Genomic DNA, 461373 nt, shown 5'->3' on the forward strand with positions numbered 1-461373 from the left:
AAGATGCCGGCGCCGCAGATCGAGAACAAAGGCAACATCGATCTCGTCGGCAAGTACTACGACAAGCTGGTCGCTGCGCTCGGTGACGACGAGAATTGAGAGAGTTGGTGGCGCGTTCAGTGCGCGCTGCAACTCTGCGCTGTCATGCTCCGCGTATCGAATAATCCTGGGTCGTCCTGGCGAAAGCCAGGACCCATTACCCCAGGGAGGAATCGCGGCGCGAACTGGTCACCACGAGTCTTCGCACAACTCCCTTTTGGGGTAATGGATCCTGGATCGGCGCTCGCAATGCTCGCTTGTCCAGGACGACGACGGAGAGGTTCGTCAGATTGACTCATAAACCAAAAGCCCCGGAGACATCTCCGGGGCTTTCGTCGTTTCGTCGCTTGCCGCGCGATGCAGCTACGTCCTTGTCCGCATCCGCATCATGAAGCTGTCGAAGCTGAGCTCCGCGACCTGCATCCAGGCCAGCGACTCGCTGCGATAAGCGGTGAGGCTCGCATACATCTTGGCAAAATGCGGGTTGCTCTTGGCGAGATCGGCGTAGACCCCATTGGCCGCGGCGTAGCAGGCTTCGAGCACCTCCTGCGGGAACGGCTTGAGGATCGCACCGGCAGCCAGCAGACGCTTCAGCGCCGGCGGGTTGACCGAATCGTACTTGCCCGTCACCCAGGTGAAGGTATCCAGCGATGCCGCGCTGATTGCGGCCTGATAGTGCTTCGGCAGCGCATTCCACTTTTCGAGGTTCATGAGGTTGTGGCCCTGGCCGGTGCCTTCCCACCAGCCCGGATAATAATAGTACTTCGCCACCTTCACGAAGCCGAGCTTCTCGTCGTCATACGGTCCCACCCATTCGGCCGCGTCGATCGTGCCCTTCTCCAGCGCTGGGTAGATGTCGCCGGCCGCGATCTGCTGCGGCACGCCACCGAGCTTCGAGATGATGGTGCCCGCGAAGCCGCCGACGCGGAATTTCAGCCCCTTGAGATCATCGACGGTCTTGATCTCCTTCCGGAACCAGCCGCCCATCTGGGCGCCGGTCGAACCTGTAGGCACGCCGATCGCGTTATGCTCCTTCAGGAGATCGTTGAGCATGTCCTGACCACCGCCCCAGATCAGCCAGGAGATATGCTGGCGCGTGTTGAGCCCGAACGGCAGCGATGTGCCGAAAGTGAAGGCGGGATTCTTGCCCCAGTAATAGTAGAGCGCGGTATTGCCGATCTCCACCGTGCCATTCGAGACCGCGTCGAGCACCTGCAATCCCGGGACGATTTCGCCGGCGGCGAAGGGCTGGATCTGGAATTTATTGTCGGTGATCTCGGCGACGCGCTTGCAGAAATATTCGCAGCCGCCATACAGCGTATCGAGAGATTTCGGCCAGCTCGCCGCCAGGCGCCATTTCACCTCGGGCATCGATTGCGCGATAGCCGGCGCAGCAACTGCGCTCGCGGCAAGGCCCAGCCCGCCTGCCGTCAGGAATTTACGACGTTCCATGCACTTCCCTCCTGTGATGTCGAGTCCTCGACGAGGGTATCGCGATCTTGGCGCCGCTTTGTCTTCGCCGCTGGCCGACGTTTCTTGGTGTCCGAAATTCAAATGTTCCGGATCGCGGTCAGGATGGCGAAAGGGCGGCGGCAAAGCAAGCGCACATTTGGTTGCGCTGCCGGCGACGCCCTCAATGCTGCGCTGCGAATGCGGCCTCCATGGCCTTGCGTGCTTTCACCGTCTCGTTGGCTGCATCGAATTCGACGTCGCTCCAGCGCACCACCGCGCCATGCGCGACGTCATGCCTCAGCTTCACGCCGTGCGCGAGGCCGATCGGCAGCGCGCCGGTCTTCAGGCTCGCGGCCGCCGGTACCAGCTTGCCCCACACGGTGTAGCCGCCTTCGCCATCCAGCATCTCGCCGGCGCGCAAATTGCGTTTTGCAACGGCTGCAACATCGCCGCGGAAGCCTGTGGCCTGTCCGGTCGGCTCACCCCGCAGCGCTGCTGACAACACCGAGATGTTCAGTTCGAGCCCGATCAGATGATAGGGCTTGTACATCGCCGCGAAGCGCCCGCTGGCATCCGTCTTCAGGCCGTATTGCTTGAAACAATCGGCGGCATAATCGTTCGGCGCCTCCAGCACGACATAGACGCCCCAGCGCAGGTCGCGAAACACCGGCCGGCCGTCGCGCTCGAGTGAAGAGACCACTTCCACCACGCCTGATCGCTCCAGCACGCCGCCGCGCGAGCGTGGCCGCATGATGTGCGGCAGATCGTCGACGCCGCAGGGTGGAAACAGCAAGCCGTCGGCGGGCACGTCGAGGGCACAGGCATTGGCGATCGCGGCCATCTCGATCGCCGATTTGGTGCCGTCCAGGAAGGAGTTGAACATCTGCGGATTCATGCCGGCCGACTGCGCTTCGCTCGCGGTGAGGCCGTAATGCTGCCAGACGCCATCAGGCGTCACGTCGTGATAGGCCGGCAGATATTTTGTGCCCTTGCCGGCAGCGACGACGTGGAATCCTGTCGCGCGCGCCCAATCCACCATCTCCGCCGTCAGCGCCGGCTGATCGCCATAGGCGAGCGAATAGACCACGCCCGCTTTTCGCGCTTCCTCCGCGAGCAGGGGGCCCGCCAGCACGTCGGCCTCGACATTGACCATCACGATATGCTTGCCGGCCGCAATCGCAGCGCGCGCATGCTTGATGCCGACGGCGGGATTGCCGGTCGCTTCCACCACCACGTCCATCGCGCCGCCGGCGATGGCGCGCACACCGTCATCGGTGAAGGTGGTCGCGGCGATGCGGTCTTGATCCCAGCCGACGGTGCGGCAGGCCTCGCGTGCCCGGTCGCGGTCGATGTCGACGATGACAGGCACCTCCAGCCCCGGCGTGTGCGGCACCTGCGACAAAAACATCGAGCCGAATTTCCCGGCGCCGATCAGCGCGACGCGAACGGGCTTGCCGGCGGAAGCGCGAGCTTGCAGGAGGCGGAAGAGGTTCATGGGGGATTCCGATAGTTCAGCATTGCTGATGCGGCTTGCGCTCGGTCCACCTCTCCCCGAAGGGGAGAGGTCGGTTTGCGCAGCAAACCGGGTGAGGGGCCGCAGCTCCGACGAGAGGGCCTAACCCCTCACCCGGCGCTCCGCGCCGACCTCTCCCAATGGGAGAGGTGAAGCACGTCCGTGGCGACGAACTTACTCCGCCGCTTGGCGCGGCGCACGGGCGAGCCGCAGCAGCGCGTCGTCGTCCACCGGCTTGATCGGCGCGAAATCACGATGCGCAATGTACTCGGGCCGCGTCGGCGTGCGGATGTAGTTCGAGACCGCGTTTAGTGTCAGATACACGATCTTGCGCGGATAGGGCGTGATGTTGCCGCTCGAACCGTGCACGAGATTGCCGTGGAACATCAGCATGCCGCCGGGCTTGCCCGTGGGCGCCACGATGCCGCCCTGCTTGACGAGGCGCGTCACGGTGTCCTCATCCAGCGTCCATAGCGGATAGGACGTGGTGGCGAGGTCATGCGAGGCTTCGAGATCGCCGGCGTTCTGGCTGCGCGGCACCAGCATCAGCGGGCCGTTGATCGGCATGACTTCGTCGAGGAAGATCGCGATGTTCATCGCGCGCGGCTCCGGCATGCCGTCGTCGCGCTTCCAGGTGCCGTAATCCTGGTGCCATTGCCAGACGTCGCCGGTGAAGGCCGATTTCGCGTTGATCTTGAACTGGTGCATGTAGACCGGCTCGCCGAACACCTGCTCGACCGGCTCGATCATGCGCGGATGTGCGCCCAGGATGCCGAACGCCTTGTTGTAGAGATGCGCGGCAAAGGCGGTGCGCGGCGCTCCGCTCTTCTCGCGCCAGACTTCGGGCCGGTTGGCGTCATAGATGCCGACCGCCTCGCGCGCGAGCAGATCGACCTCCTCCTGACTGAACAATTCGGGCAGGAACAGCCAGCCCTCGCGGTGGAAGAACTCCAATTGCTCCTGAGACAGTTTCATGGGCCGTCCTCCTTGATTTTGTTTATTTGTTTTCTCTCTCGTCGTGCCCGGGCTTGTCCCGGGCATCCACGTTCTTCGGCGTCGAGCAAAGGCATGGATGGCCGGGTCAAGCCCGGCCATGACGGCGCAGGTGCAAATGACTACGCCGCCGCCTCCTCAGTCGCCCTCAATCTTTCCTCGGTCATCCGTCCCGCCGTCTGCGCATGCGCCAGCGCCGCGCGTTCGGCGGCGTTCGCATCGCCCGCGAGAATGTGTTTGGCGATATCGGCATGCTCCGCCCAGGCACTGCCGCGATAGTCGAGCTCCGACAGCACCGTCGCCATCGAGCGGCGCATGTGCGGCCATTGCGGCGCCATCGTCTCCTCGATCACGGGATTGCCGGCGAGCTGATAGATCGCGCGGTGAAAATCGACGTCGAGCACGATGAGCTCGGCGAGCGTCGTGTTGCGGTCGATGCGGCGTCCGGCGGCAAGCGCTGCCTCCAGCCGCGCGCGTCCCGCCGCGTCAGTGCCTGCACGCTCGGCGGCAAGCCGGGCGGCCAGCGCATCGATGGCGCCGCGCACCTCGTAGAGCTGGCGGATGCGTGAGGGGTCGAGCTGGGTCACCTCAAAGCCGCGCTTGCCGCTCTCGGCGACAAGGCCCTGCCGGTGCAACAGATGCAGTGCGTGCGACACCGGCTGGCGCGAGACGCCGAGCTTGTCGGCGAGCTCGTTCTGCCGGATGCGCTGGCCGGGTTGAAGGGTGCGGTCGGAGATCGCCTCCAGGATCCGCGCATAGACCTGGTCGATCAGGTTCGGGAGCGGGTCGAGAGGAATCACGCCGGCAGCTCCGAAAGGCGCAAGATGGAATACGGAATTCCGTATTCGAAGCTACGCTGCGGGATCAACGGCGTCAAGCGGTACCGGAGGATGGCCCGGTCCCTCATTTCGGACCAGCTAAGCTATTGATATTGCTAGCGCCGTCTACTGTGCATGGGGTTGTTTTTCGAGAAAAATGATGGCCCAGCCGATGCCATCGGGGATGGTGAGGCAGAAGATGGCCGACTTCACCGAAGCTCGCCTGAAGGCGCTCGGCGCCACCACCGAGCGGCGCAAGACACCGTCGGCCTGTTACTACCTAGCGCTCGAGCACCTCCACATCGAGCGTCGCAATTCGCTCGGCATCGGCCGTAGCATCGATCCCAGCGATCCGGCCGTCCCTGAAGCTGACGCGCAGCGCGATGCGCAGCTGCCCGCCGAGAACGACGGCGACGCCCATTTCGCCATCGACCAGCGCGGCCCGCGCGGCCTGGGCGCGGCCCTTGAAGGTTTGCGCGACCGCGTCCGCGCCGCGGATCTCGGGCAGTGAGCCGAGCCGCACCGCGGCCTGGTCGGCGCGGAATACGACGTCGGGATCGAGCACCGCCAGCAGGCCCTCGAAATCGCCCTCGCGCGAAGCTTTGAGGAAGGCATCGACGATTCCGCGCTGGCGCGACAGATCCGTCTCCGGCACCGGCGCGCCTTGCACACGGCGTCGCGCGCGGCTCGCCAGCTGCCGCGAGGCGTCAACGGAGCGGCCGACGATTGGCGCGATCTCCTCGAAGGGAACGGCGAACATGTCGTGCAGCACGAAGGCAAGCCGTTCCGCCGGCTGCAATGTCTCCAGCACGACCAGCAGCGCCGCACCGACAGAATCGGCCATCTCCGCCTCGCGCTCCCGCGTCTCGTCGACCGGCTCGGGCACGTGCGGACCCATCGGCTCTTCCTTGCGCGACTTCCGTGCGCGCAGCATGTCGAGGCAGATCCGCGCCACCACGGTGGTCAGCCAGCCGCGCAGGTTCGCGACGTCGGACATATCGTAGCGGCTGACCCGCAGCCAGGCCTCCTGCACGGCATCCTCGACCTCAGCGCGGGAGCCCAGCATCCGGTAGGCGACCGCGCGCAGATGGTCCCGGCTGGCCTCGAACTGGCGGGTGAGAAGATTTTCTTCAGTCATCGGTCACATTCCCTCATCGCGATCCGTCATGCCCATGACGAAGCCAATCCGGTCGATGTGACCGGAACCTTCGAAATTCTCGAACGGAGACGCAAGATGATGCACGCTCGTATGAACCATCCGGTCATGGTCCTGCCGGAGGCCATGAATGTCCTTCAGTCCCTCGGCAATTTGACCAAACAGGGTCTGCCGGAAAAGCTCCTGGAACTGGTGCACCTGCGCGCCAGCCAGATCAATGGCTGCAGCGTCTGCGTCGACATGCATCCGAAGGTCGCTCGCAAGCTTGGCGAGACCGAGGAACGCCTGTTCGCCGTGTCCGCCTGGCGCGAGGCGCCCTATTTCACCGAAGCCGAACGCGCCGCGCTGGCGCTGACCGAGGCGGTCACGCGTCTTGCCGATCGCGAGGATCCCGTGCCGGATGCGATCTGGAACGCGGCCGCCAAGCATTTTGACGAGCGCGAGCTCGCCACGCTGATCCTCTCGATCGCAACGATCAATGTCTGGAACCGGCTGAACGCGACGATCAAGATGCCGGTCGGCGTTTGGAAGGTGTGAGCACGTGTGAGGGAGGCACTGACCGTGCACTCCCTCGCCCCGCGCGCGGGGAGAGGCAAAGAGAGCGCCTACTCCGCCAAGAACCTGTTCACTGCTTCAGCAAACTCCAGCGGCGCCTGTTCGAACATCCAGTGGCCGGCGTTCGGGATCACCGCCGTCTTGGCGCCTGCGATGTGCTCGGCCAGCACGCGCCACATCACCGACAGGCTTCCCGTGCTCGCGCCGCCACCAATCAGCAGCGTCGGCGTCTTGATCGCCCGCGCATCCGCCAGTGTGTAGGGTTTGCGCTGCTCGTTGATCTGGCCGAGGAAGGTCAGTGCGTTGTCGCGCAGTTGCTGCTTGGCCGCCGCCGGCACACGCCGCCACGAGCCGTCGCCTTCGATGCCTTCGTAAAAATTCTGCAGCGCGCCCTCGATGTCGCCGGCGCGGATCATCTCGACCGAGCGCGCGGTGCGCGCGGCCAGCGGCGGATGCGCGGGCGTGCCGGCGGGGACCGGCAGGCTGGCATCGAGATCGCCGCCCGGTTCGGCCAGCACCAGTTTTCGCAACAGATCCGGCCGGGCCTGCGCCACGCGGAAGGCGATGTGGCCGCCGCGCGAATGTCCCATCAGATCGACCGGTCCGGGCTGGACCTGCTCGATGCAGGCGATCGTATCAGCGACATGCTGGGCCATCTTGTAGTCGTCGCCGACGGCATCCCAATGCTCGGGAAAGAAGTGCCGCAGGCTGACCGAGATCACCCGATGCGCCTTCGACAGCGGGCCGAGCACCGAATACCAGGTGCGGAAATCGCCCAACGTGCCGTGCACACAGACCAGGGGCGGGCCGTCTCCGACTTCGAGATAGGCCATGTCGTAACCGTTGACGCGAAATGTCTGCATGGGTCAGCTCGCCAGAAAATCCAGCACCACTTCGGAGTATTTTTGCGGTGCCTGCTCGAACATCGGGTGCGTCGCGTTCGGGATGACCGCCGTCTTTGAATAAGGCACATGCGCCGCGAGCGCGTGCAGCACCTTCGGCAGCACGCCCTTGGTCCGCGCGCCCAGGATGAACAGCGTCGGCATTTTGATGGACTCCGCGTCCGCCTTCGAGAACGGCGGGCGATTGTCGCGGACCTGGCCGATCAGTGTCATGGCGTTGTCGCGCAGATTTTGCTTCACCATCGCCGGCAGTCGCGGCCAGGTGCCGGGGCCCTCCAGCGTGTCGACGAAGACGGCGAGGCCGCCGTCGACGTCGCCAGCTGCGATCTTCTCTGCGGAAGCCGTAAAGCGCGCCAGCAGCGGCGAGGGGCCGCCGACATAATCGGGATCGAGGCTTGCATCGAGCTCGCCGCCGGGCTCGGCGAGGATCAGCCGCCGGAGCAGGTCGGGGCGCGCTTGCGCCGCGCGGAAGCAGATGTGCCCGCCGCGGGAATGGCCCATCAGGTCGACCGGGCCGAGGTCGAGCTTCTCGATGAAGGCGATGACGTCGTCGACATGCTGGGCAATCGAATAGGTGTCACCGAGGCCGTCCCATTGCGCTGGGAAGAAATGCCTCAAGCTGACAGCGATCACCCGGTGCCGCTGCGTCAGCGGTCCGAGCACGCAACCCCAGATGCGGAAGTCCGAGAGCGAGCCGTGCACGCAGACCAGCGGCAGGCCGCCTTTGTCCTCGCCCACGTCGAGATAGGGCATGTCGTATCCGTTGACGTGGAGGCTTTGCATTCTGGGCTCGCGCGAAGGAACAGGAACTCCTGTGCAAGATTCCCGGAAACCGGGTGGATCGCAACTATTTCCAAGCCTAGATTTCGCAGGAGATCAAAGAGGGGGCCTGCGACGAGGAAGCAAGCCAGGAACCAAGCCATGACCGACCAGCATTTTGCCCTGTTCGACACCAGGATCGGCCTCTGCGCCATCGCCTGGGGCCCGCGTGGCATCAACGGCACGCAATTGCCGATGGGCGGCGAGCAGAAGATCCGCACCCGTATCCATCAGCGCCATGCGGAGGCGACCGAAGCCGAGCCCACCGCCGAGGTGCAACAGGCGATCGACCGTATCGTTAAACTGCTCGCGGGCGAGCTGGATGATCTCACCGACATCCCGCTCGACCTCGACGGTGTGCCCGAGTTCAACCGCGGCGTCTACGACATCGCCCGCACCATCCCGCCGGGCAAGACCATGACCTATGGCGACATCGCCAAGCGGCTCGGCGGCGTCGAGCTGTCGCGCGACGTCGGCCAGGCGCTCGGTCGCAACCCGTGCCCGATCGTCGTGCCCTGCCATCGCGTGCTGGCGGCCGGCAACAAGCCCGGCGGCTTCTCGGCGAATGGCGGCGTGGTGACGAAGCTGAAGATGCTCGAGATCGAAGGCGCGCTGGTGAACCACACGCCGAGCCTGTTTGATTGAGGACCCTCCCCTGGAGGGGAAGGGTCGATCGCGCGCAGCGGGAGCGGGGTGGGGTGATCTCTCAACTCGGGCAGTGTTCCATGCGGAGAGATCACCCCACCCCGTCGCTTCGCGCCGACCCTCCCCCTCCAGGGGAGGGTACGAGAGAGCGCCTTAAATCTTCGCCGCCGTCTTCGGCCAATACCGATCGCGTAAGTGCCGTTTCACCAGCTTGCCCGTGGGCGTGCGTGGCAGCTCGGCCTCGAAATCGATCGAGCGCGGACATTTGATGGCGGAGAGGCGGCCCTTGCAATAGGCGATCAACTCGGCCTCGAGCGCCTTGCCGGCACGGCTCATGTCGTGCGGTTGCACCACCGCCTTCACCTCTTCGCCCATCTCCTCATTCGGCACGCCGAACACGGCGACATCGGCGACCTCGGGGTGGGTGATCAGCACGTCCTCGGTCTCCTGCGGATAGATGTTCACCCCGCCTGAGATGATCATGTAGGACTTGCGGTCGGTGAGATAGAGGAAGCCGTCCTTGTCGAGATAACCGACATCGCCGAGCGTCGACCAGCCCTTTGCGTTGTAGGCCTTCTTCGTCTTTTCGGGATCGTTGTGATAGGTGAAGGCCGGCGCGTCAGCGAAATAGACGGTGCCGATCTCGCCCACCGGCTGCTCCTCGTCGTTCTCGTCCAAGATCTTGACCTTGCCGACCACGGCGCGGCCGACGCTGCCGCGGTGCGCCAGCCAATCTTTCGAGCTGCAGACGGTGACGCCGTTGCCTTCCGAGCCGGCATAATACTCGATCAGGATCGGTCCCCACCATTCGATCATCTTGGCTTTGACGTCGACGGGGCAGGGGGCGGCGGCGTGGATCGCGCCCTTCAGCGTGGAGACATTGTATTTGGCTCGCACCTCGTCCGGCAGCTTCAGCATCCGCACGAACATGGTCGGCACCAGCTGCGACTGCGTGATCTTGTATGTCTCGACGAGCTTCAAAAATTCCTCGGCATCAAAATGCTCCATGATGATGGAGGTGCCGCCGAGCACGACCGCCATCATGTTGAAGCGCAATGGGGCCGCGTGATAGAGCGGCGCCGGAGAAAGGTAGATTGTGTCGGCGTTCATGCCGCACATGTTGGCGCAGAGCACGCGCAGGAATGCGTTCGGCTCGTCGATCGGCTTGCCCTCGAACGCCTTCTTGACGCCTTTCGGACGGCCCGTGGTGCCGGACGAATACAGCATATCGTAGCCGGCGACCTCGTCCGCGATCGGCGTCGTCGGCTGCGCGCCTGCTTCCTTGTCGTAGGGGCGGAAGCTCGGTAGCGGCTCGTCCATCATGTAGAAGATCGGCTCGCCTGGCGTGCCCTTGATCAAGCCCTTGATCTGGTCGGCGCATTTCGGCGTGGTGATCACAACCTTGGCGCCGCAGTCCTTGACGATGTAGTCGATCTCGTCTTGCTTCAGATAGCGGCTGATCGCGGTGTAATAGAGCCCGCTGCGTTGTGCGGCCCAGCAGATCTCCATGAAGGCGAGCCGGTTCTCCATCAACAGCGCGATGTGGTCGCCGGCCTTGAGGCCAAGCGAGCGGAAGAGATGCGCGCCCTGGTTCGAGAGCTCGTCGAGCTCGCGATAGGTGATCGCCTTGCCGGTGCCGGCCATCTGATAGGCGATCTTGTCGGGCGTGGTCTTGGCGTAGACGGACGGATGGGTCATGGCGAAGGTCTCGCAACAAAGAAGGTGTCATCCCGGCGAAAGCCGGGATCCATAACCACAGGGCGTGGTTGTTGAAACGAGATGGAGCTCCGGCGTAGCATAACCACGGCGTCCTGTGGTTATGGGTCCCGGATCGGCGCGCGCTAGAGGCGCGCTTGTCCGGGACGACACCATCTATGTGGATGAGGCTTACAGCCGCTCCACGATCGTCACGTTGGCCATGCCGCCGCCCTCGCACATGGTCTGGAGGCCGTAGCGCTTGCCGCGCTGATGCAGAGCGTGGACCAGCGTGGTCATCAGCTTGGTGCCGGAGCCGCCGAGGGGGTGGCCGAGCGCGATCGCGCCGCCGTTGACGTTGAGACGCTCCGGATCGGCGCCGGTGGTCTTGAGCCAGGCGGTCGGCACCGAGGCAAAGGCCTCGTTGACCTCGAACAGATCGATGTCGCCGATCTTCATGCCGGCCTTCTCCAGCGCGCGCTTGGTCGCGTGCAGCGGAGCGTCGAGCATGATGACGGGATCGCCCCCGGTCATGGTCATATGATGGATGCGCGCGAGCGGCTTGACCCCGAGCTGCTTCAGGCCGCGCTCGTTGACCACCATGACGCCGGAGGCGCCGTCGCAGATCTGGCTGGCGCTCGCCGCGGTGAGCTTGCCGTTCTCGGCGATCAGCTTGACGCCCCTGATGCCTTCGATCGTTGCGTCGAAGCGAATGCCTTCGTCGATGTGGTGAGTGTCCTTGCTGCCGTCGGCACGGGTGATCTCGAGCGGCACGATCTCCTTCTTGAAGTGACCCGCTTGCGTCGCCGCGATCGCGCGCTGATGGCTGTTGTAGGAGTACTCGTCGAGCTCATCCTTGGAGAGGCCGTACTTCTCGGCCATCATCTCCGCGCCGGTGAACTGGCTGAACATGATGTTCGGATATTTCTTCTCGATGCCCGGGCTCTTGTAATTGCCAAAACCGTTCTTGGCCGGGAGCTGTGACGACAGGCCCATCGGCACCCGCGTCATCGATTCCACGCCGGCGGCGATCACCACGTCCATCGCGCCGGACATCACAGCTTGCGCGGCGAAGTGCAGCGCCTGCTGCGAGGAGCCGCACTGGCGGTCGATCGAGGTGCCCGGCACGCTCTCCGGCAGTTTTGACGCCATCACCGCGTTGCGTGCGATGTTGTTGGACTGCTCGCCGACCTGCATCACGCAGCCCATGATCACGTCCTCGACCTCTGCGGGATCGACCTTGGTACGGTCGACCAACTCGTCCAGCACCTTGGCGGCGAGATCGGCCGGATGCCAGCCGGCGAGGCGGCCCCCCTTGCGCCCGCCCGCGGTGCGCGCAGCGGCGACGATGTAAGCCTCGGCCATTCGGTTTCTCCCTGAATTCTTGATTGGGTTGGTTGTCGGGGACGGATTTAAGGGGCGCGAGATCATTTAGTCAATCGATCAATTAACTCTTGTGATAGGGCGCTGCTTGGGCTTATCTGCGCGCCTCACGAGGCATGTTCAGGGATCTCTGTGGCTACCAGCGTACCGACCAAGCTCCCCAGCGGGAAGAATTCCACGGCAGAGAAATTGCTCGTGGCCGCAAGCGAGCTGATGATCGAACGCTCCTCGATCGAGATCTCGCTCTCCGACATCGCCCAGAAGTCCGGCGCCAATGCCGCGCTGGTCAAATACCATTTCGGTAACAAGGACGGCCTGCTGTTGGCGCTGCTGGAGCGCAACGCCGCGACCGAACTGTCCAATCTCGAATATCTGCTGGCGCAGCCGATCACGCCGACCGCGAAGCTGAAGCTGCATATCGGCGGTATCATCCGGGCCTATTACCGGTTCCCGTACATGAACCGGCTGATCCACTATCTCCTGCACGAGACCAAGCCGGAATGCGCAGATGAGGTGTCGAAATTCTTCGTCGCGCCTCTGCTCGACTTTCATCGCCGTCTGCTCGCCGACGGCGTTAGCCGCGGCGAGTTCCGCGCCACCGATCCGGTGCTGTTCTACACCAGCCTGATCGGCGCCTGCGATCACCTGTTCTTCGGCCGGCACGCGATGTCTCGCGCGACCGGCGTCGGCCCGGTCACCGACGAAGTCTGCCGGCAATACATCAAGCACATGGAAACGCTGATTTGCGGCGGCATCCTCACGCAAGCCGAGGAAACTGCCGCGGCCGGATGATCCGGCTGAACCTTCAAGTCCAGAGAAGAAACGCCCAAGGAAAGGTACAAGCGATGCAGTTGAAAGACGTAGCCGTTCTCATCACCGGCGGCGGTTCGGGCCTGGGTGCCGCGACCGCCCGCGCCATGGCCGCCAAGGGCGCCAAGATCGGCGTGATCGACCAGAGCAAGGAAAACGCCGAGAAGGTCGCCGCCGAGGTGAAGGGCATCGCGCTGCATGCCGACGTCACCAGCGAGGAGCAGATCAAGTCGGCGATCGCCAAGGCGGAAGCCGCGCATGGCGTCGCGCGCGTGCTGATGAACTGCGCTGGCATCGGCGGCTCGCAGCGGATCGTCGGTCGCGACGGCGTCTACCCGCTGGAGAAGTTCGCGCGCATCATCAACGTCAATTTGATCGGCACGTTCAACTGCCTGCGGCTGTTCGCCGAGCGGCTCGTCACGATCGAGCCGGTCGGTGAGGAGCGCGGCGTCATCATCAACACCGCGTCGGTCGCCGCTTACGAAGGTCAGATCGGCCAGATCGCCTATTCGGCGTCGAAGGGCGGTGTCGTCGGCCTGACGCTGCCGGCCGCGCGCGATCTGGCTAGCCAAAAGATCCGCGTCAATACCATCGCGCCCGGTCTGTTCTTCACGCCGCTGCTGATGGGCTTGAACGAAGAGGCCCGCAAGAGCCTCGGCGCCCAGGTGCCGCATCCCTCGCGTCTCGGCGATGCCAACGAATACGGCATGCTCGCGGTGCACATCGTCGAGAACCCGATGCTCAACGGCGAGACCATCCGCCTCGACGGTGCCATCCGCATGGCGCCAAGGTAAGACGCTTTCTTCCTTCTCCCCTCTTGTCCGCCGAAGCCTTCAGGCGAAGGCGGATGTGGGAGAAGGTGCCGCGCTTTGGAGCGCAATTGCGCTCCGAGCGCGCCAGATGAGGGGTCTCTATCCGCGGAGACAGACCCCTCACCCAACCGAATTCCTGGCTAGCGACGTACATGCCCTCTCCCACAAGGGGAGAGGGCTCAGCAATCGGCACCGCCAAGGACGGTAAGCAGGAGCGCCCCATGTCTCAACCGCTGCTGATCGAGCATGACGACGGCGTCGACCGGGTCACGCTCAATCGCCCCGAGCACCTCAACGCGCTCGATCCCGCGCTGATCGATGCTCTCAACGTCTATTTCCAAAGCCTGCAGCGCAACCGCGACACGCGCGTCGTCGTGCTGAAAGGCGCAGGCCGGAATTTTTGCGCGGGCCTCGATCTCAAGGCCGCGATGGCGCGCCGCGCCGGTCAGCAGGAGCCGCCCGGTGTGACCGAGTCGCTCGACTCGCAGCGGCGCATCGCCGACATCGTGATGCTGATGCGGCGTTGCCCGCAGCCGATCCTGGCACTGGTGCAGGGCGCCGCGGCCGGTGGCGGCTTTGCGCTGGCGCTGGCGTCCGACATCCGCATCGCGACGAAATCGGCGCGGATGAATTGCGCCTTCATCAAGCTTGGTCTTGGCGGCTGCGACATCGGCACCAGCTATTTCCTGCCGCGCCTGGTCGGCGTGTCCGTGGCATCCGAGCTGATCCTCACCGGGCGCTTCATCGGCGCCGAGCGCGCGCTGGCGGTCGGGCTCGTCTCGGAGGTCGTTGATGAGGACAAGCTCGACGACGCGGCCGCGCCTTATGTCGACGCGATGATGACGGCCTCGCCCGTGGGGCTGCGGCTGTCCAAGGAATGTCTCAACATGAGCGTCGATGCCGGGTCGCTGGAAGCAGCGATTGCGATGGAGGACCGCAACCAGGTCCTGTGCAGTCGTTCCGAGGAATTTTCGGAAGGCATCAGGGCCTTCCTTGAGAAGCGAAAGCCTGTCTATATCAAGCGCTGAACGAGAATGATCCGCAAAGGACAATAATTCCGGGAGACGCAAAATGAGTGGAAGCGCGGCGGCAGTGATGACGAAGCCTGCCTTTCGCAAGGTCGAGTGGCTCGCGCGCGACATCGACGTCGAGCGCCGCGGCGACGGCACGCTGGTGCTGAAGTCGCGCATTCCGCTGCAAGCTTACGAGAAGCACATTCCGGCTTCGCTGGCGAAGTGGGCGAAAGAAGCGCCGGAGCGCATCTGGCTCGCGCAGCGCGGCGGGCCCAACCGCGAATGGCGCAAGGTGTCCTATGGCGAGGCCAAGCGCACCGTGGATGCGCTGACGCAAGCGCTGCTGAACCTCGATCTCGAGGGACGGCCCGTCACGATCCTCTCGGGCAATTCGATCGAGCATGCCCTTATGACACAGGCGGCGATGCAGGCGCGCGTCCCGGCGGCTCCCGTGTCGCCGGCCTACTCGCTGATGAGCCATGATCACGTCAAGCTGAAATATCTGTTCGACCTGATCAAGCCGGCCGTCGTGATGGTGCAGGACGGCCCGACCTTCGAGAAGGCGCTGAAGGCGATCGATCTCACCGGCGTCACTGTCGTTCACGTCGCACGCTCCTGCGAGGGCATCAAGAGCGTCAGCTTTGCCGAGCTTGCGGCGACGCCGGTCACGAGGGATGTCGAGGCGTCGATCGCGAAGATCACGCCGCAGACCATCGGCAAGCTGCTGTTCACCTCCGGCTCGACCGGCATGCCCAAAGCCGTCATCAACACCCAGGAGATGATGTGCGCCAATGCGGCGATGATGATGCAGGTGCGGCCACGTACGCCGGGCGGCCCGCTGCCGACCGTGCTCGACTGGATGCCCTGGAATCACACCATGGGCGGCAATGCGGCATTCCACCCCGTGCTGGTCGACGGCGGTACGCTCCATATCGATGACGGCCGGCCGATGCCGGGCCAGTTCGAGGAGACGTTGCGCAATTTGCATGAGATCTCGCCGACCTATTACGCCAACGTGCCGGCCGGCTATGCCGCGCTGGCGGCGGCGATGGAGAAGGACGACGCGCTGTGTCGCTCCTTCTTCAAGAATCTCTCGATCATGGCCTATGGCGGCGCGCGGCTGCCGGACGATCTCTACGATCGCATGCAGGCGCTAGCGGTGAAGACGACCGGTGAGCGCATCGTGTTCTACACCGGCTGGGGCTCGACCGAGACCGCGCCGACCTCGACCGGCACCTATTGGGACACCGAGCGAGTCGGCCTGATCGGCCTGCCGTTCCCCGGAGTCGAATTGAAGATGGTGCCGTGCGGCTCGAAATACGAGCTGCGCCTGCGCGGCGTCAATGTCACGCCTGGCTATTTCGGCCAGCCGGAGCTGACGAAGAAGATGTTCGACGAGGAAGGCTTCTACTGCATCGGCGATGCCGGCATTTTCGTCGACGATGCCGATCCGGTGCAGGGCATCATCTTTGCCGGGCGCGTGGTGGAAGACTTCAAGCTCACGACGGGCACGTTCGTGCATGTCGGCTCGCTCCGTACCGATGCGATCGCGGCGACGACGCCCGTCGTGCATGACGCGCTGGTCGCGGGACAGGATCGCGCCTTCATCGGCCTGCTTGCCTGGCCAAACCTGCATGCCTGCCGCCAGCTCGTCGGCAATCCTGACCTGAGCTTTGCGGATGCGGTGAAGCACCCTGAGGTCATCGCCTGCTTCAGGCGCGGGCTGGAGACGCACAACCGGGAGTGCGAAGGCGCCAGCAGCCGCATCATCGCGCGCGCCATGTTGATGGTCGAGCCGCCTTCGATCGACGGCAACGAGCTCACCGACAAGGGCTACATCAACCAGCGCGCCGGCTTGGAGCGCCGCGCAGCGCTGGTGGAGCGGCTTTATGCGGACAAGCCGGATCAGGATGTGATCGTGCTGCGATGAGTGCACAACTCTCCCACCTCGTCATTCCGGGGCGCGCAGCGCGAACTTTGATACGCAATTGCGCATCAAAGAATCCATCGGGCCGCTTTGACGCGGTGGAATGGATTCCGGGCTCGCAGCTTCGTTGCGCCCCGGAATGACGGCATCAATGAATGACAACGAATAAAAAGGTAGCCCGCCATGAACTTCGACTTTTCGGACGACCAGAAGCAGCTTCGCGATCAGGCGCGCAAATTCCTCAACGAGAAGTGCTCGCCCAAGGCGGTGCGCATCGTGCTCGACGGCAAGGCGCCCTATGACAAGGCGCTTTGGAAGGGTCTCGCCGAAATGGGATTTCTCGGCGTCGCGATCCCGGAAGAATTCGGCGGTGCGGGTGCCGGCCATCTCGAGCTCTGCGTGATCGCGGAGGAGATGGGGCGGGCCAATGCGCCGGTGCCGTTCTCTTCGACCGTGTATCTTGCCGCCGAAGCGCTGCTGATCGCCGGCAGCGACGCGCAAAAGAAGAAGTGGCTGCCCGCGATTGCTTCGGGCGAAGCGATCGGCACGCTGGCGCTGTTCGAGGGCAAGGGCAATCCGTCACCGAAGAATATCAAGCTGGCTGCTGCGAATGGCATGCTCAACGGCGTCAAGAAGCCGGTGGCCGATGGCGCCATCGCCGACTTCGCGGTGGTTGCCGCGCGCACGGGATCGAGTGGGCGTGAGAATGATATCTCGCTGTTCCTGGTCGATCTCAAAGGCGCGGGTGTTGAGGTGAAAAGTCTCACCAATCTCGATCCGACCCGCGGGCAGGCCGAGATCACCTTCAAAGACTGCAAGGCCGAGCCGCTGGGTGCTGCCGGCGACGGCTGGAGCATCCTCAGCCAGGTGCTCGACCGCGCCGCGGTGCTCTGCGCCTTCGAGCAGGTCGGCGGCGCCGACCGCGCCCTGGAGATGGGCCGCGACTATGCGCTCGACCGCATCGCCTTCGGCCGTCAGATCGGTTCGTTCCAGGCCATCAAGCACATGCTCGCCGACATGTATGTCTCGGCGACGCTGGCACGCTCCAACAGCTATTACGGTGCCTGGGCGCTCTCGACCAACGCAGCTGAATTGCCGGAGGCGGCGGCCGCCGCGCGCATCAGCGCGACGCAGGCGTTCCAGCACTGTGCCAAAAACAACATCCAGGTTCACGGCGGCATGGGTTTTACCTGGGAGTTCGACTGCCACATGTACTACCGCCGCGCCAATGCCATGGCGCTCGGGCTTGGCAGCCTCACCTATTGGGAAGACCAGTTGATCGACCGCATGCGGAAGAAGAACGCGGCGTAAGCGAGGGGCAACGTTATGAACTTCGACGACACCCCGCAGGAAGCCGAATTCCGCGCAACCGCCCGCGCCTGGATCGGTGCCAACGCACCCAAGCAATACGAGGACGAGCTGCGCAAATCCTCCCTCGGCCGCACGCAGCTCAAGAACGCGAACATTCTCGAGGTCGCAAAGGCCTGGCAGAAGAAGAAGGCCGATGCCGGCTGGGCCTGCCTGCACTGGCCCAAGGAATATGGCGGCCGCGGCGCCTCGCCGATCGAGCGGGTGATCTGGCAGCAGGAGGAGGGCCCGTTCGGAAAGCTCTCCCACATGTTCATCATCGGCCACGGCATGTGCGGGCCGACCATGATGGCGTTCGCGCGCGAGGAGCATAAGCGGAACTATCTGCCGCCGCTCGCCTCCGGCGAGAAGGTGTGGTGCCAGCTGTTTTCCGAGCCGGCCGGCGGCTCGGACGTCGCGGGCCTGCGCACGCGGGCCGAGAAGGACGGTGACGACTGGATCATCAACGGCCAGAAGATCTGGACCTCGGGCGCGCATTATTCGGACTACGGCATCCTCTTGACCCGCACAGATCCGACCGTGCCCAAGCACAAGGGCCTCACCATGTTCTTTTTGGACATGAAGAGCCCGGGCGTCGAGGTCAGGCCGATCAAGCAGGCCAGCGGCGCCTCCGATTTCAACGAGGTCTATTTCACCAATGTGCGCATCCCCGACCACCAGCGCCTCGGCGAGGTCGGTGACGGCTGGAACGTCTCGCTGACCACGCTGATGAACGAGCGCATGTCGATCGGCGCCGGCGTCTCGACCGGTTTTCCGGAGCTGTTCGAGTATTGCTCCAGCCTGATGCTCGACGATGGACCTGCGATCGAGGATCGCGCGGTGCGCGCGAAGCTCGCGAACTGGGCGGTGAAGGCGAGCGGCCTGCGCTATACCAGCATGCGCGCGATCTCGGCGCTGTCGAAGGGCGAGCGGCCTGGTCCGGAGAATTCCATCGGCAAGCTGGTGGCGGGCTCCATGATCCAGGACGTCGCGACCTATGCGCTGGATCTGCAAGGCGCGGCTGGCGTCGTCAGCGGCCCCGAAGACGCCGAAGTGGCTGGCCGCTTCCAGGCGATGCTGCTGCGCGCACCGGGTACGCGCGTCGAAGGCGGCACCGACGAGATCATGCGCAACATCATCGCCGAGCGGGTGCTGGGCCTGCCGGGCGATATCCGTGTCGACAAGGACGTGCCGTTCAACAAGATCCCGACGAAGGGAAGAGGTTAGAGGTCCGCCATGAATTTCGACGACACCCCGCAAGAAGCCGCATTCCGCGAGACCGCGCGCAAATGGATCGAGGCTAACGCGCCGAAGGAGCTGCATGCCGAGTTGTCAAAATCCTCGCTCGGCCGCATCCGGCTTGCCAAGCAGGACATCGTCGATGTCGGCAAGGCCTGGCAGAAGAAGAAGTTCGAAGCGGGCTGGGCCTGCCTGCACTGGCCGAAGGAATATGGCGGCCGCGGCGCGACGCCGATCGAGCGCGTGATCTGGCAGCAGGAGGAGGGCGTCTACGGCAAGCTGACGCAGCCTTTCCAGATCGGCGAGGGCATGTGCGGCCCGACCGTGATGGCTTTCGGCAGCGAGGATGCCAAGCGCCGGTATCTGCCGAAGCTCGCCTCGGGCGAGGAGATCTGGTGCCAGCTGTTCTCCGAACCGTCGGCCGGCTCCGACGTCGCGGGTCTGCGCACCCGCGCGGAGAAGAAAGGCGACAACTGGATCGTCAACGGCCAGAAGATCTGGACCTCGGGTGCGCATTACTCGGACTACGGCCTCTTGATTGCACGCACCGATCCTGATGTCCCCAAGCACAAGGGCCTCACCATGTTCTTCCTGGACATGAAGAGCCCGGGTGTCGAGGTGCGTCCGATCAAGCAGGCCAACGGCATGCAGGAGTTCAACGAGGTCTATTTCACCGACGTCGTGATCCCCGACAGCCAGCGCCTCGGCGCCGTCGGCGAGGGCTGGAGCGTGTCGCTGACCACGCTGATGAACGAGCGCATGTCGATCGGCGCGCGGCTCGCAACCGGCGTGCCAGAAATGTTGGAGTTCTGCTCCAATCTGATGCTGGAGGATGGGCTTGCGATCGATGATCCGGCGGTGCGCTCGAAGCTTGCGAGCTGGGCGGTGAAGTCGAGCGGGCTGAAATACACCAGCTACCGCGCGATCTCGGCGCTGTCGAAGGGCGAGCGGCCGGGCCCGGAGAATTCGATCGGCAAGCTGGTGTCGGGCATGATGCTCCAGGACATCGCCACTTATGCGATGGACCTGCAGGGCGCAGCCGGCGTTCTCACCGGCAGCGACGAGGAGACGGTGCAGGGCCAGTTCCAGCAGATGCTGCTGTCCTCGCCTTCGATGCGCATCGCCGGCGGCACTGACGAGATATTGCGCAACATCATCGCCGAGCGGGTGCTGGGTCTGCCGGGCGACATCCGCGTCGACAAGGACGTGCCGTACAACAAGATCCCGACCAAGGGACGTTGATCTCACCTCTCGCTGTATCTTGTAGGGTGGGCAAAGCGAAGCGTGCCCACCATATGCAGATGCTCCGGGGTAAGTCTGTCGGTGGGCACGGCGCTATGCGCCTTTGCCCACCCTACGAAGAGCGCGAGCCAAACATGGATGCAAAAGTGAGCCAGACCCAGGACCGCATCGGCGTGCTCGAAGAGCTCCTCAACGAGCGCTACTCCGTCCGCGCCTTTCTCCCGAAGGAAGTTGACCGCGCCACCATCGAGCATGTGCTGACCACCGCGCAGCGCACCGCGTCCTGGTGCAACAGCCAGCCCTGGCAGGTCATCATCGCCAGCGGCGCGGCCAAGGAGCGCTTTCGCCAGGCGATCTACAAGGAAGCCTCGGGTGGTCTCGGCGACGACTACGATTTCACCCCGCCGCGCGAATATGTCGGGGTCTATCTCGAACGCCGGCGCGAGAGCGGCTTTCAGCTCTACAACACGCTCGGCATCGCCCGCGGTGACAAGGCGGCCTATGCCGGGCAGGCGCTGGAGAACTACAATTTCTTCGGCGCGCCGCATGTCGCGATCATTCACACCAACGAGCCGCTCGGCATCTATGGTGCGATCGATTGCGGCGCCTATGTCTCCAATTTCATGCTGGCCGCACAGGCGCTCGGGCTCGGCACCATTCCGCAGGCGGCGCTCGCGCGCCATTCCGGCCTGATCCGCCGCCACTTCAACCTGTCCGACGATCGCCGCGTCGTCTGCGGCATCTCGTTCGGCTATGCCGACCACGCGCACAAGGTCAACAGCTACCGCACCTCGCGGGCCAATGTCGCGGACACCGTGACCTTCGTGGACGAGTGATCGGCGCTGCAAGCTTGGCGCCCTCAGGTTCTCGCACGCACGCAAAGGCGGCCGCGGAAGCAGCCGCCTTCATGCCGTCTCGATCCCGATGATGCCTGCCGTCAGCCGCCGCTGCCGCCGATCACGGCCCGTACGGTCTCGTCGGGCCCAAAGTCCTCGGCGCCCTCGACATAGAGCAGCGCGGCGAGTTTCGAGCGGGCGCGGTTGACGCGGCTCTTGATCGTGCCGACCGCGCAGCCGCAGATCGAGGCCGCGTCCTCGTAGGAGAAGCCGGAGGCGCCGACCAGGATCAGCGCTTCACGCTGGTCCTGTGGAAGCTTGTCGAGCGCCGTACGAAACTCCTCGAATTCGAGATGCGCGTTTTGCGACGGCTGGGTCTTCAGTGTCTTGGCGTAGTTGCCTTCGGCGTCCTCGACCTCCCGCCGCCGCTTGCGATAGTCGGAGCGGAACAGGTTGCGCAGGATCGTGAAGAGCCACGCCGGCAGGTTGGAGCCAGGCTGGAACGAGTCGATGTTGGCCAGCGCGCGGAGCAGCGTCTCCTGCACCAAATCGTCGGCGCGGTCCGCATTGCCGCTGAGCGAGATGGCGAACGCGCGTAAGCTCGGCACGGCCGCCAGGATGTCATTACGCAGGGAGTCCGTGAGAGGCATTAATCCCTCCCATTGTTGTTGTCGTTGGATCCACCCTCATTTTCCACTTGGTGGGCCGCTCCCGGTGCATCAAGCTTCTTGATCAGTTCAGCGAACCGATCCGGAACCCCTTGCCGCACCACGTCGTCGTACATGGCGCGCAGCTGATGGCCAATCCGGGATTGGATCTCCGGAGTGAGCCCTCCCTTGCCGGGGGTCGTGCTTTTGCTGGCTTGAGACTTGAGATCTTTCATGACCTGTTCCACGTTTCCCCGAGTTAAGTGACTGTAAAATCGAGAATTTTTCTCAACCGGGAGCCGTTCCCTGGATAGGCACAATGCGAGTTGCGAGAAAAAGTTCCGCCCAATACGGAACTTTTCTCAGGCTGAGGCGTAATCAGCGCAGCAGGGGAACCCGGGCCCCCCGCGTAACGCTGACCTCAGGGTAACCTCAAGTCTGGCCCGACGATGAATGGAGTGGGGATGTCCCGTTCACAGCTTGTTGCTGAACACTTGCCGTTGTTGCGCCGGTACGCACGCGCCCTGACGGGCAGCCAGGCCTCCGGTGACGCCTATGTCGCAGCCATGTTGGAAGCCATGCTTGGCGATCCGTCAGTGCTCGACGAGAGCCATGGGCCGCGCGCCGGCCTGTTCCGGCTCTTCACCCAGATCTGGAATTCCGTCTCCGTCAACGACGATGCCGAGGTGACGACCTTGCCGATGCCGCCGGAGAGGCGGTTGTCGAACATCACGCCTCTGCCGCGGCAGGCCTTCCTGCTGCTGTCGCTCGAGGGCTTTTCGGAAGAGGAAGTCGCCTTCATCCTCGGCACCGACGTGGGTGAGACGCGGCGGCTCGCGGACGCTGCCGGACGCGAGATGGCGGCCGAGATCGCCACCGACGTGCTGATCATCGAGGACGAGACCTTCATTGCCATGGACCTCGAGAGCCTGGTGAAGAATCTCGGCCACAACGTCGTCGGCGTCGCGCGCACCCATGCCGATGCGGTGGCGCTGGCCAAGAACAGGCGGCCCGGCCTGATCCTCGCCGACATCCAGCTCGCCGACGGCTCGTCGGGCCTGGACGCCGTCAACGAGCTGCTTCGCACCTTCGAGGTGCCGGTGGTGTTCATCACCGCGTATCCCGAGCGCTTCCTCACCGGCGAGCGCCCCGAGCCGGCATTCCTGATCTCAAAACCGTTCCAGCCCGCGATGGTGTCGGCGGTCGCGAGCCAGGCGCTGTTCTTCCAGCGCAACTCGCGCAACCGCACGCCCAAGGCGCCGGCGGCGTAAGGAAGGCGCTGGCGGCGTAGGAAGCTGACTTCGACAAGAAAACGGCAACGGCGCGCCGCAAGGCGCGTCGTTTTCGTATGTGGCGGAGAGTTGTTTTGCTCTGCCTCAGCAGCCGCGGCAGATGCTGCGAAGCATGGAATTTAGCTTGCTGTCGTCTGGCCCAGGGGATTTCGCATTCAGCTTGGCCTGGTCCTCGATCCAGGATTGGAGCAATTTTTCTCGTTCCGGCGACGGCGCTAGGCTTGGCTGCGTCCCATCAAAAGTCATGAGGACGGTTACTCTCTGCAGGTCGTCCTTCGCCTCAGTGGGCGGTTTCGGGAATGGAATGGATCGCTCGACCATGGCGAGCGCCGCGGCATCTAGCGGCGCAAAACCTGTGCTTTCCACCAAAGCGTTTGAGATCAATTTGCCCGAACGATCGACCACGAATGTGACGCCGGCATCGCCTTTCTGACCCATCGCCCCCGGCGGAAACGCCCTATGGCGCCAGACATGTTCTGTGACCGTCTTGCGCCACGCAGCCATGGGATCGGACTCCATGGCGGCCGGACCCGGCCTGCTCAGCACGACCCCGAACGGCGGTACCTGGAATTGACGACCCTCGAAGACGATCGGCACCGTGAACGAGAACGAGCTCTCTGTCAGCTCCGAAGGCGGCGCCGGAAACGGTTGAGCGCGGGCGATGATCGCCAGCGCAGCATCGTCGAGTGGCCGCGAGCCGGCGCTCTCAGCCAGCGTCCGTGAGATCAACCTGCCGGACCGATCGATGATGATTGCGACTTTGGCTTTTCCGGTTTGTCCCCATGCTTCAGCCGGAAAAAACCTGTTGCTGGCAATGTGCGCCGTCAGCCTCGTCTTCCAGGCATTGACGCTATCGCTCTGCGGTTCAGCCTGCGCATGCGCGGAGAAGGCCCCCAGCAATCCGAGGAGGGCGGCCAGCAAGGGGAATTTCATCTGCATCGATGCGGATACTAATCGCGGTCTGGTTGATTGCAAGGCTCGCTGCTCGTATCGCGTTCGCGCAGGTGTGGGTAATTCGACGGGCTGGGAAGCCCGGAGCTGCTTGACGGCGGCTAAATTGCCTCGTTGATATTTCGAGCCGATGACATTTATCGCCGCTCCAATCCGCCAGGAGATTTCGCATGTTGGACCCGCAGCTGCTCGATCGCCTCGCCATCCGCGACCTCGTCGAGAACTGGGCGGTGTGGCGCGACGCCGGGGACTGGGAGCGCTTTGCGACGGTCTGGCATGAAGAAGGCTGGATGTCCGCCACCTGGTTTCAGGGGCCGGCGCGGGATTTCATGCGCGTCAGCCAGGAGGGCTTCGCAAAGGGGGTGCGCATCCTGCATTTCCTTGGCGGCACCAGCATCGACATCGCGGGCGTGCGGGCCATCGCACAGACCAAGATGACGATCTCGCAGCGGGCTTTGGCGCACGACGTGCTCTGCGACGTCGTCTGTACCGGCCGCTTCTACGATTTCCTGGAGAAGCGGCAGGGCCGGTGGGGCATCGTTCGCCGCCAGCCGATCTACGAGAAGGACCGGATCGACCCGGTCGATCCCGCCGCGCCGCTTCAGCTCGACCAGAAAGCGCTCGCCGCGCTCCCCGAGGGCTATCGCCATCTCGCCTACATGCAGGAGCTGATCGGCTACGAGGTGAAGCGCGACATGCCGGGCCTCATCGGACCCGAGGTCGAGAAGCTCTATGGCGAGGGGCTGGACTGGCTGGCGGGGACGGCGAAGACGAAGACGAAGTGAGCCCCAGATAAAAGTAAGGCGCGACTGGCATCACCGCGTCCGTGATGGAATTCCGCGCTCGTTCCCGGTCGTCCGCTGGAGACTTCTAACCCGTTGTAAGTTCTGCTATAATCGCATCGCTGAAAATCCGCCGTCGTTCACGAACGTTCGCCGCAATCCGCTGCAATCCGTGTTCAATGGTGGGGCGGATAAGTGGGGCGGACATGGCCAAAAGACAGTTGCACAAGCTCTCGGCTCGGGCGGCGGAGACAATCAGCGAGCCTGGCCGTCACAGCGACGGGGGTGGGCTCTACCTCGCGATTGAGACGGGTGCGCACGCGCGACGCCAATGGATTTTCCTGTACCGCGTGCGCGGCACCAACAAGCGCAGGGAGATGGGGCTGGGTTCCGCCAAGGGCAAAGGCAAGGACGGCATCTCGCTCGCCGACGCCCGGCTCAAGGCTGCGGACGCACGCAAGAGACTGGCCGAAGGCAACGACCTGGTGGCGGAGCGGCGCGCCGAAATATTGGCAGCGACGAAGTTCGGAGAATTCGCGGACGACTTCCTGGTATCGATCAAGGCCGGCTTCAAAGGCAAGAATACGCTCGCCGACTGGACGCGCGACCTGAAGGTGCGGTGCAAGCCCATTCGAGGCATGGAGCTTGCCAACATCACGGTAAACGACGTGCTGGGCATTTTGTCGCCCATCTGGATGACGATCAACCGCACGGCCCGAGAAACGCGAAGCCGGATCGAGCGCGTGCTTGATGCCGCAGAGGCGAGGGGACTTCGGTCCGGGAAGAACCCGGCGATGTGGAAGACCTTAAAGCCGCTCTTGCCGAAGTCGAAGCGATCAAAGCGCCATCACAAAGCCGCGCCCTACAAGGACGTCCCCGGCATCGTGCAGACGTTGCGAGCCAACCACGAAGCGGCGGACACAGCGGTCAACCTCGCCGCTGAATATATCATCTTGACGGCGGTGCGGACCGGCGAGGCTCGCCTGATGCGCATGCGCGAGGTGAACTTCGCGGAGCGGCTTTGGACCATCCCGGCGGAGCGGATGAAGACGGAAGATCATCCAGAAGGCAAAGATTTCGAAGTGCCGCTCTGCGACCGCGCTGTTGCAATCTTGAAAGCGGTCATTCCAAAGGACGCCGCGCGCGACGCCTACGTGTTCGCGGGCCAATGGTCAAAGGATCATACGAAGCCGCTCGGCATGAATGCCGTGCTCCACGCGCTGAAGGCCGTCTATCCGGCTATGACGACGCACGGCTGCCGGTCCAGCTTCCGGGATTGGGCGGGTGACGAAACGCGTTTCGAACGCGAAATTGCGGAGATGGCCTTGGCCCATAAGGTCGGCGATGAAACGGAGCAAGCCTATCGGCGTGGCAATGCCTTGAAGAAGCGGCGACAGTTAATGGACGCTTGGGGGCGATATGTCGCAAGCGGTTCTAACATGATCCCACTTCCTCGTCGGGAATCGGTCTAGCTAGCTCCCTACTGCATGCCGAGCACCCGGCTTCGCCAGTTGGGCTCGGCCGCGCGGACGACGACTACTACTTACTCTGATATGATTTTGGGGCCAGCTTTCGACGTCCGATTGCTGCGCTGACAATCATCAAAGCCAACCGGGGTTCATATGGATCAACAGCAAGAAGCTGCGTTCGTAACTGAATCTATTGCAACTTTTCTTCTTGCTGCGAGAGAGCAGGAGCTAGAAGCGCTTAGGGCTCGCGATCAGCTGGTCGTTATTTTGGACCGGCTGAATAAAGCGTTTGATGGTATTCCGGAGATTCCTATAGCGGGTCCGGCTCTTCCTCCCTTGCTTCTTTCGCAGGCACATAGCGCGTTCTTGGCGGCAGTGAGGATGAGCTTGGGAGGCCAGGTGCACGTGTCGTACGCGGTGCTTCGGTCTTGCATAGAAAGCGCGCTCTACGGACTGATAATGCGACACCGGCCGTTCACGCAACGCATTTGGGTCAATAGGCAGACTGATCGGGCTGCCTGTATCAGTGCCTTTACCCCAAAGGCTGCACTGACCATTTTGAAGGAGCTTGACGCTCCTCTTATGCAAGTATTGAAAGAGGCCTACAACGTCACGATCGATAAGGGCGCGCATCCAAATATGTTGTCGCTCGGGCAACATTTGGATTTCAGTGACTGGGACGACAAAAACGGGATCAAGAATACAATACTACTTCCGAATGACGATCTAGCGGTCGAGAGCGTACTCCATCTTTGCGTGGTTGTCGGGGCCGCCGTGGCATCCCTTTGCAGATACGTGATGCCTCAGCACGCCCCGGCTATGGAGGCCTATAGCGAAGCAATGGAAGTCATGCAGTCGGCCGTGAAGAACCTGCCAAGCCATTGGGCGGGAGTCGATTTTGGGAACGGAGCGAGGTTTGAGATTGCCAGCTTTTTGGGTTTGAAGGCCGGAAAGCCTGCAATTTCATTCTTTGCGATTTCCTCGAATCGCGGGTCGTGATTCTGTGGGTCGCATCGGAGGGGACGATGCGACCGAAGGAACGACGGGACAGCGGACAGGCCGATCTCCTGCGCTCACGGCTGGACGCGATCATCGACATGAACCATGCGCTGGTGAAGCTTTCGCGGACGATCGACTGGTCGTTCCTCGCGGAACGGTTCGGCGCGGTCTACGAGGACAAGCCGGGCCGGCCGCCGCTGCCGACGCGGCTGATGGCGGGATTGGCCATCCTCAAGCACACCTACGACCTGTCCGACGAAGTGCTGTGCGAGCGCTGGGTGGAGAACCCCTATTACCAGTTCTTCTGCGGCGAGGAGTTCTTCCAGCACCGCCTGGTGTTCGACCGCTCCTCGCTGACGCGCTGGCGCCAGCGCATGGGCGAGGAGAAGCTGCAGGCGCTGCTGCAGGAGAGCCTCTCGGTTGCCACCAAGACCAAGGCGATCAAGCCAAGTGACCTCAATCGCGTCATCGTCGACACCACGGTGCAGCCCAAGAACGTGATGTTCCCGACCGACGCGCGGCTTCTGAACCGCGCCCGCGAGATCCTGGTGCGGCTCGCAAAGGGAGCCGGCATCAAGCTGCGTCAATCCTATGGGCGGATCGGCAAGTTCGCGCTGATCAAGCACCAGCGCTATGCCCACGCCAAGCAGTTCAAGCGCGCCAATCGAGCCTTGAGGACGCTTAGAACCTATCTCGGACGCGTCATCCGCGACATTGGTCGCAAGCTCGAAGGCAATGTCGACTTGCTCCATCAGATCGCTCTCGACCGTATGCTGATACTGGCGCGACGGGTGCTTGACCAGAAGCAGCACCAACGTGGCCCAAAGGTCTATTCGCTGCACGCGCCGGAGGTGGAGTGCATCGGCAAGGGCAAGGCGCACCGGCCGTACGAGTTCGGGGTCAAGGTCTCCGTTGCCACCACGCTGGCGCACGCCAAAGGCGGCCAGTTCGTCGCCCATGTGAAGGCGCTGCCCGGCAACCCCTATGATGGCCATACGCTCAAGACCGTGATCCCGGACATGGAGGCACTCGTCGGCAACACCATCGAGCGCATCCTCGCTGACAAGGGCTACCGCGGCCACAATGCCGCGCCCGAATACAAGTTCAGGGTGTTCACGTCAGGCCAAAAGCGGCGGGTAATCCCGCAGATCAAACGCGAGCTGCGCCGCCGCTCCGCCGTCGAGCCGGTCATCGGCCATCTCAAATCCGAACATCGGATGGGCCGGAACTATCTTTGGCACCGCGAAGGAGATGCCACCAATGCCGTCCTCTCCGCCGCCGGCTACAACTTCCGGCGCCTCCTCCGCTGGCTGCAGCTCTTGTTGCGCCAAATCCTCGTCCAGCTCATCCTCCGACTTCAGCTCGTTCCGAACTGAAGTTCAGGTTCTTCACGGACGACCATGCAGCTGTACCTGAGCCGCGCGGATCATCAATGACTTCGCGCACCGTGCGGGCATCGATCCCAGCTCTTTGGCCAAGCCTATATCCTAAATTAATAGCCTCGGGACCGGTGACCTATTGCATAGGGTACACGCCTTGTCGGATGTACCGTCAGTGGCCAAACGATTCTACGTATAGTTGTTCAATCTTCGAAATCTCGTCCTGCGTCAGCGCAGCGAATTCATTCTCTCTCGCGCGCTTCGACAGCTTGCCCTGGTTTTGCCTGAGGAAGCCGAACAGATTGTTCAGCGTCCGCTCCGGCATGTCGATTATGTTCTCAATCCCGGCGCGGAACATGTCGAAGCTGAGAAGGAAGCTGGTTTCGTTCGGAAGATCGCGCTCGATCGTCTGACGCACGCAAGCGTACAGAAACTCGGCGTGCGGAGTTGCATCGAAAAACCGGTAGAAGTCGGCCGTATCGTCGAGAACCTTGACGTTGCCGCTTGGCGTCCCCTCCCACCGGATGCAGGGAAGTAGCCTGCCCGAATAGCTCTCAAGCACGCTCTTGTACTCGGCGATCCGATCGAGGATGGCCGAGGACACAGGAAAATGCACGCCGGCGGGGTTGAAGCCGCGCCGCGCGAGAACATGATGCATCAGATAGCGATGAATGCGCCCGTTGCCGTCCTCGAACGGGTGGATATACACGAAACCGAATGCGAGCACGGCCGCTGCGATAACGGGATCGAGATCGTTCTCCGCGCTATGGTCGAACGCGATCAGCCCCGCCATGAGCGAAGCGATGTCTTCATGGCGCGCGCTGATATGGTCCGGAATGGGGCGCTGCGTATCGCGGTCGTGCTCGCCGACGAAGCCGCCATCCTTGCGGAAGCCGAGCTTCACGAAACGCTCGTCCCCGATCACGATGCTCTGTAGGCGAAGAAACTCCTGCTCGTCTAGGGGGGCGCGGCCCGCTTCGCCAATGGCGCGGCCCCATCGCTGCACACGATCCTGTGGCGGCCTTTCGCCTTCGATCACATAGCTGGACTTTGAATCCTTCAGCAGAAGGAAGGCGGCAGTGCGGGCGAGCAGATCCTTCGGTACTTGGCTGACGACGGCGCGCGCGCGCTCCTTCCAGTCCTGCGCGATGAAGTCGTTCAGGGCAGGGGTCTTAAAGACGAGCGGACAAAATTCCGGCGTGCCGGGAAGATTGTTGCGGACGCGATGCCGGGCCGAGTTCTGTCCCGCGCCTCCGAACTGGATGTCGGTGTCGACAGCATCCACATACGAGACCTTGTCCGCGGCAGGCAGCTCCAGCTCGCGGCCGATCAGCCACTCGTACAAGAACCAGATGCGGCGCGTGTAGAGGCCGGTCGGCTTGTGCCGTACGAGCCGTGCGACGTCTCCTTCCGTGACGGCGAGGAAGAGCCGCTTCAGAACCGCGAGATCCAGGCCCTCGTACTTGAGGGCAAAGGTCAGGTGTCCCTCAAGAGAGGCCTCAGGCGCATGGCGTGGCGTATAGATGCGCCAGCAGTCCTGTTCGATGAGCCGGTGCTTGGTGCCGATCGCCGAAAGCGTCCTGGGAACCGGGACAGGCAGCGTGTAGGCGTGGATCAGGGCGGCGTAGCCTACCGGAACTGCCGTCTCGGGGAGCCGCCGGTCGTGAAAAACGCTCACCGACCCTGAAAATTCTGCGTTCAAGACGGGTTTCCTGAAAAATGATCTTGGTCCCCTGAATTTTCTTAGCAGAGACCCCTGCACATAGAATCTCAATCCTATATCCTGAAAAATGATCACTCAATATAATTTTTGCGAAAAATGTTCACCGTTGCTCCGATTGCCAATTTGGCATGGATCCCCAGCTATGGACCCGGCCACAGCTAATAGGGAATTGGGCGGCCGACTGGAACGCTATGTGGCGTTTGTGGGTCGACAAATCCCTAGAAATTGCGACGCAGAGATATAAGCAAAACGGAGAGGCATCGCCTATGCATCCTCTTCCTCAATGTCGGCTTCGAGCTCATCTTGGACGATGGCGGGGCGGCCCGATTCTGCCATGTCGGAAGATACCCTGCGCATTGGCTTACGCTGGGTGTTCGAACTCCGTCCGTCTGTTCAAATAGATGATCGTGCAATCGTTAGCCGAGCGGGTCGATGATAACTTCGATTCCCTCTCTCCGAGCCAGCTTTGCGGCCGGAACAAAATCGCTGCCTCCGACGATGAGCACTATTTGATCGACCAGCCGTTGGTACGAAAGGGCAGCCGCGCCGAAGCGGTGGCGATATCTCGCCGCCTAGACGTAATTCGCTAAAATCCTGTTGCTGGGGTGACACTCTTAATTGCGCAAATCTCCGCCGTCGGCCATTCGAGGCACGGACCTTGCCAACATCACCGTGAACGACGTGTTGGGGATTCTGTCGCCCATCTGGATGACGATCAACCGCACGGCCCGGGAATCGCGAGCCGGATTGAGCGCGTGCTTGATACCGCAGAGGCGAGGGGGGCTTCGGTCCGGCAGGAACCCCGCGATGTGGAAGACCTTGAAGCCGCTATTGCCGAAGTCGAAATGGTCGAAGCGCCATTATAAGGCCGCGCCCTACAAGGATGAAGAAGCGGCGGCAGTTGATGGACGCTTGGGGCCGATACGTGGCGAGCGGCTCCAACGTGATCCCACTAGCTCGTCGGGCGTCGGTTTAGCTCCAGAGGATGGCTTGCCGAGCAGTCGGCTTGCCCACTCGGCTCCGGTGCGGCAACCTTTACTCGCTTTCAGGTTCGTGGTCGTTCCTGTGCAAAACTCTCTGCGGTTAGACACGCATCGGCAATGTCGATCTCTAGATTCGCGATGCCGCAGATTACGCAGCGGCGCCCTTACATTGCGCATTGACAAATCGCTCACGATACCGGGGCAGGCAGGTGCAATCGCGTGAACGCTCCATACCTATGAGAGCGATGATGCTGTCTGCGCTCTCCGATGGAATTCGCATGTGACCATCGCGAAGAGCGAGATACAGCGCTTCGATGGCAGATTGATCGCCAAGCACAGCGGTGATTGTCGGATGACGGAAAAGATCTAACGACCAACCCGGCACTCGCTCTCTCATGAGCATGCCGGCACGGGTGCGCCCCCGTCGTTCATCAATAATCGGCAGTAGATGTCTAGCCGTAGCAACAGCAATGGTCGCGGCTTCGCCGTCATCTAGCGAAGGTGAGGTGGACGTGAGTTCGTGGAAAATCTTGTATTCGACCTCGGTCAGACTGGCGAGTGTCACGATTCCACCCACCACGAGAGCGCGGACAAAGCCGTACTCGCCATTCCTGCGACCCGTCTCGTGCTCCAGTTCTCCAGCCACGATCTCCGGAACGAGGATGTCGTTTGGGATGGCCGCTAGGATCCTCTCGCCATGCTTGCTAGCGTGTAGGTTGATCAGAACACTTGTGTCCAGAACTAGTGGATCCGCGATGTCAATCAGGAAGCTTGAGCAACTCATCCGTCTCTTTTTCCTCAAGCTCGATTTGGTCGATAATGCCGCGAAGCTCCACTCGGCCAACCTTCAGTAGCTCCGCCAGTTGCCCTTCCGACAAAAGGTCGCGCTTCCAGGCAGCATGTGCCATCAGGCTCAGACGGTTGGAGATGGGGCGGTCGGCGTCGCTCTTCGCTGGATCGCGGCGATCCGCCAATTCGCCGAGAACTTCCCGGACATGCTCATCGGTGATGCCGCCGTTGTTTTCGAACCAGGCCCAGGTGCCCTTCTTGGCAAGACCCAGCTCCTCAAGGCGGAGCCCGCACGCTTGCCGCGATATGTTATATTGCTGAGCGAGCAGAATAATCAGGCGCCGGGTCGTTTTTCCGGTGATCTCCTTCAGTCGCCGGAAGCTTTCTGAAAAGCTCTCGGCTGGCGTTAGAAATGCGCGGCCAAAGGCGTTGGCGTAGCGTTCATCGCGTGACAAGAATTTCTCATCCTCTTCGAGCACTTCCGGAGTTTGGCGCGTGCCATAGAAGTGTCCGAGCTCATGCGCCGCTGACTGGATGCGCCGCGGCAATGGATGGTTAGCGTTGAGAAAAATACAGGCGCCGACGTTTTCATCATAGGTGAAGAGACCCGCAACCTTCGAACCGGACGAGAGACGGCGCTGATATAGTCGGATGCCCAGACCTAGTTCGATGACCGAGAAGATGTCGGCAATCGGTCCCGGGCCAAGACCCAGCCAATCACGCAATTCCTTGGCATGTTTCTCGGCCAAGGCAAGAACGTCGCCCTCGTTGATGCCACGGTCAGGGGGGTACTTTCGTTGCCGGTGAATGCCGAGAATATTTTCCATTTCAGCGTCGGCCTTGATAAGATCGTTAAGTAGCTGAATAGCTTCGGTGGTGTGCGTGTCTTCGGTGTCCCGCAACTTACGGAAGCGAGGCATCAGATCGGTATGCACTGCTTCTCGGCGAAGAAGCCCGTTGACCGAGAGGCCGTAGTGTCGGGCGAGCATCTGGAGTTCTTGGACGCGCACGCGGCGCACGCCCTTCTCGATAGATACCAGCGTTGGGCGAGACACGCCGATGACTTGGGCCGCGTCATCCTGGCGTATTTCCGCGGTCTCCCGTGCTATCCGCAGGCGGCGCCCGATTTCCTGTGCGCTCAGCTCATTCAGATCGGTCATAGCGCCCTCCATCCATCCAGCTCTTCAAAAAGCTTTGTTCTCCTTGCGCTGACACAAAAGCGCGCCATTCCGCAGCGTGCGTTACCAGCATCATCCTCAGTCTATTCAGAGTCTCCTCGTAGCTTTTGCCTAAGGCGGCCGCGATTTGCGAGGCATGAACGCGAAGGTCGTCATCGGGCAAGCCGCTCATATCCGCGAGATGCTGAAGGTGGCGCGCACCGACGCTTCCGTACTCGACCATAATGTTTCGATCAGCCTTGCTGCGTATAACCGATAGAGCCTCGCGCGCGTCAGAGGCGGTAAGGTCAGACACGACATACGCACCGGGCGATTCGCTGATGTCAGCGGCGTGCAGGCTAAGACGTCTCAGAAGGCAGGCAGCGCACAGACCACACTGCTTCCTGCCGCCTACATTAACGACACGGCGGGTTTGCCAACAGGAATGGGTACTCGTCAGATTTTGTCTGGACTTTCCGTCAATATTCAGAAAAGCGCGCAACGTCTGGCCTTTCGTCGACCACAGGCGTGGCTGCTCAAACCGGATGCTGTGGCCCAGCACAGCCTTGATGAATCGCTCCATATTTCGGAAGAGCGTCGGATGATTGCGATAGTCGGCATAGATGTTGTGCAGCGGCAACAGCACCGGCCCAAGCGCTCCCTGGCCGCTCTCCGGAACCACGATTCGAGACACGCCTGAGAGCTGAGCGGCAATCGCCGTTACAGCCGCAAACTGAAATCCGCGCGAGCGGAAGCTGCTCTCGTTGGCCCGATATCCCTTCACCTTGAACGGAACTTGGGTGAAGTAACTGTCTCCATTCTTCCGGCGCTGGTGATTGCCGGCGACCCGAATGCACAACGCCTCGCTTTCGTCGCCACTGAGAGCCGAGACGGCCCGGGAGTCCAAACCATCGCTGTAAGCGATCGCGAAGGTTTTGGTCTTGCCGAAGTCCAAAGATATCTGCCGAGATCCGATGGGCGAGTGATTATTCGCCCGAACGAAGGTAAATCGCCACATATCGCCGGTCAGGTGATTCAAAACGTCGTGCAGGCTCTTCTTAACCTCCGGCTTCTGCCAGCTCTCGAAATCAATGACGGGAACAGTCACGTCCAACGTGCGCCGCCAACCCAAGGGACGTTTCCAGCGCCGATCCGCGAACTCGACTGCGGCGCAGAGAACCAGCATGTCGTAGTGCAGTGGCCCGCATCCCTTCACGTCGAAGCTATCCAGCGCTGCCGCATCAAAACGAATATGTCGACCGACCTCCGCAATCTCAGTGCCCTTCGCGAGTGGACGGCCTGGCTTCTGCTCCTTCTCGACGATCAATAGGCGTTTGTCGGACGTCCGTGCTTTTTTCCGATTGGTGTTCACTCTTCGGGTCCCTCATCTACGCCGGCTTTCTTGCGAAGCGATTCGCTAAAGGCGCGCTTGTTGCCGGTAGCCAGAGCCTCGCACAGCTCGCCGGGCTTGATCGCGGCAAAGGCATTGCGGTTCCGCTCGATGCCTTTGCGGTAATCTTCGCTACTCATGTCGCCAAGGTCGCGGGCGCGGATGCACTCTTCGTCGAGCCTGTTCTTGGTGATGCCGATCCATTCTCGTGCGGTGCTATTCAGCGCCTGATCGAGTGCCTGCTCGGGAAGTATTCGATCACGCATGTTAGCAATCAAATGCCTCTGTAAGGAATCCGTCAGAGGCGACCTTGGATGGCTCTCGAAGATCGTCTCGGTCAACGTCACGGGGTCCAAGTCCATTTGACGATGCTCGGCATGCGCCTTGAGTTCAGCGAAAAGGGGAATGAATGCCTTCATGTCCACGTCGCCAATCATGCTGTGGCAAGCCATCATCGTGCGCTCGTCCGCGCTCGCCGCGTCGCTGACCAATTCCTGTCCGTACCGCTTCCAGCGGTTGCTCAGCGCCGCATTTCTGAACGGTCCATCCGTCATCACAGCCTCCATTCGTCGGATATTTTGCATTTGATTCTGACAAAGTCAATTTTTATATGAAAAAAGCTGACAATGGCGCAATCTGCGACCAAAAGATACGTTTACGAATCATTTTGAAGCAGAAGATCTGGCTACGTTTCTTATTGACGTGGAATATTGATATGTCTACGGATCATTTAAGCCGACAATGATCCGAGAACGTAACATGCCCACGAACCCGCTGCTCAAAGAGCTCGGCTCGCATTTTCGAAAGGCGCGTATGGCAGCTGGTTTGTCCCAGGAGCAGATCGCTCTTCGGGCGAACATCACCAGACCCCGGTATCGCGACATTGAAACGGGCGCCGCTGCTGCGCGCGCAACGACACTCGTCAATGTCGCTCGGGCCCTTGGAATGGAGATGATGTTGATTCCACAGGCGATGGTCCCGGCTATTCAGTCGATGCTGCAGGCCGCCGCTGAAGATGATGATCGCCCCGCCTTCACGTCAGACGTCGAAGAGGAGGAAGGATCATGAATCGGGCTGTCCTCGCGGCTGAACGGATCCAATCCCTCGATATTTCATTGAACGATCTTGCCGTCGGCACGCTCGTCCGAACGCCGGGTGACTACAACGCGTTCAATCTTTTACCCGCTTATCGGAGCATGAGTGACCCGCCAATCTTCAGCCTGTCGCTTCGCTCAGCGGATGGCGGCCTCCGCCGGGATCCCAAACCTATACGCGGCGCGCTGCCGCCGTTCTTTGCGAACCTGCTGCCCGAAGAGAAACTCCGCGAAGCGATGGAAAAACACCACGCGGCGTCAGTAAGACCCGGAAATGACTTCGATCTGTTGGCTGCGCTGGGTACCAACCTGCCAGGGGCGGTACGCGCCCTACCAAGTGACGCTATTCCCGTTCCAGCCGATCCGGAGAACGAGGGTAAGAAGAAGGCGCGCTTCTCGCTTGCCGGTGTCCAAATGAAGCTTTCCGTTATGAAAAATTCCGGAAAGGAAGGGAGGATCACGCTTGCCGTTGACGACGAGCAAGAGCAATACATTGCGAAATTTCCTTCCCTCACGCACATCGGGCTCTCAGAAAACGAATTCGCAATCCTGGCCTTGGCGGAAGCCCTCGGGATGGAAGTGCCGGACCGCGAACTCGTCGACAAGTTGGAGTTCGCTGGCATTCCGGAAGAATTCAACACCACGTCCACGGGCAAGGTGCTGCTCGTCCGCCGCTTCGACCGCGGCGCTGACGGTGCGCGTGTGCATATGGAGGACTTTGCGCAAGTCTTCGGCCGCTATCCGTCCGAGAAATACACTGGCGCAGCGTATCACAATATCGCCGCAGCGTTGACCAGCGGCGTCTCCTTCGATTCAGCAATTGAATTTGTTCGGCGCCTCGCGCTCACCGCGATCACCGGAAACGGGGATATGCATCTCAAGAATTGGTCGCTGCTCTATCCCGGTGATGGCCGAACGCCAACGCTATCGCCCGTCTACGACGTGCTTTCAACAATTCCCTACATCCCGAAAGACGGACTAGCCCTTAGCCTCGCCGGCGAAAAGTCGTTCAAGGCGCTGACTCCAGAGCGCTGGCGCAATTTCGCAAACCGCAGCCGTCTTCCCGAAGGGGCCGTTATAACAGCCGTGGCCGAGACTGCGGCGGCCGTGCGAGACAAGTGGTTGGTTCTTCCAGAACGCGACGTCGTGCCTGAGCAGGTCCTCACCCGGATCGACGCCCACATCGACGAGATGGCAAACGTTCTCAACCCGTAAATCCCAAGCCGCAGAATCAGAAATATGAACTTATGAATCCAGAGTGATTGGCGGACTTACGCTTTGATCCGCATGTTCGGACTCGAATCCAGACCTCGCGTGAGGTCCGAAAAAGGGCGAGAAGCGCCCTTAGGCGGACCACCCGACGATCACGGCATCGGTGGCTTCGACGGAGCATGAGATGACGAGCGACAGTCGGCCGCTAATCGTTACTGGCTTCACCTACGTGATCCGACTTCACTCGTCGGGAGACGGTATAGATATCGCCGAAGTTTGCGTGCCGAGCCACTGGCTTCGCCCTGTGGATGCCGCGTCGCGCCCTTAATTAAACTTGCGAACGAACCGCTATCGCAGACCTCGGATGATTGATCGAGAAGTCGGGTAAGCTCAGGGAATTGGCGCGCAATGGCCGGCATTCAGAACCAGGGTTAGGTTGCCTAAAAAACGCAGCAGCTCAAGTATCTCAGTCCCATAGTCGTTTGCGTCTTCTTCGCCGCAAGGCGGCGAGCGGCCGGTGATAGTGCCGGAAAAATGCGGTTAGTTATTAGTAACAGCAGGAATAGTGCGCTCGATTCAAATAGTAATCTATGCGTTGGCCGGCAAGCGGCGACGGCAGCGAGTGCTGCTCTCACTCTGTGATGTAATCGAGAGCGTTGCATGCCCAATCACGACCTTATCTCGGGAAGTCTCCTGACACTGACTGCGGCTGGCATTGCGCTGCTTTGCTCTAGCCTGCTCGCCTTTGCCTTAATCTAAAGCCAACATACTGACTGCCTTTCACGCTGCAGAAAATGATTGGCGCTCGGCTATGCAGCAGAGCCTCATGGAAGCAGGCAGATCATCTGGAACTGCAAGAGTTGTTCGATTGTCCCTCGTGAGCCGGTTGCAATGAAGAGATACTATTTTGATGTCCGCGACGGCAGCCAATTCATCCGTGATGACGAAGGTGTAGAGCTGCCGGACATCGAGTTTGCGCGGCAGGAGGCGACCGCCGCGCTTTCGGAGATAGCCCGCGAATGGGGCAGAGGCAGGCCGCAGCATCGAATGGCAGTTGAAGTTCGCGATGATTGTGGCCCAATCTTGGTGACAAGCTTTAGCTTCGTGATCGAACAGCGCGACGCGATAGTCCTCGGTTAGAATCGAAATGCAATTTCGGACGCCAATTGACAGTTGAATTCGCGGATCTATAAGCGCGCCCATGCAACCAGCGCCCATCCCAGAGGTCAGCTGATTGGGCGGCTGAAAGTTGGCCCGAATCCCGGACAGTTCCTTTCGATTGGTCAGTTCGAGAGCCAGGGCGGACATTAAAATTGCCACACTCGATGCTGACATCATGCAGTTCGCCCGGAACGAGCGGGAGCTCGAGTTATTTCATTTTATCTATTCGTCCAGCCAGCTGATGGTTACACCTGTGCTGCCTGAGAAGGGCCGCGATATTCGATCACCCGGCTGATCTAGGAATTCTGCTTCTGAAAGACACTCCGTGGAAACCATTCTGTCGGAGAAGGGCGATTTACAGGCGGCACGGACCGCTGGCACTCATCGGCTCGCGCGCCAAGCTGATGCTGCATTGGACTGACCGGATCGATGGCTTTGTCGATCCCAACAAAACCTGTCGTTCTCAAAGTCCGCACAGTTTCCAACAGAAGATACGGGTGATGGGTGAGCGGGATAGTAAGGCGCTGGTCGGCCTGCCGCTCGAGCTCTTCCACGTGGGCAGAGAATAGGCCGAAATCCTCCCGCGCTGGCGGCGCGCTCGGCCCCGCCATCGCGGACCATTGCGGATGATGTGGATTACACGTCCGGTCGTCCACGCGCGGGACGCCACACGAATTTGGGGTAATATGGCTCAATGCGCTTGTGCTGAGCCTTTGTGAGCCAGAATTTATCAGACATCGGCAGGTTCTCCTTCCGCACCTGATCACGATGCGACATAAGATGGAATCCTGCCCTGCCAAAGCGGCTGTGTGGATAAAAAGCAGCCATCACGGCAATGCCGCGAGCTTGACTCCGCCTGAGGATTCGTCGAGATATTGGCCATGGTTGAGAAGGACATTCATATTGTCGCCCGGTTGGCCGGCATCCCCAAGGCGGGGTGCCGGGATGTCGACCACGCAAACTGAACACGCGGATCGCCAACCCTGGCCTCGCCCCTCGCGGACGAGGTCTTTCGGCCTGCAAACGTGCCTCGTCCTCCCTTCATGGAGGAGATGAACATGGCACAAAACATCTACGACAATCCTGATTTCTTCGCTGGCTACAGTCAATTGCCCCGACAGGTGCACGGGCTGGACGGCGCACCGGAATGGCCGGCGGTCCGGGCCATGCTGCCCGAACTGCCCGGCAAACGCGTTGCCGATCTGGGCTGTGGCTTCGGCTGGGCTTCGCGCTGGATGAGAATCCAAGGGGCGGCCTCGGTGCTCGGACTCGATCTCTCGCAGAACATGATCGCGCGCGCCAAGGCCGATACCTCTGACCCGGCCATCGAATACAAGATCGCAGACCTCGAGACGCTGGAACTGCCCGAGGCAGCTTTCGACCTCGTCTACAGCTCCCTGACATTTCATTACATTCGAGATTTCGGGCGCTTTGCGCGCATGATCAACAATGCGCTGGTTCTCGGAGGAGATCTGGTCTTCACGATCGAGCATCCGATCTTCATGGCGGCAGCGCATCCGCATTGGGTTGCCGATGAAGATGGTCGCATGACCTGGCCGGTCAATGGCTATTCGGTCGAGGGCGAACGCCGGACGGATTGGTTCGCCAAGGGCGTGGTGAAGTACCACCGGACTCTCGGCACGACGCTCAACACGTTGATCGGTGTGGGCTTCGAGTTGCGCCGGGTCGAGGAATTCGCCCCGGTGCGCGAACAGATTGAGCAGTTGCCCGAACTGGCCGAAGAGCTGGAGCGGCCAATGATGCTCCTGGTCTCGGCGCGAAAGGCAGAGGCGTGTTAATAGTCGCGCCTCGCGTGCCACATAATTCGGGCGGCTCGCGATTGACTACTACCTCAAGGTCGATGGCCACTATGGACGAGCAGCAGTCATCCGACGCTTTCACTCAGTTTATGGGTCCTGACCCCGGCTTCGCAGAATGATTAGGCCGACCGACCTTGCTCCATCGGTTGCTTCCGGCGGCGATGCCTGCGACTCTTCTCAGTCGTTTTGTCGAGCGCTCGCCCCTGAGTGGCCGGTAAGGCCGCCTGCTCCAGCGAAGCTAGACTAGAAAGGCCCGGCCCCCGCCGTTATGATCCACTGCCCGGATTCTCGCGCTGCCAGCTTCTGTCCGAAAATATCGAGATCTGGCGCCCGCTCTGCCAATCGCTTCATACGAGCCGTCCACTCCGGACCGCTGGTGTAGAACACCGCCAGGTAATCCTTCAGGACGGCGAGACTAGCTCGGCCTTCCGGTTGGCCGGCGAGAATCTTTAGTATCGAGAGCTGAAAACTCACATCCGCCAACAAAGACACCAACACGAACGCCGCGCATGCTAGCGGCACCTGCTTGACCCCGCGCTCTGGCTTCAAAAAACCTGAAAAGTAATGCTAATGCACGGTTCGTCCCGCAATTTGGACGCAAGGTTAGACTGTCCCTTTCGGATCTGGGGAGGGGCCTTTTGATGCCTATTCCAGGGCCGTTCCGGCAGCGCTTGCGGGCTGTCAAGCACCGAACTTGACTGATCCTGGACGGCCCATAGCTTTGCAAAACAGATCTTTCACGGCTCAAAGCGAGCCACGCCAAAACTTGCGCGAGTGAGTTTTCAAAGGTCGCAATCAAGAAGAGTGAAAACTACCATACGCGCGTGAATGTATCGGCGCCCTTCAACTTGCCAGGCTTGCCGTTCTTATCAACGTAGAACAGCGTCCACGACGTCGGCATTTGAGACCCGTTGGTTTTTCCAACCCAACGAGTGAAGGAATTGCACCGGGCAAAAGTAACAACAAAATACAAGCCGGTTGGACTGACGGCGCCCGATGCAGGATAAGGAATGCCCTGGCACGCAAATCCTTGAGCATGGTTCGTGAAAGTACCTTGTATTGCCCCGCCATTTGCGGACCAAACAAACAGTTCCGAACCCCGTTCATTCTTCCAATATGACGGAGCGGGAAGCCCCTGCGCCATGGCCTCGCCGGAAAGGAAGAAGAATTGGGCGAGCAGCAAAAGTGACAGAAATCTCTTCATATGGAAGCCCCAACAGAGTTCGCTTAAAATCAGTAACTTAGATCATGTACTTTGGTACATCTCCAGGTTACTTTCGCTGCTCTTTTCCCCGTTTCGGCAACGAAATGAAGCGCATATGCGTGAGATCGCGCCGGATCGCGGCAGCGCCGGAGAGCGTCGAGCCCCGGCCAGCGCCTGTCTCCCCGCATCGGCTCGCTTGGGTGGCCGAGCGGCGAGCGGATGTTCGCTTATTCTGATGCGAGGCGCGCTGACCATGACCACCATTGTCGGCGGGGTGCGGAGAGCACGAACAATTGCCCACAGCTATCTCGACTCGGGGAATCCGCGCCAGGGACGTCCGTTCCAGTACTTGCCAGCATGCCCCACAGCAGCACCTTCGTTCTGCCGTCGATTGAGGCCGCTTTCACTCCGCTTCGCCGAAGATGGCTGAGAAACGCCGAGTGGCACCTCCCGAGGCCCACGACTTCCTGCCTAAATTAGGAATCACACCGGTCGTGACGACAACCAGTCGATATGTCGCCGACTCAATCGCGATCCGGACTATTTGATCCGTTCAAGGAAGCTGTGGTTTCCAAGTCGACGTCCGACGGGACACCGGTCAATCAGGAGCGCCCGGATCCAGGGACGCTCGACGTCGTGCCGCGCGAAACCTAGGGCTCCATGAAAATCGTCGGGCCGTGAATCATCGACGAAATGAATGCCGCTACGCTGCTTGATGGATTTTGATCAGCACGAAAAAGGATTTCAAACAGCGGCTTCGGTATCACCTAAGCTTGGCGGTTTCGATCTTCGAATAATCGCAAATTGATTGAAGACGTAAATGGGAGGGGATGACGTGGATGCCCACGGAAAGCTGATCACCCCGCACGTGGAGACCGCGATCGACTGCGGCTTTGCCGCCAAGCCCGAGCGGATTCGATCTCAGATTGAGGGGGCGGCGGTCATGGGACTCGGCAATTTCATCGGTGAGATATCGTTCGCCAAGGGCCGCGCCGAGCAGAGTAACTTTGATAGTTATCCTGTGGCCCGCATCGACAATTCACCGATAAACGTGCGTGTTCACATCGTTCCGAATGGTTCTGATGTGCCTGCAGGCGGTGTCGGAGAGCCAGGAGTGCCGCCTTTTTTGCCGGCGCTCTGCAACGCGATCTTCGCCGCCACGGGCAAACGCATTGGATCGCTTCCAGCAGGCGATCAGATCCGCGTCTAGACGATTGAAGTCAATGTCGATCGCCGAGTGCGGCGATCGAGCGCGAGAAAAATCACTATAACAATTGGTCACTTGAGGAGTGAAGGGATGTCCAAGGTAAGCAGGACAAGAGTGGGAGTGTGGGAGACCCTCAGCACGGTCGTAGGGATTGGCCTAATGGCGGGCCTCCTCGGGAGTGCGGCGGCTGCTTCCGATGATACGACGGATAAGCGGCTTCTCAATGCAACTCAGGAAACGAGCAACTGGCTGCATCACCACCGCGACTACACCGCGCAACGCTACTCGCCGCTGAACCAGATCAATCGCACCACGGTCAAGAGGCTGCACGTTGCCTGGACGATGGCTTTGGGCGGTATTGAGGGAGGCGGTATTTGGAGCCATGGCGGTCTCGAAGGGACTCCGATTGTCGAGAACGGATTCATGTATGTCACCGACGGATGGGGATCTGTCTACAAAATCGATCTCCACGGCGGGAACGGGACTCTGGTCTGGAAAATGGATCCGAAGACCGACCACGACTGGGGCGGCGCGATCGCCTGCTGCGGCGTTAACAATCGAGGCGCGGCACTTTGGGGCAATTTTGTAATCTCTCATACCCTCGATGGCCGATTGGTGGCGACCAATAAGGACGACGGCAAAGTGGCTTGGGAGCGCAAGGTAGCCGATCCCGACAAGGGCGAAGTGATCACCGGCGCGCCGTTGATCGTCAAGAATATGGCTATTACCGGTACGGCCGGTGCCGAGTACGGGATCCGAGGTTGGATTGCTGCCACCGACTTGACGTCTCAAAAAGAAGTGTGGCGAACCTATACGATTCCAGCCAAGGGCGAACCAGGCAACGACACCTGGAAGGACGATCACGATGCCTGGAAGACCGGTGGGGGATCTACCTGGGTGACCGGATCATACGATCCCGAGGCTCACCTGATCTACTGGGGCGTCGGCAATCCAGGGCCGGATTTTGATACCGAATACCGCCGGGGCGACAATCTGTACACGGACAGTACCCTTGCGCTCGATCCCGACACAGGCAAGGTCAAATGGCACTTTCAGCACACACCGAATGATCCGTTCGACTATGATAGTGTTGCGGAAAGAGTGCTGGTTGAGCTCCCTGTCAAGGGAAGTTCGCGCAAGGTGGTTCTCGAGGCTGATCGCAATGGGTTCGGTTACGCCCTCGACCGCACCGATGGCTCTTTCCTCTGGGCAACGCCTTTCGTGAAGAAGGTGACGTGGACCAAGGGCATCAACCCCGAAAGCGGCAAGCCGATCGAGTATGACCCCAGCAAGCCGGTGCAGACCTATGAACCGCAGGTAACGCTCAACCGGAAGAACGCGCATGTCACCGTTTGTCCCGGACATAACGGGGGCAAGAACTGGCCACCGACCGCGTACAATCCCGATCTGAAGACCTGGTACATCCCCGTCATCGAGAGCTGTGACGAGTTGGACAACAAGGAGACGAAGCCTGGCGATTGGAAGGCTCGTGAATTCTTCACAGGCGGCGGCCCGGTCGTGAAGATGCCGATAACAGGAAGCGTAACCGCCATCGACGCTACGACCGGTAAGGTCACTGGCAAGTATGAGACTAAGTATCCAATGCTGGGTGGGCTGCTCGCCACGCCGGAGCTGGTGTTCGCTGGGCATCCGTCTGGAGAGCTCTACGCGCTTGATGCCAAGACGCTAAACAAAGTGTGGGAGTTCAATACGGGCGGCGGCGTGAACGCTCCCCCCATGACGTTCTCCGTCGACGGAAAGCAATATATCGCGATCCTCGTGGGCCTGGGCGGCGCCTGGGACAAGTGGAACCTCGATTCCACAAAAGGCCTGGAGAAAGTCCCCCCAGGCTCCATGCTTTACGTTTTTGCGTTGTGATCCGCTGTTTGGCGAGGTGGAGCGCATGCGCGCCCCGCCTCGTCGATTTTCAAGAGGCAAGAATGGAGTTGAAGGTTGTGCGCCTGAAACTAGGGGCTACGTGCGCGCTACGGGTTGGCGTATTCGGCTTGATCGCAAGTGGCGGCTTGGCTCTTCCCGCGACACAAGACCCGGCGCGCGGCGAAGGCGGAACACCCGTGCAGGGGCAGGCCATCAACGGCGCGCACCGTACGCTTGATGAAGGGCAGCGCGTCTACGAAAAGGCAAATTGCGTCGGCTGCCACAAATGGCATGGCGACGGTGGTGGCGGCTATGGTGGTGCAGCGCTGTCGTTGCGAGCGACGCAGCTCACGCGCGATCAAATCGTCGAAGTCGTTCATTGCGGTCGGCCTGGAACGGGAATGCCGCATTTTGATCGCGACGCCTATAAGGACTACCGCTGCTATTCGGGCGTCACGGCTCAGGATCTGGGCAAAGACCTGCCTCCGGATGCGGCTACATTTCTCCGGCCGAACGAGATCGAGAAGGTGGTCGATTATGTTCTGAACCACATCAAAGGCAAGCGGTCGACAAGCTACCAAGACTGCATTGACTTCTTCGGAGAGGGCTCGAGGGCCTGTGAAGTTTACAAGAACACCTCGATTAATTCGCAGGGCCCTGGGATGGGAGAGAAGCGATGACTCGTCGAACATCGCCTTGGGCGCTGCCGCTTTTGCTTCTCTTGGCCACTTGCGGTGTTGCCAACGCACGCCAACCGACTGACTTGCGCGACCTGAGTCTTGGGATGTCAGTCGCTAACATTCCGCACGCAGAGTATATCGACCTTGCTTGTGCCGACAAGGAGGGAGCCAGGCTGGCAGGCTGGCACGACTTTCGGACATGCCTTGCTGATGAAACGGGATTGCGCGGTATCTCGTTTCGTTTCAACGACGACGTCAATCCGTTGGCGGCCGTGAATGACAAGTATGAGGGTACGAGGCTCGGTGGCCATCCCGTACTGCTGAGAGGACTCGTCGACAGCAGCGGCGTGTTGAAAGGTATTCGGATCGACACAGATCCGAACGCGCGTCCCTTCTGGCGGAAGAAGGCCTATCTTTTGGCCCTCTTAGTGAGAGCCCGGTATGGGGAGGCGGGGTGGACGTGCCGAGCGGCGGAGCCCCATGAGGGCGACACGCCGGTGGGTGGCGTGCTCATCAAGGAACACTGCGAGAAGCGCTCAGAGCGGCGTCACTTGGTTTTGGATCGGGAAGTCTATCGCCGCGCCGGTCAGCCTCTTTCGGACTTTGTCAATGCGACGCACGTCATTCTCGAACAGACGGTGGACCGCTGAGCGAGCATTGCCACGCACGGTCAAAGGATGCTGGAGCGTACCGCGTCCTTTCACCAACGGATCCGCTGGCAGGCCGGCCTCGTCTGCTTCCTCCCTCGACTCAAGGCCGCTGTTGGACAGGTCCAGCAGCGGCCTCTTTTTTTTACCTCAAGCTCCCTGGCGGAGGATAAGCGAGTCTCGGCTGATGATAGTCCGGCTCGTGGCTGATGACCTTGCTCTGTCGTTTCCACTTCTTTCATTGCGAAGCGGATTTTGGGCTCAGATACTGGTCGAGAGATTCTGCGCGGTGATGGTAAGAAACTGGACGGGAGCGTTGCTCACCTCGACATCGATGAGATCAAGACGGCGAAGGACTGTATAAAGCGAGCGGCGCGCCTGGATTTCCGGCACCCCATCGATGCAGATGTCCATCAAGCCGGATCGCAGACATTTTGCAGTACTGTGAGTGAGCGCGTGTCCGATCCAGAATACCTTCGCAGGATGAGCCTTCAAGGCGGACGCGATTCCCTCTCTTCCCGCGCCCACGCTGTAGAGCCCGATGACGGAATCATCGTCACGTAACGCTTCCGTCAGCCTTTCTGCTGAAAACACGTTGTCATCATGGCCGAAAATGATGCGATAGAAATCATGGTCTCCATTCGTGTGCTGCGCTAGATAGTCGGAGAAGCCGCGTATGCGCTCTCTGTGGGCCCGGTAGGCTCCGCTATGGCACATCGCGATCAAAGTCCCGCGACATCCCCGTAGCATAAGCGACATGAAGTAGGCGGCGGTCCTTCCCGCCGCGTAGTTGTCGATGCCGATATAGGGCACATCCTCTCCGGCGCTGCCCGTCAGCATCTGTACGACTTCGACGCCCGACATACGGGCTTCTCGGATGCTTTCCGTAATCTCAGGATGGTCCGGCGCCAGAACGATGAGGCCGGAGCGTCGCACCGGAGGCCTGGCGATGTGTCGAGCGAGGGCAGCAATATCGTCCTCGCAAAAGAACGTCCGGTGCACCAAGATAGCAGGGTCCAAGGAAGCCGAGATCCGCTGGAAGGTAGCGTTGAGGTCCGCATAGAAAACCTCGGCCTCAGGCTGAACGAGAAGGACCTCGATGCGAATGATGCCACGGTGAGGCCTCAAACGCCGATCACCATATTTCAGCTTCTTTGCGGCCTTGATGACGCGTTCGGCAAGCTCTGTTCTCACGCCGCCGCGGTCGTTCAGAACCCGCTCGACCGTTGCAGTGCCAACATTCGCCTCGCGCGCGATGTCTCTGATCGTCGGACCACTCAATGCCTGCCTCCGGCGTGGCTTTATCAACAAGGAATGAAGGTGTAACTAGCGGTTTCGGTATCTCTCTCCATCAAGCATTTGCAGTCGCAAAGCATAGAGGACTGCTCAGTTATCTCAGAAGCGCCATCGATCGGATGTTAGCTTCGGGGCCCCCGAAGTCTCTTTTGCGAGCAGCCTGTGTCTGACCTTCAGATCTGTCGGGCTCGCCCCACGTGAGCCCGATGGCTGGAAGGGGGGCGTGAGGCCCGTTCTCAGCCTCGGCATTCTTCAATGCGGATTTCTCGCAGGCGCAGTTGACTCTCGAACGATCAGCCGCGTTTCGAGCTCGACTCTGGCGTGGATGTCCAGTGAACTTTGATCCGCCAAAAAATAGTTGGCTGCTTGTTCGCCCATCAATCGAGCCGGGACATCAATCGTCGTAAGCGCAGGAGTGAGATAGTCGGCAATATCGAGATTATCGAAGCCAATCATCGATATATCTTGAGGGACGCGTAATCCTGCATCCCTGCAGCCGCGCAACGCTCCGACGGCAAGCACGTCGCTCCCGCAAAAGATCGCCGTTACATTTCTATTTTGGTTGAAGATGAGTTTAGCTGCGGCTCGACCACGGCTGAAGTCGTAGGGCGATTCCACTACAACGACGCCGGATCGGTCGATCCCACGACGTTCTGCCGCGGCCAAAAAGCCCTCAAGGCGGCCAGATGCACGTTCGTTCTCCCGCGTTATCCCGGCAATGACTGCAAGGTTCTTGTGGCCGAGGTCCGCAAGGTAGTTTGCTGCCAAAGCCCCGCCACTGCGATTGTCAAACCCCATGCTGGGAATCGATAGATCATCCGAAAGGGTGTAGGTAACGGCGAATCTGACCTTGCGTTCGCGCAGCAGCTTGAGAGTTTCCTTGCGATGGGTCGTGCCGACGAGAACAATGCCGTCGACGCCTTTTTCAATAAGATTGCGCACTTCGCGAATCTCTCGGTCTAGATCGTATCCTGTCGCAGAGTAGATCAGCGAGGCGCCCGCGGGCGCCAGTCGGCTCTCCAGCCCTTCCAGCATTCGGGTGAAGATCGCGCTGTCGAGTGTCGGAACGATCAAGCCAATCAATCGGGAGCGCGACGATCTCAGCGCGCGTGCCGATCCGTTGGGAACGTAGCCGAGTTCATCGACGATCCTGAGAATGCGCTCTCTCAAATCGATCGCGACGCTTTCCGGGCGATTCAACACACGCGAAACTGTCGCGATAGAGCATCCCGCCTGCTGAGCTATCTCGACGACCGTCGGTGATTGTCTGCCTTGCTCGGCGCGAACCGTTTTCATTATCGACATGAGCTCATTTCTTCTATTCGCCCGCGCCGCGCGCGGTATCACGACGCTGAAATCGTTACCACGATACACGGTTCGCTTGCGCATGGCAATGCTAGGAAAGCAACGTAATATCAAGTAGTTATGCTGACGGGCCATTTATTCGAAAAGTTTTCACTTGCAACGGCGCCAGATTTATGGAAACGTTTTCAGATCGCGAGGGCATTCGATGCTGGTGCGGGGCGGTCAAAGGTGAAGAAGTCTGCCATCGGGCAGTGGAGAAAGCATGCAAGCGAAGAACAAACGAACCGGCGTAGTACCGGTTATTACGGCAAGGCAGGCGGTATCGCTGATCTCCGATGGTGATTGCGTCTATTTCGGTGGTTCGGCCGGAGTTGCGATTCCCGAGCTCATCATTGACGCGCTTCGGGACGTTTATTCCGAGGAGCAATCCCCTAAGAATTTGATGCTGGTTGGTACTGTTGCCATTGGCGATTGGGCGACGACTGGATTCAATAAGTTGGCAGCTCCGGGGCTCGTGCGCCGAGTTGTCGCGAGCGGGCTAAACAACTGCCCCGCGCTTGGGCGGCGAGCGCTGGCCAATGAGATTGAAGCATACACCCTTCCGCAGGGAGTACTAGCTCAGCTCGCCCGCGAAAATGCGGCAGGGAGGCCCGGCGTGGTCACGAAGGTCGGGCTGCGGACGTTCGCCGATCCTCGCATTGGCGGCTGCAGGCAAAGCGAGTGCAGCAAGGAGGACATGGTTGCTGTCGTTGACATCCAAGGAGAGGAGCATCTGCTCTATAAGACATTCCCAATCCAAGTCGCGATCCTGAGAGGCAGCATCGCGGACGAGAAGGGAAACATTTCGCTCGAGGACGAGGCGTATGTCGGCGAAAGCATGTCGATCGCGGCTGCCACGCGCCGCTCGGGTGGAATAGTGATTGTCCAGGTGAAGCGAGTAGCTGCATCCAATACGCTGAACCAACGAGAAGTGAGAATACCTGGAGTTTTGGTCGATTACCTTGTTGTTGATCCCCATCAGCGACAGACCTATGCCACTGAGTACAGCCCAGCCTATGCGGGAAAAATGCGCGTGCCCGATGGTAGAATCGCGCCGTTGCCGTTTGATGTCAGAAAAGTCATCGCGCGTCGCGCGGCCCTCGAGTTGACGCCCGGAGCGACTGTCAACATTGGCTATGGTATTTCGAACGGAATTGCGGTCGTCGCCGCCGAAGAGGGAATATATCGCTCAGTTACATTGACGGCTGAACAGGGGGTGATCGGCGGCATTCCTGCGCCCGGACAGGATGCCGGCGCCGGTACGAACTACGACATGATAGCGCCGCAGCCGGATCAGTTCGATTTTTACGATGGCGGCGGCTTGGATATCGCATTCCTGTCTTCCGCTGAAGTCGATCGACACGGCAACGTCAATGTGAGCCGCTTCGGCGACAAAATCATAGGGCCCGGCGGCTTTATAAACATCAGTCAAGGTGCACGAAAAGTCGTTTTCTCCGGCACTCTCACGGCGGTCGGGCTGAAGGCAGTCCCGGAGGGCGGTTCTCTTGGTATTGCGAGCGAGGGAACAGTCAAAAAGTGGGTAAAGGACGTCTGCCAAATCACCTTCAGTGGCGCTTTTGCAAGGCAGCGCCGGCAAGAAGTCGTATTCATTACTGAGCGAGCCGTATTCAAGCTTACCCCGAACGGGCTGATGCTGACCGAAGTAGCGCCTGGCATATCGGTCGAAAAGCACGTGCTGCCCAATATTGAATTCGACGTCATCGTCTCGCCCGACCTGAAGCTGATGGATGCAAGGATATTCAGCGATGAGCCGATGAACTTGGCAGCGAACTTCCACGCCGACGTCGGACACGCTTAGGGGAGGCGACGTGAGGTTCGTTTCGAGAGAGTACGAAGAGAAGGTTGAGATCCTGGCGATGAATAGGCCGGAGCGACGCAACGCTCTTGGCGAAGACATTCTGAAAGATCTCGTCGAATCGGTGCGCCGGGCGGCCGACGATAAAGACGTCAACGTCATCTTGCTCGCCGGAAATGGCCCTGGTTTCTCAGCCGGGGCAGACCTCAAGGATTTTTCAGCGGGCGACATTGACAACACCTCTGACCTCAATCGCCGACTGAGCGCATTTGTCCGCTCTCTCGCTTTGATCAGAAAGCCCGTGGTCTGTGCTGTCGATGGGTTTGCCTTGGGCGGCGGCTTCATGCTCGCAGCCTCATGCGACGTCGTCGTAACGGCCCCCGTGACGCGCTGGCATTTGCCGGAGGTCTCGCTTGGTTGGTTGCCGGGCTTTGGGCTCGACACTTTAGCTGCACGCGTTGGACCATTTGCGGCTCGCTCCTTGAGCTGGAGCCCGACAGCGATCGACGGCGTGGAAGCCCATAGATTGGGGCTGGCTGACATTCTGTCGCCTCCCACTGAAACTGCTCGTGGAGCGGCGCTCCGCTATGCGAAAGGCCTAGCGGCGATGCCGCCTCACGCCGTGCTGACCACCAAACAATTTTTCTCCACTTCAATAACCGCGAGGGCCGAGGTCATGGATGAGTTGGCAAACCGGTACTTTGCTCAGGATATCCTTCACGAGACGGCACGAGCCAATATGCAGCGCTTTCTTCCGAAGAAGACCGCCGGCGCTTCGCTTCGGAGTACATAAAAGTCCCTTCTCGCGTTGCTTTCAAGGAAGAATATGAACAACGGCACGGAATCCCTCATCGTTGTCGAGCGTCATGAGCCAGCCATACTCCTGCTGCGGCTCAATCGCCCAGCACGACGAAATGCACTGAGTGCGGCCTTGCTAGGTCAGCTTGCCGATGCGCTTCGCGCGGCTCGTTCCGATGAGGCTGTCCGATGCGTAGTTCTAAGTGGGGATGAGCGGGCCTTCTCCGCTGGTGCTGATATCAAAGAAATGCAGCAGCACGGCTTCCAGGCACTGAGCGATCCAATACGCCAGGATGCATGGGATGTCATCGCCGGTTTCCCCAAGCCGCTCATTGCCGCTGTTCGAGGCCTGTGCCTGGGCGGCGGCCTCGAGCTCGCTATGCTTGCTGACATCTTGCTCGTGGCAGACGACAGCGTACTCGCGCAACCGGAAATCACGATCGGCATCATGCCCGGCGATGGCGCTACGCAGCGTTTGACACGCGCTGTTGGCAAATCGCTCGCCATGCAAATGATATTGACCGGTGAGCCAATCAGCGCGCGACAGGCCGTGGTTGCGGGGCTCGCATCCGAAATGCTGCCGGCGTCCGAGTTGCTCGGACGCGCGCTCGCGATAGCGCGTGTCATCTCCGATCGCGCGCCGATCGCCGCCCGGTTAGCCAAGGAATCGATACAGGCAGCCTACGAAACACCGCTGTCGGCCGGCTTGGCGATTGAGCGGCGCGCGATCCGATATGCGTTCACCACCCATGATCAAAAGGAGGGCATGGCTGCCTTCGCCGAAAAACGGCCGCCAGTATTCGCCGGACGTTGACGGGGTGGTGCAGAGCTCAGATCGCCCCATGACTTAGCGGTCGTCCGCGAGACACTCGCGGGGCTGCTCGCGCAGAAATGTAAACGTTTACATCATAAACAAACCGGAGGGAATGAATGACCACTATTGTTGAACCCATCGCTCGAGCCACGCCGCAAACCATGGCGCCGGCGACGCCGCATGAGAAACAAGTTGCCACTAAGAGCATGACCATAGCTTTGGGCGGTGGTGTGGCGCTGGAGTGGTACGACTGGACCGTCTACGGAATGATGGCTTCTTTTCTGTCGCCGCTGTTCTTTCCCTCCAGTGATCCGACGACGTCGCTGCTCGCCGCACTTGCCGTGTACGGCGCGGGCTTCTTCGCGCGACCGGTAGGAGCAGCGATACTCGGTCCCATTGTCGATCGCATCAGCCACAAGCGGGTGATGATGATCTCCGTCACCGCGATGGCATTGTGCTCGCTGCTGATTTCGGTGTTGCCGGGTTACAGGGAGCTTGGCCTCGCTGCGGCGGTGATATTGCTGCTTATCAGGCTCATCCAAGGGCTCGCCACCGGCGCCGAAGCGGGTGTCGCCAACGCCATTGCGATCGAACTTGCGCCGCCGCGCGAGGAGGGGCGATACCTTGGTCTGATCAGCGGCACATTTATCCAGCTCGGTGTCTTCGCATCCAGTATGGTCGCCTTTTTCGTGAGTGCCTCGGTGGCTCCCGAGACCATGCACGAATGGGCTTGGCGGCTACCCTTTGCAGTCGGCGGAGCACTCGGCCTGCTGATCGTCTATTTGCGTAGCAAACTGCCAGAGACCTTGATCAAGCACGCCATGCATCGCGACGGACTGTCGCGAACCCAGAAGACCACAGGCGACGTGTGGAAGACGCTCTGGAGCGTACGGCTTTCGCTGCTCGCCGTCATCCTGGTCGTCGGAGCGGTACAGATTGCGAACTACGCCTGGAATGCTGGTTTGCCTAACCTGGCCAACGGTGTGTTCAAGGAGAACTCCACCTGGGTGTACGGGATTACGACACTCATGGGCGTGATCTGGATCGTCACAGCGCCGTTCGTGGGCGCCTTCGCAGACAAGATCCGGCCCTCGCGCGCATTCACGCTGCTGCGCCTGCTGCTCGTCGCGTGCTTCTTTCTCACGTTGGTCTATTCCGAGAAGAGCATTTCCACGTTCTTCTTCGTGATGGTGTTCGGAGGCGCGATCGTCGGCTTCAACATGGCTCTCTACAACTTTATCGCAACCACCCTGATGCCGCGCGCAGTGCGTACGACGGGTATCGCTGTCGGGTATGCGCTCGGGGTATCACTGTTTGGCGGGACGTCGCCCTATCTGCTGGTGTGGTTGCAGCATGCGCAGATGGCCTGGATGTTTCCCGTGTATGGATCCGTGATCGCGGTGCTGAGCGTGGTCGTTTATCACCTCGCGAAGAAGCGCGGCCACGTCTGCATCGGCGACTGACGTTAAGACCCTGTCGCTACACAATCGGGCGTCGCTTGGCCCGAGAGACCTTCTTGGGAGAAAACATGTCCAGAAGCGACTTCTTATCCGCGCGTGAGCGCATGCTGGCGCGCATTGCACAAACGAGGGATGCTTCCACAGCTGGCCTACCGCATTGGGCCCGTACTGAGGATGGAAAATGGACGTTCACCTCCGATGGCGATTGGACCGGCGGGGCATTCGTTGGCGAACTCTGGCTCGCCCATCTGGCGGACCCGCAGCGCTTCCCGATATCTGACGCGCATGCCGCGCTGGCCCGGATGCTGCCTCGTGCCGAGCGCCGGACGGCATTCAAGGGCTTTGGCTTCTACCACGGTGCGGCGCTTGGAAGTATCCTCTTCGGGGATGAAACGGCACGTGATGCTGCGCTCACGGCAGCTAGGTCTCTGGAGCAGATGTTCGACCCAAGACTGGGCTTGATCCCGTTAGGCCAGGAGGCTGAGGAGGCCAGCGCCGTGGGGATAGCTGAAAGCAGCATCGACTCCCTGCAGGCCACGGGTCTGCTTTACTGGGCGGCGGACCAGCTGGGTGACTCGCACATGGAGGACGTCGCCAACGCCCACATGCGAAGGGTCTTGGAGATCCATGTGCGACCCGATCGTTCGGTGATCCAATCGTCTACGCTCGACCCGCAGACGGGAAAAGTGCTGAGAACGCATACGCATAAGGGATACAACGATGTTAGTACCTGGGGACGCGCGCAGGGGTGGGCGGTGCTCTATACCGCTCATGCGGCCATGGTTCGTCCGCAGGAGTCTTTGTGGCGCGAATATGCCATGCGCGTGCTGGACTGGTGGATCGCCCACGTTCCAGCGGACCTCGTTGCGTACTGGGACTTCGATGACCCGGCAATTCCGAGTACCAGCAGGGATACCGCGGCCACTGCGATCGCCGCGGCAGCATCCTTGCGACTTGCGTCCGCACTCGGCCCCACTGGTGGCGCCAAGTACCAGGACTTCGCGGAACGTACCGTGACCCAGCTCGTCTCGGGATACCTGACGCCCATCGGCACTGGCGACCAGCGCCCGCCTGGAATGCTCACCGGGGGATGCTTCACCCGAAAAGCCGAGGCGCGCGATATCGACACAGCGCCGGACGCCGAACTGATATTCGGTAGTTACTTCTTGTTTGAGTCGCTTGCGATCCTCACCGGCCTCGTGGCTGCAGGTCGGATCTAGACAAAAGCCGCGGGGGTGTCCCGGGTGCGGAGGCTCCAACGCGCCGACAGCGAGCTTATCGAGACCTCCCGTAGTCGTGATTTGGAAACGGGAGTGATCGAGAAAAGAGCAGTCATCGAGGTGTGACGAACCATGCCGCGATTTAGAAGGGAGTCGACCAACAATACGGAATGGTCGAAGGCGACAGCCTTCTTGTGGCGCGGAACATCAGCTATTCTGGAAAATCTGGCCAAAAATCACGATCAGAGGCCAAAACGCACGATGATGATGCTGAGCGTCTAGGTTGGGCTGCATGAGTCCGGAAGCTTTGTCCGGCTGACGGAAGGCCGCGCGAACCTGACCGATGACGTTCTCAAGATCATGTGCGAGGCGAACGAAGGAAAGACCGCCCGTGCAGGAAGTCCCTCTGACATGAACGTCCAACAGGAACATTGCTATCGGGTGGAACGTTGAACTTCGACTTGCGGAGAACGCCTCCTTGGTAGTCCAGAGGGTAACGGCCGCCCCAGGGTGGCAGCGACAGTGGCCAACATTTTAGTTAGTCGAGACCAATTCAATATCACGCCTGAAGGCATTACACACAAGCCAACGGGCGCCGCGTTTATTCCTGACATCGGCAATCCTCTCTCCGGGAGCTTTCACCTAGGCCAACTCGAAAGCGAACCTCGAGCCGGCGACCGACACGATCCGGAGACCGTGAAGAGGATAATGCAAGAGCTGTGGGCTGAATATGTCGAGGCGAATCCGACCTCGTTCGGTAGGTCATCCTAAGCACATGGGCCGAATCCAGGTTCTCCAGCCGCTCCGGTTATCGCCTCGAATTGGCCGCCAACACGCCCGAATCGCAGACTTCTCTTGGTCGTGTAAAAATGAGGTGGCTCCGTAGCTCCGATGTCGCGCGATCTCTCAAGCCCAAGCCATTGGCTGCAACGCGCAGCCCAGACGCGTGCCAAAGCAGAACGCACCAGAGACGCGGCTAGCCGAGCCCGGCTGACCAAGATGGCTGAGGAATACGATTACCTTGCCGAGCAGGCCGAGCGGCATCTGGAAGATCAATCGGAACCGAGACCAATCAGGACCTGACTTGACTGGGCGCCAACCGCACGATCCGCTGAGCAATACGCTTTCCTTGTGTACATGCTGTCGCCACTACCCCGGCACAGCGACTGGAGGTATTGCCTCGCTCACGTCGCCCCAGTCGTGTCAGCCTTCCCTGATATGGCCGTCAGGTCGGCCTGTGCATCGTCCTTTTCGAGGCTTGCTCAGCGTTCACTCGCGTTACGGCCTGCACACTCGCGCTGTCACCGTATATCGTGACAGCTATCCGAAGGCTTCAGCCACTTCGTCACCTCCATAGCTGCTCCGGTTACTTCCGGCTGGAGCGTTTGGCGGGTGGGACTTGCACCCACTGGAAAGCGCCGCGCACACCAATAGCTGACATCCCGCCTGTGCGGAATGACGAAAGAGGCCACCGATTAAGATGGCCTCTTTTTTATGCTTCGGCGCTTCGTTTTTACTTTTTTCGCGGATCGTCGCCTGGATCGATGAACTCGATGCCACCCGGCCCGGTGAACACAATTTGGACCATCGTTTCTTCGTTTGTCGTCCAAACATAATGGGGGTGCTTTGCCGGGAGCGCGAAGACGGAGCCCGGCTTCAATATCTCGCCTTTCGCGGGATCAAACTTTTCCCCCATGGCGTTCCCAAAGCTGCCACTCATCGCGGTGACGACCTCGGCATAAGGATGGGTGTGTGGCGGCACTTTAAAGTTCGGCGGGAACTTCACCCGCTGAACGATCGTCTCGGCCTTTGTTGGGTTACCGATCAGGATGGCGGTTTGCGCGCCCCTGAAGACCGGATGTTCTACCCACGTTAGCCCATCGGGCTTGACCACCTGCATCGCATCTTGAGCTACCGCAGAACTTGCCAACGCGATCAAAGTGGCGGCGACAAAGGATTTGTTCATCCTAACCTCCTCCCTAATGTTGTCGCGGAGCTTGAAGGCCCCATAGCATACAGCGAAAAAGTTAGACTGAGGGCGGTTAAACTCATTTTCGGATCGGCTTGAGTTGTTATTGCGAACCAAGTTCGAATTGGGTCGCGTGGGGGCGTCGCGGATAACACCCGGCAAGATGACGTCAGGGCGGTGAGAGAGAAGCAGCAAGCGACCAACAACCGACATTCCGAAATTATGCTTCAAGCTTTAGTGTAGTCACTGGACAGGAGGCGCACCGTCAAATCCTGTAATCTTCCGCATAGTCTGTCGACGTTCTTCAGCGGACATCCTGGCGAGTCGATCGGCGAACGCCTCGCTGTTCTCCGTCACGAACCAATGAACTTTTCTGCCCGAGAGCGCCTCTTTTACGGTCGCTGCAACTTGATCCGCCTCAACGCTCACGCCGAGGATACTCATGGACTTAGCCTTGTGGGCGGCTTGCAAGATCATAGGCGTGCGAACGTAGCTCACCATCACGTCGCAAACCCAGATGCCTTCCGTCTCCAACTCAATATTGAGTGCTTCTGTGAGGCCCCGCACAGCGAACTTGCTAGCCGAGTAGACCGCCTGCTCGGCAATACCGTACATCGCGGCCATCGAACTCATCGTCACAACCTTCGACTCATTGCTCTTTTTTAGAAACGGAAGCGCTGCTGCGGTACCATTCAGAACTCCCTTGATGTTGACGTCGCAGATCGCATACATTCTATCGATCGGCGTTTGCTCAAACATGCGCATGTCGAGAATACCCGCGCAGTTAAAGAGCGCGTCGAGTTTGCCGCCACTGCTTTCGGCAAAGTCTTCAATGGCGGCCTTGATTTCCGGAAACTGCGTGACACTAGCTTTGTAAATGTTGGCCTTCGAGCCGAATGTTTCGGTCATCCGGTCTGGGTTAAGATCGCAGACGCCGACTTTCCAGCCCTCAACAATGAGGAGACTTGCCGTGGCCAGCCCAATCCCCGAGCTGGCGCCAGTAATGAAGATCGATCGATCTGACATCGTCTTTCTCCTGATGCATTGGCGTGACCTTAGTCCACCTGGCTCGTCATGTCTCCTTGGGGTCAGAAGCGGCGGTTGACGCCAGTGCGGCTGAGCGTCTCCTAGACCTCGCATAGCCGACATCTCAACGGCTTAAGTGCTGTTTGGCTTCGGGCCACTTCCGGACGCCCGCATTGCAACAGGAAAGCCTATGCGGTCCTCACCGGTGCGGTGGGCGCCAGCGCCGTCACGGCATCCGCTATTCCCGGCGTATCAGCATAGGTAACCATGTGACCGGCATCCTCGACCAGATGTAGCAGGGAGCCGGGCAACGCCTCGTGCAGGCGGCGCGACTGGTCGGCCTCGATCACCCGGTCACCCTGTCCATGCAGGATCCTAACGGGACACCGGATGCCCCGATACTGAAGCTGCAACTGTGCGGCAGCTGGAATAAGGAACGCGCTCTCCTCGGCGGCCGCCCTCAACTGCTTGGGCCGGAGAGCCAACGAGATCGGAAATTCGTTCTTGAATTTCGGCGGAATGGCACGCGGCGCGAACAGCGTACGCATCAGCTTCGGTGTAATGGCCCATGATATGATCGGTGAGATAGTGTAGCGCATCAAATCCCCGAGCAGCGGCAGTGCCGGACCTGACATGAGCCAAAAGTCGATCCGAGAGGTTGGAAAATAGTAGCCGGACACAAGCACGAGCCCACTCACGGTATAACCGCTTCGCAGTGCCAGCGCGATTGCCACCAGCGTTCCCCAAGAGTGGGCGAGCACCACTGGGTTGCGCACTCCAAGCTGATCAAGAGCCTTCGCGAACAAGGAAGCTTGCGTTGTGGCCGTCCAGATGCGCGCGCGCGGACGGTCGCTGTAGCCAAATCCTGGCCGGTCGAAGCAAACGACGCGATAGTTGTGGGCCAGGCGGTCGACCAAACCGCTTAGGACGAGATCCTGAATCATGGTGCCGTTCCCGTGGAATAGGACCACGCAAGGCGCGGCGGCATCGCCCCGTTCGATATAGTGAAGGCGCACGCCGTCGCACTCGATAAAGACGCCGATCGGCGGATTCTTTCGCTCCGCTGCGACCTGAAACGCAATGTTGCCGAGGATCAGAACAGCAAGTCCGGCCAAAACGATCAACAGCACGGCTTCAGTTGTGGACATGTTGTCAACCTCGCGATAGCGGGTATCTCGCATCGGCTCTGAGCCCGCTAAGGGCCGATGGCCGATGCTGATTCCCCTCCCTCGTTGTGAGCCGCGCTCCCCAGCCGAAAGGAACAACCGTGATCGGCGCGTGCGTGCTCCGCGTTTGCGTCCATCCTTTTGCCGCAGCGGGTACGGCTTACAGTTATCGTCCCGGGAGAGTCGGGAGCTCTCGGCGCGGCTTGATGCGCCAGAACGGATATGCCGCCAATTCTTTCGAATGCTGCCCGAACATATCGACCCGTCTACTTGTAAACTCCGTAATGACGCCGAAAAATTCAGCTGGTGACCTGATCGTCGCAAGTCCCAGGCCGAATTCAAAAGCAAATTGCACGTTGGCCCAGGCTATTTCGAGAAGCTTCGCTTGATACGCCTGCATGTTTGCCGTCGCTGAAGCAAAGCCTTTCGTTGGATCGCTATCCGTCATTCTCTGACTGAGGTCATCTGGTAAGGCATCCACCCGAGCCTCAATAATAGGAACCTCGTGTTAGGATCATCATGAAGCTTAAGAGGCGGTTCAATCGAGACTGCCGCAACAGAGCGAAGAAAATCCTCTTTCGGGCTCTTAACAATGGCCGGCTTGTTCCGTTGGGCCCGCGCGGCCGTTTTCGGATTGCGGGCGCGCTTTGGCGCCGTTGCCGGTTTTCGTTTGCTCATCTGACGCTCCAAGCAAATGCGGGTGCGACCACAACTCATTTCTGAAAGGACAACAGGCTTTGTGATGTGGCGTTCCAAATCCGCGCATTGTCGGAGTCCCGCATGAATAGAGATCAATCGCACGTTCTGGGAGTGAACGTTGATTTTAGGTAGCAACTCCAACAAACAAACACCTAGCTGGCGATCTTTCAGACCTATGCTCCATGGCGTCAGTCTGAGAACAATCAGCCCTCCACTCGTTGTGCTCTCCCGCTTTAAGTTGCGGCGACTACGCAAGCGTTCATGCCTTGATTTTCGCGAGACTTCCTTGAAGCGAACCTTCGGAAGACGGCATCTGAAGAGGCGTTGGCGTGATGCGGGCGGCGGGTCGCCGACCGTTCTCATCACGGACGTCGAGCTGCCCCATCGACGGATCGCAGATCGCCGAACGTTGCCGAGAGGATCATCGCAAACTCCCGGTGATTGATGCGACTGGTTACTCGCCGTCGCGCTCCGCCCGGTGCCCGGAAAGCCTGATGTTGCAGAAGCCCCCTTGTCCGGAGGACATCGTCAGTGCCGTTAGGCGGGTGGCTTCGGATCGGGCCTAGGCGGTCGCCTTGATCAATCGAGCTTCGTGGATGGGCGCTCAAAGGTATTAGATCTCTCCAAGAATCTGCGGCTCCTTTCGAGTTGAAAGCCTGAAAGGTGACTTCATCCCGCACGCAGCGCGCGCCGCGCTGGCGGATAGAGGGCGGCTTCGGCGACGCCAAGCTGATCCCGAAGCTCGGCGACGGGCCTCGGGGACAACCTGAGCGCCCTGTGAAGCCGGACTAGCCACCGAGCGAATGCTCGAGGAAGAAGCGCAGCATTTCCCTCGTCGCATCCGGCCCTTGCGGATCAGTGTAGGACCCGGCGGGGCTGCCGCCTGACCAGGCGTGTCCGGCGCCATCGATGTTCCAGTGTTCGAAGACCGCCCGACCGGCCCCGTCGATCAGGATGGTGCGAGTATAGGCATGGCCGTGGGGTACGCGTCCGCGAAGTATCTTCGTCGTCGGCCTCGTTGCCCTGGCGGACTGCTCGATAATCTGATCGCCATTCTTTGGATGCACCGTAGTGTCGCGATCGCCATGGAAAACGATGGTCGGCACAGAAGTTTTGCCATCCGCAATTGCCTTGGAGCCGCCTCCCTGCCGCATGGCGACGAACGCGGAGGGAAGATCGCTCGCGGCCCCGCACGCGAGGCCTGAATGAATACCAACGGCCGCGTACAGGTCGCTATATGTTGCGCCCATGATGGCGGCCGCGGCCCCGCCGGCCGACAGACCCGCGACGTATACGCGCTTCGGATCGATCGCATGGCCGCGCATGATCTCGCGGGTAATGCCGGCGATCATGGAGGGCTCGCCCCCGCCGCGGCGCTGGTCGCCGGTGCGAAACCAGTTCCAGCACTTCGAATGGTTGGCCCCGCTCGGCTGCTCAGGATAGACCACGAAGCAATTCTGCTCTTCCGCCAGGAAGTTCATCCGGGTGCCGGCCGCGAAATCGTCCGGCGACTGGGTGCAGCCATGAAGCATGACGATCAGGGGAAGCCGTTGTCCCTGACAGCGGCTTGGGATGAACAGTTTGTAGGTCCGGGTTCCCGCGGCGTTACTGAAGGTACCGGCGATAAACCGTGTGCCCTCGGGCACGATGTCCGATGGGGACAGCGGAGCGCGCGTGATCGGACTTCGCAGGCGGAGCCCCGAAAAATCCCGCATGCCGTCGAGCAGTAAGGAGCGTCTGCGTCCCTGAGCAGAGCGGGCCGGCGAGATCTGCGAAGCTTCCCGCTCCTCGACGACGTCGGCCGTGGCGTCGATGGTAAGCGGATCGAGGCGCGGGAGCCGAGCCTGAGCGGCGCTGCGAGACTCCGGTCCTGGAGCGCTACCGCCCTGGAGCATGCGCTGCAGGAGCGCGGTGGCCTCGACCAGTTGGCCGGCACGCGTGAGACGGGTTGCCTCACGGACTATGTCTTGATTCAGCATCGTTCACCTCGTTCTGTCGGCGAGAGCGGTCTTGACCGCGGGAGTGGCGTGAAGGGCGCCCAGCACCGAGATCGACGCGATTGTGGCGCGAGCCAACTCGGGAGTGACGTCCTGGGCGATGGTGGCTAAGCCCAAAACATTGATCTGCAGCATCTCGCCGGCGCGCCGCGCCGCTTCGAGATCTTCGCGAGTGTAGTTGCGCAGCCCGAGGTCCAGGTTCTTCCGGGCCGTGGATTGTCTGACGACCTCTGCGTGGCGCTCGAGCTGGTTCCGGATGGCTGTCCGGATGAAATCGGTCCGGTTCGAATAGAACCCTTCCTGCACCATGAGATCGACATGACCGAGGTCGACGTAGCCAAGGTTGATTGTGATCTTCTCGGTGTCGGGGGCCTTGGGTCGTAGCTCGTGCACATTAAGGGCCATAGCTAACATCCACTTTTACCATCCTCCTGGATGGTTCCTGGATGTTATTTAGATGCTCCCCGGCACCTTTCAAGGGATGGAGCGGATAGACCCGCGCCCACGGAGCTCCGACATCGCGCATGCGGGGAAGGGTCAACGACCTCTGCCGCGACCGAAACACGCTCGGGAAAGGAACGCCCGCCGATGAATTTGGCTGTAGCCCAACCTGCCTACGGGCGGAGAATGGGAGTCTCGCCCGTTCCGACGAAGGGCTATGGCTTCATCCAGCCGGACGACGGCGGCCCCAACATCAGTGCGGTCAAGAAGGCTGGCTTTACCGCGCTCGCTGACGGCGTGCTGCATCAGCCCACGAATTGAGAGCGGGGCGCCTAGGTAAAATGTCCGCGGAAAATCTGCGCGTCAGCTGACAATCGGCGGGTGGATATCCCTTGATAATATCGAGGTTCGGCATGTCCCGCGGGAATGTGGGCGCCCAATGGGCCAAACCCCAAACAAAAGCAAGCCGCTAGGGCGGAACAACACTGTGGCCTCGAAATTAAGCTTCCATGGGAGCTGTAAAGGACATCCGCAAGCAGGCTGAGGTGGCCGAAAAGGCAGCCGCACGCACTGCTGACGCCTTTGTGGCAAATCAGATGAAGATCTTGGCCGAGGCATTCCGGGCCCAGGCCGATACCATGAAAAAGAACAAAAAGAAGAAGAAATGAGTTTCACCGTCAGAGGCATGTGCAAGCACGGCGAGCTGGCGCACCGGAGGAAGACCGCCGAAGCGGCCCTTGCGAAGGCCAGGGAGCTTGCCAAGATCGGCTGCTACGACGTCCACATCATTACCCCGGAAGGCCGGGACTACGCCTCGTCCGAGTTCGGAGACCTTCCACGATCGCGCGTCGCATGGCGGCTTATTCAGAAAACCAACACCCACCCGTGAGCTGGGACAATTTCGGGACGATCTGGCCGTCACCAGCCCTCGCCCTTAAATCGGCAATTGCTACCGTTCCGATCGTATTCGTGGTTGGGCTGGACTGAAGATAGCAAGACGCGTGCTGTTGGTGTTCTGCTGTGCCGCCGCAGCGAGCGGCCATGCCACCGCACCACACATGACACTCAGAAAAGCTCGCCGCCTCATGTCCGCACCGGCGTAAAGAAAGATGATCCTCTGACGCACGTTTAGCACCCCGGAGAGCGGCCCGGATGCTTAATTGCGGGACCAAATGCCAGCTATGGGTCTTGGCCGTGTAAAAACGGCTTCAAAGGGCATCGGTCCGGAAGCTAGGAACCGCGCCTGTCTCAGGCCGCGATCGCAGTGATCAGTGGCTTGGCCCCGACGATGTTCATGACCCGTGTAAGATTATAGGCCAAGACCGAGAGTGCCATCTCGGCCGCTACTTTTGGGAGCGTTTTGGTGAGGAAGTGTGTCGCTCCCATGCGGGCCTTCATCGTGCCGAACGGATGCTCGACCGTCTCCCGACGCTGACGCATGGCTTCTGGGTTTGCGTCAAGGCGCTGCTGCACAGCCTCAAGCAGATGCTCGTGCTCCCAGCGTGTAATTCGCCGCTCTGGTCCTGTCGTGCACTGCGATTTGAGCGAACAACTTTGACACGCAGTGGTCCAGTAGCGCCGCAGCATCTTGCCGTCTTCTTCGTTTGTGTAGCGATACGGCAATCGCTCCCCGGCCGGACAGCGATAGGCGTCCTCCTCTGGCAAATAGGCAAAGTCCTGCTTACCGAAGCGCCCCTCCGATTTGGCACCCGACGTCAGCGGCTTGGGCAGAGTTACGGTGATGCCGGCCTCGTGGCACGCGAGGATCTCCGGGCTGTTGAAGTAGCCGCGATCGGCTACAGCTTCGAGCGTCTCGGTCTCGAGAACAGCCTTCGCCTGCTTGGCCATATTGGCGAGTTGTGCCCGATCTGAGCCGCTGTTCGTCACTTCGTGCGCTACGATCAGATGGTGCTCGGTGTCGACGGCGACCTGCACGTTGTAGCCAACGGTGCCGGAGCCCCGGCCGCTTGTCGCCATCGAACGGCTGTCGGGATCGGTCAACGAGATTTGCTGATCGGGTGACGCAAGCATCTGCTTCTCGTAGACGGCAAGCTTGCCCATTTCCTCCCTCAGCTTCGTCAGCTTCTCGGTTAGCCTCGTCACCTTGGCGGCCAACGCCTCGCTCGGCTCCTGCCGGTCGGCCGTGTCCAGTTGGCTCAGATAGCGCGCGACGCTCTCCTCCAGCTGCGCGCGCCGCCGCTCCACCTTCGCGCGTGTGAAGTTCTTGTCCCGGTTGTTCACAGCTTTGAACTTGCTGCCATCGATGGCGACGCTCGACGTCGCGAGGAGACCCATTTCACGGCAGAGTTCGACGAAGCGTGCGCATACCTTGCGGAGCGCCAGGCCATTGTCTTTGCGGAAGTCCGCGATCGTCTTGTGATCAGGTGCGAGCCGGCCCAGCAGCCACATGGTCTCGACATTGCGTCCGGCCTCTCGTTCGAGCCGCCGGCTCGACTGCACCCGGTTCAGATAGCCGTAGATGTAAAGCTTCAGGAGAACCGAGGGATGGTATGACGGCCGACCGGTCGCCGCCGGCTTCACCCCCTCGAAGCTTAGCTCGGTCAAATCGAGCGCATCGACAAACACGTCGATCACGCGAACAGGGTTGCTCTCGTCAATGAAATCATCGAGGCACTCGGGCAATAGCGTCGATTGCCCACGATCCGCCTCCGCAACGAAGCGCTTCATTCCAGCCCCCCGCAAATCGTGCGGGAATCATATCGCGCGAATCACATCAAGCGCAGCGTTTTCACACAGGTGCGCCGGGAGACCGGCAAGGAGTAGGTGGTGCAAGTCCACTACGATGAAGGAATAGCGAACCGCATCGACCCCGAGCCGTGCGCAGGTATCCGCGAGGATGTCGGCGAAGCGTCGGTAGGGGGACGTGCAGGCCAACCATTGAGCCGCGATAGAAAAGTGATCCCGGGTGCCGACGCTGTCTGTGTAGCGGAAGGCAACATGCTCAAGAGCGTCATCGCAAGCGCTTGGGTAACCCGGCGTGGTCGAAGAACTTGGCATGCACGCACGCTCCCTGCACGGGAACCGGGAGGTCTCCGGGTTGGCCGAAAGCCCCTCTGGGTAGACGGTCCGCGACGGGAAGGCGAGGAGCCGTAGCCGTCGATGCACGATCCGGAGAAGTCTGACTCTGCCGTAGTAGCTGGGAAGTCGCCGAACAAAGCCGGGCCACCGGCGGCGGAGGCGGCGGAGCAAAGGGCAGGGACCAAGGGGAATGCGGATCAGCAAAGCACGCACCGGACGCAGACCCGGGCGCGCGTGACCCAGGCGCTGAGCCGCGTACGGCAAGCCGCAAGGCAAAGGAAGAAGGAGCGGTTCACCGCGCTTCTCCATCAGGTCAACGTCGACACGCTCCAGGTGGCATTCTACGCGCTCAAACGCAAAGCTGCCGCTGGAGTCGATGGGGTGACCTGGCAGGACTACGAAGTGAACCTTGAGCGCAATCTCGAGGATCTCCACGGAAGAGTCCACCGAGGAGCGTATCGGCCTCATCCATCGCGTCGGACATACATACCGAAGGCGGATGGCCGACAACGGCCGCTGGCGATCGCGGCCCTGGAGGACAAGATCGTCCAGGGCGCTTGCGCCATGGTGCTCAACGCCATCTACGAGGAGGATTTCCTCGGGTTCTCGTACGGGTTCCGACCTGGACGAGGGCCGCACGATGCGCTGGACGCCTTGGCGGTGGCGGTCACCAGCCGGAAGGTGAACCACATACTTGACGCCGACATCCGGGACTTCTTTGGCAGCGTCAACCATGACTGGTTGATCCGCTTCCTGGAGCACCGCATCGGCGACAAGCGCATCATCCGTCTGATCCGTAAATGGCTCAAGGCGGGCATCCTCGAAGACGGGATCGTATCCGTAGCTGACAGTGGGACTGGCCAAGGTTCGGTGATCTCACCACTCCTCGCCAACATCTACCTGCACTACGTGTTCGACCTGTGGGCCGATCGCTGGCGACGGCAAGAGGCCCGCGGCGGCATGATCGTCGTGCGCTATGCAGATGATCTGGTCGCAGGCTTCGAGCATGAGGACGACTCCCGTCGATTCCTTGATGCACTGCGTGAGCGGTTCGAGGCATTCTCGCTGTCGCTCCATCCGGGCAAGACCCGCTTGATTGAGTTCGGACGCCATGCGGCAGTCGAGCGCAAGAAGCGTGGCATCAGTAGACCGGAGACCTTCGCGTTCTTGGGCTTCACCTTCATCTGCGGGAAATCTCGACGGGGTGCCTTCCAACTACAGCGGAAGACCCGGCGCGACCGCATGCGGGCGAAGCTGCAGGAAATCAAGGCGGAGCTGCGGCAAAGAATGCATCAGCCTATCCCGTCTCAGGGACACTGGCTGAGGCAAGTCGTTACAGGCCACTTCGCCTATTATGCCGTGCCCACAAATAGTCGGGCGCTTTCAGCGTTCCGGCATTACGTGGCCGACCTCTGGCGCCGCACGCTTCGGCGGCGCAGCCAGAAAGACGGCTTCACGTGGGAGCGAATGACGAAGTTGGTCGCCGACTGGCTTCCCGCGCCGCGCATCCTTCATCCTTGGCCCGACCGGCGCTTCGCCGTTAAACACCCGAGGTAAGAGCCGGATGCTCGAATCGGGCTTGTCCGGATTCTGTGCGGGGGGTGTCCAGCAATGGGCATCCCTACCGCGATCCAGGGTCATTCGCGTCGATTTGGCCGCGTCACCACCACGTCCGGTCTGGCCTCGGCTGCTGACGTGCCGGGCGCCATCGCGATCTTCGCCTTCGGGCCCACAAGCCGAACTCTTGTTGAGGACCGGTTCTGGCGCGAAAACGGACCCCGGTCGGGTACGGCAACGCCTTCGACGATCGCAAATCACGACAAGGTCGTAAGATCGGCCAAGTGAACAGCTGGATGTAGCGTTCCGAGCACCGCAACAATGACAAGGATAGCCAGCCCGAATATTGTCTCGATCACACTATTTCGGATCAGTTGATCAAGCGTGGTACACGATTGCTGGCTTCCAGTGGACGCGAGCCGCGGCGTCAAGCGGTAGCGGTTGATGGCAGCGAAGGCGAGCATCAGCACGAACATCACCATTTTCAGCATCAGCACGCGCCCATATTCGGTCGCGATGAGTCCGTGAAGTGAGCCGACCAGAATGGCGGCGTTGACTATGCCGCTGAGCAGGAGGATTGCCACACTAACAATGCCCAGTGTCGAAAAGCGTTCGACGGCATTGCGGGCGAGCGATATGTCATTGTGTACCTCGGCCGTCGCCAAGAAGGTAATCAGCGACACTAGGCCGCCGATCCAAGCCGCCGCGGCCACTACATGCAAGGCATCTGCAACTACGTGCAGATAGCCGGTTGCGCCAACGGTCGAACCGGCATGGCCGGTCCAGGCGAGGCTGCCGGCAAACCCAGTCGCCGCTGCGAGCCCTAGCCATTTTGTGATCGCCGCGCGGTCGTAGACGAGGCAGGCTGCCAGGCAGATCGCAAGACCTGCGCGAACGGTCGTTATCTCACCGAACTGCGTCTCGTTGACGACCGTCGATAGCACGTCGGCGGTCAGGGCCTCGTTGAGCGGCATTCCGCTCATCGACGCTGCTTGCAGCAACAGCCAAATCGCGCCGGAGATCACCGCGATGACGAGGCTGGCCCAAACACCTCGCCGCGTCCGGTTCCGGAACGAAATGGCCGCCGTGGTGTGGTGCTGCAAGACAGGCGTGGCGATGAAGGTGCCGAAAACAATGCTTCCGACCATCATCGCGGTGGCTGCGAAGTGCACGGCGCGCGTCGCAATCAACGGCGCTCCTGCTGCGGACCAGTCCATCGCGACTGTGCTCTATGGCCCGACCTCGAAGGTGAAGCTCCCATCGCTCGTGTGGGTGTCCACGGATAGCACGCGCCAATTGACGTGGTACGTCCCGACACCGCCTCCCTTTAACGAGACGGATATCTGGCTGTCGCTCACGCGCGCCTTCCCGGAATCGACGCGCTGACCGGAGGGACCGGTGACCCTTACCGTGCTGAACGCCGCTTCCAGTTTCTGGGTGAAGTAGAGCGTCACCGTGGGCGGCGGACTAGCCACCTTGTTGCCGACGCGCGGCTCGGCATGATCAAGAAAGGCGTGAGCGCTGGCTTCGCCCGCCATCAGCGAAGCGAGCAGCAGGGGCAGCAAGATCTGATTGACATAGCGTCGCATTGCTCAATTCCTTGCGAAAGGACTGGCAGGCTGGACCGGTCCGCCGAAAATGGGTTTGCCGATCCCGCGCGGATCGATGTCGTCGAGATAGAAGTGCAACTGACCGATTACGCCCACATTCGTTCCGCTTTGCCGGTTGATCGGAATCAGCGCCTCAACACCCACCTGAAACTTGTTGCCGATCCAGAGGACGCCGGGATTGATCGTGCCTGTCGTCGTCGTGCCCGAGGTCAGGGTGTTTGCCACCGGCGTTTGCAGGTTGAATTCGACGAGCGGGATCAGATGATTGATGAATTCCGGAAGGCCGAGATCGATGACCGCAGATTTCAGGTACGGCATGCTGTATTGGATCGTTCCGCCCCAGTTCAGAACGCGCGCGTGGAATTCAGTATCAGCCGTGAGATCGCCTGTGTCGGGGTCAATCCCGAATGTCGTCGTAAAATTCCTGGCCGGAATCGCGTAGCCGACCTGGCCGGTGATAGCCAACGGGCGCAGCCAAGAGAACGTGTCCGGCAGGTCCCCAAAGCCTTTGCCGAACCATAGCATCGGCGTGTAGGTGTCGAACGGATCGGCGCCGACGTTCTGCGCGCCGGTGCCGCCCCATTCGATGCTGAGGCCGACAGACATCACAAACTCATGCGTGGGATCTCTCAACACTCGATACTTGAACGTCGTTTCAAGGTTCTGAAAGCCGTTGGCTCCGGGGAGGGTTGGATCGGTAGGACTGAGGAAAGTGTAGGTCGACCCCAGCGCGATCGCGAAATCTTCGGTAATTCGCTTGGAAATCTCACCCGATACATCCCGCTGCCGAACGGGAGGAACGTCGCCTGTTTTGAAGCTGTCCACGGTCGGTAACGACAGCTCATCGTTCACGCCGGGATCATCGATGCCGAGCGTCGCTGGAAAGAAGCGGTTGCCCACGATTTCGTGAGCCAGGCTTCCGGAAAGAGGAACAAGCGCGATTGCGGCACCCCAAAGGCCCGCACGCGCACGAGAGATGGACATGAAAGGTCTCCGCAAATCGACGTGAAATGCAGCGGCGTAGGCCGCCGTGCTCACATCGACCGTGGAGGCCCACGTGCTTGGGTGTTCGAGCCGATCCGGGCCGACCGGAGTGCCGTCGGTACTTCCGGCCAGAGAACAATCAGAACCTGACCTGGGTGAGCGGCGATGGCATTCGTTCTTGGCGCATCGACCGCTGCTCCCGCGTGCGACACGCAAACCGCGCAAAGCCCATCATGCGCGAAGTTTTCGCGATCCTGGTTGCCCGAACCATCGCCTGCGCTCGCATGGCAAATGCTCGCGGATTGCAGCGGATCGACTATCGCGAGCGTCGTAGCCCAGCACGCAGCTATCAGCGCCAGGATCTGCATCACCAGCGCGAGCAGGAGGATGGGAAAAGATCGTTCTAGCCGTCGACGCATGGGTTTACCACGCGCCAAAGGCTATCGTAATGAGGGGCCATGGTCGAGGCAGGCGGCTACGACGAGGCGCAGAAGGAGCGTGCATCCAACGATTTAACGGATTGTGTTGTGCTGCGGCCACAAAGCGCGCCCGCTCTCCGGCGGGCGATCTCCGCGCACCCAGAATGGCCGTTCCTGACGGTAGGCTGATATGTGACCGATGGGGCGCTTCTGCTGAGGGTCAACAGCGCCGATTTGACTGGCGCTGGGTCACTTCCGGTCTGCCCCAATCAGCAGACCATTTAGGAGGCGAACCGTACTTCGCCGTCGGGCAAGGCAACATCACCTAGCCTGAGTTCGCCGTGGCGGTCTACGCAAAAAGCCCCGCCAGTGCGGGGCCTTTATCTTGTCGGTATTGACTAGACCTATCGCCGCGCACCTGCGCCGTACAGCTCGCGCTCTCGGCCGATGTCCTCCGGAGACAACGGCGGACTTGCGGCATCGAAGTCGCTCCAGCCGGCCTTCCGCCAAGCGGAGCTGCGCTCCTGAAGGTTGACCGACTTCTCATCGAGAAGCCCATCGAGGCGCGCTTGATCGTTGTCAGGCACCCTCGCGGAGACGAGCGTGCCACCGCGGCGAACTCCTTCCGCATAGCGCGATGCGTCTTCCTCGGAGACGCCGGCCTGAGTGAGCGCGCCGACGATGCCGCCTGTAGCAGCGCCCGCGACTGCGCCCGCGGCTGTGGAGGCGAGCCATCCCGCAGCCACGACGGGCCCAAGGCCGGGAATGGCCAATAGGCCGAGGCCGGCGAGAAGGCCTGCCGCAGCGCCGATGCCAGCGCCAATGCCAGCGCCCGCGCCGGCTCCCTCCGCGCGATCATCGACCCCGTCGCGGTCGCGGTCGACTTTGCCACTCGTTGAACCGTACCAATTGTCAGAATTGTTGGCGACGATGCTGATGTCGGAGTGCGGTACCCCGGCGCTCTCAAGCCGAGTGACGGCCCGCTCGGCGTCGGAATAATTGTCGTAGAGGCGAGAGATGGTGGTCGTCATGCTACCTGCTCCTTATTTTGCCGGATTGACGTTGCCCTGGAAGTCGACACTGACGTCGGTCTTGGTGCCCGCCTTGTCGGCCTTGCCGCGCCAGACACCTTCATTGTCCTTCTGCAGGCCGGAAACGTTGGAATACCCCGCGTCCTCGATCCGCGATTTCGCCTGACCCTCAGTGAAGCTGTTGCGGCCCGAAACCGGCGCGTTGGAATTGTTCTTATCGGAGCTGTTGACGGCGTTGTTGCCCGGGCCGCTTTGTGCCGGCTGTGACTGAGCGCCCGCGGGGGCAGACGCGAGCAGCAACAAGGTCGCGGCCAGCAAACTTAGACGTGACATATTTTTGTCTCCTGCAACTGATTGTGCGAGCGACAACAAGTGAGATTCGAATTGGTTGCTTCTGGGGAAGATGCGGAGTGCCGCAGCACGCTCGTGCTGACCGAGCTTGACTAGATGAGGCATTTGGAACGATTGCCAGAATGTCCCGTTTACTTGCCTTGCGCCGCCCGAGGCAGAGGCGGGGCTAATCTTCCGGACAGCAAGGGACACGATTATGGACCGCGAACATGTGAAGGGCGCTGCTGACAAGGTAAAAGGCGCCATCAAACAAGGTGCCGGCAAGCTTGCTGGCGACAAGGACATGGAAACCGAAGGCAAGATCGATAAGGCCAAGGGATCGGCCCACAACGCTGCGGGAAATGTGAAGGATGCAGCGCGCGACGCCGCCGACGCTCTCAAGAAATAGGTAGAAGAAGCGAAAATCAAAAACTAGCCGCCCTTTCGGGCGGATTTTTTTTGCCACTGGGACTGCCTAGGTCGGAACCGGGAGATCTCCGGGTCGGCCACCTCCTCCTCGGAGGACATGGTCCGCAGCGGGAACCGTCTTAAAGCGGTGCCGCCAACCGTGGCTTGGATCAACGTTCTTATCCTTCACCGCCTCGCGGACGAATTCGTTGACCTTGTTACGCGCCGTCTTCACCGCATTGCGCACGCCTAACTCGCCGGCCTTTGGATCAATGAAAAGATAGCCGCCTTTCGACTTCTCAAAAGAACGCCACGAAGCCTTCCTGGATGACTTGTCGATGGAGCACGACATCACGGGCTTCATCCGTCTTCACCGGCCCCGCCTCGGGTGTCACGTGAAGCACCCAGAGCTTGCCTTCGCGCCGGAGGTCCTCTTTGCGAATCTGGATCATCTCGCCAACGTGGCCACCCGTGAAAGCGCACAGCCAAGGCACCCACCGTTTAGCCGCTGCGAGCTTCGGAGCTTCCCGTCCGGGCACGAACTCGCGGGCGTGCTTCAGGATATTGCGCGTGGTTTGGCGCGGTTCTTGCCGCCGAATGACAGCGCGAATGTCAGGCTTGAGACGAATGTCCCAAACTTGACGCGCGTACCCAATACGAGGCGCTCGAGATCCTCGATTTCAAGCGGCACGCTGCTTGCTTCAATCGTATCACCGTCACCGACGCCGGTTTCACGGCGCTCGGCTGAAAGGAGAGGGTGCAGCGGAGTGTTTGATGAGATCTAGAGTTCGTTCTTGCAGAACCACAAGGATTGCGCCTTTCGCTAGCTGCGCAGCCAATCGGCGGGCTTTCGGCCGGCATGGGCCCGCGGCAAACAAGGTCTTTGTGGCCAATTGCGTCTGCACGAAGTTGGTCCCGTAATCACCGCCAACGCTGGGTCCTGAAACGCAGTCGAGGCGACAGCGTTTGCCCGTTCCTCATTGTGCGAGCGCCACAATGATATAGCGCGAGGTTGGGACCAGGCAGGACTGCTTCTTGAAGCAATACGGCAGCTCGGCGCGTAAGCGGAAGTCGCCGCAAGGTGAGCGACCAACGATCTAAACGACGAGCTGTCTTCGGCCTCAGCCCTTTCTCGATATCCGGAAGCCGCACACCAGCCGGCTGCGCTGAACGATCCGTCGCCTGTTCAACCGTGCTCGAGGTGCGCACACGAGATGGCTCTTGCAGAGGAAGAGGTTGATGGAAAGTCGTTACATGCCACGTATCGGAATGGTTGCGTTGGCCAGTCAGCAGTACCTGGCGATCGCGTTCATCTATTCGACCATTCCGGTGATCCTCCGGGGCAACGGCGCCAGCCTGGAACTCGTCGGCTTGTATAGCACGGCATTCGTTGCCTTCACCGTCAACTTTCTTTGGGCCCCCGTCGTGGATCGATGGAGCCTCAACAGTCTCGGGCTGAGACGTTCATGGATACTGGTGACTCAAGTCGCCAGTACCACTGTGTTGGTAGCGATGGCATTTCTGAACCCGGAGACCGACTTCGTGCCGGTTTTTCTTGTCTCTCTCGCGCTTGCGACCATTGCCGCCACACAACGGATCGCAACCTTGGGCTACATGGCGGACGCCCTCGATTCCAGCGAGCGGCCGCTCGGGGCCGCGCTGCTGGGTTGGGGCCGAGTCATCGGACACGTGATCGGCGGCGCTGTCTGCCTCCAATTGATTGAGATTGTCGGTTGGCGTCCGGCTTTGCTGGGGTTGGCGCTGATGCTCGCCGTTTTCGTTGGATGGGTGTTTGCCATTCCTGAACCGCTCCTTTGCAAGGACCGGTTGCGCACGCCGCGGCACCTGTCTGTCTTCGCGATCCTACGCAATAAGCGCCTGTGGGCGACCTCAGCATTGATCGCGCCCGGCGTTATCGGAATCGCTGTGGCCTTCGCAACGGTGCAGTTGCGGCTCGTGGATATCGGCTTTGCCGCGGCAGATATCGGCTGGATCGGTGCGCTCTCGAACGTATTCACGTATACGATCATTGCCCCGCTGACTAGCGCGATCCTCACGCGAATGGCGCCGCACCGAGGCTTGTTATGGGGCTGCGCTGTCCTGGCCATCGGTTTTGGAGGGCTATCGATTATCGATCGCTATTTGGGCGTAAGCATGAGCGCTGTCGCGAGCGTTGGGATGGTGTTCGCGGCGCTCGCCGTCCAGCATGTTGCATTCACGAGCTGGTTTCTCGGACTCGCCAGGCCGGGCAAAGCGGGAACAGATGTAACGTTCCTGACTTCGGCAATGGCGGCATTCGCGTTGGTGGGCTTCGCAGCGAGCGGGTTTGTCGCGGCGAGATTTGGCTACGGGGTTGCGCTTATAATGCCCGGCGTCGGCTATGCTCTATCCGCCTTGCTCGCTGCGGCATTGCTTCGCCAATCTGACTCCGCAGCGCCTGGCGAGGACGGATGATAGGGCACGCAGGGCCGCGCATCCCAAGCTCAGCGACTGCGCTATCGACTGCGGCGCTATTCGCAAGTCCCGTTAGCGATTATTGCGTTGGTGATCCGCTGTGCCTCCAAAAGAGCGCGAACGAGCGGCGCCGGAGTGAACTTCGGCGGGGCGACGAGCAATTTGATGCCGTTGATGTAGTCGTCGCGGAACATCGGGGGCACGACGATACCGCATCGTCCGGCACCGCCAAGTTCCAAGCAACCGTCGGCGTTCCGGAAGTCCTTGTTTGCCAGAAGCGCGTAACGATGTCGGGTAGACACAGATGAGCGTACCGGAGCGCCGTGAGGCTGTGATGTGATTCGGCTTGCAATATCGAGCAAGCCTGGGATCGGCGTCCAAAATTGCCCCTAACGTTGGGCTGTTGCGCTGCCTGCTTTGGAATGAAGCAGATGGTCAGGGATGCTGGTTGCGGAGACGATTGCGCGGATACGGCGCGAGCACATCAAGGGCAAGACGATAAAGAAGATCGCCTGTGACCTGAACGTGTCGCGGAACACGGTTCGGAAGGTGCTGAGGTCGGGAGAGACCGCCTTCGAGTACGAGCGGCAGGTCCAGCCGCGGCTGGAAGAGCCGATCATCTTTAAGGACAATGTCGGCGACTGCATCGCGGGCACGCATACCGCACGGTTCGGCGAGATCGAGCAGCGCGATGCAGCGCTCACTGCTAAGGGACGCCGGCTGTACGACGAACTGCTTGCATCCGTGCGTCGCGAAGTTCAGTTTGGCGCGAGCGACGCGCACACAGGCGAGTATGGAGTGGAGCTGTTGAAGCAGTTTCCCGATGAAAGCACCGAGCTGCGTGCCCAGGGGCTGGCGTTCTTCCGCTATTCCGCAACGGACGCGGGCATTGGGCGGCGCAGGAATCCGGCATCGACGCTGTCGGTGGATGAACTGGTCGCGAAGGGTCATCTTCGCTTCGATCCGATCGTGTATGCGGACTTCTTCCAGTCCAAATTCGGCGGCAACGCGCAGAAGAACTATGCCGAGGATTCGAACCGAACTGCGTTCGGCGCTGGGAGCGACCGATCACGACGAGCCGGAACTCTATGCGCAGGCCGAGCGACCCTCGCTCGATCGGGCGCTGAACGAGCTCGGCGGGGCCGAATTGCGACTCCGGTCGACGGCGTGAGGAGGAACAAGGATTGACGAAACCACCACTTCAGTTCGATCAAAGGAGCGTCGCTCGCGCATGAAGAGCGCAGCTGCGACAATTCAATCAACGCCGAGCTTGGGAAAACCGCCATGTCCGCCACATCCGCCGCGCACCCACAGTCCCGCAACGCAGATCTTGCCAAGGAAGCCGACACGCTTCTTTCGACACTCGGCGTCGACAGGAGCAGCTACACGGAAGGCTCGCTCGTGGTCCGCTCGCCGGTCACCGGCAAGATCATCGCAGGGGTCAAGGAAACCAGCGTCGTCGCCGCAAATGCGGATATCGAACGCGCCGACTCGGCGTTTCGCGCCTGGCGGCTGGTGCCGGCGCCGAAGCGCGGCGAGCTGGTGCGGCTGCTCGGCGAGGAGTTGCGTGCCAACAAGACGGCACTCGGCCGTCTGGTGTCGATCGAGGTCGGTAAGATCACATCCGAAGGCCTCGGCGAGGTCCAGGAGATGATCGACATCTGCGATTTCGCCGTCGGGCTGTCGCGCCAACTCTACGGCTTGACGATCGCGACCGAGCGCGGCGACCACCGCATGATGGAAAGCTGGCATCCGCTCGGCGTCACCGGCATCATCTCCGCGTTCAATTTCCCGGTGGCCGTATGGGCATGGAATGCGGCGCTGGCGCTGGTCTGCGGCAACAGCATTGTCTGGAAGCCGTCGGAGAAGACGCCGCTGACCGCGCTTGCGACCCATGCGCTGTTCGAGCGCGCGCTGACGCGCTTCGGGCAGGACGGCGGCAGCGCGCCGGAAGGACTCTCTGCGGTGCTGTTCGGCGGCCGGGATATCGGCGAAGCGTTGGTCGATTATGCGAAGGTCCCGCTGGTGTCGGCCACCGGCTCGACGGCGATGGGTCGTGCGGTCGGTCCGCGGCTGGCAAAAAGGTTCGCGCGCGCAATTCTCGAGCTTGGCGGCAACAATGCGGCGATCGTCGCGCCGACCGCCGATCTCGACCTGACGCTGCGCGGTGTCGCCTTTGCGGCGATGGGAACGGCCGGCCAACGCTGCACGACACTGCGCCGCCTGTTCGTCCATGAAAGCGTCTATGACAGCTTCGTGCCGCGACTGAAGCGCGCCTATGCCTCCGTGACGGTCGGTAATCCCCTCGACGGCGGCACACTGGTCGGCCCGCTGATCGATAGCGCGGCCTATCGCGCAATGCAGGGCGCGCTGGAGGCCGCGAAGGGCGCGGGCGGGCAGGTTCACGGCGGCGAGCGGGTTGCGATCGCGGGCGCCGACGAGGCCCACTATGTCCGTCCGGCGCTGGTCGAGATGCCGGCGCAGACCGGGCCGGTCGAGCACGAGACCTTCGCGCCGATCCTCTATGTGATCAAGTACAGCGATTTCGATGCGGTGCTCGATTTGCACAACGCGGTTCCGCAGGGGCTGTCGTCCTCGATCTTCACCAACGACCTGCGCGAAGCCGAAGCCTTCCTGTCGGCACGCGGCTCCGATTGCGGCATCGCCAACGTCAATATCGGCCCGTCCGGCGCGGAAATTGGCGGCGCATTCGGCGGCGAAAAGGAAACCGGCGGCGGGCGTGAATCCGGCTCCGATGCGTGGAAGGCGTATATGCGCCGCGCCACCAACACCATCAATTACGGCCGGACCTTGCCGCTGGCGCAGGGCGTCAAGTTCGACGTGGTGTGAGAAAGGCGCAAGACGTGAACGCTCCGTTGCAATGTCGCCGCTGTTCCGGCCGTCGAGCCGTCTGGCGCCCATCGGTGTGTCGGAGATTCTGAAGATCACCGGGCTTGCGACGGAGCTGAAGCGCGAGGGGCGGGACGTCATCGTGCTCGGCACCGGCGAGCCCGACTTCGACACGCCAGATCCACATCAAGGACGCCGCAGCACGCGCGATGCAGGCGGGCGCGACGAAGTATACGGCGCTCGACGGCATGCCGGAACTGAAGGCGTCGATCCGGGCCAAGTTCAAGCGCGACAATGGCCCCGACTTCGCATCCGAGGAGATAGCGGTTGCGGCTGGGGCGAAGCAGGCTTTGTTCCACGCCATGATGACTACGCTTGAGCCCGGCGACGAGGTCATCATCCCGACGCCCTACCGGGTGACCGACGCCGATATTGTGCTGATTGCGGGCGGCAAGCCGGTGCTGGTCCCGTGCCAGGAGGCCAACGGCTTTCGCCTCGTCGTGGACGATCTGGTGCGCGCGATCACGTTGCGGACCCGGTGGGTGATGCTCAAAACCTGGCCGTCGAATCCGACCGGCGCGGCTTATGCCGACGCCGATGACCGGCCGATCCTGAACGTGCTGGTCGCGCACCCACAGGTCTGGCTGATGGTCGACAATATCTACGAGCACATCGTCTACGACGACTTCCGTTTCGCGACACCGGCCGCGATCGAGCCGGGCTTGCGCGATCGCATCTTCACCGTCAACGCGGTCTCCAAGGTCTATGCGATGACGGGCTGGCGCATCGGCTATGCGGGCGGGCCGCCCGCGCTGATCCGCGCCATGACCGTGGTCCAGAGCCAGTCGACGTCATGTCCGTCCTCGATCAGCCAGGCCGCCGCACTCGCGGCGCTCGACGGCTCGATGGCTATCGTCAGAGAGCGCTGCCGCTCGTTGCAGGCACGGCGGGACCTCGTCGTGGCCGCCTTGAACGGCATCGACAGCCGCGTTCCCGGGGGCGCGTTCTACACCTTTGCGGGTTGCGAAGGCTTGATCGGCCGCGCCACGCGGACGGCCGGCGTATCGCGAGCGATGCCGATTTCGCCGAATATCTTCTGCGCCGCGTCGGCGTCGCCGTGGTGCCGGGCTCGGCATTCGGGCTTGCGCCGTACTTCCGGCTTTCCTACGCCACCTCGACCGCCGAACTTTCGGAGGCCTGTCGGGGCATCGCCAAGGCGGTTTGCCTGATGGGACCGATGGAGCTTGCTTGATGCAGGGCGATCCGACATCGCACGGACTGTGGGAGCTGACGGCGCCGCCTGCGCCGCAGACCGCGCCGCTCGCAGGCGAGGTCGACGTCGATGTCGTCGTCATCGGCGGCGGATATACCGGATTGTCGTCGGCGCTGCATCTCGCCGAGGCCGGCGTGCGCGTGGCCGTGCTGGAAGCTTCCGAAATCGGCTTCGGAGGTTCGGGACGCAATGTCGGGTTGGTCAATGCCGGCATGTGGGTCATGCCTGATACCCTCACTGCGACGCTCGGTCAGACCTTTGGCGAACGGCTGATCGATCTGCTCGGCCGCGGGCCGCAGCAGGTGTTCGACCTGATCGAGAAGTACGGCATTGCCTGCGAGCCGGAGCGCACGGGCACGCTGCATTGCGCGGTCGGACGCAACGGCCTGGACGAGATCAGGGCGCGGGCCGAGCAGTGGCAGCGGCGCGGTGCGCCCGTCGAGGTGCTCGACGCCGAAGAGACGCGGCACAAGATCGGCGGCGGCGACTACACCGGCGCTTTGCTGGACAAGCGCGCCGGCACGATTCAGCCGCTCGCCTATGTTCGCGGCCTGGCGCGCGTCGCGCTCGCGGCAGGCGTGAAGATATTCACCGAGAGCGCGGTGCTCTCCGCCAGCGACAGCGGCTCGCGCTGGAAGGTTGACACGGCATCGGGATCGGTGCGCGCGGATTGGGTGATCATTGCTACCGACGCCTATGCGCGGGGACAGTGGTCGCAGCTTCGGCAGGAGCAGATTCATCTGCCGTATTTCAACTTCGCGACCCGGCCGCTGTCCGACAATCCGCGCGCGTCGATCCTGCCCGAGCGGCAGGGCGCCTGGGACACCAAGCAGGTGCTTAGTTCATTTCGCTTCGACCGCGCAGGCCGGCTGGTGTACGGCAGCGTCGGTGCGCTCGCGGGAAGCGGTGCGGCGATCCACCGGGCCTGGGCGATCCGCTCGCTGCGCAAGCTGTTTCCACAGCTCGCCGACATCGCGTTCGAGGCCGGCTGATTCGGCATGATCGGCATGACCTCGGACAATCTGCCGCGCTTTCACAAGCTCGACCGCAATGTCATTGCCTTCAGCGGATATAACGGCCGCGGCATTGCGCCAGGCACGGTGTTCGGCGGTGTGCTCGCATCCTACGTGCTCGGTCAGGTCGCGGGAAAAGATCTTCCGCTTCCGGTCGCCCCGCTCGAGGAGCCGCGCTTTCGGGCCGCGCGGGAATCGCTCTATCGCACCGGATCGCAGCTCGTTCATTTGACCGAAGCGCGGCGCTGATCCGCAGAAGGAAGAGCTGGAGGGGGTTGCGCTCGAATCCAGACGCACGATCGAGACGACGAGTTCGTGGACAAGGTCTAATCGACCCCGGATATCTGATTCAGCCCTACTGCCTGCGTCCGGACGGCAAGGTCGGGCACGACGCCTTCGCGGTGATCCGCGAGGGCATCCGCGAGATGAACAAGGTCGCGATCGGGCGGGTGGTGCTCACCAACCGCGACCACATCGTCGCGCTGGAGCCAATGGACAGGGGCTGGTCGGCACACTGCAGCGGTACCCTTATGAGGTGGGCAACGGCAGGAATATTTCGGCGAGATCAATACGTGAAGGTGACCAAGAACATGCTGGATCTTGCCAGGCATATCATGAACCAGAAGGCAGGCACCTTCGAGCCAGAGAAATTTGAGGATCACTAGGAAAGCGCGCAGGTCAAACTCATTAATCAGAAGCGTGCCGGCAAGGTCATCCCCAAGGGGACCGAAAGGCGGGAACGTGGTCGATCTGATGGAGGCGCTCCGGCGGAGTGGGTCAGGAAGCCGCGCCGGCGAAGACTAACTAAGCCGGCCAAGAAGCCGAAGAAGCGGGCGACCGGCCAGAAGGAGATGCTCATGCCGATCGCGCAAGCTACCCACGGTCATGCGAACGACGGACGCCGCAAGACCGCGCTATTGCTGGCCGAACGCTCTGCGTGAGTGTGACGGCAACGGGACACAATATATCGTCGCAGGGCATTCAATGTATCGGTACCATTCGGTACTATTTACTTCGTTCGAATTGTCCGTTAAACCCTTGTGCAGCACGGATGTTTTTTGCTCCATGAGTCCCGTCCGCGCCAACGTCATCCAGGAGAGGGAATAGAGAAGGTGCCAAGGGCCAAGGCCCCCGAGAGAGCAGTCCGCGCCGGCCGTCCCCCGAAGGAACTGGTTGCCGAAGTCGACGAGCGGATCCTTCATGCCGCGCGCGAGCTGTTCCTGGCGCGCGGGCTCGCCGGCGTCAGTGTAGCGGAGATCGCGAGCCTTGCTCATGCAAGCAAGGGAACTATCTATGCGCGCTTTCCCACCAAGGAGGCCCTGTTCGCTGCGATCGCGATCCGCAACTCGGAGAAGGTGCGGCAGGGATACGAGAACGCGTCATCGCTGGGCGATACAATCGAGGAGCGCCTCACGGCTCTGGCAAGTGAGATACTCAAGCACGTGCTCGCCCCCGACAGCATCGATTTCATGCGACTGGCTGCTGCCGAAGCGCGTCGTTTCCCCGACCTTGCCAAGGTCGGACGGATGATGCGCGAGCGCGGCACTCATCACGCCGCCACCATCTTGGAGGATGTGACCCAGTCGACGCAGGACAGGCTGTATGCCGCCTTTGCGCCGGAACGTCTGACCAGAACCGCCCAATTCTTCCTCGACCTCGTGGTTGCGCCACTGCTGCTGCGGGCGGTGATGGGCGAAGATCCCAAGTCGCTGAGGCCGCAGATCCGCGCGCACGTGGCGGAGAGCGTTTCGTTCTTCCTGACGGCCTGTCGCAGCGGCGAAGCCCTTCGATAGCGAGCGGCACTGCTCGTCGTCATCGAGCGCCGTAGTTCTCCACACCCTGAAGCCGCGGAATGATCCTCCGCCCCGACACGGCGTCGCCGTCGTCTGGGGAGGCGGTCTGTCGTCTCGTGGTTCAATCCGGAAATAGAACTTCACGGTACGGTTATTTGACAGAGGTGGATTGTCGACATTATCGATACCGAACCGTACAGTTCTATTATTGGGGCGAAAAGAGTATCGTTTTGAGAAGCCAGGGGAATTTCGCGAGGCCACGGGCCGAACGCCGTATTCGTGCGTCGATGGTCAGCGCTGGTCTTTCGGCCAGCGTCGCCATGCCGGCCCTTCTACTCGCCTCTTGCGCGGTCGGGCCGAATTTCGTCACGCCTGACGCTCCGGCCGCGACTCGCTACACACGCGAGCCGCAACTCGTCTCGACAGAGAGCACCAGGACGCCAGGGGGCAATTCGCAATCCTTCTCGCCTGGAAGCGATGTCTCGGGCGTCTGGTGGACATTCTTCCGCTCGCGGAAGCTGACAGGATTGGTCGACGAAGCGGTTCGCAATCATCCCGATATCCAATCTGCCGAATTCGCCCTGCGAGCCGCCCGCGAGACCGCGTTCGCCGAGCAGGGTGCGTTGTTTCCGCAAGTGAGCGGAGGCGGGTCGGCGGCACGCAAGCAGGGCCCGCTCTACAAACTCTTCAATACGTCGGTCAGCGTGTCCTATGCGCTCGATCTCTGGGGCGGCACGCGTCGGCAGGTCGAAGCGCTCGAGGCACAGGCGGACTACCAGGCGTTCAAGCTGGAGGCGACATACCTGGCGTTGACCGCCAACGTCATCACGGCCGCGATCACTGACGCCTCGCTGCGTGACCAGATCTCCGCGACCGAGGAGATCGTCAAGGCCGAGACCGATCAGCTCGCGCGCATCCAGCACCAGTTCGAGATCGGAGCCGTTTCCAAGTCCGACGTGCTGGCCCAGGAGTCGACCCTCGCGCAGGCCAAGGCGACGCTGCCTCCGCTGCAGAAGCAACTGGCGCAGCAGCGCAATCAACTGATGGCTTATCTCGGGCGGCTGCCGAGCGACGATCGCGGCGAGCACGTGGCCCTTGCCGACCTGCGCCTACCGGGGCGGCTGCCGGTGTCGTTACCGTCGGAACTCGTCCGGCAGCGCCCGGACATCCGCCAGGCCGAGGCGACGCTGCACCAGGCGACCGCGAACGTCGGCGTCGGCGTCGCAAACCTCCTGCCGCAGATCACGCTGTCGGGCAGCTACGGTGCGAGCGGGACGGGCAAGCTGTTCTCACCCGGCACCATCGCCTGGGACGCGACGTCCACGCTCACGCAGAAGCTGATCGATGGCGGTACGCTCTATCACACCAAGGAAGCCGACGTTGCGCTCTTCGAGCAGGACATGGCGGCCTACAAGAGCACGGTGATATCAGCTTTCCAGAACGTCGCGGATTCGCTGCGTGCGATTCAGTACGATGCGGCGACGCTGAAGGCGCAGGCGGAAGCCGAGAAGGCTGCATCGGACAGCCTGTCCATGTCGACCGAGCAGTTCAAGTCCGGTGCGGTGCCTTACGCCAATGTCATCACCGCCCAGCAATCCTACCTCAACGCGCGCATCGCTCGCATCAAGGCGCAGGCCGCTCGCTTTGCCGATACCACGGCGCTATTCCAGGCGCTCGGCGGCGGCTGGTGGAACAGGCCCGATCTGACGGCCAATGCTTCGCCCCGCGTCAATCCCGGCTATTTCGCTGGCCCCAACCGCTCAACCCAGGAAGCTGCGCGATGATCAGGCGCATGACGATCATGCTGGCCGCGATGACCGTTCTTTTCGGCGGCCTCTACGGCTTCCAGACCTTCAAGGACATGATGATCCGGAAGGCGATTGGCGCCATGGCGAATCCGCCGCAGACCGTCTCCACCGTGGTCGCGGCGACCGCGCCGTGGCGATCGACGCTTTCGTCTGTCGGTTCGTTGCGCGCCGTGAACGGTGCCGATCTCGCGCTGCAGGCCTCCGGGATCGTGCAGAGCATACGGTTCAGCTCCGGAGACGAGGTGGCAGAGGGCCAGCCGTTGCTCCAGCTCGTGGCGACCGACGATGCCGCCAAATTGCAGTCGCTGCAGGCGACCGCGGAGAACTACGCAATCGTGGTCAAGCGCGACGAAGAGCAGATCAAGTTCAACGCGGTCAGCCAGGCCACGCTCGACAGCGACAGGGCCAATCTGAAGAACGCCCGGGCCCTGGTCGAGCAGCAGAAGGCAATCGTCGAGCAAAAGACGCTCAAGGCGCCGTTCGCCGGCCGGCTCGGGATCCGCGCCGTCGATATCGGCCAGTTCCTGAGCGCAGGCACCACCATCGTTACCCTGCAGAGCCTCGATCCGATCTACCTCGACTTCTACCTGCCGCAGCAGGCGCTTGCCTCAATCAACATCGGGCAGGATGTGACCGCGACGGTCGATGCCTTTCCCGGCGAACGCTTCACGGGCCGAATCTCGGCGATCGACGCCAAGGTCGATAGCGGCAGCCGCAACATCCAGGTTCGCGCGACGATTGGAAACAATCCCGCACGATTGCTGCCCGGCATGTTCGCCAAGGTCGAGATCGATGTCGGCAAGCCCGAGGACATCGTCACCGTCCCGGTCACCGCGATCGTCAACAATGCCTATGGCGACCTCGTCTACGTCGTCGACAATCTGCACGACGGGCAGGGCGCCGCACGGCAGATGTTCGTCAAGACCCGGCCAGCGAAAGGGGACCGGATCGCCGTCACCGACGGGATCAAGCCCGGCGAGAGCGTGGTGATCGCAGGCCAGATCAAGCTTCGTAACGGAAGCCCGGTCAGGATCGACAATTCCCACGTGCCGCTCGCCGAAGCGGCGCCAACCGTCGTCGACCAGTAAGCGACGCACCAGCCAAGAGCCGATACGATGCGTTTCACGGACATCTTCATCCGCCGCCCGGTGCTCGCCATCGTCGTCAGCGCACTGATCCTCGTCCTCGGGTTGCGGTCGATGACCTCGCTGTCGATCCTGCAATATCCGCGTACCCAGAACGCCATCGTCACGGTGACGACGGCCTATGCCGGCGCGGATTCCGATATCATCGCGGGCTTCATCACGACGCCGCTGGAGAACGCCATCGCCCAGGCCAACGGCATCGACTACATGAATTCCAGCAGCATCACTGGCACCAGCACCATCACGGTGAACCTGCGGCTGAACTACGACTCTGGCAAGGCCATGACGGAGATCAATGCCAAGATTAACTCCGTCCTCAACCAGCTTCCGACCGGCTCCCAGCAGCCGACGCTGGCGCTCAAGGTCGGCCAGACCATCGATGCGATGTATATCGGCTTTGCGAGCGACGTGCTGGCGCCCAACCAGATCACCGACTATCTCACGCGCGTGGTGCAACCGCGTCTACAGGCCGTGTCGGGCGTGCAGACCGCGGAGCTGCTCGGCGGCAAGAAGTTCGCGTTGCGTGCCTGGCTCGACGCCGACAAGCTCGCCGGCCATGGGCTGACGGCCAGCGATGTCTCGACCGCGCTGTCAGGCAACGACTACATCGCTGGCCTCGGATCGACGCGTGGGCGTCTGGTCCAGGTCGACCTTTCGGCCACGACCAACCTCCATTCGCTGGAGCAGTACCGCAACCTCGTCGTCAAGCAGGCGAACGGTGCCATCATCCGCCTGAAGGACGTCGCGAACGTGACGCTCGGCAACGACGACTACGACAGCTCGGCGAAGTTCAACGGCAAGACCGCTGTCTATCTCGGCATACAGGTCGCACCGAGTGCCAACCTACTCGACGTCATCAAGGGGGTGAAAGCGGCCCTCCCGGATATCAATGCGAACCTGCCAAACGGCATCGTCAGCGAAATTCTCTACGACTCGACGGAATTCGTGAACAGCTCGATCGACGAGGTCGTCCACTCGCTGATTGAGGCGGTCGTCATCGTGACGATTGTCGTCTTCCTCTTCCTTGGCTCTTGGCGGTCGGTCCTGATCCCGGTGATCGCAATCCCGCTGTCGCTGATCGGTACCTTCGCCCTGATGCTGCTGATGGGCTTTTCGATCAACCTGCTGACGCTGTTGGCGCTCGTGCTCGCGATCGGGCTCGTAGTGGACGACGCCATCATCGTGGTCGAGAGCGTGCATCGCCTGATCGACCAGGGAGAGTCTCCGATCGATGCCGCGATCCAATCGGCGCGCGCGCTCGCCAGCCCCATCCTTGCGATGACCGTGGTCCTAATCGCGGTGTACGTCCCGGTCGGCTTCCAGAGCGGGCTCACCGGCGCCTTGTTCACCGAGTTCGCCTTTACGCTCGCGGGCGCGGTCACCGTGTCGGCGGTCATTGCGCTGACGCTGTCTCCCATGAACTGCGCCTGGCTGCTGCGACGGACGGAGCGGGATGCCACGAATTGGGAAGCGCGCCTGGTGCGCAGGATCGACCATACGCTGGAGCGGCTGACCGCCGCCTATCGCCGCCGTCTCGAATCCGCCTTCGCCACCAAATCCGTGGTAGTGGTGTTCGCGCTGCTGCTGCTCGCCGGCATTCCCTGGCTGTATGTGAATTCCCAGAGCGAGCTCGCGCCCGACGAAGATCAGGGCGTGGTGCTGACGCTGACCAATTCGGCGCCCTCGGCGACGGCCGATCAGCGCCGGTTCTATGGCCAGCAGCTCTATGATCTCATAGCCAAGCGGCCCGAGACCGCCGTAATCTTCCAGATCGACACACCCTCGCAGGCGATCGGCGGCTGGGTGCTGAAGCCTTGGGACAAGCGGACCGCCACAACCAAGACGTTGCAGCCTGAGTTGCAGAACTTGCTCAACGGCATCGCGGGCACGCGTTCGGTGGCTTTCCAGCCACCGCCGCTGCCGGGGAGTAACGGCTTGCCGATCCAATTCGTCATCGGCACGACCGGCTCGTTCAACGAGCTCGACGAGGTCGCCCGGAACTTCATGGCTGAGGCGGTCAAGACCGGACAGTTCATCTTCCTGGACAACGACCTCAAGGTCGACAAGCCGAAGAGCACCGTGGTGTTCGATCGCGACAAGGCCGGCGATCTCGGATTGAAGATGAGCGATCTCGGTGGCGCGCTGGCAACGATGCTGGGCGGCAACTATGTCGAATATTTCAGCCTCGACGGCCGCTCCTACAAAGTGATTCCGCAGGTGCGGCAGAACGACCGCCTCACGACTGAGCAACTTCTGAGCTATCAGATCCGCACCAGCAACAACACGATGGTGCCGCTGGCGACGGTCGCTCATCTCGACAACAAGACCGTTCCGCAGGCGCTCAACCATTTCCAGCAGATCAACGCCGCGACCATTTCCGGCGTGGCCATGCCGGGGGTAGCGATGGGCGATGCGCTGGCAACCCTGAAAGGCCTCGCTAAATCGCTTCCGGCCGGATACTCGGTCGATTTCGCCGGTGCTTCCCGGCAACTCGAGAACGATTCGGGCGGCTTTATCACCACCTTCCTGCTCGCGCTGATCATCATCTATCTCGCGCTCGCCGCGCTGTTCAACAGCTTCGTGGACCCCGTCATCATCCTGATCTCAGTGCCGATGTCGCTCGCCGGCGCGCTGATCTTCATCAGCGTCGGCCTCGGCGGGGCCAGCATCAACATCTACACTCAGGTCGGTCTCGTCACCTTGATGGGGCTCGTCAGCAAGCACGGAATCCTGATGGTCGAGGTGGCGAACGAGCTCCGCGCCGAGGGGAAGAGCCGCTCCGAGGCCATCATCGAGGCTGCGACGATCAGGCTTCGGCCGATTCTGATGACGACGGCAGCCATGGTGCTCGGCGTCCTGCCGCTGGTCGCGGCGAGCGGTGCGGGTGCGGTTTCCCGCTACAATATGGGCCTTGTTATCGCCACCGGCCTTTCGATCGGAACGCTGTTTACGCTGTTCGTGGTGCCGGTCGCGTACGCGCTCATCGCACATCGTGTCGAGGCCCGGGCCGCAGAACGTATGAACTGAGTTTGTAGCGCAGGCTTCGAGCGATGGCCGCCCCGGTCCGATGTCGGGGAGATCAGTGACCGTTTCAAGGATGAGACGAGCGGCGAGCCGATGACGACCCAGACCATCCTCATCGTAGCAGACGACCAAGAGACAGGGGATTTGATCGCCCGCTATCTGCGAGGACAATTCTTCTCTGTCGGTCTGGCGCGGGACGGTCGCGAGATGGATCGCTATATGGCGCAGAACCGCGTCGACCTGATCGTGCTCGATATCATGCTGCCAGGCGAGGACGGTCTTAGTCTGTGCCGACGTTTGCGGGTCGCTCATTCGACCCCGATTATCTTCCTGACCGCGAAGACCGATGAAATCGACCGGATCGTTGGCCTCGAAATGGGAGTTGATTTGCTCAGGCTTGTTATCGTAAGCGGCTCATCCCTCGCCAGGTACGAACATTGGGCTTTCGCGAACATCGTTACCAGTAAGACCATAAGTCGACGCCTATCATCCATGGAGCAACCCACTCGCGGAAATCGCCGATGCGAAGGCGCAAAAGGCCAAGCTCAACGAATTCGTGGCCGAGCGGCTGCAAAAGAACATGGTCGGCAAGGATGCCGAGCTGGGCGATACGCTCAAGCGATACACGCTTGGTTCGATGCAGCAATACCGCGCGCGCTATCCGCTGGCCAAACTGGCGCAGTATGTCGAAATGGCCTTCAGGGGTACGAGGGAGCCCGGCGGCCTTGGCGAATTCACCGCACTTGAGATCGAGCACATTCTGCCGGACACGCCCGAAGCAGATCTCCGCCAATCTTTCACCGCAGCCAATCCCGGCAAGCGCTACGATGACTACAAAGTGAGGCTCGGGAACGTGAGGCTCCTGGAAAAGCCGATCAACATCGTGGCGAGTAACGGATTCTTCGAGAAGAAGAAGCCCGACTACGCGAAAGTCGGGTAGTTATCTCACGCGCAGCATCGTGGCCTTGAGCCCGGTCGGGAAGAATTCGTCGATCACGCGTATCAACGAAAAGCTGCGAGCCTTTGAGAACTGGTCGGCGAACGATATCGAACAACGGCAGGACATGCTGATCGCGCTTAGCAAAGACGTATGGCGCACGTCGCCGATCGATGTCAGCTAAGAAGCGTCAGGGGCGGCGGCGAACCGCCTACACGCCAAGCGCTTTCTTCAGCGCGGCAACCAACGCCGCTGCGATAATCAGGCGCCTTGAGATCGACATTGACGAGTTCATGCACGACGCCGCCATGCAGAAGGCGCAGCGCTTCGCTCACGGCGAGCGTGGCGGCGGTGGCGCCGACGAACGGCGCGCCGACGGCCCTACCGGCGAGCAGGGTGACGCCGCAGCGATCGAGCGCGCCAGTCGTGAGCATGCCCTTGTATGCAGGGCGATCCTCGGCTGGATCGTTGGCCTGCGCGCCGCTCCAGATTTGGGACGCCGGGCGCGAGGCCGGAAGGGTGTGCAGCCGGATCGCGCGGAAGTCGCGATGCCCTCGGCCCAGCCCGGCTTCCACAACGAAATCGAATCCAACCTGATCGAGCGCCTGACGGCCAGCGCCATTGTCGAGCCCGCACAAGGCGACGGCGGGCTCGTCATCCTGGCGCCGGAACGACGCGTCGAAGAGCCGTTCATAGATCGCCGTCGTAAATCCCCGCCGCTCGGCCCAGCCGGCCATGGCGCGGGTTTTCTTGACGTTGATCAGCGTGGCGTCGCTCAGGATCGACGTGCTCTCGGTCGAGGGCGTGATGATATCGATGTCCTGCAGGACCAAGCTCAAGTCTTGCGGTCGGGCGAAGGGCAGCAGCCCGAGCGCCCAAAGATAGGCTTGGCCCAGATGTCCAAGGCCGATAAGCCACAACCGTGCGGTCCTGGCTGCAAGCACTGTTTTCGGCTTGTTGAAAATTCCGTATCCATTTGAAAATAAACGTGTTTACCGCTCGTTGGCCTGAGACCGGCGGCTCGCCGAAAACCCGCCGGGCCCTATTAGGCCCTATTTCAGCGTGCGCTGGCCCGGATCGTTCGGTGTGCGTCTGGTTCGTCGCGGTGTCCGGTAGGGACGAGCCCCTGGAAACGCACGGGCGCGCTCGCCGCCGATCCCAATGGACTGGCTTAATATTGGCACCGGCAGCGAGACCCACGTGGCCTCCACCTTCATGCTGCCTGCGCCAGCCTAGTCTTTGATTTAAATCAAAGGTGGTGTAAGTCTGCTCAACCCTAACAGATATGGGGCGGGGAAGATCGTCTTTTTATTGCGCTGATTGTGTTGGCAATGCTGGGAGCGGCGGCGCTAAGCGCCGCCGTGTTGTTCTCCGACTGATGCGCGTTCGGCTCTGGGGTCGCGGCAACTGGGCGCATTTGACCTAGCGCAATGGCACGCACGCAAACTAGAATATCCTTTCCTACGTGGGAGCAGTCAGGCCAGGCTGCCAATGAACAGACCGATCTTCGAAACGCAGGTCGAACGTGAGTTTCTGATCGGGCAGCTCTCGCCCCAAGGTCGCCGTCTTGTTCAGGAGATGATGCAAGAGAAAGCCGTAACTGCAGCACAGGCCATTCAGATGCTGGGCGTCGTGCAGCCTGTTTCAGGCTCCGTTATCTCAACCACCGACGACCCAGACGAGCGCGAGTTCTTGCTTAATCAGCTATCTCCGCACGACCGCGCGGCGGTGAAGAAAACCCTTACTCGTCACCCTGAATGGACCGTTGGCCAATGCATCGCCCGCAATGCGCGCGGCAACAAACTGCCGCTAAGTCCGCGCGAGAAGCAGCTCCTGAGGCGCTTGGCCGCTGGGAAGACTGATCATGAGATCGCCGTGCGACTTGGCGGGACCGCAAAGCAGGTTGCGGGTCAGCGAGAACGCTTGCTCGCCAAGCTGGGCATCCAAGCGCCCGCCGAGATCGAGGAGGCAGCCGGACGACTGGCAGGCTGGGCCACCTACAAAGGCGTAACGTAGGCACAGGGTTCGCTCCGCAGGCGACTGTCCGCGATTTCTCGGCACGCGGCGGCCTTCGGCCTTCGGGCCAATGTTCAATCTTCCGCGAAGTGGAAATGACCGATCATTAATTTGGACGATGACCTGCCTTGAGGCACGTGGCGCGTATGACCCACCGTACAATGCCTCCCGCTGAATACCGTTCGATTGCATCCGCTTACAGGGCGCAAGCGAGGCAGGCCGGGATTTCAGAAAAAAGAGCATCCCTTCTAGCGAACATAAGCCGGACCTTCAGTGGCCTGGCGAGCCAGCTTGAAATGCTTGATGCCGACGTGGCGGCGGAGCGAAGGACGCTGCGATAGGCGGTCCGCGCGGCGCCTACGCGGTGGGACCTCCGACGTTAAGCAATTGCGAAACGGCGGTCACAAGCTGCGCCGGAGCAAAAGGTTTCTTGAGCAGAATGCTGTTGGGTACGCCTTCCGACGCCCAATCGTCGGCGGCAGCGCCCGTCATGTAGATGATGGGAAATGCAGCGTCGATTTGACGAACCAAACGAGCGACTTCCCAGCCCTGCATCGGACCTTTTAGATTGATGTCGGTCACGAGCGCGGAGTACTTGACAACGCCGCTCTCGATCATCGCCACGGCCTCCCGACCTGACGCAACCGTTGTCAAGTCGAAGCCCGCCTCCTTCAGGGCGTCATGAATGATTTCCTGCAATAGCTCCTCGTCTTCGATGACGAGAACTATGGGGACTTCTGTCAATTTCCCCTCCGCACGGCCAACTCCGCTGTAGCCTGGGCAGGCAACGCAGCAAGGCGGGAAATGTTCAAACGTGAACAAATGGGTCGGAACAATCGGCAACGCGCCGCTTTTAGGCTTCGGAGTTGTGACCAACCCGTTGTAGCGGAGTGCCGTGATGAGCGGGAGCAACAAGCTGACTGGTTGCCGTGTTCTTATCGTCGAGGACGAGTATTTTCTGGCGAATGATCTGGAAGAAGCGCTCAAATCCCGCGGCGCGACTATCATAGGGCCCTTTGGTGACTTTGACGCGGCGTACCGACGAGCGGCGCGCGATCATTTCGACGTAGCCATTATCGACGTCAATCTCCACGACAAGACAGCTTACCCCATCGCTGACGAACTGGTTCGGCAGCGCATACCCTTTGTCTTCTATACTGGGTATGGGAGCGACATCATCCCGGAGCGCTTCGCCGACGTGAAACGGTTTCAGAAGCCCTTCGACCCGTTAGAACTCGTAGAGGATATCGGGCGGCTGTGTCCGCGAGGAAGTGACTAGGACGAAATACGGCTGGCGCCGTCCTTTAGCCCGACACCCACGGACTGGTGTAAGTCCCTCTGGCTCCGGGTCCTTTGGGGCGCGCAGGAAAAGCGGGGTACGCGCGACCGAGCCCTTTGAGCATGCAATCGCGCAAATCGGATTTTATTTACCCGCGGTAAGGGCGCTCGATACCCGGTCGGGGGGCGCTGCTACTCCGACCGCGCAGTTACAAGTTTCCAGATGGAACACCGTTCGGTACGACCATCGGCTGGATTTGCCATTGTGAATATCTTTGTGCCGTCGGCATGCACTGCAGCGATCTGTTCTCCCGAGACGAGGCCCTTGCGCCGAAGGTTCGTCAGGGCGCGCTTGGTAGCGACGTGCTGCGCGTCATCGATCCAGCGGTTGCCGTTCTTGTCCGGCCTAACCTGATAGACTTCTGCCGCAATGGTGAAGGTTGTCGCCTTCTTGCCCGTGCTCTCGCAGTCCTCGATCACGCGCAAGCACTCACGCTGCACCCAGCCCAAGCCGCGCGACATCGGACGCCTCTCAAATTCTTAAGTGTTACCGAACAGTGCTTACGCGCGTTTGGGTAACACTTATTTTTGGCGCAAGCGTGTCAGGCGGTGCTCACTTGCTCCGCGCCTTGAGGTCCCACAACCGATAGGCTTCCTCCATGTATGGGTCCAGTTCTATCGGCGGCGGCACGAGCTTGGCGCCCTCCTTGCGGAAGGGATCGATGCCGCGCCCGGCCTTGCGACCCGCGATGGTGTGCTTGTCGTTAGCCCAATCCGGTATCTCCGGCGCGTAGCCTTCCAGCAGAGAGCGAAGCCCGATAGAGGAAGCGAAGTGATCGCCAATGCGGCTCTTCGGCGCGCGGCACATCAGCCGGATCGCGTTGCCGACGGCAAGCCGTGAGCCGCCTAGCTTATCCGGATCGTACCATAGCATTGCCTGCTCGCACGCTGCCTTGACGAAGGGGACGATGTGCGGGCTGGCCGCCGTGTCGATGTCCTCATGAGAGATGATCTGGAGCCGCTTGCAGACCATGCTGTGAAACGCTTTGGACGTGTGCATCAGCTCGACGGCGAACTCCATCGCCTCGCGTTCCATGGCTTGATCATCCAGATGTACTGAAGGCCTTCAACATTGTTGTAACAGACTTGCTTGACGAATCCGATAGAGGCGCAACGTTGATCGCCGCCGATATCATATCCAACCATCTGGATGAAACGTTCGAGCGGCTTGCGCCGCCATTTCTGAAGAAAAAAGTGAAACAGATGATCTCCTATCCCGGAGTGGCCAGTACGCTCTCGGGTAAAGCCGACATTGCCGCGCTAAATGGCTGGCTAGACGAGAATCCCTACAAAGCAATCGGACATCTTCGACGGATAAGAAATGATGCGGCCCATTCCAACAAAAACTTTTCGCTAAAAGATCAGTCGGATCGTCTCACCGAGATGCTGAGATTGGGCGACAACGTACCTGACGGTGTAAACAGTATCGCGAACGAAATTCTTGTTCTTAAGGCGAGACCTCGGTCGCTGGGTTGAGGCAGGTAGGCCAGAGGGCGCTGCGCGAGGCGCCGGTCATTCACTGACCGGAGCTTTCTTCGCAGGCGACCATCGGCTGTGGCGCTATCCGCAACGGCAAAAGGACGCCGTCCGAGTGGGATATCCGGAGTGCCCACCGCCCGGGATCTGGCTCGTCACGCAGTCGTTCTCCTTGCGGAGAGGGCTGGCGGGATCGGATCCGACGCACCAATTCCACCGAAGGATACAGGCTCAAACATCGGGGAGGCGCGATGTCGACCGTCGCGAAGCAGAAAGAGCGGCTCTTGGAGCGGCTCGAGAGCGCCCCTGGGCCGAACGAACGCGAGGAAATCGAACGGCTGCTCGCGAAGATCGAGACCGCGCTGAGCCTGCTCGAACCGGGAAGCGCCGCCGGTCCCACTGAGGAGTGAGCCGCCACGCCGCGGTCACAGCGCGGCGCTGTGACCGCACGGGAATAGGCCGGCCAATCGCAATTCCTAGCGCAAAAAATCGTGCCGACCTCTTGAAACTTTTTCGCGGCTTCCAAATTTTTTTGTCGCCGCAGACGCGGTCAGGGTGCCTTAGGGGCCCTGCAAGGCGGGCGCCGGGTTAGGTGTCCGGTGCCGGCTCGTACCCATCTTGCTCCAAGGAGGATTTGGCTATGAGGTATGATTGGACTCCCCTGTGGAGGTCGACCATCGGTTTCGACCGCCTTTTCGACGTTCTCGACGAGGTCCAGCGGACCGCCGAAGAGACCTAGCCGGCGAACGTCATCTCGTTGAGGATCGCGGCCAGAACCGTGGGCAGGGGCGCGTCTTCCATTCCGGAGCCAAAGATGGCTTGGTCGGCGGCCTCATCCAGATCGAGGATCTTAGGACGACGAGCATCGAGAGCCACTGGCGCCAGTCAACGAGTTCTATCGCGAGCAGATCGTCACATCCCTTGAGCACACCGGAGACGTCGAGGTGGTTGCGCCTGGAGTCGTGCCGCACCAGATCGACCCGGCCGGCGTATTCCGTCGGAAGTGGCTTCAGGCTGACGATCTCGTCCCAGGCCTCGATGTGCCCCTGCCGGTTCGCGACCTGCCGAGGGCTTTCCGCCTGTGGCGGAGATGCCGGCGAGGCGGTGAAGGCGCTGCTGGTGGCGAACGATTTCCTCGAAGCGCAGCTCGACGAGCTCCGATCGAAGGTCTCGGCCGGCTACGCGGGCGGCCGGGTTCGCAGCGCGCGCGATCGCAAGGAGTGACCGCTAGCTATCGGTCGCGAAGAGGTGGCGCCCGCGGTCCGCCAGTACGTCCAGAAGCTCGCCGCCGTCGGCACGCTGATGATGGCAAGCCCCGTTGGCGGCCCATCCTACCAAAGCGTGCGATCGGGCAGCCACGCGGCTGCGATGTCGCTGTCCTTGTTGGGCGCGATACGCGCTTCGGCCAAGGGTGGGCCGCGCCGTGTTCATCTCTTCATCGCGGGACCGAACGCATTCGCATTCTTTCCGGGCCAGAGCCAGGCTGCCATCGGACCCGTTTCGATCTACGAGTGGGATTTCGATGGCCTGTGCGACGGCGACTACAGCGTGGGCCTCGAACTGCCATAGGTCACTTCACGACCGTCGCCTCGTTGTTCTCAGATCGGAAAGCCGAGCTGGGCTGCAAGACCCGGGCGACCGGAGAACCACGAACCGTTATTTTGCGGATCTGAGATCGTTTAAGAGGGAAGCAGCGACAAACTCCTCAGCGATCGAGAGGCCGTGCAGTTGCATCGCCGTCGTCAAGTCTTGATCCCAAGATGCACATAAGGCCTTGCCGGTGAGCTTCTGTGCGAGTTCTGATGCTCCTTCAACGGCTGACACGTAGTCGATGGCATCGAACCGCCAGGAACTGGCTCCATGCTCGCGCATCATATGATTGCCGATGCGCACACCCGCCCAATCGAAATCGCCATGGTAGTGAAGCCTCGCTCCCGCTTCGGTCAGTTGCGATAACAGGCACCTCTGTGCCGCGGCGGGCATTCCGTCGGTGCAGACCAGCGGCTCGCAGCCGGCGCCCCAGCGATCGGCGGCGATGGCCACAAGGTTGGGGTTCTCGCAGACGTAGACCTTTCGACCCGCAACCCTCCATGCTGGAGGCGTGCGCAAGAGCGACCGCAACGAGGCGTAGACGGGCTCTCCCGCAAATTGACCGTACCTCTCTGCGCCCTCGACGGGCAGATTCAGGAACAAAGCGGGCCGCGCCAATTCGTTGACCAGGACCCCGGCCTTGGCCCAGACGTCGCGGTCGCGCTCTGCCCGTTCGGCGGACTCGATTTCGGTCTCCTTTTCCGGCTCGTCGAAGCCTTCTTCGCCACCGGTCCGCGCAATCGGCCGCCGCCAGATCGTCAGAATCAGAGTCGCGGCCGGTCTGCCGCCATCGAGAGCGTGTGCGTCTCCCAGGGCTTCGGCGGCCAATTGCGAGCGCGTGATGGCATTGGCGGGCAGTTGCCGCAGCGTCGCTTCGACCCTGCGGCACAGCTCGATCGCCACGTCCGGCTGCGAACCCGAGAGCCGCTTGAGCAGACCTAGCCCCTTGGGAGTCCGCAGCAGTTCGACGAGCGCTTGGTGGGTGCATACGTCGAGAACATCCGACCACATCTCTCTCGATACGCGCCGCGTTTCCGCCAAGTTCGTGATTGGCCCGTCGATGATTTCGAGCGCATCGCGCAGAGAAATGGCGATGCCGGAATCGCGGAACGTCGCATCCACCCGGCCGACATCGACCTGCAGCGAGGAGGAATGGCGGACATGGCGGCCCATCAGCGACGCCAACAGGGCGTGCTCGTCGGAAGTCAGCTTGCCGATCCGGAAGCTTTCGACCTCCTCGCCTTCCGGTGCCCGGGCGAACCGGTCGCGAAGCCGTTTGCGGAGGTTCGCGTATTCGGTTCCTCCAAGCAGGCGCTGCAGCCGTGGCTCGATCGGCGGCCTCATGAAGCCGCAAACCTGCGGTCGGGATCGCTTTCGCGTCTCTTGGCTCTTCCATCCCAGCTCCAACGGGAGACGAAAACCGCGTCTATTCCTTCGCGCCGCTGTAGCTGGCAGATCGCGACGCCGGGAAGCTCGGCGTAGCAGGCCCATTCGCGTTCGCTTGTGATGACGAAATCGAGATCGAACTCGCGAATCAATCCCATGCAATGCGCCCTCGCGGCGTCGTCGATTCCAGCGAACGCCTCGTCGAGCAGCATCAGACGCGGCGCCAGCGGAAAACTTCCCTGGCTGTAGAAGCTCGCTATCGCGGCGAACAACGGCACGGTCAATCCGAGCGCCCGCTCGCCGCTCGAGGCGGGGCCCGAAAGCTTGCGCCAGTGTCCGTCCTGCCAACGCTCGACCCTGAAGCGATGCCAGCGCCTATAGTCCAGGGCACGCGAGAGTTGGTCTATCAATGGTCCGGCCGAATCCCTGCTTGCTCCCGAGTCCGCGCGTTCTCGCTCGGCGGTGATGCGCTGTTGCAGCATGGCTCCGACAACCTTTGCAGCACACACATCGCCGTGGCGCGGGCTCTCACCAAGTCGCGCATGGCCTCATGCGCCGCGTCCGGAACCCACACCGCTGTCAGCTCGCCGCTCCGGTGCAGCTTGGCCAGCATCGCCGCATCGCGCCGGTCAGTTTTTACCTGATCCCCGGCCTTCATTGGGATTAGCGAGGGGGCCACCACGATGCAATTGTGCCCCAGTCCCGTCAGTTGGCGATGCAGGCCATATCCGCAGGGGCCGGCTTCGTAGCAAAAACTTACCTGCCGGTCACTCTTGCCAAGCTTCTTCGCCAGCTTGGCGATTTGATCGGCGCGATTAGGGATGATCCCCAAGTTACGAACTTCCCCGCCGCGCATCGCTTCGGCCACTGCAACCGAAATCGTCGCCTTGTGCACATCCAGCCCCACGAAGATGCTATCGTTCATCAGGCCCGCTCCCCATGCTTGAGGCTCGGCGCCGGACCATCCGGCGCAACCCTCGATAGGAGCTTGCCGCGGGGCGGGCCGCCCGTCACCTCAGAGGGCAAACATAGGGTCTAGGTCGTGATTGATCGACCTGAGCCTTAACCGACACGCCCCGCCAAGAATCGCCGCAGCTTACCGTCTGCCCGTCGAGAGATGGGGACGGCGCTGAAGATATTGTGGTGGGTCGCGCCGATATGGGCGGCACTGAGCTTGCTGTTCGCCTCGCGTCGGCAGGAGCGTCGGTCCAAGCGCAAAGGGCTGGAGCCGGAATATTTCAGGCCCCTTGTTCCAGCAAGCGGAGTGGCATGATAAGGTCTAACCATAGGTGGAGAGCGCGTCAGCCGGGAGGCAAAGATGAGGTGCTCACTAGTCCTTACAGTTTTGGTTTCAATTGCAGCTGCCTTACCGACCAATGCTACTGCTCAAGGTTTCCTTGGTGATCTGAACCGGTCAGTCCAAACCGTTCTTCAACGCACAAGTCCTGTCACCAGTCCCTTACCTCCCGCGCAAACGCCAGCGCGGAAGGCGATATCTGAAGTCAATTTCGCTTCAGTATTGGTGGGGCAAGCGCCAAGCCCGGTTGGATACAAATTCGTCCTACTTGCAACGGTACCGGCGGCAATGGACACTACGGAGGAGGCCAAGGTCAGACAATCTATTGGCCCTCTCATGAGCAAGATTACGAGCAGCCTTCAAAACACAATCGACCAACTACCGGAATTTACTGCGAAACCCGGTGCAGGCACATTAGAAAAGCAGCTCTCCAGCTACTCCAACGACATCCAGAAGCGGATGAAGGAAGCATTCAGTAAGGCCGCCGCGGAGTTCAAGCTCAAGTTCGGGTCTTTGTCTTCGAAATACGTCAATGACAGCTCTTTAGCGGTGGCACTTAAGCCCTGTGTAGGTGACGCGTGTGCGCTTACGCGGCTTACTCCGTCCGGTGCGCAGTATAGGTTCGGCAGGTTCTATGACTGGACCAATTCCAAGGGGTTGAAAGGGGCAAACCAAGCTTACGTTCTGAAAGAAGACGGGTCTTTTGCGGCAGTTGTTGCCGCTCTAGACAAGGGGCGTGAATGGCACGATGACTTTTCGAAACCTGTTTTGCAGGCCGCTCTCTTGAATGCCGTGAAAAGTGCCCGCAAAGCGAAAAAGCCTCTGTCTTATTCAGCAGCAGAACTTGCGGCGCTCTCAAAGGATAATGTTGCTCACTTAGCAGATGTCTTCGACCTGCCCTATGCAGCCGCCTCCCGTTTAGGCTCCAATGCTGGTGTTCCTCTGCAAGGTCTATCCGATGAACTCGGGCGTGCGCGCCTTCGCGAGTGCGTTAGACTCCGTGGGACCTTTGAGCCGGAGCAAGCAGGAAAATGTGCTGGCTACAGCATTGGACAAAAGGATCTGGCCAGTTGCCTCGCCGGGGGGAGTTGCATGCCTGCATTCGGCGGGCAAGTGAATGTCGAGACGCTTTTAGTGCGGCCAGGAATAACCCTCGGTGCAGTGGCGCGCTCGTCAGTGTTGCCGAGAATATCGCTTGGGCCAGCCTCGGTTGTAGTGGACCTAGCCAACAAATGCCAAGGTAAGTCCACGGAAGAGTCAGCCGATTGCTTGCTCAAGGAAACTATGGCCAAAAATCCGAAGAATGCCCCGATGATGAATTGCATACAAGCAGCAGCGGGCAAGAAGGGTGCTGTGTTAGCAAGCTGTGCAACCGCTGGGCTTCCTGATGACCAGCGCCGTCGCATCGAATGTTTCACGAGCAGCTCGAAGGACGCCAAGAGCGTGGCGTTATGTGCAACGCGCGACGCTCTTCCGCCGAATGCACAGAAAATGATCGCCTGTGCCGACAAGCTAAAGGGCGCTTCGAGTGTGCCGGATGCCATGACTTGCATGGGGATCGCAAGCGGTAGCCCTGAAGCGAACTGCTTGATCAATCACAAGGACAGCTGGGCTGATGCGGCTCTTTGCATCGGCGGAAACAAAATACCGCCCCCGGTTCAAGATGCAGTGGGTTGCGCTCAAAAGTCAAACGACTTGACCGGCTTTGGTGTTTGCATGGTTGCTAAGCAAGGCAGCGGCGAAGCACAGCGCATCGCCGCGTGCTATGCAGAGGGACAAGGAGTTCCCGCTGCGGTCGCGGTCTGTCTTGCCTCCGACAAGCTGACCCAGGATCAACGCATAGTGCTGGAGTGTGCTGCCGAAACGAGCGGTGCGCCCCATGCGACGGCAGTTTGCGCGGGCGGCAAGATGGCAGCGAAGGAAATGATGAATTGCAAGGGTAAGAAGTTCGGTGAAGCTAACTGCTTTAACGAAAACAACGAAATTCGGAAGTTCTTTGCAAATGCTGGGGTAGAGATCGGGCCGAACAGCGTTGCCGCTCAGGTAATCAATGTTCAATTGCAAATAGCCCAGTTTATGACTGGTCCGATCCTCGACGCTGCAAACAAAGCTCTTCCAGATTTAATAAACTTTGCTCAACGCGCGGGCATCGTACCCGATACAAGCCATCCGGGAAAAATGATCGCGACGCAAGTTCTCGGCCCGATAGGGGGAGCTATCGCGGACGATTTCTGTAGTCATAATCCTTGTGATCCTCGGAAGTGGTTCTGACGCTCACGGAGCGAATGCCATGTCCTACCGCCTAGATTTCAGCTATCTCACCGACAGCTCGTAGGATCCAAATGAATGAAGCTAGCCGGATGGTCATGGGCGCGGAGCGCAACTGCAATTCGTCATTTTGTTGCGAGCGAACGAGGAGCCTTCATCTGTGTCGCCAGCATATGGGCTTTAGCGTTCATCTCAGGAACTCAACTTCCCATCATTGTCGCTCTAATCTGTGTCGTCCGATACTTCCAGCATTTTGTTGATCTAGCAAAGCGGATGCTGGCGAATGAGTGGCCTTATAGCGTCTTCGGCATTCTCGGAGTCTTGCTTGTTTATCTATTCTCGCCGCTCTCGTCCATCGGAGCGAACTATATCATTGCGGCCATAACAGGCTTTCATCCCAGCCTCTTTCCAAATTCGTTTCTTGCTCTCTCGCTGATCTTCCATGCGTTCCTTCTGATCATCGCGCTCGCAATTATCAGTGGTCTGATTGCGCTTGCGACAGGTTTTTCAAATAATCCGTCGCGCAGAGTCTTCCCGGTCGCGTTTGCCTTGGCTTGCCCAGTCCTCATCGTAGTGCTCTCTACGTTTCGTAGCGGTGGCGACGACATTCAAAAAATTGAGAGCTTAGTCGTTGCTCTGGATTTCAATATGAACGCTAGGTTCGAACATGGTGAATATCTTGGAGCGGACAAAGCTGGTTACGCCTTCGGAACGAAAGTCTGCCGCGCCCTGCCGTTTGAACAGCTTATCGCTCCCGACCCTCAAGGCGGTTATATCTTGGCGACGCCACGGGAAAGCCCGCCCAAACTTCAGAAGCCGATTACAGCGGCGTTAGATGATATCATTCTTGCAACGAGGTATGTGTATTCTCACCAACGGCAGGACGAATGCCCCATCATAAACGAATACGTTGAGAGTCCAAAGTGATGCGCAGCTCGCTCCCAGAGAGGAGCGTCCCAATGCCGACAGAGTCTAGCGTAGAACCGCTTCGCGCCGAACTGTTTGAACTTGGATCTGTGGAAGGCCGCGCCGTGATCGCGGGATTTGACGCTTGAGCGATCACGTCGGAGCGACCGGATCATACGGATCCGTTGGGAAGGGCCGCCTTGCGGCGTCAGGAGTACCTTCTTTGTGGACAGTGATAAGCGCAGTACCCAGGTCGGGTGGCTTCACCTCGTGGAGAGGGGAGCCACATGCGTGATCAATCTCGAACATTGCTGTGAGAGACTAGTGGAGCAAGACTATGATTTGGCCTCTCGATAAGACGCAAACAATAGCGCTGATCTCCGCATTCAGTCCCATCGTGGCTCTGTTTGGGGCCGTTGCAACGGTTCTATTTGCAGTTCGCAATTGGAAGCGCGAGCTGGTAAATCAACGATTGAACATGGTCGCAACTGAGTTGAAGTATTTCGAAGACTTTCGAAAATGGGCAGATCAACTCGGTGATGCGCTAACGGAAGCGATACATCTCTGCGACCTTGATCCCACGAAAGAGTACAAGGGTGAACCATTTTTCGACCGGCGTCATCGATTGCGAATTACGGTATCTTCTATGATTGACCGAGGAAGGTGGTTCTTCCCCAATATCGAGGTTGACGATCATGGCGCACATAAGGAACTCGGATATCGCGGCTACCGCCATGAGTTGCTGGACGGTGTCGTGAGCGCGTACATATGTCTGGGGCGGGTCGATTACCGGAACATGCAAAATAACGGCTTGCTTCGCGATCAGTTGACGATATGCAAAAGACATTTCGTAGGGCAGGTCCAAAAAATTCTGGACCCCACTGACCGCTCCAAGTTCTTTGATCGGATTCGGTCAGAGGTGAACAAGAGTAACAACGGCTGAGAATTTACCCACCGGTCAAACCTGGCCGGGTCCTTTCGCCTTGAGGCCGCCCCCCAAGCCTGAAGCCATATGGTGAAAAGTTATCAGGTGAGCCTGTCGAGATTCCTAGATAGTCATTGGCAGCGTTTGATGTGGCAACGAAGCTCTCTTGGTGCGCCAATCGCAAATAACCTTGTTTAAGCGCCGCCATTGAGTCGCTTCGAACCGCGACGAGATTGCTGGTGTGGCGATAATGACGAGAGCCTCACATGAATGCTGATCGTCACTATGTCGTCGCTATCCGTCGTTCAGAACGGAATGTCATCGTCTATCTCCGGCCTACCCTTCTCGACCAGCGCTTCCAGGGTCTCCAACTCTTCCGGCTTAAGAATTTTCGCGTACTTGTCCAATAACTTCGCGTAAAACGCGTGAACATCCGGGTCGTCGATGATCCAACCGACCTGATTGTTCTGCCCCGGAATTTCGATAAGCCGCTCTACTTGCTCGGGAGCGAATTGATCGAACGCGTCAAGTTTCCCGATGATGACGTGCGTAGACGCGAAGCTTCCGTTATTGCTCAGAGCCGTGATGGCGAGGTCACTCTCTACCTGACTGGCAATCTTGATGCCGGGAAAGCATTCCTTGAAGAAGTCTGAGATTTTGGAGTAATACCGAAGTTCCGACTTCTTCTTAGTCTCCCATTCGTTCCGCAGAAATTCGTTGAATACACCTTCGGATAGCTGGGAACGATAATCCTTGTCCTCCGATACCAAGTGGAGGTCTGTCCCTTCAGCAACGGTTATCAGCAACGTTTCCCAATTCATCGCATCGCCGACGCTCTCGTCCTTGCCGGGCGGATTGCCAAGCCGGGTACGCATCAGCGCGCTTAGATACTGCTCCTGCGCGAATGCTGGTTTGGTCGCTTTTTTGAACAAGCCCGTGACGATCTCATCCGCTTTTAGGGACATATTCTTTGCGTCAGCCGTGATCTTGCCCACCAGCTCCGCATGCAGCTTGTCGGCTTTCTTCAGCAGGTCTCGAATCTCGGCATATTCATCATAGTCTTTTGAAAAGGCCGGGAAGGATGCATTGAATTTCGCTTCCCGCAGCTTCTTCATCGCGTCCACGATTTTCGCACCCCGATTGCGCCAAAACTCGTTCTCCACCTGCTTTGGGACGATGAGGTCAATTTCATTTTTCTCTACAAGCGCGACAAGTTTTTTAAGTTCCTCAATGTCCTCGCTCGTGAGGTGATAGAAGGACAGTAATACGTTGGTATCAATGAACAGAGTTAGCATTTCGAGTCTCTGGTCGGCTGATTGGCATCACTAGCGAGCTTTGCGAGTGTCTCCGCAACCAACCCATCCGCCGTAGACTATTCATTGTAGAGGCTCTCGTACTTCCACGAGCAGTCGTAAAGCGCCTTAATGAGTTCTTGCGAATGGAGGAATGTGAGAACAATCGAGGCATCGTCATCTCGCATTGTCAAAATAATCCGGTCGGATTTTGAAACAGCCGCAAAGAAATCGCGGGCGAGGTCGGCGATGACGACGGTGTTTTTATCTTCAGCAGAAAAAGGCGCGTCGATCTCGCGCACACCGGTTCGTCCGTTGTACAAATTCATATGCGCAATGCGCTTTCCCGCCTTGGGAAGGATACTCCACTGCATATTGCGAACTACAAGCTTTGCCCCTTGAGGGCGAGGCTCGCGTTTATCGCCAAACCACGATGGATGCACCGTGAGTTGGGCGAGCGAACCATCAGGCAGTGTGGTATTGGCAAAACAGGCGGGCGGCTTGCCCGAATCGACCGGGTACGAGGTGCCGTGAACTGTCCACGTATTGTCGATCTGCTTCTTAAAGAACGATTCCGCCTTCTCTGCTGCAACTGAGGGACCTGCGAACAGAAGGAGCGCAACCCCACTAATGAATCGCATTGTCACCCCGAGTACGTACTGAACCTGCCGTGCTTCACGCCTCGAATGTACCCGCGCGAAACCCGCTCTTCCATCTCGCGCTCTAGGAATTCGTTCGCAATCAACAGCGCCTTCACAGCTTCGCGCGCATCACCGCCGCAAGCTGCAATTGCCTGATCGGCGGCTGCCTCCAATGCCTGCGCATCCGAATGCAATTTAAGGGCGGCAACTTCAGGCATGAAGATTCCAGACAGCGGGGGCTAGGCAATGTTCGCATTTCGTTCTAAGCAAGTCAAGGTTGCCGGAACGTCATGAGGCGTGGAGTGCAGGCGAAGCGTTACAAGCAAGCGTCCAAGCGTGGCGCGAAGCCAGAGACAAGATGCGACCCGGTTCAAAGGAGTGGAAAGAAGCCGATGCCGAGCTAAAGAAAGCTGAGCAGAGTGGTACAAGCACCGGAATTGAAGGCCGAGCTTGATTGAATTGAGGGGTGAGGGTGGATACTTCAAAATGGACCATGGCGATTTTGGCCGTGGCGGTCTTCGTTACGCTGGCAAACGCCGCGATGTTGGTTCGGCAGATTGTAGCTCCCGCCCACCCCGTCTATGTAGCAAAGGAGCTGCAAAAGGACCGTGAGTTCAAGAAGGCGGTAGAAAGTATCGCTGAAAGCGTAGCTCAGAGTCAGGACTACGTAGATGAAAGCGACGTAACCTCTATAGTTGAGAGGTGCAGGACAATTGTTGGAGGTCGCCTTAAATGCGATTGAGCAGCAACGCTCTGCTGCGCAGCCAAATGACGCGATGGCCCAAATCCCTGCGCGATAACCTGCCGAGGCAGGCGGCCTAGCCGCGAGCACTGTTTCCAGAGGACAGATTGTCGGTTGCTGCCCGCCTATTTATTGTCCAAAGCACTATCAAGGACGAAACTCAGTATCAAAGATACGCGCAAGCTGTCGTACCGTTCATAGCTAGCTTCGGCGGAAAGCTGGTCGCTAGACGTGCAAAAGTGGAGGTGCTGGAAGGCGAACATGATCAGCGACCGGTCGTCATGTTCGAGTTTCCCGACATGGAGGCGATCCACGCATTCTGGAACTCGCCGGATTACGTTCCAATCAAGAAGCTGCGTGAGGGTATAGCCACCCTTTGGGCTCTAGCATTCACCGGTTCGCTCTCTTGCTGATGCAAGATATACAACCGATCTCCTCTCGTCGATGGATTTGGCGGGTGGACTGCAGCGCTCCGCGGCCAACTTCCCATTATCATTTTTTTTGACCGACTTTCCGGACCTTGCGCCTTTCCATCTTTAGTGGCGTGCTTTTATTCTCTACACGCTTGGCGCAACGTTGACCGTGTTCAGGGCGCGCCGAAATAATGCCGAGGAGCGACTTATCGCAATGGCGCAAGGCCAAGCGCCAAAGGTCGTTGAGAAGTTATCCGCCGATTCCGATGCGGTTGACCCGGAAGATGATGGTGCGATTGATCTCGAACAATTCGCGGCCGACCAAATTACGAAATTCATCGGAAGAAACTTCCTAGGCCATGAACTCGCGCGTTTGGTCGGGGCGATCCTGGTCGCCGAAGGCTATCAAGTCCAAGTAGCCAAGCCTGGTGCGGATGGCGGCGTTGATATCATCGCCGGAAGTGGTCCGATGGGATTCGGTCAACCGCGCCTCGCGGTGCAAGTAAAATCCGGTGCGACCCCGGCTGACGTGCTCTCCCCTGGTCCTAGATCCTCCATTACGAGGATGTCCGTTTACAGGCTGCCTACGAATCGGAGATCGCCAATCGGTCAACACTTGTTCAATTGAGAGGTCACTAGCTGAAACTCTGGGGATCTGAAGCTTAAGGATCAGTGATTTCTCTTCATTAAATCATGAAATTATGATACTGGCTTGGCACTTTGTCGTTCGAGTCGGGCGAGCTATGAAACGATCAGTTGGGACCATGCGGAAAGCACGAACCACCGGCGCGGGACCGTCTCCAGAAGAGGTCCCACTTCAAGTCATGGTGCCGAAGTCTGTTCGTCGTCAGGTAGCTTTAATGTGCGCTGATCGCGGCGAGAACATCCGAACCATGGTGCTTCGCGGCTTGCGATCCGTTGGTATTCAGGTTTCTGAATCCGAGCTAACAGACCGTCGTGGCCGTCGCCGGAAGGACTGAAGATGGCTCGAAGCGACCTGCTTATAAATCTTGTTAAGGCTGGGGTGAATGGCGATACGGGTACGTTTCGCCGAACCGTGGATGCCATTGTCGCGGAAGAAAGAGGCAAGCAGCACAATGTGCTGGCCGATCAAATCGAGCGCGTTGTCAAGACGCCAAATGGCAGTGCGCTCTCGATCACTCCCCGGCACGTGCCTGAAGGCAGCCACCGTGCGAAAGATTTTATTTCCGAGATCATGCCGCGGCGGAAGCTGGATGAGCTGGTCCTGCCGGACGCAACTGAACTTGCAGTGCGGCAGTTGATCGAAGAGCAGCAGCGCTCAAGTATACTTCGGTCGCATTCCCTCGAACCAAGACACCGCATTTTGCTTGTTGGTCCACCCGGGAACGGCAAGACAACTTTGGCAGAAACCATCGCGGAAAGCCTCGCGACTCCGTTATTCGTTGTTCGATACGAAGGGATGATTGGCAGCTTTCTCGGAGAAACTGCGGCTCGTCTCAAGCGCGTCTTTGAATATGCACGCACGACGCCTTGCGTCTTGTTCTTTGATGAATTTGACGCTGTAGGTAAAGAGCGCGGCGATAAACACGAGACGGGGGAAATAAAGCGCGTCGTAACCTCACTCTTGATGCAGATAGATGAGCTACCAAGCTATGTCGTTGTGATCGCTGCGACCAACCATTCGGAACTGCTCGACCGGGCGGTTTGGCGGCGCTTCCAATTGCGCCTGCCGCTACCGGCACCGACGCAAAAACAGCTGACACAATTCCTGCAATTGCTTGCCGAAAAAGGCGAAGTAAAGCTCGGTATGTCCGCTGCACAAATAACAAAGAGCCTGGGCGGCGTAAGCTACGCCGAGGCCGAAGAATTCCTGCTCAATGTAATGAGACGGGAAGTACTGACTTCGGGGGAACGCTCTTCCGGCGAAATCGTGCGAGAGCAACTTAAATTGTGGAAGGCTCGCGCGCGAAGCGTCAAGGAGGGTACGGGGGAAGACGAGAGTGCCGGAACGTCCACTTCTTAATCTTCCAGCGCCGATACAACTTGACCCGCCGCCAAAACATGGTGGAGGCGCAGCAGTTTCTCGCCCTTCGCGCGACAGGCAACGGGAACGCATTGATCCGCGGTTTGAGCGGCTTTCCGCCGTAGCCGACACACCAGCGCAACTCATGGTCTTGCGTGACGATCCTGCTTCGATTGCGCCAGAAAGAGCAATCGTGTTCGAGGTCGAGGGATCGCTTAAGGACTTTTACGAGCAAGCCCGCAATATTGGCCTCGAATATCTGGGCGACTTCGAAGAGGAATTTGATCAGAGCGACGACTTTTTTATTGAAGATAAACCTGACCAAAGACTTGCCGGACGCATCTACTTAGCTATGCCTGATGTGCAAGCGTTGCGCGAACTGCTTAGTCTCTGGGAGCGCTATAAGCAAAACCAGCGGATGCCGAAAGGTCGCGGAGAATGGCGGGAATTATTTTCGCGACTCATTGACGTGAGGCCATGGGGGCCGCAAGACCGCATTTCATCGGCGACTATCGCGGCGTGGGAGAGTGATCTCGCGAGTGATCCCGACGCTCTCGTTCGGTTCGAAGTTGAACTCTGGTATCATGAGAATGCCGAGAAGCGGGCGCAAGCTTTCCACGGACTAGAAGCCGAGATTGTCGCTGCCGGTGGGCAGGTAGTGCATCATGCGGTGATCCCGGAAATTCATTATGACGCTGCCCTGGTCGATCTGCCCGGCGCTGCTATCCGAACGCTGATTGAGAATCCGGCAGTCAGCATCGCCCGCTCAGATGAAGTCATGTTCCTGCGGCCTCAATCGGTTGCGCGGTATCCCGCGGCAACGGAATTTACGGGCGAGGATAGCGCGGCTGCCGCTGCCGACGCGGATCAGGACGAGCCTATTGCCGCGCTGCTCGACGGCCTGCCAATTCAAAATCATGTCCGACTGGCGGGGCGTCTCGCCGTTGACGATCCTGAGGGCCTCGATGCCATTTATCCCATTGCGCGGCGCGAACACGGGACAGCGATGGCTTCGCTCATTATTCACGGTGATCTGAACGCCAACGAACTGCCATTGCCGCGACGACTTTATGTACGCCCAGTCATGAGGCCGAACGAAAACGGCGATGAAAGGACGCCACCTAATCGTTTGCTTGTTGATGTGATCCACCAAGCTGTGCGCAGGATTAAGGAAGGTGACGGTACGGAGCCAGCCGCTGCGCCGGGTGTCGTGGTTATAAATCTTTCTCTCGGGGACGAGACACGGCCCTTTGCCCGGACAATGAGTCCGCTTGGCCGACTCCTTGACTATCTTTCGAACAGGTATCGGGTTCTGTTTCTTGTTAGTGCGGGGAATATTCTAGAGCGTCTGGCTGTTCCCGCCTTCAACACTTCCGTGGAATTCGAAGCTGCAACTCCCGAAGCGCGCGAGCAAGCAATTCTCGATGCGCTCAATAGCAACAAGAGCCAGCGCACCTTGCTGTCGCCAGCAGAATCCTTGAACACACTGACCATCGGAGCTGCGCATTCCGGCTCCGGTTTCACAGGCAATCTGCCGAACGGGCGAACCGATCCCTTCACGGATGAAGAGCTCCCGAATATCGTCTCCGCGATGGGATTGGGCTTCAAGAAGATAGTGAAACCCGAGCTGCTGTTCGCAGGCGGACGAGCGCCAGTACGGGTTGTCGCCTCAGGCGGAGGCGGCGGACTTGTCATCGCGCCCGTAACCGTCGGTGCAAATATGTTCGGACTGAAAGCAGCGCGGCCTGCACAGCTTGGAGGTACGCGTTACGAGGACTTCACCTTCGGGACGAGTGTTGCAACCGCGCTTGCAACGCGAAGCGCCCACCGTATCCATGATGTTCTAAGTAACGGTGGCTCGAACCACACCGATATCGATGCCGCTTTCATGCCTTTGGTTTTGAAGGCTCTTCTTGTCCACGGCGCACAGTGGGGCAGCAAGGGCCTGATGTTGGACGGCACTTTCCCCCCGCAGGGAACAGGTTCGCACTTTAGCCGACGCGATGATATCGCGCGGCTGCTTGGCTATGGCGTTCCAGACATTGACCGGGTCCTCGATTGCACTGAGAATCGCGCAACTCTGCTTGGCGTTGGCTCCATCGCCCGAAAGTAGTCTGCTCTATCGCGTCCCGCTGCCTGACGGACTTGACGGCGTTCGCGCATTGCGCGCCATAACAATCACGCTGGCGTGGTTCTCACCTGTCAATCCACGCCATCAAGGATACAGGATGGCTGCGCTCGACGTGGCTTCTGGCAGCGATCAAAAGTATTGGATTGCGCCGCAGCGCTCTCTTCAACCTACGGACAAGGCGACCGCTCGCGGTACGGTGTTCCACGAACGACGCACTGGCGAGGCCGCTTCGGTGTTTGTGGACGATGGCTTCTTGCTACTCCGCCTGACGTGCCGGGCCGCGGCGGGCAACTTTGCCGATAATATTCCCTACGCGCTGGCGGTCAGCATGGAAGTCGGAGCCGAAACCGGGATTCCCGTTTACGACCAAGTGCGCGTGAGGCTGGCGCAGCCCGTGCCTGCGGCTGTCACACCCTAACAATCAAGAAGGCAGCCCCGGGGCATGAACATTGCGGAAATTGAAGTGCAGCTCAGTGATCTGGTCGAACAGCCGTTCGATGCTAGTGAATTCCCGTTTCAATTGCTTGAAATTTACAAAGCCCCGAAAGCTACACTAACGAAGCTGCGCAAAGGCACTCAGAACAAAGGCGAGCAACCAGGTGACGTTCTTTGGGCGCGCAAGCTCAATTTCCGTCCCGCGAGTGCAGGACAGGTCGGGCAAACTCTTGATGCCCTCAAGGACGCGAAGGCGACAAAGTCCCAGAAGCCTCGTTTTCTGTTTGCGACCGATGGAAAGGAACTTTCTGCACTCGATCTCAAGGCCGACGAGACACTGCATTGCGATTTAGCCGAGCTGAACGATCACTTCGACTTTTTCCTACCTCTCGCGGGCATCGATAAGTACGAAGCAGTCAAAGAAAATCCAGCGGACATCAAGGCAACTGGTCATCTTGCGAAATTCCACGATGAAATCGTGCGCCACAATCCGGAATGGAACACGGACGAGAAGCGCCATGCCCTGAACCAATTCATGACGCGCATTCTCTTCTGTATGTTCGCGGAGGACACCGGGAGCTTCCCGAAGGACCTCTTCGTCAAAACGATCACGGAGTTCGGAGGTGACGACGGCGAACATCTGCAATCTCTGTTGAGGCAGATATTTGATGCAATGAACATCCCGGGCAAAGAACGCCGCGACGTTCCCGCCCACATAAATGCATTTCCATATGTCAACGGTGGACTCTTTTTCGAAGCATCAGACGTTCCTGCATTCAACAAACGCGCGAAGCGTATCTTGATTGAGGCTGCGCAACTTGATTGGCGCGAAATCAATCCGGATATTTTCGGCTCCATGATCCAAGCAATCGTGCACCCCGATATGCGCGGCGACCTTGGAATGCACTACACTTCCGTTCCAAACATTGTGAAGGTGTTACAGCCCCTGTTCCTGATGTCGCTTGAGGAGGAGTTTGCCGACGCGCATGGCCACCGGGAGGAGCGTTCTCGGCTGAGCAAGTTGCTCACACGCATTTCGAAAATCCGGGTTTTCGATCCAGCTTGCGGATCGGGCAATTTCCTTATCATCGCCTATCGCGAGCTGCGCACTCTCGAAATGCGCATCCTCAAAAGGATGGAAGACCTCGACGCCGGTCAACGCTCGGGGCATTGGACAGGCGTGAAGCTCTCACATTTCCATGGCATTGAACTCGCAGATTTCGCCGCCGAGACGGCCAAACTCTCTCTCTGGATTGCTGAGTATCAGATGAATCAGCGCTTCTCGGCGCAGATGAATTGAAGGGTCACAGCGCACTCAAATCACCCGGCACGTCGCCGAACTTCCTGATCACCTTGGCATCGCCAAAATCGCCGGTAGCAGGGTCACCAGTGCGGCTAAAGGCGACTGCACCGACGTGGCCTTCTTTGCGAGATAACGCCTCAGCGCGCACTACAGCGGCAAGCATGGCTCGCCAGCGGCAACGCCATCATCGGCAGCGACGAACGGCAGCGCGACAAAATAGGTGACTTCAGCCATGGCCTCACTCCAACTGCTTGACCTGACCGGCGAATAATGTTCTCTATATGTTCTTTTGTCAATTGCGCCGTTAAATACCTCCTCCCAAGTGGGTCGTCATGGCTGATCAGATCGTTATCACCGAGAAAACCAGCCAGGCCAAAGACGTCCGCGCCGCAATTGGTTCTCGCTACGGTGATGTTCTTCCAGCAGAGGGCCATTTGTTCGATCTCCTCGAACCGGAGGACGTTGTTCCCGCCTGGAAGCGGTGGTCGCCGATACTTCTACGGCCTGAAGGCCTTTACGGAACGCGCCCGGCAAGGGGTGGCAACAAGGCCGCTAAGCTCAAGGCTATTTGCGAGGCGTTGCGCACTGCCAAACGAGTTTGGCTTGCAACCGATTGTGACCGCGAGGGTCAGCTAATCGGTCAGGAAATTCTTGAGCATTACGAGTATCGCGGTCAGGTGATGCGGGTGCTGTTCACCGCGCAGGATTCGCAGACCATCCGTGACGCATTTGGCAGAGCAAAGCCAAATACCGAATACTCCCGCCTATACGCCGCCGCAGTTGCGCGCCGACAGGCCGACCAGATTTACAACCTTTCGCTCACCCGCACCGCAACCGTCATTCTGGGACAGGGAACGCGGAGAGTGATTGGAGTCGGTCGCGTAAAGACACCGACATTAGCCATTGTATGCAAGCGCGAGTTGGAAATTCGGAACTTCGTGCCGCTCGCTTATTTTGAGATTGTCGCCACCGCGAAAGTTGAGGGTGGGCAATTCCAGATGCGGCATACGCCGCAGGACCGAATTGTTAAGCGCGAGATTGCTGACGCCGTCATCAAAGCGACTGAAGGTTTCGAGGGTGCGCTCACCGTGCGCGTCGAGGACAAGCGTCAAGGGCCACCCAAGCTCCATGATCTGCCTTCGTTGCAGAAGCTATGCGGCTCGCGCTTCGGCTGGTCAGCCAGCAAAACGCTCGAAGTGGCGCAGGAGCTTTATGACGGCCAGGGCAAGAAGATTGTCACCTATCCTCGTGCCGAAGTGCGTTACCTGCCGCAAAACTTGATATCGGACGTGCCGCGAATCATTGCCGGACTGCGGGTGGGCCAATCGTTCAGCACGATCCCTGTACCCGAGCCGCCGGTGATCCGTAGAGGTGTGAGCGGTACCTTCTTCGACAAGGGGCTGGAGGGTGCGAGCCACCATGCCGTCATTCCCAATGTCAACGCCATCGACAAACTGCCGGAGGTCTGGCCCCGTCTGTCGTCTGACGAGAAAAAGCTCTTTGATGTCATCGCGCGGGCATATATGGCCGCGCTGATGCCCGATTTTCGTTACCGGCAGACAACCGCAACGCTCGATGTGCGCGGCTTCGAATTTCGCGCAGCCGGTCGCCAGCCCATTGATCTCGGGTGGCGAGCAGCATTCCCAGAGTGGCAACCCGCCGACGAAAAGGGCGATGAGGCGCAATTGCTGCCGCCGCTGCGCAACGGCGAGACCGCGCAACTGCAAGATCCAAAAATTGAGAACAAGGAGACCCGGCCGCCGCCGCGTTATAACGAAGGCACTCTGATTGAGGCTATGCAAAATGCCTGGCGTTTTGTTGATGACGAGGTTCTGCGGGATCGCTTGAAGGAAGCCAAGGGTATCGGTACGCCTGCGACCCGAGCCGAGATCATCGGCGGGCTGAAGAAGCAAGGTTTCCTGATTGCCCAGGGAAAGAATATTGTGCCGACCGAGACCGGCCTGTCGTTGTTCGGCGTTCTCAAACAAGCCGATCCGGCGCTAGTCGATCCGGGCGTGACCGCGCAACTTGAATGCCTGCTCGACGATGTCGTTGTAGGCAAACAGGAGATGGTCGGCGCGATTGACGCTGTATGCGATGTCGCCGAGCGCATTATCAGCAAGCTGAAGGAGGGGGCTACCGCGGGGGGACCTTCTTTGATTGGCAGCGCAGGAGGCAATGGCACAGCTACGTCTCCACCGACGCCTGCGATGAAACGCTTTGCTGACAGCCTCGTCCGGCAAAAAGACATCAAGCCACCACCCGGTTACAAAACTTCGATATCGATCTGCCGCAAATTCCTTAGCGAGCACGCGCCTAAAAAGTCCGACGGCGAAACAGCCGGTAAGCTCGACTCCAAACCGGTAAGTCCTGCACAATTGTTGTACGCCAAGAAGCTGGCGCAGGGGAAAGGTCTCATCATCCCCGATGATGCGAGGTCCAACTCGGTCGCGATGTCCGCATGGATTGAAATGAATCGAAGCAAAAAACGCCGCAAGGTTAATGGCAAAACCTCCGACAGGCCGGTCGGGTCGGCTGCGCCTCAAGCAGCACCGCCAAAGAGGTCTCGAAAACGAAAGGTTAACGCCGATGCCGCTTCGACGACTCCCGTGTCAGCAAACTCAAGCAGGACGCCGCTGCGAATTCCTTATGGCAACAAGGAAGTCGCTCTGAAGCTCGGTGCACGTTATGGCTCCGAGGGGTGGTATGCTCCCCCTGGAGTTGATCTTTCAGCATTCGGCGAACGGGGGTGGCTGCTTTAGGTAGCAAGACGAAGACGGCACTACTTGCAATCCGAGCGCGACCGCGCCCGGTCTGAAGGGAGGTAGTGATCCTTCAGGCCGCTGGACGATCACCGCTGTCGATTGTTGGTTCGGATAGTCTACTTCTCTGGCGCTTGCGCTTGAAAGGACGGCTATTAATGAGAATGAGCCATTCCCAGTTTTGCCTTGACCGTAGATGCAAAGTTGGCGGTGTGGGTCGAACGTTCAATCGAGAACCTGGGCTAGCGGCACTAACTCCCGAGCGTGTTCTTAGCGCAATTAGAAAATACCCCCTTGTCACTGTGACTGCGGAGGAGGACCCGGCGGGAAGCTCAAAGGACGAAGGTTGGGGCGCTGAGGCGAAGAAATACGATGATGGCGACCCGCCCTACGACATAAAGAGAATGGTTCGGAATCGGTCTAAACTCCGAAAAACGGTTCGCATGGCGAGGCGCTTGAAGGAAGCCGTCGAACAGCACGGGGAAGGTAGTTACCTCGACGGAATATTTGGTTCTGGCTTTCTAAGAGAGGTGCTGGTGCCGACTCCCTATTTGGTAAGAAAGTGGCATCAAAATCGTTGCCGGTTCATTGGCGGGAACAACCCCATAACGGCTTTTCATTTGATGATGGACCTAGGATTGCAGTGCGTGAAGCCCGATATTGTCCTAACGGATATGTTTTATCGGCTCGGCTGGCTTAACGAGGCAGGCTTACCCGTAGGTATGACACGCTCGCAAATCCGAGAGCATTACTTATCGCCCGAAGTTTATTGGCCGGTGCAGCGGGCTGCTCTTGAGGTTGCACGCGAGATCAAACCGCTCTTCGGAGATAATCCAATTCGAGAGCTGGATTGGATAATGGTGAAGTACGGCCAATAGCCCGAGCCTCGTTTCGGTATAGTTCGCAATCTGGACAAGGAGAACCCAGAGAGGCTCGCGCTCCTACGCTGATGACATAGCTCAGGGATGGAGACGCCCACTCGGCCGCCTGGGGGATGGTAGATCGCTATCAACGTCGCTGTGAAAAAATTTAGGATCAAAATCAACCGGTCCGCGAAACGGTCCGCAAAGAAATCTCAACTTTCGAGTACCGCCGATTGATTTCATTGGTGGGCCCGGCAGGACTCGAACCTGCAACCAGACCGTTATGAGCGGCCACTCTCCCAGGTTGAAAAAATATAATAAAATCAATAACTTACATTTTTGCATTTTCCGACAAAAATGCAAATCCTTGCTGTTTTTCGCCGTTCATTTGCATTTGTGCATTTTCATTTCAAATCGTCATTGTCCTTCACACCTACGACTACTCTTACTCAGCAAGTCCTCTAAAAACGTTTTCTGGAAATCTCTACATGCTTCGGGGTAGGTGAAACAAAGCCGATCACCGGCGGAGAATGTTGCGAGAGCGCTGTCGCGTAGTTTGGAAATGGTCGTTCGGCGACCCCGATTTGGATTGAATCAATAAAGGTCGGTCTCTTCGAATTCATCCTCCTCATCGTCGAACTCATCAACCGTTAAGTCAAAATCTTCAATGAAGTCGGCTCTTAGCCGCCTCATTCGGTCATTGTCGCCTCTCAAGCTACGTAGAGTTGTCGAAATGGAGGTAAACCCCGTATCGACATTCAAGAAGCGGACCCTCTTGTTGAGAAGCAGTGAGAAAAAAGTGTCGCGTTCTATGAAATCGGCAGTTGTACGTGAATTGATCCCTCCAACGATGCCTTCATAAGCGTAGAGCCACATCGGCCCTCTCAATCCATTGCTATCCAAAGAGCGATCCCAGTTCTGGAAATCTATCGTGCCTTGGACAAGTCGCTGCGAGTTGGCATATGCGACGAGCAATGCCACCATGGAATTGTCCATCTCGAACAGCCGGGCAAGACGAGATGTCGGTAAAGTGAGGTTGAGCCTGATCGCAAGAAAAAGAAGCCAGATGATCTCTCCGGTTCGGTTGGCCTGCGCAAGCACCGGAATTCGATGTTCGATGAAGTCCTGGACGTTTCTAAGGTCAACATCTCTGCGCTCGACTTGCCTAAGAATCAGCATTTCGACGAGGAAGGATATGAGGCTGGAGTTTCTTCGATAGGCACTTATTAGATTGCTCTGGATGCCTTTCCAGCCCTCTGCGCGAACAAGCGCCGATCGAGCGTTCTGCAGCGCGAACTTCTCGACGTTGATATCTGGATGGGCGATACAGACTCGGCCGATCTCGTAGAAAAAATGCTGAATGGCGGGATAGCTCGGAGTGCCTCGTGGAATGTGAGCACGGACCGCCTGCTTCCAGCCCGTGTCTTGTCGGAATGAAGTTGGATAGATAGCCGACTTCTCGCTATTCAGCTCAAGCTCGAATTGAGCTGCAGACTGCCGAAGCGCTGCAATCAAGCTTTCCCCGGACTGATCGTCGACGCTGCTTATGGTATAGTCGTCGATGTATCTAGAAGCGTCTCTACCCGAGATTCTAAGCTTTTCCCGAAGCTGCACGTCAATAGCAGACGCCACCACTTCGGCGATTAACCTGGAGGTGTCTGGCCCCACGGGCAAACCGATCGTCTGACCATCTTGACTATTTCGGCAAAGAAGATCGATCAGGTTTCCGTAATGTGCGGGATCGCGATTGGCCTTCGCCCAGGGCTTCCCGTAAATCGCCCATGGAACCGCGTGAGTGTATATCGAATGGAAGAAGGCTCGAATGTCGGCCGAGACGAATTCTTCACGTCGAGATGATAGGTCGACACGGAAGTCATCTCGCAGGTCAACGCTTGAGCGCATAAGCGCGCGGGGGCCGGTCCAATCGAAAACAGGCGGGCTTGCCGATATTCCTGATCTCTTTGCCTTCTTTCTAAGGTCCACATAATTGTCGGCAACGACCTTGGCTAACAAAAGGTAGGAGATCGGATTGGGGACACCGTGCCTACGGTCGTCTTTGCCGAATCTAGGAAAATAGAACCAACTCGGCTCTGTTATGAATCGGTGATAAGCGGGCTTCCCCCGCACCGGAGGCAGCGCCTCAACACCACGCACTATTGATTTTCGATTTCGCGCCAGATCGTCCGAGACAAAACAGGGCGGCAGTTCCGGCGCGAAGTATCCATGCGAAAGCAGCCTACGAAAGCGCTCTGATTTTGTCTTCGCGGTCATCGTGATGGGCTCAACAGGCGGGATTTGGTTTAATGATTGTTCACAAAGTTGAGCTTTTCGAAAAAGACGCGGTTCCGGTTCTTAGCGTCGCGCAGCATCTTCGTGTAGTCGATCACCTCGTAATACGCATTGAAGCCGCGATGGAAGCCGTAGTACCCTTGATTATCGGGCGTCACGAACGCATCGCGGTCCTTCAGCGCACGGCGGAACGTCGGCGTGAGATCGCAGACACAGTAGATGCTCGCGGGGATGTCTTTGTTGGAAACTGGGACTGGGCGCCCCCTGATCTGAAATTCGCCGTTGCGGATTTCTTCAATGAGCTTGAATGCTTGTGAGAGCGGGTTGTCCGACTCGTCGTAGTCGTCGCGGCCGGGGCGCTTGAACTCGATCGTGGTAATGGAATTGATCGGATGCTCGGTAGGATTAGTGTCGGAAAACAATATTTTTTCGTCGAACGCGACGATGTCGCCGCGCTGTGCTGATTTCGTTCTCAGCATTTCGAGCGCCCGGAGCTGTTTATCTGATGCGATGAACGAGTGATAGGTCAGCCGCTCGTCGATCATCCAGAGATTCTGCTCGTTGTAGGGAATGTCGTTGTTCGTGGTCTGCATCGGGAAAACGAGCTTGTGCACCACCTCTTCGAGCGGATACCGCGCGCCTTCGTCAGGAGGCAGCGAGATTGCGCGCTCGAGGAAGTCGATGATGATCTTGCGGTGGCCAACGTATTGCGCGAGCGCTGAGACACCAAGCTCGTTGTATTCGTCAAGGAACTGAGTGAAGCGGCGATGATATTCCTCGTAGTCGTCGATCTTGTCCGCTTCTTTGATGATGCGGCTACCTTCGCGCTTGAGTTCGGTCTCCCGGTGGTGCAGTTCGCGGTGGAGCGCCGTTTCGATCTCATTGCGTGACGGCGAAGGCGAGAGCTTGTTGATGAATTTGTCGGGATTCTTGAGCAAGATTCGGTACTGTGGCGCGTCCGAAGCGATGTAGCGCCGAATTTTATCCATCTTCTCCGTATTGATCGAAGCGATGATGTTCTCGAGGTCCTTTTCGATGAATTCAAGCGCGTGCTCCCGAATATGAGCGCGCGGAATTACATCGGCGGTATCGAAGAGCGACGGCTCCGCGTCCGCATCGTCGGCCGCGCTGAAATCGAAGTCCGTGCGGCCGATATTCACGTGTGCGCTCAGATACGGACTCTGTACGATGGCGAGGTAGAAAAACGCTTCGCCGTTCTCGTCCTCAAGGCGTGAGCTGAGGTTCGGTACGTAGTCCTCTAGTTTGTCGCTGACCACGCCGCGCTGATCGGCTGCGTAGACCAGCTTATGCTTCGTCGTTCGTGTGGTCGGAAGGCGGAACCCGTGGAGTGTAAAGACGGTCTCGCCGATCGTGAATTCGTGCTTGGAGGAACTAGCCTTGTAGTCCTTCTCGAAGATGTCGTTGATGTCGTACCGCTGCCCTTGGTCGATGAGGTAGACGCGCGGACAGTCTGGCTCAATGAACACGAGAATGAAGTGCTCGATGAGTTTCTGAACGATTATGTCGATCGAGCGAGGGATCTTGTCTTTGTAGCTGCGCTTGAGGCCGGTAAGCGTGATGGTCGTGCCGGGCCATCCCGAATTGACCGGGACTGGCAACCCGGGGGTGTCGAGGGTGTACTTCTCGTCGAACATGTACGACCGAGAGAGCAGCGCGCCTTCAGCACGGAACGTGCTCTCGATTTGTGCGCCGTCGAATGCTTTCAGCCACGTGAAGCGGCCCAGTCCCTTGCCGCCGTGCAGTACTTTGCGGCGCGAAAAGGCTGTGTTGAACGAGTCGAAGTTGTCGTCGTCGAGCCCGACGCCGTTGTCGGTAACCTCGAACCCGACAATCGGCGGGTTCTCCTCCTTCAAGAGGGTGCCTGTTTCACGAAAAACGCCGATCGTCACCATGCCGGTGCCCCTCGGGAGCTTTGCGTCCTTGATGGCCTGGAACGAGTTCATGACCGCCTCGAACAGCGGCAATAGTGGTTTCCACTGCGGGAGGACGGTCTGTCGGACCTGATTTGCGAGGTCGATCTTGATGGACATCTGGCTGGCCGGTGATGCGTAGAAGCAGCAGCATAGTGGAACACAGGGCGATCGCAAATACTGGTTGCAAAAAAGCCGCAGCTCTCGCCGCGACTGGGCGCATCGAGATCACTGGCGCCGCGGCTTGCGCTAACTAACCACTCCAACGTCGGATTCGAGCTGCTTCACAATCTTGCTGGGGGTGGTGCCCAGCGCTTTTGCCAACCGAAAAAGCATGATGATGGTTGGTGATTTCATTCCTCGTTCGATCTGGCTCACGTAAGTCCGGTGAATAGCTGCGCGCTCCGCCAGCTCCTCCTGTGAGAGCCGCGCGGTTCGCCTCAAGCCGGCGATGATTTTTCCGAAGGCTGCATTCGGGCTTTTCACACCACCATAGTCTTGGCTCGAACACTAAAGTGCTACAGACTATAGTATTCAAGCTTTCCATAGGATGCCTGCGCAGCATTGAAGGTTGCCTCATGAGCAAGTATCCCCCCGACACACCGCTCCGGCTTGATGTCGCTGTGAAAGAGGCGTTTCCGGCAGGAGGAATGACCGTGTCCGGTCTGAGAAAGGAAATCGCGAGAGGTCGCCTTGAAGTCGAACTCATCGCGGGAAAACAGTTCGTGACGTTGCTCGCAATTGCGAGGATGAGAGAGTTGTGTCGCGTGCCCAAGAAGAATGACGCTCCAAGCCAGCCCGAGATCACCGGCGCGTCCGTGAAGGCAAGGCAGGCACGCTTGCTGGCTCGCCTTGAAGAAGATCAAGCGAAATTCAGTTCAGGACGAAGGAGCAGATCACCGACGCGGGCAAAAAAAGGCCTCGCGAAATAAAATTACCGAAGCGGGACCCGCACCGGGACCCGTGAAAATAGCCGATTCAAGAAGTGCCTATTTCTATTGGTGGGCCTGGCAAGACTCGAACTTGCAACCAGACCGTTATGAGCGGTCGGCTCTAACCATTGAGCTACAGGCCCACTCGGGAGTGGCTCCCAACTTGGTGGAGCCCCACCTTGCCTTCACGGGCTGTTCTATCAAATATCCGGCAACGTCCACTGCTCATCTATCGTTGAGGGGCACGAAGGAATCCTTCAAGGAAAGGGCTCAAACGCCTGTTTCGAGCGCCATGACCCCAAGTCATCGTGATATTCGATACCCGATATAGTTTATGTATCGCGTCAGCCGCCAGGTATCAAGCAAGCGCTCCCCCGGCGAAAGTGACTTGGACGAGGAGAGTCATTTTCAAGGCCTGAGGCTATCGGCGAACTCTATCACAAAAGACAATCATCCGACCCACTGCGCACTCTCAACGACGCCAGAGTCTCGCGGTGCGAAATCTTTTCTGCTGCTCGAAATTAAAGAGGGCATGGCTCTTCAGGATTTATGACGATGCTCGATGAAGATTTGGCTCGCATTCGTGCTCACCGCAACAACATACACCGGTATCGACGACTAATAGCGACCAAAATGTCAGACGTAGAACGCCAACTCATCGAGAAACGCCTTGTAGAGGAACAGGCCGCGCTCAGCTCTCTTTCTGCCGAGACCTTCCCGCTCACATTTTCACTTCCGAAAGACCCGGCCGACTTCCGGAAAGTGCAAGGTGACAAAACCTTGGATCGCGCGCGTAAATGCTGAACCAACTTTGGCGGTTTTCGAGCAAGGTCAATTGTTCTTTGAAAGACCGAGCGGGTCGGTAGATATTTGGAACGGCCGGCTCCGCGTTGTTTGCCACGCTGCTTGCTTCTTTGTGCAAGAATCACTGTCGAGGATTGGTGAAAGGGGCCGAGTCGTATTCTGTTGAACGACGTCGGATCCACGTCGCTCAAGTTTGCGCATCATTAATTGGGCAATCACGAGGGATGAAGCGACACCCCAACGACGTTCCTCGCGACAAGCATTCGTCCAAATCGCGAATTGCAGGATATCTTTCCGCCAACTGACTCGACTAGGGTACGAGCTTTTCGGCCTCGTAATCAAGTTGCATCAGCTCGAGATAAAGTTGCCGATAGCGCCATCGGGATTAAAGAAGCTTGCCGGCTCTGGCTCGATAAGCACAAAGCCAAAGAGAAGTCAGGTTCTCACCTTCTGCCCATCATCGGAAGCAGGCCTTGTATATACGGCAGCTCGGGCCGGATCGTCGATAAAACTCGCGCCTAACGCGTTGCAGCAGATACATTCTCCTAGTCGAACGTCGGATGCGCTCTTTTCGATGGGGATCATCGAGTGGCATGCAATTCGGGTTTTCTGCCCCCATCAGAATTCTGCGGGCGCCCATCTTCCGCGGCAATTTGGCGATTGATTGCTTCATCGTCCGGGTAGGCAGTCTTCTCCGGTCGGTTGCGCGGATGGCAATGTATGGAACATGTATCGACTGTGGCATCATCGCATTTCGCGGTATCAAACCAGCCCCAGTTGCGGGTTGCCCGCGAACGAGCAAGAAATAGCGCGCGATGCCAGGTCTGTGAAATCGCTCGTCCAGTTTGTCGTCACCTTCTAAGTCCGCTCCGTCAGTGAATGCCTCCTTGAGAATCGATCTTGCGCGGCGATACTGAGTTGCTGACTCGACTAACACAGGGATATCGAACCCTCCGTCGAGATTGTCGGCTGACGCATTTCGTCTGTCGCACGTGTAGTTTGTCGGGTCGTCTGATGCTTTTCGAGTAGACATGAGAGTCAAATTCAAAGATCGAGTTCGAAATAGGCTGCGCTCCCTTAGTCGTGCTCCTCTCGCGCATGGATAGAGTTGTTTTGTTGTAGGCAGTAGCCACAAAACCCTAAGTTCGCTTACGGGGAAGCCCTAAACATGACTTTTCAAGGTACCACCCACCAGTAGACATTATTGGGCGGGCGGCCCCTCCGCGATGAGCCCAAAGCTTCGGGGCCGCCCTACATCACCGGGTGATTGGGAGGGACGGTGATGATTGCCATGACAAAGCAAGCATCATGCCGAATAAAAATCGAGCGACTGCATACGGCCAGCACAAGTTATCTTCGAGAAGGTGAGCGATGCCGTGTCAGTTTGTCATCTAGTTGACAAGCGATGTGGATACTATCTCCCAACATCAGCGAACAATTGTGAACTCGTTGATCGCTGCGCGGTGCGTGATACCAATATAGTTTCGCCTGAGGAGCATCCACGGAAGTGGCAATGACGTTTATCGTTGATCAAAACAACAAGAGTGTCCAGGAAGTGTAAGATCGCAGCTGATTCCCATCAGGAAGTAGGATGTGGTGTCGTGATCCAATTCGAATTGCCTCTTAGGGCGCTTCGGTCTTAACTGGAAGCGGCGCCGCCCCGTTCCCGTCGACACGGTAGCAAACTGATGCCACACTCGACGTCATAATCGTATCCATTCGCCCGCTTCCGCTGAAGTACTGGTTCTCGTGTAACAGTGGGCTTCCTGCATCGTAGACATGGTCACAGGACGGCATGCGCAAATACGACGCATCAGCCCGAATATAGAGTTCATTGTGCGACACACCGGCATGGATCGTGAGCGGGCGGACCCGGCGCGATGAGTGCCATTGCTTCCATGGGTCCGCCCTACATCGCCGCGAGAGGAGCGTGATGCTGGTCAGCACCGAGCAAGTGGCATGCCGAACGAAAGGTTGCGCTTCTAGAGGCGACTGCCCTCGACGAGTTTGAGAGGCCGAACCTTACCCGGGCAACCCGACATCAGCCGCTGGATAGGAGCGGCTCCCGCCGTGTTTTCGCCGAGCTGCTTAAGGCAATCGAAACGGCTCGAGCCAAAAGGCCGCCGAACAGCTTGGCATTGAGATCTTCTCGTTGCGCCAATGTCTCTCGAGGTTTCCAACGCTCATGGTATTTGCCTAAATTGAGCAAACGGCAGTGCCGCTGCCTCTTAACTTTGAGAACTCCGCACCCGTTGTTGCTGCTGGTGTCACATCGTTGCGCGTCAGCTCCAGGCTTGGGCTGAGTAGATCAGTCTGCTGGAGCGAGCCGCGGCACACGCCATCGCACGCTATCTCTTGGGGTGACTCCTTTGACATGTCGCCGGTGCAGACCAGTCCCGCCGTCGCCGGGAAATTGAGAGGTCATCGGGTGAAGAGATCCTTCGCCACGTATGTGCGTGCCTCCGATGCGTGAGCATCAGCGTGGCGCTCACTTGGATCAATCGCGCAAGGCATCGGAACTCTCACACAGGTCTCCCACAAGACCGGAATGGTCCTAAACGGGGCCCTCCGCATTTCAAGGAACCGATGTGCCAATCACGGCAGACCGAACTCCTCTGAAGAGAAACAATGCCCATCTCACAGCGCTGGTTGATCGCTGGGCCTCCTTGTCACGCTTCGGACATCGACGTCTCGAATCCGACAACGGCCAACGAGTGGTAGCCGAGCGGCGGCGAAAGAGAAGTTGACCAAGACATCCTGCATCGGAGTGCTCTCTCGCCCTCATTTGAGAGGTGTGCCAGCGAGCAAGCGCATCGTATCCTCAGCTTCGCGGAAGATCTGTTTTTCGGTGGGGCAAAGCGGTAGTCATGATTCAGGGACAAGACAATCGAAACCGACGTCATTGTGGCGTGACCAACTGACGAAGTATAGAGCTGACGGTCGGCTCAATGCAGAACCGCGTGCGCGCCGCGATGGATGTGGCGGACGAGCTTTTTTTTCGTATCTGGACCGTGAAGGAGGCGATCCTAAAGACAACGCGACAAGGGCTGGGAATCTCACCCGATTGTTTTCAGTGTTCCATCCGCTGCGTCGCGGCCTCCGCCCGCACTGCGGGTCGGCGAGCCGCCGGTAACGACGAACTGGTTCATCCTCCAGGCAGATGTCCGTGGTGGATACTGCGGCGCACTGGGAACGCGCGGCTCCGACTGGCGGGTACGATGGCTCTCGGCTCAGAAGTTAATCGCCGACAAAAGCGCTCCGCGCTCGAAGGTAGAGCAACACGAACGAACAACGCAGATCCCGATGCCGAGCCGTGCAATGCGGCGATCGGGTCGATCGAGATGCCTGGTATGGAAGCGCGGCGAAAGGACGCGATTGCGGCTATGGCGATGAGTGATATCGGCTGTTCACGCCGGGCGTCATCGGCCGACAGCTCTTCATGACTACTGGATCGAGATAGGCTGAGACCTGGGCTGCAACCGCGTCTGCTCACAATCCGAGATCATGGATCCTCGCAAAAAATCGGCGATGCGATCAATAGCCGGCCGTTAGCGAACATCGCCAAAACCTGCCCGTCGTTCCAAGTAAATAGGTGTAACTTGATATCCCCCGCAATCTCGCGTGCCGTGAGAGTGCCTGCACAACCGAATACCGAAACGACGTCTGCGTAGTGTGAGCCGAACTGTATAGCACCGAGCTCCAGCTCCGTGACGCGGCAATGCCCGGCTGGGAATGACCGAGCGTTAACTGACCTGTAATTCGCATCCAGGTCATCAGCCCGGACCGGATCGCCGAGAATCCCAGCCGACGGAGCGCTGGCATGTGCTGGTCGAGGCCAGCTCGAGACCAGGCCGGCCTGCATGAACAGCCATCCCAATGCGGTGATCACCATGATCCGGGGGATCGTTTGCCGCTTGATGAGACAACCGGTCATTGCGAACGGTTGAGATAGCTTCATCGAATACACTCACTCGTAGGGTTCAGGGTACGTGTGCGCCGGAGGCGCTCGCCATTCGTGACGAACCCTTATGCAGGAGTCACAACCACTGAGAGATAGGGCATGATGACAAGCCTAGCGCAACCGCAGTGGTCTCAAAATTCGCGTCAATCAGGCGGAAATGGTTGGGGCGGACTCCATGCCGTTTAGACAGACAGCGGGGTCCGCCCCTACATCACGGCGACGGCTCCGCGATGGTATTGTGCATGAAGCAAGCTCTATGCCGAACGGAGAACGACAGAACTTGCTGGTACATCGAACTTGAATTATTCAAAAAATAGTCAGTCATAGGCAGCGTCAATTCAAGATTGGCCTTGCGCGCATGGCCTATGTACGGAGACTCTCCACAAATTGCGACGCCTCGGTTAGCCATTTTCGCTTCAGTGCCGTCCTGGGCTGCCTTGCCATAATATGCCCGGTGAGCGAATTGCTTCCCAACGGCATGTGAGCGCGAAGTCGTTTACGATCATCTCACCCCAGCTCGCACACCCCTGCCTGCCTGCGAGCGTTCTAAGCTTTGCCGCACTGATTACGGCGGCGGCCGGGCGATACAGCCTGCTCCCATTCTGTCTGGACGATTCGCTGGCTGTCTGTGTGGAGGCTGCGAAACTCTAACTTACGCCGAAAGGACGGCTGTCAAGCAAGCTGCCAACCTCTGTCAAACCAAGACGGCCTCCGCACGGATTCTCTAAACCACGTAACTGTGTCCGTCTTTCAATGGAGCGATTTCTGGTCCTCGTTTATTTAAAGCACCTATTCGAAAGGGGTTGAATCGAGCGTGGCGTCAGGTTGTAAACAAGATGCGAGAACGCTGGCCACGAGATCTTAAAAATGACAAATCAGTTTCTCGCTCTGCATCTTGCGGAATCCTCTGCTGGCAACATTGTAGGATTCACGACAGGAGTTGCCCGAGCCAAGTCGGCGCTCTGGGCGGTTGCGTTCGTTTTCGCGTCGACAGTTGTCGCCGAGTCACACGCCGCGCAAGCTGGGCCTGCCAGCGAGAGTCTGAATTGGTCGTCCAGCACGAAATCAAACGGCGCCTCCGCAGTCGCCGTCAAAAAGTCGATCTCTCCATTTTGGGACACTTGGATCGGAGCCGACATGACTGTGGCGCACGAGCCTACCACATCGTTGGATTTGCTTGCGGAGAAGGCTGCTAATGGCGGTAACGTGCCCCAATCTTCTGGCGTCGCCTGGGCTGCAGGCACCGGTCCCGGGCCCGGCTCCATTTGGGACAAAACCGTGGTGGACGCGCGCTTTGATCCGGGCGAGCAGAGTAGCAAGATCGGAGCCTCGCTCATCAAGTTGATGCCGCTGCCGAGCGATGATTCGCTGGCGTTGCAGATCGAATGCGATCTGATCCATAAGGGCCAGATGCCGTTCCTCGGTATGCTCGGGCAGGTGACACGGAACTATGAGACCCATCACTCGGCCAAAGTGACAATCACCGGCATCGGCACGAGCCTTGTCGTTGGCCAGAGCATATCGAGCACCGACGACAAATGGCTGCGCAGCTTCGGCGCCGAGCAGACGCTGTTCAACGGCGTCACGATTTCCAGCGCCATCGGGCAGACCGCACAAGGCATAGCGAACATGAGTCTGACCGCAAAATTTAGGAAGAGCTGGTGAGGTGCTGACGAGAGCTTTGCAGTCGCCGCTTGGGAAGCGCCACGCCTTCATGTCCTCGACGAGGTCGTTCGTGGAGGGGCTAGCCTCTCGGCAGGAAGCAGACGCCAGCGTAGCATTCGGCCGTTGAAATGGCTAGGTTTCGGGGACGAGAAGGCATCGAGATTGCGGGTTTCATTCGCAAGCCGTTCTGTTCCAATTCGGACGAGGCGTCTACGCATAAGGGGTGCTTGTCCGTTTCGGGCATTGAGCGGGCGGCAAGGGAATTGCGATGGATCACAAGCAATTCGTGTTTCTCGGAATTGGTGTCATTGGTAGCATCCTCATGTGCGTAGCGCTCGCGCTGTGGCTGGTCGGCTGGTGAAGCAGCGACGCCGCCCGCTTGAAATGGTCGCGGACGGCGTTACTTGCGGACTCGGGAGGATGATGCAAAATCCCGGTCAAGAGCGGGTTTGCACGTGCCGTGCCAAGATTCATGTCTCGAGCCGAGACGCTGCGTAGTTGAATCAAGTCGGGAGCCAACCCATAGCGGAAAGCTCGATCACGCTTCATCCACTCACTCTCCTGCGGAAATGCTGATCATCGTATACGCATATGTTTCGCGTCGTATGCTTCCGACCGGCTCGGGAGCGAACGAGACGAAGCCGTCCGGTTTCATACAAATTAACCAGCTTTGCAGCAGCTCATTCGGGAAGCGCGCGCCTGATGTCGGCAGCTAATGCGCAGGCGCGTTCCCCTGCAACGCGCTGTGTGGTTCGGCTTCGTGACGCAAACGAGCATCTGTGCTCGTTTTAGCTAAACCTGAGACCTCGGGCGAGCGAGGCACGGTCGTTTTCGTTATAGAAGAACAGGATCTTGTTGAGCAGCCAACTGCACGCGGGACCGTTGAACTCTCGAAGCCGTTCTGCATCGACGTGTCGGGCCCGACGAAGCGCTAGTCCATGGAGCTCTTCCTCGGTGCGACAGTCGGGCTCGATGATTTCTGGCCTGCGACGCTATACGACGTGTCGTGAGTTCTTGGCCCGCCCCAACATCGAGGTCTCTGGATGATTCCGGACATTCCTTGGTGAGGTTGTCGACAATCTGAGACGCGGAAGTACCGGCCGCTGCCGAACTCGCGTGGACGAAAGTGCAGCGACCTGCGCTTGTTGGCCCGCCCCCACCGGGATCAAAGCTCGGAGTCGCACAGCTTGCGCCGCCCCTTGCGAATGGTGAGGTCCTTCCTCACGATTGTCGGTGGACCCGGTTGATCTGGCGGACGGCGCGCCCGCGAGCGAGCCTGCTTGCGCCGAGAGTGATGAGGGTGCTTCGAGGACCGTGCCGCTGTACCGAAGTTCTTGTCGTCTGCTTCCGCTCTATGATAAGCGAGAATTGGACCAGTGTTGAAAGGATTGCGTTATGAGTTTGACGCAGAGATTTGAGTTTCGGCAGTCGCTGGTAATAACGCCGCAGTTGATGCAGGCGATCAAGCTGCTGCAATTGTCTAATCTCGATCTCACGACCTTCGTCGAGGAAGAGCTCGAGCGCAATCCGCTGCTCGAGCCCGCTGGCCACAATGAGCTCGCAACCAGTGATGTTTCTGACGAAACCAGCCTGTTCAGGGACCGCGAGGAACGCGGAAGCCAAGACCATGAGTCCTTAGGCGCGGCCGCCGAAACGCTTGAGCTCGGCCAAGAATGGCCCAACCCTGATCTCGGCAGCCGTATTGAGGTCGAACACGACGTTGTTTCCGAAGAGCCTGCCGCGGAGGGCGCTCGCAACACCCAGGATGCAGCGGCGAGCGTCTACACCGAATGGGGCGGCGGCGCCTCCGGGGATGAAGACTACAATCTCGAGGCCTTCGTCGCCGCCGAGATGACGCTCGCCAACCATCTCGCCGAGCAGCTCTCAGTCGCCTTCACCGCGCCGGCGCAGCGCATGATCGGCCAGTACCTGATCGACCTCGTCGACGAGGCCGGCTACCTGCCGCCGGATCTCGGCCAGGCCGCCGAGCGTCTCGGCGCATCGCAACAGGATGTCGAGGGCGTCCTTGCCGTGCTGCAAAAATTCGATCCGCCCGGCATCTGCGCCCGCAATTTGAGCGAATGCCTGGCGATCCAACTCCGTGAGCTCGATCGCTACGACCCGGCAATGCAGGCGCTGGTCGAGAATCTCGATCTTCTCGCCAAGCGCGACATCGTGGCCTTGCGTAACGTTTGCGGGGTTGATGACGAAGACATCGCCGACATGATCGGCGAGATCCGCCGCCTCAATCCCAAGCCCGGCATGAGATTCGGCCCCTCGCGCGTCCAGACCATGATGCCGGAGGTCTATGTCCGTCCGGGTCCCGACGGCGGCTGGCATGTGGAGCTCAACAGCGACACCTTGCCGCGCGTCCTCGTGAACCAGACCTATTACTCCGAGCTGTCGAAGAAGATCGGCAAAGACGTCGATAAATCCTACTTCACCGATGCGCTTCAGAACGCGACCTGGCTGGTGCGCGCGCTCGACCAGCGCGCCCGCACCATCCTGAAGGTCGCTACCGAAATCGTGCGCCAGCAGGACGGCTTCTTCACCCATGGTGTCGCGCACTTGCGGCCGCTCAGTCTCAAGGCCGTCGCCGACGGCATCCAGATGCATGAATCCACGGTGTCGCGCGTCACCGCCAACAAATACATGGCGACCAATCGCGGCATGTTCGAGCTGAAATATTTCTTCACGACTTCGATCGCCTCGGCCGACGGCGGCGAGGCGCATTCCGCCGAAGCCGTCCGTCACCACATCAGACAGCTGATCGATTCGGAGGAGCTGTCCGCAATCCTGTCGGACGACGCGATCGTGGAACGCTTGCGCGCCTCCGGCATTGATATTGCCCGCCGCACGGTCGCGAAGTACCGCGAAGCCATGCGCATACCCTCCTCGGTGCAACGCCGCCGCGACAAGCAGAGCGCTCTTGGTAACGTCCTCTCCACCGCCTTGTCCGATCGTTCCCGCAACAACCAGCCGGCCTGATTGCGCGCGTCTCAAAGCTAGACATCAACCAAGCGAGCCGTTGAGTTAGCTGGGAGACCGGTTATTGCGATAACACGCTCGTCTCACCGGCCAGCCAGCATTCGGAGACAATAGAGACAACTCGCCGGACAGCTCCATGATAATGTCTCGATCGGCGAGGTGCCCATGGACAACCTCATCGGGCGTGTCAGCCGCATCCTCTGGTCAATGACCCACAGGGAGCGAGCTGAAAAGCAAAACCCCGGCATCGCTGCCGAGGTTTCGCATTTCGTTGAGAGCGTCGGACTTTAGAAATCCATGCCGCCCATGCCGCCGCCCGGGGGCATTGCGGGGCCGGCAGGGGCCTTCTTCGGCAGCTCGGCGACCATGGCCTCGGTGGTGATCAAGAGCGCCGCCACGGAGGAGGCGTTCTGGATCGCGGTGCGCACGACCTTGGTCGGGTCGATGATGCCCTTGGTGACGAGGTTGCCGTACTCGCCGGCCTGCGAGTCGAAGCCGTAGGCGTACTGATCCTTCTCGAGAATCTTGCCGACGATCACCGAGCCGTCTTCACCGGCGTTGATCACGATCTGGCGGGCCGGCCAGGACAGCGCCTTGCGCACGATTTCGACGCCGGTCTTCTGGTCGTCGTTCTTGGTGCGCAGGCCCTTGAGCTGCTCAGAGGCACGGAGCAGGGCGACGCCGCCGCCCGGCAGGATGCCTTCCTCGACAGCCGCGCGGGTCGCATGCATCGCGTCATCAACGCGATCCTTGCGCTCCTTCACCTCGACCTCGGTCGCGCCGCCGACACGGATCACCGCGACGCCGCCGGCGAGCTTGGCCAGACGCTCCTGGAGTTTCTCACGGTCGTAGTCCGAGGTGGTCTCCTCGATCTGCGCCTTGATCTGGGCCACGCGCGCCTCGATGTCGGCCTTCTTGCCGGCGCCGTTGACGATCGTGGTGTTCTCCTTGTCGATCATCACCTTCTTGGCGCGACCGAGCATGTTGAGCGTGACGTTCTCGAGCTTGATGCCGAGATCTTCCGAGATCGCCTGGCCGCCGGTCAGGATCGCGATGTCCTGCAGCATGGCCTTGCGGCGATCGCCGAAGCCCGGAGCCTTGACGGCCGCGACCTTCAGACCACCGCGCAGGCGGTTCACGACCAGGGTCGCGAGGGCTTCGCCTTCGACGTCCTCGGCGACGATGACCAGCGGCTTGCCGGTCTGCACCACGGCCTCGAGCAGCGGCAGCAGCTCGTTCAGCGAGGAGAGCTTCTTCTCGTTGATGAGGATGTAGGCGTCGTCCATCTCAACGCGCATCTTGTCGGCGTTGGTGACGAAGTAGGGCGAGATGTAGCCGCGGTCGAACTGCATGCCCTCGACGACGTCGAGCTCGGTCTCGAGCGACTTGGCTTCCTCGACGGTGATGACACCCTCGTTGCCGACCTTCTTCATGGCGTCGGCGAGGAACTTGCCGATCTCGGCGTCGCCATTGGCCGAAATCGTGGCGACCTGGGCGATCTCGTCGTTCGAGGTGACCTTCTTAGAGTTATTCTGGAGGTCCGCAACGACGGCGTCGACGGCGAGGTCGATACCGCGCTTGAGATCCATCGGGTTCATGCCGGCAGCAACGGCCTTGGCGCCTTCACGGACGATCGCAGCCGCGAGCACGGTCGCGGTGGTGGTACCGTCGCCGGCCGCGTCAGCGGACTTGGAGGCGACTTCGCGTACCATCTGGGCGCCCATGTTCTCGAACTTGTCGTCGAGCTCGATCTCCTTGGCGACGGTGACGCCGTCCTTGGTGATGCGGGGAGCGCCGAACGACTTGTCGAGCACGACATTACGACCCTTCGGGCCGAGCGTGACGTTCACGGCATTGGCGAGGATGTCGACGCCGCGCAGCATGCGATCGCGGGCCTCAACGCCGAATTTCACTTCTTTGGCTGACATATTGATTTCCCTGAGTTGTCTTATCTCACCCTTGGCGAGGCGCCCGGCAGGCGCTCCTCAGGGGTGAGCAGTGCGAGCGGTTGGATTAAGCGACCTTCTTCTTGGCCGACACGTCGGTGAGAACGCCCATGACGTCGCTTTCCTTCATGATCAACAGCTCCTGGCCGTCGATCTTGACCTCGGTGCCCGACCACTTGCCGAACAGCACACGATCACCGACCTGGAGATCGATCGGGATCAGCTTGCCGCTCTCGTCGCGGCCACCTGGGCCAACGGCGATGACTTCGCCCTGGGAGGGCTTTTCCTTGGCCGTATCGGGAATGATGATGCCGCCAGCGGTCTTCTCTTCTGCGTCGATGCGCTTGACCACGACGCGGTCATGAAGCGGACGGAAGTGCATGCAGTCCTCCTAACATTTGCACGAGTTGAGATTTCAACCTTGTTAGCAATTGATGCCTGCGAGTACTAACGCAGGCGCAGCTGAAATAGGACGGGCTTCTACGGGAGCAAGAGCTGCCAGCAAAAAATCGCACTCAGAAGTCGTCTCTGCCAGAATCATTTATCGAAGCTAACTGATCCGTCCGCAGTGTGAGGTTGCCGTGCTCGGCCGAGGTCTGCACGCCGTCGCGGCGGATGCTCTTGGCCTGGAACAGAGCTGGCTCCGCAAATTCGGACAGTAGCTTGAGTGGATTTTCTGCCTGACAGCGGCGAGGATTCTCGCCGCGAATCAGGAGCGAAGATGACGAAGAGGAGTCGCCGGACGCATTCTCCGGCATTCAAGGCGAAGGTGGCTTTGGCGGCCGTGAAGGGGGAGAAGACGTTGGCCGAGCTGGCGCAACTGTTTGATGTCCATCCGAACCAGATCACGACCTGGAAGAACCAGCTCCTGGAAGGCGCCGCCGGCGTGTTTGGGCAGGACAAGGGACCGGCCGAGGCGCCGGTCGATTTGAAGGCGTTACATGCCAAGATCGGCGAGTTGGCCTTGGAGAATGATTTTTTAGAGAGCGCGCTCACCAAGGCGGGCCTGCTGAGCGCAAAGCGATGATCGACCGCGACCATGATCTGCCTGTCGTGCGCCAGGCGAAAGTCCTGAGCCTTGCTCGCAGCACGGTCTACTATGAACCTCGGCCGGTTTCGGCCGAGGACCTTGCCTTGATGCGCCGGCTCGATGAGCTGCACCTCGATTATCCCTTCGCAGGGGCGCGCATGCTGCGATCGCTGTTGCGGCGTGAGCGCGTGCAGGTTGGCCGCCGCCACGTCGCGACGCTGATGAAGCGCATGGGGATCGAGGCGATCTATCGCCGCCCGAACACGAGCAAGCCCGCACCGGGCCACAAGATCTACCCGTACCTGCTGCGCGGATTGAAGATCGAGCGGCCGAACCAGGTCTGGGCAATGGACATCAGCTACATTCCGATGCGACGTGGCTTCGTCTACCTCGCGGCGGTCGTCGATGTGTTCAGCCGGCGGGTCCTGGCCCATCGCGTATCGATCACGATGGAGACGATGTTCTGCGTTGAAGCGCTCCAGGAGGCGTTGGCGAAGCACGGCAGGCCCGAGATCTTCAACACGGATCAGGGCAGCCAGTTCACGAGCGTCGACTTCACCAGCGTGCTGCTGGACGCCAAGATCGCTATCAGCATGGATGGCAAGGGCGCCTGGCGTGACAACGTGTTCGTCGAGCGGCTCTGGCGCACGATCAAATACGAGGAAGTCTATCTGCGCGCCTACGACAGCGTGTCCGAGGCGCGAGCGTCGATTTCCAAATATCTGGCGTTCTACAATCGGGGACGCCCGCACTCGAGCCTTGACGAACGCACGCCCGACGAGGCTTACTTCGGCGTGCAAGCGATGGTGATGGCCGCATGATCGTCGCCCGCGATTTTGTCGTCGCTCTGGTCGGGCTACGCCCTCCCGACGCAACGACAAAATCGCAAAGCCCCGCAGTCAGTGTAACCCGGCAGGAATCCACTTAAATTCCGCGGGGCGCTGTCCAAACAACCGGAGCCAGCTCTAACGCCCAGAGATTGGTACGCTCGAGAGCCTTAGTGCTGCTAAAGCCACTCAGCTTGGTCTCATTGACTGCGCGGATACCGGCTCCGGCCGAAGCGAACCCTAGCGCTGATTAACGCGCTGCGTAACACGAGTTCGCCGGGCTTGCTTGTGTGGATCGTATTCTCATCGAGTTACCGCGACTTGTCCGCAACAGCGAGGGAGCGTGAACAGGTTCGGTGATAACCCTCTCATTCTAAGCAAGCCGATCGTGAAAAATAAGAGCTTCGTTTCATCTCGCTCAACCGCTAACCTTGGCAGTTGACTGGAGCTGGATGAAAAGCGGTCACGGGCCGGCGCCGACCTCTTCAACGAGTGAATCAAACGCGCGAGTGAACCAAACGCGCGGTTCGAACGCATTTAGTGGCAGGAGACTAACCGACGATCGGATCGTCGCTCAACGGAGCAATGCTTTCAGCATAGGTTTTGGCCGCCTCTGCTGATGAAGGTAAATCGTGGGACCACGAGCAAATCCTCAGTGCACAGCCTTGCGCTATGGCTTGTCAGTTCGCAAAACGGCAACGGCGCTCGGTTGAGTGATTCTGGACGCGTTATTCCGGACTCGGAAGGTGGTGCAAAATCCCGGTAAGAGCTGATCGGCACGTCCCGTGCCAAGGTTCGTGCCTCGGCCGAGCGCCCGCGCGGGAGAACTGAATTAAGAGGACATCAGCACTCACGCAAAAATCTATCGCGCTTCATCCACTGTTCTTCTGCGGTGACGCCAATAATCGTATACGCATGCGTTTCGTGTCCCACATTGCGATTAGATCGGCCTTCGGGAGGCAACGAGATGCGACCGCCCCCGGTTTCACCGCACCTTCTTAAGACCGGTCAAAAAGAGTGGAGTGAGGGGCGGCACCGACGACTGGATCGGATCAAACGCCGAGTCCGCCCCCGCATCACCCTGGGAGGTCGGTGATGCGACTTTGAAGGTAGCAAACAATCCAATAATGCAGCTACTGCAACTATCTCACACCAGCATGGCCCGCATGAGGGTTGAACCGGCCGTAGCGTTAGGTTGTAGGCTGTCGGGTCCTCGGGTGTTCCGGCTGTGCGCAGAGAAGAAATGCCGACTGTCACGACAACGAGCGCAAGTGACGGGTAAAGAGAATTGCAGGCAAGGTGAAAGATGTGGTTCGGAGGCCATCGATCAGGAACAATGATTCGATTTTCGCCGTTAGTCCGCCCCGCTCAATGCGGTCGTCAATCTCGATAGTGCGTCAGCTGACCTCCTTTTGCACTCCTAGGTGTTCTCTGCTCGTTTGGATTTTATCCATGTTGGCCGATCGAAAGGACTGCGGCAGACTGGTCAGGCGATCGAGACTTCAAACCTTCCGAAACGCGGTTGCGTTTCGCGCCGGAGCCCTCGTCGCTGGCCTGAGCTCGTGACCGAGCTCTTAGCTTGAGTTCGGGGCGGAGCAAAGTTCAGGCGGGAGCGAATCTAGTTCTGGTTCTTGTCTGTGCGGGCAAGATCCGACTGCGTCAGCCGCTCGATCTTTGTTCGACGTCTGACAGGGCGCACAACTGTGTAAGATTCAAAACACTCGCGTGCTATCGCACCTTCTCGAACCCTTGCGAAGCGCGATCAGGCGCTGAGCGCTCGGGACGGACGCTGGCATGGCCCTTGCTCCTTCTCACAGTAGGCCAATCGAGGCCAGAAGGAGCTGAACATGAGCAGCACGACAGGATCTTGGGCTTACGGAGCGAAAGCGCCGATGCCAGGCCAAGAACAGACCAAGACGAAAGAAGTTCGAGGCTCTTCGAGCCGCGGCGGTCTTGGGGCTATGCCCCAGGATGCAAAAGCTGCGGCAAAAACAGCTAAGGGCCGCTGACGAAATCGGGCGCACGACTGCCCGGCTATGCAGGGCCGAAAGTGCAGTACCGCTGACCTCGCCCTGCCCCTTGACGGCAGGGCGAGGAAGCGCCGCAACGCCTTGCATTTATGGGAACTGGCAACCGCGGTTGCTCTAGAATAAATGAGTTGGTGGCAATTGACCGTCCTCTACGACAAAATGGAGTTCCCCAAAATACAGGATCAGGTAGACTTTGCTGCCTTTATGTTGGGAGTAAGCCACACCGATCTTTACAGGTACGAAACAGGCGGTCGCCAGGTCTTCGTTTTCAACTCTCCTGAATTGGTTCAGCGCTTTTTTGAAGACACAGATTGTTACGAAATAAGCGAGCACCACTACAGAAACATTGTGAATGCATATGCTCCATCGGCGTTCCCACTGTTGAAACTGAAAGCAATTTCCGCTGGTCCTGTGAAACCCTACGATGCAATTCGAGCTGAGCTAACTCAGAGCGCAGCTGGCTTTCAAGAGCGTATTGCGCCATTCGTCGCAGATCAAAGCACAGTTGAGATCTCACATGAGATCAAACGCTGGATGCTGATCCTGATGGCCAAATTGCTTTACAATTTCGATATCTCCCGCCATGCCGACGAGTTCATCGCGAGAGGAAATTTTATAGAGGAGTGGCTAGCGAATGTAGAACATGCCCATTCTTGGCCTGAGAGAAAGAGAATTGACAGCGCGATGCAAGAGAGCGAGAAATTTTTTCAGAACGTTGCGCTTGAAATCGCGAATATCAAGCTCTCTCATTGCGCCGAGAAGCCCAAAATGCCGGAAGATCTGGTCGCGTACACGATCATCGGTACGCTGATAAATGCCTTCCACGCATCCGCAACCTCAATAGCCTGGACCTTGATGCTTATTGCGGGAAGCAGTGTCGAGGAGGCCCTGTTTGAAGAAGCGGCGGCAGCCGGCCCCGAGTGTGATTTTCGGAGTGTGAAATCAGCTCCCAAGCTCCGGGCAGCCTTGATGGAAAGCTTGCGACTCTATCCTCCCGCGTGGATGCAAGGCAGACACGTACGGAAGAATCACATCGTGGGCGAGATGAACATTCCTCAGGGTAGCGCAGTCATGGTTTGCGCATACTCGCTGCATCGCAATGCAAAATATTGGAATCGTCCTGGCGAGTTTCTGCCGGAAAGGTTCGATGAACGCTCGGCCTACGACACCCGATGCTATGTGCCGTTCGGTGGAGGACCCCACATCTGTCCCGCATCTGGACTGTCAATTCCAATCTTACAAATGATGATTGCTTACATGATCCGGAGGTTTCGCTTCTCGGTGCATGGGACCGCGTGTAAGCCTCGCGGGTTAATTGGGCTGAGATTGCATCCAGGTCTTTGGCTCAAGCTGAGGCCCCGACAATGGCAATCAGCATGAGCGGTATGTGGAGCTTTGGTGAGCGTCAGGGATTTTCATGAGCACGCCGCCGTCAATGCGATCAGGCTACTTGTCACTTCAAAGTAACCGCGAAATGACTGCGCAACCTGCGAGAATCTCGCAATGCATCCTTTGGGACTGAATGCCATGGGGAGCGGGCCAAGGCCCTTACGCGTGTGTGCCGCCTGATCCCGACAGCGCAATGGTCAAATACTTGATCAACGCAGCCGTGGCAAAGGGTTTGGCAAGAAAGCAGATCCCGCCAGCCTTGATCGCTCGAGCGCGCACCCCATCGTCTGGGAAGGCCGTGACGAAGATGAACGGCATCCGATGACCGAGGCTTCGCATATGCATCAGCAGGTCAATTCCGCTCATCATCGACATTTGGACGTCGGTAATCACGCAGGACGTCTCGACCAATGCAGCAGCGCGCAGGAACTCCTCGGCGGAGGCAAACGCATGGACCAAGTATCCGTACGATGCCAGAAGGTTGCTCGTTGCGGCGCGAACGGATGGATCATCGTCGATGACCGAAATGGCGGAAGGCTTTGACAAACTGATTGCTCGTAACCCGGGAAACTGCTCGCAGCGGTTGCGGCCGACATTGGAAAGTGGGGGCGCGAAGCAGGATTGAAAGGTATACTTAGGTTTGTATGTTCCCCTTTGGTCGAGAAATTCCGAGAGCTTCACTCATTCTTATGAGATCAGCCAGGGACTTTGCGCCCATTTTGCGCATGACCTGCCCGCGATAGATCTTGACGGTAATCTCTGCCAGGCCGAGCTCGCCTGCCACCTGCTTGTTCAACAGGCCGGAGGCGACCAGGGCCAGAACATTGCGCTCACGTGGGGTCAGACTTTCGAGCCGGGATCGCAGTTCAGAGACTGTTTTTTCGAGCTCGCGCCGCTTGCGGTCTCGTTCGATCGCGGCCCGCACCGCGTCGAGCAGATCCTGCTCGCGTACCGGCTTGGTCAGGAAGTCGACCGCACCGCTCTTCATAGCCTGGACCGTCATGGGAATATCGCCGTAACCTGTGATAAAGATGATCGGCGTGTGGATGTTGGCCTCAGCAAGATCGGACTGCAGATCGAGGCCGCTCGATCCTGGTAGGCGGATGTCGAGCACGAGGCAGCTCGGTACCTCGGGCGGGTTCGCCTGCAAAACCTCCGCCGCAGAGCCAAAAACCTTGACCCTAAGCCCCACTGATCCAAATAGATTTGTAAGAGCTTTGCGCATCGAAATGTCGTCGTCGACAACCAAGACGATCGGTTCATCGGTATCTGTGCGCGACTGCGGCGCTTGCGAAGGCTCGCTCATGATGCACCCTCCTGTTGCACGCACAGGTTCATATGAAATGTCACGCCGCATCCCCTTTTAAAAGCCCACGAAGCCGTGAGAGGCCGCCAAGAACGTTTATATGCGGCCGAATTCTCCAAATTTCATTATCTATGTCAGTATTGATCGCAAAACTGCCCATTTTGCGACTATATGGGCGATTCGTTTGCAGCAAAAGGACGACGCAGGCCGGGGAATCGACCCGTTTTGTGGGCGATCGAAGCCCTCGCTGCTCTGCCCCAAGCCCCAGGACCTCATTGCGCCCGCGGTTTGGAGGCGCCAATCCGTAATTCCAGCCGGGATTCTAAGAGGGCGGGAAAGCGTCGCGGATGTTGACTCTTTGGAAGAGATGCTGGTCGCCCACGCGACTAGCTGGTCAAAGCGGCGAGAGCTTAACGGCCGTCATCGATCCAGCCAGCATGTTGGAGGAATGAAACGGTTGCGGGCACTTAAAAACTCCGCTCCGGTTTTACTCTCGAAGTAGATGCCCGATTCAGAGCCGAATTTGCGGCCAAAGAGGGTACTCTTACCGGAGCACAGGAGCCAAAGCAGCCTTTCTCATGTTTCAGGTCAAAATTTATGATGCTCTACAAAGGCCAGATGAGGTCCGCCTTCGCGCGCGTCCGACGAGGGCCATTTCTCGCCTTAAAGATGCAGTCGGCCCTGGGTGCGCGGCGGGGAATGCAATGCGGCGCTCCCGTGTGGGTTGCCGAGCGCCGCGTCTCTTCTCGGGCATCATTCTCTTGGCTACATGCAGCTCCACGCGTCAACCGAGCGAGGCGGCAGATTAAATTCCGCTCTTTGCTGGATGCCCGCACGGAGCCGCAGAAGGTAGGGACCCGCAATCCTGCATGATCTCCTTCGTGGCTTGAGGGCGGAATGAGACTGAGTGGTGGATTTCCGCAAGGGCCTGAAGGCCGGGCGTAAGTCCCGGCCGCTTATCGCGGAGAATCGAACGACCGAAGCTGTCGATCTTCTATTCTCAACGGACCGATATTGCCTTGCAAGGTGCTAGATAGAGCGTCCAGGCCCGTAGTATCGCGTTAGCACAGAGTGTGACACGGGTCTTCCTCGCGAAAAGCGCGGCGCGATTGCAGGGGAGATCACCCGAAGCAAATGAGCGATGAGGATCCATCCCAATCTCATCAGTCTTCGTGTACTGAGCTAGAAGATCCGACGCATGAAGGCCGGCGCTTCAAGCTTAGAGCATCGAGCAGCGATCTTTGAAAACCTAAGAATCCGAGCGATCGATGCCGCGAGCATTCGAGGTGCGCATGAACGATTGCCCTAAACGATTTTCTAGGTCGAGAACAAGCATTGCGGATGCTGACTGTCACATTCGCGACCTGCTGTCAGGCCCAGAACACGTCCGGTGCAGCAGATCGCCTTGCAATTCAAGGCTGTTGATTGGCATGAGCTTTGAATAGCAGGACTTATTCAGGACAGCCGCTCGAGGATTCCGAGTTGTGACGACGATATCAGATAGCTGTATGCGTGGACCGCAACTTCGGGATCCTCAGCGTCATCACCACCTGGCCCGGCGCTCCTGCGGGATTTTGCCAGCGAGTTTGAGCACGCCGCAATCGAGTTCGCTCCATGAGGAGCCAGTGATCCCGGTCTCTGTGTGCGGGCCATCAACCGCATACTTATACAAAGAGAGGTGGAGCGCTGCAGTTGACTTAGTTGCTCTCGTCAGTCGGGAGCTGCGGACAAGCACCGAGCGCATCAGTCGCGCTCACGCGAGCCGTTCATAAACTGGACTGAGCAAGATCTGACGTTGCATGGTTCGGCAGCCGCCCGGGATCGAGGCAAGCGCATACTCCTCTCCATAAAGTAGAGATGATGGGGCCGGCGAAGTAAAACCGGACAGCGGTGTTGTATGGACAAACGAGTAGAAAAAGCAGTGCTGGCCTTCCAGCACAAGCGGCCGACACCGGACGATTATCATCAGCTCGTTATCGAACTTGCTGAACTTGCAAAGCTCGCATGGCCAATGGTGCTGACGCAGCTTGGGCAAGTCGTGATGATGACGACGGATCTTGCCTTGATAGGAGGGCTCGGTCTTGAAGCGCTTGCTGCGGCAGCACTGGGTGTCGTGATCTACATCATTGGCTTCATCCTCGGCGTTGGTTTGCTGGCCTCGATCGCGCCGCTGGCAGCGCAGGCGTTCGGAGCGAAAAACCTTGCCGCGGTTAGACGCACGGTGCGCATGGGGCTCTGGGCGGCGCTGTTGATATCGCTCCCGATCATTGCCTTTGCGCTCCAGGGAGAACGAACACTGCTCGCTTTCGGCCAAGCGCCCGAGGTGGCGCGCCTCGCGCAGCAATACCTGTTCGGACTAGCCTTTGGCGTAGCGCCGGCATTAGGTTTTCACGTTTTTCGCAACTTCATGGCTGCGGTCCACCGGCCGCAGCCAGTCCTGTGGATTACGATTGGATCGATCCCTCTCAATGCGCTCATGGCTTATTTGCTTATTAATGGGAAGCTCGGCCTGCTGCCGCTTGGGCTTTTCGGGGCCGGCCTTGCGAGCAGCCTCGTGAACCTTACGATGTTCTTGGCCGTGTTGTGGTTCGCCACAATGCGCCCCCCCTTCCGTGACTATCACGTGCTTGCACATCTGTGGCAATTCGATTGGCCGTTCATGAGACGATTGATCGCGATGGGAATTCCGATCTCACTCATTGTTTTGCTGGAATACGGACTTTCTTCGGCCGCGGGACTCCTGGCGGGCCTCGTCAGCATCAGTGCGCTTACTGCCCATCAGATCGCCCTTCAGGTTGCCCTGATCCTATTCGTGGTTCCAATAGGCATCAGCACGGCGGCGGCGGTGCGCGTCGGTCACGCGGTAGGCCGCCGGGATGGTCCGGGCGTCAAAAGAGCAGGGATGATTGCTATACTCCTTGGGACTATGGCTGCTGCGTTACTGACCATCGCGGTTGTCGCCGCGCGCTTTGAAATCGCCGGCCTGTTTGTAGACGATACGACCGAGGGGGCCGGCGCGACGACAGACTTGGCGGCCAACCTCCTTTTGGTCGGCACGAGTTTCTTTATCAGTGATGCCGCTCAGCACATTGCGGCGGGCGGCTTGCGTGGACTGAAAGACACCCGCATCCCGCTTCTTTTCGCGTGCGTAGCCAATTGGCTCGGTTTTATCCTTAGCTACGTGCTTGGTTTAAAGACCGGACTTGGTGCAATTGGTATTTGGATAGGCTTGTCAATTGGGACGACCATCTACGCGTGTTTTCTCGTGACGCGTTTCCTGCTGCTGGCGAGCAGGTTTGCTGTGCGAAGGTCTCCGGCAACCTCGTAAGTTAGGAAATATTGGTCAGGCAGAGTTCCCAGGACCACCAACGCCTTTGGCTTAAGCCCTTACTCAAACGCGCCCTCCGGTCAGAAAATATTATTTTGCTTTCTGACAATCTCGTCCATTGGGCTGGTGTCGTTCACACGGAACGGCCTTTATCAAACCAACTTCGATATATTAATCGGGCGGTGGCACATCGAAGCACCGAGGCAACCCTCCGCCCAGTTTGGCCGGTCGGTCGGCAGGTCTTGACAACCGAGCACGCGCGTCGTCGCCACTCGATTGGCGACTTTGATCCCTCGCGGTCAATGATGCGAACTGCTTTGTTCCGGATCCCGTCACTCCTGCGGGCGCTCTTTCATTTCTCTTCGGACGTCCGGCGTCGCCAAGGCGGCGGAGCTGTGCTGCCTCCTGCAATTAGCTTTGGTGCGCCGCGCATCGAGCGCCTTCGTTTGTAGGACGCCGAAGTCATTCTTGAGCTGCCTTGCAGATAGACCAATCACGTGCGCGGCTGTGGAGCTGACGTCGCAGCCGATCAGATCTGCGACTTGCTCAGCAGGGGTTCCGAGAGTGAAAGGGCAGTCCCTCCGAGGTGACGGGTTCATAGCCGCGAGAGAGTCTCGCCGGCGCCCGTCCTCGGAGAATCGCGATGTCCAAACGCCATCCTCGCATCGGCACCGGCCAGAACCGGGCAGGCCTTTATGACGAAATTACCGATAAGATCATTGCCGAGCTCGAGGCCGGCCGGGTGCCATGGGTGCAACCTTGGGGAACGGCGGCGGCGAAGGCGCCGCTTGCCATGCCGAACAACGCCGCGACCAAACGGCATTACAGCGGCATCAACGTCCTGATCCTCTGGGGTGCGGTTATCGAGCGTGGCTTCGCTGGTCAGAGCTGGCTGACCTTCCGCCAGGCGCTATCGTTCGGCGGTCATGTGCGCAGGGGCGAGCGTGGTACGACAGTGCTCTATGCTGACCGCTTCGTACCGAACGATGAAAAGCGCCGAGCTGCAGAAACCGGCGAGGAAGCGCTGGCGATTCCCTTCCTGAAGCGTTTTACAGTCTTCAATGCGGATCAGTGCGACGGCTTGCCTGCGGAAATCGCGGCTGCTGTGCCTCCTCGGCAGCAGGGACTGATCGAGCCAGCTGTCGAAGCCCTGATCAAGGCGACTGGCATTGACTTCCGCATTAGAGGTGATCGCGCCTTCTATGTACCGACAGAAGACTATGTGCAAGTGCCGCCGCCGCAAGCCTACTTCGAGCCGATCAATTGGCATCGCACCGCGCTCCACGAGCTTGGCCACGCAAGCGGTCATTCTTCACGGCTCAACCGCGATCTCAGTGGCTCTTTTGGTACCAGGAAGTACGCCTTTGAGGAGTTGATAGCGGAGCTGTCCGCCGCATTCTCCTGTGCCTCGCTCGGCATCATTCCGACAGTGCGACATGCAGACTACATCGCCTCATGGTTAGAAGTTATGCGGGAGGACAATCGAGCGATCGTTCGCGCCGCAAGCCAGGCCAGCAAGGCAGCGGACTACATCCTAGGCTATTTGCCCGATGCGGTGATCACCGCAACGACGAAGGGGACTGAGGCCGCGTGAACTATTCGCTCGGGCTCGCAAACCGAGAAGGATTGGCGGATATCTTCGAAGGTTGGAAGCAGCCGTCCGTTGTGAAGAATCGAACATCTCAATAAATCACTCAATCGTGTCGTGCGGCATTCCCTTCAAACTGGTGCGGATTCCGACGAAGTCGCCCGGGTGTACCGATATGAAGTTGCCCGGGGATTCCGAGACGATGTCGCCCACCTTTCCGATTTGATCTCGCCCCGGGGGCGAGCGTTCTGGCCGGTAGGTTCTCTGGCATTGGGCGAGCCGGGTGGTCAACCTGGAATCACGGCTTGAACCTCTTCTGTTTCTGTTGCGGTTGCTTTGGGCATGTGGGCAACGCCTTGGCGTTGTCCCAGCGCAGCGGAATGTCCACAGCGTCATGGGCTCCGGCCTTTCGGGCGGATTGCCCGGTTCGGCGGAGGCTCTCGCCGGTGAGATCGAGCCGATGGGCATTGTGCACGAGACGATCGAGCACGGCATCGGCATAGGTGAGATCGCCGAACACGTCCGAGTACCCTATTATTGAGCGGGTCGTGTCTCACGTCACGATCACCGATCCGCATCATTTTCTGTTTGGGCACCGGCTTGAGGTGCTCAAGGAGCGGTCGGGGCGCGGTCCTGCCTACGTCGTTGTCGCGCTGCCGGAGGGCCGGCCGCGAGCGGTTCGGATCGCGTCAACGGGTCTTGTCGAGACGCCGATCAGGGTCCGCCCGAACGTCCCCGATCTGCCGCGCATCAGTGCACGTACGCATCCCATTGATGCAGCCGGCGCCAATGAAGCACTCATAGGCGGCGAGCGGCGCGAGCTGCACCACGACGTTCGGCACGTGGGCGGGATCAGGGGCGAAGTGGGCGCGCAGCCGTCCGAGATCGGGCAGTCGCCATCAATGATGCGGGCGTCGTCGGGATAAGGCTCATGCCAACGGCGGTCTGGCGGCGGTCCCACCCACAGGCGCGGACGTGCGACGAGCGCCAGAGGTGATGGTCAAGATCACCGGCCGCACCAAGGGCATGGCGCATCTCAAGTCGCACCTTGCCGGATGCAGTGTAAAGAGCGTAGGGGAGGGATCACCCTACTTTCCGTTCGACCTCAACTGCGTTCTCCAACAACAGAGTATCTAGGCTCGGAATATCCGGCATGGCCTTACCGGCAATTGCCTGCAGGTCCGCCGACCGTGCCCCGCTCGAATCGATGACGGCCAGGATTTGGGTTTGTGCGTCACGGTGGATAGTTTTTTAGAATGTCGCGCTCCATGCGCAGCCGTTCGTTCCACCTGCATGAGGTTGTCCGGGGTAGTGCCACACAGCAATGAAACATATCTCTGCTGGTGTCTTGGGAAGTCTCATTCGATGCCAAGCGTCCCAAGCACCCGGTGCATAACCTGGCGTTTGATCTCGCCAGCGATTTCGTTTCGGACTTGGGCTCCGAGCACCCGCTCGGCATCCGGGTCGCCCAGCAGACCACGCTCGGCCAGTCGCTGATCTAAGCGGCTTTGAAACTCTTCGCCCATGGCTTCGACCAGCCGGTCTTGCATCGCTGCATGTTCGTCCGGAGCGATGCGGCTCAGCACGGTCTCCAAGGGCTGCCAGCGGGTTGCCATGTAGTCGGTGAACTGGTTCACTTCCCGCTCCCGGACCAGATTCAGCGCCTGCGCCGCATCATCCTCGCTTACGTGAGAGACCGCCAGGAAGCGCATGTCAGGGGCGACGTGACTGAGCTCGAGCGGCTCGCGCAGCCGATGTTGGTAGGCCAGGTAAACTTCGATGTCGTCCACATTCGGCTCGTCCCTGATGAGCAAGTTGACCCTGTCGCGCGCAATCTCGTCCAGCGCCTCCAAGCGGAACGCAACACGACCGCGCTGGATCAGTTCGCCAAGCCGATCGTCATATACCCCGTCCTCGACGTCAGCATTGATGCGCGCGGTCTGCATACCGTTCCAGTGCAAGGTAACACGATCCTCGCAGGTCGCGTTGGCCTCGGAGGCTTGTGCAAAAAACTGCTCACGCAATCTCGGATTGGCCGCCGCCTGCCGCAGATCATGAGCCACTGCCTGCCGAAACTCGTCATTGCCGTAGTTCACGGTGCCTCGTAGCCTCTCCAGGAATTGAGCGTAGTCCTGGGCGCCTGGCTCATCCGCAAAGTGCTGCCATTCGGCCAGCGCCGCGGCGTCCTCTGCGAGCCAGTGCGCGGCAGCCTCATATAGAGATTGCTGCGCAAGCTGCGGTGGCGCTTCAGCCGCCACCAGATTAGCGAGGACGTCGTCCGGCAGCGGGTTATCTCCCAACTCGAGGTTCTCCAAATGCGGGAAGCTAAGACTAAGATTCGGTAGAGGACCCTCAAGAAGACCCTCAGGCAGGCTGGTCAGGCGGTTACCGCTCAGATTGAGCGATTGGAGCGTGCTCGGAAGACGGTCGGGGAGGTTGGCCAATTGATTGCTGCTGATATCGAGTTCAATGAGCCCTGATGGGAGGGACTCGGGGAGGTCGGTCAGCTGATTGCCACTAACCGCGAGCGAGGTGAGCCTGCTCGGGAGAGCGTCGGGCAGACTACTTAGTCGGTTGTCGTTTGCGTTCAGGATCTCGAGCCCAGCTGGAAGGTTGGCCGGCAGACTGGTCAAGCTGTTATCGGCCACCTCGAGCCGAGAGAGGGTCGCCGGAAAAGCGTCCGGCAAACTGGTCAATCGGTTGTGGCTAATGAGAAGTTGCTGGAGACCGGGGGGGAGCCCAGCGGGCAGGCTGCTCAGCTCGTTGTGCCTGGCGTGCAGTTCCGGCAACCTTGGCGGCAGGGCGGCGGGCAAAGCGGTCAGCGAGAGGGAGGACATATCTAGCGAATGCGAGCCTGTGTTGTCCGAAATCCTAATTCGTGTGCGCCCCTGTCGCCGATTCTCGGCTTCGCCCTGCCCCTCTTCGCCAACCCAGTTGTCCAGGATCTGGGCGCGCGCGGAGGCTGATGTCCGATATCCTGTCAAGACTTCGACCCAATCCGCCACGACTCGGCTGAAGCCACGGATGTAACTTTCCTGCTCCCCCTCTTCAGAAGGGGGCGAGGAAGAACCTGCACTCCCTGTGCCTGTCCTGTGTTCATCATTTCTCCATCGTCGGAACAAGAATACCCCCGCTTCTCCAGGTCGCGAAGCAGGTGGTTGCGCAGCGCAATGATCATTCGCCTGTGCACGTGCGCTGCGACTCCCGCCCGACTCGAGTCGGTACAAGTTCACACGAGCCCAACCGTCAAATGGATCGCTCTCCCGCCTACACCAAGTCAGCGCGGCTTAGCATAGAGTCCCAGCGCGGCTGGTGGTACTTATCTCAACGGCGGCCAGTGGAGCCTTTCGGCCGAGTAGTGGAAACGAAGAGCGGCAGGCGCTTCCGAACGCCCAAGTTCGTGGAGGCCCTCTCACATGCCAAGGCAACCGGTGCCAAGCTGGTCTTTGCTAAGCTCGACCGGTTCACCCGCAAGCTGCGCTTGCTTCTGTCACCGGTGGCAAACCGAGAGGCCCGGGGTTCTGCAGCGACACTCGTCAGCTGATCGACAGGTAGGCCTGCTAATGGCAGAACGCTGCCACGTTGACGGTCGTCCGGACGTATCTGGTCAACGAAATGGTAGAAAGCTCGCAGCGGTATCGGAACTTGCCCTCAGCCATGATCGAGCCACTGTTAAAACCGTTGTAACGACAGTTATGCTTGGTTGCCTGCCTCTGAGGAGAACGACATCGATCACAAAAACGGCAGCATTAGAAGAAGCCGGGCGTCTCGCCACCGCCAAAGCTCAAGGCACCGGGAATACGATTCCGCGGTGATGCCGAAGCGCCGCTTGCGATTCATGTCTGAATTGTAGCTCATTTGGACGCCGAGATTGCTTGTCTGAAACCTTTACAAAGTTCGGACAATTCGGCTCGCCCTGTCGAGTGTTTCTAGAGAATCCCCCAGGCCCGATACCGCCCTCGCCCGGTGGCCTCGCGCAAGCCGAGCTCAGCGACCAGGTCCTGGGCGGCGCGCGCTGATTACGCAATCCTTCGGCGATCCCGCCGGTCGAGACAACCGGGCGGGACAACACGTAGTCGATGAGCACCGGCAGTTTTGAAGTCGAGCGGCGGCCGTACAGCTTCCGAAGCAATAGCATGCGTCGCCGGCTGCGTGCGCCTGGCGCATCGTCACCGACAGGCGGCCCTCCCAGGCGCGGTAAAGCTCGCAGAAGCCTGAGTATCGGTATCCGCCGGGCTCGGCGGCGATGTACTCCTCCCACAGGATCGACAGCGTCACGTGCTTGCGCTTGAGCTGGCGGTGCATCGCCGCCCAGTCGGGCTCGGCGACCCGGCGGTGACCCTGCCGGTTGCCGTTGCCGGTCTTGGCGAACAGGCGCGCTTCCAGGGCCACGTCCGTGAGTTCGTCGGGCAACGGCCAAGTCAGACCCGCGGCCTCGAACCGCCGGATCGCCAGCCGCACCGTCGAGGGTGCCGCGCCCACCCGTCGCGCAATCAAAGAGGCCTCGTCACCCGGGCGACATCATCCCGGAATGGTGGGCGAGATCATCTCGGAACGCTGGGCGACATCGGGCGGAATCCGCAAACTGGTGCTGAGCCGGTCAGACCTGAATGAAAGGTGGGGGTACAATCGAGCAACTCGCAGCGCATCGCTTAACGTGCCATGCTAAAAGCTCCCAAACGTTCGATCGGGCAGGCTCTCGCGGCGCCATCTTCCTCGATTGCGGCCGACCATAAGATCAGAACATTGATCGCCTAATGGAAAACTATTTCGATAGAGGACGCGTCATGAGCACAAGCCACCGCAGTACCCTCGCATTTTGATCAAGTACTAGTGACCTGCCCCTCCCAACGAACCGAGATTGTTGCTCAGCTTTTTGGACGCATCCGCACTCATGGCCCGCCGACGAGCCAGAGGCGCGCGATGCATCCTTGAGTACTCAACATCTCAGGATGCCTCGCCCATATCCGGAACTGATGTGTGTGATGCTCTTCGATATGTCACTCGTAGCATCGATGTACTTTTAACCGCGCTGCTGCTCTTCACGGAATCAGCCCAGACCCGTTCGGACCGGCTTGCCGGAGCTCGTAGGAAAAGAATTCGTGCGCTATGCGCGTATGCACCAGAATGCAAATGCTGCCGACTTACGGATGTTCGAAAGAAAGGCCGCCAAAAGGCGGCCCATGAAAGTCAGACTTCGCGCTAGGTCAAAAGATCACGTCAAAAACCGGCCCCGGATAAAACAGATAGCGATGCAAACCATATCTTCGGTGCGAAAAGCTACGACACTTCGCCGACGGACAGCAATATCATTTGTTCTGCTCCTACCGAGATAGGCTGGCGCGGAGCCTCCCGGTCAGAATTGAAGGTATAGGCGACGGTGTTCAAAGCTGCTTGCCACCCGCCAGGACGCCTAATCCCGATCCTGGCCCTCTCTTATGCTGGCAGACTTGAAGCGGCTGCTCGATCAGGACACGGTCGGCAGATCAGAAACCCTTATGGGAGCAGCAACGGTCATGCTCGCTGTGTGAGGGGCAGCATCGCACGCGAGCTGGATCACGAACGTTTCCGCGGGACCATAGGAGCACGGGACCGACAGCCAGAGCTTAGCTTTTCGTACTGACACGTCGCGCTTAAGACAACGTGTCAGGATTGAACCATGCAAAATCATCGTTGAGATCAAAACGGCCAGATTTTCTTTAATCTCGTCGCTCTGGCGGGGCGACCGGAGTCATCTCATGACTGGTATAGCGCTTGCTTAACGAAAGACGGAGCCACGTCTTCACGGGGTTAAATACATTCGCCTGTGATGGACCCAAGAACATCGGTTCCTCAAGAGGGGCTGAAAACATGTCCGGTATTGCTGCTGCGTTTCTATGCTCTTCAAGCAATTCACAGGCCACGGTTTATCATCAGCTAAAGCACATGGTTCCGAAACTTGCCCTTCGTGGGCAGGCAGGAATCGGTGTCGTAACGTTTATGCACAAAGACGGTGTTCGATACGCGAACGCCCTTCAGTCATCGGGCGATTCGGTGCTCATTGAGGAAGCTGAAAACGATCTGAATTTTAGACCACATGTTGCCATCGCTCATATTCATAGCCGAGGTCGCGCAATCAGCGGCGACCTTCAGCCAATTCACAAAAACGCGGGCACCAGTCGCCATTTGTCAATCTCTATGGATGGAGCCTTGGCCAACGGCCATGAACTCAGGGCAGAATTGTTCGCCCAGGGCCACAAGTCAAGTTAGGTCGTGTCCCAAGGAGTGGTGTAGCTGATTAGCAAAGCCGCTCGCGACGCGCGCCCCACATAGCGCCGTAGCGAGCGAGCGGCTTTGGGGGTGGCCACCGATGATTCGTCGGTAAGGTTTGGGTTGCGACACCAACCTGATTCGAGGAACCACCGATGACCGACGACATGATGAACCTGCGTGCGCTCGTGGAGAAGACCCCAGATGCCGATCTGTTGCGCGAGATGATCGGCTTTGCCGCCCACCGGCTGATGGAGCTGGAGGTCGAGGGCCTGACTGGGGCCGCTTACGGCGAGAAGAGCTCGGAGCGTCAGATCCAGCGCAATGGCTACCGCGATCGGAGCTGGGAGACCCGTGCCGGCACGGTCGAGCTGCGCATCCCCAAGCTGCGCAAAGGTTCCTACTTCCCGGGCTTCCTCGAGCCGCGGCGGATGGCCGAGAAGGCGCTCACGGCCGTGGTGCAGGAAGCCTACGTGCAGGGCGTCTCGACCCGCTCGGTCGACGATCTGGTGCAGGCGATGGGCATGAGCGGCATCTCCAAGAGCCAGGTGTCGCGGCTGTGCGGCGAGATCGACGACAAGGTGAAGGCCTTCCTCAATCGCCCGATCGAGGGCGACTGGCCCTATCTGTGGATCGACGCCACCTACGTGAAGGTCCGCCAGAATGGGCGCATCGTCTCGGTCGCGGTGATCATCGCGGTCGGGGTCAACGGCGACGGCCGACGCGAGGTGCTCGGCATGGATGTCGGCCCGTCCGAGGCGGAGACGTTCTGGACCGCGTTCCTGCGCAAGCTGGCCCGCCGTGGCCTGCGCGGTGTCAAGCTCGTCGTCTCCGATGCCCATGAGGGGATCAAAGCCACGGTCGGCAAGATTCTCAACGCCACCTGGCAACGCTGCCGCGTCCACTTCATGCGCAACGCGCTGGCGCATGCCGGCAAGAGCGGGCGGCGGGTGGTCTCCGCCTTCATTGCCACCGCCTTTGCCCAGGACGACGCTGAAGCGGCACGGGCGCAGTGGCGGCGCATCGCTGATCAGCTACGCCCCAAACTGCCGAAGCTCGCGGCGTTCCTCGATGAGGCCGAGACCGACGTGCTCGCCTACATGAGCTTCCCGGCCGCGCACCGCGCCAAGCTGCACTCGACCAATCCGCTCGAACGGGTCAACGGCGAGATCAAGCGGCGAACCGAAGTGGTCGGTATCTTCCCCAATGAGGATGCCATCACCCGTCTGGTCGGTGCCATCCTGCTTGAACAGAACGACGAGTGGGCGGTCCAGCGCGGCCGCTACATGACACTGGAAACGATCGCGCCGTTGGGCGATGATCCCGCCGTCAGCTTCCCGGCAATCGCCAGCTGACCGATCCGGCCCAGGCCGGCGAATGCGGTGACCCACCGCCAGTTACACCACGCCCAGGGACACGATCCATCTTTGCTGGTTCGAACGCGTGGTGAGGTGCCGGTTACGGGCGAAGCGCGGTTGGTGCACTACATCGACGAGTTTCTGACCTGTTTTCAACATCGATCGGACGCTATCAGCGTTCACCACGCCTTGCGCCTTCGCTGGTAAAGTTCGGTCTCTCTCTTGAGCCGAACAAAATTAAGTTAGTTGAGTTCGGTCGGTTCGCGCGGCGACACGCGGGTAAACGCGGCAGAAAGCGCCCGGAAACGATCTACTTTCTGAAGCTGACGCTGCAAAACCTGAAAAGGTGACTTCAAGGTTGGGATCGCACCGAGAAATCTCGCTCGCGGCGCAGCCTTACGTCCCTGCAGGAACTCATACGGCGAGGTCGTGCGATCAGTGACCAGGTCGGCGAAATCAACGCCCTCGCACGCGGGAACTATGCTTTTTATGTTCGGCGGGGAAGCTTCGATGCTCGTGAAGGTGTATCGTGCCGGGAGCGTTACTGGCATCGGATGTTGCGCAGCCGCAGCTGGGCCGGACGACGCTTGACTGGAGAAGACCACCAGATCAAAGCAAGGACGCCGTTACTGAACCAAAACCGCGCCTCAGATGCGGAGTTGCAGCCCCTGCAAAGTGCTGTGAAGCAAATGCCGAAGAGCGTAGTGCGGTAAATCCGCATGTACGTTCTTGTGGGGAGGGAGACGGGCGACCGTCTCCCGCGACTAGGGCTGAGGCTGAAACTCCCTTGGCCTACTCGACAGTACTTCCGCGGCGAGGAGTTCTCCCAGCATGGCCTGGTGTTCGATCGCTCATCACTGACAACCGCATGGGCGAGGAACAGCTGCAGGCGCTATCCAGGAGAGCCTGTCGGTCGCAACCAAGAGCACGGCGATCAAACCTTCCGATCTGTGGCGGGTGATCCCCATCTGATCTGGTAGCTGCCCAACCAACGCACCCAGTGGCTTTATTCGTTTGCACCAAAGAGCCACCCAGCTGCCCGTAAGACTTGTCTAAACCTCCAGTTTGGCCCGATGCCATCAAGCCGCCTGTCGCGCCGACTCATCCAGGAGGCTGGGTGTTCTGTTTGGCAAATGGAGAATAAAGATGCAACAGCGAGGCACGCTTGACTCGACAGCGCGGAGCATTTGCGGTTGATGGACACGGCGGCCGAATTCACCGGGCCTGTCAATCTCGGTAGCCCGAGCGAATTCGCAATGCTGGGGCTCGCGGAAAAGATAATCAAGAGCATCGGCGCCAAGGCGTCGCTTAACTTCAAGGCTCTGCCGCAGGACGATCCGAAGCAGAGTCAACCGGACATCTCGCTCGCGAAGCAAGTTCTCGACTGGAAGCCTCGCGTCTCTTTGCATGATGGTCTCAAAAGACCGCAGCCTTATTTCCGCAAGTTGTTGCGTGTGTGATGTCGCAGCTTACGATCGTTACATCGGTTTATGAAGACCGCGACGCCTCCAGTCGCCTGTTTCGTGAACTGTGCGCCGCGCATGGCGAGGAAGTGTTTATTATCGCTGTTGACGACGGTTCGGTCCGGGAGCCGATCGAGGCCTTCTCGCGGGTAAGACTGGATGGTGTCGTTCTGCGGCTTAAGCGCAATGTCAGCCATCAGCATGCCATAGGGGCGGCCTCGGCTATGTTGCCGAAAATCTGCGAGAAGCGACATGCGTGCTGATGGATTCGGACGGAGAGGATCTGCCGGTCACAATTCGCGATCTCCTGGCTTGCCTCAACGACGAAAAGCCATGTTTCGGGGGGGCGTCGCCGCCTTCCAAGCACTTTCGCTACTTTCTTGGGCGGATCTCATGAGATTGAACCCCACGTCGGGTTTCCTTGTCAGCGTCGTCATGCAGGCTGTCATCTCCGACTTTGGCAATAAGCAACTGGTATTTAAAAAGAGCGAGGCTTCCCATGCTGAGTAAAACTAGTCGGGATAGCAAGATCATGGCATCGGTTGCGATGACGTTGATTTTTGCCGGGCTGTATGCTGGCGTGTATTTCGCGCATATCTATTGGTTCTCGGTCAATGTGATTTTCTATTCGGCGATTGGCGATGCGCTAGTCGCAGCGATCTTGGCCGGTTTCCTGGCCCTTCTGTTACGGCGCCGGCTACCGCTTACCGGGTTTGAATGCGGGTTGATTTTCGTCATCTGGTGTACGACCGGGTATGCGGCTGCCATTTCCGGTCCAGCCGTACTTGATCGCTCATTTTCCTTTTACATTCTTGAAAAGCTTCAGCAGCGCGGCGGAGGAATTCGCAAGGACGCTATCCCGCTGGTTTCTGTTGAGGAATACATGCCGGAATTCCGGGTCGTCGACGTGCGGCTGACCGAGCAGTTACAATCGGGCACGATTGAAATTGTGAACGGCTGCGTGCGATTGACAGAGAAAGGGCAGCGGATAGCGAGCTTCAGTCGCTTCGTGCGAAAGAACCTGCTCGCCAAACACCGGCTTCTGGCGGGCGTCTACACGGACGCTCTGGTAGATCCGTTTAAGAACAGCAAGCACGGACCGCAAGGATACGAGTGTCGTTGACGATCTTGAAGCAACGAAATGGAACCACCGACATCGCCGTTGATGTAGCTGAGAAAGAGGCGCCTATCATCTTTCTACCTCCCCCGGGGAGGCATGCGATCCGTGCGGTGATCCGCGCCCCTACCTACTTGCGCTCTCGGTTGCTCTTTTCGGGACTTTTCGAGTTGCAAGCGCAGCTGCGTCCGAACACAATGAACCGTCAAGAATGAAACCAGCAGCCGAGGAGATACAGTGCAGACTAAAGAGCTCAAAAGCTTTCAATCGCCATCTTGCATTTGGCAGGATTCGATGAAAACGATTTCGATCGTGATAGCCGACGATTTGAACAAGACTGTCCGTTGCGTCAACGTAGGCGCTCTCCAGCGCTCCAGAATGTCCCTTGTTGCTGCTGCGGCGTGAGTTCTGCTGGCCCTTTCAAGAACGACCTCACATCTCAAGTAAGACGGATCATCGGCCGCGTTGGCGCTTCTCCGAGAGCAAAATGAGCTCGCAGCCCTCTTCGGCGACTGGATAGCCCCTGGGACGGACAAGTAGATCGGGCTGAGATACTGCGTACAGTGTACAGACCGCCCCAAGACCGATGTCAGCGACTCAGCGTGGTTGCGCGAGCTTCATTCTTATGGCCTGTTACTGGCAGCGTCCGACCTGATGCCGAGATCGAAAACCCTGCGCGCTGTCTACGCCAGCGCGAGCGATTGGTGGAATACGGCGCGCCCATTTCCAGCACATGCAGAAGCCCATGATGGAGATGAATCTGCAACTTCATCATGTGGTCTCCGATGTCACGGGAGCGACCGGCATGCGAATTATCAGAGCCATTGTTGCAGGCGACGAAATCCTGACGGCTTAGCAACGTACCAGGACGTGCGATGCCATTCATCTATCGAGACGATCCGAGCGGCGCTGGTGGCTAATGACCGGCATGAACATGTCTTCGCGCTGATCCATCGTTGGAACTCTACGACGTCTACCGGACGAAGATGCTGGACTGCAACCGCAAGCTCGAAGTCCTGACCGCGACAATGAACAATAAAAGGAAGCAAAGCCGGTCGGAAAACATCCAGCCCACGCATCAAGCAGGTCGCCGACGTTCGATGTCGGGTCCGCCTTGTATGGTTTGCTCGGCGTCGATCTAACTGAGATCCACGGGTTAGGCCCATCACTGGCACTGAAGCTCGTCGGTGAGTGTGGCAGCGATCTGAGAGCGTGGCCGAGCGCCAAACACTTCACCTCTGGCTGTGTCTCGCACCGGGAAACAAGATCTCAGGCGGCAAGGTGCTCTCAGCGCGTGCGCGGGGATCCTCCAGCCGGGCAGCTGCACTGTTGCGGTTGGCCGCAACAACCGTTGGACGGAGCGATACGGCGCTCGGAGCTTTCTGTCGCTGGCTGTCATCACGTGCGGGTAAGTCAAAGGCGGTCACAGCAACTGCCCGCAAGATCGCAGTTTTGTTCTATAACACCCTGCGCCACGGCATGAGCTACAGAGATCCAGGTCGCCGACCACTATGAGCAGGAATACCGCGCCCCGCGTCATAGCAAAGCTATCAGATATATCGCGCCCATCGAGATGGAGCTCAAAGCCGCTTGAAGCCGTCCGCTTTTTCGGGGAAGGTCACTTTCTCACCCGGCACATGGGCTTCAAGGCACCTAGCTTGCGCTTAGCTACAACATCTCGGCTCTCGGGTGGCGGACTACGCGATGGCCCAGCCGCCCGCAACGGCCAGTCTGTTCGAAATCGCCCGCGTAGAAGCTAACATGAAGTCGATCTTGGGCGACGTGACCAACTACGATCATTTGGTCCGCACGCTTCATTGGCGAGCGGCGTTGGCTCTTGAAGATCTCGATCGGGACCTCGTTTTCACCTTTCTTGAATAGCTCGAGTAGCAGCGGAACAACTTCGTGGCAACGCGCAACACCCGAGTAGCCAGGATCCGATCCTTTCACGTCGCCGGCGCCGATCCCGCCTCCTTCGGCGACGAAAGTACAACTGTAGGGACAGCGCCAGACGGAGCCGTTCGCTCATGCGGCGCCTTCGTCGAGAGAGGCGCTTCACCCGCGATGACGAACCGGTGAGGCAGCAGACCGTGTCGCTGGCTACATGGGGATTAGGCTTTGGCGCAGGATATGCGCGCCTCCGACGCGACCGAGCTCGTTCCGGCCATGCCACAACCGCTCCCGCACGACCTCGAAACGTTCGACACGTACCGGCACGGCCCACAAGCGGCGTGAAGGACAGGAACAGAAACGGACTATCAACATTCGGTCGAGCTTGCAGGATGTAGGCGAGCGCGGCGCCAGCCTGCTCAACGAGTGGGGCCTACTTGGTCACGCTTGCCCTTGGTGCGCCGGGATAAAAAGCTCGGCGCCAGTCGGTATCCTGGAGCTGAAGAGCGTATCGAGGCCAGTGTGCATATTTCGCTGATGGTGAGCAGCGATTTCGCGCGATCATGAGCGCCGAATTCAGACGATCGTGAGCAGCCCGCTCCGGCCGAGGCGGTGATAGAGTCAGCGTTCTGGCTGCGCGTCAAGGGTGATGGTTTTGGCGTTGCGTTTTCGCATGCTTTCGCCGGCAAGCTGGAGGCGGTGAGCGTTATGGACGAGGCGATCTAGGACGGCGTCGGCGTAGGTTGGATCTCCGACAACTTCGTGCCATGTGTCCACTGGGAGTTGGCTAGTTACGATGGTGGAGGCGCGGCCATGGTGGTCCTCGAGGACTTGCAGTAGCCGCTCGGCGGCGGTGAGCACCGACAATCCCAAATCGTCCAAAATCAGAAGCTGGGCGCGGCCAAGGGTTTTGAGCAAGCGGGGCATAACGTCCATCGCCCCGCGCGAGCGCCAACGCTTCGAACAATCTTGGGACGCGATGATCGAGAACCGAGCGATTGTCGCGGCAGGCCTTGTGGCCGAGAGCGCAGGCTAACCTACTTTTGCCCAATCCGGTCGCCCCGGTTATGAGCAAATTCTCGTGGCGATCGATCCAGTCGCCGCTGACGAGCTTGGCGAAGACGGCCCGGTCGATACCCCGCGGCGTACGCAAATCGACGTCCTCCACGCAAGCATTCTAGCGCAGCGCGGCCAGCTTGAGGCGCGTGGTGAGCCGCCTGGTGTCGCGTTCCGCGGCTTCCCGGTCGACCAGCAGGCCGATGCGATCTTCGAACGGCAAGGCTTCGAGATCAGGTGATCGTCGCTGCTCCTCGAAGGCTTTGGCCATGCCGCTCAAGCCGAGCTCGATCAGGCGTTCGTGGGTGGGATGGTTGAGCATACAGGTCTCCTTGGCTTCAGTGGAAATAATCCCGGCCGCGGATGTTGCCGTGGCGCAGGGGTTGGGGTTCGGAGGGCTCGTCGAGAAAGGTGCGATCCAGGCCGTTCTGGAGGATGGAGCGGATCGAGACGACGGATCGCGCCTTGATCAGAATGCCGCGCCGGCAGGTCGCGTCGACGCGCTCGGCGCTGTAGCTTTTGGCCAGCGACAGAATGCCGAGGCAGGTGCGAAAGCCTTGCTCGGAATGCGGCCGGGCCGCGATCACGGCCTGGAAGAAGGCGGCGGTCGACGGACCGATCCGCTCACCGGCGGCGATCACTCTGGCGGGCGTCCATTGGCCGTAGCGCCGATGGGCGCTGACATGTGGTCGGTGATGGTGGTGTGGCCCCGCCGGTTGGGCGCGCGAGGGTGGCTGGCGATCCTGCGGCCGTTGTGGAAGATCTCGACCGTCCTGTCGTCAATGCGCGCATCGACGAGCTCACGGATGAGCCGATATGGCGTGGAATACCAGTGTCCGTCGATCTCGATATGATAGTCGGGGCCGACCCGGCAGCGCTTCCAGCGCGCGAAAGCGTAAGCCTGGTCCGGCAGCTTTGTGAGCTTGGCTTGTCGAGTTCGGCGAACAGTTCGGCGCGGCTGGCGCCAAAGTCGCGCATCTGCCGGGCATTGAGTTCGACGACGAGTATTTTGATGGCTGCGTTCAGCTCCAGCAACGAAAAGAAGCGTTGGTTGCGCAGCCGCGCCAAAATCCATCGCTGGGCGACTTGCACCGCAACTTCGACCTTTGCCTTGGCAAAAGTTGTCGACTGCAGGTCATGCGGGTACGACCCCGCAAAAGGTGCGGATCACGCACCCCCTTCCATCCGCTCTGCGGTCGCAAGTTCGAGCTGATCTGTCGGCGCCGTCATTGGGGCGAAGACCGGGTGGTCTATGAGGGGGAGAACGGTCGACTTTGTACGATCGCGAGCGCATGGACCGATATCGATCCACCCGATGAGTTCCGGCTGATTGCTGCGGGTAGAGCAGCCTTTTGCGCGGTTGATCTGTTGGCGCTTTGTGACTCGCTAGACCGGCTCGCGGAGAGCATGGGCGCCCGTAATGCGTAAATCTAAATACGCCGCATGTGTAAGGATAATAACGCCATGCCGTCGACGCGGTGCGGCGTATTACTACGCTGCTAGCCGCGATAAATCTTCATATGGCGTCGACATCTCCATTGACACTCAACATATAGAGGCGTATTTATATTTACGTAAGATTGAGGCCGAGCATGGCCAGGGCGAAGAAGCGGGATCCGAAGAGCGAGGCGCTGGCGCAAGACGGCGTCCTCAATCCAAATCCGGAAGCCGTCCGCGACCCCTCGTTCGTCAGCAACCCATTCTTCGATGCGAAGGACCTGGTGCAGGTGCGCTACGAGATGGTGCGACGTCACCAGGTCGACGGCGTTGCGATCAGCGAGGCCGCCGAGACATTCGGCGTGACGCGCCCGACCTTCTACAAGGCGCAGAGCGCCCTGCAGACCACCGGGCTTGCCGGCCTGTTGCCGAACCGGCGAGGCCCCAAAGGCGGCCACAAGGTCTCCGCCGAGGTCGTTGCGTTCGTCGCCGCTCTCAAAGCTGCAAGACCCGAACTAACGACGTCGCACTGCCTAGATGCGATCTCGGCGCGGTTCGGCGTCAAGGTGCACCGACGCAGCCTGGAGCGGGCGCTGGCGCGCAAAAAAAAACGACTCAACCCAGCTTGATCGTCGCGCCTGCGGACGCAGCGGACAGCTACGAGAAGCTACGCGCCGCCGCATTACGTGCCGAGTTCACGGCCTGCCCTGGTCTCACCATTCTTCGTCGACGGGGATTGGCAGCGTGGATCCGAGCACGCGGACAGGAGGTCGATACCAAGGCGGCCTGCTACGACCATCGGCTCACGCACTCGGCCCCAGACAATCCGTCGCCCGCAACAAGCGACGTCACGCGCCTCATCGCCGGCATCCTCGTCGCCATCGCAATGGAGCCCTTCCATGCCTGAGCTTAAAATCACTGCCGACCATCTCAAGCGCGACGCTTACCTCTATGTCCGCCAATCGACTCTTCGCCAGGTCGCCGAGCACGGCGAGAGCACCGAGCGCCAATATGGGTTGCGGGATCGAGCAGTTGTGGCCGGCTGGCCGGTCGAGCGCGTTCACGTCACGCGATCTCGGCAAGTCCGGCTCAAGTACGACAGCGCGCGACGGCTTCCAGCAATTGGTGAGCGAGGTGGCGCTCGGCAAGGCCGGTATTGTCATGGGGCTGGAGGTCTCGCGCCTTGCGCGCAACTCGGCCGACTGGCACAGGCTCATCGAGCTTTGCGCATTGACGGCGACGCTCATCCTTGACGAAGACGGTATCTACGATCCAGCCAGCTTCAACGATCGCCTCTTGCTCGGCCTCAAAGGTACGATGAGCGAGGCCGAGCTGCACATCCTCAAAGCACGCATGCGTGGTGGTCAGCTCAACAAGGCCCGTCGCGGCGAGCTCGAGATGTGCCCTCCGGTCGGGCTGGTTTACCGGAACGATCGGACGATCGGCCTCGATCCCGACCTCCAGGTGCAGAACGCAATCCGTCTCCTGTTCGATACCTTCGAGCAGACCGGAAGTGCGATGCAGACAGTCCGCTTCTTCCGGGAGCAGGGTTTGCTGTTCCCGCGCCGACTCCGGACAGGATCGAACAAAGGTGATCTCCTGTGGGCGGCGCCGCACCATGCGCGCGTTCTGCAGGTGCTCCACAATCCGCGCTACGCCGGCGCTTTTGCGTATGGCCGAACGCGCATACGGCACCGGCCCGATGGTGGCACCAGTGTCGTCAAGGTGGCCAGGGCCGATTGGCAGTTCGTTATGCCGGGAATGCACCAGGGCTACATCGACTGGGAGCGCTTCGAGGCCAACCAGCGGCGGCTCGCCGACAACGCTCGTGCCTTCGGTGGCGAGCGGCGGTCGGGACCGGCGCGCGAGGGACCGGCGCTCCTCCAAGGTCGCGTGGTCTGTGGCCTGTGTGGCGAACGCATGGGTGTGCGCTACAGCCAGGAGCACGGCAGCACCGTCCCAACCTATCTGTGCCAGGCGAACGCGATACGCCGCGCGGTATGGACCTGCCAAACGGTTCCCGGGAGGATCGTCGATGCGGGGATCGCCGACCTGATGATCGAGCTGATGACGCCGATGACGCTGGCCGTCACCCTTGAGGTGCAGCGCGAACTTGAGGCGCGCGCCGCAGAGACCGATGCAGCGCGTCGCCAGCATGTCGAGCGGATGCGCTATGAAGCCGAGCTTGCGCGTCGACGCTACATGAAGGTTGATCCCGACAACCGACTCGTCGCCGATTCACTCGAGGCCGAATGGAACGACAAGCTGCGCCGTCATGCCGATGCCGCCGAAGACTACAAGCGCCGGAGCAAACAGCAGGCTGCGGCACTCAGCGCAGAAGCCCAGCGTCGCATCCTTAACCTCGCCGAGCAGCTTCCGCGGATCTGGCAAGATCCGCGAGTTGACTCCCGCGAGCGCAAGCGCATCGTGCGTCTGCTCATCGACGACGTAACCTTAATCAAGTCGCAAACCATCACGGCCCATGTGCGCCTGTCTGGCGGCGCCACGCGCACCTTGGTGCTCGACCGGCCGCTACCCATCGCCCAGATCCGCAAGTTCAAACCTGAACTCGTCGCCGAGGTTGATCGTCTTCTTGACCATCATTGCGATCGCGAAGTCGCCGAGATTCTCAATAATCACGGATGGCGTACATGGGAAGCAAAGGCGTTTAATCTGAAGAAGGTTGCCTTCATTCGCTGCGCCTACAAACTTGCGAGCCGATATGAGCGGCTGCGTCGACGTGGTATGCTCACGACGCGCGAGATCGCCGCCAAGTTCTGCGTCTCCGAGACAGCCGTACACACGTGGGGTCGCCAGGGGCTCATCACAAAATGCTATACCGATAGCCTGAACCGTGGCCTGTGGGAGATCCCGCCTGGCATGACGATCCGCAAAGGCTGCGGTGGGCGCGGCGCCCGCCCGGCGCAGCTCACCGCCATCACCGCGCCATCAAAGGAATGAGGTGCAGTATGAAGCGTTCGCCTTGTCGCGCGGCTTGCGTGGTCGCGCCGGCAAGACGGCCGTGCCGAAATGCGCCGCCATCTCCGCATAGGTGCGGTTGAGGCCAGGATCGTGGCGGTCGGGATTGGTGACGGCGGCCTTGAGATTGTCGCGGACCACGAATGTCGGCGCGCCGCCAAGGAAGGCGAAAAGGTTGATGTGGACCGGATCCAGTCGGCGAGCCCCTCGCTTGGGCAGGCCTCGGCGTAGGTATAATTGGACGCGCCCATCGCCGCGACGAACAGCTTCATCGACTGCACTTCCCCACTTGAGGGTCGATGACGTCGATGGTGTCGCCGGGGGGCTCTGCGACGCAGGCCTCGGCGCAGGGAAAAGCAGCAGCTCCAGGTCTTCGTCAGTCATTCCGGCCGGCAACGGCCAGATCAGCCCGGAAGCCCTGCTCGGCGCAGATAGCTGTGCACGGCGCCGTTGCTGATGCCCAAGGTGCGTGCGATGGCTCGCTCCGGCAAGCTTGAACATGTTTTAAGCGGAGAACCTCTTTGATCCGGCGCATCGACAATAAATCTGGGTGGGCATCGGCCTTCCTCGTTCACTGACGAGGCAGTTCCTAAGCCGGTTGAGTTGTCGGCCGAAGCGGGCTGAGCCGCTGAAAAGTTGCTCACGATCCAGCGAAATCCGTGCTCACGATCGTCTGAAATCTCTGCTCACGATCCCGCGAAACATGCAGGCCAGTGCCACGGTCGAGCGTATCGGCGCGAATGAGGGGCGCTCCAAAGTCGTGCTGGCGGACGGCCGCACGTACCTCGCCGATCTGGTCCTCGTTGCGGTCGGCGCGGTGCCGAAGGTCGAACGCGCAGGCGGCTGGATTGACGCTCCGAAGAACGTGGTCTCAATCGGCCGTTACGCATTGGAAAGATGAGAAGCCTTAAATCGCCTGCCCGTTCTTCAGGCAGGAGTCGACCGAAAGGCGCATGCCATCTCGCAAGGCGATCTTGGGTGCATAACCGAGCATTTTTCTAGCCTTGGTAATATCGCAGGCGATTGTCTTGTTCATTTCAGAAAGGACATGGATTTTCTGGTGATAGATGCCGGCATACTGAAGAGTTACATCGACCATCGTTGCGACTTCGGCCACAATGCTCGGCAGACGGATCTTGTTGGGCTTGACTGTCATGCCGAAATCTTCATGCAGGACTTTGCCGACGGTCTCGACAATTTCGTTCATGGTGTACGGCGTCTCGTCCGCAAGCCAGAAAATCTCACCCGCTGCATTTTTGTGAGCTGCGGCCCGCAGAATGCCCTGCACCAGATTGTCGGTATAGCCCATCGAGCGGCGGTTCCGTCCAGATCCAACAATGGGAAACTTACCGTTTTTGATCATCTTAAAAAAGAGAGTTTGCCTTGACGGCTGGTTGGGTCCGTAAAACCAGGGCGCGCGGATGACGACGATTTCTATCTGGCTGCCGGCGGCAATTTCCGCAAGCAGCGCCTTTTCCATCAGCATCTTGGAGCGGCCATATCCCATATATGGGTTATACGGGCTTTCCTCTGTGAATCTGTGATCCGCCCGCGGGTTGCAGCCGATCGGCGAATTCGACGACATGACAAGCGCCCGCCGCACACGCGCTTTTTGCGCTGCCGTAACCAGATTGATAGTGCCTTGCGTGTTGATCGCTTCAAACTGAGCAACGGTGTTGGGATGAATGACTCCCGCCATGTGGATCAATACAGCACCCTCGGCACCAGCCACGAATGTACGGACAGTTTCCATGTCCCGGATATCACCTATCACGATTTCGACGCTCTGTTCGCACAGCTGCGACACGTCTTCTCCCGGAAGCACAAGCGCCCTTACCCGGAAGCCTCCGGTTGCGAGAAGTCGTGCTTCCGGCAAACCTCTCGTCAGCGCCGCCGCGATGCGCCCGCCCAGCCAGCCGGCGGCTCCTGTCAGAAGCACGAGGGGGCAATTCAGCGATACCTGGATTGTCTCTTGCACATTAACAACCCTCTCAATTTATGTCTGTTGCCGCTGACCGGGCGCGTTCTTGTGCTGAATGACAGAGTGCTGCTTCCGCAACCCGGAACGCTAGGGCCATGATGGTCATTTGGGGATTGACGCCTGGCGCTCCCGGAATGAGGCTACCGTCGGCTACAAAGAGGTTTTCGATGCCACGCACCCGTCCGTAACTGTCGACGGCGCAAGCATCCTGATGCTCGCCCGGCGGGCAACTCGAAAACAGGTGTACGGTCATCAGATTCGTTGCCCCTTTGGGCAGAGGCTTGTTCAAGAATTCATGTACCTGATCAGGGCTCGTCCACCCTTCGTGGCCGGATATGCTCGGGAACACCTTGCGGGCGCCGGCCGCAAACATGGCTTGGCCGAGACGGGTGAGAACCTGGCTCAGAGCAATCCAGTCCTCAGGGGCGAGCTTGAAACTGACGAGCGGCTCGTTAAAGCCGGGAAGCGGTCTCACTGAGCCCACTCCGCGGGGCCGTATCATGCCGTAATACGAGCCGCAAAAACGCCAGTCTCGCATCAGATCGCCGCGATTGCTCCAGTCTTCCGCAAGCGAGAGGCCAAAAAGTGCCGGCGTGAATATCGATCCACCAATGCGTTGTTCCGGCATAAATTCGGTAATTGCCGTCAGAGGAAGCCGCGACTGATGTGCATCGACAGGCTCGTTAAACAGCGCCGTTGCCTTGATTGTAGGGTGAAGGCGCAGTGTATCTCCAATGCGTTTACGCGGGCCGGAGCGGCGCAAAAGCGCTGGGGTGTGTATGGCACCTGCACAAACAAACACCATGCCGGCTTTTACGCGCACTGGCACGGCTTGTCTGTCGGCATTGCTTGAGTGGGCAATCACCTCTGTGACACGGCGTTTTTCAATTCGTATCTTATCCACCCGTGTTTGCGCCAGCAACCGCATGCCGCCGTCCACCGCCTTTGGCAGAAGGCTCACCGCCATGGACTGCTTGGCGCCGTTCGGGCATACATAAGAACACCGGTTGGCGCCCTTGCAGCCACGTTGTCCCCGTTTCAGCTCCGACACTTTCCAACCCAGCGCTTCGCCTCCTTGCCGCAGGATGTCAGTCGGACGCCCGAGGGGACCAGGGGTCAGGCTTGCATTTACGGCTGTCTCCGCGCGCTCGTAATATGGCCCCAGTTCATCTGGCGTGAAATTCTCGATCTTGTTGAGCTTGCGCCATTGATCAATGACATCGCTATCGGCTCTCTGGGTAATAGCACTGTTGATTTCTGTTCCTCCCCCGACGCAGCGGCCTTCTGCATACGTAACGGGGGGGCGGCCAATCGCGGCAGTTATTCCCCCGCCGCGCCAGGCTGCCGAAAACGCCTCTCTCGCGCTTGGAGAAGCCGATGATGAGGGAATATGCTTGCCTTCTTCAAGCATGATTATAGATAAACCCGCAGCTGTCAGCACGTCTGCCACGCTCGCACCGCCTGCACCGGAGCCGATAATCACCGCATCCGCCTCCAGTTGAAGTTTATTCCTCGGATGAAAACTGCCTTTCATGTTGAAGCCTTTTGTTTGCCCGTAGTCCGTACGGATAACAGCTTTGCCGCCACGGGCGTCTGCTCATAGAATGCAAGCAGCGTCATCGATCGATAAAGGCGCACAATGGACGTGATGGGACCAGGCGATCTCTGCAGAAGAGTATAAAACCTATCTGCGCGGAGCGAGCTTGCCAATGGGCCGCCCGCGCCGGCCGAAATCAACAAGATGCAAGGGCTCAGGAAGATCGAAACGCTTCGAACCGCGAAACGAATATGAAACGGGGCGTCTGCAATCGCTCGGCTGACGCTTGCTACGATTTCACTAACTGCAGTCGGTTTTTCTTCCCCGTCGAGCAATGGCCACGTAGGGATCAGTGTTGCCACGAGCACTCTGTCGAATACCACTTTAGTCTCCTCGAGCCAGAAAAACTGTGCCTGCCAAGACAAGACCGAGCCCGATCCATTTGTGCAGGTGGACGGGTTATCCAAGAATGTAAGATGGCGTAACCGCCAGCATTGCAAACCCGGCCCCCGCGACAACCGCACAAGCAGCCGAAACCCACATGGAGTCGAGAGCCTTTGAGATTGCGCACTCATCCCGGGATCATCCGCAACAATTGAGGAAGCAGTGCTAAAACCTGCTGTTTGACAGGCGACTTATGGTGTGACGCTCCTTGTTTGGCTATAGAAGCCTTATTGGCCCGATACCAATCATAGGCGTCGATGATCATCTGAGAATTAGAGTACTTGGGACTATACCCAAGTTCTTTTTGCGCTTTCGAAATATCGAAATACATTGATCGACCGTACGCCAGTGCATGGTAGGGGCCCAAGGGGGAGAGACCGAGCGCACTTGCCAGATTCGCTGCGATGATGCTCGGCCACATCGGAATAGATTTGATTCGGCTTTTCGCGCCGGCATGGTCGATTACCGCCTGAAGAAGTTCACGGATTGTGCCAAATTCCGCGGCACCGATATTGTATTCTGCAAAGCCTCGCACTTCCGAGGCTGCAATGCATGCCCAGGCCAGATCATCTGAGTGAACGAACTGATATCTGTTATTCCCGCCAGCCAGAACTGGAATGTCGAAGCCCCGTTCTATCCAGTCAAACAGGATTTGGAAGATGCCAAGACGGCCATGTCCGAGAATAGTCCGCGGGCGCACAATCGTCACATCCAGATTATGGTGTTGCATTGCTTTTTTACAAATGATTTCTCCCGCGAGCTTTGCGCGTCCGTAATCTTCGGCAGGATTGGGCTCTGTACTCTCTGTGACGGGATTCGTTTTCCGGGCGCCATAAACAGCGGTGGAGGAGGTATATATGAGCTTCCCGACTCCTGCCGCAGCCGATTCGTCAGCAATGATCTGCGTGCCGTCCCTGTTGACGGACCAAAACAACTCTACGTCCTTGGCTAAAGGGTTCTGCGCAGCGGTGTGGAATACCTTGTCCACGCCGGAGACTGCCTGTTTGACTGCGTTGCGATCCAGAATCGTGCCTTTGAAAAATTCCAGATTAGGATGACTGAAGCCAGGGAAGTCTAGGTCGAACACGCGAACGTAGGTTCCTTGCTCGAGCAACTGTTTGCTGAGCACTTGCCCAAAATATCCCGAGCCGCCGGTAACTAAGACTGTATTCACCATCTCTGACTACACAAATGTCAAGAAGATCACTGGGAACACGTGTGTCGCCCGCTGAGTCCTCGATTGGACCGCTAAAGGTTGAACTAATTCGGTCCTAATTCCGGCGACGTTCTTGATATCGCCACTCGGGTTATGCGGCGCAGTCGGGACATTGTACACGCGATGACATCCTTAATTATGAAATTCCTTTCTTGGTCGCCGCATGATGCCGCGTTTATGACAAAGCAGCCAAAAGAGTAGACGTCGACGAGCCCGCGGACGCGATCGCGGCGGAGATGTGTGTTCTTGAGGAGGAAGATCGTGATTGAGCTGACCGGAGCCCTACCATTTTTGCGGGCGACAAGTGAACGGATCGATCAGGTTTGTTAATGAGAACTGATGATGATTGATTTTGCATGTCCGAATTCCCTGCTGCTGATGCTTGGCCAAACGCAGTCATCATCAATACCTGCCACACGTGTTTCATTTAGATCAATGACTGATCCTGGTAGTTGACGGCGGCGTAAACCGAGGCGAAGGGCCTGAAGGCCTTGTAAGAGGAGAACGCGAAACTGTTCTGGCCGAGCAGATGCTCGATGCGGCAGCGCTTCGCGGTAAGACCCGCCCGCTCGTGGTGTAGCTGAGTGCGGATCACCACGTTCGCCGGCATAAGCCGGATCAGTCAACTGGCGATTGCCGGAAAAGCTGACCGCGGGATAATCGCCCAACGGCGGGGCGCCACTTGCCGATGTGCGGCTCCTTGCCAACGTCGGCAAAATCAGTTTTCATACAGAGGAACGGTCTCGCCTCCTCGTGAATCCATGGATCGGCCAGATCGCAGCCGTACGCATCGAACTGCCTTTGCCCAAGACGTTAACGTAATGGCCCCGAGCAGCCCCGACTTCGAGTAGTGTATCGCCGAGGGCATAAAGCCATGGACATAGCTCTTCACAACAGCACTTCGGCCGCCATGCTAGATCGTGTCGTTCATAACCGGGAGGAAAGAGTCAATCGAACTCCGAAAGGTCGCTGCTGAGTTGGCAATGATCGGACATGCTCGCTTCAATCATTGGGGACGCACGAATAGCTCACAGTTTGAGCAAGAAGGCATAGATCCGGGTTAGGAAATCGTAGAGGCGGGCGCTCCCTACCACACTTGAGGGTGAAATTTTAAACCGATAAGTTAAACACGGGCGCGCGGTCCCCTATGGAACCGTCTCGGATAGACCTAGAGCTATCAATCGTCGTGACGTGTTACACGGACGTCTTTGGGCTCCCGTGAGCTAGCTGGGCATGCGCGGATTTCTGATCTTTACAGCCTGAGTGGCGTTATCAATCGGGCTGTTTTAGTTCGCACTGGGCGGGATTCGCTTCGCGGCGATCCACTCGCGGCTGATCAATATCGCGCTTAGTATTGCAGTCACCATCTTCCAGATCTTTTCTCAACGCGCCGCGTTGGCGCGAGATTTCCGGTCCCCTAAGCCGCGCCTCAAGGTCCGCTACAACTTGATCGGCAGCTTCTTCAACCAGACGCTCGCATCATCCATAGGTGGCGAAGCGGTTTGTCTGTGGCTCGTCGATCGCAGCGACGCAGGCTGGGGCGGTCTACTCGATCCTGACCGATCGCGCCTGACGGCGCTGGCGGTTCGGCATGATTGGTGACGCCAACGGTCGGCTCTCGCTGGTCGGATATCACGCTCGTCGACCACAAACATGGTATCGCTTCGGCGAGGACCGCCTTGCGCGGTATGATGAAGGATGAAGACATAGGCGTATGACTGACCATATGCCTATGCCGAAGGTTTCCCGACTTGAAGTGGTCTCGACGGGCGCACGGCGCCGTTGGACATTGGAAGAGAAGCAGCGGATCGTCGCCGAGAGTTATAGCGGGCCACGATTGGTGTCGGTGACGGCGCGGCGCAACGGGCTGTCGACAAGCCAATTGTTCACGTGGCGCCGTTTGGCGCGCGATGGCCGGCTGAGCGCGGATGTCGTGCCGGCTCTTGTTCCCGTCGAGATCACACCTGCGCCGGCACCGGCATCGATCAGCAAGCCGCAACCGGCGCCTTCAACCCCTGCGCTGCGCGCAAGGACTGGAATCATCGAGATCGAGCTTGGCGGCGGCTGTCGCGTGCGCGTTGACCGGGACGTCGACGGTGAGGCGCTGCAGCGGGTTCTTGAACTTTTGAGACGACGATGATCCCGATCCCGAACGGCGTCAGGGTTTGGATCGCAACAGGCCACACCGATATGCGTCGCGGCATGCAAAGCCTGGCTCTCACGGTTCAGGAGAGCTTGAAGCGCGATCCGCATGCCGGCGATCTCTACATCTTCCGGGGCCGCCGCGGCGACCTGGTCAAGATTCTCTGGCACGGTGTGCTGCAGAGCATAAAGGAGGTGAATAACCGAATTTGATGCGTACAGCTTTATGAGAGATGGAGGTTGGCCCTCCTGCATCGGCGTTCCAGCCGCAGATGCAAAACCACGACACTGTGGCTTCGCTTAAAAGGCGCGGTCATCAGCAAGTGTTGCAAAAGTCCCGGGTTTACGGGGCAGGTGAGTATCCAGAAGGCGAGCGAAAGCGAATCTTCCGATGACGCGTCGAAAATTATTTAGACGTCGCCAAAATCAGGGGCGCGTGCCATCCCTGAGATCAATCCGTGAGGCGCCTGGATTACTGCGCGGATGGCGACCGGCGTTTAGGGGACGCGATCTGGATACAGGCTCTTGTAGAGAACTGCAGGAACCAGTCGTTGTGATGCCAAGGGAGAAGTTCAAGCGGCGCACACCGCGAGACGAGAGTACCGAAGCACGACACTGGGGCGGATTGGCTCGTAGTAGTGATGAAGGTGCTGTAATGGGACTGGAGCGAAGGGGCCGAGGCAAGTGGTTCCGCCCGCATGCAACTGTGATGAGCAGGAGGACATGATGGGTGTAACCGAACGTAAGCAGTACAATATCGACAAGCAAACAGTGATGAAGGCCTACCGATTGGTCAAAGCCAATGCGGGCTCAGCCGGCGTGGATAAGAAGAACTTGAAGGGCAACCTTTACAAGGTCTGGAATCGAATGTCTTCTGGCAGCTACTTTCCACCTGCCGTTCGGGCTGTCCCCATTCCCAAGAAGAACGGCGGACAACGCATTCTAGGCGTGCCGACAGTAGCAGATCGCGTGGCGCAGACGGTCGTCAAGCTGCAGATTGAACAAGCACTCGAGGAAATCTTCCTTCCCGATTCCTACGGCTACCGGCCCGGAAAATCCGCGCTGGACGCCGTCGGTGTCACCCGGCAACGGTGTTGGAAGATGGACTGGGTGCTGGAGTTCGACATCAAAGGCCTGTTCGACAATATCAGCCACGAGTTGCTTATGAAGGCCATCAGGAAGCATGTGCAAGACGAATGGGCTCTGCTCTACATCGAACGCTGGCTAATAGCGCCGATGCAAGGCAAAGACGGAGCGATCACCGCTCGCGACCGGGGCACACCCCAACGGGGCGTGCTGGCTCCCTGAACGCAAAAGATAACTTTGCGGTGGAGGAGCGGTCACGGAACTATCGGCGGCGCCGGGCTCCTTTCCACCCGGAGGGGTGGGTGGGAGGGGGATGGAGTGGCGGATGACGATCTTGTCGTCGCCAACGAGGACTTCCTTCACGAGAAGGCGCAGCACGCGTCGGCGTTCGATTATATCGAGCTCGCCGACGGACGAGCGCAGGCGGTCGAGGAAGCTCGTCACGGATTCGGCGAGACGCAGACAAACTTCCCGCTCCTTCGATTGGTCTTCGATCGCTTGCAACTCCAATAGGCAAGCCTGTTCGCGGCTGCGCAAATCAGGCATGCGGCTGCGCAGCTCTTCAAGTGAGAGAAGGCTCTCCTGATAGGCCGTGAGGAGACGCTCGATGCGTTTCCGGGAGCGCGCAAGATCGCGGCGAAGCGTTTCCTCCCGGCGCTGTGTGGGATCGGCGTTGCGCGCCGCCTTGAGCCGGCGCTCAAGTTCGTCTTCAATGAGGTTTCGGTCTTCAAGTAAACGCACGATCTCTTTCCATACCACCTCGTCCAGCAAATCCTGGCGCACCGGGCGATTGTCGCAGACCGGCCCGCCGAGCCGGCGCCAGCCATCCGAGCCCAAGCAGCGGTAGTAATGGATAGTTCGAGCGCTCGACCTTGTGGAGGTGCGATAGAGCCCATAGCCGCATTTGGCGCAGCTCAACAATCCTTGCAGGGCGCTCGGCGTGATCGTGCGTCGCGGGGCATGCTTCTTGTTGGCTTCCAAAAGCTCATTCGCCAGTGCGATGGTCTCTTCGCTGATGATGGTCGGCACAGGGATTTCGATCCACTCTGTGCGAGGAAGCTCATGATTGGCGCTGTTGCGAGGCGCGACACCGCCGCGCAGTCGCAACGGCCGCGTCACACGCATGCGCGGCGCGATCAGAGTCTTGCCAAAGCAGGCCGTTCCTTTATACGCGGGATTGCGCAGCATCGCCCAAACCGTCGAGCGCTCCCAGCGGCCTGTTTCTTTGGCTGTCGGAATCTGGCGCTCATTGAGCAGGCGCGTGATGGCGCCGATGCTGTGGTTTCTTGCGGTGTAAAGCTCGTAGACCCAGCGCACGATACCGGCCTGTCGCTCGTCGATCTCATAATAGGCGGCAGAGTGATCGGTCTTGCGCTTGTAGCGATAGCCAAACGGAGCGCCGGAAAGCACGCTCACTTGGCCTTGAAGGGCGCGATGGCGCTTCCCTCGCCGCGACCGCTCCAGGATTTGCGCGCGTTCATATTCGGCGATCATGCCCTGAAACTGCAGCAGTAGCTCGTCTTCCGGCGTCGCCGCCCGTCTCGAGCGAATGAACAACACCTCGACGCCGGCGCGCGCGAACTCTTCGATAAGAAGGATTTGATGCGCATAGCGCCGGCTCAGCCGATCGGGAGCGTAGACGAGCACGGCTTGGATCCGCCCTTCTGCGGCGAGATCGCGCAGTCGTTCAAGCCCAGGGCGCAACAAGCTCGCGCCGCTATAGCCGTCGTCTTCGATCACCCATTCCGCCGGCACGTCGCAGTTCTGCTCGCGCGCGAAAGCGATCAGCGCGCTCGTCTGACTGGCAATCGTGTTCTCCTCCTTCTGTTTGTCCGACGACACTCTGGCGTAAATCGCGGCGGTTTTCATCTTCGCCTCCCGTCACATCGGCGCCGGCGCGCGCGAAGCGCACCTGATCTGGAACGAGAATTTCGTAAACCTGTTCAAGTTTGGCGGCGACGAGCCGATCGAACGCAAATTCGAGTTGAACGTCGCGCTTTTTTCGCCGCTCAGCCATCTTCGCGGACAGACGCGAGATAGGCGGCCACCGCCCGGCGCATCACCTCGCTTGCCGAAAGCCTGGAAGCCGCCGCACGCGCCTGGAGTTTTTGGGCGAGATCGGCCGGCATCTTCAGGGAGAGCGTCACAGACGGCTGCGGCGCGGAAAGGAGCGGCTCCTTCCTTTTGGCCACTTCGAGATAGCGATAGGCTTGCCGCAGCGACAAGCCGCTTTCGCGCGACAGCGCCAAGGCCGCCTCCGCCATGCCGATTTTCTTCGCGAGCAAGCGTCGCGCCGCCCTCAGCCGTTCGGCCTTCTGCGCCTGCGTCGATCGAATCATATGACATAATGATATTACCTTTTGCGTCTCAAATCAACAATAGCTCCATCGCGCCAGCCGGTGATGACGCGTTCAAAGCGTAAATTATCTTTTGCGTTCAGGGAGCCATCAGTCCCGTCCTTGCCAATTTGTTCTTGCATTGTGCGTTCGATACATGGATGGCGCGGAACTTCCCGCGGTCACCATGGTGTCGATACGCAGACGACGGGCTCGTTCATTGCCGAACCAAAGCTGAAGCGGAGGCCATCAAGGCGGCGCTGCAAGCAAGGTTTGAGGAATGCGAACTCGAAATGCATCCCGACAAGACCAAGATCGTCTACTGCAAAGACAGCAACCGCCCGGGTAGCCATACCAGTCAGTCGTTTGACTTTCTGGGATTTACCTTTCGACCGCGCAGGGCAAGAAATCATCAGAAGAAAGAAAACTTCTGTACGTTCTCGCCAGCGGCCAGCAGGGCGGCGATGAAGTCTATGCGTATGACGATCCGGCAGCTCCGGCTCAGGCTTCGCTCGCAGACGGAAGTCGACGCAATCGCCTTGGAACTGAATCCCATCCTTCGTGGATGGATGCAGTACTACGGCAGATATGGGCGGTCAGAAATGCACAACCTGTATCGATACGTCGACGAATCTCTTAACCGCTGGGCGCGACGCAAATACAAAGGGCTGAAGAATGGAAAAGTCAGAGCCTCCACCTGGCTCAGATTGATCCGCCGCCGCAGGCCAAAGCTGTTTGCTCATTGGGCGAGGTTGAGTTCTGCTTCGGTACTTGTTGAGAGCCGTATGACGTGAGAGCGTCACGTACGGTTCGGAGAGCGGCTCCGGGTGCAACTCCCGGGGCCGACTCACCATGGGCTGGGCATGTCGCTCTACGCCAAGCGCCTGGACCGCGGCAAGTTCATCTGGCCCGCGGCGTCGGCCGGCGCGGTATCGATCTCAGCGGCGCAGATGGCCTATAAGCTCGAGGGCCTTTGTTGATGCCCCTACTTTTCATGGTGATCCTCCCTCAGATCGATCTTCGCGACACGGTGATGTCTCAAGCTGCGAATGGCTTGCAAGGAGGTTGCGTTGTCGGGAAAGAGAAAGCGGCCTGAAGGCTCCCGGAGGGTCAGGATGCTCCCTCGCTTGAGCTGAACATAGATCCACTTGGTGGGAATCCCGAGGCGGGTTGCCAATTGGGTTCCTGTCAAATGGTCTGCGACCGCCGGCCATCGTGTTTGCCGATGTTGCACCTTGAGGCGGCGTTTAAGACGAATGCGCTGGACCGTGATCGGCAGGACTTTATCCGCCTCCCATGGCGAGTGATGCCCTTCCTGCGTCAGAATGCGCGCGATCTCATCGTCATGCATGCCCTCACGAGTCAGCGTGCATATGCGCTCCACCATCTCTCGGTGCCGCGGCAAGGCGGCCACGGCATTAACCGGTAGTGTGACCAGAAGCTCAGTAGTTGCGCCACCGCGCCACACGATGCGCACCTCGGCCTTGTCGCGGGCGCAACGACGCATCACGACCTTTTCGATCAGACAGCGCAAGAGCGCCTTACGATGATCCCTGCGGGTCGCCGGATTCTCGCACAGCGCCGGAAGACGATTTCCGAGGGCGATCACCTTGGCACGCACATCGTGAGGAACGCCCAAGGGTTCATTGGCCTTGGGCATCTTTCGCTGGGTCAACGCTTCCTCAGCTCGGCGCAGCTCCGACAGAGCGCCTTCCCACCGCCGCTCGAGCTCGCCGGTCACCAGCCGGTTGTCGGGATCGGCGCGATTGAACTGGCGCTCGGCGAGGGCTGCTTGATAGCGAAGCCTCTCGACCTGCTGCTCCTCAGCGTAACGCAGGGCTCTTTCGGATTGCAGATGGGTTTTGCGCGCTTTGGACAACGCATCGATTTCCGCCGGCGCCACCGCTTCCAAGAATGCCGCCGCAACCTGTGCGTCGATCGGTGCAGCACGCAGTTTCTGACACTCCGGCGCTCCGCGCTGGATTTTCAAATAATTGCAGACATATTGACTGCCGCCCTTGTAACGCACGGCCATCTTGTGTCCGCATTCGCCACAATAGGTGATACCGTGAAGCAGGGCTGCCCCATCCCGCGGGATGCCACGGCTCTTGATGTGCTGGTACTCCGCTCGATTGTCGCGCAGCATCGCCTGGATCTTCTCGAAGGTCTCCCAATCGATGTAGGTCGGGTACTTTTCCCTCACCACGATCCTCCAGTCCGTTCCACGACGCGGAGCTTTTTGGGGACGCTCTCCCGGTATTTGGGATGGCTTCTGCCAAGTCCTTCCATAGACAAAGGCGCCTGCATAGGCCGGATTCTTGAGGATCGCTGTCACGGCTGACACCGTCGCAGGCTGCCAGCGCAGATCGCCATGGCGGTCGCGGCGAGGCAGTGCCAAGCCGCGGCCAACAAAGGCCCGCATCACTTGCGCGACGGTCCGTACTTTCAGGAAGGTCTCGAAGAGCAGCAACAGGCGCCCCTGCACCTCGAGATTCGGGTCCTTGGTGACCACCCCAGAAGGATCGCGAACCAGGCCCGCCGGCAGTTGCAGGGCCAAGTCACCGCGTTCGGCTCTTGCCAAAAGCCCAGCCGTCATCCGGCTTTTGATCGTGTGCAATTCCAGCTCTGAGATCGTACCCTTCAGGCCGAGCAGCAGGCGGCCATTGGGGGTTCCGGGATCGTAGATGCCGTCACGGTCGGCGATCAAACAACGGCGGTGCCCGCAGACATCAAGCAGCGGGTACCAATCCGAACAATTGCGCGCCAGGCGCGTCACGTCCATCGATAGAATAAGACCGACCTCGCCAAGAGTGACGCGTGCGACCAGATCCTTAAATCCTTTCCGGTGGGCTGCCGCAGCGCCGCTCTGCCCAAGATCGCTATCAATCACATCGATGTCGACCTCGCGCCATCCGAGCTCGCGAGCGCGCTGTGAGAGGGCATACTGAAGCTTGAGGCTTTCTTGATTGTTGATCACTTGGTGTGGCGTCGATTGCCGCACATACACCACTGCTTTGCGGTCCAGGTGATCCGGCTTGACGAGTTCCGAGCCCATCGCTCATCTCCCGCAGGACTTGGCCGAGATCTTCTGCGATCGCTTGCCGGAGCGTTTCCGGCAAACCGCGCCAGACCTCTCGAGGTTCGATGGGCATGCGCCCCCGCTCTCTTCGGCCAACGCGATTAAGTCCTGCAGCGCGTCGAGGCTCAGCTTGGTCGGCGCGGCGCACGGCAAGCCGTTCCGCTCAAGATTCGTCACCCCGAGCGGCAGAAGAAGCGTGAGACCGAATCGGTAATGTACACGCGCAAAGAGCTCCTTGCACGCTCCACGCGTGGTCGTCTCCTTACCGATCGAGATCAAGCGATAGCGCCGGCCATAAAGCGGATGACGCGGATCGACGACTTCCACCTCTTCGAAGGTGGCTACGTCATCGTCACTCTTATGGGCATCTCCCGATGCCCTCGCTCGAGGGCATCGACTGGCGGAATCCGCAATTGAGCTGGCGACCGCAGAGCGCAGGCTGATCCAGGAAAATCTCCCGGCTGCCGGCATTTTGGGGAGTCCCAACGCATTCGATCTGTGATTCACTGCGTCGCATGGATGCGGACCGCGACGCTGATCCGGATGACGTTGCCGCCCTGAAAGAGGCGCTCGCTGTCGAGCGCGCGAAGGGTTTGAGATCGCCGCCAAGCTCGCGGTCGCCCGCGCGAAAGCCTCGGAAGACGGAGCGCTGATCGCTCAGCAGAAGCCTGCAGATCGCCAAGTTAAAGCATCAGATCTATGGGCAACGGTCGGAGCGTTCGGCGCGGCTGATCGAGCAGTTGGCATTGGCACTCGAAGAGCTGGAAGCCGACGCCACCGAGGACGAGCTGGCGGCGGAACAGGCCGCGGCCAAGACGACGACCGTGCGGGGATTTACCCGCAAGCGCGCCGAGCGCCAGACCTTCCCCGAGCATCTTCCCCGGGAGCGAGTGGTGATCGATGGGCCGACGGCGTGTGAATGCTGCGGCAGCAATCGCCTTCGCAAGCTCAGCGAGGACGTGACGCGGACGCTGGAAGTGGTGCCGCGCCAGTGGAAGGTGATCGAGACGGTCCGGGAGAAGTTCTCCTGCCGCGACTACGAGAAGATCAGCCAGGCGCCGGCGCCGTTCCATGCCATCGCTCGGGGATGGGCTGGCCCGAGCCTCCTGGCCATAATCATGTTCGAAAAGTTCGGTCAGCATCAGCCGCTCAACCGCCAGGCCGAGCGCTATGCTCTGGAAGGCGTGCCGATCGCACTGTCGACCATGGCGGATGCCGTGGGGGCGGTCTATGCCTCGCTGGATCCCCTGCTGCGCCTGGTGGAAGTTCATGTCATGGCGGCCGAGCGGCCTTCATGCCGATGATACGACCGTGCCGGTGCTGGCCAAGGGCAAGACCGATACGGGCCGCTGCTGGATCTACGTCCGGGACGACCGGCCATTTGGGGGCACGGACCCGCCGGCGGCGATGTTCTATTACTCACGCGACCGCAAGGGCGAGCATCCCCAGGGGCATCTGGCTCGATATGCCGGCATCCTGCCTTCTGCCCTGGAATTGGACGCCAGCGCTCTCCGCTCAAGCCGCATGACCACCCACGTCAACAAGGTCCATCACGTCACCACCATTACCAAGGTCGCAAACGACCTCGGCGAAGATGAGGATTGGTTGTGGGACATTGCCAACGAGATGGAGATCGAGGACGGCGTCATCTGGGTCTACGGCATCGGGGAAGACGGCGTCCAGGCGTTCACCGACTTCGGAATCGAGAACCTCATCGAGCTCATCAAGTTCTGTAAAGAGAACTCTGGACTACTCAGGCGGTAACCCTGCGGCCTACGCCGAATGGGTACCAAACATGCGTCCTTGCTCCACTATTTCGACGCGCGATCCATATCATCGCTCTCAACTGACCTTGCCGACGGAGGAAGGGTAATGGTGAGGTTCATTCGACGACCAACGATCCTAAAGCGCAACTCGTGTCTAATTTCTCACAGCCGCACAAAGCGCGTCGCGTTCAAAACAATGACGCCTTGCGGCACCCTCGAGTTTCTCAGATTTGCCAGACGCTTACCGCGTCCTGTGCCATTGGCACGACCGTTGCTGGTGCGGAGTAGCACCAGTGGGCGAAGGCCACGTGCGGGCGTACGCAAAGACGGCGTGCCCCTGAGAAAAGCTAGCTCGCACATAGAGTCGTGCAGCGTTTGGCATCAGCTTTGGAGAGCAACATGGTGCTGCGTGTCGAGTCCCTCGCTCCTCCCATCAAAGTGGAAAGCTGGCTGCGCGGCCAGCCCCTCATAAGCTTCCAACCCGGGAAAGTGTACATCGTTCAATTTTGGGCAACTTGGTGCCTGCCATGTAGGGCCGCGATGCTCCATCTGGTACAGCTGCAAGAGAAATATAAAGACAGCGGCCTTGAGGTTATCGGAGTTGCAGCTCATGAACGCGCTCGAACGCTGAACGAGGCCCAAACCGAATTGGATGCATGGTTGACCAAAAACGTTCCCAATCCGAATTATCGGATCGCGTTCGAGTACACGGGCAAAATGAAAAAGCTTTGGATGGAACCTGAATCGTCTTGCGGGATTCCCACCTCGTTCGTCGTCAATCGTGATGGCTACATTGTCTTTATCGGTCGTCCGGCGCAACTCGACGATGTTATACCGAAAGTCATAGGCAGCAACTGGTACGCAAGCGATGCTGCTGAAGCTATCAATACGAAGTTTAGCCGCGATAAACCGTTGGTAGTAGATCTAGACGGATCGTTGCTGCTGACGGATGTGCTATACGAGTCCTTCTTAGACGTCTTGCCTCTTGGGTTCAACGCTAATTTCTCGGCGATCCGGGCTCTGGCCAATGGCAAAGCAGCTGTAAAGCATCATCTTGCCCAGGCTTCTGAACTAGACTATTCGACTCTCCCCTACAACCCTTGCGTTATTGGTCTAATTCAGGAAGCTAAGGCGCGGGGCAGGAAAGTTTACTTGGCTACTGCAGCCAACGCGAAGCACGCGAAGGCTATCGCAGATTACTTGGGCATCTTCGATGGTTGGTTTGCTTCAGACGCAAAGACGAATTTATCGGGATCTTTGAAGGCGGAGATACTCAGAGTTACCTTCGGTAAGAACGGATTTGATTACGTTGGCAATGGTCCCGCAGATTTTCCGGTGTGGGAGATTGCTGATAGAGCCTACGGTGTCGGGCTTTCCAACGCTGTAAAGAGGCGGCTCTTCGCGCTAAAGGGTAACTACGTTACATTACATGACGCGAATGCTGGAAGGCGAGCGTGGTTCAAAGCCCTTCGAGTCCATCAATATGTCAAGAACCTCCTCGTTTTCGTGCCGTTGGCGACCTCGCATCAATTTACGTTGACTAGCATCACCACAGATGTGATCGCGTTTGTGGCGTTTTGCGCTTGCGCGTCAGCCGTCTACATCCTCAACGACCTGCTGGACCTTAAATCTGATCGCGCGCACGCTACCAAGCGTGCTCGCCCCTTCGCGAGTGGCCTTCTCCACCCTCGAAACGGCTTACTTATTGTTCCGGCATTCCTCCTATCTTCTCTGATGCTGGCAACCGCAGTATCACTTGAGTTTATCTGCGTATTGATTGGCTATTTTGTGTTAACGAGTGCGTATTCTGTCTATTTGAAGCGCAAGATGCTTGTGGACGTTGTTGTGCTGGCAATGCTGTACACGACACGCATTGTTGCGGGTGGCGTGGCAGCTGAAATTCAAATTTCGCAGTGGCTTTTCATCTTTTCCATGTTCATCTTCACATCGCTCGCGCTAATCAAACGGTATGTTGAGCTGGCGCGGAGGCTCGACCGTGGCCTTCCGGATCGTTCAGGTCGTGACTACAGGATCGGCGACCTTGATGTCGTTGCCGCTCTAGTTGCCGCGGCTGGTATGAACGCTGTCACGATCGTTGCACTCTATGTTACATCGGCCGATGTGCAGAAACTCTATCGACATCCGAAGGTACTATGGCTCATTTGTCCAATTCTTATCTATTGGATAGGCCGAGCGCTCATGACAGCGCACCGGCGTCAAATGGACGATGACCCCATTGTCTTTGCACTGAGAGACCGTACCAGCACAATTGCCACGGCCTTAATGATTGCCGTGGTTGTCATAGCCATTTGACGTTAGATTTCCCAGAAGCGCGCATTGATGCCTTCTGCTCCATAACCTTGCGACAGCGCGCGAGGATAGGGATAGTCGAGAGTGAACTGGGCAGCGGTCGGATGCCCGATAGCGCAAGCTGGCGAGCAAGCGGCCGCCGGCCAACTTTCCTTGTCGGACTGTTCGGCAAATTGCGGCCACGTCGCCTTGACGACGGGCGGTTCCAGCTCGTTTGAGATGACTGGCGTCAACCGTGTAGCCATAGTTTCTCAGCCTTACGCCCAGGAAAAACGTATCCCTCCGGCGTCGGCCGCCTTGTGTAGTTTGAGAGGCGGCCCGAGGATTTGACCGTAAGCGGTCATTTTCCCCCACCCTGTTGTAGGCGAACTGGCCTGCAATATGCTTTCCGTCATGAAGAGAGCGGATCGCAGCATGATTGCGGATGTTGTTGACGCATTGCGGGCTCGGGTTCGGCGCCGTCGTTGGTGCGACGATGTCAAGGCAGAGATCGTGGCGGAATCCTACGCGCCAGGCGCAGTGATGTTGGAGGTCGCTCGTCGGCACGAGATCTCGCCGCAGCAACTTTCGGCTTGGCGCAGGGCGGCCCGCGACGGTTTGTTGAAGCTGCCGGAGGGCACCGAGCCGGTGGCGACGAGGCCCTCAGGTTCGACTGCGATCCAGGATCGGAGTTCGTCAAGCGGCGAGGCTTCTGCCGCGCTCGGCGGCCCAGGCCCAAGAGAGCTGGCTCCGCAAATTCGGACAGTAGCTTGAGTGGATTTTCTGCCTGACAGCGGCGAGGATTCTCGCCGCGAATCAGGAGCGAAGATGACGAAGAGGAGTCGCCGGACGCATTCTCCGGCATTCAAGGCGAAGGTGGCTTTGGCGGCCGTGAAGGGGGAGAAGACGTTGGCCGAGCTGGCGCAACTGTTTGATGTCCATCCGAACCAGATCACGACCTGGAAGAACCAGCTCCTGGAAGGCGCCGCCGGCGTGTTTGGGCAGGACAAGGGACCGGCCGAGGCGCCGGTCGATTTGAAGGCGTTACATGCCAAGATCGGCGAGTTGGCCTTGGAGAATGATTTTTTAGAGAGCGCGCTCACCAAGGCGGGCCTGCTGAGCGCAAAGCGATGATCGACCGCGACCATGATCTGCCTGTCGTGCGCCAGGCGAAAGTCCTGAGCCTTGCTCGCAGCACGGTCTACTATGAACCTCGGCCGGTTTCGGCCGAGGACCTTGCCTTGATGCGCCGGCTCGATGAGCTGCACCTCGATTATCCCTTCGCAGGGGCGCGCATGCTGCGATCGCTGTTGCGGCGTGAGCGCGTGCAGGTTGGCCGCCGCCACGTCGCGACGCTGATGAAGCGCATGGGGATCGAGGCGATCTATCGCCGCCCGAACACGAGCAAGCCCGCACCGGGCCACAAGATCTACCCGTACCTGCTGCGCGGATTGAAGATCGAGCGGCCGAACCAGGTCTGGGCAATGGACATCAGCTACATTCCGATGCGACGTGGCTTCGTCTACCTCGCGGCGGTCGTCGATGTGTTCAGCCGGCGGGTCCTGGCCCATCGCGTATCGATCACGATGGAGACGATGTTCTGCGTTGAAGCGCTCCAGGAGGCGTTGGCGAAGCACGGCAGGCCCGAGATCTTCAACACGGATCAGGGCAGCCAGTTCACGAGCGTCGACTTCACCAGCGTGCTGCTGGACGCCAAGATCGCTATCAGCATGGATGGCAAGGGCGCCTGGCGTGACAACGTGTTCGTCGAGCGGCTCTGGCGCACGATCAAATACGAGGAAGTCTATCTGCGCGCCTACGACAGCGTGTCCGAGGCGCGAGCGTCGATTTCCAAATATCTGGCGTTCTACAATCGGGGACGCCCGCACTCGAGCCTTGACGAACGCACGCCCGACGAGGCTTACTTCGGCGTGCAAGCGATGGTGATGGCCGCATGATCGTCGCCCGCGATTTTGTCGTCGCTCTGGTCGGGCTACGCCCTCCCGACGCAACGACAAAATCGCAAAGCCCCGCAGTCAGTGTAACCCGGCAGGAATCCACTTAAATTCCGCGGGGCGCTGTCCAAACAACCGGAGCCAGCTCTAAGGCATGAGTTCGTCCAGACGGGAGACCGGCCAGAGATTGACCAGCTTAGTGAGGGCGTCGGCCAGATAGGCCTGCGGCTCGACGCCGCAGAGCTTGCAGGTTTATGCCGCCCGCCGAACTATGCCGAACGGGTTTGGTATGGCGCGCCGTTGTCACGCTGGCACGCGTTGATCGTGTGCACGGCAGCCCCATTCCATTCGGCATAGTCTGGCGTTCAGAGCGCCTCCAGAAAGGCGAGCAGGCAGTCGTTCGGCTGGAAGCGGGTTCGCTTGCCGCGCTCGTACGGCTTGAGCTTCGCCAGTGCTGCTTCCTTGAGGGCGAGGTGGGCGTGCAGGTACGTCTGCCTCGTCTCGACCGATCATGACCGAGCCACAGCGCGATCACGGAGCAGTCGACGGCGGCCTGCAGCAGTTCCATCGCAGCGCTGTGCCTTAGCACGTGCGGTGATACGCTCTTGGCCTTCAAACACGGGCAACTCTTGTGAGCGACACGAACATGCTTTCCCAGGAGCGACTGGACGCTGTCGGCACTGAGCCGGCCCCCGTGCACGTTGGGGAACAGCGCTGTTGCTCCTTTGCGCAACGGTTCCTTGAGCCATGCCTGGAGCGCACACCGAGCGAGTGTGGTCAGCGGAGTGGTCCGCTCCTTCCGCCCTTTACCGACTCATCGTACGTGTGCGCCAGACCCAAGGTGGACGGCATCCCGGTCAAGGCCAGTCAGCTCTAAGAGGCGTAAGCCCGTCTGGGCCGCGACCAGCAGCAAGGTGTGATCGCGGCGGCCAAGCCACGTCGTTCGATCGGGCGCGGCGAGAACCGCCTCGATCTCGGGGCGCGTCAGAGCACGCGCTGGATCAGCGCACTGTGTGCCGGTTCCTCGAGGGACACGAACCTGAAGAAGGATCGGATGGCGGTCAGACGCAGGTTACGCGTCTTCGCGCTGGCGCCGCGCTTTACCTCGAGATCAGTGAGGAACGCGCCGATGAACGTTGCGTCCAAATCGGTGAGCGTCGGGGCCGATGGGGGCTTCCGCAGCTGCACCTGTGCGAACATGAACAGTAGCCGGAACGTGTCCCTGTAGGAGGCGATCGTGTTGCCGCTAACATTGCGCTGGCGCATGAGGCGCTCGGTGAAGAAGCGCTCGATCAACGTGGCGACATTGCAGGCGGGCTTCATGGCGTCACCTCCCACCGCCGATCGAGACGCCGCGCCGCTTCTTCCATCAACTCGGGGCAGGCCGAGAGATACCAGCAGGTATCACGCACGCAGGCGTGGCCGAGGTAAGTGGAGAGTACTGGGAGTTGCTGCTCGATGTCCTTGCCTTCGCGATACCAGTCGAGCAGCGTCCGGATGGCGAAGCGATGACGGAAGTCGTGCACACGTGGCCCGGTACGATCACCTGGGCGCCGCAGCCCGATCTCTCGGCACAATCGCCAGAAGACGCGATGAACGTACTGGTGCAGCAAGCGGCCTCCCTGTTCGGCAACGAAGAAGGTCGAGCCGCAGCGTGATCCGAGCATCGCGTCGTGCCGGTGGGCGTAGTCGCGCAACGCGGTTCTCGTCGTCGGATGCAATGGCACGAGCCGCGACTTGCCGAACTTGGTCAGCCGGACTGTCAGCACGCCGGCGTCGAGGTCGACGTCATCACGCTGCAGGCCCATCGCCTCGGATATACGCATGCCCGTCACCGCGATCAGCCCGAACAGGGTGTGGTAGGTCCATCGACGCAGCCCGCCCGCTGGCGGCAGAGCCAGCGCTGCCGTCAGCAACGCATCGATCTCCGCGTCGTTGTAGACATAGGGCTTGGCGCGCTTCCATCCGGGCAGCATGCCGACGGGCGGTACCTCCGTTCTCGGATCGAAGTTGGCGACATGGCGCGCGAACCCGCGCACGTCGCTCAATCGCAGCGCCCAGGATGCATGACGATCGGGCGGCAGCGTTTCCCATTCCATTGCCAGCTTCGTCGTGATGATGCTGGCTTTGCGCTTCTCCATGAAGGCGACGAAGTCGGCGAGCCGACGGGTCTGGTGCTCGTACTTGTATCCAAACCCCTTGCGCATGCTCAGGTACTTATCGAGTGCGGCGCGCAGATCGGTCATTGCACGCCTCCCGGCCACGGCAGGCTCAATGCTCTCAGCGCATCGATATCGACCTTCGCGTAAATCCGGGTAGTGTCGTGGTTCTCGTGCCGCAGCAACTATCCGATCTCCGACAAGGTGGCGCCAGATCGGAGAAGCTCGGTAGCGAGACTGTGTCGGAAGATATGGGCGCCGCGGTGTGCGCAACCGTCGATTCCAACGCGATCGAGGGCGGCCTTGGCGATCATGGTGATCGCACATCCGGAAGCAAACCCGATGTGCGGCGCGAGTGTGCGGACGAACAACCGTCGGCACGACGACTTTGGGCGGCCACTGCGCAGATATGCAACGATGGCCGCGCCAACGTCTGGCGGTATCGGCATCCGTGCACGCTGTCGGCCCTTGGCGCGAACGAGTATCTCGCTGGCGCGCCAGTCGATATCATCGAGCGTGAGCGTCGCAACCTCGTTGGCCCGCAGGCTGAGCTTGGCCAGCAATAACAGAATGGCGTAGTCGCGCCGTCCCATCACCGTCTCTCGGTCGCAACCGTCGAGAGCCTTCCGAACCTGAGCGGCAGCAAATAGGTCGGCAGAGTTGCGAGCTTCCATCGCCGCATCGATGGAACGCAATCCGCCAACGGGCGCGCGTTCAGCCCCCGATGGTGGAGGTAACGGAGAAAGGCACGCAACGACCAGCGCATCGCCTTGCCTGTTCCCGGGCTCCAATCCTGGGCGTGGCGCTCAATGTAGCGGATCACGTCCTCTTGGTTGATCTTGCACAGGGCTGCGGCGCCGCCGGAGCACACCTCGTGCAGGAACCTGCGGATGAATGGGAGATGGCGGACGATGGACCTCGGGGCCAAGCCGCGCTCTGATCGTAGGTAGGCATCGAACTCCTTGAAGATCCGTTCGTGGGGGTGAGAGGCGATAGCGCAACGGCGCGATCGCGCCTTCCTCGCGCAGCACCGGCAGCCATCGCTTGAGCGCTGCCCGGTCACCGGGTTGGATAGACTGCCTCCCGCCTCGATGCCGGAGGTACCGCTCAACGACCTGCTCATCGAGATCGACCAGCTTATAGCGACGGCCCGCGATCCAACTCAGGAGCCCGCCAACCACGTTGAGGCAACGCCACGTGCCGTGCCGAACGAGCCTCTCTTCGACGAGACGAGCGGCGTAGCGCTCGACGAACTGTCCGTGCGGCCCGCTTCTGAGACGCACGTACAGCCGGCTTCTGCCCAAGTACTCTTCAACTTCCATCTTCCTGTTCTCCGCTGTTGAAAGCGGAGGCACAGAACGAACTATGCCGAACCGACCAAACGCCGGTCAGCGAGAAATCTGGGGAAAACGACCCGACTCGGCATAGTTCGGCGGGCGGCATAAACCTGCAAGATGAACGACGTTGATCCGCAAGCTTGGCTCGCGGATGTGTTGGCCAGGCTTCCAGATCACCCCGTCAACAAAGTCGCCAACCTGCTCCCGTGGAATTTGGAAGGCGACCCAACAGTCCAATGCGGCTGCCTGAGCGCCGTGGCAGACCGGCGCGCCCGCCCGGGTTGCTGGCCGGATGCGTACTGATGAGGCCTCGATCCGCGATCTCCATCAGGCCAGCGAATTTGGTGTCGGTCGCACGAAAAGGCCATATACATGAACGCACCCGACGTTATCCAAAGTGCTGCTAGTGTCCTGAACCAGAAGTTCGCAACATCGCGTCGTTTTGTGCGGAGGCATTGTATCGGCGGAAGCGCTCGATGGAAGCAAGGATGTCATTGGCGGACTTGGTCCATCGGAACGGCTTCGGATCGGCGTTGTGCCGGTCGATGAACGAAGTGATGTCGGCCCTGAGGGCGGTGACACTGCGATAGACGCCGCGCCTGATCTTCTTATCGGTAAGAAGGGCGAAGAAGCGCTCGACCTGATTGAGCCATGACGAACTGGTCGGGATAAGGTGCACATGCCAACGTGGCCTTTTGGCCAGCCATTTCCGTATCAGCGGGGTCTTGCGCGTGGCATAGTTATCCATGACGAGATGGACGTCGAGCTCGCGCGGCACGGCGGCCTCGATCTCGTCGAGGAACTTGCGAAACTCGGCGGCGCGGTGGCGTCCGTAGCACTTGCCGATGACCCGTCCGGTCGCAATGTCGAGGGCTGCGAACAGCGATGTGGTGCCGTGCCTCGCCTCTTGTAGTCATGGCTCCTTCGGGCCGGCTGGCCGGGACGCATCGGCAGCGTCGGCTGGCTGCGGTCCAGCGCCTGGATTTGAGACTTTTCGTCCACACACAGAACGATGGCGTGCTCTGGCGGCGAGACAAAAAGGCCCACGACGTCGCCCACCTTGGCCATTCGGATCAGTCGAGAGTTTGAACGTCTCCAGCCGGTGCGGCTGCAGCCCGAAGGCCCGCCAGATACGTTGCACCGTCGACACCGACGGGCCGCTGGCTCTTGCCATACCGCGGGAGCTCCAATGAGTGGCGTTCTCGGGGCAGCTTTCCAGCGTTCTCACGATCACGGTCTCGATGCGACCATCGTCAATGGTGCGCGGTGCCCCCGAGCGCGGCTCATCGTGCAGCCCGGCCACACGCTGCTCCACAAAACGCCGCCGCCACTTGCCTAACGTCTGCGGTCCAGCCCCAGCTTGGCCGCCACTTCCTTGTTCTGACCGCCTTCCGCACAGGTCAGCAGGATCCGCGCTCTTAGAGCCTGCGCCTGCGCCGTTTTTCGCCGCATCGTCAGCGACTGCAGTTCGGCACGCTCATCTTCGCTCAATATCAGGGCGCAAGTTGCTGGGCCCCATCAGATCCTCCGTCGCTGTTGCAGCCGCCATCTCTGGCTCAGCGACGCGAATCCATTGCGAATCTACGATTGCGAATTTGTGACTCGGGACACTAGGGCGCCGTAAGCTCTCGATGAAGGCATTCTGCATGGACTTACCCGGCCGGATGTAGTGCCGTGCGACGCGGCTCCCATGGCCCATGTCAGGATGATGCTGGTGAGTTCGTTGCCGTGTCATCTTCGGCTTGCCGCTCTCAATCAGCAGCCGGTCCAGTTCCCGCGCCACCCGAGTGCCAGCTGTCGGCCACCAACGCCAAACACTCGCGGGTACAGTCGTCGACTACGGTCAGGATACGAAAGCGACGGCCGTCCGCGAGCTGACCCGACACGAAGTATCGAGCGACCAGCGCTCGGTGGGCGCCATCGGCACCGTCATCGGTGCTCTGGTCCCAGTTGCCCGCTTGCGCCCGCCACGGCGGCGTAGGCAAGCTTCTTTCCGGTATCTCTTGGTTGATCAGATAGCCCTCCCGCTAAAGCAGAACATCCAGGCGCAGATAGCCACCGCGGCGGCGATCCTGGGTGATCGTCCCCATTCCTTGGCGAAGGCCGGCATCCTCCATCCGGGTCGTCTGCTCATGGTCATGCGGCATCAGCCGATGGCTTTACACGCCCGCCGTTCGCTCATCCCGAAGGCGCCTCGGAGATGGACGACAGCTTTCCGCTTGGCCGCAGGCGTCACCATTTCTTTCCCACGAGGTTCTTCAAGGCCGCGTTGTCCAGCATGGCGTCGGCCAAGAGGCGCTTCAGCCGTGTGTTCTCGTCCTCCAGAGTCTTCAGCCGCTTGGCCTCCGACACTTCCATTCCACCGAACTTCGCCTTCCATTTGTAGATGCTGGCGTCGCTGATGCCATGCTTGCCGCACAGATCGGTGACCGACACGCCGGCCTCATGCTCCTTCAAAATTCCGATGATCTGCTCTTCCGAAAAGCGGCTGCGCTTCATGCTCTGGTCCAACTTCAAACTGGATTAAGCCCGTGGGCAAGGTCAGATCGAAGAGGAGGGCGGCTGCAGGGGGATACGATTCATCGCAGGAAATCTGTCACAGCGCTTTCTTTCTAGCGCTGAGATAGTACTGGGCTCCGAAAGGCAGATTACCCAGTAGCGAATCCATTCTGGTCAGGAATCTGCCAGCGGGTGGGACTGAGAAAATAGTTCGCGTGAAGACATCAGTGAAGCCGGCGGCAGTGAACATACGACGCAACTTCGCGGGCCGCAACAGGACGGCATCCTTGTCAACGTCGCATGTTTTGACGAAGTACTGCATCAGCGGATTGTAGGGATTGTTCTCAAAGACGAGCATTAACCCGCCCGCCGCGGTAACGCGATACGCCTCGGCAACGAAGCTCTCCCATTGAAGCGGAGGGACGTGGTGCATCACGCCGGTCGTGAAAACCATCGAAAACTGTCCATCGCCGTAGGGCAGTCGGCTACCGTCGTACGTGGAATAACGCACAAAAGAGTGCCGCGTCGCTGCCAATTTGACACTTCGGGCAGACACGTCCACGCCGTGGAGTTCACGAAACTTGCCCTCAAGCCCGGCATGGAACGCACCGACTCCGCAGCCCAGATCCAGCACATTCAGGCTTTCGAGATCGGCGAAATGTCGCTGAGCCAGACGCAGGATATGTTCGCGCTTCACGTCAATGTAAAACGCGTGATCTCGCCCTGCGAAAGCGACGGCTTGATTGACCATTTCCTCATATGAGTCGGCCCAGCCATCGAAATCTTCCGCAACTTGCCCCTGCGCCACATGGTCGGGCTTCGCAATCTCTCTGTCCATGGTCTACCAAGTGCTAGGGGTCTTGGCCCAGTTCCACATCGTTGCAGCCCCTGCTGATCGGCGCAGAGTGCTCGTCGGCTTTCAGAAGTCCCGATGCCCATACGCGAATGGGGTCGCGATGGAGTTGAGGTATTAAACTTTCTGCTCGCTGAGATTGAGACCACAACTGCTGCAGTATAGCAGCGAGGCGAAAGGAATTGCTGTCGTCCCGGCGGACAGAGCCAGCATCCAATCCAACAAGACTGACAATGTCCTTCCGTTGGCTAAGTGGCTATCGCTTGGCATAGGCTCCTTCCTGCCAGCCTCGTAGAGGAGGTCCACACCCAATGGATATCAGCCTCAAGGACCTTCTAGCTGACCTGAGCTTCGCAATCTCCTCCAAGAATTGGTAGAGTCCATCACCTCAGTAGTCTGAGGCCGGCAAACTGGTAATCTTGGTTGGAGGTTTTGCGCTCCGAATCCTCTCGGCTAGGAGGAGCTGGAGAGATGAAGGCTTCACAATTCTCGGCGCCTAAGCATCGCAATCACCGGAACGGATGCGGACATCTGTGGAAGGCCGAGAATCAGTCCGTCGACTATTTCAATTGAAAAACGAACTACCAAGGATTGCTGCCGATGGAGATGCAGCGATTGAACGAACTCGAGGAGGAGAACAGCTGTCGAGCGACACGTGCCTAGCCAAATCTCACAGAGTGCCAACCGGTCGACTTGCACGAGCGAGCAGCCGGCTGATGGCGCTAGTCTGTGATGGAGGGCCGACCCATTCAGTAGCGGGCAACACCTATTCCGCTCGAAATGGGCCAACACGCGACATTCTGCATATAGTGTTCGAACGGCGAAAGTTGCATATCCGTGGCATCACCTTTTTTTAACAAGGGACCCTTGCGACGTGTTAAGGATTTGAAAGTGCATCTACACGGAGGAACGGCGGCTTTAGTCGCGAGGTGCCCAATTTGATGTTCGGCGAAAGCTGGCGAAAGCTAATGTGCCAGCGTGGCACTCGAACCGCCGCAGGTCAGTATCGATGGGCTCAACGAGCTTGCTGTCGTTCTGAAGCTTGTCGGCACGATCAGTCCTCGGGCGACGATCCGTCCTTCGACGAAGAGCGAGAAGGGCCGTTCGCAGAAAAAAGCAAATCGCGAGCCGATGCAACTGGGTCTGGATCTGAGTCGTCGGATTCCCCAGTACCTGCTCGGCGCCAATCCGAAAGGTCTGAGCACGGAAGCAAACAGAGGTTTAGATAGATAAGGAGTCTCGATCCATCTCCGATGGGGTAGCCCCATGGAACCTCTGGGGCCCTGCAAAAAAGCGGTTCTCATATACCCGACAACGGAATAGCGCTACGCTGCCGATCATCAAAATGTGGCCGATGGCCTTGCCGAGCTGCCGCCCGATGTGCAGAATTTCGCGCGGTGTCGCGACTGGGACCGCCGCTGCCGGGCGATCTCGGCCGTGCCATCGTTGCGGCTCAGACCAGTCTGGACCTCTTGCTGTAGAAACCGAACAAACAACGCATGAGCGAGAAAAGCGAGGCCGCGCGCATCAGCAAGGTTTTTTGCATGCTCGGCCACCGGCGGCAGCGACTCCAGTCGAGACGACCACAAGGGCAGCGTTATCATCAAACGGGGCGTTTTCCCCAAAATGCACAGGATCGTAAGCTTGCCTTCGTCAACTGTCTCTGTCGATCGCCGCACCACGAGCTATCTTACGTGTGTCGGAGTCGAGCTTGGATCTGGCTCTGGCAATGGTAGCGGCGCTATTTTCCAAGCGCTTCAGCAGTGGGGAGGGGAGTCCCTGAAGCTCCACCGCTAGGCGCGCTTTCGCGCTCGCCGTCGGCGATACTGCTCCTGGCCATAATTGCGGGGGCTTCGATTCGCGGTATTATCTGCGGATGGACAGAAAGCCTCTGAGTAGATTAGAAGTGCGCTTTGGATCCCGATGGGCCCACGAACGGTTGAGGTGCGAGGCGGATCACCGAACCCACTTGTTTGGCCAAGGGCGAATTTTATTGCATTTAGAGAACTGGTTTTCGGCGCCGGCGATTATCCGAACAGTACTCAAATGTATCGGGCTGTACGAGCACGCGTGCCGGAACGCCGGGCGTTTCATGATCAGGCGGAATGATCTCACGTTCGAAAATTTACCATTCTCGTTTGAGAACTTCACGATCCTTCACGTCAGCGACTTGCACGTGGACACAAGCGAACTGGCAATGAAACATTTGGTGAAGGTCATAGATACGCTACCGTGCGATGTCTGCGTGCTGACAGGCGACTATCGGGGGAATACTTATGGATCGATCGAAGTTGCGATGGATGGCATCGCTGACCTAAGGGCGAACATAACATCTCCGATCTACGCGGTTTTAGGGAACCACGACACCATCGAGATGGTCCCGCGTCTGGAAGACATGAACATTCGAGTACTGATGAATGAATGTGAGACGCTGAAACGCGGTGACGACCGGATTTATCTCGCAGGCGTAGATGATGCTCACTTTTACCGAGCAGACGACATAGCGGCAGCTGCATCAACTTTCGGAAGAGAGGAATTTTCGATTTTGTTGTCCCACACACCTGAAGTGTATCGCCGGGCAGATCAAGCCGGCTTTGATCTAATGCTTAGCGGCCACACACATGGGGGACAACTCTGTTTGCCAGGATCAATCCCGATCAAACTAGCGGCAAGGTTACCTAGACGCATGGGCGCGGGAGCTTGGAAATATAGAGAGTTGAGCGGATACACTTCCGTAGGCACCGGGACGAGTCATCTCCCGGTTGGAGTCAATTGTCCCCCGGAAGTGACCTTGCACGTTCTCCATCGTAAGCAGCTATAGGCAGGTCAACCATAACGGTGTTGCGGAGAGGCACCGGATCTAAGCTCTTAATCAGCGGTTCCAGTTTGCGGCGACCAAACATTTGGGATCTCCTCGCGGCATCTGCGATAGGTTGCGCATACTCCTCGCGCAGATTGGAGGCGCTATGGGACAAAGCAGGCTGCTCGTCTGCCAGGATTGGGCGAATATCAAGGCAGCCCCCCGCTTCTTCTCTAATGACCGGTTCAGCAAAGCGAGATACTGGCAGGCCATTTCCAATCAACGCGTGATCGTACCGCTGCTGAAAGTCTCGTCCTTGTGCTGCGCGATACGACCGGGTTCAGCTATCAACGCGAGAAGTCAGAAACGATCAGCATCACAAAGAGCATAAAACAGTGAACGGGACCAGGCGCGCCGCCTCAGATTGCACCCGGTTAGCGGCTTCCTGATGCATTCGAGCTTTCCGTGTGCCGCTGGGAAGGGCGCCCAGAGCCGTAAGAAATTCCAGGGGATCGCAGCGCTTAAAAAAAGATCAATTCGACCCGGATTCCAATCGGGGAGAAAGGAAAGCATCTGATCGTTGGGAAGTCTCAAGCAGTCCACGCAACTCCTGGATCATCCGAGACGATGCGTCCGTATTAATGATCGCGAGAGTAATATTTACGAGCTGTTCTGGGCAGCACAGGAGATCGGAACTCATTTCCAGATCAGGACCCTGCGTCGAGCGCTACACGATCGCCGAAGAAATGGACGCGGTCGCCGTCAAGGGGCTCCATCGCATCGAAGTCAGGGACAGCAACGGCGATCCCTGGTTGACGATGCTCAACCGTTCCGCCTCAGACTGCCGCCAACCCTCTCGTTGACTCCCACTGAAATCAGCTTGCTCGATGCTTCGTAAGCGACAAACCAAAAAGCAAGACAGAAAATGCTCTCGCACTATCATCAAGATCGCCCGGCTCGGGGTTATCTCGCCCGCCCCGGCGATCCGCCGCCTGGGAATACCGTCATGAGGCGCCGGCTGTCACGACGCACCGACACTGCTCTGGGCGCTACGGTTGGCGGAGAATTTGTGGCTAATTGAAGCTTCGACGGAGCGATACTGAGAATCCGGCGACCCGCAGGAATCATCTAAGATCGCTCTTGCGCTGTCTGATTGAAAAGGTCGTCATGCGCCATTGCGCGCGCGATAAGGCAGAAGCAGTTGTATGGCGCAGTGGCGCAAGCCCATCCCTCCGAGTCCGACGTTTTGAGGGTGATCAATCCTTCGCGGCGTGAACCGCTTCGATGTGGCCCGACTGCCTCTCTGCGCTGAAGATCCAGATCAGCCCGCCGAGCGCGCCCGCGATGAAGTAGATGGCTCCGAACAGGATCGAGACGATGGCGCCATCGGTCTGCGCAAGCTCGGCGTAACCGAAGGCTACCATCATTGTCGCCTCGCGAACGCCCCAGCCAGCGATCGAGATGGGCATCGTGGTGATCAGTATGATCGGGGGGGTCAGCATGAACAACTGCGCGAAATCGCCTGGCGCTCCGATTGAGCGGGCGCAGCACCAGACGATCACGATCGTCAGCACGTGAATGGTGAGCGACAGCACCACAATCTTTAATCCGCTGCTCCTGCCGAAGATCACTTGGTTGGCAATCATCGAGCAGGCGTGGACATGTTTGATCAGCCGCCAGCTTTTCAGCCACGCCCAGTGCAGATGACCCAGCAGCAGAAAGCCCACCCCCCCGGCGAGCGCTGCGCAATTAAGAAAGACCAGTGCGAGCCGGCCACCGGCGTCGCTGATCATGGCGTAACTCCAGGGTAGGCTTGCAACGATAATGAACCCCAGCGCGATGAGCCCAACGGAACGATCAATCAGGATCGAATAGGTCGCGGCGCGCCAGCCGACGCCCGTGCGGTTGACGAGCCAAAGCCGAACCGCGTCGCCGCCGATCGATGACGGCAGGGCTTGGTTGAAGAAGTTGCCGATCATGTTGTAGCGGAACGCCTCGAGGGCGCCTAGCGGCGCATCGCACCGATGGGAAATCTCGCGCCAGCGCGGGGCGCCGATGAAGATCTGGAAGATGGTCACCGCAATGGCAACCGCGATCCAGAGCGGGTTGATCTGACTCCACTGGGACTGAACCACTGCGAAATCAATCCCGCGCAGCGAGAGGTAAAAAAGCGCGACCGAAACCGCCATCCGGGCTGCAAAGATCAGAAATCCGCGCATGGCCCGGTTCACTCACGTCTAGTTTGAATTGAAGCGACACCACGGCCCGACAAGTAGATCCTCCCAACTGGAGCCAGCTGGCTATAAGCGCAATTGTCATTCGGAGCTACAAACGCTTGGGAGCACCTGCGTGTAACTCACGTGTAACTCATCGGGGTTCGAACTTCACCCCCCTGTTATGGTGGGGAGTGCCACATTGGCGATTTCGCAATCCGATCGAGCCGCTGTCGCACGATTGCTCGTCGGCCAGAGCGAACTTGATATGCTAAGACGGTGGGAAGGCTGTCCGACGCAAGTACGCGAAGGCGGACGTTACAACTGCGAGCATACTCGAAGGCGACGACGCCTTCGAAAATGCCGAGGCTTAGTAAATGAACGATCATCGTTGCAAGGGACCAAAGCCATGTACTATTCTTGGGCGTCGTCCGGTTTTTTGCGTGAGCTGCCCGCCGGAGGCTGCGCGCCGTCCGACACCCACGAGGGCATCAAGGCCGCTATCAGCAAGGTGCTCAATGCCACTTAGCAGCGCGTGCACTTCATGCGCAATGCGCTGGCCTATGCGGCGGCCGACGCGCCGTCTCCGCGTTCATGGCCACCGCGTTTGCCCAGGATGGTGCCGAGGCCGCAAGAGCACAGGGGCGGAAGGTTGCCGACCAGCTGCGTCCCAAGCTGCCCAAAGCCGGCTTCCTGGACGAGGCCGAGACCGATGTGCTGGCCTACATGACGTTCCCACCGATGCACCGGACCAAGCTGCACTCGACCAACCCAATCGAGCGCCTCAACGGCGAGATCAAGCGGCGGACCGAGGTCGTCGTCATCTTCCCCAATGAGGACGCCATCGTCCGCCTCATCGGCGCGATCCTGCTCGAGCAGAACAATGAATGGGCCGTCCAACGCGCCCGCTACATGACTCTGGAAACCATCGCCATTGAGCGATGATCCAACCGTCAGCCTTCCGGTAATCGCCAGCTGATCTGCCCGGCTCCTGCCAGTGAACGCGATGACCCGCCGCCAGCTTCGCCACGCAACGGGACACGATCTTCAGATTCGCGAAAGTCGTTCTTGTGACGCTTGAGATTGCATATTTTGCCGGCAAGAGCCGTACTTGATAGCTTCTCTTATCGAGCATGCGACCGAGGTGATGAGCTCCTGCGCATGACTCCCCGATCAGGCGCAGGGCTGTCCGGGGAATGATTCACTGTGTCGCGGAGCATGCCCGGGTTTTCCCGGCTTGAAGCAGGTACTTTCTGGTTATCGAGACTCAGAAAGGGGCCGGGCATGCGGTTTAGCGATAGCATTTTTGGAAGGCTGCTTGAACCGATCAATCGGCGGCAGTTTCAGACGACTGTGGATCGTTTGGATGGCGACGCCTACGACAAGACGTTCGACAGCTGGGATCATCTTGTCGCATTGATATTCTCCCAGCTCAGTGGCGTCGACAGCTTGCGTGCCCTTGAGGCGATCTGGAACGCCAATTCGCATCATCACTACCATCTTGGTGTCGGCAAATTGGCGCGCTCGACGCTTGCGGATGCCAATGCCCGACGGCCGGTCAGTATCTTCGCAGAAGTCTTTGAGCGATTGTCTGGGCATGCCGACCGAGCGCTGAAGCGGGAGGGTGCCGAGATGCTGCGGCTGATCGATGCGACGCCGGTTCCGCTGGATCAACTCAGCACCTGGGCCGGTTGGAACGGACGTACCCGTGGTCTCAAGCTTCACGTGGTTTACGATCCCGGCTCGGATCATCCGCGCCGTCTGGCGATCACGCCGTCGACGGTCAATGACGTCACACCAGCCCAGCAATTCCCGATCGAGGCCGGCGCCACCTATGTGTTCGACAAGGCCTATTGCAGTTATGCCTGGTGGACACGGCTTCACGACGCGGGCGCCTGCTTCGTCACCCGCCAGAAGAAGAATCTGCGCTTCAGAGCTACACGCTGGCGGAAGCTGCGGAAACAAAAGGGGAAGGGCTTTAAAATCATCGACGATGCTGAGGTAAAGCTCCTCAGCAGCTCCAAACTTGCTGTTCCGATGCGCCGCATACGCCTCAAACGCGATGACGGTACAAAACTGACCCTCATCACCAACGATCTGAAGCGTTCGGCCATCGAAATCGCTGCGCTTTACAAAACACGCTGGCAGATCGAGCTGTTGTTCCGCTGGATCAAGCAGCACCTCAAGCTTCGCAAATTTCTCGGCCGCTCCGAGAACGCGGTCCGTCTGCAAATCCTCGCCGCCATGATCGCCTATCTGCTGCTGCGGATCGCCGCACGCGAAAGTCGTCTAATCATGCCGGCTATCCGCTTCGCAGGTCTTGTCGCCGCGTCGCTGTTCGCACGAAAACCAATTGCCGACATCGACCGACCTCCCAAGGTGAACCCATCCGCTGCCCGCGACAGAAGCTCCCCCGACCAGATCAGCTTCTGTTATGCATAGAATTCCCCGGACAGCCCTGCGATCAGGCGGGGCGGAATATTAGCTAGTGTCGGCTCAAGTTGATCTCTCGTTCGTAGGTCGATTGCCCCGTCGCATCAAGCCCCACCACATCGAATGTGTTCTTGCCAGATCGATACCGATTGCAAAACCGTCGTATTGAACATGATTTGCCCTCCTGCTGTCGAGCACCCGGTCGCGCCAGCGCCGTCATGCGGCCGAGGACAATCTCACCGAGCAGGTCGGTGTGGCCTTCAATGTTGCGGGAGATGTCGCGGAGGGGAAATAGGTTCCGAGCTTGTTCAGGACCCGTTGGCGCGATTGAACCGCTTTTGATCAGGGGGAACCTGCCCACCCACGCATAGGATTGCGCGCAACGCGAGGCCCTGCTGCTTGGCCAGCCCGACCAGGGTTTCGAGCGCCCGGTTTCAGAGGCACCGCATCATCGGTCGCGAACAACACGTTCTTGGGCTGCGCCGCGCTGATGACGCGTTGAGATCGGACCTCTTGATCGCCCCGGTGTTGGACGGCGATCGAAAGGCTTTCCTGCACCATTCTCCTCGGCAATGCGCGCCGGCGGGTTAGCCAGGTTGAACACCAGGCGGTGCTGGAAGAACTCCTCGCCACAGAAGTGCTGGCAATAGCGCTTTCCAATCCAGCGCTCGCACGACCCTCATCGGAAAGATCGTGAGCTTTAGGAGGCCAGACCTGGCATCAGCCGGCTCGGCAGCGGGGCCGGCCTGGCTTGTCCTTGTAGACCGTGACGAACCGTTCATTGAGGAATGACCAGTCGATCGGCCGCGCCAGCTTCAGCAGCGCATGGTTCATGTCGATAATTGCGTCTAGCCACGAGCGCAGAAGATCGGCCTGTCCGCTGTCCCGTCGTTCCTTCGGTCGCATCGTCCATCCGTCGTGACGGAAACAAGACGCACCTCGAGAAATCCCAAAAATGAAATAGCTAGCTTTCAGAACGTCAGACCCAAAAAGTTTGCAATCTCAAACCTCGCACCGCCCCAAAAAACTTGACTCCCGCTCAATCGCAGTTCGTCATGGACGACTACCTAAACCTCATGCTCCGTTGCTCGGCAACGCTTACATCACATGGTGACGTTCCTCAAGACATCGAACGACGCCAATGCTTGGGAGCGACTCCGACCCTTGTCACGGAACTATCGCGAGTAGATGCTCAAGCAATATGGTCTCGGAAGACTGTCTCCGCCTTCTATCGCGCGATATACGGTAGCATGAATAACTTGCCCTCAGCGCTTCTCGTTCTCAACTTCGCGGGATGGAAGCAGCACATCGAAGCAGTGGAGCAACGCGCCTCTAAACAGCGGGCGTAAGCGCTCCACCCAGAACACCCATCACACTTGGTAGGTCCGTTTTCGTCAGTTCTGACGTAAGTAAGTCGAACAAATTTGGGAGATGTGCTCCTTGAAATGCAACCGGGCATTTGCCTGCTCTGAGAGCCATTCTCTCCGATTCAGAAAAGGCAGACTGCTTGCAGCGCTTACTCAGCTCTTTGTGAGCTCAATCCTGGGCTATGCGCTAACCGCTGCGGGGCGTTCTTCGAGCCACTTTCGTCGAGATGCATGATGGCAACAATGTACATGCGTAGGTTGGGGATCCCTTATACGGCAGCCGGACACAGCACGCGAGAATAATCCAACTGAACGGAGACAAGGCATATGCGAGCCAACGATGAAATGAAGCTCGGACTGTATCTCGCCAAGGTGGGATATCATGAAGGCGCTTGGCGCGATCCCAGCGCACCAGCTAATGGTGGAGTTGATATTGACCATTATACAGAGCTTACGAGACTTGCGGAAAGTGCGGCCTTTCACTTCGTATTTCTCGCCGATCACCAAGGCGTGATAGATGATCATGCAACCATAGCACGTGTAGGTCGTAACGATGGCTTCGAGCCAATTACGTTGTTGTCGGCGCTTTCATCGCAATCACAGCGCATTGGCCTTATTGCGACAGCAACGACGACCTACTATCAACCCTACCATCTTGCCAGGTTGTTCGCATCACTTGATCACCTATCCCAAGGTCGCGCCGGCTGGAACATCGTCACTTCCGCGATGGATCCCGAAGCGCAAAATTTTGGCGAAAAGCGGCTTCCAGATCACGACACGCGTTACGCTCGAGCGAGCGAGTTCGTGGAAATAGTCAAGGGTCTTTGGGACAGTTGGGAGGATTGCGCTTTCGTTCGCGATAAGCGGACTGGTATTTACGCAGATGCTTCGAAGCTGCATGTGCTCAATCACCGGGGAAACTATTACTCCGTGAAAGGCCCCTTGAACAGCGGTAGGCCTCCGCAAGGTTACCCGGTGTTGGTTCAGGCTGGTGCATCCAGTGCGGGAATAGCGTTCGCCGCAGGACTGGCAGAGGTTGTCTTCACCGCCGAGCCGTCTCTCGACAACGGTAAACGATACTACGCAACTCTCAAACAGAAAGCGCGAGCATGTGGGCGGGATGACGATCAGGTTCTAATCATGCCAGGCATTGTTCCGATAGTTGGGAGCACTAAGCAAGAAGCGTCTGATAAGCTTGAAAGACTACGGTCAGATACGCACGTTGACGTTCAAATCGGGGCGACAAACCTTTGGCTGGGGTCTGTCATCGATCTGCGTTCAATGGATCTCGACTCATTAGTGCCCGAGACTTTGCCGCAAACGAATTCCATACAGAGCCGTCAAAAGGTGCTAGTCGATGTTGGAGTACGGCAGAAATTGACTTGGCGACAACTGATCCAATTAATATCAGATAGCAAAGGCCACCTCATGGTTGTTGGAACGCCAGACGAGATTGCGGACGCGATGGTGGCCATGTTTGACCAACATGCGGCTGACGGATTTAACGTATTGCCCGCGACTGTTCCTGGCGGTCTCAAAGATTTTGTTGAGCTCGCGGTCCCGGAATTGCGCCGGCGAGGGAAATTCAGATCCAAATACTCAGGACAAACCCTAAGAGAGAACCTCGGTCTCAAGCGGCCACCAAATCGATTCGCGCAAGCAAGTGGAAACAGTCACTAACGAAAATTCAAGGACGGTCTCGACACAGGAAGTGTTGCTGCGCCTGGGGCATTGTCGAGGAGAGGCCGTGTGACTCGTGTGCGTCTTGGCCTCCATTGCGCACTCGGGTCATCCTGAGGTTGCGTCAAAATCGTGGGCGAGCAGAGGGGGAAGCTTTGCCCAACTGGGCACGTCATCGATTTATACCCCAATATGGCGAGGATATGGTGGCTACATTGGGTTGTAGATTATGTTGCGCAACCAGGTACCTGATGGCGCTTATTAACCAGTAGGTCACGCCACATAATTTTGAATGGCCAGGAGTCTCGCCCGTCATGTTCGTTGACCTGCTGGTCAGTACGATCAGGCTGGCCCATCCTCGCGACAGTATGGAATAGCGATAGCCCTGGTCGACTTTCTAGCAGTCGTGGCAGGCGACTTTTCCCGCCCCGTCGCGATCAACCTTCCGTTGTAGCCAAGCGACTTCTCGCGTCGGAGTAATGTCCTCGCCTCGCCTCGCGTGGGCAGGCCGCCGCAGCATGCGAAGCCGCCTGTGATGAGTCAATCAGCCGCTCCCGCGGCTGGGGAAAGTCTGACGTTCAGCGCCCTTGCGCTGCCGAGGATCATCAAACAATCTGGAAGGATTAGATCACGTACTCGCCTGTGAATGCCCCGCGGTGTTACCAGCAGACCTGCAATTCAGCTCCGTCCCGGCTCTCAACTAGATCTTCTGCACTCTATCATCCAAAAGGCGCTTTGCATAATCTATCGCGCGCAGATCAGTCTTGACAACGAGTGCCTAGACAAGTGGCCTCTACTCGCGAGATGTTCGCTCCAGCGAAATGAATGTAAAGGTTAAAGAATCGCAGCCGTCCGATGGACCATCTGCGAGAGAACCATATTCTCTTCAGCCGTGGGTAGACCTGGATCAGGCCAAGGTCCTCATAGAGCCCAGCGTATGGAAGTCGTGTATGAAATGGTGACCGATGCACATGGAGGACTCCAGCTGTTTGCGCTGATGAGCGAGCCCGCAGGTAGGCTTTCTATCGAGGCAGCTGGTGCTGTCCTAAAGCGATATGCAGGCGGCTGCGGGCTAATGGTTGGCTGGCTGCCCGATGTCCAGCTGGCTCGCAGTGTGGTGATCGGAGGTGGTGTTGTCGGCACGCACGCTGCGCGTATGGCAGCCGACTCCAGGGCGGAGGTTCCATCCTTGACTGCTGGACTCTTCAGCTTCGCAAGCTCGATAAACTGTTCAAGAGGCGCGTTCGAGGATATCAACAATCGATGCTGTTGAGGAACAGGTCTTCGTAGCAGTTTCGTTACTTGGCGCGGCACCAGTTCCCGGTGCCGAGCGCACCAACGCTGGTTAGCCGCAACCTGTTTGGCTCGTTCCGCAAGGGCTCAATCATCGTGGATGTTGCGATTGATCGGGGCGGATGCTTGAGCGATCGCCGGCGACGCACGGATCCAGCTAGGAGCTAGAGAGCGTCATCCGCTAGTGTCCCGACTCACAAATTCGCAATCGTAGATTCGCGTTAGATTCGCGCCGCTGTGGCAGACTGGAGGCTGCAACAGCGACGGAGGATCCGATGGCGGCCGAGCGACTTGCGCCCTTGATATTGAGCGATGATGAGCGTGCTGAACTTCAGTCGCTGATAATGCGGCGAAAGACGGCGCAGGCGCTGGCTCTCAGAGCCCGGATCGTGCTGACCTGTGCGGAAGGCGGTCAGAACAAAGAAGTGGCGGCCAAGCTGGGCCAGGAGCGCGGGACGGTAGGCAAATGGCGGCGGCGCTTTGTGGGGCAGCGCGTGGCCGGGCTGCACGATGGAGCCGCGCTCGGGGCACCGCGCACCATTGACGATGGTCGCATCGAGGCCGTGATCGTGAGAACGCTGGAAAGCTGTCCCGAGAACGCCACTCATTGGAGTTCTCGCGGTATGGCAAAGGCCAGCGGCTTGTCGGTGTCGACGGTGCAACGTATCTGGGGGGCCTTCGGGCTCCAGCCGCACCGGCTGGAGACATTCAAGCTCTCGACCGATCCGAACTTCGTGGCCAAAGTGCGCGACGTCGGTGGCCTTTACGTCTCGCCGCCGGCACACGCCATCGTTCTGTGTGTAGACGAAAAGTCTCAAATCCAGGCGCTGGACCGCAGTCAGCCGATGTTGCCGATGCGTCCCGGCCAGCCGGCCCGAAGGAGCCACGATTACAAAAAGGCACGGCACCACATCGCTGTTCGCCGCCCTCGACATTGCGACCGGACGGGTTATCGGCAAGTGCTACGGACGGCACCGTGCCGCCGAGCTCCGCAAGTTCTTGGACGAGATCGAGGCCGCTGTGCCGCGCCAACTCGAGGTCCATCTCGTCATGGATAACTACGCTACCCACAAGACCCCGCTGATCCGGAAATGGCTGGCTAAACGGCCGCGCTGGCATGTGCACCTGACCCGACCAGTTCGTTATGGCTCAATCAGGTCGAGCGCTTCTTCGCGCTTCTTACCGATAAGAAGATCAGGCGCGGCGTCTATCGCAGCGTAGCCACCCTCAGGGCGGACATCGCCTCCTTCATCGAACGACATAACGCTGATCTCAAGCCGTTCCGGTGGACCAAGTCAGCCGACGACATCCTTGCTTCCATCGAGCGCTTCTGCCGTTACAATGCCCCGGTACAACACGACGCGATGTTGCGAACTTCTGGTTTAGGACACTAGTGCGTCGCGAACTCACGTCGAGGCAGACTCTGAACAACGCGAAGCCGCCCTTTGTGCTTGGCTCTCGCCACAAAGGAATTGCTCGGAAACCGAATCTACATGCCCGCCTGAACGTCTGCCGGGGGGCGGTCGCCTACAAGGCTGTGGCCGAGAGTCTCGGCCTATTATTCTTCCCGATCGAACTGGACGCAGCCTCATCTCGGAGGTTCTCTAGGGGAAGTTTCCTACCTCAAACCGTGACCGCTTCACCGCTTCTTCGGTGTGGCCTATTTTGTGGTCAGTGCAAAAGAGTCTTCCGTGAAGAACCTCCCAAGCCATTGAGCGGGAGTCGATTTCTGGAGCGGAGAGAGGTTTGAGATTGCAAGCTTTGGGGCTTTGAGGACCCAAAAGCTTGCAATTTCATTTTCGGGATTCCGTCGAATCGCGCGTCGTGATTCCGTGGTGGCATCGGGAGGGAACGATGAAGCCGAAGGAACGACGCGACAGCGGACAGTCCGATCTTCTGCGCTCCCGGCTGGACGCGATCATCGATATGGGTCACCCGCTGGTGAAGCTTTCGCGGACGATCGACTGGTCGTTCCTCGAGCAGCGGCTCGGGGCGGTCTATGAGGACAAGCCAGGTCGGCCGCCGCTGTCGACGCGGCTCATGGCCGGATTGGCCATTCTCAAGCACACCTACGACCTCTCCGACGAGGTGTTGTGCGAGCGCTGGGTGGAGAATCCTTATTACCAGTTCTTCTGCGGCGAAGAGTTCTTCCAGCACCGCCTGGTGTTCGATCGCTCCTCATTGACGCGCTGGCGCCAGCGCATGGGCGAGGAGAAGCTGCAAGCCCTGCTGCAGGAGAGCCTTGCGGTCGCCACCAAGACCGAGGCGATCAAGCCGTCCGATCTCAACCGCGCCATCGTCGACACCACGGTGCAGCCCAAGAACGTGATGTTCCCGACCGATGCCAGGCTCCTGAACCGCGCCCGTGAGATCCTGGTGCGGCTCGCCAAGGCCGCCGGCATCACGCTGCGTCAGTCCTACGGGCGGGTCGGCAAGTTCGCGCTGATCAAGCACCAGCGCTATGCCCATGCCAAGCAGTTCAAGCGCGCCAACCGGGCCTTGAAGACGCTCCGAACCTATCTGGGTCGCGTCATCCGTGACATCGGCCGCAAGCTCGGTGGCAACGCTGACCTGCTCGGTGGGATCGGGTTGGAGCGCATGCTGGCGCGGGCGCGACGGGTGCTTGAACAGAAGCAGCACCAGCGTGGACCGAAGGTCTACTCGCTGCACGCTCCGGAGGTGGAGTGCATCGGCAAGGGCAAGGCCCACCGGCCCTACGAGTTCGGGGTCAAGGTTTCCGTTGCCACCACGCTATCGCACGCCAGGGGTGGCCAGTTCGTCACCCATGTGAAGGCGCTGCCCGGCAATCCCTATGACGGCCATACACTCGAAACCGTCATCCCGGACATGGAGGCACTGATCGGCAACATCATCGAGCGCCTTGTTCTCGACAAAGGTTATCGCGGCCACAATGCGCCACCCGACTACAAGTTCAGGGTGTTCATCTCAGGGCAGAAGCGGTGGGTGACACCGAAGATCAAGCGCGAGCTGCGCCGGCGTTCCGCCGTCGAGCCGGTCATCGGCCATCTCAAATCCGAGCACCGAATGGGCCGCAATTATCTCTGGTATCGCGAGGGCGACGCCGCCAATGCCATCCTCGCCGCCGTCGGCTACAACTTCCGCCGTCTGATCCGGTGGCTCGCTCTCTTGCTGTCCCAAATCCTCGTCCCGATCACGCTTCGACTTCAGCTCGTCACCGGCTGAAATCGGCGTTCTTCACGGACGACAAAAGAACTTAGTCCCGAGAAACCGTGTGGTGTCCGCCGCTCAATCCGTATGCAGGCGGTTGTCTAACGGCTGACGGTTTTCGAACGCAAGATCGAGCATCACTTCCTGGCGTGCTCGGCAGGTTCATCATGATAGGAAAGTCGCCGCTAGCTCCGCGGACGGCTTGGCATCTCGATGAATCGAGTGGACAATCCGCCGATTATTGATGCCTGACAAGGACACCTAGCCGATTAGGGCGATCTTTGATTTTGCTCAAGGTTGGCGCTCGGGCGCCCTGCCTCGGCCAACTCTTCAACTCCGATGAGCCCTCGACCACGCACCAATTCCTTCGCCGTGCGATCACGCTCATCGTCGTTCCGGCGCACCGATCCAAATGGCCGTTCGAGCATGCGGCGGACACGTATGGGCTCTGGGCCAACGTGGAAAGCCGCTGCCCGTTCATCTAAGGCTCGCTCCGACTGCGTCGAGCGGTTGCGTTGTCGTAGATAATCCAGCCATGTCGGACAGTGATAGCGCTCAGTCCAAAGTTCGGGGTCTGCGATGTCACGGGCGATAGACCAGCCATAGCCACCCGTGCGCTGGCGAAATAGTTGCACGTCCTGCATCACATTGTGAAACGCGCGCGCATTCTCTCCCGATACGCGGTATTCAATCTCGACCACAAGTGGGCCGCTGCGACCAGAAAGTTCAAGCCGAACTTCGGGATCTGCCAGCATCTCCGCTTCGTGCTCACGAGCGCTGATGCGCGGCATCGGCAGCCAGAGCCCCAAGACCGGTGTCACAAGCATTAAACCAGCCGAAATCAGGAGGCTTGTTTGTACACCCATGACATCGGCCAGATAACCCCAGGCCCAACTGCCAATGGCAATTCCGCCCGATCCGGCCGCCTGATAGGCCGCGAGCGATCGACCGGCGACCCAACGCGGCGCCGCCAATTGTACCCCAATGTTGAACAGCGCCCAGGCGATCATCCACACGGCGCCCGCGAGGAACAGCGCAACAGCCGTCAATACCGGCGCTAGGCTCAGCGCTACTGCGGTAACTGCTGCGCCCATCGAAAGAGCACAGGCTCGGATTGCTGCTTCGCCAGCCATGCGCTTGCGCAGCTCCGTGATGTTGAGTGCTCCCACCACGGCGCCGAGGCCAAAAGCGCTGAGCATCGTGCCATACGTCTGTGCGCCGCCATGCAGCAGGTCGCGAGCTACAAGCGGCATGAGCGCAATAGTCCCGCCTCCGATCACGCCCATCACCATGGAGCGCACCAGCACGATCATGATCGACGGCGAATTGATGATATAGCGCACACCTGAAACGATAGCGCGACTGAGCTTCTCAGGCGGCAAGCGACTCGGAACAGAGATGCGGTTCCATAAGAACAGCGCCGCGATCAGTGGGAGATAAAGCAAGGCATTAAGCGCGAATGCAGCTACAGCACCCGCGGTTGCGACCACGATACCGCCGATGGCCGGCCCCACGCTTCGCGCAATCTTGTAGCTGATACTGTTCAGCGCCACCGCCGCCGGAAGGGTTTCCAAGGGCACTTGCTCGCTGACCGAGGATTGCCAAGCAGGATCCATCAGGGCCATGCCGCTTCCGACTACGAAGCACAATGCCAGCAACAAATTCGGAGTGATTAAGTCAAGCGAAGCGAGCGCTGTCAGTGCGGATGCGCCGGCGAGGGCGATACCGACCGAGACCAGTGCAACGATACGCCGGTCGTGCATGTCGGCCATCGCACCGGCCGGCATCGAGATCAGCATGACCGGCAACATCAAAGCGGTCTGCACTAGGGCGACCTTGTCGGCCGATGATGTCATCTGGGTCATTGCCCAAGCTGCGCCGACGCTCCGAATGAGGGCGCCCAAATTGGCAAGCACGCTCGCTATCCAGATGCGACGGAAGGTGAGGAACCGGAGCGGTGCGGTGATGCCATCAGCGCGAAGCGTCTTCCGCCTGGACGAATTGATCATCTCGGTCCTTGCCCGGCATCCGACCGTTGGATTGCCGCCGCCATTGATGGCCTAAATAGGAAGCGGCAAGAGACTTCGTCCGATGTGCGCAGCTCGCGTACCAAGGTCTTACAGCAATAGTCAACGACCCGACTCTGCGACGGAACATGATCCTGCCCGCCTCGTGCGCGACAAATCCCTGGCGTTGCGAGTGGAACCTGCGACAGAGCCGTGACTGAATGCGGCGTGCCCTCGGTAAGCGGACTTGCCACTCTCGCGGCATATTCCGGCCGCCGCGATTCCAACCTCGACATTGATGTTGTTTGTCGTGAGCAGGGGACATCCGCGCTGCCGCCATGGAACTCCAGAGCAAGTGGAGCTACTTCATCAAGTGAAGCGCAGAGGAACTTGTGCCCAGTTCTTATATTTTGCATCGTCCCGTCAGACTGGATGGCTCATGTGATTGATTGATGAGCCACTTGGTCGAGCTGGCCGCTTTGAAATGCATCCGAAAGGAAACCGCTCAAGAAAGCGTGCTAGCAAGCAGAGTAGAGCAACGGGGCGGTTGTTTTTGGCGTTTTGGGCGAATGCGCGATGAAAAACCGCTCGAAGACTAGCCCGAGGGAGGAGCGCCACGTTCACTCATCGGACGGAGACTCAATCGGAATGGCAAAACCTGTCTTCACACGATCCATTATGACCATCGTTTTGAAGCCTTTGATATCCGAGTTCTCATAGAAGAAGCGGCGCGTGAACTGCTCATAGTCCTCCATGGTTCGGGCGGTGATGTAGAGAACAAAATCGGCGTCGCCGGTGACGTAAAAACCGTTGACGACCTCAGACGAGGATTTGATGGCTTTCTTGAATTTGTCGATGATGTCCGAACGCTCTCGTTCGAGGCTTACTAGCACAAGCATCTGGATGGGTCTTCCTACGGCCCTCGCGGAAACGATCGAAACATCGGCTTCAATTATCCCGTCCGAGCGAAGGCGCTTCAACCGGCGCTGACATGCCGTAGCAGAAAGCCCAGCCATCTCACCGATGACCTCAGAAGTGAGCCGGTTATTCTTCTGGACGATCTCCAGGATGCGGGCGTCTATCCGGTCGTATTGCATAATTGGCTCCAGCCTTCAGGTGCATTCCGTCGCGAAGTGTATGTGCGTTGCAGGAAATCGTCCGAGCTGCGGGGAAATGCGGCGCAAATCTCCATGCGCTATCAGTATCCTGATTGCATGGGCAATTTCAACAAATGACCGCGTGGGGCCACGAAATGACGTTTGAAAGTAGCAGGCACAAACGTCCGTACTCGGTCGGTCTGACTAGCAGGTATCTGCAAAATCTGCGCCGTCGTGATTTTCTATCTGGAGCGGCACTCGTCGACGGGCAATGGGTACCCGGCGGCGAGCGGGACCACGTAATCGATCCAGCGACGGGCGAGGAGATCGCGGATGTTGCTCGTTGCGGGGCCGCGGAGATGGAGCTGGCGATAGCTGCGGCCGAGCGGTCATTTCCTATGTGGCGGGAATTGCTGCCGACGAGGAGAAGTGCGATTCTCCGCAGCTGGGCCTCATTGATGCTTGAGCACGAGGAGGAACTCGCGATCCTGGTGACCAGCGAGCAAGGTAAGCCGCTTGCTGAGGCGCGTCAGGAAATAGCGTACGGTGCTGGCTTTCTCGAGTGGTTCGCTGCAGAGGGGGAGCGGGCATACGGAGAGACTATCCCGAGCCATAAGCTTGGAAGCCTTCTTCACGTGCGAATGCAGCCAATAGGGGCCGCAGGGGCGATAACCCCGTGGAATTTTCCTGTAGCGATGATTACCCGGAAGGCGGGGGCTGCGCTTGCTGCCGGATGTCCAATCATTGTGAAGCCTGCTCCCGAGACGCCGTTATCCGCGCTGGCGCTGGCCAGGCTGGCCGAGCAGGCCGGGCTCCCGCGGGGCGTGTTTCAGGTGCTCGTCGGAAATCCGATTGAACTTTCGATGCCGTTGTTGAGCGATACGAGAATACGCGCTCTTTCATTTACGGGTTCTACGGAAGTGGGTCGTTTGCTTCTTGAGGGAGCAGCCGAGAGCGTCAAGAAGGTGTCACTCGAGTTGGGTGGGCATGCTCCTTTTCTGGTGTTTGACGATGTCGATCTTGAGAAGGTCGTCAAGGGTGCGATGGCGGCAAAATTTGCTACGTCTGGTCAGGACTGTTTGGCTGCCAACCGTATTTACGTGCAGAGAAGCATTTATGGCGCCTTCGTTGAACAGTTTGCCGCCGGGATAGCCCAGCTCAGAATGGGCCATGGGCTGGATCCTACAACAGATATCGGGCCAATGACGAAGTTGTCAGTCGCCGAGAAGTGCAGGTCACACATTGACGATGCGGTGAAGAAGGGTGCGCGTGTTGTCTCGCCGCAGCAGGGCGCGAGCTTAGGTCAAAATTTCATTCCTCCGACCTTACTTAGCGACGTCACTGAAAACATGCTCATCGCTCGCGAGGAAACATTTGGACCGGTGGCAGCCGTGCTTCCATTCGATTCGGAAGAAGAGGTTATCGCTCGGGCAAACGCTAGCGAAATGGGGCTCGCTGGCTACGTCTACACGGACAGTCTACGTCGAGCGATGCGACTGTCAGAGCGTATCGAGTGCGGCATGCTCGGTGTCAATACGGCTTCGTTCACTGGTCCGCCGATTCCCTTCGGAGGATGGAAGCAGTCTGGGCTCGGTCGCGAAGGATCGCGACACGGATTGGTGGAATTTATGGAACAAAAATACGTCTGCTTCGGCGACCTGGCGGCTTAGGAGAGCGACATGATTGACATCAAGACCATTGCTGAACGGGATCGCTCAAGCGTGCTGCATCCTTTCACCCAGCTTAAGGAGTTCGCCACTGGTAAGATTGGTGATCCGACGATCGTTATCGGCGGAAAGGGCATTCATATCAAGGACGCAGAGGGACGCAGCTACATTGACGGGTTTGCTGGCCTTTACTGTGTAAACATCGGCTACGGTCGGACGGAAGTGGCCGAAGCCATTGCGCGACAGGCGTACAGCTTGGCTTACTACCATACATATGCGGCGCACACGACCGAAGAGCTGGCCACCCTTTCGGACCGCCTCGTGCGCATGGCGCCTGGTAAGCCAAGCAAAGTGTTCTTCGGGCTGTCCGGATCGGATGCCAACGAGACTCAAGCAAAACTCGTCTGGTACTACAATAATCTACGTGGGCAGCCTAAAAAGAAGAAGATTATCTCGCGTGAGCGCGGGTACCATGGTTGCTCGGTGATCTCCGGTTCGATGACCGGTATGTCATTCTATCACGACTACATGGACCTGCCTTTCCCGGGCGTTGTCCGTACAGGTACGCCGCATCACTATTGGGGAGCTGAACCCGGCGAGACGGAAGAGGACTTTTCTCGACGGCGAGCGGCGGAGCTCGAACAGCTAATCGTGCGAGAGGGTCCAGAAACAGTCGGTGCTTTTATTGCTGAGCCGGTGCTCGGCACGGGTGGCATAACGCCGCCGCCCGCGGGTTACTGGCGCGAAATCCAGACGGTGCTAAGTCGGTACGACGTCCTCTTGATTGCCGATGAGGTCATCTGTGGATTTGGTCGAACTGGCGCGGACTTCGGGAGCACGCTGTACGGGATTGAACCAGATCTTGTCACAGTCGCCAAAGGGCTGACATCCGGGTACATGCCGCTCTCGGGAGCTATTGTCGGCGAGAGAGTTTACAAGGTCATGGAGGACGCCGCCGATCGCGTCGGAGCATTCTCCCATGGATATACTTACTCTGGCCATCCCATCGCGGCAGCAGCCGCCAATGCGGTGCTCGACGTCGTCGAGAAGGAGCGACTAAGCGATCGCGCCCGAACCGTCGGCGCGCACTTCCAAAAGCGGCTCAAGGAAAGATTTGCACAGCTGGAAATCGTCGGGGAAGTTCGAGGCGTGGGCTTGCTCGGCGCAATCGAGTATGTCGCCGACCGGCAGACAAAGCGGCGATTTGATCCGGAGCTGAAGATCGGTGCCCGCATCTCGAAAGCGGCTCGTGATCGGGGGCTTATTGCACGAGCGATGCCGCATGGAGACATTCTTGGCTTCGCACCGCCTCTCGTCGTTTCTGAGGCTGAGATCGACGAAATCGTTGAGCTGGCTTATCAAGCGACCAAACAGGTGATGGACGAATTGTCGAAGAAGTAGGCAAACTTGCGGCGCAGAAAAATTTCCGTGCTAGCCCAACCCTGTGATTGGCAAGTTATGTTCCCGCAAAAGTGGATGCTGCATGGGAAGCCGTATATTCGCCTTGCTCGCCGGGCCGTTTTCGAGTGCAAATCGCGTGAAGTGATCGAGAGCAATCTGGGAAAGCGCAATTAGCAGGCGCACATTCTTGCAGCAAGCGGCCAGAATAGATTCTCATTCCGTGATCCAAAAGGTGTTGAGGGCGAATTCGCAGACTGTCCAACCTGGAGCGACACACCTTCGAATTCCCCGGCCCTTTCTGGCAGAGCGAAGAGCCGGGCAGCGCAATTCGCTGCGCGCGCCGCGTTCAGAAGCAACATCTGAACGCTCCAAGCAGCCTGCATACATTCGGACACCGGCCCGGAGATCGACCTCTTCCTCGATGCCGGCGAAGTGTCACCCGCGCTGACGGCGCGCTGATTTTAGTGCGATGTCATTGACAACTGGATAGTTGACTTTCTTATTCTCCGCCGCGATGAGCACGAAAAGAAGTGGTCTCCTGCGCGCGGCCCAAATCACAACGCGCTCTGGCGCACTGCGACTTGGGTTCGCGCACCAGTATGTTCGCAGCTTGGCTCGTTGGAAACGGTTCGGCAATGAAGTGTCATTTCCCATCGGCGGGTTCTCTGGAATCCTGCGTGATTGCGCGAAACTCGCTGAATTTCTGCGTAACTGGTCCGATTTAGTCGCAGGTTTGCGCGGTTCTTGCCACTAAATCGTTTCTACGATCTCGGACATGACTCTCGGCCGGACCAGCGTTGTCGCTCGCAGAGCGAGCACTTCTTGCGCAATGGATGATCAATCATCATTAACAGGCATTTGATGCGGAGGTGATTCAGGTGAACGATTTTCTCAACCATGCGGAAGTCCGGCGGATCGCAAAGCGGCGACTGCCGCGCGGCATCTTTGAATACATCGACAGAGGTACTGAGGACGAGAATGCGCTGCAACAGAATCGTCTCGCCTTGGATGCAGTGCGGATAACTCCTCGCGTCCTGACGGGCGGCGGTGCTCGCACCCAAGCTGTCTCGCTCTTCGGCGAAACGTACGAAGCGCCGATTATCATCGCACCGACAGCATTCGCCGGCCTAGTAAGATATGAGGGAGAGCTCGAATTGGCGAGAGCAGCCGCCTCGTGTCGCGTGCCATTCTGTGCCGCAATGGAGGCGATAACGGCAGTAGAAGAGATTGCGGCAGCAAGTGCTGTTCCGATTTGGTTTCAGGTCTATCTCTGGGACAAGGAAGAAATCTGGCAGGATCTGATCGAGCGGGCATGGACAAATGGCGTTCGGACATTGGTTCTGACGGTCGACACGCCCGTTAATGCAAACCGAGAGTTTAACACTCGCAACGGCTTTGGCATGCCGATTAGATATTCGGCACGAAATGTGTGTGATGTAGCTCTCCATCCGCGCTGGGCAATAGGCGTCCTTGCGCGCTATCTCGCGACAGGCAAAGCGCCGTCGTTCGCGAACTATCCCGCCGCGTATCGGAACAGCATATTGAGAAAGGGCTCGACTCGTACATTGCGCCATGAGACGTATCTTGCCTGGGAGAATATCCGTCGGCTGCGCGATCTCTGGCGGGGGAACCTTGTTCTGAAAGGCATCTTGCGATCCGATGATGCCATTCTCGCCGCAAAGGTCGGCGTCGACGGCATCGTCGTCTCCAACCATGGCGGACGTAATCTGGACAGCGCCGTGACGCCCATTGAGGTGCTGCCGGAGATCGCCGACGCCGTCGGCAGCCAGATTACTGTCATTGCGGACAGCGGTATTCAGCGAGGCAGCGATATTCTCAAGCTCCTTGCAATGGGAGCAAAGGCCGTCATGATCGGGCGAACTCTACTATACGGAACGGCCGTCGGCGGAATGCCAGGAGCCAGCCGAATGATCGGCATCTTGAAACGCGAGCTTGACGTTGCCATGGCCATGTGCGGCTGCAAGGACATTCGCCAACTGGACAGGAGCCTGCTCGTGATGCCGGGTTGCGCCGATAGTTCGAAGCCGGGAGGCGGAGTCTAGCGGTCCGCACGTGAGCTCTGGCTCGATCAGTTTGATCTGGCGCGCGCTGCGATCTATTCTGGCTCCCGCCAACAGGCGATTTGGACTGTGTTCAATCGCAACTGTGCAGCCTACAATGCTGCGAAGCCCGCCGGCGCGCCTGTGCAAACACCTCCTCGCGAAGTCTGAAACATCAAATTCGGTGATCATGGATTTCGAGGCGCACCGGCGATCGCGTGCAAGGATAGTGGGCATCGCGGCAGGCCGTAACCTAGCTGGAGCAGAAATTTCTCAGAGACGGCGATGACATTGGTGAAGACACCAACCGAAGCTCGCGCGGGGCGATTCTTGTTTTATGGGATTGCGTGTGTGGCCTTCAAGGCGTCATTCGCCATTCCGTGGCCAAGCATATGCCGAGGCTTGGCGGCGTTTTCGGCCACAGGCCGCCGGTTTTCGAAATCTGCTGATGATCTGAGGCTCCCTGTCGCGTCTCTAGCTTCGCAAGGGACATAAAGTTGCAATTTCGGCCATCGGACATGGCACATAGAGCTGGCTCCGCAAATTCGGACAGTAGCTTGAGTGGATTTTCTGCCTGACAGCGGCGAGGATTCTCGCCGCGAATCAGGAGCGAAGATGACGAAGAGGAGTCGCCGGACGCATTCTCCGGCATTCAAGGCGAAGGTGGCTTTGGCGGCCGTGAAGGGGGAGAAGACGTTGGCCGAGCTGGCGCAACTGTTTGATGTCCATCCGAACCAGATCACGACCTGGAAGAACCAGCTCCTGGAAGGCGCCGCCGGCGTGTTTGGGCAGGACAAGGGACCGGCCGAGGCGCCGGTCGATTTGAAGGCGTTACATGCCAAGATCGGCGAGTTGGCCTTGGAGAATGATTTTTTAGAGAGCGCGCTCACCAAGGCGGGCCTGCTGAGCGCAAAGCGATGATCGACCGCGACCATGATCTGCCTGTCGTGCGCCAGGCGAAAGTCCTGAGCCTTGCTCGCAGCACGGTCTACTATGAACCTCGGCCGGTTTCGGCCGAGGACCTTGCCTTGATGCGCCGGCTCGATGAGCTGCACCTCGATTATCCCTTCGCAGGGGCGCGCATGCTGCGATCGCTGTTGCGGCGTGAGCGCGTGCAGGTTGGCCGCCGCCACGTCGCGACGCTGATGAAGCGCATGGGGATCGAGGCGATCTATCGCCGCCCGAACACGAGCAAGCCCGCACCGGGCCACAAGATCTACCCGTACCTGCTGCGCGGATTGAAGATCGAGCGGCCGAACCAGGTCTGGGCAATGGACATCAGCTACATTCCGATGCGACGTGGCTTCGTCTACCTCGCGGCGGTCGTCGATGTGTTCAGCCGGCGGGTCCTGGCCCATCGCGTATCGATCACGATGGAGACGATGTTCTGCGTTGAAGCGCTCCAGGAGGCGTTGGCGAAGCACGGCAGGCCCGAGATCTTCAACACGGATCAGGGCAGCCAGTTCACGAGCGTCGACTTCACCAGCGTGCTGCTGGACGCCAAGATCGCTATCAGCATGGATGGCAAGGGCGCCTGGCGTGACAACGTGTTCGTCGAGCGGCTCTGGCGCACGATCAAATACGAGGAAGTCTATCTGCGCGCCTACGACAGCGTGTCCGAGGCGCGAGCGTCGATTTCCAAATATCTGGCGTTCTACAATCGGGGACGCCCGCACTCGAGCCTTGACGAACGCACGCCCGACGAGGCTTACTTCGGCGTGCAAGCGATGGTGATGGCCGCATGATCGTCGCCCGCGATTTTGTCGTCGCTCTGGTCGGGCTACGCCCTCCCGACGCAACGACAAAATCGCAAAGCCCCGCAGTCAGTGTAACCCGGCAGGAATCCACTTAAATTCCGCGGGGCGCTGTCCAAACAACCGGAGCCAGCTCTCATCGACCATTTTCAGCGCTCATTGGATGATAATATTTAAGTGACAGAAAAAATAAGTTGAACGCAGGGTCGCGGCGTATAGTCCGGGGGGATGTGTCAACTGGTTGACCTCAGTCTCATGCAGGCAGTACCCCGCGACCTCAAACAGGTCGCTCGAAAGCTGCATTCCATCAAAGCGACGTCGTAGCTTGTGCTAGTGTCCCGAGTCACAAGTTCGCAATCGTAGATTCGCGTTAGATTCGCGCCGCTGTGGCAGACTGGAGGCTGCAACAGCGACGGAGGATCCGATGGCGGCCGAGCGACTTGCGCCCTTGATATTGAGCGATGATGAGCGTGCTGAACTTCAGTCGCTGATAATGCGGCGAAAGACGGCGCAGGCGCTGGCTCTCAGAGCCCGGATCGTGCTGACCTGTGCGGAAGGCGGTCAGAACAAAGAAGTGGCGGCCAAGCTGGGCCAGGAGCGCGGGACGGTAGGCAAATGGCGGCGGCGCTTTGTGGAGCAGCGCGTGGCCGGGCTGCACGATGGAGCCGCGCTCGGGGCACCGCGCACCATTGACGATGGTCGCATCAAGGCCGTGATCGTGAGAACGCTGGAAAGCTGTGCCGAGAACGCCACTCATTGGAGTTCTCGCGGTATGGCAAAGGCCAGCGGCTTGTCGGTGTCGACGGTGCAACGTATCTGGGGGGCCTTCGGGCTCCAGCCGCACCGGCTGGAGACATTCAAGCTCTCGACCGATCCGAACTTCGTGGCCAAAGTGCGCGACGTCGGTGGCCTTTACGTCTCGCCGCCGGCACACGCCATCGTTCTGTGTGTAGACGAAAAGTCTCAAATCCAGGCGCTGGACCGCAGTCAGCCGATGTTGCCGATGCGTCCCGGCCAGCCGGCCCGAAGGAGCCACGATTACAAAAAGGCACGGCACCACATCGCTGTTCGCCGCCCTCGACATTGCGACCGGACGGGTTATCGGCAAGTGCTACGGACGGCACCGTGCCGCCGAGCTCCGCAAGTTCTTGGACGAGATCGAGGCCGCTGTGCCGCGCCAACTCGAGGTCCATCTCGTCATGGATAACTACGCTACCCACAAGACCCCGCTGATCCGGAAATGGCTGGCTAAACGGCCGCGCTGGCATGTGCACCTGACCCGACCAGTTCGTCATGGCTCAATCAGGTCGAGCGCTTCTTCGCGCTTCTTACTGCGGATTGAACGAACCCGCTACGCGGGAGTGGAGGCAAGCCTGCTGTACTGAGGTGTCCTGTCTGAGAGGATGTTGGTCTTCGCACCACCCCTCTCAAGACAGGAGACCCAGATGGCTACGATGAGCCCTCTTCGGCAGCGTATGATCGAGGACATGACGGTCCGCAATCTGTCGCCGTCAACTCAGCAATCCTATATCTATGCGATCGCAAAGTTTAGCCGCCATTTCGGCGACGCCCCGGACCGGTTGAGTTTCGAGCAGGTCCGTGCCTACCAACTGCACCTCATCGGCCAAAAGCGTTCGTGGTCCCACATCAATCAGGTGGCCTGCGCGCTGCGGTTCTTCTACGGCATCACACTCGGGCAGACGGAGGCATTCGAGCGGATCATCGGCGGCCAGAAGCCCGACAAGCTCCCCCTCGTGCTTAGTGCCGAAGAGATCGAGCGCTTTCTGGACGCGGTTACAGGGGTGCGCAACCGCGTCGTGCTGGCGACGGCTTATGCGGCTGGCTTACGGGTTAGCGAGGTCGTACGCCTGAAGGTGAGCTCGATCGACAGCAAGCGAATGTTGATCCACATCGAGAACGGCAAGGGCGGCAGAGATCGTTACGCGATGCTTTCTCCTCGGCTGCTGGATATTCTGCGTGCGTACTGGACGCGAACACGGCCGGGGCTGTGGCTATTTCCAGGCCAAGACCCAAGCGAACATGTCAGCGTCCGCTGCGTCCAGGCGGCCTGCCGCGCCGCCCGCCGACGCGCTCGGATTGCCAAGCCGATCACTGTCCACACGCTCCGGCACTCCTTTGCGACTCATCTCCTGGAAAGCGGGATCGACATCCGCATCATTCAGGTCTTGCTCGGACATGCCGACCTCGGATCGACCGCCCGCTACGCGCAGGTTGCGACCAATCTGCTCGCTCGCACGACCAGCCCATTCGATGGGCTCTCCATCACGGTGATCCCACCCCACTAAGCCGCGCATATGCGCCCCGTGCTTGAGGTGGCGGACATCTTCCGCCGCCACGGCGCTGCGTTCCGTACCGCGCAGGGCTCTCGGCTCACATCCGACCAGCGCCGTGTGATGGCAGCCATCGAGGCGTGCCGCACAGCGACGCTCGGCGGCCATGTCGAGCGGTGCGACGACTGCGGCCTGGTTCGCGTCGCGTACAACAGCTGTCGCGATCGGCACTGTCCAAAGTGCCAAGGCCTCGCGCGCGCCCAATGGCTCGCCGATCGCCAAGCCGATCTGCTGCCGGTCCCCTATTTCCATGTTGTCTTCACCGTGCCGGCGCCAGTAGCCGCTATCGCGCTGCAGAACAAGGCGGTGGTCTACGACATCCTGCTCAAGACGGCGGCCGAGACGATCCGTCTCATCAGCGCCGACCCGAAGCATCTCGGTGCCGAGACTGGGATGATCGCCATTCTCCACACCTGGGGGCAGACCCTGACGCATCATCCGCATGCCCATTGCCTCGTGCCGGGCGGCGGGATTGCCCCTGATGGAAGCTGGGTTGGCTGCCGCTCCGGCTTCTTCCTTCCCGTTCGCGTCCTGTCACGATTGTATCGTCGGCTATTCCTGGAGCGCCTCCAGGCGGCGTTCGATAGCACCAAGCTCCAGTTCTTCGGCCACCTCGACCACCTGAGTGAAGCGGCTGCATTCGCCCGCCATCTAAACGCCCTCCGCAAGGTCAAGTGGGTCGTCTACGCCAAGCGTCCCTTCGGCGGACCAGAACAGGTTCTGGCGTATCTCGGGCGCTACACCCATCGCGTTGCGATCGCCAACGGCCGGCTCATCACCTGTGAGCAGGGCCACGTCCGCTTCCGGTGGAAGGATTATCGCGCCGGCAACAAATCCAAAGTGATGACGCTCGAGACTGACGAGTTCATCCGTCGCTTTCTGCTCCACGTATTGCCGAAGGGGTTTCGCCGCATCCGTCATTTTGGCTTCCTGGCGAACGCCTGCCGCGTCGCCAAACTCGCGCGCATCCGAGCGGCGCTAAAGGCGCCGCAACCACCTCCGCCTGCCGAAGCTGTCGACTATCGTGAGCGCTGCGCCATCCTCATTGGTCACCGCCTCGACTTGTGCCCCATCTGCGGAGGCCGCATGGTCGAGATTGGGCCTGTGCCGCGTGCGCAAACGCCGCGACGCGCAGCACCTCGCTGCGATACATCATGACCGACTACCTCGACTTGTTCGCTCCCACTGCAGGCATCGCCATGCCGACGTTCTCCGTCGGAACGATCAAGCACGCTCAGAACGCGCGGCGAACGGGCGATAGTCAGCCGCTTGGGCTTGACGCGCCGTTCGACGCTATCGACGCCGGCATCCTCTGCTGCCAACATCAGCGGCAATCTGCGGCCACACTCGCTCGCGGGCCCGACATCGGGTCAATCGCGCCTACCGGCGCCTAGATCGAGCCCCCATAGGTCCTCGCTCACAAGACGCGGCTTCGTTCAATCCAGCTTCAAATAGGTCCCGCGCTGGACTTGCGGCGAGATCTGCGACGCGGGACCTATTTGAACCCTCCAGTATTCCGGGATGATGTCGCCCGGGTGTACCGATTTGAAGTCGCCCGGGGATTCCGAGACGATGTCGCCCACCTCTCCGATTTGATCTCGCCCGGGGGCGAGGCGTTCTGGCCGGTTGGTTCTCTGGCATCGGTCAAGCCGCGTGGTCAATCTGGAATCGGGGCTTGAATCTGTTTTTCTTCTGCTGCGGTTGCTGTGGGCATGTGGGCAACGCCTTGGAGACTGGGCAAGAACGTCTCGCAAAGCCTGACAGGATCAAAGTCGGGGCAGCCAGAGCAGTCCGTGCCGGGCAGCCTCTGCTTCTACGAGTCTATATCAGCCGCGTTCTGTTGATATGGAATCACGCCAGCCCTCGCGACTACTTGGCCAGGCTCGCGATGAACCCCTGAATGCCGAATATGCTTAGAACCCGGGTGAAGTTATAGCTCAGCACCATCAGGCTGCACTCTCCACGCACCTTGTCAAAGCCACGCAGCAAGAAATGTCGGTATCCAGCGCGGCACTTAAGTGTACCGAAGGGGTGCTCGACCACGGCGGAACGGCGTCGCATCATTGCACCGGCATCGCGCATCCGGGCCAGATGTCGTTCGACAACGTCCTCATGCTCCCAGCGGTAAACGATCCGCAGCTTCGCCTTTTCCGTCAGGCAGGCCGCGCGCAAAGAGCAGGAGCCACAAGCAGCAACGCGGGCCGCATAACGGATCTGTAATTTGCCGGCAGCATCCTGTTTGCGACCATTCATCAGCTTGAGCCGTTCTCCTGCCGGACAGTGGTAGACATCGGTATCGGCGTCATAGTGGAAATCACCACGACCAAAACGTCCCTGTGCAGCGAGGCGCTGATTCCGTTCCGCTGGCGGGACATAGGCCGTGACCGCATCCGCTTCGCAGGCCCTCAACGTCTCACCGTTGTAGTATCCCGCATCAGCCACTGCCGTCAGTGTCGTGACCCCAAGTGCCGCCTTGGCCGCCGCCGCCATCGCATATAATTGGCCACTATCATTGCCGTCATTGACCACCTCGCTCGCGACGATCAGCTTGTGTTTTTCGTCGACAGCGAGCTGCACATTATATCCGGCGACTGTGTGGCCTCCCTTCGTCAGGAGGCGAGCGTCAGCGTCTGTGCGCGACAACTGTAGCTCACCGTTCCCTTCCAGGCGATCGAGATCCGCCTTAGTGCGGGTTCGTCTCTCCATCAGTGCTGCCAGCTTTTCGGGTGTCGGTAGCTCTCGTATGCCTTTGCAATCGAGCGACGAGGGCATCTGCGCGGCTTCAACCGCATCGTTCGCCTCTAGTGCGTTTGCATAGGCTTCTATGTCGCATTCGAGCGCCCTGAGGCGCTCCGCTAGCTTCCTCTGCGTGGTGATGCTCGCTTTGCTGGCATCGCCACGAAAGAAGGCGCTATCGATGGCCACGAGTTCACCGCCAAGCAGATCGAGCGTGCGCGCCAGAAAGACGAAGTCTCTGTTCGCGGCCTTCAACGCCGCCCCGTTCTCCTTACGGAAATTGGCTATGGTTCGATAGCCCGGAACGAGCCCGCGCAATAGCCAGATCAGTTCCAGATTGCGCCCGGCCTCTCGCTCGAGGCGACGCGAGGAGCGGATTTGATTGATATAGCCGTAGAGATAGAGCTTCAGCAGATCTGCCGGATCATATGGCGGCTGTCCCGCTCCGCTCTGGCGCCCAGCGTGTCGAAAACCAAGTGCGACCAGATCAATGTTGGCAACGTAGGCGTCGATTGCCCGCACCGGGTTAGTCGCATCGACGTAGTCCTCGATACGCGGTGGCAGGAGGCTGGTCTGCTCGCGGCATGAACCGCGTTTGAATGCACGAATCGTCATGCGAAGAATCGTACACCATCGCGCATCCAGGATTCTTGCCCAGTCTCCTTGGCGTTGTCCAAGCGAAGCGGCATGTCCACAGCGCCACGGGCTCAGGCCTTTCGGGCGGATTGCCGGGTTCGACGCAAGCTTTCGCCAGAGAGATCGAGCCGATGGGCGTTGTGGACGAGGCGATCGAGGACGGCGTCGGCGTAGGTGGGGTCGCCGATGAGCGCGTGCCACTGGTCGACCGGGAGTTGGCTGGTGACGAGGGTGGAGCGGCGGCCGTAGCGATCCTCCAGGATCTCCAGGAGGTCGTGGCGGGCGCCGGCATCGAGCGGGGCCAGGCCCCAGTCGTCGAGGATGAGCAGATCGACGCGGCCGAGCGCGCGCAGCAGGCGCGGATGGCGGCCGTCGCCGCGGGCGAGCGCCAGGTCATCGAACAGATGCGGGACGCGCTGGTAAAGGACAGAGCGATTGTCGCGGCAGGCCTTGTGGCCGAGCGCCGAAGAGGTAGACCGGTGATCGACCGTGCTCAAGGCTGGCGCGCTGCGCCACCGCCTTCGGCGGCTGCCGGCCTTGACCACGCCCGATCACCGGTCTGTTGGCTTTGCAAGCGCTCGGTCGAGGACCGAGCGCGATATCGGCGCGCTCGAAATGCCCACCCGTTGTGCGACCGGCTTCCTTCGCTCCCCCTGGCTAGGGAGCAAAATAGATGAGGCAACGAGAGGTCTCTCGGGAACATCGCTACATGCGGCAATACGCGCTCTCATCCTGATTGTCGCGCTATACGCAGATCAGCAGGTTGGCGTGGTCGTCGATCCAGCGGCCCTCGACGAGGCTGGCGAAGAGCGCGCGATCGAGACCGCGCGGGGTGCGGTAGTCGACATCCTCGACACAAGCCTGCTGGCGCAGCTTGGCGTGACGCAGGCGGGCGGCGAGCCGCTTGTCGTGACGCAGCGAGACTTCGCGTTCGAGCAGCAGCGCGAGCCATTCGGCGTGACCGAGGCTCGCGGCCTCGCCGGTGGCCTCGATGTCGACAAAGGCTTTGGCCATGCCGTGGAGGCCGAGCGCGTTGAGCCGGTCGAAGGTCGGATGGGTGAGCAAGGGATCATCTCCTAATTGTAGTAGCGCGGTCCGCGGATGTTGGAATGCAGGATCGGCAGGTCGTCCGCGGAACGCTGGGGAGCAGGACGCCGATCGAGGTTGTTGGCGAGGATCGATCTGACCGAGCCATAGGTGCGCGCGCCGATGTCGATCGCCCGCGCGGCTGCCGCGTCCAGGCGCTCGCGTCCGTAGGACGCGGCGAGCCTGAGGATGCCGAGACAGGCGCGGAACCCCTGCTCGGGGTGCGAGCGCTCGTCGAGAATGAGGTCGCACAATGCGCTGGTCGCCGGGCCGATCGCGGCAGCGTCCTGACGGATGCGCACGATGGTCCAGCCGGCATAGCGGCGATGGCTGGAAGCCATATGCTCCGGCGCGGTGGTGTGCTTGTGATTGCCACTCATGCGCTGATGCGCGGCAATCCGCTCGCCCTTGTGGAAGATCTCGACGGTGCGAGCGGTGAACCGCACCTCGACCTCGGCACGCGCGAAGCGATGTGGAACGCTGTAGTAATGCTTCTCGACCTCGACGTGGTAATCGAGGCTGACGCGGCGGATACGCCACTCGGCGAGCACGTAGGGGCTCGCCGGCAACGGCTTGAGCGCCGGCCGGTCGACCTCCTCGAGTAGCCGGCGGCGCGTCACGCCGAGCCGCCGGATCGGCCGCTCCTCGTTGAGCCTGGTGAGCAACTCGCCGATCGCCGCGTTGACCTCGGCGAGGCTGTAGAAGACACGGTGGCGCAGGCGGCCGAGCAGCCAGCGCTCGACGATGAGGACAGCCTGCTCGACCTTTGCCTTGGCAAAAGTTGTCGACTGCAGGTCATGCGGGTACGACCCCGCAAAAGGTGCGGATCACGCACCCCCTTCCATCCGCTCTGCGGTCGCAAGTTCGAGCTGATCTGTCGGCGCCGTCATTGGGGCGAAGACCGGGTGGTCTATGAGGGGGAGAACGGTCGACTTTGTACGATCGCGAGCGCATGGACCGATATCGATCCACCCGATGAGTTCCGGCTGATTGCTGCGGGTAGAGCAGCCTTTTGCGCGGTTGATCTGTTGGCGCTTTGTGACTCGCTAGACCGGCTCGCGGAGAGCATGGGCGCCCGTAATGCGTAAATCTAAATACGCCGCATGTGTAAGGATAATAACGCCATGCCGTCGACGCGGTGCGGCGTATTACTACGCTGCTAGCCGCGATAAATCTTCATATGGCGTCGACATCTCCATTGACACTCAACATATAGAGGCGTATTTATATTTACGTAAGATTGAGGCCGAGCATGGCCAGGGCGAAGAAGCGGGATCCGAAGAGCGAGGCGCTGGCGCAAGACGGCGTCCTCAATCCAAATCCGGAAGCCGTCCGCGACCCCTCGTTCGTCAGCAACCCATTCTTCGATGCGAAGGACCTGGTGCAGGTGCGCTACGAGATGGTGCGACGTCACCAGGTCGACGGCGTTGCGATCAGCGAGGCCGCCGAGACATTCGGCGTGACGCGCCCGACCTTCTACAAGGCGCAGAGCGCCCTGCAGACCACCGGGCTTGCCGGCCTGTTGCCGAACCGGCGAGGCCCCAAAGGCGGCCACAAGGTCTCCGCCGAGGTCGTTGCGTTCGTCGCCGCTCTCAAAGCTGCAAGACCCGAACTAACGACGTCGCACTGCCTAGATGCGATCTCGGCGCGGTTCGGCGTCAAGGTGCACCGACGCAGCCTGGAGCGGGCGCTGGCGCGCAAAAAAAAACGACTCAACCCAGCTTGATCGTCGCGCCTGCGGACGCAGCGGACAGCTACGAGAAGCTACGCGCCGCCGCATTACGTGCCGAGTTCACGGCCTGCCCTGGTCTCACCATTCTTCGTCGACGGGGATTGGCAGCGTGGATCCGAGCACGCGGACAGGAGGTCGATACCAAGGCGGCCTGCTACGACCATCGGCTCACGCACTCGGCCCCAGACAATCCGTCGCCCGCAACAAGCGACGTCACGCGCCTCATCGCCGGCATCCTCGTCGCCATCGCAATGGAGCCCTTCCATGCCTGAGCTTAAAATCACTGCCGACCATCTCAAGCGCGACGCTTACCTCTATGTCCGCCAATCGACTCTTCGCCAGGTCGCCGAGCACGGCGAGAGCACCGAGCGCCAATATGGGTTGCGGGATCGAGCAGTTGTGGCCGGCTGGCCGGTCGAGCGCGTTCACGTCACGCGATCTCGGCAAGTCCGGCTCAAGTACGACAGCGCGCGACGGCTTCCAGCAATTGGTGAGCGAGGTGGCGCTCGGCAAGGCCGGTATTGTCATGGGGCTGGAGGTCTCGCGCCTTGCGCGCAACTCGGCCGACTGGCACAGGCTCATCGAGCTTTGCGCATTGACGGCGACGCTCATCCTTGACGAAGACGGTATCTACGATCCAGCCAGCTTCAACGATCGCCTCTTGCTCGGCCTCAAAGGTACGATGAGCGAGGCCGAGCTGCACATCCTCAAAGCACGCATGCGTGGTGGTCAGCTCAACAAGGCCCGTCGCGGCGAGCTCGAGATGTGCCCTCCGGTCGGGCTGGTTTACCGGAACGATCGGACGATCGGCCTCGATCCCGACCTCCAGGTGCAGAACGCAATCCGTCTCCTGTTCGATACCTTCGAGCAGACCGGAAGTGCGATGCAGACAGTCCGCTTCTTCCGGGAGCAGGGTTTGCTGTTCCCGCGCCGACTCCGGACAGGATCGAACAAAGGTGATCTCCTGTGGGCGGCGCCGCACCATGCGCGCGTTCTGCAGGTGCTCCACAATCCGCGCTACGCCGGCGCTTTTGCGTATGGCCGAACGCGCATACGGCACCGGCCCGATGGTGGCACCAGTGTCGTCAAGGTGGCCAGGGCCGATTGGCAGTTCGTTATGCCGGGAATGCACCAGGGCTACATCGACTGGGAGCGCTTCGAGGCCAACCAGCGGCGGCTCGCCGACAACGCTCGTGCCTTCGGTGGCGAGCGGCGGTCGGGACCGGCGCGCGAGGGACCGGCGCTCCTCCAAGGTCGCGTGGTCTGTGGCCTGTGTGGCGAACGCATGGGTGTGCGCTACAGCCAGGAGCACGGCAGCACCGTCCCAACCTACCTGTGCCAGGCGAACGCGATACGCCGCGCGGTATGGACCTGCCAAACGGTTCCCGGGAGGATCGTCGATGCGGGGATCGCCGACCTGATGATCGAGCTGATGACGCCGATGACGCTGGCCGTCACCCTTGAGGTGCAGCGCGAACTTGAGGCGCGCGCCGCAGAGACCGATGCAGCGCGTCGCCAGCATGTCGAGCGGATGCGCTATGAAGCCGAGCTTGCGCGTCGACGCTACATGAAGGTTGATCCCGACAACCAACTCGTCGCCGATTCACTCGAGGCCGAATGGAACGACAAGCTGCGCCGTCATGCCGATGCCGCCGAAGACTACAAGCGCCGGAGCAAACAGCAGGCTGCGGCACTCAGCGCAGAAGCCCAGCGTCGCATCCTTAACCTCGCCGAGCAGCTTCCGCGGATCTGGCAAGATCCGCGAGTTGACTCCCGCGAGCGCAAGCGCATCGTGCGTCTGCTCATCGACGACGTAACCTTAATCAAGTCGCAAACCATCACGGCCCATGTGCGCCTGTCTGGCGGCGCCACGCGCACCTTGGTGCTCGACCGGCCGCTACCCATCGCCCAGATCCGCAAGTTCAAACCTGAACTCGTCGCCGAGGTTGATCGTCTTCTTGACCATCATTGCGATCGCGAAGTCGCCGAGATTCTCAATAATCACGGATGGCGTACATGGGAAGCAAAGGCGTTTAATCTGAAGAAGGTTGCCTTCATTCGCTGCGCCTACAAACTTGCGAGCCGATATGAGCGGCTGCGTCGACGTGGTATGCTCACGACGCGCGAGATCGCCGCCAAGTTCTGCGTCTCCGAGACAGCCGTACACACGTGGGGTCGCCAGGGGCTCATCACAAAATGCTATACCGATAGCCTGAACCGTGGCCTGTGGGAGATCCCGCCTGGCATGACGATCCGCAAAGGCTGCGGTGGGCGCGGCGCCCGCCCGGCGCAGCTCACCGCCATCACCGCGCCATCAAAGGAATGAGGTGCAGTATGAAGCGTTCGCCTTGTCGCGCGGCTTGCGTGGTCGCGCCGGCAAGACGGCCGTGCCGTAATGCGCCGCCATCTCCGCATAGGTGCGATTGATCTGCGGGTCGTAGAGGCTCGCCTTGATGACCGCGACCTTGGTATTGTCAGGCACCAAGAGCGCCGGCACGCCGTCGATCGCCGCCAAGGTGCCGACGTGGGCGCTGATCCAGTCAGCAAGCCCCTGCGTCCACGTCGCCTGCGCATAGGTGAAGTTCGAGGCGCCAAGCACGGCGACGAAGACCTGCGCCGTCCTCCGCTCGCCAGTGAGGCGATCGACCACCACCGGCACGCCGTCGCCCGCGTAGTCGACGAACAGTTTGTCGCCGGCCGCGTGCGACTGGCGCATCGTCACCGACAGGCGCCCCTCCCAGGCGCGGTAGAGCTCGCAGAAGCGCGAGTACCGGTATCCGCCGGGCTCGGCGGCAATGTACTCCTCCCACAGGATCGACAGCGTCACGTGCTTACGCTTGAGCTCGCGGTGCACCGCCGCCCAGTCGGGCTCGGCGATGCGGCGGTGACCCTGCCGGTTGCCGTTGCCGGTCTTGGCGAACAGGCGGGCCTCCAGGGCCGCGTCCGTGAGTTCGTCGGGCAACGGCCAACTCAGGCCTGCTGCCTCGAACCGCCGGATGGTCAACCGCACTGTCGAGGGCGCCGCGCCCATCCGCCGCGCAATCTCGCGGCTCGGCAGCCCAGCCGTCTTCATCCTGATCACATCGCGCACACGGCGCATCGCAAGCCTCTCCGTCGGCATCCAGGGTCCCCCTTCGCAAAGCCGAAAGGACGGACCCTATGGGAGCCAGAAGAGGCCGCGTCACCCGGGCGACATCATCCCGGAATACTGGAGGGTTCAAATAGGTCCCGCGTCGCAGATCTCGCCGCAAGTCCAGCGCGGGACCTATTTGAAGCTGGATTGAACGAAGCCGCGTCTTGTGAGCGAGGACCTATGGGGGCTCGATCTAGGCGCCGGTAGGCGCGATTGACCCGATGTCGGGCCCGCGAGCGAGTGTGGCCGCAGATTGCCGCTGATGTTGGCAGCAGAGGATGCCGGCGTTGATAGCGTCGAACGGCGCGTCAAGCCCAAGCGGCTGACTATCGCCCGTTCGCCGCGCGTTCTGAGCGTGCTTGATCGTTCCGACGGAGAACGTCGGCATGGCGATGCCTGCAGTGGGAGCGAACAAGTCGAGGTAGTCGGTCATGATGTATCGCAGCGAGGTGCTGCGCGTCGCGGCGTTTGCGCACGCGGCACAGGCCCAATCTCGACCATGCGGCCTCCGCAGATGGGGCACAAGTCGAGGCGGTGACCAATGAGGATGGCGCAGCGCTCACGATAGTCGACAGCTTCGGCAGGCGGAGGTGGTTGCGGCGCCTTTAGCGCCGCTCGGATGCGCGCGAGTTTGGCGACGCGGCAGGCGTTCGCCAGGAAGCCAAAATGACGGATGCGGCGAAACCCCTTCGGCAATACGTGGAGCAGAAAGCGACGGATGAACTCGTCAGTCTCGAGCGTCATCACTTTGGATTTGTTGCCGGCGCGATAATCCTTCCACCGGAAGCGGACGTGGCCCTGCTCACAGGTGATGAGCCGGCCGTTGGCGATCGCAACGCGATGGGTGTAGCGCCCGAGATACGCCAGAACCTGTTCTGGTCCGCCGAAGGGACGCTTGGCGTAGACGACCCACTTGACCTTGCGGAGGGCGTTTAGATGGCGGGCGAATGCAGCCGCTTCACTCAGGTGGTCGAGGTGGCCGAAGAACTGGAGCTTGGTGCTATCGAACGCCGCCTGGAGGCGCTCCAGGAATAGCCGACGATACAATCGTGACAGGACGCGAACGGGAAGGAAGAAGCCGGAGCGGCAGCCAACCCAGCTTCCATCAGGGGCAATCCCGCCGCCCGGCACGAGGCAATGGGCATGCGGATGATGCGTCAGGGTCTGCCCCCAGGTGTGGAGAATGGCGATCATCCCAGTCTCGGCACCGAGATGCTTCGGGTCGGCGCTGATGAGACGGATCGTCTCGGCCGCCGTCTTGAGCAGGATGTCGTAGACCACCGCCTTGTTCTGCAGCGCGATAGCGGCTACTGGCGCCGGCACGGTGAAGACAACATGGAAATAGGGGACCGGCAGCAGATCGGCTTGGCGATCGGCGAGCCATTGGGCGCGCGCGAGGCCTTGGCACTTTGGACAGTGCCGATCGCGACAGCTGTTGTACGCGACGCGAACCAGGCCGCAGTCGTCGCACCGCTCGACATGGCCGCCGAGCGTCGCTGTGCGGCACGCCTCGATGGCTGCCATCACACGGCGCTGGTCGGATGTGAGCCGAGAGCCCTGCGCGGTACGGAACGCAGCGCCGTGGCGGCGGAAGATGTCCGCCACCTCAAGCACGGGGCGCATATGCGCGGCTTAGTGGGGTGGGATCACCGTGATGGAGAGCCCATCGAATGGGCTGGTCGTGCGAGCGAGCAGATTGGTCGCAACCTGCGCGTAGCGGGCGGTCGATCCGAGGTCGGCATGTCCGAGCAAGACCTGAATGATGCGGATGTCGATCCCGCTTTCCAGGAGATGAGTCGCAAAGGAGTGCCGGAGCGTGTGGACAGTGATCGGCTTGGCAATCCGAGCGCGTCGGCGGGCGGCGCGGCAGGCCGCCTGGACGCAGCGGACGCTGACATGTTCGCTTGGGTCTTGGCCTGGAAATAGCCACAGCCCCGGCCGTGTTCGCGTCCAGTACGCACGCAGAATATCCAGCAGCCGAGGAGAAAGCATCGCGTAACGATCTCTGCCGCCCTTGCCGTTCTCGATGTGGATCAACATTCGCTTGCTGTCGATCGAGCTCACCTTCAGGCGTACGACCTCGCTAACCCGTAAGCCAGCCGCATAAGCCGTCGCCAGCACGACGCGGTTGCGCACCCCTGTAACCGCGTCCAGAAAGCGCTCGATCTCTTCGGCACTAAGCACGAGGGGGAGCTTGTCGGGCTTCTGGCCGCCGATGATCCGCTCGAATGCCTCCGTCTGCCCGAGTGTGATGCCGTAGAAGAACCGCAGCGCGCAGGCCACCTGATTGATGTGGGACCACGAACGCTTTTGGCCGATGAGGTGCAGTTGGTAGGCACGGACCTGCTCGAAACTCAACCGGTCCGGGGCGTCGCCGAAATGGCGGCTAAACTTTGCGATCGCATAGATATAGGATTGCTGAGTCGACGGCGACAGATTGCGGACCGTCATGTCCTCGATCATACGCTGCCGAAGAGGGCTCATCGTAGCCATCTGGGTCTCCTGTCTTGAGAGGGGTGGTGCGAAGACCAACATCCTCTCAGACAGGACACCTCAGTACAGCAGGCTTGCCTCCACTCCCGCGTAGCGGGTTCGTTCAATACTGGAGGGTTCAAATAGGTCCCGCGTCGCAGATCTCGCCGCAAGTCCAGCGCGGGACCTATTTGAAGCTGGATTGAACGAAGCCGCGTCTTGTGAGCGAGGACCTATGGGGGCTCGATCTAGGCGCCGGTAGGCGCGATTGACCCGATGTCGGGCCCGCGAGCGAGTGTGGCCGCAGATTGCCGCTGATGTTGGCAGCAGAGGATGCCGGCGTCGATAGCGTCGAACGGCGCGTCAAGCCCAAGCGGCTGACTATCGCCCGTTCGCCGCGCGTTCTGAGCGTGCTTGATCGTTCCGACGGAGAACGTCGGCATGGCGATGCCTGCAGTGGGAGCGAACAAGTCGAGGTAGTCGGTCATGATGTATCGCAGCGAGGTGCTGCGCGTCGCGGCGTTTGCGCACGCGGCACAGGCCCAATCTCGACCATGCGGCCTCCGCAGATGGGGCACAAGTCGAGGCGGTGACCAATGAGGATGGCGCAGCGCTCACGATAGTCGACAGCTTCGGCAGGCGGAGGTGGTTGCGGCGCCTTTAGCGCCGCTCGGATGCGCGCGAGTTTGGCGACGCGGCAGGCGTTCGCCAGGAAGCCAAAATGACGGATGCGGCGAAACCCCTTCGGCAATACGTGGAGCAGAAAGCGACGGATGAACTCGTCAGTCTCGAGCGTCATCACTTTGGATTTGTTGCCGGCGCGATAATCCTTCCACCGGAAGCGGACGTGGCCCTGCTCACAGGTGATGAGCCGGCCGTTGGCGATCGCAACGCGATGGGTGTAGCGCCCGAGATACGCCAGAACCTGTTCTGGTCCGCCGAAGGGACGCTTGGCGTAGACGACCCACTTGACCTTGCGGAGGGCGTTTAGATGGCGGGCGAATGCAGCCGCTTCACTCAGGTGGTCGAGGTGGCCGAAGAACTGGAGCTTGGTGCTATCGAACGCCGCCTGGAGGCGCTCCAGGAATAGCCGACGATACAATCGTGACAGGACGCGAACGGGAAGGAAGAAGCCGGAGCGGCAGCCAACCCAGCTTCCATCAGGGGCAATCCCGCCGCCCGGCACGAGGCAATGGGCATGCGGATGATGCGTCAGGGTCTGCCCCCAGGTGTGGAGAATGGCGATCATCCCAGTCTCGGCACCGAGATGCTTCGGGTCGGCGCTGATGAGACGGATCGTCTCGGCCGCCGTCTTGAGCAGGATGTCGTAGACCACCGCCTTGTTCTGCAGCGCGATAGCGGCTACTGGCGCCGGCACGGTGAAGACAACATGGAAATAGGGGACCGGCAGCAGATCGGCTTGGCGATCGGCGAGCCATTGGGCGCGCGCGAGGCCTTGGCACTTTGGACAGTGCCGATCGCGACAGCTGTTGTACGCGACGCGAACCAGGCCGCAGTCGTCGCACCGCTCGACATGGCCGCCGAGCGTCGCTGTGCGGCACGCCTCGATGGCTGCCATCACACGGCGCTGGTCGGATGTGAGCCGAGAGCCCTGCGCGGTACGGAACGCAGCGCCGTGGCGGCGGAAGATGTCCGCCACCTCAAGCACGGGGCGCATATGCGCGGCTTAGTGGGGTGGGATCACCGTGATGGAGAGCCCATCGAATGGGCTGGTCGTGCGAGCGAGCAGATTGGTCGCAACCTGCGCGTAGCGGGCGGTCGATCCGAGGTCGGCATGTCCGAGCAAGACCTGAATGATGCGGATGTCGATCCCGCTTTCCAGGAGATGAGTCGCAAAGGAGTGCCGGAGCGTGTGGACAGTGATCGGCTTGGCAATCCGAGCGCGTCGGCGGGCGGCGCGGCAGGCCGCCTGGACGCAGCGGACGCTGACATGTTCGCTTGGGTCTTGGCCTGGAAATAGCCACAGCCCCGGCCGTGTTCGCGTCCAGTACGCACGCAGAATATCCAGCAGCCGAGGAGAAAGCATCGCGTAACGATCTCTGCCGCCCTTGCCGTTCTCGATGTGGATCAACATTCGCTTGCTGTCGATCGAGCTCACCTTCAGGCGTACGACCTCGCTAACCCGTAAGCCAGCCGCATAAGCCGTCGCCAGCACGACGCGGTTGCGCACCCCTGTAACCGCGTCCAGAAAGCGCTCGATCTCTTCGGCACTAAGCACGAGGGGGAGCTTGTCGGGCTTCTGGCCGCCGATGATCCGCTCGAATGCCTCCGTCTGCCCGAGTGTGATGCCGTAGAAGAACCGCAGCGCGCAGGCCACCTGATTGATGTGGGACCACGAACGCTTTTGGCCGATGAGGTGCAGTTGGTAGGCACGGACCTGCTCGAAACTCAACCGGTCCGGGGCGTCGCCGAAATGGCGGCTAAACTTTGCGATCGCATAGATATAGGATTGCTGAGTCGACGGCGACAGATTGCGGACCGTCATGTCCTCGATCATACGCTGCCGAAGAGGGCTCATCGTAGCCATCTGGGTCTCCTGTCTTGAGAGGGGTGGTGCGAAGACCAACATCCTCTCAGACAGGACACCTCAGTACAGCAGGCTTGCCTCCACTCCCGCGTAGCGGGTTCGTTCAATGCCGGGCGAGATCGTCTCGGAACGGGTGGGCGACTTCAAATCGGAATGGTGGGCGAGATCATCTCGGAACGATGGGCGACATCGAGCGGAATCCGCAGCTTACCGATAAGAAGATCAGGCGCGGCGTCTATCGCAGCGTAGCCACCCTCAGGGCGGACATCGCCTCCTTCATCGAACGACATAACGCTGATCCCAAGCCGTTCCGGTGGACCAAGTCAGCCGACGACATCCTTGCTTCCATCGAGCGCTTCTGCCGTTACAAATGCCCCGGTACAACACGACGCGATGTTGCGAACTTCTGGTTTAGGACACTAGCGCGTAAATTCCCCAGCCATCCCGACTATTTGACGACCGGCATTGTCATCAACGGGCAGGGTATAGTCAGAAAAGAGCGGACGGAAAGACCAATTCCGAGCGGCTCCGCGAGCGCTGGAACGAGTGGATTCTTAGCTGATCCTGAAGGCCTTGAACCTCATCGCACGGCGACCGCATGCATCGGTCGCCGGGCATTTTCTTGTGTTGAAGGAGCCGTCATGTCGAACGCCCTAGCTTTCATCAATCAGCGACCTGCTAACGGTTCTTGCGACCGTGGCTGTCAATGGTGTCGTCTCCATTGCCGACGATGAAGCGAAGGAAAGAGAAGTGGCTCTCGCACAAATCGAGTTTCGGAACGTAACCAAGACCTACGGATCAGTTGCTGCAGTCAAGAACCTCTCGTTGAGCGTTTCCCGCGGCGAGTTCTTGACCATTCTTGGTCCAAGTGGTTCAGGCAAGACAACCACTCTAATGCTGCGGGCTTCCAGGCGCCAACTCAAGGCGATATCTTCATCGCTGGAAAATCTGTTGCCGCCTTCCCCTCCTGCCGACGCGATCAGGGCATTGTGTTTCAAAGCTATGCCCTATTTCCGCACCTGAACGTGCGCCGCAATCTTGAGTTTCCGCTCGAAATGCGTGGCATCAACGCTGCTGAGAGGGTGACGCGGGTGGATCGAATTCTCGCGCGCGTGTATCTGGATGGTCTGGAGGAGCGTATGCCGTCGCAACTGAGCGGAGGCCAACAACAGCGCGTTGCGTTGGCTCGCGCTCTGATAGCAGATCCGCCGATTCTTCTGCTCGATGAGCCGCTCGGCGCACTGGACCGCAACTTGCGCGAACAGATGCAGAGCGAAATCAAGACCCTGCACAAGGAATTCGGCATCACCACGGTTTCCGTAACGCATGACCAGGACGAAGCGCCCACGCTGTCGGATCGCATCGTTGTGATGCGGGCCGGCGAGATCGAGCAGACTGATACGCCCGAGGCAATCTACGACCGGCCGACAACGCAGTTTGTGGCGAAGTTTTTGGGCGAGGCGAACATTCTTGAGAACCCTGGTTTCTTGATCGAATCCGAGACCGCGCAACCGTCCGGCACGATTGCCATGATACGGCCGGAGCGCATTTGTGTCGCCGCACTCGATGCGCCTGAGCGGGCTGATGCGGATCTACGCCAGGCCGTCGTCGGCATCTTGCAAAATATGATCTACGCGGGACCCCTTCGAAAATATCACGTGCGTGTCGGCAGTACCATGCTTGTCGCGCGCGAGCCCGTCGTATCGGGACGACCGGCCCTGCAACCGGGCGAGGAGGCCAGGCTTGAGTGGCTGCGTTCCGATGTGCGATTCGTTGCTGAGTAGAAGGCCACAAAGGACAATGGTCATGAACGTTCTTCACAAGCTTGGCCGAATGTCCATTGCGTTTACACTTCCTGCTTTGGCCATTCTGCTTGCTGTTTTTGGTGTGCCCGCCGTTCTCCTATTTCTGACCAGCATCAATGCGCCGGCGATCTCGCTCATAAATTACGAGGCTTTTTTTGCCGGGCGGCGAATGTCCGTGTGCTCTTGCAGACCGTTGAGGTGAGCGTCATTGCTACAGCGATTTGTGTCTTTGTAGGATATCCCACGGCATATTTGATCGCGGCTTCCTCGAAGCGCGTGCGCATGGTGTTCTGGTGCTCGTCGTAGCTCTGTATCTCACCAGTTTTCTCGTGCGCACTTACGCCTGAATCGTAATTCTTGGCGATCGAGGCCTAATCAATAATCTCCTGCTCGATCTCGGGCTCATCACTAGCCCTATACCGCTCATCTACAATCGTATGGCAGTCTAAATCGGCATGGTCCACATCATGCTGCCGGTCATGGTTCTCCCCCTGGTGAGTGTAATGCTGGGGATTGACAAGTCGCTTGCAGCAGCGGCCCGTAGTATGGGTGCACGCCCCTTCGCTGCGTTCTGGCGCGTGTTTTTCCCCCTTAGCTTGCCAGGCGTTCGCAGTGGCTCGTTGTTGGTCTTCATCCTTTGTCTTGGCTTCTATATAACGCCAGCCGCGCTAGGCGGTTTAGGTGACGCCATGCTCTCAAATTTTTATCGCGGCTCAAGTCGATAACTCTTTTGATCTCGGGCGCATCGCTGCCTCTGCGTTCATTCTCCTGGGACTAGCCGGGCTTATGCTCGCGATTTTTGAGCTAGATCTGTCCGGCAATCAGGCTCGCGCGCCGAGACCAGGATTGAAGTTGTCTCGGAACCGGTGGCGCTCATTCGTCTCTCCGATGCACCATCTCAGTGAGCTCGCCGGTCGCTTTAGGGCGAAGCGCTGGGCCGCGATGCTCTACCAGGGCGGGAGTAACAAGGGCTTGTGGAAAATTGTCGGGCCGGCCTTTGTCGCGATCGTTATGTTTTACCTGTTGTTTCCGAGCGTTGTGGTCATTGTCATGTCGTTCAGTGCCGGACCTACGCTACAGTTTCCGCCATCAGCTTTTTCACTCCAGTGCTACCACTCGTTCTTCAGCACGCCCTCTTGGACTCAAGCGGCCTGGACCAGCATCCAGATCGCTGTGGCGGTCCTTCTTGTCAACAATAGTCGGCACGCTCGCTAGGAGCTGGCTGCAAAAAGTATGCGGGCTGACCCACTTCGAACTTTTACGAGAGTGACGGTGCCGCTGGTGCAGCCGGGCATCATCGGCGGTGCCTTGTTTGCTTTCCTTCACTCTTTCGACGAAGTCGTCAAAACGTCGCTGGTCAGCGGATTCTCGGTCCGCACGCTGCCTTTGAAGATGTGGGAAAATATACGGCATGAGATCGATCCCACAATTGCCGCGGTAGCATCGATGCTCGTGCTTCTGCCTGTGGTTTGGCTAATCTTTTTGTACGTCACTTGGTGGCGGTCAAGGGCGAAGGTTGCTGGCACCCTTTTTGAGACCACTGCTTAAACGGCCTACTTTGCGGTTAGAAAATCGATCTTAAACGCCTGGGATCTTGGGTTGCGCTACCAAGGACTCGTATCGCATTTCTTCCTTCTCCAAGGCCAGACGATCGCACGCATAAAAAACTCGTGCAGCCGCCTGCGGATACAGATTTTCTAAGTTGAACGCCTCGCTATTGGGATATTTCGGCGCGCAGTTGTTGGTAAATTTGTTACAAGGAGATGAAGACAACACGACCTTGAGAAGCAATTCTCCCCCAATAAGTCGATCTCCACAGGAGCAGCTGAATGTCGGGCTCAAGCTGTGCGAAGGAGTTAAGGATCTTCACCTAGGGGCAATCAATGGACTTTGGTGCTTGGCCTCATGTTCGGGGCGACCTTGCGTCCGTACGACGGAGCGCTTCGGCGTTTCTGGAAAGTCTAACGCCGGCAGATCAATGCGTCCAGATGGTTCGGCAGGGCTGGGTCACAACATGGACCGGGACTGGAGATGCTTATTGCCGTATCGCTGACCTCAACATAAGCAAAAAGGAGTTCGATGAAGCTACGGAGGCTTCGCTTTGCGCGCTCACCGCCTTTGAGGTTGCCAGGAGGCTAGTGCCTGACGGTGATCGACAGAGCGCAGACGTGTCCGGCAAAATCGAAGTTGGCCTTCAGAGGATCGGATTATCCTTCGGCCAGGAGGTGGAGAGCGTACGGATTGAGTGCGACGATCTGGGGGAGGTGCTAGCCTATTATTTGCCCGCTGGTGGCCCCAACTCACGCGCGCCGGCGGTCATTTGCATCAGCAGCGAAGAAGAGAAGGCCGCGACCCTGCTGGGCAGGCTCTTGCCCGTGGTGGTTGGCCGCGGCATGTCTGTCCTGACTATCTCTGGCACGGACGTGGTCAATCGCGCGCGAGGTGAATCGGAAGTCGTATTGTCTCATTGTTTGGATCATTTGTCGGTTCGATCGGACGTTGATAGTAGTCGGATCGGCGTTTATGGAGACGGACTATCGGCCTCTCCAGCCACTGAGTTTGCCGCATACGATCGCCGAGTTGCTGCGGCGGTCTGTGATGGTGGCATTTGGAATTGGGCACGCTCCCTAAAATGCATTGGTTGGATGACGTCCACCGATGATGGCGCAGATAACGACATGGTGTCTGCATATCGCTCACGGCTGGCTAGACTATTAAATTGTCCAACACTCGTGGTCGCCGGTGGGCGCGGGGTCGTCAGCGTGTCTGAGGCGATCAAACTACAGGCTGTTTGCATGGCAGCGCACATCGACGTGGACTTGGTCGTGCCGCAACTCATTCGAGGAAGCCAAGGCGAGGAGGTTGACAACTTCATTAGCTCAGATGACTGCATCTTCAGTTGGCTATCGCAGAGGCTCTCACAAAATTCAACGTAGGAGTGTCGTCGGCTTCGGCGCCTCCAACGGCGCTCCTGGATGTATGCTCAGTGGACGTGAGCGATGCGACCCAGTCCAAAGAATGTACTCCTAGATGGAGTCAAGTAGTTGTCGGCCGCCCCCGGCGCTGGCTGCAGAGATCAGGTCCATCTTCATCCGGAGGCAAGTGGTGGAAGCGGCCAGACTGATGCGGCCCTCATCCATTCAGGCCTACAACACGCCAATACTCAGCTTTTGCGATGCCAATCGGCTGTTCTTGGCGATCGAGGTTAGCCGCTTATTGAGATAGTCTAGTGACGCCCCGTCCAGCCCCTCCAATAACGTGGAGTTGAGAGCTTCCCTCCTGGTCGAGAGCTTCGAGATTTCTGCGCGAGCTTTCTCAGTCAGGGACATTTGAACGAACCTTGCGTCATCTGGTGATTGCTCGCGCGTCAGAAACTCCATTGTTTCAAGCTTTTTAGTTTGATTGGTAACGAGCGCGGGATGAATTCGGAGTTTGCTTGCAACCGCTGTCCCCGAGACACCGCGACCTTCATCGAGTTCGTCGATAGCCATAAGGATCAACCACTGTGGCTCGGTTAAGCCCAGTAGCTCTGCCCAGCTCTTATGTATTTCCTCAAGTTGGGAATGGATCTCGACAACGTTCCAGATGAAGTCCCTAACGGCCCTGTCGATCGTTGGTTTTTCAGCCATGTTGTTATTCCGCCAAAACCCCAGTGACCCCGGGCCGCTGCGTGACTGCCCCTCTCACAGGTATCTCGGTTCTGTGCCTCCTGAAAGGGCTGCCTACGGCATAGGCGCCATGTAAAATATCAATTGACAATTGCAAGTAATATTGGCAGTATCGATGTCAGATCGTTTAAGGGATCTCTTCAACGGTCATGTAAAATCTCCAATGAGAACCTCCGGGATGCCCCCTGGGGGTTCCTTTTTTTGCTTTCTGGGGGCTTGCAACGGAGAGTGAGGCTAGGTGTGGCCAAATGGTAACATCAACACACCGAGTAGTAATTGTGAGAATTAATTAATTGCTACAATTGATGGAGCGAATTAGACCTTGGGCTGACGGAGAGGGGGCGCCTCGACGTCGTCCGTCAAGCACCCGCCTAGTTAGGTGAGGCTAGCAGCGGCGGATCTTTGAAGGACGGAAACGACGTTTCCAACTTGGAGGTTTATTCATGAAACTGACGAAGAGTCTTATGCTCGGTTCTGCGGCAATCTTTTCTAGCGCCGGGGTCCATGCTGCCGACCTTCCTGTGAAGGCCAAGGCCGTTGAATATGTGAAAATCTGCTCACTGTATGGCGCCGGTTTCTACTACATCCCGGGTACGGATACCTGTCTCAAACTCGGTGGCTATCTGCGCGCTTCAGCGCAGCTCGGCACGAATAGCGTCTGGGGCGCGGCTGCAAGTGGCCTCGGTGGTGCGCACAACCGCCTTAGCAACTACTACACGGCTCAATCGCGTTACGACCAAAGCGTCGATACGCGGACGGCGACCGAATACGGCGTTCTGCGTACGTACGCTGAGCTCGCCTTCACCTGGACGGCCGGTGGCTATGGCGGTGCCGGTACGACTGCCATCAATGGCGCGACGGCTTATACCGGGACCAACCCGGCAGGAAGCGGTAGCGGTACGATCTCTGGCGGCTCGCTCTCCGTCTACTACGCGTTCATGCAGTTCGCCGGTTTTACGCTCGGCCGAGCGCAGTCACAGTTCTCTTCGCCCTGGACTAACTATCCTGGAAATGGATTCGATGGTCTGCCTGGCGGCGGTGGGTGGGAGGCCGTTAATCAGTTCGCCTATACGGCTGACTTCGGCCAAGGCATCACAGCTAGCTTCTCGGCCGAAGATCAGGTCGCTCGTGGTACAACAAACATTTGGAACGTGAGCGGTGCGACTGCCGCAGGGCTCGCCACCGGTACTTACGGTGCTGGCAACATCGGCGGTTCGAGGTCTCCTGATCTCGTCGCGATGCTGCGTGTCGACCAGGCATGGGGCCTTTTCCAGGCGTCGGTCGTCGCGCATGACAACCATGCTGGCTACTATGGTGCGGACGAAACGACGGGTCATCCAGGCGACAAGTGGGGCTGGGCTGGCCAGCTTGCACTGTCCATCAAAAATGTCCCGACCGGGGCCGGTGACACGATCAATGTCCAAGGAGTGTATACGAACGGTGCTAGCGTGTATAACTTCCAGCAGTATATGCCGTTCACTTTCGCCATGTATGGCGCTAGCGGGTTGGCAGGAGCTTACCAAAGCGTCGGCCTGGCAGGTGTCTCTGACTCAGTCTTCGTTGCTGGTGCCGGCCAGCAATTAACGACGACTTACGGTATGAACGGCGCCTACACCCATAACTGGAACCCCTATTGGAACACTGCCATCTGGGGCGGCTTCGGTGCTGTTCGGTACAACAGCACGGCGAAGGGGTATATCTGCGGTGCGTTCGTCGGAACCCTTGCGCTGTCCACCGGCCTGGCTGGTTGCAACCCCGACTTCAACTATTCGGTGGTCGGTTTGATCACCCGCTGGTCGCCTGTGAAGAATCTGACCTTCTCGTCCGAAGTCGCATACGCGATCCTCGACCAAAAGTACGCGAGCGGAAGTACGGTGACCTTGCCGTTGCAGTCAGGCATTGCCAAGCCGGCCGGCGCGTACGAACTGAAGGACCAGGGCGCTCTGCAGGTGATGTTCCGTGCCCAGCGCAACTGGTAAATTTTTATCCAACTAGGAAAAGGAGACAAGAAGCGGCTCTATAAATCTAACTTGACCTCCAAGAAGGTCCCCGGCATGCCCGCCAGGGACCTTTTACTTTCTCAGATCCCCCCCATTGGCGGTAAGAGTTCTTGATCGGTGATAAATTCCAGCAAGCGAGCTGCCACACCAGGTCTCAAACGCGGTCGCTGCATCTGAGCAAACGTACTCGAATGTCAAGGCGATCTCTGGTGCCGAAAATGAGTTCGCGCTGTCTATTTCGGCAATTGCTCAGCAGGGACGGACGCTGAATACGACATTCAGTCAAGCGGCTGGGCGAACAAAAGACGCCGCGATCCGCGCCGCGGATTTAACGGTCGCATCGAGCAAGATAGGGGAGGTGAGGTAATCACGCTTATAAAGAAAATCGCCGAGCAGACCAATCTCTCGGCCTTGGATGCGACGATAGAGGCGCGCTCACCACGGTAGACAGGTTGGATTCCACGTGATGTGTACCGCCAGCCTTCCGCTGCGTCAAATTGCCAATGCCTATCGTTGTCGCGTCCAACTGCTGAACGGCGGTGCCGATCTCGGTAGCCACTCTGTTGACCACATTCAGCCGTGGCGATCTGTATCCCTTCGATGTGCCTAACAATATCAGCCGTTGCCATCTTGCGCAGACGAGCCCGGTAAAGAGTTACTGTTGTTCCCGCAGAGGTGTAGTGCCGCCAAACAACAAGGGGTCGTGTCAACCAGGCTGCCGTAAACGTGAAAGAGGCATCCTCGGATGTGGCTCTTCGGACAGCTGAACTGCGCACCGCAATTAGAGAGTTCCTCGAATAAGCCCGGTCTAACGAGAGAGGAGGCGAGACGAAACTCTGTTCTGGGTGACTCGAGCGCGTCGTCCGCCTGCATCAAACTCAGAAGGGTCGTCGTCGATGGATGCATCGCTGATCACCGACCCTAGCGGTGATCAGGAGGCAAAAGTGGGGCTGTCTGCCGCAGCGGGCGCGCCGAGGACGGTTTCTTGTGCGTTCGAAGGGGCGGCGGGTACTTGATCGTCCATCATTCATCGCCTGATTATGCTTAGACGGCCTCGTAGCATTTTTTGCCGTCCGCTCCGATCTTTGAGGAGTCCAGTAACTGCTTCTTTGCGGGGCCTTTCATGACGAAATCCATCATGAGCGGAGCAGCTATGCCGAATTCGGGCGTCGATAGGTGCCTCGTTGCATTAATCGATATCAGTCGAACCGTACTATCTCAATTAAGCGAGAGATGTTCACGACGATTGCTCGTGGCAAGAGACACTCCGTTATCGCTCGAGAGGCCGAACTCCATGCCGGGACTACCGACAGGGAAGAACCCCTCGCAGCCTTAAAAAATTGGAGAGGACACCAATGACAAAGAAAGCGCATTTTCGAGGGTGTTTTACTGCGCTGGTTACGCCTTTTGATGAAGACAATCTGGATGAGGAGGCGTTCCGCAATCTTGTTCAATGGCAGATTTCGGAGGGCGTGCATGGGTTGGTCCCTGTCGGGACTACCGGTGAGAGTCCGACGCTCTCGCACGCCGAGCATAAGCAGCTGGTCGAGTGGTGCGTTCATGAAGCCAAGGGAAGGGTGCCCGTAATCGCCGGTGCTGGTTCAAACTCCACGTCAGAAGCAATCGACTTATCGAAACACGCGGAGAAAGTGGGCGCCGAGGCGGTATTGATCGTAACGCCGTACTACAACAACCCAACTCAGGAAGGCCTCTTCCAGCACTTCAAGATAATTAACGATACCATCGGAATTCCTATAATCATCTACAATATTCCAGGTCGTTCTGTCATCGATATGTCGCTGGAGACGATGAAACGGCTTTATGATTTGAAGAACATCGCCGGGGTAAAGGATGCGACCAACGATTTGGGGCGCGTTTCGCAGCAGCGCGTGGCAATGGGGCCCGATTTTATTCAATTATCGGGAGAGAACGTTTCCGCTCTCGGCTTTATGGCTCATGGCGGCCACGGATGGATCTCCGTAACCTCCAATGTCGCGCCGCGCATTTGTGCGGGCCTGCAAAATGCGTGTCTGGCCGGAGACTACGCGACCGCGCTCGAATTGCAAGACAAGCTGACACCCTTGCATGTGGGCCTATTCGCTGAGACGAGTCCTGCGCCAGCCAAGTTCGCGTTGTCGTTAGTTGGTAAATGTTCGCCAATGTTGAGACTGCCAATGGTACCGGTTAGCGTAACGACACAAATGCAGATTCGCGAAGCCATGCGACACGCTGGCTTGATCAATTCAGCCATTCAGTGAGCCGAAAGAAGGTAGACGAGGCAGTATGGGGCGCTGAATTAGCGGCGCCATCGGCAACCGGTCAGTGTGATAGTCTGGAAGTCCAAGAGTTACCGTGGAGTGAGGATGGCTTGGAAAGCGCGAGCTCCGGCGGCCAAACGCTGCCGACGTCGCGCTCATCGGGTCACAAGCGCTGCCCAAGCATGTTGAGCATTTTGATCTTATTGACGAAGTCTGGGTGACGCATCCACAGATGCGCTGTACCCGTAGCTCCGTTCTTCGTCAGGTATTTATCGGCATCAGCAGCGCCCGCTTGGTCCAGCCGGAGCAGCAGACCAAGATAAAGCTGGTCTACCAATACCTGACGGGCACAAAGTTTCGGCAGCGGGTGGAAGCTGTCGTCGAAAGTTCAACGATATGCGCGAGAACCTCGACAAGAAGCGCAAGATCATGGGCTGCCAAATGGGCAAAACGCGAAACACAGATTCTCTCAGGGATTGAAGCAACCGTCAGCGTGGCGGGGGGTCTGCAGGCAATCGCAGGTAAAGCCATGCCGGAAATCCAAGTCTCGACATGCCCATGCCGGATAGCCTGATCGAGCTCGAGCGGAAGGCCGATTGATCGTAACCGGCATGAGCTCCCACGTCTGCGGTGATCAGCGGGCGCGTGGGTAGCGGATCGGCATCCAATATTGGCGCATGGCCTCGACGACCGCTGGAATATCGGCGTGGGCGTTACGCAGAAAGTCGGCGGTCTCGCGGCCGCTTCGGGGTGGTCCAAGCATCGGCCGCCCCTGATCGTCGCGACAGTGCAACAGAATGGGCAGTAGCAGGCCGTGATTGACATTGCTGGTGTCCAGCAACGGTGCCCACGCCGACAGCCTGAGCCGCATCGCGGCATGGAAGCCCTGGCACCAGGGACGCGGATCGACGTCGCCATTGATTTTGCGCCGGTGCATCGGGGCGAACTGGGCAGGCGCGGTCGAAAGGATCTGGCTGATCTCGTTATGGCGCAGCGCGACGGCGGAGATCGCAGCAAACTCCGGGGTGCCGCCGTGGTTGAAAGCGTCGGCATCGATGGCGAGCAGCGGGCAGATCCAGTCGAGCGGGCTCATCGACACCGGTCCGGCCACGATCGCGGCGACGTAACCGTCGAGCATGGGGAGATTGGTGGCGGCGGGATGCCGATCGACGCGAGCCTGGAGCCATCGCTCGAGGTCCGTAAGCGGCATCGCGACGGCGGCCATCGACGACGATGCTTTATGGCGACGTGGGCTCACGCGGCTGCCTGCGCAGTGCGCTGGCGGGCAGCCTTCCAGTTCCAGGCAAGCAGCTCGTGGAGCTGATGGCTCTTGGTGCGCCCGCAGACGATGCGCTCCAGCACGTCGGTCAGATAGCCCTGCGGATCGAGCTCATGGAGCTTTGCGGTGTTCACGATTGACGCCAGGATCGCCCAGCTCTCGGCACCGCCTTCGCTGCCGCTGAACAACGAGTTGCGCCTCCCCATGGCAATCGGGCGTATGGAACGCTCGACCGTATTGCTGTCGACCTCGACGCGGCCGTCGCGGAGAAACAACGTCAACCCGTCCCAGTGGTTGAGCGCGTAGTTGATGGCCTCCATCAGCTTCGACTGGGAGAAGAGCTGGTCGACCATGGCGGTCAGCCGTGCCCTGAGCGCCGCCATCAACGGAGCGGCCCCGGTGCGGCGGGCGGCCAGCCGCTGCTCGGCACCGCTGCCGCGGATCTCCGCCTCGAGCGCATAGACCGCTTGCAGCCGTTCGATCACCTCGCGCGCGAACGGCGACTGCGTCGTCTTGTAGACCTCCACGAATTTGCGCCGGGCATGGGCGAGACAAAAGGCGAGCTGGATCGCGCCGCCATGACCGCGGGCGAGCGCCTTGTAGGCGGCATAACCGTCCACCTGCAGAATGCCGGAAAAGCCCGTCAATTGTCCGGCGATCTCCTCCGTGCCGCGGCCGTCGGCGAACACGTAGGCGACCGCCGGCGGCGCGGGGCCACCCCATGGCCGGTCATCCATCGCATGCGCCCAGAACTGGCAGATGCGGGTGCGATGTCGTCCGGGATCGAGCACCGGCATCGGCGTCTCGTCGCAGAACACGCGCGGCGCGGCCTGGATCGTGCGCAGCTGGAGCTCATAGAGGCTCCTGAGCCACCAGGCCGCACGCTTCACCCAGCCGGCGAGCGTCGCCCGGTCGAGATGGACACCCTGGCCGGCCAGAATTTGCACCTGTCGGTACAGCGGCAGATACCAGGCGAACTTCGAGACCACCACGTGGCTCACGAGTGCGGTCGAGGCCATGCCGCTCTCGATCAGGCGCGGCAGCACCTTCGCTTGGACCACACCATCGGTGCAGCTGCGGCAGCCATATTTGGGACGGATCGTGCGCAGCACCCGCAGGATCGCCGGGATGATGTCCAGCACCTCGCTGACATCCTCGCCGATCTTGTGGAGCTGACCCTGGCAGCACGGGCACGCGGTTGCCTCCGGCTCCAGCACCTGCTCGCAGCGCGGCAGGTGCTTTGGGAGTGCGCCGATGTTGCGGCGCGCCTTCTTGCGCACCTTGCCGGGCGGCTTCGCCGCAGGCGCATCGTCGTTGGCCTGCACAGGCAACGTGGCGTCGGTCTCGAGATCGCCCAGCTCAAGCGCGAGTTGCTTGTCCACGAGCACCGCAAGTCGCTCCGAGCGCTTCCCGAAGATCATCTCCTTGAGCGTCTGCATTGCTACGCGCAGCTTCTCGTTCTCAGCGTCAAGCGCGAGCACCATCTCGGTCAGAGCCGCCGGATCGGTCGGGAGAGCGTCGGGACGAATCGCCATGATCAGACGATACATCCGCGCGACCCGTGCTCCAGCGAAATCCTCACCCCTCAGCCGACAACGGTCGGCTGCTTCACAGACTTAGGCGACACACGCGTCCACTCAAGCCCGTCGAGCAGCATCGCAAGCTGCGTCGCACTGAGATGCACAACGCCGTCGCGGATCGGCGGCCAGGTGAAACGTCCTTGGTGCAACCACTTCGTTACCAACACCATGCCGCTGCCGTCCCACGCCAGAAGCTTCACTCTGTCCATGCGCTTGCTGCGGAACACGAAGACGTCGCCGCAGTACGGGTTCGCGCGCAGGGCTTCGCTCACCAGCGCCGACAGCGTGTGCACCGACTTGCGAAAGTCGACCGGCTGGGCCGCCAGCACCACCTTGAGGTCAGACCGTAGCGCGATCACCGGATCCCTCGAAGCGCGGCCAGCACCGTCGCAAGCGTCGCCAGCTCCACGCCCGGCTCGACCCGGATGCGCGCCCCGTTCATCTCGATCTCGACCACTCCACAGACCTTGCCCGGCGGCGCGGCAATCTCAAAGGGCTTCATCTGTACCGGCGAAATACACTCGGACTCGCCAGCTCTCCCGCCATCGCTCTCGGCACCAATTTGGATCGGCACGAAGTTCTGGGCTTTGCCGGCTACCGCCGCCGCTACCTGGCGTCGCCACACCGTGAGCAGTCCGCGGGAAACGCCATTGCGCCGCGCCACCTCGGAGATGTTCGCACCCTCCTCAAAGCTCTCCGCAGCGATCCGGGCCTTCTCCTCGCTCGTCCACCGTCGCCGCCGGCGCTCCCCAGTGATCACCTCGACGCGACGATAAGAGTCGCCTTCCTGCCTGGCATCAAGCATGGCATTTACCATCGCTTCACCTCCACCTATCACCTCATGCCAGGCTGTATCCCAAGCGAACCGCGCGATGACGAGGTGGAGGCCTCATGCCGGTTACGATTGATCGATTGATCGTTTTTCGATGCCCTCGGAGTTGGCGCTGCATCCGGCCGCTGTGATCCGCTCTCCGAGTGCGTTCGGAATGCTGCTCAGCAATTGTCGTATTCTCATTCACCGAGATTATCTATCATCAGCATTTCTGACCTTGCCCCCAAGTTTTTATCCAATCCTGAGTTCGCGCCGGCTGTTGGGGGTGCCCGGATGGGCGGTGTTAGCGACGGGAGCTGGGTAAGCGCCTAGCCGGGACCCTATTGAGGCTGGCTTGACGTTTTGCGGAATCTCCACGGCATGAGGTCTTCGATCCTGCTATGGGGATGGCCGTCGATGATCGCCTCGAGTGTTTCAGCGATGTAGGCAGCCGGGTTGACGTCGTTGAGCTTGCAGGTGGCGACGAGCGACGCGAGCAAGGCCCAGTTTTCTGCCCCGATTTCATGACCGGCGAAGAGCGCATTTTTCCTGGTCAGGCAAACTGGCCGGATGGCGTTCTCGACCGGGTTGGTGTCGAGCTCGAGGCGCCCGTCTTCGAGGAAGCGGGTCAGCCCCTGCCAGTGATTCAGCGCATAGCGGATGTCTTCGGCAAGTGTCGAGCCGCTGGAGATCATCGACAGCTGCTTCTCGAACCACGTTTTCAAAGTGGCGACGAGAGCCAACGAATGCTCCTTTCGCGCGGCGAGCCGGATGTCCGGCGATGAGCCGCGCACCATGGCCTCGATGGCGTAAAGCTGTGCGATGTGCCGAACGGCGGCCTCGGCGATCGGCGATTTGCTGTTGCGGGCCAATTTGACGAAGCGCCGGCGCAAATGGCTCCAGCAATGCACGAGCGTCCACGGCCCTTGCAGTCGAGCGACTTCGGTCAGCCGGTCATAACCGTCATAGGCATCGCATTGCAGGAAGCGTCCGCCAAAGCCATCCAGGAACTGCTCCGCAAAGGGCACCGCTGCGACCGGGGGCATATCGGAACAGCACGATCGGCGGACTTGGGCCGCTGTGGCCGCGGTCGTCGGAGGCGATCGCCCAGAAGTAGCCTTTCTTCGTTTGGCCGCGCGAGTACCGGCGCCGTGGTTTCGTCCATGAACAGACGATCCGCCATGGCCAGGTGGCGGCGCATGTGGTCCGCGATGGGTTGAAGATGGAAGCAGGCGCGACCGGACCAGTTGCCCAGCGTTGCCCGATCAAGCCGGATGCCCTGGCGCGCATAGATCTCGGACTGGCGGTAAAACGGCGTATGGTCACCAAACTTGGAGACGATCACGTGCGCAATGGCCGCTTCGGTCGGCAGCCCGCTGGGTACGACGTGCTCCGGCGCGTGCGCCTGCACGACAGGGCCGGAGCAGCGGGCAGATGTATTTCGGGCGGCGCGTGACCAGCACCCGCCATTGCGCCGGGATCACGTCGAGGCGCTTGCTGACGTCCTCGCCGATCATCGTCATGGCGCCGCAACCGCACGGGCAGAGCGTGCTCGCAGGCTCGATGATCCGCTCCACCCGCGGCAAATGGGCAGGCAAGCAGCCGCGATTGCGATGAGAGCTTTGATCCGCCGCGTTTCGCGATCGGCCCTGGATGACCTTCTCGGCTCTCTCCTGCGCGGCCTCCAGGATGCCCTGCGCGATCTCCACGTCTTCGAGCGGCAAATGATACTGATCTGGTCGCAGCTTCTCGGATTTCGCGCCGAACTTGTCGCGTCGCAATTCGCCGAGAATGACCTCCAGCCGGCGTCGGGCTTCCTCCGACGCCGCCAGCGCCCCCTGATGCTCGCTCAAGGCCACCTGCGTTTGCGCCAAAAGCGCCTTCAGGCGTTCATTTTCGTCGCGCAGCGCCGCGATGCTCATGCTCCATTTCGAGCACATCGCCGCCGCGCGTGCCACGTTCAAAATAGCTTCCGAGTCATTCTGCCGCAGTTATCCAGCGACCTGCGGGCGCCGTGCTTCTTCCGGACGGACCAACCTCCAATCCAGCCCCTCGAACAAGGCCGCGAACATCGCCGGCGACATCCGCATCACGCCGTCCGCGATCGTTGGCCAAACGAACTTGCAACCTTCGAGGCGCTTGTGCACCAACACCAGGCCCGTTCGGTCCCAGACCAAAATCTTGATCCGGTCAGCTCGTTTCGATCGGAACACGAAGGCCGCGCCGCTGAACGGGTCGAGACGAAGCATCTCCTGCACCTTCGCCGCAAGCCCATCGTGGCCACAGCGGAAGTCGATCGGCCGCGTTGCAACGTAAATCTTCAGATCCGCACCAGCCGCGATCATCGTGACGCTCGCACCGCGCGGATCACTCGGGACAGCTGCTCGGCATCAATGGCCATATCCGTCCGCAGCACGACATCGCCGATCGCGATCTCAAGCTTGATCGCCGGCAACTGACGCTCCTCCAACGCACCTTCCACGACCAGCGGCGCGAATGTCGGCTGCGACGCCTCGCACGGCGGCAACATGCCTCGCTGTCGAAATCGCCGTCGCCAATCGTAGATCTGCCAGCGCGTCGCTCCGTGCTGGCGCGCCACCTCGGCCACCTGGGCACCGGGTAACAGACTCTCAGCGACGATCCGAGCTCTCTCAGCTTCCGAACGTACGCGGCGCCCCGATGGTCCTTCAAGAACCTCCAGCCGGCTCACCGAGCCCGCCGATGAGCCGTCCAAATGGACGTCCTTTTTGCTGTCTAATCCCATCTAAACCTCCGTCCAGCCGGAGGCTTCTTCGCACAGCTATCCCGACCCCGAAGCAAGGGCTCCGGCTAAGCGCTTACGGAGCTGGCGCGGAGCGCTTGGCATAGCGCAGCGCCAGACCCCCGGCGCGGGTGATAGGTCATGGCGAACTCGGACGGGGTTTTCCATCCGAGCTGCAAGCGTGGGCGTGTGTCGTTGTAATCGGCCCGCCAGCATCCGAGAGCAATGCGGGCTCTAGGAAAGACCTCTGCTAGATACCGCATGTCTACGAAGTGGGCAGACGTTGGGGAAATCGTCTGCGCGATAGCAGCCATAGTAGCCATCGCACCGAGGCGGTCCAAGCTCAGGATGGTCGCGAGTAGTGCGCCGAACTGAGGATTTCCCAGAATTTTTGGCGAACACACCCGCTGCTAGAGAGTAGTGGCGCCGACCGAATATCGATCGCAGCGCTAGAGGCCGGCTTGCAAGGTGCGCGTGCTAACATCAGCTACATTCTGGTCGGTAAGACCGGGTTTTAGTTCGACGTGATCCTCACCTCGTACAGTGTTTCAGCCAAAGCTCGCTCAAACAGCTCTAAGCCTTCATCCATTGTGCCATGGTCGATCGTGAGCGCCGGCAGAAACTTTACGACTTGGTCGAGGGGCCCACATCGTTCGAGCATTACCCCCTTTTCGAAAGCCTTGCGCGTCACAGTCGCAGCTAATTCGGCCGTTTGACAATCAAAGCCTAGAGCCATGCCACGGCCTCGGACAACAAAACGATTTCCATACTTCGCTGCAACGACTTCGAGCCGTTCTCGCATGAGTCGCGCTATTTGCTGGATCTGCTGGGAGAACGTTGAGTCGCGCCAATAAGCATTGACAGCGGCGGTAGCAGACACAAGGGCGAGATTATTTCCTCGGAAGGTCCCAGTGTGCTCACCTGGTTGCCAAGCGTCAAACTCCTCTTTGATCAGCAACATTGAAAGTGGGAGACCGTACGCACTTAGCGACTTGGACATCGCAACAATGTCGGGCGACAGGTTCGCAAACTCAAAGCTGAAAAAGTCCCCCGTCCGACCGCATCCCATCTGGATATCGTCGACCACCAACAACGCGCCAACGTCATTTGCAATCGCCTGAATTGACCTCAACCATTCCTCGCTAGCTACATTTATCCCGCCTTCACCTTGCACGGTTTCCACGAGAATGGCCGCTGGATGATCAAGGCCACTACTCTCGTCTACCAATAGCTTTCGTAGGTAGTTGGCGGTATCGACAGTTGGACCAAAATAGCCATCAAAAGGCATGAAGGTCGCGCCGCATAGGGAAATGCCACTACCTGCGCGATAAAATCGATTGCCGCTTGCGGCGATCGCTCCTAAGCTCATTCCATGATAGCCGTTTGTAAACGAAATGATATTTTGACGCCCAGTAACTTTGCGTGCGAGCTTTAAGGCTGCCTCGATGGCATTCGAACCCGTTGGCCCCGTGAATTGGAAGCGATATTTCAGACCCCGGTCGCGAAGTATGATAGATGTGAAAGTATGCATAAACTCAACCCTTGCGGGAGTCGCCATATCAAGGCCATGGACAACGGCATCCGATGCTAGATACTCCGTGATAGCCTCCCTAATTGCATGGTTGTTGTGGCCATAGTTCAGCGCTCCAGCGCCAGAGAAAAAATCAATGACCTTTCGGCCGTCTTCAGTTAGCATAATAGAGCCGCGCGCGCGGCTGAAAATGGCGGGAAACGAACGTGAGTACGAGCGAACGTTGGACTCGAGGTTTTCCGGAGCTTCCATTTTGCGCGACTGGTTGATTACTTCATCCATGGTTGTCTCCTCGAGCGCTGGTTCGACCGAACGAGCGCATTACTTTCACAGATCGACCTGTAACAAGCTCTTCAGGAGCGGTGTCTTGCCCGTGAGGGAGGCTCCCGGATCTGCTCAGTTAGCTGAGAAGCAAGCACCGGCGAACCTACTAAGATTGGTAGTACGCCCGCGTTTGCTCAGTATGGCTAGCACGCTCTGGGTTAGCTTGCTGTGCCCGGATTCTGCGCGCGGACCCGAACAGAACGCGCACTGAGCGCGATGCGCTACGTCGAGGTCAAATGAAGGAGACGCCGACAACCGTTGCACCTCACTCCGTGAGCGTCGGGACTGATGTGGGCGCCCACAACCGAACCCGTGGGAACGCGAACAGCAGCCGGAGGCATCGTCCCGTTATTAAGCGATCTGGTTGCCCTTAATTGCGCTTGCGAATGAGGCGCTTGGAAGAAGCGCGTTAAATGGCGGCGTTTCAGGCGAGGGCAGCGCGTCATCTCCCATCGTCGTTCGAGATGGCGTACCCCTTCTTGCCAACTGGGGCACGCCGAGATGCCAGTGAATATCGCGGAGGAAAGCGCGGTGGATCACGTCTTCTTGGCTGATCTTCTCTGTGAAAGGCGCCGCACGGAGCAGACCTTGTGCAGGAGCCTGCGGCTGACTGGGAGATTGCAGACGATGGACCTCGGGGAAAGCCACTCTGAAGTTGCAGCTAGCATCCAACTCTCCGAAGGTCTGTCCTGCGGCGCGAGAGGCTGCAGCAAAAAAAGCAGATCACGCCTTCGTCGAGCTGCACAGACGGCCATCGCTTGAGCCCGGCCCGGTCACCGGATTTTGATAGACTGCCCCCCGCCTCCCCCGGCCGCGGAACAGTTTGAGAGGATCGTATGAAGGCAAGGCTCACGGATATCACCGCTCACGAACACCCCCATTGAGGGCATTCGAATTTATGGAAGAAGTTCAAGAGTTACTCAAGCGCCGGACCTTAATGTGATTGAAATCGGAGCCCGCAGTCTGTGCCGAGGGGCTCTTGATGGCGGTTTCCTCTCTCTGTGAAGAGACCTTTGGTCCCAAGGTGGGCTGACGCGCGGACATCGCTTGCAATCTATCCTGCCGGAGCGCTGCGTCTTCTTTGATCTATTTACGCAAGTAGGCCGCCGGACAATTCTATGCAAACACTGGAGCGTATCTCTCAGAATAGCATGGCTGTACGCGCGTTGCGCGGTCGCTTCCACACCTTGGCGTTATGTGCGCGAATTGTCTCCCCACTAGAGACTGTAGTAGCTTGTCCCACTATTTTAATGATACTCAATCACCGCCTCCGCACGGCGCGCTCATTATGAATTAGAATAACCGACTCTCATCATCGTCACGGGTCAGAGCTAGGACCGAGGGTGGGCACGGAATCCGGAGGACGGTCGCGCTTCCTTCCGTGGACGATGGGAAAAGTGTTTCCGGAGAAAAACCAGAATACATGAGATTCTGTGTTCGGACTCGTGCAGCTTCTCCGGTCCAATCTGCTCGAAAATGGCAGCGGAGGGGTATGATGTGGAACACGCTAGGAATGAGGAGGAGCCCTCCGATGTGACAACCTGGAAAGCACGGTCGTCCCGGCGAAACTTGGTCTCGCTCGAGGGGGGATATACCAGAAATCGCTGAGCATTATGCAGTTCACAGTGCTAGTCACCCCGATCTATCCGAAGATGCCTCGCCACTTCCCTTGGCTAGCTTTGAGATCAGCAATCGCTCTAGTCCCCATCGCGTCCACGGTAGTCAACGACGAATGCATATTGCGTCACTCCGGTTCATGCCCGATTAGCCGGTTTCCGCCGGAACCAGGCAATCGAAGCCGATAAGTGGCCTCTTGGGTGCTCCTTGTGGAACGTTGTGCAACTTCTATGGCTAAGAAATGCGCCGAAATACCCGCCTCTAGTATGATGGGTCGATTGTCTTTCTTGGTAGGAACTGCCGAGGTAATTGGATTGCGCGCTCGCAGACTGGCACTTTCGGCGGCTTGTTCTTGACGCGCGAGCATGCGCTCAATTATGCGCTCACAAAGAATGGCCACCGTCCGGAGTCGATTGTCGAACTTTCATCTGCAATCGAACTACGGATTTTCGGAGGACCATGGTGGCAATGAGTCAACTGTCGCCGAGACGTAACGGCAGTCGGCCAGGGCGCCGTCGCTATCCTCCAGGATCTCGAAGAGATCATGGTGGGTGCCTGCATGGAGCGTGGCTAAGCCCCACCCGCCGATCAGCAGATCGACGCAGCCGAGCGTGCGCCGCAGGCGCGGGTGGCGTTGCCGCGGGCAAGCGCCAAATTTTCCAACAGACGCGACGCCGGTGAAGGACATGGCGATCGCCGCGGCAGGTCTCGTAGCAGAGCGTCGGGTCATCCAGCTCTTGGCAACACCGGACGAAACCGCCGCGTCGCCGTGATTACCGCTGATGAAGCCAATCTATCCTCACGTCACCTTCGAGCGGCAGCTATCGTTGTCACAAGGAGTCACGTTTTGGGAATGCAGGTGTGTCCGGAATTCGCAGCAACTGCATGGGACGACAGACGACGTTGGACTTCACTCGCGTCACGAACGATCTGGTTTCGGTCGCGTAGTGGCTGGTTCACCAGGCTCCTGATGCGGGAGCTCTGCTCCTGGAATGCTCGTTGCTGCCACCTTATGCGGCAGCGATCCAGGCGGATATCTCTCTGGTGGTGTTCGACCTCGCGCTCGTTCATGCGCGTGTGCTGGACACCTTTTCGGCCGCTACTCTGATGATCAACACGATCATATCCCCTCTATCCCGTTAGCGCGCTCGTAGCACCGCTCGGGATTTGGTACGTCGCGGTGAGCTTCCGGGCCCTCCTGGACGAGCCGTTCGGAGCTCTCGACGCATTAGCGCGGGAAAGATGAACTCGAACTCCAGCGGATATGAGTTGAGACTGGAAAGACCTCCCTTTTGACACGCCCGGCAGCGCGGAGCCCGTAATGCTCATCAAAATCGGGAGAAGCTCGTGAGGCGCCTAATGAAGAGCCGCGTCGCGATCGGCAATGACAGCCCCTTCGCCCCGGCGTATCCCTCCCCGGACCCCGACAGTGCCACAGCGCAAAAAGGACCTTCCTAAGGCGAAAGAGTTGATGCAGGCGGCGGGATTAGAAAAGGGCTTCTAGATGACGCTTAAAGATCTTCCAATATCTCCAAGCGTTCGTCTCGCCAGTCATAAGCACGAACTACTTCCTTGCCCGGCGTTGCGCTTCATCAGTGACACTTTTCATGCTGATCACCCTCGGGTTCGTTGCCGGGCAGGTCCTGCCCGGCAACGTGGAGTTTCGGCCAGTTGGTTGAGCAGTCATGCAAGTCGCCTGAGTGCGCCAACGAAGGTGTTGGTTTTCCGATGACATGCCGAAGCGCCGCGACACAGCGCTGGCCGCGAGACGAACGGCTGTAGAACCGGACCATCTTGTTTTAAGAAGCGCATGCCACGCCGATGAATACCAGCCATTGGATATCGTCCTCAGGTTGAGAGGCATTCGCGCGCCCCCCGCGTTGGGCGGGAACGGTCAGACCCATCTTGCTCGCTCGCGCGCGAGGTTTTTGGATGTAATTTTACGGCGATCGACCCAGACCAGACAATACGAAATGCTCACCGTGTGCTTTGAAAGATGACCGGCGATCTCGGCCAGTGTCACGTCGGGCGTAGCCTGGACCAGCGAAAGGATTCTGCAGCGTGCCTCTCGATCCGAGTTGAACGCCGGTCTGCGCCTTGTGCTCCGGCCTCACAGGAGCTAGTGCTTCGCCGCTTGTGACGAGCGCTGTCGAGGGCGGCAACGCCGAACCGGACGGCTGACTTGACAGCTCACAAGCTCCCCTTCCACGGCCGAACACTGCGAAGACGAAGGTCGGGGAGAGGTCTGCATGCCGGCTGGCCTTTCACCGGGATATCTTCCGGCGTTAGCCAAGGGGGCTGGGCTGGGATGGTACCAAACAGCGGAAATCGCGCAGTTTTCATGCGCGATTTGGTCAATTTCGGTGCATGCCTGCGCCCCTAGTACTTAGGCTTACTAAGGCGCATATGACGTGGCGCTACAGGCCGAGGTGGCCCATGAAGGGAGCAATCAATCAAATGAACATCGAAAAGGCGCCGCTAGTTTTCCCGCGAGCAGAGTACGCACGCAGACTTGATTCGGTTAAGGCCGAGATGAGACGGCGGGATGTAGAGACTCTGTTCGTCTGCAGCTCGGCTAATATTACATACCTTACTGGATACACGGCGCGTTCCTCGTACGTCCCGCAAGGTCTTGTCATTAGCATGAATGAGGATCAACCGACGTTCATTATGCGTTCGCAGGACGCTGTCGCGGGTTATCATCAGACGTTCCTCGACAAGGATAGGGTGATTGGCTACTCCGAAAGCCTGATTGGGCACAGCGATAAGGACGGTTACGACGCCGTAATCGACTTCATTATTGAGCATAGGCTCGACAAGAACGGGATTGGTCTTGAAACCCTCACGCTGTCTACGCAGGGCAGGACCTATGCTGCTATGCCCACTGTCGCGAAGTTCCAGTCGCGCCTTCCAAACGCTCGCCTTGTCGATTGTTCTAAAGCGGTGGATTGGCTTCGTCTGGTGAAATCTGATCGCGAAATTGTCCTGATGCGGGAAGCTGCGGCGATTTCCGATGCTGCGATAGCTTGCGCTGCGGAAGTCATCAAGCCAGGAGTTCGGGAAGCGGACGCTGTTGCCGAGATTGTCCGGACGCTTATTCGAGGTGCGAACGGAAAGCCTGGCACTTTTCTGGCACCGGTATACTTTGTTTCATCTCCGCGGACTGGTACATCGCACATTCCGTGGAGTGACGATGTCCTCCATGCGGGATCGCAGGTGAATCTCGAATGCGGCGGAATGCGTCACGCGTACGCAGCGGCAATTATGCGTACGTTTTCAATCGGTAAGCCTTCGGATCGGTTGCTGCAAATGCATGAGGCTGAAATCGCCGGACATGCGGCTGCGCTCAGGGCTGCTCGGCCTGGTGCGACTTGCAGCGATGTCGCCTCAGCCTTTCGGAATGAAATGAAGCGTCACGACTTAGATAAGGATTCTCGCTGTGGGTATCCTATTGGAATCGAGTGGCTTGAGCCTACGGCAAGTCTGAAGGTCGGTGACGCGACTGAGCTGAAGGAAAACATGACCTTTCATCTCATGCTCGGCAATTGGGTGGACAATGACTTTGGATATGTGCTTAGCGATACTATTCGTGTAACCGAGCGCGGTGCCGAGACTCTAACCAGCGCGCCAAGAATTATTTACGAAGTCTAGAGCGCCCACATCCGTTGTTTGGGCGAACCAAAAAGAACGTTCAACCTTGAAGGGGAGTCGCCAGACGACTTCTCAAAGAAAATCTGGCAGCCGCTCGCAGATCCGGAGTTTATAGCGAAAGTACTGAATTTCGCTGGAACGCGTATCGCGCCCGAGGCTGATCGCAATGATGAGAGGATGTGTATCCGCTCGAAGTCGTTCGCGAGTATGCGAGACCATGCTGACCGCCACGGACCCTTTACCCGATACGATTCGAATCGTTTGTCTATCCTCAAGCCGTCGTAGTGGCACTGACGCTCGAGCAGCCGTTGTGCACCAGTTATGCGCCGATCGAGGAGCCTGGTGCACTGTTCACAACGCACCTCAACGGAGAGAACATCATCGCGTATCCAACCGAATGCATGACCGAGAGGCCGACGCAGCGCCCGATGGACTTTCTTGGGAAGGCGCTACGCGAGCGCGGGTTTGCCAAAGCCTGCATAGGTACGGAAGAGGACGGATTTCGCTTTGCGCACGGCAGTCTTGCTGCGCTTCGCAGGGCCCTTCCCGAGGCGATGTTCGTCGACGCGAGTCGGCTTGGCGGCTGGGTTCATTTGATGAAATCAGATGCCGAGATCCAAGTGATGCGTGAGGGTAGACGGTTGGCCGTGGGCGGCATTGACGCCATCAAGGCGATCAAGCCTGGCGTTCGCCCCCGCAGCGGAGATCATTTACAGTGTAATCAGGGGCAACTCCGACTTGGGTGGTGGGCCGCCGCAGATACCCAATATAGGAAGCGGAAGCAGGAATGCCTCGCCGCACTTGTCCTGGACAGAGGCGTTTACCAGCCAGCCACCGCCCTCACAATTGAGTTGGGAGGCAACCGCATGAGTATCACACTGGCCTATCGCGCACGGTATATCTCAGGCACCTGTTCGGACGAGTAGAAGCAGCACGCTGAGGTAGTAGTCGGCGGATTCGACACAATGCTTGAGCGGACGGGCCGGACGCACCGCCCTCTCGAAGTGCAAGTTCGGCTTGGCGTCAAGGAAGGGAGGTCTGTGATGTTGCTGACGACGGTTGCGGCGGCTCAAGTCGGAGCGCGGCTTAACAACGTTGCCCACAATGTGGGCCGCGTATGCAGCATGATCCGCAAAGCCGCGGCGGAACACGTGCAGTTCGTCGTCTTCCCCGAAACAATTCTTAACGGATATATGTTCGATACCGCCGATGCGGTACGCCGGACCGCCCTCAGATTAGGCGGTCCGGAGCTTGGAAAGGTGATCGACGCGTGTCGGGAAGCAAACTTGGTGGCCGTGGTCGGTCTGATCGAGGACGCCGGCTCTTTCGTTTACAACACCGCAGTGCTCATCGGGCCGGGAGGCCTGATCGGCACGCATCGCAAGCAGCACATCCCCTATCTCGGGGCTGATCGGTATATTGCGCCGGGCCCGGCCGGCCCCCCCGCGGTGTTCGACACACCGATCGGCCGGGTGGGCGTTGCGATCTGTTACGACATAAGGTTTCCTGAATCGGCTCGGTGCCTCGCCCTCGCCGGCGCGGACATCATCGCTCAACCTTCAGTGTGGCCGGACACGGTTGACATCATCGCCAATCACATGGCGCGAGTGCGAGCCGCTGAGAATCATGTGTATCTCGTTGCGGTGACCCGCGGCGACATCGAAGCGGGCGTCCAGTTCCGAGGAAACAGCCAGATCATCGATCCGCGCGGCCGTGTGCTTGGTCTGGCTCAGAAGGGTGATGCGCTGGTCACCGCCGAGATTGATCTCGCGTTGCCCGCGAAGAAGAGGATTGTCATCAAACCGGGCGAGTACGAGGTGTCGCTGTTCGACGACCGGCGCCCGGACACCTACACCAGCATCACAAAGCCGCTGGGACATCCATAGAGCCTTCGTCAGTACTTCAGGCGCAGCACCATCTGCTCTCGTGCATTCGGCGCACCAGGTTGGCACCGCAGCGCACGGCCTTCGAATCGCTCCGGCCGATTGCGAGACGAACAGGAAAGTGCACGCGTTGGCGACGGACGCGCGCATTCGTTCGCTGCGATCGGTTCTTGAGCCACTTCGATGTTGCGCTCCACGACTCTCGATGGCCTGGCTCAAGGTCAGAACTGGGGAAATCGGCAGCACACCTGTCATCGCCTGAAACGGGCAGCGATCCGTCCCGCTTCATGGGCCCGTACTTCTTGGACTCTCCCGCGCGTGCCAAGTGCAGCGCCGGATCCTGACGACCTCCATTCATTCGGCCAAGGCATTTACTCACAACTGTCGAAGGCCCTCGCTGGTAATCATGATCTTATCAAGCTCGACATGGTGGACGCCTCATCATGCGCAACTACGGCCGCTTCAATGGCCGGCAGGTCGTGGCAACGGCAGTGGTGGAAGACGTCGCGAGCGCCGGCGATCCTAAGAAGTTCAAACTGCTGGTTAAAGACGTTAGTCGGCGGCTCCTACCGGAGCCAGTGGTGCGTGACAATGAGCAGGGCTCGTACCAGGCGCAAGGCATTCACGGCCAGTGCATCTACGTCGATCCGGCTGTAGAGATGTTGATCGCCCGCAATGCCTCGCATCCGACTGCTCGCAATACCGCTGAAGATCCGATGATCCTACCGACCTACATGGCTTTGGCGAAGCAGCTGATGGACGAAGGATAAGCTGGGGTAAAGCTTCCGACACCCTGAGGTGGCCGGATGAGTGATCCGATGAGGCGCGACCCAAATCGGATCGATAACACTCAGCAGCATTATTCTGCCTGTTCTGCAGGTTGGCGCCGCACGAAGCGCGTAGTCGACGGCAAGGGCGCGACGTTCGGCCGTTCAAAGAATAGCCACGGGCACGGATATTGGTTATTGGTGTAAAGAATGTTCGCGCGCTGTCGCCGTGCTGGACCCTATTGTCTCCAGCTAGCAAATTCCGTGGACGTAGCTTTTCGATGATCTCGAATTGGCCTGGAAAGCCGTTGGCTAGCTCAATCTTTCCGAGCCTCAGATTGGTTCGCGCCGCTCGCGTAGCTTTCCTTGTGTCCATGTGTCGCCACTACCCCGGCTCAGCGGCTGGGCGTATTGCTTCGCTCATTCTCCCAGCAGTATTCGGTGACGATTATCCTGCACTGCTACGCGCCCGCCGCCGTCGCGAGCGATGGAGCAGACAGGATCAATATGAGCGCCGTCGCTGGCGCTCAGAGGGCTTCCACGGCGAAGGCAAGACTGGCACGGACTGGCGCGCGCCATACGCCGTGATCCGCCAAACATGAAGATCCAGGCCAACCTGACAGCCGCCGTCATCAACCTCAAGCGGCTGGCAGCCGCTCTCCTTCCGCTTATTCTGTCTTGGATTGTCCCTCATAGTGCGTTTGCGGCTTCAGATCGCGCCGGAGCGCGGGTTTTGACGCGAGGGCCATGACGGGGCCGGTCGCTGCATCGCGCGAAATCTATTGGTCACTTCTTCAACGACCCCACACGGCAGCGCTGCTAGGTGGCGTTGAGAACCTTTCCGACCGTGGCCTTGATCCCGTCATTGGCGTCGGAGACGACGAGCTTGACGGCGCGCAGGCCCCGCCGCGCCAGCTTGCGCAGGAACGCGGTCCAGAACGTCTCGGCCTCGGACGGGCCGATGTCCATACCAAGCACCTCGCGCCGGCCATTCCTGTTGACGCCGACCGCGATGATCACCGCGACCGAGACGACGCGCCCGTTCTGGCGCACCTTCACATCCACAGCTAGGGCCAGTCATCCTCGATCGGGCGATTGAGGAAGCCCTTCACCTTGTCGTCGATCTCGCCGCACAGCCGCGACACCTGGCTCTTGGATATGCCCGTCATGCCTATCGCCTGCACCAGATCATCGACCGAGCGGGTGGAGACGCCCTGGACGTAGGCCTCCGGCACCACGGTGGTGAGCCCCTTCTCGGCATCCGCAGCGGCTCGAGGAAGCCCGGGAAGTAGGAGTCCTTGCGCAGCTTGGGGTACGCAGCTGGACCGTGCCGGCGCGGGTCTCCCAGCTCTGATCGCGGTTAGGCGTTGCGCTGGGCTTGGCGCTCCTGGCTCTTCTCGCCGTAAGCCGCGCGGTCAGGCCCTCGACCTCCAGTTCCATCAGCTTGGTGAGCGGCAAACCCGATCATCTCACTCAACAGATCGGCATCAGGGCCTTCTCCACGAGCGCGCGCAGGTTCATCATGTCATCGGTCATCGGTGGTTCCTCAAATCAGGTTGGTGTCGCAACCCAAACCTTACCGACGAATCATCAGTGACCACCCGCAAAGCCGCTCGCCACGGCGCCATGTGGGGCGCGCATCGCGAGCGACTTTGCTAATCATTGGGACACGACTGAAAAGGTCGTCGGGTCGGCCTGCGCTCGTACTTTCGATGCTTGCTCGGCGTTCGCTCACGCTACGGCCTGCACACTCGCGCTTCACCAATTCGTGACGCGCTAATCGAAGTCGTCAGCCACTTCTGACTTAAATCGCGGATGCAGAAAATCGTAGGATTGTCCAAGCCGACGCTAAAGTTCCGCGCAGATCACACCAAAATTGGGGAAAATCGGCGCCATGAGTTCGATAGCTTCCCGTCTTATCCTGGCCGAAGAAGAGAGGAAGTCTCCGTGAATGAAAAGCAAGCTCTGCTGGCCGCAATTGATCGAGATCGCGATGAGATCATCGAATTCCTCCGCGGCTTCATTTGCGCCAAGAGTCCGAACCCCCCGGGTGACACGCAACAAGCGGCCGCTTATGTAGGCAAGTTCCTGGAAGATGAAGGGCTTGAGTACCGCACTATCGCGCCCAAGCAGGAAGTCCCTAATTTGATTGCGAGCTTCGAAGCTCCACAGCCTGGACGTCACCTTGTGCTCAACGGCCATATGGACGTGTTTCCAGTCGATCCGGTCGGCTGGACCAAAGATCCCTGGAGCGGTGAGTTGGCGGACGGCAAGATTTACGGGCGTGGCGCTTGCGACATGAAGGCCGGAACCTCCGCCTTGATCTTCGCCTATCGATATCTGCATCGCATCCGCCACAAACTGAAGGGCCGGCTCACGCTGACCTGCGTCTCCGAAGAAGAGACGCTCGGCCCTTGGGGGGCGCGCTACCTAATCGACAATTGCCCCGAGGTTCTGGGCGACTGCCTGCTCAACGCCGAGCCGAGCGGCACCAACACCATCCGCTTTGGCGAGAAGGGACTGTTATGGATTGCCTTCAATATCGCAACCCGGGGTGCGCACGCTTGCTACCCGCATCTGTCCGACAGCGCCACCAAAATCGCCGCGAGGTTGATTGCCGATTTGGAGGCTGTGACCGGCATACCCGCTCAGCTACCGCACAACATAGCGCAAGCAATCAAGAACGCGGCCCCCGCTATCGACAAGGCGATGGGCAAGGGCACTACTGAATTTGTGCCGAAGGTAACTCTCAACATTGGCGCGATCACGGGGGGGCTGAAGGTCAACATGATCCCGAGCCACTGCCGGCTCGAAGTCGACATTCGCCTGCCGCTCGGCGTCGAGAAGGAGACAGTTCTCGAAGAGGTACGCAAGATTGCCGGGCGCTATTCGCAAGTGACGTTTGAAGTGTTCAACTTCACGCCTTCCAACTATTGCGATCCGTATGGCGAGATGGTCGAGATACTCCAGCGCAACGTCGAACAATTGTCAGGCATCACACCGACGCCGATCGCCAGCCTCGGTAGCACGGACGCGAGGCTCTGGCGCTATCGAAATATTCCCGCTTACGTCTATGGGCCATCGCCAAGGACGATGGCGTCCCATGACGAGCACGTAACGGTTGAAGAGTATCTGCACGTGCTCCGAACGCACGTGATGTCGGCTTACGATTATCTGTCGAAATAAAGAATGCAATCGCCGGCCGGGCCTCTTGCCGAAGCGCAGTAAAAGAGAAGGTTCTCATGTTGGAGGAGATGTCATTGCACCTGCGTCCCAGATCTTGGAGCCTGAGCGCCTTATCGCTCGGAGCTCTGTTGTTGTTGAAGCAGAGCTGATGAGGCGTTAAGCGAGGGCTCTGTTGCCGGAGCATTGCTCGACGTTTTCGCGCAGGAGCCGCTACCTGCGCAAAGTCCGCTGTGGACAATGACAAATGTCGTCATCATTCCTCATGTCTCCGGAAATATAAGTGACTATTTCGGGCGTGTCATCGACATCCTCAGCGATAATCTTGAGCGATACCTCGCTGGTCGACCACAGCGGAATGTCGTTGATCTAAATCGAGGGTACTGATCGAGACTTTATCGGTGTCCCTCTCTACTTACCAAAGCAACACAAACCGAAAATCACAACGAGGGAATCGACTATGAGAAGGCGTACTTTTATTCAGCTCGGAGCCACCGCCGCTGCCAGTACGCTGGCGTCACCATTCGTCCACGCACAATCGAAAACATTTGCAGGCATCACGCTGCGCATCAACGGCTATGGTGGGGTCTACGACGAAGCGCTCAAGAAGAACGTTTCGGATCCGCTGGAGGAAAAGTATGGGCTGCGGGTGCAGCTTTTTACTGGCACACCACAGTCGGATCTGGCCAAGCTGATCGCCAACAAAGATAATCCGCCATTCGATCTGTTTATCGGCGATAGCGCACTTGTGCTGGAGCTGATGAACGCAGGCGCGATTGAGCAAATCAACATATCCGAGGTTCCCAGCCTAAAACGGGTGCAGCCCACCTTTCGCGAATTTGGTGACTATGGAGTCCCATTTAGCGTCGCGACTGTGCTTCCTGTATACAATTCGAAGTACATCAAGGAGCCGCTTACCTCCTATTCGGATATTGCGCGGCCCGATCTCAAGGGGCGTGCGATGATGCTGTCCCCGACAGGATTCGCCACTCACTTGGCACTCATCGCAATCGCCGAGGAAAATGGCGGCTCGATTTCGAACATGGAGCCGGCCTTCCAAGTACTGGCCAAGGCCAAGCCGAATATCATCGCGCTCGCGCAAACCACGGTCGCTGGAGCGCAACTCTTTGAGAATGAGGAAGTTTACGCCGGTATTTTTACAGATGGCCGGTCTTACGAGCTGCGTTCCAAGGGTTTTCCTATTGTTACTGTCCTTCCTCAAAACGGGATCTGCGCGCTCCTCACTTTCATGAATGTCGTGAAAGGCATGAAGTATCCGGAGGCTGCATACGCTTACATTGAGCAGCTGCTCAGCGACCAAGGCATGCTGGCACTACCCAAAGCGCTGCGGGTCGGTGTCACAACAGATGTCAAATTGCCGGACGACCTGGCCAAAGACATCGTGTTCAACTCTCCCGAGCGCAACGCAATGAAAAAGGTAATCGACTGGCCGGCGTTGGTCGCTAATCGTCCCTCTTGGATCGAGCGGTTCAACAAGATAATCCGGACCTAGCCTTGGATTGGTGCCGCTTCGAGCCGGCTGAGTACATGAACGCCGAGATGTAACGGTATTGTTGGGACACTGGAGGACCGATTGTGAACACACCGCAACAGCGCGGTCGTGGCCGTGCCGCGATCCTGCTCGCACCAATGGTCATGATTCTCGCCGCTTTTCTTGTTGCTCCGATCCTAGGAGTCCTGAGGGTGAGCTTTCTGCCAGGGAGCCACCTGCTCGAGGGAAGCGGCTTCAGTTTCCAGCAATATTTTCTGTTTTTCGCCGATTCCTACTACACCTCTGTGCTTCTCGACACGTTCGTAGATGGATTGTTGGTCGGCGCAATCTGCCTCGTACTGGGCTTTCCCGTAGGTTACTCACTTGCTCGTCTCCCAGAATTTGCACGACGGTGGCGTACCGTTATCGTCATAATGCCATTGACTCTTAGTCTTGTGGTCGTGGTTCTCGGGTGGCTGATCGTAGTTGGCCGTAACGGAGCGATCAATGCGCTACTAGTGAATCTCGGCTTGCTATCCTCGCCAAAAATATTCTTATTCTCGCGACCAATGGTCATCATCGTCCTGGTCCAGCAGTTCATTCCATACATGGTTTTATCCATAATGAGCGTTGTCACGCAGATTGATCCAGTACTCGAGCAAGCGGCAGCAAATCTGCGGGCAAACCGCTTCACAACATTTCGGCGCGTCGTGATTCCGTTAGCATCCCCCGGCATTCTTGTCGGCTTTAACCTCGTCTTTGTCCTGTCGATCTCGGCCTTTGTTACCCCCCGACTTATCGGAGGAGATCGCGTTGTTATGCTCGGAGGCCTTATCTACGAGCGTATCATGACCGAGCTCAACTGGCCTTCAGGCGCAGCCATGGCTTTTTTTCTTTTCGCGAGTGGACTCGGCTTCACGGCGGCCCTGAACACTTTAGCTGCCTCCCGTCTAGTCAGAGGGCGAATCTATGCGCACTGATCTGATCGATTCCGTAATGGCGGTGTCCGGCGCGCTGATGCGCATAATCGTGTACACGCTGCTCGCCCTTCCGGTGCTTCTGGTGATCGTGTTATCGTTCACCAGGGATAGCACGATGAAGTTCCCTCCGACCGGCTTCTCGCTCCGCTGGTATCAGAAGCTCTGGGAGAGTGAACAGTTCATGTCCGCGCTCTGGACCAGCGCCTATGTTGCGGTATTCGTTGCTATCGTGGCACTTGCCGTCGGTTTCGCCGCAGCGTTTGCCATCGACCGATATTCATTTCGCGGCAAAGCCTTCCTGCAGGCACTCGCCTTTTCGCCCTTGATTGTTCCTGCTGTTGTTTTGGGGCTCGGCCTATTGCAGCTCTTTGCAAGATTCAACCTCACGCAGACGATCTACCCGTTGCTTCTGGGGCACCTGGTTCTTGCGATCCCCTATGTTGTGCGGACGGTGCTCGCCAGTCTCACGCTCCACAACCGGGTCCTCGAACAGGCTGCAATGAATCTGCGGGCTAGGCCTTGGCGTGTTCTTCGGCGCATCACGCTTCCGCTCATTCTACCCGGACTGATGTCCGCCGCGGTCTTCGCTTTTGTCACGTCGTTCGGCAATGTTACCGTGTCCGTGTTCCTTACGTATGGTGGATACGTGACGCTGCCAGTGCAGATCTTCGCGTACGTAGAGTCGAGCTATGATCCCCTTGTTGCGGCGGTTTCTACTGTTATGATTGTGGTGACATTGATCGTCGTCTCCGTGATTGAGCGCCTAATCGGGGCGGAAAGAATAGCGTAGGACGGGGGAAAGAGATGTTGGCGTTTACGAACGAGCATGAGAACCCTGTGCAGAATACGAGCGAACGCGTTGTGGAGTTGGCCTCCCTTTCTAAACATTATGGCAACATGGTTGCCGTCGCGGACGTGTCGCTTACAGCCCATCGAGGCGAGTTAGTTTGCCTTCTCGGCCCATCAGGGTGCGGTAAGACAACGACCCTGCGAATGGTTGCGGGATTTGAAGAGCCAACCTCAGGGACGGTCCGAATTTGCGGTTCCGACGTAACTCACCAGGCGCCCTACCGTCGCGATACTGGAATGGTTTTCCAAAGCTACGCCTTGTTCCCCCATATGACGGTCGCGGAGAACATTGCCTTTGGTTTAGAGAATTTGAAGTGTTCGCGTGAACAGCGTAAGAGCCGCGTGCAAGAAATGCTCAAGCTTGTCGAGTTACCTCAATTGGCTGAACGCCTGCCGCGTCAACTCTCAGGTGGTCAGCAACAACGCATCGCGCTCGCTCGCGCATTAGCTATCCGGCCAGCAGTGCTGCTTCTTGATGAACCATTCTCGAATTTGGATGCGCAGCTTCGCATCCGACTTCGCGCAGAACTGCAAGAGGTCATTCGGACAGTGAATGTCACCACATTGTTCGTGACACACGACCAGGAAGAGGCACTGACAATCTCAGATCGCATTGTCGTCATGAATGCGGGGCAAATTGAGCAAATCGGAACGCCAGGTGAGATCTATGAGACGCCCGCAACATCATTCGTGGCGAACTTCATCGGCTGGTGTTCTCTGCTCAGTGGAACCGTAGGAAGTGATGGATCGTTCACCTCGTCTGCTGGACTGCGTCTCCGGGGAAACTGGAGCTCTGGGCCCGGTACTGCGGTGATCCGACCCGAACAGGTTAAGCTGTCGATTGATGGCGCGCCTGGCGTAGTTTACCAGGCGAGAGTCTTGCAAGCGAACTATTGTGGTGGCGCAACGCGGGTCGTCTTGGATATCAACGGTGAGCGGCTGACGATGGAGGAACGGTTCTCATTCGGTCGTCAGCCGAAGCCCGGTGAGACCATAGCCATTACCATCAGTTCCAATGGCTTGAGAGTGATTCCCACAGGTCCATAAAACGCGTGACGCGCAGGCGTTTCGACGTGTGGAAGGGCCGCGTACAAAATGGCCTATTTTGCCTTTGGGTTGCCTTTCCTTGTTGCGGCCTGCACCGGCTTAGTCTTCCGTGAAGAACCTCCCAAGCCATTGAGCGGGAGTCGATTTCTGGAGCGGAGAGAGGTTTGAGATTGCAAGCTTTGGGGCTTTGAGGACCCAAAAGCTTGCAATTTCATTTTCGGGATTCCGTCGAATCGCGCGTCGTGATTCCGTGGTGGCATCGGGAGGGAACGATGAAGCCGAAGGAACGACGCGACAGCGGACAGTCCGATCTTCTGCGCTCCCGGCTGGACGCGATCATCGATATGGGTCACCCGCTGGTGAAGCTTTCGCGGACGATCGACTGGTCGTTCCTCGAGCAGCGGCTCGGGGCGGTCTATGAGGACAAGCCAGGTCGGCCGCCGCTGTCGACGCGGCTCATGGCCGGATTGGCCATTCTCAAGCACACCTACGACCTCTCCGACGAGGTGTTGTGCGAGCGCTGGGTGGAGAATCCTTATTACCAGTTCTTCTGCGGCGAAGAGTTCTTCCAGCACCGCCTGGTGTTCGATCGCTCCTCATTGACGCGCTGGCGCCAGCGCATGGGCGAGGAGAAGCTGCAAGCCCTGCTGCAGGAGAGCCTTGCGGTCGCCACCAAGACCGAGGCGATCAAGCCGTCCGATCTCAACCGCGCCATCGTCGACACCACGGTGCAGCCCAAGAACGTGATGTTCCCGACCGATGCCAGGCTCCTGAACCGCGCCCGTGAGATCCTGGTGCGGCTCGCCAAGGCCGCCGGCATCACGCTGCGTCAGTCCTACGGGCGGGTCGGCAAGTTCGCGCTGATCAAGCACCAGCGCTATGCCCATGCCAAGCAGTTCAAGCGCGCCAACCGGGCCTTGAAGACGCTCCGAACCTATCTGGGTCGCGTCATCCGTGACATCGGCCGCAAGCTCGGTGGCAACGCTGACCTGCTCGGTGGGATCGGGTTGGAGCGCATGCTGGCGCGGGCGCGACGGGTGCTTGAACAGAAGCAGCACCAGCGTGGACCGAAGGTCTACTCGCTGCACGCTCCGGAGGTGGAGTGCATCGGCAAGGGCAAGGCCCACCGGCCCTACGAGTTCGGGGTCAAGGTTTCCGTTGCCACCACGCTATCGCACGCCAGGGGTGGCCAGTTCGTCACCCATGTGAAGGCGCTGCCCGGCAATCCCTATGACGGCCATACACTCGAAACCGTCATCCCGGACATGGAGGCACTGATCGGCAACATCATCGAGCGCCTTGTTCTCGACAAAGGTTATCGCGGCCACAATGCGCCACCCGACTACAAGTTCAGGGTGTTCATCTCAGGGCAGAAGCGGTGGGTGACACCGAAGATCAAGCGCGAGCTGCGCCGGCGTTCCGCCGTCGAGCCGGTCATCGGCCATCTCAAATCCGAGCACCGAATGGGCCGCAATTATCTCTGGTATCGCGAGGGCGACGCCGCCAATGCCATCCTCGCCGCCGTCGGCTACAACTTCCGCCGTCTGATCCGGTGGCTCGCTCTCTTGCTGTCCCAAATCCTCGTCCCGATCACGCTTCGACTTCAGCTCGTCACCGGCTGAAATCGGCGTTCTTCACGGACGACGGCTTATCTATGTCGCGACTTACTAAATGTTATGACGCCGAACAAAGTGGATTCTTCGTGTATTTTGCCGAAATTCACCGCGCAGGACGCGTGAACGCGGTTTATCCGCGTCCTACGCGGTATAGATGATGAGGCGTGCTGGATCGCTGACTTGAGGTCTGACTCCCTGAGCTGCATTTCCAGCATGATTCAAGGATTCCGTGAATTCGCCGCATCAGCTGTATTGTTGACTAAAGATCGCCGGAGATACAAACAATGAAAGTACTTTGCCTGTGGCATGCGACCGACCGCGAACTTGAGTACGTCAAGACGCAGATGCCACCTAACACTGAGGTTGTCGCTCCTAAAGGAGAGTACTTTTCTCGCTTCGAGAGCACCTACGCCGACCTGGCGGAGCACGCTTTTGACGCTGACGTGTTCATTGGTTGGACATTGCCGAGAGGTATTCTGAAAATCGCAAAAAACCTGAAGCTTCTGTGTTGGCACCATTCTGGCATCGATGATCTCGATCACACCTATATGAAGGATCGTGGAATAAGGGTAGCCAATGCCAGAGGTGCAAATGCAGCAGCTTGCGCAGAACATGCTCTGATGTTGATCCTCGCGCTCGCGAAGAAAACACTTTTTAAGCATCAAACACTGCTGCATGGTCAGCGTGTTTTCCCGACGTTTGACGAAAGCACTTGGGGCGACATGCTGGAGGGCCGCACCATGTGTATCATTGGCCCTGGCGAAATTGGCAGCCGCATCGCTAAGCATGCGAAGGGATTTGACATGCATGTTCTTGGCGTACGGAGAGATAAAAGCCGCCCCGCTGAGCATGTCGATTTCATGTACGGCATGGACGAGCTGCACGATGTCCTCAGAAGGAGTGATTATGTAGTCGTTGCAATACCTCATACGACCGAAACGTATCAGTTTTTCGGCAAAGATGAATTCGAGGCCATGAAGCCTTCTGCTTACCTGATTAACATCGCCCGTGGGAAGCTCGTCCAAGAGAAGCCATTATATGAGGCGCTGGTATCCGGGCGTTTGCGTGGCTTCGGATCAGATGCATGGCCGCGATATGAGTTTGGCGAGTCATTTCCGATCAGCTATACATCGCGGCTTAAAATTCATGAGCTGCCGAACGTTGTAGGATCGATCAGCGAAGCGGGTAATGCAGACGATGTTCTGGAAAGGGTCATCCGGTTCTCGACCGAGTCAGTAAATGAGTTTGTAGCCGGAAAGCAGATGACGCGCGAGGTCAGCTTAGACTTGGGATACTGATATAGAAGCTATAGAATAATTGGCATGATGGGTGTTGAAATTTATCAACGGGCCACCATGCCGACAAGAAAATCATGTTGGTCTCGTTCTCTTCAGATTGCCGTCATAGCCGTAGCGATCATGACCGCCTCCTTGGCACGCGCAACGGCCAAAGCTGTTCGCCGACGAGACGATGATGCTGGCGCTCGATTGAGGGCGCGCCAAGACCGGTCAACTCTGGGCCTGTGCGGCGGACGACCGGCCATCGGGCGTGACCTGCCACTGCGTATTTCCTCCAGATGGAGTTAGAGTCCGGCCCGACAGATGAAGCGAGCAAGGTTCACGGAAGAGTAGATTATCGCGGTATTGAAGGAGCATGAGGCTGGGGCGAAGACGGCCGACCTGGCCCGCAAGCACGGTGTTTCCGAGGCGACGATCTACAATTGGAAGGCCAAATTCGGCGATATGGACGTTTCCGAAGCGAAACGGCAGAGGGCCCTGGAAGAGGAGAACGCGAAGCTGAAGAAGCTTCTGGCCGAGCAGATGTTCGATGCGGCCGCACTTCGCGAGCTCCTGTCAAAAAAATGGTAGGGCCCGCCGCCAAGCGCGCTGCGGTCGCGCATCTGCAGGCGGTCATGAGCCTGTCGGAACGGCGGGCCTGCTCGATCGTGGCCGCGGACCGGAAGATGATCCGCTATCGCTCCAGCCGTCCGCCGGACGCAGTTCTGCGCGGGCGATTGCGCGATCTCGCCAACGGGCGGCGGAGTTTCGGCTACCGCCGGCTGTTCGTTGTGCTGCGACGGGAGGGAGAGCCATCGGGGATCAACCGCATCTACCGGCTTTATCGCGAAGAAGGGCCCGCCGTCCCTAAGCGGCGGGCCCGCCGCAAGGCTGTGGGAGCCCGAGCTCCGATCCTGGTCGAAGCGAAGCCCAACGCGCGCTGGTCGCTGGACTTCGTCCACGATCAGTTCGCCAATGGCCAGCGCTTCCGCATCCTCAACATTGTCGACGATGTCACCAAGGAATGCCTGGGCGCCATTCCGGACACATCCATCTCCGGACGGCGCGTCGCCCGTGAACTGACCGCAATCATCGCGCGCCGCGGCAACTCAGGAAGGATCGTATCCGACCACGGCACCGAGTTCACCTGCAATGCCATGCTCGCTTGGTGCAAGGATGTTGCCATCGACTGGCACTTCCTCGCACCGGGAAAGCCGATGCAACGGCCGGATGCGCGATGAGCTGCTCAACGAGACCCTGTTCTTCGATCTCGATGACGCCCGCGCCAAAGTCGCCAACTGGGTCACCGACTATAATCTCCAGCGGCCTCACTCGTCGCTGAAATACCTGACCCCCCGCGGCCTATGCCGCTCACCTCACCGCAACGGACAGTCGGCTGCGCAACCCCGACCAGCTCCGCCGATCGTCCGTTCCTCCACCCGCGCCACTTGGCGTACAAAACTCCGAGACTCTAACTGTCGCTGGATGAAAACTCAGTGGCAGGTCAGGCGGCGACGATCCGCCGGGCGTCGCCTATTTCTATGCCCCGACATGGCCGATCGACCGATCAACCATGGCGGGGAGAGCGAACTTGGTTATGCCAAGACGGTTGGAGGGTTGTGCGTCGCCAGTACACGAAGGCGGACGTTTACAACTGCGCGCATACTCGAAGGCGACGACGCCTTTGCGAAACTCCCGAAGCTTAATAAGCGAACGATCATCGTTGCGGAAGGCGCGAATGCTATGTACCACTCTCGGTCATCGTCGGAAGCGCCGGCGCGCACACGGCGCGGCGGCGCTATGATGGCGCGGATACCGCGCCGACGCATCGTCCGCTCGATCCGGCCGGGTGGGCGCCTCGGCCCTGCCGGCTCAGGACGGCATGAACGCGAGGACTGCCGTAGCGGCTGCTGCTGTCTTGATGGACTTACCGGACAGCAGCCAGAAGCGCGGCATTGGATTTGGTCCGCTCACTCAACGGGCGATCGCGCCAGGCGTAATAGCCAGCCGGCGAGAACCTCGAGCACGGCACACATCAACCGCACCGGATAGGCCTCGCGGTGGTCTTGGTTGAAGCGGAAGCTCACGTCCGGGTTCCGGCAAAGATCGCGATCGACTTTATTAAAATGTCGCGCTCCATGCGCAGCCGTTCGTTCTCCTGGCGCAGCCGGGCGATCTCCGAAGTCTGATCCGCCGACATCGGCGTCGCCTGCGTGGTGGGGCCCCACGCCGCCGATGCCGGCTCCTGCCGGAACCTGTCAACCCAGCGCCGCAGCACCGAGTCCCGCAGACCGAGCTTCTTGGTCACAGACCCGATCGAGCGCCCGCTGGACAGTACCAAGAACTCGACCGATTGGCGCTTGTACTCTTCGGTGAACGACCGACGTTGACGTTCTATTCGACCCCTCCGGGCTCAACGAATCTACGACAGGTGTCCACTTATTCGGAGGACGTTCATGGGCCCACTGTCATTCGGCACAGGTCTGTAATGTCGTAGAAAGGGAGTTTCGTCAGCCGGCGGGTCGATGCCGAGACCGATGGAAACGCAGCAAACCGGGGGCGGAGGGCACTTCAGCTCGTCGTGCCAAAACTTCCCGCCTTCGATGCCGCCAATTACAATTCTGCGGCGGTCGGCTTCGTGTTCAACATAAAACAAATCTTCACTGCAATGCCTCGAGTCATATGTTAGGATTGCAATCTTAGCTTTATGTGGAAGTTGCCGCAGCAGTAGACTCAGCAAAAGCAAGCTTGATGTCACGACCGGCACGCAAACCGCCTGCGACAATGCTTTTTGATGTCTGATCGCAAAGCCACAGGTACTCGTAATAACTGCCGCGCCGCTGTCAACCAGTCTGTTCGCCGCAGCTATGAAGGCCGGCTCTAAGCTGGGATCCCCTTTGACAACCTGCTCGACACCCGCTCCAGCCACGACTTCGGAGATGGTGGGAAATTCAAAGGTCAATGGGTTGAGAATTGAACCGTCCGGAGGCTCCGCCGCAACTGTACCGGGGGTGGAGGAATCGGTCGAGCCGGAGAATTCCCAGCGTTTTCACAGCGGCGCTCATCATGCATCCAGTATACCGGCATTCTCACCATTATCGCACCATTCTTGCGAATTCCGATAGGTTATGCGACCTCAAAGGGGGGGAGGGGTGCAGATTTTCTGCGCGAGCCTACAAACTAACCTTCCGGTCGCCGAATTCGCTTGGCCTATCGAGAAGCCGCGGCTGGTACGCCTTGTGTTGTGGCGTACGCCGGTGGCTGGCTTTTCACGCAGATGCTGCCCCAGCGCATCGTGATGGAGCTGCTGCTCATCGGCTCGCCTCTCAGTGCGCACCGGGCGCTCGAGCTCGGATACGTCAATGCCGTGGTGCCGCAGCGAGAATTGCGGGCCGCGGCTATGGATGGCCTTGAGAATAGCCGCCAATGCGCCCCTGACGGTGCGGGCGGCCCGCGAACTCGTGTACCTTTCCACCGAGATGCGCCGATGTGCGGCGTTGCGCGCGGGGCGGCACCTGTTCGGGTTCCCTTACCTTAGCGAGTCTTCCGTGAAGAACCTCCCAAGCCATTGAGCGGGAGTCGATTTCTGGAGCGGAGAGAGGTTTGAGATTGCAAGCTTTGGGGCTTTGAGGACCCAAAAGCTTGCAATTTCATTTTCGGGATTCCGTCGAATCGCGCGTCGTGATTCCGTGGTGGCATCGGGAGGGAACGATGAAGCCGAAGGAACGACGCGACAGCGGACAGTCCGATCTTCTGCGCTCCCGGCTGGACGCGATCATCGATATGGGTCACCCGCTGGTGAAGCTTTCGCGGACGATCGACTGGTCGTTCCTCGAGCAGCGGCTCGGGGCGGTCTATGAGGACAAGCCAGGTCGGCCGCCGCTGTCGACGCGGCTCATGGCCGGATTGGCCATTCTCAAGCACACCTACGACCTCTCCGACGAGGTGTTGTGCGAGCGCTGGGTGGAGAATCCTTATTACCAGTTCTTCTGCGGCGAAGAGTTCTTCCAGCACCGCCTGGTGTTCGATCGCTCCTCATTGACGCGCTGGCGCCAGCGCATGGGCGAGGAGAAGCTGCAAGCCCTGCTGCAGGAGAGCCTTGCGGTCGCCACCAAGACCGAGGCGATCAAGCCGTCCGATCTCAACCGCGCCATCGTCGACACCACGGTGCAGCCCAAGAACGTGATGTTCCCGACCGATGCCAGGCTCCTGAACCGCGCCCGTGAGATCCTGGTGCGGCTCGCCAAGGCCGCCGGCATCACGCTGCGTCAGTCCTACGGGCGGGTCGGCAAGTTCGCGCTGATCAAGCACCAGCGCTATGCCCATGCCAAGCAGTTCAAGCGCGCCAACCGGGCCTTGAAGACGCTCCGAACCTATCTGGGTCGCGTCATCCGTGACATCGGCCGCAAGCTCGGTGGCAACGCTGACCTGCTCGGTGGGATCGGGTTGGAGCGCATGCTGGCGCGGGCGCGACGGGTGCTTGAACAGAAGCAGCACCAGCGTGGACCGAAGGTCTACTCGCTGCACGCTCCGGAGGTGGAGTGCATCGGCAAGGGCAAGGCCCACCGGCCCTACGAGTTCGGGGTCAAGGTTTCCGTTGCCACCACGCTATCGCACGCCAGGGGTGGCCAGTTCGTCACCCATGTGAAGGCGCTGCCCGGCAATCCCTATGACGGCCATACACTCGAAACCGTCATCCCGGACATGGAGGCACTGATCGGCAACATCATCGAGCGCCTTGTTCTCGACAAAGGTTATCGCGGCCACAATGCGCCACCCGACTACAAGTTCAGGGTGTTCATCTCAGGGCAGAAGCGGTGGGTGACACCGAAGATCAAGCGCGAGCTGCGCCGGCGTTCCGCCGTCGAGCCGGTCATCGGCCATCTCAAATCCGAGCACCGAATGGGCCGCAATTATCTCTGGTATCGCGAGGGCGACGCCGCCAATGCCATCCTCGCCGCCGTCGGCTACAACTTCCGCCGTCTGATCCGGTGGCTCGCTCTCTTGCTGTCCCAAATCCTCGTCCCGATCACGCTTCGACTTCAGCTCGTCACCGGCTGAAATCGGCGTTCTTCACGGACGACTAGCGAGAACCTGCAGGAGAAACCCGGTGCATTCGTGGAAAAGCCGTCGCCTCAGTGGCAGGGCCGCTGATCGATATCGGCTCACATAAAGATATACCCCGTGCTGCCGGATCTATTCACGGCCGTCATGTCATGTCAGGGCGCAGGCTTGGCGCACCAAGTCGATGCCAATCCGGCTCGCCATGCTCGAGGCAACGGGCAACGCGGACCGGCTCGCTCGATAGCCCTCCAGCTACTTGGCGCTGATGTATCCCGCGTTCCTTCAATGCGGCGGGTTAAGAGCCATCAGGATGCGGGCTGCTTGAGCTCAACTGATGAAGCAAATGAAAACGCTCGAGGGGGCCGGGTAGTGCGTCAATTCTGTTCGGCTCATCGAGCAAGACGGCGATCGTCATGCGGACGTGGTTCAAGCTTCCCGAGCGCAAGATATTGTTCCCTGAAAGTCGTGAGTAGCTTAAACCACCAGAACCGAGTCGCGCTCGACGACGGCAACGATCGCGTTCCGATGGACGGTATCGCCAGGCTTGAAGTGGACTGCAGTCACGGTGCCATCAACCTCGATTACAATGCGGAGCTCCATCTTCATGGATTCCATGATGATGGCCGCGTCGCCTGCTTTCACGCGCGCGCCGACGTCGATGTTGACCTTCAGCACCACGCCCGTCATCGGGGCACGCAGTTTGCCGCTGACCTCCGGAGTCGTATGGAGGTATCTTAGATAGGAAACTACGTATAAGGCGTGAGCCCGACGAGGATCGTGAACGTAGATAGCGTTCTCCCTCGGAAATATGCGTACGATCTCGCGGCGTGAATTTATCGCCGCTACAAAACTGTCTTCACCGAGCGCCGACAGTCTCACTGCAACCTTGGCCTCATTCACGCCAATCAACATCCAGTTGTCGGCTTGCATCGGTGCAAAGCGGATCTCCGCGCGCTTTCCTGCGCTCTCGAGATACAGGATGGGGATCGGCGCCATTCCGTCGTCGTCCGACGCCATGTGCCAGCCGGTCAGCTCCCTGGACAGCCACGGTCCTTTGGATCCAGCCTCCCGTTGACGCATCATCCAGAAATAGGCTGCCATCGCGAGCGTATCAGTGTCGCTATCATGGACCCCATTCGATCCATAGATCTGGTCATCAATGAGGCGCGTATGGAATGTGGCGTTCCTCGTCTCGGGTAACGCGATTAACCGTCCGAGGAACTCTCTGTTGGTTGTGACGCCGAAGATCGATGTCTCATTAAGCGCACGACGAAGCCGATCTAGTGCCTCGTCGCGATTATCGGCATGCACAATGAGTTTAGCAAGCATCGAGTCGTAGTAGGGCGTAACGATTGAACCACTTTCGACGCCGGTCTCGACGCGTATATCACCAGAGGGAAAGCTGACGTGCGCAACCTCTCCGGTGGATGGCATGAAGCCGTCGTTCGGGTCTTCCGCGCAGATGCGAGCCTCTATCGCATGCCCGCGGCATATCACCGTTCCTTGTGCGATCGAAAGGCCGTCACCGGCTGCGATGCGGAGCATGAGCTCGACGATGTCCTTACCGGTAACCATTTCGGTCACGGGATGCTCAACCTGAATCCGGGGGTTGACTTCGAGGAAATAGTAGTCTGCGCCGCTGACGAGGAACTCGATGGTGCCGACACCCCGGTACTTGAGCCGGCGGCCGAGCTGGACGGCATCCTCAAGCATGCGCTCGCGAAGCCTAGATGCCAGGTTGGGAGCCGGCGCCTCCTCGATCAGCTTCTGGTGACGGCGCTGGAGCGAACATTCGCGCTCGAACAGATGGATCACGTTTCCGTTGCCATCTCCCACGATCTGCACCTCGATGTGCCGGCCGCGCTGAATCAGCTTCTCTACGATCAGGCAGGCGTCACCGAAGGCATTCTTGGCTTCGCGCATCGCGGACTCGATTTCCTCGCGAAGTCTATCAATAGATGAGATGACCCGCATGCCCTTGCCGCCGCCACCGGCTGCAGCCTTCAGCATGACCGGAAACTCGAGTTGGCGGACTGCGTCTTCGATTTCGGCGGGATCTTCGCTGGGAGCCTGGCAGCCGGGCACCGTGGGAATGCCAGCCGCAACGGCCTCGCGTTTCGCAGACGCCTTATCGCTAAGGCGTTTGATAGTGTCCGGCGTAGGCCCGATGAACACGAGGCCGGCACCTTCGACCGCGTGAGCGAACGCTGCGTTCTCGGCCAGGAAGCCAAAACCCGGATGAATGGCTTCGGCGCCGGTGGTCATGGCGGCGGCGATCACGGTATTGATTCGCAGATAACTTTCTGAAGCCGGGGCGGCACCTATCTCGATTGATTCGCCAATGGTCTTGACATGCAAGGCGTCGGCATCCGCGGCGGAATGGACACCGGCCACCGCGACGCCGAGACGGCGGCAGCTGCGCGCGATGCGGCAGGCGATTTCACCCCGGCTGGCGATCAATATCTTCTTGAACACGGTGGAACTCCTGCGTCTACATCCGCAACACACCGAAGTTGGTGTGCCGATGCGGAATGCGGCCGGCCAGATCAAGCAGCAGCGCCATCACCTGGCGGGTTTCAAGCGGATCGATCACCATGTCGCACCATGTATTGCGGGCGAAGTTGTATGCATTGGCGAAGTCTTCAAATGCACGCCGAGTAGGGGCCATATAGGTCTCGCGTTCGGCGCTCGTCCAGGTTGTTCCCTCGCGCTTGTGAACCTTGTCCCTGACCATCACGAGCGTGGTGGCGGCCTGGTCGGCGCCCATAATCGCGGAACGGGCATTAGGCCACATCATCATGGCGTTCGGCCGGAACGCTCGGCCGCACATTGCGAAGTATCCAGCGCCATAGGCGTTGCCAATTATCAGCGTGTACTTCGGCACGTTGGCACTGGCCATTGCAGTGATCATCTTGGCTCCGTTCTTGGTGATGCCGCCTTCCTCGGCCTCGTGGCCGACCATGAAGCCGGTGACGTCGGCCATGAACAGCATCGGAATGGCCCGCTTGCAGCAGAGGTCGATGAAGTGCGTCGCCTTCAATGCGCTCTCGGAGAACAGCACGCCATTGTTGCAGAGGACACCGATCTCGAAGCCCATGATCCGCGCGAAGCCGGTCACTAGAGTGTCGCCATAGAGCGGTTTGATTTCGTGGAATTGGCTGCCGTCGACCAGTCGGGCGAGGATGTCGCGGTTGTTGGTGGGAACGCGAGGGTCGGAGCTGATCAGGCCGTAGATTTCGGCCGGGTCGAACAACGGTTCGTGTACGGAGGCGACCGTCCACCTTTGCCGGGGAACCTCGCCCAGATTGGCCACGATCTCACGCGTGATGGCAATTGCGTGGGCGTCATTCTCGGCAAGGTGATCGGTTACGCCGCTGATGCGACTGTGCATCTCGCCGCCGCCGAGCGCTTCGCTTCCGACCTCCTCGCGCGTTGCCGCGTAGACGAGCTGCGGACCTCCCAGAAACATGGCGCCTTGGTTTCGGATGATAACCGTCTCGTCGCAGAGTGCGGGGATATAGGCGCCGCCGGCGGTGGAGGGGCCGTGCACAATCGCGATTTGCGGAATACCTTCGGCGGACATTCTGATCTGGTTGTAGAAGATCGAGCCGAACTGGCCGTCATCGGGGAAAATGTTGGGCTGGTCGGGCAGGTTGGCACCTCCCGACTGGACCAGAGTTACGCAGGGAAGGCGGTGTTCCCAGGCGAAGCGTTGAGCGCGGACGTGCTTCTTGCATGTGATGCCGTAATAGGTTCCTCCCTTTATAGTGGGCTCATTGACGATGATCATACAGGGGCGTCTCGAGATCATTCCGACGCCGGTGATGATGCTGCCGCCGCCCGGCACGCCGTCGTACATGCCTTCACCGGCCAGCTGGCAGAATTCGAGGAATGGTGATCCGGGATCGATCAAGGCCGCGATGCGCTCGCGCGGCAAGAGCTGATCACGCTCCTTATGAAGCTTGCGCGCCCGCTCGGGTCCGCCGATCGCAGCCGCGGCCCGGCGCCGCCGAAGATCGGAGATGCGGTCAGTGTAGGCGTCGCGGTTGCGGATGTATTCCTTGCTCGAAGTGGCTACGTCTGATTTCATAATTGGCATTCCGGAGATCCTGGCAGCTGGACGACATTTCGCTTTCGATGCTCTTGCCGAATGTGAGAGCTTGGTTTGACTGTGCTATGTTCCTGAGAGATGCGCCGGCCCGAGAGCATGTTGCAGACACCCACCGGCAGAAGACGACCTCAATCTAGAACCATCATGGTGTCGCAGTTCAGTGGCTGCGTTGCGCTATTACAGATCCGATATTTCCGCCTCCGTAAGGAGGGAATCGCAATGCTGGCCCAAATCGAGCGACTCTCGAAGATCTTTATCGCCTAAGAGCGCAGATCGACCTATAAAGCGTTCAAACACTTTAGAGAGTGCCAGATCGACGCTGTCGCTGAGTGAACGCGATCGACCATCGTTGAGCGAACTGGAGCCTTGAAGTTCTCCGATAATTGTGGAGCCGCCCGAGGGCGGCGGCTGCGGATCCGCCTATGAAATGCGGACATTCTGGTCGCGATCAACTACCAATTCAAGCAATTGATCTTCGATCCCAGATGCACATCACTTAGTCGATGATCAAGCATGACCAACCGGCAAGGGATCGGCATGCAACGGAAATTACGGTTCGTCCTTGTCGCCGCCTCCGCTGCGCCTCTCCGCCGCGTGCCGAGCACGGATTGCATGACGATACAGCAGCTCAGCGGCCATATTATCACCGAAGAGAACGCTGGCAATCGAGGTCAATAGTGCGAAGCACGATAATGCCTTTCGGTTCGATCGTCGGAGCATATGCACGGTGCTTTGCGACAAGGTGGCTTTTTCTTGCTTATCCTTGCCTCTATGGCTTTCCTCGCCATAACTAAATACGTAGTGCCAGGACGCCATCCGCTTGCTTGCCCGACCGGGGCAGAACTAGCAACATTGGTAGTATGCGCCACAACGTCGGCATCGTAGCGTCCCTCAATAGTAAAAGAAGCGGGGCTCGCCATTGGTTGCGGAAGTAGAACTGAGGGAGATGCGGTCGAGCGCACAATTGGCAGTCTGGTGCGGCCAACGGCGATGCGGCGAGCCGGTGCAAGTTGGCGTGAAAGTGTTCTCTTGTGAGCTGAGTAGTCCTCTCGACTGCTTTGACAAAAATACAACTGATAAAGAAGGACGATACCATGACTTCTATGGCGTCATCGGCTGAGAAAGAAAGGATCATTGTGCTCGACACGACATTGCGTGATGGTGAGCAGGCGCCAGGGGCGACAATGAGCCTCGATGAAAAGCTCCAGATAGCTGAGACGCTTGATGAAATGAGGGTTGATGTCATAGAAGCGGGGTATCCGGCCGCATCGGAAGGAGACTTTAAAGCGGTACATGCGATTGCCAAGCAAGCAAAATGCGCAGTCGTATGTGGACTTGCGCGGGCTAGGCTAGAAGATATAGATCGTTGCGCTGAGGCTGTTAGGCCTGCAAAGCGCGGCCGCATTAGTACGTTCATTTCCACTTCGCCGATCCATATGAAATGGAAGCTTCAGATGAGGGAGGAACAGGTTTACGAGTTGGTAAGCGCTCAAGTAACAAGGGCGAGAACTCATACCGACGACGTCGAGTGGTCCTGCGAAGATGCCACGCGCAGCAAGCACGACTTTCTGTGCCGGTGCATCGAGGCGGCAATCAATGCCGGAGCGAGTACGATCAATCTGGCAGACACCGTTGGGTATTCCATGCCTCAGGAATACGCCGCTATGATTAGAATGGCTCAGGATCGCGTACCCAACTCTGATAAGGCGAAGTTTTCAGTCCATTGTCACAACGATCTTGGGATGGCAGTTTCGAACTCACTTGCCGGAATTTGCGCTGGCGCCCGACAGGTCGAGTGCACGGTCAATGGAATCGGCGAACGCGCGGGCAACGCATCCTTGGAAGAAGTCGTCATGGCCATTAAGGTTCGTAACGATATACTGCCTTACTGGACTAATATTGACGCTCAGATGCTTGCTCGCGCCTCCAAGCTAGTAAGCGAGGCGACCTCATTTCCGGTGCAGTACAACAAAGCGATTGTTGGTCGGAATGCGTTCGCGCACGAAGCCGGGATTCATCAAGATGGCATGTTGAAGAACGCCCGGACGTACGAAATAATGACACCGGAGAGCGTTGGTGTGGAGCGCACGTCGTTCGTTCTGGGAAAACACTCGGGTCGCCATGCATTCGCACGGAAAATGCAAGAGCTTGGCTACGGGCACTCAGAGCACGCACTAGAACGCGCGTTTGTACAGTTTAAGGCGTTGGCAGATCGGAGCAAAAACATCTCTGATGAGGATATTAAAGCCTTAGTTGCTGCCGAGCTGGCGGAGCGGTGATTTCGGGAAGATGCGGCAAGATAATGCAGGCGGCTGCGGATTTGCCTGGACGGCTGTTGCGAGGTTTCTTAACTCAATTGGTGCCGGCGTGGACGAGCGTTGGACGCTCATAGGTTCACAGTTGCTCTTGCTCCGTCAGTGCGCAGCCTCCTAAAATAACAGCCGACATCAAGCCTCGATTGCTCGCATGGTGCGCTTGTCAGGTCGATCATTCGCGCGGCGTATGGATATCCGCTCGCTTCAGCTGTTCGTAACCGTTTGCGAGTTGGGCTCGATTGGTAGGGCGGCAGATCGGGAATCGCTGGCGGTCTCCGCAATCAGTAAGAGGCTTACTGACCTGGAGGCGGTCATCGGCGCGCAGTTGCTCTATCGTCATACAAGAGGCGTAAACGTTACACCTGCTGGTGAGGCACTCCTCCATCACGTGCGGGCCATTCTGCTTAAAATCCGAAAGATGCAGATCGATCTCAGTGAGTATGGTGACGGTGTTCGAGGACATGTCAGGATGCAGGCCAACCTATCGGCAATTATTCAGTATCTTCCGGAAGATCTCGGCACCTTCCTCAATTTGCAGCCAAAAGTGAAGATCGACGTAGAGGAACATCTCAGCGTTCACATCGTTAGAGCCGTCGCCGAGGGCGCCGCCGACCTTGGCATTTGTAGCTCGAGTATAATTCCGGCGCCCCCGGGCTTGGAAACAGTCCGCTATCGAAATGATGAACTCGTCTTAGTGGTGCCGCGGAAACACGCGCTTGCGCGGCAAAGTACGGTGTCCTTCGGCGCGACCTTGGATTTCGACCACGTCAGCTTGCATAAGAACAGCTCGATCGCGCTTGCTATGCGCGATGCCGCAGCCGCTGCAAACCGGCACATCCAGAGTCGCATTCAAGTAACCAGTCCACATGCAATGTGCCGAATGATTCAAAACGGCTTTGGCGTCGGGATCATGCCCCGTCGAGCATTCAACTTTGAGCGGAGTGTAGGCGACCTTGTATGTGTAAAGCTTCGAGAGCCTTGGGCTATGCGCAGTCTGAACCTTGTGTCAAGAGACTTCGCTGGGATACCGCTCACTAGCAGGCAACTGGTCCATCATCTTCGATCGGCAGGTAAGTAGCACTGCTGTCCTAGCATAAGAGAAAGTCGATGAAAGGTCAGCCGCCCGGCTTGTTCGAGCGCATCCACCAACGCCTACGGTGGCTTCTCGGGTTGTCGCAGAAATGCCGGTGCCCATTGAGGTCGACGAGCGCTAGCCACCGACTTGGGGCATCGACGAGATCAAACATACGAGCGCTTTGATCCGGGCGCGCCGCGCTGTCGTTCGATCTGCTGTTAAGGATCGTGCGGGAACCATTCTAACGATGGCTTGACTAGTGGCTCTTGCTCTTATCCTGTAAGCAACCTCGGAGTTCACGATCGTGATCACAACTTAATGGTAGGTTGCAGCCCCCCACTGAATAGATCACAGCGCCAACCTTCAGCCCAAAACCAAGCAAGATCTCGCGGATATTAATCCACATCGATAAGTTGCCAAAGGGGCTGCTTGGCCGAAACCGGCAGCACTGAGTCTCTTGAGCCCATCGGTTCCGAGAGCCTCCAGCCCGATCCGCCTCACTGCAAGGCCCAGCCGTAGAATTCAATTACGGTGTCGGAGCTGCTCGCCATCTTAGCTTCCTTCCTGATCTTGCGCTGGGCATTCACACGCGCGCTCGACAGTTCCCACGACCCAAAAATTCAGGCATAGTTCTTTTACGGCTGGCCTTCGTCTCTAGATGCTTAGAGCCGACTCAGATCGTGACCTCATCATCTATTGGGGACGGGTGGGTGTGTGTGTTCGCCTCTTGCTCGGCGCCGGGCCATTACGGCATCTACATCCCTGCCGTAGTTGAAGGAATGACTGCATCCAGCTTGCGCCTAGCGCCGCATAACGGTCGACTGCACCCGTTGCCGCATAAGATGTGTGGCACGCCCATGCAAGGGCTTTTCAGCTATGGTTGAACGAGCGTGATCCCCGAGGTTCGAAAGAATGACGTTCTCCTGAATCAATTGACACGCACTCCGAGCGAAGTCCCAAATGCGGAAGATGGCCGTTCGTGGCGTTCTCGCTACTGGAATTGAGCGATCCTTCCTTGAAGGGCGCTTGCTGCAACTGTGTATGGGCTCGCCAGCCAGACTTGGCCCGGTCCTGATCGACCTGGATAATTGCGGTTAATGGCACTAATGGTCACTTGCCCCGCTTTTTCCGATTGGCCTGGCCCGCAATTAGCGCATGCACCGCAGCCGGGCATGAGCAGGACGGCGCCAACCTGCCGAAACGTCTCGAGGAAACCGCGGTCCGCGCAATATTGATAGACGTCGTGTGTGCCGAACTGCAGGAACAGTGTAGTTTCGGCAGCGACGCGTAAGCCGTGGTCGAGACCCCACCGAAGGACTTCATGATATGCATCGAAGTCGCTCCGCTTTCCCCCCGTGCAAGATCCCCCATATGCAATGTCGATCTTTACTGGCGCGGTCAATTGTGTAATCGAAATTCCGTTACCAGGATCGCCCGGGCTAGCGATCATTGGGGACAGCGCCCCTGCTTCAACCCTAATCCTTGCGCGATAGCGTGCATTAGCATCGCTGGTCATCCATGGCTTGATGCGGAACTCGATTTCGCGGCGGTCCCGGAGGAAGGCTACCGTCTGTTCGTCCGGCGCGACTATGCCCGTGAAGCCTCCAAGCTCAGCGACCATGTTCGTGAGTGTCGCGCGCTCGTCCACTGGCATCGATCGAACCGTGGAACCACAGTATTCGAAGACGCAACCCATACCCATTCCGGCGCGCATGTCAGGTTGCTGCAGTAGATGGAGTGCAATATCCTTTGCGGTAACTGCATGAGGAAGCAAGCCATCGATCTCAATACGCAGTGTTTCGGGAACCTTGCATCTCACATAGCCGGTAACCCAGCTATTGGCCATCTCGGTTGCGCCCACGCCAAAAGCCAGACATCCCAAGGCCCCGGAGTGGGGGGTATGGGAATCTGTCCCGACGACGATTTGTCCCGGCAGCGCATACCGCTCCGCCATAATTGCGTGAGAGATTCCTTCTGAGCCCGTGCCGTCCTGCAAAGCTTCATGGGATCGAACGGGATATAGCCTCGTAAACCGATGGTGGCCCTCTTCCAGCTCGGCCACACCGTCAAGCAAATCGTTATGCTGGTGTGGGACACTTTGATGCGCGAGAACCAAATGATCGTGAAAGGCGACAACGCGATCGGGCTTAAACAGCGCCGCCGGCTCACCAAAGGCCCTGTGCATGAAGTGTGCGGCCATTCCAGTAAAGTAGTCGTGGCTGAATCGCCAGTCGGCACTCACGAAAATGCCGGTGCCGGGTTCAAGATGACATGTTTTCGGGTGGAGGTGGCGCTCAAGGATCTTTTCAACCAGTGTTCTCGGTGAAACCGTGTTTGTGTTCCCCTGTTGAACAACAGGTGGGTTCCAGACCTGCGATCGTGCGTAAGGCAATAATCCACCCGCCCGGACTATGCGGCAGGTTAGATCGTCGCGCCCTTGAAGAAATTCCTCAATCGGAATCGGATCGCCCGCTTCTATGCGGTCGATGAGCGAGTAGTTTGTGCTCGTGAGGATACCGAGGTTGTCGCAGTTTTGCTGGTAGATTTGCTCGAAGCTCTCGGCGATGACCAAACGTATGCCAGCGTGAAGCTCGGCTAGGGGACTCGATTCTCGCGACGAGCCTTTTCCGTAACGCCTGCCCGCGACCGTTACAGCAAAGCCTCCACGGCGTATGTCATCAACGCCGATCGGTCGCTCGCCTCGCGTTTCGAAGCCGACGTAGGGATATTGTCCGAGCCTCTCGTCAAAGGAGAACATCACAGTAACCGGCGTAATCTCATCGGTCGAGATATTGTCCCGCAATTTGCCGGCACTGGTTATGCTCAACGATTTCCCCTCTAGCTGCGCGAGAACAAGCGCGGGATCTTCTGTTAGGAAGAGTACGCGGCCGTTGATGCGGACGAGGTTATCCGCGGGCATATGCGAGTGGCTCATTAACGAAGCTTAGCGGGAGACCTGCAAGTCGGCGCCGCGAAAATGACGAAGCCCCTCTTCTCGAGAGACGATTGCGCGACTGCACCGTGAATGCGGCTTGCCGTCTCACCATGCCAGACATTCTATGAAAAGCTTTGGGCGCCCCACGTTGTAAGCATGAATAGGACGGCTCGACGCTGCACGTGCACGGGGGCCGGCTCAGTGCCGACAGCGTCCAGTCGCTGCTGGGAAAGCATGTTCGTGTCGCTCACAAGAGTTGCCCGTCTTTGAAGGCCAAGAGCGTGTCACCGCATGTGCTGAGGCACAGCGCTGCGATGGAACTGCTGCAAGCTGGTGTCGACTGCTCCGTGATCGCGCTGTGGCTCGGTCATGAATCGGTCGAGACGACGCAGACGTACCTGCACGCCCATCTCGCCCTCAAGGAAGCTGCCCTGGCGAAGCTCAAGCCGTACGAGCGCGGCAAGCGAACCCGCTTCCAGCCGAACGACCGCCTGCTCGCCTTTCTGGAGGCGCTCTGAACGACCAAACTATGCCGAATGGAATGGGGCTGCCGTGCACGCGATCGACGATGCCACCGTGTCAACGACGCGCCATACGGACCCGTTCGGCATAGTTCGGCGGGCGGCATAATAGAGAGCGTTTTTAGATTGGCGGCGCGTGGTTCGGCACCCAACACGAGCACTCGCGAGGGGCGCCGGTAATCTAAAAACGTGTTGGACGAAGCCGCGGGCACGCCGCTGCAGCTATGGGTGTTGAATCACTGCGCCGTTATTTGTGAAACGTCGTGATCTGGACTGGAGACAAATCCAAAGCGGACATTATCACGAAAGTACTGCGTGGAAGCGACATCTGGGAAGCGAAGTAGCCGAAAAATGCGAAGCGCCGGGGGTTTGACCTCGGAAGAACGACAACAGGGCATCTATCGGCTGCCACGGCGGCCGGAAGAATTGCGAAATGGAAGGTGGCGGCTCTTGGTTGATCGAGGTCTCGCATCAAGAAGTGTCCGGTGAGCGAGCGGCACTGAACGAACCTGGCTGCAAGACCTCGACGCACACCATGTGGCCTTGATGACAGGATGGACATTGACGCAAGGAAGCGGCATTGCAGTGCTCAGCCTTCTCGGGGCAATCGGATGGCTCTTCCGGCTCCGAATGAGCATCGGCGGATGTCATTCCGAGCAGTTCACGGCAGCGAGCGAGCTTTTGCTTGCGGTAGCGGTTACCCAGAAAACCATAGTAGCGAATACGTTTGAAGCCTTCGGGCAGGACATGGATGAGAAAACGCCGAATGAACTCCCCGGCGTCCAGCGTCATTACTTTCTGCTGGCTTCCGTGGCGGTAATCCTTCCATCGAAAGCGTACTGTGCCGTCTTCGATATCGATGACGCGGCTGTTGCTGATCGCTACCCGATGCGTATGGCGGCCGACATAGTGCACAACCTGTTCGGCGCTGCCAAATGGCGGCTTGGCGTAGACAACCCAATTGATTCTGCGGACATCGTTCAGATAACGCTGAAACGCAGCTGGATCACGCAACAGCGACGAGAAGAATTGTAGCTCGCCGGTATTGAACGACTTTTGCAAGGCGCTGAGAAAGAGGCGGCGGAACAGACGGGAAAGCACGGCCACGGGAAGAAAGAAGCCGGGCCGGCACGCGATCCAGCGGCTGCCATCCGGGGACAGTCCTCCTCCAGGAACGACGCAATGGAGGTGGGGATGGTGAAGGAGGTTCTGGCCCCAAGTATGAAGGACAGAAAAGAACCCGATCTCCGCACCGAGGTGCTTGGGGTCGGCAGCGATAGTCCGCAAAGTCTCTGCAGCTGTGCGGAACATAATATCGTACACGGTGCCGGCATTCTGGAATGCGATCGCTGCGATTTGGTCGGGTATGGTGAAAACAACGTGAAAATACTGCGTATCGAGAAGCTCGGCTTGTCGGGCCTCGATCCATTCTGCCCGCGCGAGCGCTTGACACTTGGGGCAGTTGCGCGAGCGGCAGCTATTGTAGGAGATCCGCCGCTCTCCGCAGTGATGCACTGCTCGACATGGCCACCGAGCGCGGCCGTTCGGCAGCGCTCGATCGCCGTCATTGCTGCACGCCGTTCGGTCGATAGAGACCTCCAGTGCTGCTCGCGCCAGGTAGCACCATAGCGGCGGAAGATATCCGCCACTTCCGGACCTGAGCGTCCCATGGGGCCGCCGTCAGAAATGTTCAGGCGGCGGCGGTGGTGGTGCCTTAGGGATTGGGCGCGGCAGCAGCTCCAGCGGGCTGGTCGCCGCGCAGACTTTGTTCGTGGCTATCCGGAGATATTGCGCGGTTGTGGACAGACTGCGATGGCCAAGCAAGAGCTGGATGGTGCGAAGATCGGTGCCGGTCTCGAGTAGATGAACTGCGAAGGCATGCCGCAGCGAATGCGGCGTCACGGGCTTGGCAAGGCCGGCTAACCGATGCGCCTTGCTGCAGGCGTCCTGCACCGCGTTGGTCGATATCGGCTCGTTGGGGATACCGCCGGGAAACATCCACGTCCTCGGCCGGACGGCGCGCCAATAGTCGGTCAGTGTCTCCAGCAACCGTGCCGAGAGCATGACGTAACGGTCCTTCTTCCCCTTGCCTTGATCGACGCGTAGCACCATCCGCTGCCGGTCGATGGCCCCCGGCTTTAGGCGTACCGCTTCGGAAATGCGCAGACCGGCGGCGTAGCATGTTGTCAGGATCACTTGATGCTTGAGGCTCTCCACGCAGCCGAGGAAGTGCAGCACCTCTTCGGGGCTGAGAATGACGGCGAGTGTCTTGAGCGCCTTTGGACACGGATTGATGAGGTCGAAATCCCATTCGAAGCCGAGCGTGACGCGGTACAAGAAACGGAGCGCTGAGACGGTCACGTGGATCGACTTCGGCGCCAACTTCTTCTCGTTCGTCAGATAGACTTGGTAGGCGCGGACATCTTCCGGCCCAAGCAAGGCCGGCGACTTCGCAAAATGGCGGGCGAACTGCGAAACCTGCAGCAGATAGGAATCCTGCGTATGCGGTGACAAGTTGTGGATCTGCATGTCGTTTATCATGCGTAACCGAAGCGGGGTCATTGAAGGCTCCTTTGCAAAAAAACGAAAACTGCCCGAGGGCAGCAACGCCATCTTGCTCGAAGCCAAGCCTATGAACGCTGCAAATTACGTCTCACCATGGCACGCCAAAGCAGTTACAGTTGCTTCAGCCGCATTCCTTCGTCCGACGATGGGCCACTCTTGCCGAGAGTTCTGCCGCGGAGCGGCTTCGTCCAACCGCACTTATGTATCGGACGAGATTATGTGGCGGAGGCGCCCTAACGCCAGCCAGGGCCGGCCACGGCTGGATTCCTCCGCCACATAATATTTTGTGCCCCTCGTGCGGACGCGGGATCCCCCTGCGCCGTAACGCCGGAGGGGCACAATGCTCGAGTTCTATTTTTCGTACCGTGGGGTGCTTAAACGCCTTCGTGACGGGGCGCTCGGCGCCGAGATGGATCGCATCGCGGGGCACTTTTTCTCGCTAGGTTACAAGCGAGCATCCGCTAAGCTTTATCTGAGCCGGATCGCGCGGTTCGGCCGTTTTGCTGCAGCGCATTGCGGTTCACGGCCGATCGGCGAAGCTATCGTCGATAGCTATCTATGCACATTCACCACGGACTCATCGCGGATTGCGGCAGTGTCTGCGCTCCAACACGCGCGACGGGTGGCGCCCGAACGATTCATTGCCTCGACGCCCATTGTAGTCGATGATCCGGACGCTCCGCTTTTGCGCTCCTTTTCTGACTATCTGAGCAGGGTACGAGGCCTTGAGCCAGGTCCCGCGATGGCGTTCTCTTGGGCGCACGGCGCTTTCTGGATTGGCTCCGCCATCGTCATCCTGGCCAAGACCTCGAGGCGTTGACGGCAGAGCATGTCCTTGCCGCTGTCGAGTATCGGCTGTCGCTCTCGGCGACCTCCGGCACTCGCACGGCGGCGATCTCTCACATCCGAACGTTTCTCCGCTTTCTGCATTGGGGTGGCCACCACGAGCAGGATCTGACTCCCGTCGTTCCAAGAACGCCATATTGGCGACTGGCCCATTTACCGACCCGGCTTTCGTGGGATGATGTTCGCCGCGCCATCGATGCGATCGGCAAGGCGACGCCGATCGACCTTCGCGATCGAGCTGTCCTGTTGTTGCTCGCCACCACAGGCATTCGCAACGGCGAGCTACGCGCTCTTCAGCTCCGGGATATCGACTGGCGAGCTGGCGAGGTTTTTGTCCGGCGCACCAAGAGCAAGCGTGACCGAGTGGCCCCGCTCATCGAGGAGACCGGCGCCGCGCTCGCCGACTACATCCTGCGGGCTCGACCGAAGGTCGATAGTCAGCATCTGTTCCTGTCCTTCACGCCGCCCGTGGGACCATTCAAGTACGCGTCGTCTGTTTCGAGGATCGTGCGGAAGCGATTGCAGCATGGTGGGATCGAGCTCGGTCGCGTCGGAGGCGCACCTCTCCTGCGCCACAGTCTAGCCACCCAGCTCGTGGGGCAACCAAGGCCGATCAACGAGGTCGCCGATCTTCTAGGGCACCGGAGCATCAACACAACGGCGCTGTACGTGAAGGTCGCGGCCTCGCAGCTCGCTGAGGTGGCGCTCCCCTTTCCGGGAGGCGCCCCATGACCGCCTTCGCCGCATTCCTCGACGACAAGGTCGAGCGCTACATCGAGCTGCGCCGCTCCCTCGGCTACACCTTCAGCAAGCAAGCCGGCACGCTGCGGGCTTTCGTTCGCTACGTCGAGCGATCTCAGCTGAGTGCGCCCGCCACCCGGACGATGGCGCTGGACTTCGCCCTGTCGTTCGGTGGCGCCGCCGACAGCCGCGCAGTCCGTCACGGCGTGCTCCGCCGATCTACGAGTACCTGGTCGTCTACGCCCCCCAGACCGAGGTCTTGGAGCGCAAAGCTTTCCCGCGGTCCAGGGCGATTCCGCCGCCGCGCATCCTAAGTGAGGCTGAGCTGACGTCGCTTATCGACGCATGCAGCTTCATTTCGCCAGGGAACCCTCTCAGGGGCCGCACGATGGCGACGCTAATCGGATTGTTGGCCAGCACGGGATTACGATCGGGCGAAGTGGTCAGCCTTGATCGCGGCGACGTCGATCTGACCGACGGGGTCGTCCTCGTCCGTAAAACCAAGTTCCGTAAAGACCGCCTGATTCCTGTTCACCCAACGACCCAGGCAGCCCTTCGTCGATACGCCCGTGAGCGCGACACCGTGTTTCCCAGGCCCAAAGGCGAGGCCTTCTTCCTCAGCTCGCGAGGCTGCCGTCTGTCGGCGACCGGCCTGCAAAGCAACTTCGCTAAGGCCCGCAAGCTCGCGGGTCTTGACAATGGCAAGCCTCTGCGACCGCACGATCTCCGGCACCGGTTTGCGGTGACCAGGCTCAGGCTGTGGCACCAACAGCGCGCAGACGTCCAAGCGCTGCTGCCCTTACTCGCCACCTACCTCGGCCACGCCAACTATAGCGACACAGCCTACTACCTCACCGGCTCGTCGGATCTCCTCGCCATCGCGGCTGAGCGCGCCTTCCTCGACGGAGGCGCGGCATGAACGAACACCTCCTGCTGGCGCCGCTCCTGGAGTCGTACTTTCGTCGCCGGTTGACCAAGCAGCGCAACGCGACCTCCGCGACCTTAGCCAGCTATCGCGATGCCTTGCGCATGCTGATCCTCTTTGCCGCCGCCCATTTGGGGAAGAAGCCGGCGGCGCTGGCCCTTGAGGATCTCGATCGGGACCTTGTTCTCGCCTTTCTTGACGAGCTTGAGGAGAAGCGGAACAACTCCGTCGCAACGCGCAACGCCCGACTAGCCGCGATCCGATCCTTCTTCCATCACGTCGCTGCCGCCGATCCCGCCTCGTTCGGCGTCGCCCAACGGGTTCTGACGATCCCCACCAAACGGGCCCACATCGAGGTGACGCATCATCTCACCAACGCCGAGGTGGAGGCCATCATCGCAGCCCCTGATCAGACGACGCCCCGCGGCCGGCGCGACCGGGCCTTTCTGCTCTTCTTGGCGAGAACCGGCGCTCGCGTGTCCGAAGCGACCGGCGTCAACGCGAACGACCTCCAGTTGGAGCGAGGACGCCCGCAGGTGCTGCTTCACGGCAAGGGACGCCGAGATCGCGTCGTTCCCATTCCTAAGGATCCGGTGCGATCGCTGACGGACCTATTGAGCGAACGCGGCCTCGGCAATCATGAACCGCGGCCGATCTTCGTCGGGGTCCACAACGAGCGCCTGACGCGTTTCGGCGCGACACACATCGTGCGGCGTGCCGCCTCCCAGGCCGGTCCACAAGGCCAAGCTTGGAGGGCAAGCCGATATCGCCGCACATCTTCCGGCATTCCCTCGCCATGAAGCTTCTCCGGTCAGGCGTGGACCTCCTGACGATCCAGGCTTGGCTTGGCCATGCTCAGGTCGCCACAACCCACCGATACGCCGCTGCGGATGTCGAGATGATGCGCCGGGGACTCGAGAAGGCGGGCGTCTCAGGCGACCGCAGCGCGCGCTTCCGGCCGAACGACACCATCCTGCAGCTGCTGGCCAACATCTGATTGTTATGTGGCGGAGAAACCCTGGGTGGCCGGCCCTGGCTGGCGTTAGGGCGCCTCCGCCACATAATCTCGTCCGACACATAAATGCGGATCGCGCTTCAGGCTCTCCTGAACAGTAAGAGCCAAGCTTCGCATGCCGCGACGCATCCAAACCCTGACGCCGCTTGGGATCGGGATCATCGGCGCCGCAGGAGCTCAAGAACTCGCTGCAGCGCCTCACCGTCGACGTCGCGATCAACGCGAACACGACAGCCGCCGCTAAGCTCGATCTCGATGATTCCAGCCCTTGCGCGTTGCGCAGGAGGCGAAGACGCCAGTTGCGACGTGCTGATAGATGCCGGTGCCGGCGCAGGCGCAGGTGTGATCTCGACAGGAACCAGAGCTGGCACCGCATCACCGCCCAGGCGGCCCTGGCGCGCCTGCCGACGCCATGTGAACAGCAAGCTATGAGCCACCCCATGCCGGCGCGCGATGCCGCAGACCGTCTCGCCGGCCTGCAAGGTCTCCTCGACGAGGCGGACCTTCTCGCCGTAACTCCATCGCCACCGACGCTCGGCGCCCAATACATTGACCTGCATTCGCCACGTGATCTTAAAGCTAGACTAATGGAATGGTCCGGCCGTGATCCTGCGCCGTCAGTAAACGAAGCTTGCAAAGGGCGCCAAAGACAAGGAGCCACACCATGTCTAGACCGAATACTGCGATCGCCGTGATTGGCATCGATATCGGTAAGAACTAGTTCCACGCCGTAGGCCACGATGAACGCGGCGCCATCGTGCTGCGGCAAAAGTGGTCGCGTGGCCAAGTGGAAGCAAGGCTCGCCAATATGTCGCTTTGCCTCATCGGCATGGAAGCCTGCATCGGCGCACATCACCTGAGCCGCAAACTCGTATCGCTTGGTCACGATGCCAGGTTGATGCCGGCCAAATACGTCCGCCCCTATATAGCAAGGGACAGAAGAATGACTTCAATGATGCCGAAGCGATTGCCGAAGCCGTGCAGCGCCCGACGATGAAGTTCGTCGCGACGAAGACCGCGGAGCAGCTGGATCTGCAAGCGTTGCATAGGGTGCGCGAGCGATTGGTGTCGCAGCGCACTGGCATCATCAACCAGATTCGGGCCTTCATGCTGGAGCGCGGGATCGCCATGCGACAGGGCATCGGCTTCCTACGCATACTGCCCACCATTCTTGCGACGCGCACCGATGCGCTGTCGCCGCGCATGTTGCGTGTCATCGAGGAGTTGGCAGTCGACTGGCGCCGGCTGGATCAGCGTATCGCTGGCCTATCCGAAGAGATCGAAGAAATTGCCCGTCAAGATCAGGCATGTTCGCGCCTGATGACGGTGCCTGGCATCGGGCCGATCGTTTCGAGTGCGATGGTGGCCGCAATCGGCACTGGAGACGTCTTCTCCAAAGGCCGCGACTTCGGCGCCCGGCTTGGACTGGTGCCCAAACGGATCTCGACGGGAGACCGAACGATTCTTGGCAACGTCTCGAGGCGTGACAATCGAGACCTGCGCCTTCTATTCGTGCAGGCGGCCTGGGTTGTGCTGGTCAGGATAAAGAACTGGGAACGTTACGGGCTCACATCCTGGATCGAAGCCGCCAAGAAGTGGCTACACCACAATGTGCTCGCAATCGCGCTCGCCAACAAACTTGCCGCATCGCCTGGGCGGTGCTGGCCAAAGAACGCGTCTTCGAGCTGACGAGGATCGACGATGCAATTGTCCGACCCGCCTGATCCTCGCGCCGTGCTCGGCGCTGTCACGGCGCAGCCTGGCGACGCCCAACCAGCCGCAGGCCAAGCGTGACGGCCGGCCTTGACCGCCCTGCGCGTGACGCGTTCGACGTTCTGCAGGCCGGGACGAAGGAACGGCCCTTTGGCCGAACAAAGGAACTACGCGATATCAAGAGCAGGCGATGACATAGCCCCATCAACAGTCTCGAGCCGAGGTCTGCGAGAAGACAAGACAAGATGGGGAGGATCGGTCTTCCGAGCGTGTGCGAGTACTGGTGACCTTAGTGGCCCGGTCGAGGCCGGTAGACTAATCAGAACGCACACGCGCTGATATCCATGATGGCCCGGAGCATAGACGCGCTCCAATCAGAGGCCCGATACATTGATGCAAGACCGCCGCCGCCAACTGACGAATCTTCTCGTAACGCACGGCCGGACCATACATAAGGTCAAATCCTCAGGCCACCTCTCAAACTATGCAAGGCGGTCGCCGCCGGACGCCGCCGGAGGGATACGCTTCGATAAGCCCGCACGCAACCTCTCCGCCGCCGTGGCACTCCCGTCGGCTCGTCCTGGACGACAGTTTATGAATGAACGTCCTAACTCGGCGTCATGATAATCTTAGTTGCATCGAACATTTCGTCGAGGTGACGTCTTTTCTGAGTGCGACCGGATGCTGCGCTCGGCACACCGGTCGCGCTCCACTTTGTGCCAGAGCGGCTCACTGTCGCCCTTGCAAGTGTTGACTTCCCAGCTAGGAAGCCACTCATCGAACCACTACAAAGATAACTGCGTATGACGCGCGCCTCGGGGCTAGGCTAAAGACATGGTTCTGAATCAAAGACCACCAGCATTAGTAGGTTCGCTTATGCCGGCTGTCATGTACCTGAAGATATGGCTGCTTTTGGAGATACTCGCCGTGCAAGTTAGGTCACATCAAAACGTTCGATCGATACCCCCCCAGCTCGGCCCATCTGACAGAAGAGAGCGCGTTCACCGGGCCATCAAGAGTCAGTCGAATGCGTCGCCCTATCCTGCTAACGGAAGATGGCCGGAAAATGATTGACTTCATCGTCATGCTAGAGTGCCTAAGTAAAGGCATAAGTCTGTTACTTAGTATCTAGCGCCGGTTGCGGTAACACAGGGCCATGAGATGCCCCCTTCTGCAAGACTCGGTCAGATAGTCGTGTCAGCAATTCGCCGTATGGAAAGATGCAGCTCGGCGAAAGACAATGGTATGGCAATAAGAGGCGTGGTCAATCTATTGCAAGTTTCGCGCTTCCTTAATGTATATGACGCCGCAGCAGCTGAAAAGGGCATCAAACTGTCAATAGGATTCGACTTTCACGAGTACGTCCGGATCACAGCCTCCGCTTCAACAAAGGGGCCGACATATCCCAATTTCCAGCCAGATCGATCGCCAATCAAACCCGGCGACGGATATTGGATCAAAGGCGTCGACAAGAATGATGAGGTTGCCCTGTTAGAGGCTGCTCGACTTTATGATCTGTCGCGCAGCAATCTTGCAGAACATCTTCATTCGCTAAAAGCCTTTTACGCTGAACCGACTGTACATGCGCATGCTTCGGACCGCTGTACTTGCAAGGCACCTAGCGCGAAGAAGATAACAGGGAAAGTTGCTTATCATGGAGACCTTTGGGTCCGCAAAGACTTCAGAGGACAGGGCATAGCGAAGATCGCATCTGGGATAGCTCGCGGCGTGTCTTTCGCAATGTGGGCTCCTGACTTCGTATGTGCCCTTGCACCGCGCTGGCGGATTGATAAGGACGTTGTTGCGCAAAGCGGATATGCGCATTGTGAACCCGGGGGATCCATATTGCGGCTGGTGGAATACCACATCGTGGATGAGGACTGGCTTGTTTGGGTAACGGGCGAAGAGGTGAGGAGCGAGATTGATTCACAATCAAAGTAAGTCATCTTGCCCATCAATTTTGCTGGCTCAGAAAGGCTGGCTCAAATCTTGTATGCCGGGCTAAGGCTAAGGTGTCTGCGTGCATTAGGCGCTCTAAATTGGCGGCGTAGGTAAAGGATGCTGGCAATTCATGCGCTACTTCGGTTCGAGTGGACTTTGTACAATGGCACGGAGTAGGAATGAAAGCGATCATTAGCAGATCGACAGGCGGTCCCGAGACTCTTGTTCTAGAAGAGGTCGACGATCCGGAGGCTGCCGTCGGCCAGATTGTCGTTCGCATCAAGGCCAGCGGAGTAAACTTTCCGGACGCACTGATCATAGAGGACAGGTATCAATTCAAGCCTAAGCGACCGTTTTCTCCGGGGGGCGAATTTTCCGGCATAGTCGAAGCTATAGGTGGCGGCGTTTCATCGCTTCAACCAGGCGATCGCGTCATGGGTTTTTCAAGATGGGGGGCGATGGCGCAGAAAATTGCCATAAACGCGAGCCGATGTGCGGTGATACCAGACAAAATGCCGTTTGACGAAGCCTCCGTGTTCTTTTTGACCTACGGCACTTCCTACTACGCGTTGAAAGAGCGGGGCGACCTTAGAGACGGTGAAACTCTCCTGGTGCTTGGAGCCGCTGGTGGCGTTGGGCTTGCGACAATTGAGATTGGAAAAGCGATGGGTGCTCACGTTGTGGCAGCCGTTTCTACACCTGCGAAAGCGAGAAAAGCCCGAGAGCACGGAGCAGACCGAGTGGTGATATATCCACCTGCGCCGTTTGATGCATCGTCCCAGAGAGATCTTGCGCGCCTTTTTAAAGCGGCTTGCGATCCGGACGGAGCTCACGTCGTGTGTGACATTGTAGGTGGAAACTATTCAGAGGCGGCTTTGCGCGCGATAGCTTGGGATGGTCGTTTCCTCGTTGTAGGATTTACGGGAGGCATCCCACAGATTCCGCTCAATCTTCCTTTACTTAAGAGTTGCAATATCGTTGGGGTGTTCTTCGGGCCGTGGCTTGACCGCGGTGTCGACCGTTTTAGTCACACCGCGGTCGAGTTACTCGAGTTGTATCGAGCTGGCAAGCTGCGACCTTTCATATCGGCGCGCTTCCCCTTGGAAGATGCGGGCAATGCCATCGCCCAACTGGCCACTCGAAAGGCAGTCGGAAAGATTGTTGTTAATATAGATTGAGTTCAGCTGCAGAGTTCGACTGGCAAGGCGCATGGTGCCGACCCAGTTGGCGACTTTGGCGCGGGCGTCATCGAGATCGAAGAACAGGGGCTCGTTGAGCAGCTCATCGCGCATCCGGCCGTTGAAACTCTCGACGAAGCCGTTCTGCATCGGCTTTCCCGGTGCGATGAAGTGCCAGTCGATGGCAACATCCTTGCACCAAGCGAGCATGGCATTGCAGGTGAACTCGGTGCCGTGGTCGGATACGATCCTTCCTGAGTTGCCGCGGCGCGCGATGATTGCGGTCAGTTCACGGGCGACGCGCCGTCCGGAGATGGATGTGTCCGGAATGGCGCCCAGGCATTCCTTGGTGACATCGTCGACAATGTTGAGGATGCGGAAGCGCTGGCCATTGGCGAACTGATCGTGGACGAAGTCCAGCGACCAGCGCGCGTTGGGCTTCGCTTCGACCAGGATCGGAGCTCGGGCTCCCACAGCCTTGCGGCGGGCCCGCCGCTTAGGGACGGCGGGCCCTTCTTCGCGATAAAGCCGGTAGATGCGGTTGATCCCCGATGGCTCTCCCTCCCGTCGCAGCACAACGAACAGCCGGCGGTAGCCGAAACTCCGCCGCCCGTTGGCGAGATCGCGCAATCGCCCGCGCAGAACTGCGTCCGGCGGACGGCTGGAGCGATAGCGGATCATCTTCCGGTCCGCGGCCACGATCGAGCAGGCCCGCCGTTCCGACAGGCTCATGACCGCCTGCAGATGCGCGACCGCAGCGCGCTTGGCGGCGGGCCCTACCATTTTTTTGACAGGAGCTCGCGAAGTGCGGCCGCATCGAGCATCTGCTCGGCCAGAAGCTTCTTCAGTTTCGCGTTCTCTTCTTCCAGGGCCCTCTGCCGCTTCGCTTCGGAAACGTCCATGCCGCCGAATTTGGCCTTCCAATTGTAGATCGTCGCCTCGGAAACACCGTGCTTGCGGGCCAGGTCGGCCGTCTTCGCCCCAGCCTCATGCTCCTTCAATACCGCGATAATCTACTCTTCCGTGAACCTTGCTCGCTTCATCTGTCCGTCCTTCTTCGGGCCGGACTCTAACTCCAACGCAGTGGCAGGTCACGCCCCCCAACGGGGCGTGCTGGCTCCCTGAACGCAAAAGATAACTTTGCGGTGGAGGAGCGGTCACGGAACTATCGGCGGCGCCGGGCTCCTTTCCACCCGGAGGGGTGGGTGGGAGGGGGATGGAGTGGCGGATGACGATCTTGTCGTCGCCAACGAGGACTTCCTTCACGAGAAGGCGCAGCACGCGTCGGCGTTCGATTATATCGAGCTCGCCGACGGACGAGCGCAGGCGGTCGAGGAAGCTCGTCACGGATTCGGCGAGACGCAGACAAACTTCCCGCTCCTTCGATTGGTCTTCGATCGCTTGCAACTCCAATAGGCAAGCCTGTTCGCGGCTGCGCAAATCAGGCATGCGGCTGCGCAGCTCTTCAAGTGAGAGAAGGCTCTCCTGATAGGCCGTGAGGAGACGCTCGATGCGTTTCCGGGAGCGCGCAAGATCGCGGCGAAGCGTTTCCTCCCGGCGCTGTGTGGGATCGGCGTTGCGCGCCGCCTTGAGCCGGCGCTCAAGTTCGTCTTCGATGAGGTTTCGGTCTTCAAGTAAACGCACGATCTCTTTCCATACCACCTCGTCCAGCAAATCCTGGCGCACCGGGCGATTGTCGCAGACCGGCCCGCCGAGCCGGCGCCAGCCATCCGAGCCCAAGCAGCGGTAGTAATGGATAGTTCGAGCGCTCGACCTTGTGGAGGTGCGATAGAGCCCATAGCCGCATTTGGCGCAGCTCAACAATCCTTGCAGGGCGCTCGGCGTGATCGTGCGTCGCGGGGCATGCTTCTTGTTGGCTTCCAAAAGCTCATTCGCCAGTGCGATGGTCTCTTCGCTGATGATGGTCGGCACAGGGATTTCGATCCACTCTGTGCGAGGAAGCTCATGATTGGCGCTGTTGCGAGGCGCGACACCGCCGCGCAGTCGCAACGGCCGCGTCACACGCATGCGCGGCGCGATCAGAGTCTTGCCAAAGCAGGCCGTTCCTTTATACGCGGGATTGCGCAGCATCGCCCAAACCGTCGAGCGCTCCCAGCGGCCTGTTTCTTTGGCTGTCGGAATCTGGCGCTCATTGAGCAGGCGCGTGATGGCGCCGATGCTGTGGTTTCTTGCGGTGTAAAGCTCGTAGACCCAGCGCACGATACCGGCCTGTCGCTCGTCGATCTCATAATAGGCGGCAGAGTGATCGGTCTTGCGCTTGTAGCGATAGCCAAACGGAGCGCCGGAAAGCACGCTCACTTGGCCTTGAAGGGCGCGATGGCGCTTCCCTCGCCGCGACCGCTCCAGGATTTGCGCGCGTTCATATTCGGCGATCATGCCCTGAAACTGCAGCAGTAGCTCGTCTTCCGGCGTCGCCGCCCGTCTCGAGCGAATGAACAACACCTCGACGCCGGCGCGCGCGAACTCTTCGATAAGAAGGATTTGATGCGCATAGCGCCGGCTCAGCCGATCGGGAGCGTAGACGAGCACGGCTTGGATCCGCCCTTCTGCGGCGAGATCGCGCAGTCGTTCAAGCCCAGGGCGCAACAAGCTCGCGCCGCTATAGCCGTCGTCTTCGATCACCCATTCCGCCGGCACGTCGCAGTTCTGCTCGCGCGCGAAAGCGATCAGCGCGCTCGTCTGACTGGCAATCGTGTTCTCCTCCTTCTGTTTGTCCGACGACACTCTGGCGTAAATCGCGGCGGTTTTCATCTTCGCCTCCCGTCACATCGGCGCCGGCGCGCGCGAAGCGCACCTGATCTGGAACGAGAATTTCGTAAACCTGTTCAAGTTTGGCGGCGACGAGCCGATCGAACGCAAATTCGAGTTGAACGTCGCGCTTTTTTCGCCGCTCAGCCATCTTCGCGGACAGACGCGAGATAGGCGGCCACCGCCCGGCGCATCACCTCGCTTGCCGAAAGCCTGGAAGCCGCCGCACGCGCCTGGAGTTTTTGGGCGAGATCGGCCGGCATCTTCAGGGAGAGCGTCACAGACGGCTGCGGCGCGGAAAGGAGCGGCTCCTTCCTTTTGGCCACTTCGAGATAGCGATAGGCTTGCCGCAGCGACAAGCCGCTTTCGCGCGACAGCGCCAAGGCCGCCTCCGCCATGCCGATTTTCTTCGCGAGCAAGCGTCGCGCCGCCCTCAGCCGTTCGGCCTTCTACGCCTGCGTCGATCGAATCATATGACATAATGATATTACCTTTTGCGTCTCAAATCAACAATAGCTCCATCGCGCCAGCCGGTGATGACGCGTTCAAAGCGGAAATTATCTTTTGCGTTCAGGGAGCCATCAGTCCCGTCCTTGCCAATCTGTTCTTGCATTGTGCGTTCGATACATGGATGGCGTGGAACTTCCCGCGGTCATCATGGTGTCGATACGCAGACGACGCTCCCATCGAACGCCTATAACTCAAGCCCAGGCAGCATCGTGATGTCGGGAATGTCTGGTTCAGGACAATGGGTGGATGGTACTGCGGCCAACCGCGTACCAGCCAAAGAAACCAAAACGGACTGTTCCCGGTGGTGTGACCGCAAGCAGACAGTCGTCGAGCCGGTTGAAGGAAATGACAAATTTGTCGTTTCCCGCGTCTTCGGCACCCAGGACATGCCAAACCGCCTTGTCGAAGCAGGCCTTACGAAGGAGCAGCCCATCGCAAGGGTTCGAAACGATAGGGGTCTTTTTTTTCGTTTAAATCGGCTTTGTCGCGTTCAGCGCGCGTCTGATCAAGGCCGCTTGTGTCAGAAGTGAACCGCTCCGGGTTTGCCGGAGGCTCCAACTCCTGAGAGGATGGAGCCATGACGAGCAAGACGACGAACAAGTTTTCACCCGAGGTCCGGGCCCGTGCGGTTCGGATGGTTCTGGATCATGCGAGCGAGCACCCGTCGCGCTGGGCGGCCGTGACATCGATTGCGGCCAAGATCGGCTGCACGCCGCAGACGCTGCATGACTGGGTCAAGAAGGCCGAAGTTGACAGCGGGCAGCGGGCCGGCGTTCCGACCGAGATGGCCGAGAAGCTGAAGGCGCCCTGGAACGGGAGAACCGTGAGCTTCGGCGGGCCAACGAGATCCTGCGCAAGGCGAGCGCGTATTTTGCGATGGCGGAGCTCGACCGCCGGTCCAAGCCATGATCGCCTTCATCGACGATCATCGTGGGGCGCATGGGGTCGAGCCGATCTGCAAGGTCTTGCCGATCGCCCCCTCGACCTACCACGCCCATGTGGCCAGGCGGCGCGATCCGGCCAGGCTGTCGGCACGCGCCAGGCAGGACGCTACCCTGAAGACCGAGGTTCGGCGCGTGTTCGATCAGAACTTCTCCGTCTACGGCGTGCGCAAGATTTGGCGCCAGCTCAAGCGCGAAGGCTTCGATGTTGCCCGTTGCACGGTGTCGCGACTGATGCGGGACATGGGTTTTCGGGCTTCACGCACGGCGCATGCCGGCTTCGTGCTCGATGCGCAGGAGCAGGCGCTGCATGATCGACGGCCGGTCCATCGCGGCGGGCTCGTGCATCATAGCGACAAGGGCAGCCAAAAATACACCGAGCGCTTGGCTGAAGCTGGCGTCGAGCCTTCTGTCGGCAGTGTCGGAGATTCCTATGACAACGCTCTCGCCGAACCATCAACGGTCTCTACAAGGCCGAAGTGATCCATCGGCGCGGGCCATGGCGCAGCTTCGAGGCCGTCGAGTTCGCTACCCTGGAATGGGTCGATTGGTTCAACAGCCGACGGCTCCTGGAGCCCATCGGAAACATCCCGCCGGCCGAAGCCGAGCAACGCTAGTACGCCATGCTGGAACAATCGGCCATGGCGGCATAACTTAAACCAAATGGCCTCCGGCAATCCCGGGGCGGTTCAGAAGGGCGACATCGAGCGAGCCAAGTATTCCGCCTGACCGCAACGAAGCACATGAATTCGCAAAGCACGGTCGCACAGCTTTCTCTTGGCACGCCGATTGCTAGCGCGTGAGGATCCAATAACACAGTAGCGGCCTAGAGTACCGTCCAAGCGACAATCGTGTTCCGCCTATCTCGACAGCTCTCACGACGAATCCGACAAAGACGACAGGAAACGAGCAGCAGGAGCGGGTGCCAAATGCTTCGTGAAAGCCAGAAGCTCCGAAGTTCGCATATGAGAGCATCAGGTACGGACCGCTGGTCTCAATGTGGGCGCGAGCGCACGGCTCGACTACCATGGTCGATATTTTCGGGCGTTGCGTGTGCGCGAGCCACCCCGCGTCGCACAAGTATGTGCATGCGTTGCGGCCACCGGATTAGACGAGGGGGATCGCCCAGAACTGATATTGCCAAACGGCATCGAGCTCCTGATCCTTTGGTTAACAATTTCGTCAATATCATCAACGTCGTTCCGACGCTGGCTGACAATAGCGTTGTTCGAATCAGATCTCAAGGCATTTGCGACGAGCGCGGTCTACTCTTAGAGACGGCTTTCGGCGATCCTCAACAAGTGCCAGATAGGAGTCATGCTCAAATGACCTGCGGTTCTCCGGCTGTCCTGTTCGTCGATCGCGCGATGACGGTCGTCATGCTGCCTAGTGGTCTGAGGGCGGCACAGACCTCTCCCCTCGGAAGGAAACTTGCAGGCGACGAACTGTCGCTTGACCCATGCGTGCCTTTGCGCCGCCAGATTTCTGCTGATGAAATCACGACGGTACCGTCTGCCGTCGTATTCCACCAACGTTTGACACCGCGCTTCCATATTGGTTTTAGAGCCGGCTCGGAGAATCGGAGTCAGTCGAACCACGAGGTCGCGACCAGCAAGCGGTCCAATGGCGGAACCGTCCAGGTCTAAATTGCTAAAAGAGTTCTAACGCATGGATGCCGATTTCGCGCTTCTGAAAATCGGGCGCGGTCGTGCGAAGAAAAGGACCTGGCATGTTTATTATTGAGCTCCAGGCCAACGATATGCATGCTGCGCTCGGCCGCCTGCTCGACCAGACCCGCGTTCATGGTCTTCGAATCGCTGCTGTCAGCGCTCGAATGATAGCGGACGGATGTCGGATTACGGTTTCCCTTGAGATCAGTGACCGGGGCCCGGTCGATAAGGTCGCTCGTCGCCTTGAAACTATGGTCTGCATCGTTTCGGTCGATGTGCGAAGAGCAGTGCAAATTGACTCAAGCCTGACGTCGCGAGCTAAAACTTGAAAGTCCAGATGCCGCACGTGACCAACCATCCACGACTGATGCTTCACATGCATGAGCTAGGCGAGTGCCCGGGGAGGCACGTCTGATTTCTTGAGGTCTGCATCTCGCACTGCCGAAACGCCTGAAACGCGAGGAAGTCGCACGACCAGCAGGGAGTCATGAGCCACGGTCGTCGCTGCGCAGCACTGCTCGAGCCAGTATCTGAAGCGACGGTCCTCTTAGCGATTGTTCGCGTGAGTTTGAAACTTAGCGCCATCCGGCTCCGCCAACTTCATAGTTGTGCGCCAAGATCCGGGTGGGCCCGACGTTCGCTCATCGCGCAGGAGTTTCCGGAGATGCGAGAAAGGATCGTGTCCCTGGGCGTGGTGTAACTGGCGGTGGGTCACCGCATTCGCCGGCCTGGGCCGGATCGGTCAGCTGGCGATTGCCGGGAAGCTGACGGCGGGATCATCGCCCAACGGCGCGATCGTTTCCAGTGTCATGTAGCGGCCGCGCTGGACCGCCCACTCGTCGTTCTGTTCAAGCAGGATGGCACCGACCAGACGGGTGATGGCATCCTCATTGGGGAAGATACCGACCACTTCGGTTCGCCGCTTGATCTCGCCGTTGACCCGTTCGAGCGGATTGGTCGAGTGCAGCTTGGCGCGGTGCGCGGCCGGGAAGCTCATGTAGGCGAGCACGTCGGTCTCGGCCTCATCGAGGAACGCCGCGAGCTTCGGCAGTTTGGGGCGTAGCTGATCAGCGATGCGCCGCCACTGCGCCCGTGCCGCTTCAGCGTCGTCCTGGGCAAAGGCGGTGGCAATGAAGGCGGAGACCACCCGCCGCCCGCTCTTGCCGGCATGCGCCAGCGCGTTGCGCATGAAGTGGACGCGGCAGCGTTGCCAGGTGGCGTTGAGAATCTTGCCGACCGTGGCTTTGATCCCCTCATGGGCATCGGAGACGACGAGCTTGACACCGCGCAGGCCACGGCGGGCCAGCTTGCGCAGGAACGCGGTCCAGAACGTCTCCGCCTCGGACGGGCCGACATCCATGCCGAGCACCTCGCGTCGGCCGTCGCCGTTGACCCCGACCGCGATGATCACCGCGACCGAGACGATGCGCCCATTCTGGCGGACCTTCACGTAGGTGGCGTCGATCCACAGATAGGGCCAGTCGCCCTCGATCGGGCGATTGAGGAAGGCCTTCACCTTGTCGTCGATCTCGCCGCACAGCCGCGACACCTGGCTCTTGGAGATGCCGCTCATGCCCATCGCCTGCACCAGATCGTCGACCGAGCGGGTCGAGACGCCCTGCACGTAGGCTTCCTGCACCACGGCCGTGAGCGCCTTCTCGGCCATCCGCCGCGGCTCGAGGAAGCCCGGGAAGTAGGAACCTTTGCGCAGCTTGGGGATGCGCAGCTCGACCGTGCCGGCACGGGTCTCCCAGCTCCGATCGCGGTAGCCATTGCGCTGGATCTGACGCTCCGAGCTCTTCTCGCCGTAAGCGGCCCCAGTCAGGCCCTCGACCTCCAGCTCCATCAGCCGGTGGGCGGCAAAGCCGATCATCTCGCGCAACAGATCGGCATCTGGGGTCTTCTCCACGAGCGCACGCAGGTTCATCATGTCGTCGGTCATCGGTGGTTCCTCGAATCAGGTTGGTGTCGCAACCCAAACCTTACCGACGAATCATCGGTGGCCACCCCCAAAGCCGCTCGCTCGCTACGGCGCTATGTGGGGCGCGCGTCGCGAGCGGCTTTGCTAATCAGCTACACCACTCCTTGGGACACGACCCGAGAAAGCTTTCTGCTTTGCATTGGGCAAGTAGTTTTCTTTATTTGGAAGTCAGCAGCCGAGGCGCCGCATACGTGCTTTGCGGGTCTGAATCTGCGATTTGACGAGCTTGTAACGGGTACTGCTCGCCTCTCGATCAAAGTTGATTTGTCGGGCCGGCCCAGAAGGATCGATACAGACGAGGGCGGGACGATAGAATGGAAGAGCCGGGCGCTGTGGGTCTATGATCTCCGCCTCGCGTTCGACGCGCTGATCGACGGCGTCTATCTAGTGGGGCGCATAGTAATTAACGAGCGATTTGCCACGTTAATAAAGCACCTGAATGAGCATGCCCTAATGGTCGCAGTAGCCGACTCGGCCACACGTGAAGCCAGATGACCCATGACGGAATAATCCAGGATCGCCGGCGGACGTCACTATGGCTGCTACACTTAGTAAAGGGAGATGCACATCATCCGCGCTTTATCAACTACTAGCTCCAGGAATTGATCTCGATGATCGAAGCGCGTCATCTATCCATTGACGGTCGTCGGTAAGGTCAGATGAACAGCGGCCGAGTAAAAGTCGCTGGTTAGGCAGGCAAGGAATGGTTGGTCGGGTAAACGCGGCACAAGGAATCTGCATACAGGATCAATCGCGACCGTTCCTCGTCAATGTTGTTGATCACTCCGCCAGGCGCTCGATGTCCGATATGCTACGCGTCCAAATCTGCTCGAATGCTGAGCTCTCGTTTCTCATGGAGGTGCATGACGGATTCTCCGCCGCGATCGCCGAGCGCACAGGCTTCGAAGGGTTGTGGGCATCGGCGACATCAATTGCCTCCTCCCTCGGATATCGCCATGCCAGCGAAGCTTCATGGAATCAAGTTATGAGCATAATCGAAAGGATCGTCGGCTCCACTGAACTGCCGGTCCTCGTTGATGGAGACTTCGGTCTTGGTAATGTGAATAATGTAGGAGTTATCGCCCACGAGTTGCGTAGCTCTGGCGCTGCAGGCCTCGCACTGGAGGATAGCTCGAGCCTGAAGACGAGGCAGCTTGTACGCGAGCAACATCGTGAAGCAGATATCGATAAATTCTGCAGCCGCGTGCGTGCAGTGAGGGACACAGTCGAAGACGATTTGGTCCTCGTGGCGCGCATTGAGGCACCGAACGACGAGTATGGAATGGAGGAAACGATGCTGCGAGCTCACGATTACGCAGAAGCGGGTGCCGATGCAATCCTTCTTCACTCATGTAAGGGTGCTGTGGAGGGGATAGTTTCGTTCTTGCATGCGTGGCGGAGCCCGCTGCCCATTGTAGTAGTTCCAGCAAAGGACGATCGAATGACGCTCTTTGCTTCTCTAAGTGTTCCATTGTCTGCGATTATCTGGGGCAATCACTCGATGCATGCTGCGATAGATGCAACAAGAAAGCTCCGCTGTCGCTTCGCGATTGACGAGAGCGCTGCGAGCACTGGACGCAATGTCGCGATCGCCGACGATCTGATTGAGCTTTTGATGTATGACGAACTGGCACGTGTGCAAGCACGTTTAGTGTCGCGAAGATAACCTCACATTCACGCATGAAGTCCATCGCGATCTTCGCGGAAGCCAGCATGAGCGTCCGCTCTCATCGAGGACCATCGTGAAGCTTCTTCTACACTCTCAAGACCGAGCTTGTCCATCATCACCAGTATCAGACCCGCACTGAGGCCCAACGTGATATCTTCGCCTTGAGCGAGGCCTTCTACAATCGAACCAGGCTCGGATATATCGCCGCGATCCAGATGGAGCTAAAAGCTGATTAAACCCGTCAACTTCTTCGGGGGAGATCAGTCAAGGCGACGACAAGATCGAGACCTCGCAAGTTTGAAGGCGGCTCCATGGAATAGACCAAGACGAACTCTTCGATGATGCGCTCCAATGTTCCACCTCGCGACGCGAACTGCTTCGATCATTTTTTGGAGCGCGAGATGATCGTACGCGAATAGCGCATCGTCCTAGCCCTTCTTACGGAGGGCAGCCGGGCTTGAGCATGAAGGCACTCACCTTTTGACAGCGGACCCGCAGCGCTTCAACCATAGCCGCTCGGGACGCGGCGAGATCTGGCCTGGCTTTCATCGGGAACTCACAGTGCCGGTAACTCTCCGGCGCGCAGCAGCCCGGCGAGAGCAACAGCGTGCCGGCGGTTTGTCTTCACGCGATCGGCCGGCTTCCTCGGGATCTTGGATGGCGCAACCACGGTGCGCTTATGGCCCCGCTGGGTCAGGTCATAAAGCCATTGCCGAAGCGGACCGGCCTCGTAACAGAAATACACACCACCAAACCGGCTGGCGATCCGTTCAATGATCGGCTCATGTCGGTCGCCGACGTGTCGCCCTTGCGGAATAGACGAATCTCTCCCACCCACCTGTTTTCCGCGATCGGGGGGCTTTTCAGCTTTTGCGATCTCCATTCCAACAATTGTTTCCCTTTAATCTACCCGGCCCGTTCTCCTGTGATGAAGATCGGCTCGGTACGCTGGGGTAACCCTCGGACGTGCAGTGTAGGGCGAGCCACCACAGAAGGCTGACATACGGCCTTACGAGAGATTGCGCGATCGAAGACAGCATCGCTAACAGGCAGCTTCGCGTCGAGACCGCAGCCCGCCCAGTTGAATGCGGCTGCATTAGCCGCGGGTCACGAGCCCACCGGCGGCGCGGGTGGGCAAGGATCGAGTTGCAAGTCAAGTTTACGAGAGCTAAGCCGCAGTTGAATGTGCTGGCTCCGGTTGATAACCCTTTACCAGCTCTGGGTATGCGGTCCGCCTTTATCTCCTGCTCCTCCTTCCGCGTGTTGCGTTGGGGGGCGCGACCAGCTCGTTTTCGAATGCGAACCCGCCGGGCTGCTTGCCTTCCAGGTAAAAATAGAAAAACGAAGCAGTTGTCCACTCGCTTTCTTAGGCCTAGCGGGCGCATCCTGCGGGATGAGTAAAGCGGAAGTTCTCTGATGTGAGGCCTCTTGCCACCGAAATCGTGTGACCGGTTAGGGGAAAATGCAAAGCGCTTTCAACAAGACCACTGTGTTCGCTCAGTAGGAACCTGAGAGGCGATCTGAGCCTTCGAAAGCGATCGAGCCGCAAGACACAATACCGCCGACACGATGGTGCCTCATTCTCTTCCGTCCTTAGATGCAAATCGCGGGGGAAATAAGGGGGAAATAACTGCGCTAACGCTGGTATTGATCAGCTGCGCCAGCTGGCATTCACAAATCAGGCCGAGTCATAGATCTGTGCGCCTTGCCGAATGGGAATTAATGGCAGAATTGATGCGCTTTTGGCGTAAGGGGCGTTCAATCTGAATGAAGCCCAGGGCCTTTTGCACGGTCCCGAATTTCCTTTCTGCCGCAAGGCGACGAATTCAATCGCGGTCATGCCGAACCAATTTTACTTTTCCAGCGGCCGTTGCCCTGTTGGGCAACGAACAAATTTTGTGCGGCCATATTTGAGTTCGAGTGCTGCCGCCATGGTGCTGGCTGCGCGCGGCTGCAACCGCGTTGCACAGGAGTACGCTGGCGCTGCGGCCTTCGGAGTTGTGTCCGGCGCTGTTGTCCGCGCCCGATCGGTGCAGTCGCCGGCGCGGTGATTGGCTGTACCGACCGTCTTGGAGGCGCGTAAATGGCCGCGACATGGGCGAGCGGAAGCAACGCCGTCCTTCGGGATGCTACGCCTACCCATGACGATGTTGGGAGGGCAGTGAGGTGCAGCGGGCTACCCCGCCTTCGGCCGCAACCGGTCAACCGTCCGCGCAATCAGCGCAGCGACCTCTGCGATCTTTGAGCCGATGCGAAACTCCGGCCCGGCCACGACGACCGACAGTCTGCGCTCGCCGATCGGCAGCGGGATCGCGGCGCCGGCGAGATCGCGGCTGTAATCGGCAAAACTCTGGCAATAGCCGCGCGAGATGGAATTGCGCAGCTCGGTCTCGACCGCCTCGATGCTGATCGGCGTCGACGGGCCGTACTGCTTGAACTCGATCTTGCGGTAGACGGAGTCGCGCTCCTCCTGCGAATATTGCAGCAGCAGTGCGCGGCCGCTTGCGGTGGCGTGGATCGGCACGCGATGGCCGATGGTCGCGAAATAGCGGATCGCCGCCTTGGATTCGACGACGTCAATGAACACCGCCATCACGCCCGCCGGGGCCACGATGGAGGCGGTTTCGCCGGTTTCCGCCGAGAGATCGGAGATCAGCTGATGCGTCCAAGGCGGCAACGGCTCGACCTCCGAGATCATCCGCGCCATCGCCAGCCACCGCGGCGTCGGATAGAAGCCCGCGCGCGGCCGCGGCTCATAGAGATAACCCTTCTCCGACAGCGTCGCGAGCAGGTTGAAGGTCGACGAGCGTGGCCAGCCGAAATGATCGGCAATCTCGGCAAGCGTCGCCGGCTTCTTCACTTGAGCGAAGAATTCCATGATCTCCAGGACATTTGCAGCTTGGCGAACGATCATGGCGAAGCCTGCGTTCCGGTCTAGGGCTGGCCGAGGATCTTCTTGGCGGCGCGAAGATGCGGCTTATCGGTCATCTGGCCGTCGAGCCGCAGCGTGCCGGAATTCGGATTGCTCGCGAACGCGGCGATGACCTTTTCCGCCCAGGCGCGCTCGGCCTCCGTCGGCTCGAACGCCGCATTGACGACGTCGACATGCTTGGGGTGGATCAGCGCCTTCGCCGAGAAACCGTCGCGTCGTGCCGCGCGCGTCTCCTGCTCGAGGCCCGCGAGGTTGTCGATGTCGGTGTAGACCGTGTCGATCGGGGCGACCTCGGCTGCGGTCGCCGCCATCAGGCAGAGATCGCGCGCGAGGCGATAGGGGCTGTGGAACACGCCGCCGCTCGCCTTCTCGGTGGCGCCGAGCGAAGCCGAGAGATCCTCCGCGCCCCACATCAAGCCGGCGAGGCGAGGGGAGCAGCCCTTGTAGCTGCCGAGCCCGAAGATCGAGCTGGCAGTTTCCGTCGCGACACAGACGATGCGCGTCGTGCCGATCGCGATGCCGGACGCAGCCTCCAGGGCCTCGAGCCAGGTCGCAACCTGCCGCACGTCGTCGCCGCCTTGCGATTTCGGCAGCACGATGCCGTCGGGCTTGCCGGGCATCACCGCCGCGAGGTCGGCGAGCGTCATGCCAGTATCGAGCGCGTTGACGCGGACATAGAGGTGGTGCGGGCCGAGGCGGCCCTTGAGCATTGCCAGCGTCAGCCCGCGTGCCTCCGGCTTCTTCTCGGTGACGACGGAGTCCTCGAGGTCGATGATCAGCGCGTCGGCCTTGCCTTCGCTCGCCTTCTCGAATTTGCGCGGGGAATCGCCAGGCACGAACAGCATCGAACGCATCAGACCGGCCTCTTGTGCATCATCGCCATGCGGCGGCATTTTCCGACGATCTCGTCGTTCTGGTTCAGGGCGTGGTGCTCGAACTCGACGATGCCCGCCCTGGGGCGCGATTTGGATTCCCTCAACGAAAGCACCTTCGTCGTCGCCCGCAAGGTGTCGCCATGGAAGACCGGTTTCGGAAAGGTCACGTCGGTCATGCCGAGATTGGCGACGGTTGTCCCCAGGGTCGTATCATAGACCGTCATGCCGATCATGATGCCGAGGGTGTAAAGGCTGTTGAAAATGCGCTGGCCGAACTCGGTCTTCTCGGAGAAATGCGCGTCGATGTGCAGCGGCTGCGGGTTGAGCGTCAGCAGGCTGAACATTGTGTTGTCCATCTCCGTGACGGTCCGGGTCAGCGGATGCCGGAACTCCCGGCCAACGGAAAAGTCTTCGAAATAAAGTCCGGCCATCGCGGTTTCCTCCCTGTCCTTGCGATTTGGCCAGCGCCTGCGCTTAAGGCGGCGCTGCCAGGTGAACTGCCTTTTGCTCTGCGAGCCTCTCGACCTCTTCGGCCGAGAAACCGGCCTCGTGCAAGATGTCGCGGCTGTCCTGGCCGAGCGTCGGTGCGGGGCCGGCGGCCTCCGGCTGGGTCACGCTCCAGGTCGAGGGCACGCGCATCTGGCGGATGCGGCCTTCCACGGGGTGATCCACCGTCCTGAAGAAGTCGACGGCCTTGAGATGCGGATCCTCCAGGATCGTTTCCAGCGTATGCATCGGCATCACCGGAATGTCGGCGCGCTCCAAGAGCTCGCGCCACTCCGCGGTGGTGCGCGTTGTGAAGATCTGGCCGATCTCCTCGTAGATCTCGTCGATATGTTTCGTGCGCGCGGCGTGGTTGGCGAAGCGCGGCTGATCGAGGAAATGCGGCTGCCCGATCGCCTCGAAGAAGCTGCGCCAGTGCTTGTCGTTGTAGATGAGAACGCAGAGATAGCCGTCGCCGGTCTTGTAGGGGCGGCGGTAGCGCGAGAGCAGGCGGGCGTAGCCGCCATGGTCGAGCGGGGGATCGTAGGTGAGGCCGCCCAAATGATCGACCAGCACGAACTCGGTCATCGATTCGAACATCGGCACGTCGATGCGTTGGCCCTCGCCGGTGCGCTGCTGGTGCATCAGCCCGCCCATGATGGCGTTGACCATCATCAGCCCGACGATGCGATCGGCGATGGTGACGGGGACGTAGCGCGGCGTGCCGTCGCCGGCGGCAGCTAACAGCGTCGGAATGGTCGCCGCGCCCTGGATCAGATCGTCGTAAGCCGGCTTGGCGGCATAGGGGCCGGACTGGCCGTAGCCGAAGGCGCCGACATAGACGAGGGCAGGATTGATCGCGGCCAGCGTTTCGTAGTCGAGGCCGAGCCGCGCCATCGCCTGCGGGCGCACATTGTAGACCAGCGCGTTGGCGCTCTTGGCCAGCCGCAACAGCGTGTCGCGTCCTTCCGCCTTCTTGAGGTCGAGCACGATGCTGCGCTTGCCGCGATTGGCATTGTGGAACATCCCGCCCATGCCAGACGTGCGGCCGGGACCGATCTGGCGAACGATGTCGCCCTCGGGGCTCTCGACCTTGATGACGTCGGCGCCCATGTCCGCCAGCACCTGGGTGCCGTAGGGGCCCATTAAAACGGAGGTCAGGTCGAGAATGGTGAAGCCGGCGAGGGGTCCCATAAGGGTCTCCTTATCGTTCATATACGTGGAGTTACAGTTCAGAAAACCGCAGTGTCAATTCGAAATTCCCACGCAGCAGCGCATGGGACCATATGTAGTTCATACACTTGACAGATAAATTCACAAATATGTACATTTCCGTCAAGGCGAGAAATGGGGGTGAGGGGCCGGACGGTGTCGCACCGATTGCTGCCGCGTTCGGCGCGGGAACGCGTCAAGGAGAACGACATGAGGAAGAATCTGGCCTGGGCTGCAGCCGCGCTCGCTCTTTCACTGCCGGTCTCGGCAATGTCGGCGCGGGCACTGGAGCTGAAGGTCGCCGACAGCTTCCCCGCCGGCCACTATCTCGTCCGCCTGCTGCTCAAGCCCTGGATGGACGACGTCACCAAGCGCACCAAGGGCGCGGTGACCTTCATTTATTATCCGAACCAGCAGATCGGAAAGGCGGCGGACATGCTGCGGCTGACGCAGTCCGGCGTCGTCGACATCGGGTACATCGGACCGTCCTATGTCTCCGACAAGATGCCGCTGTCGGAAGTCGCGCAATTGCCGGCCGCGTTCGCGACCAGCTGCCAGGGCACGCTCGCTTACTGGAAGACCGCGCGCGAAGGCATCTTGGCCAAGCAGGAGTACGCGCCGAACAAGATCAAGCTGCTGATGGCCGTGGTGCTGCCGCCATACCAGGTGTGGACCGTGAAGTCGAAGGTCGAAATGACCAAGGATATGCAGGGCCTGAAACTGCGCACCACCGGCGGCGCGCAGGACCTGACGCTGCGTGCACTGAGTGCCGTGCCGGTGCGCATGGCTGCGCCCGATGCCTACGAATCGCTGTCGCGCGGCACCATGGACGGCCTCTTGTTCCCGCTCGACAGCGTCGTATCCTACGGCCTCGACAAGTTGGTCAAGCACGCCACCGAAGGTGTCAGCTTCGGCAGCTTCATCGTCGCCTATTCCATCAACCAGTCGGTCTGGGACAAGTTGCCCGACGACGTGAAGAAGGCGATAAACGAGGCCTCGGAAGCGATCACGCCAAAAGCCTGCGCCGACGTCGACAAGGAGGGCGAAGTCACCAAGAAGCAGCACATGCAGGACGAAGGCGTCAGCTTCGATCCGCTGCCGGAGGCGACACGCGCCGAGATCAAGGACAAGCTCAAGGGCGTCGGCAAAGAATGGGCGAGCGGGCTCGACAGCCGCGGCAAGCAGGCGTCCGCCGCGCTGAAGGAATTCGAGGACTTGCTCGTCGCCGGCGGCAAGTGATCCGACAAAGAAGGAGGCGCCAGAGGTGATCAAACGGGCAGGAGATGTGCTCGGCGTACTGGAGCGCGCGCTGACGGTGATCGCGGTCGTGTTCCTGTTCGTGATCATGCTGCTGGTCGTGACCGACGTGTTCATGCGCTATGTGCTGAAGAGCCCGTTCGCCTTCACCTATGATCTGATCGGGCTCTACCTCCTGGCCGGCGTGTTCTTCTTCACGCTGTCGGATGGCCTGCGCGAGCATGCGCATGTCGGCGTCGATATCCTGCTGTCGCGCTTCTCGCCAGCGGGACGGCGGCTGTCCGAGATCATCACTGCGCTGGCCGGCCTGTTCGTGTTCGTCCTGATCTGCCAGGTCGGGTTCGAGCGCGCGCTGGAGAATTACGAGCAGCACGACGTGCTGGCCGGTGCGATTGCCTGGCCGACCTGGATGTCGGCGGCGCTGGTGCCGTTCGGCTGTGGCGTGCTGGTGCTGCGGCTGTCGCTCCAACTCGTCGGCAATGTGCTGAGCCTCGTCAGCGGACGCGATCTCTATCCGCTGCCGCCGGTCACCGGCGTCGGTGAAGCACGCAGCTTTGAGTAACGGGCGATATCCATGACACTCTTCCTTGTTCTCGCCCTGCTGTTCGGCCTGCTCGCGCTCGGCACGCCCGTCGGCTTCGCCATGGCCTTCGCCGGCTCGGTCGGCCTCCTCATGGTCGGCGGATGGTCCACTCTGTTCGGCATTTTGCAAACCGCGCCGCTCTCGACCGTCTCCTCCTACGAGCTGATCACCATCCCGATGTTCCTCTTGATGGCCGATCTCGTGCTGCTCTCGGGTGTCGCGGATGATCTGTTCAAGACCGCCTCCGCCTGGGTCGGCCGCATTCCCGGCGGGCTCGGCATGGCGACTGCGCTCGCCGGCGCCGGCTTCGGCGCGATCTGCGGCACCTCGACCGCCTCCGCTGCGACGCTCTCCTCGACCAGCCTGCCGGCGATGATCCGCCAGGGCTACGAGCCGAAGATGGCCGCGGGCGTGGTCGCGATCTCGGGCACGTTGTCGATGCTGCTGCCGACGAGCGTCGCACTCGTCATCTTCGGCCTGCTCGCCGAGGTCAACATCGGCAAGCTGCTGATCAGCGGCATTATCCCCGCGATCCTCGTCACTATCACCATCATGGCCACGATCTACTTCCTGGTCTGGCAGGATCCTTCGCGCGCGCCGGCCGCGAAATCGGTGCCATGGCGCGAGAAATTTGCACTGCTGTGGCAGGTCTCGCCGATGGTGGTGCTGTTCTCGATCGTCACAGGCACGATCTATCTCGGCGTCGCCACGTCGACGGAAGCCTCTGCCTTCGGTGCGTTCGGCGCCTTCCTGCTCGCGATCGTCAAGGGCAAGATCACGCCGTCATCGCTCTACCGGACGCTGCTGCGCGCCTGCCACGGCACCTGCATGATCATCATGATCCTGGTCGGTGCCTCGATCTTCGGCTACTTCTTCACGCTCACGCATGTGACGCAGGATCTCGTCGCCTGGATCGGCAGCTTGCAGACCTCGCGTTGGGTGATCATCACGGTGATCCTGTGCGGCTATATCGTGCTCGGCTCCTTCATGGACCAGATCGCCATCCTCGTGCTGACCGTGCCGATCGTGCTGGCACTGATCAAGACGCTCGGCTTCGATCCGATCTGGTTCGGGGTCATCAAGATCGTCACCGCCGAGGTCGGCATGATCACGCCGCCGGTCGGGCTGAACTGCTTCATCGTCGCCCGCTACGCCAAGCGGCCGGTTGCCGAGGTGTTCCACGGCACCTTGCCGCATTTCATCGCGCACCTGATCTCCATCGCGATTCTGGTGGCGTTTCCGTCTATCATCCTTTGGCTGCCCTCGCAGATGGGGCGCTAGCACGTCCGGGCCGCCGCGGCTCCAATCAAGGAGATCAAGACCATGGATTTCGCGCTCACCGATCAGCAGGAAGCCATTCGCGACGCCATCGCCAAGATCTGCGAAGGCTTTGACGACGCCTACTGGCTGAAGAAGGACCATGACGGCGGCTTCCCGCACGACTTCCACAAGGCGCTGGCCGATGCCGGCTGGCTCGGCATCTGCGTGCCGGAGGAGTATGGCGGCTCCGGGCTCGGCATCACAGAAGCCGCGATAATGATGCGCACGATCGCGGAATCCGGTGCCGGCATGTCCGGGGCGTCCGCGGTGCACATCAACGTGTTCGGACTCAATCCCGTCGTCGTATTCGGCACCGAGGCGCAGCGCAAGCGCATGCTGCCGCCGATGGTCGAGGGCCGCGAGAAGGCGTGCTTCGCCGTCACCGAGCCCAACACCGGCCTCAATACCACCCAGCTCAAGACCCGCGCGGTCGCCAAGAACGACCGCTACATCGTCAACGGTCAGAAGGTGTGGATCTCGACCGCGCAGGTCGCGCACAAGATCCTGCTGCTGGCGCGCACCACGCCGCTGGAAGAGGTGCGCTCGCCGACCCACGGCCTCAGCCTGTTCTACACCGATTTCGACCGCAACAGGATCAAGGTCCATGAGATCGAGAAGATGGGCCGCAAGATCGTCGATTCTAACGAGCTGTTCTTCGAGGACTTTGAAATTCCGATGGAGGACCGCATTGGCGAAGAGGGCAAGGGATTTCAGTACATCCTCGAAGGCATGAACCCGGAGCGAATTCTCATCGCGGCCGAGGCGGTCGGTTTGGGAAAACTCGCGCTGTCGCGCGCGACCGAATACGCCAAGACCCGTACCGTGTTCAACCGCCCGATCGGGAAGAACCAGGGCATCCAGCATCCGCTCGCGGTGAACTGGGTCGAGCTCGAGGCGGCCTGGCTGATGGTGATGCAGGCGGCCTGGCAATACGACAAGGGCTTGCCGTGCGGCGCGAGCGCGAATGCCGCGAAATACTTCGCAGGCGAAGCCGGGTACCATGCTTGCGAGCAGGCGGTGATGACTCATGGTGGATTCGGCTATGCCAAGGAATTCCACGTCGAGCGCTACTTGCGCGAAGTCCTGATCCCGCGCATCGCGCCGGTCAGCCCGCAGCTCGCGCTCAGTTTTATTGCGGAAAAGGTGCTGGGCCTCGCCAAATCATACTAGGCCGAGGGCACGGGAGGATCGCCATGAACCTCGCTCACCATCTCCTGCGTGCTGCCAGGGCTGACGCGTCCGCGCCGGCGCTGTTCAAGGGGCTGACACCGGTCGCGGACTACGGCCGGCTCGCTGTGACTGTGGGCTCGCTGGCCGCTTCGTTGCAGCAGCGCTTTGGCCTCGCCAAAGGCGACCGCGTCGCACTGCTGATGAAGAACGTACCTGACTACGTCGCCTGCCTCTATGCCTGCTGGCACGCCGGTCTCGTCGCCGTTCCCATCAACGCAAAGCTGCACCCGCGCGAGGTCGCGTTCATTCTCGATAACTCCGGCGCTGCGGTCGTGTTCGTGACGGAGGACATGGCAAGCGTCGCGTCGGAGGCGCTGGCGCTCGGCACGGCCAAGCTACGCGTCATCGAAATCGGCTCGGCCGAGCATAGCGCGCTGGAGAAGGCCGACGGCATCGCCATCGCCAATGTAGCGATCACCGATCCCGCCTGGATATTCTACACCAGCGGCACCACCGGCCGGCCCAAGGGCGCGGTGCTCAGCCATCGCAATCTGCTGGCGATGTCGCTGAACTATCTCGCCGAGATCAACCCGATCGTATCAGGCGAGGCGCTGCTGCATGCAGCCCCGATGTCGCATGGCTCCGGCCTCTACATGGTGCCGCACGTGCTCGGCATGGGCGCGCAGATCATTCCGGAGAGCGGCCGCTTCGAGCCGAACGAAATTCTCGAACTAACGGCGAAGCGCGAGAACATCTCCTTCTTCGCTGCGCCCACCATGGTGCGGCGCCTCACGGTCGCGACGGAAGCGGCAGGCGCAACCGCGCCGGGGCTGAAGACCATCATCTATGGCGGCGGCCCGATGTATGTCGCCGATTGCAAGGCCGCGCTCGCCGCCTTCGGGCCAAAGCTGGCGCAAATCTATGGTCAGGGCGAGAGCCCGATGACCATCACCTACCTGCCGAAATCGATGCATGTCGCCGCCGGCCATGCACGCTACGAGGAACGTCTCGCCTCGGTCGGCATCGCGCAAGGCGTGGTGCAGGTGCGCACCGTGGACGAAGCCGGGCGCGACGTTGCGCCTGACGAGATCGGCGAGATCATCGTGCGCGGCGACACCGTGATGTCCGGCTACTGGCAGAATCCGGACGCCACAGGGAATACGCTGCGCGACGGCTGGCTCTACACCGGCGACATGGGCGCCTTCGACGCCGACGGCTTCCTGACGTTGAAGGACCGCTCCAAGGATGTCATCATCTCCGGCGGCACCAACATCTATCCGCGCGAGGTCGAGGAGGTGCTGCTGCGGCATGAGGCCGTGGCGGAGGCTTCGGTAATCGGGCGGCCGCATCCGGAATGGGGCGAGGAGGTCGTGGCCGTTGTCGTTCCCGTTACGGGGCGGGACGTGGCGCGGGGCGAGCTCGACCAACTTTGCAACGCGTGGATCGCGCGCTTCAAACGGCCGAAGCACTATTACGTCACCGGCGAGTTGCCGAAGAACAGCTACGGCAAAATCGTGAAGACAGAGCTACGCACGCTCTTGAACGACTCCTCCGCGCGCCTTGCGCTGATGGACTAGCCGAACATGCCGGAGGATCCCACATCGATCGATTTTGCCGGCCCTGTTCGAAACGACGACCTCGTGGTGTGCGGGCAGGCGACCGCGGAGCCCGTCACCCTAAGCGAAGCGCAGGTCCCGCCGGCGGCGCACTTGCCGCCCTTCCGCGTGATGGTCGAGCCGTTGTTCTCGGAGACGTTCTCCGCTTGGGCCCCTAACCTATCGTTCCTGAGCTTGGTGTGATCGGCAATGCGCGGCGGGCTCGCGAGGCGGGCAAGTCCTCGCGGAGACGCCGAGGTCCAGCGTACGCCAGAGCGATAACCAATCGGAACGTTGGCAACTCGGGCTTGCTGCAGCCGCGGAACGTTCAGCGCAAATTGGAGATGCTGGTATTTCTTTTCGTGGAAAGCGGTGTGTTAGCGCAGCGACCAAATCGTGGATTAGTACCGGACGCCTGAGGCACGAAGGTCCTCGGGCGGGCGTCAGATGTCGTGGCGACCGATAGTCTTTCGCGCTACATGGTCGGCCGCCTTTGAAACGCGAGCGCTATTCGCGGGCCGTCCACGACCTGCGAGCCTTAGACCTCCCTGGATCGATATGGGTAGGATGGGACGACTTGCGGCAAGTGATCTCGCCGCTTTCCCGCGCGCTATCCAGAAAAAATGCAGTAACTCTACGGGGCCATTAGAAAAACGCACGACATGAACTCAAGCACAGGTCTAATGTCCGCAAGTCACGCACAACTTACGGTAGGGCTAGAGGCATGCACAGCGTTGAAACATTCTGGGACCTGCAGGTCGAGGCGACCGAGTGGCGTCACTATCTCCACGAAAATCCAGAGCTCGATTATCGATTGGACAGCACGGCCAGGTTCGTGGTCGAGAAGCTGGCTTCCTTTGGCATCAATCACATCGAAACCGGAATTGCTGAAACCGGCATCGTCGCTCTGATTCAGGGCGCGCGCGGAGACGGCCCGACGATCGGGTTGCGAGCTGATATGGACGCGTTGCCAATTACCGAAGCATCAAACAAAGCTTGGTCATCGAAGATACCGGGCCGAATGCATGCGTGCGGCCATGATGGACATACAACCATGCTGCTAGGGGCTGCGAAATATCTCGCGAGTACCCGCAATTTTAGAGGTGCCGTCGCTTTGATCTTCCAGCCCGCAGAAGAAGATGGGGGGGGTGATAAACTGGGCGGTCAGAAGATGGTCGAAGCCGGAATCATGGACCGTTTCGGCATTTCCCAGGTTTTTGGCATGCACAACAACCCGGGAATGGAAATCGGCTCTTTCGGTATTTGCACTGGGCCGATCATGGCCGCACAGGACGATTTCGACATCGTCGTCAACGGTAAGGGCGGCCATGCGGCCAAGCCTCACAACACAATCGATCCAGTTGTTATCGCAGCACAGATTATCGTTGGCCTGCAAACTTTGGTTTCACGCAACACGAATCCGATCGAGTCGCTCGTAATTTCCGTTACCAGATTTGAGGCGGCCCAAGCTTACAACGTCATCCCTGACAAGGTTACATTGGGCGGGACCGTCAGGACGCTTGTACCCAATCTGAGGGATTTCGCCGAACGGCAGATGCAAGTAACAGCGGAAGGCATTGCGCGAGCATTCGGCGCAGATGTCGAATTCAAATACCGTCGATACCTCCCCGTTACCGTGAACCACGCGAAGGAGACCGATCTGGCGATCAAGGCGGCGCGTGGTCTCGTTGGACCTACGTCTGTAGACGACAAACTGCCCGTAAGAATGGGTGGGGAGGATTTCGCGTACATGCTTGAGGCCCGCCCAGGAGCGTACATTTTCATTGGGAACGGACCTACCGCCTTCCCACACCATCCGGCATATGATTTCAATGACGAAGCACTGCCATATGGTATCGGCTACTGGGTGAACCTGGTTGAAATGGTGCTGGCTCCGTGACGGTCCCCGCGAAACTGAACTTGAGATCCGCGGGCCGGGCGCCCGGCGTGCCCCCTCTAAGATTCACATAATTTCACGCCCGCTTGTCGCTTCGCCAGCGAAGACGCGCGTTGAACGGCGCTCGAGGAACTGGGCGATTGGGAAGCCGCGTTACGAACGACTAAGCGCGTTAGTCGACATAAACAATGATCTTTCTTTTGGCCGGCCATTTAGCGGATAGCGAGAGATGCAAGAGTGGCATTGGTGCAAGTTGCTAGAAGTCGGGACAGTTATGCCGCGCAACCGGCTTTTATTTGCTTAATCTCGCCGAGAGGTCCGAAGCCGGAATACTCCAACACTGTGCCGTTTACGGGGGCCTTGATGAGCTCAGCCCAAACGTGGGCTTGAGTTATCGATTAGTGCTGGATCGCAGCGGGCAGAAAACCGGCCGGCTTGCAGGCAGCAATGAGAGGCAATCTAGCGCAAGGATCAGAGTTGACCGATCGCGTACCACTTTTGCTAAAGGACTCAACGAGCGGATCCGGTTCAGCTCGGCGCGTCTGCCGCTGTGCTTCTTACACTTCACACCCACACCGTCGCCTTGTAGAAAGTGCAGTCTGTGGTGGCTGAAGCGCCGACGTCCGGCCGCCAAATCCCGCTGCCGCTTGGCAGGCCAAAGTCGTCTCCCCGCGTCGAACGAAGCGGTAAATCCGTGCTTCATGGCGACCACTCTGGGAGTGCGGGGCGGCGAATATCCATGCCTTCAATCATTCGGCTTCGGCGGTCCTCCTAGAGCCAGGCGTTCAGCAGTGTTTTTCGAGCATCTCGCGGATGGTCGAGACGTCTAGCATGGCAAGGCCAACAGGCGCTCGAGCTTACGCCGCTCTAGTCTGACTGAGTCACAAAACCGCAGGCTTTGTCCGGCCGGAATCAGCGATGGTCGACGCATGGACCATCAACCGGGAAGGCCGACATGAGCGGGCGTGGCACCAAGACCAGTGAGATGCGATTTGCGGCGTATTTGGAAGGGCTTGCTAGCGTCATCGGTCATGCTGATCGGAAGGCACCGCTGCGCGACTATTGCGTCGGCCTCATGGCCTGTGGCGATCGTAAGAGCGTGGAGCCAATGGCGGCGATGACGGCTCCGGAACGGACGGCCGCCCAACATCAATCGCTGCTGCATTTCGTCGGCAGCGGCGCCTGGTCGGATGAGAAGGTGCTGGGCAAGGTACGTGAGATGGTCCTGCCGGCGATCGAACGCCAGGGCCCGATCGAAGCTTGGATCATCGATGACACCGGATTTCCCAAGCAGGGGCGACATTCGGTTGGAGTTGCACGGCAATATTGCGGGCAGCTCGGCAAGCAGGATAATTGCCAGGTGGCGGTGTCATTATCGATTGCCAATCACCACGCCAGCCTGCCTGTTGCCTATCGCCTTTATCTTCCGAAGGAATGGACTGAGGATTGCGATCGGCGGCGCAAGGTGGGCATTCCTGCCGAAGTCGGCTTCCGGACCAAGCCGGAGATCGCGCTGGAGCAGTTGCGGTGGGCCTGTGCGACCGGCCTTCCGCGTGGTGTCGTGCTGATGGACGCGGGCTATGGCAACAACAGCGATCTGCGCGCGGAGATCACGGCGCTGGGATTGACCGTAAACGGTACGAGAGGGCCACGGATTTGGTGCGGACGGCCTACGCACCGCGCTTGAAGCGTATAGGCATCCAGAACTGGCGCAGGGCCTCGACGGTTGCTGGAATGTCGCGCCAGGCGTTTTGGACAATGGCGTGCGCCGGGCCGGAGGTAGCAAGGGCCGACCGGCGTCGTCGATGCAATGGACCAAGATCGGCCGCAGCATAAGGTGTTCGGTTCCGTTCGGGGAGAGAAGCCGCGACCAGACGAGAAGCCGAAGCTTCATGACGGCATAGAAGCCCATGCACCAGGGCTGCGGGTCGACTTCGCCGTCCGGTGATCGCACGAACAGCGGCTCGAAGCTCTCCGGTCTCGTCGACAGCGTCTCGCCGATTGCGTTGTGGCGCATCAGCGTGGCGGCGATCGCCGAGAACTCCTCGGTGTCGTGATAAGGCGTCGGGATCTACGCCGAGGAGCGGGCACACCCATTCCTCGGACGCCATCGAGACCGGCCCGGCGACGACCGCGGCCACCGCGCCGTCGAGCATGGAGAGCGACGTCGCCCGCGGATGCCGAAGCGTCGGCGACCTGGCGCGCTCGCTGATCCATTGCCCGAGCCGTTCGAACGACATGGCATAGTCCGCCATCGTCGTCTTGCGTGCTTTTCGCGTTCCCCGCCGTTGCTTCGGCTTCGTCATGCCACGGCTCGCTTTTCGGCTTCGCGCGCGGCCTTCCAGTTCCAGGCCAGAAGTTCGTGAAGCTGGTTGGTCTTCGTGGCGGCGCTCACCATGCGATCGAGAACGTCGACGAGATACGCCTCGGGGTCGAGGCCATTCAATTTCGCTGTGTTAAGAAGCGAAGCGAGTATCGCCCAGGTCTCGCCCCCGCCTTCGTCACCACTGAACAACGAGTTCTTTTTTCCGATCGCAATTGGTCTGATCGATCGCTCGACCGTGTTGGTGTGTGTGCCTTGCCAAGGCGCACTGTTCTCCCTGGTGAAAGTCCAGGCCGGCAAACTCTCGCTCCAGCCGGAAGTACTCGGAGCGGGTCAGGAGGCGACGAATGACCTGAAGCACTCTGAGAAAAGGCCCCTTTTGGGGGTCATCGGTCCGCGCGGGCCGCAACTTGCGAGTAAACACTGAGCAGGCTCCGAAAGCGTCATCGTGGGAGCCGACCCGCCATTCTAACGGGGAAGGCCGGCGTCCGGGGGGAAGCGAGCGAGAAAAGCACCCCAGGATCCCACCGGAGTAGTGGTGGCAGCACGCGCGGGACATGGACAGTGGGCAACAAGGGAAGTCTGCTGCCGACGAAGGATGATGAGGCCGGACAACGACGAACCCGTGAGGGCCAGCGTCGGCGGCGGCAGATGGCGGATGGGTCCGTACTACCTATGACACCGGCTAACGCCGGAAGAGGGAAGGGGCCCTGACTTGTATCAAGCGAGAACGAAGCGGAGAGCACGGCGATTGACGATGAGTCTATCAACACCGGAACTAAGCGTTCAGAAGCTGCAGAGCTCGCTACAGGCGAAAGCTAAGACCGAACCGGCATACCGCTTCTACTCCCTGTGGGACAAAATCTGCCGATCGGATGTCATGGAAGAAGCTTACCAAAGGTGTCGTGAAAACGACGGCTCCCCCGGGGTGGACGGCATAACATTCGAACAGATTGAAACCGAGGGACAAGAGCGATGGCTGGAAAGTATCAGACAGGAGCTGAAGGATGGCACCTACCATCCCAAGCCCCTTCTGAGAGTATGGATACCAAAGAGCAATGGCGGACGCCGACCACTCGGAATTCCGTGTATTCGTGACAAACTCGTCATGATGGCTACGGTCTTAGTGATCGGTCCCATTTTCGATGTGGACCTGCTGGACAACCAGTATGGATTTCGTCCGAAGCTGGACGCCAAGATGGCCGTGCGCCGCGTGTTTTGGCATATCAAGGACCGAGGACGCCGCGAGGTAGTCGATGCAGATTTACGCGACTATTTCACGTCGATTCCACACGATCCGCTGATGCGATGCCTGACACGACGGATCGCCGACGGACGACTCCTCTCGACTATCAAAGGCTGGTTGACAGTCCCGGTAGTTGAACGGAGCGGAAGACGGACGATACAGACGGCAGATGCGCGCAAGTTTAAGAAAGGGACCCCGCAAGGCTCTCCTCTGAGTCCATTGCTGGCGAACATTTACTTCCGACGCTTTCTGCTGGCCTGGCGCGACCACGGACACCAAGAACAACTCGACGCCTACGTCGTCAACTATGCCGACGACCTCGTGATCTGTTGCCGCCCCGGCCAAGCCGAGGCGGCGATGAAACGAATGACGGTACTGATGAACAGGCTCGGGCTGGAGGTGAACGAGACCAAGACCCGCATCGCTCGATTGCCGACGGAACGATTCACGTTCCTCGGCTACACGATCGGGCGGTTCTACGGAAAGGATGGACAAGCCTTCATCGGCACGCGTCCGTCCAAGAAGGCGGTCATGAGATTGCTCCGACGAATCCACGAACGCACGACGCCGCAGTGGTACCCGGACACACCGGAGAACACTGTCGTCGTCATCAGTCGCCTTCTTCGTGGCTGGTGCGGCTACTTCGACCAAGGTCCTGTCATGAAGACCTATGATTTCATCAGGCAACACGTCGATAGGCGTCTGCGGCACTGGTTGATGCAACGAGCAGGAAAACGTGGCAGGGGCTTCAAAGAGTATCCGCAGGATTACCTGCATGATACGCTCAAACTCTTCCGCGTCCCGACTCGTCGTAACGACCGATCGAGCGCGAAGGCCTGATGAGACAAGTGAAAGCCGGGTGCGGGAAATCTGCATGCCCGGTTTGACGAGCGGCGACTGGAAACGGAACTATGGCGCGAACTGCGACACCGGCAACTGGCGAAAGCAGCCGGACCAGTAAAGCCTCGCGACCTACGGTCACCGCGCCAGTCGTCGACTCTACCCGGCTCGAGCCGCCCGTCATCCAGGAATGCCGTCAGGCCCTGCCAGCGTTCGAGCATGTAGTCGATCGCCTTGATGAGCGTCGAGCGGCGGGAGATCCCGTCCTTCACCGCGATCAGACGGGCCCTCAACGCCTCCATCAGCGGCTTCGTCTCGGCCTGTCGCGTCGCGCGGCGTTCCCCAGCGTCGAGACCGCGGATCCTCTCCTCGATCGCGTAGACGGCCGCAACGCGCTCGATGACCTCCGCGGCGAAGGGTGAGTTCGTCGTCTTGTGCACCCTCACGAAGTTGCGGCGCGCGTGAACGAGACAATACGCTAGCTGGATCTGGCCCGACATCTTCGCATCGCCGGCCAGCGAGGCGTAGGCGGCATAGCCGTCGACTTGCAGCACGCCTTCGAAGCCGGCCAACTGCGCCACGATCTCCTTCTTGCCGCGACCGCCTGCGAACACGTAGGCGACCGCCGGCGGCGCCGGCCCCTTCCACGCCCGATCGTCCGTCGCGTGCGCCCAGAACTGGCAGATCCTCGTGCGGCCGCGTCCCGGATCGAGAACTGGCATCGGCGTCTCGTCGCAGAACAGCCGCTCGAAGCCATGCATGGTCTTCAGTTGCAGATCGTAGAGGCCCCTGACCAGCCACGCCGCGCTCCCCATCCAGCGCGCCAGCGTCTGACGGTCGACGACGACACCCTGGCCCGCCAGGATCTGCGTCTGGCGGTAGAGCGTCGATTGCCAGGCATATTTGGCCGCGGCGATATGCGCGATCAGCGCCGTCGTCGCCATGCCGCCCTCGACGAGCCGCGCCGGTGCCGGGGCCTGGACAATCGGGCCCTCACAGGAGCGGCAGGCGTATTTTGGACGGATCGTGCGGAGCACACGCAGCCACGCGGGAACCCGATCGAGCGCTTCGCTGCTCTCCTCGCCGATCCGATGCATCTGACCCGTGCAGCACGGGCACAGCGTGGACGCGGGCTCGATCACCCGCTCGACTCGGGGCAGATGCGCCGGCAGCGCGCCGATGTTGCGCCTCGCTTTGCGCCGCTTCGGTCTCGGCGCGTCCGGTTTGTCGTCATTGGCCGGAGGCTGCGCGCCCGCGGTCCGTTCCAGATCGAGCGCGATCTGTTCAGCGCAGACGATTGCCGAGCGCTCCGATCGCGCGCCGAAGATCAGGCTCTTCAACGTGGCGATCTCTGCGCGCAGATCGTCGTTCTCGCCTTCGAAAGCCAGCACCATCTCGGCGAGAGCCGCAGGGTCAGAGGGGAGATCTTCAGGGCGAAGCGCCATATCGCAGAGCTACACGAACACACTCGCAATCGCCAGCAAAACAAGACGATTCAGGCAACTTTCGTCGGCCGCTTCGTCACCTTCGGGACCACACGCGACCACTCCGCAAGACCTTCAATCAGCATCGCCAGTTGCGCCCCCGTCACCGGCATCGTACCCTCGCGAACAGGTGGCCAGGCGAAGCCCCCATTCTCGAGCCACTTCGTCGCTAGAACCATTCCAGAGCCGTCAAAAACCAGTAGCTTCAAACGATCCGATCGCTTCGATCGGAAGACATAAACGTCGCCGCTGTAGGGCTTGCCGCCTAATCCCTCCGCTACCAGCGCGACCAGGCCATGAACGCCTTTGCGAAAGTCAATCGGCTGCGTCGCGACGAACACACGGACCATTGGACCAAACGAGATCATCGCGTCGACCTCACCGCCGCCAGCACGCGCTCCAGCGTCGCGGCGTCGACGCCGACGGGCACGCGCACCGTCGCGCCCGCGATCATCACCTCGATCCGTTCGGCCGGACTCACCAGAACATGCGCCTTATCGATCGCGTTCGGCTGCGCCTCGACGGCGGCGTCGAGCCTGACTTGCACGAACTGCGGCGCTTCGCTCGACGCGAGCCGCGCCTGGCGCCGCCACACACTGAGCAGTCCCCGGTTGACCCCGTTGCGTCGAGCCACCTCGGAAATGCTCGTCTCCGGATCGGCGCTCTCGGCCACGATCCGCGCCTTCTCCGCATCGCTCCAACTGCGCCGTCGCCTCTCCCCCGTGATCATCTCGATCCGCTGATAGGAGGCGGCATCATGCCTGTCTTGATGTCTGTCTTGATGCATGGAATGAGCGTCCCTCGCGTTGTCAAATCCACGCGCGAGTCTCGCTCATCCCGTCCACCTAAACGAGGTGGGGTCGTCGTACCGCTATCGATTGACCTATGTGGCGGCTCTTCTGTCGAGCACAACGGTATGGGCGCCCGGCACCGGTCCCTTGCCGTCGAAGCCATGGTCGGGCCGCGGCCGTCCACCGAAACTGATGCGCCGCAACCGTCAGCATCAGCCGGCCGCCGTCAAAGCGCTCGCAATCGGCCTGCCGGCCAAAGCTTGGCGCACCATCACGTGGCGGCAAGGAGCGAACGAAAAGCTGAGCTCGCGCTTTGCCCGCGTGCGGGTCCGTGCCGCGCACCGTGACTATTGGCAAACCAGCCAGCGATTGGAGGAATGGTTGCTGATCGAATGGCCGAAAGGCGAGGACCAGCCTACCAAATACTGGCTCTCGACATTGCCGGAGGATGTGGCATTCCGGACTCTCGTTGAGACGGCTAAATTGCGCTGGCGTATCGAACGCGACTATCAGGAACTCAAGCAGGAGGTCGGGCTTGGCCACTTCGAGGGACCCGGCTGGCGCGGCTTTCATCATCACGCAACGATGTGCATTGCAGCCTACGGATTCCTGATCTCGGAGCGGGAGACGATTCCCCCCTCAGGCACTCGGCGCCCCCGGCCGATCCCGCTCGCTCGCGTTTCCGCGGATTACAGACCCCGCGGTTCTGCCGCTTCGGACCGAACGTCACATTCCAAATTCGATTACGACGATGCGACGGCGGCTCGAACAAGGGTTGGTCCGAACGCTGTCGAGATGTCCTTGTTGTGCAATCAAGTTCGCCCACTCCACAGACCACCGTTTGTGACGCAGTAAGACTAGACCCTATGTTTGCCCTCTGAGGTGACGGGCGGCCCGCCCCGCGGCAAGCTCCTATCGAGGGTTGCGCCGGATGGTCCGGCGCCGAGCCTCAAGCATGGGGAGCGGGCCTGATGAACGATAGCATTTTCGTGGGGCTGGATGTGCACAAGGCGACGATTTCGGTTGCGGTGACCGAAGCGATGCGCGGCGGGGAAGTTCGCAACTTGGGGATCATCCCTAATCGCGCTGACCAAATCGCCAAGCTGGCGAAGAAGCTTGGCAAGAGTGACCGGCAGGTAAGTTTTTGTTACGAAGCCGGACCCTGCGGTTATGGCCTGCATCGACAACTGACGGGCCTGGGGCACAACTGCATCGTGGTGGCCCCCTCGCTGATCCCGATGAAGGCCGGGGATCGGGTAAAAACCGACCGGCGCGATGCGGCGATGCTGGCCAAGCTGCACCGAAGCGGCGAACTGACAGCCGTGTGGGTTCCGGATGCGGCGCATGGGGCCATGCGCGACTTGGTGAGAGCCCGCGCCACGGCGATGCGTGTGCTCGGCAAGGCGCGGCAACATCTCCAAGGCTTCCTGCTGCGACATGGCCGCATCTATGCCGGGAAGAAGGGGTGGACTCTGGCTTATCGTCGCTGGCTCACCACGGTGCGCTTCGATCACCCGGCGAGCCAAATCGTTCTGCAGGACTACATTCATGCCGTGACCGACGCTGAGGCCCGTGTGGACTGCTTGACCAAGCGGATCGAGGAGCTGGCGCCACAATGGTCGATGACGCCGTTCGTAGAGGCCGTGCAGGCCATGCGCGGCGTCGCCTTCATCGTTGCCGTGACGGTGGTTGCCGAGGTCGGCGACTTCTCCCGCTTCGACAATCCCCGCCAGTTGATGGCCTTTCTCGGCCTCGTGCCGTCGGAGCATTCGAGCGGCGCAAGCATCCGACGCGGCGGCATCACCAAGGCTGGCAACGCTCTGGCCAGGCGGGCTCTGATCGAGGGGGCATGGACCTATCGCATGCAAGCCCGCGTCAGTCGCAAGCTCCATGACCGTAACGAGCGCCTGCCTCAAGCTATCCGCGATATCGCTTGGAAGGCCCAGGTCAGGCTCTGCGCCCGCTATCGCCGCTTGTCGGCGGCCGGCAAACCCAAGGTGATCGTCACCACCGCCATTGCACGCGAGATGGTCGGCTTCCTGTGGGCGATCACTCGTCAAGTGCAACTCAGGCCGGCCGCCTGAAGAGCGCTGCTCGACCATATCGGTGCCCAGGGCAGGAGGCAGGGCGCGGTGGGGAATCCTCGTGGCCTGTTATGAGCCGGCGTTGTCCGACGCTCGCCCCCTAGACCGAGGCAGCCCCAAGACGAAACCACGGTCATGCGGTACCCAACCCGCGCATGAGAGCTTGATCAACCGTCGTCTCTTGGCCCTGCCTCCTACCGTGGGCACCTTCGAAGTCCAGCGTCCGGGCGCTCAGCCGGAAGCGGCTCCGCTTGATCGAGTCCCTTGACAGCAAACATGAGAGCAGGCTGTTGAACAAATCGGTAGCGAAGCGCTTCGCATCGTGATTCACAAGCACCACGACTTAACCGGCGGAGCGATGCGCGAGAGCCTCTAAACCTTTGAATGGCGCGCGATGAATGGGATGTTGTCGCCATTGAGGAGGCAGATCTCCCCTTGGAGTGAGCCGTCATCCCTTAGTTCGGCCTAACCGTGACCTCGGCTGGGCGCCATTTCGTCGTTTCTTTGCCGACGCGAACCCGAGCCTCCAAGCCACATATCTAAAAAGCGAGCCGGATCGCTCGTCACTCCCCGCGTGTTTCACCTCATGCCACCACACGTGGGGATCCCACTTGTAGAGGTCGCATCATTCACGCTGTATCTGGAGCAAAACTCAATCGCCGAAACCATTGCCTCCGTGCTTCTTGCTCGTCTCCGCATCCCCGACATAGGCTAAATTCAAAGCGAGGAGGCGGAGGCTATCAGCCTTGCTGAACTGCAAACGAGAAACTACCTATAGACGCTTTCCTCCTTTAATTAGGTCGACAGCGATAGGATTTAGGAAGAAGGAACATCCGCAGTTCATCAACTGGCCGCTTGGCCCGGCATTCAACTGATAGTGACAGCGGCCATTGTCATTCGGCACAGGTCTGTAATGTCGTAGACTGGGAGTTTCGTCAGCCGGCGGATCGACGCCGAGACCGATGGAAATGCAGCACATTCAAACAATATCAAAGCGATCTCCGGCTCTGAAACCCGCAATCGCTGAATGCAAGCAGCAACATCCTGTTCGATGGATTGAACATCGACCGGGGGCGGAGGGCGCTTCAGCTCGTCGTGCCAAAACTTCCCGCCTTCGATGCCGCCAATTACAATTCTGCGGCGGTCAGCTTCGTGTTCAACATAAAACAAATCTTCACTGCAATGCCTCGAGTCATATGTTAGGATTGCAATCTTAGCTTTATGTGGAAGTTGCCGCAGCAGTAGACTCAGCAAAAGCAAGCTTGATGTCACGACCGGCACGCAAACCGCCTGCGACAATGCTTTTTGATGTCTGATCGCAAAGCCACAGGTACTCGTAATAACTGCCGCGCCGCTGTCAACCAGTCTGTTCGCCGCAGCTATGAAGGCCGGCTCTAAGCTGGGATCCCCTTTGACAACCTGCTCGACACCCGCTCCAGCCACGACTTCGGAGATGGTGGGAAATTCAAAGGTCAATGGGTTGAGAATTGAACCGTCCGGAGGCTCCGCCGCAACTGTACCGGGGGGTAGGAATCGGTCGAGCCGGAGAATTCCCAGCGTTTTCACAGCGGCGCTCATCATGCCTCCAGTATACCGGCTTTCTCACCATTATCGCACCATTCTTGCGAATTCCGATAGGTTATGCGACCTCAAAGGGGGGAGGGGTGCTTTTTTTCTGCGCGAGCCTACGGACTAACCTTCCGGTCCCCGAAATCGCTTGGCCTATCGAGAAGCCGCGGCTGGTACGCCTTGCGTTGGAAGGCGGAGATCTTCCACAAGGTGATGAATTCGGCATGCCGCATGGCGCGCAGTGGGCCTGCGGACCGCCACGGAATGACCGGAAGAGGCAAGATGCATCCTATTCTCATGCCCGGGCTTGTCTCGGGCGTCTACGCGCCTAATTGGCGAACAAAAGAAGCGCCTCATTGGCGACGCAGCCACGCTGCAAGAAGGAAACTCCCGCAGCCATGTTGACCTTAGCAGCAACCTATGGGAGCTCTACCGTAACTTCCGCTGGGACATCCTGGCCGGGTTCAACATGGCGGAAGCCTGTTGCGATCGCCACGCCGGCGCCGCCGGTTCGCGTTTATCTTTGTTGACGAGAACGGCGCGACTAGACGCATCTCCTTCGACGAGATTGCGGAGATGTCGCCCATCTCGCCAATGCGCTGAAGGCCGATGGGCTAACGCGCGGCGATCGCGTCGCGGTATTCCTGTCGCAGTACTTGGAGTTGCCCATCGCTCATATGCACGTAATCGGGATTCTGGTGAGAACAGCGAGGCTTCAATGATCTGATCGATCCAGACGTTATCTCGGCGCTGAACAAGACTATGTGACGAATATTGGATATCTAGCGTAAGCAGATTGCATAACTATCTTCGGATCAGCCCCGCTGGACACAACATCCCAGGACCGGAACTAAACTTGCGAGCCGCATTGCGCGGGCAGCCACTTCGACTACCCGCATCTCGGCAATCTCCTTCACCTGTTAGGCCTGTGGATACAAGTCGCGTGTCGCTCGATACTCGAACGTGACCTGAATCGCCGCGAGACAATCCTGCCTGAGCGGTGCATAGGGCTGCGGCGCGCCGCGGACAAGAATCTCTGATTGATTTGGCAACGAGTCCGGCAATAGCCGTGTGCTCGTGTCTGAAGCAGCATAGTCGCTCGGAAGTGCAGGATTTCTGCAATGATCCCTCGATTCTTCGCGATCTTCGTTCCTTAGGCCCGGTTTATTGTTCGCAGGCCTCAACTGAGAGCGTTCATTAATATAAGGGGCTCGGAGCGTCGCAGTTCTCGGCCCTCAATTAACATGCATTCTGATCAGCAGCAGTTGACAAGTGGCGAGGCTATCTACGATCGGTTCGCTGTACAGGAGGGGCGCTAATGATTGCTGACGTAGGAGCTGGATCGAATGTGAGTGACAAGAGCTCGCCGGTTCGCGGTGGTTGGACGCGCGCGGAGGCAAAAGCCATCTATCGTCTACCATTTGCCGATCTGACGTTTCGGGCGCAGAACGTTCATCGCCAGCATTTCAATCCAAGCCGCATTGAAGCCGCAAGCCTGCTCAGCATCAAGACCGGAGGGCGCTTCTGCATGGCTTCGGCTTGGCGCATCCAAAAGACCGCCATCTCGATCGGGTCTGCGACATGATCGGCGCGGTTAGGGGTCTCGGCTTGGACACCTCTGTCAGGCTCGGCATGCTGACGCCGAGCAGTCCAAACGGCTCTCCGAGGCCGGGCTCGATTTGTACGATCACAACGGAACGTCTCGCGGACGGCTTTGTCGCACAGGTCGACACGTCACCGGATTACTACGACAAGATTATCGCCACCCACACATTGCAGGACCGTATCGACACGCTTGCATATATCCGCGATGCCGGCGTGAAGGTGTGCAGCCGCGGCATTGTCGGTATGGGCGAGCACGTCGAGGACCGACTCGGCATGCTCGTGCTGCTCGCCAATTTCTCGCCCTGATCCGCAAAGCGTGCCGCTCAACCTGTGGAACGAGGTCAAGGGCGGCCCGGTCGATGACACCGCGGAGCGTCCCGATCCGATCGCGCTGGTCCGCGTGGTCGCGACGGCGCGGATCATGATGCCAAAGGGAGTCGTGCGGCTGTCCGCCGGACGCCAATATATATGACCGATGAACTGCAGGCGCTGTGCTTTCTGACGCTGCGAATCGATCTTCATCGGCGATCTGCTCTTGACGACCAAAAACCCGCGGCGCGATCGCGACGCAAATTTGCTCGACCGGCTCGGCATCACGTCCAGCCTTACCTGAGGAAGGCGATCGCGGAGCAAGCAAAACCAGTGCAGATGAGAATGTAGGGTATGCTGATGGAGCAAGATCGATTAGGCCCCAATGACCAGGACCGAGTTGCAATACTCGGAAAATCGCATCCTACCGTCCCAAAAATGTCAGGCCCATGCCGTAACCAACTCGGCGGCATCTAACTGCGGCAAGGCGCTGGGAGTGGCGGGAGCGCTTGTCACTGCTTCCGGTGTGCTACGCGACTTTATGATCAATCGTTGTCGTCCGTTTATCTTTGCTACCGCGCCATCACCCTTAATTGCCGTTGCCCTTCGCGAGGCACTCTTCATCCTGCAGCAGGAACCCGAGCACCAGCGGCGCCTCGCAAGGTTGGTTGCATTCACGCAGCGAAAGATGGAAGCCCGCGGCGTGCGATGCCATTTTAGCTCGCAGATCCCCCCATACATCGTATGGCGACAATGCTCCTACGATGCGGCTCGCCTCTGCGATTCAGGATCGCGGCTTCGATATTCGGAGAATTCGGCCGCCCACAGTACCGGAGGGAACGGCGCGCTTGCGAATTTCACTGACGCTGAACGTCGATGAGGATGATGTGGCCTCCATAGTCGATGCGCTCGCTGAGGAGACAATGGAGAGGGCTCGATGAGCTTGCGGATCGTGGTGACCGGTACAGATACTGGGGTTGGAAAGACTGTTTTCGCCGCGGGCCTATCTGATCTTCTCGGCGCGAACTATTGGAAGCCGATACAGGCCGGCCTCGAAGGAGAGACCGATACCGAGACCGTCACGAGGTTGGGGCGCCTCTCACCCGATCGAATTGTGCCGGAGCTCTATCGGGTTCGAACGCCCGAATCGCCCCACCAGTCTGCCGAAATTGACGGAGTTCGCATCGATGCGGCTTCTCCGCCAGACACGGGAGGACGGCCTCTCGTCATAGAGGGTACTGGCGGGCTTATGGTTCCGCTTGCTGGGAATACACTCTATATCGACGTGTTCGTTCTTTGTGCCGGCACAGAACTCGGTACTATCAATCACTCGCTGCTGTCGATAGAGGCTCTTCGAAAGCGGCAGATTAGCATTCTAGGTATTGCGTTTATCGGTGAACGCAATCCGGAAACTCAGACGGCAATTCGTGAGATTGGCCGCGTGCGCTGGTTCGGGCGATTACCCCGAATGTCTCCCCTCACACCAGAGGCGCTTCAGAGTGGATCGTGTCCCTGGGCGTGGTGTAACTGGCGGTGGGTCACCGCATTCGCCGGCCTGGGCCGGATCGGTCAGCTGGCGATTGCCGGGAAGCTGACGGCGGGATCATCGCCCAACGGCGCGATCGTTTCCAGTGTCATGTAGCGGCCGCGCTGGACCGCCCACTCGTCGTTCTGTTCAAGCAGGATGGCACCGACCAGACGGGTGATGGCATCCTCATTGGGGAAGATACCGACCACTTCGGTTCGCCGCTTGATCTCGCCGTTGACCCGTTCGAGCGGATTGGTCGAGTGCAGCTTGGCGCGGTGCGCGGCCGGGAAGCTCATGTAGGCGAGCACGTCGGTCTCGGCCTCATCGAGGAACGCCGCGAGCTTCGGCAGTTTGGGGCGTAGCTGATCAGCGATGCGCCGCCACTGCGCCCGTGCCGCTTCAGCGTCGTCCTGGGCAAAGGCGGTGGCAATGAAGGCGGAGACCACCCGCCGCCCGCTCTTGCCGGCATGCGCCAGCGCGTTGCGCATGAAGTGGACGCGGCAGCGTTGCCAGGTGGCGTTGAGAATCTTGCCGACCGTGGCTTTGATCCCCTCATGGGCATCGGAGACGACGAGCTTGACACCGCGCAGGCCACGGCGGGCCAGCTTGCGCAGGAACGCGGTCCAGAACGTCTCCGCCTCGGACGGGCCGACATCCATGCCGAGCACCTCGCGTCGGCCGTCGCCGTTGACCCCGACCGCGATGATCACCGCGACCGAGACGATGCGCCCATTCTGGCGGACCTTCACGTAGGTGGCGTCGATCCACAGATAGGGCCAGTCGCCCTCGATCGGGCGATTGAGGAAGGCCTTCACCTTGTCGTCGATCTCGCCGCACAGCCGCGACACCTGGCTCTTGGAGATGCCGCTCATGCCCATCGCCTGCACCAGATCGTCGACCGAGCGGGTCGAGACGCCCTGCACGTAGGCTTCCTGCACCACGGCCGTGAGCGCCTTCTCGGCCATCCGCCGCGGCTCGAGGAAGCCCGGGAAGTAGGAACCTTTGCGCAGCTTGGGGATGCGCAGCTCGACCGTGCCGGCACGGGTCTCCCAGCTCCGATCGCGGTAGCCATTGCGCTGGATCTGACGCTCCGAGCTCTTCTCGCCGTAAGCGGCCCCAGTCAGGCCCTCGACCTCCAGCTCCATCAGCCGGTGGGCGGCAAAGCCGATCATCTCGCGCAACAGATCGGCATCTGGGGTCTTCTCCACGAGCGCACGCAGGTTCATCATGTCGTCGGTCATCGGTGGTTCCTCGAATCAGGTTGGTGTCGCAACCCAAACCTTACCGACGAATCATCGGTGGCCACCCCCAAAGCCGCTCGCTCGCTACGGCGCTATGTGGGGCGCGCGTCGCGAGCGGCTTTGCTAATCAGCTACACCACTCCTTGGGACACGACCTTCAGAGTGCATTCAAGTCCTCGTTCCGTGCGCACGATTCAGTTCATGATACCAATGTTTAAGTCTCCAATTTGGCATCCATTTACGCAGCACGCGCTTCAAGGCGAGATGACAAAGTTGTGCGCGGCGAGGGGGCTTTCCTTCACTCCGCCGACGGTCGACGCATCATGGACGCAATCTCGTCCTGGTGGGTCGTGACCCACGGTCATTGCCACCCCCACATTGTGAGTGCCATCCAGGACCAGGCGAGCAAGCTCAATCAGATTATCTTTGCGGGGTATACGCACGAGCCAGCCGAGGAACTTGCGGCGCAAGTCTTGCAGCTCACGCCGCCTAGTCTAGAGTATGTCTTCTTCTCAGATAGGGTTCGACAAGCGTCGCGCTGGAGATCGCGCTCGGCTATTGTGAGCAGCGGACTCGCATTGTCGTGATGCAACACTCCTATCATGGCGATACGGTTGGAGCGATGTCGGTCGGAGCCCGTGGCGTGTTCAATGCGGCCTATGAGGCCCTTCTATTTGACGTCACACCAATTTCGTTCCCAGCAACAGGTCGCGAGCGGGAGACGCTCAATGCGCTATATTCGGTATGTGAAGTGCAGATCCCGGCGGCCTTGATCGTGGAGCCCCTGATCTTAGGGGCCGGCGGAATGCTGATGTACCCAGCCTAGGTACTAAGCGAGATGAAGCGGATCTGCCAAGAATGGACGTTCTCTTCATTGTAGATGAGGTCATGACGGGCTGGGGCCGAACGGGTACGCTCTTTGCCTGCGAGCAGGCCGATGTCACTCCAGATATCGCCTGCTATTCGAAAGGGCTCACTGGTGGATCGCTTCCGCTCGCAGTGACGCTCTGTCGCGCTGATATTCTCGAGGCGCACTATTCGAAAGATCGCAATTTAACATTCTACCATTCGAGTTCATATACGGCGAACCCGCTCGCCTGCGCCGCTGCAAAAGCAAATCTGGATCTTTGGCAGAACTCGGATGCGCGCACGCGCGTGTCGGCCCTAGCGAGGCAAGAGCGCGCAATTGAGCCGTTCAGTGTTGATCCGCGCTTTGCAAACGTTCGTCGAACCGGCACCATCACTGCGCTTGATCTGAAAACAAGTGACCCTGGCTATCTCGCGAGCATTGGTCCGAAACTTCAGGCCTTTTTTAAGCACCGAAATCTGCTCCTGCGTCCGCTCGGAAATACGATCTACGTAATGCCACCTTATTGCGTTACAGCCGCAGATATTGATCAGATTTATACCGTGAGAAGCTGCTGATCTGTTGGCTTGATGCATGCCGAGCAAGAGCTCCGAAAGTATTCCGAAATAATCCGCTTGAGGTGAAGTACCTTAAGTCCAGGCGTAAAATTGCGGAATTTGCGCGGCAGAATGCCCTTCATCGCATTATTCAAGCTCGAAATATCAGTTACACGTCTGAAGGTTTGGCGCAGGTGCTCCTCTGAGGGCGGCCGCGCCAAGAAGGCGCATATCAGGTCATTCTGCTGCGCCCGCTGGTTCCTGCATACCTCAGAATCGGAATTGGTGTCGCCGCACGTGATGTGCGGGCGCTGTGACGTGGAAGTGGAGAATGCATAGAGCTCATCGAGGTGGCGCCGAAGGAGGCGAAGATGCGGGATAACTCACACAAATTCCATGGTGGATCAGGAAGGTGCTCTGCGATTTGTGGCGGCAAGTTCGGGCTGATCCGCTACTATTGCTGGCGAACGGCGCTCTGCTCCAAAAGGTGCGTCGATCGCTTCAAGGCGCGGCGGGAGGCCGATTAAAAATGGCTTTGCTGGTTGCGAGCAGCTTGATAGCTGGCATGAGTGGCTCCAGCCGACGTTAGCCAGGCGATAAATTGTCGCAAAATGCCCATTGGCCGTCGGCGTGGCAGCACGAGTGCGTGCGCCGACGCAAGCCACAATTTCGTATGAAATGCTGCAATTGGCGTAGCGCTTCGATTTTGTAGGTTGCGAAAATGGCCGTGATAAAATTTCGCACGGCCAAGTCAGGGAGGAAACGCCCCAAAGGGCGGCTAAAGGGAGCATAGAGTGAGTGCCCACACTCACTGGGAGCTCTAAGCTTGTGCCTACGGTCAAGTTGCGCAAGCCCAATGCAGGAGCATCTGTTTGTAGTGCCGATTGGGCGCGAATTTTGAGCGTGCTTCGCATGTTTTATGCGAAGAGGATGCCGTTAGATGCAGCTATTCCGTGAGGCCCCCAATTCACAATCGTCACGTCATACGATGCGTTGTATTCGGCGGACGAACACAACAGCAGTGAAGTCGCACAACGGCGCGTGCGCGCATCGCGTTGTACGCGCGAGTACAGGATTTCGAAATCAATATAAATTAGGTAGCGCTCGTCATTGACCGAGCGCAGCAGGTGGACCGGCTCGCGCTCAACACGCGCGTAACTTGTCCGACCGGCGATTTTCAGCGCCTCTTTAGCAGATCAGGTCATTCGAGGGATAACAAGTGAGCAACATCGCCTCCATCACGCGCGAACAGTCGTTTGTCCGCCGCGGCTTTCGAGTCGGATTACGTGAGCAAATGGCAATGCTCAGGGTTTCTGGCGTGCTGGTCACGGGGGCGATCTGCGTCGCAGCTCTGCACTGAAACGAGCGAATATCTTGCGTCCAGACCGCCGTGATTTGGACCGTAAAAGAGCGCTGCTACCGTAATCCGTGATCGTGACGACAACCGAAGAGGTCGAGAGCTGGATAACCGCGCCGGCGGAAGAGGCGATGAAGCTGCAGCGTCCCTTCCGGACGGCACGCTGGGGATCGTCGCCCGCGGGGTGAAGGAAGACGCAGGCCCAGCGGCATAGCGACGCTCACCCACAGAGCCGATCGGCCCAAGGCTCTCTCCGGGAGGTTGCGTGAGGCCTCCTGCGCCAACTACAATCGCTTCGGGCCGGCGATCGGGGTCGAGGTTTTGCAGTTGTCGCCGAAGAAGTTAAATCTCTCGCCAGGCAAACCGCTGAAGCGACTGTTGAGATTGACAACCAGATTAGCGACGTTCAGGCCGCGACAACTGAAGCCGTGGGCGCGAATATTGAAGCCGGCGCGATCGTCGCTCGCATTTCCGATATCGCCATGACAATGTCGCGTTCAACTTGCTGGATGCTGCGAGCAAGACCACTCAAGTGGCGGCGAGCGCCGGTGAAGGGCGGCGTGCCTGCGGAGGTCCCCGGTTCTCGAGCTGATGCGGGCGTACAAGGCGAATTTTTTAGTATGCATGGTAACGCAGCAGACGCTGAGCCGTATGCAGCAGCCGCGCCTCACGAATTTGATGCTGATGATGCGCCGCCATGAGAAGGATTGGGCGACATCGGGCGTAGCAAGCAACAGGATGACCATCAGGTCACGGCACTCGAAGCCAAACTCAAGGATCTCGATGCTGCTGTCGCTTCGCCGGAATTGGCCGAAAGCGCACGGGCCAATCGGGCAGAATTGCAAGTTCAACTGGATGTTGACCCGTACCGTTGCGCCTGCATCATCCAGGCAGCGAGGCGCGCCCGCGGGCAACAAGCGTATCTCAACCCTCCAGTCGGTATCGCGCCGCCCCCCTAATTGTCTCGCTCAACGGGCGGGGGTCTGAATCCCGTTCGCAATCGGTAGTTAAGCGAAAGGACTATTGCACGTTCAGTTCGGGATGTTGTACAGGAGACGAGCGGCGCATGAAAGCTAGGCGATTATATCTGTGGCTTGCGTGCTGCGTGCGACGCAGCGTATTCGGTCTGCGGTTATTGCTGGTTCATTGGGGGCAGGCAACCTCGACCGCTCGGATTTGACCAAGGTCAACTCGTAGCTTACACCTCCGCCTTGCCGACGATAGGAGGAAATCGTCGTGTTTTTTGATCAAGGGATTTTCGATGGCGATTTCCACGATGCATACGCGTCGCTTTTAACCATGTGGGCTTCTAATGTATAAGTGGATTTCACTGGCGACGAGCGCTGATCTCGCGCAGTTGCCCAATCACATCACCTCCGAGTACAACCCGGGAAAGGTCGCCAAGACGTTGAGCCTTGGGATCTCGGATGCGGTGAAGGGCGTCCTCATCGAATACAACTACATCGATAAGGATTATCGCAGCACCTACTATAACTTCTATTCGAAGAAGGGGCAGTACTATCGCAGCGATTGCGTGCGATTGCATTTCTTCGATCAAACCGTGACGTTCGATGATGCGACGTCTGCGCTGGTTTGTCCCGATCGTGAACTCAACGATCATTACTTCGGCTATATGGTATTGCGGCCGACCGGCATCGCCACAATCGCTCGGAGCGTGCTCTCTCCGGACATCCGCAAGGGCGCCGGCCGGTTTATCATCACTGCCGCCCATAAGGTGCACCTGCTCGGCTACAAGCTTGTGATCCAAGGCTTTCCGTCAATGGATCAGCATGTCGATATTTCGGTGTGCGCGCATGCTGCGTGCTGGTCGATCTTGCGCCACTACAGCGAGCGCTACAACGTTCATCGAGAATATCTGGTCCATGAGATCACGATGATGGCCCACGACTACAATCCCGGCGGTTTGGTGCCGTCAAAAGGATTGCAGATCGCTCATGCAGAACGTGTGTTTCAAGAAGCAGGTACGTTCCCTATCCATATCGCGCGCACGGCCTTAACAGGGACTCAGGATCCTCAGTTCTATCGGCAACTGATTGCTTATGTGGAATCAGGATTCCCTCTCTTCGCCGCGATGCATTCGCGCCGCCATGCCGTTGCGCTCGTCGGCTATGAATGGCATCAAGCGGTGAGAGGTCAGTCCGGACTTCGGTATGCCTGGGACGAAGTCGAAACCCTTGCTGTTGTTGATGACAACCATCTACCGTACCTGTCCATTCCGAAGTCGAGCGGAAGTCCCTACGCGGCGGAAGCAATTGACGCCTTTATCGTGGCACTTCCCGAGAAGATCTACTACCCAGCGGACGCCGTTGATCGGCTGGCTCCCGCCTTGTTAAAGCTCGGCCCGGCTATTGATCTGCCGCCAAGTAACGACATCATCATCCGCTACTTCATCACCACGGGCTCTTCTTATCGCCATTTCGCGCGAGAACATGCCTCGGAATTTGATCCGAAGCTCCTTCAGTACATCATGACCCTGCCATACGCCCAATTCATATGGGTGGTGGAGTTTTCGACGGAGGAACAGTGGGCTAATGGAAGGGTTGAAGCGCGGGCGGTCATCGACGCCACGGCCAGCTTGCGCGAGCCAATGCCCCTCTGGTTGTTCCATGGCCGTGAGGGTGCACTAATTTTCGACCGCAAGAAGATTGGCCAGACCATTGCCGGAATGGGTGGCCTGAAACTTGCCAATACCGGTCATGCAGGGTTCTCACGGATGGACCGCAACTTGCGACCGACCCAGACGAAATAGCGTTATCGAGGGACGGAAAGCCCGTTTCCGACTTCAGGGAGATCACGATGGCTGGCGATGCAGACGACAAGACCAATGAAAGACCTGAAATGCTTCAGGGGCTTGCGCCCGTCGACGCCAAGTTGCTGCAGGAGTTCCTCACGGAGATGGACGAGAACGTGATTCCCGACATCGTCAAAGTCGTCGAGGAGAGGCGTCTGCAGGCGGCTGAAAGTCGTCAATGGCAGCTCAAATGCTGACGGCGCGGCTTACTTGAGTGGTTTTTTGAGCCGCTCGTAGGCCGCGCGGACAATTGCTTCCACTGCCTCTGCGGCCTCAGCGTCCAGGGCCGGATCAGCCCGCAAAAGGCTGGAAATTTGCACCATCGGCTCCGGCTGGCTCACGCGATAGGGCGCGTTGACAAAATCCGAGGGGTTAAGTCCAGCCCAGGCGGACAGCGCCGCCAGACTGGCCGCATCGGGACGCCGTCCCTGCGCCATCCGCGTTAGGGTTGACGCGCTGACACCTGTCTCTTCTGACACCTCTTTCCAGCTGACATCGCGGGCTTGAACCGTCGTTTCCAGCGCCCGGTAGAAGGCATCTCCATCGAAGCCCTTGGCATCGTTAGCGTTTCTTGCCTTTTCAGAAATTGCCATTTAGCAATTGACTTTCTATTTCGGTTTGGCTATTCATTGCTTAATAGCAATTCGACTTCGAAATCGCAAGGAGAAAGCTTATGGCTATTGATATCCTTGAAGCGGAGGGTTCCCGCCATGTTCACCTGGTCAAGGTGACCGTGAACGAGCGCCCGGTAAAGCTCCTGGGTCCGAACGAAACAGGCGAGCAGATCAAGATCGCCGCGATCGAACAGGAGGTGGAAATCGACAAGCATTATCTGTTGGATCTCGTCCTCGACGATGGCGCCCACCGCCGCATCGAAGACCATGAGCCGGTCGAGCTCCACGATCACATGGTGTTCGTGGCGCGCAAGCCCGAGCACATCGTCGTCATCACCGTCAATGAACAGCCGGTGAGCCTCAAGGGCCACTCCGCCACCGGAGCAGAGATCAAGGTTGCTGCAATCGCCCAAGGCGTGGCGATCCAGCCCAACTTTGTGCTGCAGGAGGAGCTGCCCAACGGCACCAGCCGTATCGTCGGCGACAACGATGTCGTGCATCTGCGCGAACATCTTCGGTTCACGGCGATCGCGCCGGACGACAACTCCTAGGCAGAAATTGCCATGAAAGCGGAAGTTTCTGCCGCCATCGAAGATCTGAGGAAGCAGTTTCCCGCTGCCACCCTCAACACGCGGGACGATGGGCAAGGGGGCGTCTATCTGACGGTCGAACCGGTCGCGTTGAGCGACCGGTTCGTCCCGAACAAGACATGGGTGGGGTTTCATATCCCCGCGCAATATCCTTATGCCGACATCTATCCCATGTTCATCGGTGGCGACGTTCGGCGCGCGGACGGTCAGGGCTTTGCGCCGCCGGTCACGGCGGGGCATGCGTTCGAAGGACGGCCAGCTTTGCAGATATCCCGCCGCAACAGCATGGCCCAGAACGGCAAGCAAAAAGTTTGCGCAAAGGTGCTCAAGGTTTTGGATTTTTTGGAAAGATCGTCGTGATGTCCAAGTGCAAACTCCACATTACCCGTTCGGATTACGAGTCGCTTTGGCATCATCTCTATCAAGAGGATGGAGATGAGCACGGAGCCATCTTGCTTGCGGGTCTGTCCGAACTCAACACGATCCCGCTCCTTACTGTTCGCGAAGTGCATCTGGCTAAGGACGGAATTGACTATGTTGCAGGCAAAATCGGTCACCGCGCTCTAACGCCCCAGTTCATTCATCGGCTGATCACGCGCGCTCGCGACGAACGGTTCGTCTATTTGGCCGTTCACAATCACGGTAGTGACCGGCAGGTCGGATTCAGCGATATTGATCTCCGATCTCACGAGCGCGGCTATCCCGCTCTGTTGCAGATTGCCAAGGGCATGCCGGTTGGCGCCCTTGTGTTGGGGCGGCGGGCTATGCAGGCAGCTCTCTGGATGCCAGACGGCAGCCGTCGCGAACTCGACCAGGCGCGCGTCATTGGCATGAAGATTGATCGGCTCGCTCCCCATCTGTCGAGAAATCTCGGTTCGATGGACGACCAATACGATCGCCAAATTCGGATGTTTGGCCGCGTAGGCCAGCAGACATTGTCGCGCGCCCACGTCGCGGTGGTCGGCCTGGGTGGCATCGGTAGCCTTCTTGTGGAGTATCTGTCACGCCTGGGCGTCGGCCACTTTACGCTCATCGATGATGATGTAGTTGAAGCGTCCAACCTTGCACGACTTGTCGGAGCATCGCACTCAGATGCGGAAAATCGGACGCCCAAGGTTCAGTTGGCTCGGCGTCTCATTCAGCAGGCCAATCCATCCGCGCACATCGAGCACTTCAATGCGGATGTGGCTAAAGCTTCAGTGGCGGATCGGCTCAAAGGTTGCGATTATATCTTCCTTGCGGCGGACTCCATGCGGGCGCGCCTAGTAGTGAACGCGCTAGTTCATCAATATCTCATTCCAGCTGTTCAGTTGGGCTCGAAAATACGAGCTGACGAGCAGGGTCAGGTAATCGATGCGTTCAGTGCCGTTCGCCCTCTTCGTCCAGGGGCGGGTTGCCTTTGGTGCAATCAGCTGATCGATCCCAATCTCCTCGCGAGAGAGGCCAAGACTGATGCGGAACGAAAGGCCCAGGCCTATGGCGTTGAGGAGCCTAATCCTAGCGTGATCAGTCTTAATGCGGTCTCCGCAGGGCATGCCGTGAATGACTTTCTCATGGATTACCTGGGTCTACGAGCTGATCGCCCGTTGCACTACCAGCATATCAATGCCCTGACCGGAAAATTACAACTCGTCGAACCGCGTCAGGATGTTGATTGTCCGGAATGCTCGAAAGGCGGGATGCGGTTCGCGCGAGGTGATGGCGTAGATCTGCCCTGTAGTGAAGGCTAACACGTGGCCCGTCGTGCTCGTATAGATTGTAACCTCCGCTACCGCCGGCGACGCTCATTACGATAAGGTTTCTATGAAAAGCTTATCGTTTGCAGCCGACTCATCTGCCTGAATTGGCGCAGCGCGCCTTTACTCGATCATCTATAGTGTAGTTTGTAGCGTTGGGCGCGCGGACTCATCGAGGGTTGGCGAAACGCATCGGACCTGGCTTGGCTTTTCGTAAATGCTCACAAAATGCTAAGATGAAGTGCCTGCCGAAAATGAGGGAAGGGATGGACACGATTGGCGAACAGAAGCTCTGGTCGTTCGCACCGCAATCTACCAAAGCGGCCGCAACCACCTGTGTCCAAGTCAGGGCCGCCGCAGGTCATAAGGTAATTTCATTTATGGATTTGGCGACCAAGATTGCCGAACTCCAATTTCTAAACCGAGAACACGTGCTTCTCTTTCGAGGTCAGCGCTCTGACTATCGTAATGAAGTGAACCTTTCTTCGCTCAAGCCGGGAGTGTTTCGGTCCGGAGCGGACAAAAAGCCGAATATCTTTGAAATCCGAGACCGCTTTGCGAGGCTGGAAACGGCTGAGACCACTTTGGCTGATGAGTACACAAGACTTAAGCTGCTCGGTATTGCGCAAGTCAATCGGCACCGTATTTTGCGGTGGGCGATTCTGCAGCACTATGAAATCTGTTTAACGCCACTTTTAGATTTTACCCACTCGCTCAGAATTGCTGCTTCGTTCGCCTCGCAAAACGCCAAAACCGAGGCATACGTTTTTGTTATCGGTGTGCCCAATTTGAGCGGAGCTGTAACCGCCAGCGCAGAGGCTGGCGTTCAGATAATTCGACTTTCAAGCGTCTGCCCCCCTACAGCGGTACGAGCCCACATTCAGGAGTGCTATCTATTGGGCGAGTACCCGGAGATGACCAGTTATAGGCAGCAAAAGCATTCCACCACCACGAGATCGACTTTGGACGACGGTTGGTAGCGAAGTTTGTGTTCGACCCTTCTACTTTTTGGAAAAACGATGAATTCCCCTTGCTGGCGCGCTCAGCGCTCTATCCCGATGGTGTGGACCCGTTCTACCAAACGGCGGAAAGAATCAAGCTAACGCTAGCGGGCACGAAGATCGGCCCGGGTGAGACGTTGTTCTAGTACGTTTGATGCGTAGCTTTTATAAGTTCGGCGCGCGCGAGCTGCGCAACTCCCTCATCCGAGTAGTGAGAGCGCTCCGCAACCCCACCCATTCGGCGGCTTGTTCCAACGATTTGCCGAAAGCAAGCCTTCAACACAGCTAAAGATTCAACAGTCCAACTTTGGAAATTACTCTGACAGTTAGCAGGAGTGCGTAAACGAGACCGAATAGGATAATAACTGCAAGTGCGGCCGTTCTAATTGAATCCCCCTCGTAAAATCTTCCCATCAGAAATGACTTGGTCTTCCAATTTCGGAACTCTTCAAACATCACTTGGTTGGCATTTAACTCATCGTCAATCATTGGACACCGAAATCGCTGAGCCATTCGGCAATATGCGTTGAAGAAGCGCCAGCCGTCTTGAGTGAGAGACCACCAGAAGGCACAAAGGATTAAACCGACCATGCATCCGATGATGACATGGGTGAGCGACAGGTCGCTTCTACTAAGGCCTGTTTACAGTCGCTAGTTTGCGAGGAAAGCCGCGACGAGATTGAGGAGGCCGGCAAAGCAGGCGTCTGTCTTTTCGTAGCGAGTTGCGATGCGGCGGAATGCCTTGAGCTGGCAGAAGAAGTTCTCGACCAGGTGGCGCCATTTGTACATTTCGGCGTCGTGCGGGATGCGCCCGGCGCGGTCGGCCTTGGACGGGATGACCGCTGCGGCGCCGCGTTGGTTCAGATTGGCGCGCAGCCAGTTATTATCGAAGGCCTTGTCGCCGATCAGCGCTTCAAAATCGAGGCCAGTGATCAAAGGCTCGACGCCAATGCTGTCGTGACGCTGGCCGGGCAGCAGGACGAAGCGAATGAGATTGCCGAGTGCGTCGACCAGAGCCATGATTTTGGTAGTCAGGCCACCACGCGAGCGGCCTATGGCCTGATTTTGAGTCCCCCTTTTGCCCCGGTGCCATGTTGGTGGACCCGGACGAGTGTGCCGTCGATCAGGACATATTCGAAATCGGGATCGTCACAGAGAGCTTTGAAGACCCGCTCCCAGACCCCCTTCTGCGCCCAGCGCCAGAAGCGCGTATACACTGTGAACCACTTGCCGAACGCTTCCGGCAGATCTCGCCACGGCGAGCCCGTGCGCGCAATCCAAAGAACTGCTTCGATAAAGAGCCGGTTGTTACGCCCGGTGCCGCCGGGATCACCGGCTTTGCCAGACAATTCCGGCGCAATCCGCTCCCACTGCGCATCGCTCAACATCAATCGAATCAAGGCTGATCTCCAATTTTCAGCCTTGAATCAATTTTCTACTGATTTGGGAATCCTGTCTGTAAACAGGCCTTAACGAAGCCAAAAACTATCTGACCTTGCCCCCAGTTTTATCTAGTCCTGAGTTCGCCCCGGCTGTTGGATTTGCCCGGTTGGGCGGTGGTAGCGACGGGAGCTGGCGCGGAGCCCTCGGCATAGCGCAGCGCCAGATCCCGGCGCGGATGGCAGAAGGCGAACTCGGACGGCGTCTTCCATCCGAGCCGCGAGTGTGGTCGTGCATCGTTGTAATCGGCCCGCCAGCATCCGAGCGCGACGCGGGCCTGGGCCAGCGACGTGAACAGCGTCTCGTTCAAAAGTTCATCTCGCAGCCGGCCGTTGAAGCTCTCGATGAAGGCATCCTGCAATGGGCTTGCCCGGCGCGATGTAGTGCCATGCGACACGGCTCTGATCGGCACGTCAGGATGGCGTTGCTGGTCAGCTCGCTGCCGTTGTCGCTGACCACCATTTTTGGCTTGCCGCGCTCGATCATCAGCCGGTCAAGTTCCCGCGCCACGCGGATGCCGGAGAGCGAGGTATCGGCCACCAGCGCCAGGCACTCGCGGGTGCAGTCATCGACCACGGTGAGGACGCGGAAGCGGCGGCCGCAGGTCAGCTGATCCGACACAAAGTCGAGCGACCAGCGCTCGTTCGGCGCCATCGGCGCCGTCATCGGCGCCCTGGTCCCGATGGCGCGCTTGCGGCCGCCACGGCGGCGCACTGCAAGCTTCTCTTCCCGGTACAGCCGGAACAGCTTCTTGTGGTTGACCCTATAGCCCTCCCGCTTGAGCAGGACATGCACGCGCCGATAGCCGAAGCGGCGGCGCTCGTGCGCGATCGCCTTCATGCGCTGGCGAAGGCCGCCATCGTCCGTCCGGATCGTCTTGTATCTCACAGCCATGCGGCAGCTGCCGATGGCTTTACACGCCCGCCGTTCGCTCATCCCGTGGGCATCCATGAGATGGGCGACAGCTTTCCGCTTCCCCGCGGGCGTCACCATTTCTTTCCCAGCAAGTCCTTCAGCGCGACATTGTCGAGCATGGCATCCGCCAGCAGCCGCTTCAGCCGCGTGTTCTCATCCTCCAGTGCCTTCAGCCGCTTAGCCTCCGATACCTCCATACCGCCGAACTTCGCCTTCCATTTGTAGATGCTGGCGTCGCTGACGCCGTGCTTGCGGCACAGGTCGGCAACCGAAACGCCGGCCTCGTGCTCCTTCAAAATCCCGATGATCTGCTCTTCCGAAAAGCGGCTGCGCTTCATGCTCTGGTCGGGCCAGAACGAACTTCAAACTGGATTAAGCCCGTGGGGCAAGGTCACCGGCCACAAGCGCACGAGCGTTCATGCGCAAAGTCAGCCATTATGACGATTATGAAACCACTGGTGATAGCCAGACTATTACGATAAGCTCACACCCAAGCAGTTGGCTGTCCTAGGGCTGTTGCTTGTAGGAAGCAGGTCACCGTGAGACGCAGATGTCGTCGAGTTTATCGTTTTCGACTGCCGTTGGCCCAGCACAAGCGGGCTCATGGCGCGACAGCGCGTTACTGGCGGGAGAGCAAAATGGCCCCAGAGGTACTGCGGCTTTTTCCGGGCGCCGCGACCAAATAGGACAACCGTTCAGCTGGAGCTCGAAAGGTGAACGAATTCTTTCCACTTGGCTGCCTTTAGGCCGCGGCCTTTCACCAGCGCGCCGGCAAACGACAGACCTTCATTCCGTTCCCGGTAGGGTCGAGCGGTACCAAAATGGCCCCAAGTTAGTTATCGTTGCTCCGATTTCGATAGATTTTTCAGCTTGGTAGGAGTTTCAGGCAGTGCCGGCCGATCCGAAGATCGCAGATTTGGCGCCGAGCGCGCACGAGCTCACGTCGTACGACAAGGAGCACGCTATCACCTACATGCGACTTCTCGATGCCAACGCTGACAAGGCAGATTGGCGCGAAATCGCGCGCATTGTGCTCGGGCTTGACACGACCCTTGAACCGGACCGTGCGCGACGCACCTTCGAAAGTCATCTGGCTCGCGCCAAGTGGCTAGCGGGCCATGGCTATCGTGATCTGCTGCGCGGCGGTTGGCCAAAGCAATGAACACGACCGATCTCAGGATTTGCGGAATTCCTAGCAATCGTAAAACATGATCATTGCTTCGATTCAGTGCATGCAAGTCGAGTACGCGGCACGCACGCAACCGTAAAGCGCCACAATCATCGGCTGCAGTTCACCGCGTGTGAAGATCATGCGGGGAAATGGTGCGATGCCGGATACTGACTGGAGATCTGAGGAAGCATACAGCGGCCTCAAGAAGGCAGAGGCTGCCGACCTGGCCTGGGAGTGGCTGCGCCGGGATCGCAACTACCAAGAGGATTATAGGCGGCTATCTCGCCGCCAACGATCCAGCGCAACCACGGACCAGTTCCGACGGAAGTGGGGGCTCTCGTTTTCCAGCTGATCCGCAAAAGACTTTCGACAAGCAAGCAGTCTTCTGGGCACCCGAGGTGCTGTCGACCGTACTGGCTGTGCGGGCGGCCAGCTGCATGGCGCCCAAAAGCTACCATCTCGATTTCGCCAATCTGCCGGGCAGCGAGCTTCGTCGCGCGCCGGATGGATGGCATGCGATCGTGCCGCTCGGGGGCGCGAAGCATCGCCTTTGGCTGAGCAAGCTTCCGGCGAGCGGATGTGCTGTCACTATCGATCTCCCGCTCGAGGCGAATCTCGAGCTTCGCTTGCAGGCCACACGTCGATTTTGGCGCGCGATTGAGCATCGGCCGCTCGGAACGCCACCTCTTGCCTTGCCGGCTTTGAAGCGCCGTCGGCTGATCCTTGCGCTGCGCGCACTCGATGGATGGCAGGAAGGAAATAGCTATCGCCAAATCGCGCAAGGCCTGTTTGGAAGCCATCGTATTGCCGAGCGGGGCTGGAAAACAGACGATTTGCGCAGCCGAACCATTCGACTTATTAAGCTGGGGCGGCGCCTCATGCGCCTTCGCTGCCGCGCATTGTTCCACAAGGGCAGACACAGGAATGACAGTTCATGAGCTCTTGGGCGATCAATGGCATACCTCCGTTCTGTGCAGCCAATTCTTCTGGCATGGCACGACCGCGGATAGGATGAGATCTTTGCGTTCCGATCTCTTCTTCGGCGTCTGGATTGCTGCAACAGAGAGGCGCTATCTTCGTAAGGGGTTGATGACTCTGCTCGAATGGTTTTCAAGTTGAGTGCTCTCGACTTGAATAGCGGGCAATGCATCGATCTGCCGCTGTACCGGATTGAGGAGGCACCTGCTAGGCGTCAGGCAGCCTGCGCAAGTGCTGCCTTCTTGCAAAGACGAGCCACCCATCGGCAAAAAGAACGGGCGATCTCGGGATGCTCGCTGCGATCCACCGCGTAGGCGCGATATTGCATGCCACTTGGAGCCCGTGAGCCGGGGATGATTTGCAAAGCGCCCCCTCGCACCAGATCACTGACGATGATTTCTGGTGCGACAAGAAGGCATTTTCCGGTCATGACGGCCGGCAGAGCAAGATAATTGTGATCATAGCGCGCGCCCGCTCGTATGTCGTTTGAGGACAGGTTCATGGCCCTCAGCCATGTCGGCAGGATGTCGGGACGCGATGTGATGTTCAGTATCGCGGTTGAGCGAACGATCGAGAGCTCTCTGCCCGCGACCAGATTTGGCGGGCCGACGCATACCAGCTCCTCATTGTAGATCTCCCAACTGTCGGCGGGTTCGATGACGGAAAGGTCGCGTGTAATCAAAATATCGAAATCATCCGAAGATGTCGGCGGCGACAGTGAGCTGACGACGTCCACGATGACGCCGCCCGCTTCAGAAGAGAACGCCTGCAGATTTGGAATCAAAAGCGAGAAAGCAAAGGTCGATAGTGACGTGCGGACGACAATCCGATTGGTGCCCGCGGCCGCGCGCCGCCGCATTCTCTTGGCGGTGAAGCCGACTGTCTCGAGCGGTTCAGAGACTGCGTTAGCAAATAGTCTTCCGAACTCGGTCAAATCACTGCGCCGGCCGCGCCGCTCGATGAGGTCCGCACCGAGATAGTCCCGCAGGACGGACAAATAGCGGCTGACCGAGCTCTGCGTCGTTCCCAAGCTGCTGGCGGCGCGCGTGACGCTGCCTTCGCGTGCGACGGTCACAAAAGCGCGGATGGCATTTAAAGGAACTTCGTCGTCTTGAGCCGCCATTGTCTGCTCCGGCGCCAGAATGAACATCCATCACATTATTCGATGTCCATAGCGGGATAGCCGCGTATCAAGGGTCGGCTGCGCACAAAATCCGCGTGGGAGCGCATTATACTTGGTCCAGTACCGCACAAGATCTACGTCAACAGCTCGGTGCTGTCAGGGGAGCTAGGTCCTTTTGCGGCGTGCCGGCTTCGGCTTGCGACCTTTAGGTAAGGTAGCGGGTGGCGGCGCCCCCTTGGATGGCCGAACAAACAGCTCGGAGACAGCAACGCCGAGCGTCTCGGCAATGCGATCGAGAAGATCGATTGTCGGGTTCGCCTGTTGGCGCTCAAGTCCGCTCATATATGACCGATCAACACCTGCATCGTAGGCCAATTGCTCTTGCGGAATACCGCGATCGACGCGGATCCGGCGCACATTGTAAGCCACAAGCGCACGAGCTCTCATGCGCGTAGGCAGCCATTTCGATGGTCATCAAACCACTGGCTATAACCGACCTAAAAACATCACCAAATTGGAAGTTTTCGATCGAATTATTTGATGCGTGTCACCGAATCGTTGTTCCCCGACGCTGCTGGGCCGTGCCGCCCAAGCGCTGGTATGTCGACCGTCTATCAATTTGCGGCGGCGCAGGTTTTGCGGGCGCTGACCGGAGCTCAGCCGTGCGGCTGGCTCCGTAGCCGTTCGATTCCGCTGCCCCATTTGCGCGAATGGCCTCGAGCCAAAGGCAAAGATGCTGACTGAAAGGGAGCCGATGGTCCTCCATTCAACGAAATGGAGTTGCAGCCCCGATGAATGAGCTGGCGCAAACCGTCGAGATTGCAGCGACAGCCGTTCAGGCAAGGTTAGAGTTGGCCTTCAGCGCAGAAAGCGCGTTTCAGCTGCCTTAACCTCGTCCATTCGCTGGAGTCTGAAGATTTCCTCTACCGGTACAATATCCTTGTGGACGTTCTGGACGCCGCCGTCTGCGATGATCCGGCGGAAAGTCTCCTGCATGCCGGTTGCTGCAGCACGGATGCCGTAATTGCCATAGATCATCATGCAAACATTGCCCAGCGTTTTGACCCGCTTGGCGTCGAGGTCAGGGTAGGCGTTTGGTACGATCACCAGCGGCACCGATCCGGTCCAGGCGCGCGAAAAGCTTTCGATTTCGCAAGGAGTCTTCCTTTTCGAATGGATCAGGATCATGTCCGCGCCAGCCTCCGCATAAGCATGCGCCCGATGCAAGGCCTCCGCTTCGCCGAAGCTGGCGATCAAAGCTTCGGTGCGGGCGATGACGAGGAAATCCGGATCCGATCTTGCCGTGATGGCAGCCTCGATCTTTCCCTGGAATTCTTCAATGCGCAACAGGTCCTGACGGCCGTCGGCAACAAGGCTCGTCACTTTTGGAAAAGTCTTGTCCTCGATGACAACGGCGCTGGCGCCGGCCCGCTCATAGTCCGTGATAGCGTGCATGACGTTGATCGCATTGCCATAGCCCGTATCGATATCGGCAACGATCGGCAGCCTCGTGCGTCCGGCGATCGCCCGCAGCATGTCGAGATGCTGTGTCACCGAAATCAGGCTCATGTCCGGCAGCCCATAAAGCGCCGACAGCTCGAAGCCGGACGCCCACAGTCCGTCAAATCCGGCTTCTTCCGCGAGAATCGCTGAAAATGGGCTGTGGGCGGCCATGATGTGGAGCAGGCCAGTCTCGGCCATGCGGGCGCGCAGGCTTTTGGGCGACATCAGAAGATTTTTCAGGACAGGGTCGCGCAGGCGGCAATGATACGGTCGCAAGCCCGGGTAAGCTCCTCGAGCGAGGAAGCATAGGAAATCCGGATATAGGGTGATGCCATGAAGCCACTGCCCGGCACGACAGCCACGGCGAACGCATCAAGCAAATACATGGCAAAATCGGTGTCGCTTTCGATCACCTTGCCGTCTGGCGTGCGCTTGCCGATGACACCCGCGCAGGAGGGGAAAACATAAAAAGCGCCGTCCGGCACACGGCAAGAAAGCCCTTTGGCCTGATTCAGCTTGGCGACGACAAGGTCGCGGCGCTCCAAAAACGCGCGTGCGAACTCTTTGATATGGTCCCGGCTCCCTGACAGGGCCTCGAGCGCGGCATATTGAGAAATCGAGCTGGTGTGCGAGGAGGTCTGGCCCTGGATGAGGTTCATGGCCTTGATCAGCGCCAGAGGTCCTGCACCGTAACCGACGCGCCAGCCCGTCATTGCGTCTGCCTTGGATACGCCGTTGACTGTTAAGGTGCGCTCGTAGAGGTCAGGCGCGACTGCGGTCATCGTTGCGAAGTCGACGTCATAGGTGAGCTTTTCATAGATGTCATCGGATAGCACGTGCACTTGGCCATGCTCGCGCAACACCGCGGCAAGCGCGAGCAAATCACTTCGGCTGTAAACCGCACCGGTCGGATTGCATGGCGAATTCAGCATCAACCATTTGGTGCGCGGCGTGATCGCCTTCTCCAACGCCTCGGAGCGCAGCTTGAAGCCATGGAGTTCGTCGCAGGCGACGAGCACTGGCTTGCCGCCGGCCAGGGCCACCATGTCGGGATAGGAGACCCAGCACGGCGTCGGGATCACAACCTCGTCGCCCGGATCGAGGCTGGCGAATAGTGCGTTGAACACAACCTGCTTGGCGCCGCAGCCCACCGTGATCTGGTCAATACCGTAGTCGAGCCCATGATCGCGACGCAGGCTCTGGCGAATTGCTTCCCGCAGTGGCTTGACCCCGGCGACCGCCGTGTATTTCGTTTGCCCGTCGCGGATTGCCCGGATGCCAGCTTCACAGATACCGGACGGCGTGTCGAAATCCGGCTCGCCCTGGCTGAGCGTAATCACATCGTCGCCCTGATCGCGCAGCTCGGCGGCGCGAGCCGTGATGACCTCGGTTTGAGAGGGGCGGACGACCTTGAGCCGTTCTGAAACGAGAGACAAGACACAATATCCTATGATTCAAATGGGCCGTTTCGTGGGGATCTATCCGAACGCGAACGGCTAAACTAACCGGGTGATCGCGGTTTTGGATAAAATCATCGAAGATTGCGATAACTATATCGCTTCTTCGTGCGGCTCTGTTGGCCGCTTGCGCGGTGCGTTGCTTCGCAGCTGTTCCTCTTCATCAGCCTGCGCCAGGAGCCCGACCATCGCCTGTTCGCAAGCTTACATCGACTTATTCGATGAACGTCATCCCGCCGTAGCAGTTCAGGTTTTTAAGGTCGCGCACAATCGCGAATATGCCTGAATGACACAAGCGCCCAATTTCGGTGGTCCGCCAAAGTCCATGCCGATCTTAAGAATTCACGGTTGTGGCATTCGTATCAATGAAAGTGAACCGGAGGCGGTGATGACCCGTATTGATCTGACGCGACGGCAAGCCATCGCGGGCGTCGTTGCCGCAAGCGTGTTCGCCAGCACAGGCGCCGGCGCCGCGGAGGGCGAGCCTAAGACATTGACTCGTCGGCGCCTTCGGGTCGGCATGTCTGGATTTCCGCGATCCTTCGATCCAGTCATCGCGACCGATACTGCCATTCGCCGGATCATGCCGCAGCTTTTCGATACGCTGATCACCTTCGACCACGCCCGCGACATGGCGCTACGGCCCAGCTTGGCTGAGCGTTGGGAGCGGATCAATGCGCAGTCGTTGCGGCTATTCTTGCGCAAGGGAGTGGCTTTCCATGACGGAACGCCTTTGACGGCCGAAGATGTTGCCTTTAGCCTTGGTCCTGACCACCTGCTGGGACCCGGACGCAGCGGAATGTCCGAGGCGCTTCAGTCGCTTGATCGGCTCGAGAAGGTCGAAATTGTCGATCCTTACACCGTCATTGTGCATGCAAAGGGCGCTGACGCGCTCCTCGAGCAGCGTCTGGCTGCTTGGGGATCGGAGATCGTCAGTCAGCGCGCCTTCGTGGCGGCGGGCTCGTGGGAGCGCTGGACCACTGCCCCGGTCGGAAGCGGTCCCTACAAGCTCGTCGATCACAAGCTGGATATTCGTGTCTCGTTGACCGCCCACGATGCGTATTGGGGCGGGCGGCCGCCGTTCGATGGCATTGAATACCGCATCATTCCCGAACTTTCCGCGCGCGTGAATGGCCTGCTCGCCAGCGAGCTCGACATTGCCACTGACATTCCGCCGGACCAATTTGCGGGCATCCAAAAGCGTGCAGATCTCGAGGTCGTCGGCGGTGCCGTGCAAAATATCCGCTCGCTCGTCTTTGATCAGACCGATCCCCTTCTGAAGGATGCGCGTGTTCGCCGTGCGATGAGCCTTGCGCTCGACCGCAAGCTGATCGTGCGGAGCTTATGGGAGGACCGGCTCCCGATACCGAACGGTTACCAGTTGCCGAGCTACGGCGAAGGCTACATAAACGAGTTCCCCTCGCTTGCCTATGACCCCGACAAAGCCAAGGAGCTGCTGGCCGAAACGGGCTACAAGGGAGAGCAGATCACCTATCGTCTGCTCAACAACTACTACCCCAATCAGGTCTCTGGCGCGCAGACCATGATCGAGATGTGGCGTGCGGTTGGCCTGAACGTCAAACTTCAGATGATGGAAAACTTCGCGCAGATTCAGCGCCAGCCGGTGCGTGCCATCTTTGACACGTCCAATACGGCACTCTTTCTGGATCATCTCGGCCATCCCTGGCGTGAATACGGGCCGAGCGGCACCCTGCCAAAGTCAATCGGAATCTGGAGGAACGAGGAATATTTCGCGCTCGGCGCAAAACTCCAGGACACCGTCCAGGGCGAACAGCGCCGGCCGATCATCCGTCGCATGCTCGAGATCATCAACGAGATCGATCCGCCTTGCGTGATCCTGCACGTGTCCGGCCAGTTCTATGGCAAGCGTCGCGACGTGCCGTGGCTGCCGGGGCTAACGCTCGACCTCAATTTCGGCCCGTTCAACAGAGCTCTGATCCGGACCTGATCGCGATGAGGCACACCTGGAATCGACCATTGTGCGATAGCAATTCCCCCTTGGAGCTAGCCCTCGGCCAGAGGGTCTTGGCGATAAGCTGGTTTGACGACAACCTTGCTGCTGGCGATCTCGCAATCCTGTTCAAAGTCTCGCCGACGATGCGACGGGACAGCCGCGCCGCCTGGGAGGCGCGGACGCTGCGCCGCATTCATCAAAGCCCGGCTCCGAACTGCGCCGACGATCTGACAGCGCGCTGGCAAGTGACGGAGCGCCTTGAGATCGGATGCGAAGTCAAGACTGTTGGGGGTGCCCGGCCCATGTGTGAAAGCTGCACGAACATCGACCATCCCGAGGCGCATGGTACGATCTCATTTGGTGAGCATTCGTGCTCCTTTGCAGACGTTGTCGATGCCAGCAGTTCCAGGCGCGCGCGCCAACCTGTCGCGCAATTGTCTCGCTGGGTAGGCACGCTTGCCGCTGATCGCCGAATGTCGGCGGAGTTGCCCCCCGAGGATGCCCCTATAGCGTCGTTTCTCTCCTGTCACGGCAAGGGCGGCGTTCCAACCGACCTGATGCGATCGCTATGATGCGGGAAGGGCAGGGACCTCGCATGGAGGCGCTTCTTCAGATCGCAGGTTTGCGTGTGGCGTTCGACGGTGTGCCGACGCTGCGCGGAATCGATCTCACTCTACGGCGGGGCGAGTCACTGGGCATGGTCGGCGAAAGCGGCTGCGGCAAATCCGTGACATGGCTTGCTGCGCTCGGACTGTTGACGCAACGCGCCAAAATAACGGGCAGCGTACGACTGGCCGGAGAGGAGCTGCTCCATGCACCAGCCTCTCGCCTCGACAAGGTGCGCGGCGGGCAGATCGCCATGATCTTCCAGGACCCCGCGAGCGCGCTTAATCCTGTGCGCACGGTGGGCGATCAGATCTCTGAAGCCCTGCGCCTCCATCGCGGTACGGACCGCCGCACGGCGCTTGCCGAAGCGCGACGTCTGCTCGACCAGGTCGGAATCCCCGATGCAGCGCGCCGCCTTGGCGCCTATCCCCACGAATTATCCGGCGGGCAGAACCAGCGCGTCATGATCGCCATGGCTCTGGCAGGGCAGCCCGACATCTTGATCGCTGACGAACCTACCACCGCCTTGGATGTCACCATTCAAGCGCAGATCCTTGAGCTTCTGCGGCAGATCCAGCGCGAGACAGGCATGGCGCTGGTCCTGATCTCGCATGATCTCGGCGTCGTCAGCGAGATCTGTGAACGCGTCATGGTCCTTTACGGGGGGCACATCGTCGAAGAATTGCCGGCCTACCGTCTTTTTGACCAACCTGCTCATCCATATACGAGAGGTCTTTTTGCGGCTCTTCCAAGTCTGGATGCGCCGCGGCAACGCCTCTTCGCTATTCCGGGTGTCGTGCCAAACGCAGCCGATTTTCCGCCAGGCTGTCCTTTCGCCCCTCGTTGCGATCGGCGGATCGGACGCTGCAGTGAATGGGAGATTGAGCTCGCCTCGCTGGATGGCGACATCAGACACAGAGCCGCCTGCTTGCATGTCACGAGCGAACCTCCCGCGGGCGAGGTCGTGGCTGCATGACCGAGACTGCTCCGCCGATCCTCCAAGCCGATGGGCTTGTCCGCCGTTATCGCTTGCAACAGGGCCTTTTCCACCGTCCAGCAATGGTCCACGCGGTCAATGGGCTCTCTCTGCGGCTGGCTCGCGGCGAAACCCTCGGACTGGTTGGCGAATCCGGCTGCGGTAAGTCCACTACGGGCCGGCTCCTGATCGGCCTGGACCGGCCGGATGCCGGCACGGTGTCCTTCGGCGGAGAAGCTTTGCCTGCTATGGGCGATATTCGATGGCGCCGGCTCAGGATGCGAATCCAAATGGTGTTTCAGGATCCGCTAGCTGCGCTCGATCCCCGCCTGACGATCGGGGCGCAAATAGCCGAGCCGCTGGAAATTCATCGGCTCGGCAGCAAGTCGAAACGAGACGGGCGGGTCAATGCGCTTCTCGCGGATGTGGGGCTCAGGACCGATCACCTCAGGCGCTATCCGCACGAGCTTTCAGGCGGCCAGCGCCAGCGTGCCGTCCTGGCTCGTGCACTTGCGACCGATCCAGATCTCATTGTCTGTGACGAGCCAGTATCGGCGCTCGACGTCTCGATCCAGGCGCAAGTGATCAATCTTCTACGCGACCTGCAGGCGCGGCGGCACATGGCGATGATCTTCATCAGCCATGATTTGCGGGTAGTCCGGCTGATCAGCGATCGGATTGCTGTGATGTATCTCGGCGCCATCGTCGAGGAAGGCGCCTCTGAGGCGGTTCTTCTGGATCCTTTGCATCCTTACTCGCGGGCGCTCGTTTCCGCGGTGCCGAGGCCAGGGAAACATCGGTCTCGCGCGATCCTGCAAGGAGATCCGCCCGATCCGGCTGCGCGACCGGGCGGCTGCGCATTCCATCCTCGCTGTCCAGTAGCGCTTCCACTTTGCGCGGGGTTCGCCCCAGAGCTCAGACCCGCTCCTGACGGGCGCCGCGTCGCCTGCCATCTGATCGGCGATCATGGTGGCGAACTCAACAAGGAGGCATGATGGCTCGCTTCATAGCGGTCCGCTTGGCGCGAGCGTTGCTGACCATCGCAGTTGTGGTCACATTCGCATTCGTGGTGCTGCGCGCCTCCGGCGATCCCGCCCGCGCGTTGCTGTCGCCGGAAACCCCGGCGGAAGCGGTCGAGGCCTTCCGAAAGGCCTGGGGGCTCGATGCGCCACTTTGGGTGCAATACGCCAGATACCTCTTTGCGGTCGTTCATGGAGATCTCGGCCAATCGATGCGTGATGGGCGTTCCGCGATCACCGTCGTCACTGATCGCATTCCTGTCACGCTGATGCTGACTGCGCCAGCGCTGATCCTCAATCTGTTGATCGGCATTCCGGCCGGCATCTACGCAGCTCTCAAACGAGATAGCATCGCGGATCGATTGGTGATGATGGTCGCGGTCGTGGGCTTCACGGTGCCATCTTTCGTGCTTGGCCTCGTGTTCGTGCTGGCTTTCGCAGTCGAGCTTCCCTGGTTCCCCTCGGGCGGCGCCGGCGGTTGGCAGCATTTGGTGCTGCCTGTCATCACGTTGGGTCTGGGCGGCGCGGCCGTTTTGGCCCGTTTCAGCCGCAGCGCCATGCTCGAGGTGCTTGGGCAGCCCTATATTCGTGCCGCCAGCGCCAAGGGTGTGCCTTGGCCCCGCGTCGTGACTGGTCACGCTCTGCCGAACGCGGCCATAGCGGTGCTAACCATCGTCGGTTTCATGGTTGGCAATCTCATCGCGGGAACGGTGCTCGTCGAAAGCGTTTTTTCGTGGCCAGGCATTGGCAGCCTCCTGGTCGTCTCAGTTGCGAGTCGTGATTTGGCTGTCGTCCAGTGCATCATGCTCGTCGTGGCCGCCGCCATGATTACCACCAATGTCACGATCGACCTGCTCTATGGCATGCTCGATCCACGTTTGCGCGACTTGCGCTCTCGGAGGCGATAAATGTCGAGCATTTCCGCAGGAAAAGTTCTGCCGTCTTCGAGGATGCGCAGGCTGTGGTGGTGGCGCGACCGCGCGATCGGAATAGCGGTTGCCTGGCTAGGGCTCATGCTTCTTGTCGCAACCTTTGCTGATCGCCTCGCCCCTTATGACTATGCAGCCCTCGACCTTCATCATCGCCTCGCTGCACCTCTTGGCCTCGGCGGAACCATCGCGCATCCCTTCGGTTCGGATGAGCTCGGCCGGGACGTGCTGTCGCGCCTGGCCATATCGATCCGCATCAGCCTACTTATTGCCTTCGGGGCGACGTTGATCGGCGCCGTCCTTGGTATCACGCTTGGCATTTTGGCCGCTCACTTCCGCGGCTGGGTAGAGCAGGTCATCCTCGGTTGTGTTGATTTCCAAGCGAGCATGCCGTTTCTCGTTTTGGCACTCGCAGTGCTTGCCTTCTTCGGCAACTCTCTGCTCCTCTTCGTGGGGCTCATTGGTCTGCACGGATGGGAACGCTACGCCCGCGTCACCCGCGCGCTTGCGATGAGCGCCAACGAGCAAGCCTATGTGATCGCCGTACGCCAGCTTGGCGCAAGCCCATGGCGCGTCTACCTGCGCCACATCATGCCGAACATCGCGTCGACCCTGATCGTCACCATGACGCTCGCGTTTCCGGACATCATTCTGCTCGAGAGCGGTCTTAGCTTTCTTGGACTTGGAGTGCAGCCGCCGCTTACGTCGCTTGGCAATATGGTCGGCTACGGTCGTGACTATCTGACCCGTGCTCCCTGGATCCTTGTGCTGCCTTCGCTGGTCATCTCGCTCACGACTTTGTCAATTTCGCTCGTCGGGGATTGGCTGCGCGACCGGATCGATAGGACATTATCGTGAGACCTCCAGAACCCTGCTGTCGCTCCGTCAGCCCCGCGACATCCTGCCTCTCGACTAGCTGCACCGATCCCGCGGCCGCCGCATTCGAATAGTGAAGGGCACTTCGTTGCCTGGAGCCAGCATCCGCAGGGAGACCTGAAGCGGCTGGGTTTGCTGGACCAGCGGGGCATGCGAGCTGTTGCTGGTCGAGACATCAAACTGTGTGCCAGCGTCTGCGAGCGTGGCGATATCACCAATCGGCTGCATGAGCTAGTCATGCGCTGACGTACACGCGCACCATCATCTTGGGCCGAAAGGCGAAACTTCGGAACAGGTCATCGACTGCTGTCTTGCTACATGCGGGCTTGATGATGAGCTCAAGGATAATCTCTGCAGGTGGCGCTGGGGCGCTCCGCGCGAGCATCACCTTTGGATTCCTGATCTTCAATCCGAGTCAGTGGTGGAGCTTCTCTCTCTCTCTCTCTCTCTCTCTGGTCGGAAAACGAGAGAGGATACGGATCGCGCTGGCCGCGGGCTCGGGAAGTTGACCCGAGCTAGGACACTAAGCTTGTGGCGCGACTTACGATCGGTGCTCGGGGGCGTGAATTTATATCGTGTCCTGCGGGGGCATGTTAGAGCTGGCTCCGCAAATTCGGACAGTAGCTTGAGTGGATTTTCTGCCTGACAGCGGCGAGGATTCTCGCCGCGAATCAGGAGCGAAGATGCCGAAGAGGAGTCGCCGGACGCATTCTCCGGCATTCAAGGCGAAGGTGGCTTTGGCGGCCGTGAAGGGGGAGAAGACGTTGGCCGAGCTGGCGCAACTGTTTGATGTCCATCCGAACCAGATCACGACCTGGAAGAACCAGCTCCTGGAAGGCGCCGCCGGCGTGTTTGGGCAGGACAAGGGACCGGCCGAGGCGCCGGTCGATTTGAAGGCGTTACATGCCAAGATCGGCGAGTTGGCCTTGGAGAATGATTTTTTAGAGAGCGCGCTCACCAAGGCGGGCCTGCTGAGCGCAAAGCGATGATCGACCGCGACCATGATCTGCCTGTCGTGCGCCAGGCGAAAGTCCTGAGCCTTGCTCGCAGCACGGTCTACTATGAACCTCGGCCGGTTTCGGCCGAGGACCTTGCCTTGATGCGCCGGCTCGATGAGCTGCACCTCGATTATCCCTTCGCAGGGGCGCGCATGCTGCGATCGCTGTTGCGGCGTGAGCGCGTGCAGGTTGGCCGCCGCCACGTCGCGACGCTGATGAAGCGCATGGGGATCGAGGCGATCTATCGCCGCCCGAACACGAGCAAGCCCGCACCGGGCCACAAGATCTACCCGTACCTGCTGCGCGGATTGAAGATCGAGCGGCCGAACCAGGTCTGGGCAATGGACATCAGCTACATTCCGATGCGACGTGGCTTCGTCTACCTCGCGGCGGTCGTCGATGTGTTCAGCCGGCGGGTCCTGGCCCATCGCGTATCGATCACGATGGAGACGATGTTCTGCGTTGAAGCGCTCCAGGAGGCGTTGGCGAAGCACGGCAGGCCCGAGATCTTCAACACGGATCAGGGCAGCCAGTTCACGAGCGTCGACTTCACCAGCGTGCTGCTGGACGCCAAGATCGCTATCAGCATGGATGGCAAGGGCGCCTGGCGTGACAACGTGTTCGTCGAGCGGCTCTGGCGCACGATCAAATACGAGGAAGTCTATCTGCGCGCCTACGACAGCGTGTCCGAGGCGCGAGCGTCGATTTCCAAATATCTGGCGTTCTACAATCGGGGACGCCCGCACTCGAGCCTTGACGAACGCACGCCCGACGAGGCTTACTTCGGCGTGCAAGCGATGGTGATGGCCGCATGATCGTCGCCCGCGATTTTGTCGTCGCTCTGGTCGGGCTACGCCCTCCCGACGCAACGACAAAATCGCAAAGCCCCGCAGTCAGTGTAACCCGGCAGGAATCCACTTAAATTCCGCGGGGCGCTGTCCAAACAACCGGAGCCAGCTCTTGTTTGACTGAGTCTACGCCGGCGTTTCGACCTGGCTGCTCAACGACCAAAAGGTCGCGTTTGGCGATCTTTATCGAGTACCTGCCTGCCTTAAGCTCATTACTGGCCCGGAAGTCGGTTTGGCAGAAAGAGTTGAGCTTTACGGACTTTCCGTCTGTTTTGGTGAGCCGATTTCCGGTGGCCGACATCTGTGACCTCACTCTGCGTCACCTGATCGACGATCGACTCTGCTTCAAGGTCGTTCCTTTGGCATTCAGCGCGACCGGCAGTAATAAAGCTCCACGCCGACCCCATAGCGCCTACATTAAGTATCCGCCAACGCAACCTTAGCTCTGACCAAGCCACCCCGGCGTTGCAGGCGCGCAAACGCGATAAAGGCGGCTGAATTGTTTATCTGAAAATGCAGTGTGCCAACATTCTATCCGCTGAGGTGCTGCATCACAAACATGCAACATGAGGAGCCAGAAAACTCCGTCAAGCTCTCAACGGAGTTTCGTGGGTCACTTTGCGCATCGAACCCGTGATCGATATTGCGCCGGTTTTTTGAGCCGGTCGCGTTTTCTTGGAATGCCATCATTAAACCAGAACGTCCTATCGCATGATTTGATGTCTGTCACCGAAGGTTTGCGTGACGACGATACAGCCTCGCCCGCACAAGTTCTGACCAAGAGGATAGGGCAATGACATTCTCAAATTTGAGCTCTCCACATCGAACGATCAAACGGCTTGTACTGACGTCAGCGGCAAGCTTATTCGCGTTGGAAGCTGCACAAGCAGCCGATCTTCCTGCCAAGTCCAAAGCGATCGAGTACGTGAGGGTTTGCGCGCTATATGGCGCCGGCTTCTACTACATTCCCGGCACGGACACGTGCATCAAGCTGGGTGGTTATCTACGCGCTGACTTCGTGTTGAACAGCAACAGCGACTTTGACCCCGCAGCTAATGGTGTTGCGGGAGCTCGAAATCGCCTCAGCAATTCCTACACCTGGCGGTCGCGGGAGGGCTTGAGTATCGACACGCGCACTGCGACCGAGTACGGCGCGGCTCGCACCTTCTTCCAAGGCGTGTTCAGCTGGACCTCGGGTGGCTATATCGGTGCCGGTACAGGCGAGGTCGCAGGCGCAACCACCTATAACGCTGCTGTGTCCGGAGGACAGGGCAGTGGAGCGATCGCACAGGGATCGCTCGGCGTCTACTCCGCGTTTATCCAGTTCGCCGGCTTTACCGTGGGAAAGGCGGTCTCGCAGTTCTCCGCGCCTTGGACCAACTATCCGGCGAACGAATATGATGATCTACCCGGTGGCGGCGGCTGGGTCACTGGCGTGAACCAGTTGACCTATACTGCCGACTTCGGCCAAGGCATCACAGCTTCGCTCTCGGCCCAGGATCAAGTCGTTTATGGTACAACCAACATCTGGAACGTGAGCGGCGCCACGGCTGCCGGCCTCGCGACGGGGGCCTACGGCACCAACGACATCGGCGCTTCTCGCTCGCCTGACCTTATCGCGATGGCCCGCATCGATCAGGCCTGGGGCCTCTTTCAGGCATCACTTGCTGCGCACGATAACCATGCGGCCTATTACGGTGTTGACGAAACCACCGGCCATCCAGGCGACAAATGGGGCTGGGCTGCTCAGTTGGCCTTATCACTCAAAAACATCCCGACAGGGATAGGTGACACAATCAACTTGTCCGCCGCGTATACGAATGGTGCGACCCGTTACAACTTCAACGACCTGATGGCGACCACCTACGCGATATACGGCGGTACAGGCCCGGCGAGCGGTTACCAGAGCGTCGGCCTGGCCGGTCTGTCCGACTCCGTGTTCGTTGCGGGCGCCGGTCAGGAGTTGACCACGACCTACGGCTTCCGTGGTGGCTACACCCATAACTGGGATCCACAGTGGAATACGGCCGTTTATGGCGCGTGGGCCGCCGTTCGGCATGGAAGCACCGCCAAGGGGTATATCTGCAGTGCGTTCGTTGCGGGACTTGCGCTTTCGAGCGGCATGGCTGGCTGTAATCCCGACTTCAATTACGGAGTTGTTGGCCTCGTCACGCGCTGGACCCCGATCAGGAATCTGACCTTCACGGCCGACCTCGCCTACACCATGCTCGACCAAAAATACGCGAGCGGAAGCACGGTAACATTACCGCTGCTTTCGGCTGTCGCCAAACCAGCTGCGACCTACGCGTTAAAGGACCAGAGCACGCTGACCCTGCTGCTCCGAGCTCAGCGCAACTGGTGAGTCTCTGCCAAACCCCAGAGCGATAAGGAGAAGAGAAAAGGCTCTATGGATCCACATTAACCTCCAAGGAGGCCTTCGGCATGCCCGCCGAGGGCCTTCTACCTCTATGGGCAACTTTTGGTCAGACGGACACGCCCAGTTCTTTTGCGCAGATAAAGGCCTCGAGCTGAAAGGTGAGACACCGAAGGCACTTGGGAGATCGAGTGCGCCAGTCATGGATTGCAGGCTCCAACTCTTGAATCTCGATTGAAAACGAACCAGGGGGCGTACTGGATCGGAACTCAAGGACTTAAGTGGAGCGGCAATCCACGGGGTCCGGGGGCCCGCGTGCGACTGCATATCGATCTCTGTGATTCAGTCGCGAGCAGGCGCAAGTGTACAGAGCTCGTGACGGATCATCCGTCAGATCTTCATAACGCCAGATCTTCATAACCGATGAAATCGCCACTCATTGAGTGGTCGCATTGCCGCCCTCAGAGGCTCGAGCGTGCAATGCCGATTGTCCTATCTGCGACATGCTGTCGATCCGGCGAGAGGCCGCTTGGATGGGCAAGCATCGATAATCAAGCTGTCGCAGTTGGCATGGGCTTTGAAGGGGAAAACCTCGATTGCTCAGGAGTGCAGGTATGGCTTACGGGATGATGGGCTCTCAGTTCATGGCGTGGATTGGGTCCGAGTTCGGGTTCTCCAATCTTCGCATCAACGCAGTGGCTCCCGTATGAATTTACCTCTGTGATCGACCTCGCTCCAGCCCGAGGCACGCCGTCACCGGTGGCGCGATTGCGGCGATTGGCGAAGTCTGTGGCGGCATCTGCAGCCTCTTCCTGGCGCTTATCGCATGCGAAAATCGAGACCGCGCTGGCCGAAGTCAAGCGTCCAAGCCGTGGTCCGTTTTCGCGTCTAAACGTGCGGCCGCACGAGGTTGCCTGTGAGCCTGCATCGCGGGCTGAGCGCGAACTCCGGTTAGGAAGCGGCCCGTGAATGAGGCGGCACGTGTCGCCGACGCAAACGGCGGCATGATTATGGACAAGAGAGCCAAGACAAGGCCGGTATTAATCTCGCGAAAAGTGGCTGGACGGACCGCTATCCATCGTTTCGCGGTCGAGCTCAGCGAAATCGCGAAACTCGCGTGGCCAATGGTGCTGACGCAGGTTGGGCAGATCGCAATGATGACGACTGATCTTGCCTTCATCGGGCGCATCAGCGCTGAGGCGCTCGCCGCGGCAGCGCTGGCAGGCCGGTTCTATCTCATCGGCGTCACCTTCGGCGTGGGTCTACTAAGTGCCATCGCACCTTTGGCAGCGCAGGCGTTTGGCGCGAATAATATAGCCGCGGTACGGCGTACGCTGCGCATGGGTTTATGGACGGCCCTGGTCCTGTCGTTCCCGATCATTGCTGTGGCGCTGCGAGCGGAGCAAATATTGCTTGCGTTAGGCCAGGCCCCAGATGTGGCGCGGCTCGCCCAGCAATACCTCTCCGGATTAGGCTTCAGCGCGGCTCCGGCACTGGCGTTTTTGGCTATCCGCAGTTTCATGGGGGCGGTCCATCGGCCACAGCCTGTCTTGTGGATTACGCTATCAGCCATCCCCCTCAATGCCTTGCTGGTCTATATGCTGACCTATGGGAAGCTTGGGCTGCCCCGGCTGGAGCTGTTCGGGGCAGGGCTTGCGACCACGCTGGTGAACTGCGGCATGTTCTTGGCCGGTTTGTGGTTCGCTGCATTGCGCCAGCCGTTCCGTGACTACCATGTGCTTGCGCAACTCTGGCGTTTCGATTGGCGTGCAATGCGGCAGCTCATCGCAATTGGAACGCCGATTTCCGTAACGTCATTGATCGAGTCAGGACTATTTTGGGCCACGTCGCTGCTGGCGGGCTTGATCAGCACCAGTGCACTGGTCGCTCATCAGATCGCTGTTCAGATCGCCGCGATCCTGTTCATGATTTATCTCGGCGTTGGCACGGCCGCAGCCGTGCGCGTTGGCCATGCAGCCGGCCGCGGCGACAGTGCAGGCGTCAAGCGGGCAAATTTGGGGTCGATGCTGATCGGTATTGCCATAGCTGCAATGCTAACACTCGCGCTGATCGCCGCGCGTTTTGAGATCGTTCAGCTGTTCCTGGGTAGATCGGCTCCCGATTCCGAGGCAACGATCCGTCTCGCTGCAAAGCTCCTCATCGTCGCCGCAACCCTCTTTATCGCTGACGCCGCCCAGTGCATTGCGGCAGGTGGCCTGCGCGGACTGAAGGACACGCGGGTGCCGCTTCTGTTTGGGGCCATTGCTTGGTGGCTGATCGGATTTTCCGTCAGCTATTGGCTCGGCCTGAAGGTCGGTTTGGGCGCTATTGGTATATGGATTGGCTTGTCGATCGGAACGACCATCTATGCGGCGCTCCTAGTTCTGCGGTTCCGCCACTTGACAAGCCGCATTCACTGATGCGCGCATCACTGATGCCAAACATACGCCAGCATGCTTGCCGGTGCCGATGCGACCGGGTCGAAACGCAAGATTGGCCGAAAAACTGAACGTTGCGATTCATGGCGCGACTGTAGATAACAACTAGCATCGTATTCTTCGATCAATTCATTTCAAAAAACGATAGCCAAAATGGTTAGCTCGTTTGAGAGCGGGTAGGAATCCTCAAAGTGTGCTCTGACCACTTGCGGGCTTTCAAACTTGTCACTCTTGGCAGAATGGCTCAACCGGTCCCTCCCTTCGAGAGCAAGGCCGGCAAATCGTGCGGCCCAGCGGCGCGCACCGGGCGTCGATGCGATCACCGTTAGTCAGGCATATCATTTTTCAACACGCCGACCGGTGTCTGCAAGCTCCGCAGCTGCGGAATTCCTCCCAAGCACACGAGATGCATTGCAACCGCTGGAATCAAGCCGCCACGCGAAACGACCCACATCAGCGACGATTCCTGGCTCAATCGCAATGGCGACCAGATCAGGATCGGTTACGGCGGCGAGCAGGTTCGGTTGGACGCGGCATTTGCCAATCCGGCTTGCGAGGCCAAGGCTACCCTCGGCTTGTTCGATGTCCTGCCTAACGTTCCGCCGAGGCTCGGCGGCCCTCGGGGCCTGTGATGAATTCCGAAGCTTTGCGCTGCGCCCGGAGACGTGCATCAGGCGAGCATGCTCAGACCAAACTGCTAACAGTGCAGCCGGTGTCCAATCCAACTCGGCCCAGACTGCGGCTGAGGAGAGCTGCTGGCGCTCGCGAGCCGCTAATCCGGGCTCGGGACCGGTCGACACGCTGGCCCGGCGTTGGTCAGCATAGCCGGGAGCTCCGTACCCGCATTGCGCTAGCGCTAGCAATCAGCGTCGGCTCCAAGTCGATGGCGCTGGCGCGTCAGCCAAGTCCTGGGCGCTCCCGATCCGCTATCTCCCAGCTAGACGAAAGCTTTACGATCATGTTCGAACGACCGCACCGGAATCGGGTTCTCATCGTGCTGTTCGACGGGCTTCGACCCGATCTCGTCAAGCCATCACTAACACCGAATCTGGTCAGGCTTCAGCGCCGCGGTGCGGTGCTGGCCCGGCAGCGCACCGTCTATCCCAGCGAAACACGAATAGCGCTCACGAGCCTCGTCACGGGCGCGACGCCGGATCGCCACGGCATCGTTGGAAACTCATATCTCGACCAGCAGTCGCCGATTCCGCGCTTCGTCGACACGAGTGACGCGCGCATGATCGAGGATCTTGACGCTGCGAGCGGCGGCCATCTACTAGGTGTGCCGTCACTTGGCGAGATTCTAGCGGCGAACGGCGGGACCTTCGCGGTCCTGGCTTCCAACTCGGCGGGGGCAACGCGCCTGCTGAACCATAAGGCTCGAAAGTTCGGCCACGTGACGCTCTCCGGTCACTTCCCTGGTATCGCGACCTCGGCCGAGATGCTCAGAGAAGTGGAAGCTCTGCTCGGGCCGACGCCGGCGCCCCCGCCCACGGGCACCCCAGATCTTGCCTCTCAAGCCTTTCTGACTTCAGCGTTTCTCGACGTCATCTGGCCTCGGCTTCGGCCCGACGTCGCCATCCTCTCCTTCGGCGAGCCCGATATCTCCTCGCACGATTGTGGGACTGGCGCGCCAAAGACGCTTGAAGCAATCAGCTTTGTCGATCGGCAGTTTGGCCGCGTGCTCGATTGGTGGGAGGCTGAGGGCTTGTCCCAAGGCGTGCACCTGATCGCCGCCTCCGATCATGGACACGTGACGGTCCATGCGCAGGCCGATCTATTCGAGACGCTTGAGGCTGCGGGGCTGCGCTGCGGCCCGACACCGGCGGCCGGGATCGATGCCATCGTCATACCTGGGCAGGTCGGAGCAATTTACCTCACCGAGCCATCGGAAAACCTTATCAGCCGCGCGGTCGGGGCGATGATCGAAAGGCCCTGGTGTGGGCCGGTGTTCACCGCGGGGGGCGCGGTCGATGGCATTGCACCGGGCAGCTTTGCCCGTCATTTGGTGTTCGCCGACCATGCCCGATCGGCGGACATCCTGTTCTCGTTCCGGTCGGATGACAGACTCGATCCATTTGGCCTTAGCGGCCGCACTTGGAGTGCGGATGGGCCGGTCGGCTTCGGAGTGCACGGCGGGCTGCATGCCAAGGAGATGTCGTCGGTCGGCATTTTGGCGGGACCGCTGATCAAAGGCGGCTTCGCCTCACAAGTCCCCTCGAGTATTTGCGATTTTGCGCCGACAGTGCTCGGTCTTCTGGGCCTCTCGCGGCCGGCAACGATGACCGGTCGTGCCCTCGCAGAGGTCTTTATCCATGATGGAGAGGACCAGCCTAGTACGATTGAGAAGATATACGAGACCAGCAGCGGCGCATACCGGCAGCACCTTCGTCGTGTGCAGGTCGGCGAGGCCGTCTATCTTGATTCTGCTGACGTCGTAGCTCGTCCCAGCAACCTGACATAAAATGAGCGTCGATCCGCAAACCTCATCAAGGGGATAGTCGCGTTGCGTATCTCGATCTGTGATCGATAGTGCAATTCGTCGAAAAAATCGATGGAACGCGAAATTTATGCGCTCACCCCCAGGGTCACTGCATCAAATCAAACCCACATGTTTGCTATCCTGTGCGAATAAATACCATCCATCGGGAAGGGCCGATTTATGTCGAAAGTGCCACCATTTCATTCAAAGAAGCCAAATGCGCGAAACGTCTATCACGACAACGACAAGTGTACCGAAGGCAATAACATCGAACGGCAATATCTCGCCTCCGGCACCGGAGGGCGGCCGCGCTGCGAACATTGCGGGCGCCTAGCTTAGTTCGCAGCTGGCGTGGCGGGTAAAAATGAGCCCCGCCTCGCCAAGCAAAAATCCGCTCTTACCCGACCGGAAGCAGTTCGGCGCTTGGTGGATCTACACTAAGCAGGAAATGATGTGCGCCGCTCAAGGCTGCGAGATCGGTCGATCCTAACTAATGATCCGAAACTCCAACAGCGGACCCCGGGCCTTCGGCGCTCTGCAAGACCGGTTAATCAAAGTAGCGTTAGTATGGGATTCAACCGCAAGAGTTCCTATGCCCTCACCATTTCAGAACCGCACGCCGAACATCAACGGCAATCAGCAACTGCACGAGCCGCAGCGCGAGGCCTACCGACACGTCTCCCCGAGGCGCCCTGATGCCCCGAGCGCGCATCTCATCGGCGATCCCGCGCACCGTGGTGATCCCCGAGCCCCTAATGTCATCCACAATGCCCTTGAGGACCGCCGCGCGCTGAGCCGCGTTCTCCTTGATCTTCGCCACGGCATCCTCGTTGCCAATCTGCTTACCCCGGAGGGCGCGGGCTCCATTGGGATTGCCGAGCTTCACTCCGCGGGCCTTGGCAGCAGCAAGGGCTGCTTTGGTGCGCTCGCCAACGAGCACGACCTCCAGCTCAGCTACCGACGCCGCCATCTGTGTGAGAAGGAAGCGCCCCATGGCACCTGGGGGCGCGCTGGGAAGGTCACAGAACACCAAGTCTACATTGCTTGCCGCGAGAGCCCTGAGCAGATCAACATCGCGCGTGAGCCGGTCCAGCTTTGCGAAGACTACCTTGGCACCTGATACCTTGGCGTGAGCTAAAGCCGCTGTGAGCTTGGGCCGGTCGTTGCGCTTGCCGCTTTCCACCTCGACGTACTCGGCAAGCACTTTCCACTTGCCGCCGTTCAGGTAGTTCTCGACCGCCAGCCCGCTGAGCTTCAAGGCCAAGTCCGCTTTTGCCCTGCTTATCCCGCGATACCCGCAAGTATGAGACGAATTTGCCCTCAGCCCGGCCGGCTCCCATTTACACAAATTGAATTTGTAACAAGGTTGTGCTTGAGGGTGAACACGCGTTATGGAATCCCTGCGATTCCGTTTTGCATGCCTCAGGCAGGGGATACTGACGTGCCGATCGATGTGAGCCAACTAGAATCACATGGCTTCGTTTTCGCACGGGGCGTCCACGAAAGCGACTTGCTCGATATTGTCCAACCTCTTGGAAATGTACGGGTGGACCCGCGCAGTCCAATGCCTGTGCGTGACATTCGGCCTCAGTCACCAAAATCAGCAAAGGCAAACACGCTATCAAGCCGGTATGGCACCGACGCGTTTCCGTTTCATACGGACACAGCCCATTGGGATGAGCCGGCTCGCTACTTGGTGCTGTTTTGCATTGATCCGGGCGAGGGCAAGCGCGAGACCCTTTTGCAAGATTCTCGGGCGTGGCAGCTCGAAGATGATGAAATTGAGCTGGCTTGCCGGGCTTTATGGAAAACCGGCCACGTGAGGCCACGGCTTTGCATGCTAGCCCAACGTTTGGCCGATGGTATCGCAGTCCGTTACGACAAGGATTGTATGCGCCCTATGACTAGGGAAGCGCGAGAACTGGAGGCGCTTGTTGAGCAGCGGATCAATCGTTCCGACAAGACCCATGTTTCTTGGGAGCCGGAATGCCTACTGATTATCGACAATCGGCGCATGGTTCACGCCCGTGGAACAAGCACGCGTCCCGATGCGAACCGGGTGCTGAAGCGTATATTGATTGGGGGAGGCTGACGTGAAGGCTTGGGAATCAGAGGGGCTATGGAAGAAAGCGAAGCTGTTTATGGACCGAGCTAACGAGAGCGATCACGGCTCACCCGAGTTCGCCTTTTTTGCATCGCTGGCGCTTGAATGCTTGGCTAGAAGTGCACTCACGAAGGTGCATCCGGTTCTAAATGCAGACCCCAGAGATGATTCTAATGTGCTCTACGCTTGCGGCTACACGTTCGCAAAGCCGCGCTCGCTGCCTGCGCATTCCGTCTACCTTCGGGTAGAAAAAATCGTTGACCCGTTTCAGACGCAGCACCGAGAGTTGTGCGAATTTCTTGCTCTGCAACGGAATGCTCATGTTCACACCGCAGACCTTCCATACGAAAATCTTGGCACAGACAAATGGCTCGCCCGATTTTTCGAAACTGTGTCGGTGCTGCACGAGTTCATCGGGAAGCCAATGTCCGACTTTCTGGGCAAAGATGAGACTAAGATGGCAAAGGAGTTGATCAAGACCCTCAATCAAAGCGTTCTTAGTGGCGTCAAGTCGAAGGTGGCCGCGCATCAGAAGGTTTTCGAGTCAAAATCTGACGACGAAAAGAAGAAGCTGCAGGATGCCGCCTCCACTGCACTAGCCTTTCCGGGGAGTAATAATCACGCCTGCGCATGCCCCGCATGCAAAAATAAGGCGTTGTTGACTGGACGAAGATTCAAAGAACTACCGGAACAGTACTCAGAGGGTGAACTCTTCAACGAAGTCGAATACCTTGCAACAGCGTTCAAGTGCACCTCATGCGACTTGTCATTCAGCTCTATCGAAGAGATTGCCCATGCGGGCCTTCCGACGCATTTCAAAAAAGTAGAATCTACGAGCCTGCATGATCTGTATGAGCCCGAGCACTATCATGAATACGACAACATGTAGGGCGCGCATGTGACGACCAAGGAAAAACCAGGTGCTGTGGCGCAATCCCACATGCACTACGATGCCATCACATTCGACACCCAGACGGTGGAGACCAACTCGTTCAACTTCGATGGCGGCCTGCTTTCGCAACTAAAGCAGTTCAAGGCGGGGCCAGTACGTGTAGTCGTGTCTGAAATCGTTGTGAAAGAAATTTTCAAGCACTTGGTTGAAAAGACGAGGGCCACAAAAGACGCTGCGGCCGCGGCTCATAAGAAGGCGGTTGACCATGGCCTCGCAGTAAAGGGTGTGCCGTTTGTCGCCGAGGATGTGGACATCCGGGCGGTGGCTCGTGTTCGACTAGACCGGTTTCTGGACCAAATCGGTGCAGAAATTGTTAGAGTAACAAACCTGCCTATGGGGGACTTGGTCGAGGCGTATTTTCAGCCGTCTCCACCCTTCTCGGCCGCCGGCAAGAACAAGGCTGAGTTCCCAGATGCAATAGCGCTGCTGTCGCTTAAGCTATGGGCTTCCGATCAAAATCTTAGAGTTCTGGGGGTAAGCCAAGATAAGGGTTGGAACGCTTACGCGGACCAACACGATTGGCTCGACTTGCGCGGGGAGTTGGCTGATGGCCTGTCGGTCTTGCAACAGCACGCGGAGGAGGCTCGTGCAATAGTGCAGGAGCTATTCAAGTCAATCGACCACGGCATCGTCCCGGATTTGACGAGGCGATTTGAAACTCTGCTCGGAAATGCCCTTGCGAGCTACGACGTATACGGCGAGGGCGAGAGCTTTTACGAGATCGAACCGGATCATGTGGAGCTGGTGCTAGAAGAATCTAGATTGATCGGAGACGAAGAGAATTATGAGTTCTCTTTGATCCAGAGTGCTGCCAACATACTCGTGGCCGAAATTGACCTTGAGGCCACTGTAGAGGCCGAAACAACCTTTTACCTATCCATCTATGATTCTATCGACAAGGACTCCACCTCGGCAGGTTCCGTGTCCGCACGGACCGCTGAAGACATTCCTCTCAAAGTTCTTGTCACCTTTGAGCGCGAAGGCGCCTCTGCGCAGTTCGACATCTCGAACCTAGAAATAGTCAAAGGGCCGCGTTCCATCAAATTCGGTTTTATCGAGCCGGACTATGAACCAGACCCCGGAGAAAATTACGAAATGCCAGATGACCTCCCGACCGGTGGAGACGATCTAGTTCCCTTCTGACGGCAGCCTTGCCGGTGGTAGCAGGCAGCACTGCAGAATGGTGCTCATCGTTTTCTTGGCCCTCCTCCTTCCTCCAGCGGGAGCTTCAAGGGGGAGCTTACTTCAATTGCATCAGATGAAGGGTGACATCAAAGCGAAAACGGGTGACAGGGCATCATCGAGAAATTCTCACCGAAGCCGGTCAAGCTGCATTTCATGACCCCGCAGGTGAAGGCGGCCATTATCGAGCAACAGGACAGTCCATTCAGGATGGCTTACGTGGTTGACGGCGAGGTGGGTACAATTGGAGGAGAACCGAGCATTTACAAGATACAAGAGGTCTACGACGCAATCGAAAAGCCCTGAGTGTCCACACCGTCAATGTTCACCTGAGAGATAATGGAGTTTGCTTGGCCCGCACCGACGGAGTCGTGGCCTGTGCCTTCGCGCGGTGCCAAGAAACTCCGGGGGGAGATGTCCCGACAAATTCGAAGGCTCGGTACCGGGGGCGGTTGCGCTAATCAGAAATGACTTTTCAGTGCTTCCACCAAAAGCCTGTTGTCGTCTTCAGTGCGGCTTGCGATGCGCAAGAATCGTTTGCCATTCTGAAGCGTCTTGCCGCCATTGTGCCTGATCAATATCCGTCTATCTTTCAAAAGTTTTGAGGCGATCACGTCCCCATCCGGAAAATGGGGCGGGAGTTCGCAGAACACGAAATTTGCATCTGGCTTCAGAACTCGCATTCCGTCGATGCTGCGCAGGTCTGCGTACAATTTGTCCCTGTCGCTGCCCACCCTCATCCAACTCTGTTTTGCCGCGTGCGCCAGGTGAGGAAGCTTGCTTAGAAAAAACTCCGCAAACGTGTTGACATTCCACGTGGGCAGGGCAGCTCTAATTTCATCCATCATCTGTGCATTTGCCGATGCCGCATACCCGATCCGCAAACCGCATGTCCCGTAAATCTTTCCGAGGCTTTTGAGAACGAGCACATTGGGAAATTCGAGTAAGTGATTTTCCAGGCTCGCACTTCGTCCGACTTCACTAAACTCGATAAATGACTCGTCGATCAATAGGAGTTGCTGTTGAGCTCGAAGCGCGGAAGCGAGATATAGCAAATCCGCATAGGGAACGATCCGCGAAGTTGGATTATTCGGCGATATCACGACCGCGCCGTCGACACCATTTGCACGCGCAAACGCTGCATAGCAGTGCACATCGAGTTCAAAATCTGGCGGTGGCAGGATAAAGCGCGACAACCGCCCGGGCAAGGCAGTGGTTTCATAGGGATTGAAGGTTGGGACCGGGACCGCAATCCTCATACCCAGTCGACCAAGAAGGATGGGAATCAGTTCAGCCACGCCATTGCAAATGACCAGATTATGCGCCGGAATCGTCACCGCATCCGCAAGAAGCTGAACCATCTGCGCATTAGGAGAGGGATAGCAGGTGATAAGCCGCGGTAGAGCGTCCTTAAGTTCGTCAAGGAACGCTTGCGGCGGAAAATAAGGATTCACCAGAAGGACGAAGTCCTTGATGTCATATTTCCAATAGCCGCCGGGGAATCGGTTGACGAGGTCAGAGACGTCGCCCGACCTAAGCGGTACGTTGATTTGTGCCGTGCTGTTCATGTGTGAGACTAGCTGAAACGTTTCAGGGCCGGCGAAAATTCGAGAATGATCGCGTTCTCTCGACTAGCTCACGGCGAACAACCATCGGCGAGCGCCGATTCGCGCAAAAGTTGCCCGGCAATAAGACTGGTGCGCGCACATTGCGATTGGCGAGACTACACGTCATCACGTGACCTGGATGGTAGGGAAGCCTGCAACACGCAGCAGCTCACTCGCTGGATCATACTTCCATCCGCAATCAAAGCGACCGACTGGCCAAAGCCACCGATGATGCGACTGCGAACATGCTTATTGCCGCATACATTGTTACGCTGAGTGGTGGCACACGAACAGGCGCGACATGCGCCATAGCGAGCAGCAAGAAGCCAATGCTCACGACGTCAGAAAATGCTTCAGCAGGAATGAGAGGCTTAAGAAGAAATAAGAGCGCCAGGAATGGCACGTCGTAAGACAAGGGAACGCCTAAGAAGCATTCATCGCACGAGCGGCCAAAGTTCGCAAAGTAGCTAAGCCTTATTGCACCGGCGATCAGTAGCATGGTTGCGGTCGCAAGGGCGAGCGGCGAGGCTTGGCTGACTTGTACCACAATTACCGCAGGCAGAACGGCTCCATAGACAATATCGGCAAACCCGTCGAGGCTCGCTCCCATCTTTGCAACATCTGGATCGCGCCCCTTCGTACGACCTGCCACAAACCCATCGAGGTGGTCCGATAGAACAGCCCAAAGCGCTACTGCCACAGATAGCTCGAGGCGCTCAGAGAGAGCAAGAAACAGGCTGGTGGAGGAAAAGAGGAGACCTGTAATTGTTATGGCGTTCGCTGGATCCCAAAGGTATTTTAGCATTGGACTCTCACCTGGTCTGCAAATCGCGTGTCGGCGCGTAGGTGTTCATTCGGTTCCTGAAAATGCGCTCGGCAATTTGCAAATCCTCAGCATTATCAATCTCGTACCAGCTGAGGCCATCGCATCGCGCCGCTGCGAGCTGTAAACCTCGTCTTTCTATCAGATAACCCAAAAGTTCTTCGGTGTAGGTCTGCCTAGCCCCGGCAGCGATGATATCGTCAAGCGTCGGAACGATCGTTGCCTTGAGTGTCGGTGCCGAGAGACGTAACAGATTCATCGTCTTGAATAGCTTTGGGCCATCTGCAACAAGATTTGACGCCGTTTGCTTCATTCGAAAGCCTGAGATGAAGCCGTTCTGCGACAACAGAACGGCTGATCCTTCCATGGAATCATCGAAGGGAACGACTGCAGCCACGTCAGTCCCCCGGCGGATACTCAAGTATCGCAAAGCATCCTCTTCAAAAAAGACGTCGCCCTCGAGAAGAAAGCAGTCTCCGGAGAGAAGAGCGTCGCGCGCCAGCCACAAAGAATAGGCGCTTCCGGTGCGGTCAAAAACAGTCGACTCGACATATTTGATTCTGAGCCCGCCAAAGCGGCTGCCGCAAGCATACTGAATGGCGTCTTTGCGGTAACCCACGACGATCGTCACCTCTTCCACGCCGACAGTTTCCAGATTGCGCAGAGCATTGTGAAGAATCGAAGTGCCATTGACCTCGATGAGCGGCTTCGGCCTCAGATCTGTCAGAGGACGCAGGCGAGAGCCGCAGCCAGCGGCGAGAATAACGGCGTTCTTGGGAGCATCATTCACCAGTTAGTTCCTTTTCGTCGCTCCGCTAAGGTGAAACACCGACTGTCTTCGCCCGCAAGGTATGCTTGCTGAAGAGAAATCAAGTCTGCCGGAGCCTTGAAAATCAACCCCAAGGGTGAAGGCAGGCAAATGGTGGAGGCCATGGATCCGGTACCTCGAGCTGCTGTCAAAATGCCTATTTCGGCCAAGTGAGGCGTACTACGCCGTCTAAGGACATCGTCAGTACAACGAAAGCCATTTTGAGATTGAAGTCGCACCTGGCCAGCTGGCAGGAAGTCCAGGACGTTAGGTCTTCGGCAACGAATATGCTCCTGTGTCGACGAAATCCTATTTGCGCAATTCAGCGCCGGGCCGCAGATATAAGGCTTCCGCACGGGCGAGTTCGTCGTACTTTAAAAGTTCGAAGACTTCGTCGAGAGTAGCGATATTCGGCTCAACGCTCGCGGTGTTTTCCTCAGCGATGATGCGACTGCAGACTTGCCGCATTGCCGCTATTGCCGCTCGCACGGAGTGGTTGGCCCAGATCACCGTGGAGATGCGGGCTTTACGGTATACAGAGATCGGCGTTCGGTAGTATTTCGTCGGAACGATCACGACGGGCAATCTGCTCTGCCAAGTGCGCGCGAACGAAAGGATTTCGTCCGCGGTGCTCCTTCGCGAATGGATGAGGATTGCATCGGCTCCCGCGTCGGCGTAGGCGTGAGCGCGCAAAAGTGCTTCGTCCATCTCATACCCAGCGATCAACGCCTCGATCCTTGCCACCAGAACCAAGTCGTCTGCGACCGTATCCTTTACTGCCCGGAGGCGGCCGGAGAATTCGTCGATATCGGCGAGGGGATGCCGATCCCCAACAAACGAGTTCATCTTCGGAAAACAGCTGTCCTCCAGTGCGACGCCGGCAGCGCCGCGCTGGAGGAGCTTGCGCGCCAGCAGGCGAGCATTGTTGAAATTCCCGAAGCCGCCGTCGCCGTCAACCAGGACAGGAAGTTGGCTCGAATCCACGATCCGCTCAACGGCGTCGACAAGCTGGCTCCAGGATGCTTCGTTCGCGTCGCGGTAACCTAGAGAACAGGCAATCGACAGACCGGACGCCCAGAGTCCCTTGAATCCTGAGCGCTGGGCGATTGTAGCGGACAGGCCGTCATGCGCCTCCATCAGAAACGAGAGCTCGCCATTCGAGCAGACCTGGGCACGAAGCATTTCGACAGGCGATGGCCGAGTGCATTGATGACCTGCGTTGGGCCGAGCGGATTGTGGTTGACACTTCATACACGAGTCCTGGAGGCCGGCCTTCGATTGGCGCAAACCGCACTGCTCATACCTTTTTGCTGTGATGCCGATCAATGACCAGCGTTGGTAGGTGATTGGGACGTAAAAGCTTGCATGATCGCCTTAGGATGGGCGCCGAACAGCGGGGCTGTTGTGATGGGTGGATCCGAGCCGGCACGCTGGAAAGGAAAGCTTTGGTGAAAATGAAGGATCTCGGCTCGCGAGCCGGGTGCTACGGCCCCTTCACAGAGCATTCACCCCTTGCGGGAGGACGCCTGGCCAAAAGGTGATATCCAGCTCACACAGATGTTGAGCAAATATCGACTGCTACGGTTGTCGTAGTTACCGCTGTTGCGTTTTCGACATATGTCGCAATCCCGTCGATAGGGCTGCAGTTGGGTGGCAGTCTCCGGAGAAGTGAACCGGCAATCTTCCAAGATCTTGTCCTGCCGCGAGAGTTCGCGATGCCACTGACTGGTATGGCATTTGCTGATCTCGCTCCACGTCCTCTCTGCTCCAGGAGAAACTCATGGCGGATGTGCAAGAGATTGTTTTGTCGGCACGGGAAAGACAGTGCTTACGATGGGTCGAGGAGGGGAAGTCATCGTGGGCCATCGGAGTCATCCTGAAAGTGAGCGAGAACACTGTCAACTTTCATGTCAAAAATGCAATGCGAAAGCTGGAAACGACCAGCCGTACCCAGTGCGTCGTCAAGGCACGGCGTCTGCGTCTTATTTAAAGTAACGTCCGCGGTTCGGTTCCCGCTGATGCAGATCTAGCGAAATGTAAGGGGCGACTGTGGTTGCTCCGGCGGAATGCGAAGCGAATTGCGCGCCGGCAGCTGTATAGCCATAATACAGGCGCTGTTACTATGAATAGGGCGTGCTTCTATTTCGTCGCCGATCGTCACCGCGAGGCGCCGCGGAGACCACTAGGCGAGGTGAGATCATCTGCGCATAACGCTCTTGACAGCTTGGCGGCCGGTCGAAGCCCGGTGTCAACGTTGTGATCAATTGCGAGAATTGGTGGGTGACATCAATGGAACGTATCGTGCGGATGAGCGGATGAGATGCGTTAGCCCGCGAACACGTTCCACCTCAAGATAGCCCGATGCAGATGAAACCGACGAGTTCTTTGACGCTATGCTTACGTACTGAAACTGTTCCAGATGGAACAGTCGATGGCGCGTCCTTGGTGTTCTCCTCTATGTCGTCGCACGGAACGACTCAGGACGGCTCATGTTCAGGTGCATAACCATGTAACGCCCGTCGTGCGGCGGCAATGATTGGCCGATGATTGTCGTCCGATAGAATATGCGGGAAAGCCTCTGGGCTGCCTAATTGAATGCTTGAAGTGGGCAAGCTCAAGAAATCGGCTGCCCGCGGTTGATCCTGCGACGATTAACGAGTGCCCCGGCTTCGACAGGCAGCAGGTGCAGAAGAACGGTCGCATCCTTAATGTTCTGCAGTTCACGAGTTTGGAATATCGAGCTCGATCTCATGCCTCACTTCGATGATGCTCTCTGCATGGCGTCCGTTCTTGAAGAGAGCGTATTTCAGAGCTTCAGCGCGGTTGATAAAGAGTCCGCCAAACGCGCCCCGTTGTTCACGGGCAACCCAGTTACCGGCCCGATTTCTGCCGACAAACACAATCGGCGGAGTGCAGTCACTTGAAGGGGAATCGAGGACCTGAATCAGCATGCCCCTTCGGCGAGATGACAGCTTACATTCATGTGGACTCCATAGCGGAGGTGCTCCGGCTAGCGATGGTAAAGCGAGTGTTGACTTTTCGTACTGCTCACATCGTGGCATTCGAGAACCAGCATCTACGATTTCGAAGTTTGGCTATCGGCCGCCAATCGGCAGTGGCCTTCGCTGGGTGGCAAGTATTCATCAACCTGGAAGGAATAGCTCAAATAGGAACGGAGTTCTCCTATCAGTTCTGAGAAGAGAAGAGGGGTTTCGCGAGCATGCGCTGTCCGAGCGCGCCAACGGCGAAACGTACCGTGTGTGTGCTTGCGGGGTCTCGCTGTTGATTTGGGGCAAGACGTGCGGTCGATGCTTAGGACATTAATACGTCCTCGCCGGCTGTTTGCACGTCTTCATTGATCTCGAAAGAGAAGATGTTCACCTTCGGCGCATAGTTGATCGCAACGCTGTCGCGATGGAGAGTGTCGCCCCGAGGATGCGCGGTTGGGCGAGCGCCTGTCCTTCGGATCACGACAGCTGCTGGTATGCCAGGTGGAGTGACGGCACGCTCGTTCCTGATTCCACTGTCCTCACTCGCGTCCTTCACGCGATGCCGCCGATCCGCATCCTCGTCGGCGCAAACGGGTGGCAGACGAACGATGATCGTGTCACGCTCCGCTCCCTCGCACAGCGTTCAGTGACTTTCCGCAACACCCGCGGCTTGTTACCGCGGTCGATCGGGAGGTAAATGTCGCATCACATGACGCGTTGTGTGAAGCCGAAATTCTGCCCAATTAAGGTGATGCACGCGTTGAATCTGCGGCCGTCCGCGCCGCTCGGCGGAAAGAAGCTTACCCATCGCCAGCTGCGCGGCCCAAGGGGAACGATTGATTCGTGACGGGGTGATCTTCCTCGGGGCGAATTGTCTAACTTCGCGTCACAAGAACCGAGAGGACGCAGAACGCCAGTCGCGAGTTGCTAACTCGCCTGTTCTTCGCCGATAGTGCGGACTGATGAGGAGGCATAGGCAGCTGAGACGAGCTTGTAGCAACAGCAGGCTTTCTCTTCGAGCAATTTGGGGTTGTCGATGCGTATTCCGACGAAGTCGGCCGCGGATTCCGGGCGAAGCCGGCCGCCTGTACCGATTGAAGCCGGCCGTGGATTCCGATGATCCCGGCCGCCTGCCGAGGCGGGCTCTCGCGACGACGTCGTCATCAGGTCAGTTGGCGGGCTCGTCGTCAAGCGTCTGACGCTTGGCGGCGGCTTTGCGCAGGCTCTCGCCCTTGAGAGTGAGCCTGTGGGCGTTGTGTACGAGGCGATCGAGGATAGCGTCGGCAATGGTTGGGTTGCCGATGAGCTCGTGCCAATGCTCGACCGGGAGCTGGCTTGTCACCAAGGTCGAGCCGCGGCCATGGCGATCCTCCATCATCTCCAACAGGTCGCGTTGCTGCTCGGCAGTCATCGGGGCAAGTCCCCAGTCGTCGAGGACCAGAAGCTCGACGCGCGCCAGGGTCCTGAGGAGGCGAGCATGGCGGCCGTCGCCCCGCGCGAGGGTGAGCGCCTCGAACAGCCGCGGCAGCCGTTGATAAAGCACGGAGCGGTTGTCCCGGCAGGCCTTGTGGCCCAAGGCGCAAGCAATCCAGCTCTTGCCGACGCCGGTCGGGCCGATGATGAGCAGGTTCTGATGCCGGTCGATCCACTCGCCAGCGACGAGCTTTTGGAACAGCGGCTTGTCGAGCCCGCGCGGCGCCTTCATGTCGATATCCTCGACGACGGCGTTCTGCCGGAGACTTGCGAACCGCAACCGAGCAACCAGCCGCTTGTTCTCGCGCTCGGTCGCTTCACGGTCGACGAGCAGTGCGAGGCGCTCCTCGAAGGCCAGCGCGGCAATGTCGGGTTGTCGCTGCTGTTCGTCGAGGGCCTTCGCCATGCCGGTAAGCCCGAGCGCGACGAGGCGGTCGTGGGTGGGATGTGTCAACATCGTCTCTCCTTTCTTCACTGGTAGTAATCGGTGCCGCGGATATTGCCGTGTCGGATCGGTGGGCCGTCTGGCGGTCTCTCGTTGGCGTAGGCGCGATCGAGCCCGTGCTGCAGGATCGACTTGATCGAGCCGTAGGTGGTCGCGCCGATGTCGTTGCCACGCTGGCAGGCGGCCTCGATGCGGGCCGAGCCGTAGCTGCGCGCGAGCCGCAAAATGCCGAGACAAGCCCGGAAGCCCTGCTCGGGGTGTGGTTTGGCTTTCATGATTGCTTCGACGAGAGCGATCGTGGCAGGGCCGATCTTGGCGGCTTCTCGCTTGATCCGCGCCGGGGTCCATTCGGCATAACGCCGGTGCGCGCTCGGCATGTGCTCCGGGATCGTGGTGTGGCGGTGGGGTACGTCAGAGCGGGCGTGGCTGGCAACCCGGCTGCCCTTGTGCAGGATCTCGACCGTCCTGTCGGTGACGCGCGCCTCGAGCTCTTCGCGGATCAGACGCGAGGGCACCGAGTAGTAGTGACCGGCGATCTCGACGTGATAGTCGGGCGCGACTCGGCACTTCTTCCACTCGGCATACTGATATGGCATCGGCGGCAGGGCGTTGAGCGCCGGCTTGTCGATCTGTGCGAACAGCTCGTTGCGGCTCACGCCGAGCTTACGCATGATCCTGGCGTTGAGGTCCGCGATCGCCTCGCGGATGGCCCCGTTGAGTTCGTCAAGCGAGAAGAAGCGCCGGTTCCGCAGCCGCGCCAGCACAAACCGCTGGACGATCTGCACCGCCACTTCCACCTTCGCCTTGTCGCGTGGTTTGCGCGGACGCGTGGGCAGGATCGCGGTGCCGTAGTGCTCGGCCAGCTCCTGGTAGGTGCGGTTGATGCCCGGCTCATAGCGACAGGTGGCGGTGACGCCGGCCTTCAGATTGTCGCAGACGATCGCCTTCGGCACGCCGCCGATCGCGCGCAACGTATTGGCGTGCAGCCCGATCCAGTTGGCCAGCCCTTCCGACCAACGCGCCTCGGCAAAGGTGTAGTTGGATGCTCCCAGCACCGCGACGAAGACATGGGCCAGCCGCTGCGCGCCGGTCGCGGCGTCGAACACCGGCACCGTGTCGCCCGCGAAGTCGACGAACAGCTTCTCTCCAGGCCCATGCGTCTGCCGCATGGTCGGCGAGATCGTCTCGCTCCATTCCCGGTAGAGATCGCAAAACCGGCTGTAGCCATAGCCGTCGGCGTGCTCCGCGCGATATTCCTCCCACAGCAGGAGCAACGTCACGCTGCGCCGCTTCAGCTCCCGGTGCACCGCCTTCCAGTCGGGCAACGGCCGCGCCGGCTTCTCCTCGAATGTCGGCGGCGTGAACAGCCGGCGCTCGAGTTCGCCGTCGTCCATCCCTTCCGGCACCGGCCAGGTGATGCCGATCACGGCAGCCCGCCGCAGATACTCGCCAACCGTCGATCGGCTGATGCCGACCGTGACGGCGATCTGCCGCTCGCTCACGCCAAGGGCGTGCCGCAGTCTCAAAACTTCTCGAACCTTCCGCATCGGCGCTCTCTCGGCGGGCATCAGACCTTCCCTTGCTTGGTCGCAAAGGTGGGCTGGTCCGCGATTCGATCGCCGTCTTCGAGAGCGTCAGGCCGGTCTCAACAGGGTGGCCGGCTTCGATCGGAATGGGTGGCCGACTTCCGTCGGAATCGGTGGCCGGATTGCGTCGGAATACTGGAGGGTTCAAATAGGTCCCGCGTCGCAGATCTCGCCGCAAGTCCAGCGCGGGACCTATTTGAAGCTGGATTGAACGAAGCCGCGTCTTGTGAGCGAGGACCTATGGGGGCTCGATCTAGGCGCCGGTAGGCGCGATTGACCCGATGTCGGGCCCGCGAGCGAGTGTGGCCGCAGATTGCCGCTGATGTTGGCAGCAGAGGATGCCGGCGTCGATAGCGTCGAACGGCGCGTCAAGCCCAAGCGGCTGACTATCGCCCGTTCGCCGCGCGTTCTGAGCGTGCTTGATCGTTCCGACGGAGAACGTCGGCATGGCGATGCCTGCAGTGGGAGCGAACAAGTCGAGGTAGTCGGTCATGATGTATCGCAGCGAGGTGCTGCGCGTCGCGGCGTTTGCGCACGCGGCACAGGCCCAATCTCGACCATGCGGCCTCCGCAGATGGGGCACAAGTCGAGGCGGTGACCAATGAGGATGGCGCAGCGCTCACGATAGTCGACAGCTTCGGCAGGCGGAGGTGGTTGCGGCGCCTTTAGCGCCGCTCGGATGCGCGCGAGTTTGGCGACGCGGCAGGCGTTCGCCAGGAAGCCAAAATGACGGATGCGGCGAAACCCCTTCGGCAATACGTGGAGCAGAAAGCGACGGATGAACTCGTCAGTCTCGAGCGTCATCACTTTGGATTTGTTGCCGGCGCGATAATCCTTCCACCGGAAGCGGACGTGGCCCTGCTCACAGGTGATGAGCCGGCCGTTGGCGATCGCAACGCGATGGGTGTAGCGCCCGAGATACGCCAGAACCTGTTCTGGTCCGCCGAAGGGACGCTTGGCGTAGACGACCCACTTGACCTTGCGGAGGGCGTTTAGATGGCGGGCGAATGCAGCCGCTTCACTCAGGTGGTCGAGGTGGCCGAAGAACTGGAGCTTGGTGCTATCGAACGCCGCCTGGAGGCGCTCCAGGAATAGCCGACGATACAATCGTGACAGGACGCGAACGGGAAGGAAGAAGCCGGAGCGGCAGCCAACCCAGCTTCCATCAGGGGCAATCCCGCCGCCCGGCACGAGGCAATGGGCATGCGGATGATGCGTCAGGGTCTGCCCCCAGGTGTGGAGAATGGCGATCATCCCAGTCTCGGCACCGAGATGCTTCGGGTCGGCGCTGATGAGACGGATCGTCTCGGCCGCCGTCTTGAGCAGGATGTCGTAGACCACCGCCTTGTTCTGCAGCGCGATAGCGGCTACTGGCGCCGGCACGGTGAAGACAACATGGAAATAGGGGACCGGCAGCAGATCGGCTTGGCGATCGGCGAGCCATTGGGCGCGCGCGAGGCCTTGGCACTTTGGACAGTGCCGATCGCGACAGCTGTTGTACGCGACGCGAACCAGGCCGCAGTCGTCGCACCGCTCGACATGGCCGCCGAGCGTCGCTGTGCGGCACGCCTCGATGGCTGCCATCACACGGCGCTGGTCGGATGTGAGCCGAGAGCCCTGCGCGGTACGGAACGCAGCGCCGTGGCGGCGGAAGATGTCCGCCACCTCAAGCACGGGGCGCATATGCGCGGCTTAGTGGGGTGGGATCACCGTGATGGAGAGCCCATCGAATGGGCTGGTCGTGCGAGCGAGCAGATTGGTCGCAACCTGCGCGTAGCGGGCGGTCGATCCGAGGTCGGCATGTCCGAGCAAGACCTGAATGATGCGGATGTCGATCCCGCTTTCCAGGAGATGAGTCGCAAAGGAGTGCCGGAGCGTGTGGACAGTGATCGGCTTGGCAATCCGAGCGCGTCGGCGGGCGGCGCGGCAGGCCGCCTGGACGCAGCGGACGCTGACATGTTCGCTTGGGTCTTGGCCTGGAAATAGCCACAGCCCCGGCCGTGTTCGCGTCCAGTACGCACGCAGAATATCCAGCAGCCGAGGAGAAAGCATCGCGTAACGATCTCTGCCGCCCTTGCCGTTCTCGATGTGGATCAACATTCGCTTGCTGTCGATCGAGCTCACCTTCAGGCGTACGACCTCGCTAACCCGTAAGCCAGCCGCATAAGCCGTCGCCAGCACGACGCGGTTGCGCACCCCTGTAACCGCGTCCAGAAAGCGCTCGATCTCTTCGGCACTAAGCACGAGGGGGAGCTTGTCGGGCTTCTGGCCGCCGATGATCCGCTCGAATGCCTCCGTCTGCCCGAGTGTGATGCCGTAGAAGAACCGCAGCGCGCAGGCCACCTGATTGATGTGGGACCACGAACGCTTTTGGCCGATGAGGTGCAGTTGGTAGGCACGGACCTGCTCGAAACTCAACCGGTCCGGGGCGTCGCCGAAATGGCGGCTAAACTTTGCGATCGCATAGATATAGGATTGCTGAGTCGACGGCGACAGATTGCGGACCGTCATGTCCTCGATCATACGCTGCCGAAGAGGGCTCATCGTAGCCATCTGGGTCTCCTGTCTTGAGAGGGGTGGTGCGAAGACCAACATCCTCTCAGACAGGACACCTCAGTACAGCAGGCTTGCCTCCACTCCCGCGTAGCGGGTTCGTTCAATCAGTGGCCGGCTTGCATCGGATTACGCAGTTGTCGATCTGCAAGACCCCGCGCATCTTGCGAATCAGTCCTTGCTCTTCGAAGCGAATCAACGTTTCCGTTACCCCGGCGCGGCGCAGTCCCAGCACCGAGGACAGGTAATCGTGGGTGACTGGCAGCACGCGGGCGTCAACAGCTTCACTAGCAAGGCAAATCCAACTCGCGAGGCGCTGTTCGCGATGGTGCCGAACCCCGCACAATCCTGTCTGGACGCACTGAAATGTCAGCGCTTGCACATACTCAAACAGATGGTCTCTGATCTCGGAATGCACTTTCATGATCCGACGAAGATCCTCCACACGAATTCTGTGCGCGCTTCCGGGGAAGACGACGACGGATTGATGCGTTGAAAGATGTCCTCCCCACAAGAAAGAAGTGCCGACCGCGCCGCGATAGCCTATGACTGCCGTTTCGAGCATACTGCCGGCGGCAACAACTCTGAGCGACACGAGGCCGCTCTCTACAAAGTAGACGTGCTCGACCGGCCTTTTGGGCTCTTGCAGAACCATCCATTCTTTCAGGACGACCGGATCGAGGCACTCCCCTATTGCCGCAAGCTGTTGGACAGAAAGACGCGCCAAGATTACGTTCTTCACAAATGGCCGCTTCGCAGGACGCACCGGAAGGGAACGCAGAGGCTCCTGTCGTGTGCTAGGCAGCTGCTTGAGAACTCTATCTTGAGAGCAGTCAAGCACTTCGAGGACGGCGGGCACGCGATCGGTCATAGTCCCTCTCCTGGCAGGAGGCTTTTTGCTAGCCTGCGCGCTGACCGTAACGAGAACGTGATTACGACTATAGCAACATCTTCATCTTGATTGATGCAACGAGTAACTCAACGGCGCCCAAATCCCGCGTTGAGGGGCCTATCTTCGACGAATTTCGACCAAGCGAATGGTGGCGCTCGCGCCGGATTCGGAGCCAACGCGCGAGATTCTTGCTTTTGCAGCTTGTCGTTCGCGATACGATGATTGCGTCCACGACATTGCCGCATGATCGGGCGGCCCCGCTCGTCTTTTCTCGCTAGCCCTGATTGAGATCCCAAGAAGCCACCGGAGAGTGGAACGGTCAGGTCAACACCTCGATTGCCGGCGCGATTGATTGCCCGCATCCGTGCAATCAATCGTCTGGGGGAAGCTCAACCGGAACAGCAAATCCAACCTTTACGCGATCCAATATGACCATGCTCTTGAAGCCCTTGATGTCGCGATTTTCGTGGAAGAAGCGCCGCGTGAACTCCTCGTACTCCTCCATGGACCGCGCGGTAATGTACAGGACGAAGTCGGCATCGCCCGTGACGTAAAAGCCGTTGACGACGTCAATTGATGATCTGATGGCTTTTTTAAACCTATCGATAATATCGGCGCTTTCCCGCTCCAAGCTCACCAGTGCAAGCACTTGAATAGGTCGTCCGACTGCCCTCGGCGATACAACCGACACGTCGGCCTGGATGATGCCCTCCGAGCGCAGCCTCTTCAACCGTCGTTGGCACGCGGTAGGAGAAAGCCCGGCCATCTCGCCAATCACATCTGAAGTCAGACGGTTATTCTTTTGCACGATATCGAGAATGCGGGCATCTATCCGGTCGTACTGCATAACCACCTCCCAGCCTGAGACGTATTTCGCCGCGAGATAACCACTTCGCGCAGGAAATCCTCGAGGGTGAAAATACGAGGAAATTTTCCGTGACAAAGGCCCAACTTGGATGGGATTGTCGCATAGCACTATCAGAGTAGGGATGAGGGGGCCGTGCCGTCGGCATTTTGCGGCGCGGCAGGGAGCGAAGCCACAAAGCCGGCCTTTCGGATGAGATCCGGGCCTTCGTTTTCGACAAAGATGTGAACCAAAGCGAAACCGAAGCGCGGCCGAGCCGTGCCGCGTGATAAATTCGTGCGGAAACGGCCTCTTGATTGAGGTTAGCCAGCCACTCGCCCGCTGACGCGCGCGCGACAAGGCGCCGTTTTGCCTCCGAGAGGTGAACCTTTGGGTCGACTTCGTCCTGCAGCTCGATAACAGGCGACCCGCAGCTCATTCCATTTTGCTCGACCGGTCAGCTTCTCGAAAGCTAGACCTACCATCCTGGCGAAGCGGAGATATCTCGGGGCTGATCTGCGACTGTACCAAACGTAAACATCGTCAAACGGAGTTGCGAGATGGTTCGAATCCAAGACACGCTCGATACCAACGTTAGACTCCGGCAGCACATCGGCCGCCCCTGGGCAAGATGAAAACATAGGCCAGGCGGCCTTTGACCAGCACCTGGACGACAGACCGCAAGAGCAACAAGCTAGTGCAGGTCCTTCCGATCCTAGTCTGTCGGACGAGGTGGAGGATCGCCTTTATGCTGCTAACCGGCAGCCCGATTTGAAGCTTGTCGTCATTTCGAACCGCGTTGCGCCGTTTGACCCCAATAAACCCCAGACCGGCGGGCTCGCCGCGGCCCTCGAATCGGTGGTGGAACGTTCCGGCGCGGTTTGGATAGGCTCTTCGGACACCCTCGGCGACGGGATCGAGCGGCCCCTGCCACTGGTGCCAACTGGTGCAGGCCACGTCGCCAGGCTCGATCTGCCGGCCGCGGACCATTCTGGCTACTATCGAGGTTATTCGAATTCGACGCTATGGCCAGCATTGCACTCCCTGCCCAAGTGGATGTCGGGCTCCAAAGTTGATTATGACAGCTATCGAAAAGATCAACGAGTTTATGGCGCGTGCGGCGTTCGACTTGCGGGATCGGGACGCATTCTGGGTGCATGATTATCATATGCTCCCGCTTGGGGCCGATCTGCATGACCTGGGCATTGAGCGGCCAACCGGCTTTTTCCTCCATACGCCATGGCCCACGCCGGACATGATAGAGTGCGTACCCAATCATCGCGAACTGATGAAATCGATGCTGAAGCACGATCTGCTCGGCTTTCAGACCAACCGGGATCTGAACAATTTCCTGGCCTGCCTGCGAACCCATTTCGGGCTGGAGAGCAAGGATGGTGTTGTGACCACGGAACGTAGCCAGACGCGACTTCAAAAGTTCCCAATCGGTATCGATCCCGAGCAGTTCGCAGCGTATCTTGCGGCAGACCTCTCTCCTGCAGAGCAAGAAAAAGTCTCGTCATTATTGCAAAACTTCCAAGGCGCCAAATTTGCCATCGGCGTAGACCGGCTCGACTACACGAAAGGCATCGATAAACGGGTCGAAGCGTTTAATCAGCTTTTAACGAAGGAGCCGCATAGCATCTCGCTGTTACAAATCGCCCCGTCCTCGCGCGCCGACGTCGAAGAGTATCAGAATTACAAGGAGGACGTGGAGAATGCGATCAACCACGTCAATGCCGAGCATGGCACAGACGAGTGGAGGCCGATCCACTACACAAATGACTCGTTCAGCCAGGCTGCACTCGCGCGTCTCTACCGCGCGGCAAAGATAGGTGTCGTCACGCCGCTGCGGGACGGCATGAATCTGGTGGCGAAAGAATATGTTGCTGCACAAGATCCGCAGGACCCGGGCGTTCTGGTGTTATCGAAGTTTGCGGGGGCGGCTGAAGACTTCAACGAGGACGAGGCGCTGCTGGTGGATCCAAACGATCCTAAAGAAATCGCAGACGCCATTTCAAAAGCGGCCAACATGCCGCTTGAGGAGTGTGTCCAGCGCTGGCGGTCGATGATGGATAAGATTGAATCCTATACCATACACGACTGGTCGGCGGACTACGTCCGGGAGCTGGACAAAAGCCGCGTCACCGTTCCGGCTGATCAGTGCCTCTATCTCGGTCGCGGCTGGACCAACGAGGCTCACATGCCGCTGTACCGGAACCATGCCGAGGCGCTGGCCACCTTTAACGAGATCGACCCCACGGATGCCGCCCTGACGGAGGCTGCCTATGCAGACGAAAAGAAGGCCTATGAGGCGCTAGAGGCCCGACTGATGCACACACAGGGCAGACTCTGGGATCTGCCGATACCCACAGCTTCGCTCAGCGGTCGTCCCGAAGAAGAGCCCGGTGCCGGGGAGGACTGAGCAGACGAGGAGCACAGTACGGCAGATTACGCTGTTCTGCAGCAGCACAGAGGAACAATCCAGATCTTTAGCGCTGACGCGGTTCTTGCAGGTTGCGCAAGCCTGGATGATGACCGGGAATGTTGAACGAGCTGCATCAAGGTATCACGCGAGTGATCCATAATAGAACGAGAGGTGTGCAGCCAACGCGTTGTTCCGTACCCGTGAACGACGCTTCTTAAGTGGCGTCGGCACCAGCGAGCTTTTGGTCGTTCCGCGTCGGAAAGTGGCGGCTGCCTGTAGCAATGGAGGGCCGCAACAGCACCGTTAGAACAGAGCAGCATGGCTCGCACTCGCCTCGCGCCTGCCAAGCTGCTCCGCCAGCAGCTGGCATTCTCGATCGACATCTCGCCCGCGTAGTACGCCTTCGATGAAGGATCACGGGCTCGTGCGCCCGTTGCCGCGGTAGATTCAGGATCATTGAGCCTGACCCTAGCGACCATAAGAGCTGCTGATGACGGCTTCGGTTCGTAGATAGAACCTGGACCCGGCGCTTGAACTCGTTTGGCTAGAGGCTCGACCTCAAGACGCGTTGCTGCTTAGAGCCGTAGTCGTTGCTTCTGCCCTCATCGTCTTGAGTGAAATCCTCTAAGCAACGCGCTGCTCTTTGTCATGATCACCCCGTCGACAAGTCTGCCAAATGAACTCGCTCGGAGGAATCTACCTCATTGGAGGTACACGTTGCGATTGGAGCGGGGCGTGTTCCGTGCTTAGCCGCTGAAGCCGAAAAACCGGTGCTGTCTGACGGACTGTCCGGCCGATACTTTGTCGGTATCTGCTTGGCAACCAGTGTCGGGTAGCGGACATGGTGCTGCAGCCGGAGTGGCTGAAACTTGCGGCTCTTTAGCCGGCACGCGGTTTGCAGTGAATGGTCCGCAACATGGCGCAAGCTACGCTATGTCATGCGCTTGCGTGCTTTTCGCTCCTTCTGCTTGACGCGGCAAGCGTGCGAGCGTGGCCGCCGATCTCATCGGGAGAAAGTCTATGAACACAGCACCACCCTTCTCCGCGGTGTTGCCTTGGGCTGCCAGCGCCACGTCCACGGCGCTTTCACGGGAGCGAACGACATTGGCGACGACGGATGATCCATTCCTCTGGCTCGAGGACATCGAAGGACAAGGCGCATTGGCTTGGGTTCGCGCCGAGAACGAGAAGACGCTCGGGGTGCTCCAGTCAGATCATCGCTATCGGCACTTCTACGAACAGGCGCTCAGCATCCTGCAGGCCAAGGATCGGATCGCGTACGTCTCGTTGGGACGGCACGGACTGGAAAATTTCTGGCGAGATGATCACCAGGTGCGCGGCGTCTGGCGGCGCACCACGCTTGAGAGCTATCGCAGCCAGAACCCGCGATGGGAGACCATCCTCGATATCGACGCGCTGGCTGTCGCCGAGAACAGGAATTGGGTCTTTAAAGGTCGCTGCTACCTTCCGCCTGAAGAGCGCCTCTGCCTGCTTTTTCTTTCCGACGGCGGCAAGGATGCCGCGTCCATACGAGAGTTCGACCGCGACGCCAAGACCTTCGTTGCGGACGGCTTTTATCTTCCAGAGGGCAAGCAGCACGTTAGTTGGGTCGATGGTGACACACTCCTTGTAGCAAGGGACTGGGGCGAGGGGACTTTGACGCAAGCCGGCTACCCCTTTGTCGTGAAGGAGCTCAAACGCGCTCAGCCGCTCAGTGAGGCTTGCGAGATCTTTCGTGGCGAGCCCACCGACGTTCAGACGCACCCCTTCGTGCTTCGTGACAGGGAGGGTCATATTCATGCGACCGGCGCGACCCGCGTGATCAGCTCTTTCGAGTACGAGTATGTGGTCTTCCGCCCTGAGGGGTCCGTCAAGCTCAATCTGCCGAAGAAGGCCGCGATGAGAGGACTAGTGGGTAGTCGCCTGCTTGTGAAGCTTGATGAAGAATGGACGCCGCCCGGCGATATCAGCTTCGCCGCCGGATCGCTGATTTCGTATGACCTGGCCGAATGGAAGCAGGATCCGCTCCGCGCTAAGGCCTCGCTTGTCTTTCAACCTGGGCCCCGCCAGGCCCTGAGCGGGTTAAGCGCCACAAAGAATTTGTTGATCCTGACGATCCTTGAAAACGTTCAGAGCAAAGCGTTCGTTTATAAGTACGATCAGGGAGCTTGGTCGGCGACGCCGATCCCGCTGCCGGAACATACAAATGTCAGCCTGTCAGCCGCCTCCGATGAAGCGGACCAGGCCATGTTCGCCGTCTCGAGCTATCTCAGACCGACGTCAGTCTGGTATTTTGATGCCGAAAGCAAAAGCCTTGAGGAATTGAAGACGACACCTACTGCCTTTGATGCGTCCAATCATGTCGTAGAGCAGTTCGAAGCGACTTCCCGTGATGGCACGTCAATTCCTTACTTCCTGGTGCGACCGAAGAAGGCAAGGTTTGACGGCGCCATTCCGACACTTCTTTATGGTTATGGCGGGTTCCAGGCTTCGCTTCTGCCCTCTTATCTGGGACCGGTGGGGCGGCTCTGGCTTGAACAAGGCAATGCCTATGTCGTTGCAAACCTGCGTGGGGGCGGCGAGTTTGGTCCACAATGGCATCAAGCGGCCCAGGGGGCAACGAAGCAGACGACATGGGATGATTTCATTGCCGTTGCCGAGGACCTGATCCGCCGGAAGATCACGAGTCCGCGCCGGCTCGGCGCGATTGGCGGCAGCCAGGGCGGCCTGCTCGTTGGCACGGCAATCACCCAACGTCCCGAACTCTTCAACGCGGCGATCATCCAGGTGCCGCTGTTTGACATGCTTCGATACACCAAACTGGGCGCGGGCTCCTCCTGGATCGGCGAGTACGGTGACCCCGCCATTGCCGAGCAGCGTGCGTGGATCGAAGCCTACTCGCCTTACCAGAAGCTGGTTGCGGGCAAGACCTATCCCGCTCCCTTAATTCTTACCTCCACCAAGGACGACCGCGTGCATCCCGCGCACGGCCGCAAGGCCGCCGCGAGGCTCGCCGCGCTAGGCCAGCCTTACTTCTACTACGAGAACATCGACGGGGGACACAGCGCCGCGGCCAATCTCATCGAACTCGCGCGTCGGCTGGCCCTTGAATACACCTATGCATCGAGGCGGCTTTGTTCTGAGTAAATTCGTTGCACGGGCTGATCGAAGCAAATAGAATCGAGACCATTCGTTATCTCAACGTCTTCACGTTGCTTAGCTCAATTCATCGAACCAAAGGCGAGAGAGCTGACGAGCGTCGGCGGCGCGATGAAGCTCGTCAGATGCGCAAGTTACCGATTTGAACAGCCGCCACCGGTGGCGAGCGGGTTTCCTGGCTTCCCAAACACAACATGACGAGCGGGCGGTAAGTTGCCAGATGCGATTCCTTGAGGATTGTCTCGACAGACCCCTGTTCGTCCGACATGCCCGACGTGCGGCTGACATCCAAAGGCGAACAGCCAAAGCGCAGCCCTGCGAGTGTCTTCGCGCTTGAGAGAACATGCCACGTAGCTTCAATGCAGGCATGGCGCGGATTGGTAATCCTGCTCCAGGCTGTGCGAAGGAGTTCACGACCGCCCTGTTGTTCAACGTCGATCAAACCCATCGGGAGCTCGGCTGAGCGCGGCGCGTTCGAGGCTCTGCGCTCTTCTATGAGCCGGTAGCGCGCGACGAGTGAAGCGAAGGTCAAAACGTTATCCGGATCCTGAAGCCTTGAAGCGAAGTGTCGTCGACGTCAGGGCGCTTTCTGTCGTTTGCACAATCCGGCGGCAGCTAGAGCCACGCGACAAAAAAACGAGCACGTGACCTGCGCACCGACGCCGGGCGTCTCTTGCCGCCCGTCTTGATAGCCGGGAGACTCTTCGCTAGATCAAAACGGTTCACTATGGAGATGCCGCGGTGGCAATGGGTATTGTGAAGTGGTTCAATTCGACCAAAGGTTATGGGTTCATCAGGCCTGGGGACGGAGGTCCCGATGTCTTCGTGCACATCAGTGCCGTCGAAAAGGCCGGCTACACCACCGTCGAAGAGGGGGCACGGGTAAGTTATCAGCTCAAGGCCGGGCGTTCGGGCAAGATGTCAGCTGAGGATCTCCGGGTTGGCTGATCCGACTCGTCTTCGGAAACTACTCTCTGCAAAGCGTGTTCTCGCACCCGTCGGGCGATGCCTTGTCACGGCACGCCGAACTGTTTGGTCTTTTGACCGTCTCTTCCAGCATGGGGCTGTCTCGCAAACCGCATGACAGCCTTGATCTCCTCAAGCCGTGGGCCGATCACTGCCGCCAGAGTTACAGGAGTTTGCCAGCCCGGTCGCAGTGTGGGCGTGGCAGGATATTCCTGCCAGCGGGCACGAACGGTCCGAACCGTACGCTCGAGACCAACACGCCGGGAAGTGCACGCCGCGCGTCGTCGCAGCTAACAATGCACGGGCTGGTCCTCCTCTTTCCAGGCACGATGCATGTAGCTCATGAAGGTGCTCGCACAACCGGGTTCGTCCGTTATGGACCATACTGTCCGGCTGCGCTGCGGCTGCAGGTCTATTTCTGCTACGCTGATGCCGTTGGCCTTCGAGGGCCGGTGTAAACAAATGGCTTGATGCGGCGCGGCGAGGTCAAATCCCAGGGCGCCCACGACTGGTGCGAATTTTGTGTTTCGCGATGCTCTCGGCTGGGAAATTACGCAAGACGGGCGGCAATTCCTGTCTGCGATCGAAAAGGCCGTCGCCGGTCAAAGAGCGCGGCCCCAATCAACCATCGATTTCTCGTCCAGCGAAGTCGCTGCGCAAACGGTCACGGATGCTACAAAATTACTTATTCCTCCGCGCAGCCGCCGTCAGAGGCCGCGGCGACGCGGGAAAGGCGGATCCAATCGACGCACAGCGTGACGCAGCAGTCGCCTCGACTGCCACCCTGGCTGCGAACGCGCGCGGCACTTATTTCAGGTAAAGTGCTATCGTTCTCGCGCAGCATCGATCAAATCGACAGCGATTGTTGATGGGCCCGGAATGGTTGTCTTTCCGAGCTGAGAAAGCGTGCGCATAATCGTCGCTAGATAAGGTCGTAATCAGATTTGGTCGGCTGTCACTGTGCTGCGCCTTTGAGGTATCGCAGCGGAGGGTGCAGCATCGAAGGGCGGCTCTCCCTCGCCCACCCCTGACGGTGATCATCCCGCCGAACAGGACCGGCTCGTGCAAAGCCGTCTGGCGGGAACGGGGCAAGGATAAGCGTCGTGCTTATTACTGAATGACGCGAGCGCTTGCTTCCAGGGGCCAGGGAACCCCGGAAAAAAATCTCTTGCAATGTGACCTGCGTCATATGCAGCTCAATATTTCCCAATCGGCAGTAGTGGAGGGCAATTTTTTAGGGCGCGCGATGGACGACGAGTTCTGTAGAGAGAGGGTGCGGACCGTGCAGGAACTTGCAGCGCAAGCTGACCCGTTCATCAAGAGGCGCTTGTTGCAGCTGACCGCCAACTACGAACGGCGCGTTGCTCAGGCAAAAAAGCGGATCGAGGTCGCGCTGATCTGCCGGCACAGAGGTCGCCATCCGGCTTTCGTCATCTCAGGGATGAACCACCGGACGGCGATCCCGATGGTGTATTTTCCGGGATGCGCTTGCCCGTTAGATATTGATCTTAACGGACAGCGGCAGGCTCAAAGAACGGCCAGCGCGACAAGTCCAGCGGTTTGCTCCGCGGATCGGAGCTGGAGCGTGGGCTCCTAGTGGTATGCCAGCGGCGTCCATCGCAACGCTCGGATTCATATCGTTGATCCGCTGCCGCCTAGCCTTGCGGCGAGGAGTATCGGCCCGTGCTCATCCGGCGCATTGCGGAGATCCTCAATCAGCCTGCCGCAGCTCCTCGTGCAATGACGCGCCGTTGATCGACAGATTGACGAGTATTCTGTTGTGCGACGCGACGGTCTTTGGGACGAGCGCAGGCGCTGTTGCGCTCGCGTGCTCATGCTGTTGATCAAGATCGGGTCTCCACTCTTACGCTCGATGCTGTGCGTGGTCGCGCCATACCAATGGCATCGGCGCCAATTCTGGCGCCGATGTCGTTACTCGCGAGCCGGCTTCGGATGGGTCGAGAGGAATCTGGAGCTTGGCTTTGGTGGACCTTTCAATCGAACTTATAAGAGGCCTGGAAGAACGTACCCCAGCGCTCCATGCTGTACTTCCCAAATACGGACGGATCACCCATGCAGCCGCTGCTGCTGCACAGAGAGTCACCTCGTTTTTTGGTCCACATGGCCCAATAGCGGCCACCGACCCCGACGCTGATGTTCTGGGTGAGGAAATAGGACAAGACGCCCTCAATCTGGACTCCGCCACCACCATTGCCGCGTTGTTCGTCAAAGGTGGTCTTGGGGCGCAAGAGATGATAGTCACGCCCCTTGAAACCGGTCCATGGCAGGTAGGCGACGTCGGCGCTCAAACGCCAGCGCTCGGTCAGCATGGTTTCGGCGCTCAGGCCGATTCGAGGCGCATTCCATTGAGTATCCTCGCTGCCAACGATCCTGTTGTCACCCGGCTTCAGACATCGATTCCGCGGATTAGCGAACTCAACGCAACCACTCGTGTCCGAACTCTGACCGTAATAGGTCCAGCCTAAGAATCCACCGACCTTGTAGTCGGTACCGCGCAGGAAATCGTAACCGACGTCGGCCGCATAATACGCGAACCTTCCATTTGACTGACCTGAAAGGGTGTCCTGGTAGGACCGTCCCTTGTGGGGCAGCCAATCTTCATCGTTCATCTTCCCTTTGTCGAAGCGCCCGATACCCAGATTGCTCTTCAGGAACACGCCCCAGGGACTGTCAACACGGCCGAATAGCTCGCCGGAAAATCCGTCCAGTCCATGATAAGTGAGCCTCGATACCAGTATGCTGGGGTCTTCAGGCCAGCCATACGGCACTGCGCTGTGATCCCACTGGAATCGTCCGCGGCTCAGCCAGAGCCGCGAGCCGCCTTCGAACGACCAGCCGGGCGCGTAGGAAATGGGTGGTACGCTGCCGGCTGATTTCGCATACAGCGGCGCATCGGACCATTGTGCGGCCTCTGGGTCCGCACCAAAGTGGTAGTTCAGGCCAATCTTTCCGATGTGATAGTTGCTGGTCAGGCTGGTTGTGTTCGCCGGCAGAATTGCAAACGGCGGAAACTGGACTGTCGAAGCGGTCGCGACACGCGGTCCGCCAAAATGCAGATAGTCATACTCGACGTTCACCGACCATGCAGGCGTAAAGGCTTGCTCGACGCCCAGACCGATGACGCCACCGAGACGACCATCGTCGAAATGCGTTTTGCCCTGTGGCCAGCCGCCTTCATAGTTGTTGACCACATCGCCCCGATTGTTTTGCCAGGCTACGCCTGCTTTGAGATAGGCCAGGGTGTTCCCGAGCGCGCCAAAGGCATAACCGACGCGACCGGTCCCGGTGGCGAAGAGGCTCGGACCTGCCTTGCAGTTTGCGCTCACAACGAAGCCCGAAGGGGCAAGGCATGTATTTGTGCCCTCGGAGACAGCACCGCTGGCATCCAGCTCGATGCCAAACACCCAGCTGTTGGTCTGCCAATTATAGCCGATCTGGCCACCTGCGACAAACGATGGGAGATCGACGGCGCCGCCATAGATTGATGGACCGTATGGATTGCTGAAGGAGGTTCGGCCGTACCCACCGCCGACGTGTCCGCCAATGTAGGCTCCAGACCAGTTCGATACAGCCGGCGGCAGTTGCACTTCTCGCTCAAAGTTCGCCCTGGCTGCACCGCTTGCAACGAGCGCCATTGTCGTAGCACTCCAAAAAAGAACTCTGGATCGCATCAAAGATTGCCTTGCACTTTGCCGGTCTACTGCCGGCTCCTTAAAGTATCGCCGCACGGCAAATCGTCGGGGCAGACACTGCGGCAACGCGCGCCTGGTCCGACCCGAAGATCACCGCCCTGCGATTGGTGATGGTGTCAGAAACAGAGCAAGCCGCATGCCGAACTCAGTTCGTATGTTTTGCAGGAATTCGTAAGAGTTTGTCGCGTCAACTTGCTGACAATGGTTTCAATGCTGACAATCAAGTGCCGACAGCTTCTCCGTCGCCCCCTGAATGCAAAAGTCCAGGCGGTCACGCGCGCCTCATGTTCCCAGGGTGGTCGGGCCCGAGAACTCATCGACGTCCGCTATGGCATGTCGCTCGCCGACGAACGAGTTCATTTTTGGAAATCGGCTGTCCTGCAGCGCGAGGCCGGCGGCCCCACGTTGCCGGAGTTTGCGTGCGAGAAGTCGCGCATTGTTGAAATTCCCGAAGCCGCTATCCCCGTCAACGAGCACCGGCAGCTCGGTCGAGTCCACGATGCGTTCGACCACGTCGACGAGTTGGCTCCATGATGCCTCGTTGGCATTGCGGTAACCGAGAGAAGAAGAAATTGCTAGGCCTGAAGCCCACAGCCCTTTAAAGCCTGCGCGCTGAGCGACTGCTCCCGAAAGCCCGTCATGGGCTTCCATCAGAAAGGAGAGGTCGTCGTTGGAGCAAACCTGAGATCGAAGTATATCAGCAGGCAGCGATTTGGCGGCTCGATCGTACCCCTTTTCGCTGAATAGATCTCTGTTGATTCCCTGAGGCGCGACCTGCGTACCTTGATTGAACACTGATTGCACGTCTCTGTCATCTCGATCAATTGCTAACGTTAGTAGTTGACGAGAGCGCAAAGCTCCGGATCTCGGACGATGGCAATAGAATTCCAGGCTTCGGCGACACCTTTGCGAGATACTGGATCGGCAATACCTGCATCGTCCGGCGCAAATCGAAAGAGCTTCGGTCGCTCGCGTGCGTGCATTGCCTAGCCCACTAGTTCAGCTTTTGGTGCGGGAGGAGATCGTAAACCGCTTGGTACCTCGAGATTCCTTGATCTGCACCTAGGGGTGTCGTGGTTGGTGCAAACAGCGCTGTTGTAAATCGGACGGATGTCGCAGTGCATCAACTCTTAGGACGCGTCAATCTCTTCAAGTGCTTGTCTTGACGGCTAGTCCCCCGGAGCGCGAGTGGTATGACACTTGCTGAGCTTGTTTCGGTCCTTCAAAGTTCTTGGAGAAACGGATGCTCAGTGTCATCTACATCGATCGGTTTCCGGACCTTGCCCGAACCGCCGTGCAGCTTGTCGCCCATGTCTGCAGGCGCAAGGACAGTGACCAGTGTCAACCGATTCGATCGGCCCGTATTGAACGGGGCGGTGGACGTGCGCGAGTCGTTCGACGGCAAGACAATGAGTGCAGCAAATGCACCGCGTTATCTACCCGAACTTGGTTTGTTTGGATTCGAGACCACCGATCGCCTCGAAGATCGCGTGTTGGCCGATGTCGGCTCGCTGCCGATAAGCTATACGCTCGTCGTCGTGATACGCATGAATCAAATGGCGATACAGTCCAGACGAACTCATCTTCGCCCGCAAGCGGGCCCTTGATCGCGGCATCAAGGAACTGGAGCGCGGCATCATCAACCCGATCTGTGCACTGCTGCTCAGAAGCCTGGCTGACGCCGGAACTCTGGATCTCTCCCCACGGGCAATTGAACAGCCGACTGATGTTTGTTTGGCATAGCGGGAAGTCCAACAACGCCATTCAGTCTAGCGCGAAATATGTGCGCAGGCGTCTCCCGCGCGATCCACCATCATTTGGGCGCCGACGAAAGAAACTTGGACATCGCCATGCAAACCGGCGAAAACGCGCAGGCGTTCCGATTGTGCCCATATCCACAATGTGCCCATGCCGGTACCGCGCTGAAGGCTCCGTTCCGACCGTAGCTATCCGCGCAGTCGCGCGTCCGCATTGCGAGCTGGAGCGTGCAAAAAATGCAACGAACTTCCGGCTGAAACAAATTCAATCGAAAGGCGCACAACGGCCTTCTGGCTTGATCGCGTGAGGCGCCAATGAATCTCTTCGGCTTCGTCGAATGCGCTAACGAAACGCAATCTCTCAAAGCTCTGTTTGACCTGCTTGTGAGCTCTGCAAGCGAAGAGGGATTTACTGAAATCGTCTACGGAGCACTTACTTTTGCGGAGCCGCTCCGTCTAGCGGGATGTCCACCGCCTCTGGTGGCCATGAAAGTTCCGCCCGACTGGTGCCAGCGCTATTTGGAGCGCAAGTACTACACCGTCGATCCGGTGGTCCGACGGACTCCGATGTTTGCGGGGCCATTTCTATGGGATGAGCTCGCCAAAGAATATCGACTTCAGGCATGTGAACAACGTGTACTACGGGAGGCCAGAGAGGCAGGCCTGAAGAATGGTGTTGGCGTGCCACTATTTGGGCCACCAGGACGAATATCAGTGGTCTCATTCGCCTCCCGTTTTGATGATGCCGATCCTCGGACGAATGTGAGGCGCCTCAAGGCACTGGCTTGGCACTTTCATATTGCGTTTGAGGAGATCGCAAAGCCCTCGGACTGCACCTCGGACGGAAAAGTGAGCCTATCCGAGCGCGAAAAGGATTGCCTGCGGTGGGTCGCGGAAGGCAAATCGTCCTGGGAAATCGGCAAGATACTGAGCGTGAGCGAGAATACGGTGAATTTTCATGTTAAGAACGCAATACGAAAGCTCGGCACGGCGAACCGGACTAGTGGTCTAGTAAAGGCAATTCGTCTTGGGCTTATTGAGTTTACGGAGCCCGCGTTGGCCACGCCGATGGTAGCCTGACTGGTATCGCGTCCGCTTGCAGGACGCCGCCACAAACGCGGCCAGTTATTTTCTGTTAACGAACGAGTGCGCCGCCGGGGCCCTCAAACGGCTGTGCAGGTTACCACCAATCCCCTGACATCTACTTACTAGTCAGTTCGACTGATTATGCTGCAACTCAATAAGGCCTCGTGAGCTGACGAGTTGTGCCGTGCCGGTGGACATCTAGCGCGCTGGACAAGATCACGTACTGAAAGACATGCGTACGAATGGTCTTTCGAGGCATTTGCGCATAGGAGCGAGAGGAACGTGTGAAAATGGCTTATGATACAGATCGTTCGATATTCTAGGCTCGCGGGAGAGTCGCCTCCTGCACAACACTGAAGGCCCCGAAGAAGCGTGAAACCATGTCGTGGTTTTTTCGAACTACGCGTCAGCAAGTCGTCCCATACGCGGGGTGGAGGATATGCATATCGAACACGATTCTCGGACCATATCGTGCGCGATGAATTTTGCCTGCGATGGACCTGTAGAGGTGCGATCGTCAGGTGCGTAAAATGGTACGCATCCGGCGTAGGCCGCGGGCTCGGTTGGATTATTCTGACGGCCAGCGCTTAAGCAACTCCGGATCTTCTTTGTAAATTTGGATGAGCTCGATGAGGCGTTCGATGCCGAAGTCGGTGAACGCCCGGACACCGTCTTCGCCGACGCCATAGACCCATATGGCTCCGTCCTCGATCTCCATTTCATTGGCGACGTCTCGCAGCCAATCTTCGTCTTCGCCGAGGTCCCTCGCGACCTGGGTGATGGTGGTGACGTGATGGGCCTTGTTGACGTGGGTGGTCATGCCGCTCGAGCGGAGATCGCTGATGCTGACGTCCAATTCCAGGGCAGAAGCTCGTCCAGCCGATGAGCCGGATGGGCGGCGATCCGGGCGAGGATATCCGTCAGCCACGCCTGCGGGTCGATGCCGTTCATTTTCGCCGTTTATGCCGGCCGCCGAACTATGCCGAACGGGTTTGGTATGGCGCGCCGTTGTCACGCTGGCACGCGTCGATTGCGTGCACGGCAGCCCCACTCCATTCGGCATAGTCTGGCGTTCAGAGCGCCTCCAGAAAGGCGAGCAGGCGGTCGTTCGGCTGGAAGCGGGTTAGCTTGCCGCGCTCGTACGGCTTGAGCTTCGCCAGGGCAGCTTCCTTGAGGGCGAGGTGGGCGTGCAGGTACGTCTGCGTCGTCTCGACCGATTCATGACCGAGCCACAGCGCGATCACAGAACAGTCGACGCCGGCTTGCAGCAGTTCCATCGCAGCGCTGTGCCTCAGCACGTGCGGCGACACGCTCTTGGCCTTCAAAGACGGGCAACTCTTGTGAGCGACACGAACATGCTTTCCCAGCAGGGACTGGACGCTGTCGGCACTGAGCCGGCCCCCGTGCACGTTCGGGAACAACGCTGTTGCTCCTTTCCGCAACGGTTCCTTGAGCCATGCCTGGAGCGCACACCGAGCGAGTGTGGTCAGCGGAGTGGTCCGCTCCTTCCGCCCTTTACCGACGCATCGCACGTGTGCGCCAGACCCGAGGTGGACGGCATCCCGGTCAAGGCCAGTCAGCTCTGAGAGGCGTAAGCCTGTCTGGGCCGCGACTAACAGCAAGGTGTGATCGCGGCGGCCAAGCCACGTCGTTCGATCGGGCGCTGCGAGAACCGCCTCGATCTCGGGGCGCGTCAGGAAGTGCACCTGTCGCTTGTCGTGACGCTTGCTCGGTATGGCGAGCACGCGCTGGATCAGCGCACTGTGTGCCGGTTCCTCGAAGGACACGAACCTGAAGAAGGATCGGATGGCCGTCAGACGCAGGTTACGCGTCTTCGCACTGGCGCCGCGCGTTACCTCGAGATCGGTGAGGAACGCGCCGATGAACGTTGCATCCAGATCGGCGAGCGTCAGGGCCGATGGGGACTTGCGCAGCTGCACCCGAGCGAACATGAACAGCAGCCGGAACGTGTCTCTGTAGGAGGCGATCGTGTTGCCGCTAACATTGCGCTGGCGCATGAGGCGCTCGGTGAAGAAGCGCTCGATCAACGTGGCGACATTGCAAGCGGGCTTCATGGCGTCACCTCCCATCGCCGATCGAGACGCCGCGCGGCTTCCTCCATCAACTCGGGGCAGGCCGAGAGATACCAGTAAGTGTCGCGCACGCAGGCGTGGCCGAGGTAAGTGGAGAGCACTGGGAGTTGTTGCTCGACGTTCTTGCCTTCGCGATACCAGTTGAGCAGCGTCCGGATGGCGAAGCGATGACGGAAGTCATGCACGCGTGGCCCGGTACGATCACCTGGGCGCCGCAGCCCGATCTCTCTGGACAATCGCCAGAAGACGCGATGAACGTACTGGTGCAGCAAGCGGCCTCCCTGTTCGGCAACGAAGAAGGTCGAGCCGCAGCGTGACCCGAGCAGCGCATCGCGCCGGTGGGCGTAGTCGCGCAGCGCGGTTCTCGTCGTCGGATGCAATGGCACGAGCCGCGACTTGCCGAACTTGGTCAGCCGGACCGTCAGCACGCCGGCGTCGAGGTCGACGTCATCACGCTCCAGGCCCATCGCCTCGGATATACGCATGCCCGTCACCGCGATCAGCCCGAACAAGGCATGGTAGGTCCATCGGCGCAGCCCGTCCGCTGGTGGCAGAGCCAGCGCTGCCGTCAGCAACGCATCGATCTCCGCGTCGCTGTAAACATAGGGCTTGGCGCGCTTCCATCCGGGCAGCATGCCGACGGGCGGCACCTCCGTTCTCGGGTCGAAGTTGGCGACATGGCGCGCGAACCCGCGCACGTCGCTCAATCGCAGCGCCCAGGATGCATGACGATCGGGCGGCGGCGTTGCCCATTCCATGGCCAGCTTCGTCGTGATGATCCTCGCCTTGCGCTTCTCCATGAAGGCGACGAAGTCGGCGAGCCGACGGGTCTGGTGCTCGTACTTGTATCCAAACCCCTTGCGCATGCTCAGGTACTTATCGAGTGCGGCGCGCAGACTGGTCATTGCACGCCTCCCGGCCAGGGCAGGCTCAATGTTCTCAGCGCATCGATGTCGACCTTCGAGTAAATCCGGGTAGTGTCGTGGTTCTCGTGCCGCAGCAACTGTCCGATCTCCGACAAGGTGGCGCCAGATCGGAGAAGCTCGGTAGCGAGACTGTGTCGGAAGATATGGGCGCCGCGATGTGCGCAACCTTCGATTCCAACGCGATCGAGAGCGGCCTTGGCGATCATGGTGATCGCACATCCGGAAGCAAAGCCGACGTGTGGCGCGAGCGTACGGACGAACAATCGTCGGCACGACGACTTTGGGCGGCCATTGCGGAGATATGCAACGATGGCCGCGCCAACGTCTGGCGGTATCGGCATCCGTGCACGCTGTCGGCCCTTGGCGCGAACGAGTATCTCGCTGGCGCGCCAGTCGATATCATCAAGGGTGAGCGTCGCGACCTCGTCGGCCCGCAGGCCGAGCTTGGCTAGCAACAACAGAATGGCGTAGTCCCGCCGTCCCATCACTGTCTCTCGGTCGCAACCGTCGAGAGCCTTCCGCACCTGTGCCGCAGGCAGATAGGTCGGCAGAGTTGCGAGCTTCCATCGCCGCATCGATGGAACGCAATCCGCCAACGGGCGCGCGTTCAGCCCCCGATGGTGGAGGTAACGAAGAAAGGCGCGCAACGACCAGCGCATCGCCTTGCCTGTTCCCGGGCTCCAATCCTGGGCGTGGCGCTCAATGTAGCGGATCACGTCTTCTTGGCTGATCTTGCAGAGGGCGGCGGCGCCACCGGGGCACACCTCGTGCAGGAACCTGCGGATGACCGGGAGATGGCGGACGATGGACCTCGGGGCCAAGCCGCGCTCTGATCGTAGGTAGGCATCGAACTCCTTGAAGATCCGTTCGTGCGGGGTGAGAGGCAGTAGCACCAACGGCGCGATCGCGCCTTCCGCGCGCAGCACCGACAGCCATCGCTTGAGCGCGGCTCGGTCACCGGGTTGGATAGACTGCCTCCCGCCTCGATGTCGGAGGTACCGCTCAACGACCTGTTCATCGAGATCGACCAGCTTGTAGCGACGGCCGGCGATCCAACTCAGGAGCCCGCTGACCACGTTGAGGCAACGCCACGCGCCATGCCGAACGAGCCTCTCTTCGACGAGACGAGCGGCGTAGCGCTCGACGAGTTGTCCGTGCGGCCCGCTTCTGAGACGGCGGTACAGCCGGCTGCTGCCCAAGTACTCTTCAACTTCCATCTTCCTGTTCTCCGCTGTTGAAAGCGGAGGCACAGAACGAACTATGCCGAACGGACCAAACGCCGGTCAGCGAGAAATCTGGGGAAAACGACCCAACTCGGCATAGTTCGGCGGGCGGCATAAACCGCCCTATGCCGAGCGCGGCATAGAGCCGAGACGATGAGGCTGTACATGGCTGCGGCGCGCCGCCCTCCGCGATCAGATCCGCAGAACAGCCAGGACTTCCGGCCAAGTGCGATGCCTCGCAAGCCTCGCTCGGCGGCGTTGTTCGAGAGGCAAACTCGCCCGTCCTCCAGGAACAGCGTGAAGCTCGCCCAACGCTTGAGGATGTAGTTGAACGCCTTGTAATAGAACATTGCCGCCGCAGCACCGGCACGGTCGTATCATCGGCATGAAGACGCGCGGCCGCCATCACATGGGCCTCAAGGCGGCGCAGCAACGGATCTAGCGAGGCACAGACCGCCCCAACTGCATCCGCCATGGTCGACAGTGCGATCGGCACGCCTTCCAGGGCATAGCGCTCGGCCTGGCGGTTCAAGGGCTGATGCTGGCCGAACTTCTCGAACATGATCATGGCCAGGAGGCTCGGGCCGGCCCATCCCCGGGCGATGGCATGGAATGGCGCCGGCGGCTGGCTGATCCTCTCGCAGTCGCGGCAGGAGAACTTCTCCCGGACCGTCTCGATCACCTTCCACTGGCGCGGCACCACTTCCAGCGTCCGCGTCACGTCCTCGCCGAGCTTGCGCAGGCGATTGCTGCCGCAGCATTCACAAGCCGTAGGTCCTTCGATCACCACCCGCTCCCGGGGAAGGTGCTCAGGGAAGGTCTGGCGCTCGGCGCACTTGCGCGTAAATCCGCGCACCGTCGTCGTCTTGGCCACGGCTCGTTCCGCCGCCAGCTCGTCCTCGGTGGCGTCGGCTTCCAGCTCTTCGAACGTCAGCGCCAACTGCTCGATCAGCCGCGCCGAACGTTCCGACCGTTGCCCATAGATCTGGTGTTTCAGCTTGGCGATCTGCAACTGCTGCTGTGCGATCAGCGCTTCGTCTTCCGACGCTTTCGCGCGGGCGACCGCGAGCTCGGCGGCGATCTCCAAACCCTTCGCGCGCTCGACAGCGAACGCCTCTTTCAGCGCGGCAACGTCATCCGGATCAGCGTCGCGGTCGGCATCCATGCGACGCAGTGAATCACAGATTGAATGCGTTGGGACTCCCCAAAATGCCGGCAGCCGGGAGATTTTCCTGGATCAGCCTGCGCTCTGCGGTCGCAAGCTCAATTGCGGATTCCGCCAGTCGATGCCCTCGAGCGAGGGCATCGGGAGATGCCCATAAGAGTGACGATGACGTAGCCACCTTCGAAGAGGTGGAAGTCGTCGATCCGCGTCATCCGCTTTATGGCCGGCGCTATCGCTTGATCTCGATCGGTAAGGAGACGACCACGCGTGGAGCGTGCAAGGAGCTCTTTGCGCGTGTACATTACCGATTCGGTCTCACGCTTCTTCTGCCGCTCGGGGTGACGAATCTTGAGCGGAACGGCTTGCCGTGCGCCGCGCCGACCAAGCTGAGCCTCGACGCGCTGCAGGACTTAATCGCGTTGGCCGAAGAGAGCGGGGGCGCATGCCCATCGAACCTCGAGAGGTCTGGCGCGGTTTGCCGGAAACGCTCCGGCAAGCGATCGCAGAAGATCTCGGCCAAGTCCTGCGGGAGATGAGCGATGGGCTCGGAACTCGTCAAGCCGGATCACCTGGACCGCAAAGCAGTGGTGTATGTGCGGCAATCGACGCCACACCAAGTGATCAACAATCAAGAAAGCCTCAAGCTTCAGTATGCCCTCTCACAGCGCGCTCGCGAGCTCGGATGGCGCGAGGTCGACATCGATGTGATTGATAGCGATCTTGGGCAGAGCGGCGCTGCGGCAGCCCACCGGAAAGGATTTAAGGATCTGGTCGCACGCGTCACTCTTGGCGAGGTCGGTCTTATTCTATCGATGGACGTGACGCGCCTGGCGCGCAATTGTTCGGATTGGTACCCGCTGCTTGATGTCTGCGGGCACCGCCGTTGTTTGATCGCCGACCGTGACGGCATCTACGATCCCGGAACCCCCAATGGCCGCCTGCTGCTCGGCCTGAAGGGTACGATCTCAGAGCTGGAATTGCACACGATCAAAAGCCGGATGACGGCTGGGCTTTTGGCAAGAGCCGAACGCGGTGACTTGGCCCTGCAACTGCCGGCGGGCCTGGTTCGCGATCCTTCTGGGGTGGTCACCAAGGACCCGAATCTCGAGGTGCAGGGGCGCCTGTTGCTGCTCTTCGAGACCTTCCTGAAAGTACGGACCGTCGCGCAAGTGATGCGGGCCTTTGTTGGCCGCGGCTTGGCACTGCCTCGCCGCGACCGCCATGGCGATCTGCGCTGGCAGCCTGCGACGGTGTCAGCCGTGACAGCGATCCTCAAGAATCCGGCCTATGCAGGCGCCTTTGTCTATGGAAGGACTTGGCAGAAGCCATCCCAAATACCGGGAGAGCGTCCCCAAAAAGCTCCGCGTCGTGGAACGGACTGGAGGATCGTGGTGAGGGAAAAGTACCCGACCTACATCGATTGGGAGACCTTCGAGAAGATCCAGGCGATGCTGCGCGACAATCGAGCGGAGTACCAGCACATCAAGAGCCGTGGCATCCCGCGGGATGGGGCAGCCCTGCTTCACGGTATCACCTATTGTGGCGAATGCGGACACAAGATGGCCGTGCGTTACAAGGGCGGCAGTCAATATGTCTGCAATTATTTGAAAATCCAGCGCGGAGCGCCGGAGTGTCAGAAACTGCGTGCTGCACCGATCGACGCACAGGTTGCGGCGGCATTCTTGGAAGCGGTGGCGCCGGCGGAAATCGATGCGTTGTCCAAAGCGCGCAAAACCCATCTGCAATCCGAAAGAGCCCTGCGTTACGCTGAGGAGCAGCAGGTCGAGAGGCTTCGCTATCAAGCAGCCCTCGCCGAGCGCCAGTTCAATCGCGCCGATCCCGACAACCGGCTGGTGACCGGCGAGCTCGAGCGGCGGTGGGAAGGCGCTCTGTCGGAGCTGCGCCGAGCTGAGGAAGCGTTGACCCAGCGAAAGATGCCCAAGGCCAATGAACCCTTGGGCGTTCCTCACGATGTGCGTGCCAAGGTGATCGCCCTCGGAAATCGTCTTCCGGCGCTGTGGGAGAATCCGGCGACCCGCAGGGATCATCGTAAGGCGCTCTTGCGCTGTCTGATCGAAAAGGTCGTGATGCGTCGTTGCGCCCGCGACAAGGCCGAGGTGCGCATCGTGTGGCGCGGTGGCGCAACTACTGAGCTTCTGGTCACACTACCGGTTAATGCCGTGGCCGCCTTGCCGCGGCACCGAGAGATGGTGGAGCGCATATGCACGCTGACTCGTGAGGGCATGCATGACGATGAGATCGCGCGCATTCTGACGCAGGAAGGGCATCACTCGCCATGGGAGGCGGATAAAGTCCTGCCGATCACGGTCCAGCGCATTCGTCTTAAACGCCGCCTCAAGGTGCAACATCGGCAAACACGATGGCCGGCGGTCGCAGACCATTTGACAGTAACCCAATTGGCAACCCGCCTCGGGATTCCTACCAAGTGGATCTATGTTCAGCTCAAGCGAGGGAGTATCCTGACCCTCCGGGAGCCTTCAGGCCGCTTTCTCTTTCCCGACAACGCAACCTCCTTGCAAGCCATTCGCAGCTTGAGACATCACCGTGTCGCGAAGATCGATCTGAGGGAGGATCACCATGAAAAGTAGGGGCATCAACAAAGGCCCTCGAGCATATAGGCCATCTGCGCCGCTGAGATCGATACCGCGCCGGCCGACGCCGCGGCCAAATGAACTTGCCGCGGTCCAGGCGTTTGGCATAGAGCGACATGCCTAATCCGTCGTGCCAGAGAATCTTGACCAGGTCACCGCGACGACCCCGGAAGATATAGAGATCGCCGACATGAGGATCGCGCTTCAAGCTCTCCTGAACCGTAAGAGCCAGGCTTTGCATGCCGCGGCGCATGTCGGTGTGGCCTGTTGCGATCCAAACCCTGACGCCGCTCGGAATCGGGATCATCGCCGTCTCAAAAGCTCAACAACCCGCTGCAGCGCCTCACCGTCGACGTCCCGGTCAACGCGAACACGACAGCCACCGCCAAGCTCGATCTCGATGATTCCAGCCCTTGCGCGCTGTGCAGGCGGTGAAGACGCCGGTTGCGGCGTGCTGATCAATACCGGAGCCGGCGTAGGTGTGATCTCGACAGGAACAAGAGCTGGCACGGCATCACCGCCCAGGCGGCCCTGGCGTGCCTGCCGACGCCATGTGAACAATAGGCTCGGTGCCACGCCATGCCGCCGCGCCACCCCACAAACAGTCTCGCCGGCCTGCACGGTCTCTTCGACCAGACGAACCTTCTCGTCGTAACTCCAGCGGCGCCGACGTTCGACGCCCAATACCTTCACCTGCATTCGCCACATGACCTTAAGGCTAAACTTAAGGTCACACCCTCAGGCAGCTTGTCGAACCGGCGATCGCCGCCGAAGGGATACGTAAAATGCGTCACGCTGTGAAATGTGCCTTAAGTAGCGCGGGTCGATTTTGTTGCGAGATGATGGCCGCAAGCTCGATCCAACATGCGCGAGCGATCAGCGACATTGACGTGCTCTCGTTCCAATCGAGCGCGGGCCCATAATGCAGATCACACATCGTCGCGCTTTGTAGATCACCCCGAAGAGGCGGTGTAGCCGTGGCTCGCAGGCATACCGCGAATGTCCTCAGTTGTGTGCCGTCATTGCCAAAAGCCACATCATCGGGATTGATGCTATCAAGGTAGAAGAAGCCGCCAGTCGTGGTGTGCGGACCATTTTAGCTGGACGCAGGAAGTTCAAGCTATAGCAGAGAGTGGTAGTAACACGCCTCTAGCGTAGTTGTTGATGGACACTATAGCGCCTTGCGCACTCCGTGCGCTCACACCCAGGCAAACGCATCCTTCGACCGTCAGAACGAACAGGCGATACCTTTGAGCCGCCAGCTTTCGAAGAAATAGAGGCGCTTAGGTGACCTTGCGCGCTTAAATTAAACTAAAGAAAGAGCCCCGGCCAAAGGGCCGGAGCTCTCGATTGCCGTTTGGAGGTGAGGAGATTGTTATTTGAGAACTACGGGCCAGCCAAACTTGTAATTGAGACGCGCCGTCACGAGATCAAAATCCTGGCGGATGCGATCGTTCCCAAACGTGCCACCACCCGCAGCGGTGAAGTTCACGTCGCTCGTCGGCATGAACACATGGTCGTACTCGAGGCCAGCTGACCAGTTCGGCGTCAAGTTGACCTCGAATCCGGCGCCAACGACGCCGCCCCAACGTGTCGTGTCCGCGCTCCCAAGCTGCGTGCCTGAAGCAACGGAGTTAACCTGATAGCTGCTGCCAACGATCGCGGTGCCAGCTTTGGCGTAAAGCAGTACGTTGCTTACGGCATACCCGATCTGACCAGTGATCAAGCCGAACGCGTTGATCTTTGTCTGGTTCCTGTTGGTTGGAAAGGCAGTGCTGACATTGGAGCCGTTGAAATCGGCCCAGTTGCCCTGGCCTTCGACGCCAAGCACTGTCTGGCCGATCTGCCAGCGATAACCGATCTGCCCACCGACCGTGCCGCCGCTTGCGTCGTGGGAGCCCTCAGGGATCGTGCCTGCAAAATCCCAGGAGTTATGGCTCGAACCCCAGCCGCCGTTGATACCAGCATAGAAGCCGCTCCAGTCGTAGAGCGCGACCGCGACCGGCAGCGGTGGCGCCTTCGTGTAGACGGGCTGTGCAGCGAGATCCGCGGCGAATGCAGGTGCCGCAGCGGTGAGTGCGACGATGCTCGCAGTCATAAGCAACAAGTTCTTCATTTCGAGCTTCATTTCCTTTAGTGGCCCCCGGCCGCGCGCGTCATAACAGCGCCAACGCAAATTGCTGTAACTGCTCTGCAACATTCACTCTGTAAGAATCAGCTTGATTCGCACGCTGCGTCAGGTTGTACGCTTGAACGTCACAACACCTCACGCGTCGATCCGGGGCGGATGCGTGCGGTAGCTTCGACAATGGAGGTAGGTGGCTGTGTCGAAGCTCATTGATGGAGGTTGAGTGCCCGCATGCTTTCGCGCCGGAGAACAACTGGAGTGTGGCACGAATGCGTTTGCATGCGCGGCGACAGCCAGTGTGCTTTCCTCGAAGCTGTCGTGCTCATCTGCGACAGACTAAGCGGGGATGCCGTATAGGCAATCGGTCCATTCAGAGTGGCGCGCGATATCCTCACGGCGTCTACGGCACTGTGACGGGAACACTCCAAAACAATTTGCTATGCTGAGCGCGACCCCATCGGCGATGCCTTGTTGCCTGCGCAGCAGCGAACGTCAGAGTGCTCAAGGAACGGTGCGCCTTCAGCCACTTCGGACAGGGCGCCTGAGATCGTCCGCGCGAGCTCACTGGTCTCCTTGTGGATCGTGAATTTGGTGATGCACTTTTGGTAGCGAGCTCCCATTCTCTGTCTGGTCCCTATCAGCCCGATTTGCGCCGAGGGATGAGCATGCCGACTTGTCTTTTGTATTGACCGTACTGCTCCCCGAACTGCTTGAGAAGATCCCGCTCTTCGAAGAAAATCCCGATAAAGATGTAGATGGTGGTCACAATAGCAAACAGTAGATGCCCGATTGTCATGACCGGCGCGGCCCAGAACGCGATGATAAAACCGAGATAGATGGGATGTCGCACGAACTTGTAGTAAAGCGGCGTCCGGAACTGGGGTGCCGGTATGCTCCGACCCCTGAGATTGGCGGTGACGTGACGCAGTCCGAACAGTTCGAAATGATCGATCAGAAACGTACTGGCGAACACCGTCGCCCAGCCTATGAACGATAGCGCCGTGATCATTACGAATACGTCGGGGTCGTCGACCTGCCAAACAACGGCCGGAAGGGGCCTCCACTTCCAGAATAGCAACATGAGGCAGAGGCTCGCCATGAGTACGTAAGTACTTCGTTCAATGCAGTTCGGCACATATCGCGCCCACCGGTTCTTGAACCACTTGCGTGCCATGCCAGTGTGCTGGATGGCAAACAGAGCCATCAACAACGTGTTTATGCAAAGCGCATTGATCGCCGACGTGTCAGGCCCGGTGTCAATTGTCTTCGGTACGCCTATGCGACTTACGAAGCCGGCAGCGTAGACGATCGTGACGAGAAAGGCCGCGTAAGCAAGCAAGCCATAGAGAAAAGCGATCAATCGTAACGATCGAATCTGGGAAGCCTGGCTTGTGGATGTCACTTTAAGCATGGATTGAATACGCTTTCAGGAAAACGGCCAGCCAAGGGCCGTGTGGCGGTGAGGAATCTGAAAATCACGCGATCAAAGCCCCGCGGTCAGAGCTGGCTCCGGTTGTTTGGACAGCGCCCCGCGGAATTTAAGTGGATTCCTGCCGGGTTACACTGACTGCGGGGCTTTGCGATTTTGTCGTTGCGTCGGGAGGGCGTAGCCCGACCAGAGCGACGACAAAATCGCGGGCGACGATCATGCGGCCATCACCATCGCTTGCACGCCGAAGTAAGCCTCGTCGGGCGTGCGTTCGTCAAGGCTCGAGTGCGGGCGTCCCCGATTGTAGAACGCCAGATATTTGGAAATCGACGCTCGCGCCTCGGACACGCTGTCGTAGGCGCGCAGATAGACTTCCTCGTATTTGATCGTGCGCCAGAGCCGCTCGACGAACACGTTGTCACGCCAGGCGCCCTTGCCATCCATGCTGATAGCGATCTTGGCGTCCAGCAGCACGCTGGTGAAGTCGACGCTCGTGAACTGGCTGCCCTGATCCGTGTTGAAGATCTCGGGCCTGCCGTGCTTCGCCAACGCCTCCTGGAGCGCTTCAACGCAGAACATCGTCTCCATCGTGATCGATACGCGATGGGCCAGGACCCGCCGGCTGAACACATCGACGACCGCCGCGAGGTAGACGAAGCCACGTCGCATCGGAATGTAGCTGATGTCCATTGCCCAGACCTGGTTCGGCCGCTCGATCTTCAATCCGCGCAGCAGGTACGGGTAGATCTTGTGGCCCGGTGCGGGCTTGCTCGTGTTCGGGCGGCGATAGATCGCCTCGATCCCCATGCGCTTCATCAGCGTCGCGACGTGGCGGCGGCCAACCTGCACGCGCTCACGCCGCAACAGCGATCGCAGCATGCGCGCCCCTGCGAAGGGATAATCGAGGTGCAGCTCATCGAGCCGGCGCATCAAGGCAAGGTCCTCGGCCGAAACCGGCCGAGGTTCATAGTAGACCGTGCTGCGAGCAAGGCTCAGGACTTTCGCCTGGCGCACGACAGGCAGATCATGGTCGCGGTCGATCATCGCTTTGCGCTCAGCAGGCCCGCCTTGGTGAGCGCGCTCTCTAAAAAATCATTCTCCAAGGCCAACTCGCCGATCTTGGCATGTAACGCCTTCAAATCGACCGGCGCCTCGGCCGGTCCCTTGTCCTGCCCAAACACGCCGGCGGCGCCTTCCAGGAGCTGGTTCTTCCAGGTCGTGATCTGGTTCGGATGGACATCAAACAGTTGCGCCAGCTCGGCCAACGTCTTCTCCCCCTTCACGGCCGCCAAAGCCACCTTCGCCTTGAATGCCGGAGAATGCGTCCGGCGACTCCTCTTCGGCATCTTCGCTCCTGATTCGCGGCGAGAATCCTCGCCGCTGTCAGGCAGAAAATCCACTCAAGCTACTGTCCGAATTTGCGGAGCCAGCTCTGTCCTCCAGATACGTCCGTGATGCAGCTCGTGCGGCCAAATGCCTCGATGATCATCAACAAAGGCTACCCATCGTGTGAGATCGGAGTGCATCCAAGGGAAGTCTGGTGTGATTATCGAACGATATGACAACGAGCAGGTCTCATGGTGAACTCCAGGCGCAGTGCGGTGCGAGCAAGCATTGGTCGCGGGGCGTTCGTCTCATCCCAGCAAAAGGCGTGCCGATCGCGGAAGAGGGCGCATCTTGCCTGACGAGAGAACGCGCGTGCCAGCGACCGTCCCAAAGGGAGAATGCTGAGACTTGTTGGATTTCTGACATCGCTGTAGTCACTGAATTACGGCTGGTAAGATGGGCACCTATGAGCCACCCCGCGCCGCGCTCGCGCGAAGATTTGACGATGGTGCGCCCCTATGGCAAGTCGGTGTCGAATGCTCCGGTACCGCTTCATGGCTCAATGCGCCGGTGACCGAGTTAGCATGAGCGGAATTCGACCTGGTCATTGCGCTTGATGCGCTCAGTCCAGCGTTTTTGAATCGCTCATGGCGGTCGGTGATGCCAGCGGCACGGCGGTGCGGCCGGCTCTTGCTGACCATCGTGAGGGGGTCGATGGTCAGTCATTGCGGCTTTCAGTTCACGAAGGAACCCCCGCTGATGCGGCAAGATCTCGCTTTCAGTCCCGGCCGCGATCATCTGTGGAGGTCTCGACCTGACGGAATGAATGGAGCGCGAACAGTCGCGTAATCAACTTGCGGAGAGATGAGGCTCGTCGGTCCTTCACTGGGATCGCACACGCTACTGGCGGAAAGACACTCTCGATCAGCGTCGTCGGCGCTCCGGCTGCAGAAATTTCGTACTACTCGGCCGCCCATCGAGAACCGGTCGTTCGCCACGTTTGAGCACAAGGGGGCAAGGCTCGCAGCGCCTCCCTAACCTTCCCGCCAGCTGTCCCCTCACATAAAGCGACGATCTAAACGATCATCAGCCTCAATCCTCTCTTGATGCGCTGATGATTCAGACACTTTGGAAGAATTTCGAAAGCCCAAGTCGTCATGGGACGTTTTACTCGATGTGCATCGGATCGCGGCAATTGAAGGCGAGGACTGGCTTGTAGGCCGGACCGCCATGCTGCCTGGTAGCTCGCAAGTGATACTCGCTCTGTCACGAGGCAAGCAGCGATGCTGTGGCTCTGCGCGAGTTCGACATGGCTACGAAGAGTTTTGTGCCTGATGGTTTTGTGCTTGAGGAAGCCAAGAGTACTGCCACTTGGGTCGACCGGGACACGGTGCTGTTGTCCAGCGCCCATGGCGAGGGCATGGCGACAGTGTCGGGCTATGCGAGGACCGTACGATTGTGGCGCCGCGGTGAACCCATCGAGCGCCCGACCGTGGTGCTCGAGACGTCGTCCGATCGTATGGGCGTCAGCTGCGGGATCGATCGTACCGGACAAGAGCAACGCGTCTGGTTTACTGATCGGCTCAATTTCTTCAATTCCCAGACATGGCTCGGAACCGAGTCAGGGGCGCACATCAAGCTCGATCTTCCTACCGATATCTGGCTGCAGGCGGATCAGAACTGGCTCGCGGTGAAGCTCCGCTCGGCTGCGACAATCGCCGGAGTGATCTACCCGGCCGATACCCTGGTCGGCATATCCTTGACCGCCTTTCTCGATGGGAAGCGCAATTTCGCGGTCCTTTTTGTGGCGAGCCCGCGGCGAGCCCTGCAGGGATTTTTCTGGTCGGGCGGTAAGCTTGTGCTCTCCATCCTGGACGAGCTGCGGCCCGTGTTCGAGATCGGCACACCATCTACCGCGACTTGGAGCCGCGAGCAGCTGAGCATGCTTCCCGATATAGGTCTCGTAGATGTCCGGCCGCTTGATCGCGATTCATCCGAGAGCAATGGTGACTTGCTTGCAAAGATCCAGGATCCGCTCACGCCCCCGTTACTGATGCTCTTGGAGCAGGGCGTCGCCAGTCCAGCCGTGCTGAAGGAGGCGCCGAAAGCTTTTATGGCTGATGGTCTCGTGGTCACCCAGCACGAGGCGATCTCAGTCGACGGCGAGCGTATTCCCTAAGTGCAGACCGGTCCGAAACGGGAGACCGGCGAAGCGCCCGTCCATATGAGCGGTTATGGCGGGTTCGGCATCTCAGTGAAGCCGTACTACAATTCCGCGCTCGGCAAGCTCTGGCTTGAGCGCGGGGGCACCACTGTGCAGGCGCATTTGCGCGGCGGCGGCGAGTTCGGCACGCGGTGGCACGATGCTGGACGCCTCGCCGGCAAGCGGCTCTCCCATGATGATTTCGCGGCGGTGACCGCCGATCTCGTCCGCCGCGGTGTCACACACGCAAAGCGGATCGCGGCCGAGGGCGGATCGAACGGCGGCATTCTCATCAGCAATATGCTGGCGCGGTACCCTGAGCGTTTCGGCGCGCTGTTCTGCACCATCCCGCTGATTGACATGCGTCGTTACACCAAGCTGCTCGCGGGCGCGAGTTGGATCGCGGAATATGGCAATCCTGACAAGCCCGAGGAATAGGAATGGCTCAAGACCTATTCCGCCTACCATATTGCCAAGTTCGGGCAGGACTATCCGCCGATCCTGATCGCCACCACACGGCGGGACGATCGCGTCCATCCCGGACACGCCCGTAAGATGGTCGCCAAGCTTCAGGGGATGGGCTATGAGGCTTATCTCTACGAGCCGGAGGCTGGCGGTCACGGCTATGGCAGGGACAAAGGAACATGCCGCCTTTCAGGTGCTGGGCTTCCAATTCCTGAAAAGCAAGATTGGCGGCGGGAGGAGAAGGCGTAAGCGAACTCGCACATTCGATCTCGCAAAGACCAGCGTGAAATTGCTGGCCGGATCTTTAGGGGACCTGGACCAGCGCGAGGTCCGTATCGAGCGCAGACTTCTCTAGCAGGCTGTTGAAGAACTCAGCCGCGTTCGCAAACGAAGCCTGACTCCTCGCCATTGTGGATGTAGAAGTGGCCGACGAGCCTGCCTGCAGTGCCGATCATGACCCATCCGCGACCGCAGACGGGATCATTCTCGTCGTGCCCTTCCCATGAGAACTCCGCGCAGGCCGATCCGTCGCGGGTGCCGTAGCGCACGTCCAGGAAGCCCTTGAGAGCCCCAAAGGCGATTTCGCCATTGGATTTGCCCTGGAAGGTGAGATGCGCCTCTTCGACAAGATCGAGGAAGTCGCTGTCCCAGTTGTCCATTTCGACGATGCGCCAGCGGCCGACAAAGGCCTTGGCGAAGCCGGGCACCTTGGCCATCAGCCGGTCTCCGCGATCAGCTTGGGCAGCCGCAGCAGATTGTAGGCGGTGGCAGCGAAGGTAAAGGCCCATGCGACGCGATCACGGCCACGGAAGCGGGTCTTCTCTTGCCCGGCGACCGTCTTGATCCAGCCGAAGGCCTCCTCGATCCGTTTGCGGATGCGCTGACTGACGGCATAGCCGCCGTGCTGGGTCGTTCGTCCGTCAATCGCAGAACTACGGCCGCTGGTGTTCTGTGCAACATGCGGCGTCACGTTCATCGAGCGCAGTTCGTTGACGAAGTCTTCTGCATCGTAGGCTTTGTCGGCGCCAAGCGTGATCGCTGTCGGCCGGTCGGCACGAGGTTCGATCATGTGCAGCGCGGCCACCCGCTCGGCATGCCCGTCGGCCTGCGTCAGGCAGGCGTCGACCAGCAGGCCGTGGCGGTTCTCCATCAGCCCGTGCCCGATGAAGCACAGTTTCGTCTCCTTGCCTTTGCCCTTGCGGTAGAGCCTGGCGTCCGGATCGGTGGTCGACGTATGGGTGTCGTTCGAGCGTTTCTGGCCATGGAAGTCCGCATCGGCATTGCGCCCGCCTTGCGCCGGCGGCTCGTCCGAGCCGTCCTTGGGCTTGACGCTCTTCATCGAGGCCCAGGCCTCGATCAGCGTGCCATCAACCGAGAAGTGATCGCTCGATAGAAGCTTCTTCACCTTGAGCTGTGCCAGCACCGCCGCCAGGAACTTGGCCGCGATGTCGCCTTCCAGCAGCCGGTCGCGGTTCTTCGAGAACACCGAATGGTCCCAGGCGGCGTCGTCAACGCCGATTGAACGAACCCGCTACGCGGGAGTGGAGGCAAGCCTGCTGTACTGAGGTGTCCTGTCTGAGAGGATGTTGGTCTTCGCACCACCCCTCTCAAGACAGGAGACCCAGATGGCTACGATGAGCCCTCTTCGGCAGCGTATGATCGAGGACATGACGGTCCGCAATCTGTCGCCGTCGACTCAGCAATCCTATATCTATGCGATCGCAAAGTTTAGCCGCCATTTCGGCGACGCCCCGGACCGGTTGAGTTTCGAGCAGGTCCGTGCCTACCAACTGCACCTCATCGGCCAAAAGCGTTCGTGGTCCCACATCAATCAGGTGGCCTGCGCGCTGCGGTTCTTCTACGGCATCACACTCGGGCAGACGGAGGCATTCGAGCGGATCATCGGCGGCCAGAAGCCCGACAAGCTCCCCCTCGTGCTTAGTGCCGAAGAGATCGAGCGCTTTCTGGACGCGGTTACAGGGGTGCGCAACCGCGTCGTGCTGGCGACGGCTTATGCGGCTGGCTTACGGGTTAGCGAGGTCGTACGCCTGAAGGTGAGCTCGATCGACAGCAAGCGAATGTTGATCCACATCGAGAACGGCAAGGGCGGCAGAGATCGTTACGCGATGCTTTCTCCTCGGCTGCTGGATATTCTGCGTGCGTACTGGACGCGAACACGGCCGGGGCTGTGGCTATTTCCAGGCCAAGACCCAAGCGAACATGTCAGCGTCCGCTGCGTCCAGGCGGCCTGCCGCGCCGCCCGCCGACGCGCTCGGATTGCCAAGCCGATCACTGTCCACACGCTCCGGCACTCCTTTGCGACTCATCTCCTGGAAAGCGGGATCGACATCCGCATCATTCAGGTCTTGCTCGGACATGCCGACCTCGGATCGACCGCCCGCTACGCGCAGGTTGCGACCAATCTGCTCGCTCGCACGACCAGCCCATTCGATGGGCTCTCCATCACGGTGATCCCACCCCACTAAGCCGCGCATATGCGCCCCGTGCTTGAGGTGGCGGACATCTTCCGCCGCCACGGCGCTGCGTTCCGTACCGCGCAGGGCTCTCGGCTCACATCCGACCAGCGCCGTGTGATGGCAGCCATCGAGGCGTGCCGCACAGCGACGCTCGGCGGCCATGTCGAGCGGTGCGACGACTGCGGCCTGGTTCGCGTCGCGTACAACAGCTGTCGCGATCGGCACTGTCCAAAGTGCCAAGGCCTCGCGCGCGCCCAATGGCTCGCCGATCGCCAAGCCGATCTGCTGCCGGTCCCCTATTTCCATGTTGTCTTCACCGTGCCGGCGCCAGTAGCCGCTATCGCGCTGCAGAACAAGGCGGTGGTCTACGACATCCTGCTCAAGACGGCGGCCGAGACGATCCGTCTCATCAGCGCCGACCCGAAGCATCTCGGTGCCGAGACTGGGATGATCGCCATTCTCCACACCTGGGGGCAGACCCTGACGCATCATCCGCATGCCCATTGCCTCGTGCCGGGCGGCGGGATTGCCCCTGATGGAAGCTGGGTTGGCTGCCGCTCCGGCTTCTTCCTTCCCGTTCGCGTCCTGTCACGATTGTATCGTCGGCTATTCCTGGAGCGCCTCCAGGCGGCGTTCGATAGCACCAAGCTCCAGTTCTTCGGCCACCTCGACCACCTGAGTGAAGCGGCTGCATTCGCCCGCCATCTAAACGCCCTCCGCAAGGTCAAGTGGGTCGTCTACGCCAAGCGTCCCTTCGGCGGACCAGAACAGGTTCTGGCGTATCTCGGGCGCTACACCCATCGCGTTGCGATCGCCAACGGCCGGCTCATCACCTGTGAGCAGGGCCACGTCCGCTTCCGGTGGAAGGATTATCGCGCCGGCAACAAATCCAAAGTGATGACGCTCGAGACTGACGAGTTCATCCGTCGCTTTCTGCTCCACGTATTGCCGAAGGGGTTTCGCCGCATCCGTCATTTTGGCTTCCTGGCGAACGCCTGCCGCGTCGCCAAACTCGCGCGCATCCGAGCGGCGCTAAAGGCGCCGCAACCACCTCCGCCTGCCGAAGCTGTCGACTATCGTGAGCGCTGCGCCATCCTCATTGGTCACCGCCTCGACTTGTGCCCCATCTGCGGAGGCCGCATGGTCGAGATTGGGCCTGTGCCGCGTGCGCAAACGCCGCGACGCGCAGCACCTCGCTGCGATACATCATGACCGACTACCTCGACTTGTTCGCTCCCACTGCAGGCATCGCCATGCCGACGTTCTCCGTCGGAACGATCAAGCACGCTCAGAACGCGCGGCGAACGGGCGATAGTCAGCCGCTTGGGCTTGACGCGCCGTTCGACGCTATCGACGCCGGCATCCTCTGCTGCCAACATCAGCGGCAATCTGCGGCCACACTCGCTCGCGGGCCCGACATCGGGTCAATCGCGCCTACCGGCGCCTAGATCGAGCCCCCATAGGTCCTCGCTCACAAGACGCGGCTTCGTTCAATCCAGCTTCAAATAGGTCCCGCGCTGGACTTGCGGCGAGATCTGCGACGCGGGACCTATTTGAACCCTCCAGTATTCCGACGAACCAGCGGAACAGCAGGTCGTATTCCAGCCGCTCCATCAGAAGCCGCTCGGAGCGGATCGAATAAAACGCCTGCAACAGCATCGCCCGCAGCAGTTTCTCCGGCGGGATCGACGGCCGTCCAATCGGCGAATAGAGCGCGGCAAACTCCCGCTCCAGCGCCGACAGTGCCTCGTTCACCATCGTCCGGATCGTTCGCAGCGGATGATCACGACGCACCCGCGCCTCCAGGTCGACGTAGCTGAACAGCTCGCCCGTTCGATTGTCGCCGCCGCGCACGCACCACCTCCGAATCTCGTCGGAGCCAATGAATCACGGTCGCCGGTCGGCGGCGAGCGCCTTTTTCAACAGCCTGCTAGAGCAGTATTTTGCGGAACGCTGTTCGAGATTTGGTCCGTGCGCAATCAATATGTATCGCCCAGATGTTTACTTACCAGTGACATATTCGCGTGGCCCATCTACAAAATTGGCTCGTATCTAGATGGGCCGTCGCTAAACTCCGAAGAAAGTAAGGGGTATCCGATGGGTTCAGGAGGCCTTGCGCATACAACCCACGCATGCTTGGCAGCTCCACTTCATCCCTGCTAGATCTGTGCACAGAATGCCAACGGAGTTGCTATGCCCAAGACGCTGACTAAGAAGGTTGTACGTCGCGAGTACACGAAGACGGACGTGAAGGAACTGCGTGCACACTCGAAGGCGAAAACACCCGTTACGAAAATCGCAAAGCTTACAAAGCGAACGGCCGGATCGCTGCGTCAGAAGGCGCGAAAACTAGGCATCCCGCTCGGACACCGACGGTAAGTCGGCGCGCCGGATGGAAGCGGCGCGCGGAAGCACCCCAAACGACGACATCGGAAACCAAAGCTCAGCGTTTATCTGGGCTTGATGTCTGCACTCGTCGCCACCATCTACCGGCCGTGCTCCTGGCGCCACGCAAGGCGGTGCTGGCCGAGCGTAGGACGATGACACGCGCGGCGGCATCATCGAAAGGCCGCCACCGGGATCTTGCCGGCCACATTATCGAGCGCAGCGTTTTCGACGAGGAGCTATTTTATCGGATCTGCCCCGGGTTTGGTCTTCGGCCAGAAGCGCTGTCTCTTTGGCGTAATGAAACGCGAGCTCAGACCACTCTTCGATCGAATCCATAGATTGGTCGCGTCAAGTCGGCGGCATCTTGGCCGCTGCCATCTTGAACCCTACGCGACTGTTGCGGTCGATGCACCACCGTCGGTGTGATCGCCCACAATCCCGCCCTGGTCTTCGCCGAGCTGGTTGGCCTAGTCCTGCGCTTCGCTCGGCCGGTCGCTCCGCTCTCATAGCGGAAGACAATCGTTGCCCGGACCGTTAGACGTCATCCTCCCGTTCGGGACGCAATGTTAGAGGCTGCTTGCACGCATATTATTGTTACCATTTCTGGAGCTCGCATACGTATTGAAATGGCGCGTGACCGCTAGGCAGAAAAACGGTTACGTCACACTTCGAATCGCCCGTTTTTGGCGAGCGTTCATAAGGATCTGCCGTACTGCCTAGCATGCAGCTTATCCAACCTCGCCAGTCCCTCTTCAATTACATTCATCGGCAGGTAGCTAAAGCACAGGCGTACATGCTGGCAACTTCGTGGGCCATAATGACGTCCGTGCACGAGGTGCACGTCGTGCTCGCAGCGCGCAGCCTCAATGAAAGTCTCAGTCTGAATTCCAGGGGCGAGGCGTACCCAAAACGAGAAACCACCGCTTGGAAGGAGATACTCTGGTTCGCAAAGGCGGCTACCCTGCAGTAGCGTGTGCATGCTGTCCCGCCTGGCACGATAATGCTGGCGCAATCGCGCAATGTGCGTATCAAGTGCGTCCGACTTCAGCAAGGATAGGACGATATTGCTGACAATAGGGCTGACGCCGCCGTCGCATTTGAGGCGTGCCAGCCTGTTGATGACCTCGGAATTTGCAAGCACCCAGCCGACCCGTAACCCCGGTCCGGCGACCTTGGAGATGCTGTGTACATTTATGACGTTGCCGCCCGGTGGCAGCCAATCAGTTACACCGTTGTATGGCAACTCCGAATAGACGAGATCCTGTACCAACGCCACCCCGTGCTGGGCCAGCATCGTCGCAACCCGTGTCATATGGGCGCGCGATATCTGGCGTCCAGTCGGATTATGAAATGCTGGCGTCGTATAGAAGAGCTTCACCCGGCCATTACGCCGTAAGGTCGTTTCAAGCTCATCCAGATCGACACCCTCGGCGCTCATACCGAGCTGGAGGATGGTTGCCCCCGCGATCGAAAAGATGCGCAGTGCGCCCAAATAAGAGGGGTCCTCGGTCAAAACGACATCGCCCGGATCGAGACAAGCTTCGGTAATCAACTGCAAGGCCTGTGAAGCACCACCGGTGAGGATAACCCCTTCATGCTGCACACCATAGCGCTGCGCGAGCTTTGTTCGCAGCTCGGGCAAGCCCATCGCATCCGTATACTGGGGCAGATCGGTAGGGGCGACACCTGTATCTTGGTCAAATGCATCCGGCCAAGCAAGCTGCGAGAACATCATCGGATCGGGGAGCCCGTACCCGAAATTGATGGCGTGCTTCGCACCTGAGTAATTGAACGGCGCAAAGCCTTGAGCGAGGGAGCTGCGGGCCGAGATAGGCAGGTTCATTGCTTCCTCGTTCATTGATTTTGCTCACCTTGGCGCTTGCGAAAACGCTCATTGTACGATGCGATAAAATGCGTGGGCACCGCGGCGCTGAGGCATGGAAAGTCGATCCTTGGTGGCAGGCTAGCTTTGGCTGCCATTTTGTCGAAGGACGGCTGCCATGCTGCACCGAAGAAATGCCGGCCATATCGGATCGAAAGCTCAGGTACCACAGGATACAGTAGGCTCAGGAACAGCGAAATCTCCATGGCGTTCCACAGGCCGCTGTCGTCACGCGCAAAATCGGCTAGCTCGAAGTACCTATCGACGATATCAAGCGCATCCCAAAATCGGAGTTCCTCGATTGCATCCGCGTAGCGCTGAGCGAGGATGCGTAGACGAGATCGGAGACGTCTAGTGTCCAATGTTTTGGCGTTGTTGGCATATTGGCGCAATGCATCTTCCCAAACCCGAAGGTGGGATGCGGCCGTGACCAACCCGTCAACATCGAACTCGTTTTCGTCTCGGCCGAATGGTCGTGCAATTCGAGCGAGCGCGTAACGAAGTACGTTGGAGTCCACTTCGCGCGTCACCTCGTCGGCCCAAAGCGCATGGTCGCGACTGGTGGAAAACTTCTCGCCCTCGATCTTGTAGAAATCCTGGATCGAGTGGTTTGTGGGAATGGGATAGCCACGGGCGAGCAGGGCGCCGGACACACCTATCGTGTAGTAGAAGCGGTTGTCCTGGCCCATGAAAAACACAAGCCGGGTGCTAGGGTCGTGCATGGTTGATTTTGCGCTCAGAAAGTCATTGGCGCATTGCTCGCGGATTCCGGTCTCGAAGCACCACAAGCCTTCAAACCATGTGAGCAGGGTTTGGCCGAACAAATCTTCAGGATGCAGCAGCTCTACACCATGACTGAAGTGACGCGACATCGGTAAACCATGCGCATCGCCGGCAAGCCAAGCTCGTGCCTTATCCCGTATGGGCTCGGGCCAGGCGCTTTGTCCGATGGCTGTGTCGAGCGGCCGGGCAAGGCGGGGCGTATCGAACACGGCCTGCTCGATGCGCCTTAGTACAAGATTATGGCCGCACGTCGTATGCCGGGCGTTGCATAACGTGTCGTGGCGAATTGCCAGGCCACAGTTCTCACACAGATTACTGTCGGTGGCGGAGTTGCATGCCGGACAATTCCCGGCTGCCAGGGAGTCCGCGACAAATTCATCGCAATGCTCGCAATAAAGTTGGACACCCTCGTGGATTTGGACGTACCCGGCCTCCTGCAACTCGCGGAAAATCGCCAGAGCATTGTCCTTGTGGATCTCGCTGGACGTCCGAACGAACACATCAGGCGTGATGTGCACCGAACGCAGGCACTGTAGGATCTCGTCGATGTGCTTTTGCGCGACCTCGCTAACGGGCTGCCCAAGCTTTCGCGCCTTTACGAGCGTATACGTGCCGTGCTCATCTGCGCCCGTGATGTAGTGCGCGCGATGGCCGGCCATCCGTTGAAAGCGCACGAAGATATCGGCGAGCAAGTACACGCCGCCGATGTGACCGAGATGTAGTTTGCCGTTAGGGCAAGGGGGGGCTGGACATACGAAATAGGTGCGCATGTCAATCCCACCAGATAGAGAGGAATTTCAGGGTGTTCTCCTGGCTGAGATTGCGGATAGCGTGCATCTGATGTGGTGGCATGTAGAACAAGGTCACGTCCTTCACCGAGCGAGTCTGACCCCCAGCTTCGAATTCTCCCTCACCGGAAATCAGAACCCACAATTCGTGCTCGTGGTGCGCGTGCAGATCGACCGCGCCGCCGGGTGCGACCTCAACGACCGAGGTACCAAACTCGGGGCTGAGATCATCCGGCAAATGCTCCAGCAGGCGACAAACCAGCACGCCATATTCGGTTCGCATTAGGGAGCGATCGATCTGCTTCGTATACACGTCGTCTTTCCTTATGAGTTGCGATCACTCGCGATAGAATATGCCGTTAGGCGTTTTCAGATCTTCAAGCTCGGATACCTTGCCCTCAGGCGGGTTATAGGCACGCTTCATACGGTTGTATTCGGCACGATCAGGCCCCCCAGTAGACGCCCGCTGGAACACCAAATAGAGCGTGCGGCGAGAGCGATCGCTCTTGTTCGGTAGTGAGTAGTGGGGCGCGTAGTCGTCAAAAATAAACACATCGCCGGCCTTCCACGGCACCGGTTCCCATTCGAAGCTCTCGGCCACGTCCGGGTTGATGACGCCGCCCGCATCCATGGGAAAAACACCCTCCTTATGGCGCCCCGGAGTGAAGAACAAACCTCCATTGTCGGGATCCGAATCGTCGATCGCAATGGCTGCTATGGCATGCACCATTCGCTCCGGGAGCTTGTGGGGGATATGATATATGTCCTGATGTGGGCGGTACCCGCCGCTATCAGGATACTTGAAGATCAGCAGCTCTTTGAGCATCCGCGTGTCTTCATCGAGTAACTTCTCGATCGCGCTGAAGATACGACCGTCGGCAAGGAGCGTCTGGCGTAGAGCGTCATGGTATTCCAAGAAGTTTTCGACCTTTGAGACGATTTTGCGATCATCACCGGTCTTCTCGAACCACATCATCCATTTGTCGACGCTTACGTCCCAGCGCGAGACGTCCTCGACGAAATCAGAAATATTGTCGCGCGTAGGTGCATCAAAGAAGCCTTCGAGCCGAAGATATCCATCCTGATTCCATTTCGCCTTTTGTGCGTCGGTCAGCATTTTGCGAGCTCCTTTTTTGAGGTTACAGAGAGCCAATTCTTGCCTTTGGGCGGAGTGTGGTTGCCAGCACTCCGTTGAAGGCGGTCGCACCCAATAGCGTGAGCAACATCGCATCGGGGCCAAATTCGCGGATCAACTGCCCTCCAAGGAACGGAAAGCCGAACAACCCGAGAAAATAGGCTAAGGTGAAGATCTGTGAGGTAACTGGTACGGAGAGCCCACGCTCGCCGGCGAGATTGACGGCCATTCCGTTAAGGGTGGAATAGCTGAGCCCGTATCCTGTGGCGAAGATTGTGGCGGCCAGGATATAGAGCAGACTGTTCTCAGTATTGACAATTAACAACGCCAATGAGGCGCCGGTCGCGATAAAGAGCGTGAGCGCAAGGCGGTGTACAGGCATGCGGTCCAGCATGTGGGCGACAGAAAACCGAAGCGCCACGCTGGTAAGGGTGAATACCAGGAAGAAGAGGTCGGGATTAAGCCGACGTGATGCTGCATAGGCGCTCTGATAGGTTGACAGCCCCGAGAAGATACAGGCCGCAACCACTATCATGACGATCGGTGCGGCCGTCGCGTGTCGAAGCAGAGCGACAGCCGTGGTCAAGGTGACCTCGATGTGCGGCATAGGTACTGAGGGGATGCTCAACATGGCGCGTCGCGCCACGCCTACGCAGATGGCTGCGATGACGCAGGCGATCGCGAACAGTACGTACATGATCGCCATTGAGCCTGTGTATTCTGCCAAGAAGTGGCCGAGCGGAGCTGCTAGGCCAAGGCCGGCCATCTGCGCGCCAGACAAGATCGTCAGATGTTGGATACGCGCCGTGGGGTGTAGATGACGGATGATCTGCAGCGGCGACAGGATGAACAATACGGACCACCCCACGCCAACGAGCATGCCGCCTGCATAGGCGATTCGCGCGTCGAAGACTGCAGCGGCAAAGGCTGCCATGGCCAGCGCCATCACGATCGAGGCGGCAGCTATCGTCGGCATAATTCCAATACGCTGAGCCAGGCGACCTGCCAGGCAGCAACACACGATTGTTGTAACCATGCCACTTGAAATAATGGAGCCCGCGACGTCACGCTCCATACCGAGCATTTCCATATATTCCGGCAATATGAAGCTCGTGCCATAGGCTGCAGCAATGACGCTCGATGCGAGCAAAAATGGTCCGGAAGCGCGGTAGGGCAGTCTGCAAGCGAGGCGGTCTGCAGCTGCAGGGGGCACATCGGCGATACGCAAGATAGAGGACCGTGCCGTGCTCATATGATCGCGCTCATCTTTTCTGCCGCTGTCATTGCATCGGACACAGCGTTCTGCTCGGCCGGACTCTCGTAGCCGCCGAGGAGTTGCCCCGATTGATCGACATAAAATGGCTGTCCGAGGAGGCTGTTGATAATGAGGCTATTGCGGTAAGCCACCAGCGACAGGTTTGCGCTCTGTAATCCGTGCTGGAGACGACTTTGATTCTGCAAATAGACCGGTCCTGGCATGTTCTGCGTGAAGCTGACCGCGTAGTCAGGGCCGAGCACGGGCAGGTCGTCCTCCATGTGCGCGCTCCCTAGGAGCGACTGCAAAAAGAGGGGAGTGCGCGGCCGAAAGCCCGTAGCGAGGACTATGCGATCAACGACGATCCTGTGATGCTGCTGCTTCGTGAGACCGGTCAGATCTACTTGCCAGCGCTTGTTGAGCGGCGTGATGTGCTTGACGACGACACTGGGGAGTAAATGGAAACTCTCAGACAATGCACCTTCCACCTCTCGTTCATACAGAACGTCATAGAGCCGATTGCACAATTCGGCTGAAATGCCATCGCTTGTCAGCTTTTCATTGTCGATGATGGCACGGCGGTGCTGAAGCGGCAGGGCGTGAAAGCGCCGGCTGTAACGGGGCATATAGGCCTCGTTGACGAAACTGGTATCGTCCATCGCAAACAGGTTTGAGCGCGAAGTGACCCAGGTTATCCGAGGAGAATCGGCGCGATTGAGCATGTGCTCGGCAATCTCCGCGCCGCTCTGACCACCTCCCACAATGAGCACATGCTCGTCCGGTCGAGGTGAGCCACGGTCAAGATAATCGGCCGCATGGTAGACGCTGTCGCCAATGTACGGTTTAGCGCACGGGGGGATCTTTGGCTCAACGCCAACTGCTATCACCACGGCGCGCGCCAGGTATGAAGTTGTGCTCGTACTGACGCGATAGGCGTCCCTGAAGGGGGCAACGTCTAAGACTTCTTCGTTGAAGCGGACCGTGCCGAGTTGACGTGCGACCCACCGATAATAGTCAGTGAACTCCCGCCGCGAAGTCGAGCCGTTGCGTTTGTTGATGAAACTGTAGAGCCGCCCGTGGTGTGCGAGGTAATTTAGGAAAGAATAGGGACTGGTAGGGCTTACCAAGGTCACGCAATCCTTGAACGGCGATACTTGTAGGCGGCTGTTTGGAAGCGCCATCCCCGGATGCCAGCAGAATGCTTCGCGCTTCTCCAGGAATAGTGCGCGTAGAGGTGTAGGTTCAATCAGCGCTGCTAGGCTGAGATTGAACGGACCGATTCCGACGCCGATGACATCCAGCGAATCCACGAAGTTTTCTCTCACGCTTTTGTAAGGTCCCGCTTGAGGAAGATTGTCAGTTGCCGCGTATGAAAGCCTACAATCTGACGCCGCGTGAGATGCAAGATGTTTTGTCGTCTTCCGTACCGAATGTTTTGAGTGAGGTGCCGCCTCTCCTCGCTAACTGCGTCTCACATACGGACGAGTCTCATCGGCGAAAAGACGTAGATCGGCATAAAGCCATGCCAGGACATGTGCGTAATAGTGACCGGCCGCGCCCAAGCGATGTAAACGACTGTCGCGTCTGCTGAAAGCGTTCTCTTTTGGCTGCTGGCGGACACAGCTTGCTGAGAATGCGATACGACTTGAGGTGTTGCGGCTGCCGCTGTCTGAGTGAGGCGAGGCGTGCGATAGAAAAGCCTATCCTCAAGCTCGAAAGCTCTTTGTTAGTCGCAAAAAGTTCTTCAGCAGAGCATCCCCTTGTGGGGTCAGTATCGATTCAGGATGGAACTGGACGCCAAAAGTCGGTTGATCGCGATGCGCAATGGCCATGATCTCGCCCTCGTCCGAGCGCGCCGTTACTATGAGGTGTGAGATGTGTGACTGATCGATCTCAACAATAAGGGAATGGTAGCGCCCCACGCAGAGAGGAGAAGGCAGTCCTTCGAATAGCCCTGCGCCGCCATGCGTGACGTATGAGGACCGGCCGTGCATGGGGCGACGTGCACGTGCCACCTGTGCGCCGAACACACTCCCGATGCACTGGTGTCCAAGGCAAATGCCGAAGATCGGGACACGGCCTGAAAGTTCGCGAACGATCGAGGTAGATATTCCCGCCTCTGATGGGGAGCAGGGGCCGGGGGAAATGACCACGGCGCTCGGCTTGAGACGAGCAATATCACCGACGCCGATCACGTCATTTCGGACCACTTCCGTTGCTTCACCGAGCCTGCGGAAGTAGCGGGCAATGTTGAAGACGAAGGAATTGTAGTTGTCGATGATGACAATCAAGGATCACCGGTAGAATTTGTGGCAAATGCGTCAAACATTCGCTGTGCCTTTACGATTGTCTCCTCGTATTCGGCCGCTGGATCCGACATCGCCGTTATCCCGCCCCCTGCGTGAAACACAGCCAAGCCGCCATCGATCGTGACAGTGCGGATTGCAATATTCGTATCCATGTGGCCGTTGAAGGCGATGAAGCCGATCGCCCCGCAATAGACCTCTCGCGCCACTCGCTCGATTTCGGTAATAATTTCCATCGATCTCACCTTCGGCGCTCCGGTGATGGAGCCGCCCGGAAAGCAGGCGCGAAGAAGGGCAACCGCATCTTGGCTTTTTTCGAGTTCACCCGTAACGACCGACACGAGGTGGTGCACCGAGGCGTAGGATTCGAGATTGCACAGCGCTGGAACGTCAACTGAATGCGAAGTGCATACACGTGACAGATCACTTCGTAAGAGGTCGACGATCATGATGTTCTCGGCACGATCTTTGTCCGAGGTGACCAGGAGTTGAGCCCGACGCTTATCTTCCTTGGAATCGGTAGACCGCGCGCTCGTGCCTTTGATGGGGCGCGTTTCCACCCCTCGCCCGTCGAGCTTCAGGAAACGCTCCGGCGAGCTCGATGCAATGGTGAGAGTGCCGTAGCGCAGAAGCGCTGCAAACGGTGCCGGGTTCAATGACCGCAGTTGGCAGTAGAAGGCAACGGGATCAAATGAGGTCGGCAAGCGCGCGCTAAAACGCTGCGCGATGTTGACTTGAAAGACGTCTCCGGCCTGAATCAGGTCGATCACGCGTTGGACCGCCGCCATGTAGCCCTCGCGGCTGAAGTTCGAGTGCCATGGTCCGACCGCGCCATAGGCGTCATTCCGCGCCGGATTTGAGGTAGCAAGAAGAGCTGCGAACTCATTGGCTCGATGGCGTGCACGCGCAGCTCGGCGCGCGGGATCCTGCTCCGGCCACCCTGTAGAGAAGATCCAGCATCTGTTCTCGTGGTGATCGTAGCTGACGACCACGTCATAAAAATGCAGAATGGATTGCGGCAAGCGGTGTTCGGAGGCTGCCGGAACTGGCAATCGCTCCAACGTCCTGTTCAGGTCGTAACCAAAGTATCCGGCCGCCCCGCCCTGAAATGGCGGCAGATCAGGGCGATGCTTTTGCGGATAGTTAGCAAGCAGCGTGCGAAGGACGTCCCATGGATCACCGTCAAGAGCTCGCTCGTTCCAACTTGCCCGTCCGTCCGCGACCATATAGGTGCCGAACGGATCGCAGGTCAGATACGAGTAGCGCCCAAGGATCCCGTGGCTTGATGCGCTATCAAGAAATGTAAGATGGGAGCGGCGGGCGAGGCGGCGCATTGCCGTGACAGGGGCGATCCATTGCAGCTCTTGGACATGCATTGGCTATCAGTCACCAGCGAGTGGTGTTCGCGCGCCTCCGATTGTGACCCGCCAAGCGAGAGCGAGGTTCGATCGGAGGCAAGTTCGTGAGACCGGCGGTCAGCTTAGCCTCAGCCAGCAGAGACCGAGCGGCGAGTGAGGAGCCGCACATCGGTCGATACACAATAGTCTGCCGCGAACCGCAGTTCGCGCAGCGGCCGTACTCGCCTGATCGATTCCTGGTAAAGATCATGCGCCTTGTAGGCTGCGAGTGCCGCCTCGCTCTCGAACTCACCATAAACGATAACGTCGATGTCGTTACCGAGCTGGTCGCTCTTGCGGTTGCGAGCAACCTCCAGCCGGTTTGCATGCGGGATATTCGTGAGAACCGATAGGCCTTCGATGATCCGGTCAATGTGCGCCTCATCCTTGGCGGTGAATAGAACGATGTGACGGATCATGGTTGGCTCTAGGAGTGCTATTAGGGATGCGGCGCATAACTAACTTGGGATCGTGCGCTGCGCAATGCACTCTGCTGCATCGTTGCTTGATGATAAATTGTTCGCTGTTGTACCCCGCACTCCGTAACTCACCTCGGCAGGGGCGTTTCTTGATCAGGAGGATGGGCCAGGCGCTCAATGGTTTGAATGTGACGCGCGAGCAGATTACAGGCTTGGTCAAGGTTGCGCCCTCGCAGGGCCTGCAAGATGAGGCGGTGATCTTGGTTGGACCGTGGGCGCCAGCCGGCCGTCCGCGCCATCGCGAACACTAGCCTAGAGTTCGCAAGCTGTAGTTCGTCAAGGCTGGCGAGCAGTCGCGGCATCGCACAGGGTGCAACCAGAGCGTAGTGAAAGGCCCGATTGGCCATCTCGAAATCCTCAATGGTCTTGGCATTGTCACCTTCAATGAGGGCGAGTTCGATGCGTGCCAGGTGGACCGATGAGAGCTTTGGAGCTGCATTGCGCAGCGCGACCACCTCGAGTGCAGCACGCATCTCGGCGATCTCCTTCACCGAATTCGTGTCGAGCGGAGCAACCCGCACGCCGCGGCGAGGCGCACTCACAACAAGATGTTGAGCCTCCAATTGTCGAAAAGCCTCGCGCACCGGGACGTGACTTGAGTTGAATTCCCGCGCGACATGATCCTGCCGAAGTGGGGAGTCTGGCTGCAGCGCGCCGTTGATAATGCGCTCACCAATCGATTCGGCGATGCGTCCTGCGGTCGTCCTGTTCTCGCTCATCATAGATTATCTACTGGAAAAATGCGTGCGCCCCGACAATGCATCGACTAGCATCAATCCAATGTCGCTGACGATAGATAATTCGCGCGATTATCTATGATTATGGGCTCGATGCTTATGAACGTTTGTGCGGGAGTTGACCGAAACGGAGGCTGCGAGCTCGTGCAGGTGGACGGGGAATGGCAGCGCGCCGCGGCCGAGGCGCTCTATCATCTGCCTTTCGCTGAGCTGATGTTTCGAGCACAAAGCGTTCATCGCAACAACTTCGATCCAAACCACGTCGAAACAGCGAGCCTGCTCAGCGTCAAGACCGGCGGCTGCCCGGAAGACTGCGGCTACTGCGCGCAGAGCGCGCACTACGAGACAGGGGTGAAAGCAACCCGCCTGATGGATTGCGCCGACGTGGTTGCGGCTGCACAGCGTGCCAAGGAGGCGGGCGCGACCCGCTTCTGCATGGCTGCGGCTTGGCGAAGTCCTAAGGACCGCGATCTCGATAGGGTCTGCGAGATGGTCATCGCGGTCAAGGATCTTGGCATGGAGACCTGCGTCACGCTCGGCATGCTGACGCCGAAACAGGCGACGCTGCTCTCCGAGGCGGGGCTCGACTTCTACAATCACAACGTGGACACCTCGCCTGATTTTTACAGCAGGATCATCACCACCCGCACGCTGCAGGACCGGATTGACACGCTTGAGCACGCACGCGAAGCGGGCATCAAGATCTGCTGCGGCGGCATTATCGGTATGGGCGAGCGTGTTGAGGACCGCCTCGACATGCTCGTCCTGCTCGCCAACCTCCGAGAGCCTCCGGAAAGCGTGCCGATCAATCTTTGGAACGAGGTCAAGGGGGTTCCTGTCATTGATACCGCGGCGGCTCCCGATCCGATCGCGCTGGTGCGTCTGGTCGCAACCGCCCGGATCATGATGCCGAAGAGCGTGATTCGGTTGTCCGCCGGACGACATGACATGACCGACGAATTGCACGCTCTGTGCTTTTTGGCAGGTGCAAATTCAATTTTTATCGGCGACGTGCTGTTGACCACGAAAAATCAGAAAGCGGACCGCGACGCAAAGTTGCTGACCAAGCTCGGCATCACATCCGCCCTGGCCTGAATCATACGGGCAGCGAGCGCTTTGTATAAGACCTTCAAATTAGGTGAGAAATGCAGATTACTTTGTTGAAAGGAAAAATCCACTGCGCATCGGTGACCGAAGCCGATCTGCACTATGAGGGCTCGATTTCAATTGATCGCGCGCTGCTGGACGCGGCCGGGTTCCTGGTGAACGAACGCGTGGAAATTCATAATGTCGAAACCGGCGCGCGGTTCGCCACTTTTGTCACCGAAGCGCCGCGCGGCTCGGGTGCCGTAGACTTGAACGGTGCGGCTGCGCGACTTGCCTTGCCCGGAGACAAAATCAGCATCCTTGCCTACGTCTTGCTCGATGAGGCGGAGGCCCAGACGTTCAGACCCCGCATCGTGCTCGTCGATCGAGAAAATCGAACAGTGCCGGTTTGATCGCCAATCGGCCAACCGAAGCCGATTTTCTGCGCGCTGACCAGAATTTTGCGCGATTTCTAACCTCTGGGAGTGCACAATGAACTCGGTCCACCCGGGAAAAGCTGCCCCATATATTTCGGCCTTGAACGTCCTGAAAGAAATCCACCGGTTGCGGAGCCTCAATCCGCGTGCAGGAATCGATTTCACGTCAAACGACTATTTGGCGCTCGCGAGCGCGCCGCGCATGAAGAACGCCGTCTTGGCAGCGATCGAAGCCGGCACACCGATCGGGGCCGGCGGTTCGCGGCTGCTGCGCGGCAATTGCGAGGAACACGAAAGTCTGGAAGCCGAAGCTGCCAATTTCTTTGGTGCCGAAGCAGCGCTCTTCTTTGGCAGCGGTTATGTCGCAAATTTTGCAGTCCTGACGACGGTGCCGCAGAAAGGCGATCTGCTCGTTCTCGATTCTCTGATGCACGCGAGCATCCATGAAGGTGCGCGAGCCGGCCGCGCTGACTTTCGGATGAGCACGCATAACGACCCAGAGTCGGTTGAAAGCACGATTCGTGACTGGCGGGCAAAGGGCGGCGTTGGCCGCATCTGGATCGTGGCCGAAAGTCTCTACAGCATGGACGGCGATTTCGCGCCGCTCAAAGAGCTGGTTGCGCTCGCCGACCGGCATGATGCGTTCCTGATGGTGGATGAGGCCCATGCCACAGGTGTTTACGGTGCGAAGGGACGGGGGCTCACCGCCTCCTACGAGGGACGAGAAAATCTCCTGGTCGTTCATACTTGCGGCAAGGCGCTCGGCGCTGCGGGGGCGCTTGTCACGGCATCCGGCATTCTGCGAGACTTCATGGTCAATCGGTGCCGTCCATTTATCTTCGCCACCGCTCCCTCGCCGTTGCTCGCAGTCGCCGTTCGAGAGGCGATTCTGATCCTGCAGCAGGAACCCGAGCGTCAGCAGCGCCTCAGCGAACTGGTCGCGTTCACACATGGGCAGATCAAGCAGCGCGGTTGGACAAGTCCGTCGGACTCGCAGATCGTGCCATACATCGTGGGCGACAACGCGCGTGCGATGCGGCTTGCCTCTGCGCTGCAGGCTCGCGGCTTCGACATCCGTGGAATCCGCCCGCCAACCGTGCCGACGGGCACGGCCCGCCTGCGAGTGTCGCTGACGCTCAATGTCGCCGAGAGTGACGTACGCGCAATGCTCGATGCTCTGGTCGAGGAGACGGAAGGTAGACTTCAATGAGTTCAAGGATCGTGGTGACGGGCACAGATACCGGGATCGGAAAGACGGTGTTTTCTGCTGGGCTCGCGAACCTTCTCGGCGCAAATTATTGGAAACCGATCCAGGCTGGCCTCGACGGAGAGTCCGATACCGAGACAGTCGCACGGTTAGGCGGCTTGTCGGCCGCTCGCATCATCCCAGAGTGCTACCGCCTTCGAACCCCCGCTTCGCCCCACTACTCTGCTGAGGTCGATGGAATTCGCCTTGATGCAAATTCGCTCGAGGTGCCGGACACGGGGGGACAGCCATTGGTCATCGAGGGCGCGGGCGGGCTGATGGTGCCGCTGAGTGGCGATACACTTTACATCGATGTGTTCGAGCGCTGGCGGCTTCCTGTTGTGCTCTGCGCGAGTACAGAGCTGGGCACTATCAATCACTCACTGCTCTCGATAGAGGCTCTCCGAAAACGTGAGATCCCCATTCTCGGGATGGCCTTCATTGGCGAAAGAAACGCCGAAACTCAGACCGTCATCCGCGAGATGGGCCGGGTGCGTTGGCTAGGACGATTGCCATGGCTCTCTCCCCTCACCCCCGATACGCTGCAGGCGGCGTTCATAACCTCATTTCGGGCAGATAGTTTCAACTTGCATGCCAAAGAATAAGTCTCCGATCTGGCATCCGTTCACGCAACACGCTCTTCAAGACGAAATGACGAGGGTTGTTCGTGGAAGTGGTGCCTATCTCCACACTTCGGATGGTCGCCGTATCATCGATGCAATCTCATCCTGGTGGGTGGTGACGCATGGTCATTGCCATCCACATATTGTGCGCGCAATTCAGGAACAGGCAGGCAAGCTCAATCAGATTATCTTTGCCGGTCATACCCACGATCCTGCGGAGGAAGTTGCCGCGCAGCTTCTGAAGCTGGCGCCCCGCGGGCTCGAGCATGTCTTTTTCTCGGACAGCGGCTCAGCAAGCGTCGAAGTCGCGCTAAAAATGGCGCTTGGCTATTGGCATAATGTAGGCAAGCAACGAATCCGCATCGTCGTGATGCAACATTCCTATCATGGCGACACAATAGGTGGGATGTCGGTCGGAGCCCGCGGTGTCTTCAACGAGGCGTACGGACCCTTGCTGTTCGACGTCACCTCAGTCCCGTTTCCCGCAACAGGTCGTGAACAGGAGACGTTGGACGCCCTTGAGTCCGCATGTCGAAACGAGATTCCGGCAGCCTTTATTGCGGAGCCTCTGATCTTAGGGGCCGGCGGAATGCTGATGTATCCAGCCTGGGTACTCAGGGAGATGAAGCGGATCTGCGAGGCATCGGACGTCCTGTTCATTGCCGATGAGGTCATGACCGGCTGGGGCCGCACGGGAACACTCTTCGCCTGCGAGCAAGCCAATATCACACCGGATATCGTCTGTTATTCCAAGGGCATTACCGGAGGAGCGCTTCCCCTCGCGGTAACACTCTGTCGCGCGGATATTTTCGATGCCCACTACTCGAAAGATCGCACGCGTACTTTCTTTCATTCGAGCTCATATACCGCAAATCCTGTGGCCTGCGCGGCCGCAAGAGCCAATCTGGAGCTCTGGCAAGATCCCAATACTCGCCAACGCGCGGCGGCGATCGCCGTGATGCAAGAACAGGCACTTGAACCGTTCCGGGCCGATGCACGCTTCGAAAATGTTCGTCGAACCGGCACGATTACAGCACTTGATCTGAAGACGAGCGATTCGGGTTATCTTGCGGACATAGGTCCCAAGCTTCACGCCTTCTTCAAGAATCGAAATCTGCTGCTGCGGCCGCTCGGCAATACGGTCTACGTGATGCCGCCGTACTGCGCGACTGCGGCAGATCTCGATGAAATCTATGCTGGCATCTGGGATGCCGCGGATGCGCTGGCTGGAAAGGAAGCACTGCGGGCATAGAACGCGAAAGCGAGCGTTATTAACCTCTCGGCGCTGTTGGGATGATCGCAATCGCCAAAACCCGACCCTGCCGTAGGCGTCAGTAAAGGACTGAGAAAGCGCTGAAATTGGCGCGCGTCCGATCCGGGCCGACGCAACCCGCTATACGTTCAGCCAGCCCGCAAATTACGAACGCTGATCTGAACCGTGGCTGTTCGTCGCCTGTCCCAGCGGACCTACAAAGATGCAACGTCTCGGATCACCGGCCAAGATCGGCGTACCGACCTCATCCACATGACATCGACACCTCATCCTGCGTGGTGGCGGATTGTCGGTTCGCGACGAAATGTCGGTAAGTTGACGATGGGTACGGTCAACCAGAGCGCAATAAATTGACAATTCAGGCCGGCACGCGACTTGCTTTGTTTAGGGCGCCATACCGATTGTTTTCGAGAGCGGGGCCAGGTCGATCGGCAATTTCGAGCAAAGGCGCGGAGCTAAGTTATGTCGCAAACCGACGTCGAGCATTTCGTCAACGATTTAGGAAAAAAAGGTACTCTGCTTAAAAGTATCAAACCAGTTGCTACGGGTCTTGCACCGATTGTAGCGATGGCAAAGAGCCTCGACTACGATTTCACCCTTGATGACGTTAAGAGCTACATCCGGGTGGACCGCCGACAGAAGTCGAGGGAAAAGAAGCCAAAATCTATTGCGGGCCGCAAGCACTGTTCCGGCGCTGAAGCATTGAGCAGTCTTGTACAAACCCGTGATTTGGCTAATTGCGCTATGGACCTGCCGACGAGCACTATGCAAGTGGCGGAAGTGTTCCCGAGCTTCGCTGCGGTCGTCCTTATTGTTGTTATTGTTGTCTCGGTCGCATGAAAGGAAACCTCGTCGGGGGTGAGATCATGCGGTCAGGCCTACAAGATGACGGTTTAGGGGCGCACCCGTACGGTCAAAGCGAACACTGTCGACAGATTGTTGACCGGCTCACCCCCGAGCGGCGACACGCGTTTTCGCACGTCAAGCGCTTCATGGAGCGGCTGGCCGGTGACCTAGAGTTCCGTAGGGCACTTTCGGAGAACACCGACGCCCCCCGGGCTGTAACAGAGCGCTACGGCATCGAGGTTGACCCGATGGAGATGCTGCCGCTCTGGCGCGAGGGTTACGTCAAATATCGCTTTAAGCCGGAGTCGGCCCCGTGGCCGCTGGCGATGATGTGGGACGAGCATATGGGCGAGATGTTGCGTCATCGCGACCTCCTGCGCGACCAAGGCGGAATGTCGACGATCAATCCTCGCTTTCATGCTTGGCGTGAGCGCCAAATTCGGCGTTGCAGCGACGAATTGGGCAAATCGGCGCCGGCGGTCACCCATCCCATTCTCGCTTTCGAGCTGAGCGAAGGCTGCAGCGTCGGTTGTTGGTTCTGCGGACTCTCGGCCGATAGCTTTCAAGGCTATTACGAGTATAGCAAAGAGCATGCAGAGCTTTGGCGCGGCGTGGTCGGCGTCGCGAGCGAGATGTTTGGTCCGGCGGCCCGTACTGGCTTCTGCTACTGGGCCACAGAGCCTATGGACAATCCACACTACGACCGATTTCTGTTCGACTACTATCAGATCACGGGCACATTGCCGCAAACAACGACGGCAGTCCCGCTCAAGGATGAGGCCCTCACGAGGCGAGTGCTCGAACTGTTCAACCTGCATGGAACTACGACGAATCGTTTTTCCGTGCTGAGCACAAGACATCTCAATGAGATCCACTCGGCATTTTCGCCTGAGGAACTGATGCGAGTCGAACTCATCCTGCAGGGCAAGCAGGCGCCGATCGCAAAGGCTCTGACAGGACGTGCGCTCGAGCGGAAGGAGAAGCTCAGGGTCGTCGACAAAGATGATGCAATCGCCATCCTGGAGCGCGATCACACGACCATCGCGTGTGTTTCGGGCTTCCTCGTCAATATGCGGCAGGGGCGTTTACAACTGGTCACGCCGGTACCGGGTAGCGAACGCTGGCCCCTCGGGTACCGCATCCTGGGTCAACATTTCTTCAGGACGCCTGACGAGTTTAAGGAGGGGATGCAGAGTATGATCGATCAACATATGCTCGATAGCCCAGCCCCAGACCTGCCGATCCGCTTCCGCAGGGATTTGCAATACGAACCAGGAAACCAGTACTTTCATCTCCGCTCACGTAACAAGGAACACCGGGTGCTCGACGACGTCGGTCCGATCTCCGTTGGGGAGCTCATTGCGTGCGGCAACTGCACCGCGTCGGAGCTGGTTAGGCGGGTCACGACAGACGCAACCAGCGTACTTGCGGTCGCGGACCTGCTCGATCAGTTATACGCAGCGGGGGTCATCGAAGAGGACCTCAATGACCGCTTCACCTGAGAAAGACCGGATGGCGAAGCCACATGGAAGGGCCAAACACGCGGCTTCCTGTGCGGCCTTGGCTTCATTTCTCATCGAGGCGCTGCACCACGTCCCTCTGAACGAACCGCGGCGTCTTACCATCTGCCGGTATGGAGCGTAATGACAAAGCTGCACAAGTCGGTCGAGCCCCAGGGCCAACGATACGCAGCCATCGGCTGACAGAGTAGCGCAGGGTACAGTGAACTTCATGGACGCTTCTCCATCAGGAAACGAATTCGGCCAGCCGCCGGGCCTAATAGTGGTACTCGTATCCAAGCCCTTCGCACGGCAGAGCTGCGAACTTTTTAGGCTGGAGTGTCTCGACGGGTACTTGGCGCCGTCGGATATCGTAGGAAAAGCAGCGGCGCGTCGCCGAAAACTACGACGCGCCGACGATTGGTGGCCGTAAACGCGGCGTGAAGGGCTGTACGCGAGCCAATTGTTCGCGTGCTGCCGGTTGGTGCGCTAAGGCCGCCGCTGCGCATGTTCCGGCAGTGCCTTTACGCTGTCCCCGGCATCGCCCTCTTCTCCGACGTCCTCGTCTTCACCTCCTGCGCCGCGCATGAAGACCCAAGTCATCGAGGTCGAGTTTGGCGCTCGCACCTGCAGCTCAATTTCATATAGGGAAGTGAGAGATGTCTCGACCTCAACCTCGCGCCTTGGCGGAGTCCTCAGTGCGAGTGAGGGGGACCGCTTCTTCTCTGGCAGATGGACGCGCGCCACGAACCGGGCCGACCTTATCCGATGGCGAGCAGGACCTTCCTTTGATGATCGCGCTACCATTTGGATGTTTAGCTGCGTCTGTTCTTGACTTTTGAGGCGCACATTTGTCTTTTCGGCTCGCCACTGGCGGTTTTCTGCTGTCTTCCTGACAAGCGACGACTCCAGCTATGCGGATCGGCTGACGGATCAAACTTAAGATGAGCCACATTTCGGACCGGCCTATTGAACGCGTCACGATTCCAGTGCTGCAGCAGTGGAAAGGCGAGGGGCGGCGTGTTGCTATGACCACCGCTTACGATGCGGTCACGGCTCGCATCGCCGACCCCATTGTCGACATTCTCCTTGTCGGGGATAGCGTTGGCAATGTCTGCCTCGGTTTCGACAATACGCTACCGGTCAGTATGGCGATGATGAACCATCACCTCGAAGCCGTGGCGCGCACAAGGCCTCATGCCTTGCTTGTTGCCGATATGCCCTTTCTAAGCTTTCACCTCAGTCCCGAGGAGACGATTCGCAGCGCCGGAGGCTTCCTGCAGCGGGGGGCCGATGCCGTGAAACTCGAGGGTGGAGCAAAGCGTGCCGACACGGTACGCGCCTTGATCGATTGCGAGATTCCAGTGATGGGCCATCTCGGCCTGACGCCGCAGAGCGTCAATATGATGGGTGGTTTCAAGGTGCAGGGCCGGAAAGCCGATGATGCCTTGCGTCTGCTCGACGACGCCCACAGTCTGCAGGAGGCCGGATGCTTCGCTCTCGTCCTGGAGGGCATCCCGGCCGAGCTCGCCGCTCGAGCGACCGAGTCCCTGACGATACCGACGATCGGGATCGGGGCTGGTCCCAGTTGTTCCGGCCAGGTGCTTGTATTCCATGATGTGCTCGGCTTGACCGAAAGTCATCGGCCCAAATTCGTCCGCGCCTATGTCGAGGGTTTTCGGCTATTGCAGGAGGCGCTGTCCCGCTGGGCCGCAGATGTCCGCAATGGTGCATTCCCGGCGGCACAAGAATCGTATCGGCTTCCTGTAGGGTTGAGCGATGCGATCGCAAATTGGGCGCCTTCCGATCCAACCTGATGTCAAGCTCGAACATGCAAACGATTACGACGGTCGCTGAGCTTCGTGACGCTCTTGCAAAAGCGCGTGACAAACGTGTCGGCTTCGTGCCGACAATGGGCTATCTGCATGACGGCCACTTGGCGTTGGTCGAGGCAAGTCGTGCACAGTGCGACGTCACGGTCGTAAGTATCTTCGTCAACCCCACTCAGTTCGGGCCGACCGAGGACCTCAGCACCTATCCGCGCGACTTTTTGCGCGATGAAAAGCTGTGTCGCGATGCCGGTGTCGCGATCGTCTTCGCTCCAGAGGCACGGGAGGTCTATCCGGTTCAGTTTGAGACCTTTCTTGAACCCGGCGAACTAGCAAAATCATTGTGCGGGGCGTTCAGGCCGGGACACTTTCGAGGTGTCGCAACCGTCGTCTGCAAGCTGTTCAACATGGTGCAGCCGGATATCGCATTTTTCGGACAGAAGGAGTTCCAGCAATGCGCTGTCGTGCGGCGGATGGTAATTGATCTCAATCTTCCGATCGAGATCGTCACCGTGCCAACCGTTCGGGAGCCGGACAGGCTCGCCATGAGCAGCCGCAATCGATACCTCAATAAAGAAGAGCGCCGGAGGGCTCTTGCGATCAGTCGCGGTCTGTTCGCTGCGGAGGCTGAATTTCGTGTCGGCGAGCGCCAATGCGAGAAGCTCGTCGCGATCGCTAGGCGGCATTTGGACGAAGTCGACCGGCTGCAGTACCTCGAGCTGGTCGATGCCGACACGCTTGAGCCGGCCTCGAGTCCCCTGAGCCATCCTGCGGCTCTATGCGCTGCGGCTTACGTCGGGTCGACACGGCTGATCGATAACCTACTTCTTAAGCCGTAAGTGAGCACGTCATAGGGGCGATCAAGCTCTAGCGACCACATCGACCGCCACGACGCCGCGTGGTAAAACGGGATGATCATCACGCGCGAAGATCACTGCTGAACAAGAGCGCGGGCGTCCCGACTCTGCGCATAGCGAAACAAGTGCCAATCGAGGGGTGGCCGTCCTGTTTCTGTCCGATCCGGCCAATCTTGTCGTGTGGTGGTTGCGCGGCAATTTGTCTGCCGTCCGCAATCTCACCTTTTCTGAGCGCTGCGACACAAAACGCCACGCCATAATTTCATACGACTTGCCGTCCGTCTTCCTCAGTAAGGCATGCACTTGAGTTCGCCACATCAAACACAGCGGTCACATCTCAGCTGCCCGCAGTGATGACGCTGATCGAGCAGCTTGGGACGGCAATTGGTTTGCTGCCCTTTGACAGTGCGAGTCGGCGCTTACTTCCTCTAGTGCAGGCAAAATGCACGTCATTTCAATTCAAGTTAAAATTCGCCAGAAATCGGCTTTGAGCCGCAGGATTTAGGCTCAAATTCGCGCCGGATTGCAGCAATCAAGATCGGATCGCGCTTATAGTCACTAACCTCGGCGAAGCCGTTCCATGGAGTGGTTGCTTCGTCAAATCGATGCACATCAAACGCTTGCGCGGACCTCCGTACCGTCCGGCAGCTTGGGGTCGGCCGACGTTGCCTGCGCGCGTAGTGCTGAAACGCCGGGCAAGGATATCCACCTAATACCGCCATAGGAGGCGAGAATGCGTAATGGCTTCCATCATTCAGAACATGATCCAGGAATTTGCTGTGCTGTCTGCGGTGGAAGGTTCGGTCTGATCCGCTACTACTGCTGGCGAACGCCGCTTTGTTCCAAGAAATGCATCACGCGGTTCAAGGCGCGGCGAGAGGCCGATCAAGAATGGCTTCGCTGGTTGCGAGCGGCCTAATTAATCCCCGTGTACACAGACCTTGGGGGAGATTGCATTGCCGCGATGCGTCTTGAGCGTCCACCCGGGCCATAGGCGGTGTTACTGCGCGACAGTCGAGGAATACGCGTCAACCCTGCGCTTCCGCATGTGATCTGCGGTCGCCCGAGATTGGCACGCTTTTGAAACTCGAATCGTTGCAAAATCTCAGGCCGGACGGACTACCCTAATGGGCTATACCATGAAAGCCATCCTGGTGAATGACCGAACCCCGTACGGCGAGCAAACCTGCACGACCTGTTCTCGGCCGTTAGGTCCTGGTTACCTGCGAGATGTAGCAACGCGGAGAGAATATTGCGGCTACGATTGCTACCGACTCTGTCACCTAACAGACATCGCCATCCCTTTCCGCAACCAGCGTGCCTTCGTTGGGCATGATAGGAAAGATCTTGCTCCTGTTGGACTCGCAGCCCTGCTGACCGCGGCTTCGTGCTGGATACAGGTCGGGCTAGCCACAATGTCATGGATCAATACGATCGCGTACCCAGCAGAGCCGTCTAAAGCTGAAAGACCTCCGTCGGCTTAAGCGGGAGGAAACGCGAAGGCCTAGCTTTACTGCATGGTAAGTGCAGATTGAACTGATTTGACCCTCGCGTGGTGCGGAGAACGGCGACCAAACCCGCCCTGCGGCTGATTTCGAGTGAGAAGGACATATGTCAGGACGCAGGTGCTTCCTTTCGTTGAGCCGTATGCCAGCGCCTTTCGACAGAGGAGTCGCGAACGATAGAATGGCGCCGACCCATGTCATTGGTTGTCGTTGTGCAATGGTCGCTCGCGTTGGCGGGGCCACCGCCTCTGAAAGCGGCGGCCCCTTGCCGCGAAGCAGCCGGCTACGCGAAACATAGGCAGCTCCGCGGCTGCAGCACAATGAGCGCCCTCGATATGCGGGACAACGAGCTTCGCTCGTTAGCATTACCGGTTATGGTTTCCGCTGTGCAATGCTGCATGCTACTGTCGTGACCTGGTAAATGGGCCATTCAAAGCAACTGTTTGTTTGAGAGATAGATGTCGCTTTCGGTTGAGTTAATTGTCAAGGGCTATGTCAGGCTAAGGGATCGTGACGCGCTAGAGGACCTTCTTGCGCATCGGCGGGAGCTGCTGAGGCAACTAAGAAGCGTCACGGGCATCGATCCAAGACAAGCCGTCGAGCAGATAACCCAAGAAATCTCAGTAATCGAAGCTGGCCTTGCGATGATCGCGCCAGAGTGATTGGGCGCCCGACCATTCAGTTGTCGCGCAACTGTAGCGGCTCCGCCGCTCCCTGTCCCTGCGGGTTGCCCCAGGGCGACCAGCCCGAGTAAGGAACAGCAGCTCGCCCGATAACGCCTTCCAACGAACGAAGCGCCGCGCCGAGTATATGGCGCGGCGACCTCGGCTCGGCTGGACCCGGACGAGCAATGACCGGTCTGCGGAGCCTAGCGCCCCTCAGAACCGCCGCAACCAAACGCCTGCATTAAGCTTGATGTCGCCGCAGCGAGTTAATTCGGGAAAGGCTCAGCTAATGTTGGCAGCACGTCTTCGGCGGCATATGGCCTATCAGGGGAGTGATGACGTGCTGAGGCACGGCGGACGTGATCAGAACAAGCCCTGGCTTGAAAGCCAAAACTCCATATCAGATTTCGCTCGGCTTCGGTCTCGCGGCTTCACTTGCTCACCTGATTAGGCCGATCAAGAAAATCCAGGGCGGTTCTTATCTGCTCGAGCTGTTGCTCGATCCTTTCGCGCTGCCGAACATCTTGGGCCGAATCAAGCTGCTCGATAAGCTTCTGCTTTCGGGCAAGCAGATTTTTAATGACCGTGCTCATCCGACCTCCGTTGACCAGCTCGCAATCCATCGTACGATGCTGTTCAGTTCGTTATCAACATCCAGTGCGGCTCCTTGAGAAGCCAGAACAGCAGTTGGGGCCTGCGGCTCGCTGAGACTAGCGGTCGCGCCAAACGAGACAGTTGGGAGGATCGACCTGACGCATATTCATTTGATAACCTGCGTGATCGTGATCGTGGAGTACGGAGAACGACACTATGGGCCTAATGATGGGGACGGTGTCTCCGTTGTGCGCGTCGGCAATATCGGATACGCGATCTTGGGTGGGCGCCCGCTCAGTGAATTGAGAAAAGCAACAATATCGCTGTTCTCCTTCTCGCTGAGCTTGGCACCGAGCTGGACTTCACTCATAACACCTACGGCTTCCTTGAGCGTCCAAACCTGACCCGAATGGAAGTAGGGAGCCCGCAAAGCGACGTTGCGCAAGGGTGCAACGCGGAATACGTACTCGTCGCTGAGGACCTTGGTGACTGCGAACCGTCCCTTGTCGGCCGCGGGAAGCAGTTTGCTGTCGGGTTTTTCAAGCACACCAAACGGTACGAAGTCCTGCCCACCGATATTGATTCCGTTGTGGCAAGAAGCGCATCCCTTCTCCATGAACAGCTTTAATCCCTCTTTCTGCTGATCATCCAGCGCGTCGACGGCGCCATTAAGGTACTGATCGAACGGAGCCGCCGGCGTTGTGAGAGTTGCTTCAAAAGCCTCAAGTGCTTTCGCAAAATTGTCAAAACTAATAGCTGGTGTATCATCCGGAAACGCTTGCTTGAACATCCTGACATAGTCTTTCATCGAGTTTAACGTGTTCAACACGTGATCCGGAGTCGCATTCATTTCGACGCTCGCCTGAACGGGTCCCTTGGCTTGTGCCTTGAGATCCGGCGCGCGTCCGTCCCAGAACTGCGCGACATTAAACACCGAATTGTAGACGGTTGGCGCGCGACGCGCTCCCTTTTGCCAGCCGTGGCCAACTGAGGTCGGACCGACGTCGACCCCACCGGTGCCAAGATTATGGCAGGTCTTGCAGCTAATGATCCCGCTTGCCGAAAGGCGAGGATCGAAGAATAACATCTTACCGAGTTCGACCTTCTGGGCAGTGACAGGATTGTCCTTAACCGTGGGGGTCGCAGAGGGAATCGGCTTCAAACTCTGTCTGGCTGCCGTCATCAAATTGTCATCTGCAATAGCATGGAATGAGACGAACACTGCAACAGCAGCAATAGACGCCTTGCGCATCACGTGAGACTTCCGACTCTTTCAATACGACTACCAAGCACTATTCTTTAGAGAGCGCTCGCTACATGATGGCCTGCCGCCATGCAGGAACTGAGCCATCCCGCGCGAGTGCATCGCCGCTGGTCTCTCCCTGGTCGACGTCGGCTTCGTGCCACTATGCGGGCGGACCGACACAAAGTGGGTTCGGCGCAGCGTGAAACATGTCGTGACATCGCTCGTATAGCAGCCGCAAAGCGCCAACGGCACGCTAGTTGCAGCGAGAACATCAGCGGCACTTGTCAGACGAATTCAGATGACGATTGCTCAATTGGGTTCAAACCGATGCCATAGATGTCGCACTATCGTTTTGTCTGGCCGATCGAACCTGGGAAGATTTCGCCACTGCACCGCGGTCACCTTCAATTACTGGCTTGGGGCTTTTGCGTGGAGAAGGCGGCGGCTATGACTGCCAGACTGAAACGTGGCCGAGCTTCGCGAAAGTGCGAGAAGACTTAGCTTCCCGTCTGCCTCAATGCATGGTGACCCGCCGTGGTCGCCCCGCACCGCGACATTCCAGGTGGCTTGTCATCCGACAGGGCGCCGAACCCAAAACTCACGCTGATTCTAAGTGAAGGAGAGCTGATCGAGAGTTCCTTATGGCTAAAGAGAAGTACATGAAGCCATTACCCCAAGCGTTGTACTGCCAAGCTGACCAGCACGCGCGCAGTCATCAGAAAAGCTCTAGGGTGACACGAGAGCTGAGCGCGCGGTTCACCATGCGCGCTGCGATCGCGACGTGCGCGCTAAGGATCTGCAGCGGCGGCGACACTGCCGGGCAACTGCTGTTGCTTACCCGCGGCCACCTTCTTCAGTTTCGCGGCCATTCTTCAAAGACAAACTCGTCAATTGCGAGAAGAACCATGAGCTATGTAATTCGACACCGGTCCAGTACACTTTTGACTAGCGCCGTATCGCTGCTCGCCGTTACGAGCGCGTACGCACAAGGTCGTCTCACCGAACCAGCCTCACGCGTTGTGCTGTGTACCCAGCACAGGAACAAAGATTGTCCAATTAATCTGTGGAGAGCAAATGCCATGGAAAGCGGCAAGTTCTTCCCGGCCGTGGACGGGGGGCTGCTTGACTCGATCGCACCGACCGACGTGCAAAACGCGACGCCACCAAAGGATGGCCACATCGCCGGTAGTAGCGTTCGCGGTGATGTGCCGTTGCTCGATGAGCAGACGCCAACGCGCTGGGAGAAGATTCGGCTGCGCTCGGGCGCGAAGCAGAATTTCAAGTGGGAATACAGCACGGTTCGACTAACACGTCGTTGGAACTACTTCATCACACGGATAGGCTGGAATCCATCAATCCCTCTCACGCGCGCGCAGTTCGAGCTGAAGCCATTCTGCACGATTGAGCATCTCGGCCAGCCGTTCTGGGATCCGAATGCCAATCTGATGCCTCCGAAGCTCACCGTGCACACGTGTGAGCTACCCAAACGCAGCGGCTATCACATCATTTTGGCGGTGTGGGAGGTCGCCAATAGCCCTATGGCGTTTTATCAGATCATTGACGCGACGTTCGAGGAACGAAAATCGTCGAGCGCCAGTGATTCCGATTGAAAAGAAACAAGTTGCTGTCGCAGCCGAAATCCAGGCACTTGGCCGGCCTGAACAGATCCACGACAAACATTGCTGTGCCAGCAAAGGACACGCCGACTGAAGGCAGTTATCCTCGACTTCGCTCCGTGATAGTCGGGCCTCAGAGATCTGCGCGTTGTCGTTGCTCCCTGGGGTGCTAGCCTCGAAGATGTCCTTTTGAGCTGTGATGGGCGCCACGCACGATCCGCCCTCAAAAACGGCTGCAGCCTCTAGCTATGAAGGGCGTGCCGATCTGAGCGCCCGCACTGCTAGCATCTACATGAAGGGCCACCTTCTCAGGATCTCGCCCATGCTGACGAGAGGCTTACAGCTTCGGCCCCATAGTGCAAAGGTCAGTTGCTGACAGCTTGCGGCCATCGCGGTCCCAGAGCTTACCGTTTCACCTGTTTTTGAGTAGGACGCGCCGACCAGGCCCGAGCCGACCTGACGCCCTGAAACGATAAAGCGCCGAGTCCTCCCTATGCCCGCCGAGGGACGTGGTGAGACGTGAACAGAGCAGGCAGCGTGCCATATCGAAGGCGGCAGGCTTCGGTAGGCATTCGGGCCGTCGCGACTTCGAGCGCGCGGAGCGTCTCATTGCTGGAATTGGCGCACAGCTGGCAAGCCATCTTTGCTACTGGCGTATTGTGGGAAGACCAGGGTGGGCCTTCTCCGGGAGAAAGCACCTGCAAGCCGCTTGCGAGATCCTCCAACACGACTGACCGTCAGGCATTGCGGAACAACAACGTTGACGGGAGCGCGCGAAGCTTCTCTGCGCCGAATTTCGGTCAATGGGCCGTCCGGAGCATTGGCGTTAGCGGCGGCGAATCGCCATGCTGTATCTCACCAATGACCTTGAAGCCGTGACGCTCGTAAAAGGGAATGTTTTCGGGGTTTGAACTTTCGAGATAGGCGGCAGTGCCCTCCGAATCACATCGTTTCAGAGCGTGTTTCATCAGCAGGGTGCCAAGTCCCGTTCCCACCCAGTTCGGATCGGTGGCAATGAGAGGCAGATACCAATGGGGCTCGGCTGGATGATGTTCGGCCATTCCCAGCCGTAGCTGTGCCATATCCTCGGTGATCTCCGGGCGTAGGGAGTGAGCCATAATTGCATCGAGCGCCTCCTCATCTTGCTGCACGCCGGGTGGCAGCCAGAGGGCCGCCGCGCGAATCCCTTCCGTCACGTATGCCGTTCCATGCTCGAATGCTCGTCCGCCGCAGGCCTTAACGAACTGAGGCATGCTCGCAAGATATTGGTTTGGCTCAGGCCAACTCCATCGCGCCAATGGGTCTGCGGCAAAGCCCAGCACAAGCGTCCAAACGGTGGTTGCCTGCGTTTTTGCGTGCGCAGATTTGATGCCCGTCTCCGCTGTCATGATGCCTCTTCCAAGTCTCTATTTGAGCGCTAAAGTTACAAAGCTAGATCGCACCCCGGGTGCCTCTGAACGAGCACAGAGCGGATGCACCAATGGAGTGTCGTCGGCCGCATTTCGTTTCCGTTCCAAGCTCTTCTCGTCCCTCACATGGTTGCGCTTACGACCGCTTCAGAACGAACGCTCGCCAGTTGACCCTTCAATCGGATCTCCTTGGCGGGCTTCGCTGCTTCGTCGATCTGGGAGCGTCATCACGCCGCCCCTAAAGCAGGCTACGAGTGTGTTCGCGTTGATAGGCGTCGCGGGCCTGCAACAGTCCTCGAAGGAAGCGACCTAGCGAACTTTTCGAGTTTGCAACGAGAGGAACTCTTGGGACACGCTCGGCAGGAACAGCTGCGTTCGAGATCGCGGGCAGTTAGTAAGCGTCGCACATCAAGGTCGACGGCAGGCACTGATCTTGTGCGATAACACCTCGATTCCCAGTGAGCTGTTCTGGTTGAGGTCTCTCGTTCAAAACACGTGCCAACTTTGCGAGCCTCGGGCCATCTCCTTGAATGTTCGAGTCCTGACATCTTCGGAATAAGTCGCGCTTGATCTGGATTTAGCAATTATGATCCTTACCCCTCGTCGCGCTGGCGATGGCAGAGCCTCGAAGGGCGGCATAGCGAATAGTTGCGAGAAAGTTTAAGCGCGAAGAGGGATGCAAACTCGAGCTGTTGAAAGAGGAGCGACTTTCCTTCCGCCGATAATCTGGTTGTGGTCGCGATCGTGGCGACAAGAATGTAGCATTCCATTCAAGGAGAGCGTCTCATTCGCGCAACAAATGTCGCGTTTGACGAAGAATTACAAAATCGGATTATTTCAACCGCCGGAAAAATAGTTTGTCTTCGACTCGCGCGGACGCAAGTTCTCTGAGAGGATAATGAGGAATGATGCCGACCAGGGACGTTCTTGATGCGTAACAGCACTGTCGACCAAGCGAGTGATTTGACGGAGTCCGCGGCTTGCCGGTGCGTTTGGGCGTACGCGTGTGGCGCCATTGTATTGCGGCTCGGATTGAGTCCGAGGCGAATGTCGTTCTTCCTGAACCAATAGCTTAGACGACGTCTGTGAATAGCACGTGAGCCGCGCCCGTTTCAACGGGCGTGACGGCTGGGCGCTGCCCGTCTCAGATCGTCGCTCTTCTCCGCGCAAGCCTAAATCTTGAGGGACAACCAGGATGACTGTGAACAAGAATCCAATCAAGTTCGCTTACTGGGTGCCGAACGTATCCGGCGGCCTTGTGATTTCTTCGATTGAGCAACGAACCAGCTGGGATATCGATTACAATCGCAAGCTTGCCCAGATCGCCGAGAAAGCCGGCTTCGACTATGCTTTGAGTCAGATCCGATTCACTGCAGGTTATGGCGCCGACAATCAGCACGAGTCCGTCAGCTTCTCCCAGGCGCTCCTTGCCGCGACCGAGAAGCTCAAGGTTATCGCTGCGCTTCTTCCAGGGCCTTGGAACCCGGCGCTGGCCGCAAAGCAGATTGCGACGATCAGCCAGCTCACCAATGCGCGCGTTGCGGTCAACATCGTATCGGGCTGGTTTCGCGGCGAATTCCACGCGATCGGCGAGCCTTGGTTGGATCATGACGAGCGTTACCGCCGGTCGGAGGAATTCATCAACGCGCTTCGCGGGACTTGGACCGAGGAAACGTTTACCCTGAAAGGCGACTTCTATCGGTTCAACGACTATTCACTCAAGCCAAAGCCGCTCGATCCGTTACCGGAGATCTTTCAGGGTGGCTCCTCGCGGGCAGCCCGGGACATGGCAGCTCGCGTGTCCGATTGGTATTTCACCAATGGCAACACGCCAGATGCTCTGAAGACCCAAGTTGAGGACATCAGGACCAAGGAAAAGGCCTTCGGCAAAAACTGGCAAACCAAGATTGGAATCAACGCCTTCGGTATCGTCCGAGAAACGGAAGACGAGGCGAAGGAGGTGTTGCGTGAGATCATCGAGCAGGCGATCCCCGATGCAGTACGTGGCTTCCATCATGAGGTTCAGAATGCCGGTAATGCCAGCCCGGAGCGCGAGGGCAATTGGGCCAAATCCACATTTCAGGATCTTGTTCAATACAATGATGGCTTCCGCTCCAACCTGATTGGCACCCCGCAACAGGTCGCCGAACGCATTATCGAGCTCAAGGGCGCTGGTGCGGATCTGATCCTGCTCGGATTCCTCCATTTTCAGGAAGAGGTCGAGTATTTCGGCAAGCACGTAATCCCGCTGGTCCGCGAACTCGAAGCGAACCAACTCGTGCGCGCTGAGGCTGCCGAATAGGCGCTGCAAGGAGAGGCAGCCAAGTGACTGGGATTGTGACGGAAGAGAGTGCGCTTCGTCTGGATGAGGGGACTCCCGAAGAACCTTTCCGTTCCCGGAGGCGAGAACGTGGCGCAGCGAGCGTTGGCCGAATGGAACGTTTGCGCTCATGGCGGCGACGTGCAACAACGCTATCCCTGCCGCAACCGAGGCATCGTTGGCGGTTCGGCGCGGCGAGGTCGTCGCTCTGCTCGGCGCCGACGGAGGGGGCAAGGCGACAACCCTTCAGTCAATCTCGGGACTCCTGCCGGCGCGATGCGACCAGGTGGCCGGCGGGCGGATCATCTTTGATGGTTGCGACCTCGTACATGCGTCGCCCGCTAAGTTAGTTCGGTCCGGGGGCGTTCCCGTGCTTGAAGGTCGTTGTTGAGCATTTTCCTAGCCTCGAAGCAGCTCAACAAAGAGCGGGGCCTCTCGATCCTGGTAGCTGAACGGAATTCGGCGGTCGCGCTACGCTTTTCGGCCCATGCAGTCGTTTTCGGGAACGGCCATAGCGTCCTGTCCTGCGCATCAATCGCCTTGCGCACCCGCGACGACATTAAGGCGCGCTTACTTCGGGACTCTGTCCAAACTGAGTGCAGAAGGAAAGTGCTGACGCACGCCGTGGCTTGAATTCGCTGGAAAAAGGAGAGACTGACTATGGCTACAGCCAAGCTGGTGCAGAACTTCGACCTCTATTCTCGGCTGGATGCTGCCATCGACGCGACCGTAAGAACCAATGCTGATCGCAATGATCTCGAAAGCCGCTTTCCAAAAGAGAATCTGAAGGCGTTGGCGGAAGCGGGTTGGACCGGCGTTTTGAACGAGACCCGGTTTGGCGGTCTTGGCCTAGGCCATGCGGATTTCGCCGAAGCTGCCTATCGCATTGGTCAGGTCGATGCATCGACGGGCCTCGTCTACGTCATGCATGTCGGCGCGGCTCAGACGGTCAACCTGTATGGCAACGATGACCAGAAGGAACGCTGGCTCAAAGCGAAGAACGGCACCCTTCTTGGCACATATTCGACCAGCGAACGCGCGACCGGCGGACACTGGTGGTACAATCTGTCCGAAGCCTCACGCGATGGCGACGATTATCTGCTCGATGCGAGGAAATCATTCACGACGAGCTCCGGTCAGGCCGATTTCTATGTGGTCCAGACACGCACGCCCGGCGCCAAAGATCAGGCCGACATTGTCCTCTTCATCGTGCACGGCAAGTCTCCGGGGATCGAATCGAAGCCTTGGAACGCCCTCGGCGTGCGCGCCAATCACTCGGGGCCCATCCACTACAACAACGTGCGGGTACAGCGGCGGGACCGGCTCGGCGCAGAAGGGCAAGGCAAGGAAATCATCTACAATGGTGTCTCACCCGTCTATCTGATCGGGCTCGGCGCCGTCTGGGAAGGCCTTGCCCGCGGCGCGTTGAATGCCGCCGTCAAGCACACTGAGAGTTTCGTGCACAAGGATCGGAACAAGAGACTTGCGGATTACCAAGCGATCCGGCAGGAGCTCGGTGCGGCCAAGGTGCTCGTCGAATCATTGCGGCCGTGGCGGCTCGAACTGGCAACAAGGCTGGACGAACTCTGGCGCGCCGGCAAGCCGCAGAGCGAAATCCTGATCTCGCTAACCGAGTTCAAGGTGCATGCCGCCGAGGTGGCGAACAAAGTTGCAGCCGCTGCGCTAACAGTGACCGGAGGCTACGGCTATCACCGAGGGCCGATCGAACGTTCCTTTCGCGACGCGCGCGCGGCCATTGCCATGGGCCCATCGAACATCATCGCTCGGGACTGGATCGGAAAATCTCTGGTCGGCCTGCCGCTAGAGCTCTTTTACGAAGGGGGAGAATAGGTCGAACGCCAGTTCCGAAACGTCTCCATGCCGCAACAGATGGGCCATCAGGCTAAGGTGAGGAACGCACGTCAAGGCGTCGGCCAGCCCGGGGGGCGACCTATCCGGCCTTGGGAGTTCTTCATGACTATACTAGTTGAACGTGCCGATCGAGCCGGGCGAGAGCCGGAATTCCATGTCGTCCCAAGGGCGCAACTCATCAGTTCTGATACGGAGGCGATTGACACTGCGCACAAAGTGGCCGCCGAACTAGCGCTCGAAGCTGCTGCGCGCGATCGGGAACCGCATCTGCCGGTAGCCGAGCTTGATCGCTTTTCGTCAAGCGGTCTTTGGGGCATCACCGTACCGAAGGCTTATGGTGGGGCCGGCGTCTCCTCCGTGACGGTTGCAGAAGTGCTCAAGATCATCTCGGCCGCAGATCCCTCGCTTGGGTGTAACCGGCATGAGGCCTCCACCTCGTCATCGCGCGGTTCGCTTGGGATACAGCCTGGCATGAGGTGATAGGTGGAGGTGAAGCGATGGTAAATGCCATGCTTGATGCCAGGCAGGAAGGCGACTCTTATCGTCGCGTCGAGGTGATCACTGGGGAGCGCCGGCGGCGACGGTGGACGAGCGAGGAGAAGGCCCGGATCGCTGCGGAGAGCTTTGAGGAGGGTGCGAACATCTCCGAGGTGGCGCGGCGCAATGGCGTTTCCCGCGGACTGCTCACGGTGTGGCGACGCCAGGTAGCGGCGGCGGTAGCCGGCAAAGCCCAGAACTTCGTGCCGATCCAAATTGGTGCCGAGAGCGATGGCGGGAGAGCTGGCGAGTCCGAGTGTATTTCGCCGGTACAGATGAAGCCCTTTGAGATTGCCGCGCCGCCGGGCAAGGTCTGTGGAGTGGTCGAGATCGAGATGAACGGGGCGCGCATCCGGGTCGAGCCGGGCGTGGAGCTGGCGACGCTTGCGACGGTGCTGGCCGCGCTTCGAGGGATCCGGTGATCGCGCTACGGTCTGACCTCAAGGTGGTGCTGGCGGCCCAGCCGGTCGACTTTCGCAAGTCGGTGCACACGCTGTCGGCGCTGGTGAGCGAAGCCCTGCGCGCGAACCCGTACTGCGGCGACGTCTTCGTGTTCCGCAGCAAGCGCATGGACAGAGTGAAGCTTCTGGCGTGGGACGGCAGCGGCATGGTGTTGGTAACGAAGTGGTTGCACCAAGGACGTTTCACCTGGCCGCCGATCCGCGACGGCGTTGTGCATCTCAGTGCGACGCAGCTTGCGATGCTGCTCGACGGGCTTGAGTGGACGCGTGTGTCGCCTAAGTCTGTGAAGCAGCCGACCGTTGTCGGCTGAGGGGTGAGGATTTCGCTGGAGCACGGGTCGCGCGGATGTATCGTCTGATCATGGCGATTCGTCCCGACGCTCTCCCGACCGATCCGGCGGCTCTGACCGAGATGGTGCTCGCGCTTGACGCTGAGAACGAGAAGCTGCGCGTAGCAATGCAGACGCTCAAGGAGATGATCTTCGGGAAGCGCTCGGAGCGACTTGCGGTGCTCGTGGACAAGCAACTCGCGCTTGAGCTGGGCGATCTCGAGACCGACGCCACGTTGCCTGTGCAGGCCAACGACGATGCGCCTGCGGCGAAGCCGCCCGGCAAGGTGCGCAAGAAGGCGCGCCGCAACATCGGCGCACTCCCAAAGCACCTGCCGCGCTGCGAGCAGGTGCTGGAGCCGGAGGCAACCGCGTGCCCGTGCTGCCAGGGTCAGCTCCACAAGATCGGCGAGGATGTCAGCGAGGTGCTGGACATCATCCCGGCGATCCTGCGGGTGCTGCGCACGATCCGTCCCAAATATGGCTGCCGCAGCTGCACCGATGGTGTGGTCCAAGCGAAGGTGCTGCCGCGCCTGATCGAGAGCGGCATGGCCTCGACCGCACTCGTGAGCCACGTGGTGGTCTCGAAGTTCGCCTGGTATCTGCCGCTGTACCGACAGGTGCAAATTCTGGCCGGCCAGGGTGTCCATCTCGACCGGGCGACGCTCGCCGGCTGGGTGAAGCGTGCGGCCTGGTGGCTCAGGAGCCTCTATGAGCTCCAGCTGCGCACGATCCAGGCCGCGCCGCGCGTGTTCTGCGACGAGACGCCGATGCCGGTGCTCGATCCCGGACGACATCGCACCCGCATCTGCCAGTTCTGGGCGCATGCGATGGATGACCGGCCATGGGGTGGCCCCGCGCCGCCGGCGGTCGCCTACGTGTTCGCCGACGGCCGCGGCACGGAGGAGATCGCCGGACAATTGACGGGCTTTTCCGGCATTCTGCAGGTGGACGGTTATGCCGCCTACAAGGCGCTCGCCCGCGGTCATGGCGGCGCGATCCAGCTCGCCTTTTGTCTCGCCCATGCCCGGCGCAAATTCGTGGAGGTCTACAAGACGACGCAGTCGCCGTTCGCGCGCGAGGTGATCGAACGGCTGCAAGCGGTCTATGCGCTCGAGGCGGAGATCCGCGGCAGCGGTGCCGAGCAGCGGCTGGCCGCCCGCCGCACCGGGGCCGCTCCGTTGATGGCGGCGCTCAGGGCACGGCTGACCGCCATGGTCGACCAGCTCTTCTCCCAGTCGAAGCTGATGGAGGCCATCAACTACGCGCTCAACCACTGGGACGGGTTGACGTTGTTTCTCCGCGACGGCCGCGTCGAGGTCGACAGCAATACGGTCGAGCGTTCCATACGCCCGATTGCCATGGGGAGGCGCAACTCGTTGTTCAGCGGCAGCGAAGGCGGTGCCGAGAGCTGGGCGATCCTGGCGTCAATCGTGAACACCGCAAAGCTCCATGAGCTCGATCCGCAGGGCTATCTGACCGACGTGCTGGAGCGCATCGTCTGCGGGCGCACCAAGAGCCATCAGCTCCACGAGCTGCTTGCCTGGAACTGGAAGGCTGCCCGCCAGCGCACTGCGCAGGCAGCCGCGTGAGCCCACGTCGCCATAAAGCATCGTCGTCGATGGCCGCCGTCGCGATGCCGCTTACGGACCTCGAGCGATGGCTCCAGGCTCGCGTCGATCGGCATCCCGCCGCCACCAATCTCCCCATGCTCGACGGTTACGTCGCCGCGATCGTGGCCGGACCGGTGTCGATGAGCCCGCTCGACTGGATCTGCCCGCTGCTCGCCATCGATGCCGACGCTTTCAACCACGGCGGCACCCCGGAGTTTGCTGCGATCTCCGCCGTCGCGCTGCGCCATAACGAGATCAGCCAGATCCTTTCGACCGCGCCTGCCCAGTTCGCCCCGATGCACCGGCGCAAAATCAATGGCGACGTCGATCCGCGTCCCTGGTGCCAGGGCTTCCATGCCGCGATGCGGCTCAGGCTGTCGGCGTGGGCACCGTTGCTGGACACCAGCAATGTCAATCACGGCCTGCTACTGCCCATTCTGTTGCACTGTCGCGACGATCAGGGGCGGCCGATGCTTGGACCACCCCGAAGCGGCCGCGAGACCGCCGACTTTCTGCGTAACGCCCACGCCGATATTCCAGCGGTCGTCGAGGCCATGCGCCAATATTGGATGCCGATCCGCTACCCACGCGCCCGCTGATCACCGCAGACGTGGGAGCTCATGCCGGTTACGCTTGGGTAGATTCCGCAAAGTCATCTCAGAGTCCTGGACCTATTGGGACTGACTGGCTCGGAAGAGCAGAAGCACTTCTGGTTTGGTCAGGTCTTGCAAGGCTATCGTTTTGGCAACGCGGTCTCAGAAGCCAAAAGCAAGCATATCGGCATTTGCCAGACGACGATGACCCCTGATGGCGACGCTTATCACATTAATGGTCAGAAGTTCTATGCGACCGGGGCACTATTTGCCCATTATAGCGCACCGACGCCTTTCCTCATCGGCAGCGTGAGGAGGGTAAGCGGGTTGCAAAAGAGAGACCTTCGGGACAATTCGGAGAATAAAGTTGCTATCGTGGCGGTAGCAAAAGTCGGCCAACCGCTTCTATGCGAGCAGGCGCGCAGACCGTTAAAGGCTCACGAGCTTGCGTTATTTGTCGACCTTTCCTTGATAGACCTGTTGTTTTTGGCGATCACGTGCGCAGGCGCCATGCCAACCAACTTTTCGTAAAGACGAGGATCGGTCGCACCCTCGGTGTTGATCAGGAAAACTCGTGCATTCGGTCCAAGCCCAATCTTGGCGCGCAGAGTTGGATTGCACGCAGCCTTGACTAACCCTGCAAGGCCAACACCACCGCTTTCGCCAGCAACAACAGCTGGATCGCTATCGTTCGGATTTGCCAACCGCTTCATTACGCTGATTGCGTCCTTGTCGTCGACGGTCATGAACGCGTCAGCTGCGCGCGAAAGGATGCGCCAGGCGATGAGCGAAGGTTCGTAGCATTCGAGCATTGCCATTACGGTGGGTTGCCCGGAATCCACTTTGACAGGATGCCCGGCTCGCGCGCTTTCGAGGAGGCACGCCGCCCGTGAGGGCTCGACAACCGTGAAGAACGGCCGCGCCTTGCCGAACAGGATCGAGAAATGTCCGGAAATCGCGCCGGCGAGTCCACCAACGCCGGCCTGAACGAACACATGAGTCGGAGGTTCACGCAATTGACGCAGAGCCTCACTCAATAGGGCGGTATATCCCTGCATCACCAGCCCCGGGATGCGCTCGTAACCGGGCCAGGACGTGTCAGACACCGTAATCCAACTGCTTTTTGCCGCAACTCGAGTTGCCTCAGCAACTGAATCGTCATAGTTGCCCTCGACGCGGATCATCTGCGCGCCAAAGCGAGCAATGGCGGCGATGCGCTCGTTGCTCACGCCTGCATGAACGAAAATGGCGCATTTTGCCCCAACCAGCTTTGCGCCGTAAGCAACGGATCTGCCATGGTTGCCATCCGTGGCGCATGAGACCGTCATGGTTCGCGCGACGGCCTGAATGTCAGATGCGTGCAATTCGGATAGCTCAACATTGCGACCGAGCTTCCGAGCTGCTTCCTCGAGCACTAGGCGGATCACAGCATAAGAACCGCCCAGCGCTTTAAAACTCCCAAGGCCGAGACGATGACCTTCATTCTTGAGATGGATCGAACCAACTCCGATCCCACGAGCAAGGCCCGCCAAAGAAACAAGGGGAGTTTCCTTGCGTCCATCGCGATGCCTAAGAAAGTGCTCGACCTTGCGAGCGGCTTCGACGCTCAGCATGTCGGCGTCCGAAGCATGGAGGGAAGCGCGGTGATCGGTATGCGAGTTGAAGAAAAACATAGTGGGATCTATATACGCGTTGATGTTGACTTACGCTACGGCGCAGTCCTTCGAAAAAGATCGAATCAACCATGGTACGATGCGAAGGAGCTGCCTCACGCGGGTGTCACACGTGATGCTGCGCATTGGCTGACTGATAGCACCTCGCAGCCACCCCGGGTGCCACGCAAAGCGCAGAGCGTTGGCTAAACAGATACAGTCCAATCGTCAGTTTGTCTCTTATACTGATACTTTTGTTCGAAAGGCGCGTTCCTTCAGCTCCTTGACGAGGCCGCCGTCGGCCCCTGGCGCTTTCATCCAGCTCCGGCGTCAACTACCAAGGTTAGCGATTGATCGAGATGAAAAAATAGGACGATAATGTTCAAAGAACATCGGCTTCGTTAGAAGGAGAGGCATCACCGGAACCTGTTAACGCGCCCTCGCCGTAGCGGACTAGCCTGTTCGCTTGGGGTGGAGTCAATTTCGGAGCAGTCAATGAGACCAAGCTGAATGGCTTTAAGGAGCGCTTGCGTGCGTGTCCTTGTTCCCATTTTCTGGCGCACGCTCCTAATGTGAAAATTCACTGTATTCTCGCTAATGTTCAGGTGCTTGCCGATATGCCAGGACGACTTGCCTTTAGCCACCAAGCTCAAGCACTCTTTTTGCCGTTCGGACAAAATCTCTTCCGTATCGCCGCTACTATCCGCTGGCGGCGCGATCTCCGAAAATGCGAGGTGAAAATTAGAGGCCAGCGCCGCTAATCGAGGCACTTGGCCCTGAGGATCGGCATCGTCGAGCTGGGATGCAAATAACACCACAGATACGCGCCCGAAAGCGCCGAACAAGGGCACGCTGACGCCATGCTTCAGGCCTGCCTGTCTGGATTCCTCCAATACGCGTTGCTCGTCTGGTCTTAATTTACATCGTTGGCGAAGTTGTTCCCAGAGAAACGGCCCCGAAAACATTGGCGCTCGGTGGACCGCCGGATCAACAGCGTAGTATTTGCGATCTAGATAGCGGTGGCACCAATCGGCCGAAAAGCTCACGGCAATGAGGGGCGGCGCGCAGCGGGGCAGGCGAAGCGGCTCGGGAAAGGTCACTGCTGCGTAAGCGACTTCACTGAAACCCTCCTTGCTCGCGCCGCTCACAAGAAGGTCGAACAATAGCGGGAGAGATTGCGTTCGATTTGCGCATTCGATGAAGCTGAACATGCTCATAGCGACCTCATGACCTCGGATAAGGAGGCTGGACTTGCGTCGTTTGATGCGCCTCCTTTACATAGTTCCATCCCGCTTCTTGGTTCTCCGTCACTAAATCCGAGACAGCGTCATTTCTCGCCACCGGCCGCGTTTCGCGTGAAGCAACGTCTAGGGATCGAAGCCTCCGCAGTCCAGGACAGGACAGTCCAACGCGCCGATCCGCTCTATAAATGGAGCTGATCGACGTGATGTGGCCATCCTGCTACTTCCCAGGACAGTGGAGATGGGCACCTAAGCTCTGTACAAAGCTCGGCCGATCCGGATCGTCCGCGGGGGCGAGCCAGTCTAGCGCGAGTCAGGCAACAGCCCCGATCTCTGCATCGCAGGTCAGCGCCTAGCCTGAAGAGCATGCGGCTCTTTGCGGTATGCTTGCTGAGCGCAGCGTTAGTGCATCGAATGATAGGATAGTCCGTGGTTCTATAGCTGAGAGTAGCGAGCTGTGTGTTGGCTTGAGCGGCGTCGGGAAACTTGTTGCGGCGGAGGACATTGTACATGCGCTTCTCCAACGTTGCGGTCCGTAATCAGGACAGCAAGTCTTGTACCAGCTTGTTCTCCTTTGATTGGAGTCGAGCGAGGATCCCTTTTGCGGACATTAATAGGCGCGCATGTCAGCCGGAGCTCGGCCCGATTGCGGCAAACGTCGAGAATGCGACAACGCCGTTTGCGGCAGCCGCGACATCGATTGACATGAGACAGAACATTCCGGTCTGAGAGCGTCCCCGGTTGCTCGTTGAGCCTGCGCGCGGAGATGACAGATCGGCAGTCGCGGCGATCGCGTGAAGTCTTCACCGCAGTCACTAGCGAAGACCGCTCGGCCAAACAACAAGGTTCGCACTGGAGATGGTCTTGATGCTCAGCAGGAACTCTGGCTAAATCCCGCTTAATCAATTTGGAGTGGTGTGGTGGCAGTAGGTACCGTGAAATGGTTTAGCCCGACTAAGGGCTACGGCTTCATAAAGCCTGATGATGGCGGCCCCGATGTCTTCGTGCACATTCGGGCTGTTGAAAAGGCCGGCTATACCGCGCTGGCAGAGGGTGCAAAGATCAGCTACGAGATAAGGGCTGGACGTGCTGGCAAAATGTCCGCCGAGAACGTTCGACTTGAATAGTCTCGCTCGCTCGAACAAAAAAAGCAGTCCAACGTCAACTTGGCTCCGCCTCCGGCTTGCCCGCGAGGCGTAGGGACGGCCTCAGCATATCCCCCCGGAGCCGCTGAGGCCGTTTCCTTGCCTGGCGCTGTGTGAGCGCACCCGCAGAGGACTACGTCGAAGCATTCTCACGTTCGCTTTTGGCTCGAAGCCTGCTCGTCAACGAACAGGAGCGAGGGTCTTCCAAGAGCAGCCTCGCCTAGAACTCTCGAAGGCATCAACAAAATGGCGTTCAGACGATCCATCAGCTTAACTAATGCGCGCTTTAGGCCCCTTTCATGGTGGCGCCAAAGTTCATAAGTGGAGCCATCATTCGCGTCTGCCACTCCTAGCAAAGGCAGTTGTCCCAAACCGCTCGAATTTACTGAGCCTCGGATCGATTCGAGCAGTGGAAGGCTGATACTTGGCCGGACGAAAAACTGCGCGCTCTCGCGAGCAAAGGCAGAATTTCGGCGAAAGAGCGCGCAATAATGAGAAGTTTCTCCGGCCTTGCCAGGTAATATCTGCGAGACGTGGAGCTAAGCTGGCGTTGGCAGAGCCGGCTATCCATTATGATCCATACTATGGGGCAAATGGGATGGACGGCGCTGCGTGGCCTCAGGTGAGAGGAGATCTTTCATCGACGCGCTGGGGTGCGGCCGCGTTCCTCAACAATCTCGAGGCCGCCTGCACAACCATAAGCCAAAGTGAATGGAGCGTAAGATGGACAAACATCGGAGATGCCCACCGCCTTCTCGGTGATACGAATTTAGAGAAAGGAAACCTTGATGAGGCGGCAGAAGATTGGCTATGCGCGCTAACCGCCCTCGAGGTTGCCAGGCGATTAGCTTGTGAAAACTCTTCAGGAAGCGCAGGCGTTTCGGGCACGATCAACGCCGTAATTCAAAAATTTGGCGCGCTGAAACAGAACATCGAGCGAATACAAGTTAAGTGCTGCGATCACTGTGAGATCCCAGCCTACTATTTGCCCGCTGGCGATCGCACCTCAAGCGCCCCAGCAATCCTTTGCATCAGCACGGAAGAGGAAACAGCAACGAAACTGCTCGGAAGGCTGTTGCCCGTCGTGACGGATAGAGGCATGTCCGTCCTGGTGGTCGCTCATGATGACCTCTCAGACGCTCGACGCAGTCAATCGGACATGTTCTTGTCTTGCTGTATGGACTATTTATCGACCCGGTCTGACGTTGATGCGACTCGAATTGGCGTCTACGGAGACGGGCTGTCCGCCGCCCTGGCAACCGACCTCGCCGCATTTGACGGTCGTGTGGCCGCAGCGGTCTGTGACGGCGGTCTGTGGAATCTAGCTCGCATGCTGGCGTCTGTCGACTGGCTTACGAGAACTGCAGATGCCCCTGACGAGGAAGTGGTCTCAGCCCGTCGCTTGCGAGTGCTCCGGCAATTGAGATGCCCAGTTCTCGTCGTGGCCGGTGGGCGCGGCATCGTCAGTGCCGCGGAAGCGATGAAACTACTAGTATTTCTGCACAGTGATTATGACTCTTTGGAAGCGTTTGGGTAGGCGCGTCCCATTTTGGCGCGGGCCTTTTCTGTTGTGAACATCCATTTGATGCGGGAGCGGGCAGCATTTCTCTGCCGTTCCCAGGCGGAGATTTCGTGGCGCAACCGCTTGGGGTCGTCGATCCTGCGGGCGAGGCACTGTCCCCGCAAGACGCCAATCTCGATCTCAACCATGTTGAGCCAGCTTGCGTGCTTGGGGGTGTAGTGGAACTCGATCCGCCGCAGGATGCGCCGTGCCTCAGCGGGCAGGAACGTCTGATACAGGGCGCCGGCGGAGTGGGTCGATAAATTATCCTGCACGACGCGGATGATCTCGGCATCGGGATAATGGATGTCGACGAGGTCGCGCATGCATTGAGCATAGTCTTTTGCCGTTCGCCGTTCGGTGAGCTTGACCGGTGAGCCTGACGAGCGCACCCGCCAGCAGATCGAGCGTCCAGCGGGCGCGACCGTTTGGAGGGGCCGCACAGGCGGTCGCCACCAGCAAGGCTTCTTCCTTGCCCGTGAGCTTGCGTTCCGCCCCGGGTCGCGGCCCCTCGCTCAGCGCCCGTTCCAGATTGCCTTCCACGAAGCGGCGCTTGGTCCGGTACACGGTCGAGCCGCTCACGCCGACGCTCCTGGCGATCTCCTCGTCGCCGGCCCCGGCATCGGCAGCCAGCAAAATCTGGCCGCGCTTGAGCTTGCGGGACGCATGCTTGCCGCCGCTGAGCAGCGCCTTGAGTTCGCCGCGCTCGACTTGGCTGAGTTCGACCCGATAGCGTACATTCATGCCTGCCTCCCCGAGAGGCACGCACGAACAACTGAATCGGATGGCCGGCGTGAGTCCTTCGGCAAAAACCTTCACGCCCAGGCAGGGGCAGTACCTCGCCTTCATTCACCTCTATACGAAGCTTCACCGAAGGCCGCCGGCGGAAGCCGACATGCAGGAATATTTCCGCGTCAGCCCGCCTTCGGTTCACCAAATGGTGCGATCGCTCGAGACCGCCGGACTTATCAAAAGGTTGCCAAGGACAGCTCGCAGTATCGAACTCCTCGTTGATCCCAAGACTCTGCCGGAGCTAATCTGACCGACTGACCCCACCGGTCAAAATCACTGTGACAAGCCATTAGTTGATGACGCCGTCCCGCCCGTTGATCTGCAGTTGGCCCTACCGAGGACGATCACGACGGACGGAGAAGAGGTCAGAAAATTTTCTGACGGCCGACGATCGCATTTTCGGGTGGCTCGAGCATAAGCTTGTGCTGAAGTCGCTCTCTCACGATTGTTGAGTTGCACAGCAGCGCAAGCCTTTGTGATAGCGCTGCTGTGTGGCGATCCATGCCATAGACGATGCCACAGCGGACGCCATTCAGCTCACCTGTGAGTTTGTCTTTAAGCCGAATTGACTGTAGCCTTGGCGTGCACGGCCGCTGATAACGCCAGAACAATTTCGTTTCGGTTGTGGGAAGATTAATTAGATCCCCCGAGTCTCCGGCCAATCCAATTGCGCTGCCACTCCCATGCTCGCGGGACATGTCACGTCCCCTTACGAGATTGCGAGGTGACAGCGCAAGGGTCTCCGCGGTCCAAGTGGTACCAAGCGATCAAGCTGTGATGCTTGCACAGAACACGTCTCTACAATATCCCGATGCTTAGCTTTTGAGATGCCAATCGACTATTTTTGGCGATCAAGAGTAGCCGTTTGTTGACGTAGTGAAGAGACTCTTCGTCCAGCCCATCAAGCATGGTGGAATTGAGGGACTGTCTTTTGATTGACAGCTTCCTGATTTCCGCCTGTGCCTTTTGATCATCAAAATCAACCATTGCGCTTCGGTTATGCCTAATAGCTGAGCCCAACTCTTGTGTATTTCCTCGAGTTGGGAATGGATCTCGACGATATTCCAGATGAATCGCAAGGACCTGACCGGTACGAGCGGTGGAGGATCGCGGTATGCCAAGAAGTGGCCGAACCGAAGGAAGGTGAGCCCCTTAGCCGCAATCATCTTCAGTCCTGCCCTGATGTAAGAAAGTCGCGGTAAGTCTGCTGCATGCTATTCCTCAGGGAGGTCTTCGCGTGCCAGCCCAGCTTTATATTAATCAGCCCCGCGCCCGGATAGGTCCTCATCAGGTGGACGCAGGCATCGGCCATGTCGTCGACATAGAGAAATTCGCGGCGTGGTGTGCCGGCGCCCCACACCAGGACGCTCTTTGCACCAGGCCTTGGCTTCATGAAAGCGGCGGATCAGAGCTGCGACCACATGGCTATATTCGGGGTGGTAGTTGTCGCCTAGAGGTTGCTCGCCATCACGCTGATGAAGTCGCTTTCGTACTGACTGCGATAGGCTTCCACCATCTTGATCCCGGCGATCTTGGTGACCGCATAGGGCTCGTTCGTCGGCTTAAGCAGGCTGGACAGCACCATGTGTTCGCGCAACGGCTGGGAAGCAAGTTTTGGATAGATGCAGGACGAGCCCAGGAACATCAGCTTCTCGGCACCATTCAGATGGCAGCATGGATGACGTTCGGGCGATCGCGATGTTGTCGTAAAAGAGTTCGTCGCGCAGCGTGTTATTGGCGACGATGCCGCCGAGCTTGGCGGCAGCCAGAAATACCAACTGTTGCCGCGTCTGGGCGAACCAGCCGAATGCCTTTGTCGCGCAGATCGACCTCGCGCCGCTCCACCGTGACGAGCCGCACCTCCTCCTGTGCGAGCCGACGCGTGAGCGCCCTGCCGACCATGCCGCGACGGCCCGCTACATAGACTGCCTTCCCTTTCGGCTCAAACCGTACGCTTGGCATTTTCCGCTTCCCGCTTCGCCTCGGCAAGATCGCTTGCGACCATCTCCTGCACGAGCTGCGCAAAGCTGCGCTTCGGCTTCCAACCGAGTTGTTCGCGTGCTTTGCTGGCATCTCCTATGAGAAGATCGACCTCCGTCGGCCGGAAATAGGTTGGGTCGATCCTGACCACGGTCTTACCGCTCTTGGTATCGACGCCAGTTTCCTCTACGCCCTTGCCGCGCCATTCGATGCGGTGGCCGACCTCCGCAAAGGCGAGTTCGACCATCTCGCGCACCGACCGCGTCTCGCCGGTTGCGAGCACGAAATCGTCGGGCTTCTCGGCCTGCAGGATCATGTGCATGCCCTCGACGTAATCGCGTGCATGGCCCCAATCGCGCTTGGCCTCGAGGTTGCCAAGATAAAGTGTATCCTCAAGTCCAACCTCAATGCGGGCGACGGCGCGGGTGATCTTGCGAGTAACAAAGGTCTCGCCGCGGATTGGGCTTTCGTGATTGAACAGAATGCCGTTACTTGCGAACATGCCATACGCTTCGCGGTAGTTCACCGTAATCCAGTAGCCATAGAGTTTTGCCACACCATAGGGCGAGCGCGGATAAAACGGAGTGGTCTCCTTCTGGGGGATTTCCTGAACAAGGCCGTAAAGCTCGGACGTAGACGCCTGGTAGAAGCGCGTCTCTTTCTCAAGGCCAAGAATTCGGATCGCCTCGAGCAGGCGCAGCACGCCAATCGCGTCGGCGTTTGCGGTATATTCCGGGCTTTCAAAGCTAACACCGACATGACTCTGGGCGGCCAGATTGTAGATTTCGGTCGGCCTAATCTGCTGGATCAAGCGGATCAAGTTGGTCGAATCGGTCATGTCGCCGTAGTGCATGAGAAACGGCACATTCCCGGCATGCCGGTCATGATAGAGATGATCGACGCGCGCGGTGTTGAAGGAAGATGACCGCCGCTTGATGCCATGCACGACATAGCCGAGCGACATTAGATATTCGGTGAGATAGGCGCCATCCTGCCCGGTCACGCCGGTGATCAGAGCGACCCGCCGTTGAGAGTTCTCGTTAGTCAAAGTGTACCCTATACAAGCGAACTGATCAGTTTCCGTACCCTCGTTCACCAACCGGTCGTACGTATTCGGCCAGAGCTCTGTTCGAGGGGCAAAACCGACCAGGTGATAAACAAAAGGCCGCTGAAGAACAATAGACGCTGATATTGGACGCTTACGACAATGATTTTGCAGAGCTTTTAGCCCCTTTCTAGATTTTGGCCATGCAGAAGTTCAGGACAGTCGCTCCGAGCGTGCCGATCCAACCCTAGGTGCTCCGCAGTTTCCACACTGTCGGCGATCGTAGGCTCGTCACGATGTTATTTCGGCGTCGCAATCTCAGAGGCGATAGAAGATATCGAAGTTGTGAGGATGACGGTCAGAGCGAGCAAGTGAAATCCGTCGAAAAAGGGCGATCAGGCGCGGAAATAATGCGCCGAAATAGGACTCCTTGCATCGATCCAAATGGAAGCGTTGGCCAGCCCGCAATAACAACTCCAAACTGTTGGGCGCACCTTTGTGCGGGTAGCTAGAGAGAATGAGGCGGTAAACCAACGCCAAATCAGCGAAGGCGATTCAGGGCATTGCTAGCGCGATCCGCCTAGAAGTTGGCGCACGCGCGGATAAAACAGTAGTAGAAGCGAAGTCGTGATCTATCCCACTTGAATTTAAGAACCTGCGATCCGATTATCTGATCATGAGGGCAAGGGGGATCTCCAAATGCTGGATTCGGCTACCGCCGAGCTTCTGCGCGCTATCCTTGATGAGGTCTGCGCGAACATCTCCCGCTACGAAACAGGGGTCCGTGCACATGTTGCCGCTAGGCTTCTCGAAGCCGCCACCAGGGGTGAAAAGACGCCCAGCCGCCTTAAACAGATTGGTGTCGAAGCGCTTCGCGAAGCACCGACCATGTGGCGGTAGGCGCGGACAATATGATGTCTCACTCAGGTGAATTTCCAAGTTACCGTCCTAAAGATCCTTGTGAGCTATCCGGACGGCTTCGCGTCGATGGCGGAGCTTAAGCGCGACATGGCGATTCTAGCGACGAGCGGTCGAGAGTGGGCCGAGCGCACGGCGAGAATGGCCGCCCGTGTCCAGAACCTCGACATTTTTTCCCAGAAGCTCATTGAGCGGGTGAACGGTGGCTGGCGTATCACTGAAGAGGGGCGTGCCGTCCTCGATCTGATGGAAGGCCGACCGGTGGTTGCGCAGCTGCCGCCGGAAACGAACGAATCAGCCTCCGAGCAAGGAGAGGCCGATCAGGCATCGAGAAATTCGTGCAGGCGAGGTGAACGCTGAATTTAGCCGCGTCGGAAAGTTGCGTCTTAATGTCTCAGTCCCGTGCTCTGTGCTCATAGTTTCGGCTGCGACTGGTCGCCGCGCCTTGTTGCTTCCCGCTGACGAGGATGGTGTGCCGCTCAAGGTTTATCGTTCTCAGCAAAGGCCGTCGGACTTGGCTTATGCCACAAGTAGGAAAAGCGATCGAAGCCATTATCCGGCCTCTGCGATATTTGGCCGTTCTTTGCGCTGAGCGCATGTGGCGCGTTACGTAGAGATCGCACCAACGCTCTCGGACCGACTCCTTGGCTCTGACCGAGAGTCTTAGGCGCGTGGTTGCACCGAAACGGGTGTGACGATGCCAACGATCAAGGACAGGGAACGATTCGCGGCGGCTTGCCGCTCTCGTGGTCAAGCATTCCCTGTTTCGGCCCGGGTCGTGCTCATGCGATCGCTGCCTACTTGTATTTCGCGATCAAGCCTCAGTCGCGCCCATTATGCGAACGATGAAGCAGAGCAGGGCGATTGAGGCGGTCCACAGGGCGAGGTGTTCCCACCAATACAACCGACGCTCCGACATCTCATGTGCGATGGCAGCGGCCAAGCCGCCCAAGGTTATTCCGGCTATGACGATTACAAACAAATCAATGCCTTCCATAGGTGCTCCGTTCAACCAGGCGTGCAACTGTTGCCATCGTATCTCCGGCTCGCTTGTTTGGCGTTATTACGCATCTTCGCTCAAGAAGTTGCCTTGAGCTCGAACGTTGCGGTTCGTTTCACGTAAAGCTGGTTGCGCATAGTTATCGATGCCGCGACTAGCCTTTACGGGTCTTGATTGGAAGGTCGAAATATCAACGTCGACCCACCGTGCTCAGCACTCTGACAAACAGAGAAAGGGGAACATGCGACCGCCCACACGACGGGCTATCGAATATCCAACTATGAAAACAAGGTCATCCGGTCGAGAAGGCCAAGGGCACAATCCGTTTCAGCGTCATTTGTGTCACGATCTTGGAATGTGCGTCGTCCGCGTTGCTACAGCACAAGGTCAGGCGACGCAGGGGCGGGACCTATCCACTCTCGCACCTTTACGGGCACTTCGGGTTCGTACGTCTAACCGCGCTTGGTCGCGACCAGCCGTGGGTGAAGGCGTGAGGTCTTGTCCGAGAGCCGGATGCGGGAGATCTGCCTGTCCGGTTCGTAGAGTTGGTGGCGAAGTTGAACCGCTTAGCGGAGGTCGCGGAGAAAAGGACCTCATTGAATTATTCCTACAACTTGACCCTACGTACGATTCAATCCCGAAGAACGTTCGTGCGAAATTGTCCAAAGGCTGTTCGGGCGCAGGCGCACTCTTGAAATGCACGTGGCATCCTGTTGCATGATCCGGTGGGCCGATATCTGCGATGTGTTTTTACCCTCCGGCCTGCCGACCCTCAGCTCTTGAGCGACATCAATGCGCTTTAAGAGCGTCTCCATCTAAACTGCGTTTGTAGCCGAACAACCGCGCTTTTTGGATTGCTGAGGCTATGGGCTCGGATTGCTGCGCAGTCCGAGCCCACCGCCTCGCGAAGCAGCTCGGAATTCACGTTTTGACTGAGCTCGAATTGCACGGCCGCCGCCACGCGCGTTGATTTCCGAACTCGCAAACATCTCTGATGAAAAACTACGCGCAGTGGGTTGCCGTGGCGGCACGCCGTTGCCAAGCCTACGTCGGAGGCGACGGGCATTGTTGCGTTAGTGACAGTTCGGATGGGTTTTTGTTCATAAAAGCTGTCCCTTCGAGAATTCT

Annotated in this window: 367 protein-coding genes, 1 tRNA gene, 65 pseudogenes and 1 other annotated feature (1 of these 434 running past the window's edge); of the genes and pseudogenes, 246 read left to right on the forward strand and 187 right to left on the reverse strand. The window is 59.3% G+C overall.

The window, feature by feature from the left end; genetic code table 11:
• Positions 1–99 carry the end of a hypothetical protein gene (locus ACR9YP_RS08955; RefSeq protein WP_438103105.1) on the forward strand. The gene continues 501 nt to the left of window position 1, outside the view, so the window shows 99 of its 600 coding nt (coding positions 502–600); the start codon falls outside the window, past its left edge; it ends in the stop codon at positions 97–99.
• Between the two features lie 303 nt (positions 100–402).
• Here ACR9YP_RS08955 and ACR9YP_RS08960 read toward each other — a convergent pair whose 3' ends face one another.
• From ACR9YP_RS08960 to ACR9YP_RS08980, 5 genes are all read right to left on the reverse strand, one after another.
• Entirely contained in the window at positions 403–1491 is a 1089-nt protein-coding gene (locus ACR9YP_RS08960; RefSeq protein ID WP_438103104.1) for a TRAP transporter substrate-binding protein, read from the reverse strand.
• A 181-nt stretch (positions 1492–1672) separates the two neighbouring features.
• Complete coding sequence (locus ACR9YP_RS08965) at positions 1673–2986, reverse strand: NAD(P)H-dependent oxidoreductase (RefSeq protein WP_438103102.1); 1314 nt, start codon at positions 2984–2986, stop codon at positions 1673–1675.
• A 192-nt stretch (positions 2987–3178) separates the two neighbouring features.
• Positions 3179–3979 (reverse strand): phytanoyl-CoA dioxygenase family protein, encoded by an 801-nt coding sequence (locus ACR9YP_RS08970; RefSeq protein ID WP_438103100.1) that lies wholly within the window; start codon positions 3977–3979, stop codon positions 3179–3181.
• Between the two features lie 140 nt (positions 3980–4119).
• Positions 4120–4797: a GntR family transcriptional regulator gene (locus ACR9YP_RS08975; RefSeq protein ID WP_438103098.1), complete on the reverse strand. Its 678-nt coding sequence runs from the start codon at positions 4795–4797 to the stop codon at positions 4120–4122.
• Between the two features lie 298 nt (positions 4798–5095).
• Positions 5096–5953 (reverse strand): sigma-70 family RNA polymerase sigma factor, encoded by an 858-nt coding sequence (locus ACR9YP_RS08980; RefSeq protein ID WP_438103097.1) that lies wholly within the window; start codon positions 5951–5953, stop codon positions 5096–5098.
• Positions 5954–6052: 99 nt separating this feature from the next.
• Between ACR9YP_RS08980 and ACR9YP_RS08985 the strand changes: the two genes are divergently transcribed.
• A complete protein-coding gene (locus tag ACR9YP_RS08985; RefSeq protein WP_438110419.1) occupies positions 6053–6508 on the forward strand; it encodes a carboxymuconolactone decarboxylase family protein in 456 nt (151 codons plus the stop codon).
• Positions 6509–6576: 68 nt separating this feature from the next.
• On the opposite strand, the gene ACR9YP_RS08990 is transcribed toward ACR9YP_RS08985, so the two are convergent.
• Positions 6577–7389: an alpha/beta fold hydrolase gene (locus ACR9YP_RS08990; protein WP_438103095.1), complete on the reverse strand. Its 813-nt coding sequence runs from the start codon at positions 7387–7389 to the stop codon at positions 6577–6579.
• Positions 7390–7392: 3 nt separating this feature from the next.
• A complete protein-coding gene (locus tag ACR9YP_RS08995; RefSeq protein ID WP_438103093.1) occupies positions 7393–8211 on the reverse strand; it encodes an alpha/beta fold hydrolase in 819 nt (272 codons plus the stop codon).
• A 138-nt stretch (positions 8212–8349) separates the two neighbouring features.
• Between ACR9YP_RS08995 and ACR9YP_RS09000 the strand changes: the two genes are divergently transcribed.
• Positions 8350–8892: a methylated-DNA--[protein]-cysteine S-methyltransferase gene (locus ACR9YP_RS09000; RefSeq protein WP_370986493.1), complete on the forward strand. Its 543-nt coding sequence runs from the start codon at positions 8350–8352 to the stop codon at positions 8890–8892.
• 153 nt (positions 8893–9045) lie between these two features.
• Here the strand turns inward: ACR9YP_RS09000 and ACR9YP_RS09005 are convergent, their stop codons facing one another.
• Positions 9046–10590, reverse strand: a complete 1545-nt coding sequence (locus tag ACR9YP_RS09005; RefSeq protein ID WP_438103091.1) for an acyl-CoA synthetase — start codon at positions 10588–10590, stop codon at positions 9046–9048.
• 189 nt (positions 10591–10779) lie between these two features.
• The gene (locus ACR9YP_RS09010) at positions 10780–11952 is read right to left on the reverse strand and encodes an acetyl-CoA C-acetyltransferase (RefSeq protein ID WP_091891150.1); all 1173 of its coding nucleotides are present in this window, start codon (positions 11950–11952) and stop codon (positions 10780–10782) included.
• 150 nt (positions 11953–12102) lie between these two features.
• Here ACR9YP_RS09010 and ACR9YP_RS09015 point away from each other — a divergent pair, with 150 nt between their 5' ends.
• The 8 genes from ACR9YP_RS09015 to ACR9YP_RS09050 all read left to right on the forward strand — a co-directional run bounded on the left by ACR9YP_RS09015 (position 12103) and on the right by ACR9YP_RS09050 (position 21196).
• The gene (locus ACR9YP_RS09015; protein WP_176945743.1) at positions 12103–12762 is read left to right on the forward strand and encodes a TetR family transcriptional regulator; all 660 of its coding nucleotides are present in this window, start codon (positions 12103–12105) and stop codon (positions 12760–12762) included.
• 53 nt (positions 12763–12815) lie between these two features.
• On the forward strand, positions 12816–13574 hold the full coding sequence (locus tag ACR9YP_RS09020; RefSeq protein ID WP_438103089.1) for an SDR family NAD(P)-dependent oxidoreductase: 759 nt from the start codon (positions 12816–12818) through the stop codon (positions 13572–13574).
• Positions 13575–13813: 239 nt separating this feature from the next.
• Complete coding sequence (locus ACR9YP_RS09025; protein ID WP_474219420.1) at positions 13814–14620, forward strand: enoyl-CoA hydratase/isomerase family protein; 807 nt, start codon at positions 13814–13816, stop codon at positions 14618–14620.
• Positions 14621–14663: 43 nt separating this feature from the next.
• Positions 14664–16535 (forward strand): AMP-binding protein, encoded by a 1872-nt coding sequence (locus ACR9YP_RS09030; RefSeq protein ID WP_474219422.1) that lies wholly within the window; start codon positions 14664–14666, stop codon positions 16533–16535.
• Positions 16536–16715: 180 nt separating this feature from the next.
• Positions 16716–17843, forward strand: a complete 1128-nt coding sequence (locus ACR9YP_RS09035) for an acyl-CoA dehydrogenase family protein (protein ID WP_438103087.1) — start codon at positions 16716–16718, stop codon at positions 17841–17843.
• Between the two features lie 15 nt (positions 17844–17858).
• Positions 17859–19106 carry an acyl-CoA dehydrogenase gene (locus ACR9YP_RS09040; protein ID WP_438103085.1) on the forward strand — a complete coding sequence of 416 codons (1248 nt, stop codon included), beginning with the start codon at positions 17859–17861 and terminating at the stop codon, positions 19104–19106.
• A 9-nt stretch (positions 19107–19115) separates the two neighbouring features.
• On the forward strand, positions 19116–20360 hold the full coding sequence (locus ACR9YP_RS09045; protein WP_474219423.1) for an acyl-CoA dehydrogenase: 1245 nt from the start codon (positions 19116–19118) through the stop codon (positions 20358–20360).
• A 134-nt stretch (positions 20361–20494) separates the two neighbouring features.
• Positions 20495–21196 carry a nitroreductase gene (locus ACR9YP_RS09050; protein WP_438103084.1) on the forward strand — a complete coding sequence of 234 codons (702 nt, stop codon included), beginning with the start codon at positions 20495–20497 and terminating at the stop codon, positions 21194–21196.
• 101 nt (positions 21197–21297) lie between these two features.
• On the opposite strand, the gene ACR9YP_RS09055 is transcribed toward ACR9YP_RS09050, so the two are convergent.
• The gene (locus tag ACR9YP_RS09055; RefSeq protein ID WP_008543571.1) at positions 21298–21846 is read right to left on the reverse strand and encodes a sigma-70 family RNA polymerase sigma factor; all 549 of its coding nucleotides are present in this window, start codon (positions 21844–21846) and stop codon (positions 21298–21300) included.
• A complete protein-coding gene (locus tag ACR9YP_RS09060; RefSeq protein ID WP_164934705.1) occupies positions 21846–22079 on the reverse strand; it encodes a NepR family anti-sigma factor in 234 nt (77 codons plus the stop codon). Before ACR9YP_RS09060 ends, ACR9YP_RS09055 begins: the two co-directional genes overlap by 1 nt.
• Positions 22080–22307: 228 nt before the next feature.
• On the opposite strand from ACR9YP_RS09060, the gene ACR9YP_RS09065 reads away from it, so the two are divergent.
• Entirely contained in the window at positions 22308–23114 is an 807-nt protein-coding gene (locus tag ACR9YP_RS09065) for a response regulator (RefSeq protein WP_164934704.1), read from the forward strand.
• A gap of 105 nt (positions 23115–23219) precedes the next feature.
• Here ACR9YP_RS09065 and ACR9YP_RS09070 read toward each other — a convergent pair whose 3' ends face one another.
• On the reverse strand, positions 23220–24074 hold the full coding sequence (locus tag ACR9YP_RS09070; RefSeq protein WP_438103080.1) for an energy transducer TonB family protein: 855 nt from the start codon (positions 24072–24074) through the stop codon (positions 23220–23222).
• Between the two features lie 185 nt (positions 24075–24259).
• Between ACR9YP_RS09070 and ACR9YP_RS09075 the strand changes: the two genes are divergently transcribed.
• The 4 genes from ACR9YP_RS09075 to ACR9YP_RS09090 all read left to right on the forward strand — a co-directional run bounded on the left by ACR9YP_RS09075 (position 24260) and on the right by ACR9YP_RS09090 (position 28712).
• Entirely contained in the window at positions 24260–24871 is a 612-nt protein-coding gene (locus tag ACR9YP_RS09075; RefSeq protein ID WP_438110417.1) for a nuclear transport factor 2 family protein, read from the forward strand.
• 203 nt (positions 24872–25074) lie between these two features.
• Entirely contained in the window at positions 25075–26340 is a 1266-nt protein-coding gene (locus ACR9YP_RS09080) for a tyrosine-type recombinase/integrase (RefSeq protein WP_474219426.1), read from the forward strand.
• A gap of 150 nt (positions 26341–26490) precedes the next feature.
• Positions 26491–27336: a hypothetical protein gene (locus ACR9YP_RS09085; protein WP_474219427.1), complete on the forward strand. Its 846-nt coding sequence runs from the start codon at positions 26491–26493 to the stop codon at positions 27334–27336.
• Positions 27337–27362: 26 nt separating this feature from the next.
• On the forward strand, positions 27363–28712 hold the full coding sequence (locus tag ACR9YP_RS09090; RefSeq protein ID WP_474219428.1) for an IS5 family transposase: 1350 nt from the start codon (positions 27363–27365) through the stop codon (positions 28710–28712).
• 175 nt (positions 28713–28887) lie between these two features.
• Here ACR9YP_RS09090 and ACR9YP_RS09095 read toward each other — a convergent pair whose 3' ends face one another.
• From ACR9YP_RS09095 to ACR9YP_RS09115, 5 genes are all read right to left on the reverse strand, one after another.
• Positions 28888–30417 (reverse strand): Fic family protein, encoded by a 1530-nt coding sequence (locus tag ACR9YP_RS09095; protein ID WP_474219429.1) that lies wholly within the window; start codon positions 30415–30417, stop codon positions 28888–28890.
• 1152 nt (positions 30418–31569) lie between these two features.
• A complete protein-coding gene (locus tag ACR9YP_RS09100; protein WP_474219430.1) occupies positions 31570–32205 on the reverse strand; it encodes a PIN domain-containing protein in 636 nt (211 codons plus the stop codon).
• On the reverse strand, positions 32180–33370 hold the full coding sequence (locus ACR9YP_RS09105; protein WP_474219431.1) for an ImmA/IrrE family metallo-endopeptidase: 1191 nt from the start codon (positions 33368–33370) through the stop codon (positions 32180–32182). Before ACR9YP_RS09105 ends, ACR9YP_RS09100 begins: the two co-directional genes overlap by 26 nt.
• Entirely contained in the window at positions 33354–34739 is a 1386-nt protein-coding gene (locus ACR9YP_RS09110) for a 7-cyano-7-deazaguanine synthase (RefSeq protein ID WP_474219433.1), read from the reverse strand. The genes ACR9YP_RS09105 and ACR9YP_RS09110 overlap by 17 nt, the downstream gene beginning before the upstream one ends.
• Positions 34736–35311 carry a hypothetical protein gene (locus ACR9YP_RS09115; protein WP_474219434.1) on the reverse strand — a complete coding sequence of 192 codons (576 nt, stop codon included), beginning with the start codon at positions 35309–35311 and terminating at the stop codon, positions 34736–34738. Before ACR9YP_RS09115 ends, ACR9YP_RS09110 begins: the two co-directional genes overlap by 4 nt.
• Before the next feature lie 205 nt (positions 35312–35516).
• Between ACR9YP_RS09115 and ACR9YP_RS09120 the strand changes: the two genes are divergently transcribed.
• Positions 35517–35825: a helix-turn-helix domain-containing protein gene (locus ACR9YP_RS09120; protein WP_474219436.1), complete on the forward strand. Its 309-nt coding sequence runs from the start codon at positions 35517–35519 to the stop codon at positions 35823–35825.
• A complete protein-coding gene (locus tag ACR9YP_RS09125; protein WP_474219437.1) occupies positions 35822–37066 on the forward strand; it encodes a type II toxin-antitoxin system HipA family toxin in 1245 nt (414 codons plus the stop codon). The genes ACR9YP_RS09120 and ACR9YP_RS09125 overlap by 4 nt, the downstream gene beginning before the upstream one ends.
• A gap of 777 nt (positions 37067–37843) precedes the next feature.
• Here ACR9YP_RS09125 and ACR9YP_RS09130 read toward each other — a convergent pair.
• Positions 37844–38401 (reverse strand): hypothetical protein, encoded by a 558-nt coding sequence (locus tag ACR9YP_RS09130; protein ID WP_474219438.1) that lies wholly within the window; start codon positions 38399–38401, stop codon positions 37844–37846.
• An 881-nt stretch (positions 38402–39282) separates the two neighbouring features.
• Here ACR9YP_RS09130 and ACR9YP_RS09135 point away from each other — a divergent pair.
• Positions 39283–40023: a class I SAM-dependent methyltransferase gene (locus ACR9YP_RS09135; protein ID WP_474219439.1), complete on the forward strand. Its 741-nt coding sequence runs from the start codon at positions 39283–39285 to the stop codon at positions 40021–40023.
• A gap of 832 nt (positions 40024–40855) precedes the next feature.
• On the opposite strand, the gene ACR9YP_RS09140 is transcribed toward ACR9YP_RS09135, so the two are convergent.
• Complete coding sequence (locus ACR9YP_RS09140) at positions 40856–41248, reverse strand: avidin/streptavidin family protein (RefSeq protein WP_474219441.1); 393 nt, start codon at positions 41246–41248, stop codon at positions 40856–40858.
• An 835-nt stretch (positions 41249–42083) separates the two neighbouring features.
• Between ACR9YP_RS09140 and ACR9YP_RS09145 the strand changes: the two are divergent.
• The 4 genes and pseudogenes from ACR9YP_RS09145 to ACR9YP_RS09160 form a co-directional block, all read left to right on the forward strand.
• Positions 42084–42458, forward strand: a pseudogene (locus tag ACR9YP_RS09145) (molybdopterin cofactor-binding domain-containing protein); the annotation flags it as partial.
• 156 nt (positions 42459–42614) lie between these two features.
• Positions 42615–44333, forward strand: coding sequence for a PQQ-dependent dehydrogenase, methanol/ethanol family (locus ACR9YP_RS09150; RefSeq protein ID WP_474219442.1), 1719 nt, complete (start codon positions 42615–42617; stop codon positions 44331–44333).
• Between the two features lie 62 nt (positions 44334–44395).
• Entirely contained in the window at positions 44396–45013 is a 618-nt protein-coding gene (locus ACR9YP_RS09155) for a c-type cytochrome (protein WP_474219443.1), read from the forward strand.
• Positions 45010–45663, forward strand: coding sequence for a hypothetical protein (locus tag ACR9YP_RS09160; protein ID WP_474219444.1), 654 nt, complete (start codon positions 45010–45012; stop codon positions 45661–45663). Before ACR9YP_RS09155 ends, ACR9YP_RS09160 begins: the two co-directional genes overlap by 4 nt.
• A gap of 258 nt (positions 45664–45921) precedes the next feature.
• On the opposite strand, the gene ACR9YP_RS09165 is transcribed toward ACR9YP_RS09160, so the two are convergent.
• On the reverse strand, positions 45922–46941 hold the full coding sequence (locus ACR9YP_RS09165; RefSeq protein WP_474219445.1) for a LacI family DNA-binding transcriptional regulator: 1020 nt from the start codon (positions 46939–46941) through the stop codon (positions 45922–45924).
• A gap of 267 nt (positions 46942–47208) precedes the next feature.
• Positions 47209–48345: a LacI family DNA-binding transcriptional regulator gene (locus tag ACR9YP_RS09170; protein ID WP_474219447.1), complete on the reverse strand. Its 1137-nt coding sequence runs from the start codon at positions 48343–48345 to the stop codon at positions 47209–47211.
• 178 nt (positions 48346–48523) lie between these two features.
• Here ACR9YP_RS09170 and ACR9YP_RS09175 point away from each other — a divergent pair, with 178 nt between their 5' ends.
• The 5 genes from ACR9YP_RS09175 (at position 48524) to ACR9YP_RS09195 (ending at position 54408) form a co-directional block, all read left to right on the forward strand.
• Positions 48524–50119 (forward strand): acyl CoA:acetate/3-ketoacid CoA transferase, encoded by a 1596-nt coding sequence (locus ACR9YP_RS09175; protein ID WP_474219448.1) that lies wholly within the window; start codon positions 48524–48526, stop codon positions 50117–50119.
• A gap of 10 nt (positions 50120–50129) precedes the next feature.
• The gene (locus tag ACR9YP_RS09180; RefSeq protein WP_474219449.1) at positions 50130–50909 is read left to right on the forward strand and encodes an enoyl-CoA hydratase/isomerase family protein; all 780 of its coding nucleotides are present in this window, start codon (positions 50130–50132) and stop codon (positions 50907–50909) included.
• Positions 50910–50942: 33 nt separating this feature from the next.
• Positions 50943–51728 (forward strand): enoyl-CoA hydratase-related protein, encoded by a 786-nt coding sequence (locus tag ACR9YP_RS09185; protein WP_474219450.1) that lies wholly within the window; start codon positions 50943–50945, stop codon positions 51726–51728.
• A gap of 116 nt (positions 51729–51844) precedes the next feature.
• Positions 51845–53191 carry an MFS transporter gene (locus ACR9YP_RS09190; protein ID WP_474219451.1) on the forward strand — a complete coding sequence of 449 codons (1347 nt, stop codon included), beginning with the start codon at positions 51845–51847 and terminating at the stop codon, positions 53189–53191.
• A gap of 65 nt (positions 53192–53256) precedes the next feature.
• Positions 53257–54408, forward strand: coding sequence for a hypothetical protein (locus ACR9YP_RS09195; protein ID WP_474219452.1), 1152 nt, complete (start codon positions 53257–53259; stop codon positions 54406–54408).
• A gap of 1513 nt (positions 54409–55921) precedes the next feature.
• On the opposite strand, the gene ACR9YP_RS09200 is transcribed toward ACR9YP_RS09195, so the two are convergent.
• From ACR9YP_RS09200 to ACR9YP_RS09225, 6 genes are all read right to left on the reverse strand, one after another.
• Positions 55922–56374: a cupin domain-containing protein gene (locus ACR9YP_RS09200; protein ID WP_474219453.1), complete on the reverse strand. Its 453-nt coding sequence runs from the start codon at positions 56372–56374 to the stop codon at positions 55922–55924.
• A 246-nt stretch (positions 56375–56620) separates the two neighbouring features.
• Complete coding sequence (locus ACR9YP_RS09205; RefSeq protein WP_474219454.1) at positions 56621–57403, reverse strand: SDR family NAD(P)-dependent oxidoreductase; 783 nt, start codon at positions 57401–57403, stop codon at positions 56621–56623.
• 188 nt (positions 57404–57591) lie between these two features.
• Positions 57592–58584, reverse strand: a complete 993-nt coding sequence (locus tag ACR9YP_RS09210; protein ID WP_474219455.1) for an alpha/beta fold hydrolase — start codon at positions 58582–58584, stop codon at positions 57592–57594.
• A 151-nt stretch (positions 58585–58735) separates the two neighbouring features.
• Positions 58736–59017, reverse strand: coding sequence for a phasin family protein (locus ACR9YP_RS09215; RefSeq protein ID WP_474219456.1), 282 nt, complete (start codon positions 59015–59017; stop codon positions 58736–58738).
• Between the two features lie 1039 nt (positions 59018–60056).
• Positions 60057–61247: an extracellular catalytic domain type 1 short-chain-length polyhydroxyalkanoate depolymerase gene (locus ACR9YP_RS09220; protein WP_474219458.1), complete on the reverse strand. Its 1191-nt coding sequence runs from the start codon at positions 61245–61247 to the stop codon at positions 60057–60059.
• Between the two features lie 3 nt (positions 61248–61250).
• Positions 61251–61670, reverse strand: coding sequence for a CopG family transcriptional regulator (locus ACR9YP_RS09225; protein WP_474219459.1), 420 nt, complete (start codon positions 61668–61670; stop codon positions 61251–61253).
• 222 nt (positions 61671–61892) lie between these two features.
• Between ACR9YP_RS09225 and ACR9YP_RS09230 the strand changes: the two are divergent.
• The 3 genes and pseudogenes from ACR9YP_RS09230 (at position 61893) to ACR9YP_RS09240 (ending at position 62595) form a co-directional block, all read left to right on the forward strand.
• Positions 61893–62077 (forward strand): annotated as a pseudogene (locus ACR9YP_RS09230) (cold-shock protein).
• A 138-nt stretch (positions 62078–62215) separates the two neighbouring features.
• On the forward strand, positions 62216–62374 hold the full coding sequence (locus ACR9YP_RS09235) for a hypothetical protein (RefSeq protein ID WP_474219460.1): 159 nt from the start codon (positions 62216–62218) through the stop codon (positions 62372–62374).
• Complete coding sequence (locus tag ACR9YP_RS09240) at positions 62371–62595, forward strand: hypothetical protein (protein ID WP_474219461.1); 225 nt, start codon at positions 62371–62373, stop codon at positions 62593–62595. Before ACR9YP_RS09235 ends, ACR9YP_RS09240 begins: the two co-directional genes overlap by 4 nt.
• Positions 62596–62954: 359 nt before the next feature.
• Here the strand turns inward: ACR9YP_RS09240 and ACR9YP_RS09245 are convergent, their stop codons facing one another.
• Positions 62955–64394, reverse strand: a complete 1440-nt coding sequence (locus tag ACR9YP_RS09245; protein WP_474219463.1) for an IS1182 family transposase — start codon at positions 64392–64394, stop codon at positions 62955–62957.
• Positions 64395–64826: 432 nt separating this feature from the next.
• Between ACR9YP_RS09245 and ltrA (ACR9YP_RS09250) the strand changes: the two genes are divergently transcribed.
• Positions 64827–66302: a group II intron reverse transcriptase/maturase gene (ltrA, locus tag ACR9YP_RS09250; RefSeq protein WP_474219464.1), complete on the forward strand. Its 1476-nt coding sequence runs from the start codon at positions 64827–64829 to the stop codon at positions 66300–66302.
• Between the two features lie 257 nt (positions 66303–66559).
• Here ltrA (ACR9YP_RS09250) and copD read toward each other — a convergent pair whose 3' ends face one another.
• From copD to ACR9YP_RS09280, 6 genes are all read right to left on the reverse strand, one after another.
• Entirely contained in the window at positions 66560–67519 is a 960-nt protein-coding gene (copD, locus tag ACR9YP_RS09255) for a copper homeostasis membrane protein CopD (protein ID WP_474219466.1), read from the reverse strand.
• A 12-nt stretch (positions 67520–67531) separates the two neighbouring features.
• Positions 67532–67891, reverse strand: coding sequence for a copper resistance CopC family protein (locus tag ACR9YP_RS09260; protein ID WP_474219467.1), 360 nt, complete (start codon positions 67889–67891; stop codon positions 67532–67534).
• 3 nt (positions 67892–67894) lie between these two features.
• On the reverse strand, positions 67895–68896 hold the full coding sequence (locus ACR9YP_RS09265; protein ID WP_474219468.1) for a hypothetical protein: 1002 nt from the start codon (positions 68894–68896) through the stop codon (positions 67895–67897).
• A 50-nt stretch (positions 68897–68946) separates the two neighbouring features.
• The gene (locus ACR9YP_RS09270) at positions 68947–69315 is read right to left on the reverse strand and encodes a DUF2946 family protein (protein ID WP_474219469.1); all 369 of its coding nucleotides are present in this window, start codon (positions 69313–69315) and stop codon (positions 68947–68949) included.
• Positions 69316–69719: 404 nt separating this feature from the next.
• Complete coding sequence (locus ACR9YP_RS09275; RefSeq protein ID WP_474219470.1) at positions 69720–70346, reverse strand: hypothetical protein; 627 nt, start codon at positions 70344–70346, stop codon at positions 69720–69722.
• 12 nt (positions 70347–70358) lie between these two features.
• The gene (locus ACR9YP_RS09280) at positions 70359–70679 is read right to left on the reverse strand and encodes a hypothetical protein (RefSeq protein WP_474219471.1); all 321 of its coding nucleotides are present in this window, start codon (positions 70677–70679) and stop codon (positions 70359–70361) included.
• Positions 70680–70893: 214 nt separating this feature from the next.
• Between ACR9YP_RS09280 and ACR9YP_RS09285 the strand changes: the two genes are divergently transcribed.
• Positions 70894–71085, forward strand: a complete 192-nt coding sequence (locus ACR9YP_RS09285) for a CsbD family protein (protein ID WP_438103047.1) — start codon at positions 70894–70896, stop codon at positions 71083–71085.
• Positions 71086–71383: 298 nt separating this feature from the next.
• On the opposite strand, the gene ACR9YP_RS09290 is transcribed toward ACR9YP_RS09285, so the two are convergent.
• A complete protein-coding gene (locus tag ACR9YP_RS09290; protein WP_474219473.1) occupies positions 71384–71536 on the reverse strand; it encodes a hypothetical protein in 153 nt (50 codons plus the stop codon).
• Between the two features lie 787 nt (positions 71537–72323).
• Here ACR9YP_RS09290 and ACR9YP_RS09295 point away from each other — a divergent pair.
• The 14 genes and pseudogenes from ACR9YP_RS09295 to ACR9YP_RS09360 all read left to right on the forward strand — a co-directional run bounded on the left by ACR9YP_RS09295 (position 72324) and on the right by ACR9YP_RS09360 (position 87565).
• The gene (locus ACR9YP_RS09295; RefSeq protein ID WP_474219474.1) at positions 72324–73538 is read left to right on the forward strand and encodes an MFS transporter; all 1215 of its coding nucleotides are present in this window, start codon (positions 72324–72326) and stop codon (positions 73536–73538) included.
• 441 nt (positions 73539–73979) lie between these two features.
• A pseudogene (locus ACR9YP_RS09300) lies at positions 73980–74138 on the forward strand (helix-turn-helix domain-containing protein); the annotation flags it as partial.
• A 45-nt stretch (positions 74139–74183) separates the two neighbouring features.
• The gene (locus ACR9YP_RS09305; RefSeq protein WP_474221008.1) at positions 74184–74726 is read left to right on the forward strand and encodes a 2-oxoadipate dioxygenase/decarboxylase family protein; all 543 of its coding nucleotides are present in this window, start codon (positions 74184–74186) and stop codon (positions 74724–74726) included.
• A gap of 96 nt (positions 74727–74822) precedes the next feature.
• Positions 74823–76388: an L-piperidine-6-carboxylate dehydrogenase gene (gene amaB / locus ACR9YP_RS09310; protein WP_474219475.1), complete on the forward strand. Its 1566-nt coding sequence runs from the start codon at positions 74823–74825 to the stop codon at positions 76386–76388.
• 31 nt (positions 76389–76419) lie between these two features.
• Positions 76420–77640 (forward strand): annotated as a pseudogene (locus ACR9YP_RS09315) (pyridoxal phosphate-dependent aminotransferase).
• Positions 77640–78923 (forward strand): annotated as a pseudogene (locus ACR9YP_RS09320) (NAD(P)/FAD-dependent oxidoreductase). Before ACR9YP_RS09315 ends, ACR9YP_RS09320 begins: the two co-directional pseudogenes overlap by 1 nt.
• 26 nt (positions 78924–78949) lie before the next feature.
• Positions 78950–79339, forward strand: coding sequence for a Ku protein (locus tag ACR9YP_RS09325; protein ID WP_474219477.1), 390 nt, complete (start codon positions 78950–78952; stop codon positions 79337–79339).
• Positions 79340–79786: 447 nt separating this feature from the next.
• Positions 79787–80467 carry a TetR/AcrR family transcriptional regulator gene (locus tag ACR9YP_RS09330; protein ID WP_474219478.1) on the forward strand — a complete coding sequence of 227 codons (681 nt, stop codon included), beginning with the start codon at positions 79787–79789 and terminating at the stop codon, positions 80465–80467.
• A gap of 320 nt (positions 80468–80787) precedes the next feature.
• A complete protein-coding gene (locus ACR9YP_RS09335; RefSeq protein WP_474219479.1) occupies positions 80788–82251 on the forward strand; it encodes an efflux transporter outer membrane subunit in 1464 nt (487 codons plus the stop codon).
• Positions 82248–83363 carry an efflux RND transporter periplasmic adaptor subunit gene (locus tag ACR9YP_RS09340; RefSeq protein WP_474219480.1) on the forward strand — a complete coding sequence of 372 codons (1116 nt, stop codon included), beginning with the start codon at positions 82248–82250 and terminating at the stop codon, positions 83361–83363. The genes ACR9YP_RS09335 and ACR9YP_RS09340 overlap by 4 nt, the downstream gene beginning before the upstream one ends.
• A 27-nt stretch (positions 83364–83390) precedes the next feature.
• Positions 83391–86447, forward strand: a complete 3057-nt coding sequence (locus ACR9YP_RS09345) for an efflux RND transporter permease subunit (protein WP_474219481.1) — start codon at positions 83391–83393, stop codon at positions 86445–86447.
• A gap of 90 nt (positions 86448–86537) precedes the next feature.
• A pseudogene (locus tag ACR9YP_RS09350) lies at positions 86538–86831 on the forward strand (response regulator); the annotation flags it as partial.
• A 169-nt stretch (positions 86832–87000) separates the two neighbouring features.
• Positions 87001–87384: an HNH endonuclease family protein gene (locus ACR9YP_RS09355; RefSeq protein ID WP_474219482.1), complete on the forward strand. Its 384-nt coding sequence runs from the start codon at positions 87001–87003 to the stop codon at positions 87382–87384.
• 19 nt (positions 87385–87403) lie between these two features.
• The gene (locus ACR9YP_RS09360; RefSeq protein ID WP_474219483.1) at positions 87404–87565 is read left to right on the forward strand and encodes a hypothetical protein; all 162 of its coding nucleotides are present in this window, start codon (positions 87404–87406) and stop codon (positions 87563–87565) included.
• On the opposite strand, the gene ACR9YP_RS09365 is transcribed toward ACR9YP_RS09360, so the two are convergent.
• Positions 87558–88301 (reverse strand): hypothetical protein, encoded by a 744-nt coding sequence (locus tag ACR9YP_RS09365; RefSeq protein WP_474219484.1) that lies wholly within the window; start codon positions 88299–88301, stop codon positions 87558–87560. The genes ACR9YP_RS09360 and ACR9YP_RS09365 overlap by 8 nt on opposite strands.
• 571 nt (positions 88302–88872) lie before the next feature.
• Here ACR9YP_RS09365 and ACR9YP_RS09370 point away from each other — a divergent pair.
• Positions 88873–89397, forward strand: coding sequence for a response regulator transcription factor (locus tag ACR9YP_RS09370; protein WP_474219485.1), 525 nt, complete (start codon positions 88873–88875; stop codon positions 89395–89397).
• A 357-nt stretch (positions 89398–89754) separates the two neighbouring features.
• Here ACR9YP_RS09370 and ACR9YP_RS09375 read toward each other — a convergent pair whose 3' ends face one another.
• Complete coding sequence (locus ACR9YP_RS09375; RefSeq protein WP_438103036.1) at positions 89755–90141, reverse strand: response regulator; 387 nt, start codon at positions 90139–90141, stop codon at positions 89755–89757.
• A 154-nt stretch (positions 90142–90295) separates the two neighbouring features.
• On the opposite strand from ACR9YP_RS09375, the gene ACR9YP_RS09380 reads away from it, so the two are divergent.
• Entirely contained in the window at positions 90296–90676 is a 381-nt protein-coding gene (locus ACR9YP_RS09380; RefSeq protein WP_438103034.1) for a response regulator, read from the forward strand.
• A gap of 191 nt (positions 90677–90867) precedes the next feature.
• On the opposite strand, the gene ACR9YP_RS09385 is transcribed toward ACR9YP_RS09380, so the two are convergent.
• Together ACR9YP_RS09385 and ACR9YP_RS09390 are read right to left on the reverse strand one after the other, a co-directional pair.
• Positions 90868–91197, reverse strand: a complete 330-nt coding sequence (locus ACR9YP_RS09385) for a hypothetical protein (RefSeq protein WP_474219487.1) — start codon at positions 91195–91197, stop codon at positions 90868–90870.
• A gap of 91 nt (positions 91198–91288) precedes the next feature.
• The gene (locus tag ACR9YP_RS09390) at positions 91289–91771 is read right to left on the reverse strand and encodes a hypothetical protein (RefSeq protein WP_474219488.1); all 483 of its coding nucleotides are present in this window, start codon (positions 91769–91771) and stop codon (positions 91289–91291) included.
• Between the two features lie 80 nt (positions 91772–91851).
• Between ACR9YP_RS09390 and ACR9YP_RS09395 the strand changes: the two genes are divergently transcribed.
• The 3 genes and pseudogenes from ACR9YP_RS09395 to ACR9YP_RS09405 all read left to right on the forward strand — a co-directional run.
• Positions 91852–92211, forward strand: a complete 360-nt coding sequence (locus ACR9YP_RS09395) for a hypothetical protein (RefSeq protein WP_474219489.1) — start codon at positions 91852–91854, stop codon at positions 92209–92211.
• Positions 92212–92462: 251 nt separating this feature from the next.
• The gene (locus ACR9YP_RS09400) at positions 92463–92621 is read left to right on the forward strand and encodes a hypothetical protein (protein ID WP_474219490.1); all 159 of its coding nucleotides are present in this window, start codon (positions 92463–92465) and stop codon (positions 92619–92621) included.
• Positions 92622–92851: 230 nt separating this feature from the next.
• Positions 92852–92944, forward strand: a pseudogene (locus tag ACR9YP_RS09405) (heat-shock protein); the annotation flags it as partial.
• Positions 92945–92946: 2 nt separating this feature from the next.
• Here the strand turns inward: ACR9YP_RS09405 and ACR9YP_RS09410 are convergent.
• Positions 92947–93087, reverse strand: coding sequence for a hypothetical protein (locus ACR9YP_RS09410; protein WP_474219491.1), 141 nt, complete (start codon positions 93085–93087; stop codon positions 92947–92949).
• A 72-nt stretch (positions 93088–93159) separates the two neighbouring features.
• Between ACR9YP_RS09410 and ACR9YP_RS09415 the strand changes: the two genes are divergently transcribed.
• Both ACR9YP_RS09415 and ACR9YP_RS09420 read left to right on the forward strand, forming a co-directional pair.
• Positions 93160–93435 (forward strand): hypothetical protein, encoded by a 276-nt coding sequence (locus tag ACR9YP_RS09415; protein WP_474219493.1) that lies wholly within the window; start codon positions 93160–93162, stop codon positions 93433–93435.
• 24 nt (positions 93436–93459) lie between these two features.
• Positions 93460–93780: an SAVED domain-containing protein gene (locus tag ACR9YP_RS09420; RefSeq protein ID WP_474219494.1), complete on the forward strand. Its 321-nt coding sequence runs from the start codon at positions 93460–93462 to the stop codon at positions 93778–93780.
• A gap of 87 nt (positions 93781–93867) precedes the next feature.
• Here the strand turns inward: ACR9YP_RS09420 and ACR9YP_RS09425 are convergent, their stop codons facing one another.
• The 3 genes and pseudogenes from ACR9YP_RS09425 to ACR9YP_RS09435 all read right to left on the reverse strand — a co-directional run.
• Complete coding sequence (locus tag ACR9YP_RS09425; protein ID WP_474219495.1) at positions 93868–95145, reverse strand: TIGR02679 family protein; 1278 nt, start codon at positions 95143–95145, stop codon at positions 93868–93870.
• Positions 95142–95669: an SbcC/MukB-like Walker B domain-containing protein gene (locus ACR9YP_RS09430; protein ID WP_474219496.1), complete on the reverse strand. Its 528-nt coding sequence runs from the start codon at positions 95667–95669 to the stop codon at positions 95142–95144. Before ACR9YP_RS09430 ends, ACR9YP_RS09425 begins: the two co-directional genes overlap by 4 nt.
• A gap of 26 nt (positions 95670–95695) precedes the next feature.
• Positions 95696–96112: pseudogene (locus tag ACR9YP_RS09435) on the reverse strand (IS110 family transposase); the annotation flags it as partial.
• Positions 96113–96820: 708 nt separating this feature from the next.
• On the opposite strand from ACR9YP_RS09435, the gene ACR9YP_RS09440 reads away from it, so the two are divergent.
• The 3 genes from ACR9YP_RS09440 to ACR9YP_RS09450 all read left to right on the forward strand — a co-directional run bounded on the left by ACR9YP_RS09440 (position 96821) and on the right by ACR9YP_RS09450 (position 100601).
• Positions 96821–98755 carry a hypothetical protein gene (locus ACR9YP_RS09440; RefSeq protein WP_474219497.1) on the forward strand — a complete coding sequence of 645 codons (1935 nt, stop codon included), beginning with the start codon at positions 96821–96823 and terminating at the stop codon, positions 98753–98755.
• A gap of 75 nt (positions 98756–98830) precedes the next feature.
• Entirely contained in the window at positions 98831–99679 is an 849-nt protein-coding gene (locus tag ACR9YP_RS09445; RefSeq protein WP_474219498.1) for a hypothetical protein, read from the forward strand.
• Between the two features lie 316 nt (positions 99680–99995).
• Complete coding sequence (locus ACR9YP_RS09450) at positions 99996–100601, forward strand: hypothetical protein (RefSeq protein ID WP_474219499.1); 606 nt, start codon at positions 99996–99998, stop codon at positions 100599–100601.
• A 287-nt stretch (positions 100602–100888) separates the two neighbouring features.
• On the opposite strand, the gene ACR9YP_RS09455 is transcribed toward ACR9YP_RS09450, so the two are convergent.
• From ACR9YP_RS09455 to ACR9YP_RS09465, 3 genes are all read right to left on the reverse strand, one after another.
• A complete protein-coding gene (locus ACR9YP_RS09455) occupies positions 100889–101878 on the reverse strand; it encodes a PIN domain-containing protein (protein ID WP_474219500.1) in 990 nt (329 codons plus the stop codon).
• A 77-nt stretch (positions 101879–101955) separates the two neighbouring features.
• The gene (locus ACR9YP_RS09460) at positions 101956–102516 is read right to left on the reverse strand and encodes a hypothetical protein (RefSeq protein ID WP_474219501.1); all 561 of its coding nucleotides are present in this window, start codon (positions 102514–102516) and stop codon (positions 101956–101958) included.
• Between the two features lie 2 nt (positions 102517–102518).
• Positions 102519–102734, reverse strand: coding sequence for a hypothetical protein (locus ACR9YP_RS09465; protein WP_474219502.1), 216 nt, complete (start codon positions 102732–102734; stop codon positions 102519–102521).
• A 275-nt stretch (positions 102735–103009) separates the two neighbouring features.
• On the opposite strand from ACR9YP_RS09465, the gene ACR9YP_RS09470 reads away from it, so the two are divergent.
• The 7 genes from ACR9YP_RS09470 (at position 103010) to ACR9YP_RS09500 (ending at position 109542) form a co-directional block, all read left to right on the forward strand.
• Positions 103010–103258, forward strand: coding sequence for a hypothetical protein (locus ACR9YP_RS09470; protein WP_474219503.1), 249 nt, complete (start codon positions 103010–103012; stop codon positions 103256–103258).
• A gap of 107 nt (positions 103259–103365) precedes the next feature.
• Positions 103366–103671, forward strand: a complete 306-nt coding sequence (locus tag ACR9YP_RS09475) for a DUF1330 domain-containing protein (RefSeq protein ID WP_474219504.1) — start codon at positions 103366–103368, stop codon at positions 103669–103671.
• Between the two features lie 169 nt (positions 103672–103840).
• Positions 103841–104299, forward strand: coding sequence for a restriction endonuclease (locus ACR9YP_RS09480; protein WP_474221009.1), 459 nt, complete (start codon positions 103841–103843; stop codon positions 104297–104299).
• A 354-nt stretch (positions 104300–104653) separates the two neighbouring features.
• Positions 104654–105676, forward strand: a complete 1023-nt coding sequence (locus ACR9YP_RS09485) for an AAA family ATPase (protein WP_474219505.1) — start codon at positions 104654–104656, stop codon at positions 105674–105676.
• Entirely contained in the window at positions 105654–107789 is a 2136-nt protein-coding gene (locus tag ACR9YP_RS09490; protein WP_474219506.1) for a S8 family peptidase, read from the forward strand. The genes ACR9YP_RS09485 and ACR9YP_RS09490 overlap by 23 nt, the downstream gene beginning before the upstream one ends.
• A gap of 115 nt (positions 107790–107904) precedes the next feature.
• Positions 107905–108225 (forward strand): hypothetical protein, encoded by a 321-nt coding sequence (locus ACR9YP_RS09495; RefSeq protein ID WP_474219507.1) that lies wholly within the window; start codon positions 107905–107907, stop codon positions 108223–108225.
• Between the two features lie 24 nt (positions 108226–108249).
• Positions 108250–109542 (forward strand): DNA methyltransferase, encoded by a 1293-nt coding sequence (locus ACR9YP_RS09500; protein ID WP_474219508.1) that lies wholly within the window; start codon positions 108250–108252, stop codon positions 109540–109542.
• 4 nt (positions 109543–109546) lie between these two features.
• Here ACR9YP_RS09500 and ACR9YP_RS09505 read toward each other — a convergent pair.
• Positions 109547–109779 (reverse strand): annotated as a pseudogene (locus tag ACR9YP_RS09505) (hypothetical protein).
• A gap of 98 nt (positions 109780–109877) precedes the next feature.
• Here ACR9YP_RS09505 and ACR9YP_RS09510 point away from each other — a divergent pair.
• Together ACR9YP_RS09510 and ACR9YP_RS09515 are read left to right on the forward strand one after the other, a co-directional pair.
• Positions 109878–112307, forward strand: coding sequence for a type IA DNA topoisomerase (locus tag ACR9YP_RS09510; protein WP_474219509.1), 2430 nt, complete (start codon positions 109878–109880; stop codon positions 112305–112307).
• Between the two features lie 455 nt (positions 112308–112762).
• The gene (locus tag ACR9YP_RS09515; protein ID WP_474219511.1) at positions 112763–113185 is read left to right on the forward strand and encodes a hypothetical protein; all 423 of its coding nucleotides are present in this window, start codon (positions 112763–112765) and stop codon (positions 113183–113185) included.
• A 579-nt stretch (positions 113186–113764) separates the two neighbouring features.
• Here the strand turns inward: ACR9YP_RS09515 and ACR9YP_RS09520 are convergent.
• The 3 genes from ACR9YP_RS09520 to ACR9YP_RS09530 all read right to left on the reverse strand — a co-directional run bounded on the left by ACR9YP_RS09520 (position 113765) and on the right by ACR9YP_RS09530 (position 117876).
• Positions 113765–115441 carry an RNA-directed DNA polymerase gene (locus ACR9YP_RS09520; protein ID WP_474219512.1) on the reverse strand — a complete coding sequence of 559 codons (1677 nt, stop codon included), beginning with the start codon at positions 115439–115441 and terminating at the stop codon, positions 113765–113767.
• Positions 115442–115470: 29 nt separating this feature from the next.
• A complete protein-coding gene (locus ACR9YP_RS09525; RefSeq protein WP_474219514.1) occupies positions 115471–117510 on the reverse strand; it encodes an ATP-binding protein in 2040 nt (679 codons plus the stop codon).
• A gap of 129 nt (positions 117511–117639) precedes the next feature.
• Positions 117640–117876, reverse strand: coding sequence for a helix-turn-helix domain-containing protein (locus ACR9YP_RS09530; protein ID WP_474219515.1), 237 nt, complete (start codon positions 117874–117876; stop codon positions 117640–117642).
• Positions 117877–117968: 92 nt separating this feature from the next.
• On the opposite strand from ACR9YP_RS09530, the gene ACR9YP_RS09535 reads away from it, so the two are divergent.
• Positions 117969–118322: a hypothetical protein gene (locus ACR9YP_RS09535; RefSeq protein WP_474219517.1), complete on the forward strand. Its 354-nt coding sequence runs from the start codon at positions 117969–117971 to the stop codon at positions 118320–118322.
• Positions 118323–118389: 67 nt separating this feature from the next.
• Here the strand turns inward: ACR9YP_RS09535 and ACR9YP_RS09540 are convergent.
• A tRNA-Ile gene (locus ACR9YP_RS09540) sits at positions 118390–118465 on the reverse strand.
• Positions 118466–118656: 191 nt separating this feature from the next.
• Here ACR9YP_RS09540 and ACR9YP_RS09545 point away from each other — a divergent pair.
• The 3 genes from ACR9YP_RS09545 (at position 118657) to ACR9YP_RS09555 (ending at position 122569) form a co-directional block, all read left to right on the forward strand.
• A complete protein-coding gene (locus ACR9YP_RS09545) occupies positions 118657–118875 on the forward strand; it encodes a hypothetical protein (RefSeq protein ID WP_474219518.1) in 219 nt (72 codons plus the stop codon).
• Between the two features lie 2 nt (positions 118876–118877).
• Positions 118878–119126, forward strand: coding sequence for a hypothetical protein (locus tag ACR9YP_RS09550; RefSeq protein WP_474219519.1), 249 nt, complete (start codon positions 118878–118880; stop codon positions 119124–119126).
• A gap of 2972 nt (positions 119127–122098) precedes the next feature.
• Positions 122099–122569, forward strand: coding sequence for a 4'-phosphopantetheinyl transferase superfamily protein (locus ACR9YP_RS09555; protein WP_474221010.1), 471 nt, complete (start codon positions 122099–122101; stop codon positions 122567–122569).
• Positions 122570–122628: 59 nt separating this feature from the next.
• Here ACR9YP_RS09555 and ACR9YP_RS09560 read toward each other — a convergent pair whose 3' ends face one another.
• Positions 122629–123084: a hypothetical protein gene (locus ACR9YP_RS09560; RefSeq protein WP_474219520.1), complete on the reverse strand. Its 456-nt coding sequence runs from the start codon at positions 123082–123084 to the stop codon at positions 122629–122631.
• 870 nt (positions 123085–123954) lie between these two features.
• Here ACR9YP_RS09560 and ACR9YP_RS09565 point away from each other — a divergent pair.
• The 3 genes from ACR9YP_RS09565 (at position 123955) to ACR9YP_RS09575 (ending at position 128031) form a co-directional block, all read left to right on the forward strand.
• Entirely contained in the window at positions 123955–124752 is a 798-nt protein-coding gene (locus tag ACR9YP_RS09565; RefSeq protein WP_474219521.1) for a hypothetical protein, read from the forward strand.
• A 1395-nt stretch (positions 124753–126147) separates the two neighbouring features.
• Positions 126148–127740 (forward strand): RNA polymerase factor sigma-54, encoded by a 1593-nt coding sequence (gene rpoN / locus ACR9YP_RS09570; RefSeq protein WP_474219522.1) that lies wholly within the window; start codon positions 126148–126150, stop codon positions 127738–127740.
• A gap of 165 nt (positions 127741–127905) precedes the next feature.
• A complete protein-coding gene (locus ACR9YP_RS09575; protein ID WP_474219523.1) occupies positions 127906–128031 on the forward strand; it encodes a hypothetical protein in 126 nt (41 codons plus the stop codon).
• On the opposite strand, the gene groL is transcribed toward ACR9YP_RS09575, so the two are convergent.
• Positions 128028–129668, reverse strand: a complete 1641-nt coding sequence (groL, locus tag ACR9YP_RS09580; protein WP_474219525.1) for a chaperonin GroEL — start codon at positions 129666–129668, stop codon at positions 128028–128030. The two genes, ACR9YP_RS09575 and groL, sit on opposite strands and share 4 nt — an antisense overlap.
• An 85-nt stretch (positions 129669–129753) precedes the next feature.
• Positions 129754–130068, reverse strand: coding sequence for a co-chaperone GroES (locus tag ACR9YP_RS09585; protein WP_438102860.1), 315 nt, complete (start codon positions 130066–130068; stop codon positions 129754–129756).
• A gap of 339 nt (positions 130069–130407) precedes the next feature.
• Between ACR9YP_RS09585 and ACR9YP_RS09590 the strand changes: the two genes are divergently transcribed.
• Both ACR9YP_RS09590 and ACR9YP_RS09595 read left to right on the forward strand, forming a co-directional pair.
• A protein-coding gene (locus tag ACR9YP_RS09590) for an IS3 family transposase (protein ID WP_474219526.1) occupies positions 130408–131537 on the forward strand; the annotation gives its coding sequence in 2 pieces (ribosomal slippage) (positions 130408–130669 and positions 130669–131537; 1131 coding nt in all).
• A gap of 2174 nt (positions 131538–133711) precedes the next feature.
• Positions 133712–134953, forward strand: a complete 1242-nt coding sequence (locus ACR9YP_RS09595) for a cytochrome P450 (protein WP_474219528.1) — start codon at positions 133712–133714, stop codon at positions 134951–134953.
• Positions 134954–135121: 168 nt separating this feature from the next.
• On the opposite strand, the gene ACR9YP_RS09600 is transcribed toward ACR9YP_RS09595, so the two are convergent.
• Positions 135122–135508 (reverse strand): response regulator transcription factor, encoded by a 387-nt coding sequence (locus ACR9YP_RS09600; RefSeq protein WP_474219530.1) that lies wholly within the window; start codon positions 135506–135508, stop codon positions 135122–135124.
• A gap of 88 nt (positions 135509–135596) precedes the next feature.
• Complete coding sequence (locus ACR9YP_RS09605; protein WP_438102855.1) at positions 135597–136268, reverse strand: response regulator transcription factor; 672 nt, start codon at positions 136266–136268, stop codon at positions 135597–135599.
• 1897 nt (positions 136269–138165) lie between these two features.
• Here ACR9YP_RS09605 and ACR9YP_RS09610 point away from each other — a divergent pair.
• Together ACR9YP_RS09610 and ACR9YP_RS09615 are read left to right on the forward strand one after the other, a co-directional pair.
• Positions 138166–139596 carry an MATE family efflux transporter gene (locus tag ACR9YP_RS09610; protein ID WP_474219531.1) on the forward strand — a complete coding sequence of 477 codons (1431 nt, stop codon included), beginning with the start codon at positions 138166–138168 and terminating at the stop codon, positions 139594–139596.
• A gap of 643 nt (positions 139597–140239) precedes the next feature.
• Positions 140240–141190 carry an ArdC family protein gene (locus ACR9YP_RS09615; RefSeq protein ID WP_474219532.1) on the forward strand — a complete coding sequence of 317 codons (951 nt, stop codon included), beginning with the start codon at positions 140240–140242 and terminating at the stop codon, positions 141188–141190.
• Positions 141191–141482: 292 nt separating this feature from the next.
• Here ACR9YP_RS09615 and ACR9YP_RS09620 read toward each other — a convergent pair.
• Positions 141483–141698 (reverse strand): annotated as a pseudogene (locus tag ACR9YP_RS09620) (ATP-binding protein); the annotation flags it as partial.
• Positions 141699–141732: 34 nt separating this feature from the next.
• On the opposite strand from ACR9YP_RS09620, the gene ACR9YP_RS09625 reads away from it, so the two are divergent.
• On the forward strand, positions 141733–142110 hold the full coding sequence (locus ACR9YP_RS09625) for a hypothetical protein (RefSeq protein ID WP_474219533.1): 378 nt from the start codon (positions 141733–141735) through the stop codon (positions 142108–142110).
• A 432-nt stretch (positions 142111–142542) separates the two neighbouring features.
• On the opposite strand, the pseudogene nopM reads toward ACR9YP_RS09625, so the two are convergent.
• The 3 pseudogenes from nopM to ACR9YP_RS09640 form a co-directional block, all read right to left on the reverse strand.
• Positions 142543–144284 (reverse strand): annotated as a pseudogene (gene nopM / locus ACR9YP_RS09630) (T3SS effector NEL-type E3 ubiquitin ligase NopM).
• 829 nt (positions 144285–145113) lie between these two features.
• Positions 145114–145325 (reverse strand): annotated as a pseudogene (locus tag ACR9YP_RS09635) (helix-turn-helix domain-containing protein); the annotation flags it as partial.
• Positions 145316–145681, reverse strand: a pseudogene (locus ACR9YP_RS09640) (IS21 family transposase); the annotation flags it as partial. The pseudogenes ACR9YP_RS09635 and ACR9YP_RS09640, both read right to left, overlap by 10 nt.
• A 1353-nt stretch (positions 145682–147034) precedes the next feature.
• Here ACR9YP_RS09640 and ACR9YP_RS09645 point away from each other — a divergent pair.
• The 7 genes and pseudogenes from ACR9YP_RS09645 to ACR9YP_RS09675 all read left to right on the forward strand — a co-directional run bounded on the left by ACR9YP_RS09645 (position 147035) and on the right by ACR9YP_RS09675 (position 153252).
• Entirely contained in the window at positions 147035–147433 is a 399-nt protein-coding gene (locus tag ACR9YP_RS09645; protein ID WP_474219534.1) for a hypothetical protein, read from the forward strand.
• Between the two features lie 155 nt (positions 147434–147588).
• On the forward strand, positions 147589–148788 hold the full coding sequence (locus ACR9YP_RS09650) for an IS256 family transposase (RefSeq protein ID WP_438102715.1): 1200 nt from the start codon (positions 147589–147591) through the stop codon (positions 148786–148788).
• A gap of 1199 nt (positions 148789–149987) precedes the next feature.
• The gene (locus ACR9YP_RS09655; protein WP_474219535.1) at positions 149988–150251 is read left to right on the forward strand and encodes a hypothetical protein; all 264 of its coding nucleotides are present in this window, start codon (positions 149988–149990) and stop codon (positions 150249–150251) included.
• Entirely contained in the window at positions 150251–150517 is a 267-nt protein-coding gene (locus ACR9YP_RS09660; protein ID WP_474219536.1) for a hypothetical protein, read from the forward strand. The genes ACR9YP_RS09655 and ACR9YP_RS09660 overlap by 1 nt, the downstream gene beginning before the upstream one ends.
• 269 nt (positions 150518–150786) lie before the next feature.
• Positions 150787–151377, forward strand: coding sequence for a hypothetical protein (locus ACR9YP_RS09665; protein WP_474219537.1), 591 nt, complete (start codon positions 150787–150789; stop codon positions 151375–151377).
• A 573-nt stretch (positions 151378–151950) separates the two neighbouring features.
• A pseudogene (locus tag ACR9YP_RS09670) lies at positions 151951–152899 on the forward strand (transposase); the annotation flags it as partial.
• Positions 152900–153075: 176 nt separating this feature from the next.
• Entirely contained in the window at positions 153076–153252 is a 177-nt protein-coding gene (locus tag ACR9YP_RS09675) for a hypothetical protein (protein WP_474219538.1), read from the forward strand.
• A 630-nt stretch (positions 153253–153882) separates the two neighbouring features.
• Here the strand turns inward: ACR9YP_RS09675 and istB (ACR9YP_RS09680) are convergent.
• Both istB (ACR9YP_RS09680) and ACR9YP_RS09685 read right to left on the reverse strand, forming a co-directional pair.
• Positions 153883–154639 (reverse strand): annotated as a pseudogene (gene istB / locus ACR9YP_RS09680) (IS21-like element helper ATPase IstB).
• A gap of 16 nt (positions 154640–154655) precedes the next feature.
• Positions 154656–155430: pseudogene (locus ACR9YP_RS09685) on the reverse strand (Mu transposase domain-containing protein); the annotation flags it as partial.
• A gap of 24 nt (positions 155431–155454) precedes the next feature.
• Here ACR9YP_RS09685 and ACR9YP_RS09690 point away from each other — a divergent pair.
• The 4 genes from ACR9YP_RS09690 (at position 155455) to ACR9YP_RS09705 (ending at position 158715) form a co-directional block, all read left to right on the forward strand.
• On the forward strand, positions 155455–155745 hold the full coding sequence (locus tag ACR9YP_RS09690) for a DUF5372 family protein (RefSeq protein ID WP_474221011.1): 291 nt from the start codon (positions 155455–155457) through the stop codon (positions 155743–155745).
• 164 nt (positions 155746–155909) lie between these two features.
• Complete coding sequence (locus ACR9YP_RS09695) at positions 155910–156383, forward strand: helix-turn-helix domain-containing protein (protein ID WP_474219539.1); 474 nt, start codon at positions 155910–155912, stop codon at positions 156381–156383.
• Positions 156380–156661 carry a hypothetical protein gene (locus ACR9YP_RS09700; RefSeq protein ID WP_474219540.1) on the forward strand — a complete coding sequence of 94 codons (282 nt, stop codon included), beginning with the start codon at positions 156380–156382 and terminating at the stop codon, positions 156659–156661. The genes ACR9YP_RS09695 and ACR9YP_RS09700 overlap by 4 nt, the downstream gene beginning before the upstream one ends.
• A gap of 104 nt (positions 156662–156765) precedes the next feature.
• A complete protein-coding gene (locus tag ACR9YP_RS09705) occupies positions 156766–158715 on the forward strand; it encodes a recombinase family protein (protein WP_474219541.1) in 1950 nt (649 codons plus the stop codon).
• Between the two features lie 18 nt (positions 158716–158733).
• Here the strand turns inward: ACR9YP_RS09705 and ACR9YP_RS09710 are convergent.
• Positions 158734–159291 (reverse strand): annotated as a pseudogene (locus tag ACR9YP_RS09710) (sigma factor-like helix-turn-helix DNA-binding protein); the annotation flags it as partial.
• A gap of 145 nt (positions 159292–159436) precedes the next feature.
• Between ACR9YP_RS09710 and ACR9YP_RS09715 the strand changes: the two are divergent.
• Positions 159437–159634: a hypothetical protein gene (locus ACR9YP_RS09715; RefSeq protein WP_474219542.1), complete on the forward strand. Its 198-nt coding sequence runs from the start codon at positions 159437–159439 to the stop codon at positions 159632–159634.
• A gap of 6 nt (positions 159635–159640) precedes the next feature.
• On the opposite strand, the gene ACR9YP_RS09720 is transcribed toward ACR9YP_RS09715, so the two are convergent.
• The 4 genes from ACR9YP_RS09720 to ACR9YP_RS09735 all read right to left on the reverse strand — a co-directional run bounded on the left by ACR9YP_RS09720 (position 159641) and on the right by ACR9YP_RS09735 (position 164506).
• The gene (locus tag ACR9YP_RS09720) at positions 159641–160711 is read right to left on the reverse strand and encodes an NAD-dependent epimerase/dehydratase family protein (protein WP_474219543.1); all 1071 of its coding nucleotides are present in this window, start codon (positions 160709–160711) and stop codon (positions 159641–159643) included.
• Positions 160712–160724: 13 nt separating this feature from the next.
• On the reverse strand, positions 160725–162248 hold the full coding sequence (locus tag ACR9YP_RS09725) for a GMC family oxidoreductase N-terminal domain-containing protein (protein WP_474219544.1): 1524 nt from the start codon (positions 162246–162248) through the stop codon (positions 160725–160727).
• Positions 162249–162822: 574 nt separating this feature from the next.
• A complete protein-coding gene (locus tag ACR9YP_RS09730) occupies positions 162823–163872 on the reverse strand; it encodes an NAD-dependent epimerase/dehydratase family protein (RefSeq protein WP_474219545.1) in 1050 nt (349 codons plus the stop codon).
• Positions 163873–164338: 466 nt separating this feature from the next.
• Positions 164339–164506 (reverse strand): hypothetical protein, encoded by a 168-nt coding sequence (locus ACR9YP_RS09735; protein WP_474219547.1) that lies wholly within the window; start codon positions 164504–164506, stop codon positions 164339–164341.
• A 701-nt stretch (positions 164507–165207) separates the two neighbouring features.
• Here ACR9YP_RS09735 and ACR9YP_RS09740 point away from each other — a divergent pair.
• The 4 genes and pseudogenes from ACR9YP_RS09740 to ACR9YP_RS09755 form a co-directional block, all read left to right on the forward strand.
• A pseudogene (locus ACR9YP_RS09740) lies at positions 165208–165481 on the forward strand (lysylphosphatidylglycerol synthase transmembrane domain-containing protein); the annotation flags it as partial.
• A 144-nt stretch (positions 165482–165625) separates the two neighbouring features.
• Positions 165626–166051: an IS66-like element accessory protein TnpA gene (gene tnpA, locus ACR9YP_RS09745; RefSeq protein ID WP_474219548.1), complete on the forward strand. Its 426-nt coding sequence runs from the start codon at positions 165626–165628 to the stop codon at positions 166049–166051.
• A complete protein-coding gene (gene tnpB, locus ACR9YP_RS09750) occupies positions 166048–166266 on the forward strand; it encodes an IS66 family insertion sequence element accessory protein TnpB (RefSeq protein WP_474219549.1) in 219 nt (72 codons plus the stop codon). The genes tnpA (ACR9YP_RS09745) and tnpB (ACR9YP_RS09750) overlap by 4 nt, the downstream gene beginning before the upstream one ends.
• A gap of 510 nt (positions 166267–166776) precedes the next feature.
• Positions 166777–167361, forward strand: coding sequence for a reverse transcriptase domain-containing protein (locus ACR9YP_RS09755; protein WP_474219550.1), 585 nt, complete (start codon positions 166777–166779; stop codon positions 167359–167361).
• On the opposite strand, the gene ACR9YP_RS09760 is transcribed toward ACR9YP_RS09755, so the two are convergent.
• On the reverse strand, positions 167278–169008 hold the full coding sequence (locus tag ACR9YP_RS09760; protein WP_474219551.1) for a recombinase family protein: 1731 nt from the start codon (positions 169006–169008) through the stop codon (positions 167278–167280). The genes ACR9YP_RS09755 and ACR9YP_RS09760 overlap by 84 nt on opposite strands.
• A 140-nt stretch (positions 169009–169148) precedes the next feature.
• Positions 169149–169403, reverse strand: a complete 255-nt coding sequence (locus ACR9YP_RS09765; protein WP_474219552.1) for a ribbon-helix-helix protein, CopG family — start codon at positions 169401–169403, stop codon at positions 169149–169151.
• Between the two features lie 182 nt (positions 169404–169585).
• Here ACR9YP_RS09765 and ACR9YP_RS09770 point away from each other — a divergent pair, with 182 nt between their 5' ends.
• Together ACR9YP_RS09770 and tnpB (ACR9YP_RS09775) are read left to right on the forward strand one after the other, a co-directional pair.
• Positions 169586–170269, forward strand: coding sequence for a group II intron maturase-specific domain-containing protein (locus ACR9YP_RS09770; RefSeq protein ID WP_474221012.1), 684 nt, complete (start codon positions 169586–169588; stop codon positions 170267–170269).
• 33 nt (positions 170270–170302) lie between these two features.
• Positions 170303–170455, forward strand: a complete 153-nt coding sequence (gene tnpB, locus ACR9YP_RS09775; protein ID WP_474219553.1) for an IS66 family insertion sequence element accessory protein TnpB — start codon at positions 170303–170305, stop codon at positions 170453–170455.
• A 5-nt stretch (positions 170456–170460) separates the two neighbouring features.
• Here tnpB (ACR9YP_RS09775) and ACR9YP_RS09780 read toward each other — a convergent pair whose 3' ends face one another.
• A complete protein-coding gene (locus ACR9YP_RS09780; RefSeq protein ID WP_474219554.1) occupies positions 170461–172530 on the reverse strand; it encodes a recombinase family protein in 2070 nt (689 codons plus the stop codon).
• 539 nt (positions 172531–173069) lie between these two features.
• Between ACR9YP_RS09780 and tnpC (ACR9YP_RS09785) the strand changes: the two are divergent.
• From tnpC (ACR9YP_RS09785) to ACR9YP_RS09795, 3 genes and pseudogenes are all read left to right on the forward strand, one after another.
• A pseudogene (gene tnpC, locus ACR9YP_RS09785) lies at positions 173070–174033 on the forward strand (IS66 family transposase); the annotation flags it as partial.
• A 45-nt stretch (positions 174034–174078) separates the two neighbouring features.
• Entirely contained in the window at positions 174079–174318 is a 240-nt protein-coding gene (locus ACR9YP_RS09790) for a hypothetical protein (protein ID WP_474221013.1), read from the forward strand.
• Positions 174319–174719: 401 nt separating this feature from the next.
• Complete coding sequence (locus tag ACR9YP_RS09795; RefSeq protein ID WP_474219555.1) at positions 174720–176633, forward strand: UbiA family prenyltransferase; 1914 nt, start codon at positions 174720–174722, stop codon at positions 176631–176633.
• Between the two features lie 2 nt (positions 176634–176635).
• On the opposite strand, the gene ACR9YP_RS09800 is transcribed toward ACR9YP_RS09795, so the two are convergent.
• On the reverse strand, positions 176636–176863 hold the full coding sequence (locus ACR9YP_RS09800) for a hypothetical protein (protein ID WP_474219556.1): 228 nt from the start codon (positions 176861–176863) through the stop codon (positions 176636–176638).
• A 181-nt stretch (positions 176864–177044) separates the two neighbouring features.
• Between ACR9YP_RS09800 and ACR9YP_RS09805 the strand changes: the two genes are divergently transcribed.
• Positions 177045–177383 (forward strand): transposase, encoded by a 339-nt coding sequence (locus tag ACR9YP_RS09805; RefSeq protein WP_474221014.1) that lies wholly within the window; start codon positions 177045–177047, stop codon positions 177381–177383.
• Between the two features lie 54 nt (positions 177384–177437).
• Positions 177438–178567, forward strand: a protein-coding gene (locus ACR9YP_RS09810; protein WP_474219526.1) for an IS3 family transposase whose coding sequence is annotated in 2 segments (ribosomal slippage) — positions 177438–177699 and positions 177699–178567 — 1131 coding nt in all. Because the reading frame shifts where the segments join, the coding sequence is not laid out codon by codon here.
• Between the two features lie 144 nt (positions 178568–178711).
• On the opposite strand, the pseudogene ACR9YP_RS09815 reads toward ACR9YP_RS09810, so the two are convergent.
• From ACR9YP_RS09815 to ACR9YP_RS09835, 5 genes and pseudogenes are all read right to left on the reverse strand, one after another.
• Positions 178712–178816, reverse strand: a pseudogene (locus ACR9YP_RS09815) (transposase domain-containing protein); the annotation flags it as partial.
• Between the two features lie 113 nt (positions 178817–178929).
• Positions 178930–179887 (reverse strand): annotated as a pseudogene (locus ACR9YP_RS09820) (tyrosine-type recombinase/integrase).
• Complete coding sequence (locus tag ACR9YP_RS09825) at positions 179884–180810, reverse strand: tyrosine-type recombinase/integrase (RefSeq protein WP_474219557.1); 927 nt, start codon at positions 180808–180810, stop codon at positions 179884–179886. The pseudogene ACR9YP_RS09820 and the gene ACR9YP_RS09825 overlap by 4 nt, the downstream one beginning before the upstream one ends.
• A 98-nt stretch (positions 180811–180908) precedes the next feature.
• Positions 180909–181397, reverse strand: a complete 489-nt coding sequence (locus ACR9YP_RS09830; protein ID WP_474219558.1) for a tyrosine-type recombinase/integrase — start codon at positions 181395–181397, stop codon at positions 180909–180911.
• Positions 181316–181846: a site-specific integrase gene (locus tag ACR9YP_RS09835; protein WP_474219559.1), complete on the reverse strand. Its 531-nt coding sequence runs from the start codon at positions 181844–181846 to the stop codon at positions 181316–181318. Before ACR9YP_RS09835 ends, ACR9YP_RS09830 begins: the two co-directional genes overlap by 82 nt.
• A 322-nt stretch (positions 181847–182168) precedes the next feature.
• Here ACR9YP_RS09835 and ACR9YP_RS09840 point away from each other — a divergent pair.
• Positions 182169–182363 (forward strand): annotated as a pseudogene (locus tag ACR9YP_RS09840) (transposase domain-containing protein); the annotation flags it as partial.
• Between the two features lie 100 nt (positions 182364–182463).
• Here ACR9YP_RS09840 and ACR9YP_RS09845 read toward each other — a convergent pair.
• The 3 genes and pseudogenes from ACR9YP_RS09845 to ACR9YP_RS09855 form a co-directional block, all read right to left on the reverse strand.
• Positions 182464–183557: pseudogene (locus ACR9YP_RS09845) on the reverse strand (IS630 family transposase).
• 127 nt (positions 183558–183684) lie between these two features.
• Positions 183685–184559: pseudogene (locus tag ACR9YP_RS09850) on the reverse strand (transposase); the annotation flags it as partial.
• 97 nt (positions 184560–184656) lie between these two features.
• Positions 184657–185397, reverse strand: coding sequence for a class I SAM-dependent DNA methyltransferase (locus ACR9YP_RS09855; protein WP_474219560.1), 741 nt, complete (start codon positions 185395–185397; stop codon positions 184657–184659).
• Between the two features lie 993 nt (positions 185398–186390).
• On the opposite strand from ACR9YP_RS09855, the gene ACR9YP_RS09860 reads away from it, so the two are divergent.
• The 3 genes from ACR9YP_RS09860 to ACR9YP_RS09870 all read left to right on the forward strand — a co-directional run bounded on the left by ACR9YP_RS09860 (position 186391) and on the right by ACR9YP_RS09870 (position 188603).
• Positions 186391–186645, forward strand: coding sequence for a hypothetical protein (locus ACR9YP_RS09860; protein WP_474219562.1), 255 nt, complete (start codon positions 186391–186393; stop codon positions 186643–186645).
• Positions 186646–187504: 859 nt separating this feature from the next.
• Positions 187505–188233, forward strand: coding sequence for a metallophosphoesterase (locus ACR9YP_RS09865; RefSeq protein ID WP_474219563.1), 729 nt, complete (start codon positions 187505–187507; stop codon positions 188231–188233).
• 112 nt (positions 188234–188345) lie between these two features.
• Positions 188346–188603 carry a transposase DNA-binding-containing protein gene (locus ACR9YP_RS09870; RefSeq protein ID WP_474219564.1) on the forward strand — a complete coding sequence of 86 codons (258 nt, stop codon included), beginning with the start codon at positions 188346–188348 and terminating at the stop codon, positions 188601–188603.
• An 865-nt stretch (positions 188604–189468) separates the two neighbouring features.
• On the opposite strand, the gene ACR9YP_RS09875 is transcribed toward ACR9YP_RS09870, so the two are convergent.
• Positions 189469–190431: a lysylphosphatidylglycerol synthase transmembrane domain-containing protein gene (locus ACR9YP_RS09875; RefSeq protein WP_474219565.1), complete on the reverse strand. Its 963-nt coding sequence runs from the start codon at positions 190429–190431 to the stop codon at positions 189469–189471.
• 430 nt (positions 190432–190861) lie between these two features.
• Between ACR9YP_RS09875 and ACR9YP_RS09880 the strand changes: the two are divergent.
• A pseudogene (locus tag ACR9YP_RS09880) lies at positions 190862–191404 on the forward strand (transposase); the annotation flags it as partial.
• A gap of 305 nt (positions 191405–191709) precedes the next feature.
• Complete coding sequence (locus ACR9YP_RS09885; RefSeq protein WP_438103250.1) at positions 191710–192867, forward strand: IS4 family transposase; 1158 nt, start codon at positions 191710–191712, stop codon at positions 192865–192867.
• Positions 192868–193578: 711 nt separating this feature from the next.
• On the opposite strand, the gene ACR9YP_RS09890 is transcribed toward ACR9YP_RS09885, so the two are convergent.
• Positions 193579–193764 (reverse strand): hypothetical protein, encoded by a 186-nt coding sequence (locus ACR9YP_RS09890; protein ID WP_474221221.1) that lies wholly within the window; start codon positions 193762–193764, stop codon positions 193579–193581.
• Between the two features lie 788 nt (positions 193765–194552).
• Between ACR9YP_RS09890 and ACR9YP_RS09895 the strand changes: the two genes are divergently transcribed.
• The 5 genes and pseudogenes from ACR9YP_RS09895 (at position 194553) to ACR9YP_RS09915 (ending at position 200402) form a co-directional block, all read left to right on the forward strand.
• Complete coding sequence (locus tag ACR9YP_RS09895) at positions 194553–195905, forward strand: LLM class flavin-dependent oxidoreductase (RefSeq protein ID WP_474219566.1); 1353 nt, start codon at positions 194553–194555, stop codon at positions 195903–195905.
• Between the two features lie 1075 nt (positions 195906–196980).
• On the forward strand, positions 196981–197178 hold the full coding sequence (locus ACR9YP_RS09900) for a hypothetical protein (protein ID WP_474221015.1): 198 nt from the start codon (positions 196981–196983) through the stop codon (positions 197176–197178).
• Between the two features lie 50 nt (positions 197179–197228).
• Entirely contained in the window at positions 197229–197366 is a 138-nt protein-coding gene (locus ACR9YP_RS09905) for a hypothetical protein (protein WP_474221016.1), read from the forward strand.
• A 107-nt stretch (positions 197367–197473) separates the two neighbouring features.
• A pseudogene (locus tag ACR9YP_RS09910) lies at positions 197474–198592 on the forward strand (IS630 family transposase).
• Positions 198593–199052: 460 nt separating this feature from the next.
• On the forward strand, positions 199053–200402 hold the full coding sequence (locus ACR9YP_RS09915) for an IS5 family transposase (protein WP_474218974.1): 1350 nt from the start codon (positions 199053–199055) through the stop codon (positions 200400–200402).
• A gap of 254 nt (positions 200403–200656) precedes the next feature.
• Here the strand turns inward: ACR9YP_RS09915 and ACR9YP_RS09920 are convergent, their stop codons facing one another.
• The gene (locus tag ACR9YP_RS09920) at positions 200657–202396 is read right to left on the reverse strand and encodes an MFS transporter (RefSeq protein ID WP_474219567.1); all 1740 of its coding nucleotides are present in this window, start codon (positions 202394–202396) and stop codon (positions 200657–200659) included.
• 617 nt (positions 202397–203013) lie between these two features.
• On the reverse strand, positions 203014–203490 hold the full coding sequence (locus tag ACR9YP_RS09925) for an Lrp/AsnC family transcriptional regulator (RefSeq protein ID WP_474219568.1): 477 nt from the start codon (positions 203488–203490) through the stop codon (positions 203014–203016).
• A gap of 155 nt (positions 203491–203645) precedes the next feature.
• Between ACR9YP_RS09925 and ACR9YP_RS09930 the strand changes: the two genes are divergently transcribed.
• The 8 genes and pseudogenes from ACR9YP_RS09930 to ACR9YP_RS09965 all read left to right on the forward strand — a co-directional run bounded on the left by ACR9YP_RS09930 (position 203646) and on the right by ACR9YP_RS09965 (position 214117).
• Positions 203646–205160: an NAD-dependent succinate-semialdehyde dehydrogenase gene (locus tag ACR9YP_RS09930; protein ID WP_474219570.1), complete on the forward strand. Its 1515-nt coding sequence runs from the start codon at positions 203646–203648 to the stop codon at positions 205158–205160.
• Between the two features lie 9 nt (positions 205161–205169).
• On the forward strand, positions 205170–206558 hold the full coding sequence (locus tag ACR9YP_RS09935; RefSeq protein ID WP_474219571.1) for an aminotransferase: 1389 nt from the start codon (positions 205170–205172) through the stop codon (positions 206556–206558).
• Positions 206559–207436: 878 nt separating this feature from the next.
• Entirely contained in the window at positions 207437–208621 is a 1185-nt protein-coding gene (locus ACR9YP_RS09940) for an alpha-hydroxy acid oxidase (RefSeq protein ID WP_474219573.1), read from the forward strand.
• 612 nt (positions 208622–209233) lie between these two features.
• Positions 209234–210363, forward strand: a protein-coding gene (locus tag ACR9YP_RS09945) for an IS3 family transposase (protein WP_474219526.1) whose coding sequence is annotated in 2 segments (ribosomal slippage) — positions 209234–209495 and positions 209495–210363 — 1131 coding nt in all. Because the reading frame shifts where the segments join, the coding sequence is not laid out codon by codon here.
• A 433-nt stretch (positions 210364–210796) separates the two neighbouring features.
• Positions 210797–211705 (forward strand): annotated as a pseudogene (locus ACR9YP_RS09950) (IS630 family transposase); the annotation flags it as partial.
• Between the two features lie 112 nt (positions 211706–211817).
• Positions 211818–212678 carry a tyrosine-type recombinase/integrase gene (locus tag ACR9YP_RS09955; RefSeq protein ID WP_249757261.1) on the forward strand — a complete coding sequence of 287 codons (861 nt, stop codon included), beginning with the start codon at positions 211818–211820 and terminating at the stop codon, positions 212676–212678.
• Positions 212679–212687: 9 nt separating this feature from the next.
• Positions 212688–213881 carry an IS91 family transposase gene (locus ACR9YP_RS09960; RefSeq protein ID WP_474218828.1) on the forward strand — a complete coding sequence of 398 codons (1194 nt, stop codon included), beginning with the start codon at positions 212688–212690 and terminating at the stop codon, positions 213879–213881.
• Positions 213878–214117 (forward strand): hypothetical protein, encoded by a 240-nt coding sequence (locus tag ACR9YP_RS09965; protein ID WP_474218827.1) that lies wholly within the window; start codon positions 213878–213880, stop codon positions 214115–214117. Before ACR9YP_RS09960 ends, ACR9YP_RS09965 begins: the two co-directional genes overlap by 4 nt.
• A gap of 475 nt (positions 214118–214592) precedes the next feature.
• Here ACR9YP_RS09965 and ACR9YP_RS09970 read toward each other — a convergent pair whose 3' ends face one another.
• The 4 genes and pseudogenes from ACR9YP_RS09970 to ACR9YP_RS09985 form a co-directional block, all read right to left on the reverse strand.
• The gene (locus ACR9YP_RS09970; RefSeq protein WP_474219575.1) at positions 214593–216074 is read right to left on the reverse strand and encodes an IS1182 family transposase; all 1482 of its coding nucleotides are present in this window, start codon (positions 216072–216074) and stop codon (positions 214593–214595) included.
• A 92-nt stretch (positions 216075–216166) separates the two neighbouring features.
• A pseudogene (locus ACR9YP_RS09975) lies at positions 216167–216559 on the reverse strand (ATP-binding protein); the annotation flags it as partial.
• 285 nt (positions 216560–216844) lie between these two features.
• Positions 216845–217160 (reverse strand): annotated as a pseudogene (locus ACR9YP_RS09980) (ATP-binding protein); the annotation flags it as partial.
• A gap of 11 nt (positions 217161–217171) precedes the next feature.
• Positions 217172–217954, reverse strand: a pseudogene (locus tag ACR9YP_RS09985) (Mu transposase domain-containing protein); the annotation flags it as partial.
• Between the two features lie 24 nt (positions 217955–217978).
• On the opposite strand from ACR9YP_RS09985, the gene ACR9YP_RS09990 reads away from it, so the two are divergent.
• From ACR9YP_RS09990 to ACR9YP_RS10005, 4 genes are all read left to right on the forward strand, one after another.
• The gene (locus ACR9YP_RS09990) at positions 217979–218269 is read left to right on the forward strand and encodes a DUF5372 family protein (protein ID WP_474221011.1); all 291 of its coding nucleotides are present in this window, start codon (positions 217979–217981) and stop codon (positions 218267–218269) included.
• Positions 218270–218433: 164 nt separating this feature from the next.
• Positions 218434–218907: a helix-turn-helix domain-containing protein gene (locus tag ACR9YP_RS09995; protein WP_474219539.1), complete on the forward strand. Its 474-nt coding sequence runs from the start codon at positions 218434–218436 to the stop codon at positions 218905–218907.
• Positions 218904–219185, forward strand: coding sequence for a hypothetical protein (locus tag ACR9YP_RS10000; RefSeq protein WP_474219540.1), 282 nt, complete (start codon positions 218904–218906; stop codon positions 219183–219185). Before ACR9YP_RS09995 ends, ACR9YP_RS10000 begins: the two co-directional genes overlap by 4 nt.
• Before the next feature lie 104 nt (positions 219186–219289).
• Positions 219290–221239, forward strand: a complete 1950-nt coding sequence (locus ACR9YP_RS10005) for a recombinase family protein (protein WP_474219577.1) — start codon at positions 219290–219292, stop codon at positions 221237–221239.
• 18 nt (positions 221240–221257) lie between these two features.
• Here ACR9YP_RS10005 and istA (ACR9YP_RS10010) read toward each other — a convergent pair.
• From istA (ACR9YP_RS10010) to ACR9YP_RS10040, 7 genes and pseudogenes are all read right to left on the reverse strand, one after another.
• Positions 221258–222013: pseudogene (gene istA, locus ACR9YP_RS10010) on the reverse strand (IS21 family transposase); the annotation flags it as partial.
• A 226-nt stretch (positions 222014–222239) separates the two neighbouring features.
• Positions 222240–222479, reverse strand: a complete 240-nt coding sequence (locus ACR9YP_RS10015) for a hypothetical protein (RefSeq protein ID WP_474219578.1) — start codon at positions 222477–222479, stop codon at positions 222240–222242.
• Positions 222476–223669, reverse strand: a complete 1194-nt coding sequence (locus ACR9YP_RS10020) for an IS91 family transposase (RefSeq protein WP_474218828.1) — start codon at positions 223667–223669, stop codon at positions 222476–222478. The genes ACR9YP_RS10015 and ACR9YP_RS10020 overlap by 4 nt, the downstream gene beginning before the upstream one ends.
• A 9-nt stretch (positions 223670–223678) precedes the next feature.
• A complete protein-coding gene (locus ACR9YP_RS10025; RefSeq protein WP_249757261.1) occupies positions 223679–224539 on the reverse strand; it encodes a tyrosine-type recombinase/integrase in 861 nt (286 codons plus the stop codon).
• Between the two features lie 227 nt (positions 224540–224766).
• Entirely contained in the window at positions 224767–225006 is a 240-nt protein-coding gene (locus ACR9YP_RS10030) for a hypothetical protein (RefSeq protein WP_474218827.1), read from the reverse strand.
• On the reverse strand, positions 225003–226196 hold the full coding sequence (locus ACR9YP_RS10035) for an IS91 family transposase (protein WP_474218828.1): 1194 nt from the start codon (positions 226194–226196) through the stop codon (positions 225003–225005). Before ACR9YP_RS10035 ends, ACR9YP_RS10030 begins: the two co-directional genes overlap by 4 nt.
• 9 nt (positions 226197–226205) lie before the next feature.
• Entirely contained in the window at positions 226206–227066 is an 861-nt protein-coding gene (locus ACR9YP_RS10040; RefSeq protein ID WP_249757261.1) for a tyrosine-type recombinase/integrase, read from the reverse strand.
• Positions 227067–227269: 203 nt separating this feature from the next.
• On the opposite strand from ACR9YP_RS10040, the pseudogene ACR9YP_RS10045 reads away from it, so the two are divergent.
• From ACR9YP_RS10045 to ACR9YP_RS10065, 5 genes and pseudogenes are all read left to right on the forward strand, one after another.
• Positions 227270–227428 (forward strand): annotated as a pseudogene (locus ACR9YP_RS10045) (IS630 family transposase); the annotation flags it as partial.
• Between the two features lie 358 nt (positions 227429–227786).
• Positions 227787–228850, forward strand: a pseudogene (locus ACR9YP_RS10050) (ABC transporter ATP-binding protein).
• Between the two features lie 524 nt (positions 228851–229374).
• Positions 229375–229596 carry an ABC transporter permease subunit gene (locus ACR9YP_RS10055; RefSeq protein WP_474219579.1) on the forward strand — a complete coding sequence of 74 codons (222 nt, stop codon included), beginning with the start codon at positions 229375–229377 and terminating at the stop codon, positions 229594–229596.
• 547 nt (positions 229597–230143) lie between these two features.
• The gene (locus tag ACR9YP_RS10060) at positions 230144–230419 is read left to right on the forward strand and encodes an ABC transporter permease (RefSeq protein ID WP_474219580.1); all 276 of its coding nucleotides are present in this window, start codon (positions 230144–230146) and stop codon (positions 230417–230419) included.
• A gap of 620 nt (positions 230420–231039) precedes the next feature.
• A complete protein-coding gene (locus ACR9YP_RS10065; RefSeq protein ID WP_474219581.1) occupies positions 231040–231807 on the forward strand; it encodes an alpha/beta hydrolase family protein in 768 nt (255 codons plus the stop codon).
• A gap of 210 nt (positions 231808–232017) precedes the next feature.
• Here ACR9YP_RS10065 and ACR9YP_RS10070 read toward each other — a convergent pair whose 3' ends face one another.
• The gene (locus ACR9YP_RS10070) at positions 232018–232500 is read right to left on the reverse strand and encodes a MarR family winged helix-turn-helix transcriptional regulator (protein ID WP_474219582.1); all 483 of its coding nucleotides are present in this window, start codon (positions 232498–232500) and stop codon (positions 232018–232020) included.
• Between the two features lie 482 nt (positions 232501–232982).
• Between ACR9YP_RS10070 and ACR9YP_RS10075 the strand changes: the two genes are divergently transcribed.
• From ACR9YP_RS10075 to ACR9YP_RS10085, 3 genes are all read left to right on the forward strand, one after another.
• Positions 232983–234518, forward strand: a complete 1536-nt coding sequence (locus tag ACR9YP_RS10075) for a porin (RefSeq protein ID WP_474219583.1) — start codon at positions 232983–232985, stop codon at positions 234516–234518.
• A 1376-nt stretch (positions 234519–235894) separates the two neighbouring features.
• Positions 235895–236797, forward strand: a complete 903-nt coding sequence (gene dapA / locus ACR9YP_RS10080) for a 4-hydroxy-tetrahydrodipicolinate synthase (RefSeq protein ID WP_474219585.1) — start codon at positions 235895–235897, stop codon at positions 236795–236797.
• A 172-nt stretch (positions 236798–236969) separates the two neighbouring features.
• Positions 236970–237371 carry a DUF2130 domain-containing protein gene (locus ACR9YP_RS10085; RefSeq protein WP_474221017.1) on the forward strand — a complete coding sequence of 134 codons (402 nt, stop codon included), beginning with the start codon at positions 236970–236972 and terminating at the stop codon, positions 237369–237371.
• A 60-nt stretch (positions 237372–237431) separates the two neighbouring features.
• Here ACR9YP_RS10085 and ACR9YP_RS10090 read toward each other — a convergent pair whose 3' ends face one another.
• The 10 genes and pseudogenes from ACR9YP_RS10090 to ACR9YP_RS10135 all read right to left on the reverse strand — a co-directional run bounded on the left by ACR9YP_RS10090 (position 237432) and on the right by ACR9YP_RS10135 (position 247388).
• Complete coding sequence (locus tag ACR9YP_RS10090) at positions 237432–238022, reverse strand: UPF0149 family protein (RefSeq protein WP_474217121.1); 591 nt, start codon at positions 238020–238022, stop codon at positions 237432–237434.
• Between the two features lie 29 nt (positions 238023–238051).
• Entirely contained in the window at positions 238052–239611 is a 1560-nt protein-coding gene (tnpC, locus tag ACR9YP_RS10095) for an IS66 family transposase (protein WP_474221018.1), read from the reverse strand.
• A 50-nt stretch (positions 239612–239661) separates the two neighbouring features.
• Positions 239662–240015 carry an IS66 family insertion sequence element accessory protein TnpB gene (gene tnpB / locus ACR9YP_RS10100; RefSeq protein ID WP_474217122.1) on the reverse strand — a complete coding sequence of 118 codons (354 nt, stop codon included), beginning with the start codon at positions 240013–240015 and terminating at the stop codon, positions 239662–239664.
• Entirely contained in the window at positions 240012–240461 is a 450-nt protein-coding gene (gene tnpA, locus ACR9YP_RS10105) for an IS66-like element accessory protein TnpA (protein WP_474217123.1), read from the reverse strand. The genes tnpB (ACR9YP_RS10100) and tnpA (ACR9YP_RS10105) overlap by 4 nt, the downstream gene beginning before the upstream one ends.
• Positions 240462–240808: 347 nt before the next feature.
• Positions 240809–242389, reverse strand: a pseudogene (gene tnpC, locus ACR9YP_RS10110) (IS66 family transposase).
• Between the two features lie 69 nt (positions 242390–242458).
• Entirely contained in the window at positions 242459–242812 is a 354-nt protein-coding gene (gene tnpB / locus ACR9YP_RS10115) for an IS66 family insertion sequence element accessory protein TnpB (protein ID WP_080134255.1), read from the reverse strand.
• Positions 242809–243231, reverse strand: coding sequence for an IS66-like element accessory protein TnpA (gene tnpA / locus ACR9YP_RS10120; RefSeq protein ID WP_474219587.1), 423 nt, complete (start codon positions 243229–243231; stop codon positions 242809–242811). Before tnpA (ACR9YP_RS10120) ends, tnpB (ACR9YP_RS10115) begins: the two co-directional genes overlap by 4 nt.
• Positions 243232–243304: 73 nt before the next feature.
• Positions 243305–243464: pseudogene (locus ACR9YP_RS10125) on the reverse strand (integrase core domain-containing protein); the annotation flags it as partial.
• Positions 243465–243742: 278 nt separating this feature from the next.
• Positions 243743–245011, reverse strand: coding sequence for a diaminobutyrate--2-oxoglutarate transaminase (gene ectB / locus ACR9YP_RS10130; protein WP_474221019.1), 1269 nt, complete (start codon positions 245009–245011; stop codon positions 243743–243745).
• A 2128-nt stretch (positions 245012–247139) separates the two neighbouring features.
• Positions 247140–247388 (reverse strand): hypothetical protein, encoded by a 249-nt coding sequence (locus ACR9YP_RS10135; protein ID WP_474219588.1) that lies wholly within the window; start codon positions 247386–247388, stop codon positions 247140–247142.
• A 1769-nt stretch (positions 247389–249157) separates the two neighbouring features.
• Between ACR9YP_RS10135 and ACR9YP_RS10140 the strand changes: the two genes are divergently transcribed.
• The 5 genes and pseudogenes from ACR9YP_RS10140 to ACR9YP_RS10160 all read left to right on the forward strand — a co-directional run.
• The gene (locus ACR9YP_RS10140) at positions 249158–250351 is read left to right on the forward strand and encodes a M24 family metallopeptidase (protein WP_474221020.1); all 1194 of its coding nucleotides are present in this window, start codon (positions 249158–249160) and stop codon (positions 250349–250351) included.
• 284 nt (positions 250352–250635) lie between these two features.
• Complete coding sequence (locus ACR9YP_RS10145; RefSeq protein WP_474219590.1) at positions 250636–251277, forward strand: hypothetical protein; 642 nt, start codon at positions 250636–250638, stop codon at positions 251275–251277.
• A gap of 117 nt (positions 251278–251394) precedes the next feature.
• Entirely contained in the window at positions 251395–252237 is an 843-nt protein-coding gene (locus tag ACR9YP_RS10150; RefSeq protein WP_474219592.1) for a carbon-nitrogen hydrolase family protein, read from the forward strand.
• Positions 252238–252677: 440 nt separating this feature from the next.
• Positions 252678–253004 (forward strand): hypothetical protein, encoded by a 327-nt coding sequence (locus ACR9YP_RS10155; RefSeq protein WP_474219593.1) that lies wholly within the window; start codon positions 252678–252680, stop codon positions 253002–253004.
• A 407-nt stretch (positions 253005–253411) separates the two neighbouring features.
• Positions 253412–253686 (forward strand): annotated as a pseudogene (locus ACR9YP_RS10160) (transposase); the annotation flags it as partial.
• Between the two features lie 137 nt (positions 253687–253823).
• Here ACR9YP_RS10160 and ACR9YP_RS10165 read toward each other — a convergent pair.
• Positions 253824–254537 (reverse strand): annotated as a pseudogene (locus tag ACR9YP_RS10165) (IS256 family transposase); the annotation flags it as partial.
• A gap of 411 nt (positions 254538–254948) precedes the next feature.
• Between ACR9YP_RS10165 and ACR9YP_RS10170 the strand changes: the two are divergent.
• The 9 genes and pseudogenes from ACR9YP_RS10170 (at position 254949) to ACR9YP_RS10210 (ending at position 264934) form a co-directional block, all read left to right on the forward strand.
• Positions 254949–256187 carry a M20/M25/M40 family metallo-hydrolase gene (locus ACR9YP_RS10170; RefSeq protein ID WP_474219595.1) on the forward strand — a complete coding sequence of 413 codons (1239 nt, stop codon included), beginning with the start codon at positions 254949–254951 and terminating at the stop codon, positions 256185–256187.
• Between the two features lie 183 nt (positions 256188–256370).
• Positions 256371–256571 carry an NAD(P)-dependent oxidoreductase gene (locus tag ACR9YP_RS10175; RefSeq protein WP_474219596.1) on the forward strand — a complete coding sequence of 67 codons (201 nt, stop codon included), beginning with the start codon at positions 256371–256373 and terminating at the stop codon, positions 256569–256571.
• A 73-nt stretch (positions 256572–256644) separates the two neighbouring features.
• Complete coding sequence (locus tag ACR9YP_RS10180; RefSeq protein ID WP_474219597.1) at positions 256645–257697, forward strand: extracellular solute-binding protein; 1053 nt, start codon at positions 256645–256647, stop codon at positions 257695–257697.
• Positions 257698–257780: 83 nt separating this feature from the next.
• The gene (locus tag ACR9YP_RS10185; protein WP_474219598.1) at positions 257781–258656 is read left to right on the forward strand and encodes an ABC transporter permease; all 876 of its coding nucleotides are present in this window, start codon (positions 257781–257783) and stop codon (positions 258654–258656) included.
• Entirely contained in the window at positions 258646–259446 is an 801-nt protein-coding gene (locus tag ACR9YP_RS10190) for an ABC transporter permease (protein WP_474219599.1), read from the forward strand. The genes ACR9YP_RS10185 and ACR9YP_RS10190 overlap by 11 nt, the downstream gene beginning before the upstream one ends.
• A gap of 107 nt (positions 259447–259553) precedes the next feature.
• Positions 259554–260552 carry an ABC transporter ATP-binding protein gene (locus ACR9YP_RS10195; RefSeq protein ID WP_474221021.1) on the forward strand — a complete coding sequence of 333 codons (999 nt, stop codon included), beginning with the start codon at positions 259554–259556 and terminating at the stop codon, positions 260550–260552.
• A 272-nt stretch (positions 260553–260824) separates the two neighbouring features.
• Positions 260825–262174: an IS5 family transposase gene (locus ACR9YP_RS10200; protein WP_474218974.1), complete on the forward strand. Its 1350-nt coding sequence runs from the start codon at positions 260825–260827 to the stop codon at positions 262172–262174.
• A gap of 278 nt (positions 262175–262452) precedes the next feature.
• Positions 262453–263466 carry an NAD(P)-dependent oxidoreductase gene (locus ACR9YP_RS10205; RefSeq protein WP_474219600.1) on the forward strand — a complete coding sequence of 338 codons (1014 nt, stop codon included), beginning with the start codon at positions 262453–262455 and terminating at the stop codon, positions 263464–263466.
• Positions 263467–263799: 333 nt separating this feature from the next.
• A pseudogene (locus ACR9YP_RS10210) lies at positions 263800–264934 on the forward strand (IS3 family transposase).
• A 594-nt stretch (positions 264935–265528) separates the two neighbouring features.
• Here ACR9YP_RS10210 and ACR9YP_RS10215 read toward each other — a convergent pair.
• Positions 265529–265843 (reverse strand): transposase, encoded by a 315-nt coding sequence (locus tag ACR9YP_RS10215; protein ID WP_474221022.1) that lies wholly within the window; start codon positions 265841–265843, stop codon positions 265529–265531.
• A gap of 1313 nt (positions 265844–267156) precedes the next feature.
• Here ACR9YP_RS10215 and ACR9YP_RS10220 point away from each other — a divergent pair.
• Positions 267157–268506: an IS5 family transposase gene (locus tag ACR9YP_RS10220; protein ID WP_474218974.1), complete on the forward strand. Its 1350-nt coding sequence runs from the start codon at positions 267157–267159 to the stop codon at positions 268504–268506.
• 477 nt (positions 268507–268983) lie between these two features.
• Here ACR9YP_RS10220 and ACR9YP_RS10225 read toward each other — a convergent pair whose 3' ends face one another.
• Positions 268984–270984 (reverse strand): acetyl/propionyl/methylcrotonyl-CoA carboxylase subunit alpha, encoded by a 2001-nt coding sequence (locus ACR9YP_RS10225; RefSeq protein WP_474219601.1) that lies wholly within the window; start codon positions 270982–270984, stop codon positions 268984–268986.
• A 16-nt stretch (positions 270985–271000) separates the two neighbouring features.
• A complete protein-coding gene (locus tag ACR9YP_RS10230) occupies positions 271001–272608 on the reverse strand; it encodes a carboxyl transferase domain-containing protein (protein ID WP_474219602.1) in 1608 nt (535 codons plus the stop codon).
• A 1115-nt stretch (positions 272609–273723) separates the two neighbouring features.
• Between ACR9YP_RS10230 and ACR9YP_RS10235 the strand changes: the two are divergent.
• Positions 273724–274893: pseudogene (locus ACR9YP_RS10235) on the forward strand (2-isopropylmalate synthase); the annotation flags it as partial.
• Positions 274894–275086: 193 nt separating this feature from the next.
• Positions 275087–276013 carry a LysR family transcriptional regulator gene (locus tag ACR9YP_RS10240; RefSeq protein WP_474219603.1) on the forward strand — a complete coding sequence of 309 codons (927 nt, stop codon included), beginning with the start codon at positions 275087–275089 and terminating at the stop codon, positions 276011–276013.
• A 988-nt stretch (positions 276014–277001) separates the two neighbouring features.
• Here the strand turns inward: ACR9YP_RS10240 and ACR9YP_RS10245 are convergent.
• Positions 277002–278930: an aconitase family protein gene (locus tag ACR9YP_RS10245; RefSeq protein ID WP_474219604.1), complete on the reverse strand. Its 1929-nt coding sequence runs from the start codon at positions 278928–278930 to the stop codon at positions 277002–277004.
• Between the two features lie 194 nt (positions 278931–279124).
• Between ACR9YP_RS10245 and ACR9YP_RS10250 the strand changes: the two are divergent.
• Positions 279125–279463: pseudogene (locus tag ACR9YP_RS10250) on the forward strand (tyrosine-type recombinase/integrase); the annotation flags it as partial.
• Positions 279464–279937: 474 nt separating this feature from the next.
• Here the strand turns inward: ACR9YP_RS10250 and ACR9YP_RS10255 are convergent.
• Positions 279938–281136 (reverse strand): annotated as a pseudogene (locus tag ACR9YP_RS10255) (IS91 family transposase).
• Positions 281137–281146: 10 nt separating this feature from the next.
• Complete coding sequence (locus ACR9YP_RS10260) at positions 281147–282028, reverse strand: site-specific integrase (RefSeq protein ID WP_474221023.1); 882 nt, start codon at positions 282026–282028, stop codon at positions 281147–281149.
• Between the two features lie 343 nt (positions 282029–282371).
• Between ACR9YP_RS10260 and ACR9YP_RS10265 the strand changes: the two genes are divergently transcribed.
• Genes ACR9YP_RS10265 through ACR9YP_RS10290 form a run of 6 tightly spaced genes read left to right on the forward strand, consistent with a single transcriptional unit; the run spans position 282372 to position 285540 of the window.
• On the forward strand, positions 282372–282851 hold the full coding sequence (locus ACR9YP_RS10265) for a hypothetical protein (protein ID WP_474219605.1): 480 nt from the start codon (positions 282372–282374) through the stop codon (positions 282849–282851).
• A complete protein-coding gene (locus ACR9YP_RS10270) occupies positions 282848–283609 on the forward strand; it encodes a site-specific integrase (protein ID WP_474219607.1) in 762 nt (253 codons plus the stop codon). The genes ACR9YP_RS10265 and ACR9YP_RS10270 overlap by 4 nt, the downstream gene beginning before the upstream one ends.
• Positions 283606–283932, forward strand: coding sequence for a hypothetical protein (locus ACR9YP_RS10275; RefSeq protein WP_474219608.1), 327 nt, complete (start codon positions 283606–283608; stop codon positions 283930–283932). Before ACR9YP_RS10270 ends, ACR9YP_RS10275 begins: the two co-directional genes overlap by 4 nt.
• Entirely contained in the window at positions 283878–284537 is a 660-nt protein-coding gene (locus ACR9YP_RS10280) for a tyrosine-type recombinase/integrase (protein WP_474219610.1), read from the forward strand. The genes ACR9YP_RS10275 and ACR9YP_RS10280 overlap by 55 nt, the downstream gene beginning before the upstream one ends.
• Positions 284534–285343: a tyrosine-type recombinase/integrase gene (locus tag ACR9YP_RS10285; RefSeq protein WP_474219611.1), complete on the forward strand. Its 810-nt coding sequence runs from the start codon at positions 284534–284536 to the stop codon at positions 285341–285343. The genes ACR9YP_RS10280 and ACR9YP_RS10285 overlap by 4 nt, the downstream gene beginning before the upstream one ends.
• Positions 285340–285540: a hypothetical protein gene (locus tag ACR9YP_RS10290; RefSeq protein ID WP_474219612.1), complete on the forward strand. Its 201-nt coding sequence runs from the start codon at positions 285340–285342 to the stop codon at positions 285538–285540. Before ACR9YP_RS10285 ends, ACR9YP_RS10290 begins: the two co-directional genes overlap by 4 nt.
• A 176-nt stretch (positions 285541–285716) precedes the next feature.
• On the opposite strand, the gene tnpA (ACR9YP_RS10295) is transcribed toward ACR9YP_RS10290, so the two are convergent.
• Positions 285717–286118, reverse strand: a complete 402-nt coding sequence (gene tnpA, locus ACR9YP_RS10295; protein WP_474219613.1) for an IS66-like element accessory protein TnpA — start codon at positions 286116–286118, stop codon at positions 285717–285719.
• Positions 286119–286222: 104 nt separating this feature from the next.
• Here tnpA (ACR9YP_RS10295) and ACR9YP_RS10300 point away from each other — a divergent pair.
• The 3 genes and pseudogenes from ACR9YP_RS10300 to ACR9YP_RS10310 all read left to right on the forward strand — a co-directional run bounded on the left by ACR9YP_RS10300 (position 286223) and on the right by ACR9YP_RS10310 (position 290390).
• Positions 286223–287282 (forward strand): annotated as a pseudogene (locus ACR9YP_RS10300) (IS110 family RNA-guided transposase).
• 1183 nt (positions 287283–288465) lie between these two features.
• Positions 288466–289212 carry a hypothetical protein gene (locus ACR9YP_RS10305; protein WP_474219615.1) on the forward strand — a complete coding sequence of 249 codons (747 nt, stop codon included), beginning with the start codon at positions 288466–288468 and terminating at the stop codon, positions 289210–289212.
• 179 nt (positions 289213–289391) lie between these two features.
• The gene (locus ACR9YP_RS10310) at positions 289392–290390 is read left to right on the forward strand and encodes an NADPH:quinone oxidoreductase family protein (RefSeq protein ID WP_474219616.1); all 999 of its coding nucleotides are present in this window, start codon (positions 289392–289394) and stop codon (positions 290388–290390) included.
• A 42-nt stretch (positions 290391–290432) separates the two neighbouring features.
• Here ACR9YP_RS10310 and ACR9YP_RS10315 read toward each other — a convergent pair.
• From ACR9YP_RS10315 to ACR9YP_RS10330, 4 genes and pseudogenes are all read right to left on the reverse strand, one after another.
• A pseudogene (locus ACR9YP_RS10315) lies at positions 290433–291403 on the reverse strand (IS3 family transposase); the annotation flags it as partial.
• The gene (locus ACR9YP_RS10320) at positions 291378–293162 is read right to left on the reverse strand and encodes a recombinase family protein (protein WP_474219617.1); all 1785 of its coding nucleotides are present in this window, start codon (positions 293160–293162) and stop codon (positions 291378–291380) included. The pseudogene ACR9YP_RS10315 and the gene ACR9YP_RS10320, both read right to left, overlap by 26 nt.
• Positions 293163–293302: 140 nt before the next feature.
• A complete protein-coding gene (locus ACR9YP_RS10325; RefSeq protein WP_474219552.1) occupies positions 293303–293557 on the reverse strand; it encodes a ribbon-helix-helix protein, CopG family in 255 nt (84 codons plus the stop codon).
• An 89-nt stretch (positions 293558–293646) separates the two neighbouring features.
• A complete protein-coding gene (locus ACR9YP_RS10330) occupies positions 293647–293772 on the reverse strand; it encodes a hypothetical protein (protein ID WP_474219619.1) in 126 nt (41 codons plus the stop codon).
• 474 nt (positions 293773–294246) lie between these two features.
• Here ACR9YP_RS10330 and ACR9YP_RS10335 point away from each other — a divergent pair.
• The 3 genes and pseudogenes from ACR9YP_RS10335 (at position 294247) to ACR9YP_RS10345 (ending at position 296609) form a co-directional block, all read left to right on the forward strand.
• Positions 294247–295227, forward strand: a pseudogene (locus ACR9YP_RS10335) (IS3 family transposase).
• Positions 294533–294649 (forward strand) — a sequence feature (AL1L pseudoknot). It overlaps the preceding pseudogene by 117 nt.
• Positions 295228–295776: 549 nt before the next feature.
• Positions 295777–296256 (forward strand): hypothetical protein, encoded by a 480-nt coding sequence (locus tag ACR9YP_RS10340; RefSeq protein ID WP_474219620.1) that lies wholly within the window; start codon positions 295777–295779, stop codon positions 296254–296256.
• Between the two features lie 83 nt (positions 296257–296339).
• On the forward strand, positions 296340–296609 hold the full coding sequence (locus ACR9YP_RS10345) for a hypothetical protein (RefSeq protein WP_474219622.1): 270 nt from the start codon (positions 296340–296342) through the stop codon (positions 296607–296609).
• Positions 296610–297022: 413 nt separating this feature from the next.
• Here the strand turns inward: ACR9YP_RS10345 and ACR9YP_RS10350 are convergent, their stop codons facing one another.
• Positions 297023–298222, reverse strand: a complete 1200-nt coding sequence (locus ACR9YP_RS10350; RefSeq protein WP_438102715.1) for an IS256 family transposase — start codon at positions 298220–298222, stop codon at positions 297023–297025.
• A 57-nt stretch (positions 298223–298279) separates the two neighbouring features.
• Here ACR9YP_RS10350 and ACR9YP_RS10355 point away from each other — a divergent pair, with 57 nt between their 5' ends.
• From ACR9YP_RS10355 to ACR9YP_RS10365, 3 genes and pseudogenes are all read left to right on the forward strand, one after another.
• Entirely contained in the window at positions 298280–298756 is a 477-nt protein-coding gene (locus ACR9YP_RS10355) for a hypothetical protein (RefSeq protein ID WP_474219624.1), read from the forward strand.
• A gap of 208 nt (positions 298757–298964) precedes the next feature.
• Positions 298965–299927 carry an isocitrate lyase/PEP mutase family protein gene (locus tag ACR9YP_RS10360; protein WP_474219625.1) on the forward strand — a complete coding sequence of 321 codons (963 nt, stop codon included), beginning with the start codon at positions 298965–298967 and terminating at the stop codon, positions 299925–299927.
• Positions 299928–300019: 92 nt separating this feature from the next.
• A pseudogene (locus ACR9YP_RS10365) lies at positions 300020–300166 on the forward strand (IS3 family transposase); the annotation flags it as partial.
• 320 nt (positions 300167–300486) lie between these two features.
• Here the strand turns inward: ACR9YP_RS10365 and ACR9YP_RS10370 are convergent.
• The 5 genes and pseudogenes from ACR9YP_RS10370 to ACR9YP_RS10390 form a co-directional block, all read right to left on the reverse strand.
• Entirely contained in the window at positions 300487–300813 is a 327-nt protein-coding gene (locus ACR9YP_RS10370) for a hypothetical protein (RefSeq protein ID WP_474219626.1), read from the reverse strand.
• A 1293-nt stretch (positions 300814–302106) separates the two neighbouring features.
• Complete coding sequence (locus ACR9YP_RS10375; protein WP_474219628.1) at positions 302107–302844, reverse strand: IclR family transcriptional regulator; 738 nt, start codon at positions 302842–302844, stop codon at positions 302107–302109.
• Between the two features lie 20 nt (positions 302845–302864).
• A complete protein-coding gene (locus tag ACR9YP_RS10380) occupies positions 302865–303716 on the reverse strand; it encodes an HpcH/HpaI aldolase/citrate lyase family protein (RefSeq protein ID WP_474219629.1) in 852 nt (283 codons plus the stop codon).
• Positions 303716–304183, reverse strand: a pseudogene (locus ACR9YP_RS10385) (MaoC family dehydratase); the annotation flags it as partial. The gene ACR9YP_RS10380 and the pseudogene ACR9YP_RS10385, both read right to left, overlap by 1 nt.
• Positions 304184–304211: 28 nt before the next feature.
• Positions 304212–305414 carry a CaiB/BaiF CoA transferase family protein gene (locus ACR9YP_RS10390; protein WP_474219630.1) on the reverse strand — a complete coding sequence of 401 codons (1203 nt, stop codon included), beginning with the start codon at positions 305412–305414 and terminating at the stop codon, positions 304212–304214.
• Positions 305415–305642: 228 nt separating this feature from the next.
• On the opposite strand from ACR9YP_RS10390, the gene ACR9YP_RS10395 reads away from it, so the two are divergent.
• The 8 genes and pseudogenes from ACR9YP_RS10395 to ACR9YP_RS10430 form a co-directional block, all read left to right on the forward strand.
• Positions 305643–306671 (forward strand): TRAP transporter substrate-binding protein, encoded by a 1029-nt coding sequence (locus ACR9YP_RS10395; protein WP_474219632.1) that lies wholly within the window; start codon positions 305643–305645, stop codon positions 306669–306671.
• 25 nt (positions 306672–306696) lie between these two features.
• Complete coding sequence (locus tag ACR9YP_RS10400; protein WP_474219633.1) at positions 306697–307251, forward strand: TRAP transporter small permease; 555 nt, start codon at positions 306697–306699, stop codon at positions 307249–307251.
• Positions 307252–307263: 12 nt separating this feature from the next.
• Positions 307264–308553 (forward strand): TRAP transporter large permease, encoded by a 1290-nt coding sequence (locus ACR9YP_RS10405; RefSeq protein ID WP_474219635.1) that lies wholly within the window; start codon positions 307264–307266, stop codon positions 308551–308553.
• Between the two features lie 42 nt (positions 308554–308595).
• Positions 308596–309762, forward strand: coding sequence for an acyl-CoA dehydrogenase family protein (locus ACR9YP_RS10410; RefSeq protein ID WP_474219636.1), 1167 nt, complete (start codon positions 308596–308598; stop codon positions 309760–309762).
• Between the two features lie 23 nt (positions 309763–309785).
• The gene (locus tag ACR9YP_RS10415; protein WP_474219637.1) at positions 309786–311339 is read left to right on the forward strand and encodes a class I adenylate-forming enzyme family protein; all 1554 of its coding nucleotides are present in this window, start codon (positions 309786–309788) and stop codon (positions 311337–311339) included.
• Positions 311340–311345: 6 nt separating this feature from the next.
• Positions 311346–311561 (forward strand): hypothetical protein, encoded by a 216-nt coding sequence (locus ACR9YP_RS10420; protein WP_474219638.1) that lies wholly within the window; start codon positions 311346–311348, stop codon positions 311559–311561.
• Positions 311562–312081: 520 nt separating this feature from the next.
• Positions 312082–313257 carry a M20 aminoacylase family protein gene (locus ACR9YP_RS10425; RefSeq protein WP_474219639.1) on the forward strand — a complete coding sequence of 392 codons (1176 nt, stop codon included), beginning with the start codon at positions 312082–312084 and terminating at the stop codon, positions 313255–313257.
• A 952-nt stretch (positions 313258–314209) separates the two neighbouring features.
• Positions 314210–314884 (forward strand): annotated as a pseudogene (locus tag ACR9YP_RS10430) (IS701 family transposase); the annotation flags it as partial.
• 270 nt (positions 314885–315154) lie between these two features.
• Here the strand turns inward: ACR9YP_RS10430 and ACR9YP_RS10435 are convergent.
• Positions 315155–315271 (reverse strand): annotated as a pseudogene (locus ACR9YP_RS10435) (UPF0149 family protein); the annotation flags it as partial.
• 285 nt (positions 315272–315556) lie between these two features.
• Positions 315557–315877: a transposase domain-containing protein gene (locus ACR9YP_RS10440; protein ID WP_474219640.1), complete on the reverse strand. Its 321-nt coding sequence runs from the start codon at positions 315875–315877 to the stop codon at positions 315557–315559.
• A 457-nt stretch (positions 315878–316334) separates the two neighbouring features.
• Here ACR9YP_RS10440 and ltrA (ACR9YP_RS10445) point away from each other — a divergent pair, with 457 nt between their 5' ends.
• On the forward strand, positions 316335–317663 hold the full coding sequence (gene ltrA, locus ACR9YP_RS10445) for a group II intron reverse transcriptase/maturase (RefSeq protein ID WP_474219642.1): 1329 nt from the start codon (positions 316335–316337) through the stop codon (positions 317661–317663).
• Here the strand turns inward: ltrA (ACR9YP_RS10445) and tnpC (ACR9YP_RS10450) are convergent.
• Genes tnpC (ACR9YP_RS10450) through tnpA (ACR9YP_RS10460) form a run of 3 tightly spaced genes read right to left on the reverse strand, consistent with a single transcriptional unit; the run spans position 317591 to position 319877 of the window.
• The gene (gene tnpC / locus ACR9YP_RS10450) at positions 317591–319108 is read right to left on the reverse strand and encodes an IS66 family transposase (protein ID WP_474219643.1); all 1518 of its coding nucleotides are present in this window, start codon (positions 319106–319108) and stop codon (positions 317591–317593) included. The genes ltrA (ACR9YP_RS10445) and tnpC (ACR9YP_RS10450) overlap by 73 nt on opposite strands.
• Positions 319109–319158: 50 nt before the next feature.
• Positions 319159–319515, reverse strand: a complete 357-nt coding sequence (tnpB, locus tag ACR9YP_RS10455) for an IS66 family insertion sequence element accessory protein TnpB (RefSeq protein ID WP_018273742.1) — start codon at positions 319513–319515, stop codon at positions 319159–319161.
• Positions 319512–319877, reverse strand: a complete 366-nt coding sequence (gene tnpA, locus ACR9YP_RS10460; protein ID WP_474219645.1) for an IS66-like element accessory protein TnpA — start codon at positions 319875–319877, stop codon at positions 319512–319514. Before tnpA (ACR9YP_RS10460) ends, tnpB (ACR9YP_RS10455) begins: the two co-directional genes overlap by 4 nt.
• Before the next feature lie 148 nt (positions 319878–320025).
• On the opposite strand from tnpA (ACR9YP_RS10460), the pseudogene ACR9YP_RS10465 reads away from it, so the two are divergent.
• Positions 320026–320793, forward strand: a pseudogene (locus ACR9YP_RS10465) (IS701 family transposase); the annotation flags it as partial.
• 116 nt (positions 320794–320909) lie between these two features.
• Complete coding sequence (locus ACR9YP_RS10470) at positions 320910–322022, forward strand: IS110 family RNA-guided transposase (protein ID WP_474219646.1); 1113 nt, start codon at positions 320910–320912, stop codon at positions 322020–322022.
• A gap of 867 nt (positions 322023–322889) precedes the next feature.
• Here the strand turns inward: ACR9YP_RS10470 and ACR9YP_RS10475 are convergent.
• Positions 322890–323600: an aspartate/glutamate racemase family protein gene (locus tag ACR9YP_RS10475; protein WP_474219647.1), complete on the reverse strand. Its 711-nt coding sequence runs from the start codon at positions 323598–323600 to the stop codon at positions 322890–322892.
• 389 nt (positions 323601–323989) lie between these two features.
• Between ACR9YP_RS10475 and ACR9YP_RS10480 the strand changes: the two are divergent.
• The 4 genes and pseudogenes from ACR9YP_RS10480 to bioD (ACR9YP_RS10495) form a co-directional block, all read left to right on the forward strand.
• Positions 323990–324271 (forward strand): annotated as a pseudogene (locus ACR9YP_RS10480) (AMP-binding protein); the annotation flags it as partial.
• Positions 324272–324909: 638 nt separating this feature from the next.
• Positions 324910–325809, forward strand: a pseudogene (locus ACR9YP_RS10485) (biotin synthase BioB).
• A 174-nt stretch (positions 325810–325983) separates the two neighbouring features.
• Positions 325984–326446 (forward strand): annotated as a pseudogene (locus ACR9YP_RS10490) (aminotransferase class I/II-fold pyridoxal phosphate-dependent enzyme); the annotation flags it as partial.
• Positions 326443–327147: an ATP-dependent dethiobiotin synthetase BioD gene (gene bioD, locus ACR9YP_RS10495; RefSeq protein WP_474219649.1), complete on the forward strand. Its 705-nt coding sequence runs from the start codon at positions 326443–326445 to the stop codon at positions 327145–327147. The pseudogene ACR9YP_RS10490 and the gene bioD (ACR9YP_RS10495), both read left to right, overlap by 4 nt.
• Here the strand turns inward: bioD (ACR9YP_RS10495) and ACR9YP_RS10500 are convergent.
• Complete coding sequence (locus ACR9YP_RS10500) at positions 327075–328274, reverse strand: IS256 family transposase (RefSeq protein ID WP_438102715.1); 1200 nt, start codon at positions 328272–328274, stop codon at positions 327075–327077. The two genes, bioD (ACR9YP_RS10495) and ACR9YP_RS10500, sit on opposite strands and share 73 nt — an antisense overlap.
• Before the next feature lie 210 nt (positions 328275–328484).
• Here ACR9YP_RS10500 and ACR9YP_RS10505 point away from each other — a divergent pair.
• From ACR9YP_RS10505 to ACR9YP_RS10535, 7 genes and pseudogenes are all read left to right on the forward strand, one after another.
• Positions 328485–329699 (forward strand): annotated as a pseudogene (locus ACR9YP_RS10505) (adenosylmethionine--8-amino-7-oxononanoate transaminase).
• A gap of 1198 nt (positions 329700–330897) precedes the next feature.
• The gene (locus ACR9YP_RS10510) at positions 330898–331038 is read left to right on the forward strand and encodes a hypothetical protein (protein ID WP_474219650.1); all 141 of its coding nucleotides are present in this window, start codon (positions 330898–330900) and stop codon (positions 331036–331038) included.
• Positions 331039–331106: 68 nt separating this feature from the next.
• Positions 331107–331249 (forward strand): annotated as a pseudogene (locus tag ACR9YP_RS10515) (SOS response-associated peptidase); the annotation flags it as partial.
• A 61-nt stretch (positions 331250–331310) separates the two neighbouring features.
• Positions 331311–331736 carry a methyl-accepting chemotaxis protein gene (locus tag ACR9YP_RS10520; protein ID WP_474221024.1) on the forward strand — a complete coding sequence of 142 codons (426 nt, stop codon included), beginning with the start codon at positions 331311–331313 and terminating at the stop codon, positions 331734–331736.
• A 6-nt stretch (positions 331737–331742) separates the two neighbouring features.
• Entirely contained in the window at positions 331743–331994 is a 252-nt protein-coding gene (locus tag ACR9YP_RS10525) for a hypothetical protein (protein WP_474219652.1), read from the forward strand.
• 353 nt (positions 331995–332347) lie between these two features.
• Complete coding sequence (locus tag ACR9YP_RS10530; RefSeq protein ID WP_474219654.1) at positions 332348–333805, forward strand: hypothetical protein; 1458 nt, start codon at positions 332348–332350, stop codon at positions 333803–333805.
• A 47-nt stretch (positions 333806–333852) separates the two neighbouring features.
• Positions 333853–334044 (forward strand): hypothetical protein, encoded by a 192-nt coding sequence (locus ACR9YP_RS10535; RefSeq protein ID WP_474219655.1) that lies wholly within the window; start codon positions 333853–333855, stop codon positions 334042–334044.
• A 9-nt stretch (positions 334045–334053) separates the two neighbouring features.
• Here the strand turns inward: ACR9YP_RS10535 and ACR9YP_RS10540 are convergent, their stop codons facing one another.
• The gene (locus ACR9YP_RS10540) at positions 334054–334440 is read right to left on the reverse strand and encodes a helix-turn-helix domain-containing protein (RefSeq protein WP_474219657.1); all 387 of its coding nucleotides are present in this window, start codon (positions 334438–334440) and stop codon (positions 334054–334056) included.
• Positions 334441–334520: 80 nt separating this feature from the next.
• Here ACR9YP_RS10540 and ACR9YP_RS10545 point away from each other — a divergent pair, with 80 nt between their 5' ends.
• The 4 genes from ACR9YP_RS10545 to ACR9YP_RS10560 all read left to right on the forward strand — a co-directional run bounded on the left by ACR9YP_RS10545 (position 334521) and on the right by ACR9YP_RS10560 (position 337767).
• Positions 334521–335012 (forward strand): multiubiquitin domain-containing protein, encoded by a 492-nt coding sequence (locus ACR9YP_RS10545; protein ID WP_474219658.1) that lies wholly within the window; start codon positions 334521–334523, stop codon positions 335010–335012.
• Between the two features lie 12 nt (positions 335013–335024).
• Positions 335025–335411 carry a hypothetical protein gene (locus tag ACR9YP_RS10550; RefSeq protein ID WP_474219659.1) on the forward strand — a complete coding sequence of 129 codons (387 nt, stop codon included), beginning with the start codon at positions 335025–335027 and terminating at the stop codon, positions 335409–335411.
• Entirely contained in the window at positions 335411–336781 is a 1371-nt protein-coding gene (locus ACR9YP_RS10555) for a HesA/MoeB/ThiF family protein (RefSeq protein WP_474219660.1), read from the forward strand. Before ACR9YP_RS10550 ends, ACR9YP_RS10555 begins: the two co-directional genes overlap by 1 nt.
• 272 nt (positions 336782–337053) lie before the next feature.
• A complete protein-coding gene (locus tag ACR9YP_RS10560; RefSeq protein WP_474219661.1) occupies positions 337054–337767 on the forward strand; it encodes an FRG domain-containing protein in 714 nt (237 codons plus the stop codon).
• A gap of 672 nt (positions 337768–338439) precedes the next feature.
• On the opposite strand, the gene ACR9YP_RS10565 is transcribed toward ACR9YP_RS10560, so the two are convergent.
• Positions 338440–339188 (reverse strand): IS5 family transposase gene (locus tag ACR9YP_RS10565; protein WP_438102468.1). Its coding sequence is split into 2 segments (ribosomal slippage): positions 338440–338858 and positions 338858–339188, totalling 750 coding nucleotides; the frame shifts between segments, so codons are not numbered across the junction.
• Between the two features lie 107 nt (positions 339189–339295).
• Positions 339296–340481: pseudogene (locus ACR9YP_RS10570) on the reverse strand (IS3 family transposase).
• Positions 340482–341032: 551 nt separating this feature from the next.
• Here ACR9YP_RS10570 and ACR9YP_RS10575 point away from each other — a divergent pair.
• From ACR9YP_RS10575 to ACR9YP_RS10585, 3 genes are all read left to right on the forward strand, one after another.
• Entirely contained in the window at positions 341033–341305 is a 273-nt protein-coding gene (locus ACR9YP_RS10575; protein ID WP_474219662.1) for a DNA -binding domain-containing protein, read from the forward strand.
• 166 nt (positions 341306–341471) lie between these two features.
• The gene (locus ACR9YP_RS10580) at positions 341472–341666 is read left to right on the forward strand and encodes a transcriptional regulator domain-containing protein (protein WP_474219664.1); all 195 of its coding nucleotides are present in this window, start codon (positions 341472–341474) and stop codon (positions 341664–341666) included.
• 85 nt (positions 341667–341751) lie between these two features.
• Complete coding sequence (locus tag ACR9YP_RS10585; protein ID WP_474219666.1) at positions 341752–342252, forward strand: DUF2285 domain-containing protein; 501 nt, start codon at positions 341752–341754, stop codon at positions 342250–342252.
• A gap of 254 nt (positions 342253–342506) precedes the next feature.
• Here the strand turns inward: ACR9YP_RS10585 and ACR9YP_RS10590 are convergent, their stop codons facing one another.
• The 4 genes from ACR9YP_RS10590 to ACR9YP_RS10605 all read right to left on the reverse strand — a co-directional run bounded on the left by ACR9YP_RS10590 (position 342507) and on the right by ACR9YP_RS10605 (position 346354).
• Positions 342507–343415: a LysR family transcriptional regulator gene (locus ACR9YP_RS10590; RefSeq protein ID WP_474219667.1), complete on the reverse strand. Its 909-nt coding sequence runs from the start codon at positions 343413–343415 to the stop codon at positions 342507–342509.
• A 165-nt stretch (positions 343416–343580) separates the two neighbouring features.
• The gene (locus ACR9YP_RS10595; protein WP_474219668.1) at positions 343581–343862 is read right to left on the reverse strand and encodes a helix-turn-helix domain-containing protein; all 282 of its coding nucleotides are present in this window, start codon (positions 343860–343862) and stop codon (positions 343581–343583) included.
• A gap of 411 nt (positions 343863–344273) precedes the next feature.
• Positions 344274–345143 (reverse strand): isocitrate lyase/phosphoenolpyruvate mutase family protein, encoded by an 870-nt coding sequence (locus ACR9YP_RS10600; protein ID WP_474219669.1) that lies wholly within the window; start codon positions 345141–345143, stop codon positions 344274–344276.
• 11 nt (positions 345144–345154) lie between these two features.
• Positions 345155–346354, reverse strand: a complete 1200-nt coding sequence (locus ACR9YP_RS10605; protein WP_474219670.1) for a pyridoxal phosphate-dependent aminotransferase — start codon at positions 346352–346354, stop codon at positions 345155–345157.
• A gap of 85 nt (positions 346355–346439) precedes the next feature.
• Between ACR9YP_RS10605 and ACR9YP_RS10610 the strand changes: the two genes are divergently transcribed.
• The 11 genes from ACR9YP_RS10610 to ACR9YP_RS10660 all read left to right on the forward strand — a co-directional run bounded on the left by ACR9YP_RS10610 (position 346440) and on the right by ACR9YP_RS10660 (position 361875).
• Positions 346440–346661: a hypothetical protein gene (locus tag ACR9YP_RS10610; RefSeq protein WP_474219671.1), complete on the forward strand. Its 222-nt coding sequence runs from the start codon at positions 346440–346442 to the stop codon at positions 346659–346661.
• Between the two features lie 102 nt (positions 346662–346763).
• Positions 346764–348344 carry an ABC transporter substrate-binding protein gene (locus ACR9YP_RS10615; RefSeq protein ID WP_474219672.1) on the forward strand — a complete coding sequence of 527 codons (1581 nt, stop codon included), beginning with the start codon at positions 346764–346766 and terminating at the stop codon, positions 348342–348344.
• 50 nt (positions 348345–348394) lie between these two features.
• Positions 348395–348922 carry a hypothetical protein gene (locus tag ACR9YP_RS10620; RefSeq protein WP_474219673.1) on the forward strand — a complete coding sequence of 176 codons (528 nt, stop codon included), beginning with the start codon at positions 348395–348397 and terminating at the stop codon, positions 348920–348922.
• A 23-nt stretch (positions 348923–348945) separates the two neighbouring features.
• On the forward strand, positions 348946–349932 hold the full coding sequence (locus tag ACR9YP_RS10625; protein WP_474219674.1) for an ABC transporter ATP-binding protein: 987 nt from the start codon (positions 348946–348948) through the stop codon (positions 349930–349932).
• On the forward strand, positions 349929–350927 hold the full coding sequence (locus ACR9YP_RS10630) for an ABC transporter ATP-binding protein (RefSeq protein WP_474219675.1): 999 nt from the start codon (positions 349929–349931) through the stop codon (positions 350925–350927). Before ACR9YP_RS10625 ends, ACR9YP_RS10630 begins: the two co-directional genes overlap by 4 nt.
• Positions 350927–351859 carry an ABC transporter permease gene (locus ACR9YP_RS10635; RefSeq protein ID WP_474221025.1) on the forward strand — a complete coding sequence of 311 codons (933 nt, stop codon included), beginning with the start codon at positions 350927–350929 and terminating at the stop codon, positions 351857–351859. Before ACR9YP_RS10630 ends, ACR9YP_RS10635 begins: the two co-directional genes overlap by 1 nt.
• Before the next feature lie 42 nt (positions 351860–351901).
• Entirely contained in the window at positions 351902–352738 is an 837-nt protein-coding gene (locus ACR9YP_RS10640) for an ABC transporter permease (RefSeq protein ID WP_474221026.1), read from the forward strand.
• A gap of 701 nt (positions 352739–353439) precedes the next feature.
• A protein-coding gene (locus tag ACR9YP_RS10645) for an IS3 family transposase (RefSeq protein WP_474219676.1) occupies positions 353440–354569 on the forward strand; the annotation gives its coding sequence in 2 pieces (ribosomal slippage) (positions 353440–353701 and positions 353701–354569; 1131 coding nt in all).
• An 826-nt stretch (positions 354570–355395) separates the two neighbouring features.
• Positions 355396–356964: a porin gene (locus ACR9YP_RS10650; protein WP_474219678.1), complete on the forward strand. Its 1569-nt coding sequence runs from the start codon at positions 355396–355398 to the stop codon at positions 356962–356964.
• Between the two features lie 1016 nt (positions 356965–357980).
• Positions 357981–359396, forward strand: coding sequence for an MATE family efflux transporter (locus ACR9YP_RS10655; RefSeq protein WP_474221027.1), 1416 nt, complete (start codon positions 357981–357983; stop codon positions 359394–359396).
• Positions 359397–360372: 976 nt separating this feature from the next.
• Positions 360373–361875, forward strand: a complete 1503-nt coding sequence (locus tag ACR9YP_RS10660) for an alkaline phosphatase family protein (RefSeq protein ID WP_474219680.1) — start codon at positions 360373–360375, stop codon at positions 361873–361875.
• A gap of 616 nt (positions 361876–362491) precedes the next feature.
• On the opposite strand, the gene ACR9YP_RS10665 is transcribed toward ACR9YP_RS10660, so the two are convergent.
• Positions 362492–363157: a recombinase family protein gene (locus tag ACR9YP_RS10665; protein WP_474219681.1), complete on the reverse strand. Its 666-nt coding sequence runs from the start codon at positions 363155–363157 to the stop codon at positions 362492–362494.
• 177 nt (positions 363158–363334) lie between these two features.
• On the opposite strand from ACR9YP_RS10665, the gene ACR9YP_RS10670 reads away from it, so the two are divergent.
• The 3 genes from ACR9YP_RS10670 to ACR9YP_RS10680 are packed head-to-tail and all read left to right on the forward strand — an operon-like array spanning position 363335 to position 366092.
• Positions 363335–363985: a TauD/TfdA family dioxygenase gene (locus ACR9YP_RS10670; protein WP_474219682.1), complete on the forward strand. Its 651-nt coding sequence runs from the start codon at positions 363335–363337 to the stop codon at positions 363983–363985.
• 1 nt (position 363986) lies between these two features.
• Positions 363987–364886 carry a hypothetical protein gene (locus tag ACR9YP_RS10675; RefSeq protein ID WP_474219683.1) on the forward strand — a complete coding sequence of 300 codons (900 nt, stop codon included), beginning with the start codon at positions 363987–363989 and terminating at the stop codon, positions 364884–364886.
• A gap of 9 nt (positions 364887–364895) precedes the next feature.
• The gene (locus tag ACR9YP_RS10680) at positions 364896–366092 is read left to right on the forward strand and encodes a PIN domain-containing protein (RefSeq protein WP_474219684.1); all 1197 of its coding nucleotides are present in this window, start codon (positions 364896–364898) and stop codon (positions 366090–366092) included.
• Positions 366093–366592: 500 nt separating this feature from the next.
• Here the strand turns inward: ACR9YP_RS10680 and ACR9YP_RS10685 are convergent, their stop codons facing one another.
• The 4 genes from ACR9YP_RS10685 to aepX form a co-directional block, all read right to left on the reverse strand.
• Positions 366593–367699 (reverse strand): pyridoxal phosphate-dependent aminotransferase, encoded by a 1107-nt coding sequence (locus ACR9YP_RS10685; RefSeq protein ID WP_474219685.1) that lies wholly within the window; start codon positions 367697–367699, stop codon positions 366593–366595.
• Between the two features lie 238 nt (positions 367700–367937).
• Positions 367938–368543 carry a CDP-alcohol phosphatidyltransferase family protein gene (locus ACR9YP_RS10690; protein ID WP_474219686.1) on the reverse strand — a complete coding sequence of 202 codons (606 nt, stop codon included), beginning with the start codon at positions 368541–368543 and terminating at the stop codon, positions 367938–367940.
• Positions 368544–368550: 7 nt separating this feature from the next.
• Positions 368551–369354, reverse strand: a complete 804-nt coding sequence (locus ACR9YP_RS10695; protein WP_474221028.1) for a phosphocholine cytidylyltransferase family protein — start codon at positions 369352–369354, stop codon at positions 368551–368553.
• A gap of 324 nt (positions 369355–369678) precedes the next feature.
• On the reverse strand, positions 369679–370551 hold the full coding sequence (aepX, locus tag ACR9YP_RS10700; protein WP_474219688.1) for a phosphoenolpyruvate mutase: 873 nt from the start codon (positions 370549–370551) through the stop codon (positions 369679–369681).
• Between the two features lie 613 nt (positions 370552–371164).
• On the opposite strand from aepX, the pseudogene ACR9YP_RS10705 reads away from it, so the two are divergent.
• A pseudogene (locus ACR9YP_RS10705) lies at positions 371165–371359 on the forward strand (response regulator transcription factor); the annotation flags it as partial.
• A 730-nt stretch (positions 371360–372089) separates the two neighbouring features.
• Here ACR9YP_RS10705 and ACR9YP_RS10710 read toward each other — a convergent pair.
• The 8 genes from ACR9YP_RS10710 to ACR9YP_RS10745 all read right to left on the reverse strand — a co-directional run bounded on the left by ACR9YP_RS10710 (position 372090) and on the right by ACR9YP_RS10745 (position 380155).
• Positions 372090–372320 carry a hypothetical protein gene (locus tag ACR9YP_RS10710; RefSeq protein ID WP_474219690.1) on the reverse strand — a complete coding sequence of 77 codons (231 nt, stop codon included), beginning with the start codon at positions 372318–372320 and terminating at the stop codon, positions 372090–372092.
• A 1207-nt stretch (positions 372321–373527) separates the two neighbouring features.
• Positions 373528–374289 carry an IS21-like element helper ATPase IstB gene (gene istB, locus ACR9YP_RS10715; RefSeq protein ID WP_474219691.1) on the reverse strand — a complete coding sequence of 254 codons (762 nt, stop codon included), beginning with the start codon at positions 374287–374289 and terminating at the stop codon, positions 373528–373530.
• A 14-nt stretch (positions 374290–374303) separates the two neighbouring features.
• Positions 374304–375824 (reverse strand): IS21 family transposase, encoded by a 1521-nt coding sequence (gene istA, locus ACR9YP_RS10720; protein WP_474219693.1) that lies wholly within the window; start codon positions 375822–375824, stop codon positions 374304–374306.
• Positions 375825–376116: 292 nt separating this feature from the next.
• Positions 376117–376356, reverse strand: coding sequence for a hypothetical protein (locus ACR9YP_RS10725; RefSeq protein ID WP_474218827.1), 240 nt, complete (start codon positions 376354–376356; stop codon positions 376117–376119).
• Positions 376353–377546 carry an IS91 family transposase gene (locus tag ACR9YP_RS10730; protein ID WP_474218828.1) on the reverse strand — a complete coding sequence of 398 codons (1194 nt, stop codon included), beginning with the start codon at positions 377544–377546 and terminating at the stop codon, positions 376353–376355. The genes ACR9YP_RS10725 and ACR9YP_RS10730 overlap by 4 nt, the downstream gene beginning before the upstream one ends.
• Positions 377547–377555: 9 nt before the next feature.
• Complete coding sequence (locus tag ACR9YP_RS10735) at positions 377556–378416, reverse strand: tyrosine-type recombinase/integrase (RefSeq protein WP_249757261.1); 861 nt, start codon at positions 378414–378416, stop codon at positions 377556–377558.
• Positions 378417–378519: 103 nt separating this feature from the next.
• Positions 378520–379287: a Crp/Fnr family transcriptional regulator gene (locus ACR9YP_RS10740; RefSeq protein ID WP_474219695.1), complete on the reverse strand. Its 768-nt coding sequence runs from the start codon at positions 379285–379287 to the stop codon at positions 378520–378522.
• Between the two features lie 391 nt (positions 379288–379678).
• The gene (locus ACR9YP_RS10745; protein ID WP_474219696.1) at positions 379679–380155 is read right to left on the reverse strand and encodes an Lrp/AsnC family transcriptional regulator; all 477 of its coding nucleotides are present in this window, start codon (positions 380153–380155) and stop codon (positions 379679–379681) included.
• A 768-nt stretch (positions 380156–380923) separates the two neighbouring features.
• Here ACR9YP_RS10745 and ACR9YP_RS10750 point away from each other — a divergent pair.
• From ACR9YP_RS10750 to ACR9YP_RS10760, 3 genes are all read left to right on the forward strand, one after another.
• Positions 380924–381313 (forward strand): hypothetical protein, encoded by a 390-nt coding sequence (locus tag ACR9YP_RS10750; protein ID WP_474219697.1) that lies wholly within the window; start codon positions 380924–380926, stop codon positions 381311–381313.
• Positions 381231–382574 (forward strand): alpha,alpha-trehalose-phosphate synthase (UDP-forming), encoded by a 1344-nt coding sequence (locus ACR9YP_RS10755; protein ID WP_474219698.1) that lies wholly within the window; start codon positions 381231–381233, stop codon positions 382572–382574. Before ACR9YP_RS10750 ends, ACR9YP_RS10755 begins: the two co-directional genes overlap by 83 nt.
• A 1023-nt stretch (positions 382575–383597) precedes the next feature.
• Positions 383598–385724: a prolyl oligopeptidase family serine peptidase gene (locus ACR9YP_RS10760; protein WP_474219699.1), complete on the forward strand. Its 2127-nt coding sequence runs from the start codon at positions 383598–383600 to the stop codon at positions 385722–385724.
• 133 nt (positions 385725–385857) lie between these two features.
• On the opposite strand, the gene ACR9YP_RS10765 is transcribed toward ACR9YP_RS10760, so the two are convergent.
• On the reverse strand, positions 385858–386184 hold the full coding sequence (locus tag ACR9YP_RS10765) for a hypothetical protein (protein ID WP_474219700.1): 327 nt from the start codon (positions 386182–386184) through the stop codon (positions 385858–385860).
• A gap of 293 nt (positions 386185–386477) precedes the next feature.
• Between ACR9YP_RS10765 and ACR9YP_RS10770 the strand changes: the two genes are divergently transcribed.
• Positions 386478–386684 (forward strand): cold-shock protein, encoded by a 207-nt coding sequence (locus tag ACR9YP_RS10770; RefSeq protein ID WP_438102183.1) that lies wholly within the window; start codon positions 386478–386480, stop codon positions 386682–386684.
• 1207 nt (positions 386685–387891) lie between these two features.
• Entirely contained in the window at positions 387892–388299 is a 408-nt protein-coding gene (locus ACR9YP_RS10775; protein WP_474219701.1) for a hypothetical protein, read from the forward strand.
• Positions 388300–388696: 397 nt separating this feature from the next.
• Here the strand turns inward: ACR9YP_RS10775 and ACR9YP_RS10780 are convergent, their stop codons facing one another.
• Complete coding sequence (locus tag ACR9YP_RS10780) at positions 388697–390358, reverse strand: outer membrane beta-barrel protein (protein ID WP_474219702.1); 1662 nt, start codon at positions 390356–390358, stop codon at positions 388697–388699.
• 360 nt (positions 390359–390718) lie between these two features.
• Positions 390719–391123, reverse strand: a pseudogene (locus tag ACR9YP_RS10785) (isocitrate lyase/phosphoenolpyruvate mutase family protein); the annotation flags it as partial.
• A 623-nt stretch (positions 391124–391746) separates the two neighbouring features.
• Between ACR9YP_RS10785 and ACR9YP_RS10790 the strand changes: the two are divergent.
• Positions 391747–392022, forward strand: a complete 276-nt coding sequence (locus tag ACR9YP_RS10790; RefSeq protein WP_474219703.1) for a hypothetical protein — start codon at positions 391747–391749, stop codon at positions 392020–392022.
• A 465-nt stretch (positions 392023–392487) separates the two neighbouring features.
• Complete coding sequence (locus ACR9YP_RS10795; protein WP_474219704.1) at positions 392488–393252, forward strand: autoinducer binding domain-containing protein; 765 nt, start codon at positions 392488–392490, stop codon at positions 393250–393252.
• Positions 393253–393826: 574 nt separating this feature from the next.
• Here the strand turns inward: ACR9YP_RS10795 and ACR9YP_RS10800 are convergent.
• From ACR9YP_RS10800 to tnpC (ACR9YP_RS10825), 6 genes and pseudogenes are all read right to left on the reverse strand, one after another.
• A complete protein-coding gene (locus ACR9YP_RS10800) occupies positions 393827–394078 on the reverse strand; it encodes a hypothetical protein (protein ID WP_474219705.1) in 252 nt (83 codons plus the stop codon).
• Positions 394075–394218, reverse strand: a pseudogene (locus tag ACR9YP_RS10805) (transposase domain-containing protein); the annotation flags it as partial. The pseudogene ACR9YP_RS10805 and the gene ACR9YP_RS10800, both read right to left, overlap by 4 nt.
• A gap of 113 nt (positions 394219–394331) precedes the next feature.
• Entirely contained in the window at positions 394332–395333 is a 1002-nt protein-coding gene (locus ACR9YP_RS10810; RefSeq protein WP_474219706.1) for a tyrosine-type recombinase/integrase, read from the reverse strand.
• Positions 395330–396256, reverse strand: a complete 927-nt coding sequence (locus tag ACR9YP_RS10815) for a tyrosine-type recombinase/integrase (protein ID WP_474219708.1) — start codon at positions 396254–396256, stop codon at positions 395330–395332. Before ACR9YP_RS10815 ends, ACR9YP_RS10810 begins: the two co-directional genes overlap by 4 nt.
• Entirely contained in the window at positions 396253–397494 is a 1242-nt protein-coding gene (locus ACR9YP_RS10820; RefSeq protein WP_474219710.1) for a tyrosine-type recombinase/integrase, read from the reverse strand. Before ACR9YP_RS10820 ends, ACR9YP_RS10815 begins: the two co-directional genes overlap by 4 nt.
• A 149-nt stretch (positions 397495–397643) precedes the next feature.
• A pseudogene (tnpC, locus tag ACR9YP_RS10825) lies at positions 397644–398665 on the reverse strand (IS66 family transposase); the annotation flags it as partial.
• A 539-nt stretch (positions 398666–399204) separates the two neighbouring features.
• Between tnpC (ACR9YP_RS10825) and ACR9YP_RS10830 the strand changes: the two are divergent.
• Positions 399205–401274 carry a recombinase family protein gene (locus ACR9YP_RS10830; protein ID WP_474219711.1) on the forward strand — a complete coding sequence of 690 codons (2070 nt, stop codon included), beginning with the start codon at positions 399205–399207 and terminating at the stop codon, positions 401272–401274.
• A gap of 118 nt (positions 401275–401392) precedes the next feature.
• Here ACR9YP_RS10830 and tnpB (ACR9YP_RS10835) read toward each other — a convergent pair.
• From tnpB (ACR9YP_RS10835) to ACR9YP_RS10855, 5 genes and pseudogenes are all read right to left on the reverse strand, one after another.
• Positions 401393–401584: pseudogene (gene tnpB / locus ACR9YP_RS10835) on the reverse strand (IS66 family insertion sequence element accessory protein TnpB); the annotation flags it as partial.
• Positions 401581–401985, reverse strand: a complete 405-nt coding sequence (gene tnpA / locus ACR9YP_RS10840; RefSeq protein WP_474219712.1) for an IS66-like element accessory protein TnpA — start codon at positions 401983–401985, stop codon at positions 401581–401583. The pseudogene tnpB (ACR9YP_RS10835) and the gene tnpA (ACR9YP_RS10840), both read right to left, overlap by 4 nt.
• Positions 401986–402652: 667 nt before the next feature.
• Positions 402653–403393 (reverse strand): outer membrane protein, encoded by a 741-nt coding sequence (locus ACR9YP_RS10845; protein ID WP_474221029.1) that lies wholly within the window; start codon positions 403391–403393, stop codon positions 402653–402655.
• Between the two features lie 649 nt (positions 403394–404042).
• A complete protein-coding gene (gene mddA / locus ACR9YP_RS10850) occupies positions 404043–404816 on the reverse strand; it encodes a methanethiol S-methyltransferase (RefSeq protein ID WP_474219714.1) in 774 nt (257 codons plus the stop codon).
• Positions 404817–405050: 234 nt separating this feature from the next.
• A protein-coding gene (locus ACR9YP_RS10855; protein ID WP_474219676.1) for an IS3 family transposase occupies positions 405051–406180 on the reverse strand; the annotation gives its coding sequence in 2 pieces (ribosomal slippage) (positions 405051–405919 and positions 405919–406180; 1131 coding nt in all).
• Between the two features lie 1105 nt (positions 406181–407285).
• Between ACR9YP_RS10855 and ACR9YP_RS10860 the strand changes: the two are divergent.
• Positions 407286–409057 (forward strand): annotated as a pseudogene (locus ACR9YP_RS10860) (prolyl oligopeptidase family serine peptidase); the annotation flags it as partial.
• Positions 409058–409199: 142 nt separating this feature from the next.
• On the opposite strand, the gene ACR9YP_RS10865 reads toward ACR9YP_RS10860, so the two are convergent.
• Positions 409200–409544: a hypothetical protein gene (locus tag ACR9YP_RS10865; protein ID WP_235542581.1), complete on the reverse strand. Its 345-nt coding sequence runs from the start codon at positions 409542–409544 to the stop codon at positions 409200–409202.
• Positions 409544–410347, reverse strand: a pseudogene (locus tag ACR9YP_RS10870) (IS5 family transposase); the annotation flags it as partial. The pseudogene ACR9YP_RS10870 and the gene ACR9YP_RS10865, both read right to left, overlap by 1 nt.
• Positions 410348–410453: 106 nt before the next feature.
• Here ACR9YP_RS10870 and ACR9YP_RS10875 point away from each other — a divergent pair.
• Genes ACR9YP_RS10875 through ACR9YP_RS10885 form a run of 3 tightly spaced genes read left to right on the forward strand, consistent with a single transcriptional unit; the run spans position 410454 to position 412753 of the window.
• Entirely contained in the window at positions 410454–411314 is an 861-nt protein-coding gene (locus ACR9YP_RS10875; RefSeq protein ID WP_249757261.1) for a tyrosine-type recombinase/integrase, read from the forward strand.
• Positions 411315–411323: 9 nt separating this feature from the next.
• A complete protein-coding gene (locus ACR9YP_RS10880; protein WP_474218828.1) occupies positions 411324–412517 on the forward strand; it encodes an IS91 family transposase in 1194 nt (397 codons plus the stop codon).
• Positions 412514–412753: a hypothetical protein gene (locus ACR9YP_RS10885; protein ID WP_474218827.1), complete on the forward strand. Its 240-nt coding sequence runs from the start codon at positions 412514–412516 to the stop codon at positions 412751–412753. The genes ACR9YP_RS10880 and ACR9YP_RS10885 overlap by 4 nt, the downstream gene beginning before the upstream one ends.
• 118 nt (positions 412754–412871) lie before the next feature.
• On the opposite strand, the pseudogene ACR9YP_RS10890 reads toward ACR9YP_RS10885, so the two are convergent.
• The 11 genes and pseudogenes from ACR9YP_RS10890 to ACR9YP_RS10940 all read right to left on the reverse strand — a co-directional run.
• Positions 412872–413159, reverse strand: a pseudogene (locus tag ACR9YP_RS10890) (transposase); the annotation flags it as partial.
• 1228 nt (positions 413160–414387) lie between these two features.
• On the reverse strand, positions 414388–415551 hold the full coding sequence (locus ACR9YP_RS10895; RefSeq protein WP_474219716.1) for an aminotransferase-like domain-containing protein: 1164 nt from the start codon (positions 415549–415551) through the stop codon (positions 414388–414390).
• Positions 415548–417128: a class I tRNA ligase family protein gene (locus ACR9YP_RS10900; protein ID WP_474219717.1), complete on the reverse strand. Its 1581-nt coding sequence runs from the start codon at positions 417126–417128 to the stop codon at positions 415548–415550. The genes ACR9YP_RS10895 and ACR9YP_RS10900 overlap by 4 nt, the downstream gene beginning before the upstream one ends.
• 1 nt (position 417129) lies before the next feature.
• Positions 417130–417459 (reverse strand): cupin domain-containing protein, encoded by a 330-nt coding sequence (locus tag ACR9YP_RS10905; RefSeq protein WP_474219718.1) that lies wholly within the window; start codon positions 417457–417459, stop codon positions 417130–417132.
• A 24-nt stretch (positions 417460–417483) separates the two neighbouring features.
• Positions 417484–418263, reverse strand: a complete 780-nt coding sequence (locus tag ACR9YP_RS10910; protein WP_438102151.1) for a phytanoyl-CoA dioxygenase family protein — start codon at positions 418261–418263, stop codon at positions 417484–417486.
• 22 nt (positions 418264–418285) lie between these two features.
• Entirely contained in the window at positions 418286–419533 is a 1248-nt protein-coding gene (locus ACR9YP_RS10915; protein WP_474219720.1) for an MFS transporter, read from the reverse strand.
• On the reverse strand, positions 419530–420846 hold the full coding sequence (locus ACR9YP_RS10920; RefSeq protein ID WP_474219722.1) for a lysine N(6)-hydroxylase/L-ornithine N(5)-oxygenase family protein: 1317 nt from the start codon (positions 420844–420846) through the stop codon (positions 419530–419532). Before ACR9YP_RS10920 ends, ACR9YP_RS10915 begins: the two co-directional genes overlap by 4 nt.
• Before the next feature lie 396 nt (positions 420847–421242).
• A complete protein-coding gene (locus ACR9YP_RS10925; RefSeq protein WP_474219724.1) occupies positions 421243–421827 on the reverse strand; it encodes an anthranilate synthase component II in 585 nt (194 codons plus the stop codon).
• Positions 421824–423218 (reverse strand): aminodeoxychorismate synthase component I, encoded by a 1395-nt coding sequence (gene pabB / locus ACR9YP_RS10930; protein ID WP_474219726.1) that lies wholly within the window; start codon positions 423216–423218, stop codon positions 421824–421826. The genes ACR9YP_RS10925 and pabB overlap by 4 nt, the downstream gene beginning before the upstream one ends.
• A 110-nt stretch (positions 423219–423328) precedes the next feature.
• Positions 423329–423658 (reverse strand): Dabb family protein, encoded by a 330-nt coding sequence (locus tag ACR9YP_RS10935; protein WP_474219728.1) that lies wholly within the window; start codon positions 423656–423658, stop codon positions 423329–423331.
• Positions 423659–423786: 128 nt separating this feature from the next.
• Positions 423787–424440, reverse strand: a complete 654-nt coding sequence (locus tag ACR9YP_RS10940; RefSeq protein WP_438102139.1) for a GntR family transcriptional regulator — start codon at positions 424438–424440, stop codon at positions 423787–423789.
• 159 nt (positions 424441–424599) lie between these two features.
• Between ACR9YP_RS10940 and bioB the strand changes: the two genes are divergently transcribed.
• The 11 genes from bioB (at position 424600) to ACR9YP_RS10995 (ending at position 436992) form a co-directional block, all read left to right on the forward strand.
• A complete protein-coding gene (bioB, locus tag ACR9YP_RS10945) occupies positions 424600–425550 on the forward strand; it encodes a biotin synthase BioB (RefSeq protein WP_474219729.1) in 951 nt (316 codons plus the stop codon).
• Between the two features lie 50 nt (positions 425551–425600).
• On the forward strand, positions 425601–425954 hold the full coding sequence (panD, locus tag ACR9YP_RS10950) for an aspartate 1-decarboxylase (RefSeq protein WP_474219730.1): 354 nt from the start codon (positions 425601–425603) through the stop codon (positions 425952–425954).
• 79 nt (positions 425955–426033) lie between these two features.
• Positions 426034–427188 carry an 8-amino-7-oxononanoate synthase gene (locus tag ACR9YP_RS10955; protein WP_474219731.1) on the forward strand — a complete coding sequence of 385 codons (1155 nt, stop codon included), beginning with the start codon at positions 426034–426036 and terminating at the stop codon, positions 427186–427188.
• A complete protein-coding gene (bioD, locus tag ACR9YP_RS10960; protein ID WP_474219732.1) occupies positions 427185–427829 on the forward strand; it encodes a dethiobiotin synthase in 645 nt (214 codons plus the stop codon). Before ACR9YP_RS10955 ends, bioD (ACR9YP_RS10960) begins: the two co-directional genes overlap by 4 nt.
• Complete coding sequence (locus ACR9YP_RS10965) at positions 427816–429099, forward strand: adenosylmethionine--8-amino-7-oxononanoate transaminase (RefSeq protein WP_474219733.1); 1284 nt, start codon at positions 427816–427818, stop codon at positions 429097–429099. The genes bioD (ACR9YP_RS10960) and ACR9YP_RS10965 overlap by 14 nt, the downstream gene beginning before the upstream one ends.
• Before the next feature lie 483 nt (positions 429100–429582).
• Positions 429583–429960 carry a Nif11 family protein gene (locus ACR9YP_RS10970; protein ID WP_438102134.1) on the forward strand — a complete coding sequence of 126 codons (378 nt, stop codon included), beginning with the start codon at positions 429583–429585 and terminating at the stop codon, positions 429958–429960.
• A gap of 152 nt (positions 429961–430112) precedes the next feature.
• Positions 430113–431468, forward strand: a complete 1356-nt coding sequence (locus tag ACR9YP_RS10975) for a radical SAM family RiPP maturation amino acid epimerase (protein ID WP_474219735.1) — start codon at positions 430113–430115, stop codon at positions 431466–431468.
• 941 nt (positions 431469–432409) lie between these two features.
• Entirely contained in the window at positions 432410–433282 is an 873-nt protein-coding gene (gene panB / locus ACR9YP_RS10980; protein ID WP_438102130.1) for a 3-methyl-2-oxobutanoate hydroxymethyltransferase, read from the forward strand.
• A 14-nt stretch (positions 433283–433296) separates the two neighbouring features.
• On the forward strand, positions 433297–434133 hold the full coding sequence (panC, locus tag ACR9YP_RS10985) for a pantoate--beta-alanine ligase (RefSeq protein ID WP_474219737.1): 837 nt from the start codon (positions 433297–433299) through the stop codon (positions 434131–434133).
• A gap of 1981 nt (positions 434134–436114) precedes the next feature.
• On the forward strand, positions 436115–436318 hold the full coding sequence (locus ACR9YP_RS10990; RefSeq protein WP_438102128.1) for a hypothetical protein: 204 nt from the start codon (positions 436115–436117) through the stop codon (positions 436316–436318).
• Between the two features lie 383 nt (positions 436319–436701).
• Positions 436702–436992, forward strand: coding sequence for a hypothetical protein (locus ACR9YP_RS10995; RefSeq protein ID WP_474219739.1), 291 nt, complete (start codon positions 436702–436704; stop codon positions 436990–436992).
• Between the two features lie 137 nt (positions 436993–437129).
• Here ACR9YP_RS10995 and ACR9YP_RS11000 read toward each other — a convergent pair whose 3' ends face one another.
• Complete coding sequence (locus ACR9YP_RS11000; protein WP_474221030.1) at positions 437130–438167, reverse strand: cytochrome-c peroxidase; 1038 nt, start codon at positions 438165–438167, stop codon at positions 437130–437132.
• A gap of 899 nt (positions 438168–439066) precedes the next feature.
• On the opposite strand from ACR9YP_RS11000, the gene ACR9YP_RS11005 reads away from it, so the two are divergent.
• Entirely contained in the window at positions 439067–439771 is a 705-nt protein-coding gene (locus ACR9YP_RS11005) for a lytic polysaccharide monooxygenase (protein ID WP_474221031.1), read from the forward strand.
• 806 nt (positions 439772–440577) lie between these two features.
• On the opposite strand, the gene ACR9YP_RS11010 is transcribed toward ACR9YP_RS11005, so the two are convergent.
• The gene (locus tag ACR9YP_RS11010) at positions 440578–441165 is read right to left on the reverse strand and encodes a GNAT family N-acetyltransferase (RefSeq protein WP_438102122.1); all 588 of its coding nucleotides are present in this window, start codon (positions 441163–441165) and stop codon (positions 440578–440580) included.
• A 1216-nt stretch (positions 441166–442381) separates the two neighbouring features.
• Here ACR9YP_RS11010 and sfnG point away from each other — a divergent pair.
• The 8 genes from sfnG to ACR9YP_RS11050 all read left to right on the forward strand — a co-directional run bounded on the left by sfnG (position 442382) and on the right by ACR9YP_RS11050 (position 448917).
• Positions 442382–443488, forward strand: a complete 1107-nt coding sequence (sfnG, locus tag ACR9YP_RS11015; protein ID WP_438102120.1) for a dimethylsulfone monooxygenase SfnG — start codon at positions 442382–442384, stop codon at positions 443486–443488.
• A gap of 148 nt (positions 443489–443636) precedes the next feature.
• Complete coding sequence (locus tag ACR9YP_RS11020; protein ID WP_474219740.1) at positions 443637–443897, forward strand: ATP-binding cassette domain-containing protein; 261 nt, start codon at positions 443637–443639, stop codon at positions 443895–443897.
• A 269-nt stretch (positions 443898–444166) separates the two neighbouring features.
• A complete protein-coding gene (locus tag ACR9YP_RS11025) occupies positions 444167–445357 on the forward strand; it encodes an acyl-CoA dehydrogenase family protein (protein WP_438102116.1) in 1191 nt (396 codons plus the stop codon).
• Between the two features lie 123 nt (positions 445358–445480).
• Positions 445481–445858 carry an acyl-CoA dehydrogenase family protein gene (locus tag ACR9YP_RS11030; protein ID WP_474219741.1) on the forward strand — a complete coding sequence of 126 codons (378 nt, stop codon included), beginning with the start codon at positions 445481–445483 and terminating at the stop codon, positions 445856–445858.
• Positions 445859–445887: 29 nt separating this feature from the next.
• Entirely contained in the window at positions 445888–446337 is a 450-nt protein-coding gene (tnpA, locus tag ACR9YP_RS11035) for an IS66-like element accessory protein TnpA (protein ID WP_474217123.1), read from the forward strand.
• Positions 446334–446687: an IS66 family insertion sequence element accessory protein TnpB gene (gene tnpB / locus ACR9YP_RS11040; RefSeq protein ID WP_474217122.1), complete on the forward strand. Its 354-nt coding sequence runs from the start codon at positions 446334–446336 to the stop codon at positions 446685–446687. The genes tnpA (ACR9YP_RS11035) and tnpB (ACR9YP_RS11040) overlap by 4 nt, the downstream gene beginning before the upstream one ends.
• A gap of 50 nt (positions 446688–446737) precedes the next feature.
• The gene (gene tnpC, locus ACR9YP_RS11045; RefSeq protein ID WP_474221018.1) at positions 446738–448297 is read left to right on the forward strand and encodes an IS66 family transposase; all 1560 of its coding nucleotides are present in this window, start codon (positions 446738–446740) and stop codon (positions 448295–448297) included.
• Between the two features lie 29 nt (positions 448298–448326).
• Positions 448327–448917 (forward strand): UPF0149 family protein, encoded by a 591-nt coding sequence (locus ACR9YP_RS11050; protein ID WP_474217121.1) that lies wholly within the window; start codon positions 448327–448329, stop codon positions 448915–448917.
• A 431-nt stretch (positions 448918–449348) separates the two neighbouring features.
• Here the strand turns inward: ACR9YP_RS11050 and ACR9YP_RS11055 are convergent, their stop codons facing one another.
• Positions 449349–450584, reverse strand: a complete 1236-nt coding sequence (locus ACR9YP_RS11055; protein WP_474219742.1) for a diaminopropionate ammonia-lyase — start codon at positions 450582–450584, stop codon at positions 449349–449351.
• 395 nt (positions 450585–450979) lie between these two features.
• Positions 450980–451780 (reverse strand): autoinducer binding domain-containing protein, encoded by an 801-nt coding sequence (locus tag ACR9YP_RS11060; RefSeq protein ID WP_474219743.1) that lies wholly within the window; start codon positions 451778–451780, stop codon positions 450980–450982.
• 944 nt (positions 451781–452724) lie between these two features.
• On the opposite strand from ACR9YP_RS11060, the gene ACR9YP_RS11065 reads away from it, so the two are divergent.
• Positions 452725–452931 (forward strand): cold-shock protein, encoded by a 207-nt coding sequence (locus tag ACR9YP_RS11065; protein WP_438102108.1) that lies wholly within the window; start codon positions 452725–452727, stop codon positions 452929–452931.
• A 616-nt stretch (positions 452932–453547) separates the two neighbouring features.
• The gene (locus ACR9YP_RS11070; protein WP_474219744.1) at positions 453548–454486 is read left to right on the forward strand and encodes an alpha/beta hydrolase family protein; all 939 of its coding nucleotides are present in this window, start codon (positions 453548–453550) and stop codon (positions 454484–454486) included.
• On the opposite strand, the pseudogene ACR9YP_RS11075 reads toward ACR9YP_RS11070, so the two are convergent.
• A pseudogene (locus ACR9YP_RS11075) lies at positions 454459–455254 on the reverse strand (transposase). The gene ACR9YP_RS11070 and the pseudogene ACR9YP_RS11075 overlap by 28 nt on opposite strands.
• A gap of 40 nt (positions 455255–455294) precedes the next feature.
• Here ACR9YP_RS11075 and ACR9YP_RS11080 point away from each other — a divergent pair.
• Entirely contained in the window at positions 455295–455552 is a 258-nt protein-coding gene (locus ACR9YP_RS11080) for a LexA family protein (RefSeq protein ID WP_474219745.1), read from the forward strand.
• Between the two features lie 115 nt (positions 455553–455667).
• Here ACR9YP_RS11080 and ACR9YP_RS11085 read toward each other — a convergent pair whose 3' ends face one another.
• The 5 genes and pseudogenes from ACR9YP_RS11085 to gmd form a co-directional block, all read right to left on the reverse strand.
• Positions 455668–456000 (reverse strand): hypothetical protein, encoded by a 333-nt coding sequence (locus ACR9YP_RS11085; protein ID WP_438102102.1) that lies wholly within the window; start codon positions 455998–456000, stop codon positions 455668–455670.
• Positions 456001–456100: 100 nt separating this feature from the next.
• A complete protein-coding gene (locus ACR9YP_RS11090; protein ID WP_474219746.1) occupies positions 456101–456289 on the reverse strand; it encodes a hypothetical protein in 189 nt (62 codons plus the stop codon).
• Positions 456290–456470: 181 nt separating this feature from the next.
• Positions 456471–456947: pseudogene (locus ACR9YP_RS11095) on the reverse strand (NAD-dependent epimerase/dehydratase family protein).
• An 86-nt stretch (positions 456948–457033) separates the two neighbouring features.
• Positions 457034–457264, reverse strand: a complete 231-nt coding sequence (locus tag ACR9YP_RS11100) for an NAD-dependent epimerase/dehydratase family protein (protein WP_474219747.1) — start codon at positions 457262–457264, stop codon at positions 457034–457036.
• A complete protein-coding gene (gmd, locus tag ACR9YP_RS11105; RefSeq protein ID WP_474221032.1) occupies positions 457245–458330 on the reverse strand; it encodes a GDP-mannose 4,6-dehydratase in 1086 nt (361 codons plus the stop codon). Before gmd ends, ACR9YP_RS11100 begins: the two co-directional genes overlap by 20 nt.
• A gap of 696 nt (positions 458331–459026) precedes the next feature.
• Between gmd and ACR9YP_RS11110 the strand changes: the two genes are divergently transcribed.
• On the forward strand, positions 459027–459227 hold the full coding sequence (locus tag ACR9YP_RS11110; protein WP_438102101.1) for a hypothetical protein: 201 nt from the start codon (positions 459027–459029) through the stop codon (positions 459225–459227).
• 27 nt (positions 459228–459254) lie between these two features.
• Entirely contained in the window at positions 459255–459605 is a 351-nt protein-coding gene (locus tag ACR9YP_RS11115; protein WP_438102100.1) for a hypothetical protein, read from the forward strand.
• The last annotated feature ends 1768 nt before the right edge of the window (positions 459606–461373 follow it).

This window comes from Bradyrhizobium sp. BR14999 (genome assembly GCF_056106085.1).

Coding starts and splice junctions, on each gene's coding strand:
- ACR9YP_RS08960 (WP_438103104.1), bottom strand. CDS start 1,491: ATGGAACGTCGTAAATTCCTGACGGCAGGCGGGCTGGGCCTTGCCGCG.
- ACR9YP_RS08965 (WP_438103102.1), bottom strand. CDS start 2,986: ATGAACCTCTTCCGCCTCCTGCAAGCTCGCGCTTCCGCCGGCAAGCCC.
- ACR9YP_RS08970 (WP_438103100.1), bottom strand. CDS start 3,979: ATGAAACTGTCTCAGGAGCAATTGGAGTTCTTCCACCGCGAGGGCTGG.
- ACR9YP_RS08980 (WP_438103097.1), bottom strand. CDS start 5,953: ATGACTGAAGAAAATCTTCTCACCCGCCAGTTCGAGGCCAGCCGGGAC.
- ACR9YP_RS08985 (WP_438110419.1), top strand. CDS start 6,053: ATGCACGCTCGTATGAACCATCCGGTCATGGTCCTGCCGGAGGCCATG.
- ACR9YP_RS08990 (WP_438103095.1), bottom strand. CDS start 7,389: ATGCAGACATTTCGCGTCAACGGTTACGACATGGCCTATCTCGAAGTC.
- ACR9YP_RS08995 (WP_438103093.1), bottom strand. CDS start 8,211: ATGCAAAGCCTCCACGTCAACGGATACGACATGCCCTATCTCGACGTG.
- ACR9YP_RS09000 (WP_370986493.1), top strand. CDS start 8,350: ATGACCGACCAGCATTTTGCCCTGTTCGACACCAGGATCGGCCTCTGC.
- ACR9YP_RS09005 (WP_438103091.1), bottom strand. CDS start 10,590: ATGACCCATCCGTCCGTCTACGCCAAGACCACGCCCGACAAGATCGCC.
- ACR9YP_RS09010 (WP_091891150.1), bottom strand. CDS start 11,952: ATGGCCGAGGCTTACATCGTCGCCGCTGCGCGCACCGCGGGCGGGCGC.
- ACR9YP_RS09020 (WP_438103089.1), top strand. CDS start 12,816: ATGCAGTTGAAAGACGTAGCCGTTCTCATCACCGGCGGCGGTTCGGGC.
- ACR9YP_RS09025 (WP_474219420.1), top strand. CDS start 13,814: ATGTCTCAACCGCTGCTGATCGAGCATGACGACGGCGTCGACCGGGTC.
- ACR9YP_RS09030 (WP_474219422.1), top strand. CDS start 14,664: ATGAGTGGAAGCGCGGCGGCAGTGATGACGAAGCCTGCCTTTCGCAAG.
- ACR9YP_RS09035 (WP_438103087.1), top strand. CDS start 16,716: ATGAACTTCGACTTTTCGGACGACCAGAAGCAGCTTCGCGATCAGGCG.
- ACR9YP_RS09040 (WP_438103085.1), top strand. CDS start 17,859: ATGAACTTCGACGACACCCCGCAGGAAGCCGAATTCCGCGCAACCGCC.
- ACR9YP_RS09045 (WP_474219423.1), top strand. CDS start 19,116: ATGAATTTCGACGACACCCCGCAAGAAGCCGCATTCCGCGAGACCGCG.
- ACR9YP_RS09050 (WP_438103084.1), top strand. CDS start 20,495: ATGGATGCAAAAGTGAGCCAGACCCAGGACCGCATCGGCGTGCTCGAA.
- ACR9YP_RS09055 (WP_008543571.1), bottom strand. CDS start 21,846: ATGCCTCTCACGGACTCCCTGCGTAATGACATCCTGGCGGCCGTGCCG.
- ACR9YP_RS09060 (WP_164934705.1), bottom strand. CDS start 22,079: ATGAAAGATCTCAAGTCTCAAGCCAGCAAAAGCACGACCCCCGGCAAG.
- ACR9YP_RS09065 (WP_164934704.1), top strand. CDS start 22,308: ATGTCCCGTTCACAGCTTGTTGCTGAACACTTGCCGTTGTTGCGCCGG.
- ACR9YP_RS09070 (WP_438103080.1), bottom strand. CDS start 24,074: ATGCAGATGAAATTCCCCTTGCTGGCCGCCCTCCTCGGATTGCTGGGG.
- ACR9YP_RS09080 (WP_474219426.1), top strand. CDS start 25,075: ATGGCCAAAAGACAGTTGCACAAGCTCTCGGCTCGGGCGGCGGAGACA.
- ACR9YP_RS09085 (WP_474219427.1), top strand. CDS start 26,491: ATGGATCAACAGCAAGAAGCTGCGTTCGTAACTGAATCTATTGCAACT.
- ACR9YP_RS09090 (WP_474219428.1), top strand. CDS start 27,363: ATGCGACCGAAGGAACGACGGGACAGCGGACAGGCCGATCTCCTGCGC.
- ACR9YP_RS09100 (WP_474219430.1), bottom strand. CDS start 32,205: ATGAGTTGCTCAAGCTTCCTGATTGACATCGCGGATCCACTAGTTCTG.
- ACR9YP_RS09105 (WP_474219431.1), bottom strand. CDS start 33,370: ATGACCGATCTGAATGAGCTGAGCGCACAGGAAATCGGGCGCCGCCTG.
- ACR9YP_RS09115 (WP_474219434.1), bottom strand. CDS start 35,311: ATGACGGATGGACCGTTCAGAAATGCGGCGCTGAGCAACCGCTGGAAG.
- ACR9YP_RS09120 (WP_474219436.1), top strand. CDS start 35,517: ATGCCCACGAACCCGCTGCTCAAAGAGCTCGGCTCGCATTTTCGAAAG.
- ACR9YP_RS09125 (WP_474219437.1), top strand. CDS start 35,822: ATGAATCGGGCTGTCCTCGCGGCTGAACGGATCCAATCCCTCGATATT.
- ACR9YP_RS09130 (WP_474219438.1), bottom strand. CDS start 38,401: ATGATGTCAGCATCGAGTGTGGCAATTTTAATGTCCGCCCTGGCTCTC.
- ACR9YP_RS09135 (WP_474219439.1), top strand. CDS start 39,283: ATGGCACAAAACATCTACGACAATCCTGATTTCTTCGCTGGCTACAGT.
- ACR9YP_RS09140 (WP_474219441.1), bottom strand. CDS start 41,248: ATGAAGAGATTTCTGTCACTTTTGCTGCTCGCCCAATTCTTCTTCCTT.
- ACR9YP_RS09150 (WP_474219442.1), top strand. CDS start 42,615: ATGGCGGGCCTCCTCGGGAGTGCGGCGGCTGCTTCCGATGATACGACG.
- ACR9YP_RS09155 (WP_474219443.1), top strand. CDS start 44,396: ATGGAGTTGAAGGTTGTGCGCCTGAAACTAGGGGCTACGTGCGCGCTA.
- ACR9YP_RS09160 (WP_474219444.1), top strand. CDS start 45,010: ATGACTCGTCGAACATCGCCTTGGGCGCTGCCGCTTTTGCTTCTCTTG.
- ACR9YP_RS09170 (WP_474219447.1), bottom strand. CDS start 48,345: ATGCGCAAGCGAACCGTGTATCGTGGTAACGATTTCAGCGTCGTGATA.
- ACR9YP_RS09175 (WP_474219448.1), top strand. CDS start 48,524: ATGCAAGCGAAGAACAAACGAACCGGCGTAGTACCGGTTATTACGGCA.
- ACR9YP_RS09185 (WP_474219450.1), top strand. CDS start 50,943: ATGAACAACGGCACGGAATCCCTCATCGTTGTCGAGCGTCATGAGCCA.
- ACR9YP_RS09190 (WP_474219451.1), top strand. CDS start 51,845: ATGACCACTATTGTTGAACCCATCGCTCGAGCCACGCCGCAAACCATG.
- ACR9YP_RS09195 (WP_474219452.1), top strand. CDS start 53,257: ATGTCCAGAAGCGACTTCTTATCCGCGCGTGAGCGCATGCTGGCGCGC.
- ACR9YP_RS09200 (WP_474219453.1), bottom strand. CDS start 56,374: ATGAACAAATCCTTTGTCGCCGCCACTTTGATCGCGTTGGCAAGTTCT.
- ACR9YP_RS09205 (WP_474219454.1), bottom strand. CDS start 57,403: ATGTCAGATCGATCGATCTTCATTACTGGCGCCAGCTCGGGGATTGGG.
- ACR9YP_RS09210 (WP_474219455.1), bottom strand. CDS start 58,584: ATGCGAGATACCCGCTATCGCGAGGTTGACAACATGTCCACAACTGAA.
- ACR9YP_RS09215 (WP_474219456.1), bottom strand. CDS start 59,017: ATGACGGATAGCGATCCAACGAAAGGCTTTGCTTCAGCGACGGCAAAC.
- ACR9YP_RS09220 (WP_474219458.1), bottom strand. CDS start 61,247: ATGCTGAATCAAGACATAGTCCGTGAGGCAACCCGTCTCACGCGTGCC.
- ACR9YP_RS09225 (WP_474219459.1), bottom strand. CDS start 61,670: ATGGCCCTTAATGTGCACGAGCTACGACCCAAGGCCCCCGACACCGAG.
- ACR9YP_RS09235 (WP_474219460.1), top strand. CDS start 62,216: ATGGGAGCTGTAAAGGACATCCGCAAGCAGGCTGAGGTGGCCGAAAAG.
- ACR9YP_RS09240 (WP_474219461.1), top strand. CDS start 62,371: ATGAGTTTCACCGTCAGAGGCATGTGCAAGCACGGCGAGCTGGCGCAC.
- ACR9YP_RS09245 (WP_474219463.1), bottom strand. CDS start 64,394: ATGAAGCGCTTCGTTGCGGAGGCGGATCGTGGGCAATCGACGCTATTG.
- ltrA (WP_474219464.1), top strand. CDS start 64,827: ATGCACGATCCGGAGAAGTCTGACTCTGCCGTAGTAGCTGGGAAGTCG.
- copD (WP_474219466.1), bottom strand. CDS start 67,519: ATGGACTGGTCCGCAGCAGGAGCGCCGTTGATTGCGACGCGCGCCGTG.
- ACR9YP_RS09260 (WP_474219467.1), bottom strand. CDS start 67,891: ATGCGACGCTATGTCAATCAGATCTTGCTGCCCCTGCTGCTCGCTTCG.
- ACR9YP_RS09265 (WP_474219468.1), bottom strand. CDS start 68,896: ATGTCCATCTCTCGTGCGCGTGCGGGCCTTTGGGGTGCCGCAATCGCG.
- ACR9YP_RS09270 (WP_474219469.1), bottom strand. CDS start 69,315: ATGCGTCGACGGCTAGAACGATCTTTTCCCATCCTCCTGCTCGCGCTG.
- ACR9YP_RS09275 (WP_474219470.1), bottom strand. CDS start 70,346: ATGACGACCACCATCTCTCGCCTCTACGACAATTATTCCGACGCCGAG.
- ACR9YP_RS09280 (WP_474219471.1), bottom strand. CDS start 70,679: ATGTCACGTCTAAGTTTGCTGGCCGCGACCTTGTTGCTGCTCGCGTCT.
- ACR9YP_RS09285 (WP_438103047.1), top strand. CDS start 70,894: ATGGACCGCGAACATGTGAAGGGCGCTGCTGACAAGGTAAAAGGCGCC.
- ACR9YP_RS09290 (WP_474219473.1), bottom strand. CDS start 71,536: ATGATCCAGATTCGCAAAGAGGACCTCCGGCGCGAAGGCAAGCTCTGG.
- ACR9YP_RS09295 (WP_474219474.1), top strand. CDS start 72,324: ATGGAAAGTCGTTACATGCCACGTATCGGAATGGTTGCGTTGGCCAGT.
- amaB (WP_474219475.1), top strand. CDS start 74,823: ATGTCCGCCACATCCGCCGCGCACCCACAGTCCCGCAACGCAGATCTT.
- ACR9YP_RS09335 (WP_474219479.1), top strand. CDS start 80,788: ATGCCGGCCCTTCTACTCGCCTCTTGCGCGGTCGGGCCGAATTTCGTC.
- ACR9YP_RS09340 (WP_474219480.1), top strand. CDS start 82,248: ATGATCAGGCGCATGACGATCATGCTGGCCGCGATGACCGTTCTTTTC.
- ACR9YP_RS09345 (WP_474219481.1), top strand. CDS start 83,391: ATGCGTTTCACGGACATCTTCATCCGCCGCCCGGTGCTCGCCATCGTC.
- ACR9YP_RS09370 (WP_474219485.1), top strand. CDS start 88,873: ATGAACAGACCGATCTTCGAAACGCAGGTCGAACGTGAGTTTCTGATC.
- ACR9YP_RS09380 (WP_438103034.1), top strand. CDS start 90,296: ATGAGCGGGAGCAACAAGCTGACTGGTTGCCGTGTTCTTATCGTCGAG.
- ACR9YP_RS09385 (WP_474219487.1), bottom strand. CDS start 91,197: ATGTCGCGCGGCTTGGGCTGGGTGCAGCGTGAGTGCTTGCGCGTGATC.
- ACR9YP_RS09390 (WP_474219488.1), bottom strand. CDS start 91,771: ATGGAACGCGAGGCGATGGAGTTCGCCGTCGAGCTGATGCACACGTCC.
- ACR9YP_RS09400 (WP_474219490.1), top strand. CDS start 92,463: ATGTCGACCGTCGCGAAGCAGAAAGAGCGGCTCTTGGAGCGGCTCGAG.
- ACR9YP_RS09425 (WP_474219495.1), bottom strand. CDS start 95,145: ATGAGGCCGCCGATCGAGCCACGGCTGCAGCGCCTGCTTGGAGGAACC.
- ACR9YP_RS09430 (WP_474219496.1), bottom strand. CDS start 95,669: ATGCTGCAACAGCGCATCACCGCCGAGCGAGAACGCGCGGACTCGGGA.
- ACR9YP_RS09440 (WP_474219497.1), top strand. CDS start 96,821: ATGAGCAAGATTACGAGCAGCCTTCAAAACACAATCGACCAACTACCG.
- ACR9YP_RS09445 (WP_474219498.1), top strand. CDS start 98,831: ATGAAGCTAGCCGGATGGTCATGGGCGCGGAGCGCAACTGCAATTCGT.
- ACR9YP_RS09450 (WP_474219499.1), top strand. CDS start 99,996: ATGATTTGGCCTCTCGATAAGACGCAAACAATAGCGCTGATCTCCGCA.
- ACR9YP_RS09455 (WP_474219500.1), bottom strand. CDS start 101,878: ATGCTAACTCTGTTCATTGATACCAACGTATTACTGTCCTTCTATCAC.
- ACR9YP_RS09460 (WP_474219501.1), bottom strand. CDS start 102,516: ATGCGATTCATTAGTGGGGTTGCGCTCCTTCTGTTCGCAGGTCCCTCA.
- ACR9YP_RS09465 (WP_474219502.1), bottom strand. CDS start 102,734: ATGCCTGAAGTTGCCGCCCTTAAATTGCATTCGGATGCGCAGGCATTG.
- ACR9YP_RS09470 (WP_474219503.1), top strand. CDS start 103,010: ATGGCGATTTTGGCCGTGGCGGTCTTCGTTACGCTGGCAAACGCCGCG.
- ACR9YP_RS09485 (WP_474219505.1), top strand. CDS start 104,654: ATGGCTCGAAGCGACCTGCTTATAAATCTTGTTAAGGCTGGGGTGAAT.
- ACR9YP_RS09495 (WP_474219507.1), top strand. CDS start 107,905: ATGGCTGCGCTCGACGTGGCTTCTGGCAGCGATCAAAAGTATTGGATT.
- ACR9YP_RS09500 (WP_474219508.1), top strand. CDS start 108,250: ATGAACATTGCGGAAATTGAAGTGCAGCTCAGTGATCTGGTCGAACAG.
- ACR9YP_RS09510 (WP_474219509.1), top strand. CDS start 109,878: ATGGCTGATCAGATCGTTATCACCGAGAAAACCAGCCAGGCCAAAGAC.
- ACR9YP_RS09520 (WP_474219512.1), bottom strand. CDS start 115,441: ATGACCGCGAAGACAAAATCAGAGCGCTTTCGTAGGCTGCTTTCGCAT.
- ACR9YP_RS09525 (WP_474219514.1), bottom strand. CDS start 117,510: ATGTCCATCAAGATCGACCTCGCAAATCAGGTCCGACAGACCGTCCTC.
- ACR9YP_RS09535 (WP_474219517.1), top strand. CDS start 117,969: ATGAGCAAGTATCCCCCCGACACACCGCTCCGGCTTGATGTCGCTGTG.
- ACR9YP_RS09545 (WP_474219518.1), top strand. CDS start 118,657: ATGTATCGCGTCAGCCGCCAGGTATCAAGCAAGCGCTCCCCCGGCGAA.
- ACR9YP_RS09550 (WP_474219519.1), top strand. CDS start 118,878: ATGCTCGATGAAGATTTGGCTCGCATTCGTGCTCACCGCAACAACATA.
- ACR9YP_RS09555 (WP_474221010.1), top strand. CDS start 122,099: ATGGATGTGGCGGACGAGCTTTTTTTTCGTATCTGGACCGTGAAGGAG.
- ACR9YP_RS09560 (WP_474219520.1), bottom strand. CDS start 123,084: ATGAAGCTATCTCAACCGTTCGCAATGACCGGTTGTCTCATCAAGCGG.
- ACR9YP_RS09565 (WP_474219521.1), top strand. CDS start 123,955: ATGACAAATCAGTTTCTCGCTCTGCATCTTGCGGAATCCTCTGCTGGC.
- rpoN (WP_474219522.1), top strand. CDS start 126,148: ATGAGTTTGACGCAGAGATTTGAGTTTCGGCAGTCGCTGGTAATAACG.
- ACR9YP_RS09575 (WP_474219523.1), top strand. CDS start 127,906: ATGGACAACCTCATCGGGCGTGTCAGCCGCATCCTCTGGTCAATGACC.
- groL (WP_474219525.1), bottom strand. CDS start 129,668: ATGTCAGCCAAAGAAGTGAAATTCGGCGTTGAGGCCCGCGATCGCATG.
- ACR9YP_RS09585 (WP_438102860.1), bottom strand. CDS start 130,068: ATGCACTTCCGTCCGCTTCATGACCGCGTCGTGGTCAAGCGCATCGAC.
- ACR9YP_RS09605 (WP_438102855.1), bottom strand. CDS start 136,268: ATGAGCGAGCCTTCGCAAGCGCCGCAGTCGCGCACAGATACCGATGAA.
- ACR9YP_RS09610 (WP_474219531.1), top strand. CDS start 138,166: ATGGACAAACGAGTAGAAAAAGCAGTGCTGGCCTTCCAGCACAAGCGG.
- ACR9YP_RS09615 (WP_474219532.1), top strand. CDS start 140,240: ATGTCCAAACGCCATCCTCGCATCGGCACCGGCCAGAACCGGGCAGGC.
- ACR9YP_RS09645 (WP_474219534.1), top strand. CDS start 147,035: ATGTCCGGTATTGCTGCTGCGTTTCTATGCTCTTCAAGCAATTCACAG.
- ACR9YP_RS09650 (WP_438102715.1), top strand. CDS start 147,589: ATGACCGACGACATGATGAACCTGCGTGCGCTCGTGGAGAAGACCCCA.
- ACR9YP_RS09655 (WP_474219535.1), top strand. CDS start 149,988: ATGGACACGGCGGCCGAATTCACCGGGCCTGTCAATCTCGGTAGCCCG.
- ACR9YP_RS09660 (WP_474219536.1), top strand. CDS start 150,251: ATGTCGCAGCTTACGATCGTTACATCGGTTTATGAAGACCGCGACGCC.
- ACR9YP_RS09665 (WP_474219537.1), top strand. CDS start 150,787: ATGGCATCGGTTGCGATGACGTTGATTTTTGCCGGGCTGTATGCTGGC.
- ACR9YP_RS09675 (WP_474219538.1), top strand. CDS start 153,076: ATGGCCCAGCCGCCCGCAACGGCCAGTCTGTTCGAAATCGCCCGCGTA.
- ACR9YP_RS09690 (WP_474221011.1), top strand. CDS start 155,455: ATGCGGGTACGACCCCGCAAAAGGTGCGGATCACGCACCCCCTTCCAT.
- ACR9YP_RS09695 (WP_474219539.1), top strand. CDS start 155,910: ATGGCCAGGGCGAAGAAGCGGGATCCGAAGAGCGAGGCGCTGGCGCAA.
- ACR9YP_RS09705 (WP_474219541.1), top strand. CDS start 156,766: ATGGGTTGCGGGATCGAGCAGTTGTGGCCGGCTGGCCGGTCGAGCGCG.
- ACR9YP_RS09715 (WP_474219542.1), top strand. CDS start 159,437: ATGCAGGCCAGTGCCACGGTCGAGCGTATCGGCGCGAATGAGGGGCGC.
- ACR9YP_RS09725 (WP_474219544.1), bottom strand. CDS start 162,248: ATGAAAGGCAGTTTTCATCCGAGGAATAAACTTCAACTGGAGGCGGAT.
- ACR9YP_RS09730 (WP_474219545.1), bottom strand. CDS start 163,872: ATGGTGAATACAGTCTTAGTTACCGGCGGCTCGGGATATTTTGGGCAA.
- tnpA (WP_474219548.1), top strand. CDS start 165,626: ATGACTGACCATATGCCTATGCCGAAGGTTTCCCGACTTGAAGTGGTC.
- tnpB (WP_474219549.1), top strand. CDS start 166,048: ATGATCCCGATCCCGAACGGCGTCAGGGTTTGGATCGCAACAGGCCAC.
- ACR9YP_RS09755 (WP_474219550.1), top strand. CDS start 166,777: ATGATGGGTGTAACCGAACGTAAGCAGTACAATATCGACAAGCAAACA.
- ACR9YP_RS09760 (WP_474219551.1), bottom strand. CDS start 169,008: ATGAAAACCGCCGCGATTTACGCCAGAGTGTCGTCGGACAAACAGAAG.
- ACR9YP_RS09765 (WP_474219552.1), bottom strand. CDS start 169,403: ATGGCGGAGGCGGCCTTGGCGCTGTCGCGCGAAAGCGGCTTGTCGCTG.
- ACR9YP_RS09780 (WP_474219554.1), bottom strand. CDS start 172,530: ATGGGCTCGGAACTCGTCAAGCCGGATCACCTGGACCGCAAAGCAGTG.
- ACR9YP_RS09790 (WP_474221013.1), top strand. CDS start 174,079: ATGACCACCCACGTCAACAAGGTCCATCACGTCACCACCATTACCAAG.
- ACR9YP_RS09795 (WP_474219555.1), top strand. CDS start 174,720: ATGGTGCTGCGTGTCGAGTCCCTCGCTCCTCCCATCAAAGTGGAAAGC.
- ACR9YP_RS09805 (WP_474221014.1), top strand. CDS start 177,045: ATGATTGCGGATGTTGTTGACGCATTGCGGGCTCGGGTTCGGCGCCGT.
- ACR9YP_RS09825 (WP_474219557.1), bottom strand. CDS start 180,810: ATGACCGATCTGCGCGCCGCACTCGATAAGTACCTGAGCATGCGCAAG.
- ACR9YP_RS09830 (WP_474219558.1), bottom strand. CDS start 181,397: ATGGAAGCTCGCAACTCTGCCGACCTATTTGCTGCCGCTCAGGTTCGG.
- ACR9YP_RS09835 (WP_474219559.1), bottom strand. CDS start 181,846: ATGAGCAGGTCGTTGAGCGGTACCTCCGGCATCGAGGCGGGAGGCAGT.
- ACR9YP_RS09855 (WP_474219560.1), bottom strand. CDS start 185,397: ATGGACAGAGAGATTGCGAAGCCCGACCATGTGGCGCAGGGGCAAGTT.
- ACR9YP_RS09865 (WP_474219563.1), top strand. CDS start 187,505: ATGATCAGGCGGAATGATCTCACGTTCGAAAATTTACCATTCTCGTTT.
- ACR9YP_RS09875 (WP_474219565.1), bottom strand. CDS start 190,431: ATGCGCGGATTTCTGATCTTTGCAGCCCGGATGGCGGTTTCGGTCGCG.
- ACR9YP_RS09885 (WP_438103250.1), top strand. CDS start 191,710: ATGCGGTTTAGCGATAGCATTTTTGGAAGGCTGCTTGAACCGATCAAT.
- ACR9YP_RS09890 (WP_474221221.1), bottom strand. CDS start 193,764: ATGCGACCGAAGGAACGACGGGACAGCGGACAGGCCGATCTTCTGCGC.
- ACR9YP_RS09895 (WP_474219566.1), top strand. CDS start 194,553: ATGCGAGCCAACGATGAAATGAAGCTCGGACTGTATCTCGCCAAGGTG.
- ACR9YP_RS09900 (WP_474221015.1), top strand. CDS start 196,981: ATGGTTGGCTGGCTGCCCGATGTCCAGCTGGCTCGCAGTGTGGTGATC.
- ACR9YP_RS09915 (WP_474218974.1), top strand. CDS start 199,053: ATGAAGCCGAAGGAACGACGCGACAGCGGACAGTCCGATCTTCTGCGC.
- ACR9YP_RS09920 (WP_474219567.1), bottom strand. CDS start 202,396: ATGATCAATTCGTCCAGGCGGAAGACGCTTCGCGCTGATGGCATCACC.
- ACR9YP_RS09925 (WP_474219568.1), bottom strand. CDS start 203,490: ATGCAATACGACCGGATAGACGCCCGCATCCTGGAGATCGTCCAGAAG.
- ACR9YP_RS09930 (WP_474219570.1), top strand. CDS start 203,646: ATGACGTTTGAAAGTAGCAGGCACAAACGTCCGTACTCGGTCGGTCTG.
- ACR9YP_RS09935 (WP_474219571.1), top strand. CDS start 205,170: ATGATTGACATCAAGACCATTGCTGAACGGGATCGCTCAAGCGTGCTG.
- ACR9YP_RS09955 (WP_249757261.1), top strand. CDS start 211,818: ATGGCTACGATGAGCCCTCTTCGGCAGCGTATGATCGAGGACATGACG.
- ACR9YP_RS09960 (WP_474218828.1), top strand. CDS start 212,688: ATGCGCCCCGTGCTTGAGGTGGCGGACATCTTCCGCCGCCACGGCGCT.
- ACR9YP_RS09965 (WP_474218827.1), top strand. CDS start 213,878: ATGACCGACTACCTCGACTTGTTCGCTCCCACTGCAGGCATCGCCATG.
- ACR9YP_RS09970 (WP_474219575.1), bottom strand. CDS start 216,074: ATGACGATTCGTGCATTCAAACGCGGTTCATGCCGCGAGCAGACCAGC.
- ACR9YP_RS09990 (WP_474221011.1), top strand. CDS start 217,979: ATGCGGGTACGACCCCGCAAAAGGTGCGGATCACGCACCCCCTTCCAT.
- ACR9YP_RS09995 (WP_474219539.1), top strand. CDS start 218,434: ATGGCCAGGGCGAAGAAGCGGGATCCGAAGAGCGAGGCGCTGGCGCAA.
- ACR9YP_RS10005 (WP_474219577.1), top strand. CDS start 219,290: ATGGGTTGCGGGATCGAGCAGTTGTGGCCGGCTGGCCGGTCGAGCGCG.
- ACR9YP_RS10015 (WP_474219578.1), bottom strand. CDS start 222,479: ATGACCGACTACCTCGACTTGTTCGCTCCCACTGCAGGCATCGCCATG.
- ACR9YP_RS10020 (WP_474218828.1), bottom strand. CDS start 223,669: ATGCGCCCCGTGCTTGAGGTGGCGGACATCTTCCGCCGCCACGGCGCT.
- ACR9YP_RS10025 (WP_249757261.1), bottom strand. CDS start 224,539: ATGGCTACGATGAGCCCTCTTCGGCAGCGTATGATCGAGGACATGACG.
- ACR9YP_RS10030 (WP_474218827.1), bottom strand. CDS start 225,006: ATGACCGACTACCTCGACTTGTTCGCTCCCACTGCAGGCATCGCCATG.
- ACR9YP_RS10035 (WP_474218828.1), bottom strand. CDS start 226,196: ATGCGCCCCGTGCTTGAGGTGGCGGACATCTTCCGCCGCCACGGCGCT.
- ACR9YP_RS10040 (WP_249757261.1), bottom strand. CDS start 227,066: ATGGCTACGATGAGCCCTCTTCGGCAGCGTATGATCGAGGACATGACG.
- ACR9YP_RS10055 (WP_474219579.1), top strand. CDS start 229,375: ATGCTGGGGATTGACAAGTCGCTTGCAGCAGCGGCCCGTAGTATGGGT.
- ACR9YP_RS10070 (WP_474219582.1), bottom strand. CDS start 232,500: ATGGCTGAAAAACCAACGATCGACAGGGCCGTTAGGGACTTCATCTGG.
- ACR9YP_RS10075 (WP_474219583.1), top strand. CDS start 232,983: ATGAAACTGACGAAGAGTCTTATGCTCGGTTCTGCGGCAATCTTTTCT.
- dapA (WP_474219585.1), top strand. CDS start 235,895: ATGACAAAGAAAGCGCATTTTCGAGGGTGTTTTACTGCGCTGGTTACG.
- ACR9YP_RS10090 (WP_474217121.1), bottom strand. CDS start 238,022: ATGGCCGCCGTCGCGATGCCGCTTACGGACCTCGAGCGATGGCTCCAG.
- tnpC (WP_474221018.1), bottom strand. CDS start 239,611: ATGGCGATTCGTCCCGACGCTCTCCCGACCGATCCGGCGGCTCTGACC.
- tnpA (WP_474217123.1), bottom strand. CDS start 240,461: ATGCTTGATGCCAGGCAGGAAGGCGACTCTTATCGTCGCGTCGAGGTG.
- tnpB (WP_080134255.1), bottom strand. CDS start 242,812: ATGATCGCGGCTGGTGCGGATCTGAAGATTTACGTTGCAACGCGGCCG.
- tnpA (WP_474219587.1), bottom strand. CDS start 243,231: ATGGGATTAGACAGCAAAAAGGACGTCCATTTGGACGGCTCATCGGCG.
- ectB (WP_474221019.1), bottom strand. CDS start 245,011: ATGGAAGCTCCGGAAAACCTCGAGTCCAACGTTCGCTCGTACTCACGT.
- ACR9YP_RS10135 (WP_474219588.1), bottom strand. CDS start 247,388: ATGTCCTTCACCGGCGTCGCGTCTGTTGGAAAATTTGGCGCTTGCCCG.
- ACR9YP_RS10140 (WP_474221020.1), top strand. CDS start 249,158: ATGAACATCGAAAAGGCGCCGCTAGTTTTCCCGCGAGCAGAGTACGCA.
- ACR9YP_RS10150 (WP_474219592.1), top strand. CDS start 251,395: ATGTTGCTGACGACGGTTGCGGCGGCTCAAGTCGGAGCGCGGCTTAAC.
- ACR9YP_RS10155 (WP_474219593.1), top strand. CDS start 252,678: ATGCGCAACTACGGCCGCTTCAATGGCCGGCAGGTCGTGGCAACGGCA.
- ACR9YP_RS10180 (WP_474219597.1), top strand. CDS start 256,645: ATGAGAAGGCGTACTTTTATTCAGCTCGGAGCCACCGCCGCTGCCAGT.
- ACR9YP_RS10190 (WP_474219599.1), top strand. CDS start 258,646: ATGCGCACTGATCTGATCGATTCCGTAATGGCGGTGTCCGGCGCGCTG.
- ACR9YP_RS10195 (WP_474221021.1), top strand. CDS start 259,554: ATGGTTGCCGTCGCGGACGTGTCGCTTACAGCCCATCGAGGCGAGTTA.
- ACR9YP_RS10200 (WP_474218974.1), top strand. CDS start 260,825: ATGAAGCCGAAGGAACGACGCGACAGCGGACAGTCCGATCTTCTGCGC.
- ACR9YP_RS10205 (WP_474219600.1), top strand. CDS start 262,453: ATGAAAGTACTTTGCCTGTGGCATGCGACCGACCGCGAACTTGAGTAC.
- ACR9YP_RS10220 (WP_474218974.1), top strand. CDS start 267,157: ATGAAGCCGAAGGAACGACGCGACAGCGGACAGTCCGATCTTCTGCGC.
- ACR9YP_RS10230 (WP_474219602.1), bottom strand. CDS start 272,608: ATGCCAATTATGAAATCAGACGTAGCCACTTCGAGCAAGGAATACATC.
- ACR9YP_RS10240 (WP_474219603.1), top strand. CDS start 275,087: ATGGTGCGCTTGTCAGGTCGATCATTCGCGCGGCGTATGGATATCCGC.
- ACR9YP_RS10245 (WP_474219604.1), bottom strand. CDS start 278,930: ATGCCCGCGGATAACCTCGTCCGCATCAACGGCCGCGTACTCTTCCTA.
- ACR9YP_RS10260 (WP_474221023.1), bottom strand. CDS start 282,028: ATGACCCCGCTTCGGTTACGCATGATAAACGACATGCAGATCCACAAC.
- ACR9YP_RS10265 (WP_474219605.1), top strand. CDS start 282,372: ATGCTCGAGTTCTATTTTTCGTACCGTGGGGTGCTTAAACGCCTTCGT.
- ACR9YP_RS10275 (WP_474219608.1), top strand. CDS start 283,606: ATGACCGCCTTCGCCGCATTCCTCGACGACAAGGTCGAGCGCTACATC.
- ACR9YP_RS10285 (WP_474219611.1), top strand. CDS start 284,534: ATGAACGAACACCTCCTGCTGGCGCCGCTCCTGGAGTCGTACTTTCGT.
- ACR9YP_RS10290 (WP_474219612.1), top strand. CDS start 285,340: ATGAAGCTTCTCCGGTCAGGCGTGGACCTCCTGACGATCCAGGCTTGG.
- tnpA (WP_474219613.1), bottom strand. CDS start 286,118: ATGCAGGTCAATGTATTGGGCGCCGAGCGTCGGTGGCGATGGAGTTAC.
- ACR9YP_RS10310 (WP_474219616.1), top strand. CDS start 289,392: ATGAAAGCGATCATTAGCAGATCGACAGGCGGTCCCGAGACTCTTGTT.
- ACR9YP_RS10320 (WP_474219617.1), bottom strand. CDS start 293,162: ATGAAAACCGCCGCGATTTACGCCAGAGTGTCGTCGGACAAACAGAAG.
- ACR9YP_RS10325 (WP_474219552.1), bottom strand. CDS start 293,557: ATGGCGGAGGCGGCCTTGGCGCTGTCGCGCGAAAGCGGCTTGTCGCTG.
- ACR9YP_RS10330 (WP_474219619.1), bottom strand. CDS start 293,772: ATGCAAGAACAGATTGGCAAGGACGGGACTGATGGCTCCCTGAACGCA.
- ACR9YP_RS10345 (WP_474219622.1), top strand. CDS start 296,340: ATGTTTATTATTGAGCTCCAGGCCAACGATATGCATGCTGCGCTCGGC.
- ACR9YP_RS10350 (WP_438102715.1), bottom strand. CDS start 298,222: ATGACCGACGACATGATGAACCTGCGTGCGCTCGTGGAGAAGACCCCA.
- ACR9YP_RS10360 (WP_474219625.1), top strand. CDS start 298,965: ATGGTTGGTCGGGTAAACGCGGCACAAGGAATCTGCATACAGGATCAA.
- ACR9YP_RS10370 (WP_474219626.1), bottom strand. CDS start 300,813: ATGGAGATCGCAAAAGCTGAAAAGCCCCCCGATCGCGGAAAACAGGTG.
- ACR9YP_RS10375 (WP_474219628.1), bottom strand. CDS start 302,844: ATGATCGTTCGCCAAGCTGCAAATGTCCTGGAGATCATGGAATTCTTC.
- ACR9YP_RS10380 (WP_474219629.1), bottom strand. CDS start 303,716: ATGCGTTCGATGCTGTTCGTGCCTGGCGATTCCCCGCGCAAATTCGAG.
- ACR9YP_RS10390 (WP_474219630.1), bottom strand. CDS start 305,414: ATGGGACCCCTCGCCGGCTTCACCATTCTCGACCTGACCTCCGTTTTA.
- ACR9YP_RS10395 (WP_474219632.1), top strand. CDS start 305,643: ATGAGGAAGAATCTGGCCTGGGCTGCAGCCGCGCTCGCTCTTTCACTG.
- ACR9YP_RS10405 (WP_474219635.1), top strand. CDS start 307,264: ATGACACTCTTCCTTGTTCTCGCCCTGCTGTTCGGCCTGCTCGCGCTC.
- ACR9YP_RS10410 (WP_474219636.1), top strand. CDS start 308,596: ATGGATTTCGCGCTCACCGATCAGCAGGAAGCCATTCGCGACGCCATC.
- ACR9YP_RS10415 (WP_474219637.1), top strand. CDS start 309,786: ATGAACCTCGCTCACCATCTCCTGCGTGCTGCCAGGGCTGACGCGTCC.
- ACR9YP_RS10420 (WP_474219638.1), top strand. CDS start 311,346: ATGCCGGAGGATCCCACATCGATCGATTTTGCCGGCCCTGTTCGAAAC.
- ACR9YP_RS10425 (WP_474219639.1), top strand. CDS start 312,082: ATGCACAGCGTTGAAACATTCTGGGACCTGCAGGTCGAGGCGACCGAG.
- ltrA (WP_474219642.1), top strand. CDS start 316,335: ATGAGTCTATCAACACCGGAACTAAGCGTTCAGAAGCTGCAGAGCTCG.
- tnpC (WP_474219643.1), bottom strand. CDS start 319,108: ATGGCGCTTCGCCCTGAAGATCTCCCCTCTGACCCTGCGGCTCTCGCC.
- tnpB (WP_018273742.1), bottom strand. CDS start 319,515: ATGATCTCGTTTGGTCCAATGGTCCGTGTGTTCGTCGCGACGCAGCCG.
- tnpA (WP_474219645.1), bottom strand. CDS start 319,877: ATGATCACGGGGGAGAGGCGACGGCGCAGTTGGAGCGATGCGGAGAAG.
- ACR9YP_RS10470 (WP_474219646.1), top strand. CDS start 320,910: ATGAACGATAGCATTTTCGTGGGGCTGGATGTGCACAAGGCGACGATT.
- ACR9YP_RS10475 (WP_474219647.1), bottom strand. CDS start 323,600: ATGAGCGCCGCTGTGAAAACGCTGGGAATTCTCCGGCTCGACCGATTC.
- bioD (WP_474219649.1), top strand. CDS start 326,443: ATGAGCTTGCGGATCGTGGTGACCGGTACAGATACTGGGGTTGGAAAG.
- ACR9YP_RS10500 (WP_438102715.1), bottom strand. CDS start 328,274: ATGACCGACGACATGATGAACCTGCGTGCGCTCGTGGAGAAGACCCCA.
- ACR9YP_RS10530 (WP_474219654.1), top strand. CDS start 332,348: ATGTATAAGTGGATTTCACTGGCGACGAGCGCTGATCTCGCGCAGTTG.
- ACR9YP_RS10535 (WP_474219655.1), top strand. CDS start 333,853: ATGGCTGGCGATGCAGACGACAAGACCAATGAAAGACCTGAAATGCTT.
- ACR9YP_RS10540 (WP_474219657.1), bottom strand. CDS start 334,440: ATGGCAATTTCTGAAAAGGCAAGAAACGCTAACGATGCCAAGGGCTTC.
- ACR9YP_RS10545 (WP_474219658.1), top strand. CDS start 334,521: ATGGCTATTGATATCCTTGAAGCGGAGGGTTCCCGCCATGTTCACCTG.
- ACR9YP_RS10550 (WP_474219659.1), top strand. CDS start 335,025: ATGAAAGCGGAAGTTTCTGCCGCCATCGAAGATCTGAGGAAGCAGTTT.
- ACR9YP_RS10555 (WP_474219660.1), top strand. CDS start 335,411: ATGTCCAAGTGCAAACTCCACATTACCCGTTCGGATTACGAGTCGCTT.
- ACR9YP_RS10560 (WP_474219661.1), top strand. CDS start 337,054: ATGGACACGATTGGCGAACAGAAGCTCTGGTCGTTCGCACCGCAATCT.
- ACR9YP_RS10580 (WP_474219664.1), top strand. CDS start 341,472: ATGCCGGATACTGACTGGAGATCTGAGGAAGCATACAGCGGCCTCAAG.
- ACR9YP_RS10585 (WP_474219666.1), top strand. CDS start 341,752: ATGGCGCCCAAAAGCTACCATCTCGATTTCGCCAATCTGCCGGGCAGC.
- ACR9YP_RS10590 (WP_474219667.1), bottom strand. CDS start 343,415: ATGGCGGCTCAAGACGACGAAGTTCCTTTAAATGCCATCCGCGCTTTT.
- ACR9YP_RS10595 (WP_474219668.1), bottom strand. CDS start 343,862: ATGAGAGCTCGTGCGCTTGTGGCTTACAATGTGCGCCGGATCCGCGTC.
- ACR9YP_RS10600 (WP_474219669.1), bottom strand. CDS start 345,143: ATGTCGCCCAAAAGCCTGCGCGCCCGCATGGCCGAGACTGGCCTGCTC.
- ACR9YP_RS10615 (WP_474219672.1), top strand. CDS start 346,764: ATGACCCGTATTGATCTGACGCGACGGCAAGCCATCGCGGGCGTCGTT.
- ACR9YP_RS10625 (WP_474219674.1), top strand. CDS start 348,946: ATGGAGGCGCTTCTTCAGATCGCAGGTTTGCGTGTGGCGTTCGACGGT.
- ACR9YP_RS10630 (WP_474219675.1), top strand. CDS start 349,929: ATGACCGAGACTGCTCCGCCGATCCTCCAAGCCGATGGGCTTGTCCGC.
- ACR9YP_RS10635 (WP_474221025.1), top strand. CDS start 350,927: ATGGCTCGCTTCATAGCGGTCCGCTTGGCGCGAGCGTTGCTGACCATC.
- ACR9YP_RS10640 (WP_474221026.1), top strand. CDS start 351,902: ATGCGCAGGCTGTGGTGGTGGCGCGACCGCGCGATCGGAATAGCGGTT.
- ACR9YP_RS10650 (WP_474219678.1), top strand. CDS start 355,396: ATGACATTCTCAAATTTGAGCTCTCCACATCGAACGATCAAACGGCTT.
- ACR9YP_RS10655 (WP_474221027.1), top strand. CDS start 357,981: ATGATTATGGACAAGAGAGCCAAGACAAGGCCGGTATTAATCTCGCGA.
- ACR9YP_RS10660 (WP_474219680.1), top strand. CDS start 360,373: ATGTTCGAACGACCGCACCGGAATCGGGTTCTCATCGTGCTGTTCGAC.
- ACR9YP_RS10685 (WP_474219685.1), bottom strand. CDS start 367,699: ATGAACAGCACGGCACAAATCAACGTACCGCTTAGGTCGGGCGACGTC.
- ACR9YP_RS10690 (WP_474219686.1), bottom strand. CDS start 368,543: ATGCTAAAATACCTTTGGGATCCAGCGAACGCCATAACAATTACAGGT.
- aepX (WP_474219688.1), bottom strand. CDS start 370,551: ATGCTTCGTGCCCAGGTCTGCTCGAATGGCGAGCTCTCGTTTCTGATG.
- ACR9YP_RS10710 (WP_474219690.1), bottom strand. CDS start 372,320: ATGCTGATTCAGGTCCTCGATTCCCCTTCAAGTGACTGCACTCCGCCG.
- istB (WP_474219691.1), bottom strand. CDS start 374,289: ATGTTGACACATCCCACCCACGACCGCCTCGTCGCGCTCGGGCTTACC.
- istA (WP_474219693.1), bottom strand. CDS start 375,824: ATGCGGAAGGTTCGAGAAGTTTTGAGACTGCGGCACGCCCTTGGCGTG.
- ACR9YP_RS10725 (WP_474218827.1), bottom strand. CDS start 376,356: ATGACCGACTACCTCGACTTGTTCGCTCCCACTGCAGGCATCGCCATG.
- ACR9YP_RS10730 (WP_474218828.1), bottom strand. CDS start 377,546: ATGCGCCCCGTGCTTGAGGTGGCGGACATCTTCCGCCGCCACGGCGCT.
- ACR9YP_RS10735 (WP_249757261.1), bottom strand. CDS start 378,416: ATGGCTACGATGAGCCCTCTTCGGCAGCGTATGATCGAGGACATGACG.
- ACR9YP_RS10740 (WP_474219695.1), bottom strand. CDS start 379,287: ATGACCGATCGCGTGCCCGCCGTCCTCGAAGTGCTTGACTGCTCTCAA.
- ACR9YP_RS10745 (WP_474219696.1), bottom strand. CDS start 380,155: ATGCAGTACGACCGGATAGATGCCCGCATTCTCGATATCGTGCAAAAG.
- ACR9YP_RS10755 (WP_474219698.1), top strand. CDS start 381,231: ATGACAGCTATCGAAAAGATCAACGAGTTTATGGCGCGTGCGGCGTTC.
- ACR9YP_RS10760 (WP_474219699.1), top strand. CDS start 383,598: ATGAACACAGCACCACCCTTCTCCGCGGTGTTGCCTTGGGCTGCCAGC.
- ACR9YP_RS10765 (WP_474219700.1), bottom strand. CDS start 386,184: ATGGGTTTGATCGACGTTGAACAACAGGGCGGTCGTGAACTCCTTCGC.
- ACR9YP_RS10775 (WP_474219701.1), top strand. CDS start 387,892: ATGCAGCTCAATATTTCCCAATCGGCAGTAGTGGAGGGCAATTTTTTA.
- ACR9YP_RS10780 (WP_474219702.1), bottom strand. CDS start 390,358: ATGGCGCTCGTTGCAAGCGGTGCAGCCAGGGCGAACTTTGAGCGAGAA.
- ACR9YP_RS10795 (WP_474219704.1), top strand. CDS start 392,488: ATGAATCTCTTCGGCTTCGTCGAATGCGCTAACGAAACGCAATCTCTC.
- ACR9YP_RS10800 (WP_474219705.1), bottom strand. CDS start 394,078: ATGACCACCCACGTCAACAAGGCCCATCACGTCACCACCATCACCCAG.
- ACR9YP_RS10810 (WP_474219706.1), bottom strand. CDS start 395,333: ATGAAGCCCGCTTGCAATGTCGCCACGTTGATCGAGCGCTTCTTCACC.
- ACR9YP_RS10815 (WP_474219708.1), bottom strand. CDS start 396,256: ATGACCAGTCTGCGCGCCGCACTCGATAAGTACCTGAGCATGCGCAAG.
- ACR9YP_RS10820 (WP_474219710.1), bottom strand. CDS start 397,494: ATGGAAGTTGAAGAGTACTTGGGCAGCAGCCGGCTGTACCGCCGTCTC.
- ACR9YP_RS10830 (WP_474219711.1), top strand. CDS start 399,205: ATGGGCTCGGAACTCGTCAAGCCGGATCACCTGGACCGCAAAGCAGTG.
- tnpA (WP_474219712.1), bottom strand. CDS start 401,985: ATGTGGCGAATGCAGGTGAAGGTATTGGGCGTCGAACGTCGGCGCCGC.
- ACR9YP_RS10845 (WP_474221029.1), bottom strand. CDS start 403,393: ATGAAGAACTTGTTGCTTATGACTGCGAGCATCGTCGCACTCACCGCT.
- mddA (WP_474219714.1), bottom strand. CDS start 404,816: ATGCTTAAAGTGACATCCACAAGCCAGGCTTCCCAGATTCGATCGTTA.
- ACR9YP_RS10865 (WP_235542581.1), bottom strand. CDS start 409,544: ATGGCCAAGGTGCCCGGCTTCGCCAAGGCCTTTGTCGGCCGCTGGCGC.
- ACR9YP_RS10875 (WP_249757261.1), top strand. CDS start 410,454: ATGGCTACGATGAGCCCTCTTCGGCAGCGTATGATCGAGGACATGACG.
- ACR9YP_RS10880 (WP_474218828.1), top strand. CDS start 411,324: ATGCGCCCCGTGCTTGAGGTGGCGGACATCTTCCGCCGCCACGGCGCT.
- ACR9YP_RS10885 (WP_474218827.1), top strand. CDS start 412,514: ATGACCGACTACCTCGACTTGTTCGCTCCCACTGCAGGCATCGCCATG.
- ACR9YP_RS10895 (WP_474219716.1), bottom strand. CDS start 415,551: ATGAACGAGGAAGCAATGAACCTGCCTATCTCGGCCCGCAGCTCCCTC.
- ACR9YP_RS10900 (WP_474219717.1), bottom strand. CDS start 417,128: ATGCGCACCTATTTCGTATGTCCAGCCCCCCCTTGCCCTAACGGCAAA.
- ACR9YP_RS10910 (WP_438102151.1), bottom strand. CDS start 418,263: ATGCTGACCGACGCACAAAAGGCGAAATGGAATCAGGATGGATATCTT.
- ACR9YP_RS10915 (WP_474219720.1), bottom strand. CDS start 419,533: ATGAGCACGGCACGGTCCTCTATCTTGCGTATCGCCGATGTGCCCCCT.
- pabB (WP_474219726.1), bottom strand. CDS start 423,218: ATGCATGTCCAAGAGCTGCAATGGATCGCCCCTGTCACGGCAATGCGC.
- ACR9YP_RS10935 (WP_474219728.1), bottom strand. CDS start 423,658: ATGATCCGTCACATCGTTCTATTCACCGCCAAGGATGAGGCGCACATT.
- ACR9YP_RS10940 (WP_438102139.1), bottom strand. CDS start 424,440: ATGATGAGCGAGAACAGGACGACCGCAGGACGCATCGCCGAATCGATT.
- panD (WP_474219730.1), top strand. CDS start 425,601: ATGCAGATTACTTTGTTGAAAGGAAAAATCCACTGCGCATCGGTGACC.
- ACR9YP_RS10955 (WP_474219731.1), top strand. CDS start 426,034: ATGAACTCGGTCCACCCGGGAAAAGCTGCCCCATATATTTCGGCCTTG.
- bioD (WP_474219732.1), top strand. CDS start 427,185: ATGAGTTCAAGGATCGTGGTGACGGGCACAGATACCGGGATCGGAAAG.
- ACR9YP_RS10965 (WP_474219733.1), top strand. CDS start 427,816: ATGCCAAAGAATAAGTCTCCGATCTGGCATCCGTTCACGCAACACGCT.
- ACR9YP_RS10970 (WP_438102134.1), top strand. CDS start 429,583: ATGTCGCAAACCGACGTCGAGCATTTCGTCAACGATTTAGGAAAAAAA.
- ACR9YP_RS10975 (WP_474219735.1), top strand. CDS start 430,113: ATGGAGCGGCTGGCCGGTGACCTAGAGTTCCGTAGGGCACTTTCGGAG.
- panB (WP_438102130.1), top strand. CDS start 432,410: ATGAGCCACATTTCGGACCGGCCTATTGAACGCGTCACGATTCCAGTG.
- panC (WP_474219737.1), top strand. CDS start 433,297: ATGCAAACGATTACGACGGTCGCTGAGCTTCGTGACGCTCTTGCAAAA.
- ACR9YP_RS10990 (WP_438102128.1), top strand. CDS start 436,115: ATGTCGCTTTCGGTTGAGTTAATTGTCAAGGGCTATGTCAGGCTAAGG.
- ACR9YP_RS11000 (WP_474221030.1), bottom strand. CDS start 438,167: ATGCGCAAGGCGTCTATTGCTGCTGTTGCAGTGTTCGTCTCATTCCAT.
- ACR9YP_RS11005 (WP_474221031.1), top strand. CDS start 439,067: ATGAGCTATGTAATTCGACACCGGTCCAGTACACTTTTGACTAGCGCC.
- ACR9YP_RS11010 (WP_438102122.1), bottom strand. CDS start 441,165: ATGACAGCGGAGACGGGCATCAAATCTGCGCACGCAAAAACGCAGGCA.
- sfnG (WP_438102120.1), top strand. CDS start 442,382: ATGACTGTGAACAAGAATCCAATCAAGTTCGCTTACTGGGTGCCGAAC.
- ACR9YP_RS11020 (WP_474219740.1), top strand. CDS start 443,637: ATGGCGGCGACGTGCAACAACGCTATCCCTGCCGCAACCGAGGCATCG.
- ACR9YP_RS11025 (WP_438102116.1), top strand. CDS start 444,167: ATGGCTACAGCCAAGCTGGTGCAGAACTTCGACCTCTATTCTCGGCTG.
- ACR9YP_RS11030 (WP_474219741.1), top strand. CDS start 445,481: ATGACTATACTAGTTGAACGTGCCGATCGAGCCGGGCGAGAGCCGGAA.
- tnpA (WP_474217123.1), top strand. CDS start 445,888: ATGCTTGATGCCAGGCAGGAAGGCGACTCTTATCGTCGCGTCGAGGTG.
- tnpC (WP_474221018.1), top strand. CDS start 446,738: ATGGCGATTCGTCCCGACGCTCTCCCGACCGATCCGGCGGCTCTGACC.
- ACR9YP_RS11050 (WP_474217121.1), top strand. CDS start 448,327: ATGGCCGCCGTCGCGATGCCGCTTACGGACCTCGAGCGATGGCTCCAG.
- ACR9YP_RS11055 (WP_474219742.1), bottom strand. CDS start 450,584: ATGTTTTTCTTCAACTCGCATACCGATCACCGCGCTTCCCTCCATGCT.
- ACR9YP_RS11060 (WP_474219743.1), bottom strand. CDS start 451,780: ATGAGCATGTTCAGCTTCATCGAATGCGCAAATCGAACGCAATCTCTC.
- ACR9YP_RS11070 (WP_474219744.1), top strand. CDS start 453,548: ATGGACGGCGCTGCGTGGCCTCAGGTGAGAGGAGATCTTTCATCGACG.
- ACR9YP_RS11080 (WP_474219745.1), top strand. CDS start 455,295: ATGGCCGGCGTGAGTCCTTCGGCAAAAACCTTCACGCCCAGGCAGGGG.
- ACR9YP_RS11085 (WP_438102102.1), bottom strand. CDS start 456,000: ATGTCCCGCGAGCATGGGAGTGGCAGCGCAATTGGATTGGCCGGAGAC.
- ACR9YP_RS11090 (WP_474219746.1), bottom strand. CDS start 456,289: ATGGTTGATTTTGATGATCAAAAGGCACAGGCGGAAATCAGGAAGCTG.
- ACR9YP_RS11100 (WP_474219747.1), bottom strand. CDS start 457,264: ATGCCAAGCGTACGGTTTGAGCCGAAAGGGAAGGCAGTCTATGTAGCG.
- ACR9YP_RS11110 (WP_438102101.1), top strand. CDS start 459,027: ATGCTGGATTCGGCTACCGCCGAGCTTCTGCGCGCTATCCTTGATGAG.